The following is a 461373-nucleotide window of genomic DNA, read 5'->3' on the forward strand; positions in this document are numbered from 1 at the left end:
AGGGCAGCGAGACCTTCGCACCGTGCAGACCCTCGGGAGCCGACATCCGGATGCCAGAGGGCAGCTTCTCGACGACGGCGCCGAAGTTGCGGAGCACCTCCAGGTGGAAGTCGATGGGGCGGTCACCGATGCGGCAGCCGCCGAGGTCCGGGATGAACGCCTCGCCCAGACGGTGCAGCAGCGGTCCGCAGAAGAGGATCGGGATGCGGCTGGAGCCGGCGTGCGCGTCAATGTCGGCGAAGTGCGCGGACTCGACGTTGGAGGGGTCGAGGATCAGCTCGCCCACCTCGGCGCCCTGCTTCACCTTCACGCCGTGAACCTCGAGGAGCCCCTTCACGACGCGGACGTCACTGATGTCCGGGACGTCCCGGAGTGTGGAGGCGGTCTCACCCAGAAGCGCTGCGACCATCGCCTTCGTGACGAGGTTCTTCGCCCCCTTGAGTTCGATCCGGCCCTTCAACGGACGCCCGCCGTTGATGATGATCCGCTCGGTGGTCATTCCCACTCGGGCTCCCGCGGCCTTGGCGTCCTGAAGAGCGGCCTTGGCGTCCTGAAGAAGTGTATTCACGCTATTTCACCGGCAATGTCTTGGGCCGCCAGCTCGCGCGGCGGGTCTCGAATTCGGAAATGAGCGCTTCGTCGCGCAGGGTCAGGCCGATGTCGTCCAGGCCTTCGATCAGGCGCCATCGAGTGTAGTCGTCGATCTCAAAGGGGAAGGTTTCGCCACCGGCGGTGACCGTACGGGCAACCAAGTCCACCGTCGGTTCTATTCCCGGGGTGCTCTCGATGATCTCCCACAGGCGCTCCACGCCCGCCTCATCGACCACCGCGGCGAGCAGGCCCTGCTTGCCGGCATTACCGCGGAAGATGTCACCGAACCGCGGCGCGATGACGACGCGGAAGCCAAAGTCCCGCAACGCCCAAACGGCGTGTTCGCGGCTGGAGCCCGTGCCGAAGTCGGGACCGGCGACGAGAATCCGGGCTCCGCGGTAGCGCTCCTGGTTGAGGACGAAGTCCTCGTCCTGGCGCCAGCCGTGGAACAGCGCGTCCTCGAAGCCGGTCTTGGTGATGCGGCGGAGATACACCCCGGGGAGGATCTGATCGGTGTCGACGTTCGCGCGCTTGAGCGGCGCGGCGATCCCGGTGACTGTCTCGAACTTCTGCATGCTCAGACCCCCGCCGTCTCGCGAGCCGGCTCCAAGTCGGAGGGGCTGGAGAGTGTCCCGCGCACCGCCGTGGCCGCGGCGACCAGTGGCGAGACGAGGTGGGTCTTCGCGCCCTTGCCCTGCCGGCCCTCGAAGTTGCGATTGGAGGTCGATGCGACCCGCTCACCCTGGAGGAGCTGGTCGGTATTCATCCCGAGGCACATGGAGCAGCCGGCGAACCGCCACTCCGCGCCGAACTCCGTGACGATCCGATCGAGCCCCTCGGCTTCGGCCTCGAGCCGCACCCGCGCCGATCCGGGGACGACCATCACGCGGACGCCGGGCGCCTTGGTGCGGCCCTCGATGATCGCGGCGAAGGCGCGCAGGTCTTCGATCCGCGAATTGGTACAGGAGCCCATGAAGACGACGTCGACCGGGATGTCCCTCATCCGAGTTCCCGGAGCAAGAGCCATGTACTCCAGAGCCCGCTCCGCGCTCGCGCGGTCGTTGAGATCGTCGAACGCCTCGGGGTCGGGCACCGACTGCGACAGCGAGACGCCCTGTCCGGGGTTCGTTCCCCAGGTGACAAACGGCTCGAGCGCATTCGCGTCGATCACGACCTCGGCGTCGAACACGGCGCCCTCGTCGCTCGGCAGCGTCCGCCAGTAGTCGAGGGCGGCGTCCCAGTCTTCTCCCGAGGGCGCGTGCGGACGGCCCTTGAGGTAGTTGAAGGTCGTCTCGTCGGGGGCGACCATTCCCGCTCGGGCACCCGCCTCGATCGACATGTTGCAGATCGTCATCCGCCCCTCCATCGAGAGCGCACGGATTGCGGAGCCGCGGTACTCGAGGATGTAACCCTGGCCGCCACCGGTGCCGATGCGGGCGATGACCGCGAGGATGATGTCCTTCGCCGTGACACCCTCTTTGAGGGTGCCCTCGACAGTGATCGCCATCGTCTTGAAGGGCTTCAGCGGAAGGGTCTGCGTGGCCATCACATGCTCGACCTCGCTGGTGCCGATGCCGAACGCGATCGCCCCGAACGCGCCGTGCGTGGAGGTGTGCGAGTCGCCGCAGACGACGGTCACTCCAGGCATCGTCAGGCCGAGCTGCGGGCCGACGACGTGCACGATGCCCTGCTCGACGTCACCGAGGGAGTGCAGGCGCACGCCGAACTCACCCGCGTTGCGGCGCAGCGCGTCGATCTGGGTGCGACTGGTCGGGTCCTCGATCGGGCGGCCGATCTGGAGGGTCGGCGTGTTGTGGTCCTCCGTCGCGATCGTGAGGTCGGGGCGGCGGAGCGGGCGCCCGGCAGCCCGGAGCCCGTCGAAGGGCTGGGGGCTCGTCACCTCGTGCAGGAGGTGGAGGTCGATGTAGATCAGGTCGGGGGCGCCGCCCTCACCTCGGACGACGACGTGGTCGTCCCAGACCTTTTCCGCGAGAGTACGGGCTTTTTCGGCGAGAGTACGGGCTTTTTCGGCGAGAGTGCCGGTCTTCGGAGTGGTCGTGGGCTCGGCCGCGTCGTGCGAACTCTCGGTCATGACGGTTCCTTCTCCTTCTGGGGAGTCGCTGCTCGGCCAGGCGAGACACCGCGACGAGAGAGGCCGATCAGATCGAGGTCTCGTCGCGGCACGGAAGAAGGTGCAGACGGCTGAGCATTCTCAGAGAGTAGCACCGCGCTGTCCGGCGGCCGCGGACCCGGGGCGCGGATCGAGAACAGCGTCGACAACGACGACGGTCACGTTGTCGCGGCCTCCGGCATCGACAGCGGCGCGCACGAGAGTGGTCGCGAGGTCTGCGGTATCCCCGGAGTCCCGGCGGGCGAACACGGCGGCGATGCGCTCGTCCGCCAGCTCCTTGGTCAGGCCGTCTGAGCAAAGGAGGTAGCTGGCGCGCGGCACGATCGGCAACGTCCAGACGTCGGTCTCGACCTCGTCGTCAGCGCCGAGAGCGCGAGTGACAATGTTGCGATCCGGATGCGACTCCGCCGACTCCCGGCTGATCAGCCCCGCCGAGACCAACTCCTGCACCGCGGAGTGATCAACGGTGAGCTGCTGGAGTTCGGCTCCGTCCCAGCGGTACACGCGGGAGTCGCCGACGTTGAACAGCGCCCACCGCGCCGGTCCCGCAGGCTCGGGCCGGACGAGGATCAGCCCCGTGAGCGTCGTGCCGCAGAGGGCCCCGCCCACGTCGAGCCCGCGGACGGCGGTGTTCGCCGCCTCGACGAGGTCGAACACGGCGTCGGCCGACCCCAGCTCAGCGGGGCGGCTGGCGCGCAGGGCGTCCATCGCTGCCGCGCTGGCAAGGTCGCCGCGCGCATGGCCGCCCATGCCGTCGGCGACCGCAAGCAACGGCACGTCCACGAGGAGCGCGTCCTCATTGATGCGCCGCACAACTCCAACATCGGTGCTGCTGCTCACCGTGAGCCGAAGCACACCCTGGGGCAGGTCAAGCATGATCGCGCTCATTGCCGGCTCACTTTCCCTCGGCGGCTGATCCCGCGTCATCCGAGACCACCTCCGGGTGCCCGTTGTGCAGCTCGATGTGCTGGTGCTCGCGGCGCATCTTCGCGAGGCTCGCGAGCGTCGCGACAGTCATGCTCAGGACGATGACGACCAGCGACGTGATCGTGTCGATATCCCAGACGGGCACCGGTTCCCCTCCGTTGAGGAACGACAGATCATTTTCGTGCAGGGCGTGCAGCACGAGCTTCACACCGATGAAGGCGAGGATGAAGGCGATCCCGTACTTGAGGTATTCGAGCTTGTCGATCAGCCCGCCGAGCAGGAAGTAGAGCTGGCGGAGCCCCATCAGGGCGAAGATGTTCGCCGTGAACACGATGAAAGGGCTCTCGGTAATGCCGAAGATTGCCGGAATCGAGTCCAGTGCAAAGAGCAGGTCCGTCGATCCGATCGCCAGGAATACGATCAGCATCGGCGTGAAGTAGCGGGTGCCGTCGATCGTCGTGCGGATCCTCGAGCCGTCGAAGGAGTCGGAGATCTTTACCCGTCGGCGCAGGAGGCGGATGAGCAGGTTGTCCGCGCCTTCGCTCTCGTCCTCCTTGCCGAACGCCTGCTTCCACGCTGTATAGACGAGGAACGCGCCGAAGAGGTAGAAGATCCAGCTGAAGCTCTCGATGAGCTGAGCGCCCAGGAGGATGAACACGCCCCGGAGGATCAGCGCGATGATGATGCCCACCATCAGCACTTCCTGCTGCAGCTTCGCCGGCACGGCAAAGCGCCCCATGATGATGACGAAGACAAACAGGTTGTCGATCGACAGGCTGTACTCGGTCAGCCAGCCGGCGACGAACTGACCGGCCGACTCTCCGCCGCCCAGGATCAGCATCAGCAGCGCGAACACCAGTGCGAGCGCGACGTAGAAGCCGACCCACAGGCCCGACTCCCGCAGGCTTGGCACGTGCGGGCGGCGGTAGACCAGCAGCAGGTCGGCGGCGAGGATCAGGCTCAGCACGACGAACGAGCCGATCACGAACCAGACGGGCAGATCGAGCATGGGGGCCTTCCGAGTGGGTGAGGGGCCGAAAGTCTCTCCCCGGGGAGCGGACGGCAGGTGGCTCGTCCGCGTCACCCGTCCTACCCCCGGCGCCGCGCAGGGGCGGTGCGTACTGACGGGAGCGGGAAGGTCGGGATACTCCCCTTCGCGGATGCGATCCTAGCGCCGATCCGGCCGCGCTCCGGCGCCCGGCGTCGAAGCAGGTTGGTCTCGCGAAACGAGAAGAACCCCCGGGCTGACCGGGGGTTCTTCTCGTGTTGCCGTGGTGACCCCAGCGGGATTTGAACCCGCGTTACCGCCGTGAGAGGGCGACGTCCTAGGCCGCTAAACGATGGGGCCGCGTTTTTGCAACTCGAAGAGTGTTGCACACCGAATTGCACGAATGCAACTTTCCCCGCACGCGTGCAAGTGTGGGCCACGCAGGGTCGGTCTGGTCGCCGATCCCGGGCCTTGCCCAGGGACCGCCGAGCCGCTTGGCTCGAGCCATGAGACTGACCAAACTCGAGCACGCGACCCTCCTCATCGATCAGGCGGGCGCACGCCTGGTCATCGACCCCGGCTCCTTCACCCGCCCCATCGAGGGGACCGCGGAGACCGTCGCCGTGGTGCTGACTCACGAGCACGCCGACCACTGGACCCCTGAGCAACTCGAGCGAGTGCGCGCCGCCTCTCCGTCGCTGCGCATCCTCGGACCGGCCGGGGTGGCCGCGGCCGCCGAGGGCTTCGACGTCGAGACGGTCGCCGATGGCGATATCGTGACGGTCGGACCCTTCGAGTTGCGCTTCTTCGGCTCACGACACGCGGTAATCCATCGCAGCATTCCCGTCATCGACAACGTCGGTGTGCTCGTCAATGGACGCGTCTACTACGCGGGTGACTCGTTCACGGTGCCCCAGGGCGTCGATGTCGAGGTCCTGGCCGCACCGTCCGGCGCCCCGTGGATGAAGATTGCGGAGGCAATGGACTACGTGCTCGAGATCGCGCCACGGCACGCCTTCGCGACGCACGAGCAGGTGCTCTCGGAGGCCGGGCGAGCGCTCGGGCACGACCGCCTCGGTTGGGCAGTTCGCGAGGGCGGCGGTGAGTACCACGCGCTCGAAGCGGGCGACTCGCTCGAACTCTGAGCCCCTCTGAGAACGGCAGTGGCCGGGCCAGGGATGCACCCCGGCCCGGCCGTCGTCCGTGATCCGCTCAGGGATTCACGCTCAGGGATTCAGTAGTACTCGCCCTGGCGGTAGTCCCAGGAGTTGAACTGCTCCGCGAGGTTGAGCATGATCCGGTCGTAGTCCAGGCCGCGACGGATCAGCACCGGTCCCGGCGTGATCGAGCGCTCGCCGCCCTGCACGGGGATGAGCGCGCCTGACGCGTCGACCATGGAGACCATGACGCCCTGCTCGTGGCGCGAGTCCTCATCCTTGTCTGGCTGCATGGACGAGACGTAGCCGTCAGCGGCGATGATCACGTCGGCCTCGCTCTCGATCCGCTCGCCGATGTTCGCGACGCGGCCCCGGTTGCCCACGCCCGAGGGGTTAGCGGAACTGGCGAAAATCAGGGTGCGGTCGCGCTCCCACAGGGTCGAAACGATCTGCTCGGAGGGGCGGCCAAAGCGGATGACGAAGCAGCTCGTGCCGCGTGTGTCGCGGACCAGCTCGCGGGCATCCTCGTCGATCATGTCGACGGCGTCGGCCTTCCACGGCAGGATGCAACCGAGCAGGATGTCCTGGTCCCAGTGCTTCTGGTAAAAGGCGAGAATTTCGTCGTTGAGCTCGGCGAGTTCGGTGAGCTGCTCGATGCTCGAGCAGAGGACGACTCCTGGCTTATTGCGGTTGCGCTGCTTGGCCGAGAACTTACGCTCGAGACCCGCCGCATCGGTCGTCATCAGGATGTAGCCGACCTTGGTCGCGCTGACGACCAACCCACCGGGAGCGGAGAGCGCATCCACCGCCTCCGCAGAAACCTGCTCACGCCATTCGATCACCGTCGTGCTGCTCATTCTCTCCCTTTCGTGATGTCCGAGGACGCCGCGGCCGCGGCCGAGCCGAAGCATAGCGGATGGCCTTCGACCGGCAGGCGCGGCGTCGCGCACCGCAGCTTCCCCGTCGACGCGGTGACGGGACGCGTCGCGGCGCTCAGGCACGGGGCGGCACGCTGAGCGCGTGGCCAGCCAAAGACATGTGCTTCCGATTGGGTTGTGTGAGAGGAGGTGTGCTGTGGTGATCTTCTCAGAACACTCACGCCCGATTCTGGCGAGGGCGTCGCGAACCCTCTTGGCACCTGGCCGCTACCGATGAGCCCCGATTTCGCATCACGGAACAGATCGTCGTCCTCCTCGGGGTCGATGCCGATGGAAAACAGGGATTGTTGAAGGGGACTCATGGCGGGCAAGACACAGAGAATGCTCGACGACTGGCAGCGAGAAGGCAGTCGCAGCGACGACCTCCACTGAGGTGCGGTCCTTCCGCACGCCCAGGTCCCACGAAGACGACCGGCGTGCGCGTTGCCCATCATTCGTCCTACCACTGCTCGTCGGGTGAGACTCGCGCTTCTGCTGGTCGAGTGAGCCTACGTCGCGCAGAAACAAGAATGAGCAGGGAACCGCAGACGTTGAACGTCCACGTCGGCAAGGCAGCCGATACCGCTGGACCGAGAGCCGACGCTTGCAGGCCACCACTCACGTTCGCGCGACCCTCGGTCAACCCGACCAGAAATGCGATGGACGGAGCAACCATCACCAGTGCAGCGAGCCAAGCCGAGACCACGAGAAGCGAAGGCATGATCCGGTGGAGCCCTCGGGACGACAGCCTTCGCCGAAGTCCCACAGCCGCACACGGGACGACGAGAAGGAGAGCACCGGGAACGGTCCCGCTCGCGGCTAGAAGCAGGAAGACAGAGGAGAAGCCGGGATCCGCAAGGTAGATGATCCCCGCTCCCGCGAGCGACAGACCGACCGGAAGAAGAACGACTATCAACGCCCACCGCGCGACCCGCGGCCAACCGGGAACGTCTACTTCGGTCGGATCTGTCACGGGATCTGCGCGAGGTTGTCAGCGAATTTCTGCCAGTTTGCTGACGCGAGAAGAACATATCGCCAGCTGCGCGTTGAGAGGGAGCGTGACTGCGATATCATCTCGTCCAGACCCAAGGCTAACCGTCGACGCAGACCGCCCGATGTCCTCAGGAAGCCTTAATACAGTGCCGGCTTCATCGAGTAAAGACGCAGACTTATCCGCAGATTCTGAAGAATCGGGAGCGAGAGCAGTAATCAGCCCGATCGGGTCCGACAGGGACAGCGTCGGGGCAGTTTCGAGACCCTGCGCCGCAGGCACGGATCCGACCGATGCGGCAAGGAGGAAAATCGCTGTTCCCATGACGACAAAGTAGCGTGATTTCATAAAGCCTTCTTTCATACCGGCCGGAAACGAGCGTGGACCGCGACAATTCGAGCCCCGCGACAAGTGTGAGCAGGCGTGAGTGAATCTCGGCACAGTGGCGTATCACAAAGTCGAAGTGGCGCGCCGCCTGCGGTGAGCCTCCCCGAAGTGTGACTGAGAGGTGGTCGCGCTCTCGTCCCGACATGGAGTTCGAGCGAGAGGCACGGCCGTGTCAGCCCGCCCAGCAGCGTCACCGAGCGTGAATTGACGCGGACGTCCTGCCTACGACGTTCCTCACGTAACGCTTGTACGCACCGGGCGCCGCACGGCCAAGGGCTTGCCGTCGCCGTCGTAGGCTTGCCCGGTGAAAACGACCGCGCTCGAGCGCTTCCAGGCCCTGCTGCGGGTCAATACGGTCTCGCACACGGACGAAACGGCGACCGACTGGAGCCGCTTCCGCGCGTTCCGGGATCTCGTGGCCGAGCTCTACCCCGCCCTGCACGCCGCCCTCGAGTTCGAGACCGTCGCCGGGCACTCCCTCCTCTGGCGCTGGCGCGGCCAGGAGCCGGGCGAGCCCGCCGTGCTGATGGCGCACTACGACGTGGTCAGCGTCACCGCGTCGGAGTGGTCACACCCTCCCTTCGCGGCCGAGACCGTCGTCAGCGCCGACGGCCGCACCTCCGTGGTGGCGCGCGGTGCACTGGACGACAAAGGCTCCCTCGTGGCGCTCCTCGAGGCGGTCGAGGCGGCGGTTCTGCGCGGCGAGCGTCCGCGCCACGACGTCTACCTCCTGTCCACGCACAACGAGGAGACCGCCGGCGATGGGGCGCCTGCCGTCGTGGCACTCCTCGCCGCTCGCGACGTCCGCCCGCGCTTCGTGCTCGATGAGGGCGGCAGCGTGCGGCACGGGATGCTGCCCGGCGTCTCGACTCCGATCGCGGTGATCGGTGTGACGGAGCGCGGGATCATGAATCTCGAGCTGACCTGCCGCGCTGTCGGCGGACATGCCTCCGCGCCGCCCCCGCCTCCCGGGCTCCTCGCCACTCAGCGACTCGCGCGCGCGATCCACCGGCTGAGTGAGAATCCGTTCCCCTCTACTCTGCCGGAGCCGATCGCCGAGTTGGTGCGCGCTGCGTCCGCGTACGCCGACCCCGCCCACGCGGTCTGGTATTCCCGCCCGCACGAGCATCCGGAGGCCGTCATCGGCGCCCTCGCGGCGCACTCCCACCGTGCGGCGGCGATGCTGCGCACGACGGTCGCGATCACCGAGCTGCGTGGGAGCACCGGGGCGAACGTTCTCGCCTCCCGCGCCAGTGCCACCGCGAACGTGCGGATCAACCCGGGCGGGACCGTCGCGGGAGTGGTCGAGCGTATCCGGGCGGTCATCGATGATCCCGAGGTCGAGGTGACCGTCAAGGTCGCGCAGGAGCCTTCCCCCGTCTCCTCCACCGGCACGCCCGGCGACGGCGGGCCGTACGACGTCCTGCACGACGTGGTGCAGGAGTCGTTCCCGGACGCGATCGTTGCCCCTTACGTGCAGACCGGCGGCAGCGACGCCCGCCACTTCCACGCCATCAGCGACAACGTCTACCGCTTTATCCCCTTCGAGATCAGTCCGCGGCACCAACTCGGGGTCCACGGGGTCGACGAGTCGGTCGAGGTCGACCAGTTCGAGCGGGCTATCGACTTCTACGCGCGGCTGCTCGGCCGGCTCTGAGGCCGTCGGCCGTTCGCCCAGGCTGCGGCCGTGCCCATATCTTGCCCGCGCCCTCAACCTGGGAGAAGCGTTCAATGACGCGCCAGTCGGTGTTGGCCGCACGTTCATCCCGCGATGATGGACTGGTCACAGCGGGGCCGCCTCCGCTGACACAGTTCGCAAGTACCGAAGCCGGGTCGCGTGACCCGGCCCCGCCGATCGTGGAACCCGAGGATCATGTCCCTCCGCCAGGCCGAATACCCCCGGCCCCACCACTTCATCCTTCACCTCAGCGACACCCACTTCATCGCGGGTGACGGCGGTCTCTACGGCTCGGACGTCGACAGCGAGGCCCAGTTGCGCCTGCTGTTTGACGAGGTCGAGGAGTCCGGCGGCCGTCCGGAGGCGATCGTCATCACGGGTGACCTCGCCGACAAGGGCGCGCCGGAGGCGTACGCCAAGCTCCGCGCGATCGTCGAGCCCGCGGCCGAGCGTCTCGGCGCCGAGGTGATCTGGGTGATGGGCAATCACGACGACCGCGGGGCCTTCCGCGCGGGCCTGCTCGACCAGCTGCCCACCTCCCAGCCCATCGATCGAGTGCACGACGTGAACGGCCTGCGGATCATCGCGCTCGACTCCACGGTGCCGGGCGCCCACCACGGCGAAATCTCGGGCGCCCAGCTCGACTGGCTTGCGGAGGAGCTCTCGAGCCCGGCGCCGCACGGCACGATCCTGGCCCTGCACCACCCGCCGGTCCCCAGCGTGCTCGACCTCTCGGTGCTCGTGGAGCTGCGCGACCAGCCCGCGCTGGCCGAGGTGCTCGAGGGATCGGACGTCCGCAGCATCATCGCCGGTCATCTGCACTACTCGTCTACCGCGATGTTCGCGGGCATCCCGGTATCCGTCGCCTCCGCCACGTGCTACACGCAGGATCTGAACGTGGCGGTGGGCGGGACGCGAGCCCGCAACGGCGCCCAGGCGTTCAACCTGATCCACGTCTACGACGGCACGGTGCTGCACTCGGTCGTACCGATCGGCGCCTCCACGGAGGTCTCGTACGTGTCGGCCGTCGAGACGCAGCGCATCCTCGCGGATCACGGCGTCGAGATTGCGGCGGCGAGCGCGGCTCCCCTCGAGCAGGCCGAGGCGCTCTACCCGCCGCTCGTCGAGCGCACGGCCGTTAGCGCGTAGCAGCGCTCGGTCGGTCGGCGCGCGCTCTCCGGGCGCCCCCGCCTCGCGAGATCCGTGCGATCTGCAGGAGTCTGTGCGATGTGCAGGGCCTGGTGCGATGTGCAGGACCTAGTGCGATGTGCAGGTGACCTCGCGCTGAGAGCGTTCTCTTCCGCGTCACTCCCCCAGCCGGGGCGAGAACTCCTGCACACCGCACAGACTCCTGCACATCGCACAAACTCCTGCACACCGCACAGACTCCTGCACACCGCACAGACTCCTGCACACCGCACGAAGGCCTGCACACCGCACCGGAGCCTGCAGATGGTGCGGGAGCCGGCTCAGTCCGGGCGCTCCCAGGGCGCCGGGATCGGGTAGTACTCCTCGAGGAAGCCGATGACCGCCTTGGTGCGTGCCTCCGCCGAAATCTCGGGGAAGCTGCCGTCGTTGAGACAGAAGAAATCGACACCGCGGTTCTTGAGAAGCTTGCGCATGTCCTTCAGACCCTGGTGCATCGTCGTGTCGACGTACTTCACGGCTGCGTTCTCCTGCACGACTGCACGGCCGGTCATCAGCGCGTAGTAGTGGTACAGCGAGTTGGTGACGGAGACGTCGCTCGCCGAGCGGAAGCGGCTCGCGGCCGTGGCGGTGAACTCGGGCTCGAACTCCGCCTCGAGTTCGGCCATCACGCTTTTGCGCAGCGGAGTGGCCGCGTGCTCCAGGTGCCTCGTCGTCATCGCCCCGAAGCGCTCGCGCAGCAAGCGGCGGTTGACCCGGGCGGCGTTCTCGAAGCCGCTGCGGGAGGCGTTGGAGTCGCCCATCCCGATGCGCGTGGTCGCCTCGATGAACTTGGTTATGCCTCCGGGCGAGAAGAAGATCGACGGGTCGACGGGGCGCCCGAAGAACATGTCGTCGTTGGAGTAGAGGAAGTGCTCGGCCAGCCCCGGGATGCGGTGCAACTGGCTCTCGACCGCGTGCGAGTTGTGGGTGGGCAGAACCGAAAGATCGCGGAAGTGGTCCTCGCTGCGCACCAGCGTCACGTCAGGGTGCTCGTCGAGCCAGCGCGGGCGCGGGGAATCGGTGACGATGTAGATGCGGCGGATCCACGGGGCATACATGTAGACGCTGCGCAGGGCGTACTTCAACTCGTCGATCTGGCGAAAGCGCGCCGGGGCGTCGTCGCCCTCGCCGACGACGTAGCTGGCCATCCGTGCGGCCCGAGCTCGCTGGAATTCGAGGTCGGTGCCGTCGACCCAGGAGAAGACGATGTCAATATCGAAGCGGATGTCGCTCACCAACGGCTCGAACATTCCCTCGAACGTCGGCCAGGTGCGACCGTACGCCTCAACGTGGGCATCGATCGCCTCGGCGACGGGGAGGCTGTTGCGCATCAGGGCATTCTCGGCGGGAGTGATGATCTCCTCCTCGCCCACCTTCCACAGCTCGAGCCGGACGCCGCTGCGGGCGCCGTAGCGGAGGGAGCCGGTCGAGGACACCCGCGGGCGGAAGAGCTTGAATACCGAGGCACGCGGATACGGGGCGAGCACGCCCTCCGCCAGCAACTGCGCCGGCGTGCCCCGCTTGTCGATTGTCTTCGCGTAGAAGGGCTCGGTCGCGAAGGCGCGGGCGAGCAGGGTCGCGAGCTCGGCGCCAAGGGCACGGTCGACCGCGAGGAAGGGCGAGCCGTTGGTGCCGCGAATCAACCGGTACGGGAATTCGGCTGCATCCAGCACCTCACCGAGGGTGATCAGGTCTTCGGTCCAGGCCGCGCGCGGGGTCGTACTCGAGTTCACCAGCGAGAACAGACCGGCGTGCACCACGACGTCGTCGCGGTCGAAGTGACGCGGGCGCAGGAGTGGTGACTGCAGAGCACGGACAGAAGGCATGATTGACATTATCCGCCGTGCGTTTCGTCTCTGTGACCGGTCGGTCAGCTTGACAGCGACTCCAGACGCGCTAGTGCCTTCCGTGCGGACGTCGCCGCTCTCTCGGCTCGATGCGACTCCTCAGCGAACATCGCTCCGAGCGCAAAGGCACCGTCGCCGCTGCGGTCACCCTCGTGCAGGATCAGCTCGCGTACGGCGAGCGCGTCGCGCTCCTCCCCCAGCGCATCGGCCAGCGCCTCGCCCGCCTTCGCCAGCGAGCGACGACGCGCTCCGACAGTCGCAGGCACCACCGCTCGCCAGGCCTCGACCGTGTAACGGAGGCGCTTTGCCGCCTTCCGCAGGTCGTGCCGTGCCTCGAGGGAGCCGCCCTTCGCGGCCGCGCGGGCGGCGGCGATCCGCGTGAGGTCCTTCTTGACGGAGCGGCGGACCACTCTCCTGGCGCTCGACGCGGCCGTCGCCGTGCGTGGCGACTCGGCGAGCAGCGCGTCGAGCGAGGCGAGCAGCGCTAGGTAGCGTTCGCCGCGCAGGGTATGGGCGACATGGTCCAGCGCCGCGGCGTGCCTCCGCTCGATCGCGTCGAGGAGGGCGGACGGGAGGCTCGGAGCGCCATCGATGGGCGTGCGCAGCCGGACGCCGAGCACCTCCTGGTCGCGGGCGGAGCCGAGGACGCCGCCCAGCCAGCCCAACTCGGCGCGCAGCGGATCGGTCGCCGCCCGGTCGAGCACGGAGCGGGATGCGGCGAGGACGCAGCGCAGGCGCCGGGTCAGCACACGCATCCGATGCAGAGCGCCGTCGGCTCCCAGGCGGACACTCGGATCGACAGCGCGGAGTTCGCCCAGGAGGGAGCGAACCGCGGCGAGCGCCGCTTCCCCGCCGTCGCGCGGCTCCGGAACCGAATCATCAATCGGGCCGCCGGTGGCTCGCGCGAGCTTCGAGGCACTGGCGGCGGAGCGGGCGCCTCCCGCAAAGAGGCGTTGCTCGATTGCGTCGAGCACGGCCTCGCCCTCCTCGCCCGCGGTCTCGACCAGCTCGACCTCCCACTCGCGCCAGCGGCGCTCGCGGCCAGTGCGCTCATCGTGGGCAACCACGAGGTCGTCGGCGATCTCGGCCAGCTGTCGGCCGTCGGCGTCACAAGCCCGAGTGATGGAGCGAACCGTTTCGAGCCGCGCGAGTGGCTCCAACGGCGCGTGGCCGACGTGGCCGAGGACGGCATCGCGAACGGCGAAGGGTACGGTCCGTGTCTCGGTCAGTGGCACATGGATCTCGGTCCGGCCGACCGCGCCGGGCAGCTTCACATGCCAGCCCTGGTCCGCACCGCCCTCGCGCCTCCTTAGCGTTATCCGAGCCCGCGACAGTGCGCGGTCGGCGGTGTCGAAGTACTCGGCACGGAGGGCCACCGGCTTCTCAGCGCGGATCGCGGCGACGGGACCGGCGCCGGTGAGATCCGGCAGGTGTGTCTCGGCGTCCACGTCGTACGTGCGCTCGATCTCGGTCTGCACTCTGCGCCCACCGTCCGTCGTGAACGTCGCCGACTCGTTCTGCGCACCACTGCCCATGCTCCATTGTGGCCGCTTGCCGCCGCGGGCGGGCACCCGGCGCCCGAGAGCGCGCCTCACCCTAGGGTGGAGGGATGACCGCGCCCGTTGCCCCAATCGCCCGCCGTGTCCCCCTCGAACGCCGCCATCACGGCGATCTGTTCGTGGACGAGTACGAGTGGCTGCGGCAGAAAGAGGACCCGAACGTCATCGCGCACCTCGAGGCGGAAAACGCCTACACCGAGGCGGCACTCGCTCCGCTGGCGCCGCTGCGCGCGACGCTCTTCGACGAGATCCGCTCGCGGACCAAGGAGACCGACCTGTCGGTGCCCGTGCGCGAGGGTGGCTGGTGGTACTTCTCGCGCTCGTACGAGGGACGCCAGTACGCGGTGCACTGCCGGGCGCCCATCATCGGACCGGACGACTGGACTCCGCCCTCGATTGCCGAGGGCGGCCCGCTCGACGGCGAGCAGGTCGTGCTCGATGGGAACGTGGAGGCGGACGGTCACGACTTCTTCGCGCTCGGCAGCTTCGACGTGTCGGCCGACGGGCGCTACCTGCTCTTCGGCACCGATGTCGAGGGCGACGAGCGCTACACCCTGCGCATCCGCGATCTCGCCACCGGCGAGGACCTCCCCGATGTCATTGAGGGCACGGGCAGCGGAGCGACCTTCGGCGCCGACGCGCGCTTCGTCTTTTACCCGACCGTCGATGAGTCGTGGCGTCCCGACACGATCTGGCGCCACGCGGTCGGCACCGAGTCCTCCGAGGATGAGGTCGTGTTCGCCGAGCCCGACGAGCGCTACTGGATCGGCGTGGGACTCACCCGCAGCCGGCGCTTTCTCGTCATCGAGATCGGCAGCAAGATCACCAGCGAGTGCCTGCTGCTGGACGCGGCCGACCCGACCGGTGACTTCCGCTCTGTGTGGCCGCGGCGCGAGGGAGTGGAGTACGAGGTGGAGCACGCCGTCCTCGACGGGCGCGAGCGCTTCCTGATCGTGCACAATGACGGCGCTCTCGATTTCGAGATCGTCGAGGAGCCCGCCGATCTCGCCCTCGACGCCGATGCCCGCGCGCGGGAGCGCCGCGTGGTCGTCGCGCACCGGGAGGGTCGCCGGATCGAGGGCGTGGATGCCTTCGCCGGGCACGTGGTCGTCTCGTACCGTTCCGACGGAGCGACCCGCCTCGGGCTCCTCCGCGAGGAGGGCGGCGACGCCCGCCTCGAGGAGATCGTCTTCGAGGAGCCGCTGTACGACGCCGGTCTCGCCGGCAACCCGGAGTGGGAGCAGACGTCGCTCCGCGTCGCGTACACGTCGTTCGTCACGCCGTCGACCGTGCTCGCGCTCGATATCGCGACGGGCGAGCGAACGGTCCTCAAGCAGCAGCCGGTCCTGGGCGACTACGATCCCGCGCGCTACGTGCAGCGGCGCGAATGGGCCGTGGCCGAGGATGGCACGCGGATCCCGCTCTCGCTGGTGTGGCGCAGCGACGCGGCCGACCCCGATGCGGCGCCCGCTCCCCTCCTGCTCTACGGCTATGGCTCGTATGAGGCGAGCATCGATCCCGGTTTCTCGATTTCGCGCCTCTCGTTGCTCGACCGCGGGGTCGTCTTCGCCATCGCGCATGTGCGCGGCGGCGGCGAAATGGGGCGCTCCTGGTACGAGAACGGGAAGACGCTCACCAAGCGCACCACCTTCACCGACTTCGTCTCGGCAGCACAGCACCTCGTCGAGGCGGGTTTCACCACTCGGGAGCGGCTGGTGGCCCAGGGTGGTTCCGCCGGCGGTCTGCTGATGGGCGCGGTCGCGAACCTCGCCCCGGAGTCGTTCGCCGGCATCCTCGCGCAGGTCCCGTTCGTCGATGCGCTCACCTCGATCCTCGACCCGTCGCTGCCGCTGACGGTGATCGAGTGGGACGAGTGGGGCGACCCCCTGCACGACGCCGAGGTGTACGCCTACATGAAGTCGTACTCGCCGTACGAGAACGTGCGCGAGGGTGTGCAGTATCCGCGGATCCTGGCGACAACGAGCCTGAATGACACGCGCGTGCTCTATGTCGAGCCGGCCAAGTGGGTCGCCCGGCTGCGCGAGATCGGCGCTCCGGCTCTCCTTCGCACCGAGATGTCTGCGGGCCACGGCGGTGTGAGCGGGCGCTACGAGCGCTGGCGCGAGACGGCCTTCGAGTACGCGTGGATCCTCGACGTGCTCGGGCTCGACTGAGTCGCACCGGTCCGCGCGCGGAAGGGGCGGTGGCTCCCCAGTCGGAACCACCGCCCTGTCCTCGTGCCGCAGCTACTTTCCGGAGCCGGCGTAGGCGACCCGGTAGCTCTGCCGGGTGCCGTCGGCGGCCGTGGCCGTCACTCGGAAGGATCCGCCGGGCACCGTCGAGAGATGGGTGTCCACGGTGACCTTCTTCGTCTGCCCCTCGGCTAGCGAGGTCATGCGCAGTGCGCCGAACGGCGTCGCGAGGCGCAGCGTGACCGCAGTGCTGCCCTTGTTGACCGCCGTGGCCGTGAGCACGACCTTTCCGTTGCGCGTCACGCTCGAGATCGAGACGTCGACGTCCACGACGCGGGCCGGTGCGACGACCGTGATCGCGGGCAACGACTGCCGGAGACCGCCCACCGCCGCGGTGATCGAGACGGTTCCCGTCTCAGGGCCGACCGTGGCCGCAGGCAGGGACGCGGTGCCATCGGCTCCGGTCCTCACCCGTGCCACGGTGCTGCCGTCGGCGAAGCGGGCGGGCCCGTCCAGCGTGAAATCGACATCAGCGCCTGCTACCGGTGTTCCTGCCGCGGTGGCCGCTCGCACGCCGACACCGGTGATCGTCGCTCCGGTCTCGACCGTCTGGGCCGACCCGGTCGGCGTCAGCAACACGACCGCGGCCGGATCAGTGAACATCGCGGCATTCAGGGGCGTGACCGTCAGGCTCTCCAGACGTGCTGTCCCTCCGGACGAGAGGAGCGAGATCCCCGTACTCCCGGCGTCGGGGAAGATCTGATCAGTGATGGTCGCGACTCCGCCCTGCGCGAAGGTCTCGACCGAGGCGGTGTCGACGTACAGCTCCAGGTGCAGTCGGCCGTCCTTGAGCGCGACCGGGGCCGTCTCGACCGACGGGAAGTCGGCGTCGAAGCCGACCGCGCCTGAGCGGGTGCGGTCAAGGCTCAACGTCCCGGAGGCGACGTCGTAGGTGATCGGGGTGCGCTGGCTGCCGTCGGCGGAATTGCGGACAGAGAGGCCGAACGAGTCGGCGTCGCCCGGGCTGAAGGTGGCATCGACCTTGTAGACGCTGCCCTCGGCGGCCGCGGGGAGAGCGGTCTCGCCCTCAGCGATATCGCTCTGGCCGAGCGTGACGACGTCCTCGGTCCGTTCGAGGCCGGCCGTCTGATCGACGACCTTCTGCACGAGCGTCGGCGCTCCATCGATGCTCTGCAGTGTCAGCTCACGAGGCAGGGCCATCGCTCCGCGCCACTGCCCGGTCGGGATCTCCTCTCCGTACTGCCAGTTGTTCATCCACGCGATCATGATCCGCTTGTCCTCGGGCGCGTTGTCGAAGGTGACTCCGGCGTAGTAGTCGCGGCCCCAGTCGAGCCAGTCGTAGCCGACGAGGCGACTCGGTGCGGGCTGGTCGGCGAGCATGAACTGGTCGGCGAGGATGTGCCCCCAGCCGAAGCGATTGTTGTCAACAATCTGCAGGTGGGCGGTGCTGCCGACGAGATCCCGCAGGTCCCAGGAGGTCCAGTCGAGGCTTTCGCTGTCCCCTCCCGTCGCCGTGCGCACGACCTTCCCGTCGACGACGAGGTTCACGCTGGTCTCCGCAGAGCGCACCTGCGCCGGGCTGTCCGCGAGCACGACGTGGTCGAGCGTCAGATGACCCCAGCCTCCCGTCGCACTGTCCTCAACGACGAGAGTCGCGGTCTTGCCCTGGTAGCCCGAGACGTCCCAGCTCTTCCAGTTCAGCGCGCCGTCATTCGTCCCCGCGGCCGAGGCGACCGTCTCGCCATCCACGACCAGTCGGACCTCGAGGGTCTGCCCGGATGCCGTATCGCGGTGACCGCCGCCGACGAGCATGCTGAGGTGGCTCTTATCGAGCGTGAACTCCGGTGAGGTCATCGTCCCGAGATTGTCGTCGCCCCGGGGTCCGCCGTCGAAGGTATTGATGCGCTTCTGGCCGAGGAAGAATTCGCCACCGCTGGTGGAGGGATTCGTACCGTTGACGAAGTCGCCCGTGACGCTCCAGCCTCTGTCCGCGAGGCTCTGGCCGTCGGGGAACTCGAAGCCGTCGAAGAGCAGCTCGCTCCCGGCCGGCGGATCGTTGGTGATCTGGGTGCCCTCGATATGCGGATGATGTCCGCCGCCGACGAGGAAGTTCAGGTACTCATCCGTCACCGTAAAGTCGGGCGACTGCACCGTGCCGACGGGATAGTCGCCATCGGTGAAGCTGTTCACCAGGCCTGCTCCCGAGAAACCGGTCACGGGCTGCTGCCCGTCGATGGCTCCGCTGGCGGGCGCGGTGGCGAAGGGTCCGTTCTTCCCGTTCCCCGGTTCGTTGGCGACCGTCCAGCCGTTGTAGCTGCCGTCGTCAAAGCCTGCGAGAACGGTGCCCTCGGGGAGGGTGTCCGAGCCGACCGTCGACTCGGAGGTGAACGTGGTGCCGTCGAAGTCGCCGACGAAGTACTGACCACCTGATCCGCCGCCCACGGCACCCGGATTGAGGTTGACCACCATGACCCACTTCACGTTCGACGGATCTCCGTCGACCGCGAGCGGGAACAGATCGGGGCACTCCCAGATGCCGCCGGTCGCATTCGCCGGGCCGAAGGTACTCAGGAGCGTCCAGTCCTTCAGATCAGACGATTTGTAGAGCAGCACCTGATGATCGGCCGCCTCCACGGTGGCGACCACCCAGTAGGACGTCTCCGGCGTTCCGCCGTCGTACCAGAACATGTGAGGATCGCGGAAGTTATTCGAGTCCCGGTCGATAACGGGGTTGCCCTCGTACTTCGTCCACGTCTGGCCTGCGTCAATGCTGTAGGCAAGAGCCTGCGCCTGCTCCCCTGTGCGGTAGGCAGCGGTATACATCGCGACGAGCGGCGGATTCTCGGCGGTGCCGAAGCCAGAGGTGTTGGCGTGATCGACGACGATCGAGCCGGAGAAGATGTCCGACTCCGCGTCGCCGGGGATCGCGAGCGGCTGCTCGCTCCAGTGCAGCAGATCGGTGCTGGTCGCATGGCCCCAGCTCATGTTGCCCCACCGGGTGCCGGAAGGATTGTACTGGTAATAGAGGTGGTAAACGCCTTCGTAATAGACGAGGCCATTAGGGTCATTCATCCAGTTTTGGGTCGGCGAATAGTGAAGTGCCGGACGATAGCTCTGGGCGGCGGGATCCGTAGGAGCCGCTGAGGCGGCCGGGACGCTGAGCGTTCCGCCGACAAGGCACAGAGCGGCGGTGACGGCGAGGAGACTGCCGCGACGCCGCGCCGGCCGACAATTGACAGGAAAAAGCATAAAAAGACGCCCTTCATTGCACGTGTCACACGGTGACAACGTTGTCACCGTGATGGGCAACCTAGAGATTGTCCTTCGGACACTTCAAGGCGCTGACGGAATTCGACGGGAGCTTGGCGCACATCACCTGAGCCGTAGATCAGGAGCGCTTCGAAGCCTCGCTCACTCGCTGACAGGCACCTCCGCGGACCCCCGCGCAATGAGGGCCGTCGGAATGACAAAGGTTCGAGCGGGCTGGTCCTCACCGTCGAGCCGGGCGAAGACCCGCTCGGCCGCCGTGCGCCCGATCAGCGACGGATTCTGGGCAATGACGGAAATCGCAGGGCGCAGCAACTCCGCCAGCGGGATGTCGTCGAAGCCGATCAGCGCGACGCGCCCGTGCTGCTGCCGGCGGCGCAGAGCCGCAAGCACGCCAATGGTGATGAGGTTCTGGCCACCGATGATCGCGGTCGGCGGCGTGCCGAGCTCGAGGAGCCCGCTCGCCACCTCCTCGGCGACCTGCTCATCGTGAGCGCCACCGCGCACGTAACCGGGTAGGACCGGCAGACCGAGCCGCCCCATCTCCTCCACGAAGCCACGCTCCCGCTCGCGGGCTGTGAAGATCTCAGGCCGGTCACCGATAAAGGCAATGCGCCGGTGCCCGAAAGAAGCGAGGTGACCTACGGCGCGCGCGATCCCCGCGGCATTATCCGTGATCACCGCGTCGGCCATAATCCCGACAGGGACACGGTCGATGAACACCGCAGGCGTGCCGCGGTCGACCTCAAGACCGAGATACGCCTGGCTCGGGGCCACCGTGGTGAGGATCAGACCATCAACACGGCGAGAGACGAACGCGTTCACCGAAGACCGCTCCCGCGCCGGGTCGTCATCAAGGCTCGAAGCGAAGACCGCGACGCCACGCTCATTCGCGACGTCCTCGACAGCCCGGTGCAGCGCGCCGGAGAAGGGATTCGCGACGCTGCCCACGAGGAGGCCAAGGGTGCTCGTGCGGCCGTTGGAGCGGCGCAAATTGCCCGCGTGCAGGTCGGGCTGGTACCGCAACTGGTGCGCAGCGGCCTGCACTCGTTCGATCGTCGCGGCTGAGACATGTGGCTCGCCGTTGATGACGCGCGAGACCGTCTTTATCCCGACTCCGGCGAGCGCTGCCACGTGCTTCATCGTCGGCCGACGTCCGGGGGCCGACTCTCCTCGAGGTCCTGACAACGGTGTCACGTTATGGCTCTCTTTCTTGGCGATCGCTTGACCTTAGCGCTCTCAAAGGACTAGACCTGGCGATGACATCGTTGTCGGGAGGTCTCTCCCGCCCTAGGAACAGGATTTTCAATGACGAATCGATCCCCCCGCCTTACCCGTGTTCTCGGGCTCGGCTCGGTCGCGGTCCTCGCCGCACTGGGCATGACCGCGTGCTCCGCATCCGGCACCTCCGGCTCACCCGCCGGAAGCAGCGATGGCGTTGGCGTCACGCTCATCGTGAAGACGACCTCGAATCCGTTCTTCGTCGCTATGGAAGACGGCGCCAAGGAGGCCGCGACATCGGCCGGGGTCACCCTCACTCTCGCCGCGGGCAAAGAAGACGGTGACGAAGACACTCAGATCCAGGCCATCGAGAACGCGATCTCGAAGGGTGATAAGGGCATCCTGATCACGCCGAACGGCCCGTCAGTCGTCGATGCCATTCAGAAGGCCCGGGATGCCGGCCTCTATGTGATCGCCCTCGACACCGCACCCGATCCCGCCGACGCCGTCGACATCACCTTCGCCACCGACAACTTCACCGCGGGAGAATCCATCGGTCAGTGGACCGCCGCGCAGCTCGGCGGCAAGAAGGCGACCATTGCGATGCTCGACCTTTTCGACGACAAGGTGGTCTCGGTCGACTACAACCGCGACCAGGGCTTCTTGACCGGCATGGGCATCGACGTCGCGAACAAAGAGGCCAACGGCGATGAGGCGAAGACCGGCACCTACAGCGGAGGCGACTACGAGATCGTCGGCAATGAGGCGACCCAGGGTGCCGAAGACGGTGGCCGAACCGCGATGGAGACGCTGCTGTCCAAGAACTCCGCCATCAACGTCGTCTACACGATCAACGAGCCCGCCGCGTACGGCGCGTACCAGGCCCTCCAGGCCGCGGGTAAGGAAAAGGATGTGCTCCTTGTCTCGATCGACGGCGGCTGCGCCGGCGTGAAGAACGTGAAGGAGGGGATCATCGGCGCCACGGCGCAGCAGTACCCCGTGAAGATGGCGCAGCTGGGCGTCGAGGCTATCGCACAGCTCGCCAATGACGGCACCAAGCCGAGCACCAGTGCGGGCCTGGACTTCTTTGACACCGGATCGGCGCTCGTCACCGACACCCCGGTCGCGAGCCTGGACAGCATCACCTCCGATGACGCCAGCGGGATCTGCTGGGGCAAGTAGCCCACTCGGGCGCGGCGTCTCGCAGCCCCGCCCGCTCCTCACCGTCCCAGCGACCCCAGAAAGGCCATCGTGGCTCAGAAAACAACCGACCCCAATCCACCGACCTCCGCACTCGATCTCGCTAGCGAGTTCCTCGACCGCCGCACGCCGCTCGACCGAGTCCGTGGCGTCCTGCACCGTTACCCCGCTGTCAGCCCGGCAGTCGTCCTCGTCCTGGCGATCATCGTCTTCGGCCTGCTCAACGACCGCTTCCTCGCCCCGGCGAATCTCTCGCTCATCACCCAGCAGGTCGCGGTCGTGGGCACCCTCGCCGTGGCGCAGACGCTGATCATCCTGACCGCCGGCATCGACCTCTCCGTCGGCGCCGTCATGGTCCTGACCTCGATGGTCATCGCGCAGACCGCGACGCAGAACGGCCTCCCGGCTCTCGTTGCCCTGCTCCTTGGTCTGATCGTCGGCCTCGCCGCCGGCGCCTTCAACGGACTGCTGGTCACGCGGCTGCGGCTCCCCCCGTTCATCGTCACGCTCGGCACCCTGAACATCTTCGTGGCGCTGACACTGCTCTACTCCAGCGGATCGACGGTCCGCGGCACGGATATGCCCGCCCTGCTTCCCTCCACGGGCGGCACGTTCGACATCCTCGGCGTCCGCATCAGCTACGGCGTCCTGCTGATGCTCGTGCTGTACGTCATCGTTGCGTTCATCCTCGGCAAGACCGCGTGGGGTCGCCACGTCTATGCGGTCGGCGACGACAAGGAGGCGGCCCGCCTCGCCGGTATCAGTGTCAACCGAGTCCTGATGAGCGTCTACCTCGCCGCCGGCGCGATCCTCGCCATCGGGGCCTGGATCCAGATCGGCCGGACGAACGCAGCGAGCCCGAACGCCGGAACCGACCTGAACCTCGACTCGATCACCGCCGTCGTGATCGGCGGCACCAGCCTCTTCGGCGGCCGGGGCACCGTCTGGGGAACCCTCCTCGGCGCTCTCATCGTCGGTGTCTTCCGCAACGGGCTCTCGCTCGCCGGGCTCGACGTCCTCTACCAGACCCTCGCGGTGGGCGTCCTCATCATCGTCGCCGTCTCCATCGACCAGTGGATCCGAAAGGTTCGCAAGTGACCCTCATCGACTCAGCGGGATCCGCTCCCGCCGCCGTGCGCACACCCGTTCTCCAGGCCAAGCGCCTCGTCAAGACCTTCGGCCGCGTCGTGGGACTGGACGGGGTGAGCCTCGAGCTCTTCCCCGGCGAGGTCCTGGCCATCATCGGCGACAACGGCGCGGGCAAGTCCACGCTGATCAAGTGCCTCACCGGCGCCGAGATCCCCGACGAGGGCGAACTCTTCCTCGACGGGCAACCCGTGTCGTTCAAGCGCCCGCAGGATGCGCGCGGAGCCGGGATCGAGACCGTCTACCAAAACCTGGCGGTGTCGCCCGCGCTGGACGTGGCCTCGAACCTCTACCTCGGGCGGGAGAGGCGCAAGAAGGGCATCCTCGGCAGCGTGTTCCGGATGCTGGACACGGCAGGCATGCGCAAGGAGGCGCGCGCCGAACTGACCGAGCTGGGCATCTCGACGCTCCAGGACGTGACAGTCCCGGTCGAGAACCTCTCCGGCGGCCAGCGCCAGGCGGTCGCGGTCGCTCGGGCCGCCGCCTTCGGCTCGAAAGTCGTCGTGCTCGACGAGCCGACTGCGGCTCTCGGCGTACGCGAGTCGAACCAGGTGCTCCAGCTGGTGCGCAACCTCCGCGACCGCGGCATCCCGGTCATCCTGATCAGCCACAACATGCCGCAGGTCTTCGATGTGGCCGACCGGATTCACATTCAGCGCCTCGGGAAAAAGGCGGCGACCATCACGCCGCAGTCGCACTCGATGACGGACGCCGTCGCGATCATGACGGGAGCGGCAACCGCGTGAGCGCAGCGTCTGGACCTCGAGTGCTGTACGCGGAGTTCACGGCGAAGCCCGGCAGCGAGGACCGCGTGGCGACGATGATCGCCGACCTCGCCGACCTCGTCCGGGACGAGCCCGGGAACGTGGAGTTCGTTCCCTACCGCCGCGCGGACGATCCGGCCCGCTTCGTCGTCTACGAGGTGTACCGAGACGAGGACGCGTTCCAGGCACACATCTCAGCCGACTATGGAGCAGTCTTCAACGAGGAACTCGCACCCCTCATCCTCGAGCCGCACTCGCAGCTGACCTGGCTGCGCGCGGTCTGAGCATCTACGTGCCCCGCCCGCCCGCGGAGTGGACGGGGCACGTTCGGCTGTGCCCCGACGAGCGGCGCCCGCCGCAAGCCCTCTCCGCTGGTCGTTCGCGACGCGTAGGGTTCGGGATGCCGACGGAGGGAAGAGCATGAGCGCAGGCCTATCGATCGACCGGATCGCCGCATGGGTGGCTGATCAGAGATGGTACGCGAGCAAGGGGCGGCGGCCCGAACTCGAGATCCGCGGATCGTGGACCCTGCCCTCCGACGACGGCGAGGTCGTGGATTACCTCGTCCTCGACCGGGCAGGCACAAGCCCCGTGCTCTACCAGGTGCCCGTGACTGTGCACGCCGCAGCGGTCACCGGTCTCGAGGACGCGCTGATCTCTTCCGACGGGGAGCGATGGATCTACGACGCGCCGCGTAACCCCTTCTTTGGTCGGGCCCTGCTCGGAATGATCGCTGACGGCGCTCGCTCTGACACGGACGGCGCAGAGCACGGAGCCCGCGCCGAGGGCCACCGGCAGCCGGGAGCGACGATCGGAACGTTCGCCTCGTCGGCGGTGCTCAGCGGCGAGCAGTCGAACACCTCTGTCATCGTGCGGACCACGGCGCCGGATGGCACGGACGCCACCCCCGTGATCGTGAAAATCTTCCGTGCGCTGCACCACGGCGCCAACCCCGATGTCACAGTCCAGTCCGCCTTGAATGCCGCCGGCAGCACTCTCGTGCCGCCCGTGATCGGCACCGTGACGGGCGAATGGGATGACGAGGGCGAGGAAGGGGGCCGCGCCTGTGGCCACCTCGCCTTCGCCCAGGAGTTCCTCCCGGGCGTGCAGGACGCCTGGCGGGTCGCGCTGGAGGCTGTCGCCGCCGACTCCGATTTCACCGGCCCCGCTCGTGAACTAGGGCGAGCCACCGCCGAGGTTCACGCGACGCTCGCCGAGGTCATGCCGACCGAGGACACCACCCCCGAGATCATTGACCGCATGGTCGCGACGATGCGGCGGCGGCTGCAGATCGCCTCGTCCGAGGTTCCGGTCGTGGCGGAGGATGCGGACGCAATCGACGCGGTGTTTCGAGCGGCCGAGAACGCGCCGTGGCCACGGCTGCAACACATCCACGGCGACTACCACCTCGGCCAGGTCCTCTGGGTACCCGATCGCGGCTGGGTTCTGCTGGACTTCGAGGGTGAGCCGCTGCGGCCGATGCACGAGCGACGCCTGCCCGACGTGGCACTGCGTGACGTGGCCGGGATGCTCCGCTCGTTCGACTACGCGGCCGGAGCGCACGAGCAGACCGAGCCCGGCTCATCGCGGGCAGCGTGGGCGGCGGCCAGCCGTGCTGCCTTCCTCGAGGGGTACGCGGCGCACGCGGGCGACGCGGTCACCGCGCACCGCGCCGTCCTTGACGCGTTCGAGCTCGACAAGGCGATCTACGAAGCCCTTTACGAGGCGCGAAATCGGCCCGAGTGGCTGTCGATCCCGGTCACCGCGGTGCAGCGCCTGGTCGGACGCTCGTAGGGTGGCAGGCATGAGCGACGACACCGCGGACAAGAAGCCCCTCGATCCCCTGAGCGATTTCAGCATCCCCGGGGACACCGACCTGCACGTGACCGGCGACGCCTCGGGCGCCGACGGCGAGCAGGTCGCAGAGCCCGACACGGACGAGGACGACACCGACCGGAGCTGACGGGGCACGAGCGTCGGAGCGCTCCGTCAGCCGAGAGGGGACAGCGGGCTGACCGCCGGGCCCTCGAGCACAGCCCCGTCCGCGGCGAAGCGCGAACCGTGGAGCGGGCAGTCCCAGCTGCGCTCCGAGTCATTCCACGTGACGATGCCGCCGAGATGCGAGCAGACCGCCGAGACCGCGCACCGGCGGCCATCGACCGTCGAGATCGCCACCGGCTGCACTCCGTCGCGCGCGAGCGAGCCCTGACCCTCCCTTGGGATGATGCCCGCCGATCGCGGCGCCCGCAGCGCATTGAACCAGCCGCGCGCGTACCAGGCACCTACCGCCGCTCCCGCGCCGAGTCCGTCCACCACCACCCGGGGCAGCGTCGGCCGCCGATGCAGCGTCTTCGCCCAGGCGGGAGTCTCGCCCTTCAGGTCGGCGACCAGGGTCAGCGCGGCCTGCACCGCATTCGTCATGCCCCACTTGTCGTAGCCGGTCGCGAGGAAGATTCGTCCGCGCCCGCGGGGCAGCCAGCCAACGAACGGCACGCGGTGAAACGGCTCGTAGTCCTGCGCGCTCCACTGCGCGACTGGCTCCGCCCCGGGGAACGAGCGCCGGGTCCAGGCGATCAGGTCGTCGACCGCCTCCGAGGTGGCGGAACGGCGCCCTACCGTGTGGCCGTTGCCGCCGATCAGGAGAAGACGCTCGCCGTCACGCTCGACGTCGCGCACCGAGCGCGAGGGCTCATCGACCGAGAGGTACATGCCGTCGGGGAGCGGTGCGCTGGTGCGGAACGCGACAGCGTAGGAGCGCAGCGCCACCACCTTGGCGAAGTAGAGACCGCGGTCGAGGATCGGCGTGCCCGTGAGCACGTAGGCACGCTCCCCCGTCACCGTGCCTGCGCTCGTCCGCACCCGCACCGGCGCCGTTGCGCGCATCCCGAGCGCCCGGACGCCCTGCACGAGAGTGCCGCCCGCCGCGCGGAAGTCGGCGGCGAGCGCCGTGAGTGCGTCCATCGGATCGAACTGCGCCTGGTCGTCCAGGGCGACGGCCGCAGTGCTGGGGAACGGGACGTCGAGCGTGCCGACGAGGCGGGTCGCGAGGCCGAAGCGGCGTGCCGTCGCGTGCTCCTTCAGCACGGCGTCCACTCCGTCCGGAGTCTGTGCGTAGCTGTAGGTGGTGCGCCGCTGCACCGGGACGCCTGCGGTCTCGAGGTAGTCGACCAGCCAGCGGAAACCGGCGAGATTCGCAGCGACGTAGGCCTGTGTGACGGCGGGGATGTTGCGGGCCGCGATCATCGAGAGGTGCGAGCCCTGCAGCAGGCTGAGCTTCGCGGTGGTGTTTCCGGTGGTCACGGCGCCGACCTCCCTCGCCTCGAGCACGAGGACTTGTCGCCCGGAGCGCTGGAGGAGGAGGGCCGTGGTCAGCCCCGAGAGGCCGGCGCCGACGATCACGTCGTCGTAGTGCGCCTCCGGCTCGAACTCGTCGCTGGGGACGCGCGCGGCACCCGCCCGCCAGAGCGAGAGGGGCGGCGGCGCGGACGGCGCGGTCGTGGTCGCTGCGTCTGGAGTCATCGGGGGTCCCTCCGCTCAAGGCCGGGCGGCCTGAGGGCGACGCTACGCGGAGGGCTCGGGGTCGTCAGGGTGTTGACAGCTCGCGCCCCAGCGCGTCAGAGACCAGCGCGTCAGAGACCAACGCGTTACAGCCAGCGCGTCACAGCCAGCCCCAGCGCGTGAAGAGCCGGTGCAGCACGACGCTCGAGATGACCATCGCAACCAGTGATGCCGGGTAGCCCCACGAGACGTGCAACTCCGGCATTTCATCGAAGTTCATACCGTAGATGCTCGAGATCATCGTCGGCGCGAAGAAGATGGCCGCCCAGGCCGAAATGCGCTTGACCTCGTCGTTTTGCTGGTTGCCCACCTCCGCCAGCTTCTTCATGTCCTCGTTTTGGCGCTGGGCGACGAGGGTGGCATTCACGGCCAGTATTTCGCGCAGCGTGGTCCTGAAGCCCTCGACGCGCTCGGTAACCACGGCGACGTGGTCGGCGACGTCGCGGATGTAGCGGCGCAGCTCCACATCCGACTGGAAGACCTCGAAATCGGTGACCAGCCGGGCGAGCATCCCGGTCAACGGTGCGACCGCGCGCTGGAAGTCGAGCACCTCCTGGCTCAGCTCGTAGATGCGACGGGACACCGCCGGGTCGCCCTCGAAGACCTGCGCTTCGATCTCGTCGATGTCGTTCTCGAGACCGGCCACGACCGGCGAGTACTGATCGACCACGGCGTCGAGGATCGCGTAGAGCACCGCGACGGGGCCGATGCGCAGCATCTCCGGGTCGGCCTCCATTCGGCGGCGCACCAGCGAAAGATCCGGCTTCTCGGAGTGGCGGACGGTCACCACGAAGTTCGCACCGACGAACAGGTGCAGCTCGCCAAAGTCGACCTCCTCGCGCTGGTCGGAGTAGCTGGCGGCGCGGAGCACGACGAACATGTCACTGCCGTAGCGCTCGAGCTTGGGCCGCTGGTGCGCGCTGATCGCGTCCTCCAGGGCAAGCGGATGCATCGAGAACTCGTCCTCGAGCGCGGCAAGTTCGGCGGCGTTTGGGCGGTAGAGGCCGATCCACGCCATCGCATCGGGCAGCTTCTGCAGCGCGGCGAGCGCCTCCGGGATGCTGCCCGGCGAGACCACGCGGCGGCCATCCTGGTAGATCGCGTTGTCGACCGTGCTGGTGCGGGCCGGTTCTTCCTCGGTGACAAGGCGCTGGATCGGCGCGGTGTCCTCGGCAGCGGCGCGTGTGCGCGAGCCGAGGCCGAGGATCGTCGCGGGGACGCGGGGCAGCTTCACGGTCGTCTCCTCTGCTCGATCGACGCCCTATTGTGCACCAGCGGGTGAACGAAAGGTGTCCGGGCGACGCGGGACGCGTCACTCCTGCTGGCTCGCCGTGCGCCGGTGTCGGAGGGTCTCACTAGCCTGGAGATCTCCGCCGGCCATGAACAGGAAGGACGCCCGTGAAGCTGCTGCACACCTCCGACTGGCACATCGGCCGCACCTTCCACGGGCACTCGACGCTCGCCGCCCTCGGGCTGGTGCTCGACGCGCTGGTCGAGACTGTCCGGGCAGAGCGGATCGACGCGGTGCTCGTCGCCGGCGACATCTTCGACTCCGCGGTGCCGGCCGCCGAGCACTTCACGCTGCTCACCCACACCCTCGAGGCGATCCGCGCAGCCGGTGCCGACGTGGTGCTCACGAGTGGCAATCACGACTCACCCGCGCGGCTGGGCTTCCAGGCCGGGCTGCTGCGCTCGTCGGGGGTGCACGTGCTCACCGATCCCGAGGCGTATGCCGAGCCGGTCGTCCTGCGCGACGCGACCGGTCTCGAGGTCGGCGTCTACGGCATCCCCTTCCTTGAGCCCGCTCTCTACCGGCACCGGCACCCGGAGGAGTCGCTGCGCCGCCACGAGGAGGTGCTCGCCTTCGCGATGGGCCGGGTCCGCGCTGCCGCCGAGGCTGCTGGCAGGCCCTGGGTCGTGCTCGCGCACTGCTTTGCGGTCGGCGCACCGGCGGCAGTGCTTGAACGCGATATCACGGCGGGCGGGCTCGACTATGTCTCGGTCGAGCACTTCGCTGCGGCCGACTACGCGGCGCTCGGGCACGTCCACGGGCGAGCCGAGCTGCTGCCGAGCGTGCGCTACTCCGGGGCACCGCTGCACTACTCCTTCGGTGAGGCCGCGAAGCCGCGGGGCGGCTGGCTGGTCACGATCGGAGCAGGGGGGCTCGACGGAGTCGAGTGGTCACCGCTGCCGGTGCCGCGGCGGCTGAGCGTGATCGAGGGGCGCCTCGCCGAGCTGCTGGCCGATCCTTCGCTCGCCGAGTTCGAGGCGGACTGGGTCTCGGCGGTGCTGACCGACGCGGTCCGGCCGCTCGACGCGATGGCGAGCCTCCAGTCGCGCTTCCCGGGCTGCGCGACGCTCGAGCACCGCCCCCCGCAGGCGGCAGCCCAGCCGCGTGCGTACGCCGAGCGGATCCGCGGGCGCAGCGACGTCGACGTGGTCGATGACTTCCTCGCCCATGTGCGCGGCGGGCACGGCGCGACGGCGACCGAGCGTGCTCTGACGCTCGACGCGCTCGCGGCAGTCGACGCCGAGGCAATGCGGTGAGAATCCGCCGTCTCGCCTTTGCCGGGCTGGGGCCCTTCCGCGTCCCGCAGTGCATCGACTTCGACCAGCTGGAGGACATCGGAATCTACCTGATCGCCGGTCGCACGGGCGCGGGCAAGTCGACGATCCTCGATGCGATCAGCTTCGCGCTCTACGGTTCAGTGCCGCGGTTCGACGGCGCGGCCACGAAGCTCCGGAGTGATCACAGCGGGCCAGAGGACGACACGTTTGCCGAACTCGACTTCGAGGCGGCGGGCCACCTCTACCGGGTGCGCCGCTCACCCGAGTACGAGCGGCCCAAGCGCCGCGGCACGGGGACGACCACGCAGGCCGCGAAGGTTGCGCTGCTCGAGCACACGGACGGCGCGTGGGTCGGGCTTTCCTCGAGCGCGAAGGAGGTGGGCGTCGACATTGGGCGCATCGTCGGGCTGACGAAGGACCAGTTCCTCCAGGTGATCCTCCTCGCGCAGAACCGCTTCCACGAGTTCCTGCTCGCGCGCAACGACGACCGGCAGCGCCTGCTGCGCACGCTCTTCGCGACCGAGCGCTACGACCTGCTCCGCCGCCGCCTCCTCGACCAGCGTGACGCGAGCGCGGCGGGCCTCGAGGAAGAGCGCGCGGCCGTAACCGCCCTCGCCGACGAGGCCGCGCGGCTGGTTGACGACGACGGGGAGCAGGGCGTGCCGGACGCGGCCTGGTTCGCTGCGTTGCCCGGGCGCCTCGCCGAGCCGCTCGCTGCTGCACGCGCCGACGCGTCCACAGCGGATGCGGCGAGCGCCAGAGCCTCCTCCACGCTCGACGACGCCCGCAGGGTGAGCCGCGGGCAGGAGCGGCGCCGTCTGGCACTGATCGAAGCGGAGGAGCTCGCGGTCACCGAAGCGCACGTGCAGCAACAGCGCACAGCGATCGAGCGGGCGCGCCGCGCCGACGGCGTGCTCCCTCTCCTCCGCGCGGCTCGGGCTGCCGACGAGAAGGAGCGGGCAGCGCTGCGGCAGCGCGATGTCGCGGCCGAGGCGTACCTGTCAACGGCCGAGGACGCGAGCGCTCCCGCCGCCGAGACGGCCGAGCGGCTCGCCGCGACCCTCGGCGCTCTCACCGAGGCGCTGGCCGACGAACGTCGTCTTCCCGGGGCCGAGCTCGAGGCCGAGCGCGCGGCCCGCGCCGAGCAGGCGGCGGCGGCCTCGCTGGCCGAGCTCGAGGAGGAGCTGCGCGAGCTGCCGACGAGGGCCGACGCGGTTGCCGCCGAGGAGGAGTCCCTGGCCGGCGAGGCCGCCGCCGTCCCCGTCCGCTTCGAGGAACTCGCCGGCACCCAGCGGAGAATCGAGGCAGCCCGCGAACGCGATCTCGCCGCGACTACCGTCCAGCGTCTCCGCACCGTCTACGCCGAGGCGGCGCGGGTGCACGGCGAGCGCGCCGCCGAACAAGCCGCGCTGATCGCCCGACGCTTCGCAGGCTTCGCCGGCGAACTCGCCGAGCGGCTCGAGCCCGGCGAGCCATGCCCGGTCTGCGGATCCTGCGATCACCCGCGGCCGGCCGAGCATGAGGGTCCGAGCACGGTCGGCACCGACGACCTCGACCGTGCCCGGGCTGCGGTCGAGCGCGCCGCTGCAGCTCTCGACTCCGCCCGCGAGCGCGAGGGTAGCGCGGGCCTCGCTCTCGCCGCGCTCGACGAGCGTGTCGGAGACGCGACCGAGTTGGAGTCACTTCGGTCGGCGCAGGAGGAGCGCCTCGCCGCCGCCCGCGCCGCGGCCGCCCGAATGGACGAGCTGCGCCGCGAGCGCGCCGACCTGCGCGCGCGGATCGAGGCGCTCACCACCGGGCGTGACACCTCCCGAGCCGAGCACCAGGCGCGCATCGGCGAGGCGACCCTGGCTGCGGAGGCTCTGCGGCTGCTGCGGGAGCGCGTCGACGCCTCCCGAGACGGAGCCGTGAGCATCGCTGCCCGAGTGGAGGCCCTCACCGCGCAGCGCCGTTGTGCCGTCGCCCTGGTCGAGGCCGAGGAGGCGGCGCTGAGGCGAAGAGAGGCGGCGGACGCCGCACGGGCCGAGTTGGCCGAGGTGCTCGCCGAGCGCGGCTTCGCGACAGCGGAAGAGGCCGAGTCCGCCGCTCTAGCGACCGGCGAGCGCGCCCGCGCCGAGGCGGCCGTCGCCGATCACGAGCGCCGGCGCAGCGCAACCGAGGCGGTGCTCGCCGATCCGGAGCTGAGCGGGCTGCCCGCACGGGCGGTCGATGTCGTGGCCGCGGAGGACGAGGCCCGCGCCGCCTCCGCTCGCCGGGATGAGGCGCGCGACCGTCTCTCCGTGCTGGAGCACCGCTCGGCGCGCCTCGCCGACCTCGCCGAGCGCGCGGCGGGGCGCCTCGGCACGCTCGACGAGCGCCTTCGCCGCCACGAGGAGCTGCGTGCCCTGGCCGAAACCGTCTCGGGGCGCGGCCAGAACACCCGGCGAATGGACCTGGAAGCGTTCGCCCTCGCCGGCCGCCTGGAGGAGATCGTTGCCGCCGCGAACCTCCGCCTCGACGCGATGACCAGCGGCCGCTACGCCCTCGCCCACGACGACTCCCTCGCCTACCGCGGCGCCGCCTCCGGCCTCGGGATCGACGTGCTCGACGCTTTTACGGGTGTGCGGAGACAGCCCGCGTCGTTGTCGGGCGGCGAGACGTTCCTCGCTTCGCTCGCCCTGGCACTCGGCCTGGCCGACGTCGTCACCGCGCAGTCCGGCGGAATCTCGCTCGAGACGATGTTCATCGACGAGGGCTTCGGCTCGCTCGACGGCGAGACGCTCGAGACGGCGCTCGGCACACTCGACGCCCTGCGCTCCGGCGGTCGCACCATCGGCCTGATCAGTCACGTCGATACCATGCGCGAACGCCTCCCGGTAGGTCTGCGCGTCGTCGTCGGCCCTCGCGGCGACAGCACGATCCTCACCGGCTGAGGCGCCCCTGGGCCGTGGCGCCCGCGAGAAGCCAAAAGTTGTCGCACTCGGCGTCGAGTGCGACAACTTTTGGACACTCGCGCGGGCCGGCGACCGCGCCTCCGCTGCTAGGGTCGGCCCCAGTGACACGGGGTGCCCGCCAGGGCTGAGAAGACACCCGTCGAACCTGATCTAGTTCGTACTAGCGAAGGGATGTCGCGAATGAGCATTCGCACGCCTGCCCACCCGACTCCAGCAGCCTCCGTCGGCCGCGACCTCGACGCACTGCGCGCCTCCCCTCCGCTGGTGCAGTGCATCACCAACGCCGTCGTCGCCGGCTTCACCGCCAACAGCCTCCTGGCCCTCGGCGCGACGGCGGCCATGTGCGACCTGCCGGGAGAAGCCGGCGTCTTCGCCGCCGTCGCCTCCGCCACGCTCGTCAATCTCGGCACACCCGGGGCGGAGCAGCGCGAGGGCACGCGCGAGGCCGTCGCGTCAGCAGCGCGCGCCGGCACCCCCTGGGTGCTTGACCCTGTCGCCGTCGGCCCGCTGCCGGTGCGTACCGCCTTCGCCGCCGAACTCCTCGGGGCCGGACCCGCGATCATCCGCGGCAATGCCTCCGAGATCCTGGCCGTCGCCGGCGCAGGCGCGGGCGGTCGCGGAGTGGACACCGTCGACACTGCCGAGCAGGCTCTCGACTCCGCCCGTGACCTCGCTCGACGCACCGGCGCGGTTGTCGCGATCTCGGGAGCCGTCGATGTCGTCACCGACGGCGACCAGGTCCTCCGCGTGTCGGGCGGCCATCCCCTCCTCACCCGTATCACCGGCGGCGGCTGCGCACTCGGCGCGGTGATGGCCGCGTTCCTCGGCACCGAGCGCGGACGCGGCCACGGCACCGGCGAACGCCACCGCGCCCTCGACGCCGCGGTCGCCGCGTCCGTCGTGTGGGGGCTCGCCGCCGAGCACGCCGCCGGCGCGAGCAGCGGTCCGGGCTCGTTCGCTGTCGCCCTGCTCGACGCCCTCGCGTCGCTCGAGTCTGCCGACGTCGTCACGGGAGCGCGGATCGCATGAGCACCGACCTTTCTCTCTACCTCGTCACCGACACCGCGCAGTGCGGCTCGCGGGGAGTGCCCGCCGTGGTCGCCGCGGCGGTCGCGGGTGGAGTCCGCACCGTGCAGATCCGCGATCACTCCGCCCCCGCCGCCGACCTGGTGGCCCTGACCTGTGCAGTCGCCGCTGTTCTCGACGGGCGCGCCAGCATGACCCTCCTGGTCGACGACCGCGTCGACGTCGTCCTCGCTGCGCGTCTGAACGGCGCCCGGGTCGACGGCGTCCACCTCGGCCAGTCCGATCTCCCGGCTACCGCCGCGCGGGCGATCCTCGGACCGGACGCGGTCGTCGGTCTCACCGCGAACACGACGGAGCACCTCGCCGCGGTGCACGCGCTGCCGTCCGGCACGGTCGACTACCTCGGCGTCGGAGTGATCCGCCCCACGGCGACCAAGCCTAACCACCCCGCTCCGCTGGGCCTCGACGGCTTCGCAGCCCTCGCCGCCGCCACTCCCCTGCCCTGCGTCGCCATCGGCGGGATCACGGTCGCAGACGCCGGTCCCCTGCGCCGCGCAGGCGCGGCCGGGCTCGCCGTCGTCTCGGCGCTCTGCACGGCGGAGGACCCCGCGGCCGTCGCCCGCCGCTTCCGCACGGAGTGGGACCGGTGACCCCACGCATCCTCAGCATCGCCGGCACCGACCCCACCGGTGGGGCAGGCATCCAGGCCGATCTCAAGTCCATCGGTGCCCTCGGCGGTTACGGGATGGCCGTGGTCACCGCCCTGGTCGCGCAGAACACGCGCGGAGTCCGCTCCCTGCACCTGCCGCCGGCCGCGTTTCTCCGCGACCAACTCGACGCGGTCGGCGACGACGTGGTGATCGACGCGGTGAAGATCGGGATGATCGCCACGGCCGAGTACGCCGGAGTTGTCGCCGAGTGGCTCGAGGAGCTGCGGCCACCGGTCGTGGTCGTCGACCCGGTGATGGTCTCCACGAGCGGCCACCGACTCCTCGCTCCCGACGCCGAGGAGGCGGTGCGCGATCTGCTGCGCTACGCCCACCTGGTGACGCCGAACCTCGCCGAACTCGGCGTGCTCGCCGGAGCACCGACCGCCGCCGAGTGGCCCACCGCGCTCGATCAGGGCGCCGCACTCGCCCGCACGCTCGACGCGGCCGTGCTGGTGAAGGGCGGACACCTCGCCGGCCCGGCGACTCCCGACGCGATCGTCACCCCCGACGGTCGGATCCGCGAGGTTCCCGGCGAGCGGGTAACCACGGCGAACACGCACGGCACCGGCTGCTCGCTCTCCTCCGCCATGGCGACCCTCCTCGCCGGCCGCGGCACGTCCTCCGATGCCCTCGTCGGGGCGCTGATCGAGGCGAAGGAGTGGCTGACCGGGGCCTTGCGCGCCGCGGACGCGCTCGAGGTCGGCTCCGGCGCCGGTCCGATCGACCACTTCCATCGGCTCCGCTCACCCGCCTTCTGCGCGGGAGTGTGGGCTGAGACGAGCGCGCTGCGCCGCGACATCGACGAGCTGCCCTTCCTCCGCGCGCTCGCCGACGGCACCCTCGACCGGGAGGACTTTGAGTGGTTCCTCGAGCAGGACGCCCTCTACCTCATCGAGTACGCGCGGGTGCTCGCCGCCGCCGCGCAGCGTGCCCCGACGACCGCCGAGCAGATCTTCTGGGCCGAGGGCTCGGCGTCGGCGATCGAGGCGGAGGCGCAGCTGCATCGCACCCGCCTGGGCACGCGGGAAGCGACGGCTGCCCCGGTCACCCGCGGCTACATCGACCACCTGCAGGCCGCCGTCGCGCGCGGCGGCTACGGCGAGATCGTCGCCGCGCTCCTGCCGTGCTTCTGGCTCTATGCGGACGCCGGGACCCGGCTCGCCGCGGCGAACCGTCCCGGTCACCCCTACGCGGACTGGCTCGGCACCTACGGCGATCCGGCGTTCGCGGCGGCTACGGAGCGGGCAATCGCCCTGACCGAGGAGGCCGCCGCGAACGCGACCGTGCAGGATCGCGCCGCCATGCGCGACGCGTTCCTGCGGTCGAGCATGTTCGAGCGCGACTTCTTCGCGGCGCCGCTCAGCCGTTCCCCGCTCAGCCGATCGCCTCGCGGAGGACGTGCATGAGCGCGTCGAGCTGAACCGTGTCGGCCGAGGTGATCTCGGCGTCTGCGCCGTCGAGGGCGCGGGCGGCGAGGCCGGCTTTCGCGTCGATGAGTTCAGCGATCTTCGCGTCGATCGTGTGGGCTGCGATGATCCGCCATGCGGTGACGGGCTCCTCCTGGCCGATGCGGTGCACGCGGTCAATCGCCTGCGTCTGCTCGGCCGAGGTCCACGAGAGTTCGGCGAGCACGACGTTCGAGGACGCCTGCAGGTTCACGCCGACGCCCGCCGCCGTGAGCGAGCAGACGGCAACCGACACGTCCGGATCCTCGTTGAACGCATCGATCTGCGTCTGCCGGAACGCCGCGGTCTGATCTCCCCGGATCGAGACGGAGGCGAGTTCGCGCTTCTCGAAGGTGTCCTCAGCCTGGTCCATCACGTCGATGTGCTTGGCGAAGAAGACCACCTTGCCGACCGAGCGGGCCAACTGCGAGGCGTAGTCCGCGGCCAGCGCCGCCTTCGCCTGTCCGATCCGGCGGACCATCGTGAAGACGTTCTCGCCGGTCTTGGCCGACTTCGACTCCTCCAGCTCGCTCTGCGCGACGATGCGAATGAATCGCTCGCGCTCGTCGTCGTCAAGCTCGTGCGTGATCGAGGCGGTGACGGCCCGGAAGCGCTGCAGCATCCGTGCCCCGAGCTCACGCTCGGCCTTCTCGATGGAGCGGCCGAGGTCATCGTCCAGTTCGACGGGAAGATCGACAATCCGCTTCGAGGGCAGGTCGGCGGCGACATCGATTTTCTTGCGCCGGACGATGCCGAGGTCGATGACCGCCTCGCGCGCCTCCGGGTAGAAGCCTGTGTCGGCGGGGGTGAGGCCCGTCTCCTCCAGCCGGCCCATCAACTCGGTGCCGGGCTTGGTCTCGTCGATCCAGCCGAGGAAACGCCAGATCGCGCGGAAGTCGTCGACGTCGTTGATGAGCGGAGTGCCGGTGAGGGCGATCATCAGCGGATCGCGGCCGGGCGTACTCTCCCGGATCTTCGACGCCAGCGCAAGGACGCTCTGCGACCGCTGCGAGCGCAGGTTCTTAATGAAGTGCGCCTCATCGACGACCATTCCGCGAAAGCCCAGACTGCCGAGCCAGCCGATGTGGCGGTCGAGGATGTCGTAGTTGACGATCACCACGTCGGCGAAGGCGTCGAGCGTCCCCCCGTCGCCGTGGATGACCGTGGCGCGGCGCTGCGGCGTCCAGTGCTCGACCTCTCGCGCCCAGTTCATCTTCACGACGTTCGGTACCACGGCGAGCAGCGGGTACGACCCGGTGACGGAGGCGGCGAGGAGGCTCTGCGCCGTCTTGCCCAGTCCGGGCTCATCGGCGAGGAGGAAGCTGCGGTGCCCCTCCCGCGCGCTCTCGATGAACCGCGCCTGGTGCGGCATCAGCTCCCGTCCGCGCGGCGAGAGGCGGTCGATCGTCGGCGGCTCCGGAAGCTCCATGCTCGCGGCGCGACCGCCGGCGCCGTACTCGAACGCCTTGAACAGCGGACCGAGCAGCTCCCAGTCGTCGAGTCGGCGGCGAGGCGCCGGAGCGGCGACCTCCGCGATCGAGAAGTCCGGCGGGAGGAAGGGGTTGGCGAGCTGACGGGCGCGCACTGACTGCGGGATGACCTGCTTCTCGGGAACCTCGGGCGTGGGCTCCGGCTCCGTCACGATCAACAGTTCATCCGGGCTCAACTCGGCGCCGGCTTCGAGCAGCCAATCGCGGCGCAGTTTCTGCGCGGCCGGCGTGATGCCCGCCTCCGACTCGAGAAGCGCGATCAGGCTGGTGTCGCGCGCGGCCGTCTTCGCGAGGATCGTCGCGATGCCGTCGAGGCGCTTCATCTCTTCCGCGCGTTGAGCGTCACTGAGCGAGGAGTCGACCTTCACCCGCTTGCGTTCCTCGCGCATCAGCAGAGCGATCACCAGGAATTTCGTCCGGTTGGTCGGACCGACCTTGCCGGTCTGGGCCTTCGCCTCCACCTCGCGCACCCGGCGGGCGAGAATCGGGATGAGACCCGCGTTATCCAGACCGCGCGAGCGCGAGCGTGGGCGGCTCCCGACCGCGCTCGACGTTCGACGCGTCTGACCGGACTGACGCTGAGTGCCGCGAGCCATGCTCCTCCTCGATGTGTGACGGGGTTGGAGGAGGGGTTCCCCAAGCTCTGCCGTCGCCGTGCATCCGCCGCAGAGCCTCGGTGGAGGCGATGGGCGTCGGTGCATCCGGTGGCCGTCGGGAACTGGGAGCAGCGGGTCTGAGACCCGGTCGCAGCATCCCCGGCGTGCGAGTGCATCGCCAGTGTACTCCTCGTCCGCGCGCCCGCTCCCGCGCGCCACGCCCGCTGAACTCGTGCGCTGCACGAGTGGTTGCGAACAGGGCGCGTCGAAGACAGCGTGCCCCGTCAGGCGCGCGATGTCACCCTGAACGTCACTCCGGAGTCGGCACGCGGATGATCAGACCCGCGGCGACGACGACGCCGACGGCCGCCAGGCTCAGCGACGACCACACCGCGTCGGGGAACGCGAACGGCACGACCGGATTCCAGAGCACCAGCACGGGCACCAGCCCGATCAGCCAGAGCAGCGTGCGGGCCTGGATCGCGAACCAGCCGATGACCGCGGCGAGGATCGCGACCGGGTAACGGATGACGTCGTACGCATCAGTGCCCACCAGTGCGAGCCCCGCCAGCAGCACGATCGCCGCGAGGATTCCCGGCGCGAGTGCCATCCGCGCCTGGGCCCGCGAGGGGTAGCGGTCGGCGGACGCGCGGGTGCTCTTGCGGGTGCTCACCCTGCGATCGTACGGGCGGCGATACCCCTCCCGGGTATCGTGAACGGCGCGTAGGCTGAGCGAGTGATCGAGGACATCAAGAAGCGCTCGCTGCACCGTGCCCGCATTCTCGGCGGCCAGATGCGCGGGCTTGAGCGGATGATCGAGAACGAGGACTACTGCGTCGACATCGTCACGCAGTCCCTCGCGATCCAGAAGTCGCTCGGGTCGCTGAACAAGCTGATCGTCGAGAATCACCTCCGCACCCACATCACCGCGATGTTTGAGGAGGGCGGCGACGCCCGAGAGGCCGCAATCGCCGAACTCGTGACGATCTTCGACCTCTCGCACAATCGTTCATGAGCACGGCGGCAGATCTCCTCGCCGCGGCGGCCGAGTGGCCGGTGCTGATCGACGGCGGCCTGGGCACCGAACTCGAAGACCGCGGCGCGGCCACCGGCTCCGCTCTTTGGAGCGCGCGCGTCCTCCTCGATGAGCCTGACCGCGTGCGCGACGCCCACCGAGCCTTCGCCGCGGCCGGTGCACGGGTGGCGGTCACGGCCAGCTATCAGGTCTCGGTGAGCGGATTCGCGGCCGCGGGCCTTCCCGCGACTCTCGCCGAGCGGGCCCTCCGCGACAGCGTCGCGATCGCCCGGGAGGCGCAGGACGGCTGGGTTGCCGCCTCCGTCGGTCCGTACGGTGCGAGTCTTGCCGACGGCTCCGAGTACCGCGGAGACGACGGTCTCACGGTCGCCGAGCTCGCGGAGTGGCACGGCTCGCGGCTACACACGCTCGCCGCAGCGGCACCCGATGTCCTCGCCGTCGAGACCATCCCCTCCGTGCGCGAGGTGCGCGCCGTGGTCGCCGCCCTCCGCGGCTCCCCCGTCCCCGCGTGGATCAGCGTGAGCGCCCGCGACGGCACAACCGCTGCCGGAGAACCGCTCGCCGATGCATTCGCGGCGGCTGCCGCCTCTGACGACGTCCTCGGAGTGGGCGTGAACTGCTGCCCACCCGGCGACGTCGCGGAGGCCATCCGGATCGCCCGGTCGGTCACGGACAAGCTCGTCGTCGTCTATCCCAACAGCGGTGAGGAGTGGGACGCTCGCGAGCGCCGCTGGACAGGTGACGCCGCGTTCGAGCCCGCCCTGGTCGCCTCCTGGCGCCACGCCGGAGCCGGCCTGATCGGCGGATGCTGCCGCGTCGGCCCCGCGGCCCTCGCCGCGCTCGGCCGCAGTCTCGCGGAATCATGACCATCCTCACCGCCGTGCGCGGCGATATCACCCGCGAGCGCGTCGATGTCATCGTTAACGCCGCCAACTCCTCGCTGCTCGGCGGCGGAGGGGTCGACGGCGCTCTCCACCGCGCGGGCGGCCCGGAGATCCTCGAGGAGTGCCGGCGCCTGCGCGCGACGCGACTGCCCGACGGCCTACCCGCCGGCTCGGCCGTCGCGACCACCGCCGGTCGCCTCCCTGCCCGCTGGGTCGTGCACACGGTCGGCCCGGTGTTCTCCCGTGTCGAGGACCGGAGCGCCCTCCTCGCCTCCGCCTACACGGAGTCGGTGCGAGTCGCGCAGCAACTCGGCGCGCGCAGCATCGCCTTCCCGGCCGTGTCCGCCGGCGTCTACGGCTGGCCCATCACCGATGCCGCCCGGATCGCGGTCGACTCGGTGCGCACCGCCACCGCTCCCGACGGCGTGCCCACCGAGGTGCGCTTCGTCCTCTTCTCGGACGATGCGCTGGCTGCCTTCGCCGCAGCGCTCGACTGACGCCTGCCCGTGAGCGCGGCCCGCCCCGTGCTGACACCGGGGCCCGAGGCGCTGCGGCGCAGCCCGCACTCACGGCGGCCCGTTCGACTCGGCCCGACAAGCACGTTGTTCATCGAATTCGACGGCGCAGAACGTCCATCGGTCGCCCGAGAACGTCCCTGCCCCCTACCGCGTCGTGGACTCATGCCTACCGCTCGGCGAGTTGTGGTCGATCATCTCGCTGCTGGGCGGGAGCATTCCGATTTCCGTGACAGAGCATTCCGGCGGTTCCGAAGGACTCAGCTAACGGTCCGCGCCGCGAGGAGATGGATTTCGGCTCGGTGGAGGAATTTCTGAAACTGAACGAAATCGGTCTCGGTGTACTCGGAACGCAGGTGACTCTCGATTGCACACACCTTCTTATCCGCCTCTACGGCGAGGGCGTGACCCTCAAGGGTGAGTTCACTAATAACGACTCGCGCATGGACGGTGGAGACCTCTCGCCTGACGAGACCCTTCTTCTCGAGGTTCCCGAGGACCGTAGCGATTGTCTGGGTTGACACGAGAACGGTGCGCGCGAGCTGCGCCGCAGATTGCCCGGGAACGTAGTGCAAAGCCATCACAGCGACGTACTGCGGGAGGGTGAGAGCCAGGGAGCGGAGCGCCCGCGACTTTTCCTGCACGAGGAGCTGATCGACGCGCTTAATGCCGTACCCAATCCGGGTCGACATGTCGGCCTGCAACTGCTCAGCACCTGGGTGAGGCATTGGCTGTGTCCTCTCTTTTCATTGAAGAGTGATGCCTCAGAGCGTACAAGGCCCACTCCAGCGTCTCATCTGCGTCACTGCTGTGACGAGCGGTCGGGTTCGATGCAGTAAACTACGCGATCAGCGACGTCGCCGGGCGGACCGTCCATCCGCATGCCGTAGCGAGCGGCTAGCTTCGCAAAGAATCGCCCTTCACTGTCGTCAGCGATGTCCACGACACTCCCTCGCACCTCAAGGTACCGGTAGGGCTTTTCGGGGTCGCTGATGCACAGCGTGACACGGGGGTTACGAAGGATATTTCGGTGCTTGTAACGGGTCGTGGTTCCCGTGAGCCGGAGGTGCACGCCGTCCCAGGAAAACCACATCGGATTGGTCTGCGGCCAGCCGTCGCTGCGCAGGGTCGTGAAGTGACAGAAGACGGGCTTCGTCAGCAGGTCGAGGTGGCTGGACGGAATAACAGAGGTCATGCGTGCTCCTGAGAGAGAGTCGGGGTGGAGTGGGTGAGGTCGACGAGGCGCTCGGGGGTGAGCGTGCTTCCGGAGAAGGCGATGTACCCGTCGGGGCGGACGAGAGTGATCCGTCCGCCTCGGGGAGAGCCACACGGAGGTGTTCCGCTACGCAGGCGGGTAGCACGACGGTCGAGAGTGCGCAGGTGGAAGCCGGCCCGCCGCGCAAGGTCGATGGCCGCGTGCAGTCGACGGTCCGCAGTGCCGCCATCGAACAGGAGGGAGTAAGTATCGTCCGGAAGAGCGATCCGCAGAGGAAGACGCCGACCGCTCGGGACGTCGAAGACGTTCTGTCCTTTGACGAGAGTCCCAGTTGTGCCCCGGCCCGCCTGTTCACCGACGCGAAGGCTCTCGTAGCGGTAGCGCAAGCCTGCGAGGGTGGGCAGGTACACCTGCGAGAAATAGGGCGTGAGGGCTGCGGCGCGCACGAGAGCGTTGCGGAGCACGATGTCACGCTGGCGCGACAGGAGCCACAGGCGAGTCTGCCGATCAGCAGCGCGGACGATTTCTTCGGCAATCGGGCGGCGTTCACGCTCGTAGGTGCCAAGGAGCCGAGCATCGGCGTGCCCGTGATGAACTCGCGCGATCTTCCAGGCGAGGTTGTGTGCGTCAGCGATGCCTGCATTGAGTCCCTGGCCACCGGCTGGGCTGTGAATGTGGGCAGCATCTCCGATGAGGAATGCCCGACCGTGACGGATCTGTGCGGCCTGACGGGCGTGCACGGTGAAGGCACTGATCCAGTGGCGACGCGTGAGCCGGACGGTGCCGGGACCTCTTTCGTCAATGATCCGTTGCACGCCGGCGAGGGAAAGTCGCTCGGGGTCGGTGTCCGGGCGTGCGGAGGTAAAGAACCTGAAGCCGCCCTGGGGCAGAGCGGAGACAACCAGGATTCCGCGGCGTGAACAAAAGTAATGCGTCAGTGAAGGGTCAAGATCTCCGTCGATGTCGGCGTCAATGACGACGAATGTCGCCGGATACGTCTCGCCCGCAAAGGGAATCCCCAACGTTTTGCGCACGGTGCTCGAAGCCCCGTCCGCTCCAATGAGGTAGCTCGCCGAAATTGTCTCCGCAGCCCCGTCTCGCCGGACGGTCCGTACGGAGGTACGGCGGCTGTCGACCGCGATGCTCGTGAGTTCGGTGCCACGTTCGACGTGGACGCCCCGCTCGTTCAACTCCGTCTCAAGGAAACGCTCGACGGCCGGTTGAGGCAGCACAGTGGCTCTCGCCTGGTCCGTGTAGCGGATCGTGGTGAGTGTTCTTCCCTCCGAGTGATAGCGCATCCCCTTTTGATACTGCCCGGCTAGCTCAAGCTGGAGCAGCGGGTTGATTCGCCGGAAGAGCTCGAAGGTACGCGACCACACTGCGAGCGCTTTACTGTGCGGGGACGCCTGAGCGAGTCGGTCGATGATGCGGACGGGTACGGCGCGCCGAGCCAACTCGACGGCGGCCATGAGGCCGGCGGGGCCGGCGCCGACGACGAGGACCGGCACGTCAGACTCGGAGGAGCCGCTCATGCGACAGGGATTGCGCTGTCGGCGGTGTCGTCTTCGCCTGCGGTGGTGCTGACCGGAGTTCGACCCATGATGAGCAGCGTCATCACCGCAGTGGCGACGGTCAGGACCGTCATTCCCCACAGCATCACATGGAACGCGTCCGTAAAAGCGAGAGCGAGCGTGGAGAAAGTCTCCTCGTTCCCACCGGCGATTCCCACGATGTTCCCGCTGAGAGTCTGGTTGGCAGCCTCCGTCGCATCGACTCCTGGCAGCGCCGCGCGCAGCGAGCTGTGCAGGAGCGCGACGAGGATCGTGCCGACAATGACGATGCCGACCGTCTCCCCTCCGAGTCTCGCGGTGTTGAACATTCCCGAGGCGGTACCGGCCCGCTCTGGTGGGACCGACGCAACCGCTGCCCCATCGAGGACGCCGACGGACAGGCCCATGCCCGCACCGATTAGCACGAGCGGGGGTACCAGGACGAGGACGGGGGTCTCCGGCGTGAGGACGGTGAGCAGCGCCGACCCCGCGCCGACCAACAGCAATGACGACGCCAACAGCCAGCGCACGCTGACACCGCGCGCGAGGAGCCGCCCGGCGAGCAGCGGTACGACGATGACGGGCACCGTCAGGATCGCCATCGTCACACCGACCGTTGCAGAGGTAAGTGCGGAGGCCGCGGTGAGGTAGATCGGGAGGTAGATCAGCAGCGAGACGAACGAGAATGCCAGCGCAACAGGGATCAGGCACACGGTGAAGAACCGCGGATTACGCAGCAGCGAGAAATCGAACATCGGGTGCGCGCTGCAGCGTTCGACCCAGACGAAGAGCGCACCGAAGACGATGACCACTGCACCGAGTGAGAGAACGAAGGAATTGGTCCAGCCCACCTGCGGGCCCTGCATGACGCCGAGCACGAACGCGAACAGCGCCGGCGTGAAAGTGACCATCCCCGCCCAGTCGATACGAGCGGTTGACTGAGCACGGATCACTGCGGGGACGGCGAGCGCGAGGGCGAGGATAAGAAGGGACACGATGAGGTGCGAGCCGAAGACGGCTCGCCAGCCCAGTGCTCCAACGAGCACCCCGGAGAGGGAGGGGCCGACGGCAAGACCGGCTCCGGCAGCGGAGCCAAAGACCGCAAAAGCTTTCGCAAGGGCTTTGCCTGTAAAGGCGTTAGCGATGAGGGCACTACCCGCGGTCAGCATGGCCGCTGCGCCGATCCCGGAGGCGCCCCGGGCGAGATCGAGGAGCACAATGTCGTCTGCAACGGTGCTCGCGAGTGAGCAGAGTGCGAACACTGTCGTCCCGATCAAAAAGACGCGCTTGCGTCCGAGGATATCCGACAGGGAGCCGGCCACGAGCATGAAGGCGGCGAAGGTCAGGTTGTAGGCGTTGACGACCCATTGCAGCTCGACGAGGCCGGGCTGCAATTCGGAGTTGATCTGTGGGATCGCGACGGAGGTGCCGGTGAGGGACGCGGGGAGAATCAGAACGGCCAAGCAGGCCGTAATGAGGGTCAACGTCGGTCTCGCGGACGATGTGGTGGTGCTGACGTTCACGGGTTCATCTTTCAGTTGTGCTGTCGGTTTTCAGTTGTGCTGTCGGTCGAGGGGGAAGTCCGGAGATGGCGTCGGTGGAGCCGACGACCTGAACGGCGCGCACGAGAGAACTTCCGATTGGTCGAGCCGGAACTCTGCCGAGTGCACCAACGACGTAACGGCGAGGAGAAGGACGCGCCTGATGCTGTATGAGAGTCCTTCGCGCAGAGGTCTGGCAAGACCTACCGGTCCGATGCAGTGACAGTAACCTGTCATCGCGAAAACTAGTGAACCTCAGGTCGACGTGCAACCGCCGACCGAAACGCGCCACGATCGTGGCGCTCGCGAGCCTGACGAGAGGTCGACTGCTGTCGACTGCTGCAGACGCGCCCTGCCGGACGTCACTGCACCGACCGTCTCCGCTATCGCATTCGGTGACGTCACCTTCCGCTGCTAGCAACACCCGACACTCAGTGTTGAATATGCCCTGGGTTGACGACGGCCGCGGGAGCGTGACCGGTCCGATCGGGTTGTCTGGAGGAGTGCGCCGAGATTGAGTGCGGCGGCCCGCACCCGCGGGTGGCGGTCCAGGATCTCGGCCAGCCGAGGACCGTGCTCGACCGAGAGGTCACAATAGTCGAGCATCATATCGGTCACATTGAGACGAGGAGCTGCCTCCGCGGCACTCTCGGCAAGCCTCGTCGAGAGTTCGAGCAGAGAACTTAGATCGAAGCGGCTCGATCCTGGACGTTGCGAGAGGTATGCCAGCCATTGCTCCGCACTGAGATTATCCGCCCCTTTCCCCGTGCCCAGGACTGCGGAATCTACCCACGTGACCCCCGCGTCGACCGTCGGCAAGTTCCGGCCGTAACGACCCCTTCCTGTATCCGATTTCCGCCCAGTCGAACCCGCTGGCGACGCTGGACCGAGCGTGGGCCAGCGCGTACTCGAGGGAGAAGTTAAAGGAGTTACGGTAACCCCCATCGCGGAGGGTGACATCGATGTTGGTGATCACAGCGTGAAATCCTGAGGGTTATGGATGTACTGAGGGATGCCCGCGGCGTTGCCGGAGGCGGAACGATTGGCTCGGCGCGGTGGGCGCAGGAGCACGAGCGCCGCCGAGCAGAGCACGATGATCGCTGAGGCGAACAGGACGAAGGAGGCGCTGTCTCCACTGGCAGCGGCCAGGAATCCCACAGCGAGAGCAGGCACCGAGAGAGCGAGGTAGGCCACGATGAAGTAGGCCGCGAGTACCGCGCCGAGCTGCGACGCCGGAGCGGCGAGCGTGACAATCCGCGTACCCGTCAGAAAGGACAGGCCGAAGCCGGCCCCGCTCAGCACTGCTCCTGCAACGGCGAGCGGTGCGATCGCGACGACGGCGCCCGCCGCGGTCGTTGCGGTTCCGATCCCGAGCGCGAACATCGCACACGTCGCCGCCCGCCGCGGCGAGACCGTCCGGGCGATCAGCATCCAGACGACCTGGACCACGCCGCCGACGCCCTGGACGGCGAGAACCACGATTCCGGCGACGACGTGTCCGTGCACGCCCAGCAGAGAGCTCGCGAGCGTTCCGCCGAGGGCGAGGTAGAGCCCTCCGACAGACCACGCGGCTGTGACACAGAACGACGCGACTGCGAAGTCTCGGCGCATCCCCCGCGGAACCGACGGACGCTGCACCTGGAGGAGTCGAGTGCCTGTCGCCCGAGCAGTCCGGGGCGACAGCACCGCGACTCCGACCGCAGTGAGCAGGCTCGCGCAGGCGAGCATCTCGAACGGAAATGGGAGAGGCCCGCCCTGGTCGAGGATCACGCCACTCGCCAGCGCTCCGACCGCTATGCCGAGAGTGCTGACGATGCTGTTCATCCCGGCCGCCGCGCGCTGGTCCGAGCGGGGATGGGTCTCGGACAGTGCTGCCCCGGCGGCGCCGGTGGAGATGCCTGTCGCGACCCCCTGGACCAGCCGGGCGAGGATCAGCGCGGGAAGGTCGGACGCCAGGGCAAGACCCATCATCGACAGGGAGAGACCCAGCATTCCCGCCACGAGCACCGGTTTCGTGCCAACCCGGTCGGAGATTCCGCCGGCGGTTAAGAGAGCCGCGATGACGCCCACGGCGTACGCCGCATACGCGAGAGTGATCGTGCCGGCCGGAAGTGACCACTGCGCCTGGAACGCTGCATAGGCGGGTGACGGGGCACCGCTCGCGGCAAGGGTGATGCGGAGAGCCGTTGCGACAACGATGTAGGGTGCTCGACGCCTCCGCCGTACTAGCTCGTCACTGGTCGTCATGGCGCCCTTTCCTCGCAGAAATCCCCCGCGCCGGTCAGCTGGAGGTGAGGACCGCACACTATCCTCGCGGCGGCTCACGAGTCGAAGAGCGAATCGCACTGGTGAGAAAGGGTTTCGCCTGGGTCGGCGCAGCCTGCGGACAAGGAGATACACATATGACGGCACGACTCGACGACATCTCAGTGCGACATTTGCAGTACGCGCTGGCCGTGGAAGCGGCCGGATCGATCACCGGCGCCGCCGAAAAGTTGCGCGTCGCACAGCCGAGCGTGAGCCAGCAGATCAGGAAGCTGGAGGCACGCCTGGGCGCGCCCCTTTTCGAGAGGACGAGAACCGGCCTGGCCGTGACTCCTGGAGCGCGGGACTTCCTCCGGACCGTATCGCTCCTTCTCGAAGGGCTCGAAGAAGCAACGGCACGATTGAACGGAGTGCACAGTCCGTGGGAAGTGGGGATCGCTCCTGGCCTGTGCCGCACTATTGTCGCGGAGGTGGAGTCGGCCCTCCACAGGGTGCAGCCCGATGCTCGAATGCGGTGCAGCTCCGACTCCTCCAGCGCGATGCTCCGTGCGCTCGAACGCGGGACGCTCGACCTCGCCGTCGTGCGCTCTCCGGTCGGCGGCCCCCTCCTCGTCCACGCTCCTCTCGCCAGCAATGAGCTGGGAGTCGTCGTCGGACCGATCCATCCCCTCGCCCGCGAGTCCGCCATCACCTGGGAGCGGGTGCGGGACTTTACGCTGCTCTGGTTCGATGACGAAGACGCGCCGCGCTACGCCGCCGATATCCTCGCTCACCTCGCTCGGAACGGCTGGTCCCCCGCACGCGAGCGCGGGCCCGCCCGTCATGCTCTGTTCCAGCACCGGCTCATGACCGACGACTCCCTTGTGGCGCTGCGCCCGGCGAGCACGCGAGGGTCAGAGGCTCCGCTGTGCTGGGTGCCGTTCGACGAGGATCCGCCCCTCGAGCACCTGGCCCTCGTGGCGATGAGCGGCACTAGCGCGGGCGCGGTGGTCGCGAGGCTCGGAGCCGCACCCAGGTAATCGCCTTTGCCGGCACGACGAACGCGTCTTGGACGGCGCCTGCGAGTCTTCCTACGGTGGCTCGTGAACCTCCTCACCGACCGGAAGGACACGACCATGCCCCTCATCTCCATCTCCCAGACCCCGGGCACCGACCCGCAGACGAAGGCGGCCCTCCTGCGCGCTGTCACCGACGCGTATATCTCCGCAACTGGAGCAAAGCCGGCGAGCGTCTGGGCGACGGTGACCGAGATCGAGCGCGACAGCTGGGCCATCGGAGGCGAAACCCTCGCCGAGAAGGCCGCGAAGTCCTCATCGTAGGGCGAAGAACGAGGGGGAGCCGACCATCCGGTCGACTCCCCCTCGCGTGCGCCCTATGCCGTCTTGGGCCGCGCGAATTCGTCGTACGGCAGGGTGAGGGGCCGTGTCCGCGGAGGCATCCGCAGCACCGCCTCCAGCGCAGGGCACAGAGCCTCGCGCCAGGCGCGGTACCCCTCCTCGTTCAGGTGCAGGCCGTCGGGCGAGAACTGCTCGAGCAGGCCGCCATCCTCACCGGCGAGCACCGGCCAGAGATCGAGGTAGCCCGCGTGCGCCGTCGGAGCAAACTGCCAGAGGTGGCGATTAATGTCGCGGATCTGCGCGGCAAACTCGTGTCCACGCGGCAGCACTGACGTGACCAAGAGGCGCACGTCCGGGAGGTCGCGACGGAAGGTCGCGACGATCGTCTCGATGTTGCGGACGACGTGCTCGGTGGTGCGGTGCCACGCCAGATCATTCGTGCCGACCAGCAGGACGACCGTGTCCGGCTCCTGCGCGATGAGGTCGGCAAGCCGTGCGACGACGTCTGCCGTGGTGGCTCCACCGATGCCCTCGTTGATGACCGTCGCCTCCGTCAGCCACTCGTCCCAGGCTCCCGCCTGGATAATGCTGTCCCCGACGACGAGGACCTTTCCCAGTCGGAGATCGCATCCCGCGTCCGTCTCGGACCGTTCGCTCATCGTGCTCCTCTCATCAGCGTCCACCGCGGCATCGACGCCACCGGACCCTTTCATTGTCACCGCTGCACCCGACGCCCGCCAGGGGAACGCTCGTCACCGGAGTCCGGCAGATCGGCCGCGGTCGCCGTGATGCGGTTCGCCATGCCGTTGAAGATCACGCCGTGAAAGGGCAGAATCGCGAACCAGTACAGCCGCCCGGCGAGGCCCTGCGGGAAGAACACCGCGCGCTGCGTGTACAGCGAGCCGCCGTCGTCGGAGGGTTCCGCGCGCATCTCGAGCCACGCGCCTCCCGGGACCTTCATCTCGGCGCGCAGGCGCAGCAACGTCGGTCGCTCGATGGCCTCGACTCGCCAGAAATCCAGTGCGTCGCCGGCGTGTAGCCGGACGGAGTCGCGGCGCCCGCGTTGCAGGCCAACTCCCCCGACGAGGCGGTCCATCCACCCGCGGATCACCCACGCGAGCGGGAAGGAGTACCAGCCATTGGTCCCCCCGATCCCCTCGATCACACGCCAGAGCTTGGCCGGGTCGGCGTGTGTGCGGCGCACCTTGAGGTCCACGTACACCGTGTGACCGGCCCAGTCCGGGTCGCTCGGCAGGGGGTCGCTCGGCGCTCCGACGACCTCGGCGTTCTGCCAGCTCGTCTCGATCTCGCCGGCCTGCATCTTGCCCAGCGCGAGGCGGACCGCGCGGCGGTACGAGGTGAGGCCGCCCTCGGGGTCGGGGATCAGCGAGCGGATGTCCTGCTCGTGCACCACGCAGTCGTACTGCAGCGAGGCGATGATCGGCACTGCCAGCGAGCGCGGGATTGGCGTGACCAGGTTGACCCACTGCGAGGCAAGCCACGGCGTGAACACCGGCAGTGACGCGATCGGACGTTGCCGAAGGCCAGCCTCCACGGCGTAGCCGTTCATCATCTGGCCGTAGCGCAGCACGTCGGGCCCGCCAATGTCGAAGGTGCGGTTCAGCGTACGGTCCTCGAGCACGGCGGAGCTGATCAGGTAGTGCAATACGTCGCGCACCGCGATCGGCTGGATGACGTTGCGCACCCACTGCGGCGCGGGCATGTAGGGCAGCACATCGGTGAGGTGCCGGACCATCTCGAAGGAGGTCGAGCCGGAGCCGATGATGACGCCAGCCTGCAGCGCGATCGTCGGCACGCCCGACTCCAGCAGGATCCGACCGACCTCGGCCCGCGAGCGCAGGTGCTTCGAGAGTTCCTGGCCCTCGGGGTGGAGCCCACCAAGGTAGACGATGCGACCGATCCCGGCAGCCTTCGCTGCGGTGGCCACGTTGTGGGCGGCCCGGCTCTCGATCTCCTCGAAGTGGGCGTGATCGCTCCCCGAACCCATCGAGTGCACGAGGTAGTAGAGGACGTTGACGCCCTCGAACGCCGCAACCAGCGACTCCGGATCGGCGAGATCACCCTGCGCGACCTCGACCTGCTCCGCCCACGGCACGTCGACGAGCTTGCGCGGATCGCGCACCAACACCCGCACGCGGAATCCGGCGTCGAGCAGGCGCGGCGTCAGCCGACCGCCGATGTAGCCGGTCGCGCCGGTCACGAGCGCGAGGGGGCGCGGCGTCGCGGAGTCCGAAAGGGATGCGCTCATAGGACCACGGTACGCGGGTGGCCCCGCAACCTCTCCCGCTGGTGCGTGCCTCCGCCCGCTGCTAGGCGGAGCCTCCGGGCGAGTGGGGTCAGGCGAGCCCCAGCACCTCGCGCACGCGCAGCACGTCGTCGTTCATCTGCCGGATCAGCGGTTCGACGCCCTCGTACGCGACCTGCCCGCGGATGCGCCTCACGAAGGCCACATCGACCACGTGGTCGTAGAGATCGAAGGTCTCGAGCGTCTGGTCGAGCACGTAGGCCTCGACCTGCTTCGGCGGCACCCCCACGAAGGTCGGGTTGCTTCCCACCGAGATCGCCGCGGGATACGTCACCCCGTCCGTCGTGAGTCGGCCGGCGTAGACGCCGTCCGCCGGGATGAGGCCCTGGGACTGCGGAGAGAGATTGGCGGTTGGGAAGCCCAGCTCGCGCCCGCGCTTCGCCCCGTGCACCACGACGCCGCGGACGACCGGCTCATGCCCGAGCAGCCGGGTTGCGTGCTCGATGTCGCCGTCGGCGAGCAGCTCGCGGATCCAGGTGGACGAGACGCGACGGCCGTCCTCCGGGCGCACATCGTCAATCAACTCGACCTCGAAGCCCTGCCGTGCGCCCAACGAGCGGAGCAGCTCGATGTCCCCCGCACCGCGCGCACCGAAGCGGAAGTCCGAGCCGACGAGCACCACCCGCGCCTCGAGCGCATCGACGAGAACGTGCTGCACGAACTCCTCGGGCGAGAGTGCGCGGAACTCCTCGTCGAAGGTGAGGAGCAGCGTCGCATCGACTCCAGTGCCGGCGAGCAACTCAAGCTTCTGCTCGTTGCCGACGAGCGTAGGTGGGCACTTCTCGGGGGCGATGACGCTGAGAGGATTGCGATCGAAGGTCACGACCACCGCAGCGAGGCCGCGTTCACGGGCGCGCTCGTGCAGAGTCCCGATCACCGCGCTATGGCCTGAGTGCACGCCATCAAACTTGCCGATGCTCACGGCGGAGGGGCCGATCCCCGCGAGATCACTGGCCCGGGTCTCGACGCGCATCAGACGGCCGCTTGCTCGGCGCGCTGCCCCTGCGCCCGCAGCCACCACAGCCCGAGCACGGGCAGTACGAGCGGAATGAGCAGGTAGCCCGCACCGAACGCCGCCCACACGGTCGACTGACGGCCGAACGGATCTGCGCTGGCCAGTCCGAGCAGGTGCGGCGCCAGGAGGCTGAGCGCACCCACCACGAGCACGCCGACCAACTCGAAGGTGATGGTCACCCAGGCCACCCGCTGCCAGACCCGGCCAGGCAGGATCAGGGCCGCAGTCGCCAGGAGGTAGACGATCGCCGACAGGGCCGAGAGCGAGAAAGCCAGCGGCGCCTCATCGAAGCGGTCAAGGATCTGGAAGACCGAGCGACCCGTTGCGGCGAGCGCGAGGATCCCGTAAACGACGACGAGCAGGCTGCCGAGCCCCCGGGAGCGAGCGGAGCGCGGTGCTCGGCTCGGGTCGGCGCTTCCGGCTGCCGCGGGGACACGGGGGTCGTGAGCGGCCCGTCCGGACGCATCGCTGGCTGGTTTCGACATCGCACCTCCATGGTAGGCGCTCGCTGAGCGCGGCTCGGCAGCGGGGCCGGCTCAGGCGCTCTGGACGAACCAGATCTGGTGCATCCGGTAGACCATGACCGCGATCGACAGGCAGGCGACGCCCAGGATGACCGTGCTCCAGCGACTGCGCTCGATCAGCGCCCAGAAACCCGCGGCCAGCGGCAGAAGCAGGGCCGAGATCAGGTAGATGTAGTACTCCAGCAGGCTGCCCGAGGGCCGATTGCCCACTAGCGGCGAGACGATCGCGACCGCGAGTTGCACGATCAGCAGAAGCTCGACGATCGCCGTTGCCCCCACCGAGACATCGGACGGACGCCGGCCGAGCAGTCCGAGCAGGAGGCACAGCAGTCCGGCCACGACGGCGATCCCCACCTGGAGGATCGTGAACCACTCGATCACGAAGCGACCGTCCGGACCTCGTTTGTCGGAAAGTTGACGACGCTCTTGAGTTGCGTGCCGCGGCGCTCGGCGAGGCCGATCAGGCGTTCCCCAGGGCCGACTGCGGCGAGCAGGCCCTTCACATCGGCGGCCTCTTGCGGCACCGGGATGCGCTTGCCGTTCGCGAGATCGGTCGCCTCCCCCGCGTCGAGGTGCAGGAGCGGGAACAACTCGCTCGCGACGGCGGTCGGCGGCAGCAGGGAGGCGGTGACATCGAGCTCATCGATGTCACCGGCCTGCCCGACGGCGAAAGGCCCGACCGCCGTGCGGCGCAGCGCTGTGAGGTGCCCGCCGACACCGAGCGCGGCGCCCAGATCGCGGGCGAGCGCGCGGATGTAGGTGCCGGACGAGCAGGTGACGCGCACGTCGAGGTCGAGGAAGCCGTCGACCTCGCGCCGGGCGAGCACGTCGAAGCCCGAGACCGTCACGGGGCGCGCCGGGAGCACGACCTCTTCTCCGTTGCGAACCCGGGCGTAGGCGCGGCGGCCGTCGACCTTGATCGCGCTGACAGCGCTCGGGACCTGCTCGATGGCACCGGTGAGGGCCGCGACCGCGTCGGCCACCGTCTCCTGAGCGAGTGCGGCGGCGAGGCCGGGCTCGGCGGAATCGAGCAGCTCGCCGTCGCGGTCGTCGGTCGTGGTCGAGGCACCGAGGCGGATCGTCGCCTCGTACTGCTTGTCGAGCCCGACCAAGTAGGTGAGCAGCCGCGTCGAGGCGCCGAGGCCCAGGATCATCAGCCCGGTCGCCATCGGGTCGAGCGTCCCGGCATGGCCGACCTTGCGGGTGCCTGCGCGGCGACGGGTCCGCGAAACGAGATCGTGGCTGGTGATGCCGCCTGGCTTGTCCAGCAGGAGGATTCCGTTGGGAGCCGCCGCGACGTTGGGAGCCGCCACGACGTTCGGAGCCGTTGACGCGGACGGAGGTGCCGACGCGGTCGACGCCGTTGAAGCCGGGCGGGGGGTCTCGAGCACGGGTGTGAGGATACACCGGGGGATCGCGAGTTCTCCCCCTGACGCCGCCCGCCGTGATGACCCGTCCTAGGCTGTGCGAATGAGGATTGCAGTACTCGGGGCGGGCGCCGTGGGTGGGACATTCGCCGCTCTTCTCGCCCGCGCAGGGCACGACGTCGAGGTGACCGCCCGCGGTGCCCATCTCGCCGCGATCCGCCGGTCGGGCCTCCGCCTCGACGGTGCCTGGGGCGAGCACACCGCCTGGGTCCGCTGCGGCGAAACCCTCGACCTCGTCCCCGACCTCGCTCTCGTGTGCACGAAGGCGCAGGACGCGGAGGACGCTCTGCGCGCGAACCGGCGGACCATCGACGGCACGCTGGTCGTCGTGGTGCAGAACGGCCTCGACGGGCTCACGGCCGCAGCCCGGCAGATCCGCGAAGCGCGGCTGGTCGGTGCCCTGGCACTCTTCGCCGCGAGCCACCTCGAGCCCGGCCGCGTCAGCGTCACCACTCCGGCCACAACAACACTCGGCGTCCCTGGCCGACCCGCCGACGACGACGTCCGGCGTGCAGCGGCGGTCCTCGGGGAGGCGGTGCCGACCGAGACGACCGATGACTTCCTCGGGGCGCAGTGGACGAAACTCCTGATCAACGAGCTCAACGCTCTTCCCGCGATCACCGGGCTCCCTGTGCAAGAGACGATCGCCGACCCGGGGCTCCGCCGAGTCCTCGCACGGGCGCTGCGGGAGGCGGCGCGCATCGGCCTCGCCGCGGGGGTGCGCTTCGGCGACCTGCAGGGCCTCACGCACGGGTCGGTCCGCGCCCTCGCCGCCGCTCCGCTGCCCCTCGTCGAGCTGCTCCCCCGGCGGATGGCCGCTCGCATGGGCGACGTACCGAATCCCGGATCAACGCTGCAGAGTGTCCGCCGCGGCGTGCCGAGCGAGATCGACCACTTGGCCGGCGCGATCGTGCGTACGGCTCACCGCGGCGGCCGCGAGGCTCCGGTGAACCAGTTACTGGTCGAGCTCGTGCACGACGTCGAGCAGTCCGGCGCCTTCGTCGCTCCCGCCGAGGTCATCCGCCGGGCCGCCGCAATCTGAGGATGCCGCGTTCGCAACCGGGGCTGACAAGCCGGAACGAGCTCCAGAAGAAGGAACTCCCTGCTCTCCACCTCCGTAACGAGCATCGGCGCCCGACGACTCCGTCAGCAGGAGTCGGCGAAGAGCCGCCGCGGCTGCTCCGGGTCGCGGATGTCCACCAGGATCGGCGCGAGTCGGCGCGGGTCGGTGCTCGCCCGGTAGGCCGCGTCGACCGGCGGCTCCTGCGTGTCGAGCCGGATGCTCGTGTTCCAGACACCGCGCAACTCCGGCCGCAGAGCGAACTGGCCGTCGACCAGGAGCACCGCGTCGCGCCCGGCCGTCCGCCAGCGAGCCTGCCGCACCTCGTCGCGCACCGAGTCAAAGCCCGCGAGCACGAAACCCGTGCTACCGCCCAGCCTGAACGGATCGAGCAGCACCCGTCGCAACAGCTCGTAGTCGTAGCAGCCGAGGTACGCGCGCTGCTCCTCGGGCATCGAGGAGTCGTCCCGCTCGGCCCGTGGCCGCCAGAAATCGGCGAGGTGCGCGACCATCGCGTCGTGCCCGGCGCGCCGCAGCGCCTCCGCTAGCTCGACGGCAAACGGACCGCTCACCTCCGGATCGTCGCCGTCGATCCCGACGGCCACCCGTCCGCGACCGTAGTTGTGCAGCACCTCCGCCGCCAGAGCATCGAGCACATCGGCCTTCCGGGGAGCCCACCTGGTCATTCGTCCACGATACGCGGCAGCACCTAGGGTAAGCAGGTGCCCACCGCCCTCGCCGACGCGATCGTCGCCTGGTTCCGCACGAGCGCACGCGACCTGCCCTGGCGCCGGGAGGGCTTCCCCGCCTGGGGGACCCTGGTGAGCGAGTTCATGCTGCAGCAAACCCCGGTCGTCCGTGTGATCCCGCGCCTCGCCGAGTGGCTGGAGCGATGGCCGACGCCCTCCGCCCTAGCGTCCGTGCCCGCCGGAGAGGCCGTTCGGGCCTGGCAGTCGCTCGGCTACCCGCGCCGGGCGCTGCGTCTGCACGCCTGCGCCGTCGCTCTCGCCGAGGAGCACGGCGATGTGGTCCCGGACGATGTCGACGCTCTGCTCGCGCTTCCCGGCATCGGCGACTACACGGCGCGCGCGATCGCGGTTTTCGCTTACGGCCGTCGACATCCGGTCGTCGACACGAATGTCCGCCGGGTCATCGCCCGAGCGGTCGACGGAGCAGCCGAGCCCGGACCGCCGCGCACGAAGTCCGACCTTGCCGCGATGGCCGCACTCCTCCCTGAGCCGCTCGCCGACGCCGCGGCCTTCAACGCGGGGATGATGGAGTTGGGCGCGATCGTCTGCACGGCACGGAGCCCGCGCTGCGACGTCTGCCCGATCCGCGACCTGTGCCGGTGGCGCGCCGACGGTTACCCGGAGCACACCGGCCCGGTGAAGGCCCGGCAGAAGCGGTTCGAGGGCTCCGACCGCCAGGTGCGGGGCCTCATCCTGGCCGAGCTCCGCGCCGCGCACGGGCCGGTGACAGCGGCAGAGATCGAAACCCTCTGGACCGACGCGGAGCAGCGCAATCGCGCCCTGGCCGGCCTGCTCGACGACGGCCTCGCCACGGGAGGGCCGGACGAGGGCTACCTGCTCCCCGGCTCCTGAGCGCTTCCCGGCGCCGAACGGCCGGGTGACGTCAGCGACGCCGACCGCTCGCTGCCTCCCCCTCGCCCTGACAACGCCGACCGCTCCGCAGGCCAGAAGCCCGTGTCGATGCCGCGAAATCGACATCGCCACGGGCTCCGCGGTCTTCGGGCTCGACGCCTAGTCCTCGTCCTCGCGCGGCTTCACGTACGGGTCGGCCTCGCCCGCGTAGTCGGCCTGGGCTGCGAGCGACTGCACCTGCGAATCCTGGCTGCGCGCGGCGGCCAGCAGATCCTCGATGTGCTTCGCGTTCTCGGGGAGAGCGTCAAGGATGAACTCGAGCGATGGCGTGAGCCGAGCGGTGATGTTCTTCCCGACTTCGGTGCGCAGCATGCCGGTAGCGGCCTTGAGGGCGGCGGCCGAGTCGGCGCGCTCCTCGTCGGTGCCGTAGACCGTGTAGAACACGGAGGCGTGCTGCAAATCCCCGGTCACCTGAACGTCGGTGATGGTGACAAAGCCGAGTCGGGGATCGCGGAGTCCGCGCTCGAGCCGCTTGGCGACGATCACCTGGATACGTTCGGCGAGTTTCCTTGCCCGTGCCGGATCTGCCATCGCTGGTCCTCACATCTCTCTCGACGAACCGTTCAGCTCGCCATCTAACCACTCCCCGGCAGTACCGCCGGTTCTCGTGCTGGGGGGCCTTGCTTCTGGGGCTTGAGCTCGGTTGTGTACTGCGCGGCGGTGCCGGCGCAGGCGGGGTGCCTCGCTCTCGCTCCCTCCCGATCCCCACAGGTGACAAGACCAAAGAAAACGCCGGAAGGCCCGGGCGGACCCGGGCCTTCCGTGGATCAGGATCAGCCTCGCGGCTTCTCCTTCATCTCGATCGTTTCGATCTCGTCGCCGATCTGGATGTCGTTGTACTTGCCGAGACCGATACCGGCCTCGTAGTCCGTACGGACCTCCGTAACGTCGTCCTTGAAGCGACGCAGCGACTCGATGGCGAGGTTGTCCCCCACGACGACGCCATCGCGGATCACGCGCGCCTTCGAGTTGCGGGTGATCGTGCCGGAGCGGACGATGACACCCGCGATGTTGCCGACCTTCGAGGAGCGGAACACCTCACGGATCTCGGCGACACCGGACTGGACCTCCTCGAACTCGGGCTTGAGCATGCCCGTGAGCGAGTTCTCGACCTCTTCGATCGCGTTGTAGATGACCGAGTAGAAGCGGATGTCCACTCCTTCTCGGGCAGCACGCTCGCGGGCCTTCGGGTCGGGACGGACGTTGAAGCCCACGATGATCGCGTTGTCGATCGTCGCGAGGTTGACGTCCGATTCCGTGATCGCACCGACGCCGCGGTGGATGATCCGCAGCTGCACCGAGTCGTCGACCTCGATCTTGACGAGCGACTCCTCCAGCGCCTCGACGGCACCGGACACGTCGCCCTTGATGATGAGGTTGAGCGACTCGACCTTGCCCTCTTCGAGAGCACGGGTGAAGTCCTCGAGCGAGATGCGCTTGCGGGCCTTGGCCAGCAGGGCGTTGCGCTGAGCGGCTTCGCGCTTCTCGGCGATCTGGCGGGCCGTGCGGTCCTCCTCGGTGACGAGGAAGGTGTCGCCGGCTCGGGGCACGGACGAGAGTCCCTGCACCTGGACCGGACGCGACGGCACGGCTTCGAGGACGGCGTTGCCGTTCTCATCCGCCATCGCACGGACGCGGCCGTAGGCCGTTCCCGCGACGATCGCGTCACCGACGCGCAGCGTTCCCGACTGGATGAGGACGGTCGCGACCGCACCGCGTCCCTTGTCGAGCTTCGCCTCGATAGCGACGCCGCGTGCCTCCTTGTTGGGGTTGGCGCGCAGATCGAGTCCGGCGTCCGCGGTCAGCAGCACAGCGTCCAGGAGGTCCTGAATGCCGGTGCCAGCACGGGCCGACACGTCGACGAACATGACGTCTCCGCCGTATTCCTCGGCGACCAGTCCGAACTCGGTGAGCTGCTGGCGCACCTTCGCCGGATTGGCCTCGGGCTTGTCCACCTTGTTGACCGCGACCACGATCGGCACGTTGGCAGCCTGGGCGTGGTTCAGCGCCTCGATGGTCTGCGGCATGATGCCGTCGTCGGCCGCGACCACGAGGATCGCGATGTCCGTGACCTGGGCACCGCGGGCTCGCATGGCGGTGAACGCCTCGTGACCCGGGGTGTCGATAAAGGTGATCGGACGCTCGATGCCCTCGTGCTCCGCGACGACCTGGTACGCACCAATGTGCTGCGTGATGCCGCCCGCCTCGCCGGCGACGACGTTGGCGTTGCGGATCGCGTCGAGCAGGCGCGTCTTTCCGTGGTCGACGTGACCCATCACGGTAACGACGGGGGGACGGATCTCGAGGTCCTCGTCCGTCTCGTCGTCGAGTTCCTGCTCAAGGTCGAGACCGAAGCCCTCCAGGAGCTCCTTGTCCTCGTCCTCGGGCGAGACGACCTGAATCTTGAAGCCGAGCTCAGAGCCGAGCACCTCGAAGGTGGCCTCGTCGAGCGACTCGGTCGCCGTCGCCATCTCGCCGAGGGCGAAGAGGACGGTGACCAGGTTGCCGGGGGGCACCGGAACACCGGTCATGGCCTCGATCTTGTCGGCGAAGTCCGAGATCGACGCGCCGCGGCGCAGACGGATGATCGTCTTCCCGTCACCGCGGGGGACGCTGACGCCGCCGAGCGACGGAGCCTCCCTGAGTTCGAACTCCTGACGCTTCGTGCGCTTGGACTTGCGAGCCTTGCTCTTGCCGCCACCGCGACCGAAGGCACCAGCGGTGCCACCGCCGGGACCGCGACCACGACCTCCGCCACCACCGGGACGCGGTGCGAAGCCGCCGCCACCACCAGGGGCGCCGCCGGGGCGCTGGAAACCGCCGCCGGCAGGACGACCGGCACCGCCGGGACGTCCGGCACCACCGCCGGGACCACCGGGACGCTGACCGAAGCCGGCTGGGCGCTGGCCCATTCCGGGGCCGCCGGGTCGGGGCACGCCGGGGCGCGGAGCAGCGGGGCGAGGGATGTTGCCCGGGGTCGGACGTGATCCCATGCCCTGCGAGCTGGCAAAGGGGTTGTTGCCGGGGCGCGGGGCGGCGGGACGCTGTCCCATGCCCTGGTTGCTGGCGAACGGGTTGTTCCCCGGGCGCGGGGTGCCGCCGGGGCGGTTGGAGCCGCCCGACGCGCCGCTGGGGCGCGGGGTGTTCGCGACGGGAGCCGGACGCGGGGTCACGGGCTTGGGGCCGCCGGGAGTGGGGCCGGAGGCCGGCTTGTCGGCTGCGGCGGGAGCGACAGGGGCGTCGGTCGGAACCGGCGTCTCGGACGCGGCCGGAGCCTCCTTGGCGGCCTGGGCGCGCTGAGCCGCCGCAGCCTCCTGAGCCGCCTGGGCCTGCGCCTGGCGCTCGGCGACCGACATCGGCGGAGCCGGAGCGGGCGGCTTCGCTGGACCGGGGGTCGGCGCGGAGGGACGGGCGCCCGAGGGACGCGGCGCTCCGGGTCGGGCAGCGGTCGACGGGGTCGTCGCCGTGGACGACGTGCCGGCCGTGGATGCGCCCTGGCCCTGGAGGGCCTCTCGGAGCTTGCGGGCGACCGGGGGTTCGATGCTCGAGGACGGCCCCTTGACGAACTCGCCGAGCTCTTTCAACTTCGCAAGTGCGACCTTGCTATCGACACCGAGTTCGGATGCGATCTCGTGTACGCGTGGTTTTGCCACTTCTCTCCTGTCTTGGGCCTGCACCCAAGACGGGGGCAGGCGTCACGAACGGACGGGTCTCATTTCGAGCCGCTCATCAGTTTTCGCTCATGATCAGTTCACGGGCCGTTCTGCCTGTTCTCTCTGGGTGATCGTGCGCTGCTCCGGCTCCTCAGGGTGAGGGGCCGAGCCGGTCGGAACGCGCATGATGTACTGCTCTAGTTCGCTCGCGTCCACGCTCTCGCGTGTCCGGAACGCCCTGCCGAACGCACGCCGCTTGGCCGCGAGTTCGTAGCAGCCGGCGTCGTCGTGGAGCCACGCTCCCCGACCAGGCCGAATCGCCCGCGGATCAACCGCGAGGACGTTCGAGTGGAGAATGAGCCTCAGAAGTGAGGCCCGAGGGGCGCGCAGACGGCAGCCGACGCACGTTCTGACGGGCTCCACCCTACTCCCTCGTCCGCAGGAGCGCTCCCCTGGGCGGTTGATGCTCCCGGATCATTCCCCGTCCATCACCGAATCTGGCTGAATGTCGATTTTGGCGCCCGTCAGCTTCGCGGCGAGACGGGCGTTCTGCCCCTCCTTGCCGATGGCGAGCGAGAGCTGGTAGTCGGGCACAAGCGCGCGGACCGCCTTGAGGCTCTGATCGATCACGAACGCGCTGGTCACCTTCGCGGGTGAGAGAGCGCTAGCGACGAAGGTCGGCAGATCGGACGAGTAGTCGACAATGTCGATCTTCTCGTTGTTCAGTTCGGCCGTGACCGCCCTGACCCGCTGACCTAGCTCGCCGATGCAGGCGCCCTTGGCGTTGACGCCGGGCTCCGTCGCGCGCACCGCGATCTTGGTGCGGTGACCGGCTTCGCGGGCGAGCGACACGATTTCGACCACTCCGGAGGCGATCTCGGGCACCTCGAGCGCGAACAGCTTGCGCACCAGCGACGGATGGGTGCGCGAGACCTGGACCGAGGGACCCTTGGCTCCGCGGCCGACGCTCGTCACGTAGACGCGGATTCGGCGGCCGTGGCTGTAGTCCTCGCCTGGCACCTGCTCCTCGGGCGAGAGGATCGCCTCGATGGAGCCCAGGTCGACATGGATCATCCGCGGGTTGGGGCCCTGCTGGATGATGCCGGCGACGATGTCGCCCTCGCGCCCTTTGAACTCGCCGAGGACATGCTCATCGGCGATGTCGCGCAGACGCTGGTTGATGACCTGCTTGGCGGCAAAGGCGGCGATGCGGCCGAAGTCGCGCGGGGAGTCCTCCGCCTCGCCGATCACCGCGCCCTCGTCGTCGAGTTCGGGCACGAAGACGGACACGTGGCCGGTCTTGCGGTCCAGATGCACTCGGGCATCGACGGCGGTGGACTTGTCGGCGTCATCCGCCTGGCCGATGTGCTTGAGGTAGGCGGTGAGGATCGCCTGCTCGATGATCTGCACAAGTTCCTCGAAGGGGATCTCGCGCTCGCGCTCCATGAGGCGCAGAACGCTCAGGTCGATGTCCACGGCGGGCCTTTCTCTCTATTCACTTGGCGTCGCGAGTCGCGACCACGTCGAAGTCCGTCTCCGACTCAGACGCGGCTGGTGCACGCGGTCCGGGCGTCGGGACCATTGAGCTTACCCGACAAGCCGGGTGTCCGAGGGGACCGGATCAGGCGCCGAGGCGAGCGAGTGCCTCGGCGACGGGGAGCTGCTCGCGCTCCCCCGAGCGGCGGTCCCACAGCTCCACAATGCCGTCAGCCGCGCCACGTCCGGCGATGACGATCACCGGGACACCGATCAGCTCCGCGTCACCGAACTTCACGCCCGGCGACACCTTGGGTCGGTCGTCAATCAGGACGTCGCGGCCCGCCGTCTCCAGCGAAGCACTGACCGACTCGGCGAGTTCGAGCGCCGCCGGGTCCTTGCCCGTCGCGATCACGTGCACGTCAAACGGAGCGACGTTCGCAGGCCAGAGCAGGCCGCGCTCATCGTGGGTGCTCTCGGCGATGATCGCCAGGATGCGCGTCACTCCGATGCCGTAGGAGCCCATCGTGACGGTCACGAGCTTGCCGTTCTCGTCAAGCACCTTCAGGCCCAGAACGTCGGCGTACTTGCGGCCGAGCTGGAAGACGTGGCCGATCTCCATGCCGCGGGCGGTCTCGATCGGGCCCGAGCCGTCGGGCGCCTCGTCGCCGGTGCGGACGTCCGCGACCTCCACAGTGCCATCGCCGGCGAAGTCGCGGCCGGCCACCAGGTCGAGGACGTGCTGACCCGAGACGTTCGCCCCGGTAATCCAGGCGCTGCCCTCGACGACGCGAGGGTCGAGCAGATAGCGCACGCCCGTGGCTGATTCCTCGCCGAGCACAGCGCCGTCGGCCGACCACGGGCCGATGTAGCCCTTGACCAGTCCGGGATGCTTCGCGAAGTCCTCCTCCGTCGCTGCCTCGACCTCGGCGGGCGCGAAGGCGACCTCGGCGCGCTTGAGATCGACGTCGCGGTCACCTGGCAGACCGACGATCACGAGTGCGCGGCTGCCGTCGAGCGCGGTGAGCGCGAGCACGACGTTCTTGAGGGTGTCGGCGGCGGTCCAGGCGCGGCCGTCGGGGCGAGGCTGCGTCGCGTTCGCGAGGTCGACGAGCGTCTGGATGGTGGGGGTGTCGGGCGAGTCGAAGACCCGTGCCTCCGGCTGCCCCTCGATCGGCCGTGCCGCGGGCACGGGAGTGCGGTACGCCTCTACGTTCGCCGCGTAGCCGCCGGCCGACCGGACGAAGGTGTCCTCGCCGACCGGTGTGGGGTGCAGGAACTCCTCGCTGCGCGAACCGCCCATCGCGCCCGCGTCGGCCTGGACGATGACGTACTCGAGTCCGAGGCGCGCGAAAATCCGCTCGTAGGCGTCGCGCTGGCGCTGGTAGCTGGCGTCGAGCCCGGCGTCCGTGGAGTCGAAGGAGTAGGCGTCCTTCATCGTGAACTCGCGGCCGCGCAGGAGGCCGGCGCGGGGTCGGGCCTCATCGCGGTACTTGTCCTGGATCTGGTAGATCGACAGGGGCAAGTCCTTATATGAGGAGTAGAGGTCTTTCACGAGCAGGGTGAAGAACTCCTCGTGGGTGGGGGCGAGCATGTAGTCCGCGTCCTTGCGGTCCTTGAGGCGGAACACGCCGTCGCCGTACTCACTCCAGCGACCGGACAGCTCGTAGGGCTCGCGCGGCAGGAGCGCGGGGAAGTGCACCTCCTGGGCGCCCGCCGCCTCCATCTCCTCATGGATGATCCGCTCGATGCGGCGCTTGACCCGCAGGCCCAGGGGCAGCCAGGCGAAGACGCCTGGGGCCTGGCGGCGGATGTAGCCAGCGCGGACGAGGAGGCGGTGGCTGGCGACCTCGGCGTCGGCCGGATCCTCCCGGAGCGTGCGGACGAACAGATGCGAGAGACGGGTGACCACGAGGGACGATCCTATCCGCAGTCCTTCCCCGGCCCGCGAGTCCGGCCCGCGGTCCTCACTGCGGGATGCGCGAGAAGGGTCACCACCACGCCGAGGGCGAGGTGCAGTGCGGGGCGGAGCATCCCGATCCGCCCCGCACCATCTCAGTTTGCGCCGACGGTGACGACCGGCGCACCGGTCGAGGTGTCATCAGCCGGCATTTCGGCGGCCAGGCGGTTGGCCTCCTCGATCAGCGTCTGCACAATCTCAGCCTCGGGCACGGTCTTGATGACCTCGCCCTTGACGAAGATCTGGCCCTTGCCGTTGCCGGAGGCGACGCCCAGGTCGGCCTCGCGGGCCTCGCCCGGACCGTTCACAACGCAGCCCATCACCGCGACGCGCAGGGGCACGCTCATGCCCTCGAGGCCCGCGGTGACGTCGTTGGCGAGCGTGTACACGTCGACCTGGGCGCGCCCGCAGCTTGGGCATGAGACGATCTCGAGCTTGCGCTCACGGAGGTTGAGCGACTGCAGGATCTGCAGGCCGACCTTGACTTCTTGCGCCGGCGGGGCGGAGAGGGACACGCGGATGGTGTCGCCGATGCCCTCGCCGAGGAGGATGCCGAACGCGGTGGCCGACTTGATGGTCCCCTGGAACTCCGGTCCCGCCTCGGTCACGCCGAGGTGCAGCGGCCAGTCGCCCCGCTCGGCAAGCTGGCGATAAGCCTTCACCATGACGACCGGGTCGTTGTGCTTGACCGAGATCTTGAAATCGTGGAAGTCGTGCTCCTCGAAGAGGCTGGCCTCCCAGACCGCGCTCTCGACAAGCGCCTCGGGCGTCGGCTTACCGTACTTCTGCAGGATGCTCGGCTCGAGCGAGCCGGCGTTGACGCCGATGCGGATCGACACGCCAGCGGCCTTCGCAGCGGCAGCGATCTTGCCGACCTGGTCATCGAACTTGCGGATGTTGCCCGGGTTCACGCGGACCGCGGCGCAACCGGCGTCGATCGCGGCGTAGACGTAGTTCGGCTGAAAGTGGATATCGGCGATGACCGGAATCTGGCTCTTCTTGGCGATGATCGGCAGCGCCTCCGCGTCATCCCGGCTCGGCACCGCCACGCGGACAATGTCGCAACCGGAGGCGGTCAGCTCGGCGATCTGCTGGAGCGTCGCGTTGATGTTCGTCGTCGGCGTGGTGCACATCGACTGGACGCTGACCTGCGCGTCACCGCCCACAAGCACCTTGCCGACCTTGATCTGGCGAGACTTGCGGCGGGGGGCGAGGGTCATGGGGACCTTGGGAAGACCCAGATTCACTGCTGGCACGCGCCCCATCGTACGCGCGCCGCGAGACACGCCGTCCGCTCGCCGCGTCTTCCCAGCCGCCACCCTTACCGGGGGAACCCCCGACCGTCGGGGCAGCCCGCAACTCCTGGCTCCCTAGCCGATCCGGGGTTCCCTGAGGCACGCCAGAGCCGCCCCCGGCAGGCCCCCCTCTGAGGCGGACGCGGGAATCGCGTGTCAGCGATTCCCGCAAGCCGCACGCCCGACGCTCCACCCACGCCCACACCCAGCAAGCCAACCGCGGCACGCTGGGCAGGGACCGGCGTGCAAGAAAACTCAGAACAGCGTGATCGGCTTGACAATGTCGGCGTACATGAGCAGGACGCTCATCCCGCCGAGGATCAGGACGACCACGTAGGTCAGCGGGAGCAGCCGGGCGATATCAACGGGGCCGGGGTCCCGGCGACCGAAGAGCTTTGCAATGCGGCGGCGCAGACCCTCCCAGAGGGCGCCGATGATGTGGCCACCGTCCATCGGCAGCAGCGGCACCAGGTTGAAGACCAGCAGCGCCACATTCAGCGAGGCGAGAACACCGACCATCGTCTGCACCTTCGACACGATCGGTAGCTGGTCGGAGGCGGCGATCTCACCCGCGATGCGCCCGACGCCCACCATGCTGATCGGACCGTTGGCGTCGCGGGCTTCGGTGCCGAACGCGGCCTGAGCGACGTCGATCAAGCGCTGCGGCAGGTTCAGGATGACGTGGGCGACGCTCGTGATGTTTTGCCAGACGGTCCCCGGCACCGCGGTAATTGGCTGCTGCGCGAGCGCCGACGTGGGCGAGATCCCGATGAAGCCGACGGTCTGCGTCTGGACGGCACCCGAGGCATCGGTCACGGCAGCGCCGGCGGCGTCAGTCACCGCCACCTGGTTCTCGGCCGGGGTGATCGTCACTGTCAGCGGGGAGCCGTTTCGCTCCACAACGACGCTCAGCGGCACGCCCACGGAACGCTGGATGATCGGCGTGAGGTCGTTCCAGGTGCGAACCGGCGTGCCATCGATCGCGGTGATCGTATCGCCGGGGAGCAGACCAGCCGCGGCGCCGGGAGCGAGGGGATCGTCGGCGGTGCAGGTCGCGGTGGCGCGCTGCGACTCCGGGACCACGCACTGCGAGACGGCGGCGAGCGTGCTCGTGCTCTGCGGGATCCCGATGCCGCAGAGCAGCACCGCGAACAGGACCGTCGCGATCACGAGGTTCATGAACGGCCCGCCGATCATCACGATCACCCGCTTCCAGACCGGGAGGCGGTAGAAGGCCCGGTGGTCCTCACCCTCGCCGATGGTCTCGGCACTTGCGGCTCGGGCCTCGTCGATCATGGTCGGGCGTGTGGGCTCGCGCTTCTGGGTCGACTCGGAACCGATCCCCTGGAAGATGCCGACGGGCGACTCCGTGACGGGGTCTCCCGGGTGCTTCGGCGGGTACATCCCGATCATCGCGATGTAGCCGCCGAGCGGAATCGCCTTCACCCCGTACTCCGTCTCACCCCGGCGCCGCGAGAAGAGAGTCGGGCCGAAGCCGATCATGTACTGAGTGACCTTGACCCCGAAGAGCTTGGCCGGCACGAGGTGCCCGACCTCGTGCAGCGCGATCGAGAGGGCGACCCCAACGGCGATGATGACGACGCCAAGGACGAAGAGCAGCACGGATTCCACCGACACACTGTAGGCCGGACCCGGCAGTCCACGCTGGGGTGCGCCTGCACGTCCACGATGAGCTGCGCACGCTGCACGCTGAGAGACCTCCTCGTCCACGTTGAGGAGATCACACGTCAGCTAACGCCGCGTCAGCCGCTCACACCCCCGCAATCCGCGCGTCCGCCGCGCGCCGCGCCCACTCCTCCGCCGCGGCCAGCGACTCTCGTGTCAGCGCACCCTCGGCGCTGTGCGCGTCGACCACCGCCTCCACGGTCGCGAGGATGTCGAGATAGCCAATCCGCCCGGCATGGAACGCCTGCACCGCCTGCTCGTTGGCGGCGTTGAACACGGCTGGGTAGGAGGCGCCAGCTTCGCCGACGCGCTTCGCAAGGCGGACGGAGGGGAACGCCTCCTCGTCCAGCGGCTCGAAGGTCCACGCGTGCGACCGCGTCCAGTCCAGCGGCACGCCGACTCCGGCGACGCGGTGCGGCCAGTCGAGGCCGAGCGAGATCGGGAGGCGCATGTCCGGCGGCGATGCCTGCGCGATGGTCGACCCGTCGACGTACTCGACCATGGAGTGGATCACCGACTGCGGGTGCACCGTCACGTCGATCCGGTCGTAGGGGACGCCGAAGAGCAGGTGCGCCTCGATCACCTCGAGCCCCTTGTTGACCAGGGTCGAGGAGTTGGTGGTGACGACCAGGCCCATGTCCCAGGTCGGGTGGGCGAGGGCCTGCGCGGGGGTGACGTCGCGGAGGGAGGCGCGATCGCGCCCGCGGAAGGGTCCTCCGGAGGCGGTGAGCACGAGACGCCGAACCTCGCGGTGCTCGCCGGCCAGCAGCGCCTGCGCGAGGGCGGAGTGCTCGGAGTCCACGGGCACGATCTGCCCGGGCGCGGCGAGCGAGGTGACCAGCTCGCCGCCGACGATCAGCGACTCCTTGTTTGCCAGCGCGAGCGTCCGTCCCTCCTCGAGCGCCGCGAGCGTCGGACCGAGACCCACCGAACCGGTAATGCCGTTGAGCACCACGTCCGCATCGACCGAGCGGATCAGCTGCTCCGCCTCCTGGACCCCGAATGCGGTGTGCTCGACTCCGAAGGCCGCTGCCTGCTCGGCGACCAGAGCACGGTTCGAGCCGGCCGCCAGGCCAACCACGTCGAACCGCTCACGGTGGGCCCCGATGACGTCGAGGGCCTGCGTACCGATGGACCCCGTCGAACCGAGGATGATGACCCTGCGCATTTGCTCATACTGGCACGGTGGACGGGCAGCGCCAGGGTCAGCTCACGGCGAGAATGTCGATCACGAACACGAGGGTGTCGGTGCCGCTGATCCCGGCTTTCTGGTTGCCAGCGTCGCCGTAGCCCTTCGCAGGTGGGATGCTGACGAGCACCTGAGAGCCAACGGTCTGGCCGACCACTGCCTCCTTGAAGCCCTCGATCACCCCGCCGGTGCCGAAGGAGGCGGGAGCAGGCTTGCCCCAGCTCTGGTCGAAGACCTTGCCTGTGCCCCAGACCACACCCTGGTACTGCACGATCAGCTGGTCGCCGTCGGCGACGGTGGCTCCGGAGCCCTTCTTGAGCACCGCGAGCTGGAGCTCGGCGGGCGGGTCAGACGCGGGGATGGTGACGGTCGGAGCGCCGTCCTCGGCGAGCGCCACCGTCGGCAGCCCGTCCACGGGGGGCTGAGGCTCGCCGTTCGCCGCGGTGGGAACGATCCGCTCGACGTCGATGACCATCACGATCGAATCGGTGGCGGTGAGGCCGAACTGGCTCTGCCCGGCATCGCCGAAGGCGTCGGCCGGAGGCACGACGGCGACCACGCGGGAGCCGACGGTCGCGCAGTTCACGGCCTTCACCAGCCCGGCGAGGTACTGGGTGGTGTCGACTTTAAAAGCCGCGCGCCCACCCGAGGCGTAGCTGCTGGCCGAGAACTCGGTGCCGCTCGTGCCGTTGTAGAGGGTGTAGTCGACGAGCACCGTGTCGCCTTCGGTGACCTCGTCTCCGCTGCCCTCGATCGCGACCGCGCGCTCGGTTGACTCGACGTTCAGCGGGCTCGGGAAGACGGTGACCGGCTTCGAGGCGAACCCGCCGCTGGTCTGCACCGCGGCGGTCGCGTCACCCGCGCTGGCGCAGCCGAGCGGAGCGGAGGAGGCGGTGGGCGCACTGTCCGGTGCCGCGGCGGTGCACGCCCCGAGGCTCAGGGAGGCGCCGAGGACGGCGAGGATCGCGAGTGTTCTGCGCACAGGGGGACCTTTCCTGACCGGCCGCGGCCGGGGGACGTTCGAGAGTTCTGGGGGATCGTCTCCATCTTGGGGGACGCGCCTCGGGAGGTGCTGGACGCCGGGCGCGCCTGCTCAGGCCCGGACGGCGCTGCTCGCTTAGCATCGGACTATGCGTGAATTCTCGGTCCCCCAGTCCCGAAAGCTCGTTACCGAGCTCCCCGGCCCGCGCTCCGTAGCCCTGCAGGAACGCCGCGTCGCGAGCGTCTCCCGCGGCGCAGGCACGCTCGCGAACATCTACATGGACCACGCCTCGGGCGCCGTCCTGGTCGACGTCGATGGCAACCGCCTGATCGACCTGGGCTGCGGCATCGGAGTGACCACCATCGGCCACGCGCACCCCGCCGTGGCCGCGGCCGCCGCCGCTCAGGCCGAGAAGCTGACGCACACCCTCTTCACCGTCACTCCGTATGAAAACTACGTGAAGGTCGCCGAAAAGCTCGCCGAGATCACTCCGGGCGACTTCGAGAAGCACTCGATCCTGGTGAACTCCGGAGCGGAAGCGGTCGAGAACGCCGTGAAGATTGCACGGAAGTACACGGGCCGCCGGGCAATCGCGACGCTCGACCACGCCTTCCACGGCCGCACCAACCTCACGATGGCGATGACCTACCGCCCCTGGCCCGAGCGCGCCGGCATGGGCCCGTTCCCAGGTGAGATCTACAGCCTTCCGATCAGCTACCCCTTCCGCGACCCGGCCGGGATGACGGGCGAGGAGGCGGCCGAGCGCACCATCGACTACATCACTACCCACATCGGCGCGCAGGAGTTGGCGGCCCTGTTCGTCGAGCCCATTCAGGGCGACGGCGGCATCATCATCCCCGCGCCCGGCTACTTCCGCCGCCTCTCCGAGTTCTGCACCGAGAACGGCATCGTCTTCGTCGCCGACGAGATCCAGGCCGGCATCGCCCGCACGGGCACGTGGTACTCGATCGAGCACCACGGAGTCGTCCCGGACCTGATCACGACCGCCAAGGGCATCGCCGGCGGCTTCCCGCTCGCGGCCGTCACCGGTCGGGCCGAGATCATGGATGCCGTGCAGCCCGGCGGTATCGGCGGCACCTTCGGCGGCAACCCCGTCTCGACCGCGGCCGCGCTAGCCACCTTCGAGGCCATCGAGTCCGAGGGCCTGCTCGAGGAGGCACAGCGCGTCGAGCGCCTTCTGCAAGCTCGGATCGGCGACTGGGCCGAGCGTTTCGCGGTCGTCGGCGAGGTGCGCGGCAAGGGCGCCATGTGGGGCGTCGAACTCGTCCACCCCGGCACGACGAAGCAGTACCCGGAGGCGCTCACCGCGATCCTGAAGCACGCCACCACGAACGGAGTGATCGTCCTCGATGCCGGCAGCTGGGACAGCGTTCTGCGGATCATGCCGAGCGTCGTCATCAGCGAGGAACTCATCGACGACGCGGCAACTGTGATCGAGGAGGCGCTCGCCCAGTTCGGCTGAGCGACCGCATAGCCGGTGCGGCATGAACGCGCCGGTATCTTCGTCGGAATGCAGACCGACGACGAGAGGCCGACTCCCCCGGGGATCGGCCTCTCCGCACGTCTGGCGCGCCTCGGGATCGGCGGCGTGGGTCGCCTGGTGTACCGGCCCGTCGTAGAGGGACGCGAGAACGTTCCGGCCTCGGGCCGCGTGATCCTTGCCAGCAATCACCTCTCGTTCATCGACTCCCCCGTGCTGACCTTGCTCGCGCCGAGGCCGGTGCAGTTCCTGGCGAAGTCGGACTACTTCACGGGCACGGGCGTGCGCGGAGCCCTCTCGCGCGCCTTCTTCACCACGGTCGGCGCGGTGGCCATCGAGCGCGGCGCCGGGCAGGCCGCGCAGCAGGCGCTCGACCTCGGCCGTGCGATCCTCGAGCGCGACGAGGCTTTCGCCCTCTACCCCGAGGGAAGGCGCTCGCGCGACGGGCGCCTCTACAGGGGGCGCACAGGAGTCGCGTGGCTGGCCCTGACGACCGGCGCACCCGTCGTGCCAGTCGGCCTGATCGGCACGCAGGAACTGCAACCGGTCGGCACGCGCGTCCCGCGCCTGCACCGGATCACCGTTCGTTTCGGCGCACCGCTGGACCTCTCGTCGCACGGCTCCGCCGACTCCGGCCGCGCTCGGCGCCATGCCACCGACGAGGTGATGGACGCCATTCACGTGCTGTCGGAGCAGGAACTCGCGGGCGCCTACAACGAGTCGCCGCCCACCACGACGGCCGAGCGCGTCCGCCGCGCACTCGGGCAGGAGCGCCGCTGAGGGTCAGCGCGCGAACGCCTCCGGCTCGTGCGCAACGGGGAAGTTCACCGAGTTCGCGATGAAGCACAGCTGCGATGCTTCCGCGTGCAGGGCCTGCGCGAGTGCGACCATCGACTCGTCCGCGACCATGACGCGGGGCCGCAGCGTCACCGAGGTGAAGCGGCCGCCTTCGCCCTGCTGCACCATGCGGCCGATCGCGTCGTCGGTGTAGCCCGTCACGACCACTCCGTTCTTCACGGCCACGTGCAGGTACGAGAGGAGGTGGCACTGCGCGAGTGCCGCCAGGAGCAACTGCTCCGGGTTCCAGCGATCGGCGTCGCCACGGAAGGGCGTGTCGGCCGAGGCGAGGATCGGCGCCGGGCCGTCGGCCGAGACCACCAGTTGGCGCCCGTACTCGCGGTAGCCGCTCGTCCCTGACCCGCGGTTCCCCTCCCAGACGACGGACACCGCGTACTCGTGCTCGGACTTCATCATGTCTCCTCCTCGGCGGCGATGGACCAGGCCGGTCGAGCCGGTCTGGACCTCTGGGCGCCGGACCCCCGCGGGTAGACTCCGAGGATCATGACAGACACGCTCGCCCCCCAGGTTCCCACGTCCGCAGTGCCCCAGGAGCGGCTGGTCGCGACTGAGATCCCCGGACCGCGATCCCGGGCCCTGCACGAGCGTCGCCTCGCCGTCGTCCCCACCGGAGTCGGCACCGCGCTCCCCGTCTACATTGATCGCGCGCACGGCGCGATCCTCGTCGATGTCGACGGCAACCGCTTCATCGACCTCGGAGCCGGCATCGGTGTGACCACGATCGGCCACACCGACGACTCGGTCGTCGCCGCAGCCACCGAGCAGCTCGGGCGACTCACGCACACTCTCTTCACGGTCACGCCCTACGAGCCGTACATCCGCGTGGCCGAGCTCCTCGCCGAGCACACTCCGGGCGACTTTGCAAAAAAGACCGTGCTGGTCAACTCCGGCGCCGAGGCCGTCGAGAACGCCGTCAAGATCGCGCGCAAGCACACCGGCCGCCCCGGAGTCGCGGTGCTCGACCACGCGTACCACGGCCGCACCAACCTCACGATGGCGATGAACTTCAAGGCCCTGCCCTACGGCCTGGGCTTTGGTCCGTTTGCCAGCGACGTGCACCGCGCGCCAAGCTCGTACCCCTACCACGACGGCCTCTCGGGCGCCGAGGCGGCCGAACGTGCCATCTCCTCTCTTGAGAAGACCGTCGGCGCCTCCGCTCTGGCCTGTCTCGTCGTCGAGCCCATTCAGGGCGAGGGCGGCTTCATGGTCCCCGCGCCGGGGTTCCTCCCCGCGCTGCAGGAGTGGTGCACGGCGAACGGCATTGTCTTCGTTGCCGACGAGATTCAGTCGGGCATGGCCCGAACCGGCGCCTGGTTTGCGAGCGAGCACCTCGGGCTGGTCCCCGACCTGGTCCTCTCGGCTAAGGGCATCGCGGGTGGCCTCCCGCTCGCGGGCGTCACCGGCCGAGCCGACATCATGGACTCCGCTCAGGCCGGCGGGCTCGGCGGCACCTTCGGCGGCAACCCGGTCGCCGCCGCGGCCGCCGTCGCCGTCTTCGACCGCATCGAGCGTGAGGGCCTGCTCGCCGAGGCCGATCGGATCGGCGCCCGCCTCGGAGCGGCCCTGCGCAGCCTGCAGGAGCAGTACGAGATCATCGGCGACGTCCGCGGGATCGGCGCGATGATGGCGATCGAGCTCGTCCAGCCCGGCACCGCCGGCACGACCAAGGAGCCGAACACCGCCGCCGTCCAGGCCATCATCGACTACGCCGCGCAGCACGGCGTCCTCGTGCTGAGCGCCGGCACCTACGGCAACGTTGTCCGCTTCCTGCCGAGCCTCGTCCTCACCGACGACCTGCTCGATGACGCCCTCTCGGTCATCGCCGACGCCTTCGCCACCCTCTAGCCGGTCCACCGCCGCGATCCGCCCTGTGAAACGCCGAGTGTGGCGAACACGTCGGTGCGCGCGCCCACCTCCCGCGGTGGGTGGCGGGGCGGATAGGGAGGGTCGGCGAGTCGGGCAAGATGGAGGGATGTCCGCAGGAACCTTCACCGTCGCCGAGTCCGTCGAGCTGGCGGTGGTCGAACGCTCCGGATTCATTGAGTCCCGTCACGCAGGGTCGGCCGTGCTCCTCGACTCCGAGGGCCGCGTCGCGCGCACCCTCGGCACGCCCACAGCACCGGTCTTTCCGCGCTCCTGCCTCAAGCCTTTCCAGGCCCTCGCGGTCATGACCGCGGGGGTCGAGCTGAGCGGGGCGGAGGCGGTTATCGCCACTGCAAGCCACGCCGGTCTCCCGCAGCACGTCGCTCTGGTGCAGAACCTGTTGGTCCGTGCCGGCCTTGACCACACTGCGCTACAGTGCCCGGCCGACTGGCCCGGCGACTCCGCGACCCGGGCTCAGCTCCTTCGTGCAGGCGCGACTCCGGACCCGCTCTTCATGAACTGCTCCGGCAAGCACGCCGCGATGCTGCTCGCCTGCGTGCAGAACGGCTGGAGCACCGAGGACTACCTCGAGAGAACGCATCCGCTGCAGCAGCACATCGTCGACACGATTGAGCGCCTGACCGGCGAGCGCGTCGTCGCGACCGGGATCGACGGCTGCGGCGCCCCGGTGCACGCGCTCCCGCTGACGTCACTGGCCAAGGGGATCTCGCGAATCGTCTCCTCCTCCCCCACCTCGCCGTTCGGTCTGTACCGCCAGGCCGGCGTCCTGACGACCGCGATCCTCGAGAATGCGTGGGCCATCGACGGACCGGGCCGGGACAACACGGTGGTCATCGAGCGCCTCGGCCTCGTCGCCAAGCTCGGTGCCGAGGGTGTGCTGGTCATGGCCTCGCCCGACGGGACAACCGTCGCGCTGAAAATGCTCGACGGGAGCCTGCGTGCGGCGACGGTCGTCGCGCTCAAGCTCCTCGTGGAGGCCGAGATCGTCGAGCGCGCCGCGGCGAACGAGGTCTTGCTGCGCCTTGATCCCGTTGTCTCGGGCGGCGGGCGCCCGGTCGGTGCGATCCGCGCCTCCTACGTCTAGCCGTCCTGATTCCGCGCGAGGCGCTTCGCCCGCGACGCCGACGTCACCTGCGTGAGCACGACGACGACGATCGCCAGCACGAACACCGCCGACGCGATCACGTTCGCCTCGGCCGGAACGCCACGCGCCGCGGCAATGTAGATGTACTTCGGAAACGTGCTGACGGATCCGGAGGTGAAGTTCGTGATGATGAAGTCATCGAAGCTCAGCGCGAACGAGAGCAGTGCCGCAGCGAGGATGCCCGGGAGCAGCAGCGGGAACGTGATCCGCCAAAACACCTGCGCCGGCGACGCGTAGAGGTCGCGTCCCGCCTCCTCGAGCGCCGGATCCAGGATCGCCACTCGCGCCTTCACCGTCACCACGACGAAGCTGATGCAGAACATCGTGTGCGCCAGCACGATCGTGACGAGACCCTTCTCGACGCCGACGCTGAGGAACTGCGCGGCCAGACCCGCACCGAGCACCACCTCCGGCGTCGCCATCGGGAGGAACAGCAACAGGCTGATCGCCGAGCGGAACCGGAAGCGGAACCGCACCAGGGCGATCGCGATCATCGTGCCCAGCGCCGTGGCCAGCACGGTCGCAACCACGCCGACCAGCAGGCTGGTGCCGAAGGCCGTCATCACCTCCTCGCTGGTCCAGGCCGACACCCACTTATCGAGGGTGAAGCCGCGCCAGGCGAGATTGCTCTTGCCTGAGTCATTGAAGGAGAAGACGAGCGTGTAGCCGATGGGGATCAGCAGGAAGATCAGTGCCAGCGCTGTGTAGACACCGAGGCCCAGGCCCGGGAAGCGCCGGAGCCGCCTCGCGGGAGACGGAGCGGGCGCGCCAAGCGCCTCCTGGGCGCTGGCAACCGGACGGTCGGCGGTGGCGGTCACAGGAGGTCCTCCGTCCCACTGCGCTTCACGTACACGCCGACAATGACCAGGATCGCGGCCATCAGGACGATCGAGAGCGCGGCGGCGGCCGGGTAGTTCTCGAGCGTGAGAAAGTTGGCCTCGATCGCGTTGCCCACCATCGAGGTCTGCGACGAGCCGAGGAAGTCGCGGCTCGCAGTGACGTAGTCGCCCGCGGCGGGGATGAACGTGAGCAGAGTCCCCGAGACGATACCGGGCATCGAGAGCGGGACCGTCACGCTCCAGAACACCGAGGCCGGAGGGGCGTAGAGGTCCGAGCCGGCCTCCAGGAGGCGTAAGTCCAACCGCTCGAGCGTCGTGTACACCGGCAGGGTCATGAAGGGGATGAAGTTGTAGGTGATGCCGAACACCACCGCGATCGGCGTGCCGGTGAGGTGGCCGTCGCCGGGCACAATCGCCAGCGCTGTGAGCGCCTGCACCAGCGGGCTCTCATCGGCGAGGATCTGCTTCCAGGCCAGCGTGCGCAGCAGGAAGCTGATGAAGAACGGCGCAATCACCAGCGTGAGCAGCAGATTCTGCAGGAGCGGCCACGGCCGGGCCTTCACCCCGATGACGTACGCCAGCGGATAGCTGATCAGCAGCGCGAGAACTGTCGCACTGAGCGCGTAGCCGAAGGAGCGCACCGCGTGCGGCCAGTAGTCGGCCATCACGATGAGGTAGTTCTGCCAGGCGAAGCCGGGCGCGTACTCCCCGATGTCCCCGTCCGGGATCTCGGCCTGGAACGAGGTGAGCACGAGCGAGATCAGCGGCGCCAGAAAGAACAGAAGCAGGTAGGCGATGCCCGGCACCAGCAGGACGAGGGCGACGGTGGAGCGCCTGCGGACGGGAGCATGCGACGCCGGTGCCGGACCCGAGGCGAAGGCAGCGAACGCCACGCCTACGCCCCTGCCCGACGGCCGACGAGCAGGCCCCGGCGCTGAAGGGCGATCGCGCTGGTCGAGTCGTCGGCCTCGAAGCGCGGCACCGTTCCCGGCTCGTCCGCGAGACCGAAGCCATGCTCGGTGCTGAAGGTCACCCACACCTCGGCGCCCTCCGAGACGACCGGTCCGAAGACCATGTTCTGCGCGAAGACGACCACGGGCCCGAGCCCCGGCACCTGGATGGTGTACTGCGTGCTGACCCCGCTGAAGGAGACGTCGATCACCCGGCCGGGGCCGAGGACGTTCCGGTCCGAGCTCGCGGGCGGCTCCTCGGTCAGCAGCAGGAGCTTCTCGGGTCGCACGCCCACCGTGATCTCGCCGCTGGTGCGCACACAGCGCGCGGTGGGGACGATGACGCGGTGGCCGCCCGCATCGACGGTCAGCGCGCGGTCGGTGGAGCCGACCACCTCCCCGGTGACGAGGTTCGACTGCCCGAGGAAGTTGGCCACGAAGGCTGTGCGTGGCAGCTCGTACAGTGCTTCGGGGGCGCCCATCTGCTCGATGCGGCCCCTGTTCATCACCGCGACGGTGTCGGCCATCGTCATGGCCTCTTCCTGGTCGTGGGTGACGTGGAGGAAGGTGAGCCCGATCTCCTCCTGGATGGACGTGAGCTCACGCTGCATCTGTCGGCGCAACTTCAGATCGAGGGCGCCCAGCGGCTCATCGAGCAGGAGCAGCGCGGGGCGGTTCACCAGCGCCCGCGCGAGGGCGACCCGCTGCTGCTGACCGCCCGAGAGTTGGGCGGGGCGGCGCTGGGCGAGGTGGTCGAGCTCGACCAGCCGCAGCGCCTCGTGTGCCTTGCCGATCGGGTCCGCGATCCTGCGTCGCTTCAGCCCGAAGGCGACGTTCTCGAGGACCGACATGTGCGGGAAAAGCGCGTACGACTGAAAGACCGTGTTGACGGGACGCTCATACGCCTTAGTCGCGGTGACGTCGCGGCCGCCCAGGAGGATCCGCCCGGCCGAGGGCTCTTCCAGTCCCGCGACGAGGCGGAGCGTCGTCGTCTTGCCGCAGCCCGACGGACCGAGCAGGGCGAAGAACGAGCCCGCGGGGATGGTGAGATCGAGCGAGTTGACAGCCGTGAAACCCGGGTACTGCTTGCTGATCCCGACCAGCTGGAGGTCGGCGCCACTCTCGGCGAAGGTTCCCATCATCATCAGATGCCCAGAAGCACCTTCTGAAACTCGGCCTGGTACTCCTTCTCCTCCGCAGCCGTCAGGGTCCGGAACACGCGCGCCTGCGCGAGCGTGTCCTCGTCGGGGAAAATCAGCTGGTTCTCGGCCAACTCCGGATCGATACTCGCCATAACGTCCTTCGCTCCGTCGACGGGCGTGACGTAGTTGACCCAGGCGGCCACCTCGGCGGCGACCTCAGGCTCGTAGTAGTAGTTCATCAGTGCCTCCGCATTGGCCTTACGCTGCGAGCCCATCGGCACGACGAAGGTGTCATTCCAGAGCGTGCCGCCCGAATCCGGGAAGGCGAATTCCCATTTGTCGCCCGCCTCCGCGTTGATAAGCGTGATGTCGCCAGACCAGCAGATCGCCGCGAGGGTGTCCTCGTTCTGCAGGTCGTTGAGGTAGGCGTTGCCCCTGATAGAGCGGATGTGGCCGGCGTCGACCTGCTTGCGGAACACGTCGATCGCGGTCATGAACTCGTCGCTGCCCCACGTCCCGGCGATATCTGTGCCCTGCGCCAGCATGATTAGCCCGATGGTGTCGCGCATCTCGCTCAGCACGCCGACCCGACCGCGCAGCGACGGATCCCACAGCTCCTCGATGCTGGTGATCCCCTTCGGCAACTTCTCCCTGTTCCAGCAGATGCCCGAGAATCCGGCCTGGTACGGGAGGGACAACGTGCGGCCCGGATCGAAGTCGGGATTCGCTAGTGACGGCGTCATATTCACGATGTTCGGGATGTTGGCGTGATCGAGCTTCTGCACATAGCCACGACGGACGAGGCGCGAGACCATCCACTCCGTGAGGCAGACCGTGTCGGAGCCGATGTACTGTCCGAGCGCGAGCTGGTCTTTGACCTTGCCGTAGTAGGAGTTGTTGTCGTCAACAGCGACGTTGTAGGTCACTGAAATGCCGCTTCGCTCCTCGAAGCTCCTCAGCGACGGGTAGTTGCCGTCGTCGTCCTCGTCCATGTAGGCGGGCCAGTTGTCCCAGACGAGGCGCGGATCCGTCGCGGAGCGATCGGCGGCTGCGATCGGAGCGGCCCGAGTCCGCGGCGCGCACGCGGCCAGGGCCAGGGCACCGGCGCCGAGTCCGACGCCACCGAGGACCGCTCGCCGCGAGAGGACCGCTCGGCGCTCACGATCGTGCGAGCGGGCGACGGCGATAGCGTCGCGGAGGACGGGATCCCTCGGAAGGGGACGGGTCATGGCGGGAACTCCTGACTGCGTCGATGCTCGTGCCCACCGGCGTGAACGTGGGGAAATACTGGCACAGCGCTCGTCCGCCTGTCACGGTGAACGGAGGAGAACAGCCATCCGGAAACATGATCGTCACGAAATCCGTGCTTTACGGGAGCTAAGACCGCCGATTCGGTCTCTCTGAACGGAGAGGAACAGGACCCGTGAAGCGCGCGCCGATGGGCCGCGGGCTCAGCGCTCGGTTGGCGGACGTCCGGAACCGTCGGCCGATTCGTCGACCCGTTCGACCGCCATCTCGATCGAGGCCAGCAGGAGGCGGCTGCCGATTTTTGCGCGGTAGCGGCGGCCCGCCTCGAGCGGGAGGGGTGCCTGGGTCGGTGCGACGAGCACGGAGCCGTTCGCGGACCAGCGATCACGCACCCAGAGCCCCACCTCATCGAAGCCGAACTCCAAATGCGTCTTGGACAGCGACCGCGATGGGTCGGGCACAGACAGGATGTGGCGGAACGTCTCGTTCGGGTCCGGCAACGGCTCGCGCCCGATCAACCCATTGCCGGTGACGACGGCGCGTTGGCCCGTCGCGAAGCTCAAGCGTGCGAGGCCCTGAGACGGTGGAGCGATCGGGGCGCCGGGTGCTGGCCTGCGGTGACGGCCCGGCGCGAGACCCGGCAGCCACGCGCGGCGGGAGGGGTCGAGGATGGTGGTGTCGCCGGAGGAGGCGGGGCGCGAGGCGCCGTGCACCGCATGTGCGGCCACCGATGCTCCGCACTCGCCGCAGAGGATTGCCCCGGGAGCGAGGGTGGAGCCACACGTACTGCAGATCACCGAGAACGCCCTTCCTCTCCCCATCGTACCCAGCGCGGCGGGACCAACTGCCGGGGGCGCCTCTCCCGACGCGAACCAGCATCCGGAGGCGGAGTTCTCGGAAGCCTGTTGGGTCTCCTCACGCCGTCGAGTTGGGATTCTCGTCGCTGCTCACCGCGAGCACGTCGACGACGATCACCGTGATGTTGTCGCGGCCTCCGTTCTCGAGAGCCGCGTCGATGAGCGAGTCTGCCGTCTCCTGAGCCGAGCCGCCGACACCGAGGAGGTGGCCGAGCCCATTATCGGTGAGCTCTTTCGTCAGCCCGTCCGAGCAGACGAGGAGCCGCGAGCCGGCGAGCACGGGGACGAGGCGGTAGTCGGGAATTGGCGGCTCGTGGAATCCGACCGCGCGAGTGATGACATTGCTGTGCGGATGCACGTCGGCCTCGTCGCGAGTGATCAGCCCGGCGTCGACAAGTTCCTGGACGATCGAGTGGTCGACCGTGAGCTGCACCAGTGCTCCGGAGAAGCTGAGGTAGACCCGCGAATCGCCGATGTTGAAGACGGACCAGTAGGGTTCGCCCCCCACAGCGGTGAGCGCGATTCCCGTGACGGTCGTTCCGGTCCCGCCGTCGGCCGTCTGCGACTGCCGGGCGATGTCCCCGACCGCCTCGCGCAGCGCCCGGTCGATCTCCTCCGCTCCGACGGTCGCTCCGAGTGCCGCCGTCGAGAGTCGCGAGACGACAGCGTCGCTCGCGACCTCGCCGGCCGCGTGTCCGCCCATCCCGTCGGCGACTGCGAAGAGGGGACTCTTGGCGAGATAGCTGTCCTCGTTGGCGCTGCGGACAAGCCCTGTCTCGGTGCGGGCGGCCCAGCCGAGAGTCACCTCCGCTGAGGGGGCGTCCGAGGTCCAGGCCGAGACGGGGACGGTGATGGACGCCCGGCTGCGGCCGATCTGCGTCATCGCGTCTCCTCGCTCTCACCGAGGCGCACCGGGGCCTCAACTGCTCCTGATCGTATCGGCTGGTTCGTGCCTGTCGTCGCGAAGTGAAGGAGGGATGACATCGCAGAACGGCGCTCGCGTCGATGTGCCCACGACCACCGATTCCGATATGTGGAGCGGGTTTTCCCTGCGGATTCACTTGCCCGACCCCCAGACGACTGCGAGAATCACCGCATGACGCCTTCTCGCCCTCCTTCTCAGCGCCCCGTCCAGTTCGACGAGGTCTCGAAGGCGATCATCGAGCAACTGCAGGCTGACGGCCGACGCTCGTATGCCGAGATCGGGAAGGCGGTCGGGTTGAGCGAGGCGGCCGTTCGGCAGCGCGTCCAGAAGCTCACGGAGTCGGGTGTCATGCAGATCGTCGCGGTGACCGATCCGATGCAGCTTGGCTTCTCTCGTCAGGCGATGATCGGGGTGCGAGTGGCGGGCGACACTCGTGACGTGGCCGATCGGCTCGCGTCGATGCCTGCGGTCGACTATGTGGTGCTGACGGCCGGCTCCTTTGACATCCTCGCCGAGGTCATCTGCGAGAACGACGATGACCTGATCGCCCTGCTCAATGAGGACATCCGCTCGATACCGGGCGTCCTCTCGACCGAGACGTTCGTCTATCTGAAACTCCATAAGCAGTTGTATAACTGGGGAACGCGGTAACCGATGACCACAAAGACAGCCTTCTCGACTTCCGGCCTCGCGTCGGGCGAGCCCGTCCGCGGTGCCGATGCTCCTGGCGGGATCGACGACGCGTCGTTGCAGAAGAAGGCACAAGACCATCTCTGGATGCACTTTACCCGGCAGTCCACAATGGACTCTGGCGCGGGAGTGCCGATCATCACTCGCGGCGAGGGCCACCACATCTGGGACAGCACGGGCCGGAAGTACTTCGACGGACTCTCCGGCCTCTTCGTTGTGAACGCAGGCCACGGACGCAAGCGTCTGGCCGAGGCAGCAGCGAAGCAGGCCTCCGAGCTCTCCTTCTTCCCGCTCTGGTCGTATGCCACGCCCTCGGCCATCGGGCTGGCCGACCGTCTCGCTCATCATGCTCCCGGCGACCTGAACCGCGTCTTTTTCTCGACCGGAGGGGGTGAGGCCGTCGAGACGGCGTTCAAGCTGGCCAAGCACTACTGGAAGCTGCAGGGCAAGCCGGGTAAGCACAAGGTAATTTCGCGCTCGGTCGCCTACCACGGCACCCCGCAGGGCGCCCTCGCTATCACCGGCATCCCGGGGATGAAGTCGATGTTCGAGCCGATCGTTCCCGGCGGTTTCCGGGTGCCGAACACGAATTTCTACCGCGCGCCCGAGCACGCCGACGACCTCGAAGCCTTCGGGCTCTGGGCGGCGAACCGCATCGAGGAGATGATCGAGTTCGAGGGCCCCGAGACCGTTGCGGCCGTGTTCCTCGAGCCGGTGCAGAACTCCGGCGGCTGCTTCCCGCCTCCGCCCGGCTACTTCCAGCGGGTGCGCGAGATCTGCGACAACCACGACGTGCTCCTCGTTTCGGACGAGGTCATTTGCGCCTTTGGGCGGATCGGCCACATGTTCGCTTGCGATGAGTACGGCTACGTGCCCGACATGATTACCTGCGCCAAAGGCATGACCAGCGGCTACTCCCCCATCGGCGCGACAATCGTCAGCGATCGGATCTACGAGCCCTTCCGCCACGGCCAGGTCGTCTTCCCGCACGGCTACACCTTCGGCGGGCACCCCGTCTCGGCCGCGGTCGCCCTCGAGAACCTCGACATCTTCGAAGAGGAGGGTCTCAACGAGAGGGTGCGGGAGAACTCGCCTCGCTTCCGCTCGACGCTCGAGAAGCTCCTCGACCTGCCGATCGTGGGCGACGTGCGCGGTGCCGGCTACTTCTTCGGAATTGAACTGGTCAAGGATAAGGCGACGAAGGAGACGTTCGACGAAGACGAGTCCGAGCGGTTGCTGCGGGGCTTCCTTTCGAAGGCGCTGTTCGACGCGGGCCTCTACTGCCGAGCGGACGACCGCGGGGACCCGGTGGTGCAGCTCGCTCCCCCGTTGACGATCGGGCAGACCGAGTTCGACGAAATCGAGCAAATTCTGCGCGGCGTTCTCACCGAGGCCTGGACGCGCCTGTAGGCACCGGGAGGGGCCGCCGCTCATGCGACTTGACCCGGTGGCACGGCGCGAGCCGGCGTCCCTCCGGGGCCGTTCCCGCTGAGGGCGGCGGCGAGGCGTCGAGCGGCGACATGGTGCGGGTCCAGCCGCACCGCATCGTGGGCGAGACCCCGTGCCTCATTGGCGCGTCCGTCTCCCACGAGCAAGCGAGCGAGCACGACGAGCACGGCGGCGCGCTCTGTGGCTGGCGCGAGCGCCGCAGTACGGGCGAGCACTTCGACCAGCGAGGATTCGGCTGACGAGAAGCGAGGGCTGACGGTGCGGCTCAGGAGCAGCACTCGATCGGCTCCTGCGCCGCGCTGAACGGCGACGATGAGAGCGGCTGCGCTCGCCGCGCGCACCAGGCCGGTCGAACCGCTGACGGCCCGACGCACCAGGTCGTCTACCCCCGCGAGGATCGCCTTCGGCAGCTCGGCCCGTGGGTGCCGGTCGAGGAGTCGGTCCACCGCGGAGGCGACCGCAAAGGACTCGTCACGATCGACCTCAGGAACCAGCGCAGTCGCTCCTCTCTGAAGGGTGTCACGCGCTCCACCATGCTGCGCGGCTCGCTGACCCGGCGACACAGCAGGAGTGTCGTGCCGCCGCTTGAGGGAAGCGCTCAGGCGCTCGCACACATCCTCCGGTCCGATATCGGGACGGAAGGCCGACGGCGTCCGGTCGAGGTCGTCGAACCGTCCGAGCGCTGCGCGACGAGTGCGGAGGAGGGAATGGGCGAGCGGGGACGAGAAGTGCAGGAGTGATGGGGTCATGGGCCGATCCTGCCCAGGAGAACGAGGTCCGTGCGGTGGCATTGACCCTGCCGTCGGAGAAACTGACCGATTTGCCCGCTGTGGAGGGAGCTAACCCACTGGCGGTCGTGAGGCAACTCCTGGGGAGCGGTCACGCCGCTGCCTACTGTCAAAGGACGACGTCAGGAGCCGCCATGAGTCACCAGAGCACCACCCTCCGATCGGAGGACGAGACGAGCAGCCTGCATTCCGCCCTTGTCCTGATCGCCTTCCTCGCGATCTCCTTCGCGGTCGCAGGATTCGGCACGGTATCCACCCTGTCCAACGTCAACGGCTGGTACGCCACGGCCGAGAAGGCTCCCTGGTCTCCCCCGAACGTGTTATTCGGACCCGTCTGGACGGCTCTCTATATTCTGATGTCCGTCGCCGCCTGGCTCGTCTGGCGGCGACGTGGTGAGCGGGGCGCCCGCGGGGCCCTGATGCTCTACGTCGCGCAGCTCGTCGTGAACTGCCTGTGGACACCGTTCTTCTTCGGCGCCTATCCACTAATCGGCCCGTCGGCGCTCTGGATCGGCCTCGTGATCATCGTGGCCCTCGACGTGCTCGTGTTCCTCACGCTGAGAGCCTTCGCGCGTCACTCTAAGCTGGCTGCGGCGATGCTCGTCCCCTATCTCGGCTGGGCTCTCTTTGCGACAACTCTGAACGCCGCCGTGGCGGTTCTGAACGGCTAATCGTCCCTCCACAGGCAAAAATTCGGCGGTCTCTCCACCAGAGTTCGATTTCCGGCGGTCCGGCCGCAACGCCGCCGTTACTCTCGACGCATGAGAACCACTCCACTCCATGTGCAACGCGCATCCAGCCCCCTCGGTCGCATCGAGGTCGGCAGTGACGGCGAGTCGATCGTCTCGCTCTCCATCGAGCAGGGTGGCCGGCTCCCGCACGAGCACCTCCCGGAGTCTCGGCTCCCCGTGCTCGACCGGGCGATCGAGCAGCTAGGCGAATACTTCGGCGGCGTGCGACGCGCCTTTGACCTCCCGGTGACGTTGCAGGGAACGCCCTTCCAGCTCGAGATCTGGCGCCAACTCCAGAGCCTCGGCTTCGGTGAGATCACCTCCTACGGCAGACTCGGCACGGTGACCGGCCGTCAGCGCTCGGGCCGGCCGATCGGCGGAGCAGTGGGCGCCAATCCAGTGCCGATCATCATCGGCTGCCACCGAGTGCTCGCCGGCGATGGCCGCATCACCGGTTTCAGCGCAGGTGAGGGCATCACGACCAAGGCCTGGCTGCTCGATCATGAGGGAATCGCGCACCGATGAGTTCCGTCGAGGGCCTACGCCTCGGCGAGGACGGGATCATGCGGTGCGCCTGGAGCGGCACGGACCCGGAGTACCGCCGGTATCACGACGAGGAGTGGGGCACTCCCCTGCACGGCGATCGGCCGCTCTTCGAAAAGATTTGCCTCGAAGGATTTCAATCGGGACTGTCCTGGCTCACGATCCTGCGCAAACGGCCGCGCTTCCGCGAGGCCTTCGCCGACTTCGACCCGGAGATGGTCGCCGCGATCGACGAGCAGGATGTCGAACGTCTCATGGAGGACAGCGGCATCATCCGCAATCGCGCGAAGATCCTGGCCACCCGCGACAACGCACATGCCACCCTCGCGTTGGTCGAGCGCGACGGCGTCGGAGCGCTCGACCGCCTCGTCTGGTCCTTTCACCAGGACGGCGAGGAGAGCCGCGTCCTCCGCCTGCAGGATGTGCCGTCGACGACGCCCGCCTCCGACGCTCTCGCCCGGGCTCTCAAGCAGGAGGGCTTCCGCTTCATCGGACCAACCACGGCTTACGCGCTGATGCAGGCCGCGGGAGTCGTCAACAACCACCTCACGGGCTGCGCACGCCGCACGTGACCCCTACGTCTCCGGAACCTCGAGGTCGATTTCACCCGAGCCGTGGTGGCGAGCGAGCGTGAATCCGCGGGACGAAGCCCACTCCGAAAGCTCGTTTAGCGACTCGGTCGAGACCCGGTCCTGCACCAGGGCCCGGACGAAACGGCCCTTGCCGTGCTTATTGAAGTGGTTGAGCGAGCGCAACCGTCCATCCGCATCCCGTGTGCGCACCCGAACGAAGAAGCGGCGCTCCCCCGCCTCGAGGGGGCCCAGCGCTGCGTACGCCTCACTCCGCAGATCGAGGACGAGCCCGGCGTGCGCCGACAGCGCCCGCCCTGCCTCCGCCGCCCACCACCGACGCAGCGGCATTCCGGGCACTCGGGAGTCGTGCGACAGCCGGTAGGCCGGGATCGGGTCAAGCGCCCCGACCGGTCCCCAGAGAGCGGACTGGATGACGACGCTTCGTCCAAGCGCCTCGCGCCCGCCTGCGTCAAGACTCGCCGCGTCGAGAGCGTCGAACAGCACGCCGTCGAAGCGGTCTGCCGCCGCCAGTCCTGGTGCAGATGCCAGCGCCGCGTTGCGATCGACCTCGCCGAGCTGCCGCGGACCCAGCTTCAGGGCCTTCGCCGAGAGCTCTCGATCGGATGACAGCTCGATGAGCGCGTCCCGCAGAGCACGCCGCTTCTCCAGCAGCTCAGGAAACGCGAGCGCCTCGAGCGCGAACGGCAGCGCTCCGCCGTCGCGCTTCGTCTCCGACGGCGGGAGCAGGATCTGCACGGAATTCCTTCGAGCAACAACAGAACACACGACGGAGGGACCCGACGATCGCGATGATCGCCCGGTCCCTCCGGTGCCGCAGTGAGCGGCAATACGTCAGACGAGTGCCGCCTCGCGGGCGACGACGGTCACGACGTCGTTCTCGACAGAGAGGAAACCGTCCTCTGCCTGCGCGGTGAGGTGGGTGCCGTCCGCGGCCGTGACCCGGACCTCGCCCGAGGCGAGGATCGCGAGCAGCGGCTCGTGGCCGGCCAGGATGCCGATCTCGCCCTCGACGGTGCGGGCCGTGAGCTGCTTCGCTTCCCCCGACCACACCTCCGCGTTGGCGGAGACCACGCTGACCTTCAGGGTCCCGGCCATGATCAGCCGTTCTCCTTCTGGATCTGGGTCCACTTCTCCTCGACGTCCGAGATCGAGCCGACGTTGAAGAACGCCTGCTCGGCCACGTGGTCGAACTCACCCTTGGTGATCGCGTCGAACGACTCGATCGTGTCCTTCAACGGGACCGTGGAGCCCTCGACGCCGGTGAACTTCTTCGCCATGTAGGTGTTCTGCGAGAGGAACTGCTGGATCCGACGTGCACGCGACACCGTGATCTTGTCCTCCTCCGAGAGCTCGTCGACACCGAGGATCGCGATGATCTCCTGCAGCTCCTTGTTCTTCTGCAGAATCTGCTTCACGTTGGTCGCCACGCGGTAGTGATCGGCGCCCAGGTAGCGAGGATCGAGGATGCGCGAGGTGGACGTCAGCGGGTCGACCGCAGGGTAGAGACCCTTCGACGCAATCTCACGCGAGAGTTCGGTCGTCGCGTCGAGGTGCGCAAACGTGGTCGCCGGAGCCGGGTCGGTGTAGTCGTCGGCGGGAACGTAGATCGCCTGCAGCGAGGTGATCGAGTGTCCGCGCGTCGAGGTGATGCGCTCCTGGAGCACGCCCATCTCGTCGGCGAGGTTCGGCTGGTAGCCCACCGCAGACGGCATGCGACCCAGCAGGGTCGATACCTCCGAGCCGGCCTGCGTGAAGCGGAAGATGTTGTCGATGAAGAGCAGCACATCCTGCTTCTGCACATCGCGGAAGTACTCCGCCATGGTCAGCGCCGACAGAGCGACGCGCAGCCGCGTTCCCGGCGGCTCGTCCATCTGGCCGAAGACGAGGGCGGTCTTGTCGAACACGCCCGCCTCCTCCATCTCGGCAATCAGGTCGTTGCCCTCACGCGTGCGCTCGCCAACGCCGGCGAACACAGAGACACCACCGTGGTCCTGCGCGACGCGCTGGATCATCTCCTGGATAAGGACGGTCTTGCCCACGCCCGCCCCGCCGAACAGGCCGATCTTGCCGCCCTGGACGTACGGAGTAAGGAGGTCGATGACCTTGATGCCGGTCTCGAAGAGCTCGGTCTTGGACTCAAGCTGGTCGAACGCCGGCGGCTTGCGGTGGATCGGCCAGCGCTCGGTGATCTCGAACGACTCGCCGTTGATCTTCCCGTCCGCGTCGGCGTTGAGCACCTCGCCGATCACATTGAAGACCTTGCCTTTGGTCACATCGCCGACCGGCACCGAGATCGGCAGACCGGTGTCGTGGACCTCCTGGCCGCGGACGAGTCCGTCGGTGGGGTTCAGCGAGATGGCCCGGACGAGATCGTCGCCCAGGTGCTGAGCGACCTCGAAGGTCAGCTTGCTCGAGACGCCCTCGACCTCGACGTGCGTGTAGAGCGCGTTGTAGACCTCGGGGATCGCGTCGTGGGGGAACTCGATGTCAACGACGGGGCCGGTGACGCGGGCGATGCGGCCAATGGCTCCGCCCGATGTCCCGGTCGCCGCCTCAGGTGCGGTCAGTGTCATTGCTTCTTCCTTCTGTGGTCTCACCGCACCCGGAGGGCGGAGTCGAAACTGTGGAGAGCCGTCCTATTTAGAGGACGACAGGGCGTCGGCGCCGCCGACGATCTCGGCAATCTGCTGCGTGATCTCGGTCTGGCGAGCGTTGTTGGCCAGACGCGTGTACGTCTTGATCAGGGTGTCAGCGTTGTCGCTCGCCGACTTCATCGCCTTCTGGCGAGCCGCGTGCTCCGAGGCCGCCGACTGCAGCATCGCGTTGAAGATGCGGCTCTCGACGTACACGGGCAGGAGGCGGTCGAGGACCGTCTCGGGGTCGGGCTCGAACTCGTACAACGGATAAAGCTCGCTGTTCTGCTCCTGGGCGCCCTCGACAACCTCGAGCGGCAGGAGTCGGACGACGGTCGGCTGCTGGGTGACCATACTGACGAAGCGGTTGTAGACGAGGTGGATCTCATCCACACCGCCCTCCTCGTCATCGAGGTTGTACGACTCGACGACCGCATCCGCAATTTCCTTCGCCGTCTCGAACACGGGCTGGTCGGTGCCGCCCGTCCAGACGCGGACGCTGGCCCGCTTCCGGAACGAGAAGTACGCATTTGCCTTTCGGCCGACCAGGTAGAAGACGACTTCCTTGCCCTCACTGCGCAGCAGTGCGGCCAGCTCCTCGGCCTCCTTGAGCACGCTCGACGAGAATGCGCCGGCGAGCCCGCGGTCGGACGTGAAGATGACGATCGCGGCCGTGTCCAGCTTCTCGCGCTCGGTCGTGAGCGGGTGCTCGACGTTCGAGTAGGTCGCGACAGCGGACACGGCACGCGTGATCGCGTTCGAGTACGGCGCCGCGGCGGCGACGCGGCTTTGCGCCTTCTGGATGCGCGAGGCCGAGATCAGCTCCATGGCCCGAGTGATCTTCTTGGTCGTTTGGGCCGAACGGATTTTCGACCGGTAGACCCGAAGTTGCGCTCCCATGTGTCTCCTGTTGTCCTCAAAGTGGCGAATCGTCGGGATGACGGGGTCAGCGACGACCCTTGACGATCTTCTCCTGGCCGACCTCATCGGCCGCGATTGCCCGGTGCTCCTCGCGCCCGACCGAGGCGAGCGGCTTGCCCTCGCCGGTCTGGAATTCGAGCTTAAAACCGTCGACGGCGCGGGTGAGTTCGGCGACGGTGTCGTCGGAGAGCACGTTCGTGTCGCGGAGGGTGCTGAGAACCTGCGTGTTGCGGCCCAGGTAGTCCAGAAGCTCGCGCTCGAAGCGCAAGACATCAGGCACCGGCACCTCATCGAGCTTGCCGTTCGTGCCGGCCCAGATCGAAACGACCTGCTCCTCCACCGGATACGGCGAGTACTGCGGCTGCTTGAGCAGTTCGGTGAGGCGGGCGCCACGGGCGAGCTGACGGCGCGAGGCGGCGTCGAGGTCGGAGGCGAACATCGCGAACGCCTCGAGTGAGCGGTACTGCGCCAGCTCGAGCTTGAGCGTGCCGGAGACCTTCTTAATTGACTTGACCTGGGCGTCACCGCCGACGCGCGAGACCGAGATGCCCACGTCGACCGCCGGACGCTGATTCGCGTTGAAGAGGTCGGACTGGAGGAAGATCTGGCCGTCGGTGATCGAGATCACGTTGGTCGGGATGTACGCCGAAACGTCGTTGGCCTTGGTCTCGATGATCGGGAGCCCCGTCATCGAACCGGCACCGAGTTCGTCGGACAGCTTCGCACAGCGCTCGAGCAGACGGGAATGCAGGTAGAAGACGTCACCCGGGTAGGCCTCGCGTCCCGGCGGGCGGCGCAGGAGGAGCGACACGGCGCGGTAGGCCTCGGCCTGCTTCGACAGGTCGTCGAAGATGATCAGGACATGCTTGCCGCCGTACATCCAGTGCTGGCCGATGGCGGAGCCGGTGTAGGGGGCGAGGTACTTGAAGCCGGCGGGGTCGGAGGCGGGGGACGCGACAATCGTCGTGTATTCCATCGCTCCGGCGTCCTCGAGCGCGCCCTTCACCGAGGCAATGGTCGAGCCCTTCTGGCCGATGGCGACGTAGATGCAGCGGACCTGCTTGTTCGTGTCGCCCGACTCCCAGTTGGCCTTCTGGTTGATGATCGTGTCGATCGCGATGGCCGTCTTGCCGGTCTGGCGGTCACCGATGATGAGCTGACGCTGACCGCGCCCGACGGGGATCATCGCGTCGATGGCCTTGATACCGGTCTGCAGCGGCTCGTGGACCGACTTGCGCGACATGACGCCGGGGGCCTGAAGTTCGAGAGCGCGGCGGCCGACGGAGGCGATCTCGCCGAGTCCGTCGATCGGGTTGCCGAGCGGGTCGACAACGCGGCCGAGGTAGCCGTCGCCGACAGGGACCGACAGGACCTCGCCCGTGCGGGTGACCTCCATGCCCTCCTCGATGCCGGAGAACTCGCCGAGCACGACGACGCCAATCTCGTTCTCGTCGAGGTTTTGGGCGAGGCCCAGAACGCCGTTCGAGAAGCGGATGAGCTCGTTGGCCATGACGCCGGGGAGACCCTCGACGTGGGCGATGCCGTCGGCGGCGTCGATGACGTAGCCGACCTCAGTGGTGGAGGCCTTGCCCGGCTCGTACGACGAGACGAAGTCCTTCAGCGCGTCGCGGATCTCATCCGGGCTGATGGTGATATCTGCCATGGGAATTCCTATTCGTTGGGTCCGTGCGAGCCGAAAGAGGTCGTCGGGGCCTGACCTGGATGGTGCGGGGGTCGAGGGCAGCGCCCTCTGAGGATACGTGCGTCCGCTAGGACGCGAGTTGGAGTTTCAGGTCGGACAGCCGTGCGGAGACGGTGCCGTCGATGACCTCGTCGCCGACGTGCAGGCGCATCCCGCCCAGGAGGGCAGGGTCGACCACGACGGTGACGGAGACGGGACGACCGTACTGGCGCGTGAGCGCCGTGCGGAGTCGGTCGAGCTGCTCTGATGGGAGTGGCGCTGCAACCGAGACTGTCGCGAGGATGTATCCGCCCTGGTCGGCGACCAGACCGGCGGCGAAGCGGACGAGTTCCGGCACCCGCCGACCGCGCGGGTGCGCAATCAACTGCCGGAGGATCGCCAGCGACTCGGCAGACGCCTTGCCCTCGAGCAGACGCTGCACAAGGGCAAGCTTCGAGGCGGCCGAGGCCAGCTTGCTCCCGAGGGCAAGCTCAAGCTGCGCGTCCGACGCGACCACAGCGCCGAACGCGTGCAGCTCCGTATCGAGCGAGACGCCAGGCGTGACGGAGGAGGCGATCGCGCGGATCCCCACCTCCTCGATGCCCGCGACGAGTTCGGCGGCGCTCGACCAGCGGTGACTCGCGATGACGGTCAACAGCCGGATGGCTGAGGTGTCGAAGCGCCCGAACACGCGGGCGACCAGGGCCCGTTTGGTGCCTGCCTCGACACTCGGATCCACAAGGGCGGATCGCACCTGCGCCTGAGCGTCGATGACTCGAGCCGCCTCAAAGAGCTGCTGCGCCGCCTCGAGCGGCACGGAGCCGTAAAAAGCAGAGACCTCCGCCTTCGCAGCCGCGAGCGCCTGTCTAGACGCGCTGCCCATCAGTTACTCGCCTTCTCCGAGGCCTCGAGGTCGGCGAGGAAGCGGTCCACGATCGCGGACGCCTTCGCGTCGTCAGTGAGGCTCTCGCCTATCACGCCGGAGGCGAGATCGATTGCGAGGGTTCCGACTTCGGAGCGGAGCGAGACCACTGCGGCCTGACGGTCCGCCTCGATCTGGGCATGCGCGTTCTGGAGGATGCGCTCGGCCTCGACCTGCGCCTGCTCCCTCTTCGCCGCCACGATCGCGTTGCCATCGGCCGTGGCCTTCTCGCGGATCACTCCGGCCTCGGCGCGAGCGTCAGCCAGTTGAGCGGTGTACTTCTCGAGGGCGGCCTCAGCCTGGCGCTGGGCCTCATCGGCCTTCGCGATGTTCCCCTCGATGGCGGCGGAGCGCGCGTCGAGCAGCTTCTGCAGGCGCGGCAGGACCAGCCTCCAGAAGAAGAACAGCAGGATGAGGAAGATCACCCCCGACCAGAAGAAGTCGTAGAACTCCGGGATCAGAATGACCGCGGGGACGTCACCTTCTTCCGCAGCGATGTTCACAGCGGTACCGAACACGACTACGCCGCGAAGATGAAGTAGGTGGCGAGGCCGATGAGCGCGAGCACCTCGGTGAACGCGATGCCGAGGAACATCGTCGTCTGGAGGCGGCCGGCCATCTCCGGCTGGCGCGCCATGGCCTCGACGGTCTTGCCCGCGACGATGCCGACACCGATACCGGGGCCGATCGCTGCGAGGCCGTAACCGACCGTCGCGATGTTGCCGGTGAGTTCGGCGAGAACGGTGACTGAGTCCACGAGTGGGTCCTTTCAGTGGGGTGGTCGTGAGAACGGGCGGGAGCCCGTGAGTAGTGGGGTCAGTGCTCCTCGGCGACGGCCAACTGGATGTAGACCGCGGCGAGGAGGGTGAAGATGTACGCCTGAAGAACGGCGACGAGGAGTTCGAACAGCGTGAACGCGCCGCCGAAGGCGAACGTCACGACACCGAACAGCTTGAAGCCCGGGTCGACCTGAGAACTGAAGAGGAAGAACTGCGTGGCCGAGAAGCAGAGCACCAGGAGCAGGTGCCCGACGATCATGTTCATCACGAGTCGCAGCGCGAGCGAGAGCGGACGGATGATGAAGGTCTGCAGCAGCTCGATCGGCGTGAGGATGAAGTAGATCAGGAACGGCGCCCCGGGCGGGAACAGGGCGTTCTTGAAGAAGCCCATCCCGCGGTCCTTGATGCCCGCGTAGATGAACGTGACGTACGCAACCAGTCCGAGGAAGAGGGGCATCCCGACCACGGACGTGCCCGCAATGTTGAGGAACGGCACGATACCGGTGAGGTTCATCGAGATGATCGCGAAGAAGATCGTCACGAGGATGGGGAGGAACCGGCGGGCATCCTTCTCGCCGAGGATGTCCTTCGCGATCGTGACGCGCACGAAGTCGAAGGCCATCTCGACGACGCTCTGGAAGCGGCCGGGCACGAGGCGCAGCTTGCGCGTTCCGAGCCAGAAGAACAGCATCAGAGCGATGACCGCGATGAAGCGGACCAGCATGACGCGGTTGATCTCGAAAGGGGTCCCCTCGAAGAGGAAACCGGGCGGGAAGAACTCGGAGATCGACGGGGTGTGGAAGTCACTCTCACCGGTCGAGGACGAGACCAACAGGTTCACAGCGTTAGCAAACAGCGCTAGCTCCTGGAATTCGGGGCGTGGTACGTGGCAACCGATCGAATCGAATCGTTCGGACACAACGCTCTCGCGACGACGAAAGGTGGGGTTTTCCGCTCGGACGGCGTTCGTGCTCGACGACCGACATCAGCGATGAGACGACCTGGCGGCACGTTCGCCTGCGGGATTCGTCCCTACTGTAGCAACAGAACGGCCTGGGAGCCGAATCGTTGTCCTCTCAGGAAGCGTTCGGCCCGTGCTCATCGAGCGATGTCACTGACGTGCGGGAGACGCGAGCGCGAGACCACGACGACGTCGATGACCAGCGAGCCGAGGACGGCGACGATAATCGTGACGAACATCGCCGTGCTGTTCAGCCAGGGCTGATCCCGCAGGACCAGCGCCGCGATGACGAACAGCACGAACTTAGCGAGCCAGGTCCCGAGAACGACGGCGAAGAAGCCGCCGATGTCGAGCCGGTTCGCCACAAGGATGCTCGCCGCGGTGAGCAGAACCATCACACCGCCGACGATCGCGCCCAGGAGGGATCCGATCGCACCCTCTCCCCCGGCGGCGAACCAGCCGACGACGGTGCCGACAACCGCCAGGGCGAGCACGAAAATCCCGCCAATAACGAGAGTGCGCCGTAGGACGGGCACCGAGGCGGGTGGCCGGCGGGGGGTGGCCGGGGAGGCTCCGGTCATGATGCTTCCTTCCGCGCCACAGGCGGCGCCGTCGTGTCCCGGTCGTCCGGGAAGTCGACCGATGGACGGAACCGTTCCGTCGCGGATGCGCGGTCGAGGGGATCGAGCACGGGAGACGCCTCCGCGGACTGCGCGGCCGCTTCGAGCTTCTTGCGGCGACTGAGCGGAGCGAGCGTGACCACGGTGCACACCAGAAGTCCGACGCCGAGGAAAACCAGCGGGATCCACAGAACAGCGGCCACGAACATCAACAGGCAGCTAACCGCCACCACGGCGGTCCAGGCGTAGAAGATCAGCACGGCGTGCAGATGCGAGTGCCCCATGTCGAGCAGGCGATGGTGGAGGTGCTTGCGATCGGCGCTGAACGGTGATTTGCCGGCACGCAGGCGGCGGATGACGGCGAGCCCGAAGTCCATCAGGGGAACCACGAGAATCGCGAACGGCAGGATGATCGGGATGAAGGCGGGCAGCAATTCCTTCGCCTTGAGCTGCGCCGGGTCGATCTGGCCCGTGACCGCGATCGCCGATGTCGCCATCAGCATTCCGACGAGCAGTGCGCCACCGTCCCCCATGAACATCTTCGCGGGACGCCAGTTAATCGGCAGGAAACCGGCGCAGGCGCCGACGAGGACCACGGCAATGAGCGACGCGAGGTTGAAGTAGTCGGTCGGCGAAGTCTGCTTCACCAGCAGATAGCTGTAGAGGAAGAAGACGCCGTTGGCGATGAGGGCGACGCCCGCTACAAGACCGTCGAGGCCGTCAATGAAGTTCAGGGCGTTGGTCACCAGGACGATCGCCAGCACGGTGATGATGAGCGACATCCACGGCGAACCCACGGTCAGACCGCTGATCGGCAACGAAACGATTTGCACGCCCTTCCAGGCGATCAGCCCGGCGGCGATCATCTGGCCGGCGAGCTTGGTCGTCCAGTCAAGATCCCAAATGTCGTCTGCGACACCAATGAGGACGATCAGCAGGCTGGCCCCGAGGATCGCGAGGATTGGCGTGGGATTCGCGTACACCAGGCGGAAATAGGGCAGCTGGGAGGCGATCCCGAAACCGACGAGCATCCCAAGGAACATCGCGATACCGCCGAGGCGCGGGGTAGGCCTGGTGTGCATGTCGCGCACCCTGATCTTGGGGTAGAGCCGGTACTTCAGACTGAGCTTCCAGATGACCCACGAGAGTGCTCCGGTCACAAGCGCGACGGCGAGCGAGACGAGCGCGAAGGTGATCACAGGTTACTCACCCGGGACGGAGTCGCTGCGCGGGGCGCCGTCCGTCGCCGCGTCCTGCAGGCGCGCTCCTGAGGCCCAGTCCGGGCGGGCGGCGGCGGGCGGCGCAGCAGCGGGCGCGGTTCCGCTCTCCTCATCGATCCGAGGTGCATCCTGCTCGGATAAAGCGGCATCGTCCTCGGTCACGACGGCATCGGGGTCGGCCAGCAACTCACCGACGACCTCGCGAATTCGATCGGCCGACACGACGCCCTGGCGCAGAATGCGCAGCGTGCCACCCTCGAAGCTGAGCGCGGTGGCGTCGATGATCGTCGACGCCTCGCTCGCGCCCGTCGAGCGCTCGGTATAGCGGGACCCCGTGGTGCCCGCGTCGAGGTAGACATCGACGGAGTCGCCGAGCTGGTCCAGCGCATCCTGCGCAGTGGTTGCGGAGGGTTGCCCCGTACGGTTAGCAGACGACACGGCGAGGGGGCCGGTCTCTGCGAGCAGCTCGATCGTCACCGGATTGTCGGGCATTCTCAGGGCGACGGTGCCGCGGGTCTCCCCCAGGTCCCAGATCAAGGACGGCTGCGCATGCAGCACGATCGTCAGGCCGCCGGGCCAGAAGGCTCGGGCGAGATCGCGTACGGTCTCAGGAACGTTCTCGGCCAGCGCGTCGAGCGCGGCCAGGTCGCCGATGAGCACGGGCGGCGGTGACTGCCGGGTCCTGCCCTTCGCATCCAGCAGGCGCTGCACTGCGGACGCATCGAAAGCGTTGGCCGCGACGCCGTAGACAGTGTCGGTGGGGATCACCACGAGCTCGCCGCGGGCGATGGCCGTCCGAGCGAGACGGGTGCCGGTCAGGAGGTCCGTGTCGACGGAGCAGTCGTAGATGCGTGCCATAACAAACCGATGATACCGGCGCACCGTCCGCACGGCGGGTGCCCGACGTGTGTCGTCCGAAAGGGGGTCAGATTCGCGCCTAGATCACCGTCCCTTCGCGACTGCGCCACCTCATCAGACGCGGGCAGCGATTAGGGTCTTGCAGCGTGCAGATCCTTCCCTTATTTACCGTCCGCAATGCAGTCCTCATAGGCCTGACTGGTGCAGCGCGCGCGGTCCGAGTCGGCGCATGAAGGGCATCATTCTGGCCGGTGGCTCCGGCTCGCGGCTATGGCCGATCACCAAGGGCATCTCGAAGCAGCTGATGCCGATCTACGACAAGCCGATGATCTACTACCCCCTGTCGACGCTGATGATGGCGGGTATCGACGAGGTCCTCGTGATTACCACACCCGAGTACAACGACCAGTTCCGGGCGCTGCTGGGAGACGGGTCGAGCCTCGGGATGCGCATCGAGTACGCGGTCCAGCCGTCGCCCGACGGGTTGGCACAGGCGTTCCTGATCGGGGAGGACTTCATCGGCGACGATTCGGTCGCGCTGGTCCTGGGCGACAACATCTTCCACGGGACCGCGCTTGGCACGGCCCTGACGGCGAACACCTCCGTCGAGGGAGCCGTGATTTTCGCCTACCAGGTCGCCGACCCTCGAGCATACGGTGTCGTCGAATTCGACGACCAGTTCCGCGCCGTGTCGATCGAGGAGAAGCCGGAGCATCCTCGGAGCACCTACGCGATTCCCGGACTCTACTTTTACGACAACGATGTCGTGGGTATTGCGAAGACGATCCTCCCCTCCGCGCGTGGCGAGCTAGAGATCTCGACGGTTAATGAGCGCTACTTAGAAGCTGGCACTTTAAACGTGCAGGTTCTCGACCGCGGTACCGCCTGGCTGGACACCGGCACCTTTGACTCGATGATCGAGGCGACGGAGTTCGTCAGAGTCGTGGAGCAGCGCCAAGGCTTCAAGATCGGCTGCATCGAGGAGGTCGCTTGGCGCAACTCCTGGATCGACGACGCTCAGCTCGCCGAGCTGGCGGCTCCGCTCGCGAAGAGCGGCTACGGAGCGTACCTCCAGCGCCTGCTTGAACTCCCGGCCTCCACGATCGGACGCTGACGCTGAGCGCGCGCTAGCGTCGATCGGGCAAGCACCCGCCTCCTCACCCCCACTCCCCCTTCTCGACTCAGTAGGAGCACTCGTGCGTATTCTCGTCACCGGTGGCGCCGGCTTCATCGGCAGCAACTTCGTCCATCTCACCCTCCGTGAACGTCCGGATGCGCAGATCACCGTGCTGGACAAGCTCACCTACGCCGGCAATCGGGCGTCCTTGGCTCCTGTGGCCGACCGCATGACGCTCGTCGAGGGCGACATCGCGGACGCCGAACTCGTTGACAGGCTGGTCAGCGAGAGCGACCTCGTCGTGCATTTCGCGGCGGAATCGCACAACGACAATTCGTTGAACGATCCGACCCCGTTCCTCGAGACCAACATCGTCGGCACCTTTACGCTGCTGCAGGCTGTGCGTGCCCACGACGTCCGGTACCACCACATCTCGACCGACGAAGTCTACGGTGATCTCGAACTCGACGACCCGGCAAAATTCACGGAGCGGACCCCTTACAACCCCTCGAGCCCCTACTCGTCCACCAAGGCCGGCAGTGACCTGCTGGTGCGCGCCTGGGTGCGCTCTTTCGGCGTCAAGGCGACCCTGTCGAACTGCTCGAACAACTACGGCCCCTACCAGCACGTCGAGAAATTTATCCCCCGCCAGATCACCAACGTCATCGACGGGATCCGCCCGAAGCTCTACGGCGCAGGTGAAAACGTGCGCGATTGGATCCACGTCGATGACCACAACAGCGGTGTCTGGGCAATCATCGAGGGCGGCACGATTGGCGAGACCTACCTCATCGGAGCCGACGGCGAGAAAAACAACCTCGAGGTCGTGAGACGGATCCTTGCCGAGTTCGGCCAGGCCGAGGACGCCTTCGATCACATCACCGACCGCCCCGGGCACGACCTCCGCTACGCCATCGACTCGACGCGCCTGCGCACCGAACTCGGTTGGACCCCGCGCTACACCGACTTCGAATCAGGCCTGGCCGCAACAGTGCAGTGGTACCGCGAGAACGAGTCGTGGTGGCGTCCGCAGAAGGCGGCGACCGAGGCCAAGTACGCGGCCCAGCCGAAGCCATCTGGCAACACCTCACGAGCAGCACGAGGCGAGTGATCCATTGACTACAAGAGATCGGGCCTGGATGAAGCTGGAGTCGACCGCCGTCGTTGAGGGGAACGGTCGAGTGGTCGTCCTCGAACTCGAGCATGTCGGCTCGCGCCCCGTCGTGCTCGAAGGGACTGCCTTCACAATTTGGAACGAGATCGACGGCTCGTCCGACACAGATGCAATCGTTCTTCGTTTGTCAGACGATCTTGGATTTCCTCCCGATCAGATCCGACCCGACGTCGAGCGTTTTCTCACCCGACTCCAAAAGGAACACCTCATCGCGAGCACGAGCAGCCTCCCTGTCGCCCGGGAACGGCGAAGCGCATGACCGAGCCGATCACCCTTGACATTTCCAGCGCCACGCAGCTCGCCTACGCGCTCACCGCGCACGTCGCAGCCGAAATCGGAGTGCGGTCGATTTGCGTCAAGGGGCCTGTGCTCGCTCAACAGGGTCTGCGCTCGCCTCGCGTCTCGAGTGATGCAGACGTTCTGGTCGATCCCGAGGGGATGGACTCTCTCGTCGAGGCCCTGCGCGCCCGCGGCTGGAAAGAACGTTTTGTTGCCAACGTGCCGCGCATTCTCAGCAATCACGCCCGAACGCTGTTTCACCCGGAGTGGCCGTGCGACATCGACGTCCATCACAGCTTCCTTGGGTTTCTCGCTCCCGAGCGGGAGGTCTTCGAGGTCCTGTGGGAGCGCCGACGGACAACGCGGATCGCGGACACCGAGGTCTTGTGTATGGACCCCGTGGCAAACTCCGCCATGCTCGCTCTTCATTGTCTGCGCGAAATGCATGTGCTTCGCAATCGGTCGGAGTTTGCCGAACTTACCGCCGCGTGGGACCATTCTCGAAACGAGCTGGAGCTAGATCCAGAGGATCTCCTTTCGCTCGCGCGCAAGACAGGATCGGTCGAAACGCTGCGTCCATTCTTGACCCGTATCGGCGTGGACGCCCCGGTCGCTCCCTTCGACACGAAGGCGTTCGCCGCCTGGACACTGCACACCTCGTCCGTGGCAGCCGGACGCGCGGCCGCCTGGCTCGCTGCTATCACCTCCTCCCCCTGGGAGAACCGCCCTCGTCTTCTCGCACAGGCGATCCTTCCCCCGGCCGCCGAGTACAGACTCGAGCATCCTGAAATCGGCCCCAGAAAACTCAGTCTCGCCCGTGCCATGCTCCGTCGAACAATGAATGGTGTCCGGGCCCTTCCGCCTGCCTTGCTACAACTTGCGGAGGCACGACGACTTCAGAACCTAACCATCATAGGTTCGCCGATGGCGGTCACGCCTACTACGCGAACCCGCCCGGTCCCCTTATCAAGCGAGCCACCGAGAGGCCAAGACGGAATGTCGAAGTCCGTTGCAATCATCGGAACCCGAGGGTATCCGAGCTTCTATGGCGGCTTCGAGACTGCGGTCAGACAACTAGCGCCCTACCTCGCCGAACGGGGGTGGGACGTCACGGTCTATGGACGAGACGGATCGACCGATGACGACAATCCCGCTCGTGATCACCGAGTACGCACCCGGATAACGCGGGGAATTGAATCAAAGTCGTTGAGCACGCTGACCTATGGGCTGACGGCATGCATCGATGCGGTACGCAGGAAGCCCGACGTGGCCCTTGTGATGAACGTCGCCAATGGGTTCTGGCTGCCAATCCTCCGGGCTCGAGGTATACCGACCGTCACTAACGTCGATGGCATTGAATGGGACCGCGCGAAGTGGGGTCGGCTAGCGAAAAATGTCTTCCGAAGCGGTGCAAAGGCAACTGCAATATTCGGAGACGAACTGATCTACGACGCTGTCGAGATCGCCCGCCGTTGGAAAAAGGACTTTAAGCGAGACGGGTCTTTCATCCCATACGGCGGTGACGACCCGGGGGCGCTACCCGAGGTAGAGGGGTTCCCGCACCGTGGGTACGTCCTCCTCGTCGCTCGGTTCGTACCCGAGAATACAGTCCCTGAATTTCTCGAGGCTGCGGCCACACTCGGCCGAAATTGGCCGGTCGTCATCGTCGGATCCTCAGGGTACGGTGACGAGCTTGACCAGAAGGCGGCGTCACTTGCGGCGGCGGAGAAAAACGTCACCTGGCTCGGGCACGTCAGCGATGATCGCCAGCTGTTCGCTCTCTGGCAGCACGCCGGTGCCTACTTCCACGGACACAGTGTAGGAGGAACCAACCCGGCGCTCACGCAAGCCATGTCCTGCGGTGCACCGACGGTCGCTCGAGACACGGTGTATAACCGCGAAGTTCTCGATAGCACTGGCGAATTCGTCGCACCCTCTCCGGAGGCTATAGCTGCATCGATAGACGCGCTCATGAGAGATCCGGAGCGCCAGGAGCGGATGAGTGCGGCCGCCTACGCACGTGGGCGTGAGCGATATTCGTGGGAAGTAGTCTGCGCAGCCTACGAAGACGCACTCCTCGGCCAGCTGGCTAGAAAACGTCGCGCGCGATGAAGACCAACCAGGCCAACGCGCGATCACTTCGAATCGTGCCGGAACTTCGCGCCGTACACATCGAGCGTTACTTCGAGACAACGCCCGCGAAGATGATTTATTTTAAACGCAATTATGATCTCGAAGGAACCACCGTTCCACCGGGCATCGAACAGAAGAACCTCCGGGACCTCGCCTCGCTTTTCTGGAATAGTACTGCGCAGATCCTCGAAATACCGGAGCCTCTCTGGGTACGATTCCTCCCCACTAGCGCAGTGATTGCTTTTCTTTTCAAGACCACGGGGGCGCTCAGATCACGTCCTCGACTCATTGCCACATATGCGATGGAGAATAATGATTTGGCAAAACTGATCGGTGGGCGGCGCCACGTCCCCCGGGGGGTCAGCAAGGCGTTCTCATTATGCGTCGGCGCATACATGCGGATTTTCGTTGACCGAATCGCTTTTGCGAGCCGCGGCTCATCGGACCTGTACACCTCGCTGCCGTTCGTCCGGTTCATCGATCACGTGACAATCGAAGAACTCCCCTCACCACGCGCAGAGCAACGGGACGAAGAGACGAGACCTGCTGCCGTCTTTGTAGGCGCCTTAGAGGAGAGAAAGGGAATCATCCCACTCACTGACGCCTGGGAGCACGTGGAGGCCACTGTCCCCGGTGCAGTGCTGACCATCGTCGGCCCAGGCCTCCTCGCTCCCCGAGTGGAACAATGGGCCCACGCTCGCCCCTCGAGTCGCCGATACACTGGCCAACTAGCATGGTCCGAGGTTCTCGAGTTTCTGCCAACAAACCGAGTGTTAGTTGCTCCTTCCATTCCGGAGGGACGCTGGCGTGAGCAGATCGGGTTGCCTATCAAGGAGGGTCTCTCTTTTGGGCTCACCGTTGTTACGACACAACAGACTGGGCTCGCGAACTGGCTCGAGGATCGCGGCCATACCGTTATTCCTATCGATAACGACCCTCAGCAATTCAACCATCTGCTCGCCGATGCGCTTATCAACGCTCTCGACGTTCCTCTCCCCCGCGTAGAGGTACGAGCGAGTCTCCCTGCTCGCGAAGGTCGCTACGAGGCGGACGCCTGGATGCATAGGAGTGCTCAATGATGCGTGCCGCGAAACCAGGTAAGCCGTCGATTGCAATCGTCAACCCGCTCGGGGGGACTCTCCTGCACTACACCGCTGCGCTCGCCCGGCTCCTTCGAGACGAAGGCTGCGAGGTCACGATCCGCTCGGTAAACGAGCCCTCGGTGAAGGACACCTCTCGAATCGCCTGGGTGCTTCAGTACATGCGTGCCGTCGCACTCTCGGCACGACCACTCTTGTCGTCGTCCCGGCCCCTCCTCATCGTGACATGGCCAGTTCTCGGATACCTCGATGTCCTGGCCCTCGCGACGCTGAGGATCCTCAAGATCGACGTGCACGTGGTGATGCACGACCCAGAACCGCTGGTCCGCGCGACCGGATACACCGGTCTTTGGCGAAGCCTAGCCCGTCTTGTCATGAACAGGGCTGGCTTGATTATCCACAGTCGTCCCGCGCAAGACGTCCTTGCCAGGCAGGGGCTCGCCGCACAAGCGGTCCTATTGCCTCACCCGGTCTTACCTGCCGAAAGTCTTCGGACGAGCGTCCGGGGTCGAACAGTCCGAGTGCTAGGTCAGTACAAACCTGACCGAGATGTCGAGCTACTAGAGCGGATCGCAGCCGCGGCAGCCGGGCAGCTCGAACTCGAGATATGGGGCCGAGGATGGCCATCTGTTGAAGGGTGGGACGTGCATAGTGAATACCTTTCAGAGGACCAACTCGATGAGCTCCTCCGCGGAGCCAGTGCGATCGTCGTCCCCTACCGTCGTTTCTACCAAAGTGGCATAGCGATCCGGGCGTTGGAATGTGGTACTCCGTTTGTCGGCCCCGCTGACAGCAGCCTTGCCGACCTCTACCAGATACCGACCCCTCTCCTCATCGAGGCCGGGAAGTTGCACATAGCGGAACGTTGGCTCCTCGCGCTGAAGGCGGCTGAAAACATGAAAGACGAGGAACTGGCGGGACTCACTCGCACCGCGGTCGAACGGACGTCCAGGGCATGGCGCCGCTGGCTCTATCCCTTGGAGAACCTCTCGTGAACCGCCAGGACCAGTACGTCGTCGTCGGCCTCGGCCGCCAATCAGTCGACTACGACACCACATGGCTAGCGCAACCGGAGATAGCAGGAATCGTGCGGTTCGCCAGGGCAGCTCCGCAAGGGCGTCGGTTCGGCTCTCGCGCACTTGGTCTCGGCATCGACGCAGTAGTAGGAGCGGCCAAGGCGCGTGTACTTCATCCGCGCAGTCGCTATCTCGCGCTGAACCCGTGGACAGCGGCGGCCCTCCGTATTCTCGGCAGCCGGCGCGTGGCCGTCACGGGCATCTACGCGAGCGAGGGAACACGAAGTTGGAAGGCTCTTCGCGCCATCTTGGGCAGCAGCCCCATCGTCGCCACCGTAGAAGTCGAGTCCACCGCCTGGAACAGGAGCGGTGGGCTCAGCACACACGTCCTCTACGGAACGACCTTCGCTTACCCGCGTCGGCGCATCGACCACGCGCGCACGACCATTTTCATCGGGGGATCATCCGACCGCGACACTGTCCAGATCGATGACATGGTCGACGCAGTGAAGGCGTGGAGCAGACCAGTACGTCTGATCATCTGCGCAGGTCGCGAGAAGCCGCTTTGGGAAAACGGATCCGGATCCTCAATCGAGCAACACGGCTATCTGAGCCAGCAGATGTTCGGCGAGCTTCTCTCCCACTCCGACGTCGCCTTCCTGCCCCTGAAACGTCATGATCGAGCCGCAGGACACATGGTGGCGGTCGGCGCTCTCCAGTGCGGAATTCCCGTAGTAACCTCTCCCTCGATCGGGATGACCGGATATGTCGATGGGCGCTTCGTACGGGAGACGCTCACTGATCTTCCCCTGCTCGAACACCTGGAAAATGTCGGTCTTAGCATGCGTTCGCATAATGAAGAAATAGCTCAGTATTGGAGGACCCACTTCTCCCGTGAGGTCAACGTGCGCAACGTGCTCGATGCTTTTCAGTCGCTTCGCTCCCGCATCTCACCGATGGGTGCGGCACGTTGAAGTTACCGATCCCTCGAGACGCGCTCCGCTGTGCCCTTTTTCCGGCTACAGCTCAGTTATTCTGAATCGATCTTTTTTCTCCGCGTTCGGAGGAGCCTGCTGCTTAGATTCGAACTCGCACGACCCGTAGGAGCCTCCGCGCGGCGTGCTCGCCTTTCTCGAAGGGGTCTAGTCAAAAACCACCGGAAGGTCCTTGATCCGGCGCGCAGGAACGCCGACATACAGCCCATGGGGTAGCGTCGATTCTTTGACCACCGCCCCAGCGGCAATCACACATCCCTGCGCCAACTCAACCCCAGAGAGAATTGTCGCACCGCTTCCCACGAAGACACCATCGTGGACCACAATCCGTGCCGATCGCCCCGCTCCTGCTCGAGCCCGCGGATCCCTCGTGTCGTGGTCGCTGTTGATAAATAGCACACCGACCCCGATACCGACCCTGGATCCGATGCTCACACCCTCTCGATTGTCAAAGATGCATCCGTAGTTGACAGTACTCAACGGGCCAATCGAGAGACGTGGCGAGCGAATGATTACTGATGGGCGGATACGAGCACTTCGGTCCACGCGCATTCCTGCGAGCCGATATATAACCGTCCGGCCGATCGCACTGACAGAGTGGGAACCCGCAAGCCCATTCACCACGGCGGCCCAGATGACCGAACGTGATTCACCAACGTCAATGGCAAGGGAGCGAGAAAGACGTGCGACCTTCGACAACATATTCTAACCCTCCCTCAACTCAATCGTTTTTACAATTCCACAGCCCCACAGATCAGCTTCGCTCACAGGGGTTTCCTAGCCAGCCGGCGCGATACCGGCCGAATCATCGCCTGCACGTCGGACTGGCGCAGGCCCAGCATCAAAGTCACGGGGATCGCGTATCGACGCCGCGCCAAGAACAAATTCATAGCAGCCGCTACGGCATTGCCCACCAGGGTTGCAAGAGCAGCACCGACCGCCCCGAGGGAAGGAACGAGGAGAAACAGCACCACCGTATTAACGAGCGCCGCGATGACGAGCGATGCGCTTCGCAGACCAGGGTTGCCTCGCGCTGCGAGCACCGACCCAGCCACCGACCCTGGCGTACCAACGACAATTGCGCACAGCAAAATCGCCGCGCTGGCTATCGCCGCCGTGAAATCGCGCCCGAACAATATCGGGAGCCAGAGTGGCATTGTGAAGCCAATCACGAGCGCGGCTATCGCCGCCAGACAGGTAGTAATACGGGATGTCGATCCAACCCTGGCATTGTCCCGATCACGGGCGTCTGTCGCAAATATGACTGTGCCGACCGCACTTGTCAATACGAGAGTGATTTCACTAACGTTGACGGCCACGGCATAAAGCCCTAGTTCGTACGTGCCAGCTTGTGGGATCATCAACAGCTGATCCAGGCGGGAGAGAAGAACTCCCGAGATTGACCCGACCCACACGCGGCCGCCATAGGAAAACATTTCCCGTAGGCGCACCCGCCGCGTCGGATTACTCGCATCGTCCTCAGCCTCTTCACCCACATCGATCCGCAGCAGGCGGACGTATGCTATTGCGCCAGCGAGCGGCGAAAGTGCGATCACGAGGAAAGCCGTGAATGGAGTCAGCTGCCCGACCGCTGCAAGACCAGCGATGGGGAGGAACCTGAGCAGCGAACCGAGCAAACGCTCGAACGTGATCGTGTTCCAACGGCCACGACCAGCGGCTATGCCACGGAGACCACCCAATAAGAGGGTCGGAACGATCGCCGCGGCAGAAAGCTGAATCATTTGCTCTATCTCGAGACGCCCTCCCGCGAGGAGAGGAGCGGCGAGCCACACGACTAACCCCGAACTCAGACCCGCCAAAATCAACAGCCATAGGGCTGCGCCGGCGGCATGCTTCATCGCATGGACGTTTCGCGCGACGAAAAACGTCAGAGCCTCTGGAACACCGATCGTGGCGACAACAGTTGCCAAAAGAAACGGAGCAGTCGCCGCGGCGACTTCGCCGCGACCTTCGACTCCGAGTGAATAGGCCAGAATCGGCGCGGTAGCGAAGGCGGCGAGAGGCGCCATCAAGTTAGCAACGGACGACGAAAGAACACTCCTCGCGAGGGTCGTCTCCTTCCCGACCCTCGCCGCACCAGACCGGGGCGAGCCGCTCATAGTCATCGTTTTCCGTTCTGAGATGCAACGCTCTCCGTGCCGCTGAGAAGACGTTCGCCGATGCCCGACTCAGCGCTATGCTTTCTCTCACTCACGATGCAGCACCGCCACTCATTCGCCGCTTGATGGTCAAAAGCTCGTCGAAAAGCTCTATGTAGCGGCGCGCTGACACCTCGAGTGTGTAAGTATCCGGGAGGCGCACCCGCCCTGATTTGACGAGAATTTCCGCATCAGTCAAAAGCGCACCAATCCGTCGAGGCTCCGCCCCCCCTACAAGAATCCCGGTCGGCCGGGATGCACCGAAGGTGTCGGCAACAGATTGAGAGGTGACGAGTGGGAGCCCTGCCGCCAAAGCCTCAAGCGCGACAAGCGGGAGCCCCTCTCGTCGGCGGGACGGCGCCAGGACCGCACAGGCGGACGAGAGAACCCAGGAAATTTCCGGCCGGCTGAGGCGACCGAAGAAATTCACACGTTTACCGAGGCCTAGCCTCGCAACGCGTTCCCGCAGATCCCGGTCGAAAGGCCCGTCACCGATGATCACCAAATTGCCAGGCCAATACTTCAAAGCCTCAATTGCGAGATCGGGGCCTTTGTCATGGGACAATCGCCCAACGAACGCCGCAAAAGGCAGAGGGGGCAGCGTGCAATCCGTTGGCACGGGAGACGGCAGGCTGATGCCATTTTCTATAATTTCGAGCCGAGTCGGCCTCGCGCGCCGCGGATAAGACTTGATTGCCTGCGCTATTCCCGGTCCCACAGCCACGAGTGCATCGTACTTCGGGTAGCGGTCCCAATCCCTCAACATTCCGGGGATTTGGCCCAAGGCGTGCCTCACCCCAGACAGCGAGCGGCTGGACAACGCTGACCGCGCCTCCTCGATCGAGGTGCCATGAGCCTGCATGATCGTCACAACGTCGGCGGCGGAACTTTTCACCATCTCATGCGCCCCGGCGCTTACCCCAAACACCACCTCAGGACGTATCTGCTCGGCCGCGGCCACAGTGGCGCGGAACCACTCCTCGCTATATCCCCCGGCGACCCCCGGTAGCACCCTGACTTCGAAGGGAGCGCCCGAGAACCCGGACGAACCAGGCGTAGTCAATCCAACGACCTCATGTCCACTTGCCGACCATTCGCTCATCAGGTCCCACGCAGCAACTTCCATCCCCCCGCCACCGTGTGCCGGAAGCGCGCGCGAGGCGACAAGAATTTTTACCACGGCTTTTCTCCCGACAAATAGCACTTCGTTGCGCTCTGCGCACACGAAGCATTGGCTTGTAAGATGGCAGAGACTACGCCGTTGGATAGGCAATCCTGAATAGAACTAGGCACAGTATACATCCGGATCCATCCGACAGCTACTTTTTTTAAAACTCCCATTTTGAGAATCCAGTCGTCGTCACCTTCCGACAGTCCAAATATCTTCTCGAGATTGAGCGACGTCGGCCTCCAGCGCTCGACTATCAGCAGAACCGTACGTCGCAGCTATCTGAGCATCATTTCCCCCCTCAACCACGTTGAGCGACCAGAGCGAAGTCTGACGCCCTATGCCGCGTATGCCGAGGAAATCATCCTCGGCATACTCTCCTGTAAATATCACTCTCGATCCCAGTGTCAAGGCCTGCTTGTGTAACCAAATATCATCCGCACGGGGTGCCACCGCCAGGAATTCAGTGCCCGCCTCCCGAAGCCCGTCGACCACGGCTGGAGGATACAACACGCCACCCACCCCGACAGCGAAATTTGCACTAGAGACAATGTGCGGCGACGCCGCTGGCCAGCTTTCATATGGCGCGATCGCACCCTTCGAGAGGATTATCCTACGGGCGCGATTAGCAATAATATAGTCCGGCGCCGCCTCATGGAAACGAATTAATGTTTGCAGAAGCGTTATGGGGTAAATAGTATCATCGTCAACTGTTACCAACGCCGTTTGATGGCTCTTCGCACTGATGGCAAAAGGGTAGTACTTCTTGTGTGAGCGGTAGTCTTTGGTCCGGATGATTTCCAGGCCTCTCTTCTGAAGCCGCATAAGGGAGGAGGGGATATTCTCGCTTTCGTTATCGCCGATCCAGAGGATCAGCCGCGACGGTAGAACTTTTCCCCGGGCAAGCGACTCGATAGTGAAGTAGGCGGTTTCGATCCTCTTCCCATAACTTGTCAAACTTATCACGGGTGCGTCCTCGTCCTCGCTGACGATCCGCCGTCGACGGGTCCGGTTACCAATGGCATCAGCGATCATCAACCAAGCGGTACGGAGATCCCGCCAGACTTTCCAGAAAGCGCCAGGATAGCGAAATAGCCCACTGAGTAAACTTCGCGCGATCACGTTCTCCTTCTTCCGCTTCGTCGACGAGCAACATACGCATCAGAGCCCGGACGCGACGCCACAGAAGGCGCGGAACCGTAGACTCCCAGCCTCGGGGTCTTGGCGACCCCTAGCAATCCGTTGCCAGCCTCTCGCTGGACAGACCACAAACTCGATCCGGCCCCTTCTTTGAGGTCCAGGACGAAGATCCGTGAAACGACAACTATTGCGGCGAAAATGGGCATCGTACTGAGAGTGCCGAAGAAAGAGGTGTTGTCACCCATACCGTGAATAAATATCCAAGAAACGGAACCTATGAAGCACATGGCCGCAACGGACACCTCCTTGCTTGAGCGTCGAACTACTTTGATGAGCTGCATGACAATCAGTGCGTAAAGCGCCAAGATGAGAGCTACTCCGGCCAGACCGACATCGATCCAAATGCTGAGGAGAAAGTTGTGAGGCGGATATGATCCCGGAACACCGATAGTAGTAGAGACACGCGTGAGTTCAATATTAAATGCACCGTATCCCGATCCTATAATGGGGTGCTGTTGGATTACATCGATAGCAACGTCCCAAATCTTGGAGCGAATCTCCACGGAATCGGAGGACTGCTCAGTAAACTGCTCAGCTTGAGATAGAACAAAACGAACTCCGAGGATCAGAGCCGGGATGCCTATCAGCACGGCAAGCGCACGATTCAGAAGAATATTAGCTTGTGATGCAGCCTTATAGAGTAGGTACATGGAAGGAGCCAGGACGACGGCTAATCCGATTCCAGTCTTCGACCCGGTGAATATCGCTCCGATAAACATGATGATTGAGCCAATAGTCATGATCCTCGAATGAAAAAGCTTCCCGAAGCCAAAGTATGCAAACGCGGCCGCCCCCATGGTCATAGACGCGCTGTTACCGTTGAGATAAATGCCGCCAGCTTTAAAGGTTTCGACCACATTATTGTAATTAGTCGTGAAAAGCCCAAGAACTCCCGCGCTTGAGAAGTACGGCGCAATAGGAGATGTGAGGTAGGACATCTCGAGACCGGGATCAACCAAAAAGGCGATGGTCAGAAAAGACTGCAGAACAAAGAACGGAAGGCCCGCGTACATGACGGTCTTGAATATGCCGCGATCGGCAGCCGCAGCGAGAACGAAGGCAAGTACTGCCGCTAACGCGCCAAGGACCTCCATCACCTCTAACGCACCTCGGCCGACCGAGGGCGAGAGAGGCAGGTAGACGAGGTGGAGAACCACAAAAGCAGCAAGAAGAGCAGGAGCCCCCCGCCAAAGCGAGGCCTTCATCCGAACCAGCGTCACGGGGAGCGTCAAAAGATTCCAGGCAAGAGCACCCGAATACACGACTGGCACGATCTGATAGATTTGTGGCACGGCTAGCACCGCGCCGATCACCGCAGGTACTGAGACCCGCGAAGCGAGAAGCCACAGAAGGAGCGCGGCCACAAGAAGACCGCCGATGATCAGCGTCATGCTGCTCCCCCCCGCGTGGGCACCAGGAGACGGAGCGCCGCAACTTGCGTCCGGTTTGCCCTGACACGAGTAATCCTTGCTGTTGCGATCGCAGCCCCAACGTCGCCGGGTCGCGCGATTCTTGCCACACCAGGACCAGGTGCTAGATCACCGAGCGTGCCGACCAATATGAGCGGTTGAAGCGGGACCGTACAGTTCTTCTTCAGCTGTTCCGCCCCTCTCGAAGCGCGCTCGGTCCTCAGGATGAGGTGACCCGTAGCAGATGCATCCACCCCATCCTAGCGACGACACGTCCGATCCCTTAAGTCCGCGGCGCGTTGTACCCACCCGCGGACGTGCTCTGGCCCTCGTTCGGGGTGTTTCGTTAGCAAAAGAACCTCGATGACCTCTTTTGTGCGAACTATGGTCCATAGCCTCTGAGTGTCTGCTCCATCACTCTTCAGGTCCGCGTCATTCTCAGCGTCAACCGGAGATCGAAATCAGCACAGACGCAATCGAGGGAGAACCAGCATGGACGCGCCACACGAACTTCACCCAGTTATCTCTAGGAGATCAATTTTTCGCGGCGCTGTTCTGGGGACCGCTGTCGGTGTGACCCCTTCGATCGGCGCAGCGGCCGGACGCGCATCAAGCGCGGAAAGTCTCCCAACCGTCACGATGGTTTTCAGTGGAGGAGCGACTCCTTCCTGCTGGATCAACGACATTGCAACTCCTTACGTATCCTGGATCTCGACAACCGATGCCAATATTTTGGGGGCGGGGTCGGGGCTGAAAGTGTTGCGAGCGACCACTAATTTGCTCGGCGTGAGTTCGACATTCAAGAACGCGCTTATTTTGAATAGCCCCACCTGGACCAGCCACTCGGCCAGCACGAAACGCGTGGTATCCGTCAGCCAGGATGGAACCGCTGTCACCTTTGGGATGAAAGCTGCATCCGCGGACGCGGGAAGCTACGGTGGTTTTCGCAGTGTTGCGATGATTGACTCTGGGGTTGTCGATGTGACGGGAACGATTGGGATGTCGAACATTCCCAGCGGCGAAAGCTATACTGCATTTTTTGCCTGGTATAACCCTCTGAATGGCGCTTTTTCGGATAACTGCACTGTTTATCGTACCATCGACGGAGAGCCGGCGACTCGGGTGAGCATCCGGATGAAAAACCCCGGCGGTCCGCGGAGACTGATAGTCGGGATTTATCCTCTTCACAGTTCGATATCTCTCTCCTCCGAGCCCTATCTCTCGGTCGCTGATCTCATGGTGACACCAGTGGAGCGTCTGCCCAACTCGGCGTTCGTTGCGGGCATATCTGGAGTACCTGCCGGATGGGAACTCCACGATCCCGGGTCTTCTTCAAAGATTATAAGTGCGGATGCGTCATCAGTAGTCGTGTCCTCAACGCGGAGCGCGACCACCCCGACTTCTTTTGGTGGCATTCGCGGCACCCAGCCGTTCGACCCGCAGTCAGAAGTGTTACTTCAAGCGCGCGTTGCTCTTAGCGGAGCGCCAATGGCCAGCGATGCTGTCGTCATGGCAGGTTGGTGGAATTCGTCTACAATGACCATCGACGACAAGACTCAACTTTTTGCAGCCTCTTCGATAAGGACGAAGCCACAAGCGGCGAATATTAGCACCCCCACCGTATGGCCGTGCGCCGCGACTCTCCCAGCGCCGGCAGGAAAGAGAAGTCTGGTCCTCTTTGTGGAATCTTCAGATTCATCTTCGATGCCTGGCTTGACAATTCAGATGACCATTAAAGGTCTTTCGATGGTGGCGACGCCGAGCTCAGGATGGGACGCGTATTTTCAACCGCCTTATACGGCGACGTCATGGAATAGATCCGCACCGGCCCTCCTTTGCCCGGACGGGAAGTACACACTTTTTGCGAAAGTGAGCAAAAATGTCGGCTATGCGACGAAAGGACAAAATGAATGGCTGTCCGCAGAGGTCCTGGCCACAGGCGGCACCGGGATTGATCTTTCGAAAGCACTTGGAGGAAGCTGGCGAGTTTGGCAGCTCACTCTCATTCCGTCGATCAATACGACCGAGATTGGCAAGCAGGTCACCCGCTTAGGTGTTCCCTCCTTGACAAACGTACCGAACGATCATCCTGCTGGGGCTCTTCGGACGGCCAGGCACGTCATGAGCGTTACCTACTCGCAGGTTGGTTCGCCGCAGCCGGCCGCCATTCGCACGGCTCTCGACCGAAATTTCACCAACTTCACGCTCGTGCAAGGCGACGTCGCCCCACGTGACAACGCTGCCACGCAGCGCCGTGCAGAGATCAGAGCTCAGGTTCCGCTTGCTCCCTATTCAACTCCTATCTGGACGTCGTTCTCGCTGCGACTAAATAAGAGAATGGAGAGGAGTTACTGTATCGCAAGTCAATGGCACTGCTCGAGCGATCCCGGCGACCAGCAACATTACTCGCCTGATCTTAGCCTCGTACTCGCCGCGCATCCGACCGGAACCTGGGCACAGATCACGGCGAGGAGCGATGGGGGCGTAGCCGACTACTCCTCTGCCGCGAGACCTCCCACGCTCATCGAAAACAATATTAAAGCGCAGAATCCTCTGACGACGGGGCTCTGGTACAACGTGGTTATTGCGTCGAATTTCTCACGGTCCGGTGGCGGTTCTATCAGATGGTGGCTCAACGGCACCGAGGTCTCGAACCCGGATGCAAGGATTCCCGTCGGATATTCTCGAATCGAAGGGCTTGGCTTCATGTACGGTGCATACACAACCGGTACGAGCAGCGATGTGCCCAACGATCCGCAGCGAAACAAGGTCGACATAGACTTCGCGAATGTAGAGTATGGCACTGCTGACCTGTCTTCGCGGATCACGCGGCCACGCACGATTCTGGTCCGATGACGACCAGGACTGTCCTGTGCAATGAAGTTGGTCCGACGAGATACAGAAGGGTGTCGCGTCCGTTACTACTATGGATCAAAGTGTAGAATAATTCGTCGAGATTTAAATCTACCTTTTTGAAGCCATGCCATGATGATTTCCGACCCGATCCGAGGGAGAAAATCGCGATCGCTGCGACAGAAGCACTCGGCTCCCTCCGGTGGTGGAAGGTTGAAGAGCACGTACACGGGACAGCGGATCCGCCCGATAGGCCGAAGAGGACCGAGGGTCCGGTCGTGCGGGCGGTGACGTCAGTATTCGTCGCTCGCTGCGGTCCCAATACGCGGCTGTTCTGCCGATGCAAGTGCGATCCGTTGAGGGTCCGGCGACCCGACGCCGCGCACGAGGGCGTCGGTCGGGACTTCCCTTGGAACGAGCAACACCCAACCGCCGTCCGACGCCGTCAGCACGTAGTTCACTTGGTAGGCGGTCACCGTGGCTCCGCTGTTGACGGGAACATCCGCGGTAGTCGGCATTGTTGCCCGATTCGATGTGGAACTCCTGGCGCAATCCGTGACAGCATCGAAGGCTCCCGCCGGCGCCGCGGTTCGCCGATGCTCTGCTGTCACCGCAAAGACGGTCAACTCGGCTAAGTTCCGCGATTCCGCATGAACTCAGACAGACCAGGCTGCACGCAAGGTGAGAATCAGCGCTAGAACGAGTCATACACAGCACTTGCTTTGACACGCTTCGATGAGTGTCTCGAAACTTCGACTTGCCGATGAGAAGCATCGGAGAGATGCACGTCGGCAAGAAGTAAATGATGAACGCGCTGTGATCCGGGCGCGTCAGAGGTCACCAGCACCTCAGCGGCTAGGCCAGGCGCTTCGAGATGAAGATTGACTGCTTTCAAGCACATTTAGCATTATCTGGCACGGTCACAGCCTCCCTCTCGCTCACCCAGAGGAGGTGCGTTTGCTCCTACGGTCCCCCATTCACTAGGCACGTGACGGCGAATTCCGACTCGCTTTCTCTCTAATCGTGTCCCTTCGGGCGGCAGGGACAAGCGCTGCCTCGCGCCGCAGAGTGCTCTGGGTGGTTCGACGAGTGGTCTTGGGAGACAGCACTGACCGAGAGACCTCGTGGGCCCGACGGGTGGCCGGAAGGTGTGCTACTGGCACGGGCCTTCTCTTCCTTCATCTCGCGCCATCGCGCACGCGATCGCCGTTGATCTGTAGAGTCCTCAACCCCGCCAGTACCCCATCCCCACACAGAAGGAGTCTCCTGTGGAGAACCTCACACACGCCCGCTTCCCGATCTCCCGGCGGACACTCGTCCGTGGAGCGCTCACGGGCGCCGCCGCTGTCGCGGTAACCTCCGCGGTGACCGGCGGCTCGCCCGCCAGCGCCGCTGCCCTGCCGTCGGTTACGATGACCTTCAACAACGCTACGCCGACGTGCTGGGTCGACGGCGTCGTCACCCCGTACGAACCATGGCTCTCGACGTCCGATCCGTACATCCTCGGCGGGGGGACAGGCCTCAAGGTCTTCCGATCCACCGCGAACATCCTCAAAGACAGCGCCACCTTCGCGGACACCTTCTCCCCCACCACTCACAGTTGGCAGAGCCACTCAAGCAGCACCAAGCGCATTGTCTCCCTTAGCGCAGACGGCTCGGCGATCACCTTCGGAATGAAGGCCGTGACCAAGGACCCGGGAGGCTACGGCGGATTCAGGAGCGTGGAGACGATCGAAGGAGTGGTCGACGTCACCGCCACCATCGGCATGTCCAACGTCGCGGCAGGAGAGGTGTACGAGGCGTTCTTCGCGTGGTTCGACCCCACGAACGGCTCCTTCTCAGACCCGTGCACGGTCTACCGCACGAAGGACGAGGAAGCGTCGACGCGGATCAGCATGCGCATGAACAATCCCCGTGGTCCGAGGCGCCTGGTCATCGGCATCTACCCGAGTCACAGTGAAGTCTCCCTCGAGTCGGAGCCCTATCTGTCGGTTGCGAACCTCATGGTCACCACGGCCGAGCAACTACCCCACCCCCGATTCGTCGACGATGGGACAGGCTCACCGACCGGATGGACGGTCTACGACCCCAACGCCTCCGCTCACGTGACCACGTTCGACTCGACCTCCTTTACGGTCACATCGAAGCGAAGCACAACCGTCCCCACCTCCTTTGGCGGACTACGCGGGACGTCGCCCTTCGATCCTCAATCTGCCGTGCTCGTGCAGGCGCGCGTGGCGCTGAACGGCGTGCCAGCCTCGAGCGACGCGACCGTCATGGCCGGATGGTGGGATGCGAAAACGAAAGCTGTGGTCATCAAGACGCCTCTGTTCGCAGCGTCCGCCGTGAGGACGAAGCCGCAGTCGTCGGACATCAACACCCCCTCCGAGTGGCCGTGCGCCGCAACGCTCCCTGCCCCCGAGGGACAGCGCACACTGGTCCTCTTCGTGGAGTCCCTTGACCAATCCGCACTGCCCGGAGCGACCGTCGAGATGAGGGTCAAGGACCTCACAATGGCTGCCTCGCCGATGTCCGGGTGGGATAGTAACTACCAGAGCCCGTACACGAAGACATCGTGGAATCGCACGGCACCCTCGCTACGGTGCCCCGACGGCCAGTACACCTTCTTCGCCAAGGTGCGCAAGAACGTCGGCACGTCTTCTGACACCCAAAACGAGTGGATCACCGCCGAGGTAGACGCTGTCGGCGGAAACGGTATTGATCTCTCGAAGGCGCTCGAGGGCAGCTGGAAAGTGTGGCAGGTGACGGCTATTCCTTCCACCGATAAGGCCCAGATCGCGGGGCAGATTCGCGACCTTGGGACGCCGGCGCTCACGAACGTACCCAACGACAACCCTTTCGGTGCCCTCCGGACTGCGCGCCACATCATGGTCAACTCGAACACCCAGGTCGGCTCCGCGCAGCCCAGCTCCATCCGGACGGCTCTCGACCGAAATTTCACGAATTTCACACTGGTTCAGGGCGACGTCGCACCCCGGGACAATGCCGTCGACCAGCGGCGGGCCGAGATCAGATCGGAGCTGCCGCTGGGTCCCTACTCCACCCCAATCTGGACATCGTTCTCGATCCGGCTCAACAAGCAGATGCAGAGAGGTTTCTGCATTACCGGCCAGTGGCACTGCAGCACTGACAAGGGCGATCACCAGCATTATTCTCCTGACCTGAGCCTCGTCCTCGCGAAGCACCCGACAGGCACCTGGGCGCAGGTCACGGCCCGGAGTGACGGAGGGGTTGCGGACTACTCCTCGACGTCTAAACCGCCGACCTTGATCGAGAACAACATCGGTGCGCCCACGCCGCTAGAGACGGGTGCCTGGTACCACATCGTCATCTCCTCGACCTTCTCGAGGTCGGGTGGAGGCTCTGTCCGATGGTGGCTGAACGGTGTCGAGATCTCCGATCCGAACGCCCAGATTCCGGTCGGCTACTCCCGAGTCGAAGGACTCGGCTTCATGTACGGCGCCTACACCTCCGGCACGAACGGGGACGTGGCCGACCCTGAGACGAACAAGGTGGATCTAGACTACGCGAATGTCGAGTTCGGGACGGGTGACCTGTCCGCCAGGATCACCCGTCCACGGCCCGTGCCCGTCGCGTGACGGGCTCACTCATGAGCGACGCGTATCACCAGCCTCTCACGCGAGGACGATGTAGGTGGCCTGGTAAGCCTCGCCGGTCGCTCCACTGCGTACCGGCACGGAAGCCGCGGTCGGATTCGTCGCTCCGACGGTGAAGCCCGTCTGTGAGGCAGTCACGTACAGGCCGAGCGCTTGCGTCTTGGCGTCAACCGGAGTCAGCACCACGGAGGGCACCGCGTCGTAGGCCCGCCCAAAAGTCACGCTAGCGACAGGTCCGCTCCGCGCCGCGTTGCTGCCAAAAGCGAAGCTCCCGAACATCGGTGAGGCCGGCCCCCGTCGCTACGGGCGCCGGCCCACCACCGGAAGCGGCGACCATCGCCTCATCAGACCGCGTCGAAACGTGCCCGGCGATCATGACCGGCCCTCGGAGTGCGAAGACGCTTCCTCCCGCACGGCCGTCCCGCAGGAATGTTCCGCCGTCGTAGGGCCGGTCCGTCACTGACGGATCGATCACGACCTCCCCAGCAAAACCCGACTCGATCTCAATCGCAGCAGTCGCGGTTCGCAAGAAACGCGTCCCAACGAGGCTGACCGCAGATCCCGCTGCAAGCAGAAGGGACGGAAGCGCGGTAGGTGGGGTAGTCCCTTCCGGCAGATTCTGCATGATGACACCGCCGAGGAATGTGACGCCGCCCAGCTGATCGGCTGTGACGAACCCGGTCGGATCAACGTAGGCGAGGCGCCCCTGCGCCTCCTTCCCGCCATTCTGATTGTCTACGAACTGCTGTCGGTACTCGATAATCGGAGACGGCTGCCCGAGCACCTGCAGCGCGTGGAACACCACCGACGTCACATTGCCGATACGAATCAACGGCCCTTCGTTGAGAACGCCATTCCCGCTCCTCGCCGCCTCGACATGAAGGCCGACGCAGTCCAAGTACTCCGCGTAATCAGCATGAGCATCACTCCCAGCGGCGATCGCAAGAGCCGTATTGGCGCTCCGCTCGATTGTGAGACCGCGGAACTGGCAGAAGTTCGTTAGTCCACGCTCACCCAAGCGGATGATGACGGCGGCGTCGTTCGCGCTTCCGCAATTGTCAACGTAGACATCGCGCCACACGGAGTTATTCATCGTCCCGACATCGATTCCCGTTCTTCGAAACCGGAAGATCCGGACGGAGTCCATTCGGAACTCGAAGCCTCCACGGATGGCCAAGGCGACAGAATCCGAACCCGTTTTAGTCTCGGCTACTTTGTTGTAGCCATCGACGGTCAGGTTCGCGAGGGTGACTCCACCGCCCTGAACGGTAACCAGCGGCGAGGAAGCACCAGGAGCGGGGATAATGTTCGCGCCTCCGTAGCTGTGAACGTCATCTCCCGGCAGCAATTGGTCGGGAACCGCAGCGTCTCGGCTCCGATTCCGATGAGGCTAGACCGTTCCGTGGCGAGCAGCGAGCGGACGGCGTACCGTCCGGACGGGGCGGTGATCGACATATGTTGGCGCGCGGAGAGATCGAGGGCAGCTTGAACCGCGCGGATATCGTCGGTGACACCGTCGCCAATCGCTCCGAAGTCGCGCAGCGACAGGCCGCCCCAGGGAACCCGGCGCGCGACCATATCGTCGAAGAGGAAGGAGCCCGAGGAGACGCCCTTGACGCCGACCGACACGCGCATCACGGTCGCACGGCTCGGCCGTTCCTCCGCACGTGGCACAGTGAAGACGCCGTGGAACGCACGCCATGCATCCGAGACCTGTCCAGGATCGATGCTGACGAATGCCGAGTACGCGCGCAGGTCGCGGGAACCGGAGTAGTAAGAGACGCTCATGTTCACACTGGCGTCCTTGGCGACGCCTGAGACCTCGGTGGCTCTGATCCAGATCTCCCCGAACCACAGTTCGCCGGGTGTGACGTCAATGAGTTGCATGCTGCTCGCCGCAGACTGCCCGCCGGATGCAACGACCCGAAGAGCTCTCGATCCGCTCCCCTCAGGCGCGGCATCATCGACGATGGCTGCGGCGCCTTGTCGATTCGGAGTCCATGTAATCTCACCCGATTCAAATTCAGGATCGACGAGTTCATTGGGTGCGAGGCTGCGTCGGCCGTCTGCCGCGGTCGTCGCGGCGCCGTCGGTCATTTGGGCCTGGGCAGTCGAACTCCATGTCGACGCTGCAAGAGTCACTCCACTCACAGTGAGGAAGCCTCTTCGGGTAGCGTTATTCCTGGATTTTTTTCTGAGTGAAGGTCATGCCGCATGATGGTAGCCAGGTGCGGTTCACCCGCCGCACCTCGTGTCGCGAAGCATCGTGCCCTTCAGCGCACGGCGACGGTCGCCCGATCTCGCCCCACCAGGTCCCTCTGCGTCGTCGCACCGCGCCAGCCGTCCGACGTCAGCAACTCGCGCAGCGAGGCGCCCTGGAGCTCGCCGTGCTCGATCACGAGCACTCCCCCGGGCCGCAACAGCCGCCGCGCAGTCGCCGAGAGCGCGCGAATGACGTCGAGCCCGTCCTCGCCGCCGTAAAGGGCCGCCGGCGGATCGTACAGCCGCACCTCCGGATCGCGCGGGATCGCGGCGGTGGGGATGTAGGGCGGGTTCGACACGACCACGGCGACGGTGCCATCGAGTTCGGGCAGAGCGCTCGCGAGGTCGTCGAAGACGATGCGCGCGTTCTCAAGGCCGAGGCGGTCGCGATTGCCGCGGGCCCAGATGAACGCCTCGGGTGAGTTCTCGACGCCGATCACCGAGGCGTGCGGGACTTCGTGCGCGAGTGAGAGGGCCAGCGCCCCGCTGCCGGTGCCGAGGTCGACCGCGACGGGTGCCGGATCGGCAACGGCGCGCAGCACGTCGATGGCGATCTGGGCGACACCCTCTGTCTCGGGGCGAGGCACAAACACTCCGGGGCCGACGGCGAGTTCGAGCATGCGGAACGGCGCGACTCCGGTGATGTGCTGCAGCGGCTCGCGCGCGGCCCGGCGCTCGACGGCCTGATCGAAAGCATCCCGCACCTCCTCCTGCACCGTCAGGCCGGTGATGAGGCGTGCCTGTAGCTCGCCGCGGCCGAGACCGAGCAGATGCCCGAGGAGCAACTCCGCATCGACGTCCGGAGAGGGGACGCGGGCAGCCCGCAGCCGACCGACGGCCTCGGCCAGCACAGCGCGGGCATCGCCGCTCACGACTCGTCGGAGCCGATGTCGGCGAGGCGTGCCTCTTCGTCGGCCTGGATGGCGCTCTCGACCACAGGGTCGAGCGCCCCGTTCATCACACCGTCGAGGTTGTAGGCCTTGTAGCCGGTGCGGTGGTCGGCGATGCGGTTCTCGGGGAAGTTGTAGGTGCGGATCCGCTCGGAGCGGTCCATCGTGCGGATCTGCGTCTTGCGCGCGTCGGAGGCCGCCGCGGCAATCTCCTCCTGCTGACGGGCGAGGATCCGGGCGCGCAGGACGCGCATACCGGCCTCACGGTTCTGCAGCTGGCTCTTCTCGTTCTGCATCGAGACGACGATGCCGGTCGGGAGGTGGGTGATCCGTACCGCGGAGTCGGTGGTGTTGACCGACTGGCCGCCGGGTCCGGAGGAGCGATAGACGTCGATCTTGAGGTCGTTCTGATTGATCGCGACCTCCTCGGGCGCGTCCACCTCGGGAAACACCAGTACACCGGTGGTCGACGTATGAATCCGGCCCTGCGACTCCGTGACGGGGACGCGCTGCACGCGGTGCACACCGCCCTCGTACTTCAGGTGCGCCCAGACACCCTGTGACGGGTCGGTGGCGTTGCTCTTGATCGCGACCTGCACGTTTTTGTAACCGCCGAGGTCGGACTCGTCGCGATCGAGGATCTCGGTTTTCCAGCCCTTCGCCTCGGCGTAGTGAAGGTACATCCGGAGCAGGTCGGCCGCGAACAGCGCGCTCTCGGCTCCGCCCTCGCCGCCCTTGATTTCCATGATCACGTCGCGGCCGTCGTCGGGGTCGCGCGGAATGAGCAGGCGGCGCAGCTTCTCCTGCGCCACGCGCAGCACCTCCTCCAGCTCGGGGATCTCCTCGGCAAACGCGGAGTCCTCGCGGGCGAGCTCTCGTGCGGCCTCAAGGTCTTCGCCCGCTTGGATCCACGCGGAGTGCGCCGCCTTGATCTGGCTCAGCTCTGCATAGCGGCGATTGACCTTCTTGGCGCGCGCAGCATCGGCATGCAGCGCCGGATCGGAGAGCTGGGTCTGCAGATCCTCGTGCTCGGCGAGGAGGACGCTGACGGATTCGAACATGAGGGGCCTGGCTTCCGAGAGGTGTGGGGTGGGGTGGGGCGGCCCCGGAACGCGAAAACGTCCGCGGCCGCCCCCGCTCAAGGGGCGACCGCGGACGTCGGGACGCTAGTGGTGACCGTTGCTGTGACTGGCGGCGGTTGGGGCGACGGCCGACTTCGAGACCTGCATGAGGAACTCGACGTTGGAGGACGTCTCCTTCAAGCGCGAGAGGATGATCTCGAGTGCCTGCTGCTGGTCGAGCCCGGCGAGGGCGCGGCGCAGCTTCCAGGTGATCTTGACTTCGTCCGCGCTCAGGAGCATCTCCTCGCGGCGGGTTCCGGACGCGTTGACGTCGACAGCGGGGAAGATCCGCTTGTCGGCGAGATGGCGTGAGAGGCGCAACTCCATGTTGCCGGTGCCCTTGAACTCCTCGAAGATCACCTCGTCCATCTTCGAGCCGGTCTCGATGAGCGCCGTCGCGAGGATGGTGAGCGATCCGCCGTTCTCGATGTTGCGTGCCGCTCCGAAGAACTTCTTCGGCGGGTAGAGCGCCGAGGCGTCCACTCCGCCCGAGAGCACGCGGCCCGAGGCGGGCGCGGTCACGTTGTAGGCGCGGCCCAGGCGAGTGATGGAGTCGAGCAGCACGACGACGTCGTGGCCCAGTTCGACCAGGCGCTTGGCGCGCTCGATCGCGAGTTCGGCGACGGTGGTGTGGTCTTCGGCCGGGCGATCGAAGGTGGAGGCGACGACCTCGCCGCGCACAGTGCGCTGCATGTCGGTGACCTCCTCCGGACGCTCGTCGACCAGGACGACCATGAGGTGCACCTCGGGGTTGTTCTGGACGATCGCGTTCGCGATCTGCTGGAGGACGATCGTCTTGCCGGCCTTCGGCGGCGCGACGATCAGGCCGCGCTGGCCCTTGCCGATCGGGGCGACCAGGTCGATGATCCGCTGCGTGAGCTTGCCCGGCTCCGTCTCGAGGCGCAGGCGCTCGGTCGGGTAGAGCGGAGTGAGGTTCTGGAACTCCACGCGCGCCGCGGCCTCATCGACGCTCTGGCCGTTGATCGAGTCAACCCGGACGATCGCGTTGTACTTCTGGCGTCCGCCGCCTTCACCCTCACGGGGCTGGCGGATGGCGCCGACGACCGCGTCACCCTTGCGCAGGTTGTACTTCTTGACCTGGCCGAGCGAGACGTAGACGTCACTCACGCCAGGCAGGTAGCCGGTGGTGCGCACGAATGCGTAATTGTCGAGGACGTCGAGGATGCCGGCGGCCGGGATGAGGACATCGTCCTCGCCGATCTCGGGCTCGATCTCGTCACCGACCGCGCCACCGCGGCGCTTGCGGTCGCGGTAACGGCTGCGACGGCCGTCCTCGCCCTCGGCCTGCTGAGAGTTCTGCTGCGGTCCGGATCCTCCCTGCTGCGAGGTCTGCTGCCCCTCGGCCTGCGAGGTCCGCGAGCCCTGGCCGTTCTGCGGCTGGTTCTGCGCGGCGCCGTTCTGGGGAGCGTCGTTCTGGCGATCGTCCGCGCGGTTGCGGTTGCGGTTGCGGCGGTTGCGGCCGCGGCCGGTGCCCTGCTGGTCGCCGTTTTGCTGCTGGTCGCCGCTCTGCTGCTCCTGCTGCTCGGGGACATCAACGTCGGCCTCGGTCTCGGCCGGCGAGGATTCGACCTGGGCGTTCTGCTCGGCGCTGCCGCCGCGGCTACGTCGGCGTCCGCGACGCTCGCGCTGGCCGCCGTCGCGGGAGGAATCGTCTGACTCGGGCCCGTTGGGCAACTCGATGTCGATGACCGGCTTCGCGGCCGACTCGGCGTCGGGTTCCTGCTCGATCACGGGGAGGTCGGGGATCAGCGACTCAACGCCGGACCCTTCGGGGACGTTGAGGTGCTCGCCGGCGGCGACGGTGCCGCTGGAGGCGCGACGCGAACTGCGGCGGCGCGGGGTGCGCTCGGCGACCGGCTCGGCGGCCGCGGGAAACTCGAGCTCGACGGGAGCCGATTCGGCGACGGGTGCGGCCGTCTCCTCGACGGTCGGCGCGGCCTGCTCGAGGACGTCGACCGTGTCGGCCTCGGTGCTCTCGACGCGCGTCGGCAGATCGCCCGGCGCCTCGGGCTCGGGAGTCGCCTGCTCGGCCACGTCGGCCGGCTCGGCCTCGACGTTCGTGGCATCGACCTCCGGAGCGACGCTGGCGTCGAGTTCGACCGCCGCTTCGGCCGCCGTGCCGGCCCGGAGATCCGAGATGGCCTGCACGAGTTCGCCCTTGCGGAGCTTGGAGGCACCGCCGAGGCCAAGACGAATCGCGAGCGCCTGAAGCTCCGCGACGCGGAGGGCCGAGAGGTCAGCGGTGAGATCCACGGTCGAGCCGTGGGTGTTGACGTTTGTCACTGGAGAGGGTTCCTTCCCCCCGGGAACGACTGCTCACCGGGAGAGCGCATCGACCGTGCGGTGCCATCGCGTGTTCTGATCCACGCGATGCTCTCGGCCGCCGAGGCCGACTGCCACAGAATGCGCAGAGAGGGCCCGGAGACCAGGCGCAGGTCTGCAAGAGGAGCAGGGGCGCCCTTCACACGATGTGATGGCCGTAGTTGTCGGGACGATCCGTCGGACAGAGTCCGCTCGTTACGCGGTTCCTCAGGATGCGGTCCCCACTGTAGCACCCTTGAAGTCGACGGCCAGCATGTGTGCCCGCCACGGCGCGGGCGCCTCCTTCTCGACCAGGTGCGCCGCCGCGAGGCGCTGGGCAGGGTCGCTGCACAGCACCAGGACGCTCGGCCCTGCACCCGATACAACGGCCGCATAGCCGTGCGAGCGCAAAAGCGCAATCAAGGCCGAGGTTTGCGGCATCGCGGCCGCCCGGTAGTTCTGGTGCAGCTTGTCCTCCGTCGCCGCGAACAGCAGTTCAGGGCTCTGGATCAGAGCGGCGATCAGCAGGGAGGAGCGCGAGACGTTGAAGACCGCGTCCTCATGCGGCACGCTCTGCGGCTGGAGCGAGCGGGCGAGCCGCGTCGACATCGTGTGCTCGGGGACAAAGACCACGGGCGAGACTCCGCGGTGCACCATCAGCCTCTTGGAGCGCGGGCGCAGCGGAGCATTGTCGGCGCCGCCGACGTCCGGCTCCACCCAGGCGATGGTGAGTCCGCCGAAGAGGGCGGGCGCCACATTGTCTGGATGGCCCTCCATCTCGGTGGCGATGCGCAGGAGATCGTCGGGGTCGAGCTCGACAATTCCCTCGAGCAGGCCTTTCGCCGCCATGATTCCCGAGACGATCGCCGCTCCGGAGGAGCCCATCCCGCGGCCGTGCGGAATGATGTTGCGCGCGATCACCTCGATACCCGGCATTTCCTGGCGCTGGTCGGCGAAGGTGTAGGCGATGGCCTGCACGACGAGGTTCGTCTCGTCGGTTGCCACCTCCCCCTCCCCCACTCCGTGGACGGTGACCCGGGCGCCCGTGGCCGACACCGCCGTCACGTCGAGCTCGTCGTAGAACGAGAGCGCGAGGCCGAGCGTGTCGAAGCCCGGCCCGAGGTTCGCCGAGGTGGCGGGGACCTTGACGTGGACGGTGCGGCCGACGGGAACCGCCGAGGTCATGCGCCGGCCAACCCCAGGACGCCCGCGATCGCGACGGTGTCGACGGGAACGACGGTGGGAGTGATATCGGCGCCGTCAGCGGTGCGCAGGGCCCACTGTGGGTCCTTGAGTCCGTGACCGGTGACCGTGAGCACGACCGTGGCGTCCCTCGGGATCGCCCCCGCCTCGGCTCGCTCGAGCAAGCCAGCGACACTGATCGCGGAGGCCGGCTCGACGAAGACGCCGACCTCGCCCGCAAGGATGCGATACGCCTCGAGGATCTTCTCGTCGCTGATCGCGCCGAAGTAGCCATCACTGACGCTGCGCGCGTTCAGAGCGAGTTCCCACGAGGCGGGGTTACCGATGCGGATGGCACTGGCGATCGTCTCAGGGTGGCGGACAGGCGCGCCGTGCACGATCGGCGCAGAGCCCTCGGCCTGAAAACCGAACATGCGCGGGAGACGGGTCGACCCTCCACGCTCCAGCTCCTCCGAGTAGCCGCGGAAGTAGGCGGTGTAGTTGCCCGCGTTGCCCACCGGCACGATGTGGAAGTCGGGAGCGTCGCCGAGCACCTCAACGACCTCGAACGCCGCTGTCTTCTGGCCGGCGATGCGGTCGGGGTTCACCGAGTTGACGAGGTGCACCGGGTAGTTCTTCGCGAGGTCGCGGGCGATGTCGAGGCAGTCGTCGAAGTTGCCCTGGACCTGCAGGAGCTGCGCGTTGTGCGCGATCGCCTGGCTGAGCTTGCCGAGCGCGATCTTGCCCTCGGGCACCAGCACGGCGGCGGTGATACCGGCGTGGGTCGCGTAGGCGGCGGCCGAGGCCGACGTGTTGCCGGTCGAGGCGCAGATGACGGCCTTCGCGCCGTGCTCGACGGCCTTCGAGATCGCCATGGTCATGCCGCGGTCTTTGAAGGAGCCGGTCGGGTTCATGCCCTCGTACTTGACCCACACCTTCGCGCCCGTGCGCGCCGAGAGGGCCGCGGCGGGGATGAGCGGGGTGCCGCCCTCGCCGAGCGTGATGACCGGCGTCGCCTCGGAGACATCAAGGCGATCCGCGTACTCGTGCAGGACTCCGCGCCACTGCTTGGCCATCTCAGGCTCCTTCAACTCGTAGGACGGACGTCACGGCGCCGACGAACCCGTGAGAATCCAGGGCGGTGACAGTGGCCGCCAGATCGGATTCCGCTGCCGCGTGCGTGCCGATGACCAGGGTAGCGGTCGGCTCGTTCAGCTCCGCACCGCCCGCCACCTCCAGTGGGTCGGCGCTTGGCGGGGTCTGCACCAGGGTCTCGACCGAGACTCCGTGCTCGGCGAAGACGCCCGCGATCTGCGCGAGCACGCCCGGCCGATCGAGCACCTCCAGGGTGACCTGGTAGCGCGTCGTCACGCGGCCGATGGGCAGCACACGCAGACCCGAGCTGGCGCTGGTGACCAGACCGGGACCGCCGACGACGTGCCTGCGTGCCGCCGAAACGACGTCGCCGAGCACCGCCGAGGCGGTCTCGATACCGCCGGCTCCTGCTCCATAGAACATCAGATCGCCGGCCGCCTCAGCCTCGACGAAGACCGCGTTATTCGCGCCATGCACCGCGGCAAGGGGATGCGAGCGGTGCACCAGCGCCGGATAGACGCGGGCTGAGACGCCCTCCTCCCCCGTCTTCGCATCGGTCAGCCGCTCGCAGATCGCGAGCAACTTGATGACGTATCCGGAGTCGCGCGCCTGGTCGACCTGCGCCCGGGTGATGCCGGTGATGCCCTCGCGATGCACCAGGGTCACCGGTACGTCGGTGTGGAAGGCGAGGCGGGCGAGGATCGCGGCCTTCTGCGCGGCGTCGAAACCCTCGATGTCGGCGGTGGGGTCGGCCTCCGCGTAGCCGAGCTCGGTGGCGCGGGCGAGCGCGTCCTCGAGACTCGAGTGCTCGGTGTCCATCCGGTCGAGGATGTAGTTGGTCGTGCCATTCACGATGCCCAGAATCCGGTGCACCCTATCGCCCGCGAGGCTGTCGCGTAGCGGGCGGATGATCGGAATCGCCCCTGCAACGGCCGCCTCGTAGTTGAGCTGCGCCCCCACCTGATCGGCCGCCTCAAAGAGCTCGTTGCCGTGCGCTGCGAGCAGCGCCTTGTTGGCGGTGATGACGTCTGCTCCCGACGAGATCGCGGTGAGGATGTGGCTTCGGGCCGGCTCGAGGCCACCGATCAGTTCGACGACGATGTCGGCGCCGAGGATCAGCGACTCGGCGTCGGTGGTCAGGAGATGACGCGGAATGTCGGCGCTGCGGGGTGCGTCGAGAGTCCGCACGGCCACACCGACAAGTTCCAGCGGTGCCCCCACACGCTGGGCGAGCTCGTCGCCGTGGTCGAGAAGGAGACGCGCCACCTGGGCACCGACGGACCCGGCACCCAAGAGGGCGACGCGGAGGCTGCGGTACTCGATCATCGGGAGGTGCCCTTTCGTTCGATGCCGGCATCGCGGCGGAGGAGATCCTCCTCGGTCTCGCCACGGACGAGGACGCGGGCGCGGCCGTCGCGGACGGCGACGACCGGGGGCCTGCCGAGGTAGTTGTAGTTGCTCGCGAGCGACCAGCAGTAGGCACCGGTCGCGGCGACCGCGAGCAGGTCGCCCGGCCGCACATCCGCCGGCAGGAAGTCATCATGGACGACGATGTCGCCCGACTCGCAGTGTTTGCCGGCGACTCGCACTAGCGCGGGCTGTGCTGTCGAGGAGCGGTTCGCGATCCGGGCCGTGTAGTCAGCTCCGTAGAGAGCGGGCCGGGCGTTATCGCTCATGCCGCCGTCGACGCTGACGTAGCGGCGTACCGCGGTCGCCCCCTCCGGGCCGACCACCACGTCCTTCACTGTCCCGACCTCGTAGAGCGTCAAGCCCGCGGGACCGATCACAGAGCGCCCCGGCTCGATAGCGATGTGCGGCACGGGAATCCCGCGCGCCGCACACTGCTCGGCGACCGCGTCGGCGACGGCCGCCGCGATGTCGCCGATCGGCGTCGGGTCATCGGCGCTCGTGTAGGCGATGCCGAAGCCACCGCCGAGGTTGAGCTCGGGCACCGGCCCGTCGGCGAGCAGAGCCGCGTGCACGTCGAGGAGGCGAGACGCCGACTCCGCGAACCCGGCGGCGCCGAAGATCTGCGACCCGATGTGGCAGTGCAGGCCGAGCAGCCGCAGCGAGGGGAACGAGCGGATGCGCGCGACGGCGGCCGGGCAGTCGCCGAGCGCGAGGCCGAATTTCTGGTCCTCGTGCGCGGTGGCGAGGAACTCGTGGGTGTGCGCGTGCACTCCGCTGTTCACGCGGAGGCGGACGGCCTGCACTCGGCCGTGCCGCTCGGCCGCGGCCGCGACGCGCTCAATCTCGACCAGGCTGTCCAGCACGATCGTTCCCGCGCCCACCTCGACGGCCCGGTCGATCTCGGCGAGCGACTTGTTGTTGCCGTGCAGGCCGATGCGCGCGGGCTCGATGCCCGCGGCCAGAGCGACGGCCAACTCGCCTCCGCTCGAGAGGTCAAGGTTCAAGCCCTCGTCGCGCATCCAGCGGGCGACCTCGGTCGAGAGAAACGCCTTGCTCGCGTAGTAGACGGTGACGCCCGCGCCGATGCGTCCGAGTTCGCGAGCGAAGGCCTCGCGCATCTCGACGGCGCGGCGGCGCGCATCCGCCTCGTCAACCACGTAGAGAGGAGTGCCGTACTCGCGGACGAGCACGTCGACCGAAACGCCGGCCACACTCAGCGTTCCGTGCTCGTCGCGCCGGACGCCGTCCGACCAGACGCCCTCGGAGAGGGCATTCGCGTCGTCGGGCGTGCGCAGCCAGTCGGGAGCGAGCGGATGCCGGGGGGCGCGGGCGTCAACGGTGTCCACGGGTGAGACCTCACAGAAGAGAGTGGGAGCTACAGAGCAGAGTGAAAGCACGGAGCAGAGTGAGAGCACGGAGCAGAGTGAGAGCACAGAGAGAGTGAAAGCACAGAGCAGAGTGAAAGCGTCACTGCGGGGCGAGCGGGTCCGGATTGACCCCTGAAGCCGGCGATGCAAGTGATCCTGCCCGCGGGAGACGCCGGCACAGGGCTCCGATCCTAGCGGTCGCGACCTCGACGTCCGTGCCGATTTACGCGCAGGAGCCGGTCTCCTGCTCCGCGGAATCGCTCAGGAAGGTCGACGAGAGCACGAAGGAGGCGTTCAGCGACGCGTCGGTGACCTCGACAGCGGTGAGGGTCAGGCCGCTCGGTACGGAGTCGGCGATGCAGATCGAGGTCGGCGCCAACAGGGTGCCTGAGGCCGCGCCGAAGCGCTCGCGGAAGGCGCTAACCGAGAAGGTGGCACCGGCGGCGGAAATGTCGTCCGGCGTCAACAGGATCCCGCCGTCGACGGCCGCAAGCCGCATACCGACCCCGGCCCCAATCGACAGACCCAGCACGCCCACCGTCGCGTTCACCCGAACGAGGGGAGGGTTGAGCGTCACTGCGTCGACCGGAACCGTACTGTGCTCGGTCACCAGCCGCGAGACGGAGTCGGCATCGAGCGCAACGGTCGCGGTACCGGCGTCCACGGGGCCCTTCCCGCTGACCGGCACACCGACCAGCGTCGCCGCCACGTCGCCATCGAGCTCACCGAACGAGACGTCCGAGCTGCGCAGGTCGAGGCGGTCCAGTCGCCCCGCGAGCAGCTGCGGGAGCACGGCCCAGCCGCCCACCTCGACGTCGATAGCGTGGTCGGCGGGAAGCGCGAGCGATTCCCGGAGGCTCGCCGCCGCTCGGTCGGCCACCGCGCGACGGGCGATGCCGTCGCCAACCACCGCGGCGACGGCCAGCAGCGCCAGCACGATCAGGAGGACGACGACTGCTCGTCCTCCGCGCCGACGCCGAGGCGACACCTCCGTCGCGCTCACATCCGATCCGGAGCGGTGACGCCCAACAGCGAGAGCCCGGTGCGCAGCACCTGCCCGGTCGCTTCGTTCAGACGGAGCCGGGTCGAGTGCACCGTCTCGATCGGATCTTCGCCCTGGGGCACCACCCGGCAGTTGTCGTACCAGCGGTGATAGAGCCCGGCAATCTCCTCGAGGTAGCGGGCGACGCGGTGCGGCTCGCGCAGCTCGGCGGCGTGCGCGACGATCCGCGGGAACTCCTGGAGGCCGCCGAGCAGCGCCGACTCGGTCGGGTGCACCAGCGTCTCCGGCGCGAACGGCTCGGCGGGCACTCCGGACGCCGCCGCCTTCGCCGCGACCTGGCGGGTACGGGCGTGGGCGTATTGCACGTAATAGACGGGGTTGTCGTTGCTGCGCTTGGTCAATAGATCGAGATCGATGTCGAGGGTCGAGTCGGCGGACGAGCGCACCAGGGAGTACCGGGCGGCATCCACGCCGACGGCCTCGACCAGGTCCTCCATCGTCACGACGGTGCCCGCGCGTTTGGACATCCGCACCGCCTCCCCGTCGCGGAGCAGGTTGACCAGCTGGCCGATCAGGATCTCGAGGTTCACCCCCGGGGTATCGCCGAACGCCGCGCACATCGCCATCATGCGGCCGATGTAACCGTGGTGGTCGGCCCCGAGCATGATGATCGCGCGATCGAAGCCGCGCTCACGCTTATCGAGGTAGTAGGCGAGGTCGCCCGCGATGTACGCCGCCTCGCCGTCGCTCTTGATGATGACGCGGTCACGGTCGTCGCCGAAGGAGGTGGTGCGCAGCCAGGTCGCGCCGTCTGCCTCGAAGATGTGGCCGAGTTCGCGCAGGCGCGCAATCGCGCGGTCGACCGCCCGAGACTCGTGCAGCGAGTTCTCGTGGAAGTAGACGTCGAAGTCGACGCCGAACTCGTGCAGGCTCTGCTTGATTTCGCCGAACATCAGCTCGACGCCGATTGAACGGAACGTCTCGGCGACCTCCTCGTCGGGAAGGACGGAAAGGTCGCCCGGATAGGCGGCAACGACCCGGTCGACGAGGTCGCCGATGTACGCGCCGCCGTAGCCGTCCTCGGGGGTCGCCTCGCCGCGGTACGCCGCGAGCAGGCTCCGCGTGAAGCGGTCGATCTGTGCGCCGTGGTCGTTGAAGTAATACTCGCGGGTGACCTCGGCACCCTGAGAGATCAGCATCCGCGCCAGGCTGTCGCCCACCGCGGCCCAGCGGGTGCCGCCGATGTGGATGGGGCCGGTGGGATTCGCCGAGACGAATTCCAGGTTCATCCGCACGCCGGAGTACGCGGTACCGGTGCCGTACGCGGCTCCCGCCTCGACGATCACGCCGGCGAGCGCGCCCGCCGCGGCGGCCTCGAGACGCACATTGAGAAAGCCCGGGCCGGCGACCTCGACCGAGGCGACGCCCTCGACCGCTCCCAGCCCCTCGGCGAGTTCGGCCGCGAGTTCTCGAGGGCTCGCGCCCACCTTCTTGGCGAGCTTCATCGCGATGTTCGAGGCCCAGTCGCCGTGATCGCGGTTCTTCGGCCGCTCGAGGACCACGTCGGTCAGCTCCACTCCACCATCGCTCCCTCGTCGCTGCACGGCGTCGAGGACGAGGGCGTGCAGGGAGGAGGCGAGCTGTTCCGGAGTCACGGGGAGCGATTCTACCGGCCGTCGTCCCTCTCCCCTTCCGTGCCGCGGGGCCGCTCGGCAGGCAGCCGTTGCTAGGGTGCGTCGCATGCGTCGTCCCGCCGTCCTCCTGCTCGCCGCCGCTGTCCTCACCCTCGCGGCGTGCGCTCCGACCGCGGACCCGGCACCGGCCGCGAGTAACGACGTCTCAGGGACTCCGATCCCGCTGACCTGCGAGCAGCTCGTGCCCGCCTCAGCGTTCCAGGGCCCGTGGGCCGGGTTCTCCCCTGCCGACAACGTCGAGCAGACCGCCGTGTCACGCGAGATCGCTCAGTACGACGGTCGTGTCTGCGGCTGGACTGACGACTCTGGAGCGCAGCTACAGCTCGCTGTCGCCCACCTTGCTCCGAGCGTGATCGAGGCTCTCAAGAACGAGTACTTCACCACGAGTAAGGCCGTCCCGACCTATGGCAGGCCGCCCGAGATCGAGGGCTACTACCAGGTCGCCGACGGGCGCGGAGTGGCGGACGCTTTTGTCGGCGACTACTGGATTGAGACGTCCAGCGCCTCCTTCATCGAGCCGGGTGATCCCGAACCGCTCGTACGCTCGGCTCTGGCGGCTCTCGCGGGCTAAGCCCTCGGCCGGTCCGGTCCGGTCAACCCAGCCGGACGGGCGAGACGTGGTCGTCGAGGACCGCGGTGTCGCAGGAGGCCTCGACGCTTATGCCGGTCAGCTGCAGGGTCGTCAGGTAGCTGCTGAGGAACGCGGTGTCCGCCGTATCCCGCCCCGATGAGATACGCAGCATCGACCCGCGCGGAGCGAGCCGCGTCGCGTCGACGACGTGCCAGGCACCGCCCACCCACGCCTCAGTGACCGCGTGGAAGTCCCGCGGCGCAAGTCCCGGCGCGTAGACCGCGGTCACCCGCGCGGGGATATCAAGGGCGCGCAGGAGGCCGGCGACGGTGTGCGCGAAGTCACGGCAGACGCCCTGCCCGCTCTCGATGACCCGCGCCGCTCCTCCCGTCGCAACCGTCGATCCGACGACGTAGGAGAGGTGGCCGTGCACCCACTCCTCCACCGCGGTCAGCGCCTCGAACCCTCGAACACGCCCGAACTCGCGCCGCGCGATCCCGTCGAGCACGTCCGCCTCGGCGTAACGGCTGGGCCGGAGGTACTCGACCAGCTCGAGTTCGCTGGGCTCGTCCGGCCCGCCGTGACCGCGCACGCTCGCGCGATAGTCGACCCGCATGTCCCCCTCGGTGCCGGCGACGCGGTGGATCCGGGCTCCGTGCCGCGCGGAGAACTCTCGCACGGGGACGGGCCGACCGTCGAGGTGCACCGTGAAGGAATCGTCGATCGCCTCACCCGTCGGCGTCACCGCCACGAGAAAGACCAGGTCCGTCGGCCCATTCAGACGCAGGTCCAGCGATGCGGAGACGGTGCGCAGCATGGCTCCATCGTGGCACGCACGGGCACGCTCCTCCCGTCGGGGGCCGCCGCGTCCGGGTGCTAATGTGGACAGGCACTCCTGGCCCCCATAGCTCAGGGGATAGAGCACTGCCCTCCGGAGGCAGGGGCGTAGGTTCGAATCCTACTGGGGGCACCGTTTCTGGGGGGCGCCGTTTCTTCCGGCCCGGCCCTCTTCTCCTTTCCGACCGGCAGCCGCCGAGCGCGATGCGCTACTCGCACGCCCGGTCGCAACTCCTGCGTGACCGCCCTCCTGTGCGAGGAATGGATACCGCGGACAGAACGAAGGGATACCGCGGACGGAACAGGCGACGTCCGCGACGACGCTGAAGTGCACGATGGGAAGCTTTTCGGAAGTGCGCTGAGACGTTCCTCTCTTACGTTTGACGTGACTCGCAGTCTTGTGGAAATGCTTGTTTCGAGGCGGTGATTTCGAATGCCGCCACGTAGGGTGAGCGCGTGAAGATCCTGCTAGTCGAAGACGATCCAGCCATGGGAGAGGCCCTCGTCGGCGGCCTCGAAGACGCCGGATACGAGTCCGTGCTCACCACGAATGGCATAGACGCGCTTGTCGCGTTCACCAACGCCGACTTTTCGGCTGCCATCGTCGATGTGATGCTCCCGGCGATGTCCGGCTTCGAGATCTGTCGACGGATCCGTGAGTTGGGCCGACCGACGCCGATCATGCTGCTCACCGCGCGCGACGCGATCGAGGACCGCGTGTTTGGTCTCGATGCCGGCGCAGACGACTACCTCACGAAGCCGTTCGCGTTCACCGAGCTCAACGCTCGTCTCCGGGCCCTGCTGCGGCGCAGCCCCTCGCTGATGTCCACATCGATTGACGTCGGGTTGATCACGGTCGACGGATCGAGTATCCGCCGCACCGCCGACGGCTCCCGCATCCACGTCAGCCCCAAAGAACTCGAACTCCTGAAGCTGCTGATCACGCCCGTCGGCTCCGTCGTCACACGCCAGCGCATCCTCTCGGAGATCTGGGGTGGCGGTGAGATTGTCGACAACAACATCGTCGACCAGTACGTCAGCTACCTCCGCAAAAAGCTGCCGACGGAGCACACCGGCGTCAGCATTGTCACGGTGCGCGGCAAGGGCTACTTCCTCCGACCGGTCGAGTAGCTGGTGACGCAGGCGCGCGCCCAACCCCGTCGGAGCGGAGCCCTCTCGATCCGTGCGCGGATCACCGCTGGCACGGTCGCGGTCGCTACTGTGCTCTTCGGCCTCTCGGCTCTACTCTTTTATCAAGTGGTCACGGGCATCGTTGACCGGAGCGAGCGCACCATCCTGGCGTCAGTCGAGGAGGAGGTACGCCGCGACATTTCGATGGGCAATTCTCCACGGACGCAGGGGTCATCGTCCGGGCTATTTCTCGCCTTGGCGCCCGATCACAGCGTGCGCACGTCGACGATGCCCTCCCGACTCGGCGGAAACGTCCTTCTCACCCTCAGGACCGGCCCCGCGGAGACGACTCCCCGCTACAGCGAGGTGACGACGTCCGACGCGCGCTACCTCGTGCGCATCGCGGCAATCGAGAGCGAGCAGGGCGTCTGGCAGGTAGCGTCCGCACGCGACCAGGCCGCCTCGCAACTCGTCCTGGACGACTTCGCGCACGTCCTGGTCTACGCAGCGATCTTCCTGGTGGTCACCTTCGGTCTCGCGTCCTGGATTCTGACGGGTGCTGCCCTCGCGCCGGTGCGGAGGATGCGCGCACGCGCCGATGAGATTGCCGCCGATCCCGGGCAGGGCGACCAGCTCCCTGTGGTCGGCACACGGGACGAGATCGACGAGCTGGCAATGACACTCAACGCGTTCCTGACCAAGCAGACCGCCTCCCTCGCCCGCGAGAAGCAGATGGTGTCGGATGCCAGCCACGAGCTGCGCACCCCCCTGGCGGCCCTCTCGGCCCAGCTCGAGATCGCGCATCACCGGGTCGAGGACGCCATGGCCGTGGATCGGGTGATCCTCGACGCACAGAAGAGCGTCGACCGCCTGGTCAGACTCGCGTCCGCCCTGCTCGACATTTCGCGCATTGAAAGCCAGACCGTGCGACCCGCCGCAACGTTCGCCGAACTCGTCGATGAGCTGGTCGCAGCCGTCGATCGCACCCGCCTCATCACCTCGGAATCGGGGGTTGAAATTGACTACGAGATCGACGAGCGGGAGCCCGCCCGCCTCTACGCGGTCGCCACCCAGGACTTCGGCCGCGTCATCGACAATCTCGTGCGGAACGCGATTCAGGCACTGCACGGTGGCGGCATGGTGGTCGTCGCACTGAATCAGCTCGACGGGCGACTGTTCCTGACGGTGTCGGACGATGGACCCGGCATGCCCGCCGAATTCATCCCGGTGGCTTTCGACCGCTTTTCCCGCCCCGACCACTCGCGTACCCTCGCGTCGGGCGGCAGCGGCCTGGGCCTGGCACTCGTGCACACCACAGTTCTCTCGGCCGGCGGCACTGTCGCCCTCGCGAACCGCACACCCCGCGGCCTCGCGGTCAACATCGTTCTCCCGCCCACGGGATCCGCCTGACCTTCTGCCGCGAACCGCGCCGACAAGCTCTCCGTCGTCCGTTCTGGACTGTCTCGCGAACCTCGAAGGAGAACGGCGAAGCGTCAGCGCGGATCGTCCTCGGGCCGGACCGGCTGCGGCTCGGCCCCGGGTGGCGGCGGCCACGCGGCCTGCGGAGCCGCGGCCGGCGCGCCGTCGAGCAGGTTGCGCGCCCGGTTCACGACCTCGGGGTCAACGAGCACGGAGTAGCTCGTCGCGATGACCTGCATCGTCGAGGTGAAGTCGCGGCGACGCCGGTTCACGGCGTAGGAGGCGAGACCGAACAGCATCCCGAAGCCCGCGCCCAGGAGCACAGCGGCGAACAAAAACGAGAACTCGGTCGTCGGCGAGAAGATGATCAGCAAGAGCCCCAAGAACACGCCGAGCCAGGCTCCGGAGGCGGCACCCGCGAGGGCGACGCGGCCCCAGGTCAGCTTGCCGGTGACGCGCTCGACGCTCTTCAGCTCGTTGCCGATGATGGCGAGCTGACGCACCGGAAAGTCGGCCTTGGCGAGGGCGTCGACCGCGGCCTGCGCCTCCTGATACGTCTCGAATGTCGCAAGGATCTCCCCGCGCGGAATGGTCGGGAAGGCCGGCCCTCGACCGTTGAACGGCGTCTGCTGAGTCACCCTTTTAGGGTTGCACAGCAGACTTGACGGTCTCTGAGCGCTCGTGGGGAGCGCGCCGAGCCCGGGAGGGATCGGCGTTCGTCCGGCTGCACGGGTCTAGGTTTGTAGCCGTGAGTTCCGCCAGAGTCTTCGTCGCGCGCTTGGCCGGATGCAGCGTCTTCGATCCCGCCGGCGACAGAGTCGGCAAGGTCCGCGACGTTCTCCTGGTCTATCGGCACAACGACGCGCCTCGCGTCGTCGGACTCGTCGTCGAGATCCCCGGTCGGCGCCGCGTATTCGTCTCGATCGGGCGAGTGACCAGCATCGGCAGCGGGCAGATCATCACGACCGGCCTGATCAACGTGCGCCGCTTTGAACAGCGCGGCGGAGAGGTGCGGGTCATCGCCGAGCTCCTCGGGCGCCGCGTCAGCTTCGTTGACGGTTCGGGAGATGCGACCGTCGAGGATGTCGCGATCGAGGAGACGGCACCGGGCGAGTGGGAGGTGGCCCAGCTCTTCGTTCGCCGCCCGAAGACCAGCCCCTCCCCCTTCGCCAAGGGTGCGACCGCGTTCGCGGGCTGGCGCGAGGTGCGCGAGAGCGTCTCGACGCAGGCGCAGTCCGCCGAGCAGTACGTCGCCAGTCTCTCCGAGCTCAAGCCAGCCGACCTCGCGAGCACTCTCCTCGATCTCCCGCAGCAGCGGATGCTCGAGGTCGCCGGCGAACTTTCGGACGACCGCCTGGCGGACGTGCTCGAGGAAATGCCCGAGAGCGAGCAGGTCGAGATCCTCGGTCAGCTCAACGACGACCGCGCCGCCGACGTGCTCGACCAGATGCAGCCCGATGACGCTGCCGACCTGATCGCACAGCTCTCGGCCGAGCGCGGCGAGGCACTGCTCGAACTGATGGAGCCGGAGGAGGCGGACGACGTCCGCATGCTCCTCAGTTACGCGCCGGAGTCAGCGGGCGGACTGATGACCACCGAACCCATCATCGTCTCGGCCGAGGCGACCGTCGCCGAGGGACTCGCGCTCATCCGGCGGCACGAGCTCGCGCCCGCGCTGGGAGCCGCCGTCTGCGTCACCCTGCCGCCCTACGAGCCGCCGACCGGCCGCTTCCTCGGCATGGTGCATTTCCAGCGGATGCTCCGCTACCCGCCGCACGAACGCCTCGGCACCCTCCTCGACGCGAGCATGGATCCGATCACGCCTGACACATCAGCCGCCGAGGTCGCGCGCATCCTCGCGAGTTACAACCTCGTCTCGGTCCCCGTCGTCGATGCGGCCCACCGCCTCGTCGGAGTGGTGACCATTGACGACGTGCTCGACTACCTCCTCCCCGACGACTGGCGCAGCCACGGCGACGACGACGAACCCCGGACACCGGTGACCACCGCGACGCAGGGCATCCCGCTCGAGCCGCCCGCGGTACCCGCGACGGGCAGGGCACGACGAGGACCCAGGGGTGCGCGTGGCTAGGGACAGCAAACAGGATCGCCGACTCGACGCCCCGAAGGGCCTGCGCACCCGGGTGCTCTCGCGCCGCAACCGCCAGAGCAGCGACCGCTTCGGGAGACTGACAGAGTCGTTCGCTCGCGGAATGGGCACCCCGTGGTTCCTGGTCGGGATGACGATCTTCTGCGTCTTTTGGCTCATGTTCAACACGTATGGCCCGGATGACGCGCGCTTTGACTCGCAGGCACTCGGCTTCACGGTCCTGACGCTGATCCTGTCGCTGCAGGCGTCCTACGCCGCCCCGCTGCTATTGCTCGCTCAGAACCGACAGGACGACCGCGACCGCGTGCAGATCGAGCAGGATCGCCAGCGCGCCGAACGCAACCTCGCCGACACCGAGTACCTCGCGCGGGAGGTCGTGGCGCTGCGTCTGGCGATCCGCGACATGGCCAGCAAGGACTTCATCCGCTCGGAGCTGCGCGGCCTGCTCGAGGAGCTGGAGAAGGATCGGGCCCAGGAGCCTGAGCGCCGCGATGCATGAACTCGCCGCTCTCGAGGCGGCAGTGCGCGCGGCACTCGCGCGCGTAGCCGACCCGGAAATCCGCAAGCCGATCACCGAGCTCGACATGGTGGAGTCCGTGACGGCGTCGGACGACGGTGCTGTACGCGTCGCCATCCGCTTGACGATCGTCGGCTGCCCGGCCGCCGCGGCGATCGAGCGCGACGTCCGCGAGGCCACTGCGGCAGTGCGCGGGGTGACCGCGGTCGACGTGGTGGTCGGCGTGATGACACCGGCGCAGCGGACCGCGCTCACCGAGCGCCTGCAGGGGGGCCGGCGCGCCATGCCCTTCGGCCCCGACTCACTGACCCGCGTCTACGCCATTACCAGCGGCAAAGGCGGCGTCGGCAAGTCCACCGTCACCGCCAACCTCGCGGTCGCCCTCGCCCGCCGCGGCCTGGCGGTCGGGCTGGTCGACGCCGATGTACACGGCTTCTCGATCCCGGGGCTGTTGGGCCTGATGCACGACGGACGTGTCGCGGGCCCGACCCGGGTGGGTGAGCTGATGCTCCCGCCCGTCGCGCACGGCGTGAAGGTGATCTCCATCGGGATGTTCCTCGAGGGCGATACCCGAGGCGCCGCCGTCTCGTGGCGCGGCCCGATGCTGCACCGGACGATCTCGCAGTTCCTCACGGACGTGTACTTCGGCGATCTCGACGTTCTCCTGCTCGACCTGCCCCCGGGCACGGGCGACGTCGCCATCTCGATCGGGCAGCTACTCCCCCACGCCGAGGTTCTGATCGTGACCACTCCGCAGCCGGCCGCCGCCGATGTCGCGGAGCGCAGCGGAGCCCTCGCGCGCCAGTCGGGTCAGCGCATCATCGGAGTCATCGAGAACATGTCGGGGCTAGCGCAGGCCGACGGATCGGTGCTCGACCTGTTCGGCAGCGGCGGCGGCGCCGAAGTGGCCCGGCGATTAAGCGCATCGGGCGAGACGGTCCCGCTCCTCGCCTCGTTACCGATCAGCGTGGCGCTCCGAGCGGGCGGTGACGACGGGATCCCCGTCGTGGTGGGCGATCCCACGGATCCGGCTGCTCAGGCGATCGACGAGCTGGCTCACACTCTCGCCGCAAGACCGCGCGGACTCACGGGCAAGCGACTGCCGATCGCACTCAGCTGAGACGTCCTGCGCCAGCCACGGAAGAGAGATGCGGGCCGACGCTCACAGACTCGGGGCTCTGTGACTCGGAGTTCAGGTGGCGTCGTGTTCAGGTGGCGTCGTCTTTAGGTCGCTTCGGAGTCGATGGGCGGCGGGGCCACGCTCGCAAGCGAGCCCGTCCCGACGGAACGCTGCATCGTCGTGTAGTAGCTGTCCTGCGCGGGGCCGGTACCGCTGGGGCCGACCGGGGCCGCGACCGTCGAGGGCGGTTTGACGGTCGGAGTCGGCTCGTCGTCATCGAGGAGGGCGTCACGGATGATGCGCCGAGGATCGTACTGACGCGGGTCGAGCTTGCGCCAGTCGACCTCGTTGAACTCATCGCCCATCTCGTCCTTGACGCGCTCGCGCGCCTGGGAGGCGAATCCGCGCACCTTGCGCACGAGCTGCCCGAGCTGAGCGGCGTAGTAGGGAAGGCGATCTGGCCCCAGCACGAAGACGGCGATGACGCCGATGATGAGGAGCTTGTCGAACGTCAAACCGAACACGAGGACAACACTAACCCGCCGCGCCTGCGCGGCGGAGCCCGCGCGCCACCGTAGCCTGACCGTGCCGCACGCGACCCGTCCGGCGCACCGACCAGAGGAGCCCACCCGTGTCCGATAAGGATGCCAATTGGAAGTACGCCGAGGACGCGATCGTCGAGTCGGACGCCATCACCTCGGCCCGCCGGCTCTCGGTCGAGCTGGGCATCGAGGCCGTCTCTCCCACGATCGGCGCGCAGTCGGCGCTGGTCGCCGCGGCCGCGCGTGCCACGTCGATCATCGAGATCGGCACCGGCACTGGAGTGAGTGGCCTGTGGCTCCTCGATGGCGCGCCGGAGGCGATGCTCACCTCCATCGATTCGGAGGCGGTGCACCAGCAGCACGCGCGCGCCCAGTTCCACGAGGCGGGGATCTCGCCTGGCCGCCTCCGCCTTATCCCCGGCCGCGCCCTTGAGGTGCTCCCGCGGATGAACGAGAACTCCTACGACATCGTCTTCGTCGACGGCGACCCGCTCCAGGTCATCGAGAACGTCGAGCACGCGCTGCGCATGGTCCGACCGGGCGGCACCGTCCTCGTTCCGCACGCACTGTGGCGCGGACGCGTGGCCAATCCTGCACAGCGCGACGAGAGTGCGACCGCCTTCCGCACTCTGGTCGCCGAGGTCTGCGCCTCCCCCGCCGTGGTCAGCGTGCTCTCGCCGATCGGCGACGGCCTCCTTCAGGCCAACAAGCGCCACGCCTGAGCCGCCAGGGAAACGGGTCCCCGCGACGCGGCCGACCCCCGAGAATGAGGGAACGCCCGCCGCACGGTGTGCGACGGGCGTTCTCGACGGTGCGGATCAGGCGGGAGATACCACTGACGCGAGCGCGTCGTGAAGCTCTTGTGCCTCTGCATCGTTGACCGAGACGACGAGGCGTCCGCCACCTTCGAGCGGAACACGCACGACGATGAGTCGCCCCTCCTTAACAGCCTCCATCGGTCCGTCTCCGGTCCTCGGCTTCATGGCCGCCATAGAGTTCCCCTTTCGTGACGTATGCCTCTTATTATCCCTTATGCACGGAGTCGTTCAGAACCGCGACCTGAGTCGACCTACCCGCGGGATCACGGGGGCGTCCAGTCGCCGGGCGTGACTACCCAGCACAGCAGCAGCCAAACGACCTGGCCGACGATCGACGCCGCCACGATGAACACACGGAAGAGAACAGATCGCGGCACGGCGAGCGCGCCGGCCAGCGGGAACATCGGCATCAGGATGCGGAAGGTGCTCGACTGCGGGTAAAAGAACGCGAAGAGATAGATCGCATAGCCACTCACCCACAGGCGCGAGAAGATGTCGAGCCTGCGTGTGGCTCGGACGGACAGAACCGTGAGGAATCCGAGCACCGCGAGGACGGTGAGACCCATGCCGAGGATCGGCGAGCCGAACCACAGGTCGCCCCACCAGGCTCCGCCGGCGAACCACGAGGTGAAGGGGATGAGCTCGTGCTCGCCGAGGAACACGTTGCGCCAGGCGAGCTCGGTGTCGGTATAGGCACTCGGAGAGCCGGTGACCGCCCAGGCGATGAGAAGCCAGGCGAAGCCAACCATGAGACCCCAGACCGTCAGGGCAACCACGGGAATACAGTCAGCGCGGGGGAAGGTCTCGGTCCCGCGTCTGTGCCGCCAGACCCGATGGAGGAAATAGAGGCCCATCATCGCCGCGACGGCGAGACCGCTCGGGCGCAACAACCCGAGAACAAGCACAACGGGGAAGGCCCAGATCCACCGGCGCCGCAGCAGAAGTAGGAGCAGGACCGCCGTCAGGAGAATCGCGGCGGACTCGGCATACCCGATCTGCAGGATCGGCGACGTGGGCGCGACACAGAAGACGACGATGCCCATCAGCGCTTGGCTCTCGCTGAGCGAGACGCGCATCAGGCGGTAGATCACCAAGCAGGCGGCCGCGCTGCACAGAACCGCGACCAGCACCGCGGCGCTCGCCCAGTCGAGGCCTGTGACGGTCATCAGACCGCGGACCGTGAAGGGGTAAACCGGCATGAAAGCCCACGGGTTCTGCTCGACTCCGCCTGAGGGCGAGAGCGGCAGCACCGACGGGTAGCCGGTCATGCCGATGGTGTGGTACCACCCGCCGTCCCACATCGTCGCGAAGCGGACGTAGATGTCGCGCAGGTCCGCCGACTCAGCGGACCGGGGCGCGAGGCCGAGCATGATCGCGGTCGTGATCACACGGGACATCGCGAAGACGGCGAGCACCCGGATCCACCAGGGCAGTGCCCGCAACCGGGACCAGCGCGAGCGCGCGGGAGCCGTCTCTGCTGGCCGCGTCGCGACCTCGGTAACGCTCACGCGAAGGGCCAGCAGCTCACCGAGCTACGCACCTGCCGACCGGTCACGGAGCGGGGGGCGGACGTCATCAGTGGTCGGATCAACCCTCGGAGGAACGACCGGCGTCGTCGCGGCTCACCGGCTGGCGTGAGGAGGGACATTGAATGAATGCTACCCGCACCAGGGGGACGAAGCCGTCGTCAGCCGCCCCCCATCCGAGAGGTATCCGAGGGCGGGGGCTCTCGGCTCATCCCTTCGCCGGTCGAGGAGCCCCGTCCGTGAGAGATCAGGGCGGAGTCCAGTCCGAGCCGTTCACGGCCCAGCAGATCGAGATCCAGGCGATCTGACCGCCGATTCCGAGCAGCACCAGGAGCACCCGGAACGCCGGGGAGCGCGGCACTGCAAGCGCTCCCACGATCGGGAACATCGGCGCGAGCAGGCGGAAAGTGCTCGACTGAGGGTAGAAGAACGCGAACAGGTACACCCCGTAGCCGGCGATCCAGACACGGCTGAAAAGGTCGAGACGCCTCGTCCAGGGTGCTGCGAGGATCGCGACGAATGCAACCGCAAGCAGCACGACCAGCACTTTCCCCAGCGCCGGCTCGCCGAACCACCACGAACCCCACCAGGCGCCGCCCTGAAACCACGGAGTAAAGGGGAAAAGCTCCTGATAGCCGATGTACGCCGAGCGCCAGGCGAGCTCGGTGTCGGTGTACGCGGTCACCGATCCCGTGACGGCCCAGGCGATGGCCGGCCAGAGGAGGCCCACGACCAGCCCCCAGGCGGTCAGCAGAACCGCGGGCAGCCACTGAGCCCGCGGGAAGGGGGTGCTCGAGCGACGCAGGACCCGGACCACGACGTACAGGCCCAGGGCGGCGGCGAAGGCGAGTCCGCTCGGCCGGGTAAGCCCCAGCAGGAGCACGACGGGAGCGGCGGCCAGCCAGCGCCCCTGAACGAGCAGCACCAGGAGGATCGCGGTCAGCATCATCGCCATCGACTCCGCATAGCCAAGCTGCAGGAGCGGCGATGTCGGCGCCACGCAGAAGAGCAGGACGGCGACCAGCGACTGCGACCCACTGAGGGAGTGCCGGAGCAGGCGGTACAGCGCGAGGCAGGCGCCCGCTCCGCAGAGCATCGACACGATGACGGAGGCCGGTCCCCAGGGAAGGCCCGTGGCCGCCATGAGCAGCCCCACCACTCCCGGGTACAGCGGCATGAAGGCCCACGCGTTCTCGGCGACGTGCCCCGCCTGAGTGATCGGCAGGACCTGCGGGTAACCCCCCGCGGCGATGATCTCGTACCAACGGCTGTCCCAGAGCGTGGCAAAAGCCGAGTAAGAGGGTGACGGGCCGGTCCAGGGGTTGGCGGCCTGAGCCGCTGCGAACTGCAGCAGGATCACCGTCGTGACCACGCGGGTGGCGAGGTAGACGGAGAGAACCTGCGCCCACCACGGGATTCGCCGGAGGACGGAACCCCGCGGCGCAACGGCCGTCGTGGCGCTCATGCGGACACGGCGAGCCAGCGGCGCAATCCCGCGGCGCAGTCCGTGATCTCGTCAACGGCCACCCGCTCGTCGTCAGCATGGGCGCGGAGGGGATCGCCGGGTCCGTAGTTGACGGCTGGGATGCCCATCGCCGAGAAGCGGGCGACGTCGGTCCAGCCGTACTTCGGCTTCGCCGTCGCCCCGACGGCGGTCAGGAAGGCGCGGGCGAGCGGTGCGTCAAGACCGGGGCGGGCTCCCTCCGCCAGGTCAGCGACCTCGACCTCGAAGCCGTCGAAGAGCTCGCGGAGGTGCGCGACAGCCTCCTCGCCAGTGCGGTTAGGCGCGAAGCGGTAGTTCACCTGCACGGTGCAGAGGTCCGGGATGACGTTGCCGGCGACTCCGCCCGAGAGACGAACCGCGTTGACGCCCTCGCGGTAGACCAGGCCTTCGACCTCGACCTCGCGCGGTTCGTAGGCCGCGAGGCGATCGAGGATGGGGGCCGCCGCATGGATGGCGTTCTCGCCGACCCAGCTGCGGGCCGAGTGGGCGCGGAGGCCGCGCGCGATGACGTCGACGCGGAGCGTGCCATTGCAGCCGCCCTCGACGTCGCCGCTCGTCGGCTCACCGAGGACGGCGAAATCAGCGGTGAAGAGGTCGGGGCGATGGCGGGAGAGGCGGCCGAGGCCGTTGAGGTCGGAGCCAACTTCCTCATTGTCGTACCACATCCAGGTGATGTCGACTGCGGGATCGACGAGTTCGGCGGCGAGCACGAGCTGTACGGCTACTCCGGCCTTCATATCGACCGTGCCGCGGCCAATCAGGTAGTCGACGCCATCGATTGTGTCGGCGACGACGGGGAGGTTGCCGTTGATCGGCACCGTGTCGAGGTGCCCGGCGATCACGACCCGCTGCGGACGACCGAGATTCGTCCGGGCGACGACGGTGTGGCCGTCCCGGATCACCTCGAGGTGGTCGTACTGTTCGAGCGCCCACTGGACGGCGTCGGCAATCGCGCGCTCGTCGCCCGAGACCGACGGGATGTCGCAGAGCGCCCGGGCGAGGGTGACCGGATCGGTCGTGAGATCGAGCGGAGGGGCAGCGGTCGCGTCGAACATGCGCCCCAGGGTAGCGGCCGCATCCTTCGCGGTACCCCGAAGGCTCCGCGATACCCCGAAGGCTCCGCGATACCCCCGAAGGCTCCGCGATACCCTGAACGGCATGACTCTCGTTCCCTCCGCTGACTCCCCCGCGCCTGGCTTCGCCTGGGGATACGGACTCGCCACGATCGCCGCAGACGGCACCGTTCTCGACACGTGGTTCCCCGAGCCGCGGCTCGGCACCATCCCGGCGGGACGCGACCCGTGGATCATCCCTGCGGAGTTCGAGGAACAGGCAGGAGAGGACCCGCGGCGCGACGTGCGGATCGACGTCGTCACCCTGGAGATCGACATTCAGGCGCCCCCCGCCTCCACATCGGACGCCTACCTGCGCCTGCACCTGCTCTCGCATCTGCTGGTGCGGCCGAACGAGGTGAATCTCGACGGAGTCTTCGCCCACCTGCCGACCGTCGTCTGGACCAACGCGGGTCCCGTCTCGCCGGAGTCGTTCACCCGCCTGCGACCCTCGCTCCGGCGCCACGGCATCCAGGCGACCGGGATCGACAAATTCCCGCGGCTCACTGACTACGTCACTCCCGAGAAAGTGCGCATCGCGGACACCTCGCGCGTTCGCCTCGGCGCGCATCTCGCGCCAGGCACGACGGTCATGCATGAGGGCTTCGTGAACTTCAACGCCGGCACGCTCGGCAGCTCGATGGTCGAGGGACGGATCTCTCAGGGCGTCGTCGTCGGCGACGGCTCGGACATCGGCGGTGGGGCCTCGATCATGGGCACGCTCTCGGGCGGAGGAGTGCAGCGCATCTCGATCGGCGCGCGAGCGCTGCTCGGTGCGAATTCCGGTATCGGCATCTCTCTCGGCGACGACACGGTGGTCGAGGCGGGCCTCTACGTGACGGCGGGCACCAAGGTGGTAGTGGTCGGCGGTGCTCCGCGTGCCGACGGCGGTCCGCAGACGCTCAAGGCCGTGCAGCTCTCTGGCGTGCCGAACCTGCTCTTCCGCCGCAATTCGCTGACCGGTGCGGTCGAGGTCCTCCCCCGCACCGGTGCCGGCATCGAGCTGAACGCCACCCTGCACGCCTGACCCTCGACGCGCCAGGGGTTCCCTCGACGGCCGGAAGCGGCGGCCGGGGAGGGGGTTAGCGGTCGGTGGGCCAGGGGCGTTCGGGCGAGCCTGTGTAGAGCTGTTGGGGGCGGCCGATCTTCGTTTGCTTGTCGATGTTCATTTCGCGCCAGTGCCCGATCCAGCCGGGGAGGCGGCCGATAGCGAAGAGGACGGTGAACATCCGCGTGGGGAAGCCCATCGCCTTATAGATGACACCCGTATAGAAGTCGACGTTGGGATAGAGGCGGCGCTCCTTGAAGTAGTCGTCCTCAAGCGCGAGGGCCTCGAGTTCCATCGCAATGTCGAGCAGCGGATCCTTCACTCCGAGCGCCTGGAGCACCTCGGATGCGCTCTCCTTGACGAGCTTGGCGCGCGGGTCGTAGTTCTTGTACACCCGGTGGCCGAAGCCCATCAGGCGCACGCCCTCCTCCTTGTTCTTCACCCGCTCGACAAAGGTCGACACGCTCTCGCCCGACTCGCGAATGCGGCCGAGCATGGTGAGCACGGCCTCGTTTGCGCCGCCGTGCAGCGGGCCGAAGAGGGCGTTGATGCCCGCCGAAATCGAGGCGTAGAGGTTCGCCTCGGTCGAGCCGACGAGGCGGACGGTGGACGTCGACGCGTTCTGCTCGTGATCCTCGTGCAGGATCAGGAGGCGGTCGAGGGCTTTCGAGAGCACCGGGTCGACCTGGTACTGCTCGGCCATCGTGCCAAAGTTCAGTTTCAGGAAGTTGTCGACGAAGCTCAGCGAATTGTCCGGGTACAGGAATGCCTGGCCGATGCTCTTTTTGTGCGCGTAGGCGGCCATTACCGGCAGCTTCGCGAGGAGACGGATGGTGGACAGTTCCACCGCTTGCGGATCTTTCGGATTGGAGCTGTCCTCGTAGTAGGTCGAGAGGGCAGAGACTCCGGCCGAGAGCACCGACATGGGGTGGGCGCTGTGGGGCAGCGCGTCGAAGAAACGCTTGAGGTCCTCATGGAGCAGAGTGTGACGGCGGATGCGATCGTCGAACTCCGCGAGCTCGTCCGCCGTGGGCAGCTCGCCGTAGATAAGGAGCCAGGCGACCTCCAGGTACGTCGCGTTGGTGGCGACCTCCTCGATCGGGTAGCCGCGATAGCGCAAGATCCCCCGATCGCCGTCGATGTAGGTGATCTGCGACTTCGTGGCCGCGGTATTCACGAATCCGTAGTCGAGCGACATGAAGCCGGTCTGCTTCGACAGGGTCGAGAAGTCGATGCTCGAGGCGCCGTCGGCGCTGCGCAGGACCGGGAACTCCGCGGTCCGGTCGCCAAACGTCAGGGTGACCTTTTCGGGGAGCTGCTGATTCGCCGTCGGTGAGGTCTGCGTCGTCGCTTCCTCGGTGGCGGACTCCGAGGAACCTACCGCCGCGGTTCCCTCGCTCTGCGTGCCGGATTCGGTCACAACGCCTCCCAGGTCGTCGCCGTTGCACCCCGGAGGCGCTCGCCGAGCGAGCGGCACCGGGTCTGGATCGTGATGCAGCCGAGGTCGTGTGAGGCGCCATCGGCCGAACCGCATACAGCCTATGGGCAAAGCCCGGGCACTGTGACATCGTTCAGGACTACCACCCGACCGTTGTCGAGACCCGCTAGAAACCGCGCGGACGGGGGGTCAGAGACCGGCGGAGAGGCGCGCGGCAGCGGCGTCGATCCGTTCATCGGAGGCGGTCAAAGACAGGCGGACGTGCTCGGGGAAACCGTCGCCGTAAAAGACGCCGGGGCCGGCGAGGATCCCGAGGCCCGCGAGGCGCTCGATCGACTCCCAGGCGGGTCGACCCTCGGTTGCCCAGAGGTAGAGGCCAGCCTCACTGCGGTCGATGCGGAAGCCGGCCGCCTCGAGCGCCGGGCGGAGGCGGTCGCGGCGGGAGCGGTAGAGCTCCTTTTGCTCGGCAACATGATGGTCGTCGCCGAGAGCCGCGACCATAGCCTCCTGCAGCGGCGCGGGAACGATCATGCCCGCATGCTTGCGCACGGTAACGAGGCGCGCGATCAGGGCCGCATCGCCGGCGACGAAGGCTGCGCGGTAGCCTGCGAGGTTGGACTGCTTGCTCAAGGAGTAGACACCGAGGACGCTGCGGCGCTCCTCACCAACGACCCGCGGGTCGAGGATGCTCGGGATCGGTTCGCTCGCCCACGGCTCGTCCCAGCCGAGCTCGGCGTAGCACTCGTCGCCCGCGATCACAGCGCCCAGCTCGCGTGCGCGGGCCACGGCGCGCCGCAGGGCAGGGACGTCGAGCACGGCGCCATCGGGATTGCCGGGCGAGTTCAGCCAGATGAGTCGGGTGCGCTCGGGCCACTCGGTGGGATCGTCCGAGGCGAATGCCTCCGCCCCCGCGATCGCCGCGCCCATCGCGTACGTCGGGTAGGCGGCACGCGGATGCACAACCACGTCGCCGTCGCCGAGGCCCAGGAGGAAGGGCAGCCAGGCGACCAGCTCCTTCGAGCCGATCGTCGGCAGCACCTCGTCGGGGCTCAGCCCGGGGACACCGCGCCGACGGGCGTACCAGGCGGCGATCGCCTCGCGCAGCGCCGGCGTGCCGACCGTGGTCGGGTAGGAGTGCGCGTCGGTCGCACGGGCCAGCGCCTTCCTGATCGGAGCCGGGGTGGGATCAACCGGCGAGCCGATCGAGAGGTCGACCAGGCCGTCCGGATGCTCGGCCGCCACCCGGGCGAACGGTGCCATCAGGTCCCAGGGGTAGTCCGGCAATGCACCGAGGGCCACGGGGAGCGCCTCAGTGAGTCTGCGGAGGAAGCGCGGCGATGACCGGGTGGTCTTTCGCGATGACGCCGACCTTGGCGGCTCCGCCCGGGGAACCGATCTCATCGAAGAACTCGACGTTGGCCTTGTAATAGTCCGACCACTCCTCGGGCAGGTCGTCCTCGTAGTAGATGGCCTCCACGGGGCAGACCGGCTCGCAGGCGCCGCAGTCGACGCACTCGTCGGGGTGAATGTAGAGCGAGCGTTCGCCTTCGTAGATGCAGTCGACCGGGCACTCGTCGATGCAGGCACGGTCTTTGACATCGACGCACGGAAGTGCGATCACGTAGGTCACGGTCGTCCAGGTCCCTTCGAACAGTGTCTCTATCGTACGGGGGCTGGCGATGCGGCGACGTCCGCGGGCACGACGGCGGGCGCCGGGTCGCGCAGCCGCGGCCACGCGATCACGACCAGGGCGATCAGGGCCGGGAGGAAGGTCCACGCGACGCCGAGGCCGTTGGCCGGTACGAGCACGGAGCCGCCGGGGCTGCGCAGGGCGAGCAGCCCGATCATCGCGAGCAGGCCCATTGCCGTGCAGAACGCCACGAAGCGGTCGATGAGCACGAGCCGCAGACCGAGCAGGAGAAGGAAAACTCCGGCGAGCGCGGCACCGAGACCGACCGGCAGCGTCATCCCTGCGACTGTCAGGGTGCTCTGATGCGCGACGGTGGTGATCGCTCCGACGACCGCCCCGAGGAGGACGCCGACCACCCCCGAGAGAGCGCGCGAGCGAAGGGTCGGCCGCTCGAGGGCGAGCCCGCCGCCAGCCCGGGGAGCCTCGGCCGGACGGAAGCGCTCGATGCGCCCGATGGGGAATGTCGGGCCGCTGGAGAGCCGAGCCTCGTCGCCGTCGACGACGAGCTGAGTGGCATGGGCCTGGAAGGCGGCGCGCTTGCGGGCGTAGTCGGCGGGCGAGAGCTCGATCACGACATCCCCGGGCAGCGGCGGCGCCGACTCGGGCAGGACGGCGAGGAACCGGAGGCCGAGCAGCTCGGCGGAGCGTTCCGCGATCCGGGCGGTGCGCACATGGTCGGGATGACCGTAGCCACCGCCGGCGTCGTAGGAGAGGACGATGTCGGCGCCGACCTGGCGCAGGACGGCGACGAGATCGGCGACCTCCTCATCCTCCGCGGCGGCGGTGAGGGCGTCAGGGTGCACCGGCTCGAGCGGGACGGGGACCCGAGCTAGGCCCCACTGCATGCCGGAGTCGCGGTAGCTGCGGGGGGCCAGGCCGGGTGCGCGGGCGCCGCTGTCGCCGAGGAAGCGATGATCGGCGACTCCGAGCGCGGTCAGGGCGACGACCAGCTCGGTCGTGCGGTGCGCTGCCAGCTCCTGGGAGCCCTCGAGCGCTCGGAGGTCCTCCGGGATCACCTCGCCGCACTCGCCGCGGGTGGCGGTGACAACGGTGACCGAGGCGCCCTGCGCCACGAGGCGCGCCAGGGTGCCTCCCATGGTGATCGACTCGTCGTCGGGGTGCGCGTGCACTGCTACCACCCGCTCGATTGCTGCGTCTCGGCCCGCGTCCACTCTTCGCCTCTCGTCCTGCGTGACGTCTGACGCGCGACGCTTCTGGACAGCGATCGCGCGGCGCACTACAGTCGACCGAGGTAAGGCAAGGCTTACCGAAGCATTCGGGCCCGCCGTCCCGGCCGGCTCGGGGCGGGAGCCGCCCCCTCCTCGTCCACCGTCGACCAAGAGAACACGCGTGCTCGCAAACTACCTCATCGGCCTCCGCGAAGGCCTCGAAGCCGGCCTCGTGGTCGGCATTCTCGTGGCGTACCTGACCAAGCTCGGCAGGCGCGACGTGCTGCCGAGGCTCTGGATCGGGATCGCCGCGGCCATCATCATTTCGCTGACGACCGGCGCGATCCTGACCTGGGGTCCGTCCACGCTGTCGTTCCAGGCACAGGAGATCCTCGGCGGCGGCCTTTCGATCCTCGCGGTCGGGCTGGTCACCTGGATGATCTTCTGGATGGGCGCGAACGCCCGCAGTCTCAAGGGCGAACTCGAGTCCAAGCTCGACGGTGCGGTCGCGGGCTCGGCGCTGGGCATCGTCCTCCTCGGCTTCATCAGCGTGGGGCGCGAGGGGATCGAGACGGCCCTGTTCGTCTGGGCGAGCGTCGCCTCGAGCAGCGCGACCTCCGGCTCCGATGCGTGGCAGGGCACTTTCAACGCACTGCTGGGCATCCTCAGCGCGGTCGTCATCTCGTACCTGATCTTCCGCGGCTTCGTCAGGATCGACCTCGGACGCTTCTTCACGTGGACGGGCGGCTTCCTCATCGTTGTCGCCGCGGGGGTCCTCGCTTACGGGGTCGGCGACCTGCAGGAGGCGTCGCTGCTGCCGGGTGGGGGCGCACCACTGTTCTCGCTCGGCCCGATCCGCCCGCCGACCCTCACCGCGGTACTCGGGGGCCTGTTCAACTACACGCCGGAGCCGACCGCTCTGCAGTTCGCGGCCTGGATGGTCTACCTCGTCGTCGTCGGCGTGCTCTTCGTCCGCCAGGTCCGCCTCCGTAGCCCGCGACGGGGCAGCGCGGCCCCGGTTGCCGCCCCCGCTTCCACGTCCGTGTGATCCGCGCCGCCGCGCAACCCCCCCCTCGATGTCAGGAGAACCATGTCCGTGCGCGCTCGCCCGACCCGCCTCCCCCGCACCACCCTCGGCCTCGCCGGGGCCGGTGCCCTCGCGCTGCTTCTCTCCGGATGCGTGCCGAACACCGCGGCGTCCTCCTCCGCCGGTGCCCTCGACGTGGCGATCAGCGATGACGCGTGCGAGGTGTCCGCGGCCACGACCGAGGCCGGAGCCGTGCGGTTCTCCCTGACCAACGGCGGCACCGACGTGAACGAGTTCGAAATCCTCGCCGCGGACAAGCTGCGCATCGTCGGCGAGAAGGAGAACGTGACCCCGGGCCAGAGCGTGTCGTACGTGGCGCAGCTCGAGCCGGGCACCTACTACACCGCCTGCAAGTTTCAGCAGGTCGGCGCCCCGGTCGGCATGAGCGAATTCACCGTCACAGGAGAAGCAACGGCCCAGTCGGCCGACCAAAAAGCGGCGACCGACGCGGCGGTCACCAACTACGTCTCCTACGTGAAGTCGCAGGCCGGTGAATTGCTACCGGCAGTAAAGGAGTTCGCGCAGGCCTACGAGTCGGGCGACGACGAGAAGGCGCGCAGCCTGTTCGCTTCGACCCGAGTGTTCTACGAGCGAATCGAGCCGACGGCCGAGGCGTTCGGCGATCTCGATCCGAAAATCGACTACCGAGAGGTCGACGCGGTCACCGAGGGCCTGGACTGGACCGGCTTCCACCGGATCGAGAAGGACCTGTGGCTCCCCGCGGACGGCGCTCTGAACTCCGACGGTACCAGCGCCGTCCTCGACTGGGCGCCCTCCACCCCCGAGCAGCGCGCGCAGTTCGGCCAGGGACTCGTGACCGATGTGCAAAGCCTCTACGACCTCGTGAACGCGCCCGACTTCACCGTCTCGGTTGGCGACATCTCGAACGGCGCGATCGGCCTGCTCGATGAGGTCGCCGCCGGCAAGATCACCGGCGAGGAGGACTGGTGGTCGAGCACTGACCTCACCGACTTCGCCGCGAACGTGCAGGGCGCTGAGGTCGCCTTCGGCAACGTTGAGCCGATCGCCACGGCCCGCGGCACTGAGGGAGCCGACCTGACGGCGCAGATCACCCAGCGCTTCGGCGAGCTGGACGCCCTGCTCGCCAGGTACGGCTCGATCGACTCCGGTTTCGTGGCCTACTCGACGGTGACCGCGGAGCAGAAGAAGGAACTCTCGGATCAGGTCAACGCTCTCTCGGAGCCGCTGTCGCAGCTCACCCACACGGTACTCGGCGTCGAAAAGCCGACAGCGTAGTGGCTGACGAGGAGCGCACGGAGCGGTCGCCGGACTCCGAGGGCACGGCGCCCGTAGAGCAGACCCGCCGCCTCTCGCGGCGCGGGCTGCTCGGCCTCGTCTCTGCCGGCACAGCGGGGCTCGCCGCGGGCATCGGAGGGACGGTTGCCGTGTCGAGCGCGACCGCCTCCTCCCCCGCGCGCACCGTGCCGTTCTTCGGCGCGAACCAGGCCGGGATCACGACCGCAGCCCAGGACCGCCTCCACTTCGCCGCCTTCGACCTCGCGACCGGCACCAGCCGCACCGACCTGATCGAGCTTCTCCAGGATTGGACGATCGCCGCCTCCCGAATGACCCAGGGCCTCGAGGTGGGCGAGACAGGAGCCGTCGACGGGCCGGATACCGCGCCCCCCGAGGACACCGGCGAGGCGCTCGGGCTCGACGCGGCCTCGCTGACGATCACCGTCGGCTTCGGCCCGACGCTCTTCGTCGACGGAACCGGTGCTGACCGGTTCGGCCTTGCCGAGCGTCGACCCCCACAACTCCAGGCGTTGCCACGCTTTCGCGGCGACGCGCTCGTGCCCGCGGCCGGCGGAGGCGACCTCTGCATTCAGGCTTGCGCCGACGACCCGCAGGTCGCCGTGCACGCCATCCGCAACCTCAGCCGGATTGCCTTCGGTCGCGCTTCGCTGCGCTGGTCGCAGCTCGGCTTCGGCCGCACGTCCTCGACCTCGACCGCACAGGCGACGCCGCGGAACCTATTCGGCTTCAAGGACGGCACGGCCAACATCAAGTCGGAGGAGTCCGACGCCGTGCAGGAGCACGTCTGGGTCCCCGACTCCGACGGCCCCGCGTGGCTGGTCGGCGGCAGCTACCTCGTGGCCCGCAAGATCCGGATGATGATCGAGACCTGGGACCGCAGCCAACTCGGCGAGCAGGAGCGGGTGATCGGCCGCAGCAAGGGCTCCGGCGCACCCCTCTCGGGCGGCGCGGAGTTCGCTGAGCCAGACTTCACTGCGGCCGGGGCCACCGGCACTGCGCTCATCGACAAGGCGGCGCACATGCGCCTCGCGCACCCCGAGGTGAACGGCGGAGCCCGGCTGCTGCGGCGCGGCTACAACTTCGTCGATGGCAACGACGAACTGGGGCGCCTGAACGCGGGACTGTTCTTTCTGTCGTTCCAGAGATCGCCGGAGCAGTTCATCACGGTGCAACGGAGCCTCGCGAAGGATGCGCTCAACGAGTACGTGAAGCACGTCGGCTCGGCGGTGTTCGCGGTCCCGCCCGGCGCGCGCAACGAGAACGACTTTCTCGGCTCGGGGCTCTTCGCCTGAGGCAGTCGGCTTCTCCTGAGGAGATCCGCAGACGGTCCCAGGCATGTGAGAGCGTCCTCGCCGGACGCGCAAAGGAGGCGCAGAGGACGCACTTCTACCCTCGGTCGCGATGTCCGGAAACAGTGCGAAAAGCGGTCTGACCAAGCGCGAGCGCCAAGAGCGCGCCCGAGCCGAAGCGCGGGAGCGCCGGGAGGCCGAGCGGAGGCGACGGAAGCGGAATCGGCTGCTCGGCCAGGGCGGGGCGGTACTCGGCGTTCTCGCGGTCGTGGCACTGGTCTGCTGGAACATCTGGTCGCAGCAGGAAGTGGCGAGTGCCGGTCCCGCCAATATGCTCAGCGACGGCATCGTGCTCGCCGGCGACGGGTCGGCCGTGACCGTGCAGACCACCGCGGCCCTCGCTCCGGAGGCGTCACCCCAGCCGACGGACGAGAGCGGCCCGCGCGCGGCCGGAGTCGCGACCATCGACGTCTATGCCGACTACCTCTGCCCCTATTGCGGCGAGTTCGAGAAGGCAAACGCCGAGCAACTGCAAACCTGGCTGAAGCAGGGAACGATCACCCTCGAGTTCCACCCGGTGGCGATCCTCGATGCGTCCTCCGCCGGATCCGCCTACTCCAGCCGCGCTGCGAACGCCGCGGCCTGCGTCGCCGACGAGGATCCAGACCGCTTCCTCGCGGTGAACGCGGCACTGTTCGCGAAGCAACCGGCGGAGGGGACGACAGGGCTCGACGACGACGCACTGCGCTCCCTCGTCGTCGACGCTGGAGTAACGAAGGACCCCGTGCTCGCCTGCATCACCAGTGGCGAGTTCCGGCCCTGGGTGGCGGCGGCCACCCGGCGGGCAACGAGCGGACCGCTGCCGAACTCGTCCCTCCCGAAGCTCGCATCGACGCCGACCGTGCTGGTGAACGGGCAGCAGTACACGGGCGCGCCCGGCGACGCGTCGGCGTTTGCACAGTTCGTTTCCTCGACGCTCGAGGCTGAGGCACCAGCGTCTGCCGGCTGACACCCGTCCCCGGTGGCCACCGTGCACACACGAGATCGGCCGGAGCGGTGCTCCGGCCGATCTCGTCATACAGGGGCACGCGCAGCGCCCCGCGGCCTCAGCCCTGCTTCTTGAGGCGACTCGTCATGCGCGCGCGGGCGTTCGCATCGAGCTCGACCTTGCGAATGCGGACAACCTCGGGGGTCACTTCGACGCACTCGTCCTCGCGAGCGAACTCGAGGCACTCCTCGAGGGTCAGCTGGCGGGACGGCGTCATCGACTCGAAGTTGTCTGCGGTCGACTGACGCATGTTCGTCAGCTTCTTCTCCTTGGTGATGTTGACGTCCATGTCATCGTTGCGCGAGTTCTCGCCGATGACCATGCCCTCGTATACCTCCTCGGTGGGGTTCACGAAGAAGGTCATCCGCTCCTGGAGCGCGATGATCGCGAACGGCGTCACAACGCCCGAGCGGTCGGCCACGATCGAGCCGTTGTTGCGCGTCACGATCGCGCCGGCCCAGGGCTCGTAGCCGTGCAGGATCGCGTTCGCGATCCCGGTGCCGCGAGTGGTGGTCAGGAACTCGGTGCGGAAGCCGATCAGGCCGCGCGAGGGCACGATGAACTCCATCCGGACCCAGCCTGTGCCGTGGTTCGACATGCCGTCCATGCGGCCCTTGCGGGCAGCGAGGAGCTGCGTGATCGCACCGAGATACTCCTCCGGAGCGTCGATCGTCAGGTGCTCGAAGGGCTCGTGCGTCTTGCCATCGACCTGGCGGGTGACCACCTGGGGCTTGCCGACGGTGAGTTCGAAGCCCTCGCGGCGCATCTGCTCGACCAGGATCGCCAGGGCGAGCTCGCCGCGGCCCTGAACCTCCCAGGCGTCCGGACGTCCGATGTCGAGGATCTTGAGCGACACGTTTCCGATGAGCTCGCGGTCGAGGCGATCCTTGACCATGCGCGCGGTGAGCTTGTGGCCCTTGACCTTGCCGACCAGCGGCGAGGTGTTGGTGCCGATCGTCATCGAGATCGCGGGGTCGTCGACCGTGATGGCCGGCAGGGGGCGGATGTCCTCCGGGTCGGCGATGGTCTCGCCGATGGTGATCTCGGGGAAGCCCGCGATCGCGACGATGTCGCCGGGGCCGGCCGACTCCGCCGGGTAGCGGTCAAGGGCCTTCGTGATCAGCAGCTCGGTGATGCGGGCGTTGGTATGCGTGCCGTCGTGGTGGACCCAGGCGACGGTCTGGCCCTTCTTGATGGTGCCGTTGAAGACGCGCAGGAGGGCGAGGCGGCCGAGGAACGGCGAGGCGTCGAGGTTGGTGACGTGGGCCTGGAGGGGCGCATCGTCGTCGTAGGTCGGCGCCGGGATGTGCTTGAGGATGGCCTCGAATAGCGGCTCGAGGTCTTCGGCGTCGGGCAGCGAGCCGTCATCGGGCTTGTTCGCGGAGGCGCGGCCGACTTTGCCGGAGGCGTAGACGACGGGGACGTCAAGGATCGCGTCGAGGTCGAGGTCCGGGACGTCGTCCGCGAGGTCGGATGCGAGGCCGAGCAGGAGGTCCTGGCTTTCGGCGACGACCTCGTCGATGCGCGCGTCGGGGCGGTCGGTCTTGTTGACCAGCAGAATCACGGGGAGCTTCGCCTCGAGCGCCTTGCGCAGGACGAAGCGGGTCTGCGGCAGCGGGCCCTCGGAGGCATCGACCAGGAGGCAGACGCCGTCGACCATCGACAGGCCGCGCTCGACCTCGCCGCCAAAGTCAGCGTGGCCGGGGGTGTCGATCACGTTGATGGTGATGGGGCCATCCGTCGCGTGCTTGCCGCTGTACGAGACAGCGGTGTTTTTCGCGAGGATCGTGATGCCCTTCTCGCGCTCGAGTTCGTTCGAGTCCATTGCGCGCTCGTCCACATGGGCATGCGCGTCGAAGGAGTTCGTCTGCTTGAGCATGGCGTCGACCAGCGTGGTCTTGCCGTGGTCGACGTGGGCGACGATCGCGACGTTGCGCAGGTCGGAGCGGGTGGCACTTGCCATGGATACGGACTCGTCTCGTGTTCTCGTGCAAAAAGGGGGCTGTCTATCGTACCGCAGCGGAGCGTCCGGACGGCGAAGAGCCCCGGATCCCCGCTCGCGACGCCCTGTACAGGGACGCCCTGTGCAGGAGCGTCGCGCGCGGGGCCGAGGCCCGTGGATCCGCTGACTAGACCGCGAACTCGATGCCGGCGCCGGGGATGGCGGCCAGGAGCTCGCGGGTGTACTCCTGCTGCGGCGCATCGAACACCGTGTCGGTCGGCGCGTGCTCGACGATCCGTCCCTTTTGCATCACGCAGACGTCGTCGGCGATCACCCGGACCACCGCCAGGTCGTGGGTGATGAAGAGGTAGGTCAGCCCGAGTTCGGCCTGGAGGTCGGCGAGCAGGCGCAGGATCTGGGCCTGAACGAGCACGTCCAGCGCCGACACGGCCTCGTCGAGCACCACGATCTCGGGCTTGAGCGCGAGCGCGCGCGCGATCGCCACACGCTGACGCTGGCCGCCGGAGAGCTCGTTCGGGTATCGGCTCGCGATCACGCGCGGCAGGGACACCTGATCGAGCAACTCGAGGACCCGCTCGCGCTGCGAGGTGCGGTCGCCGACCTTGTGCACGCGCAGTGGCTCCGAGATCGTGTTGCCGATGTTGTGCAGCGGGTCGAGCGAGCCGTACGGGTCCTGGAACACGGGCTGCATGGAGCGGCGCAGCGCCAGCATTTCGCGACCCTTGAGCTTCTCGGTGCGGCGACCGGCGATCGAGATCGCTCCGGAGGTCGCCGTTTCGAGCCCGAGCACGAGGCGCGCGATGGTCGATTTGCCCGAGCCGGACTCGCCGACGAGCGCCGTGGTGGTGCCCTTCGGAATGGAGAACGAGACGCTGTCGACAGCGGTGAAGTCCTCGGCCTTCAGCCCGCCACGGCGGATCTTGAAGACCTTGGTCAGGCCGTCGACCTCGATCATCGGCGCGCCGGAGACCACTCCACCGGCCTGGTGCACACCCGCTGCGCCGACCAGGTCGACCTCGCGGACGGCGGCCGACTCGCCGGGAACCGCCTCCGTCGCCGCGCCCGCGCTGGACTGGATGCGGCGCGACGCAAGGCTCGGCGCGGCCGCGATCAGGCGCTGCGTGTAGGGATGCTGCGGGTTCTGCAGCACCTCCACCGAGGCACCGGATTCGACGATCCGGCCCTTGTACATGACGATCAGCTTCTCGGCGCGCTCGGCCGCGAGGCCCAGGTCGTGGGTGATGAAGAGCAGCGCGGTGCCATCGGTCTTCGTCAGCGTCTCGAGGTGGTCGAGGATGCGGCGCTGGACGGTGACATCGAGCGCCGAGGTGGGCTCGTCGGCGATGAGCAGCTGCGGAGCGGCGGCCAGGCCGATGCCGATCAGCACGCGCTGGCGCATGCCTCCGGAGAACTGGTGCGGGAACTGCTTCAGCCGCTTCTCGGCGTCGGCGAGACCCGCGTTCTGCAGCACCTCGATCGCCTTGGCGCGGACCTCCTTGCGGCCCGAGGCGAGGCCGTTTGCCCTGATCGTCTCCTCCACCTGGAAGCCGACGGACCACACCGGGTTCAGGTTTGACATCGGGTCCTGGGGAACGTAGCCGATGCGGCGACCGCGAATGTCCTCCAGCTCAGTCCTGGTCGCTTTCGCCAGATCCTTGCCGTCGAAGAGGACGGATCCGCCGGTCACCGTACCGGTGCCGGGGAGCAGACCGATGATCGCTGCGGCGGTCGTCGATTTGCCCGAGCCGGACTCCCCCACGATCGCCACGGTCTGGCCGTGCTCGATGGTGAGGCTCACGCCGCGCAGGGCGGGGACCAGCCCGCTGCCGGTCTGGAAGCCGACCTCGAGGTCGGTGACCTCGAGCAGGTGCCCGTGCGGGGTGTTCGGTGTCGTGGTGCTCATCGGAGGGCCCTCGCCTTCGGGTCGAGCGCGTCGCGGAGCGATTCGCCGAGGAGGATGAAGCTCAGCACCGTCACCGTCAGGGCGATCGACGGGTAGATCAGCGTCTGCGGATTGGTGCGGAGGTCGCGCTGCGCCTGGCTAATGTCGTTGCCCCATGACATGACCGAACCGGGCAGACCGACGCCGAGGAACGACAGGGTCGCCTCCGCCGTGATGGCCGCCCCGAGCGAGATGGTCGTGACGACGATGACGGGCGCGATCGAGTTGGGCAGCACGTGCCGGAATAGGATCGCCATCCGAGACAGGCCGGTTGCGGTGGCAGCGCCGACGAAGTCGGACTGCTTCACGCGGAGGACCTCGGAGCGCAGCACTCGCGCCGTCGTCGGCCAGGCGAAGGCGCCAATGGCCAGGGCGATGACGAAGACGTTCCTGTGCTCGGAGAAGACGGACATGATGACGACCGCGGCGAGGATGTAGGGGATCGAGAAGAAGATGTCGCCGAGGCGCATGATCACGGTGTCGACCCACCCGCCGAAGAAGCCGGCCAGCGCGCCGCCGATCACTCCGGACACGGTCGTGATCATGATCACGATCAGGCCGACGGTCAGCGAGGTGGATGTGCCGTGGATGATCCGCGAGTAGACATCGCAGCCCTGCTTCGTGTAGCCGAGCACACTGCCGTCACCGGGGCCCTGGTTGCTGAACGAGAGCGCGCACTGCCGCGGATCGACCGAGGTGAACAGGCCGGGGAAGAGGGCGACCGCGATCACCACGAGGATCAGGACGCCGGAGATCCAGAACATTGGTCGCGTGCGCAGGTCGCGCCAGGCGTCGGTCCACAGATTGCTCGGCTTCTCATCGAGGCTGACGGCATCGATCGACGCGATCGGCGTCTCCTCGAGCGGAGCCACGAAGTGGTCGATGCGGCGGGCCTTGTGGGCGCCGCCGGGAAACTCATTGGGCATAGCGGATCCTCGGGTCGAGTACGGCGTAGAGCAGGTCGACGAGGATGTTCACCACGAGGTAGAACAGCACCATGACCGTGACGAAGGAGACGACCGTCGGTCTCTCTCCTCGAATGATCGCCTGATAGAGCGTGTTCCCGACTCCGGGAACGTTGAAGATGCCCTCGGTCACCGTCGCGCCCACGATCAGGAGGCCGAAGTCGGCGCCGAACTGCGTGGTGACCGGGATGAGCGAGTTGCGCAGGATGTGCACGGGGATCACGCGGCGGCGAGGGAGCCCCTTGCTGTAGGCGGTGCGCACGAAGTCGGAGCCGGCGGTCTCGATGATCGAGCCGCGGGTGAGGCGGATAGCGGAGGCGACCACGAACAACGCGAGCACGATCGCCGGTAGGAGCAACCTCTGGAACGAGGCGTCGGATCCGACCGTCGGCGGGAACCAGTCGAGCTGCACGGCGAAGAACGACTGCGCGATGAAGCAGAGCACGAAGATCGGCACCGAGACGAGCAGGAGGCTGATGACCAGCGCACTCGCGTCGAAGAAGCTGCCCTTGCGCAGACCGCTGATGAGACCGATGGTCAGCGCAAGGACGATCTCGATGATGATTGCCATCATCGCCAGCGTCAGGGTCACCGGGAAGGTGCGGGCGAGGATCTCGTTGACCGACTGGCCCGAGAACGAGATGCCGAAGTCGCCGCGGACGACGCCTCCCAAATAGTAGAGGTACTGGACGAAGAACGGCTCATTCAGGTGGTACTGCTCCTCGAGGCGGGCGAGGAGCGCGGGGCTCGGAGTCTTGTCGCCGAAGAGCGACAGGAGCGGGTTCCCCGGCATGGAAAAGACCATGAAGTAGATGAGGAACGTGGTGCCGATGAGCACGGGGACGGCTTGCAGGATGCGTCGGACGATATAAGCGAGCATGTCAGCCCAGCCGGTTCCGGAGTCGCATGGATGGAGACCTCATTCGATTGTGACCGAAACAGGGCGCTCCGCCCGTGCCACGACCGGAGGGCCGGAGGCACGGGCGAAGCGCCCCGATGGACCGAGCTTACTTCTTGGTGATCTCGTAGTAGAGCGGCACCGAGTTCCAGCCGAACTCGACGTTCGACACGTTCTCGCTGAAGCCACCGGTCACGTTGGCGTACCAGAGGGGCAGGGACGGGAGGTCCTGGAGGAGGATCTCCTGCGCCTGCTGGAACGTCTTGTTCGCCGAGTCGGCGTTGGCGTCCGAGAGGCCCTTCTGGACGAGCGCGTCGAACTCGGGGTTCGAGTAGTCGCCGTCGTTCGAGGAGCCGCCGGTCACGTACAGCGGGCCGAGGAAGTTGTTCAGGCTCGGGTAGTCGGCCTGCCAGGCGGTGCGGAACGCCGTCCGGATGGAGCGGTCGACGATCTTGGTGCGCGCCTCGGCGAAGGTCGGGTACGCCTCGCCCGCGGCGTCGATCCCCAGGGTGTTCTTGAGGGAGTTGGTCACTGCGTCGACCCAGCCCTGGTGTCCGCCGTCGGCGTTGAAGCCGATGGTGAAGGTGCCATCCCAGGGGCTGATCGCGTTGGCCTGAGCCCACAGCTCCTTGGCCTTATCCGGGTTGTACTGGAGCACGTCGGTGCCGGTGAGGGCGTCGCTGTAGCCGTCGATCACCGGGGAGGTGAAGTCGGAGGCGGGGGTGCGGGTGCCCTCGAAGATCACGTCCGTGATCTCCTTGCGGTCGAAGGCCATCGAAATGGCCTGGCGACGGAGCTTGCCCTCTTCACCGCTGAAGTGCGCGAGGCGCTCCGGGATGGTGAAGGACTGGAAGATCGCGGCCGGCTGGTTGACCGCTCGGTCGCCGAGGTCGCTCTCGAAGGTGCCGAAAGCGGAGTCCGGGATCTGGTCGATCACATCGACGTTGCCGGCGAGCAGGTCGGCGTAGGAGGCGTCCTGGGTGGCGTAGAAGACGATCTTCAAGCCGCCGTTCTGGGCCGCGCGGGGACCGGTGTAATTCTCGTTCTTGACCAGGTCGATCTGGACGTCGTGCTGCCAGGCGTTGTCGCCCGCGAGCTTGTACGGGCCGTTGCCGATCGGGCTCTCGCCAAAGGCGGCCATGTCCGCGAACGCCGCGGCGGGCAGCGGGTAGAACGCCGAGTAGCCGAGGCTGATCGGGAAGTCCGACTGCGGGGTCTTGAGGGCCACGGTGAAGGTGGTGTCGTCGACGACCTTCAAGCCGGTGAGCTCGCTGTCCTCGGTGTCGCTGAAGCCCTCAATGTTGCTGAAGAAGGAGGAACTGATCTGCGTGTTCGAGAACTTTGCGCCGTAGTTCCAGGCGTCCACGAACGAGCTGGAGGTGACCGGGTCGCCGTTGGTGAAGGTCAGGCCCGGCTTGATCGTGATGGTGTAGTTCTGCGCGTCGTCCGACTCGATCGACTCCGCCACATCGTTCTTGGGGGCGCCCTTGGCGTCGTAGTAGACCAGGCCGGCGAAGATCTCGTCGAGGATCTTGCCGCCGCCGGTCTCGTTCGTGTTGGTCGGAACCAGCGGGTTCTGCGGCTCGGAGCCGTTCGTGGAGATGATCGCGGTGGCGTCGCCTCCCGAAGCACCCCCGCCCGAGTCGTTCGAGCTGCTGCAGCCGGCCAGGACCAGCGTGCTCGCGGCGACGAGCGCCAGAGCTCCGAGTCCGTAACGTCTGATTTTCACTATTCCTCCAGTGGTGTGGGGGGCGCGCGAGAAGTAGTTTCCCTGACGCGTGGAGTGCCGTGCGCGTGGCGACGGCGTCGGCGCACGAGACTGGTGGCCGTCGCGCGGATGCCGAGAACGAGACTATGTATCGACTTGCTATCTGCACAAAAGCGTGGAGAAACCGTTACACAGCGGTAACAGTGAGGTGGAATCCTTGCGCCCTTCCGCATAAAACCTGCGCGGAGAACCAGAATGCGCAACAGATCGACATGAAGGAGACCTCGGAGTGTCCATCGACCACCCAGCGACGGGACACTCACGGCGGCGCCTCGGCCTCGAGATTGTGCTCGTGCTCGGGCTCTCGCTGGGAGCCGCCGCCGTGTACTCGATCGTGTCGATCGCGAACCGGCTCACCCGGCCTACGGCGCTGGCCGACCAGACCGCGACGCTCAACGGCTCCCTGAGCGACCGGCCGACGTTCGATCTGATCTACCAGCTCCTGGCACTCTTCTTCGACCTCGTGCCGGTGGCGCTCTGCGCGTTCTTGCTGTGGCAGAGTTCGGCGCGGCCACTCCGGAGGCTGGGGCTGGACCTCACACGTCCGCTGCGCGACCTCGGCACCGGGACGCTCCTGGCCGTCGCGATCGGCGCGCCCGGGATCGGACTGTACGTCGTCGGCCGCGCGCTGGGCATCACCGTCGCGATCAGCGTTGCGCCCGAGCAGTGGCGGTGGTGGACGGTCCCGGTGCTCGTGCTGTCGGCGATCCGCGCGGGTGTGCAGGAGGAGGTGATCGTCATCGGCTACCTCTACGCCCGCCTGGGCGACCTCGGCTGGGGACGCTGGCGGATCCTCCTCACCAGCGCGCTGCTGCGGGGCAGCTACCACCTCTACCAGGGCATCGGGCCGTTCCTCGGCAACGTCGTGATGGGCGTGGTCTTCGGGCTGGTGTACCAGCGTTTCGGGCGCACGCTGCCGCTGGTAATCGCGCACTCGATCATCGACATCGTCTCGTTCGTGGGGTATCCGCTGGCGGTCGGCCTGTGGCCGGAACTGTTCGCGGCGCCGGAGCCGCAGAACGAAGGCTGAGCGCGCGGATCCGGCCCTTCCGGGACTCGTCAGCGCTCCCGGCCTTCGTTGTGCAGGAGCGGACGCGACCGCGAACCCCAGCGGTGCACACCGCGCCGGATCATCCCGGCCAGAACGGCCTCGGTCGCCGGCCAGTCGTACAGCACCTGGCGCGCGGACAGCCGCACGACGACGAACCCGCGAGCGTGCAGGGCGAGACTTCGGCGGTAATCCTCCTCGAGCTGCACCGAGCCGGTGTGGAAGCGGCGCCCGTCGGTCTCCACGGAGAGCCGATCCCCGATCAGGTTGTCGAGGTGCCCCACTCCGGGAACAAAGACCTGGGCGCGGACGGGGGCTCCGAGCCGGACCGCGGCGAGGCGGATCCTCGTCTCCAGACCGGATTGACATTGCGGCTCGACGAGGTCGAGCACTGCCCGCCTGCCGACCGGGACCAGGCCGCGCAGGTCGAGGAGCTCGGAGTAGGCGATGGCTCCGCTGTTCACCGCGGAGTCCAGGGCCATGACTGCCTCCTCGGCCGGGAGGCAGGTCAGGGCGTGCAGCACGACCGAGCGGATACCGTCGACGGACGACGTCTCTGGGCCGCACCCGGGCCAGCGGCGCCAGTGCAGCAGGACGCCGGGCCGCGAGCGGGCCGTGGCGTTCGGCGGCACGGCAACGTGGAGCGGTCCCTCCGCGAGCACCCACAGCCCCTTGGCCGCGAGCGCCGACGCACAGGTGAGCACGCCGCCCGCGGCCACGGCGGCGAGCTCGGCCTCCGGCACGCCGGGCAGCGCGAACCAGCCGCGGCGGATCCGGAGGACCGCGCCGGTGCGAACGGCGCCTTGGAGGTGGTGACGTGTGCAGCCGGCAGCGGCGAGCTGCGCAGCGGAGGCGAAGCCTCCCAGGTCGACGAGCGCGGTAAGAAGTCTGTCCATCCGATGAGGATGATGGGGCCAGCGGCAACTCCGCCGTCCTCCTCACTCCGTCCGTGGAGAGTCGGCGTCGGGCGACGGCTGGGGAGGGACGCGGCAGCCTGCACAACGAAGGCTGCGACCCCCGGATCCGTGCTCCTGCGGCGGGTGGGCACTCTCAGCCTTCGTTGTGACGCAGATCAGGCGAAGGCCTCGATTGGCGGGCAGGCGCAGACGAGGTTGCGGTCGCCGTAGGCCTGGTCGATGCGGCGGACGGGGGGCCAGTACTTGCCGCGCACCAGCGAGCGGACCGGGTAGACGGCCTCTTCGCGGGAGTACGGGTGCGTCCACTCCGTGGTCACCAGGCACTCGGCGGTGTGCGGGGCGCCGCGGAGCGGATTGTCGTCCACCGGCCACTCCCCCGCGCCGACGCGGTCAGCCTCCGCCTTGATCCCGATCATCGCGTCGATGAAGCGGTCGATCTCGGCGAGGTCCTCACTCTCGGTCGGCTCGACCATCAGCGTCCCCGCGACGGGGAAGCTCATGGTCGGTGCGTGGAAGCCGTAGTCGATGAGGCGCTTGGCGACGTCGTCCACGGTCACACCGGTCGCCGCCGTCAGCGGGCGGATATCGAGGATGCACTCGTGCGCGACCAGCCCGTTCTCGCCCGTGTACAGCACGGGGTAATGCTCGCGGAGCCGCGCAGCCACGTAGTTGGCGGAGAGGACCGCCGCACCGGTCGCGGCCCGCAGTCCCTCCTCCCCCATCATCCGGGCGTACGCCCACGAGATCGGCAGGATGCCCGGGCTGCCGTACGGCGCGGCCGACACGGGGGCGCCGCCGTGCACGACGCGCTCGCCGTGCTGCCCGACGCCGTGCTCGAGGCGCTGCGCCAGCGGGTGACCCGGCAGGAACGGCGCGAGGTGCGCCTTCGCCGCGACGGGGCCGACCCCGGGCCCGCCTCCGCCGTGTGGGATACAGAACGTCTTGTGCAGGTTGAGGTGCGAGACGTCGCCACCGAAGTCGCCGAAGCGGGCGAAACCGAGTAGCGCGTTCAGGTTCGCTCCGTCCACGTACACCTGACCGCCGACCTCGTGGACGAGGCGGCAGATCTCGGCGACCTCGTGCTCGTACACGCCGTGCGTTGACGGGTAGGTGATCATCAGCGCGGCCAGGTCGTCGGCGTGCTCGGCGATCTTCGCACGCAGGTGGTCGAGGTCGACATTGCCGAGGTCGTCGCAGGCGACAACCACGACGCGCAGCCCCGCGAGGACCGCGCTGGCCGCATTAGTTCCGTGCGCGCTCGAGGGGATGAGGCAGACCGTCCGGCCGAGGTCACCGCGTGAGCGGTGGTAGCCGCGGATCGCGAGCAGACCGGCCAGCTCGCCCTGGGAGCCCGCGTTGGGCTGCAACGAGACGGAGTCGTAGCCGGTGAGGTGCGCGAGCCATCCCTCCAGCTGGTCGATCAGTGCGAGCGAGCCCTGCACATCGGCCTCCGGGGCGAATGGGTGCAGGCCAGCGAACTCCGGCCAACTGACCGCCTCCATCTCGGTGGCGGCGTTGAGCTTCATGGTGCAGGAGCCGAGCGGGATCATGCCCCGGTCTAGCGCGTAGTCGGCGTCGGCGAGGCGCTTGAGGTAGCGCATCATCGAGGTCTCACTGCGGTGGGAGGTGAACACGGGGTGCACGAGGAAGGGCGTGCGCCGGTCGAGTTCGGCGGGGATGCTCCGCCCCGCTGCGCCGACGAAGCCGAACGACGAGTCGAGGTCGCCGATCGCGATGGCGACGGCAACGACCTCGAGGTCGGTGACCGTCTCGTCGATCGAGACCGCGACCGTGTCGGCGTCGACCAGCCGCAGGTCGAACCCGGCCTCGCGGGCGCGGGCGAGGGCCGCCTCCGCTCCCCCGGGGACGACGACCTCGACGGTGTCGAAGAAGTCGGCGTGCCGGAGGGAGTGACCCCGGTCGAGCAGGAGGCGCGCGAGCAGCGCGGCCCGGGCGTGCACGCGCTCGGCGATCGCCGCGAGCCCGTCCGGCCCGTGGTAGACGGCGTACATCGCGGCCATCACGGCCAAAAGCACCTGCGCGGTGCAGATGTTCGACGTCGCCTTTTCTCGGCGGATGTGCTGCTCGCGGGCCTGCAGCGAGAGGCGGTAGGCGGGGTGGCCCTCCGCGTCCTGGCTGACGCCGACGAGCCGACCGGGCAACTGGCGCTCGAGTCCCGTGCGGACAGCGAGGTAGCCGGCGTGCGGTCCGCCAAAGCCCAGCGGTACTCCGAAGCGCTGCGTGGTGCCCACAGCCACGTCGGCGCCCAGCTCGCCCGGCGAGCGGACGAGGGTCAGCGCGAGCAGGTCGGCGGCGACGACCGCGAGGCCACCGCTCGCCTTCACGGCGGCAAGCACGGCCGACGGATCCCACAGGTGGCCGGACGCGCCAGGATACTGCACGAGGGCGCCGAACGCCTCCGGCATCTCGTCGGCCGCCGTGCGCGAGAGCGGCAGCTCGACGATGCGGATACCCACCGCCTCCGCCCGGCCGCGCAGCAGCGCGAGCGTCTGCGGGAGCGCGTCGGAGTCGACGATGAAAACAGTGGTGCGGGCCTTGGAGGCGCGGCGCGCGAGCAGCATCGCTTCGACGACCGCGGTGCCCTCGTCCAGCATCGATGCGCCGGCGGTGTCGAGCCCGGTGAGGTCCGAGACCATCGTCTGGAAGTTGATCAGCGCTTCGAGGCGCCCCTGCGAAATCTCGGGCTGGTACGGAGTGTAAGCCGTGTACCAGCTGGGGTTCTCGAGCACGTTCCGCGTGATCACGGCGGGCGTGTGGGTGCCGTAGTAGCCGAGCCCGATCAGGGGGCGGCGCACCGTGTTGCGCGCGGCGAGGGCCCGCAGTTCGGCGAGCGCCTCCGTCTCGGTAGCCGGCGCAGGCAGCACCGGGTCGAGGTCGCGCACGCGGATCGACTCGGGGAGCGCCGCGGTGACGAGATGCTCGACAGAGTCGTAGCCGAGGGCCGCGAGCATGGTGCGCTGAGCGGCGGCGTCGGTCCCGATGTGGCGGGACTCGAAGGCGCCAGGGGTCCGGGTGGCCGCCATCTACTCGCCGACCAGCTCGGTGTAGGCGGCGGCATCGAGCAGGCCGTCGGGCAGGGCATCGAAGCGGACCCGGATCAGCCAGCCCTCGCCGAACGGGTCGGAATTGACCAGCTCGGGGCTTTCTACGACGGCGGTGTTGGCCTCGAGGACCTCGCCGTCGACCGGCGCGAAGAGCTCACCGACCGACTTGGTCGACTCGATCTCCCCGACGACGCTGCCGCCTTCGACGCGAGCCCCCGCCTCGGGCAGCTCGACAAAGACGACGTCGCCGAGCTTGTCGGCGGCGTAGGCGGTGATGCCGACGGTAGCGACGTCACCGACGACGCGGATCCACTCGTGGTCGGAGGTGTACTGCAGTTCGGAGGGCACGGCCATGTCAGTTCTTCTTTCTCGAGTAGAAGGGGAGCTCGGTGACGGCCATCGCAAGGCGGCTACCGCGGACATCGACGGTGAGTGCCGTGCCCGGCTGGGCAAAGGCGGGCGCGACGTAGGCCATCGCGATCGGTACGCCGAGGGTCGGTGAGAGGACGCCGCTGGTGACCACTCCGACCTCGTCGTCGCCGGAGAGGACGCGGTAGTGGGCGCGGGCGGCGCGGCGCCCCTCGCCGACGAGGCCGACCAGCACCGGTGCCTCGCCCGCGGGTCCCTCCTCGCTCGCCGCGCGGCCGACGAAATCGATCGGCTTCCCGAGGGCGACCACGCGGCCAAGGCCCGCCTGCGCGGGAAACACGTCGCGGGAGAGCTCGTGACCGTAGAGCGGCATGCCCGCCTCGAGGCGCAGCGTGTCGCGCGCGGCGAGCCCGGCGGGGACGAGGCCCGCTCCGGCGCCGGTCTCGGCGAGCGCCTGCCAGAGGGCGGGTGCCGTCTCGGGGGCGACGTAGATCTCGAAGCCGTCCTCGCCGGTGTAACCGGTGCGGGCGATCAGGAGCGGATGCGCCTCGAAGGTCGCGGGCACGGCGCGGTAGTAGCGCAACTCGGCGAGCAGACGCGCCGCCGCGTCGGTGTCGAGCACCGGCTCCTCACCGTGCTCCACTGCGAGGCCCCGGACGTTCTGCAGGATCTCGAGCGACCGGGGACCCTGGAGGGCGATCAGCGCAATGTCATCGCTCTCGTCGAACAGCTCGCACTCGAACATCGCGGTACGGTCGCGCAGAGTCTCGACAACGATGTTCCGGTTGGCGGCATTCGCCACCACCATGAAGCGGTCCTCGCCCGTGCGGTAGACGACGAGGTCGTCGATGACTCCGCCCGTGCGCTCAAGCAGGAGGGTGTACTTGGCGCGCCCGACGGCCACGGCCGACAGGTCGCTCGCGAGGGAGTAGTCGAGGGCGTCGACCGCTTCGGGGCCGACCAGGAGGATCTCGGCCATGTGCGAGAGGTCGAAGAGGCCGGCGGCAGTGCGCACGGCGTGGTGCTCGACGAGGTCACCGGAGTAGCGGACCGGCATCTGCCAGCCCGCGAAGTCGGTGAAGGCCGCGCCGGCGGCGACATGCACCTCGTGCAGGGGCGAGTAGCGGGCCTCTGGGCTGGTCGACGGGGTCGTCGCGGTCTCAGACATGAGTTCTCCAATTCGTCGCAGTGCTGTTCTCGCGCCGCTCACCGCGGCAGAGCACAGCAGTGCCGTGGGAACTCCCCCTCTGTCGTGGAGCCTGAGAGATTCGCGCCGCCACGGGGACGTGCGCTTTCACCGTGGGCGGATCCGAGCGGATCGCTTTCCAGAGTGGCCAGTTCGACGCGGTACACAGACCTGAGAGATTGGCGGGGAGGCTTGCTCCTTCGGTGCCGACCGGAGTCGGCTCTCCCGCGTCGCTTATTGCGGCCCGGTATTCGGTTGTCCGGTCAGCCTAGCGGGCGGACGGCGTGCGGGGGCGGGAGGTCGGGACGCCCCCGCCGCACACGACGGGCTGTTGCATCCCTCCGATGAGGCGGACCACGGACACTCGTGGCACATGGCTGCTGAGTATGAGGAAGGCAGTCCTTCGTGACGAGTCGAGTCTGCGCCGCGGCGGATCGGCAGAGAGCGGCCCGTGCCGATCGTTCCAGGACACTCACCTCTGGCGTTCGGGTGTCGATGACACTAAGGTAGCTCCTGGGCTTAGGGTCAACCGGACTCTTAGTAGGGAGGCCGGATGTCGCACGTTCAACTCGCTGTGTCGACGGTGATCTTCGCGCTCCGCCCGCACTCCGAGACGGGCGCCAGCACCGTCTGGATCCCGGTCGTCCGCCGCATCCGCGAGCCCTTCGAAGGCCTCTGGGCACTGCCCGGCGGCCCGCTGCATCCCGACGAGGACCTCGCCGAATCCGCTCGCCGCACCCTCCGAGAGACCACCGGACTCGCCCCGCGCTACCTCGAACAGCTCTACGCCGTCGGGGGCACCGACCGTTCTCCTGGCGAGCAGCGCGTGGTCTCGATCGTCTACTGGGCCCTCGTGCGCGGCGCTGAGGCCGACGAGGCGACCGTCGGCGAGAACGTGACCTGGCTGTGTACCGACCTGCCGCTCCGACTCGCCTTCGACCACAGCGTCATCGTCGACTACGCCCTCTGGCGCCTGCGCAACAAGATGGAGTACTCACGCATCGCGCAGGCGTTCCTCGGTGACTCCTTCACGCTCGCTCAGCTGCGCGAGGTGCACGAGGCCGTCCTCCAGAAACCGCTGGACCCGGCCAACTTCCGCCGGATGATCGAGGCCTCCCAGACCGTCGTGCCGACCGGGGAGCGGCTGACGGGCACCCGTCACCGCCCGCCCCGGCTGTACCGCTACGACGAGTCCGTGGCGCTCGTTGACAACGGCCCGCTCCCCGTCTGAGCGCTCTCTCCCCACGCCCCACTGCCTTCCGAACCCCCACCGCCGAACGAGGAGACACCGTGACATCCGTCGACAGCACCATCCGGCTCATCGAGAGCGGATCCGCACCGGGCGCCACCTGTGCGCCCGAGCTCGCGGAGGCTCCCTGGTCGTTCGATCTCGGCCTGCCCGCCTACGGCCCCGGCGCCTCCCAGGCCGACCCGATCCCCGTGGACGCTCCTGTGCAGGGCCGCTTGCCCGAGGAGTACACGACGGCGAGCGCCAACGAGCTGCACCACCGCATCCTGGCGGCGAAGCGGACGCTCGGCGAGCGGGTCGTGGTGCTCGGGCACTTCTACCAGCGTGACGAGGTCGTGCAGTACGCCGACTACGTGGGCGACTCGTTCCAGCTCGCCAAGGCGGCGACCGGCACTCCGGAGGCCGAGGCGATCATATTCTGCGGCGTGCACTTCATGGCGGAGACGGCGGACATCCTCTCGAGGCCTGAGCAGGCCGTGATTCTGCCGAACCTCGCGGCGGGCTGCTCGATGGCCGACATGGCCGACATCGACTCGGTGGAGGACGCGTGGGCCGAGCTGACGGAGCTGTACGGCACCGAGCCGGACGCCGACGGCCGTGTCCCGCTGGTCCCGGTCACCTACATGAACTCGTCCGCCGCGCTCAAGGCGTTCTGTGGTCGCCACGGCGGTGTGGTCTGCACCTCCTCGAACGCGGCGACCGTGCTCGCGGACGTGTTCGCGCGCGGCCAGCGGGTGCTGTTTTTCCCTGATCAGCACCTCGGCCGTAACACGGCGAAGGCGATGGGCGTGCCGCTGGAGCGCATGCCGCTGTGGAATCCGCGCAAGCCGCAGGGCGGCTCCGACACGGCGACGCTGATCGACGCGCAGGTGATCCTCTGGCACGGCTTCTGCTCGGTGCACAAGCGCTTCACCGTCGCGCAGATTGCACAAGCGCGCAGCGAGCACCCGGCCGTGCGCGTGATCGTGCACCCGGAGTGCCCAATGGCGGTCGTGGACGCGGCCGACGAATACGGGTCGACCGACTTCATCGTGAAGGCGATCGAGGCGGCACCCGCCGGGTCGACCTTCGCGATCGGCACCGAGATCAACCTGGTGCAGCGCCTCGCCGCGCAGTACCCGCAGCACACGATCTTTTGCCTCGAGGACGTGGTCTGCCCGTGCTCGACGATGTACCGCATCCACCCGGGCTACCTCGCCTGGGTCCTCGAGGGCCTGGTCGCGGGCACCGTGCTCAACCGCATCACCGTCGAGGAGTCGGTGCGGGCCGAGGCGCGCGTGGCGCTCGAGCGGATGCTCGCGGCCGTTCCGCCCGTTCGTGCGGCGATGGTCTGACGTGGCGCGCGTCATTGTCGTCGGCAGCGGGATCGCGGGCTTGGTCACTGCGCTGGTGGCCTCGCACCGGCACGAGGTGATGCTGGTCACGAAGGGCGCGCTCGCGGAGTCATCCACTCGGGCAGCGCAGGGCGGGATCGCGGCGGCCAGCGGAGCGAGTGACTCGGTGGCGCTGCACGTCGAGGACACGCTCGCCGCCGGCGCGGGGCTGGGCGTACGCGAGGCCGTCGAGGTGCTCTGCGCCGAGGGTCCGGCGGCGGTCGCGGCGCTGCAGGAGTGGGGGGTCGCCTTCGACCGGGAGCGCGGCGACCTCGCGCGCGGGCTGGAGGGGGCGCACTCCCGGCCGCGGATCTTGCACGCAGGCGGGGACGCGACCGGCGCCGCGATCGAGGCGGCCCTCGTCGCGGCCGTGCGCGGCGCCCGAGTCGAGCTGCGCGAGCACACCGCGCTGGTCGATCTGGTGCAGGAGGGAGGGGCTGTCACCGGCGTCGACGTCCTGCACGACGGCGCTGTCAAGCGCCTGGGCGCCAACGCGGTCGTGCTCGCGACCGGAGGGGCGGGACAGCTGTACCGCCACACCACCAATCCCGCGGTGGTCACGGGCGATGGTCTCGCCGCGGCCCTGCGCGCGGGCGCCGCGACAGCCGACCTGGAGTTCTACCAGTTCCACCCGACGACGCTGGCGTTGCCAGGCGGGTTCCTGGTCTCGGAGGCGGTGCGCGGCGAGGGCGCCGTGCTGCGCGACGCCGCGGGCGAGCGCTTCCTGCTCGGGGTGCACCCCGACGCCGAGCTCGCGCCGCGCGACGTGGTGGCGCGGGCGATCGCCGAGCGGATGCGCCGCCAGGGCGGACTCCCCGTGCACCTCGACGCGCGAGCCATCGACCCGTCGGTGCTGGCACAGCGCTTCCCCACCATCTCGGCCGCGTGCCGGGCGAACGGGCTCTCGCTGGCCGACGACCTGCTGCCCGTCACTCCCGCCGCGCACTACTGGATGGGCGGGATCGCGACCGACCTCGACGGGCGCACGAGCCTGCCCGGGCTCCTCGCCGTCGGTGAGGTCGCCCGCACCGGCGTGCACGGAGCGAACCGCCTGGCCAGCAACAGCCTCCTCGAGGGGGTTGTCTTCGCCCGCCGTGCGGCCTCGGCCCTCGACTCCCTCCCGCGCGGCTCCGGGCCCGACACGCCGCCCATCGCTCTCGCTCCGATGGCCCTCGATCGCGCAGCTCTCCAGGAGGCGATGTGGTCGGGCGCCGGCCTCTCGCGCGACGCGGCGGGGCTGACAGCCGCGCGCGAGGCTCTGCGCGCCTGCGCCCTCCCCGCTCCGCTGGAACTGCGGACGCTGGAAGACGCGAACCTGCGCACCTGTGCGCTCGCACTGATCGACGCCGCCCTCGCCCGCACCCGCTCGGTCGGAGCGCACCACCGCACCGACTCCCCCGACCACCGGTCCGTCACCGGGCCCAGGAGAAAGGCAGCCCTCCCGTGCTGACCCGCCAGAGCATCGACCGCGTCGTCACCCTCGCCCTCGAGGAGGACGCGCCCTGGGGCGACCTCACCTCGGACACCCTGATCCCCGAGGACGCGACGGCGCGGGCCTCGCTCGTCGCCCGAGAGCCCGGCGTGTTCAGCGGCGGTGCCGTCCTCGTCGGCACGATGCGGCACGCTGACTCCCGCATCCGGTGCACCGTGCAGGTCGAGGACGGCGCCGTCTTCGAGGCCGGAGCGACGCTGGCGAGCATCGAGGGCCCGGCCCGCGCCGTGCTGCGCGGTGAGCGGGTCGCGCTCAACCTGGTGCAGCGGATGAGCGGCATCGCCACCGTGACCGCCCGCTACGTCGCCGCCGTCGAGGGCACCCGCGCCAGGATCGTCGACACCCGCAAGACCACCCCCGGCCTGCGTGCGCTCGAGCGGCACGCCGTGCGCAGCGGAGGTGGGCACAACCACCGCTTTTCGCTCTCGGACGCGGTGCTCGCCAAGGACAACCACCTCGCGGTGCTCGCGGCCCGCGGAATCGACCTGACCGCAGCGCTGCGGGCGGCGCGCGCCTCGATCCCGCACACGGCGCACCTCGAGGTCGAGGTCGACCGGCTCGACCAGATCGAGCCCGCGCTGGCCGGCGGCGCGGACACGATCATGCTCGACAACTTCACGCCGGAGTTGCTGCACCAGGGCGTCGCGCTGATCGGGGGGCGGGCGGTGGTCGAGGCGAGCGGAGGCGTCGACCTCTCGACGGTGCGCGCGATCGCCGAGGCGGGCGTCGACGTGATCTCGATCGGCGCGCTCACGCACAGCGTCCGCTCGCTCGATCTCGGCCTCGACATCGGCGTCGAGTGATCTACCTCGACCACGCCGCGACGTCACCGGTGCGCCGCGAGGTGCTGGAGGCGATGTGGCCGTTCCTCACCAGCGAATACGGCAATCCGTCGAGTAGCCACGCGACAGGTGCAGCGGCGGCTCGCGCGCTCGAGGAGGCCCGAGGGCTCGTCGCCCGGTTCCTCGGCGGGCGCGCTTCCGAGACCCTCTTCACCTCGGGCGGCACGGAGTCGATCAACACCGCGGTGAAGGGCCTCGCGCTCGGGGCGCCCCGCGGTCGGCACCTGGTCCTCTCGGCGCTGGAGCACGAGGCGACGGCCGAGTCGGCCGACCACCTGCGGCGGCTGCACGGCTTCGAAGTCTCGGTGGCGCCCGTCGACGGCTCCGGCCGGCTCGACCTCGACGCGCTCGCCGCGCTGATCCGCCCGGACACGACGCTGATCTCGGTGCTCGCCGCGAGCAACGAGATCGGGACAGTGCAGGACGTCCCCGCGATCGCCGCCCTGTGCCGGGAGCGCGGCGTACCGCTGCACGTCGATGCGGTGCAGGCCGCCGGCTGGCTCGATGTGGCGGGCTGGGGCGCCGACGCGGTCTCGATCTCGGGGCACAAGCTCGGCGCGCCCAAGGGAGTGGGGGCGCTGCTGCTGCGCAGCCGCCTGCCGTTCGAGCCGCTGCTGCACGGCGGCGGACAGGAGCGCCAGCGGCGCTCGGGCACCGAGAACGTCGCGTTCGCGGTCGCGCTCGGCGCGGCGGTGCGCCTGCTCGATCCCGATCGCGCCATTCGGGTCCGCGCCGTTCGCGACGCCTTCGCCGAGCGCGTCGCCAGCCTGGCGCCGCGGGCGGTGCCGCTCGGCTCGGCAGAGCACCGCCTCCCTTCGATCGCCGCGTACGCGGTGCCCGGGCGCAGCGGCGAGTCGACTCTGCTCGAGCTGGAGGAGCGCGGAGTGCTGGTCTCCAGTGGCTCGGCGTGCGCCGCCGGGCGCGCCGAGCCGTCGCCGACACTCCTGGCCCTGGGACTCACTCCGGAACTCGCGCAGACCGCCGTGCGGTTCAGCTTCGGCGAGGACGCGGCACTTGCGGAGGCAGAGGCTGCGGCAGCCGCATTCGCCGAGGTCCTCGCGCGCTTCTGAACCGACTCGCCGCGGATTCCCGACGATCGGGAATGTCGGAGGTGCCTGCGATCGTTCTCCCGTCCGAACCCCGCACCTGTGCCCGTGTCGGCATCGTCTGCTCGCGCGGAGCAGACGATGCGTCCTGTGCCACCCCGATCCCCCTTACGACCGGAGTCCCCCTGTGACCGATCGCAGCACCCTTCCCGGCACGCGGCCCGCCGCTCCCGCTGCCACCACCCTGGAGCCGCGCAGCCGCCTCGTCATCAGCCTGCTGCTGGTCTCGGCGTTCGTCGTCATCCTCAACGAGACGATCCTGAGCGTGGCGCTGCCCGACCTCATGCGCGACTTCGGCGTCGAGGCGCACGTCGGCCAGTGGCTCTCGACCGCGTTCATGCTGACGATGGCGGTCGTCATCCCGATCACGGGATACCTGATCCAGCGGCTGCATACCCGGACTCTGTTCGCCGCCGCGATGACCCTGTTCAGCCTCGGTACGCTCTCCGCCGCTTTAGCGCCGACGTTCGCCGTCCTCCTTGCCGCGCGGGTGGTGCAGGCCAGCGGCACGGCCATCATGATGCCGCTCCTGATGACGACCGTGATGACGCTGGTGCCGCCGGCGATCCGCGGCCGGATGATGGGCAATATCTCCATTGTCATCTCGGTCGCGCCCGCGGTCGGCCCGACCATCTCGGGCGTCATCCTGAACTTCCTCAGCTGGCGCTGGATGTTCTGGATCGTGCTGCCGATCGCGATCGGTGCACTACTGCTCGGGCTGCGCAAGGTCGAGAACGTGACCGAGCCGCGCTCGATCCCGATCGATTCCCTCTCGGTGGTTCTCTCCGTCTTCGGTTTCGGCGGCCTGGTCTACGGCCTGAGCAGCCTCGGCGAGGGCGGCGAGGCCGTGGTCGCGCCGTGGGTGCCCTTCGTCGTCGCGGGCCTCGGCCTCGCGAGCTTCATCGGCCGCCAGCTCGTGTTGCAGCGGATCGACCGCGCCCTGCTCGATCTGCGGACGTTCTCCTCCGCCAACTTCACGATCGTCATCGTCATGATGGCCGTCAGCATGTCGGCGCTGTTCGGCACCCTCATCCTCCTGCCGCTCTACACCCAGAACGTGCTCGGTCTCACTCCACTCCAGACCGGCCTGCTGCTGCTCCCGGGCGGGCTGCTCATGGGCCTGCTCGCGCCGTTCGTCGGCCGCGGCTATGACCGCTTCGGACCAAGGGTGCTTCTCGTGCCCGGATCGATCGTCGTCGCCGGCGCGCTCTGGGGGTACACCCTGCTCGCCGCCGACTCGTCGCCCTGGTTCGTGCTCTCGCTGCACGTGGTCCTGAGCCTCGGGCTCGCCTTCGTCTTCACTCCGCTATTCACCGCCGGCCTCGGCTCGGTGCGCCCCGCGCTCTACTCCCACGGCAGCGCGATCATCGGCACGGTTCAGCAGCTCGGAGGCGCGGCGGGCACAGCTCTGTTCGTCACCGTCCTGTCGATCCAGTCGGCGGCGCTTGCGCAGGGTGGTGCCGACCAGGTGACCGCGTCGGCCGGCGGCATCCACTCCGCTTTCCTCTGGGGAGCCTCGATCGCCACACTCGCGATCGTCGCCGCGTTCCTCGTGCGACGTCCCGTGGACTCCGACGCGCCACTGCCGATGGCGCACTGACCGCTCAGTGCCCTCATCGCTCAGTGCCTCACCGCTGAGTGCCCTCATCGCTGAGGGGCTCGGCTATCGCCGGCCCGCCGATGCCAGCGAGTCGGTGAGGGAGTCGCCGTGCTCGCGGCGCCAGCCGATGATCGGCCCCGTACCCGTGCCGGCGATCGGCCCGAGCGCGACACTTACCCGGAGTGCCGGATCAAGGGTCGGCTCCGCGAGACGGAAGCGCACGCCGTCGATCCGTGCCTCGGCCGCGAAGCGCGACTCGTGCACGTGGACACGCTGCGGATCCAGGTCCAGTCCGCGTCCATTCGCCTTCAGCGCTGCTCCGATCCGCGTCCCGTGCAGGACCGGATCGGCGCGGCGCACTCCCCCGGTGGCGAACGGGCCACTCGCGCGCCTCTCGCCTCGCCCCCTCGGCCCGGCAGCCGGCTCGACGTCCACACCGACGGCACCCGCGCTGCTCACGGCGACCACCACGGCCCCAGCACAGTGCGCGATGCTCACCGACAGCAGCGCCAGCGCGCTATCGGGGCCCTCCAGGCGGGGACGGCCGTGCGACCCTCCGCAGTACGCGCAGCAGGCGACGACCCGCACCGCCGAGGGACGACTGCCGGTCAGCTCCGCGGCGAGCATCCGCAGCAACACCCGGCCGACCACGAAGCGCTCGGCCATCGGCGCCGCCTCCGTGCTCGCGTAGCGCTCACGCTCTTCGGTGCTGAGGATCGGCAGCAATCGCTCCGCATCGAGACTGTGCTCCTCCAGCGACAGCCAGCGCAGGTAGATGCCGGGCAGATCGGCACCAATCCCCTGTTCCCCCGTGTGTTCGCCCATGTCCTGATCCCCCCGGTCAGCTCGCGGTGACGTGCTCGCCGTGCGCGGAGACCCCGGCATCGTCCTGCGTGAGCAGACGAAGCTGCCCCACGTCAGGGCGGAGAGTGTCGTCGCAGGTGGCGGGCATGCGGCGACGCTAGTCCGGCCGTGCGACGCGCAGGTGAACGGCCGGTGGCCGTCGCGTAGTCGCCATCGACGTCGGGCGCCGTGATCGCAGCGGACGGTTCCGCGCCTCAGCCCCGATGGCGAGCGCCGTCACTCGCTAAACGCTGCGGGAGCCAGATCGGTCTCCCCGCCCTCGATCGCGGCGAGGAGCCGGTCAACGACAGCCTGCGGAGCCAGACCAGCGCCGAAGCGCGGTGCCTCGCCCGCAAGCGGGTGCCGGGAGAGCTCCGTCTCGGTGTGGCCGGGGCGCGCATCGAGCAGCAGGACGCCCGCGCGCCGGTACTCGCGCGCCGAGGCCCGCACGAAGGCGTGTAGCGCGGCCTTCGAGGCTGAATAGGCGGCGAGCCCGGCGGTCGGAGCCTCGGCCACGACTCCGCTGATCGTGAGCGCGAACGGCTGTCGGCCCTTTCTCGCTGAGTCCGTCAGGGCGGCAAGGGCCGCCGTCAGCACCCGAATCGGCGCCAGCGCATTCACCTCGACCAACTCCTCCAGCACCGCGGGATCGAGCTCGGCCGAGGGACCGAACGCGACGACGCCCGAGGCGGCAACGACTCCGTCCAGGCGCCCGTGGCGCTTCATCACCTCGGCGACGAGACGACGCCCGGCGTCCTCACCGCGCAGGTCGGCGACGAGCGGAGCCTCCCCGAGGCTGGACGGACGACGCCCCGAGCGCACGGCGGTCGCGCCCCGCGCGTCCAGGCCGTCGGCGATGAGACTCCCGAGCCCGCCGGAGGCACCGAGAACGAGGACGACGGCACCGTCGAGACGAGTCATGGATCGAGCCTAGATGCGCCCGCCAGCCCGGATCGGCGCGTCTGCGACGCCTTGCCCTCACTGCATCCCGTTCGACGCCTGGACTGAGCCGCTGAGCCCGTAGAGATCGGCCGCGACCGTCGCCGCAGGTTCGATGATCTCCGAGAGACCGGCGCGCACCTCCGCCAGCCTCTCAGCCAGATTGTCGGCCGTGTCCGTCCCCAGCGCCCGCACTTCCGCGGCAAGCCGAGCACGGATGTCCTCGGCTCCGTCCGCCTGCTGAATATCGGCGTACACGTGCGGATTCGCGTCGAGGATGCGGGCGGCTCCCGCGAGCATCGTCCGCGCCGGAGGGGGCGCGAGCCGCCAGACGAGGGCTGGGTCGACCGGGGAGGAGGCAAGCACCGACGCCACCGCGAGGAGCGCCGCGTGCGGGAGGACCTGAGTGAACGCCATCACGGCGTCGTGATCGGCCGGGCCGAGGCGTTCCACGAGGGCACCGCTCCCCCGCAGCGCAGCACTGAGGGGTGCAGCCGCCGTCTCGTCGGCGTCCTCCGCGGTCACCACCACGACTCTCCTCCCCACCGTGCTGAGCGTCGGGCGGAACATCGGGTTGCAGCCGACCAGCCGGGGTCGGCGCCGACGGCCAGCGGAGGACTCGAAGAGCGGCGACTGCACGGAGGCCGTCGAGACGAGGACGGCATCGGACGGCAGCCACGGCTCGATCGAGTCGGCCACCTCCAGCGTGACAGCCTCCGGCAGGGCGAGCGCGACGAGATCCGCCCCGGACACGACCTCGCGCAGCCGCGGGTCCGAGCCGCGGCCATCCGTCTTGAGGTCACCTGCGCTGACGTCGACCGAGACCACCGACCAGCCGGCGTCCAGCAGCACCTCCCGGAGCCAGGTCCCGACCGTCCCTGCCCCACCGATCACCACTGCCGCGCTCATTCGTCTCCTCCGGCACTCGACGGCTGCCGTCCCCGCGCCGTGCAACAGCCCAGACCATACGCGGGCACGCTCGCCTTCACCAGCGTCCCCTCGAACTCCTCCTCAGGATCGGAGAGCGCCGTGATCGCGCCGCCGACACCGAAAGTCGCCCGATCGCCGGCCACCCCCACCGTGCGGCGCCTTCGAGCCTGTCGATGATCTCCATCGTCCTCCGCTTCGGCGCACCGGTCATCGAGCCGGGCGGAAAGCAGGAGCGGACGATGTCCAGAGATGTCCGACCCTTCGCACGGACTCCGACGACGCCCGAGACCAACTGGTGGACCGAGCGGAAGGACTGGATTTCGAACGGCGGGGGCCGACGACCGACCCCGGCTCGCAGACGACCTCGAGATCGTGCCTGACGATATCGACGATCATGAGATTCTCCGCCCTGTCCTTCTTGCTGACGGCGAGTTCCTCCCGCAGCCGGCCGTCCTCATTCGGATCCGCGCTGCGAGGACGCGTGCCCTTGATCGGTCGCGTCCCAACCGCACCCTCGGCGCGAATGCGCAGGAACCATGTGACCCACCTTCTCATCCGCGGGATCGGCGTCGGGGGTCGGGTCTGCCCTCCGCTCGCGCCTTGCCTCGCTGACGCAGGCCGACGCGTTTCCGTCACCCCTCGGCCGCCGCGCCCGTCGACAGGAACGCAGCGAGATCGTGGAAGTAGTCGTGCCGTTTCCACGCGTCGCGGTCGCCAATCACGAACAAACGACGACTCGCTCGGCTCGCCGCGACATTGACGAGATTGACGGAGGATGCCGCCCACGCCTTCGCACCAGGCGAACTCGGATCTCCTCCGAGGATAAGGAACACCACCGGTGCTTCTTTCCCCTGGGCCGTATGGATCGTGCCCGCGGTGAGTTTCGGATAACTCGCCGACAACCCGGCGAGGCGGTCGGCGACGGCCCGGAAGGGCGAGATCGCGATCACTTTCGACGCGGGCACCCCCTTCGCTGCAAGGTAAGCAAGTGCACTCTCGAGTCGGGCGATCTGATTCTCCTGGAGGTGAGTACCCGGCGTTGGAGCGGGTTCATCGACCCAGCGGCTCGAGACGATAAGCGGACCAGCTTCGCTGTCAAAGAGGTCGGGATGCTCCGGATTGTTCAGCTCCCGCTTCACCCCGTTGACCATGATGCCGCCATAGGCGATCTTATTGCAGAGGGTGAACATCGGATCGTCGCAGCGGCGGTGCACGGTGAGCGGTGCGCTTACCCACACCTTCCGGTCGGCCTGCTGGAGCAGCGTTCCGTAGGCGGATACCCTGTCCGCGAGAGTCTGCACCGACGCCTGCGGCGGTATCCAGGTGTCACTCACGCCGTACGCGGACGCGATGTCACGCTGCACTTTCCTCGGAATGGTCACCACAGGCTGGAGTTGGAGAGGATCGCCGACTGCCACGACTCGGCGCGCGCGCCATATCGCTCCCGCGGCGTACTGCGGAGAAGCCTGACCAGCCTCGTCGATAAGAAGCCAGCCGATGCTCTCCGGACCGATATCACCGAACATCCGACCCAGAGAGGCAAAGGTCGTCGACACGAGGGGGACAACGAGGAAGAACAGCTGCCACGCAGCGCGTCGCTTGTGCGGTTCGAGGCCCCGCGGTCCACCACCGACGACGATCTCGAGCGCCGCCCGCAACCCGTGCAACATCTCGTCCGCCGTATTCGCGAAGAAATCCTGGTGAAGCGTCAGTGCGGCAAAGAACAACTCAGACCGGGCTTCGTCCAGGCGCACGTCGAGCCAGGGAGCGCGCAACTCGCGAGCAGGTCCGGTCCACGCCTCCCCCGGATACCCTGGCCCGAGCAGTTTCTCGTCGGCAGCGATCCCCCGCCTAAGGTCCGCGACGGTCTCCGCCGCCTGCGCCCACTCACCCCCCGCAGAGGCAAGTCCGTCTCCAAGCGCTGCACACCGCTCCTGCCCCTGTGAGAGCTGTGCCTGCGCAAGGTTTTGGGCGGCATTCGCTGCGTTCAGAGCGTTGTCCAATGGCTTGAGAGTTGCACGCCAGTCGCGCAGTGCGCTACCGAAGGTAAAGATTATCTCCAGCAGACCCGGCTTCTCTGCCACATGCCGTTCACGAGCGGTGGCAGCATGCTCCGACATCTGGCACGCCGCGTCGCTGGCAGTTTGACAGACGCGCAGGTCGTCCTTCGCGGCACCCAAGTCGGAACGGAGCCGAGCAACTGCGTCCGCGCGACGACGCTCCGCATCGACGGCGTGCGGGAGGCGAACGAGGCGCTCCTGCGCCCGTTTGCGTTGCGCGATAAGCAAATTAACACGCTTCTCGGCGCTCCTGAACGCTTCCCGTGCTTCTCGCCAGGTCCGGTGGGGAATCGCGCCGTCACGCCACTGCGCGAGACGCGTCTGCATCCGTGGAATGGCGCCCTGTGCCGTGGATTTGTCGCTCGGGTCCTTCTTGTCGAACCAGAAAGCGGACTGAAAGGCACCGCGATTACGCTTATTACCAAGTCGCGCCGCGACCAGACCCCATGCGTCAATGGCGTCCTCGCGATCCTTCCGCGGATCGGTCTCAGCGAGCACCTCTCGAGCGATGTCAGCGAAGTAATCGGCTTCGGCGCGCCATCGGGCGTCGATCTCCTTGCGAACCGGGATCTCCGTGGTCACGTTCTCGACAGCCGCGTTATTCGCCGACGCGACAACCATCTCGTACCCGGTCAGCTCCGGACGCAATTGCCACAATTTCCGCGGATACCCGTCTCCCGCCGACCAGGTAAGGGGCGTCGATATGAACGCGTCCTTGGCTCGCTCCACAGCCGCCAGTCGTCGGGCCCGCTCGACGACATTGCCGGCCAGAATGTCGCGGAGCATCGTCGTCTTCCCCGTACCCGGTGGCCCGTTCACCCCCATGAGCCCGCTCCCGCGACTGAGATCGACGAGCGCACGATTCACCGCGAACTGCTGACGCAAAGACAAACTGTGCTCGGGGTTGGACGGCCAGCGCCCACGGGGAAGACGCTCGATGGCGACACCGCTGTTCACCTCCTCATCGCTCCGCATCACGTCCACCCGCGCGCTCTCGTCGAGCACATCGTCGCTGGTCAGATAGCTCGCCAACGCGGCGCCGCAGTGCCCCTCCTTCAGGGCGCCGCCGACGGCCGTCAGGTCGTCGAGGAAGAAGCTGTTGAGGAAGTCGATGTCGCCTGCGCCCTCCGGGCGTCGGAGCGGCACGGCAACCGACTGGATGATGATCGCCTGCGTCGCGAGATCGTCACGTCCGACGACTCCCGTCAGTTCGTGTGCGAGACGGGAGAGTGCCGTCAGCGACTCCCCGTCTTGCCGGGCTCCTTCGTGCGCGTCGACCGCCTCTCGGAAGGATGTCGCCGCGTCGGGGAAGCCGTCAGCCCAACCGGAGTCGCTAGCGCCAGACGTCTCGATTCGACCGACAGCCCAGAGAGCCGAGGACAAGATTGCGGATTCAGCCAACAGCTGGCCCTCGCCATCGACGAGAACCCCCGCGCCGGCGCTCCGCCCTGGCGGACGTTCGTCGTACGCGTTCTCGTCGCTCCCGAAAACGCGATGCAGGCTCTCGTACGTTGATTCGAGGTCGTAGACACCGAGGTACACGGTGTGCTGCCACGTCCGCTCAGTGCCACCCACTCGCCCGGGAGGCGGCAGTGCCTCCCACGGCAACCGGTCGCCTGGCTTCCAGGCGATCACCTGCCGGTCACGCGGCCGAGTCGCACGCGGCGTAAGACGTGGGACTCCCTGCGGACTGAACAGCTCGAGCATCCACCAGAATCGGAGGATCCGCTGACGCTCATTGTCACTGCCCTGCACGCTCGTCCACGCCTCCTGGTCCTGGGTTACCTCACGCAGTGCAGCGGAACTCCGTCCCGACACCGTGCTGATACTCCAGCCTGACAGGCCCAGCTTGCAGCCGCACCGCCATGACGTTCAGCGGTGAGTCGAAGGAGGCACGTCGCAGGTCAGAACTCCGGCGGAGGTAGCGCACGACTGAGCGAGTCATTGGAGCCGCGCAGCACGCCGCTCTCGCCAGCGGGTCGAGAGCCTCGATCTTGCATCGAGGGCGGACAACTTGAGGAGATCGTCGACGTGCCCTGGCCGGTCCGACGGCGCCGTTTCGGTACGTCGGGCACGGCCGAAACGGAGACCAGGCGCTCTCCTTTTTCACTGTTTCCGAGCCAGAATGTCCTAGGGGTCGCGTGTACTGACGCACGCAGGATGCCGTAAGGCCTGCCGCACCTAGCCAACACCCCGCCTACGGCGGGGTGTTGTGTTTTCAGGGGTACCAGACGTAGGACGACGAAGTGGCTGTTTCGAGCCGCTTTATGATGCGATCGATGGCAGCCCGCGCCCTCGGATCCTTTTCCACGATCGTCAGTGCCCGGTTCGAAAAGTACGTTGCCACGTCCGTCGCTTGCAGAAGTCGGCTGGCGTGAGACGGCCCGAAATACATCGTGTCGATCAAGCTCGAGAGCTGGCGAGCGGTGTAGCCAGGAACACGGCCGATCTTGAAATTGACCAGGTTTCGTCGACTGCTTGCGGCGCTGTGGTGGTCGTCAGCGAGCACGATCGCTTTGTCTCCGATGACACTTTCGAGGCGGGCGTCAACTTCGGCAAGAATATGCGCGAGAGTCAGGAGATGCGCCGGAAACGGACGCGCGTACCGCGCACGAAGGCGAACGAGATTGATCCCTCGGAAGACGAACTCGGCTCCCGAGCGTTGAATGACTTTCGCACCGAGTTCGCAGGCTTTCACTCTCCAGCCGACCGGCACCCCATCCCACTCTTTCTCACCGTGAAAAATCTCGTTGCCGTGGAATTCTGTCTCCGCTCGAAAGCCCGGAACATTGTCTGCCAGGATCTGGCCTATACCGTTCAGGCCCGCTTCGACTGCGCTCGCCGCTCCCTCGTCGACCATGAGTGCACCGAAGAAGTAGAACCGATCGCCGCGGGCCGACTCGTCCAAAAAACCGCGCGCATGATGCTAGCCCTTCGACGCGGATGTCAGGTTAAACCTAAATTCCACCACGTCCCCGTCCTGCATCACGTAGTCCTTCCCCTCGATCCGCGCCTTCCCCTTCGCCCGCGCCTCCGCGATCGACCCCGTCTCGACCAAGTCCTCGAACGAGATGACCTCGGCCTTGATGAAGCCCTTCTGGAAATCCGTGTGGATGACTCCCGCGGCCTGAGGAGCCGTCCAGCCCTTCCCGATCGTCCACGCGCGGGTCTCCTTCGGTCCGGCCGTGAGGTAGGTCTGCAGGCCAAGCGTGTCAAAGCCGATGCGCGCGAGCTGGTTCAGGCCCGACTCCGTCTGCCCCGTCGACTCCAGCATCTCCGCGGCGTCCGCCTCGTCCAGGTCGATCAGCTCCGACTCGATCTTCGCGTCCAAAAAGATTGCCTGCGCCGGCGCCACGAGCGCCGAAAGCTCGGCCTTGCGCGTCTCATCCGTCAGCACAGCCTCGTCCACGTTGAACACGTAGATAAACGGCTTGGCCGTCAGCAGCCCCAGCTCACGGATCGGCTCGAGGTCGAGCGAGGAGGCGGACAGCGGCTGTCCTGCGTCGAGGAACGCACGCGCCTTCTTCGCGGTCTCGACCACGATCGGCTCGATCTTGCGACCCTTCAGCTCCTTCTCGTAGCGCGTCTCGGCCTTCTCGAGGGTCTGCAAATCGGCGAGGATCAGCTCGGTGTTGATGGTCTCCATGTCGCTCGCGGCGTCGACCCGGCCGTCGACGTGCACGACGTCCGAATCCTCGAAGCCGCGGATGACCTGCGCGATCGCATCGGCCTCACGGATGTTCGCGAGGAATTTGTTGCCCAGCCCCTCGCCCTCGGAGGCGCCTCGGACGATGCCGGCGATATCAACGAAGGAGACGGGTGCGGGAAGGATGCGCTCGGAGCCGAAAATGCCGGCGAGCACCTCGAGGCGGGGGTCGGGCAGGTTCACGACTCCGACGTTGGGCTCGATCGTCGCGAAGGGGTAGTTCGCCGCGAGGACCGTGTTCTTGGTCAGCGCATTGAAGAGCGTCGACTTGCCGACGTTGGGGAGACCGACGATTGCGATAGTGAGAGCCACGGGCATCCATCCTACGGCGTGGCCGTGCACGGCCCAGGCGTAAGCCGCGCGCGGCCGAGGCGGTGGCCGCGTGCCGCGACGGGCGGCGTCGGAGGTGCGTGAGAGGCTGGAGCGTGCCCATCGACTTCACCGCTATCGACTTCGAGACCGCCAACTCACACGGAGCCTCCGCCTGCTCCGTCGGGCTCGTGAAGGTCCGCGACGGCCGCGTCGTCGACCGGGCCGGTTGGCTGATCCGGCCCCCGCTCGGCTTCGACGACTTCCTCGAGTGGAACACGCGGATCCACGGCATCCGCAAGCACGATGTGCACGCCGCCGCGTCCTGGGCCGACCAGTTCGCCGACCTCGTCGCCTTCGCGGGCGACGACGTCTTCGTCGCGCACAACGCCGGCTTCGACATGGGTGTCATCCGCGCCGCTTGCGCCGCAACCGCCCTCGATCACCCCGAATACGACTACCTCTGCTCACTCCAACTCGCCCGCAAGACCTACGAACTCGAGTCCTACCGCCTGCCCGCCGTGGCAATGGCCGCGGGCTTCGAGGAGTTCCGCCACCACGACGCGTCGGCCGATGCGGAGGCGTGCGCCGCGATTGTGGTGCACGCAGCCCAGCGCCACGGAGCGTCGAGCCTGGCCGAGCTGGGCGAGCTGGCCGGCGTCGCGGTGAAGCGCCTGCGGCCGAAGGCGGTCGTCGCGGCCTAACCGCGCGGATCGCCGAACCAGGTGCTGAAGATCCGCCAGAAGTTGCGGTTGCCGTAGGCCGAGCACGCGTCGCCCTCGCCGTACAGATGTGCGAGCGCCGCTGCATTCGGCTGGTATGGGGTGTAGTAGTAAAGCCCCGCCGTCGCGGCGTTCGCGATGGTCACCGGAGCCGTGCCACACTCCGCATCGGGCGAGTAGCGGATGTCGTTCGTCTCGCCCACCGGATACCAGTCGAAGCTGCTCTTGGGGCTGCGGTAACGCTGGAACTGCCAGGCCGCTCCGTAGATCTGAGCGGCGAATCCGTAGGAACCGCTGTCGCAATCGGCCGTGTCCGGGCAGCCGTAGCCGGTGGCGCTGCGAAACTGCCGCTCGCTCGGCGCCAGATCCGTGACCAGGGACTGCTCCTTCTGCACCAGCACGAGCAACACGGCCGGATTCACGCCGCAGGCGCCCGCGACCGTGCTGATGATCTCGGCGGCCGAACGGTGCCGCCCGGCGGGCACCGCGTCGCATTGCGCGTCGCCCACGATCGCGGCGGTGTCCTCCGAGTAGTCGCGCAGGCACGGCACAGCCTTGCCCTCGCATATCGGCACGCGGGCGTTCAGGAACGCCTGCACGGTCAAGGGTCCCAGCGCGTCGGCGTCGAAGAAGATCTCATCCGAAACGATGTTGCCCGGGTCGAAGTCGGCGGCGACGGGACCAGGCTGCAGGAACGTCCACATCCGCACCGCCTGCGACTCCCCCGGTGCAGCGGCGTGCCGGGTCGAGTCGACCGCTCCTGTGAGCAGAAGGGACACCAGCGCCGCGATGACGACCGCACCGTACCGCCGGCGTCGGGCGCCGGTGGTGGGCGGTGCGGTCGGCGTCATCCCTCCACGCCAGTGGCGTGGCCCGCGGGCAATCAGCCGCAGGGGGTAAGGCGCGCGACGTCGTCCGAGAGGGTGGTCGGACCGCCCAGCAGGACGACTCGCTTCGCTCCCGACTTCGCGATGTCGGTCAGCACGGCGCGCGGCACGCAGGTCGGCGGCACGGCGAACAGGGGACTGTTCGCGTAGCCGACAGCCGTGGCTCCGGCCAGTGCATCCGGGAAGTTCTCTCCGGTGGCCAGGAACACCGTCTTCGCGCTCGTGAATGCCGCGCGGTTGAGCTGCTCCGACGTGTCATAGCGGTCCACCCCGCCAATCCTGTTCACGGTCGGGACGCCGAGAGACGTGACAATACCGTCGCTGACCGAGAGGGCGTTACCCGCGACGGTTAGGGTCTGCACCTTCAGGCCCGAGATGATCCCGCGAGTCACCGCGTCGGCGGAGGTGGCGGTGCCGTTGACGAGGATCACCGGAGCGTCGACCGAGCCCGCCACGGCGCTGGCACTGAGAGCGTCCGGGAATTTCTCGCCGGTGGCGAGCCAGGCACGCGAGGAGCCGCCAGAGAAGGCGTACTGGATGATCTGCTTCGACGTGTCGTAGCGGTCCTTCCCACCGATCCGCTCGACCAGAGGCGAGTAGCCCTTGAGCTGGTTCAGGAGGCCGTCGCCGACGCTGAGCGCCGAACCAACGACGACGATCTTTGCGGGCTTAAGCCTGGCAAGTTCGTCGCGGACCGGCTGCGACATCGAGTCACGATCGACCAGCAGCAGCGGACCGCCCTGCTTCGCCGCGGCCGGTGCGGCGCTCAGGGCGTCCGGGAAGTTCGCGCCGGTCGCGATGTACACGACCGGGACGTTCGCGCCGAACACCGCCTTCGAGATCTCGACGGCCGTGCCCTGGCGGTCGGTGCCCGCGAGTCGGGTCACATCGACACCTGCGGAGGTGCTGACGCTCGAGCAGCCCAGCTCCTTCGAACCCGGGCCGCGGGAGTCGCCCGAGCCGACCCAGCGATTCCACTCGACGGAGGCGGCGCTGACGCACACCTGGTAGGTACCGGGCGCCGAGACGGGCGCGGTGGCGGTGAAGCCGTGGGCACGGCCGGCGACCGGGTACTCGCCCGGGATGTCGCCGCGATCGGAGTTCGCGCTCTGAGTGCGGACCGTCTTCGAGCCGTCTGGCGCCGTCACGGTGACCGTGGTCGAGAGCGCGGCCTGCTGCGTGGTCGGGTCCACTGCCCAGCCGGACGCGGTCAGGGTGCTCCCCGAGATGCGCGGGGCGTCGACGCGGCCGGCCGGCGCAATGCCGCCGTTCGCGAGCGTCCCAGCCGGGTTCCAGTCGCTGAAGAGGTACCAGAAATTGATGTTGCCGTAGGTCGCGCAGTTCGAATCTCCGCTGCCGGTGAGCGCGTAGTCGTTGGGCTGATACGGCGTGTAGTAGTAGAGGTCGGCCGTGGCCTGGTTGCGGATCGGGACGGGCGAGGATCCGCACGCCGTGTTCGGGTGGTACTGGATGTTCGGCGTCGTTCCGGGCGCAAAGGCGGTGAAGTTCGAGCCGGACCCGGGCGGGTTGGCGTAGCGCTTGAACTGGCGGGCGGCGCTGTAGACCTGAGTGAAGAAGCCCGCGGAGCCGGGGTCGCACGCGGCGGTGTCGGGGCAGTTGTAACCGGTGGCCTTGGCGTAGTCCTCCGGGGTCGGAGTCGCGTCGGTGACGAGGCTGCGCTCCTTCTGCACGAGCACGACGAGGGCGAGCGGATTGATGCCGCAGGCGGCGCCGACGCGGGTGAAGATCGTGGCGGCCGATTCGCGGCCTGAACCGGAGTAGGCGCTGCACATGGCATCGGCGGCCTTCGACGGCGTGGCCTGTGCGAAGTCCTTCAGGCACGGCGTAGCACCACCGGTCGTGCACCGGCTGCCCTTCTCGTTCAGGAGTGACTGCACTTCGGCAGTGCTCAACGCGTCGCCGTCGAAGAAGTTGGCGTCGCTGATGATGAAGTCAGCGCGGAAACTGCGGGTCTCGTCCGGGTCGTACGCCTGCCTCCCCTGGTCCGGCACGCCGAGGTCGGCGTGGTCGAGCGACGGGTCAATAGCGCCCGTCTCGACCGAAACGGACGACGGTGTCGGTGCATCCTCGGCCGCCGAGGCGGAGCTGAGCGGGACAAGTGCGGTGCCCAGCCCGACGGCCAGTGCGAGCGCCGCCGTGAGCAGACGCGATGAGCTGTTGTGATTCCCCATGGTTGCGAAGCCTAACCGCCGCCGACCCCCTTTCGCGTCACCCTTCTAGGGGGCGTGGCGCAACGGGCCACCGATGTCGGAGGTGCGTGATCTCATCAGCGGCATGGAACTCACCTTCATCCTCGGTCTGCTGGTCGGCGCGCTCCTCGCCGCCGTCGTGTCGATCCTGCTCGCCCGGTCGCGCACTCCCGATGCTGCCCTCGCACTCGAACTCGCCACGGCACGAGCACGTGCCGACGGGCTCGAGGAGCGGCACGACGCCGTCACAGAGCAGCACCGCGAGCACCTCGGCTCCGCCCGCGACCAGATCCGCGAGCTACAGGAACAACTGCGCGTGGTGGCTGAGCGCGAGCGTCACGACGCGCGCATCCTGCAGACCCTCTCCCCCGTCGCCGAGAGCCTGCGCGGCATGCAGGAGGCGGTGGGGCGGCTCGAGCGCGAGCGCGCAGCGCAGTTTGGGGCGATCACCGAGCAGCTCGAAGGCCAACGGGCCGCGGGTGAGCAGCTGCGGTCGACGACCGAGACGCTCGCCTCCGCCCTGCGCTCGAACACGAGCCGCGGTGCGTGGGGCGAGACGCAGCTGCGCAACGTGGTCGAGGCGGCAGGGCTCGTCCAGCGGGTCGACTTCGACGTGCAATTCGGCCTCGAGGGCGAAGCGGGCCGCGGCCGGGCCGACATGGTGGTGCGCCTGCCGGGCGGCAAGGCGATTGCGGTCGATGCGAAGGTCCCGTTCGACGCCTACCTTGAGGCGAGCGCCATCCCGGCCGGCGCCGGTGGGGAGGAGGAAGCGCGGCGCGCCGGACTCCTGCGCGCGCACGTCCGCGCCCTCCGCGGTCACATCGACGCGCTCGCGGCCCGCTCCTACTGGACGGGCCTACCGGCCAGCCCCGAGTTCGTCATCGCGTTCGTGCCGAGCGAGCCGCTGCTCGCGAGCGCGCTCGACGCCGATCCGAGCCTCCTCGAGTACGCGTTCGCCAAGCGCGTGGCGCTCGCTTCCCCCGTCACCCTCTGGTCGGTCCTCAAGACCGTCGCCTACACCTGGCAGCAAGACGTCTTGACCGACGACGCGAAGCGCCTCCTCGACCTCGGCAAGACGCTCTACGCCCGGCTGGGCACTCTCGCCGACCACGCCGAGGGGCTACGCCGCTCGCTCGACAAGACGGTCGACTCCTACAACGCCTTCGCTGGCTCACTCGAGAGCCGGGTCCTCGTCACGGCGCGCCAGTTCGAGTCCCTCGATGAGTCTCGGGTGATCGCACCGGTCGGAGGCGTCACCGCGTCACCGCGCCGCCTCACGGCGGTCGAGTTGCTCGGGACGGAGGACGAGCGCAGCGCCTGATCGCGAACTCCCCGGGGGCCCTGCGGCTTCTCGATCGGCAGAGTCCTGCTGATCGAGAAGTCCGCATAACGGGCGTCTCCAACTCCTCGACAAGCCGAGCGGAACAGCGGCTCTACACCCACTTCTCCGCGAGGTGCTGCGCTGTCACACGGCGAATGGTGCCGGAGCGCGAGCGCAGGACGATCGACTCCGTCGTGATGACGTGTCCCTCCTTGCGCACACCCTTCACGAGCCCGCCGTTGGTGACACCCGTCGCCACGAAGTACGTGTTGTCGCTCCGGACCAGATCGTTCGCGTGCAGCACGCGGTCGAGGTCATGGCCCGCGGCGATCGCCCGCTGACGCTCGTCGTCGTCCTTCGGACGGAGGATCCCCTGGATCACGCCGCCGAGTGCGCGGATGGCGCACGCGGTGATGATCCCCTCCGGCGTCCCACCGGTGCCGACGCACATGTCCAGACGGGAATCGTGGCGTGCGGCGTTGATGCCACCCGCGACGTCGCCGTCGAGCAGCAACCGGGTGCCGGCGCCCGCCGCGCGGATGTCCTCGATGAGCTTCGCGTGGCGCGGCCGGTCGAGTACCGCGACGCGCATCTCGTCGACCGGCTTGCGCTTGGCGCGAGCCAGAGCGCGGATGTTCTCACCGATCGGTCGCTCGATGTCGATGATGCCGACGCCCTCGGGCCCGGTGACGATCTTCTCCATATAGAAGACGGCGGACGGATCGAACATCGCACCGCGATCGGCTACCGCGATCATTGACAGCGCATTCTGCCGCCCGGCAGCGGTGAGCGAGGTGCCGTCGATCGGGTCGACCGCGATATCGGCGGCCGGCCCTGAGCCGTTGCCGACGTGCTCACCGTTGAAGAGCATGGGCGCATTGTCCTTTTCGCCCTCGCCGATGACGACGACGCCGTCGAAGTTGACGGTGCCGAGGAAGGTGCGCATGGCATCGACGGCGGCCCCGTCGGCAGCGTTCTTGTCGCCCTTGCCGATGAACGGCACGGCGCGGATGGCGGCAGCCTCGGTGGCGCGGACGAGCTCCATGCCAAGGTTGCGGTCGGGGTGGAGGTAGAGCGAGTCGCTCTCCCTCATCGAATCGTTGTCGGTCGCTGAATCGTTCTCGGTCACTGAGCGGAGTCCTTCGTCGTCGAGTTCGTGCACGTCGTCGCAGGACCCGCGGAGCGGATCCCCATCCCGCTCGAAGCCTAGCCCAGCGACCCCTCACGCCAGGAGGGCCCCCGCAGGGCCTCCTCGCTAGACTCGACCGGGTCGCGGGCCTCGCCCGACCCCTCCCGTTCATCCGTCAAAGGAGATGCCATGCCCGTCGCTACCCCGGACCAGTACGCAGAGATGCTCGACAAGGCGAAGGCCGGCGGATTCGCCTATCCGGCGTTCAACGTCTCCTCCTCGCAGACGGTCAACGCTGTGTTGCAGGGCCTCACCGAGTCCGGCTCGGACGGCATCATTCAGGTCACCACTGGCGGCGCCGACTACTTCGCCGGCCACACCGTCAAGAACCGCGCCGCCGGCGCCATCGCCTTCGCGAAGTTCGCGACTGAGGTCGCCAAGAACTACCCGGTCACGGTTGCGCTGCACACCGACCACTGCCCGCAGAACGCGCTCGAGGGCTTCGTCTACCCGCTGATCGCCGCCTCCAAGGAGGAGGTCAAGGCCGGCCGCGAGCCGCTGTTCCAGTCGCACATGTGGGACGGATCCGCGGTCCCGCTTGACGAGAACCTGGCCATCGCGAAGGAGATCCTCCCCCGCGTCAAGAACATCAACGCCATCCTCGAGGTCGAGATCGGCGTCGTCGGCGGCGAGGAGGACGGCGTCTCGCACGACATCAACGAGCACCTCTACACCACGCTCGACGACGCGATCGCGACCGTCGAGGCCCTCGGCTTCGGCGAGCAGGGCCGCTACATGGCCGCCCTCACCTTCGGCAACGTCCACGGCGTCTACAAGCCGGGCAACGTTCGCCTGCGCCCTGAGCTGCTCCGCGAGATCCAGGACGGCCTGCAGCAGAAGTACGGCACCGACGCCCTCCCGATCGACCTCGTCTTCCACGGCGGGTCGGGCTCGACCGACGAGGAGATCGCGGAGGCCGTCCGCAATGGCGTCGTCAAGATGAACATCGACACCGATACGCAGTATGCGTTCAGCCGCTCCATCGCCGACACCGTGCTGAAGAACTATGACGGCTTCCTCAAGGTCGACGGCGAGGTCGGCAACAAGAAGGTCTACGACCCGCGCGCGTGGGGCAAGATCGCCGAGACCGCCATGGCCGCGCGCGTCGCCGAGGCGACCCGTCAGCTTGGCTCGGCCGGGAACTCCGGGAAGTAGGGCTCTCCTCCGTGACGAACGCACACGATCAGCCGGGCGCAGGGCGTCCGGAGCCGCAGTACGGCGAGTACGCGCCTCCCGGCTGGTCGTGGCGACCCCCGGAGGACGCCGTGGTGGTGCCGGACCCCCGCGGATCCGAGAGCGACCCGCGTCCCGCCTCAGCTCCGGCGAAGCCTGCGGCCGCGCATCCCGTCGACCGACTGCTCACCATCGCGCTGCTCGCGCTCGGCGTCTTCTTCGCCGTGCCGGCGCTGCTCGATCCGTCGAGTTTCGCTACGACGCTGCAGGAAATGTATCGGACGCAGGGTATCGGCACGTATGCGTCGCCCGAGCTCGCGAGAATCCTCGGTGTCGTGGTGGCGCTCGTGCAGTCGCTGATCGTCGCCTTCGCGGTCTGGATCTCGATCCGGCGTCTGCGCGCGGGTAAGCGCGCGGTGCTCGTGCCGATCCTCGGCATCGTCGCGACGATCCTGCTCTCGCTGATCGTCGCGGCGATCGCGATCCTCGGCGACCCGACTTTCGCCGAGTACGTCACGCGGATGTCGTCTTCGCGGGGTGGCACCGGGACGGACGCCTGACCCGCTGAACACCGGTGGATCGCCACCTGTCGCTGCCGCCTGCTTCACCGACTACTGAGCTAACGATGCTAGATAATGGACAGCGGAGTAACCCTAACTAGGTTTAGTGGATATTGGAGGGTGTTTTAGCGGATACTAGCGGGAGCCGAACAGGAGCGCCGCCATGACCGCAGACCTTCCGACCGCTGTGCGCGCCTCGGCGATCGAGATCGGTGCCGACCTCGCGGGGTGGCGGAAGATCCTCGGGCTGACCGCCGAGCAGGTCGCGGACCGCGCGGGCGTCACCCGAGTAACCCTGCGGAAGGTGGAGCACGGCGACCCCACCGTCGGCTTCCACGTGGTCCTCCGCGTCGCCCGTGCTCTCGGCGTCCTCGGGACCCTCACCGACGCACTCGATCCCCTGAAGACCGACCTGGGTCGCGCGCGCGCTGACCTCCTCGTGCGAAAGCGCGTCCGATGATCGCCCACGACTCCCTCGAGGTTCACGTCGAGATCGATGGCGCCACCGTGCTCGCGGGCCGTGCGCAGTTCCACCGCGGCCGAGGATCCCTGACCTCGACGACCTTCCAGTACGAGTCCGACTACCTCGCCCTGCCCCGCTCCTACGCGCTCGATCCACAGCTCGACCTCTTCGTCGGCACCCAGCAGACCTCCGGACTGCCCGGCGCCTTCGCCGACACCGCACCCGATCGCTGGGGCCGCTCCCTGATCGTGAAGCGCGAGCGTGCGCTGGCCCGGAACGAGTCGCGGACACGCCGCGCTCTCGACGACGTCGATTTCCTCATCGGAGTCGCCGACATGACCAGGCAGGGCGCTCTCAGATTCCGTCGTCCTGGATCGGCCGCGTTCCTGGACCCCGACGACGACGTACCGCGACTCCTCCAGCTGCCCGCGCTGCTGCGTGCCGCGGAAGCCGTCGCCGGTGACGAGGACGACGTCGAGTCGGTGAAGCTGCTGCTCGACGCCGGCACCGGCTCTCTCGGTGGAGCCCGGCCGAAAGCCTCCGTCCGCGACGAGAACGGCGATCTTCTCATCGCGAAGTTCCCGCATCCCGGTGATCAGTGGGACGTGATGCTCTGGGAGGGGACGGCACTCGATCTCGCTTCTTCGGCAGGAGTGCAGGTTCCCGAGCACCGGCTTTCCCGAGTCGACGGACGCCGCCTCCTCCTACTCCGACGCTTCGATCGCCGCTCGACGCGAGGCGGCAGGAGCGAACGCGTGGGTTACCTGAGCGCTCTGGCCCTCCTTGAACGGCGGGACGGCGACGGAGGCGACTACGTCGACCTCGCGGAGCGGATACCGGAGACCAGCATCCGCGCGAGCGATGACGCACGTCAGCTGTTCCGCCGGGCCGCCGTGAACGTCGGCCTGAACAACACGGACGATCATCTCCGGAATCACGGTTTCGTGCGGGAGGGGCCCGGATGGACGCTCAGCCCGGCCTTCGACATCAACCCCGATCCCGAGCCAGGCAGGAGGCAGACCTCGATTGCGGGAGCAGACAACTCAGCGGATCAGGCTGAGGGTCTCGTCGTCCTCGCGGAGCAGTGCCGGCTCGCTCCCGATGAATTCCGGGCGGAACTGCTCGCCGTGTCGGGAGTTCTCTCCGGGTGGCAGGATGCCGCTCGGTCGAACGGCGCGGGTCTGCGCGAGATCAAACGCTTTCAGGAGTCGTTCGACACGGGTCTCCGGACGCTGCAGGCTGCGGCCCACTAGCGGACGGGATCCTCATCGTGGCTCGCGCGACGTCGCCGCTTCAGGAGTCGCACGTGATGCTCATCGGATGCTTCTCGCACAGGGACGTCGCCCCGGGCAGACGAGGCAACCCTACGCGCCGGCTCCCGCGCTGATCCGTCCGCCGACACCCCGAGCGTCGCGCTTACCCGCGACGTCCTTGCGCAGCTCTTTGGGGAGCGAGAACATCAGGTCCTCCTCGGCGGTCTTGACCTCCTCGACCTCGCCGTAGCCGGCCGCGGCCAAGTCGTCGAGGACTTCCTGCACCAGCACCTCGGGCACTGAGGCGCCGCTGGTGACGCCGACGGTGCTGATGCCGTCGAGCCACTCCTGCTTGATCTCGCTCGCGTAGTCGACCCGGTACGCCGCCGTTGCGCCGTACTCGAGCGCGACCTCGACGAGACGCACCGAGTTGGAGGAGTTCGCGGAGCCGACGACGATGACCAACTCGGCACCCGCGGCGACCTTCTTGATCGCGACCTGGCGGTTCTGGGTGGCGTAGCAGATGTCGTCGCTCGGCGGGTCCTGCAGGTTGGGGAAGCGCTCGCGGAGGCGGCGCACCGTCTCCATCGTCTCGTCGACCGACAGCGTGGTCTGTGAGAGCCAGACGACCTTGTTCGGGTCCTTCACCACGATGTTCGGCACGTCGTCGGGGCTGTTGACGAGGGTGACATGGTCGGGCGCCTCGCCGGCGGTGCCCTCGACCTCCTCGTGGCCCTCGTGGCCGATCAGGAGAATCTCGAAGTCGTCCCGCGCGAAGCGGACGGCCTCGCGGTGAACCTTGGTCACAAGCGGGCAGGTCGCGTCGATCGCCTGGAGATTGCGGTCGGCCGCGCCCTGCACAACGGCCGGAGAGACGCCGTGGGCGCTGAAAACGACGTGCGAGCCCTCGGGAATTTCGTCCACCTCGTCCACGAAGATCGCGCCCTGGCTCTCGAGCGTTGAAACGACGTGCACGTTGTGCACAATCTGTTTGCGGACGTAGACGGGAGCGCCGTAGTGCTCGATTGCCTTCTCGACCGCGATCACCGCTCGGTCGACTCCAGCGCAGTATCCGCGCGGGGCGGCGAGGAGCACGCGCTTCTGACCACTGACAGGGAGGTCGCGCAAACGCCCCGAGGCGCGGGGCATGCGCGGCATGGGCAGGCTGATCGGGACGTGGCTCACCCCCTGATTCTACGTGCTGCATCCCGTGCCCGGGCCGTCGCCGTGTCGGAGGCATCCCGTACCGTGGTCGGCGCGGGAGAGCACTCCCGCTCCCCCGTCCCGCAAGCAAGAGGCAGCGATGACCGACGCCCCACCCACCGCCGACGCCCCGTGGCCGGTCGGCCTGCTCGCGAGCAAGCTCAAGGGCTGGATCGAGCGGCTCGGCACCGCGTGGGTCGAGGGTGAGATCACCCAGTGGGGCGTCTCGGGCGGCAACGTTTACGGCAAGCTCAAGGATCTGTCCGGTGACGCGACCGTCGGCTTCACCATCTGGTCGTCGGTGCGCGGGCGCCTCCCGGCCGATCTCGCGCAGGGCGACCGCGTCATCGCGCTGGTCAAGCCAAACTATTGGCTCAAGGGCGGCACGCTCTCGATGCAGGTGTTCGAGATGCGGCACGTCGGCCTCGGTGACCTGCTCGAAACGCTCGAGCGGCTGCGCCGGCAGCTTGCGTCAGAGGGCCTGTTCGAGCCGTCCCGCAAGAAGCCGCTGCCGTTCCTTCCGCACGGCGTGGGGCTCATCACCGGCAAAGACTCCGATGCCGAGAAGGACGTCCTGCGCAACGCTCAGCTGCGCTGGCCGGCCGTGCGCTTCCGCGTCGTGCACTCCGCCGTGCAGGGCGACCGGACGGTGCCCGAGGTGCTCTCGGCGCTGCGGATCCTCGAAGCAGACGAGAGCATCGACGTGATTGTGATCGCTCGCGGCGGCGGCGACTTCCAGAACCTGCTCGGCTTCAGCGACGAGTCGCTCGTACGCGCGGTCGCGGCCTGCTCCACTCCGGTCGTCAGCGCGATCGGCCACGAGGCCGACCGTCCCCTGCTCGACGAGGTCGCCGATCTGCGTGCCTCCACCCCCACCGACGCCGCCAAGCGCGTCGTGCCCGACGTCTCCGACGAACTACTGCGCGTGCAGCAGGCGCGACTGCGGATGACCGGCCGCGTCAGCGGGCTCGTCTCGCACGAGATCGACCGGCTCTCACAGCTTCGGTCGCGGCCCGTGCTTGCGCAGCCTCGCGTGCTGGTTGACCGCCACTCCGAGGAACTGACCCGCTGGGTCGCCCGCGGCGCCGAACTCGTCGAGCGTCGCCTCGAGCGCGCGCACCTCGAGGTCGAGCGCCTGCACGGGCACCTGCGTGCCCTCTCCCCCCAGCACACGCTCGACCGCGGGTACGCGATCGTGCAGAACGCAGCCGGCCACATTGTCCGGGCCCCCGAAGACGCACCCCCGGGCGACGCGCTCGTCCTCACGCTGGCCGAGGGAGCCGTCGGTGCCCGCTCGGAGGGCCCGACCGGCGATCCCGCGGGCCGCACCTGAACACGTCGAGCCCCACGTCTCCCCCCCCAGCCCCGATCGATAGGATCAGAATCATGCCCGACTCCCCCGACGCCACGGCGACCGACTCCGACGTCTCGGGATTTTCGTACGAACAGGCGCGCGACGAGCTGGTCCGCGTCGTCTCCGAGCTTGAGCAGGGCAACTCCACCCTCGAACGCTCACTCGCGCTGTGGGAGCGCGGCGAGGCTCTCGCCGCCCGCTGCGAGGAATGGCTGATCGGCGCGCGCGCCCGGCTCGACGCGGCCCGTTCGCCAGGGACGAGCGCCGGATGAGCCGCAGCAAGCCCGCGCGAATCGTCGCCGAACTCGGCCGCCCCGAAACACCTGAGGAGACGGCGGCCCGCAAAGCCGAGAACTCCCGCCTGTACCGCCAGCGCAAGACAGTTAACAATCTCGTCTTCTCCCTGCTCGCGACGGTCGGCGCCGTCGCCCTGATCGTGCTGCTCGTTCCCCGAGGAGACACCGTCGAACCCGCCTCCGTCGACATCCCCCGGGTCGCCGCGCAGGTGCAGCTTGGCGAACCACAGACCCTGGTCGTCCCGTCCCTGCCGAAGGGCTGGAAGTCCAATGCAGCCGAACTCCGGCGCGACGGCGGCACCGACTACTGGTACGTGGGGCTGCTCACTCCACAGGCCGGATACGTCGGGATCAGCCAGGGCCTCGACGCCGACAACGCCTGGGTGTCGGCCCAGCTCGCTCGCCGGGCCGCAACCGGGGTCGAGCAGATCGACGGGCATGAGTGGACGGTCTACGACCACCGCGAGTCCGGCGCCGACACCGGCAACACCCCCTACGCGCTCGAAACGACGGCGGGGTCGAGCACCTACCTCGTCTACGGCACGGCCTTGACGGACGAAATCCGCGAGGTCGTCAACGCCATCACCCCGCAGATCGGCCTGGAGGAGTCCCGATGAGCCTCGACACGAGCACCGACGTTCCGCGCGAGTCGCGCCCGCCGGCCTGGGTCTGGAAGGAGATGCTGCGCGGCAACCAGCGCTTCGTCGCTGGCGAACCGCGCCACCCCCGGCAGGACGTGGAGCGCCGCGCCGAGCTCGCCGCCGCTCAGGCCCCGCTCGCCGCGCTCTTCGGCTGCAGCGACTCCCGTCTTGCGGCTGAGATCATCTTCGATCTCGGGCTGGGCGATCTCTTCGTCGTCCGCAACGCCGGTCAGGTGATCGCGGACTCGATCATCGGCTCGCTCGAATACGGCGTCGCCGTGCTCGGCGTGAAGGTCCTGCTCGTGCTCGGCCACGACGAGTGCGGTGCCGTCCGCGCGGCGATCCAGTCGCAGGCGCCGGGGGCCGAGCGCCTCCCGCCGCACATCGAGCACCTGATCGAGCCGATCATCCCGGCCGTGCGTCGCCACGTCGGCGCCCAGCCCGACGGCCGCGTCCTCGTCGACCCGTCCCTGACCGACGCGCTCGCCGTCGGACGCGAGCACCTGCGCGACACGGTCGCCGAGTTGCTTCAGCGCTCGCCGCTCATCGCAGACGCGGTCGCCTCGGGCGAGCTCGCCCTGGTCGGAGCCAACTACCGACTTTCGGACGGCACCGTCATGTCCGACATCGTTCTCGGCATCGACCCTCCCACCCTCAGCCCCTACGTCTCCAAGCTGGAGCGCGACTCCGGCTCATCCTCCTCCGCCGCAGCCTCGGCCGCAGTGGGACCGGACGCCGCGTGAGCGGCTCCAGGCAGCACAACAGCAACCGACCAGATAAGGACGAACACAGCGTGGTGGATTACTCCCCGACCGACGACTCCGGCGACTTCCGCATCGAGCACGACACGATGGGCGAGGTGAGGGTCCCGCGCGACGCCCTCTATGCCGCCCAGACACAGCGGGCCGTCGAGAACTTCCCGATCTCGGGAGCCGGACTGGAGCCGGCGCAGATCGCGGCCCTCGCCCGCATCAAGAAGGCTGCGGCGCTCGCGAACGCCGAACTGGGCGTCCTCGACGCCGAGATCGCGACGGCGATCGCCGACGCGGCCGACCGTGTCGTCGGCGGCGGCTACGACGCGCACTTCCCGATCGACGTCTATCAGACCGGCTCGGGTACCTCCTCGAACATGAACATGAACGAGGTCCTCGGCTCGCTCGCCACCACCGCGCTGGGCCGCACGGTGCATCCGAACGACCACGTCAACGCGTCGCAGTCCTCCAACGACGTGTTCCCCACCTCCGTGCACGTGGCCGTCACCGGTGCGCTGATCGAGTCGCTCATCCCCGCGCTCGAGCAGCTCGCCGAGTCGCTCGAGGTCAAGGCCGAGCAGTGGGCCGAGGTCGTCAAGGCAGGACGCACCCATCTGATGGACGCCACTCCCGTCACGCTCGGGCAGGAGTTCGGCGGCTACGCCGCGCAGATCCGTCTCGGCATCGAGCGCGTGCGCTCGGCGCTCCCCCGCGTCGCCGAAGTCCCTCTCGGGGGCACAGCCGTGGGCACCGGGATCAACACCCCGGCCGGCTTCCCGCAGAAAGTCATCGCACGCTTGGCGGAGGAGACGGGCCTACCCGTTACCGAGGCCCGCAACCACTTCGAGGCCCAGGGCGCCCGCGACTCGCTCGTGGAGGCCTCCGGCGCGCTTCGGGTGCTCGCGGTGAGCCTCACCAAGATCAACAATGACCTGCGCTGGATGGGCTCGGGACCGAATACCGGCCTCGGCGAGCTGCGCATCCCCGACTTGCAGCCCGGCTCCTCGATTATGCCGGGCAAGGTGAATCCGGTGATCCCGGAGGCCGTGCTGATGGTCTGCGCGCGGGTGATCGGCAACGACGCCACGATCGCCTGGGCCGGCGCCTCCGGAGCCTTCGAGCTCAACGTCGCGATCCCGGTGATGGGCACCGCGCTGCTCGAATCGATCCGCCTGCTCTCGAACTCGGCCGTGCTGCTCGCCGACAAGACGATCGACGGCCTCGAAGCCGACGTCGAGCATTCCCGCGCGCTCGCCGAGTCCTCGCCCTCGATCGTCACTCCGCTCAACAAGGTGATCGGCTACGAGGCCGCCGCTAGGGTCGCGAAGAACTCGGTCGCCAAGGGCATCACCGTGCGCGAGTCGGTCGTCGACCTCGGCTTTGTCGAGCGCGGCGAGGTGACGGAGAAGCAGCTCGACAGCGCCCTCGACGTCATGTCGATGACGCATCCCGGCTGAGCCAGCACCAGCGCGTCGAGACGCTCCGCTCGCTCGCGAGACACACCGGTGATAGGGGTGTCTGAGCGCGAGCGGACCGTCCCGTCGACCCATCTCGCATCGGCCGGTCGTGCGCCGGCCGATCGTGCGTCAGACCACCAGCCAGAACGCCGCGAGCTGGAACGGGCCGAAGGCGAGGCGACCACGGCGTCCGTGCGCGATGAGCGCCCAGACTCCGGCCAGCACGAAGGCGAGCGCCGGCGCCAGGGCAACCCGCTCGGGTCCGAGTTCGGCGAGCGGAGGCGCGAGCGCCGCTGCGAGTTTGACGTCGCCGAGTCCGAGGCCGCCTGCGGCATGCAGCGCTCCGAGCGCGGCCACAGTCGCGAGCACGGCGGCTAACGTCCCTCCCGTCGGCGCGAGCACCGCGCCGATCCCGAGCAGTGGCAGCGTCAGCGTGTTGGGGAGGCGCCTGCCGCGCACATCCGCCAGCACGAGCGGCACGCTCACCAGCGCCACCGGCAGGAGTCCCGGCGCTCCCACCGCCCGCGGCGCGGCGACCACGAGCAGGGCAAGAGCGCCCAGGAGAAGGGCAGCCCAGTCGCCGAAGGATCGTCGCAGCATCCGCCGAGGCTACTGACTGCCGGCTAGTCCCCGTCGACGTTCTCCACAGCCCCCGAGCGATCACAGCCGGGACTGCGCACTCGCCTCGGAACACGTCCCGCAACCACTCACCGCGGCCGAACTCACGCGCGGGGCGGCATCGGGCCGAGCCAGAGCGCTGCGACCGTTGCATGCGCCGCGTCGTCGTCGGAGGGGTGGAAAAGCCCGGCGAGCACATCGCGGTACAGGCGCGACAACTCGGAGCAGCGCGCGTAGGCCGAACCGCCCGAGAGGCGAACGGCACTCTCGACAATCCGTAGCGCCGCCTCGGTCGTGCGAACCTTCACCCCGACGAGCGAGGGTGCCCAGTGCGCACCACGGTCGACCAGCGCGTCGACGTCGGCCGCGGCCGAGCGCAGCGGAGCATCGAGACTGTCGAGCATGATCGCCGCCTCTGCGACACGGTGCCGGATCACCGGATCCTCGCTGAGAGGCCGACCGTCGGCCCGCAACGAGGTGCGGCGGCGGACTGCCGCGACTCCCAACTCGAGCGCCCGCCTCGCGAGGCCGAGGTAGACGGAGGAGATCAGCACCTCGAAGGTCACGAAGATCGCGAAGACGAACGGGTCCGGCGTCGGTCCCACGGGCAGGGAGCGGATGATCCGCCCGGCGGGCACGACCACACCGTCGAGTACGGTTGTGCGGCTCTGCGTCGCTCGCATCCCGAGCGTGTCCCCATCGTCGCGGATCTCGAGACCTGCTACCGGCGCCTCGGGGCTCTCCCGGTCGATGAAGCCGTGCACCAGCCGCGGCTCCGATCCGCTGTCATCGCGGCCGAACACGCCGAGACGGGTCCAGGCCGGCGCCAGCGAGGTGAAGACTTTGGTGCCCGTGAAGCGGTAGCCGCCGCCGGGCAGCGGTTCCGCGCGAGTCAGCGAGTCAGCGAGAACGAGGTCGTTGCCGGCCTCACTGTTGCCGAACGCAAAGACGTGGCCCGCGGCGGCATCGAGGAGCACGTGCCGGAGCGAGTCGTCGCCCCGTTCCAGCAGGGCTCGAGCGACTCCGGTCCAGACAAGGTGCATGTTCACAGCGAGCGCGGTGGCCGGCGCCGCGGTGGCGAGCCGCGCCTGCTCCGCTGCTATCTCCTCCAGCCCGAGACCCGGTCCGCCGAGCTCGGCGGGGACGAAGAGGGCGAGATAGCCGATAGCGCGAAGCTCCGCCAGATCCTCCGTGCAGAACACGTTACGCTCGTCGTAATCGGCGGCGCGGAGGCGGAAACGCTCGAGGAGCTCATCGTCAAGGAGGCTCATCTCTCCCACGCTACGCCCCGCCCCCGCACCTCGGTCACGGCGGCGACTACGCCAGCTCGTTCGACTCCAGCATTTCGGTCACCAGGGCCGCGATCGCCGAGCGCTCCGAGCGCGTCAGGGTAACGTGCGCAAACAACGGGTGCCCCTTCAGCGTCTCGATCACGGAGGCGACACCGTCGTACCGGCCGACGCGAAGGTTGTCGCGCTGCGCCACGTCGTGCGTGAGCACCACTCGCGAGTTCTGGCCGACGCGCGAGAGCACCGTGAGCAAAACGTTGCGCTCGAGCGACTGCGCCTCATCGACGATCACGAAGGCGTCGTGCAGAGAGCGCCCGCGGATGTGTGTGAGCGGCAAGACCTCGAGCATCCCGCGCTCGATCACCTCGTCGAGCACGTTCTGCGAAACCAGCGCGCCGAGCGTGTCAAAGACCGCCTGCGCCCACGGGTTCATCTTCTCCGCCGCATCCCCCGGCAGGAAGCCGAGATCCTGGCCGCCGACGGCGTAGAGCGGACGGAAGACCATGATCTTCTTGTGCTGGCGCTTCTCGAGTACCGCCTCCAGCCCGGCGCACAGCGCGAGAGCCGACTTCCCGGTGCCGGCCCGACCGCCGAGCGAGACGATACCCACCTCTTGATCGAGGAGCAGATCGATCGCGAGGCGCTGCTCCGCCGACCGGCCGTGCAGGCCGAAGACGTCCTTATCGCCCCGCACGAGCGTGATCTGGCGCTTCCCGGTGACTCGCGCGAGCGCGGAGCCGCGGTCGGAGTGGACCACCAGCCCGGTGTTGACGGGGATGTCGGCCACGACATCGGTGAAGAGCCGCTCGCGATCGTAAAGTTCGCTCATCGCGTCGCCGCTGAGAGTCACCCCGTCCATGCCCGTCCAGCCCGACTCGGGAGCCAGCTCGGCGAGGTATTCCTCGGCGGCGAGCCCGATCGAGGCGGCCTTGACCCGCATCGGCATGTCCTTCGACACGACGGTGACCAACGCTCCCTCGCTCTGCAGATTGAGCGCGACGGCAAGGATCCGGGCGTCGTTGTCGCCGAGCTGGAGCCCGCTGGGCAGCACAGACATGTTCGAGTGGTTCAACTCGACCCGGAGCGTGCCGCCCCGGCCGACCGAGATCGGGAAGTCGAGCCGCTCATGCTGCACTCGCAGCTCGTCGAGGTGTCGCAGAGCCTGCCGGGCGAAGTACCCGATCTCAGGATCGTTGCGCTTGCCCTCGAGTTCACTGATTACCACGATCGGCAGCACGACGGCGTGCTCCGCGAACCGGAACATCGAGGAGGGATCCGAGAGCAGCACTGACGTGTCGAGGACGTAGGTGCGCTGAAGCTGATCGGTCGGTTCCGCGGACCCGTGCTGCGCGCGGCGGTGAACGCCGCCCTGCGTGCCGGTCTGCGGATCCATGCCCTGGGGAACTGTCACGACGACTCTCCACACTCCGGGGGCCGAGACCCCCGGCTCATGTCTTCGAGCCGGCCTCTTCGGTGCAACCTGTGCACCGCGCAGTGTCCCTTCGGTGTCTGCGCGATATCGAGCCGTACTTGTGTGGCCGTCTCGACCAGGCGCTGTACCTGATGACTAGAACCTAGACCCGGCGAATGACATTCGTGTGCTTCCAATCGCTACGAATGTGTAACCAGCACGTGAACGCGCGGCGTGCGCCTAGTACTCCATGCTGGTCGCCGCCGAGACCAGGGCAGCGCGCAGGAGCGCGAGGGTCTCGTCGGTCGTGCCGGCGTGCGCGCTGAAGCGGACTGTGCTCGGCCGCAGGCGCGCGGTGACGCCGTGCGCCTCGAGTGACGCGGCCAGCGGAGCGAGCTCCTGCGGTTCCGGCTCCACCACGACGATGCCCGCCCGCTCGCGCTCATTGCGGGAACCGACGACCGCTAAACCGAACTCGTCAGCGAGGTCGACGATTGCGCTGACCCGCTCGGCAACCAACCCGGCGATCGTGGGGAGTCCGACGGCCGCGACTTCCTCGAGGGCGGCCGCGAGCCGGGCCTGGGCGATCGGATCAGGGCTGCTGATGCTGAATGCCCGAGCGTCGCCGCGCGGCGGGGCGACCTCGTCCCAGGGCTCGGCCTGCTCGGAGGCGCTCCAGCCGGAGAGCACGGGCGTCAGCCGCGAGAGAGCGCGCTCGCTGAGGGCGAGGAAGCCGGTCCCCCAACCCGCGCGGAGCCACTTCTGCCCGCCCGTCACAACGACATCGGCGAGCTCGTAGGGCGCGTCGACGACTCCACAACCCTGGATTGCGTCGAGCACGAGCATCCGCTCGCCGATCACCTCGCGGATAGCCGCAACGTCAGCGAGGTAGCCGGTGCGGGAATCGACCAGGCTGACGGCGACGGTCGTCACCTCATCGGTCAGCTGCTCCCGAACCGTCTCCGGGGTCACGCGGCCCTGGTCGGTGCGGAGCCAGCGCGGCTCCACCGCCCCGAGTGCCTGGCCCGCTCGCACCGCCGCGAACGGGAGGCTCGGGAACTCCGCCGCCGAGAGCAGCACCGCACCCGAGGCGCCGAAGAAAGTGTGCACGAGTCCCGTCGAGGTGTTGGGCTGAAACACCACCTGCTCGGCAGGGACGCGCACCAGCGCAGCCACCGCCTCCCGGACGCGCGCATCGTGCCGAAACAGCTCGTGGAGGGTGCCGCCTGGGGCGCGGACCAGCACGTCGACTGCGGCTTCCTGCTCGGCTGCGACGGCCGCCGACAGCGGACCTACGCGGCCGTAGTCGAGGTAGCCAGTGTTTTCGCCAAAACCAGCGAGGTAGTCCTCGGTCGCGGTGCGAAGAATTGCGCCGTTCGAACTCATGCCGGCCCTTCCAGTTGGTGGTGCGACAGAAGCCGCACGGTCAGCTGCCATAGCGGCGGTGGCGCCCGGCGTAGTCGCGCAACGCGCGCAAGAAGTCGACCTCACGGATATCCGGGCCCAGAGCCTCCATGAAGTAGAACTCGCTGTGTGCGCTCTGCCAGAGCATGAAGTCCGAGAGCCGCTGCTCCCCCGACGTGCGGATGACGAGGTCCGGGTCCGGCTGCCCGCTGGTGTACAGGTGCTCGCCGATCAGTTCGGGCGTGAGCAGGCCTGCGACGTCCTCGATTGAGGATCCGCGCTTGCCGTGGTCGTCGAGGATGCTCCGCACAGCCTGGGCAATTTCGTGCCGACCGCCGTAGCCGACGGCGAGGTTCACGTGCAGGCCGGTGTGAGTAGCGGTGTGCTCCTCCGCCGTGTCGAGCGCCAGCACCAGTGACTCCGGCAGCCCCTCGTCGGAGCCGACGTGCTGCACGCGCCAGTCGGGCTGCTGCGACACCTCCTCGGCGAGGTCGGCGATGATCGCGATCAGCTCCGTCAGCTCGCTGCTCTCGCGCCCGACGAGGTTGTCCTGCGAGAGCAAATAGAGGGTGACGTGCCGAATACCCAGCTCGTCGCACCACTGGAGGAACTCGTGCACCTTCGCGGCGCCGGCCCGGTGACCGTGCGCGGCCGTCTCGAGCGCACGCTGCCGGGCCCAGCGCCGGTTTCCGTCGATGATCATCGCGACGTGGTTCGGCAGGGAGTCGGTCGGCAGACTCGCACGGAGTCGCTTCTTGTAGACGCCGTAGAGGAGGTCCCTTCCCATCGGCAGTCTCGGCTTCGGCACAGTGACACGGTAGTCGACGACACGGTAGTCGACGCAGAGCGATCGTCGAAGTCCATCGCCTCCCGGCGTCGCCTCCGTATCCCGTCGTAGGCTGTCGCCCATGAGTCAGCGGCCGATGCCTCCTCTGCCCGACCCCTTCAAGCGCCGCGCCGGCGACACTGCCGTGACCCGAGACGACGCCGAGGGGGCGGACCTCCCGGCCCTTCCGCTCGTCGATGACGCAAGTGAACACAGCCCTGCCGCTGAGATGCGCCCGACCTGGCGCGGCTGGATCCACGCGGGCCTGTTCCCCCTCGCGATCATCGCCGGAGCGGTGCTGATCACGGTGGCCGACGGTGCCGCGGCGAAGTGGGCTGCTGCCGTGTTCGCGACCACGTCGCTCCTGCTCTTTGGCACCTCCGCCCTCTACCACCGCTTCGACTGGTCACCGCGCACCAAGATGATCCTCAAGCGGATCGACCACGCCAACATCTTCCTGTTGATCGCCGGCACCTACACGCCGCTCGCCGTCCTGGCCCTGCCGCCCGCACAGGGCTCGCTCCTGCTGGTCCTGGTCTGGTCGGGCGCGCTGCTTGGGATCGGCTTCCGCGTCTTCTGGATCTCGGCGCCGCGCTGGCTCTACGTGCCGCTCTACCTGCTGCTCGGCTGGGCGGCCGTGATGTACCTCGGGCCGCTCTTCGAGGCGAGCGCGGCGATGATGGTGCTCGTCCTCGTCGGCGGCCTCTGCTACTCCGTGGGCGCCGTGATCTACGGCATCAAGAAGCCGAACCCGATGCCCGGGGTCTTCGGCTTCCACGAGATCTTCCATGCGCTGACCGCGGTGGCATTTCTCTGCCACTGGACGGCGGCGCTGATCGTCTCGCTCCACCCCGCCTACAACTCGTAGCCGGGGCTCAGCGCTCGCGGCGCTCCGCCTCCTCGGCGTCGAGTTGCTCCTTCACCTGCGCGGTGTAGGTGGTGCGGCGGACCCGGCGAACCATGTCGAGCGCGAGGAGCACCGCCGCGAGACCGATGACGAGCATGGTCACGAAGCCGAACAGGCCCGGCGTGACCGTATCCTCGTTGAACTCGGATCCGGGGCTGGGCATCGGTGTGGAGCTGGCGGCGAGGAGGAGCGCTGCCCGGGCGCCCTCGAGAACGGTCGCGATCATGCGGTAGCCCGGCTCTCGTCGACGACGACGGTGACCCCGGAACCGGCGGGCTCGGGGGTCACCGGGGCGGAGTCGGTCGTCTCCGGATCCGGCGCGATCGGCGGCACGACGGCCGTGGGCCCCGGTGCCAGTTCGGCGAGGTCGATGCCCGCGAACAGGTCGGTCTCCGGCGTCGGAGCAGGCACCCGGCTTTCCACCAGCTGGAAGTCGTCCGTCGGCCAGGCTGCGTCGATCACCTCGTGAGGCAGGAAGAAGAAGGCGTTATCGGGGGCGACTTGGCTAGCGTGAGCACGGAGCGCGGCGTCTCGGCGGTCGTGGAAGCCCGAGATGACGATGCGCGACGTGGCAAGGAACGGGGAGTCCTCGTTCCAGTGCTTCATCTCTTCGAAGACTTCGAGGCGCGGGTCCTGCGGGTCGAGCGAGCGCAGATGCTCGGCGATCGCCAGCAGTTTTTGGCGGCTGAACACGCGGTCGTAGTACAGCTTCGGCACACTCCACGGCCTGCCGAGTCCACGGTACTCATCGAGGACCCCCGCAGCGCGGAAGGCCTCGACCGCGACCTGATGCGCGCGAATGTGATCCGGATGCGGATAGCCGCCGTTCTCGTCATAACTGATGATGACGTGCGGCCGGAACCGGCGGACCAGACGCACGAGCGGTGCGGCGGCGGTCGCGAGCGGTAGGCCGGCGAAGGAGGAGGGGTCGACGGCGCCGTCCTCAGGCATCCCCGAGTCGACGAAGCCGAGCCAGGTGTGCTCGACGCCCAGTGCCTCGCGGGCGGCGGCCATCTCGTGGCGGCGGAGTCCGCCGATGTCGCGCTCGGCGTGAGCGCGGGCCTCAAGGCCCGCGTTTAAGATGGAGCCGGCCTCGCCTCCGGTGCAGGAGACAACCATCACCTCAGCGCCGCGCTCGGCGTAGGCGGCAAGCGTCGCGGCGCCCTTGCTCGATTCGTCGTCGGGATGAGCGTGCACGGCGAGAAGGCGCGGGACATCCCGCACCTCCGAGTCGACGGAGACCTCGACGGCCTGGGACACGATGGCTCGATTCCTCGGGGTTTAATAGGATCGGCGCGTCCTGAGAGGACCCGCGCCACCCGTCCAGAGTAGACGCATCACCGAGGGAGATCCGTGGCCGCCCGCAGGTTCGAGAGCGTCGAGCGCGACGGCGACCCTGAACTCGATCCGGACGACCCCGCGCTCGATCCGGACGCGGTGCGCTCTGCGGGCCCACTCGCCACGCGGTACGGACGCACGAGCCGTACCCGCCGTGGCAACCGATGGCTGTTCGGCGGCGTCGCGCTCGCCTTCGTCGCCGTCTTCGCCGCGTGGGTGGTCTGGGCCGGCCTCGACGGCGCTCGGAGCGGGGTCGACGTGCAGGACACGGCCCACCGCGTCATCGACGACCGAACCGTCGCTGTCTCCTTCGACCTCACCGCACCTCCCGGCAACGCAGTGGCCTGCGCCGTACAGGCCTTAAACGAGCAGTCGGCGGTCGTCGGCTGGTTAGTGGTGGAGTATTCCGCGTCGACCGAGCGCTTCCGCTCCTTCACCGAGACGGTGCGCACCACGGAACTGGCGAACACAGGTTTGATCTCCTCCTGCTGGCTCCCGTAGGGTTGCCGGGTGCCCTGACGGACTCGTCGGGGCCTCGTCATTTCCACCGCCGCCGGACGCCGGCTATCCCGACCCGTCCGACACGGACGATCAGCAGGCCGGGGCGCCGCGGGCGCGGCACGCACGTGAGGAGCCCACCATGGCCGAGCAGTCACAGGTGACCTGGATGACCCAGGAGTCGTACGACCGCCTCCAGGCGGAGCTCACAGAGCTGTCCACCGCAGGGCGCGAGGAAATCGCTAAACGTATCGAGGTCGCCCGCGAGGAGGGCGATCTGAAGGAGAACGGCGGCTACCACGCTGCGAAGGACGAGCAGGGCAAGATCGAGGCGCGCATTCGCCAGCTCACCTCACTGCTGCGCGAGGCCGAGATCGGCACGCCGCCCGAGAGCCACGGGGTCGTCGAAGCCGGCACGATCATCACCGCGGAAATCGCGGGCGATCAGTCACGCTTCCTCCTCGGCAACCGCGAGATGGCGGGCGAGAGCGACCTCGACGTGTACAGCCCTCAGAGCCCGCTCGGCTCCGCGATCATGGGCCTCAAGGTCGGCGACGCGACCCAGTTCACCGCCCCAAACGGGCGCGAGATCCAAGTCACCGTCACCAACGTCGAAACCTGGTCCGGCCACTGATCGCACCGCGAGATGCCTTGTGGGATCGCTTCGCCCGGCGTGTCGCGTACCCACGAGGCGCGGAGAGGCGACCGGGGGGCTCAGTTGCGGGAGACGCGGGGGGCGTAGCCGGCGTCGATGAGGGTCTGCAGGACGAGGTCCGCATGCTCGGGGCCGCGGGTCTCGACGCTGATCTCGATCTCGACCTCGCTGATCTGCAGCCCATGCCCGTGGCGGGTGTGCAGCACCTCAACCACGTTCGCGTTCGCCTCTGAGATGAGATCGGCGATGCGCGCTAGCTGGCCCGGGCGGTCTGGCAGGCCGATGCTCATCTTGAGGTAGCGCTCCGAGGCGGCGAGTCCGCGGCTGATCACGCGCTCCATCATCAGCGGATCGATGTTGCCGCCCGAGAGGATGACGGCGGTCGGCCCGGCGTCGCGGATCTTCCCGGTGAGAATCGCCGCGATGCCCACCGCCCCGGCCGGCTCCACCACGAGCTTCGCGCGCTCCAGCAGCACCAGGAGCGCGCGGGCGATGTCGTCGTCCTCGACCGTGACGACCTCGTCGACAACGTCTCGGATGATCGCGAAGTTCAGCTGCCCGGGCTTGGCCACGGCGATGCCGTCGGCGATGGTCGGGGCGATCGTGATCGTGGTCGGCTCGCCGCTTGCGAGCGACAGCGGGTACGGAGCCGCGTTTGCCGCCTGAACTCCGATTACGCGGAGAGTGCGCCCCTCCTGGGCCGCCTTCTGCTTGGCCGCCGACGCGACTCCGGCGATCAGCCCGCCGCCGCCGATCGGCACGACGATGGTCTCGACTCCGGGCGCCTGCTCGAGAATCTCAAGCCCAATCGTGCCCTGACCGGTAATGACGTCGGGGTGGTCGTACGGAGGCACGAACACCGCGCCGGTGCGCTCGGCGAACTCGGCGGCGGCTGCCAACGCCTCGTTGAAGATGTGGCCGCTCAGCACCACGTCGGCCCCATAGTCGCGGGTTGCCGCGAGCTTGGGCAGGGCGACTCCGATCGGCATGAAAATGGTGGCGGTGATGCCGAGTTCCCGGGCCGCGAAGGCGACACCCTGGGCGTGGTTGCCCGCCGACGCAGCGACGACTCCGCGGGCGCGCTCCTCCGGGGACAGGCGCGAGAGCCGGAACACCGCTCCGCGAATCTTGTAGGAGCCGGTGCGCTGTAGGTTCTCGCACTTGAGGAAGACGGGAGAGCCGAGTACCTGCGCCAGAAAGGCACTTGTCTGCATAGGGGTATCGCTGATCACCGGCGCGATGACGGCGCGGGCCGCCTCGAACTCGTGGAGCGAGGGTCCGACGACGCGGCTAGTCTGCATGCTCTGCGGCAACTTTCTCAGGGGTGTGGACGGGCGAGCGCCAGGCTCCGCTCGCGACGTAGTTGACCATGACGTTGAGGGTCGCGACGAACGGCACCGCGAAGAAGGCGCCGGCGATGCCTGCGACGATCGAGCCACCGGCGACCGCGAGGACGACGGCGAGCGGATGCACCTTCACCGCGGAGCCCATGATGAGCGGCTGGAGGATGTGGCCCTCGAGCTGCTGTACGGCGAGCACGACGATCAGCAGGATGAGGGCGATCAGCGGTCCGTTGTAGACAAGCGCGATGAAGACGGCGAGCGCCCCCGTGGCGACGGCGCCGATGACCGGAACGAAGGAACCGAGGAAGACCAGAACCCCGAGCGGGATGGCGAGCGGGACGCCGAGGAAGAAGGAGCCGAGTCCTATCCCGACCGCATCGACGAACGCGACGAGGATCTGCACCTTGACGAAGTTGGTGAGAGTCACCCAGCCTGCGCGGCCCGCACCATCGACGGCTGCGCGGGCGCGGTGCGGGAACAGGTGCACCACCCAAGCCCAGATGTTGGGGCCGTCGATCAGGATGAACAAGGTCGAGAACAGCGTGAGTAGAACGCCAGCCAGCACGTGCCCGACGGTAGAGCCCACACTGAGCGCTCCGTTCACGAGCATTCCCGAGTCCTGTTGGAGCGCCGTCAGCGCCTGCTGCCCGTACTGGTTCAGGTCGCTCTCGGTCAGCTGTAGCGGGGACTCCAGGAGCCACGACCGGAGGGCGTCGTAGGACTCCACGGTCTGCCGGCTGAGATCATCGAAACCCGCGTACACCTGGGTGGCGACGAGGAAGAGGAGCCCACCGATGACGAGGACGATTCCGAGCTCCGAAACGACCACGGCCAACCACTTCGGCCAGCGGTGGCGCTGCAGGAAGCTGGCGAACGGCACGAGCAGCGCTGCGATGACGATCGCCACGAGCAACGGGATGACGATCAGCCGCAGCTCGATCACCAGTAGGGCGAGAACTGCCAGGGCCGCGACCAGCACGAGGATCCGCCACGCCCACGCTCCGGCGATCCGCACGCCGTCGGAGACGAAGGCGGAGTCGCTCACGGTAACCGGAGCAGGCGAGGGCGGGTGAGTAGGAGCGGACGCGGCACGGTCGGCGACGCGCGGGCCGGAGGTGCGGCGGGACCTGCCGATTCTCATCTGTTCAGCCTAGGCCCCGTCGCATTCCACACGCGGTATCCGCGGTCGTCCGCCAGAGGCTGCGCTGTGCGACACCGTGTTTAGCGGCCTACCCGTCGCGCCGATGTCGGAGGCGTTCGCTAGCGTTGGCGGACCATGACCGAGCAGCTCTCCCCCGCGCTCGCGCGCCGTATCGCCCTGGCCGCGCAGGGCCTCGGCGCGCCTCGGTCGGCGCGGGTGGGCGCCCGCCAGGTGCAGGCTGTCGTCGACCGCATCCGCCCACTCCAGCTCGACTCGGTGAACGTCTTCGAGCGGAGTCACTACCTGCCGCTCCTCGCCCGCCTCGGACCATACGACCGCTCACTCCTCGACGCCGCCGCGTTCACGCCCGACGGCCCCTATCTCGAGTACTGGGCGCACGAGGCCGCCCTCATCCGCCGTGAAGACCTTCCTCTCTACCGCTGGCGCATGGAGCACTACCGTCGGAAGCGTCTCCCCGAGCACGAGGGCTGGGCCGCCGAGAACCGCGCAACGCTCGACTGGCTGCGCGTGGCATTGGCCGACGGGCCGCTGCGTGCCTCCGACATCGAGCACGAGGCGAACGTCCGTACCGGCCCCTGGTGGGGCTGGTCCGACGTCAAGCGCGGCTTGGAGGTGCTGTTCCGCTGGGGTGAGGTCGTGACAGCGGGGCGCACGCGCTTCGAGCGCTCGTACGGACTCGCGGAGCAGCTGCTCTCCCGCGAGGTGCTCGACAAGGAGGTGCCGGTCGCCGACGCCGTCCGTGAGCTGGTGCGGCGGGCTGCTCGTGCGCACGGAATCGGTACGCTCGGCGACCTCGCCGACTACCATCGGCTGCTTCAAGCGCCGACCCGCGCGGCCGTCGACGAACTGGTCGACGCCGGTGAGTTGGAGCGCGTCGACGTGCGCGGTTGGGAGCGGGGCGGACGGCCGATCCCGCTGTGGCGGCACGTCGAGGCCCGCCGTCCGCGTGCACTCCGGATCGACGCGTTACTCTCGCCGTTCGATCCGGTCGTCTGGCATCGCCCGCGAGCCGAACTGTTCTTCGACTTCCACTACCGAATCGAGATCTACACGCCGGCCGCGCAGAGGGTGCACGGGTACTACGTGCTTCCGGTCCTGCTTGATGACGTGATCGCCGCGCGGGTCGATCTCAAGAGCGACCGCGGCCGTCGAATTCTGCTCGTGCAGGCTGCCTGGCTCGAGCCGGGAGCGCCCACCGACACCGCCGAGCGCCTCGCCGTACTCCTTGTCGAGGCCGCGATATGGCAGGGTCTCGAGGCCGTCGAGGTGGTCGGGCGAGGCACCCTCGCTGCCGCACTCGTTACCGCGCTCGCCGCTCGTGGGGCCCTCCTGTGAGTCGACGTGCCCCTCGCGAGGGGGGCGACGATCCCTTCAGCGGACGTTCCGCGCCACTGCTCCCTCCCTCCTTCTCGACTCGTTAGCGTGAGATTGTCTCGCCTATTGGGGAGGCTACGTGAGGGCGGGGAGGACAACGGGGACGATCGCGTTCGACGACGACGTGGCCAGGAGACTGGCTACCGGAACCCGCACACTCGACGGCCTCGTGCGTGCGGGCTCCCGCGCACGTCACGAGGCTGTCGGCGAGGCGCTGCACGACTTCGCGGGAGCACACCGCGTGCTGTTCGAAGCGGCCGTCGCGGCGGAGGCGCTCGACCGCATGATTCTCGCGCGCCGTCTCGACAGTCCCAGAAACGGATCCGCCTCCCCCTACGACTGCACCCGGGCTAACCGCGATCGCGGTGCTCGCTACGACTTCGATCTCCTCGCACCCCGCGGACCAGAAGAACGCACCGACCCCACTCGAGCAGCAGTCCGCGAGCATTCCGCAGACGTCATCGCCGCCTACTGGCGAAGCCTCGGCATGACCGTCACCATCCTCAGCACCGACGCACGGTACCCCACCGTCTACGCCGACGGCGGACCAGTCCACCGAGCGAGCTTCGCAACCGACGGGCCGGACGACTCGTACATGGTCGGGGTGACGTCCTACTGCCAACCGGGCGACGTCAGGAGCATCATGGACGACGACGCGCAGCGGGCAGCAAGCGTCGTGCTCCCCGGCGACGAAGGCACCATCGACCGGAATGACCCGCGATGGTCCGAAATGTCCAGACCGCGACAGTAACGAGCCTGAGGAGTCCGGTCGCCCCGCGTTCCGCGCGCAGCCCTGTGACGCGACGACATCGGCCGTGCACCTCCGCTGACACAGCGCAGCTAGAAGCGCGAGCCCATCTCGCTCAGGCGGGAAACACGATCCGCGATCGGCGGGTGGGTCGCGAACATGCGAGCGACGACGCCCGGCCTCGATGGATCCGCGATCCACAGGTGCGCCATCGAGCTGTTCTGGCGGCGCATCGGCCGGCCCGCGGACTCCAGCTTCACCAGGGCGCGAGCCAGCGCATCAGGGTGGCGGGTCGTGAGCGCGCTCGTCGCGTCGGCTAGGTACTCGCGCTGGCGGGAGATGGAGAGCTGCACGACGGTCGCAACGACCGGGGCGATCAGCATCGCGACCAGGCCGACGATCAGCAAAGCGGGGTTGCCGCCTCCGCCGTTATTGCCACGGCCCCCGAAGAACGCCAGCCGCAAGAAGGCGTCCGAGAGAAAGCCCACCGCGACGACGAGACCGAAGACGATCATCGAGACTCGGATGTCGTAGTTGCGGATGTGCCCGAGTTCGTGAGCCATCACGCCTTCCAATTCCGCGTCGTCCATGATCGCGAGGAGCCCGGTCGTTGCGGCGACGACTGCGTGTTCCGGGTCACGACCGGTCGCGAAAGCGTTGGGTGCCGGATCGTCAATGATGTAGACCTTCGGCATCGGTGTTCCGGTGGCGATCGAGAGGTTCTCGACGGTGCGGTACAACCGCGGCTCGTCGGACTTCTCGACCGCAATTCCCCCACTCAGGGCTACGGCCTGTCGCGCGGCGAAGAAGTACTGGAAGAAAGCGTAGGCGGCGGCCACGACGAGGACCACCACGACGATGATCGTGCTGTGGTACACGGCAGCCGCCAGGGCACCGAGCCCGCCGATGATCACCAGGAAGAGCACGAGGATGAGCACCGTGTTGCGCTTGTTGCGAGCGATCGCGCTGTACACGGTGGCTACCTAGAACTGCACGCGAGGGGGCTCTGAGATCGCGGCGAGATCGACAACCTCGAAGAACTCGCGCTCCGAAAAGCCGAGCCGACGCGAGAACAGAGTGTTCGGGAAGACCTTCACCTTGGTGTTCATCTCGCGCACGCCGCCATTGTAGAAGCGGCGCGCCGCCTGGATCTTGTCCTCCGTGTCGACCAATTCGCCCTGCAACTGAAGGAAGTTCTGGCTCGCCTGCAACTGCGGATACGCCTCCGCGACAGCGAAGATCGACTTGAGCGCCTTCTGCATGTGATCCTCGGCAACGGAGGCTTCAGCGGGGCCCTGTGCCTGGAGAGTCTCGGCGCGCGCCTGCGTCACCGACTCGAACACCTGCCGCTCGTGCGAAGCGTAACCCTTCACCGAATCGATCACGTTGGGGATCAGGTCGGCCCGCCGCTTGAGTTGAACAGTGATGTCGCTCCACGCCTCATCGACGCGAACGTTGAGCGTCACGAGAGAGTTGTAGGTCGCCCAGAGGTAGACCCCGAAGATGACGACGAGCACCACGACGACGATGAGGGGGACAAGCCATTCCATGGCGTCCAGTGTAAGGAGAGGACGCTTCCCGACGCCTGTCGATGAGGCGCATTCGCAGGAGGCGGCAGCGCGGCACGAGGGGCGGAAGGCGTGTCTCGATGCGGGCTCCTCGTTCAGCGGGGCGACGAGGCAGTCGAGAAAGGCGGAGCGCTACTTGAGTGTCTTCTGCAAGAGGACCGTGCTGAGCCAGCGCTCGAACTTGAAGCCCACGCGGCCCATGCGGCCCACCTCAACGAAGCCGAACTGCGCGTGCATCGCGAGCGACGCCTCCGCGCCCTTATCGGCGATGACGGCCATGACCTGCCGAATGCCGACAGCTTTGGCGCGCTCCAGCAGCTCCGTCATGAGCACCCTGCCGAGCCCCTTGCCCGTGGCCGCCGCGCGCAGGTAGATCGAGTTCTCGACCGTGAAGCGGTAGGCGCGCTTGGACGACCACGGCGACACCATCGCGTAGCCGAGGATCTGACCGGACGGTGACACGGCGACGATGAAGGGCAGCCCGAGCTTGTGGCTGCGAGCGAATTTGGTGCGCCACTCCTTGAGCGTCGAGTCGTCCTCGTCGAAGGTGACGACGGTGTTACGCACGTAGTGGTTGTAGATCTCGCGGATGTCCGGCAGGTCAACCTCGCGGGCCTCCCGGATCTCGAACGAAAAGTCCGGCTCGGGCGGCGGGGCCTTCCGCAGGTGCGGCGGTAGCACGCGCCGCTGCTCGTACTCTTCCTCAAGCATGCGTCTCCTCGTCGACTCCGCCCACCGATCCGAGCCAGCGTAACCGCCCGGACGGCGACCCGCTCATGCGAGTGCACTCCAGTCGACCGGCTCCGCCCCGCGCTCGATCAGTAGCTCGTTCGCGCGGCTGAACGGGCGGGAGCCGAAGAAGCCGCGCGACGCAGACAGCGGGCTCGGGTGCGCGCTCTCGATCACACCGGCGTCGCCGAGCATCGGGCGCAGGGACGCGGCGTCTCGGCCCCAGAGCACAGCGACCAGAGGGGTCTCCCGCGCAGCAAGGGTACGGATCGCATGCTCGGTGACCTTCTCCCAGCCCTTACCCCGATGCGAGGCGGGAGCGCCGGGCGCCACAGTCAGAACGCGGTTGAGCAGCATGACTCCGCTCGTCGTCCAGCCGCTGAGGTCGCCGTGCTCAGGAGCGGGGACACCGAGGTCGTCGCGCAGCTCGCGGTAGATGTTCTGCAGGCTCCGGGGCAGCGGGCGTACGTGGCGCTCGACGGCGAACGAGAGGCCGATGGGGTGCCCGGGCGTCGGGTACGGATCCTGCCCGACGATGAGCACGCGCACGTCCGTGAGCGGCGCGGCGAACGCGCGAAGAACGTCGCGGCCTGCGGGGAGGTACCGTCGCCCCTCTGCCACCTCCTTGCGGAGGAAGTCGCCCATCGCAGCGATGTCGGGGCCGACGGGAGCGAGCGCGCGCGCCCAGCCCTCATCGATGAAACCGGCGGCGGCAAGTTGCGTGAGGTTCATGGGTCAACTCGCCGCGAGAGTGGCGACGACCACTCCCGCGTCGCTCCCGCTCACGCGCCATGCCGATCCGGCGCCACCGACGCGGAGGGCTCCTGTGCCAACGATCAGCACGGTCGACTCGTCGAGCGCGACTCCGCCGTCGACCAGTCCGGCCTCGACGGCGGCAACGAGGCGCCCGAGCGTGCCCCACTGGGCGGCGTGCACGTCGACCGAAACGTCGATCAGGCCGATGCCCTCGAGCACGGTGACCTCGTCCAGCTCCTCGGCCGCCGCCTCCGGAGCCACGGCCACGCCGCCGATGCGGTGGCCACCGACGATCGCCCGGTCGGCAGCAACAGCCGCTCCTGCGGAGTAGCCCGCGTAGGGCACACCGGAGGAGACGAGATCGCGCAGGCGGGGAAAGCAGGCTTCGAGGGAGTCGCGGTAGGCGGTAGTGAGCCCTCCACCGACGAAGATCCCGTCGACGCCGTCGAACACCGAGGGGTCGATCCGACCACCCTCCGGCTTCATCACGGCGACCGGCTCCAGCGACCCGACCGAGGCGAGCAGCGCAGCGTAGGCGGAGTAAGCCTCGAGGCCGAGGCCGTCGTGCACGACGACGATCGCGATGTGGGGGCCCTCGATGCGGCCGGCGTCAACAGCACGGGCACGCGCCTCCGCCAGGAACGCCCCGTACAACTGCTGATCGTGCTCGGCGCCGCCTCCGCCGCCGATCAGGTGGACGCTCATTCGTCGTCCTCGGCGAGGGCTCCGTCCACCGGGGGCAGAGCCGACCAGGGGAAAACGATCCAGCGCGGAGTGCGGCGCCAGAAGAAGTCGGGCTCGAGGACCGTCCGCGGCTTCGTGTAGAGGGTGACGGTGCGCACCTCAGCGCCCATCGCGCGGATGAGCTTCACCGAGAGGGCCAGGGTGTGCCCGGAGTCGGACACGTCGTCAACGAGAAGGATGCGCTTGCCGCGGACCGAGGCCTCGTCGAGCAGGGGCGGGAGCACGACGGGCTCGGCCAGGCGGGCCTCGACACCGGTGTAGAATTCGACGTTCAGCGCTCCACAGCTCTTGATCCCGAGGGCATAGGCGACCGCGCCAGCGAGCAGGAGTCCGCCGCGCGCGATGGCGACGACCAACTCCGGACGATAGCCCGAGGCGACCACGTCGTCGGCCAGGTGCCGGGCGGCGTCACCGAACTCAAGCCAGCCAAGCACCTCTTTCTCCGTAGCGGCGAGGAGGGCGGCGGAGTCGTCGGCGTCAGAAACCATGTGGGACAGGCTAGGGCGTTGCAGCCTTCCGCGTCACATCGGTCAGGCCCGGGGCGCGAGGGGGTGCTTCACCACCTTGTGCGGGGCCGCCTGGGCGAGCGGCTTGATGGTGACGAGGTCGAGGTTGACGTGCGCGGGCAGCTCCACGGCGGAGACGATCGCAGCGGCGACGTCCTCGGCGATCAGGGGGCCGGGCACCTCGGCGTAGACGGCGTCGGCGCGAGCGCGGTCGCCGCCGAAGCGCACGAGCGAGAACTCGTCGGTGCGCACCATCCCGGGGGCGATCTCGATCACGCGGATGGGCTCGCCGGCGAGTTCGAGGCGGAGCACCGCCACCAGCGCGTGCGCGGCGAACTTCGCGGCGTTGTAGCCGCCTCCGCCCTCGTAGGCGATGTGGCCCGCGATCGAGGTGACGGTCACGATGTCGGCGGAGGAGCGGGAGTCGCCGATCCCGGCACGCAGCAGCGGCAGCAGAGCGCTGGTGACGAGCTTGACCGAGAGCACGTTGATCTCGAACATCCGGCGCCAGTCCTCCGCATCGGACGCTTCGACCGAGTCGAGCCCGAGCGCTCCCCCGGCGTTGTTGATCAGCGCGTGCACGGGGCCGGAGGCGGCGAGGTGCTCTCGCAGTGCGGTGACCTGCGACGAGTCGGTCAGGTCGGCGACGAAGAACTCCGCGCCCGTCTCTGCGGCGAGCGCCTCGAGTCGCTCCTGTCGGCGCGCCACGGCCACGACCATCCAGCCGTGCTTGCGGAACAGGCGGACTGTTGCCGCCCCTATCCCTGAACTCGCTCCTGTCACGACAACGCGTCGATCCATGCCCGTCCCCTTCCGTCAAGCCTCGGACACCATCGACTCCGTCGTCGCAGCCCCACGCTAGTCTGGCCGCGTGCCGCCAGCCGACTCGGCTCCCGGGACCATCGGGACGACCGTTCCCTCCCAGCGCCGCGTACCTCTCTGGGACACTGCGCGCTTCGTCTGCGTGACGCTGGTCGTCATCGGCCACGGGATCCAGCGGCTTACCGCGAACTCGGACACCTCGCTGATCGTCTACCTCACGATCTACGCCTTCCACATGCCGGCGTTTGCCATCATCTCGGGCTACTTCTCGAAGGGCGGGCCGCCGAACGCACAGATGATGCGCCGGGTGCTGACGGACATCCTGCTGCCGTACCTGATCATGGAGACGGTCTGGACGCTGGTGCAGTTCCTGGTCGAGGGCAAGCAGGAGTTCAACCCGACGAAACCAAGCTGGACGCTGTGGTTCCTGCTCGCGCTGGGCATCTTCCGGGTCGTCTTGCCCTACCTCGCCCTGCTGCGCTGGCCGCTGCTGATCAGCGTTGCCCTCGCGGTCGGCGTCAGCTACTACGACAACATCGACTCCACCTTTTCGCTCGCCCGCGCGATAGGGATCCTGCCGTTCTTCGTGTTCGGCTGGCGGCTTCGCAGCTTCGCGCCGGGTGGGCGTGGGCTGGCTGACCGGTGGCTGGAGCAGCCGCCCTCGCGGGTGGTTGCGGCGCGGATCGCCGCACTCCTCCTCTTCGCGGTCACCGTGCTCGTCATGACCGTGAACATCGAAGCCTTCCGTACCGCAGACCTGCGGTACTGGTTCTTCTATGACAGGCCGTACGACGCCCTCGGCGAGACGCAGTGGTGGGCAGGGCTTGTGCGGCTAGCGCTGATGGCCGCGGCGGTCGTCCTCTCCCTCGCGCTGTTCGTGCTCGTGCCGCGGCGGCGCACTCCCCCGAACGAGTGGGGCAAGTCGACGATGTACGTCTACCTGCTGCACAGCTTCGTCCTCTACCCGCTCCGGGAGTCGGGAATGCTCTCGCAGACCGACAGCACGCTCGCGCTGGTGCTGATGAGTGTGTTCTGCATCGGCGTCTCCATCGGGCTCTCGCTGGGCTGGACCCGCACGCTGTTCCACCGCCTCATCGAGCCGCGGGCGGCCTGGCTGTTCGCGCCGGTCGTCACTGGACGGCGGCGGCGGACCGACCGCGCTGACCCGACCGGAGCGAAGCGCGACAGACAGCCGGGGCGGAACTGACGGGATTACCCCGTGTGTCGGGCGTCCTGGCCACCAGAACGGGCCGCGCGTACGCTCATCGCGACGGAGAACGGCTTCCGTCCCCGACCACGACGATCCGATGGGATGCATCATGACCGACCCCGAGCAGTGGCAGTTCGAGACTCAGCAGATTCACTCGGGCGCCGCTCCGGACCCGGTGACCAAGGCCCGCGCGACCCCGATCTACCAGACGACTTCCTACGTCTTCGACAACGCCGAGCACGCGCAGAACCTGTTCGCGCTGGCCGAGCCTGGCAACATCTACACGCGCATCCAGAATCCGACCCAGGCTGTCGTGGAGGAGCGCCTCACCGCTCTCGAGGGTGGCTCCGGCGCCCTGCTGCTCGCCTCGGGGCAGGCGGCTGAGACCGCGGCCGTACTCAACATCGCGCAGGCCGGCGACCACATCGTCTCGTCGACCTCGATCTACGGCGGCACCTACAACCTCTTCAAATACACCCTCGCGAAGCTGGGCATCGAGACAACCTTTGTCGAGGACCAGGACGACCGGGAGGAGTGGCGCCGTGCGGTCCGCCCGAACACGAAGCTGTTCTTCGCCGAGACCATCGGCAATCCCAAGATCAACATCCTCGACATCCGCACCGTCGCCGACGTGGCGCACGAGGCGGGCGTGCCGTTGATTGTCGACAACACCATCGCGACGCCGTACCTGATCCGCCCGTTCGAACACGGCGCCGACATCATCGTGCACTCCGCGACCAAGTTCCTCGGCGGGCACGGGACCGTTATCGGCGGCGCAATCATCGACGGTGGCCGCTTCTCCTGGAGCGACAACGCCGAGCGCTTCCCCGGTCTGACGACCCCGGACGAGTCCTACCACGGTGCGGTCTATACCGCGGCGGTCGGCGACTCCCTCGCCTACATCATCAAGGCCCGCGTGCAGCTGCTGCGCGATCTCGGCGCCTCCATCGCCCCGGCGAGCGCCTGGCAGCTGATCCAGGGCATCGAGACCCTGTCCCTGCGGATTGAGCGCCACGTGCAGAACGCGCAGGAGATCGCGGAGTACCTCGAGAACCATCCCGACATCGCGTCGGTCAACTACTCCGGCCTGCCGACCTCGCCGTGGTACGCGGCGGCAAACCGCTACGCCCCAAAGGGCGTCGGCGCGGTCCTCTCGTTCGAACTCACGGGCGGAGTGGACGCCGGGCGCGCCTTCGTGGACTCGCTCACGCTGTTCTCACACCTCGCGAACATCGGTGACGTGCGCTCGCTGGTCATCCACCCCGCGTCGACCACGCACTCGCAGCTCTCGCCCGAGCAGCAGCTGACCGCCGGTGTCACCCCCGGCCTGGTGCGCCTGTCGGTCGGCCTCGAGAGCATCGATGACCTGCGTGCCGACCTCGACCAGGCCCTCCGCGCCGCACGTACGGTCGTTGAAGCGTCACGGGCCAGCGCCTGACCCGTCCGTCACCTCTGACGAGATCGCCAGGATCGGGCGCGGGCTCCCGTCCGTTCTGCCCTTTCTCGTGAGATGACGAAGGAAGAAGGCGGCCGAGGCCACCGGGGTCTGGGACGATGGACACCGCTATGGACTGGCAGCAGACACTCGAGGACACTGTCCCGTCGGCGTTCGTCACCGAGCGCCAGCTCCGCTCGGTGCTGGGGAAGCCCCCCGCCACCGGTGCGTGGCGCGACGGCGACCATCCCGGCGGCCGACGCTTCGTGGACCTCGGTCCTTTCGATTTCGAGGCCGGCGGGCATGTCCCGCATGCGCGGATCGCCTACGAGAGTTGGGGCGAACTCTCGCCAGAACGCGACAACGCGGTCCTGGTCCTGCACGCCCTGACCGGCGACTCCCACCTCATCGGCCGCGACGATCCCGGCCACGCGACCGACGGCTGGTGGTCGGGTCTCGTCGGACCGGGCCGCATCCTCGACACGGACCGCTGGTTCGTCGTCGCCCCGAACATGCTGGGCGGCTGCCAGGGGTCGACCGGGCCGGCGTCCCTCGCCCCCGACGGGCACGAGTGGGGGGCGCGGTTCCCGTACACGAGTATCCGCGATCAGGTCCGAGCGCAGGTGCTGTTCAGCGACCTCCTCGGCATCGAGCGCTGGCACACCGTCGTCGGCGGGTCGATGGGCGGGATGCAGGCGCTGGAGTGGGGGATCGACCATCCGGAGCGTCTCGCTCGCCTCGCCGTGCTCGCCGCCCCACCGCGCGCTACCGCCGACCAGATCGCCCTGAACTTCGTGCAGCTCGAGGCGATCCGGAACGATGCAGCCTTCGCGGGCGGTGCCTACTACGACGCCGGCGACGGGAAGGGTCCTTATCACGGCCTGGCCCTGGCGCGACGGATGGCGCTGCTGAACTACCGCAGCCCCTCCGAGCTCAACGACCGCTTCGAGCGCAGCTGGCAGTCGGGGCTCAGCCCCCTCGGCGGCGGCGGCCGATTCGCTGTCGAGTCGTATCTCGACTTCCACGGCAACAAGTTCACCCGCCGCTTCGACGCCAATAGCTACATCACGCTCGTCGAGGCGATGAACTCGCACGACGTCGGCCGCGGGCGCGGCGGTGAGGCGGAGGCGCTGCGCCGCATCACCAGCCCCATGCTCGTGCTTGGCATCGACAGCGACCGCCTGTTCCCCGTCGAGGGCCAGCGGATCATCGCCGCGCACGCCCCCGGCGCCCTCGACGGCGGCACCGTCGCTGTGATCGCCTCCACCTTCGGGCACGACGGATTCTTGATCGAAGACGACGCCGTCGGGGCTCACCTCGCGCGCCTGCTCGCCTATCCCGACACGAGCGCGCGTCGCTGAAGCTGGCGCGCTTCGGCTGCCTCTTCAGATCCTTCGCACCTGTCCAGTGGCTATCGTGAGAAGGGGAGTCAACCCCGCGTCGACGACCGGAGGGGAGCCAGAGCGTGCCGATGATCCGCAGCGCACGCGAGCGCGACCGGCTCCTGCGTCACTCCGCGTGTGGGATCGGCGTGATCATCGACGGCGCGGCACTCGCGATGGCGCTCGTGCCCGGCACACTGCGGCCCGCCGCTGTCCCGTTCGCCGTACTGCTGCTCCTGGGCCTAGCCGCCGCGCACGTCGAACTCGCCCGCACCGGCCGCCCGAGCAGCCTCCTCGCCGTGGCCGTCGGCGGTCTCCTGCTGGGGGCGGGTCTCGCCCTGGGCATCGCGCCCGACAGCGGTTTCGACGGGTTCGTGCTGGTCAACACGGCGAACGCCGTCACCGCCACCATCGCCATGGTCGTGACAACCTCTGTGCGCCGCCTCGCCCTGCTGCTGCCCGTGCTGATCCTGAGCATCATCCCCTCGGTCCTCGCCTCGAGCGGAACAACGATTCCCACCGTCGTCCTGCAGAGCCTTCTGCCGTGGGGCACTCTCAGTGGCTTTGCGCTCTGGATCAGCACAGCGGTCCCCCGCGTCATCCGCCGGATCGACAGCATCGGCAATGCTCACCGCGTCGAGCGGCAGGCCAGCGAGACGGAGGCGCGGCGGCGGCAGGGCGCGCGACTCCTGCACGACACGGTGCTCGCGACGCTCACCCTCCTGGCGCATTCCGGCTTCGGCGTCTCCAGTGAGGCGCTCCGCCAACAAGCCGCTCAAGACGCGCAGCTCCTGCGCCAGCTGCGGCTGGGCGGCACCCCGACGCCCAGCGCCTCCGGCTCGTACCAGCTCACGAGCGTCACGAGTGCGCCCGCCGCCAACACGCTCGAGACCGTCCGCAGCCGCTTCGGCCGGATGGGCCTTGAGGTGATCTGGCACGGATCCGGTCAGGTGGCGCTCTCCGGGGTGGCACTCGACTCCTTCGTGCTCGCCCTGGCCGAATGCCTCGAGAACGTGCGACGGCACTCCGGTGTCTCCACGGCCGACGTCACCATCACCGAGGACGAAACGACCGTGCGCGCGATGGTCACTGACGCCGGGTCGGGCTTCGACGTCACCACGGTGCCGCCCTCGAAGCTGGGCTTCAGGGAGTCGGTCGTCGCCCGGCTCGGCGACGTCGGCGGTCGGACGCGACTGTTCAGCTCTGCGGGTTCGGGGACGACAGTGGTGCTCGAGGTGCCCAAGTGAGCGACGCCCTACCGGACTCCTCCGCCCCGCTGCTCACTGGAGGCACCGACGCGGCGGGTCGTCCCTCGCGGGCCGCCCGGTCGCTGCGCCGACGGCAGGAGGGGCTCGGCACCAACTACCTCGGCAGCGGACTGAACGGCATCGCGGTGGCCATCATGGCCTACGAGCTGCTGATCTTCCTCGCTACATCGAGCCGATACACTCAGCCCGGCCTCACCGTTATCGCCTGGCTGTTCGTGGTCATCGCCTTCACCACGACCATCGCCATTGTGCACCTGCCCGGACGACACCTCCCGGTCGGCGTGTACGTGGGCTTCCTCCTCCTCGCCGCAGCGGCCGTTGCGCTCGACCTGCTCGCCGTCACGGGATCCGGCTCCGCCCGCACCGTCCCCACGGCGGCGGTGGCCGCGGTCGTCGCGCACTCCGCCCTCATCGTGCACCGACGCGGTGTCGAAATCCTCGCCGTCGGGATCCTCGTCGCGGCCGCCGAACTCATCGTCTTCTGCACAATGGGCTCTGGAGAGGCAGACATCCTCTCGGTCCGGATCGGCGCGCTCGTGGTCACCATCGCTCCCGCCGTCGTCGTGGTGGTGACGATGCGGGGCTTCCGTCGGATGGTGCAACTCGAGATCGATCGCGCCCTCGTGCAGAGCACCACTCTCGGGCCGCGCTACGCGGTGGGAATGCTCGCCTCCGAGGAGCTAGCCCGCCTCGATCTCGCCGCCGAGCGTCTCCTCACCGATGTCGGCGACGGCTCGATCGACCTTCCACTCAACGCACAACGCGCCGCCCACGCGGCGTCCCTCGCCACGCAACTCCGCCTGCACCTGATCGACGGGCGCCACGAGACCTGGCTGCACCACGCCGTTCTTGAGTCCGAACTGCTCGCGCCCCTCATCGACCTGGACGACCCCGACGGAAACGCCGGTCTGCTCAACCACCGCCAGCGCGACGGGCTGCTCTCGGCGGTCTGGCTGATCGCCGACAGAGCCACCGGCCTCGCCATCGAACTGCACGTCGAGGCTGGCAGGCCCCGCGACCCGGGCAGCGACGCGGCCGGACGCCATCTACTGGTCCCGATCACCCTCCGGTCCTCGGGCGCGCCTTTGCGCGGAGTCGATCCTGCGACGTGGGAAGCTATCGGCCAGGTCGGCGTCTTCCGTGACACATCGCGGGATGGAGAGCTGCGGATCGAGATCGACTGCCTCGTCGAGAATCCTGCCGACCGGTGAGTGGCCGACATCCCGCAGACGACAGCCGACCGAAGGACACCGATGACCCACACCCCTGACTCAAAGATCACCCTCGCGGTCGTCGACGACCACAAGATGCTCCTCGGTGCGTTGACCGAGTGGATCCGCGGAGCCGCATCCGACATTCAACTGGTCGCGGCCGTCGCCTCCTGGCCCGAGCTGCTCACGCACCCCGAGTTCCCCGTCGATGTCGTGCTGCTCGACCTCGATCTCAAGGACAACATCCCGATCTCGGTGAAGCTGTCGACCCTCAAAACGACCGGCGTGAAGACGGTGTTGATGAGCACCTACTCCGAACCGGCCGTGGTGCGCGAGGCCCTCGCCTCCGGCGCCCTCGGGTACCTCGTGAAGACCGAGGACGCGGACATGATCGTGGAGGCGATCCGCGCGGCGAAGGACGGCCACTCCTACATCTCGCACGAACTCGACATGGCCCTGTCGACCGGCGACTCAGACGGCGCCCCGAAGCTCAGCGCGCAGGAGCGCCGCGTGATGGCCCTCTACGGAGGCGGCGAGCCCGTAAAGTCCGTCGCGTTCGAGCTCGGCATCTCGGAAGAGACCGCGAAGTCCTACCTCAAGCGCATCCGCGAGAAGTACCGTGTGGTCGGCATCGACGTGGGCACCAAGGTGGCGCTGCGCAAGCGAGCCATCCACGATGGGATCCTGATCGAAACGGATTGAGTTGTTGTGCGCGGCGGTTCTCCCCAGCCGCGCCGCGGTTGGCTTCTCGAGAGGGGCGCGCTGGGAGGAGCGGGGTACGGCGCCCTGCAGAAATCCGCTCACACGCGGATTTCTGTCGCGGGGCTAACAGAGTGCCGGAGCGCGGCTCCGGAGAGCGCGTTCGGAGGCACAGCGGGTCAGGCGGGGGTGGGGGTGACCGCGACGGTCATGCCGGCGGAGGCGGACGGGCCGTCCATTTCGACCAGGGCGGCGGGGAGGTCCTCGAAGGGGATGACACGCCCCACGGAGTCGCCGAGGCGTATCCGCCCCGCGACGATCTCGTCGAGTAGCGCCGCGTACTCACTGCGAGCGATCCCGTGGCTGCCTAGCAGCTCGAGTTCCTGGGCGATGACCCGGCCGAGCGGGATCGCCGGCGCCGCCTCCGCGTCGAGCAAGAGACCCACCTGGACATGTCGCCCGCGCGGTCGCAGGACAGCGATCGACGCCTCCGAGGTGGCCCTGCTCCCGACGGCGTCGATCCCGAGGTGCGCTCCGCCGCCGGTCGCCGTCAGGATCGCTTCGACGGCGCCCTCACCGGCCACGACGGTGACCGCTCCGAGTGCCGCGACCACCTCGAGTGCCCGAGCGGAGACGTCGGTGGCGATCACCTGCGCCCCCGCCGCCAGTGCGACAAGCACGGTCGACAGGCCCACTCCTCCGCAACCGAAGACGGCAACCCACTCGCCACGGGCGACGCGACCCCGGGCGTGTACTGCGTGGTAGGCCGTCCCGAAGCGGCAGCCGAGCCCGGCGGCCTCGATGAAACCGACGGCGTCGGGGAGCGCCACCAGATTCAGGTCGGCGCGGGGGACGACGAGCGCCTCGGCGTGCGACCCGTCGAGCGTGAATCCCGGCTGCTGTTGGCGGAGACAGACCTGCGTCGCTCCCTCGCGGCACTGATCGCAGTCGCCGCACGCGAAGATGAAGGGCGCCGTGACCCGGTCACCGACGGCGAAGTCCACCACCTCGGCACCAACCTCGGCGACCGTCCCGGCGAATTCGTGCCCCGGGATCTGCGGCGGCACGACCGAGTCGTCGTGGCCCTTCCAGGCGTGCCAGTCGCTCCGGCAGACCCCGGTCGCGGCCACGCGAACCACTACCCCGTCGTTCGGGCAGACCGGATCAGGGACCTCGACGATCTCGGGACGGGCTTCGAAATCCACGTATCTGACGGCGCGCATGATGCGAGTCTTCCAGAGCACGGACCCGACCCGTTGACCGCGTCGCAGTCCGAGCCGTGCGGCATTACACCACGGTGGCGGGGATCTCGCGGGTGCCGGACTCCGTCGATTCGCTGGGCACCGGGTACAGGGTGCCGCGAGCGCGGTCGATCGCGATGCTGGCGAGAGTGAGGGCGACGCCCGCGGCTGTGAGGCCCACTCCGACCCAGATCGGCGAGAGGTAGCCCAGGCTCGCGGCGATGGTGGCGCCTCCGAGGGCGGCGCCGACCGAGTTGCCGATGTTGAGGGCGGAGTGGTTGAGTGCGGCAGCGATGGTCTGACTGTCACGTGCCACATCCATCAGCCTGGTCTGAATCGCAGGAGATGCCGCTGCCGAGAATCCCGCGGCAAGGAAGGTGAAGGCGAGGAGTCCCGCGAGGGTTGTGGCGGTCAGCGCCAGGCCGATCAGCGAGGCGCCGACTCCCACGAAGAAGACGACCAACGCGCGCCGCACGTTCCGGTCGGCCGCCCACCCGCCCACGAGGTTGCCGACGGTCATCCCCAGGCCGATCACGACCAGGATCCACGGCACCGCGCCCAGCGGCAACCCGGTCACCTCGGTCGACAACGGGGAGATGTAGGTGTACATCGCGAAGAGGCCGCCGAAGCCGATCGCGCCGACCAGCAGAGTCATCCACACTTGAAGTCGGCCGAAAGCCCGCAACTCGTTGCGCATCGTGGCAGCCGGGTTCCCCGGCTGGTGGGGAACGAGCAGCTGCACTGCGACGACGGTCACAGCGAAGAGCGCGGCAACAACCGCGTAGGCGCTGCGCCAGCCGGCCACCTGACCGATCCAGGTGATCGCCGGGACGCCCACCACATTGGCGATGGTCAGACCGGAGAGGACGAACGCCACGCCCTTCCCGCGCTTGCCCGGACCCATCAGATCAGCGGCGACAAGGGAGGCAATGCCGAAGTAGGCGCCGTGCGGCAACGCTGCAACGAATCGCGCCACGAGGACGAGCGGGAAGCTTGGCAGCAGCGCTGACCCCATCGTCCCCACGGTGAAGGCGACGAGCAGCGTGAGGAGGAGCCGCTTGCGCGGCCAGCGCGCCGCTGCGGCCGCGATCGTGGGAGCACCGACGACCACGCCGAGCGCGTAGGCCGAGATCAGCATCCCGGCCTGCGACACAGCCTGCTCCGAACTCACGGCGTAGACGTCGGGCAGAAGGTCGGCAGCCAGCTGCGGCAGGAGTCCCATCGCGACGAACTCGGTACAGCCGATGCCGAATCCACCCATCGCGAGGGCGAGTAGGGCGAGCCGGGTGCGGGCTGGGGAGAGTGTCACCGGACAAGGTCGGCAGCCAGCTGCGGCAGGAGTCCCATCGCGACGAACTCGGTACAGCCGATGCCGAATCCACCCATCGCGAGGGCGAGTAGGGCGAGCCGGGTGCGGGCTGGGGAGAGTGTCACCGGACTAGGGTACCGACGATCAGCCCAATGTCGAATCGATTCGAGCTCGAGCGCAGAGCAGCGGCTTCCTCGAGCGCGGCTACTCCCCCAGCGCCCGGTTCAGCCGCTCAAGCTTCCCGTCGATCTCGCCCGAGTAGCCGGGTCGGATGTCGGCCTTCAGCACCAGCGACACCCGCGTTCCGTAGGCGCCGACGGCCTCCGTCGCCCGCCTCACGACGTCGAATACCTCGTCCCACTCGCCCTCGATCTCGGTGAACATGGACGTGGTGCGGTGCGCAAGCCCGCTCTCGCGAACAATACGGACAGCCGCGGCGACAGCATCGTGCACGGACGCGTCGGGCGCCTCACCCCCGGACGGAGCGACGGAGAAAGCAACAAGCATGAGAGCCTCCCATAGAGCAGCCGCGTCTCGGCCGCGCACTGCGAGCCTACGAGGCCCCCGTCGTCAGGCCGAGTGCGCGGCGAGGGCCACCGCGGGCAGGCCGGTTTCGCTCTCCACACCCCGAGGGGATCCCACTCGCCAGAGCTCGCGCAGGAGCCAACCGAGGAGCACCACCAGCAGTGCGTTGCGCGCGGTGAGCACGAGGACCATCCACCAGTGCGACCAGAGAAGGAGAAGGTACAGATACGGGTAAATGACCTGAGTCATCGCCGCCGTCACGAGGGTCAGCGCGGCGGGACGGTCGAAGGAACCGTCGCGGCACGCGATGAGGCCCGCGATCACCGGCGGGGCGAGCCAGACGATGTACTGCGGAGACAGCACCTTGTTCGTGTCGATGAAGACGACGACGAAGGTCAGGGCGAGCAGCGGGAAGAGCCGCGTGGGCTCCGCCTTGCGCGCGAGGGCTCGCACACCGAGCAGCGCCACGCCGAGCATCGCCACGGCGAGCAGTGGAGTCATGAGGCTCGCTGCCCACTCGGTGCCAGGCCCGTGCATCTCGAAGGTGTTGATGTCGGCGGCGTAGTAGACGTAGCTGCCCGTGCCGGGGAGGACAGACAGCCACATCCACGGCGTGCTGACGACCGCCTCGATCTGGAGCCCCCGGTCGGTCTGGTCGGTGACAAAGCTGAAGACCTGGTCGCCGCCGCCGATCAGGACGACGCCGAGCACGATCAGGACGGAGCTGATGGCGGGGACGAGCACCGTCCGAACGCGCCCGCGAAGAACCAGAACGGCGGCGGCGAGAATCGCGGCCGGCCAGACCTTGATCCAGGTTCCGATGGTGAGCAGGAACGCGGCGGCGCCTGGCCGCGTCGCGGCCCAGAGCATTCCCGCGATCGCGGGCGGTGCGGTGAAGGCGTCGATCCGGCCAACCGCAACGGGACCGAGCAGGACGAGAAAGAGGAGCCACCAGCGCGCGCTGGCGAGACGTGCCGCCGTGCGCCCGCGCAGCAAGAGAGCGAACACGGCCGCGTCAGCGAGAGCCACGAGCACGAGCCACATCAGGTCGTAGCCATTGGCACCGAAGAGCCAGGAGGAGCCGATCGGGACCCAGGCCAGGATCGGGTACACCCAGCCGGTGTCGATCCCCGCGACACTGCCTCCCTCCGCGGCGGTCCTCATCCACTCCTTGTAGACGACGCTGACGTCGCCCAGCGGCTGTCCCGGCGCGAACAGCGCCAGGAGCGAGAGCAGCACGTGCACGAGCGCGAACCCGCCCCAGAGGACTCCGGCGGAGTCGCGGTTCTCACGCAGCCAGACGAGGGGGCGGGAAGACGCGCGGGGAGGGGAGGACGGCACCGCGACAGTGTAGACGGCCAGCCGATCAAAATCCTGTCAACCCACCCCCCGAGCGGGCGTCAGTCCGCCGACGGACGGGCAGGCACCACGCGCTGGTCAGTACCCCGCGGGAGCATCAGTACCCGGCGAAGGCATCAGTGCGGATCCGCTCCGCACCCGCGCTGCGGAGGGACCCGCGAACGGAATCGACGAAGGACGGCGATCCCGAGACGTAGCCAACGCGGCGGCCGGCGTCCGGTACCGCGCCCGTCAGCAGCGCGCTGGTGAGCCGACCCGACACGTGCGACCAGCCCGTCGGCAGCGCTACAGGCGCCTCCGGAGAGCAGAGCACGACGCGGGCACCCGATTCCTGCAGCAGATCGCGGTAGGCGACATGCCCGAGACTCGGCGCGGCCACCACGACCACCACGTCCCGCTCCTGGCCGTCGGCGAGGGAACGCAGATGACTGGCGAACGGGGTGATGCCGATGCCTCCCGCGACGAACAAGAGGGGCACGGAAGAGTCGGCCGGGAGCACGAAGTCGCCACCGACACTCGTTGCACGGATTGTGCCACCGGGCTCGAGAGCGGCGAGAGCGCGCTTGAAGCTGCTCGCGCGCTCCGGCATCCGCAGAGCGATCGTGATCTCGCCGTCACCGGGCGCAGAGGAGACGGAGAAGGTGCGCCTGCTCCCCCGTCGGTCCGCACGGTGCGGCAGGTCGAGCTCGAGCCACTGCCCCGCCTCGAAGTGCAGCGGTGAGCGCGTCCGGAACCGATACTCCGCGATGCCGGGGGCCAAGGCCCTGGTCGAGGTGAGTTCGAGGGCGAGGTGCCGGCGCTGACGGAAGGCGGAGACGAAGGCGAGCGCGTTGCCGACGACGAGGCCGAGCTCGGGAGTGGCGTAGAAGACGCCGAATCGGAACGGGACACTGGCCAGCAACGCGGCGACGACGGCGACGATCAGTTGCTGCGAGCGGCGCGGCGCGAGCGTCAGCGGCTCGGTCAGCATGAAGGCGCCGGCGAACACGAAGGGGTAGGCCGTGACGACCTGTGCGAGAGCCGCTCCCGGCTCCTGGCCGTTGTGCAGGGCCTGCTGCACCGAGACTCCGCCCGCGACGAGGACGAACACGGCGAAGACCGCCCATCGGCGCACGCGCGCCACGACCAGCAGGGAGCCGAGCACCACCCAGGGCCAGATCGCGCCACTCGCGATCCACCAGACGCCCGCGTTCAGACCGGTGAAGCCGATGATGAGCACAGCGACGGCCGCGGGGTTGAAGAGGTGGCGTCCGCGCCAGGCGAGGACGTACTTGGAGGCGGCAGCGATCGCGCCGACGAGGGCGATGATGGCGAGCCCGCGTAGATCCGCCGTGGGGAAGAGCAGGCACGCAATGAGCAGGCCCGTCACAAGCGACGACTCAAGATGCGCGCGCCTGCGGAAGACCCGTGCGAGCCCGGCGCTGACGAGGGCGGTCGAGCCGACCGCAACCGCGCTGCTAGCGACGATCTCGAGCGGAGTCGAGAAGACCAGCCCTGCGGCGGCGTAGCCGACGGCGACCACCAGGAGGGCGGCTAGCGTCATCCAGACCAGTCGATAGGTGGTGACTCGCCCGAGGGCGCGGTCGAGAGTGCCGATCATCGGAAGACCTCTCCGGGGAAGGAGGATGAGTAGTGGAGGGTGCCGTCGCTGCGGACACGGACGAACTCGAAGTCGAAGCGCTCGGCGAGGACCTCGGGTGGGCAGACGAACAGCGCGGTCGCGAGGGCGTCAGCGAGCAGGGCGCTGTCCGCGACGGCCCACGTCGCCACTATCGTCTCGACAGGGGTGCCCGTCCGGCCGTCGAGGACGTGGTGCAGCCCGTCGCCCCAGGCCCGGCGGTTGCTCGCCGAGCCGCAGAGCGCTCGCTCGCCGGGGACCGCCACACCCAGGGCGAGGGTGGGGTCCCACGGGTGTTCGAGTCCGACCCGGTACGCACCCGCTCCGACTCCGCGCATGTCGCCGCTCGCGTCGACAAGGGCGTGCTTCACTCCTGCCGCCGTGAGTTCGGCGAGCACGAGGTCAACGAGCTGTCCCTTACCTGCGGCGCCGACGTCGAGCACCGTGCCCGGCTCGACGCGAAGCTCGTCCGGGTCGCCGCCGCGGGCCGCGCTCCACGAGGGGGTGGGAGCGGCAGGCCCGCGGGGGACGAAGGTGTAGGCGGGGTCGTAGCCGAGCTGCTCGAGCGCGGCCCCGACGAACGGAGTGACGGCTCCGCCGGTCAGCTCCTCGAGCGCGTCGTAGACGGCAAAAAGCTCACCGGCCTCAGCCGGGAACACGTGCGTGCCGCCGGAACGCGCGAGTGAGACCGCGGAATCGTCGCGGAAACGCGACCAGGTGCGGTCGTAGTCCTCGATGCGCGCCGACACCGTGGAGCGCCGGGCATCATCGAGCGGCTCGGCCGTGTCGATCTGCCAGACGGTCCCAATCGCGTCGAACCGCCAGGCGTGCTCGAGGGCGGGCGAGGCATCACGCCGTGGCATCGGCCTTGATCGCGTCGACGGCGTCGTTGAAGCCGCCCGAGGTGAGCGAGGAGCCGGAGACCTTCGACACCTTCAGCTCGTTGAGCTGCTTGCCCACGACCTCACCCGAGATGCCATCGGCGAAGCGCCCCTGGTACTGCTGCCCGGTCGGGTTCTCGGATTCGGGGGTGACGGTGACCGCCGTGACGACTCCGCCGGCGAGGGTCAGCGAGACGCCGACCTTCTCGTTGCCGCCGGGCGAGGTGTACGAACCCTCGGCCTGGTATGTGCCGTCCTTGTAGCTGCCGCTCGCGGCACCGGTCGCGGCGGCCGCAGGACTGGAAGTGGTGGTGGGCGCGGTCGAAGTATCGGTGGTCGTGCTCGTGCAGGCGGCCAGAGCCGCCAGCGTTCCTGCTCCGGCGAGGAGGGTCAGGGCGTAGCGGGCGGGTGTCGTGGTCTTCACAGTCATGTCTGTACTCCTGGTTCGGGGCGGACGCGGCGGATCCGACAGTAGGGGCGCGCTCGTCGAGCACGTGATGAAACGACACGGCAACCGGGGAGCCGGCTCGCGCGTCGCGATACTCCCTGGACAACGGCACCGAGAACATTTCGGTTCAGTCGCTCAGCTGAGCAATGGCTGGGAGCATCAGCGCAGCAGCCGCGCGACGACTCCGGGGAGATGCTCCGCGATGTCGAGAGCGGCGATCGGACCACCCTGCGAAGCGGCTCGTCCCGCTTCGGCGTGCAGGACCGCGGCCGCGGCGGCGACCGGAGCGAGGTCCTCCGCGGTCAGGTCGGCGTCGGTCGCCTCCGCCTCGGCCGCGCGGCCTGCGAGCAGCGCGCCGAGGATTCCGCCGAGCACGTCACCGCTGCCGGCCGTCGCCAGCCAGGGCGTCGAGCCGGTGACCGCGAAGGATGCGCCTCCCGCCACGACATGTGTCGTGCTGCCTTTCAGCAGCACGCAGACCCCGAAGCGGTCAGCGGCCCGCCGTGCCCATTCCCCCGGCTGGGCGGCGATCGCGGAGGCATCGACATCGACGCCCGCGCGACGGAGCATGCCCGCCAGCTCGCGGTAGTGCGGGGTGACGACGACCGCGCCGGCGATCTCGACGACCAGGTCAAGAGCTCCCGCATCGAGCACCGCGGGCACTCCCGAGTGCAGCTGGTCGAGCAGCGTTCGCCGCCCCCCGTCGCCACGGTCGTCGGCACTCGTCCCGGATCCGAGGAGCCAGGCCTGCACGCGCCCCTCCGCCGTCACGACCTCCGGCCGTCGGGCGAGCACCATGCCAGACGGCTTCTCCGGACCGAGGTAGCGGACCATGCCGACCCCCGTGCGCACCGCGGCCTCAACCCCGAGCACGGCTGCACCCGGGTACCGCGTCGATCCGGTGGCCACGCCGAGCACCCCTCGCGCGTACTTGTCGTCGTCCTCTCGCGGAACGCGGATGCTCCGCACCGCCTCCGTCGCCCCCACCAGCTCGATTCCGTCTGTCATCCCGCCACCCTACGACCGGCGCGACCACTCCCCCCTCGCCTCATCGCCCCCTCTAACTCCCCCGACCGGCCCCTCCGGCACCATCTCATCCCACAAGCCACTCGCGACCACCGTCTCCACACAACCACCGTCCCTGAAATCGCCGCACCCCCTCCCGTGCCGGCGCAGCCGCACCCCTCGCGTCGGTGCAGCCGCGCCCACCCCTCCCCCCGACGGTGGAGGCGCGGGTCGCGGAGGGGTCGTCTGCAAGGCGGAGGAGGAAGCGATACCGGCGGTATCGCGCCCGACGACAACGCCGCAGCCGGCCCCTCCGCGACCCGCGCCGCTAGCGACGGGTGGCGTCGTCGACTTCGCCAACCAACTCCTCGATGATGTCCTCGAGGAACAGCACGCCTGTCGCGCGTCCGTGCTCGTCGAAGGCTCGGGCGAGGTGGGCGCCGGTGCGGCGCATGATCGCGAGGGCGTCCTCGAGGTCGGTGGCTTCGAAGATGGAGGCGAGCTGGCGGATCCTCTTCGCGGGCACCGGGAGGCGGAATTTCGCGCCTTCGGTGTCGCCGTCGAGGTCGAGGACGTCCTTGAGGTGGATGTAGCCCTCGGGGGTGCCGTCGTCGCCGAGGATCACGTAGCGCGAGAAGCCGTGCTTGGCGACGGCGCGCTCGACGTCGGCGGGCGTTGCTCCGCTGGGGAGACTGACGATGCCGCCGAGGGGCAGTGCGACGTCGCGGACCTTCTTCTCGGTGAACTCGAACGCGGCGAGGAGGGTGCCGGTGGAGTCGCGGAGGGTGCCCTCGCGGGTCGACTGGTCGACGATCGTCTGCACCTCCTCGAGCGTGAAGGTGCTGTTTGCCTCGTCCTTGGGCTCGACCTTGAAGAGCCGGAGCACGCCGTTCGAGATCGCGTTGAGGGCGACGATGAGCGGGCGGAGTACGCGGGCGATCGCGACGAGCGGAGGCGCGAGGAGCAGCACTGCGCGGTCGGGCATCGAGAAGGAGATGTTCTTGGGCACCATCTCGCCGAGCACCACGTGCAGGAACGACACGATCAGCAGCGTGATGACGAAGGCGACCGTGCCCGAGAGTTCGTCCGGGATTCCGACGGCGTGCAGAGGTACCTCGAGCAGGTGGTGGATGGCCGGCTCGCTCACGTTCAGGATCAGCAGCGAGCAGACCGTGATGCCCAACTGAGTGGTGGCGAGCATCAGCGTCGCATGCTCCATCGCGGCGAGCGCGGTGATGGCGCTGCGGCGTCCGCTCTCGGCGAGGGGCTCGATTTGGGAGCGGCGCGCGGAGATGACCGCGAATTCCGCTCCGACAAAGAAGGCGTTCGCGGCGAGGAGCACCACGAGCCAGGCGATTCCGGCCCAGTCACTCATCGTCGGACTCCTTCCGTCCGCGGTGGCCGCGGGCGACGTCGGCGAGGGGGTCGGGGATGCCCTCCGGGGCGACCTCGGGGTCGGGAGTGAAGCGGAGGCGATCGATGCGGCGTCCGTCGAGGCGCTCGACGCGGAGCGATCCGCCCTCGACCTCCACCTCATCGCCGATGGTGGGGAGGCGGCCGAGTTCTCTCATCACGAAGCCCGCGACCGTCTCGTACGGGCCGTCCTCGGGGATGTGCACGCCTGCGCGATCGAGGACCTCATCAGGCCGGAGCATTCCGGGGAAGGTCGTCGACCCTGGCAGTTTCACGACATCGGCCCGCGAGCGGTCGTGTTCGTCTGCGACCTCGCCCACGAGCTCCTCGACAAGGTCTTCGAGGGTCGCGACGCCGGCCGTCCCGCCGTACTCGTCGATGACGACGGCGAGCTGGAAGCCCCGGCCGCGCAGCTCCGTGAGCAGCACGTCGAGCTTCATCGTCTCGGGGACGCGGAGCGGCTCGGAGCGCAGCGCCGTCACCGGCACCTCCGAGCGCTTACCGCGCGGCACCGCGACCGCCTGCTTGACGTGCACGACTCCGACGATGTCGTCGATGTCGTCGTCGGTGATCGGGAAGCGCGAGAGCCCGGTGGTGCGGGCGAGTTCGAGCACGTCCTGCGCGGTGCTCGCCCGCTCGACGGTCGACAGGCGCAGGCGCGGCGTCATCACGTCGCCCGCGGTGAGGGCGGAGAAGCGGAGGGTGCGCCCGAGCAGGTCGGCGGTGTCCTCCTCGAGCAGGCCGGCGCTGGCGGAGTGGCGCACCAGGCTCGAAAGCTCCTCAGCGCTGCGGGCTCCCGACAGCTCCTCCTTCGGCTCGATCCCGACGAGGCGCAGCAGCGCGTTGGCACTGCCGTTGAGCAGGGCGACGGCCGGTCGGAAGACGGTCGTGAACGCGGTTTGGAGGGGGACGACGAGCTTCGCGGTCGCCCGCGGCAGCGCCAGAGCGAAGTTCTTCGGGACGAGCTCGCCGAGGATCATCGAGAGCAGCGTCGCGATGACGATCGCGACCACCGTCATGACCGGCGCGAGCGCCTCCTCCGGAATGCCGAGCCCGCTGAAGGGGACCTCAAGCAGCGTCGAGAGCGCCGGCTCCATCGTGTACCCGGTGAGCAGCGTCGTCAGGGTGATGCCGAGCTGCGCGCTCGAGAGGTGTGTCGAGGTGACCCGCAGCGCGGCAATCGTCATGCCAAGGCGCGTCTCGCCGCGGTCGCGCCGGGCCTCGAGATCGGCGCGATCGAGGTTGACCAGCGCGAACTCGCTGGCCACGAACACACCAGTGCCGAGCGTCAGCAGTAGGCCGACTCCGAGGAGGAGCCACTCAGTTCCCACCGCGGTCGCCCCCGTTCACCAAGGGGAGGTCCGACGAGTACCGGACGGGACGGTCCTCGTGGGCATGAGCACCGGGCTGGGCATGAGCACAGGACTGGACAGGAGCACAGCGCGGATGGGCAGAGGGAGGGTCGTCCATTATGCCGGCGAGTCTATCGGGACCGCGCGGTCCAGGAGACGCTTAGAGCCACTTCTTGCGCTTGAAAGCCGCGTAAAGTCCACAGCCGAACAGCACCATCAGACCGAGCGCCCAGGGATAGCCGAGGCGCCAGTGCAGCTCGGGCATGTCATCGAAGTTCATCCCGTAGATGCCGGCGACCAGAGTCGGCGCGAACAGGATTGCCGCCCACGACGAGATCTTGCGGACCACGTCGTTTTGCGCGAGCCCGGTCTCGGTCTGCCGCCGCGAGACGAGCGTCGAGTGCACAGTGAGCGCCTTGTCGAGGATCGCTCGCAACGAGTCGACACCCTCCGTCACCCGAATGGTGTGGTCGAGCACATCCCGCAGCGAGCGGCGCAGCTCGACGCGCTCGGGTACGGGCTCAGCCTCGCCGGCCGTCGCCTCCTCGAGGAGGCTCTGCAGCAGCGCGGTGAGCGGCTGAACCGCGCGCTGGAAGTGGATGACCTCGCGGGAGAGCCGGTAAATGCGCTCGGACAGGCCGTCGTCGGTGTCCTCACCGAAGAGCTGGTCCTCGATCTCATCGACATCGCCCTGCACGCCGAAGACCACGGGCGCGTATTCATCGACGACCTGATCGAGGATCGCGTACAGCACAGCCTCCGGTCCGCGAGCGAGAAGGTCGGGGTCCTTCTCGAGCCGGCGCCGTACGCGGGCGAGGTCGGGCGAGTCGGCGTGACGGATGGTCACCACGAAGTCCGGGCCGACGAACACGTGCAGCTCGCCGAAGACCACCGTCTCGGCCGTGTCCACGTAGCGCGCGGGCCGCAGCACCACGAAGAGCCCGTCGTCGTAGCGCTCGAGCTTGGCCCGCTGGTGCCCGCTCAGCGCATCCTCGACGGCCAGCCGGTGCAGACCGAACTCCTCCGCAACCGCCTCCACCTCCTCGCGGGTCGGGCGGTAGAGGCCGATCCACGCCATGCCACGCTCGTCCCGCATCAGCTCGAAGGTGTCCTCGAGCGAATCCGGCTTGCGGATGCGGTGGCCGCCGACATACACGGCGTTGTCGACGATGGTCATGGGCTCGGTTCTAGCACGCGAGGGCCGGTCACCAGCTGACCGGGAGCGCTTTGCCCTCCTCGTAGCCCGCGGCCGACTGGAGGCCCACGACCGCGCGCTCATGGAAGTCGGGCACGCTACGCGCCCCCGCGTACGTGAAGGAGGAGCGGACGCCGGAGGTAATCATGTCGAGCAGATCCTCGACAGAGGGACGCAGCGGGTCGAGGTAGATGGTGGAGGAGGAGATGCCCTCGGCGAAGAGGCGCTTGCGGGCCAGCTCGTACGCGTCGAGCCGGTCGAAGCGCTCCTGCACTGCCTTGGCCGACGCCATGCCCCAGCTCTCCTTATAAACCCGGCCGGCCGCGTCGCTTCGCAGCTCTCCCGGGGCCTCGATCGTGCCCGCGAACCAGGAGCCGATCATGACGGAGGCGGCGCCCGCCGCGAGCGCGAGGGCCACGTCCCGCGGATAGCGGACCCCACCGTCGGCCCAGACATGGGCGCCAAGCTCGTGCGCGCGGTCGGCCGTTTCGAGGACCGCTGAGAACTGCGGCCGCCCGACCGCCGTCATCATCCGGGTCGTACACATCGCGCCCGGTCCCACGCCGACCTTGAGAATGTCCGCCCCCGCGTCGACGAGGTCGTGCACCGCATCGGCCGTGACGATGTTGCCCGCGGCGATCGGCACTCCGAGATCGAGTGCCGAGACGATCCGCAGCGCCCGGAGCATCCCCTCCTGGTGGCCGTGGGCCGTGTCGAGCACCAGCACGTCGACGCCGGCGGCGACCAGCGCGCGGGCCTTGCTTTCGACATCACCATTGATGCCGATCGCCGCCGCAACATGGAGACGCCCCTCGGCGTCCAGGGCCGGATCGTAGATGGTCGCACGCAGCGCACCGGTGCGCGAGAGCGTGCCGACCAGCGCGCCGTGGTGCAGCACTGGAGCGAAGTCAAGGTCGGCCGCGACCATCAGGTCGAAGGCCGCACGGGCCGTCTGGACGTCGTCGGCGTCGATCGACGCGGTCGCCCCGTGCACGAGGTCGCCCAGAGACGCATCGGGGAGCGCGGTTGCGAGGCGCGACGCCGGGACGCAGCCGAGGATCGTGCCGTCGGCCTCCTGGACCACAAAGCCGTGGCCGGCGACCGCGGGAAGGATAGCCAGCGCCTCCTCGACGGTCGTTGCGGGAGTGGCGGTGAGGGCTCCCGAGAAGGCCACCGGCTGGCGCTTCACCCAGCGAATCGCGGCGTCGAGGGCCTGAAGCGGCATGTCCTGCGGCAGTACTCCGAGGCCGCCACGGCGAGCGAGAGCGGCGGCCAGTCGCGGTCCCGTCACCGAGTTCATGTTCGAGGAGACGATCGGGATCGTGGCTCCCGTGCCGTCACCGGGGGCGAGCGACACGTCGAGCCGACTCGTTACCGACGAGCGGCCGGGGACGAGAAAAACGTCCGAGTAGGTGAGGTCGCCTGAGGGTGATCCGCCAGAGAAATGCATACGGGAAACGCTACTCCGGCGCGGCCCCCGGTCAGCCCTTCGGGGATCGGCGCTAGGCTGGGCGACCGGGACGGGACCAGGTGATGGCACCGGTTCCCGCGGTTCGAGGACGACTTCCTCATCCGCGGTGGCAGGCGCCGGGGGGTGCGGCGGGCCCGTCCGGATGATCGAGGACGAATCAACGGAGAGAGTGGGCGATCGGCTGTGTCGAGCCAGTTGACCGGAGTGGGAACAGACCAGGGCGCGGAGGACTTCGGGGCCAACGAGTGGCTCGTGGAGGAGTTGTACGAGCAGTACAGCGCCGATCGTGCCTCCGTGGACGAGTCCTGGTGGCCGATCCTGGAGCGCTACGGAGCCCAGCTCGCGCGCACCGGCCCGACGGCGTCGGCGGAGGACACGAAGCCCGCGCAGGCCGCCGCCGCCGAGCGGATCTCGACGAGCGCGGGAGGCGCGGTGACCCATCCCGTCACCCTCCCGTCCGACACGGCACCCACCGCGCGCACGACATCGAAGCAGCCCAAGGCGCAGCCCATCCCCGCCGACGCGCCGGTGAGCAAGCCCTCGGCCGACGACTCCACCCCGGACGAGGACGTCGTCACTCCGCTGCGCGGCATGGCGAAGAGCCTCGCCACCAACATGGACGCCAGCCTCACCATCCCGACCGCCACGAGTGTGCGCACGATCCCGGCGAAGCTGATGATCGACAACCGCATTGTGATCAACAACCACCTGCGCCGCACGCGCGGCGGCAAGGTGTCGTTCACGCATCTGATCGGCTGGGCGCTAATCCGTGCCCTTAAGGACTTCCCCAGCCAGAACGTCTTCTACGACGAGGTCGACGGCAAACCCGCCGTCGTCGCGCCGGCACACGTGAATCTCGGCATCGCGATCGACATGCCCAAGCCCGATGGCACCCGTGCCCTGCTCGTCCCGAGCATCAAGCGCGCTGACACACTGAGCTTTACGGCCTACCTCTCCGCCTACGAAGACCTGGTGAAGCGGGCCCGCGGCAACAAGCTTGTGGCCGGCGACTTCGCCGGGACCACGCTGTCGCTGACGAATCCCGGAGGCATCGGCACCGTCCACTCCGTACCCCGCTTGATGAAGGGACAGGGCTGCATCATCGGCGCCGGAGCCCTCGAGTACCCGGCGGAGTTCCAGGGCTCGTCCGAGAAGACGCTTGTCGAGCTCGGTATCGGCAAGACCATTACTCTCACCTCGACCTACGACCACCGCGTGATCCAGGGCGCGGGGTCAGGCGAGTTCCTCAAGATCGTGCACGAACTTCTGCTCGGCGGTCGCGGCTTTTACGAGGACATCTTCGCCGCCCTGCGCATCCCGTACGACCCGATCCACTGGTCGACCGACATCGCCGTCGACCTCGCCGAGCGCGTCTCCAAGACCGCCCGAGTGCAGGAACTCATCAACTCGTTCCGCGTGCGCGGCCACCTGATGGCCGACGTCGATCCGCTCGAGTACGTGCAGCGCTCGCACCCAGACCTTGCGATCGAGAGCCACGGTCTCACGTTCTGGGACCTCGATCGCGAGTTCGTTACGGACGGCTTCGGCGGCAAGCGCCAGCTCAAGCTGCGCGAGATCCTCGGAATCCTCCGCGACTCCTACTGCCGCACCGTCGGCATCGAGTACATGCACATTCAGGATCCGGAGCAGCGCGCCTGGGTGCAGCAGAAGCTGGAGCGCGGTTACGAGAAGCCCGGCCACGACGAGCAGCTGCGCATCCTCGGCAAGCTGAACCAGGCGGAGGCCTTCGAGACGTTCCTGCAGACGAAATACGTCGGTCAGAAGCGCTTCTCCCTCGAGGGCGGGGAGTCGCTGATCGCGCTCCTCGACGCCATCCTGCAGGGCGCAGCCGACGAGCACCTCGACGAGGTCGCGATCGGCATGGCGCACCGCGGGCGCCTCAACGTGCTGACGAACATCGCAGGAAAGACCTACGGACAGATCTTCCGCGAGTTCGAGGGCACCCAGGATCCGCGCACGGTCCAGGGCTCCGGCGACGTGAAGTACCACCTCGGCACGGAGGGAACCTTCCGCGGTGCCGGTGGCGAGGAGATCCCCGTGTACCTCGCGGCGAACCCCTCGCACCTCGAAGCGGTAAACGGAGTGCTCGAGGGCATCGTCCGAGCCAAGCAGGACCGCAAGCCGATCGGCACGTTCACCACGCTGCCGATCCTCGTCCACGGCGACGCCGCGATGGCGGGCCAGGGCGTCGTCGTCGAGACCTTGCAGATGTCTCAACTGCGTGCCTACCGCACCGGCGGGACGATCCACGTCAACATCAACAACCAGGTCGGCTTCACGACCCCGCCGCACGAGGCGCGCACCTCGATCTACTCCACCGACGGCGCAAAGACCATCCAGGCGCCGATCTTCCACGTCAACGGCGACGACCCCGAGGCCGTCGTCCACGTCGCCCAGATCGCATTCGAGTACCGCCAGCGGTTCCACCGCGACGTGGTGATCGACCTCATCTGCTACCGCCGCCGCGGGCACAACGAGGGAGACGACCCCTCGATGACCCAGCCGCTGATGTACAGCCTGATCGAGGCGAAGCGCTCGGTGCGCAAGCTTTACACCGAGGCGCTCGTCGGACGCGGCGACATCACCGAGGAGGAGTACGACCGCGCCCACCAGGACTTCCAGGACCGTCTGGAGCGCGCCTTCGCCGAGACCCACGCGGCACAGACCGGCGCGATCCCGGTGATCTCCGGCGACGGCTCGGTGGCCGATCTTGAGCTGCCCGATGCGCAGCGGGGCGAGGACTACCCGGGCGAACCCGAAGTGACCGGAGTGAAGACCGAGGTGATCACCCGCATCGGCGACGCGTTCATGACGCCGCCCGAGGGCTTCACGGTGCACCCGAAACTCCAGCAGCTCCTCGCGAAGCGTCAGGAGATGAGCCGGTCGGGCTCGATCGACTGGGCGTTCGGCGAGCTGCTCGCGCTCGGTTCGCTCCTGCTCGAGGGCACTCCGGTGCGCCTCGTCGGGCAGGACACCCGTCGCGGCACCTTCGTCCAGCGCCACGCTGTGCTGCACGACCGCGAGAACGGCCAGGAGTGGCTGCCGCTGATGAACCTCTCCGAGCAGCAGGCGCGGCTCTGGATCTACGACTCCCTGCTCTCCGAGTACGCCGCGATGGCGTTCGAGTACGGCTACTCGGTCGAGCGTCCCGACTCGCTGGTGCTGTGGGAGGCGCAGTTCGGCGACTTCGCGAACGGCGCGCAGATCGTGATCGACGAGTTCATCTCGTCGGCCGAGCAGAAATGGGGCCAGCGCTCGTCGCTCGTGCTCCTGCTCCCGCACGGCTACGAGGGCCAGGGCCCCGACCACTCCTCCGCCCGGATCGAGCGCTACCTGCAGATGTGCGCCGAGCGGAACATGACCGTCGCGCGCCCGTCGACGCCGGCGTCGTACTTCCACCTGCTGCGTCGCCAGGCGTACTCGCGGCCGCGGCGTCCGCTCATCGTCTTCACCCCGAAGGCGATGCTCCGCCTACGCGGCGCGTCGAGCCCCGTCGAGGACTTCACCTCGGGACGCTTCGAGCTCGTGATTGATGATGCCCGCATCCAGGATGCGTCGGCCGTGAAGCGCGTGCTGCTGCACGCAGGCAAGGTGCACTACGACCTGAAGGCCGAACTCGAGAAGAAGCCCGACGACGGTATTGCGCTTGTCCGGGTTGAGCAGTACTACCCGGCGCCGATTGACGAGCTGCGGGGCATCGCCGAACGCTACCCAGACGCCGAGCTGGTCTGGGTGCAGGACGAGCCGGAGAACCAGGGGGCGTGGCCGTTCATCGCGCTCGAGGTGGCGCCGATGCTCGGTCGCCCGATCCGCGTGGTTTCGCGCGCGGCGGCGGCTTCTCCTGCGGCAGGCTCCGCGAAGCGCCACGCTTCTGAACAGGCCGATCTCCTGTCCCGAGCACTCACCCGCTAGCGGCACCGGGAGGGCCCCGGACCGTCGAGGGAGCCCGTTACCGCGGGCCGTCTCGACGGTTCGGGGCTCCCTCGGCGAGCTGACCTACACGCTGGCGTGGGCTGCGTGCTCGTCGCGGAGCATTCCAAGCACCTGGGCGCGGAGGTCCTCCGGTGCGGTCTCGTTGCAGGCGCGTTGAACGGCAACAGTCAGTACGACACCGACCCTCGCTTCGTTGGTGCACTCGACGCACCCCGCGATGTGCTCACGAATGTCGGCGGCATCCTCTTTGCACAGTTCGTTGTGCAGGTACTCCTCGAGTTCAGCTTTCGCCTTCGTGCAACCGCTGTCGGTCATTTCGTGCTCCCGGAAGTGAATGCGGCGCGATATCCGCGCTCGCGTGCGTAGTCGGTGAGTCGTTCACGCAGCATGCGGCGTCCGCGGTGCAGCCGACTCATGACGGTCCCGACGGGGGTTTTCATAATGTCCGCGATCTCCTGATAGGAGAAGCCTTCGACATCGGCGAAGTAGACGGCGAGCCGGAAATCCTCCGGGATTGCCTGGAGTGCCTCCTTGACCGCGGTGTCGGGGAGGTGGTCGATTGCCTCCGCCTCCGCCGAGCGACTGGAGGTGGCCGTGGTCGACTCGGCGCCGCCGAGCTGCCAGTCCTCGAGTTCGTCAATAGCGCTCTGGTAGGGCTCGCGCTGCTTCTTGCGGTACGAGTTGATAAAGGTGTTCGTCAGGATGCGATAGAGCCACGCCTTGAGGTTCGTGCCCTGCTGGAACTGGCGGAACGCACCGAAGGCCTTCGCGAATGTCTCCTGCACGAGGTCTTGCGCATCGGCGGGATTCTTCGTCATGCGCAGGCCGGCCGCGTACAGCTGGTCGATGAAGGGCAGAGCCTGCTCCTCGAAAAGCACACGAAGGTCGACAGGAGCGTCGGCGCGGAGATCGTCCAACGACTCCTCGACGGTGTCCTCGATTGTCTGCTCCGTCTCGGCGGGCGCGGAGGCCTCATCGGCCGGGCCGGTGCGGGGTACGTCGTCGCGAGTCATCGGGAGTGATTCTACGGGGGCGCTGCTCGCGGCGGCCGGGGTTGCGAGACAGCGGCGGCTGCGGGATGCGGCTCGCGCGCGGGTCGTCGTCATGACCGGAGTGGTTGCCACCGGCGTCGCGGCGAGCGACGCCGCCGGGGTCGCCATCGCTGCTACAGCCATGCTCCGCCTCCCACACTTCTGCCGACTCCCTGCTGGCCGACTATCCTGACAACCGATGGTCTTCTCGCGTTATTCCGCTCCCGAGTTCGATCCGTACGGCGACGCCCGTGCGCTCCCCGGCGACGATGCGTGGCCCGCACCGCTCGCGGCCGGTGCCGTCGACGCCGAACTCGGGCTGCCAGGCTCCAAGTCGCTCACCAACCGGGAGCTGGTCCTCTCCGCCCTGGCCGAGGGCCGCTCCACGGTCCGCGCACCCCTGCACTCCCGCGACACCGCACTCATGATCGAGGCCCTGCGCTCGCTCGGCACGACGATCCGCGAATCGGGCGCGACCGGCGACTTCGGCGCCGACCTCATCGTGGAACCGGCCGAGGAGTTGCTGGGCTCCACCACCATCGACTGCGGCCTCGCGGGAACAGTGATGCGCTTCATGCCTCCGCTCGCCGGGCTCGCGCTCGGACCGACCACCTTCGACGGCGACGCGTATGCGGCGAAGCGGCCGATGGGTGCGACCATCGCGTCCCTCCGCTCGCTCGGCGTCGATGTGGCGGATGACGGCCGGGGCGGTCTTCCTTTTACTGTGCACGGCTCCGGCTCGGTCCGCGGCGGCGAAGCGATTATCGACGCCTCTCGTTCGAGCCAGTTCGTCTCGGCCCTGCTCCTGGCGGGTGCCCGCTTCGACGATGGGCTGCGCCTGCGCCACGAAGGCGGTCAGCTCCCCAGCCAGCCGCACATCGACATGACCATCGCCGCGCTGGCGGCCCGCGGAGTCACGGTCGGCACTCCCGCTCAGGGCGAGTGGACGCTCGATCCGCAGGCCATCGCGGGAGCCGATGTCCTCATCGAGCCCGACCTCTCCAACGCTGCCCCGTTTCTGGCCGCGGCGCTGGTCACCGGGGGCCGGGTCCGGCTGCGCCACTGGCCAGCCTCGACGACCCAGGTCGGTGCGCACCTCGAGCGGATCCTCCCGCTCTTCGGCGCCACCGTCGAGCGGGACGGCGACGCCCTCGTGGTGACCGGCGGCGACGAGATCCTCGGAGTCGACCTCGACCTGTCCGAGGGTGGCGAGCTCGCACCGGCCTTGGCCGCGCTTGCCGCGCTCGCGAGCACGCCGAGCACACTCACCGGCATTGGCCACATCCGGCACCACGAGACCGACCGCCTCGCCGCCCTCGCCGCCGAGATCACGGGGCTGGGCGGGATCGTGACCGAGCTCGAGGATGGGCTGCGGATCGAGCCGGCTGAGTTGCACGGCGGACGTTGGCGCACCTATTCCGACCACCGGATGGCGCACGCTGGCGCCCTGATCGGGCTGGTCGTGCCCGGCGTCGTCATCGAGGACATCGCTACGACCGCGAAGACGCTTCCGCAGTTCCCTGCGCTGTGGACCACTCTCGCAGGATCGATCTGACCCGTGTCGTGGTGGACGGACAGCGGCCTCGACGCCGACGGCGTACTCGACGACTTCGACGGCTACGACGAATCGGACGCCCGCGTACGACCGAATCCGAAGGGCACCAAACCGCGCACCAAGAACCGGCCCGCTTACGAGGACGCTGAGATCGCGATGGTTCTCGGCGTCGACCGCGGCCGCTACACGGTGATGATTGGCGACGGCACTCCCGAGGAGCACGAATTCACTGCTGCCAGGGCGCGCGAACTGCGACGCCAGGCGATCGTTGCCGGCGACCGCGTTGATGTGGTCGGCGACTCGAGCGGCGACGACGGAACCCTCGCGCGCATCGTCCGAATCCGCGAGCGCTCGACCCTCCTGCGCCGCAGCGCGGATGACACTGACGCGATCGAGCGCGTCATCGTGGCGAATGCGGATCAGATGCTCTGCGTCGTCGCCGCTGCCGATCCGGAGCCGCGCACCCGCCTGGTGGACCGTTACCTCGTGGCCGCCTTCGACGCCGGGATCACGCCGATGCTCTGCATCACCAAAACGGACCTCGCCGATCCGGCCCCGTTCCTCCGAAACTTCGATGGCCTGGATCTGCGCGTGTTCCTGTCGAGCCAGGACGAGCCGCCAGTCGACGAGATCGCGGAGGCGCTGCTCGGGCACGAGACGGTCGTGGTCGGGCACTCGGGGGTGGGCAAGTCGACGCTGGTGAACAAGCTGGTGCCGAACGCGCACCGGGCCACGGGGCACGTCAATACGGTGACCGGCCGGGGCCGGCACACGTCCTCGTCCACCGTCTCCTTACGCGTCCAGCGCGATGATCGGCACGGCTGGGTGATCGACACTCCCGGCGTGCGCTCGTTCGGCCTCGGCCACGTGAATACCGACAACATTCTCGGCGCCTTCACGACCCTCGCCCACAGTGCCGAGGACTGCCCGCGGGGCTGCACGCACCTCCCCGACTCCCCCGACTGCGCCATCATCGAGGCGGTCGAGGAGGGCACGCTGGGCGCGAGCGGGCCCGAGCGCCTCGACTCGCTCCAGCGCCTCCTGACCACCTTCGCCACGACCGACGGAAGCAAACGATGACCGACCTCTCCCCTCTCCCGATCGACGCGCGCCTGGGTTCCGGCGACGCCGCCCCCGACTTCACGCTCCCCGACCAGGACGGACGTCCCGTCTCGCTCCAGGACTACCGTGGGCGTCGGGTGATCCTCTTCTTCTATCCCGAGGCCGATACCCCAGGCTGCACTACTGAAGCGTGCGACTTCCGCGATAACGCCGCCTCGCTCCGCGACTCTGGCTACGAGGTGCTCGGGCTCTCCCGCGACACTCCCCAGGCACTGCGCCGCTGGGCGGATGCGCAGGGCATCACCTATCCGCTGTTGAGCGACCCCGATATGACGGTGCACCGCGCCTACGCCGTGTGGGGTGAGAAGAGCCTCTACGGCAAGACCGTCGTCGGCGTCCTGCGCTCGACGTTCGTGGTCGGAGTTGAAGGCGGGCTCGAGTTCGCGCAGTACGGCGTCCGCGCCACAGGCCACGTCCAGGCTCTGCGGAAGAAGCTCAAGCTGGTCTAACGCGCGCTGGGACCCGTCGTCCCGCGCCAAATGGTCTCCCTTACCCGTCATTCCTGCGAGCATCGCTCACAGCTGATGAGTGCGGCGCCGACCGGGCGCCCCGTCGGAACGAGGGGTGGCTATGAAGCGCAGAAGAGCACGGTGTATGCGGGTGGGTCTGATGGGCGCGGCGAGTGCCCTGATCGTCGGTCTCCTGGCGGGCTGCACCCCCTCACCTCCCCCGCTCCCCTCCTCGCGTGTCCTGCAGTCGGTCTCCGTCGCGGCGACGACCGACGGCAGCGTGCGAACGATCGACGCCACGGCCGTCGGAGTCGGGTCCGATGTGTCGCAGACCACCACCTCGACGACCTCCTACGACCCCGCCGCCGTCGCAGGCGACCTGCCGGTCCGCGTGCGCACCTCGTACCGCACCGCGGACTCAGCGGGGACCAATCTCGCCGATCTTCGCGGCTACTCCGGACGCGTCGAAATCTCCTTGGCGGTCGAGAATTTAACGGTCCACGCCGAGGACGTCACATTCGACGTCGCGGGTGGCGCGACGAGCCGATCTGCTCTCGTGGGAGCGCCGCTCACCCTCGCCGCCTCGACGGTCCTCCCCGGAGTCTCGCCGAGTCGGGTCGTCACCGCCGCTGAGACGGGCGCGGTGACAAACGGCGTGCTCAGTCGCGACGACGCGGGTGACGCAGTCCTCCAGTGGGCGTCGCTCCTCGCACCGCCCTCGGGAGGAGCGAACGCCACGCTGACACTCGTCGCCGACGTGTCCGACTTCGCCGTGCCGTCCTTCAACCTGGCGGTGCAGCCGGGGCTTGCGACGGATCCGACGCCCGCGGGCGCCCTCGAGGCGGCGTTCGACACGAGTCCGGCCTCTGCACTCGCGCTCCAGCGGCGCACAATCGACGTGATCACCTCCGTCGATGAGCTCTTGACCCATGCCGGGACGACTGTCGCCGAGGTGCGCACCGCGCTCGACGCGACGTCCGAGACGCTGGGCGTGCGCACCGCTGAGGAGCTGCGGCAGAGCACCGCCTCGACCGCCGCGTCGATGCAGGGCCTCTCAGGGCAGCTGACCGCCCTTCGGAGCGAACTCTCGACGACAGTCTCCGGCACGGAGTCGGGGCTGCTGCAGCAGCTCTCGCAGGCGATCGCCGCGGTCGACGCGATGCTCGGCGACACCTCGGCGTCCGTACCCAAGCCCGTGCTCTCGGGGAACGGCTGCTCCGTGGCGGTCAAGAATCCCAGCGGATCAGGCACGATCCACTCCGAGCTGCTGCGGCTGACCGCCGAGCTGGACGCATACGGCACGGCCGCCGACTCCTGCCGCGAGCAGGTCGTCGCATCGCTGCGCAGCGCAGTCGGACCCGCGTCACCCACGGCTGAGAGCTGCACGACCTCCTCGATGACGTGCTCGCTCGCCGCCTCCGGTACCGCCGTGAACACCGTGCTGATCGGGCTACTTCGCCAGGGCGGGGAGCTGGTCGACTCACTGCAGCCCGAGCTGATGGCCGGAGTGGAGTCGGAGTACTCCGTTCTCTCGACCCGGGTGGACGAGGCCACAAAGGCCACCGACGCGCTGTCCGCCAGCGCCCCCGACGGCTCCGCTGCGACGACGCTCGCCGGGCTGACCACGACGCTCGACGGGATCGACGGCGAAGTAGCCACCCTTGAGAAGACCATGACGTCCGTCGGGAGCACCGCGTCAGCGGCACTCGACGAACTCGGCACACCCGACACAGCGGGCTCACTGGCGGCTCAGAACCAGGAGCTGGCGGACGAACTCTGCACACTGCTCCCCGCCCTCCCGGCACCCGCGGGGACACCCCGAGCCACGACCACACCGACGGCGACACCCGCACCCGCCGGTACGCCAACCACCAGCATCGATCGTCTACGCGCCTACCTGACCGGCACCCCCTGCTCCGGCACGGGCCGGCTGGCGACTCCGAAGGGCTACTCCGCTCCACTAGCCGACCGGATCAACGAGCAGGCGAAGTCCTGGACCACGGTCGCGACGCTTGTCGGCAAGACCGGTGCGGGAGCCGACCTGACCGCGCTGCGCACATCGCTCGCCTCCCTTCGTACGACCGCGACGGAGACCGCAACTGCCCTGTCAGCCAACGACGGTCACCTCACGGAGCGGATCACCGCACTCCGTACCGCCTCCGCCGCCCTCGTCGCGCAACGGGACTCGCTCGGCTCACGCGTCGACGCACTCTCCGTCCAGCAGGAGGCTCTGGCACCGGCGATCCAGGCGGCATTCGCGCACGCGGACGCCGCCGCCGCCTCCGCAGTCGCCGCGATTCTCGACGATCAGATCCGCCGCGTCTCCGCGCGTTCCGTCGTCGACACCGAGGCGGTCACGACAATGTTCGATCGCTCCGTCTCCGGGCTGCACGAGACGGCCAACGACATCCGCGCCGACGGCACAGCGACGGTCGACGCGGAGCACCAAGCGTTGAGCACGGCAGAGGCCCGGATCGGTAGCGCGGTGTCGGAGCGCACCCGCGACTCGCTGACGAGGATCGCCACGACAATCGATGCGTCCACCCGCGACACGGACGCCGCCTCCGCCCTGCTCACGGCCGATCTCCACAAGGTGCTGCTCGACCTGGGCGACCGCTCGGTCGGCGGCTCCGGCCTGCTCGGGTCGATGACCACGAGCGCCGCCAAGGTCGGCACCGCCGACGTGCAATTGGCCCTCGCCTCCCAGAGCGCTCAGGGCTACGCCGGAGTGCGCTCCGAGGACGTCTCGGGCATCCTCCTCGCTCAGGCGCAGGAGCGGGCCTCGCTCGTCGCCGCGGACACTCTCCCCGCGTTCCATCTCGACGCTCCGGAGGGTGCGCAGACGCAGACCGTGTACTCCTTCACGATCGGCGACGAACGATGAGCCGGCTCGGGAAGCGGACCGCCCCGCGGACCAGGCCGGACCGGCGGCTCGTGCTGACGGGAGGCGCCGTGCTTGCGGCGCTGCTGATCCTCGGGGGCGTCCTGATCGCACTACTGCCGCCTCGTCCGACTCCGACCACATCGGTCGCCGAGCTGCCGGTCGGGTTCTCCTGCGCTCGAGTGCCCGAAGGGCTGACCCTCGGGGTCATCGTCTCGCTGAGTTCGGCTCCCGGCGAGGGATCGGAGTGGAAGGACGCCGCGAACGGAGCCGTGGTGGCCGCACGACGGTTCGCGATGGGCGGCTGCACGGTCCGCGTGGTCGCTGCCGATGACCACGGTACGGCAGACGGTGCGCGCGCGGCCGTGGAAGAGCTCGCGGGCGAGCAGGTGTCCGGTCTGGTGATCGCCACCGACGGCTCGCACACATCAGCGGCGGTCGACGCAGCGCGCGCGAGCGGGATCGCGGCGCTCCTCCCCTACGGCGGCGACGCGGCATCAGCCGGCGACGGTGCGTGGCTGACCGCGCCCGACGCCGCACGGATCGACGCCGCCCTGGTCGAGGCTGCCGGAGCGGGGTCGAGGACTCTCCTCGTCGATGCCGGCGGGACCGCTCCCCAAGCAGTCGCGCCCGAGGCGACCCTCGTCTTCGCCCCCGGCGGTTCGACGGCCGACCTCGTCGACGCCGCTCGGCCATACCTCAGTGGGGAGCGCCCCGTGGACCGCGTTCTCGTCTCAGGTCCGGCCGAGACGCAAGCGATTGCCGTCGCTGCGCTGCAGGCCGCAGGAACCGCGACGCCGATCCTGCTCACGCCTGACGCGCAGAGCCCTCCGTTCGCCTCCGCACTCGTCGATGCCGGCGGGACGCTGTCGGGCGACCTGACAACGGCCGGAGTCGATTCCGGCGACGCAGTCGCGCTCCGTGGCGACGAGGCAGGACGCGCCATGTCCGCGTACCTCGCCGCCCTGCGAGTGACGGCCGACGACTCCACGCAGACAGCCCTCCTCGGCGACCGGCCGTTCCGTGACGTTTCAGCGGTCGCCGACACCCCCAGCCACGACGCCGTCGTAGCACTCGTGCGTGCAGCTGCGGCGGCGGGTCGCCGAGATCCATCGGCGGTCAGAGCCGCGCTGAGCGGCTCCGTCGTGAGTCCGGCCGACGGCCTCGCCGGGCCCCGGCTCGATTTCAGTGCGCCGACCGCCCTCGGCGCATCGGTCCTCGCGCTGCACGCCACCCCGCAGGATCTCGGCCTGCGCCCGACCACCGTCCCACTGCTCTGGTTCGCCGGACAGCCTCGACCCTGAGGACACACGATGCGACTGCTCCTCGAACTCGACGATTCCCGCCACGATGTCGACCTCGGTCGGCACCGCTCGTCCGCGACCCTCGGCGACCTCGTGGAGGCCGTTACCGGGCGCCGGCTCGACGCTGGCACCGTGCTTGCCGTCGACTCCGCCCTGCACCCCGTCGAGACTCCGATCGACGAAATCCTCCTGCTCGAGGGCACCAGAATCGCCCGCTCGGCCGAGCCACGGCCACGAGCAGTCGGAGGCTGGACCGCCGCGCTCTCGGGAGGTCTGTCCGCCGGACCCGTGGTCGAGATCCCCAGGAGCCGACCACTGACGGTCGGCCGAGCACCGCAGGCCGATCTCGTCCTCGATACGGCCAGCGCCTCCTGGGAGCACCTCACGATCGTCCGCGAGGGCGACGGTCTGCGAGTGCGCGACGCCGGAAGCACGAACGGGACTCTGGTCGACGGCGTGCCAGCCGACAGTGACGGCACCGTCGTCACCGGGCCCGCTGTCCTGATCGCCGGAGGAGCCGCGGTCCTCCTCCGCCCTACGCAGGACGAACCGCGCGCTCCCGAGCCCGGCAGCTTGAACAACCTCACTGCAAACGCGACCGTGCCCTTCAACAGGCCGCCGCGTCCTGGCCGGTCCGCCGCCGCCGACCCCGTCGTTCCGCCGACGCGCGTCTCCGTCGCCTCCGCCACGAAATTCAGCATCATCACGGTCGTCGCACCACTCGTCCTCGCCTTCGCGATGGTGCTCATCATGGGCGACGCGCGTTACGCCCTCTTCGCGGCCCTCAGTCCCGTGGCGGGGGTCGGCATGTGGTTCGAGCAGAAGCACCGGCACACCCGCTCCACGCGGTCGGAGGAGCAGCGGTTCGAGCAGGCGCTCCAGGAGTTCCGAGACGACATCGCTCGGGCAGCACGGGTCGAGCGGACGCGCCTCGAAGAGGAGGCTCCCGACCCGGCGACAGCGCTTCGCCGCGCCGCGCTGCCCACCACCTCGCTCTGGCAACGCCGCTCGACGGCAGCCGACGTGCTCACTCTCCACGCGGGCGTCGGTGATGTGCCGTGGACGCCGACGCTCGATCAGCGCTCAGGGTCGCGGCCGGAGGACACGGTGCGCGAGATCTTGGCGAGCAGCGTGATCCCGAGTGCACCGGTCGCCGTCGACCTCTCCGACGCGGGTGTAGTCGGAATCGTCGGCGACCGCGAAGGGGCACTGGCACTCGCCCGGAGCCTGCTCTGTCAGGCGGCGGTGCACTGCGGCCCCGCTGACCTGACGATCGGCGTCTTCTGTGACCGCGGCCGTGACAATGATTGGAGCTGGGCCTCGTGGCTGCCACACACCCGGCGCCCTGGCGGTGAGCGCTGGCTCTCGGACCACCGCGAACGCAGCACGGAGATCCTCCGCGGACTGCGCGACGCACTCGCCGAGCAGTCCGGGCCGCGCACGCTCCTCGTCCTCGACTCGGACGTGCTCACCGAGGGCCGGGACGCTCCCGCGCGCGATCTCCTTGGCTTCGGCCGGGGGCAGCGCGACGCCGGAGCCCGCGTGGCCGGCATCGTCCTCGCCGCCTCCGAGGAGCAGCTCCCCGCCTCGTGCAACGTGGTCGTGCAGATCGAGCCCGACGCGTCCGCGACGCTCTCCCGACCCGACGAGCGCCTCACCGTGGAGGATGTCGTGCTCGCCGGACTCGACCGCACCAGTGCCGAGCGCTGCGCCCGCGACCTCGCCCGCTTCGAGGACCCTGAACTCGTCACCGCGGGGGCCGCGCTCCCCGGGCTGGTGCGCCTCCCGCCGCTGCTCGGCGTGGATCACCCGACGGTGGCCTCAGTCAGGGAGTGGTGGTCGACGGCGAAAGGAATACGGGCTCCGGTCGGCACCGGTGAGGGTGGCACGCTCGTCCTCGATCTCGTCGCCGACGGACCGCACGGGCTCGTTGGTGGTACGACGGGCTCGGGCAAGAGCGAATTCCTGCGCTCCTTCGTCGCGGGTCTCGCGGCACGCAACGATCCGACTCGCCTCAGCTTCGTCCTGATCGACTTCAAGGGCGGTGCGGCCTTCGCCGCGTGCGAACGTCTGCCGCACACCATCGGAACGATCAGTAATCTCGACGAGCAACTGGCCGACCGCGCCCTGCGCTCGCTCGAGGCAGAAATGCAGCGGCGACAGCGCGTGTTTGCGGCCGCGGGCGAAGGCATCGACAACCTTGACGCCTACTGGGCAACATCGCCCTCTGAACCGATGCCACGGCTCCTCCTCGTCGTCGACGAATTCGCCATGCTCGCGAAGGAGCACCCCGATGTCTTAAAATCCCTGGTCAGCGTCGGCGCCGTCGGACGCACACTCGGCGTGCACATGATCCTCGCGACCCAGCGCCCCGCCGGCGTCGTCAACGACGACATCCTCGCGAACACCAACCTCCGCGTTGCGCTCCGGGTGCAGAGCCGCGACGACTCCGTGAACGTGATCGGCGTGCCGAGTGCGGCCGAGATCTCGCGGAGTCAGACTGGGCGCGCCTACGTCAAGCTCGGCCAGAACGACATCACACCCGTGCAGACGGCCCTGGTCACGGGGCGGGCTGAGGCGGAGGTCATCAACCTGGTCGAGGTCCGGACCGTCGGCTTTTCCGGGGTCCCCACCAGCGAGTCGACCCTCGGCTCGGCGGATGAGACAGCCCCGACCGACCTTGACCTTCTGATCGACGCGGTGGTCGAGGCGAATGCGGATGCGGGGTTCGCTCCGCCCCGTCCGATCTGGCCGGAACCGCTCGGCGAGTCCATCCAGCTCGGAGGCTTCGGCGCCGAAGAGTCCGACCTCGGCGACGTCGTCGACGACGTGCTGCGCATCGCGCTCTCGGACGACCCCGACAACCAGCGCCAGGTCACAAGCGGGTGGGACCTGACCGAGGGCAACCTCCTCCTGCTCGGCATCCCCGGCAGCGGCACCAGCACGGCGCTGGCCTCGGTCGCTCTCACCGCGACCCGTCACTTCTCCCCCGGCGAACTCGACCTCTATGTCCTCGATGCGGCCTCCCGTGACTGCTCAGCGCTCGCGGATCTGCCGCACACCGTCTCCTATGTCGGAGCGGGAGCGGGAGCGCGGGAGAAGCAGACCCGCTTCCTCCGTCACATCCGCGACGAGGTGAAGAGGCGGCGCGCGTCTCACGGGGAGCGCCGCCGGACGCTGGTACTGATCGACGGCTTGGCGACGCTCAAGGACGATTTCGAGGATTGGGAGAGCCAGGGTCTGCTGGAGGCGTTGGCGCGGGCCTACGCCGACGGTCCTGAACTGGGACTGCACTTCGCCGTCACGAGCACCCGCGTCAAGGGCCTGCCGTCGGTGATGGAGGAGGTGACCACGCAGAAGTGGCTGTTCCGTTTCGCGGATCCACAGGATTACTCGATCGCCGGGGTGAAGCCCCGCTACGCCCCGCCGCCGGTGCCCGGCCGGTGCGTACTCACTTCGTCCCTCCTCCAGACACAGGTCGCGATACCCGCCGCGGGTCTGCACGCCGCCGTCACCGAGGTGGTCGCCGCCTGGCCCGACACCACCACCAAGACCACAGCGATCGCCACATTGCCCGAGCGGGTGGCGATCAGCGCTCTCGGCGTCGAGGCCCGATTCGACGGCGAACCCTGGCGGATCCCCATCGGACTGGGCGAAGCCGATCTGGCGCCGCTCGCCTTCGAGCTCTATGAGGGCGAGCATGTGTTCATCTGCGGTCCCGCCCGCTCCGGTAAGTCCACGGTGCTGCTCGCGCTCGCCGAGGCCGCCCGCGCTGCCGGGACCGTCGGGATCTGGGGCGCGTGTGACCGCCGCTCGCCCCTGGTCGGCGCCGGTCTCGACCGGCTCGCCGTCGGTGCCGAGGAGCTTCGCGCCCTCCTCGCGTCCCTGCTGATGGAGGAGGGGCCGGTGCTGCTGCTGATCGACGATGCCGAACGTTGGGACGACCCCGGCCAGGGCCTGACGACCCTGATCTCCGGATCCCACCCAGGACGGTGCGTCATTGCCGCCGGACGTTCGGTCGAACTGCGCTCGCAATTCGGGCACTGGACGAAGGCCCTGGGCCGATCCCGGTCCGGCCTCTTGTTGCAGCCTGACTGGGAGCACGACACCCAGCTGTTCCCCGCGCCGATCCCCCGGCGCCTCCCGGTCCCGGCCACCGTCGGCCGCGGCTTTGTCAGCCTCGCGGGAGACGTGCACTTCCTCCAGGCGGTGTCGCCGACGCCGGAGCAGGAGGGGGACGGCTAGGGGCGGAGCCGTTCGGGCGGCGGCGCGATCGACGACGACCTGTCAGAACCACCACCGGAACGACGCGGAGCGTATCCGAACGTACTCGACAGCCTCGTCGAGTCGGGACGTGGCTTCGCGGTCCAGCGAGCCGTCCTCCTGAACGATTCGGTGGCTGTCGACGCCCCAGTCCTTCACCCGTAGGGCTGTCGCACACGCTTGCAGAGCAGCCGCATGTCTTTCCGTGTCGTCGCTTCGCGCGCGCGTTGGGCATGTTCGGCGAACAGGCCCGCATGAAAGCTCTTCGGCGGCAGTCGAGCCGCGAGATAGGCTAATGCCTCAGCGTACTCGTCTCGACGTCGGCCACTCAGGCGGAACAGGTCCATCACTGCATCTCTTCAAAAAATTTTTGCGAGCCGGCTCAGAAGGCCGCGGTGTTCGAAACACGATCCACTTTTCTCTCTCATTCCCCCGGATGTCTGTTCATACGACGATCGGGCTCGGCTGCCAAGATGACGCATTTGCTCGAGCGCCGGCGCCCAGCGCGCGAACCACGAATAGTTCACTACTTTCGATCATCGGCAGTCTGCGTGCGGACGGGAAAAATCAGCGAGCGCGGCCGCATACTTTTCTCTGCGCCGAGGAGAACGTCTGTGTTTTTCGAGCTACTCATCGGGCGCCGTGAAACTCGTGGATCCTAGAGCCACCATAACCACCATCGGAAACGGCGAGATTGTTGTAGAACATCAGCTATTGCCTTATCGTACTTTTCCGTCTGCTGCAGATCGATACTCCCATCAGCATGCATAATACATCTGTCGCTTAGACTATTCATTGTACCTACAAAATTTCTCGGCACAAGCGATGCAAGGTATCTTACTTGACGAAGTGACGTGGCACTTCTCACGGTGCAGGCATAGTGCGCAAACCGCTGTGACGCTTGCGGCGCACTCACTTCCAAGAAAGATAATGCACAGTGGTCTAACGTCTCTGCAAATTGCTCTTTTCGCAGTTGAGTCAGGGGGCGAGGGACCAGGATTCTATTTCCCTTCCGCTCGTCCTACCGTCAGGCAAGAACGTTTGGTTGGTTCCGCCGCGATACAGTTCACCAGTTGCACTACGCTGTCGCGCCGCTTCCAACGTGGCTTGAAAGGCCAGCCGGGAGTTCAGCAGAGAAACCTGTGTTCAGTATATTGCGATCACCCGTGGACCACACTGGCGGAAGGGCCTTCTCAGCGCGCACCACGCTGACACTCAAGGGCGCATCTGTTGACCACCAATTGCCCGTGCGGGAACCATTGACGTCTCCTGCCCGGAACATCACCGTCGGTTCCGTCGTATACCGAGACCGATAGATCCAGTTATCGAAACACTTCATTTCCTCGACCGATAGCCAGGGAGGCATGTTCGCCGTGATCCCCGCCGTGGCCGCGCCGATCAGCGCGTTTTCCGTGCCTGCCGCGAGGAGACCCTCAGGCGTATACGGCCCCGGCTCCGCCACATACGCGCGCGCTCCATCAAACGCGCCCTCAGCCGCACCACTCGCAGCAGCGCCAACCGTCCGCGGCATAATAGTCGACGCCGCGCATTCTGAGACCATCCGCCCGCCGGGGTCGTACGCCCAGGAGGTGACCACGTCGCCGCGGGCCTCGACGAGCTGGCACGCCTCGCCATAGCGGTACTCCACCGCCCCCTCGTCACTACGGACCCGTGCAAGCCGCCCCTCGCTGTCGCGATCGAGGACGGTAACGCGCCCTCGGTCGACGTGTTCGATGAGGAAACCATCGCGGTACCGCCACGTGTGCCGGCCACCGCCGACCGACGACGATGCGATCCGCCCAGCGGGGTCGTAGGAGAATTCGGCACGGCCGAGAAGCGGGTGTTCGATCGCGACGACTCTGCCCGCGGCGTCCCGTTCGTAGCGCGTCGCGGTGCCGTCGGGCCCGACGACGGCGGTGCGGACGCCGTCGGCGTCCTACTCCCACGCCAGGTTGTCGCGAACGGGACCTCCTCCTCGATTGCACCCAGATCCCGTACCGCCACCTCTCCCTACCGTGAACAGTCAGAAGGCGTCCCGCCCCTGCGCAAGGTGAGCGCAGGAGCGGGACGGTCGGTCAGCTTCCGCCGCCGGCGGCGAAGATGTTCTGCGAGATCGTCGCCAGCTGACCGCGCAGCTCCTCGAGTTCCTGCTTGGCCTTCTCCAGCGCCGACTTAGTCTCGGGCCAGGTCGAGGACCGGAACTGCGACGCCAGCGGACCATCCCAAACGTTGGGGTCGGACAGCGTCCGCCCCTGCGCGTCCAGCTGGCTGATCTGATCCGTTAGACCGCCGTTGATGATCGACTGCATCTGCTGGATCGCCGACTTGGCCTCTTCTGTTGAGAGAACACGAGACATGAACCACACCCTTCTTCCCAGTGCGGACGGGACCATCCCGTCCGCTCCCCCGCGGGTGAATCACCCGCTGAGAATGTCTCGTAAGCGTATGGCCCGAAATTGCTCAACCGTCGTTTTGCGCCAGCCATCCCGCGCCAGTGGCGCACGACGAGGGTCTCAGTCGCGCGTCGTGATCGCGAAAGGACTGCTCGTGAGGTCGGAGAAGGCGCCCACCCGCGCTCGTAGCTCACAGGAGGGGGTGACCGACAGGGCAGTCACGGTCAGGCCGTCGGAGGACACGGCGACGGCGCCACCGCACCCGTCACTGAGCCGAACTCCGCTCACGCCACCGGCGACCGCGTCGAGCATGCTGCTGGCGCGGCCCGCGGAGGGAGCGACGAGCAGCGGGTTCACAGGGTCCGCTCCATTTGGCCACACGGGCACAAGCGTCACCGGCAGCGGGGTCTGGCTGACCGTACGGGCCGGGGTCTCGATGCGGATATCGCGGAGGCGCTGCACTGGGTAGGCCGTCCCCGCGACGGCAGGATCGGAGACGGCCGTCGACGTCGCTGCTGACGCACGGCGAAGCCAGGCGTCCAGAGCGGCCTTGTCGCCCACGGGCACCGCGACAGTGGCGGTCACCACGACGGTCCCCTGCGCCGGGATGTCGAGCCCGGTCAGGTTCCAGCCGCAGGCGACTCCGACCCCCGTCACGCTCGGCTGGTTGCGCACACCCACCGCTCCGGACCAGGTAACGGCGGGGCAGGTCGCAGCGTCGTCGATGCCCGGCAGGACCTCGAGGAATGCCCCGCTGAGGGGTGCACTCTGCGCGGAGTAGGAGAGCTCGACGACGAGCGACTGCCTCTGCGGATCCCAGGACGCCGAGCGCGAGATCCCGAGGCCGGTGGGGAGCGGTCTGTCCTGCTGCTGCGCCGAGAACGCGGCCATCGATGATCCGCTCGGTAGGTCCTCTCCCCGCGGGAGGATCGCCACGACGACGGCCCCCACGAGGAGGGCCGCAGCGCCGACAGCGGCGGCGATCATTCGCGGGTCGAACCGCCGCCGAGTCGCAGCCACGGGCACAGGCGCCGCCGCTGCACGCAGCTCGCGCCGCGGCCGTGAGCGTAGGACCGTCGCCTGGGCGGACGGACCCAGCTCAGGCGCGGGCCCCTCCTCGGCGACCGGGACCGACTCGACCTCCGGTCCGGGGTGTGCGCCGCGCAGCACCGTCGCGGGACGCGCCACCTCCTCGAAGGTCGGCACATCAGCAGCGCGGGTGAGCGCGGGAACGCCTGCGAGTCCGGCGACGAGACCGCGCAGGATCCCGGACGCCTCCGCCGCGGTGGGCCGTCCCGAGGGGTCCTTTGCGAGCATGCGGTTGAGGATGGCCCCGACGCTGGGCGGGACGTCGATCGGAGGCGGCAGCATCGAGACGTGCCGGTATGCCACCGCGAAGTCGTTGCCGATCCCGGCGAACGGCGTGCGTCCAGAGAGCAGCTCGTAGAGCAGGATGCCGGTGGAGTACACATCGCTGGGCGGACCGGTCTCGCCCGTCGCGAGCATCTCGGGCGACAGATACTCGGGCGTGCCGATGATGCCCGTCGTCGCCCGAGGGCCTTCTGCGACGACGTGCGCGATACCGAAGTCGGAGACGCGGACTGCCTCGCCGAGGTCGGGCACCTCCCGCGCGAGCAGGACGTTGTCGGGCTTCACGTCGCGATGCACCGTGCCAATGGCATGAGCGGCGGCAAGAGCATCGAGGATGGAAGCGGTCGCCGCGACGGCTCGGCCGGCGGCGAGCGGCCCTTCAGCGTTCAGCAGGTCGCGGAGCGAGCCCCCACCGACCAATTCCATCACGATCGCGAGCGTGTCGCCCTCGACGACCAGGTCGCGAACCGCGACCACCCGCGGATGCCGCAGCCGCGTCAGGACCGAGCGCTCGCGGACGAACCGCTCGACGAGCCCGGTGTCTTGGGTGTGCTCACGCCGGAGGAGCTTCGCGGCGAGCTCGGACCCCTCGCGCACGTCGCGTACACGCCACACCTCGCCGGCCGCTCCGGCTCCGAGCCGATCGAGCAGTCGGTATCGCGCACCGAGGGCGTCCCCCACGTCCTCAGCCACGCCATCCTCCGATCCGAGATTCCATCGATTTCGAAGGAGATCGTATCGGGTGCGGGCGCCAAAAATGCTGCGCAGGCGCGGCGCTGTGAGAAGCCCTCCGGGAAGCGCGGCGCATGATCAGCGCTCAGCGCCTCCAGCTCGTCCTCGCCGAGCGTGGGAGTGACCGAGGCCACGGCGTCCTCCAGACGCTCCATCCTGGTGGCGCCCGCGAGGGGCGCGGTGACCGCCTCCTGCTGCCGCACCCAGGCAAGTGCCACCTGCGCGCGGGAGACACCGTGCTGGCCGGCGACCCGCGCCACGACCCGAGCAGGAGGAGTCGCTAGCTGAGGTCGGGATCGCGGCGGGTCACCGCGACGACGCTCGGGAGGAAGAGCGTCACGGCCGCGACGAGCGCAGGCGCCAGCAGCGCCCAGCCGATGTCGGGCACCGCGTACTGTCCCTGGAAGGCGCCGAGGGCGACGGCCATCACCACCAGTTGCATCGTGAGCGCCGACCCGCGCATCCAGCCGCGGCGCCGCACTGCACCGAGAGTGGTGGCGGCCGCCCAGCCGAGCGCAATCAGAGCGAGCACGACGATGGCGATCCCACCACCGATCGTGTCCGCCGCGGTCGTCAGCAACTCGATCAGGAGCCAGGCCGCGAGCGCGGCGACGGCAAGCGTTTCGAGCACGAGGACCGCGATCAGGACGAGGAGCCCGACCGGTCTGGATCCGGTGGAGCGAGGTCCGCGCGATCTGTTTGCCTCAGCGGTCACAGCCACATCCCATGCAAATCTCTTGATTCGGACTCATCCTCGTGACAGGCTAGTCCAGTTCGTTTCACCGCTCACAGGGTCGTGGGTTTCCGTCAATGTGAGCATCCGATCCCCACCGTGTCGAGAGGCACGGGGCGCGTCGGATGGCCAACTCTGGAACCGGTGGCCGGCGCAGTGCTTCGCACCGTGCCGTGCGCACCGGGCTTGAACCGATCGCCGACCCGACCACCACCCCGAAACACTCCGCGCCCTCGCGTGGAGTCTCGTGGCGTGCGCCGGTGAAGGCGTGAGGTCCAGATACAGGTCGTGATCGTCGGCGTGAATCGATCATCCCACCCGAACACTGCGTGGTTCCTCCACGCACGCCTGCACACAAGGAGCACCCGCATGGACTGGCGCGACAAAGCCGCTTGCCTCACCGCAGACCCCGAGCTCTTCTTTCCGGTCGGCAACACCGGACCGGCGGTCGACCAGATCGAGAAGGCGAAGTCGGTGTGTGCTCGCTGCACCGTCACTGAGGTCTGTCTCCAGTACGCCCTTGAAACCGGCCAGGATTCGGGCGTGTGGGGTGGGCTCAGCGAGGACGAGCGCCGCGCCCTGAAGCGTCGTGCCGCGCGCGCCCGCCGCGCCTCTTAGTCACTCGCGGCCGCTCGGCAGTCCGACGATCCGGCCCCCGTCCGCCTCCTGGCGACGGGGGTCTCGTCGTCCCGAGGGGCCTGCGTCGGCCGCTCCCCCGCGCGTCGCGGCGCCCTCAGGAGCGGTCACGCTCCAGCCAGCGCAGCGGCATCTCGATGGTGACCTCGGTGCCCCGACCGACCAGCGTGTGCCAGTCGATCGTGCCGCCCAGCTCGCCCTGGATCAGGGTGCGGACGATCTGCGTCCCGAGACCGGAACCGACTTTGCCCTCGGGCAGTCCGACTCCGGTATCGCGCACCTTCACCGTCAGCTCGTCGTCGCCGCGCGTCGCGACGATCTCGACATCGCCCTCGCGGCCGGCCAAACCGTGCTCGACGGCGTTAGTGACGAGTTCGGTCAGGGCCAGGGCGAGCGGAGTCGCGTATTCGCTGGGCAAGTTGCCGAAGCTCCCGCTCAGCTTGGGGTGCACCGTCGTGTTGTGCGTCGAAGCGACTTCGGCGATCAGCAGCAGGACCCGATCGAACACCTGGTCGAAGTCAACGTCCTGATTGAGGCCCTCTGAAAGCGTGTCGTGCACGACCGCGATGGCGGCGACACGGCGCATTGCCTGCGTCAGCGCTTCGCGGGCGAGGTCTGAGTGGGTGCGACGCGCCTGAATCCGCAGTAGCGACGCCACGGTTTGCAGGTTGTTCTTCACGCGGTGGTGAATCTCGCGAATCGTCGCGTCTTTCGTAATCAGCTCGCGCTCCTGGTGCCGCAGCTCGGTCACGTCCCGGCAGAGCACGACGGCGCCAACGCGCTCGCCCCGGTCGCGAATCGGGATCGCGCGCAGTGAGATTGTCACACCGCGGGTCTCGATGTCGGTACGCCAGGGCGCCCGCCCGGTGACCACGAGCGGAAGTGACTCGTCGATGACGAGCTTGCCGGTGAGGAGCGCCGTGGTGACCTCGGCGAGCGACTCGCCCTCGAGTTCGTCCGCGAAACCGATGCGGTTGAACGCCGACAGGGCGTTGGGGCTGGCGAAGGTGGTGATGCCGTCGACGTCGAGGCGGATCAGCCCGTCCGAAGCACGGGGAGCCCCGCGACGAGGGCCGGTTGGGGCGCCGAGATCAGGGAAATCGCCCGACGCAATCATGGAAAAAAGATCGTTCGCGCAATCGTTGAAAGTCAGCTCCTGGCGACTCGGAGTGCGGGTCTCGCTGAGATTGGTGTGTCGCGTGACGACGGCGATTGGCCGATCGGTGGTCGCGCCGTCGGTGGCGCCGAGCCGGCGCAGGACCGGTACGGCACGCACGCGGGTGGGCGTCTCCTCGAACCAGTCGGGTGCGGAGGTGTCGACAATGCGCGCGGTCTCATATGCCTCGACCACCTGGGCGCGCCACTCCGACTTGATCCGCTGCCCCACGAAGTCGCGGTAAAAGAGGGTCGCCGCGCTGGACGGGCGAGCGTGCGCGACAGCCACGAAACTCTCGTCGGCCGTCGGTACCCACAGCACGATGTCGGCGAATGCGAGGTCGGCGAGAAGCTGCAGATCGCCGACCAGCAGGTGCAGCCATTCCACATCCGCTTCGTCGGAGCGGCCGTGGGAGAGGACGAGATCGCTGAGGGTCGACACCCGACAAGCCTAGGCCGCTGCTTGACGACCAGACGCGGCCGGGCACACCGCACTGGTGCGCAGCGTGCCGGGTTATCCACAGACTGGCGCCGAGACCCCTTTGAGCTTACCTCGACTGCTTCGATGGGGCCATCCCTGCGCGCTTGGCCCGAGCGCGCTCCACCCTGTCGAGCCGAGAGGTGACCCGAACCCATGAGTCGCTCGCCCTGCCACTGGATCACACCGAATGAGCCTCCCACTCCACGCCTTCGACTACCGCACCCTGCCGTTCGACCCGGCCCCGCCCGACGAAAAAGCCCCGGTGGAGGCCTTTTTCGCGGCGCAGCCTGCGACCCGGGACCAACTGCCCGACCCAGAGCCGCTCCTCGCTCGGCTCACCCTGGTCGTGCTCGAGATCCTCGAGGGCTCGCGCGAGATCGACCAGATCGCCCGCTGGCTGACCGACGAGGTGTACCACCATCTGCAGAAGCGTGTCGTGCTCTCGGCGCGCTCACGGAGCCTGAAGCGCCGCACAGGGCAGCGGATCCCCTTCACGGTCGGCCGCGTGGTGATCACCGAGCCCCGAGACGGCGTCGTCGAAGGAGTGGTGATGGTGCACACCCGCGTGCGCACACGAGCCGTTGCCATCCGCCTCGAGGGCATGGACGCCCGCTGGCGCGCGACCGCGATCAACGTGCTGTGAACGCGGGCATAACGGCGCGCGTGCGCGAGCAGCACTAACGGGCACCAGCGCACGACGACACCCTGGCTCCCGCGGCCGCGGGAGCCAGGGTGTCGTCGTGGCGGAATGTCAGCGGCGCTTGGCCTGCGCGCGGCGCTCCTCGCGATTCGCCGGCGCGGCTCCGGAGCCGCCGGTCGTCTGACCGAACGCACCCGTCGTCGTCGGGCCTTCGTCGACCCCACCCTCGGGAAGGGCCTTGCGGACCTCCTCGGCCCGCGCCTTAGCCGTGGCCGCCTGCTGCACCTGCCCGCGCTGATTGCGGACCTCGACTCCGCCCGAGTCGCTCGGCGCGGAGTAACTGAGCCTTTCGGTCGGTGCAACCGGCTCGGCGAGGCCCTTGGCGGCGACCCCGGCGACCTCGCCCTGCTTCTCGGTCACTTCGACCTCGAGGTTGAACAGGAAGCCGACCGTCTCCTCACGAATCTGGCCCATCATCTGCTGGAACAGGGCGAAGCCCTCGCGCTGGTACTCGACCAGCGGGTCGCGCTGAGCCATGGCGCGCAGGCCGATGCCGTCCTTCAGGTAGTCCATCTCGTAGAGGTGGTCACGCCAGCGGCGGTCGATCACCGAGAGGACGACGCGGCGCTCGAGCTCGCGCATGGCCGGGGCTCCGAGCTGCTCCTCGCGGCGCTGGTAGGCAAGCGTCGCATCCGAAAGGATCTCCCGGCGCATGAACTCCTTGTTGATGCGGCCGCGGCTGCCGGCCTCCTGCACGACCTCGTCGATCGTCAGGCTCACCGGGTAGAGCGTCTTCAGCTCGGTCCACAGGGCGTCGAAGTCCCAGTCGTCGCCGTTGCCATCGCCTGTGTGCACCTCGAGGATCTCGTCGATCACGTCGACCAGGAACTTCTGGGTGCGCTCGTGCAGGTCGTCGCCCTCGAGGATGTGGCGGCGGTCGGAGTAGATGGCCTCGCGCTGACGGTTGAGGACGTCATCGTACTTCAGCACGTTCTTGCGGATCTCGGCGTTGCGAGCCTCGACCTGGGACTGTGCGCTGCGGATCGCTCGCGAGACGACCTTCGACTCGATGGCGATGTCGTCCGGCACATTGCCGCGCCCCATCAGGGCCTCGGCCGCGCCGGAGTTGAACAGGCGCATCAGGTCGTCGGTGAGCGAGAGGTAGAAACGGCTTTCACCCGGGTCGCCCTGCCTGCCGGAACGGCCGCGCAGCTGGTTATCGATTCGGCGCGACTCGTGGCGCTCGGTACCGAGCACGTACAGGCCGCCGGCGGCCTGCACCTTCTCGGCCTCCTCGCCGACCTTCGCCTTGACCGCGGCAAAGACGTCGTCCCAGGCGGCCTCGTACTCATCCGGAGTTTCGGAGGGGTTCAGGCCCTTGGCCGTCATCTCAGCCACGGCGAGGAACTCGGCGTTCCCACCGAGCATGATGTCGGTGCCGCGGCCCGCCATGTTCGTGGCGACCGTGACGGCACCGAGGCGACCGGCCTGGGCGACGATGGCCGCCTCCCGAGCATGGTTCTTGGCGTTCAGGACCTCGTGGCGCACGCCCTTCTTGGCGAGCAGGCGCGAGAGGTACTCGCTCTTCTCGACGCTGGTCGTGCCGACGAGGACCGGCTGCCCGGCGGCGTGACGCTCGGCGATATCCTCGACGACCTGCTCGAACTTGACCTGCTCGTTCTTGTAGACGAGGTCGGCGTTGTCGATCCGCACCATCTTGCGGTTGGTCGGGATCGGCACCACGCCCAGCTTGTAAGTCGACATGAACTCGGCGGCCTCGGTCTCGGCGGTGCCGGTCATGCCCGAGAGTTTGCCGTAGAGGCGGAAGTAGTTTTGCAGCGTGACGGTCGCGAGGGTCTGGTTCTCGGCCTTGACCTGCACGCCCTCCTTCGCCTCGATCGCCTGGTGAATGCCCTCGTTATAGCGACGGCCGGCGAGGATGCGGCCGGTGTGCTCATCGACAATCAGGACTTCGCCGTTGAGCACGACGTAGTCCTTGTCTTTCTTGAACAGTGCACGCGCTTTGATGGCGTTGTTGAGGAACGAGATGAGCGGGGTGTTCGCCGACTCGTAGAGATTGTCGATGCCGAGGTAATCCTCGACCTTCTCGATTCCGGGCTCGAGGACGCCGACGGTGCGCTTCTTCTCGTCAACCTCGAAGTCCTCACCGTCGATGAGGCGCGTGGCGAGAGTGGCGAACTCGGCGAACCAGCGGTTGGCCTCGCCCGACGCCGGGCCGGAGATGATCAGTGGGGTGCGGGCCTCGTCGATGAGGATCGAGTCGACCTCGTCGACGATCGCGTAGAAGTGACCGCGCTGCACCATGTCCTGCGCCTGCCACGCCATATTGTCGCGGAGGTAATCGAAGCCGAACTCATTGTTCGTGCCGTAGGTGATGTCGGCGGCGTACTGCTCGCGGCGCTGCTCCGGAGTCTGTCCAGAGAGGATCACGCCCGTGCTCATCCCGAGGGCGCGGAAGACGCGGCCCATCAGCTCGGACTGGTACGAGGCAAGGAAGTCGTTCACCGTGACGATGTGCACGCCGCGGCTCGCGATCGCGTTGAGGTACGCCGGCAAGGTCGCGACGAGGGTTTTGCCCTCGCCGGTCTTCATCTCGGCAATGTTGCCGAGGTGCAGGGCGGCGCCACCCATGAGCTGCACGTCGAAGTGGCGGAGGCCGAGCGTGCGGCGGGAGGCCTCGCGCACGGCGGCAAACGCCTCCGGCAGCAGGTCGTCCAGCGACTCGCCGTTCGAGTAGCGCTCGCGCAGCTCGACGGTCTCGTTCTTCAGCTCCTCGTCGCTCAGGTGCGTGAAGTCCTCTTCGAGGGCGTTGACGGCCTTCGCGTAGTTCTCGAGGCGGCGGATGACCCGCCCCTCCCCGACGCGAAGGACCTTTTCGAGGACAGAGGCCACGGGGTACTCCAAATAAGTAGAAGACTGAAGCCGCGCGCCGGAGCGCGGACCGCGACCAGCCTAGCCGGGGCCGGCTGTGGTCGGCCCGGGCATCGTGTCCGCCCTGGGCGGACTCCCGGCCTGCTCAGAGAACGCAGACGCGCAGGGGCCCCGATGCTCGCAGCACCGGGGCCCCTTGTGCGCGTCGATCAGCCGGCGGCCTGCTCGGCCACCTCGTCCGCCTCGTCGCCCAGCCCGATCACGCCGTAATCCCAGCCTTTGCGGCGGTAGACGACGCTCGGTCGACCCGTCTCGGAGTCGATGAAGAGGTAGAAGTCGTGCCCCACGAGTTCCATGTAGTCGACGGCATCGTCGACCGTCATCGACACCGAGGCGAAGACCTTCTTGCGGATGACGACGGGGCAGTACGGCTCCTCGACTTCGTCCTCCACCGGCTCCGGCTCTGCCGCCTGTACGGGGACGACACCGGCGCTGAGCTGCTCGAGCACCGCGGCATCGGCGGGCTGAATGGCAACGACGCTGAAGTCGTCGGCGGCAGCGTCGCGGAGCGAGGTCGGCCGATGCTGGCCGCGATGGACCTTCCTCCGGTCTTTGGCTCGTCGCACACGTTCGAGGAGACGTCCGATGGCGATGTCGAATGCGGCGTACTTATCGGCTCCGCTTGCCTCGGCCCGTACGACGGGCCCCTTCCCGATCAGCGTGAGCTCCACTCGGTCGCCGCCGCTTGCGCCCTTGCCCTCGGCATGGCGACTCGCCTTGATCTCGAGTGCGAGAGCACGATCGGCGAGGTGCGCCACCTTGTCCGACTTCTCCGTCGCGTACGCGCGGAAGCGATCGGTGATGTCGATGTTGCGTCCTGTGATGTCGATGTCCATGACAACCTCCCAGTCGAGTCCGGCGTGCCGCCTTGCTCCGGGGCGGACCGTTCACGCCGTGCCCCCACCGTAGACCCCGGGCACCGGATCGTCACCGGGTGTTCATCGAGACGCGCCTACTAGCGGCTCCGATCGCAGCGGAGTACCAGCCAGCGCGACCGCGCCGCGCACCGTTCCGCCCGCCAGACGCACGGCCCGCCGCAGCTCCAGCAGGGTCGCCCCCGAAGTGACGACGTCATCGACGAGCACGACCGGCGGCACCCGTGCGAGCGAGCGGCGGGCGCGAAAAGCGCCGTCGAGGTTGCCGTGGCGATCGACGCGACCCAACCCGACCTGGTCGTGGACGGTGCGCGTGCGGCGCAGCACATTCTCCACGCGCCCGCCGGCGCTCGCCACGAGGAGCGCGACCGGGTCGATGCCGCGGCGCACGCGGCTCGCGTACGAGCCCGGTGGAGCAACCAGCGGCGCGGGACTTCCGCGGAGGACGCCACGGAGCGCCGGTCGCAACAGGCCGGCAAGCGGGCGGACGGCGGCCGTGCGGCCCTCCTCCTTGAGCGCGAGGACGAGCCGGCGGACCACTCCCGCGTAGGGCGCGCCCGTGACCACCTCGAGCGGATCGTCCGGCGGGCCGAGCGAACGCCGCGTCATCACCGCCGACTCGGCCAGCTCCCGTGCGCAGGGGACGCAGGGCGCCCGGGAGACGGCGACACCGCAGGCGGGGCAGTCGAGCGGGAGGAGGACGGCGAGGGCCTCGAGGAGGTGGTCAGTCAGCATTCCCCCACACTGCCGAGGCGGCGAGCCGAGCGGCACAGGAAATTGCCCGTTCGGGACAATCCGCGGGTGTGATGGACCTGGGGAGGAGCGTTCAGGATCCGATGCCGGTCTGCGCCGCAAGCAGGCGGATGTCGGTCGCGATGGTCTGCCACGCCGATCCGCGCTGCTGCCGCAGCTCGCCGCCCTCGGCGAGGAGGCGGATCTGCGTGGACGCGTTGCCGGCCGCGATCTGCACGGTGCCGGTCGTGGTGCCGAGCGGAGTGGCCCCTCCGCCGAGAAGATTCATGGTGACGGTGTCCTCCCCCGTCGATGCGCGGACGACCGCGACCACATCGACCTCATCGGCCCAGGCGGCGGTGATGGCGGTGCCGAGCATGGATCGGAGGACGACCGGCTCGCCGACCGCGACCGGATCGCCGTCCCGCGAGCGGGTGATACCGGCAACAAGCACCGTCGCCTGAGGCCCGTCCTGCGCCAGCGCGAGCATCCGTGTGCCGTCGCGCGAGACGGCGATCGACGCGAGCGACTCGATTTCGCTCCACGCGGTCGCGACCTGCATGGAGCGGGAGCCGTCGGCCGTGTAGGCGACCAGCTGCCCGGGCGAGCCGGCGGGCACCGACCAGACGTAGCCGGACGGGTCGATCGTCGGCGCGATCAGCCCCGAGCGCGCGTCGAGCAGTACGTCGCCCCGCTCGGGATCGAGCAGACTCACTCCGGCGTCTGAGAGCACCGCAGCGGAGGCGTCGGAGTCGGCACCGCGCTGCGCCCCGAGCACGGCGGCCCGCGGATCAAGGTTCTGGATCCGCTCCGACACGCCGGTCCGAGCGAGGCCGGACGAGCCGAGAAAGCCGAACGCGTCGTCCGTCAGCACCAGGGGCCGGGTGTCGACCCGTGGCGAAACCGGCAGACCACCGACCTCGGGGGAGACGTCGATCGGGTTCTGCTCGACCGAGAGAGCGACTCCGGTCACGTTGGAGACGTTCGCCAGGCTGCGGTTGAGCTGGAGGGCCATCAATCGCCACTGGCGCTGGTCGGCCTCGAGCGCGGCCGGGTTGAGGTTGACCAGGGCGCGCTGCGACTCGACGGGGACGGTCTCGGCGGCGAGCGCCGTCCCCGTGGGGAACGCTGAGACGACCGCGGCAGAGTCGCGCAACCAGGGCGTGGGTCCGCGCAGCAGTTCCGTGACGATGGTCGTGCTGGTCGAGCTGTCAGCGCGGGAGGCGAACCAGCGCAGGTCGGGCACGAGATAGCGATAGCTCGGGTCGAAGAAGTACAGCGCATGGGTCGAGAAGACCTGCTCGAAAGTGGTGCGATCGATCACGACGCCGCTCGGCGGTGCGCTGATGCGCCACTGGCCGTTCTCCTGGACGAAGCCATAGTCGAGGGTCAGCGCGGCTGTGGTGGCGACGTCGGTGTAGACCCCCGTCGCGTCCACTTCGGCCACGGGCGTGATCGTGAGGGAAAGCGTCGACGCCGACTGGGAGGCGGAGGAGCGCTGGCCTTCGTCGACCGTCACGTGCTCGCCCGGCGTCCAGACGGCGCCGGTGGAGAGGAACTCGCGGGCGATCTTGTAGTTGCTCTGCGGACTCGACGCGGCATCGATGAAGCCGGCGAGGATGTCGCGCTGCGATGCACCGGCGGCGGGGCCAGACGGGAGGAAGTCGTACTGCAGGTCCTGTGGCGCCGGGTCCGGCCGTCCGACTCCGACGTCACCGGAACGCGGGATGCCCGCACAGCCGGCCAGGCCGAGAGCCAGGAGCGCGGCGACAGCCGCTGCCCGGAGCGCGCCGCGCCTCACGGGAGGACCCCCGCGACGGGCGCCGTCTGCACCGGCGGCACAACGACCGGCCCGCTGTAGGCCTGCTCCCCCGCGTCGACCGGGGGCAGCGGGAGCGGCGAGGAGTCGATCCGCTCGCCGCGGTGCCTCGGGAGAGTGAGGCGGAAGCAGGCGCCGCGGCCGGGCATCGACCAGACCTGGAGCCAGCCGTGGTGCAGGGCCGTGTCCTCCTGCGCGATCGACAGGCCGAGGCCCGTGCCGCCCAGGGTGCGGCGGCGGGAAGGATCGGCCCGCCAGAAGCGGTCAAACACCCGCGCCACCTCCTCGGAGTTCATGCCGTGACCGTAATCGCGGACGGCAAGGGCCACCGCGCACGCGTTGCTGTCGACGGTGACGACGATCTCACGGCCGTCGCCGTGCTCGATCGCATTGCCGAGCAGGTTGCGCACGATCCGGCGGATACGACGCGGATCGAGCTCGGCATCGAAGTAGCCGCCGGGTGCTGACAGCGTGAGCCGGGAGCCGTTGGCCTCGGCGATTCCGCGCATCGCCTCGATTTCGTCCCCCGCGAGACGCACCAGGTTGACCGGCTCCAGCTCGAGTTCGGCCGAGCCCGCGTCGTGGCGCGAGATCTCGAGCAGGTCAGCCAGGAGGCTCTCGAACCGGCCGATCTGGCCGTGCAGCAGCTCGACGGTGCGCTCAGCAACCGGAGGGAAGCCCTCGCGCTGGTCGTAGAGGACGTCGCCGGCCAGCTTCATCGTGGTGAGCGGAGTGCGCAGCTCGTGCGACACGTCCGAGACGAAGCGCTGCTGTACCTGACTGAGCGTAGCCAGCTCACTGATCCTGTCTTGCAGGCTGTCGGCCATGCCGTTGAAGGAGCGGGCGAGGGTCGCGATCACGTCCTGCCCGCGCTCAGGGATGCGCACGTCGAAATCGCCGGCGGCTAGTCGCTGGCTGGTGTCTGCGGCGACCCGCACGGGCGCGACGACGATCCGCACGACGACCCAGCTGACGGCACCGATGAGCAGGATGAGCAGGATGCCGGCGATGGTGAGCACCTGCTGCACGAATTGGAGGGTGCGCTCGGCGTCGGCGAGGGAGTAACCGATGTACAGCTCGTAGCGCCCTGCCGAACCCGGCAGATCAAGGGTCGAACCCACGAGGATCCCCGGCTGCTGCCGTCCGGAGGCGTCGAGCGTGACCGACTGCCAGTACTGACCCTCGGCGCCGGCCTGCACCCTCTCGCGCAGCGCGTCACTGATGACACGGTTTTGCAGTTCGCGGTTGTAGACGTCCTGCGGAGCGAGCGAGGACGCGTCCTGATCAGGCGAGCGGACGACGGCGATGAGGGCGGAGGAGGAGGCGTCGCGGACCGCGGTGCGTACCGAACTCATGACCTCCTCCATGTCCTGCCTGGTCGAGACGGTCGCCGCGTTCAGATAGCCCTGAGCGGCCCGGGTCGCGCGCGCGGTATCGCCGGTCACCTGCGTGAGGCGCGACTGGAAGAGGTTGTCACTGATGCTGTACGAGAGGTAGATCCCCGTCGAGCCGATGGCGAGGCCGCTGAGAAGCACCGTGATCGCGACCGCGCGAAACTGCAACGACGTGCGCCACACCCGCAGCACATGGCCAAGCCAGCGGCGCAGAGCGTGAGCGGAGGGTCGGGGCACGGTCAGCTCGGCTGGATGGCGCCGGCGCGGTAGCCGACTCCGCGCACGGTCGTCACGATCCGGGGGTCGTCCGGATCCTTCTCGACCTTCGCGCGCAGCCGCTGAACATGCACGTTGACGAGCCGGGTGTCGGCCTTGTAGTGGTAACCCCAGACCTGCTCAAGCAGCATCTCGCGGGTGAACACCTGCTGCGGTTTGGAGGCGAGGGCGAGGAGCAGGTCGAACTCGAGCGGAGTGAGACCGATGCGGGTGTCACCGCGACGCACCTCGTGCCCGGCGACGTCCAGGCTCAGATCCCCCACCTGCAGCACCGCGTTGGCCGCGGCCGATGCGGGACGCAGCCGGGTCTTGATCCGCGCAACCAGCTCCTTGGGGTCGAAGGGCTTGGCCACGTAGTCGTCGGCGCCGGACTCGAGGCCCTGCACCACATCCGCGGTGTCCGACTTGGCGGTCAGCATGATGACCGGGACGCCGGACTCCGCTCGGATCGAGCGGCAGACCTCGATGCCGTCGATGCCGGGCAGCATGAGATCGAGCAGGACGAGGTCGGGGCGGGACCGCCGGAAGGCGTCGAGTGCACCGGTTCCGTCGGCGCAGAAGGACACGTCGTAGTCCTCCGCCCGCAGGACGATGCCGATCATCTCGGCGAGAGCGGCGTCATCGTCGACCACCAGGATGCTCGCGCTCATCGTCCTCGTCCTCGTCTCGGTGGCGTGCCCTGCGCTGAGTGCGCGGGGTCCGTCTCACATCGCATTCCCTGATGGGTGCACGCGGTAACCGACTCAGGCTAACCGACGCAGGACGGGGAAGGGCCGAGAACCCGTACCCCGCTGCGAAGGACGGGCCGCGACGGGAAAGGAGCGCTCGGGTGAGCCTGTGACAGCATGGGAGAGATGACCGACGCAGCTCCGTGGCCACCGCCCGCAAGCCGCCCCGACGACGCGGATCCTTCTGCCCAGGAGGCGGCTCGACATTCTCCTGCCGCTCCCGCTCCGAGACCCCCCGCTCCAGTGACACCAGCCTGGTCGCCGGCGTCGTCCGCCGGAGCGTGGTCAACCGATCCTCGGCAGGGCTCTGCCCCCGCTCTGGGGTGGACACCCCCGCCTCGGCCGGGCCTCGTGCCGCTGCGTCCCCTCGGCTTCGGCACACTCCTGAGTGCGCCCTTCCAGGTGCTTCGCCGGAGCCCCCGAACCACGCTCGGAGTCGCGCTGCTTGTGCAGGGGCTCGGCTCGGTCCTCGCGCTGGCCGTGTACGGGCTGATCGCCCTGCTGGCGGTCGGGCGCATCGCCCAGGCGGAGGCGGACGACCGCGACGCTGTGAGCGCCGGCTCCCTCGCCATCGTCATCCTCGCGGCACTGATCCCCCTCGCCGTCTCGCTCGCGACCGGCGCGCTCGTGCAGGGCGTCGTCGTCCTCGAAGTCTCGCGCGGGGTTCTCGGTGAGCGCGCGACGCTCCGGCAGCTGCTCAGACGCCTTCGCGGCCGCTTCTGGGCGTTGATCGCCTGGACCGTACTGCAGGGGCTGGGCTATCTGCTCCTCGTCGTGCTGGTGGCCGCTCTCGCAGTGCCGCTGTTCCTCCTGGGTGCGCAGGAGGGCAGCTCGGGCGCGATCATCGGCGGCGTCCTGGTGCTGATCGGGGCCGCGAGTGCCGCCACCGTCCTCGGCGCGTGGCTGAGCACGCAGCTCGCCCTCGTGCCGAGCCTGATCATGCTCGAACGGCTGGGTCTGCGGCGCGCCGTCGCCCGCTCGTGGCAGCTGGTCCGCGGCGGATTCTGGCGGACCTTCGGCGCGCTCGCCCTGATGCTGGTCATCATTCAGGTAGCGGGGCAGGTCGTGGCGATTCCGTTCAGCCTCCTGATCCCGCTCGCCGGGGCACTGATCGCGCCCACCGACCCCAACGCCCAGGTCGTCACCTCCGTCGTCGTCACGCTCCTCTCGGTCGCCATCGGCCTTGTGATCGGCGCGGTCGGCACGGTGCTGCAGTCGGCCGTCACGGGGCTGCTGTACCTGGATCGGCGGATGCGCCGTGAGGGCTTCGACCTGGTGCTGATGCGGCACGTCGAGGAGCGTGCCGCCGGTCGTCCCTCCCCCGATCCGTTCCCCGTGCCGGAGCGCTCGTGATCCTGCCGGTGGCACCGCTTGACCCGGATGCGGAGCAGGCGCGGCGCCTCCTCCTCGAGGAGCTCGCCGATCCCCGCTACCGCGCGGCCGAGCCGAGCCTGTTCGACCGCGCGGTCCAGGCGATCCGCGAGTGGTTCGCCTCCCTGACTCTGCAGGGCGACGGGCCGCCGGTGCCGGTCGCCGCGGTGATCGGGGTACTCGTGCTCGTCGCGCTCGTCGTAGCGGCGCTGATGATCGCGGGGCGGCCGCGGACCGCACGGCGCAGCACCGTCACGGGCGCGGTCCTGGCGGCGGACGACACCCGCTCCGCCACGACCCTGCGCTTGCTCGCGGACGCGGCAGCCGCGCGAGGCGCGTGGGACGAGGCGCTCGTGGAGCGGTTCCGTGCGCTCGTGCGCTCACTCGATGAGCGGACGGTCCTGCGTGTGTCGCCGGGCACCACAGCGCGCGGCCTGGCCGTGCGCGCCTCCTCCGCCTTCCCCGCCTCCGCCTCCGCACTGAAGCGGACCGCGGACGACTTCGACCGCGTCCGCTACCTCGGATTCCCCTGCGGCCCCGCGGAATACGAGCGGGTCGCCGCACTCGATCGCGAACTGGCGGCGACGGCGCCCGTCTTCGATCCGCTCGGCGCCGCTCAATGAGCGTCGGCGCTGTCTCCACGCCCGGCCTCGGTGCACTACTGCGCCGGGGACGCGTCTGGCTCGTGCTGATCGTTCTCGTGGCCGTCGGCACGCTGCTGTTGACCGTCGCCACGGGGGCGCGAGTGCCCGCTCCCGACCTCGATATCGACAGCGCCGCACCGGACGGCGCCCGCGCCCTCACCCAGGTCCTCCGCCAGCAGGGCGTGGAGGTGGTGCGGGCGGATGACCTTGACTCCGCTCTCACCGCCCTCGCCCCCGGTGCGACACTGCTCATCGACGATCCGGATGTGGCCCTTGACGAGGCGCAGTATCGCCGGCTCGCCCGCGCGTCCGCCTCCGTGCTCCTCGTTCGGCCCGGCGGCGCCGCGGTCGACTCACTGCTGCCCGGGATCCGCTTCGCCGGCTCCCCAGCCGACACGGGCGTCCTCCGTGCCGACTGCGCGCTGCCCGCGGCCGAGCGCGCCGGCACCATCCCCTCGGGCGGCAGCACCTACCGCATCCTCGACACCGGCGTACAGGGCTGCTTCCCCTCGGGCGACGACGCGTTCGCCCTGGTGAGCGCTGAGGGCCCGGGAGGCGCGCGCGTCACGGCGATCGGCGACGCCGATCTGCTGCGCAACAGCACGATCGCCGAGGAGGGCCGGGCCGCCCTGGCGCTCGGCCTACTCGGCGGCGAGGACCGTCTGGTGTGGTACCGCGCCGGCGCCGCCGACTCCCCCCACACCGCGGTGCGCCCCTCCGACCTCGCGCCCGGCTGGGTCACTCCGGCGCTGCTCCTGCTGGTCGCCGTCTTCGTCGCATCCGCCGTGTGGCGCGGTCGCCGCTTCGGGCCGCTCGCCGTCGAGCCGCTGCCCGTCATCGTGCACGCCAGCGAGACCGCCCGTGGCCGCGCCCGGCTCTACGCCCGCGGAGCGCTGCGCCTGCGCGCGCTGGACGCCCTACGCATCGGCACGTTGCACCGCACCGCGTCACTGCTGGGCCTGGCTCCGGCGACAGGAGTCGACGAGATCGTCGCCGTCGCCGCTGCCCGTCTCGAGCGTGACCCAGCCGCGCTCCGCCGCCTCCTCATCGAGGATGAGCCGGCCGACGACGATGCGCTGGTGGCGGCCTCCGACGAACTCCTCCGCTTCGAAAGCGCGCTGCACAGCGCCCTCTCGCCCACTCCCGCCCGACGACCGGAAGGCCCCCTCCGATGAGCGATCCCACCCTCTCTGCGCGCCAGCACGCGCCGATCCCGGACGACGACCTGCGCGCCGAGTTGGACCGCGTCCGCGCCGAGGTCGGCCGGGCCGTCGTCGGCCAAGACGGAGCCGTATCGGGCCTCCTCATCGCCCTGCTCGCCGGCGGCCACGTCCTGCTCGAGGGCGTTCCCGGAGTCGCGAAGACGCTCCTCGTGCGCGCCCTCTCGGTCTCGCTCGGGCTCGACACGCGGCGGGTGCAGTTCACGCCAGACCTCATGCCCGGCGACATCACGGGCTCGCTGGTCTACGACGCGTCGACCTCCGACTTCGCCTTCCGCGAAGGTCCAGTGTTCACCAATCTCCTGCTTGCCGATGAGATCAATCGGACCCCGCCCAAGACGCAGGCGGCGCTGCTCGAGGCGATGGAGGAGCGGCAGGTCAGCGTCGACGGACGCACCCTCGCCCTCCCCGATCCCTTCCTCGTCGCCGCCACCCAGAACCCCGTCGAGTACGAGGGCACCTACGTGCTCCCGGAGGCGCAGCTGGACCGGTTCCTGCTCAAGCTAGTGCTGGAGGTACCCCCGCGCGACGTCGAGGTCGAGGTGCTCTCGCGCCATGCCGCGGGCTTCGACCCGCGCGACCTCGGTGCCGCAGGCGTGCGGCCCGTGCTCGACGCCGGGCGCCTACGCGCGGCCCAGGAGTCGATGCGCCGCGTCGGAGCCGGCCCGGACGTGCTGGGCTACATCGTCGACCTAGCCCGTGCCACTCGCGAGAGCCCGAGCGTGAAGCTCGGCGCGAGCCCCCGCGGATCGACCGCGCTGCTCGCCGCCGCGCGCGCCTGGGCATGGCTGAACGGCTACGGCTCGATCACCCCCGACCACGTCCAGGCGATGGTCCTGCCAGTGCTGCGCCACCGCCTCCAGCTCGAGCCAGAGGCGGAACTCGAGGGCGTCCGCACGGAGGCGGTCCTGGGCGCGATCCTGCAGCAGGTCCGCGTCCCGGTCTGAGCCGTGCACCTCACCGGACGCAGTGTCCTCGTCCTCCTCATCGGCCTCGTGCCGGTCGTCCTGCTGGGCGGCCGGGCCGAGGTTGCCTTCGCCGTGCTCGGGCTCTGGCTGCTCATGTGGACCGTGCTCGTCACGGTCGACGTCGCCGCTGCGGGCTCTGCTCGCGCGGTTGCGCTTCACCGGCACACCCCCGAGCGGGTACGGCTCGGCGAGCGAGCCGAGGCCGTCCTCCTCATCACGAACACCGGCAGGCGGAGGATCACCGGTGTGCTCCGTGACGCCTGGGAGCCCTCCGCCGGAGCCGTGATGACGCGCTCAGCGCTGCGGCTCCCGCCCGGCGAACGGCGCGCGGTGACGACGATCCTGAAGCCGCGCCGTCGGGGCGAGCGCCGGGCGTTGCACGTCACCGTCCGCTCCCGCGGCCCACTGGGCCTGGCCGGACGGCAGGCAACCCACGCCGCCGGCGCCTCGGTCCGCGTGCTGCCGGCCTTCCGCTCCCGCCGCCACCTGCCCTCCCGTCTCGCGCGCCTGCGCGAGCTTGAGGGACGCACCAGCGTGATGATCCGCGGGCAGGGCACTGAGTTCGACAGCCTCCGCGAGTACGTCCGCGGCGACGACGTGCGGTCGTTGGACTGGCGGGCGACGGCGCGGCGCCGGGAGCCTGTCGTCCGCACGTGGCGTCCGGAGCGCGACCGGCGGGTGGTCGTCGTGCTCGACACGGGGCGCACCTCCGCCGCCCGCATCGACGACGAGCCGCGCCTGGACACCGCGATCGAGGCGTCGCTGCTGCTGTCCGCCCTCGCCGCCTCAGCGGGCGACCGGGTGGACGTGCTCGCGTTCGACCGTGCCCGGCGCGCCCGCGTGCATGGCGCGACGGGCACGGAGGTGCTCACGCGCGTGGTCGACGCACTGGCCCCCGTGCAGCCGCAGCTGGTCGAGACCGACTGGGCCGCGGTCCCCGCGCAGGTACGCGCCCTGGTCTCGCAGCGCTCCCTCATCGTGCTGCTCACCGCGCTCGACTCGGTCGGATCGGCCCAGGGGCTGCTCGCGGTGCTCCCCCAGCTGACCCGCGTGCATACCGTCGTCGTCGCCTGCGCGCTCGATCCTGAGCTACAGCGGATGGCCGGGGACCGCCGCGACCGGGCCGCGGTCTACAGCGCCGCCGCCGCAGAGCGCTCCCTGGCCGATGTCGAGCGCCTCTCCGCCGCCGTCCGACGCCTCGGCGGCGATGTCGTACTGGCCGGCCCCGAGCGCCTGCCGCCGGCGCTGGCCGACCGCTACCTCGCGCTCAAGGCCGCCGGTCGGCTCTGAGGGGTTCAGGCCTCGGCAATACCGCGCGAGCCCGCCTCGAAGCGCCCGAGGTCGCCGGTCTCGCCGACCCGAGCCGCTCGGCCACCGACGACGACCATGTACAGGAGGAACGCGAGCAGGGCGAGCGAACCGATCCCGATCTTGACCCACCACGGCCACGGTGCGGGGGTCACAAAGCCCTCAATCACGCCGGACACCAGCAGAACGAACACGAGCCCGATCGCGACGGTGAACAGGCTCCGCGCGTCCTCGGCCAGCGCCTGGCCACGCGTGCGGGGACCGGGCGCGATCCATGCCCAGAAGATCCGCAGTCCCGCTGCCGCCGCGACGAAGACGGCGGTAAGTTCGAGCTGCCCGTGCGGAGCGATGTAGAGGAAGAACGTGTCGCCCTCGCCCACGTGGAACATCACCGCGATCGAGGTTCCGAGGTTCTGCGCGTTCTGCAGGAGGATGTACGGCACGTAGACGCCGACGATCCCGAAGGCCACGCACTGTGCCGCGATCCAGGCATTGTTCGTCCAGACCTGCCCAGCGAAGGACGCGGCCGGGTTCTCGGAGTAGTAGTCGACGAAGTCGTCCTGGGCGAAGCGCCGCAGCTGCTCGTCGTCGCCGAGCGCCGCGAGCAGGCGCGGGTCGCCGAGAATCCAGACCGCGTAGAGCGTCGCCACCAGTGCGGTCCCGAGCGCCACGGCCAAGGTCAGCCAGCGGAGCCGGTAGAGGGCCGCGGGGAGCGCGAGGACGACGAAGCGCGAGAGGGCTGCGAGCGGCTCCTCCCGGGTGCCGGTCAGTCTCCCCCGAGCGCGCGAGAGCGAGACGGCCAGCCGGGTGCCGACCGCGGTCGACCCGGCGGTCGACGAGATCGCTGCGAGATCGGCGGAGGCGGCCTGATACCGCTCCACCAGCTCATCCGCTTCGCTGCCGCTCAGGCGGCGCTGGCGAGAGAGTTCGTCGAGCCGCGTCCACTGCGGCGTGCGAGCGGTCGAGAGAGCGTCGATGTCCATCTCCTGACAGGATAGCCACCGGCACGCCGTCGCGGCCAAGCACTCGGGAGGAGCACCGTGGACGACCAGCGCACCGACCTCTTCGACACCCCCGATCTGTTGACGGGCGAGGCGATAGCCCTCGAGGTCCCCGTCACTTCGTTCGTGCTGCGCGCGGTCGGCGCGATCCTCGACCTCCTCGCCGAGCTGCTCCTCGCGCTCGGCCTCTTCCTGCTCGTCGCCTCGCTGTCCGGCGACGACGGCCTCGACCAGGCGGCATCCTCGGCACTCGCGATCACCGTGCTTGTCGTCTCGATCGTGCTGGTGCCGGTCGCCGTCGAGACCGCGACGCGAGGCCGTTCGCTCGGCAAGCTCGTCATCGGCGCCCGTGTCGTCCGCGATGACGGCGGCTCGATCGGCTTCCGGCACGCTCTCGTCCGCAGCCTCACCGGCGTGCTCGAAATCCTGATGACCGTCGGCGGCCTCGCGGCGGTGGTCGGCCTGCTCTCGCCGCGCTCCCGCCGGCTGGGCGACGTGCTCGCCGGCACGCACAGTCAGCTCGAACGCGTGCCGAAGGCGGAGCCGCTGCAGCTCGAGGTCCCCGAGACCCTGCGAGGGTGGGCGCTCACCGCTGACGCCGCGCGACTCCCGGATGCACTGGCGCGGCGCCTGGCGCAGTTCCTCCGCCAGCGGCACGGGATGACCGAGCCGTCGCGCTCCCTCCTCGCAGCAGCCCTGGCCGACGAAGCCGCCGCGTTCGTCTCGCCGCTGCCCGACGCCTCGGCGGAGGACTTCCTCCTCGCCATCGCCGCTCTGCGCCGCACGCGCGAGGAGCGCGCGCTGCGGCTCTCTGACCAGAGCCTCGAGCGCCTGGCGCCGGTGCTGGCGAGCACACCGCGGGGCTTCCCCCGCCGCGACCGTTCCTAGGCCTCCGGGTAGGTTTTTCCGGGTGCGTCGCTGTTGCCGGGCGCGTCGCTGCCGGGCGCGTCGAAGCGGACGGTCCGCCAGCCCTGCGGAACCAGGAGCCGCCGGTCGTGCGATGCGCAGAGGTCGTAGCCGTGGGGATCGGGAGTGGGACTCAGCGGGCCCACGGCCACCAGGGAGTCGCGGTAGTCGTAGGTGAGGGTCACGGCTGCCGCCGCGCGGCATCCTGTCCGCGAGCACTGCCGTCCGGTCATCGCGCCTACAGTAGCAATAGGCTGGAAGCATGTCCCGTGCCCGTCGCCCCGTCGCCCGTCCGGCGGGCCCGCTGCGCGGAGGTTCTCGCGATCGGCACGGGCGCGGCGTCCGCGGCCCGATCACCGGCCCGAACCTGCCGCCGCTGCAAACCCGCACCGACTTCTTCGAGACGACGATCGGCTCGGCCATCGACTACCTCCGCGGAACCTGGCCTCAGGAACTCGTCGGCGTCCGGGTGGACGTGGCGACCACGCCGGACGTCGATCCCGAGAGCCTCGACGGGGCGGGGATCACGCGCTGGAGCGTGGACCGGGCCGCCAGGCGCATCACCCTGTACCGCGTGCCGATCGAACGCCTCGCCAAACTGCACCGCCGCGACGACTGGCACCAGCGGATGCTGATCGAGAGTTACGTGTTCCGTGCCGTCGCCGAACTGCTCGGCCGCGACCCCTGGGATCTCTCGCCTGACCGTTTCCGCGGTCTCTGACGCGGTCAGTGCACTCCGTACGCTCAGTGGGAGTAGACCGTGATCGGCGAGGAGAGCGGGCCGGGCGGAACGACGGCGTAGGAGGCGATTCCTCCGTCGCGGGCGAGCGAGACCGACGCCTGCACCGGCTGTGTGCTCGAGACGACAGCCGAGTCGCGGCCCAGAGAGGTGGAGAGCACAGCGAAGGGGCCCAGTTCAAGCGTGCGCGATTGGCCTGCTGAGGCGATCTCGACCGCGGCGGTCGAGTCGCTGCCGTTCGCGAGGTGCAGCACTGAGTCGACGTCGCCCGCGCTGCCGACGCCGAAGGGTGTCGATGTCGCCGTGCCCGCAACGAACCAGGCGAAATCGGTGCCGGCACTGCCGGTGGATGTGGAGCGGCCTGCAGCGACAATCGGCTGATCGGCGGTAAGGGTGATCCGGTAGGAGCCGTCGGCCAGACCTGAAACCGGGATCTCACCCACCCGGCCGGCGGGAACGACGACCTGGGTCGAGGCGCCCGAGCCGCTGGGGTTCTCGTTCGAGACTTCGACCGAGACCGTGCTGTCGCTGTCGCCGGGCACGAGGATGCGCAGGATCGGGATTCCCGCTCCGCCACTGCCGTCATCGCTCCCAGTCTGCGTGGGCGGGGCGGTCACAGTGAAGCCCGAGATGACCGTGATCGTGCCAGGACCTGCAGTCGGACCGGTCGTCTCGACGCCTTCGGGAGTGAGCCCGGAGATCGTGCTGCTCTGCATGCTCGCGGCGACCTCTCCTCCGCGGGACGTCACGTGCACCACCGGCTGGATGACGCCGGGAGCCAGGCCCGCCAACGGGAGCTCGCGCACAGATTGAGCGGGAACGACGATGCCCCTCGCTCCGGTCGCCTGGATCGCACCGTTCTCACCGAACAGGGTGAGGTCGACGGTCGCGGCGACGGCGCTGGGATTCGCGAGGATCAGCACGGAGGTGCGGCCAACATCGGTGGACCCGGCGACCAGCCAGCTGTCGGCGGACGGCTCGGCGCAACCGCGAGCCGAGAGCCCTCGGACGGTCTCGTTCGCGATCGACTGGACACGGACGCCTCCCGGAGCCGGATTGGCTCCCGCTGGCACGGCGAGACCGACGATGCCGGTGCCGGGCGAAGCGACATCGGCTTCTTTGAGCCGGGTCGAACCGGTCGTCGAGCCGTCAGGCCACACCGTCGAGGCCGAGCCGCCGAACGCGCGAAGCTGCTCGGGCTCGCTCGCGTCGATGAGATCCCCAGCGCAGACGAGCGCGCCGTCCGCGGCGACGGGAGTGATCACGACTCCCTCGCCGGCGCGCGAGGCGAGCTGCAGTGGAAGCAGCTGCGGAACGACGACCGCGGCCGCGGCGATCACGACCCCCGCGATTCCGACGGCGCTGCGCAGCGCGGTACGCCGCCGACGCGCGGCGGACGGGGTGCGGGCCGGCGCAGACTGAGCCTCGGCGGCACGCCTGTGTGCCCGGGATCGACGGGTGGCGGGATCGGTCATGCGCTTCTCCTGGTCGGCGGGGTCAGACATCGTCGTTCCCGTCGTCGAACTGGCCGGTGGCCTCGCCAGGCTCGTCGTCGATGCCCGCCACTGCGGCTCCCGAGCGGGCGCGCTCGAGCGACATCCCGGTTGGGACAGCGAGCAGCACCGCGACGAGGAAGACGAGCAGAAGAGCGATCGTGTAGGCGACGCCGAACGGACCGACAACATCCGAGGGAGTCGCCTCGGTCGTGGTGCTCTCCGCATTGACCGCGCTCCACAGCAGGCCGTAGCGCGTGTCGCCGACCGCCGAGAAGGCCGCGTTACCGTCGAGGGACACCGCAGCGCGGGCTCGGACGGCCGTGGCGGCATCGCCGATCTGCGAACCGGCGGGCTCGGTCAGCACGACGAAGCGCACTCCGAGGCGTTTTAGCGCCGAGTCGATGTCGAAGCCGGTGCGCGAGACCAGGTTGCCCGCGAGTTCATTGATCGCGTCGGCAGGCTCGGCGCCGGTTACAACGAGCGTGGACTGCTGATCGAGCGTCGCCCCGGCTCCGCGCTCGAGTCGCGCGAGAATTCCGCCATCGGCCTGAGGCACCAGGACGATCGTGCCGACGCGCGGATCGGTCTGCGCCTCCGCGGCGACATAGGCCGGCAGTGATCGGTCCGATGTGCTGGTGACCAGTGCTGAGCCGGTCGGGAACGCAACGGCCAGGGGGCCGGCCACAATCGCGACGGCCGCTGTAACGACGAGCGCCGGCACGATCCGGAACGAGGGGACAGCAGTGATCGACAGCGAGAAGCCGATGACCAGTCCGAGCCAGTAGAGGCTGAGCCCCGAGCCACTCCACACGTTAATCGCTACCGACCCGGTCGTCGCGACTTGCAGACCCTGAGCGAGCGCGGCCGTGAGGAGCCCCGCCCCGGCGACGCCAACTCCGCCGAGCGCCGAGAGGTTGTTCGGCAACAGCAGCGCGGCGAGGGCGGCGACGATCAGCGGCAGGACCAGCGCGGCGGTCACCAGCGGTGCGGCGGAAGCCCCGATACCAAGGCCCCCGAGGAAAGCTAACCAGGCACTCGGCAGGCCGCCGGGGACGCCCGCGAGCAGGGTGACCATGTCGGCACGCCCCGACGGTAGCGGCACGCCGGGATCAGCGAGGATCGCCAGCCAGTCGCTCCGGGGCGCTCGGGCGAGCACCAGCGGAAAAAGCAGCAGCAACGCCGGTACCGGCAGGCCGAGGAAGCGACCGACGCTGCGGCCCGCGGTCGCCACGACGACGAGCCAGATCACGAGCAGCGGCACGGCGAGCACGGGAGCGCAGGCGACGATCACCGCGGCGAGGATCGACGCGGTCGCCGACGAGGACCACGACCGGTACGCGCCGAAGCCGGCGAAGAACAGCCACGGCAGCAGCAGATGTACCAGCATCGGGCCCGGTCGTCCGTCGGCTTGCGCAGCGAAGAAGGCCGGAGCCAGCAGATAGACCAGGGATCCCGCGCCCCGCGCGATGGCGCTCGAGGTGAGCCGCGCGATCATCAGCCAGGCGCCCATCGCAGCGACAGGCAGAGCGAGCAGGTAGAGCAGGACCATCGACAGACTCGGCGACCAGAACGTGAACGAGCCGAGCACAGCAAGGACGGCAGCGAACGGATCCGCTGCGCCGATGAAGCCGGAGCCGAGATCACGCCAGCCGTAGGCGGCATTGCGCCAGAGGTCGCCGACCGTAGGCGACAGGGTCAGTAGTCCGCCACCGCTGAGCGCGGGTGCGGCGAGCAGCGGTGTGTAGAGGACGAGGCCAATGAGTGCAGCCACGAGAACGACCCAGACCCCGCCTCCTGAGAAGAAGGTGACGGGATGCCGGTCACGCCCGGCCTGCACGCGTACCGCATCGTGGCGTACGGAACGAAGCTGGCGCACTACGTCGAGTGGGATGCGCAGGGGTGCGATCGCCTTCCACCCCACGTTCTTCGAGGACCGCAAGATCCTCCTGGCTCGCAGCACCTTCGTGCCGCCAAACGCGACGACGACAGCCGCGAGCAGCTCGCCGCCAACCAATCCGGGCTGCTTGCGCAGGAGCCGGACGACCGCGCGGCCGATCGCGAGCGGCACGAGGGAGAGCCAGTGCAGCAGGACGAAGGCCACAGGTGCGTACGCGAGGCGTCGGTGCAGCTGGGCGGTGCGGTGCTGCCGCGCGCGGCGGCGCTCCCCGCTGTCGATCCGCCGGCCGTCGGGGCGTTGCAGGCCGATCCTGGCAGTGGTGACTCGAGCGTCGGGCACACGGCTGACGCGGTGTCCGGCGAGGCGCGTGCGGATCGAGAAGTCGAGGGCGTCGTCAACGACGGGCAGTCCGGGGTCGAAGCCGCCGAGCTCCTCCCAGAGGGAGTGGCGCACGAGCATCCCGCCCGCGGCGACCGAGAGCACGTCGGGCGTGGAGTCGTGCTGGCCCTGGTCGAGCTCGTCCTCGACGAGGTGCACGGTCGTGCCGTAGTTGGTGATCGACTCGCCGTAGCTGCGGATGTAGCCCGAGCGGGTCCAGTCCATGATCTTCGGGCCGGCGACGGCGACCGAGGGCGCCACTTCGACGGCGCCCAGCAGCGCCGCGAGGGCGCCGGGCTCCGGGGCCGAGTCCTGCGCGAGCAGCCACAGCCACTCGTCCTCGCCGACTGGCGGCTGCATGACGCGCACGGCGCGAGCGACTGCCTGCCCGAAGGGGAGGTTCTCGCTCACCTGGACCAGCTGTGTCGGGCCCCACGAGGCGAGCAGCTCATCGGTCGAGTCCTTCGAGCCGCCATCGACGAAGACGGTCGCGTCGGGCTGCCGGGTCTGCGCCCGGAGCGCCATGAGGGTTCGTTCCAGGTACGCTGCGCCATTACGCGCAACGAGGACGGCCGTGACTCGTGGATACATCGCGGACAACCCTAAGCGATGCTCGGTCCCCGCCCGCCTCCGGCTCGCCGCCCCGTCGATCTGGCGCGCACCGCGTCACCCCGCCACGTGCACCCCGCACTAGCCGGGAGACGCAGGGGCCCCTCATCTGCGGTCACGCTGAGCGGCGCGAGCTGAGCTGCGGTCACACCACTCAAAGAACTGCCAGCCCCGGCAAGACCCTCCCACAGGTGCACATCACCTGAGTCTGCGATGCAAGCGGTCGTGCGGAACCAAGCCCTCGACGCCAACGGCATCGAGGGCCCCGTCGGGAGGACACAACTCAGGCCCGGCGGCGCAGCTTGCGGCGCTCGCGCTCGGACAGTCCGCCCCAGATCCCAAAGCGCTCGTCGTTCTCGAGTGCGTACTCGAGGCACTGCGCGCGGACCTCGCAGGAGGTGCAGATTTTCTTGGCGTCGCGGGTCGATCCGCCCTTCTCGGGGAAGAATGCCTCGGGGTCGGTCTGCGCGCACAGCGAGTCCACCTGCCACGAGAGGACGCCACCGGGCGCCTCGCTCTCGGTATCGATACCCGGCCGGACCCCGGGAACGCCGAGGCGCACGGGATCGACGAACCAGTCCTCGGGGACTCCGGAGTGTTGTTCCGGAAGCGTCATGCCGTCTCCTACCCCGCTTGCGAACCGATGAATGGCGAGCCACTCCTTCTGGAGCCGCTGCCTAGGTAATTACAGCGGTGTCATTCGCCCAGGTCAAGTCGCGGACTCTAAACCCTCAACCCGCCGTGGAGGGTTCATGACACACCGGCGTGTCGCGACCGTGAGTTCCGGTCAGAACGCGGTCGCGCTGCGGGCTCGCCATGCGCTCTCGACCATCTCCCCCAGGGTGTGCCGCATCTCCCAACCGAGATCGCGGGCGGCGGTCTCGCCCGAGGCGACGATGCGGGGCGGGTCTCCGGGTCGGCGCGGTGCCACCTCAGGCGTGAAGTCGATGCCCGTGCTCTCGGCAATCGCGCGCATGATCTCGCCGACAGAGGCGCCGGACCCGCTGCCCAGGTTGTAGGCGGGGTCGATCTGCTCGCCCGCCGCCAGTCGGCGAGCGGCCGCCACATGTGCCAGTGCAAGGTCGGCGACGTGGAGATAGTCGCGGACGCAGGTGCCGTCCGGTGTCGGGTAATCGTTGCCGTAGATCCTCGGGGTGCGTCCGGCAAGAAGCGCCTCGAACACGAGCGGGAACAGGTTGTGCGGGCTGGTGTCGTAGACGTCCGCGGAGCCAGAGCCGACCACGTTGAAGTAGCGGAGGGAGGTGTGCCGTATTCCGTGCGCGCGCCCCACGTCCGCGAGCAGCCACTCCCCGATCAGCTTCGATTCGCCGTAGGGCGACTCCGGGCTCTTCGGCGTGCTCTCGGTGACGAGATCCACATCGACCGCGCCGTAGACGGCTGCGCTCGAGGAGAAAACGATCGATGTGACGCCGGCCCGCTCCATCGCCGCGAGGACGCGCATCGTGCCGACGACGTTCTGCTCGTAGGTGTGCAGCGGCCGTTGGACCGAGACTCCGGCGTACTTGAAGCCGGAAACGTGCACGACTCCCTCGATGTCGTGCTCAGCGAACACGCGGTCGAGCAGCGCCTCATCGAGAATCGAGCCCTGATGGAACGGGACCCCCTCCGGCACGAATGCCGCGTGCCCTGAGGACAGATCATCGAGCACGATCGGTTCGATTCCCTGCGCAGAGAAAGCGCGCACCACGTGGGCCCCGATGTACCCCGCTCCTCCGGTGACCAGCCATGCCATCCGCATCCTCCTTCGAACCCGGCGCACGAGTCCGCTCGCCGAAAGACACCTTAGCGGCGCGCAAGACGGGCCGAGCGGTCAGTCGCGACCCTGCTTCGGCGCTGCTCCAGCAGGAGGGCCGACAGGCGTCAGGGGCCGGGTGTCAAGGGCCAGGCGTTCGGGGCATAACCTCACACCGTGGCGACGAACAACGTCCCGCGCCCGGTCACCGACAGCGCGCCCTCGGACGGCGTCACGAACACGCTCTCGCCGCGCTCAACTCTCGCCGAGCCCTCCGCGCCGGCAAGGGAGAACGAGCCCTCAGTCGCGATCGCAATCGCCGGTCCGTGCAGCACCACGCGCGCAGCGACGTCCGACTCCGGCTGCACCACGGCCAACACGAAGTCGGGCACGTCCGGCCGGTACACGCGGACGCCGGGCGCCGCCTCCTCGGCCGGCAAATACGGGACAGGCAACGGCGAGAAATCGAGCACGCTCATCAGCTCGGGGACGTCGATGTGCTTGGGCGTCAGCCCGCCGCGCAGCACGTTGTCGGACGCGGCCATCAGCTCGACTCCCGTGCCGGCGAGGTACGCGTGGATGTTTCCCGCCGGCAGGTAGAGCGCCTCGCCGCGCGCGAGACGCACGCGGTTCAGGAGCAGTGAGAGGACGATGCCCGGGTCGCCTGGGTAGCTCCCGGCGAGTTCCCCCACCGTGACGGTCTCGGGGCGATCGTCCCCCGCACAGGCGGTGACGACGGCCGCTACCAGCGCGGAGACCTCGGCGCGATCCCCGTCCGAGAGGAGCCACGAAACGGCGCGGCGAAGTACGACGGCAGGGTCGCCATCGAGCGTGGCCGCGAACCGCGTGATCGCCTCCGCCGCCTCCCCCGACGAGCGCCCGGCGAGTTCGGAGAGCAGCGCGCGGGCGGCCTCGGGCTCGCGGAATCCGCAGAGTGCCTCGAAGCTCTCACTGAGCGCGTACATCAGCTCCGGCTTGTGGAACGGGTCCTTGTAGTTGCGGTCGGCAGCGTCGCGAGGGATGCCAGCCGCCTCCTCCTCGACAAAGCGGCGGCGGGCTGTGTCGGCGGAGGGGTGCGCCTGGAGCGAGAGGGGGCCTCCGGCGGCGAGGATCTTGAGCAGGAAGGGCAGGCGCGGACGTCCCGAGACCGGGTCGACCGACCCCTCCACTCCGGCGAGCGCCGCCTCGGGCTCGCGTGCAATCCATTCGGCGAGGGTGTCGGCGCCGACGGAGGCGGGGTCGAGAATCCGTGCGGGCGATCCGGGGTGCGCGCCAAGCCAGAGCTCGGCCTCCGGCGCTCCGGAGGGAGCCGTGCCCAGAGCCTCGGAGATGCCGGTGAGCGACCCCCAGGCGTAGTCGCGGGGAGTGTTGCCGATCGGGATAAACACGGGAACTCTGGCCTTCCGTCTGGGGAGTAGGTCGGAGGCGCTCGTCCGGATCCGCCGGGGCCGCCGCGCCCGACGGTAGCAGGATCCACAACGCCGACCGGGGAGGAGGGCCCACCTGTTGGTGCTCGCCGCCAGAGGACGGCGCGCTCGCACCGGTCGTTCGTACGCTGAGCCGAGCGGTACCGTCGCCACCCACGACGGGCAGCGGTGCAGCATCCGATAAGCAAGGGAGCATGGAGCATGGACAGCACGATCTTCGAGACCCTGGCGGCCGACTTCTACGGGTTCGAGGCGAGCCTCTCCCCCGCCGAGAAGGAGCTGATCGTCGGCGTGCGCGCGTTCCTCGAACAGGAGGTCCGGCCGATCGCCGACGACTACTGGGAGCGCGCCGAGTTCCCGCGGCAGCTGATCCCAAGCCTCCACGCGACCGGCATCATCGGCCTCTCCTGGCCTAAGACCCGTTCGATCGAGAACTCGGCAGTGTTCCGCGGCTGGGTGGCGCTGGAGTTGGGCCGCGTGGATGCGGGCATCGCGACCTACGTCGGCGTGCAGAACGGGCTGGTGATGGGGGCCGTCGGCGTCGCCGGCTCCGAGGAGCAGCGCGCGGAATGGCTGCCGAAGCTGGCCTCGGGCGAGGTGATCGGCGCGTTCGGCTTGACCGAGCCGCACTCCGGCTCCGATTCGGCGCAGGGACTGCGCACGACCGCCCAGCGCGACGGCGACTCCTGGGTACTCGACGGCGAAAAACGCTGGATCGGCAACGCAACCTTCAGCGACGTCACCGTGATCTGGGCAAAGGACGTCGCCGACGGCCAGGTGAAGGGCTTCCTCGTGCCCACGTCGACGCCCGGCTACCGGGCCACCTCCATCGCCCGCAAGCAGAGCCTGCGCACCGTGCAAAACGCCGACATCGTGCTCGAGGGCGTGCGGGTACCTGAGTCGCTGCGCCTCCAGGGCGCCGACTCCTTCCGCGACACGGCAAAGGTCCTCCGCCTCACCCGCGCGGAGGTCGCCTGGCAGGCCATCGGAGTCGCGATCGGCGCCTACGACGCCGCGCTGCGCTACGCGAAGGAGCGCGTGCAATTCGGCAAGCCGCTTGTCGGCCACCAGCTGGTGCAGGACCTCCTCGTGAAGAGCATCGGCAATATCACCGCGAGCATTGCCCTGGCCACCCGCGTCTCCGAAATGCTCGACGCCGGTGAACAGCGCGACGAACACTCGGCTCTGGCCAAGGCCTACGCGACGGCCCGGATGCGCGAGACCGTGGCGTGGTGCCGCGAGGTGATGGGCGGCAACGGCATCGTTCTCGACTACGGGGTGGCCCGCTTCTTCGCCGACGCGGAGGCCCTCTATTCGTACGAGGGCACCCGCGAGATGAACACTCTGATCGTCGGCCGCTCGATCACTGGCACCGCCGCGTTCGTGTGAACGTCCGCGCTGCGCGGTGCGGTTGAGGCGCGCAGTGGCCACTAGCGGACGACGTGGGCCGACGTGAAACGGACCGGTCCTGTGGGGTTGGTCTCCACAGTTCCTCTACAGGCCGAAGATGTCACATGCCGCTTGCCCGCGGAATTCGGCTTGCTCTCCCTGGCTGCGGATAAGCGCTCAGGCTTTTTCGCGGCAATACCGCGCGACGTGTCGCCAGTCGTGATCGCGCCCCGTGCGACCGATCTTAAGCCTCGACTCCGCTGGAGCGAACACAAGGCAGGGCTCGACTCCTGCTGACGTTCCGTCAGGGATTCCATAGGGGACGGCGACCGAGACTAACGCAGCGTCCACACTTATCCGGGAAAACTTTTAGCGCCCTCATCGCTCGCGCCGTCGTCGCCCGCTTTATCGAAGTTTACTCCTGCCAGTTACGGCATTCCCCCCGGGGGTAATCTTTTGCTAGAATAGTGCAGTGATTGAATCCGAAGAGCGTGATGCAGACGGGTTGCTGCGGCAACTCGTCGCCTCCGTATCGGCGATCCCGGACCCGCTCGAGCGGGCGACTGAGTGTGTGCGCGTCGGAGACGAGGTTCGGGGACTTCATTCGCAGCTTGCGGATGTGCGACGGCGGGCGATCTACGAAGCGACTCTAGAGCCGGGAGCAACGGGACGTAGCGTTGCGGCCGAGCTCGGAGTGAGCGCGAAGACCGTCTCACAGGCCTCGGCTGAGTACCGCCGCGCGGATGTGGAAACCCTTCGCGAGCTTGTTCTCGCTGCCAAAGCTGCGAGCCCGGGGGATGCCGATGTCGCCTATGCGGAAGCGATGCTCGCGAGCACGACTGCGGTCGGTGTTCTTGCCCGTGTCGTTGTCAAGCTGTCGGATCAGTGGCACTGCTCGGTCGACTTCGACTCAGACGACGACCACTGGTGGAAGATTCAAGACGGCTTCGAGCGCGCTCAGTACCTCAGTAATTTAGCAGGGTTGGAGAGATTCCGGACCGCGGTTGCTGACGATGCCGATGCCGATGCGATCGACCCTCACACTCCTGCGATCCTGCGGTGGCCGTGCAAGCTTCTCAACGCAATGCCCGGTATCAGCGCATTCGCGACGACGGATGAACATCGAGAGCGCCCGGTTTGGACCCTCTGGTGGAACATCATGTCTGCCGACAGCCACGTCGACATCTTTTCGGCCGGCCCGTCCGGTGACGGCTGGCTGGTCTCGGAATGGCTTGTATGGCTCGTCCGCGACTACCGAATGGCTGGACGTTCGATCGAATCCACGGTGACCGCTCCTCCTCCCATGCTTAACGAGCCGGGCAATATGTTGACGTTTGCGATCGAAGCGTACCTTGACGGCGAAGATGCCGTGGACCCCCATGAGTTCGGCCGGTCGATCGTCAAGCTCTGGGGCGGAGCGGGCAGCGAGCGGGACAGGACTGGCTATTTTGAGGTCGACTGGCCTGCTGAGGATGAGATGTGAGCGGCGCCTCTCTGTTCGTCGACGAGTCGAAGGCGAAGGATTACCTGCTGATTGCGGCGGCGATCGTTCCTCGCGACGTCGTGGATTGTCGACGCGTGGTCCGCACATTGCTCCTTCCTGGCCAGCCTCGACTGCACATGAAGCAGGAGAAGGAGTCGCGAAAGCGGCTCCTACTCGACACGTTCGCTGAACTCGAGACCACGCTGACAATCTTCCGGGCGCCGCGCGGTCTCGGCAGCGAGGTCGAGCGTCGTCGGCGCTGCCTCGAAGAACTCGTCGGCACCATCGGCTCGGTCGGAGGACGTCTCTGTCTCGAGCGCGATGAGACGCTGGTCGCGCGCGACAAGCAGTGCATCATCGAAGCAACCCGCCGCGCTTGTAGTGCTGGCACGTTGGAGTATTGGCACGAGTCCGCAGCCAGCGAGCCACTCCTTGCTATTCCGGATGCTGTGGGGTGGGCGTGGGCTCGTGGCGGCGACTGGCGGCGGCGGGCCCAGCCGATGATCAGTGAGGTGATCGACATCACGCCTTAAACACGCGAAACCCGAGCGCCGCGTCCATTCCGGACGGGTCTCGGGCTCACTTCCTGGGGCTCAACGCCCCGGGCTTACAAAATTCTATATCTCCGTGGCTCTTCCGAGCAACACACAAATCACGAGCGACGGCCGCCACGGGGCCTCCTGCTGAGACAGCGAACGCATCGCAGAACTGGTCGGCTGCGCCCGCGTCTCCACCGACAAGCAGGATGCCCAGGTGCGGCGTGAGGCGCTACGCGCGGTCGGAGTGTCGGCGGATCGGGTCTGCGTCGGCGCCGGCCTCACCGGATCCAACCGAGAGCTACCTTGCGCTGCGCGAGACTATAGCCGCGTGGGGCACCGACTCGACGCTCTTCGTGACGACGCTCGACAGTCTCACTGGGTCGATCACCGACGGGCGCGACGATGCTGACGAACTCTGCAAGGGGATGCAGTTGACCACTAGCAGTCCAGGTCACGACACCAGAGATCGTCCGGCTGCCGTTCACCGCCCTCGCGATAATCGCAGAGTTCGAGGGTGACCTGATCCGACCGCGGACGCACGAGGCCATGACGATCGCGAAGGGGAAGCCGCGCGAGAGCGAGCCCAAGCCCTCCCGAAAGCTCAAGGCGCACCTACACACGAAGCCCCGCTCGGGTCCTTATCACGGCGCCAGTCACCGAGCACACCTCGCCTGAGGCGCCGCCGCCGCACTGCGCCCGCTCTCTAGACTGGTCGCCATGATCCGACGCGCCGCCCCCGCCGCTCCTCGAGTGCTGGCGGTGGCGGTTCTCGCGGTGCTGCTGGCCGGTCAGTCTGTACGCAATTGTGTCGGCTGGTGGGGCTGGGGCGCGGTCGTCGCCGTCCTCCTCATCGCCTCGATCGTCGTCCTCGTGCGCGCCCGTCCGCGCCTGCGCTGGGCGCGCACCCCAAAGTCGCTGGTCGCTTTCCTCGCACTCGCGGTGCTCTCGCTGCTGTGGTCGGCGTATCCCGGCGCGAGCGCAATCGGAGTGACCGCACAGCTGGCCACGACGCTCGGCGGCGTCGTGCTCGCCCTGACCCTCAGCACCGGTGAGCTCGTGACCGCGCTGGGGCGGGCGCTGCGAATCTCGACCGGGCTCTCACTGCTCTTCGAGCTGGTGGTCGCGGTCGTCGTCCGTCAGCCGCTCCTTCCCGTCGGGATCGACGTCCCCGCCGACGGGCGCGTTCCCGCCGCGTTTTACTGGTCGCAGGCCGCCCTGTTCACGGGCGAGCCGATCCAGGGCATCGTCGGCAACCGCAACCTGCTCGGCTTCCTCGCTCTGCTGGGGCTCGTCGTCGTGGCACTCGAGCTGGCAGCGCACTCGATCCACCGCCGCTGGGGGGTGGTCTGGATCGTCCTCTTCGCCGCCTCGCTCGCGCTCACGCGCTCCGCCACCGTGCTGGTCTGCGCCGTCGCCGTCGTGCTCGCCGCCGTCTTCGCGCTCTGGGCGCGCCGCCGCGGCGAATCCGGACGGCGGCCCGTCTACCTCACCGCGGCCGGCCTCACCGTGGTCGTGGTCGCGGGAGGCGTCGCGGGCTGGTCCGCGTTACTCGCCCTCCTCGGCAAGAGCGAGGATGCGACCGGCCGACTCGACATCTGGCACTCCGTCGCCGAGCTGGCCGCGCAACGTCCGATGTTCGGCTGGGGCTGGGTCAGCTATTGGGCGCCGTGGGTCGCTCCGTTCGACACGCTGGCCGAGCGCAAGGGCGTCCTCTACCTCCAGGCTCACAACGCCTGGCTCGACGTCGCGTTCCAACTCGGCGCTGTCGGCCTCGTCCTCTTCGCCGCCGTCGCGGTCTCAACCCTCTGGCGCTCGTGGTTCCGGGCGGTCGACCGCCCGAGGCTCACGGCGACGGAGGTTCTGCCCTACTCCGCCGTCTCCCTCGCGCCGCTCCTGCTCGTCGTCGCATTGCTCGCGCAATCCCTCGTCGAGAGCCGGATCCTGATCGAGGGCGGCTGGCTGCTCCTGGTACTGCTCGCCGTGCAGACCAAGCAGCCCGCGTCCGAAGCGGCCGATGTCCTCACCTCGGCACCGCTCCCTCTCGCGAGTGCCCACCCGAGGCGATGAGGCCCCGCCGCCCCTCGGTCCCCTCCTCCGTCGCCGACGCGGCGGCCTCGCCGCAGTTCGCCGCGGCCCTCGCGCAGACAACCCTCGTCACCGTTCTCTGCGCTCCCGCCGTGCGAGGGATGATCGGTTGGCCCGGCTACATCGCGGCGATCGCGGGCCTGACCATCCTCGCCGCAGTCATGCTGGTCCTGCGCCGCGGCCTGCTCGACTGGGAGGGTCTGCTGCCGACGAGCATCCTGATGTTCCTCGGCTGGATCGGCCTGAGCGTGATCTGGAGTGGATACCAGTGGGCGACGGTCACGGGGGTTGCTTACCAGTTCGCGCTTGCCTTCCTCGCGATCGCGATCGGGCTCACTCGCGACGTGATCCAGATCATTCGCTCGGTCGGCGACGTGCTGCGATTCGTGCTGATCGCTTCGATCGCCGTCGAGGTGCTGGCCGGGGTCCTGATTGACCGGCCCCTGCGCTTTCTCGGCGTCGAGGGCTTGCTGGCGCTCGGCGGGCCGATCCAGGGGCTCGTGGGCACCCGCAACCAGCTGGGGCTCGTCTGCCTTCTGGCGATCGTGACGTTCTCGGTTGAACTCATGACTCGCTCCGTCGCCCGCGGCCCGGCGATCGCCTCGATCGTGCTGGCGGTGGTGACCCTGCTCTTCACCCGCTCAGCCGTGAGCGCCGGCGTCCTCGCGGTGGCCGCCGTGGTCGCCCTCGCCCTGCGCTGGGTGCGTCACGGCGACGGCACTCAGCGCCGACGGAGGCAGTACATCGTCCTCGGCGTCGCCGTCGCCGCGGCCCTGACCGCCTGGCTCCTGCGCTACCGCGTGATCGAACTGCTCAACGCGGGCAGCGAGTTCGAGTTCCGGCTGCGGCTCTGGCAGCAGGTCTGGCGCTTCACCGACCTCGCGCCGATCATCGGCTGGGGCTGGGTCGGCTATTGGCGCACCGACCTCTCCCCCTTCGTGGCCATCGACTCTCTCTCCGGCCGACCGCACTCATCGAGCCTGAATGCGCTGTTCGACGTGGCGCTGCAGGTGGGCGCGGTCGGAGTGGTGCTCTTCGTCGTGCTGGTGGGCCTCGCGCTCTGGCGCTCCTGGCTGATCGCCTCCGAGCGCCGTGCGGTCGTTCATGTCTGGCCGGTGCTGGTGCTCGCGGTGCTCATTATCACCAGCCTCGCCGAGAGCTCGATCCTGCTCGACGCGGGTTGGCTGCTCGTCGTGCTCTGCGCGATGCGGGCGGCGCAGGGGCTGAGCTGGCGCCGCCTGTTGCACCCGCGCGACTGAGGCCGACCGACAGAAACGAACCAGCGGTCACCGGCGGCGCTGCTCCCCCACCGCGCGAAACACCGCGAGGTGCTCCTCGCGGCAGCGCTCCCAACTGAAGCGGCGTGCCCGCTCCACACCCCGGGGGCCGAGCTCGGCGGTCCTGGCGATCGCCTCGAGAATTCCGTCGGCGATCGACCGCGGCTCTAGCGGGTCCACGTAGACCGCGGCCTCACCGCAAATCTCGGGCAGCGAGCCCGAGTTGGCCGCAGCGACCGGGCAGCCGGAGGCCATCGCCTCGATCGGCGGGAAACCGAATCCCTCGTACAGGCTCGGGAACGCCAGCACCGCGGCGCGACGGTAGAGGTCGGCGAGTTCTTCAGGAGTGACGTGGCCGCGCCAGTCGACAAAGTCCGGCAGCGGGCCGAGCCGCTCCAGATCGCCTCCGGTGAGCACCAGACGCAGGGCGTGTCCCTCCGCCCGCAGCAGCCGCATCGCCTCGAAAAGGCGGGCGTGGTTCTTGTGCGGCCAGGCCCGCGCCGGGTAGAACACGAAGTCCTCGCGCGGGCCGAAGTTCGGGGTGAAGCGTTCGGAGTCCACGCCGAGGTGCGACACGTGGATCCGCTCCTCGGGGATCTTGAGCAGCTCGACGATCCGCCCTTTCGTGAAGGCACTGATGGTGATGACGGCGTCGGCCCGCCGCGCGGTCGCCTCGTAGGCGATCCGGCGGAAGAAGCGCTCGACACGGGGAAAGAGCTGCGGTAGATCGCGATGCTGCAGGTCGAACACCATCTGCACGTGACCCTGGCGGCGCGAGGGCCAGGGCAGCGGCACGGTGAAGGGGAAATAGAGGATGGTGTCTGTGCCCAGGCGGCGGCGCAGGCGCGGTGTGCGCAGCAGTGCTTGGAGCATCCCGATTGCCCGGCGGCGGTGCCCGGCCCCGCTGACGACTCCGTCCGCCACGAGTTCGGGCACTCCCTCGCTGAAGCCGCGCGCGTTCTCGGGGACGAGCACCCGAACGGTGAGTCCCTCCTCGTCGGGCCGCGGCACCAGGAGGCGCGTCAGCGCCCGGGCGTAAGTCTCGCCGCCGCCCATGCCTCCAGGATCGACGGTGAGCACGGCGAGCGTGACAGGGAGCGGGTGCGGCATGGAGTCCAATCAGGTCCGGGCCGGCCCAGAATACCGGCGGGGCCACGCCGCTCCCGGTACCCGCTGACGCCCGTGGGTAGGATGAAGCCCGCTGTCATCGACCCCGACGAATTGGACCACCACGTGCCTCGCGCTCTGATCACAGGAATCACCGGCCAGGACGGCCTCTACCTCGCCGAGCTGCTGCTCTCGAAGGGCTACGAGGTCTTCGGCCTCGTCCGCGGGCAGAACAACCCCAAGTACGAGCTGGTGCGCCGCACCGTCCCCGAGGTGAAGCTACTCACGGGCGACCTGACCGACGTGTCGAGCCTCGTGCGCGTGCTCGCCGCCGCCCAGCCGGACGAGGTCTACAACCTCGGCGCCATCTCGTTCGTCGCCTACTCATGGGAGAACGCGTCGCTGACGACCGACGTAACCGGCAAGGGCGTCCTCAACATCCTCGAGGCGACCCGGCTCTACGCCGGTGACGACATGTCCCGCGTGAAGTTCTACCAGGCCTCCTCGTCCGAGATGTTCGGCAAGGTGCAGCAGGTCCCGCAGAGCGAGGAGACGCTGCTCTGGCCGCGCTCCCCCTACGGCGTTGCCAAGGTCTTCGGCCACTACATGACCATCAACTATCGCGAGTCGTACGGCATGCACGCGTCCTCGGGCATCCTCTTCAACCACGAATCCCCCCGCCGCGGCCCCGAGTTCGTCACCCGCAAGATCAGCCTCGCGGTGGCCAGGATCAAGCTCGGCCTCCAGGAGACGCTCGAGCTCGGCAATCTTGACGCCAAGCGCGACTGGGGTTTCGCCGGCGACTACGTCGATGCGATGTGGCGCATGCTGCAGCAGCCCGCGGGCGACGACTACGTGGTCTCGACCGGGGAGACCCACGAGATCCGCGAGTACCTCGACATCGCTTTCCAGTCCGTCGGCATCGACGACTGGACCCCCTATGTCACCCAGAATCCCGCCTTCATGCGGCCTGCCGAAGTCGACCTTCTCATCGGCGATGCGACCAAGGCCCGCGAGGTCCTCGGCTGGGAGCCGAAGGTCTCCTTCCCCGAGCTGGTCGCCATGATGGTCGAGAACGACCTCGCCGAGCAGTCCGCTCTGATCAAGTAGCCGCCATGCCGTCAGCGCTCGTCACCGGAGCGAGCGGGCAGGACGGGGGCTACCTCGTCGAGCGCCTGCTCGCCGACGGCTGGGACGTCTCCGCGCTTGTGCGCGGGACCGACGATTCAGCCTTGCCCACCGCCGTGCGCCCTTTCGAGGGCGACCTGCGCGATTCCTCCGGCCTCGGCCGCATCGTCGCCCAGGCGGAGCCGGACGCCGTCTTCCACCTCGCCGGCCTCTCCTCCGTTGCGCTCTCCTGGCAGGAGCCCGTGCTGGCCGCCGAGATCACCGGCACCGCCGTCGCCGCGCTCCTGGAAGCGTCTCTGGCGCTCCAGGAGTCGGCCGGACGCGAGGTACGGTTCGTTCAGGCCTCCTCCTCCGAAATTTTCGGAGCGGCGACCGAGAACCCGCAGACCGAGCAGACCCCGATCCGCCCCGTCTCGCCGTACGGCGCAGCAAAGGCGTTCGCGCACCACCTCGTCGCCGTCTACCGAGGCCGCGGCCTGCACGCCTCCTCCGGGATTCTCTACAACCACGAGTCGCCGCGCCGGCCGCTCAGCTTCGTGACCCGAAAGATCACGGCCGGAGTCGCCGCGATCGCGACGGGCGCCGAGACGGAGCTGTCCCTGGGCAACCTCGACGTTCGGCGCGATTGGGGTTGGGCGCCCGACTACGTCGATGCACTCGTGCGCGCCTCACGCGCCGAGCAGCCCGACGACTACGTCGTGGCGACCGGAGTCGCGCACTCGGTCCGCGACTTTGTCCGCGCTGCCTTCACGGCCGCCGGGATCGACGATTGGGAACAGCGCGTCACGATCGACCCGCGGTTCGCCCGACCCGTCGACGCCCCCGAGATGCGGGGCGACGCGTCCCGGGCCCGCGAGGTCCTCGGCTGGACGCCGACCGTCAGCTTCGAGCAGATCGTCGCCCGCATGGTCGAGAACGATCTCGAGTTGGCCCGCCGCGCGAACTGACCGCACAGATGCACGCGGCCCCCGCTTCCGGTATCGGAGCGGGGGCCGCGTGCATGCGGTGACGTCGGTCAGGCGGTCCTCGTGGTCGCGGTTGCCGCACGTTCCTCAGGAACACCCTCGCCGTCGACCAGGTACGACCAGACCCGTTCGGCGTACTCGTCCCAAGTGCCGCCGTCGATCGCGAGCGCCTCGGCCGAGAGCCGGTCATGCAGCGCGTCGTCGGTGAGGAGGCGCTCCAGAGCGGAGGCGATGTCGTGGTCATCGTGCGGGTCGACAAACAGCGCGCCGCCGCCCAAGGCGACCTCGCGCATGCTGCCGAAGCCCGAAGTGACGACCGGCGTCCCGACCGAGATCGACTCGACGATCGGCAGACCATAGCCCTCGTTAATGGAGGGGAACACCGTGCACCGGGCAAGGCGGTAGGCGCTCCAGAGCAGCGCGTCCGTGATTTTGGACAGCGACCGGACCGGCCGGCCGAAACCCTCGAGCACCTCGAGGCGGTACTCGAATTCGGCGCTGCTCCAGGCGTTGCCGCCGATGAAGACCAGGCTGAACTTCAGTCCCCGACGCCAAAGGATCTCGGCCGCCTGTAGCACTGCGAGGTGGTTCTTGCGCGGTTCGTGGCTGCCGACGCAGACGACGAGCGGCAACGCGCCGGTCACGAGCGAGCGAGCGGCCGTAGCCAGCTCCTGCTCCGAGACGTCCTCGGGCTGCGAGGGCAGCAGGATGGGGAGGATGTCAGGCCCCTGCATCCCGACGCTGCCCAGCATGTGCCGCCAGCCGGAGTATTCGATGGCGGCCGCCTCCGAGATGGTCGCGATGCGGTCCATATGCGAGACGGCCACAAGCGTGCGCGAGAAGGCGGCGCTGATGCCGGTGCTGGCCGTCTCGGCGGTGGTCACCGGAACGCAGTCGAAGCCGATGGTGCCGGTCCGGTTGCCGCTGAACTCGGCGAGAGCCGAGACTCGCGACGTCCGCTCGTCCTCGACGGCAAGCTCGGGCAGGATGTAGGTGCCCTGCCAGGGCACGATCACGCGGGAGCGATCCTCGACGGCGTCGGGAACGTCGCCCGAGACCGCATTGCGGCGCTGCTCCGGCGTCAGCATCACAAGCGACTCGTGAGTGGAGTCCCAGCCGGCCAGGACGATCTCGTGGTCACGGGTCCAGCGGACAAGGCTCTGGCGTACCACCCGCTGGATTCCCGTCGCGAGGCCAGTGCGCGCGGTGTGGTGAACGTCGACCACGACGGCGCCAACGACCACCTCGACCTCTGGGTGGTGGAACCGCGCGAACACGCGGGTGGAGGCGATGCTCGACGCAGCGTGCGCAAGCAGCGCCGCAGTGCCATCGAGCCGAGCCCGGCGGCGCCCGTCGACGACGTCCTCGCGGCGCGGCAGGGTCCCCCGGAGCACGGCCAGCACCAGCCAGACCTCGCGGTCGGAGGGGGCGGGTAGCAGCACGCTGAGCTGCCCCGTCAGCGCGCCGACGCTCTCGAGCGGCTCAACCGACGGCGCGAGCGTTCGCACCAGCGTGGCGAGGCGGTCGACCAGATACTGCTTAGAGCGCACGGGGCGCCTCCTCCTGCTCAATGAGCACCGACGGTCCGATGAGGGCGCTCCAGAGTTCGCGGGCGTAGTCGTCCCAGGTGCGCTCCGGCCGCTCGGCTGCTTCGTGCCGGAGCGAGTCGACCAGCTCAGGGGACGTCAGTAGGCGGCGCATTCCGTCGGTGATCTCTTCGTCGGACTCGGGGTCGATGAGGACGCAGCCGCCGTGCTCGGCGATCTGCGCGGTGCTTCCGTAGCGGGAGGTAAGCACAGGGAGCCCGATCGCGAGCGCCTCTGCGACCGGGAGACCGTAACCCTCGTGCAGCGACGGGAACGCCAGGAACAGCGCCTCGCGGTAGCTGGCGACCAGGACATCGTCGTCGGCGCCGCGGAGGACCTCGACCGGTCGCCCCGCCGCAACCAGCTCGCGCACGCGCGGATCGAACACCTGATGCGCCCACGGGTTGGCCCCGCCGATAAAGCGGACGCGGAACCGTAGGCCCTCCCGCCAGAGGACCTCGGCGGCGTGCAGGACAGCGAGGTGATTCTTGCGCGGCTCCTGACTGCCGACGCAGAGCACGAGCGGCACGCCGGTCGAACCACGACCGTCCGAGCGCAGCCCATCAGGCAGCTCGACGGGCAGCGGCACGGGCACCACGACAGGTCCGGTCAGTCCCTGGGCGGGGAGGGCACGAACGAAGCCGTCGAACTCGAGTGCGGCCGCCGCGCTCACCGTCGCAACGCGCTCGGCGTGCTTGACGACGGCGAGGAAGTTGACGAAACGCACCGTCTCCTCCGGCGGCACGGTGTCCGCGCTCACGACCGGGATCGCGTCATGGCCGAGGATCACGACCTCATTGCCGGAGTACTCGGCGAGCGCCGCGAGGGGCCCGCACTGGTTGTAGTTGGGCACCGAGGGAATGACAACGATGCTGCGGTACGGGACGACGAACTCGGTCTGCTCCGGATCGCCGTGCTCCCAATCGCGCCGAGCCGAGGAGGACCAATCAACGACGCGCTCGTGCTCGATCGCACTAAGGCGCCGAAAGGACATCGAGCCGTGCACCCAAGCGACCGGCACAATCTCCTGCTCCGCGTCCCAGCGCGAGACCGTCTGGCGGACGACGCGCTGCACTCCGGTGTTGTGCGAGTGCCGCGCCGGGAAGTCGACGTCAACGACGACCGCCCCGGTAACCACCTCGACGCGGGCGTCGAGATCGGCAAAACCTGTGGCGGTGCGCGAGCCGGCCTCGAGGAAGATGCGCAGGGCCGCCTCCTCCGGCGCGAGCTCAAGAGCGCGGCGGAACCAGTCGAAAAGCTCGCTCGTCGGGTATGCGGCGGTGAAGGAGACAAGCGCGACCCACGTCAGCTCGTCGTCCTGGCGGAGGCGGATCTCGCGGGCCACCTCGTCGAGGTAGACACCCGCTCCGCGTGCACACAGCGCCGCCCGGCGCTCCTCCGTGAAGAGCAAGGCGCCGATCTGCTCGAGTCGCTGCAGCATTGCCTCCGTGCGCACGGCGCGCGCGGCGACAGCGCTCTCGCTCGTGGCGCTGGGCCGCTCGCTCATCGCGCCCGACCGGACAGGCGGCGCTTAATGAACCGTGCGCTATGGCCAACGGCTCCCGGCAGACCGAGCTGCTCGACGCGGATCTGGAAGGTACGGACGAGGCGCAGGGGCTTGGTCACCCGCCACGACAGCGTGCGCTCAAAGCCAGAGGCGGTCACTCCACCTACCTGAATTCGCTTGACCCATTCGTCGAAAGGGTCATTCAGGAGGGCATCGACCTGTGCGCGCAGTCGGACGAGCTCGGCGCCCTCGGACTCGCGCTCGGCAGGAGGGGGGACGGCGACGGGAGCCGCACGCGCAGGGGCGACGCGCGTGGACGCGGCATCGCCACGCGAGACCGCCGGCGCATGTGGAGTGTCGTCGACGGCGGCCTCCAGGCTCGGGTCGGGCGCGGGAGGAGCGTCCTCTCCGGAACCGCCGAGGACGGGAGCCGGATCCCCTGCGATCTGCGGCTCGGGGTCCAGCGGGACGTCGGATGGCTGCGTGGGCATGGCGAACACCTCGTTCGTGTCGTTCAGTCGGCGAGCGGGAGCAAGACTACCTGCGAAAGGGCGAGACCCGGCACGCCAGCCGCGGCTCCCGGAGAGCCCGCACGTATAATGATGCGGTCCGTCGCCCGGCGGAGGCCGAGAGCTTGGAGTTCCATGCCCAGCAGTGCTGTGGATCGCGCGCGCGCGATCGCCGACGAGCCGTTCCAGATCGCCGGCACCACGTCGGCCGTCGGCGGGGGCTCTGGCGGATTCATTGCCTCCCTCGCCGAGATCCTGCGCCACCGCGAGTTGCTCAAGCTATTGGTCGGCCGCGAGCTGAAGTCTCGCTACAAAGACAGCAGCCTCGGCTTCATTTGGAGCCTCGTCCGGCCCCTGATCATGCTCCTCATCTACTACGTGGCAATCGGGCAGATCCTCGGGGCGTCCCGCGGCGTCCCCAACTTCGCGATCTTTGTCTTCTCTGGCCTCACGCTCTGGGGCCTGTTCAGCGAGATCGTCACCGCCGGCACCACCTCGATCCTCGGCAACGGCGGCCTCATTAAGAAGGTCTACTTGCCGCGCGAGATCTTCCCGGTCGCCGCAATCGGCTCGGCTCTGTTCAACTTCGGTGTCCAGTTCGTGGTCCTTATCGCGGGCGCGTTGATCACCGGCTCGCTGGTCTTCAATCGGAACCTGCTGTACATGGTTCCGGCACTTGCAATCGTGCTGGTCTATGGACTCGCCCTGGCGCTCGCCCTGTCGGCTCTCAACGTCTACCTTCGCGACGTCCAGTTCCTCGTTGAGGTTGGGTTGCAAATCTTCTTTTGGCTCTCCCCGATCGTCTACGCCTGGAACTTCGTCGTCAACGCATCGACCGGCGCCGGCCACGGCTGGGCGGAGCAGCTCTACCTGATCAACCCGATCTCGAACGCGATCCTCGCCTTCCAGCGGGCCATCTGGGGTGACGGCTCGCGCACCAGCGTGATCGAGGGCAACCCGATTGCGCCTCAGGTCTGGCCTCCGGACATGGAACTCCGCCTGCTCATCGTCCTCGCCGTCGGGGTGGTGTTCGTGTGGATCGGCCACCGGATCTTCCGGCGCCTCGAGGGCAACTTCGCCCAGGAGATCTGATCGTGACCCTCACCAGTAAGTCCGACGCTGCACCCGCTTCCGGCGGCGCCCCCACCGTCGTTCGCGTGCGCAACGCCTCCAAGCGCTTTGTCATCCGTAAGGACAAGTCATTCAAGGAGCGCATCGTCAATTTCGGCCGCGGGCGCAAGCACCGCGACGAATTCTGGGCCCTCCGCGACGTCGACCTCGAGATCCCGCTGGGGTCCACGGTCGGCCTGATCGGAGCAAACGGCTCGGGCAAGAGCACGCTGCTCAAGCTCATCGGTGGGATCGTGCAGCCCACCACCGGCACGGTCGAGCGCCGCGGTCGGCTCGCCGCCCTCCTCGAGCTGGGGGCCGGCTTCCACCCGGACCTCACCGGCCGCGAGAACGTCTACCTCAACGGCGCGATCCTCGGCCTGTCGCGGAGTGAACTCGACGCCAAGTTCGACTCAATCGTCGACTTCTCCGAGATCGCCGAATTCATCGACACCCAGGTCAAGTTCTACTCCTCGGGAATGTACGTCCGGCTCGCGTTCGCCATCGCGATTCACACCGATCCCGATCTCCTGCTGGTCGATGAGGTTCTGGCCGTCGGCGACGAGCCGTTCCAGCGCAAGTGCATGGACCGCATCCGGGCGTTTCAGCGCGCAGGCAAGACCATCATCCTCGTCACCCACTCGCTGGAGCAGGTCGGCGAGCTCTGCGACCGCACGATCGTCCTCGAGAAGGGCACCGTCGTCTTCGACGGCGAAACGTCCGAGGGCCTACAGGTCCTCCGCGAGAGCTTCGAGGACCGCCGTGCCGCACGCCAAGAGCGCGAGGCCGCGGCGGCCGGGGCCATCGATGAGCCAGCCCCCCAGCTCATCGAGATCCTGGGCTGCGCGCTGCGTGGCGGCTCCCTCGAGCACGGGGGCACGGTCGTCCGCAGCGGCGAGACGCTGGAATTCGACGTCACCGTGCGCACGAGTCGCCCGGTTGACGACTGGAACATCGGCATGGGAATCGACACCCCGCTCGGCCAGCGCGTCTTCGGCACGAACACCGAGAGGATTGGCACCCCACTGACCGCAGTCGACGGCGAGATGACCGTCACCTTCACGTTGCCCGACCTGCACCTCGGTGGGGGCAACTACGCCGTGCACGCCTCGGCCGCCACCTTCTCCCAGGGCGAAACCATGCGGATCCCAGTCGCCGCGACTTTCACGGTCGAACGCTCCTCCGTGCACGACGGCGTGGTCGACATCGACTCGGCAGTCCGTCTCAGTCGGCCGTGACCGCCCGGCGCGACCGCCTTCTTGTCGATGCCACCGCCCTCACGGCTCCGCGGCTGACGGGGGTCGGCCGCGTCCTACTCGGCCTGCTTCACGCGCTTGACACCGAGGAGATCGCCGAGCGTGTCGATGTACAACTCGTCGTCCCAGCGGGCGAGGTCCGCGCACTGAAGCGCTTCGGATTTCGCACGCTGCGCCTGCGGCCGGTCCCACTCCCCCGGCTCCTCTGGAGCGCCCTCACGCGGCTCCCGGCCCCAGGGATCGATCTGCTGCTCGGCCGCGGGGTCTACCTCTTCCCCAACTTCCGTAGTTGGCCGCTCACACGCTCCCGCTCGCTCACCTTCGTGCACGACGTCTGCTTCGCCGTTCTACCGGATCTGGTGCCGCGGGAGCGTCGCGAGCTGCTCGCTCGCTCGGTGCCGCGCTGGATCGGACGCAGCGACTTCGTGCTCACCAACACGCCGTCCTCGGCTGCCGAGGTCGAGAGTGCACTCGGGGTCGATTCCGCGCGGGTACGGGTCCTGCCGACAACCATCGACGCCAAACTCTTCCATCCCCGCGGCGATGCGGAGGTCGCCCGCGTCCGCGCGGAGCACTCGCTTGGCTCCTATCTCCTCTTCGTCGGCTCGATCGAGCGGCGCAAGAACCTGGTGACCCTGGTCGACGCTTACCGTCTCGCCGATCGACCCGATGGGCACACGCTCCTGCTCGTCGGCGGCGATGGCTGGGACAACGAGGACGTGCACGCCGCTGTGACCCGCGCGGTCGTTGCGGGAGCCGACGTGCGGTTCGCCTCCGCTTACGTACCGGATGACGACCTGCCTGCCCTGCTCACGGGTGCCGATGCTGTGGCGATGCCTTCCTGGCACGAGGGATTCGGGCTGCCTGCGCTGGAGGCTGTCGCCTGCGGGACGCCGGTGCTCGCCGCCGACATCCCGGGCCTGCGGGACGCTCTGGCAGGCCGCGAGGACGATGCTGTGTTCACGGCCCCCGGAGACCGGGCTGGCTGGACGGTCGCGATCGAGCAGGCGCTGCGCTCTCCCCGCCGGGTCCCCGCCGGTCCCATTCCCGGCTGGGACGTCGCCGCTCAGCAACTCCTCGCCCTCGCCTTCGAGGAGCCGAACTGGCCACGCACACGGTGAAACCGTAGAGCGGCCCTCGTCTCGGAAACGGCGACAGACAGAGAGGGCCAAGGAGAAGGCACAACGAGACAGACGTGTGCCGGCTCGCTGGGAGAGCACAACGGACGAATTCTAGAGAGAGTGTATTCAGTGAGAGAAGGGACGACAGAACCGGGCCGCCCTGAGAAGACAGGGCTGACCCGGCTCACTTCACTCACCGATCAGGCATGAATCCTCTTCGTAGCATTCCAACCCGTCTGATCCACGCTCTTCGCATTCTGCGGCATCGTGAAGGAGGCGTTGCCTTCTCGCGGGCTCGCTCGTCGGCGAAAAGACTCGTTGTCGCAACGCTGTGCGTAGTCTTTTGGCAGAGCACGAGTCTCCCGATGCGTCAGCAATAGTTGTAGCACGGAGCCCGTTATGCCCAGCGATTCGGATGAGCTTTGCGCAAAAATGGGCGCGCAGGCCAGATGAGTTGCCGCAAAAAATGAAGGAGCTTTTCGCCTACTACGATCGCCGTTTTCTGCGCTGCTGCTCACTCCAGAGCCACTGCCACCGAGAGAGACGATGCACACTGTGCTGGAACCACCACAGCGCGTCTCAACCGGACCGGGAACGGGAAACCGGTCAGGCAACGCTCTTCGGCCGCTGGGGAGAAGTTCGGCGCTCAGAGGCGGTGAGGACGACCACCGGACTGGTCCGCAACGGCGGCCGCATCGTCCTCGAACAGAGCAGCGGCGGCCGTCTCTGCCTCGCGCCGCTCGACTGATCCCCCCGAGCGATGGTGGCCGAACACCCAGAAGCGGTAGAGCAGGAACCGGAATCCGGTGGCCAGGGCGAGACCGATGACGTTGGCCGAGATGTTGTCGGCAACGAGGTTGTCCAGCCCGAGAATGTAGTGCGACACGTATAGAGGCAGAAGATTCACCAGCATGCCCGCGACGGCTACCACGCTGAATTCGGCCAGCTCGGCAAAGTAGTTCACCCGCCTGTGCTCACGAAAGGTCCAATAGCGATTACCGAACCAGGTCACGACGGTCGCGGCGCTGACGGCAACCACCTTTGCACCGATCGGTCCTGAGAGCAGGTGCTCACCGCCAATCCCGCCCGCGCGAAGCAGATTGAAGACGGTCACATCGACGACCAGTCCGAGGATGCCGACGACACCAAACTTCAGCGCATATGACACCAGACCAGCGGAGGCGGCTCGAATGAGCGCGATCGGCCCCTGTCGAACGGCGTTGCCAGTGACATTCACGCGGGCGCGCACCACGACGTCAGGTCACCGCGCTCAGCGGCGGACGAGTACGGGCCCCCTCGCGGATCCTGATCCGCAGGAGGATCCAGAGGGCTTCAAATCCGTCCTTGACGGTAATCTTTTTGCCCTCCTCCCGACTCCGGGCCTTGTAGCTGATGCCGACCTCATAGGGGCGGTAGCCGCGAGCGAGAAGCTTGCCGGTCACCTCGGCCTCCATCCCGAAGCCCTTTTCGCGGATGTCGAGCGAGCGGTACAGGCTCAGCGGCATCAGCTTGAAGCACGTCTCGACGTCCGAGATATAGGCGTTGAAAAGGATGTTCGTGACGAGGTTCACCCCCTTGTTGTCGAGGAGGTACCAGTAAGAGAACGAGGTGTGGCTGCCGAAGGTGCGGCTGCCGTAGACGAGCTCCGAATCGCCGGCGAGAACCGTCTCGAGCAGGGGGGGGATCTCACTCGGCCGGTACTCCTCGTCGGCGTCGCAGACGATAACGTAGTCACCAGTCGCCTCCTGGACAGCGCGTGTAGTCGCTGCGCCTTTCCCCTGATTTCGGGCCTGATGGAATACCCGGATCCGCGGGTCGTCGAATTCGTCGAGTATCTCGCGCGTGCAATCGCTACTTCCGTCGTCCACGATGACCAACTCGATCTCGACGGCCTCCTAGTAGGTGACAGTGAGGACGCGGTCGACTGTCTTCCGCAGTGTTGCCTCCTCGTTGTAGACCGGCATCAAGATCGATAATTTTACCGAGTGACGCTCTGTTCGACACATCATCGGCGAACCAGCGCACGGTTCGCGCCAGTCCCTCGTCGATCGGCACCGATGGCTCCCAGTCGAGAATCTCGTGGGCGCGGGTGATGTCGGGCCGACGGCGCTGGGGATCGTCGACCGGTCGAGGTCCGTACTGGACCTCGGATCGACTTCCCGCGAGCGCAACGATTCGGCGAGCGATCTCGCCCAGCTGTAGCTCGTCGACCGACCCGAGATTGATCGGTCCCGAATTCGACGAATCGACCATCCTCAGAACGCCCTCGACCAGATCTTCGACGTAGAGGAGGGAACGGGTCTGGGTGCCGTCACCCTGCATCGGCACCGGCAATCCGGCGAGTGCCGCCTTCACGAATGCCGGAACGGCGCGGCCGTCGTTGATGTCCATGTTCGGCCCGTAGGTGTTGAAAATCCGCACGACGCCCGTGTCGACTCCGAAGCTGCGGCGGAAGGCGAAGGTGAGAGCCTCCGCGTACCGCTTTGCTTCGTCGTAGACGCTGCGTGGTCCGTTGGGATTCACGTTGCCCCAGTACTCCTCGTGCTGCGGGTGTACCTGCGGATCGCCGTAGACCTCCGAGGTCGACGCGAGGATGAATCTGGCGCCGTCGCGGCGCGCAACGTCGAGAAACGCCTCCGTCGCCACCGAGCCCGCATGCAGTGTCCCGATCGGATGCTCCAGGTAGCGCGGAGGTGATGCCGGCGGCGCGAAATGGAGTACCACGTCGAAGGGCCCCGTGATGCAACGGGCATTGGCCGCGTCGTCCTCGATGATCGTGAGGGCGGGGTTATCCAGATGAGCAGCGAGGTTTCGAGTCGATCCGGTCAAGAAGGAGTCGAGGACGACGACCCGGTTACCGCGCCGCAGGAGCTCGATGGCGAGGTGCGAACCCACGAATCCGGCGCCGCCGGCGAGGAGGAGAGTACGTGTCATGTGGTGCGGTTTCAGTCGAGACGGCGGGCTGGGCGGCGGCCTCCCGGCAGAACGTGAAGAAATTACCATAAGGTTCCCTTCGCGCCCGGCCGGCCACGCTTCCGGCTGGCGTACCCCCCGATTGGAAGAACCAACACCGGACGATCCTCGAGGCCGCGACCGCCACCACTCCCACAGGCGGGCAGCGCCGCCACCGCTCGGCACTCGTGCTCGATCTCGGATTCACTGCAGGCGCTGCGCTCCTCTCAACGGCCCGCGGGCTGCACGATCTGCGGATTAGACCGCGGAATCTCGGAGAGCGGTGGACGTTCGGCGGCCCCGACCAGGTGCTGCACTACGCGATCTTTTCGAGTGCGAGGGAAGCGTCTCCGTTCCTACCCAACGGCCGACTCGGATGTCTCGCGACGCAGAACTTGTTTTTCGCGCCACTGTTCGATCCGTGGTCCGCTCTCTTCGTGGCGATCGTCGGCTTGTTCACACCGGACGGCATCTGACTGTTCAAGGTCTACAACGTCGCCGGCTTCGCTGCCGTCGGAGCGACGGCATACGTCTTCTTCCGCGCTCTGCGCCTGCGCCGAGCCACGTCGCCGACGCCGACTCGTCCTAGGCGACGCCGCGCACCCTCGCCTGGCCCACGCTCGCCCTCGGATCACTCCTCGGCCTCATCGCCCTACAGCTCGGTGTGCTCTCGAACAATCAGGGCGACCGCTACGAGAAGTACTTCCAGGGCCGGATCTCCCAAAGCAATCGGTTAGCTGACGCCTGCGACGACGCAAGGACCCCCGGCGCATTCGAACGCGAGTACAAAGCCTCCGGCGCCTGTGCGGTCCTCGTCGACACCTTTGCCTACGTCGACCGACCCGACGATTGGAAGACGTTCGTCAACGCGATCGCCGACGCCGACCGGCCAGATGTTACGAGCACGGACCAGGACAGGCGGTGGCTGCTTTTCGCCACCGGCTCGTGAAAGCGCACTCGCGATTCACGAAGTGCGACTGGTCAAGCACCGGGAGTTCTTACTGTCGCGATTCCGGGTCAAGTGCCGGGCCGGTCCTCGCGGCCCAGCTGTTAGCGGTGCTTCCCGCCGAATCGGATCGCCACGACCAGCAGGAGGTTCTTCAGCAGAGTGTCACCCGGGATCTTCGACGAGCCGATCGTGCGGTCGAGGAAGACGATCGGGATCTCCCTCACGCCTTTCGCCTGTCGCAGCGCGCGGAACTTCAGCACAATCTGAAAACCGTAACCCGCCGCCCGGATCGTCTCGATCTGCAGGGTCCGCAACAGGTCGGCGCTGAAGAGATTGAAGCCCCCGGTCCAGTCAGTGATCCTCGAGCCGAGAAACAAGCGGGTGTAAAGGTTTCCGCCGCCACTCAGCAGCTTGCGGTCTAGAGTCCAATCCGGCGTTCCCCCACCGGCGATGTAGCGGGAGGCGACCACGAAATCGGCCCCGGCGCGCACCTCGCGCAGGAACGCGTCGATGTAATCGGGGTCATGCGAGAGGTCAGCGTCCATCTGCAGCAGGTAGTCGTAGCGCCGCTCTGCCTCGAGGAGGTGCTGGAACGCCCAAATGTAGGCGGCACCGAGCCCCTCCTTTTTCTCGCGCGAGAGCACGAGGACCTCGAACGTGTCGGAGCCGAGCTCCTGCGCCAGCGTCCGCGCCCTGTCGGCCGTGCCATCCGGGGAGCTGTCGTCGACCACCGCCACCGTCAGGTGGAAGTCCGGGTTTCTTGACGCGGCGAGCGCGACCCTCGGCAACAGCGTCGCGATGTTCGCGACCTCGTTGTAGGTGGGCACGACGACGGCGAGGGAGCGCATAGACGAGGACATCCGTTCTTCGAGTGCACCGGGGGCCGGTGAGAGCCCTGCGAGTATAACGATCCGGTGATCGCGCCCCTCCGAGGCAGCCGCGGTAGCGTCATAGTGTCCCGCGGACTCTCTCAGGAACATGCCACTGCCCACACGGCTGCGGGCGGACACCGGGCGGCTAGCATGAGGGCTTGTGCGCGGCGATTCACCCCTTGTCCGTGCGCCCCGGTGGACGACCGTCGGAGCCCGACGGTCGGGATCGACGCCAGAGGGGGACGGGACACCACAGATGAAGAAACTCCTCGACTCGCAGAAGGTCCGGTTCCTCGTAGCCGGCTGTACCAACACCGCGATCGACTTCCTCATCTTGAACGCACTCGTACTTCTCCTGCACCTGCCGACGCTTGTCGCGAACGTCTTCTCGGTGCTGGTCGGCATCACGATTTCCTACGCGCTCAACCACTTCTTCGTGTTCCGCCACCCGGGACGGGTCTCCGTCGCCACCTTCCTCAAGTTCTTCCTCGTGACGGGATTCAGCTCGCTGGTCCTGCAGTCCGTGATCATCTATGGCTTCGAGGTCTTCTTCGACACCCGCTTCGGCAACTCGCTCCTCTTTCTGCCGAGCTCGGGTCAGAATGCCTTCCTGGCGATCAACATCGCGAAGGCTGTCGCGGTCCTCGTTGGCCTGGTGTGGAACTTCTGCATGTACAAGTTCGTGGTGTTCCGCCGGCCCGTACACGATGCGATCCCCGCGGTCGAGACAATTTCTGCCGCCGCTGTGGCCGTCAGCACCGAGCCGGTCGACATCAGCCGCTGAGGCGCCCACGCCCGGAGTTTCGCTCCCGCCCCGTGCTAGCCTCATCGAGTTCTTCCGACGGTGCCCCCCGCCCGTCGATGCCGTACTCCCCGGAGGCTCCCATCGCCCGCTCGACGTTGCCCATTGCGGTCGTCGTCGTCACCCACTTCTCGGGTGAGGTCCTCCGCGCGTGCCTCGAATCGGTTTCAGAGGCGACTGAGCACGATGTGCGGGTCATCGTGGTCGACAACGCGACCACCGACAACTCCGTGCGCCGCGTTGTCGAGCGGATTCCCGCGGTCGAGTTCCACGAGACAGGCGAGAACCTCGGCTACGGCAAGGCCGTGAATTATGCGGTTGAGCGGCTCGGACGGGACGTCGAGTGGATCCTCGTCACGAATCCGGACACCGTCTTCCTCCCCGGCTCCATCGACGCGCTCTACAACGCGGCCGTGTCCGACGAGCGGATCGGGTCGATCGGACCGCGCATCCTCGACTCGGACGGCACGGTTTACCCCTCGGCACGCGCCCTGCCCTCGCTCGGCACCGGCGTCGGGCACGCTCTCCTGGCGCACGTCTGGCCGAGCAATCCGTGGTCGGCACGGTACCGTCGCTCCCGCTCGGTCGAGACGCTCGAGCAGGGGCGCCTTGAGGCGGGCTGGCTCTCTGGTGCCTGCGTCATGGTGCGGCGCACGGCGTTCGACGAGGTCGGCGGATTCGACGAGCGGTACTTCATGTACTTCGAGGACGTCCAGCTCGGCGACTCCCTCGGGCAGCGGGGCTGGACGAACGTCTACCTCGCCGATGCGGTCGTGTCGCACCTCGGCGGCCACTCGACGCGCCTCGCCTCGGCACGGATGCTCGCCGTGCACCACCGCAGCGCCTACCTTTACCTCGCACAGAAGTACGACGCCTGGTACCAGGCGCCCGTGCGGGCCGCGGTGCGCGTCGGCCTCGGCGCCCGCGTCGCCCTGATGAGCCTGCGCCCGAACCGCTGACGTCCGATCGCTGATCGCGCTGAACAGCGAGCGATCAGCCTTACGACGAGGAGTCGAGCGTCGTGTAGAAAGCGCGCGCGGCAGCCCAGGTCGGCAGGATGCCCTGCACCTCAGCTTCGGCGAGCGTCGGCGCCTCGGTGTCTTTCGGCGAAAGCAGAAGTTCGCCCGCCTCGGGCGGGAAGCGCAGACCGATCTGCTCGTCGAGCGGGTCGATACCCTTCTCGCGCTCCGGGTTGAAGGTGGAGTTGACCAGGTAGGAGACGACGGCGTTCTCAGTCAATGCGACGAAAGCATGCGCCAGCCCTTCGGCAATGTAGACGGAGCGACGGTCGACGTCATCGAGCAGGATCGACTCCCAGCGACCGAACGTCGGCGAGCCGACCCGCACGTCGATCACGTAATCGAGCACGGCACCCGAGAAACACGAGACGTACTTCGCCTGCGATGGCGGCAGCTGCGCGAAGTGGATGCCGCGCACCGTCCCACGGCGCGAGACCGAGGTGTTGCCCTGCCGAAGAGACAGCGGATGTCCGACCTTCTCGGCGAGGTGATCAAAACGGTAAAACTCGTAGAAGACCCCCCGCTCATCAGGGAACTGGCGCGGAGTGACTTCGTAGACGTCGGGGATGTCGAGCTCGCGGATCTGCACGAACGTCAGTGTAATGGCGGGGTGTTCCGGCGGCGCCACTGTCAGCACCGCGCGCCACCGGCGCCGCAGCCGGTGCGCCGCCGGTCAGGCGTCGGAGTGCTCGGGCATGATGAGAAGGTGACCTTCCTCATCACGGGCGCCTCCGGCATGCTCGGCACCGACCTCCGCGCCGTCCTCGGCTCCCGCCCCAGCACCGCCCTCGGGCGCAACGACCTCGACGTCACCAACCTCGACGCGGTACGCGCCGCCGTGGCCGGCCATGACGCGGTGGTCAATTGCGCCGCGTACACCCGGGTCGACGACGCGGAGTCCGACGAGGAGGAGGCGTACCGGGTGAACGCAATCGGCGCACACAACCTCGCGCTCGCGACCGCCGAGACCGGTGCAGCACTCGTTCAGATCTCGACCGACTACGTCTTCGATGGCTCCGCCTCGAACCCATACGCGGAGGAGCACCCGCGCGGTCCAATTTCGGCCTACGGCCGCACCAAGGCCGAGGGTGAGCGGCTCGTGCTCGCCGCAAACCCGGAGCGCGGCTACGTCGTCCGCACCGCGTGGCTCTACGGCGAGCACGGCGGCAACTTCGCCAAGACGATGGTGCGCCTCGCGAGTTCTCACGAGACCCTCACGGTCGTCGATGACCAGCGCGGGCAGCCGACCTGGACTGCCGATCTCGCCGAGCGCCTGGTCGAGCTGATCGACTCCGGTGCGCCGGCAGGCGTCTACCACGGCACGAACTCCGGCGAAACGACCTGGCTCGGCTTCGCCCGCGCCGTCTTTGCTAAAGCTGGCCTCGACCCCCAGCGCCTCCGCCCCACCGACAGCGGCTCCTTCATCCGCCCCGCACCGCGACCCGCCTACTCGGTGCTCGGACATGACGGCTGGAGCCGGGCGGGTCTTTCTCCGATGCGCTCGTGGGAGGACGCCCTCGCGGCCGCTCCACTCCAGGCGGTCACTCCGTGACCACAACCCTCCGAGTCATCGTCGATCAGATGCTCGCCCGGGTTCCCGGCGGCATCGGCCGCTACACCGAAGAACTTACCCGCGAGCTGATCGCTACAGCGCCGCGCGACTGCGAGGTCGAGGCCGTTGTGTCCGCGCATCCGCCCGAGAAAGAGGAGGAGCTGCGACTGCGCCTGCCGGGTCTGGCCCGCATCCACCGGCTCCCCCTCGGACGGCGTGAGCTTTCGCGGGCATGGCAGTACGGCATTGGGATCCCGGCCGGCGGCGGCATGATGCACGCGCCGAGCCTCTTTGCGCCGGTGCGTGCTCACGACGGCAGCGAGGGCGAGCAGATCGCGGTGACCATCCACGACACGGTGCCGTGGACGCATCCCGAGACATTGACTCCGCACGGGGCGAAGTGGCACCGCGCGATGGCGAAGCGGGCGCGCAAGCATGCCGATGCGGTCGTCGTCCCGACCCACGCCGTCGCCCAGCAGCTCTCGGAGCTCATGGACTTCGGCGACCGCCTCCGGGTCATCGGCGGCGCGGTCGGCTCTGGGCTCGTACTCCCCGAGGACGCCGACGAACGCGCCGAGACCCTCGGGCTGGCGCCCGAGTACGTCCTCAGCGTCGGCACTTTGGAGCCGCGAAAGGGCCTCGTGTCACTCATCGCAGCGTTCGGCGGGGCCTCGGCTCCCGCGGTCCCCCTGCTCCTGGTCGGGCCGACGGGGTGGGGTGATCTCGACATCGCCTCCGTCGCTGATGAGCAGGGCCTGGATGAGTCGCGGGTGCGCGCCCTTGGAGTACTCAGCGACGCCGATCTCGCGGTCGTCCTCTCGCGCGCCACGCTCTTCGTCTACCCGAGCATCGCCGAGGGCTTCGGGCTGCCGGTGCTCGAAGCCATGCACTTCGGGGTGCCGGTCGTGCACTCGGACGATCCAGCGCTGATGGAGGTGGCCGCGGACGCGGGCGTCGCCGTGGAACGCGGAGACGCAAAGGACTACCCGGAGCGCCTCGCCCTGGCGATGAGCAGCGTGCTCGCCGACACCGGGCTGCGTGAGCGAATGTCGGTGGCGGGCCGTGACCGCTCCCGCGCCTTCAGCTGGCGCGACTCCGCTGAGCGCGTCTGGGCACTGCACGCCGACCTCTGAGCCGCGCCCGACTTCCTGGGCCGCCGAGACACCGCCGCGCCCGCCAATACACCGCCGTAGGCGCGGCGTCTCGGCAATGCGGCGGTGGTTCGCGGCCCGTCACGTCCCCGGACGAGGTGTAGCGGAAACCGACGGCACCGGCCCATCCGACGGCGGAGGCTTCCACTTCCGATCCTCCTGCGACATCGAAGGCTCATCACCCGGCTGCACCTCCCCCTCCGCCAAGCGACGCTGATAAGAACGATTCAACTCGTCCGAGTCACCCGGCTCACACCGCGACACCGCACCAAGGGAGTACCTGCCATCCCACGACGACGATGTGTCGAAACTCGCGCGCAGCACCGGGCCACCCTCACCATAAACGGTAGGCCACGGCGTTGAATCGGTCACTCGCACGCTCATGCCCAGCGACCGCCAATACTCCGCCACCCGCTGCGCATCCCCACTAAAATCTGAATTCGGGAACGCCCAATAGTTGTAGACGAACCTCGCTCCTTTCTGACCCCAATCCAGTTCGCACACACTTGCCCGCGGCGCACCCTCCCGCGTCGACCAGCCCTCAGCAGGCACCGCTGCCGCCGAAGCACGCACGAACTCGACCACCCCCCGCCGGTTGTCTTCCGGCGCAACGGACGCTCCTTCACTGCACGAGGACATAAGCACCGCCGCAACAGTCACCACGATCACCGACAGCCATCGCCGTCGCTGCCATGGCTCAGCCATGAGCAGGAGCCTCCGGCGCACGCTGAGGGACCGGACGCGGAAGTGTCTCCCGGAACGGGGTAGGCGGAGTCAACCTCTCATCCTCCCCACCCAGCGCCCTCGACACATTGAGAGCAGACTCCGTGCGTGGGTCGAGATACCCCCGATCGTCCGTCGAATCACCGGCCACCGCATCGTGCTTCGACACCGGAAGTCCCGCATCACCCCCCGTCTCCACACCGAAAACGTGGGCTCCAAAGGCAGGATCAGCCGGATTCACACCGTGCCACGGACTAAACTCCCGCCCTATCCACGAAGCCTCATCACCCGGACCAGGATCGCCCCACGTCCGGTCGGACGCCTGACCGACATAAACCTTGTCAGCATGCAACTGGTCCGCCGACGTGATCCAATTCGGCAGCCCCGCAGAGCCGAGCGTGACAAACGTGTCAACGTGAACTCCCGGATCGGTCATCGTGATCGCCGCCGCCGTGCTCCCAAAGGAGTGCGCGATAACCCCAAGGTGCGGTGGTCTCACACGCCGCACGACATCAAGCCCCTTCAACGCCGACGCGAGCGCAGCACCGCCAGCCTCAGCGTCCGCGATACCCAAAACACTGAGATCAAGAACCGGCGGCGACGGTATCGGAGGTGTTTTATAGCCAATCCACGCCACGACGGCGCTATCCTCGCCGCGGAGCGACTGTATCGTCTGTGCTCCGTCCGCCCAAGTCCGCATATCCTTCGTCGTCGTGCCCATCCCCGGGACCGTGAACGAGACGTCCGAGGCGGTGTCCAGGTCGCCGATCGAGACTGCCGCCAGCGGCGGCTGATCCGCGGTCAGTGAGATCAAGAACCGCGGTGAATCCTTCTGCGCCGCTCCGGGAGTCGCGTCGATCGCCTCGAGGCACGTCTGGCGCTCCTTCATCGGCTGGAGCTTCGCCTCGAGCGCCGCGACCACGGCGAGATTCGCGGTGACGGCCGCGGCGACCGATGCTACGGCTAGCATGCGCTCGGTCTCCTCAATCTCCTTCGCCGTAGCGTCGAGGTCTCGCTGTAGACCTATCCTGTTCGCTCGGTCCCGTGCCCCGTAGGGCAGCCCCTCGAGATTGCCGAGCAATGTCGGGAGGGTGGAGAGGAGGAGTTTCTGTCGATCGGAGAAGCCTGCTGAGGCGTCGCCCGGAGCGAGGCCAGCCCACCAGGTGGACACTGTTGCGGGACTGATCCGCCCGACGCGAGCGGCGAGGTCCGGCGACGCCGCGAATAACGCGGTCAGTTCGTCAGCGGGGAGATCTGACAGCGCCCGGAGCAGTCGACGCTCGTCCATCGGGGCGAGTGGCGGCGCGACCACATCCAGGGCACGGACCGAGAGCGACCCGCCGCCCGCAGCCTCGAACGCGTTCGCAATCTGCTCGATCCATGCCGCGTCGGCGCGTTCCTCCTGCACCAGGTACTCGAATCCGCTGAGGAACGTCGAGGATCCCGTCTGGACCCAGCCGCAGGACGACGTGAAGTTGACCCAGTGGGAGCGCAGCCGAGCGAGAGCATCGTCGAGGGCGGGCGCCACGGCGTTGGCCTGCGTCACGAAGACACGAAGATTCTCGGGATCGGCCGAACTCACACCGGCCTGACCCCCTCGGCTCCCCCGAAGGCGCGGCACCGGAGTGAACGCGACCGAGACCTCCGGCGTCGCAAACGGGACATCGGAGGGCATCCGATCGACGATGACGTCCTCTACCATCGGGACGCCTACAGCAGCGCTCTGCCGACGCCGCTCATCCCGCGCATCCTCGCGCACCTGCCACGCCGCCAATTCCTGCAACCGTTCGAGTTCACGTCGCGCCTGATGCGCCGCGATCTCGACATCGTCGGCGAGACGCCCAAGCGCGCGCATCAGCACGCCGTAGTCCGCGCTGTCCGAGCGGCAGTTCTCCTCGAACACTCGCCCGTACGGCCCCCGGAACTCCCTCAGAGCGCTGCCGATGGCGACATCAAGCAGGCGCCGCTGTGTCTGGACGGCGGAGAGGACCGCCTCCGCGGTGCACGCTAGCCGACGTGCACTCTCCTGGTCGAATTGCAGCATGGTCCGCACCCTTCCCCGAGCAGATAGATGCTCAGGTTAGGCCATCGGCGAGGAGACCCGTCTTTTCGCGCCACGGATCGCGCAGTTGCCGCCACTGAGGCGCCGAGACCTCGCCGAGATGCCGGTACAAAAGCAGCAGCCCGGCGAAACAGCCGTATCTGGGCGGCACCACCACCAGAGCGCCTACTTCGAGGAGTCGGCCGACAACCCGTCCTTCACCAGCGAGTGCACGACGTCGTAGTCAGGGTGCTCGGGATTCACGGCCGGCGGCACCAGCTCGATCGGGTCGACCGGTTGGGACTTCGTCTTGAGCCCGAGTTGCACGAAGTAGCCGAGCATGCCCTGCGGCACGTCCGTCTTGATCACCTGCGACCCCGCCGCCGCGACGTCCTGGAACTTCGAAAGGACGTTGGCTGGTTCGAACTGGGCGAGCAGTGCCTCCTGCACCTGGCGCTGGCGGGCCATCCTGTCGTAGTCGCTCGTCGTGTACCGGGAGCGGGCGTAGGCGAGGGCCTGCTCGCCGTTGAAGTGCCAGTGCCCCGGCTCGATCCACTGGTTGACGCCCTGCATGACGCCGTCCTCGTCGGGGAGCCCGCCAAGCGGCAGCGGCTCGTCGGCCACGTAGTCGATGTCGATCCCGCCGAGCGCACCGATCAGCTGCGCGAAGCCCTCCATGTCGATCAGGGCGTAGTACTGAATCTTTAGATCGAGGATGCCCTCGACCGCATCCCGCATGCCTTCGATCCCGGGTTCGCTGCCACGAGAGACGGCATCAGGGTAGTAGTCCGGATGCTTGAGCTGCATCTCGGTATAGATCGAGTTCAGCTTGCAGGGACTGACGTCGCACTGACCCCGGTTGTAGCCGTCGGGGTATCGCTCGTGCATAGGGCTGTCCGCTGGAATCGGAATGTCGATGAACTCGCGCGAGATTCCGATGATCGAGGCCTTGCCGCTGGACGCGTCGATGCTCACCACCGAGATGCTGTCCGGCCGAAGTCCGTCGCGGTCCTCGCCGGCGTCGCCGCCCAGGAGCATCACGTTGTAGCGCCCGTCGACCGGCGGCTCGATCGCGCCGCCGCCGAAGATCGACGAGAGCGTGCCGCGGGTAACCCCGATGAGATAGGTGCCGTACGCGGTGGTGCCAACCGACACCGTCATCAGCGCGATCGTCGCGAACGCGAGTACCCCGCGCATCCGGGGCCGCACCCGCACGACACGGATCAGCCGCAGTGTGTCGAGCGTCAGCACGAGCCAGACCACGCCGTACACCACGAGCGCCGCCTGAAGCGCCAGCATCGACAGGTCGACGGTGGCGAGCGTGTAGAGCCCGGTCGGGAAGACGAAGTAGAGCAGAACGCCGACGAGCAGCGCGGTCCACAGGCCGAGGGTGAAGCACAGACCGAGCCGACCGAGCCGACGGTTGCCAGCCAGCACCTGCGCTGAGCCGGGGACGAGGAAGTTGGTCACGAGCAGCCACCATGCCCGTCGGGTCATGACGTCGCGGGAGGCGGCGTCCGGATGCCGCAGCGGCAGAGCGACGGCCGTCACAGGCTCGCCACCAGGGCGTCGTTCTTGCGGGCGACCTGCGCTTCGAGGTCGAGGGCGAAGGCCTCAAGCGCCGTCGCGAGCGCCTCGTCGCCGCTCGCCAAGATCCGGACCGCGAGCAGCCCCGCGTTGCGCGCACCGCCGATCGAGACCGTGGCGACGGGAACGCCGGCCGGCATCTGCACGATGGAGAGGAGCGAATCGAGTCCGTCGAGCGTCGCCAGCGGCACAGGCACACCGACGACCGGCAGCGGAGTGACCGAGGCGAGCATCCCGGGCAGGTGGGCGGCCCCTCCGGCGCCCGCGATGAGGACGCGAAGACCGCGACCCCGCGCCTCGCGCCCGTAGGCGATCATCGCCTCCGGAGTCCGATGCGCCGACACGACCCGTACCTCGTGCGCAACCCCAAACTCGGACAGCGCCGTCGAGGCGGCCTGCATGACCGACCAGTCGGAGTCCGAACCCATCACGACACCGACGAGCGGAGCCGGACTATTCACCAGCGCTTGGGCGCTCATGAGAGGGGTCCGTCGGGAATCGGGGAGGTCGGCTGGCTTGTCACGGCGACCATCGTACGTGTCAGTCGGTGAGAAGAGCCGCCGCCGCGCGCGCCTCGTAGACGACGAGATCGAGCTCGTCACCGGTCGCGTTCACGTGCCCCACCTTCCGCCCGGGTCGCGGCTCCTTGCTGTAGTTGTGCACTTTCACACTCGGATGCTCGGCCAGCACGCGCGGGTACCGGTCGGTCAGCGACTCCCCCGCCGGGCCGCCCAGCACGTTCACCATCACGGTCCACGGATCCCGGCAGCCGGTCGCTCCGAGCGGGAGATCGAGCACCGCGCGCAGGTGCTGCTCGAACTGGGAGGTGGTCGAGCCGTCCATCGTCCAGTGGCCGCTGTTGTGCGGGCGCATCGCCAGCTCGTTCACCAGGATGCGGTCGTCCGTCGTCTCGAAGAGCTCGACGGCAAGCACTCCGGTGACATCAAGGCTCTCGGCGAGGGTCTCGGCGATCCCGGCCGCCACCTCGGCGATCCTGCCGGCGGAGGCGGGGGCGGGGGCGATCACCTCCGAGCAGACGCCGTCGCGCTGAACCGATTCCACAACGGGCCAGAGAGTGCTCTCGCCAGAGGGACGCCGGGCCACAAGCTGGGCGAGTTCTCGGCGGAAGTCGACGAGTTCCTCGACCAGGAGCGATCCGCCCCGGCCGTCCTCGGCGAGCGCCGTGAACCAGTCATCCGCCTCGTGGGCGCCGTGTACAACGCGGACGCCTTTGCCGTCGTAACCGCCGCGCGCCGTCTTCACGACAGCGCTGCCACCGTGCTCGGCGAGAAATTCCGCCAGCTCGTCGGCCGAGGAGATTTCCGCCCAGTCGGGGACGGGAATGCCCAGTTCGCTCAGGCGCCGGCGCATCATCAGCTTGTCCTGCGCGTACAGCAGGGCATCCGGGCCGGGGTGGACCGGGACACCGCGGGCGGCAAGTTCTCGTAGGATCGGCTGCGGCACGTGCTCGTGGTCGAACGTGACCACATCGACCGTCTCGGCGAAGGCGAGCACCGTGCCGGCATCGCGGTAGTCGCCGACGCGCGTCGCAGCGAGAGCCGCCGGGGCACCGTCGCTCTCGGCAAGCACGGCGATCTCGATGCCGAGCTCCACCGCCGCGGGAATCATCATCCGGGCGAGCTGGCCGCCTCCGATCACGCCAACGCGCATGGAACTCCTCCGTCTCCGCCCGCTGACGCGGTGCGGCTCCATGCTACCGACGCCACCGGAGGGCGAGCTCAGGCCGGCGGTGGCCACTCCGGCTCCGGCCCGGGCGCGGCGGCGATGACGGTGCGCAGCAGTTCGGCGGCGAGTTCCGGATCGGGGAGATCACGCAACTGGAACACCTCGGCCCCGCCCTGGACGATGGCGATGTCGCCGCAACGCGCCAGCCGCTGGGCGAGCGTGCGCCGGACGGACACACTCATCCGCGGGTCAAAGACGAGATCGGCCCGGCGCACCGCGACCACTCCGCGGCGCGCAGTCAGGCCCCTCGCCGTGATCCGGTAGCGGATGCTCGCCCACCGCGCGATGCCGGGCACGCACAGCAGGAGCACCAAAACCGCCGTGCCGATGCCGATGATCCAGCGCTGCAGTGCGAGCTCGAACTGCGCCGCGAAGTAGAAGCCGGTCCAGGTCAGCAGCAGGAAACCGAGAACGGGGGTGACCGCGCCACGCGCGCGCGGGGTGAGCCGGGCGAGCTCGCGGTCGGCGGGGTTGGGTGCGGATCGGGCCATCAGGATCGCAGGTGCGTGACGTCGCCCGCCGAGAACACGCGCCGCGCCCCGTCCTGCTCGAGCACGAGACCGCCGTCGGTACCGAGGGCGACCGCGACTCCCTCCGCGTGTGTGCTGTCGGGCAGTTCCAGCCGTACTCGTGAGCCGAGCGTTGAGCAGGAGGCGCGGACCGCGGCGGCCGCGCCCGAGGCCTCGGCGTCGTCTAGGGCCAGCAGCGGTCGCAGCAGCGCCGAGAATTCGGTGAGGAAGGCGGCGAACACTGCGTCGGGGTCCGTCGTCCGTGCGCCGGCAAGGGCGAGAGACGTGGCCGTCGGAACGGGGAGTTCCTTCTCCTCCAGCAGCAGGTTGATGCCGGTGCCGACGACGACGCGGCCGTCAGGGAGCCGCTCGGCGAGGATGCCCGCCGTCTTCCGCCCGTCGATCAGGACGTCGTTGGGCCACTTCACCGCGACTTCTGCGGTGACAAGCGGAGCGACGGCGGAGGCGAGGGCGGCGCCGGCCACCAGCGGCAGCCAGCCGAGGGCAGCCGTCTCCAGATCGGAGGCGTCGACCAGAGTCGAGGCCGCGAGCGTCCGCCCCGGGGGCGCCTGCCAGACGCGGTCAAGCCGCCCGCGGCCTGCCCGCTGGTCATCGGTCGCGACCGCCGAGAGGTGCGGCCAGGCGACGGGCTCAGCGGTCGCGCGCTCGCGGAGCTCGTCGTTCGTGGACCCCGCGTGCTCGAGCACCAGGATGCGAGGGGAGACGGCGGCGGAGAGCGGGAGCTGCATCCGGCCACGCTAGCGGCGGCTCCCGCGAGGCGCCTCGGAGCGGAGTGGTTCCGGACGCGAAGCGACGACATGCGTTGTGCGGATCCTCCCGCCGGACGCCGCGCTCCCTGTGCGGCTGCAACAAGAGGGCCCTCCTCGGCCGCCGGTAGGGTGAGCGGGTGACCGCGAACTTCGAACGTCCCGCGCCCGATCTGTACACGACCGCGGGAAAGATCGCGGACCTGCGCGACCGCTACCACGAGGCCGTCACGGCCAGTGGCGAAGCGGCGATCGAGAAGCAGCATGCCAAGGGCAAGATGACCGCCCGCGAGCGCATCGACACCCTCCTCGACCCCGGATCCTTCGTCGAGCTGGACGAGTTCGTCCGCCACCGCACCTACGCCTTCGGTATGGAGAAGAAGCGCCCCTACGGCGACGCCGTCGTCACCGGGACGGGCACCATCCACGGCCGACAGGTGGCCGTGTACTCGCAGGACTTCACGATCTTCGGCGGCTCCCTCGGCGAGGTCGCCGGCGAGAAGATCATCAAGGTGATGGACCTCGCCCTGAAGACAGGCGTGCCGATCATCGGCATCCTCGACTCCGGCGGAGCCCGCATCCAGGAGGGCGTGGTCGCCCTCGGCAAGTACGGTGAGATCTTCCGCCGCAACACCGCGTCCAGCGGAGTGATCCCCCAGATCTCGATCATCTGCGGCCCGGCCGCGGGCGGCGCGGTCTACTCCCCCGCCCTGACCGACTTCGTGATCATGGTCGACAAGACCAGCCAGATGTTCGTGACCGGCCCCGACGTGATTAAGACCGTCACCGGCGAGGACGTCGGCATGGAGGAGTTGGGCGGCGCCCTGACCCACAACAAGGTGTCGGGCGTTTCGCACTACCTGGCCAGCGACGAGAATGACGCGCTCGACTACGCGCGAACGCTCCTCTCTTTCCTCCCCGACAACAACCTTTCTCCTGTCCCCGTCTTCGACACTGAGGTCGACCTCGAGACCACCGACGCGGACCGCTTCCTCGACACCGTCATCCCCGACAGCCCGAACCAGCCGTACGACATGCGCGCCGTGATCGAGCACATCGTCGACGAGGGGGACTTCCTCGAGGTGCAGCCGCTGTTCGCCCCGAACATCGTGATCGGCTTCGGCCGCGTCGAGGGCCGCTCCGTCGGCATCATCGCAAACCAGCCGAGCGCAATGGCGGGCACCCTGAACATCGAGGCCGGCGAAAAGGCCTCCCGCTTCGTCCGCTTCTGCGACGCGTTCTCGCTGCCGATCCTCACCCTGGTCGACGTCCCGGGCTATCTGCCGGGCACCGACCAGGAGTGGACGGGCGTCATCCGACGCGGCGCGAAGTTGCTGTACGCCTACGCCGAGGCGACCGTGCCGCTAGTCACCGTCATCCTGCGCAAGGCTTACGGCGGCGCCTATATCGTGATGGGTTCCAAGCAGCTCGGCGCCGATATCAACCTGGCCTGGCCGACCGCCGAGATCGCCGTCATGGGCGGCCAGGGCGCCGTCAACATTCTCTATCGCACCGAGATCCGCAAGGCGGAGGAGGCCGGCGAGGACGTCGCGGCCGTGCGGACCCGCCTCGCGAACGAGTACACCTATAACGTGGCGAGCCCTTTCCTCGCCGCCGAGCGCGGCGAACTCGACGGCGTCATCGAGCCGTCGGCGACGCGTGTCTCTGTCACCAAGGCGCTGCGGGCGCTGCGCACGAAGCGGGCGAGCCAGCCCCCCAAGAAGCACGGCAACATCCCGCTCTGATCTGCGCGGTCCCGCGTCCCTCCGCTGCGGCGGCTCAGCGGGCCGCGGGGGGCGGGCGGTGGGACTCGCGAAGCGGTCAGTCGGTGCGGCCGGTGTTCGCGGCGGTGGGCAGTTGCTCGGCGGGGGCTGTGGGCTTCTGCTCGGCGGGGGCGACCGGTTTCTGCTCGGCGAGGGGGACGGGCTTCGCCTCCGACGCGGGAGCCTCCTTCTCCTCGGGCTTAGCGCCGACCACTCGCGCGAAGGCGAGGGCCTGCGAGGCCGAAAGATCCGGCAGATACGCGCGGCCGAGCGCCGCTCCGATCCGCGGAAGCTGAAGCGCGTCGGCGTACGTCATCCACAGGCCCGCGTAGCGCGGGTGGAACTTGGCTTTGAAGCGGAAGAGCGACGTGAATCCGTAGGCCGGTTCGAGCGTGCGTGAGATGAATTCGAGCAGGCGCGACAGCACCGTTGGCTCGGGTGCTTCCTGACCCTCCTCAACCGGCGCGGTCGCGAGCGGTGCTCCCGAGAGCGAGAGGAATTCTCCCCCCTCCTCCTTGACCCGCAACGCGGCGGAGGCGATGAGGAACTCCATGATCCCGGGCATCGCATCGTCGGAGCGGCGCATGAAATCCAGCGTCCAGCCGACGATCTTGCCCTCGCGGTGCACCGGGAGCCAGCTCGTCACGCCCTGCAGGACGCCGTCCGGACCGACTGCGAGCAACAGGGCGACATCGGGATCGCGTACCTCGTCGATTCCGCCGAGAGTGAATCCCATTTCGGGCAGCGACTTTTCGGCCACCCAGCGCTCGGACAGGTCGACGATCTGGTTCGCCATGCCGAGCGAGAGCTGGGGCCAACTCGTCCATTGAGCCTCGATCCCGAGCTTGATCCCGCGGTTGAGCGGATAGCGCACCTTCTGCCAGTGCTTGCCGGTGAGTTGGAAGTCGGAAAGCTCGATGATCGTCTCCTCGCCCACCGAGATGCGCGACCAGCCGAGTTCGTCGAAGACCGGGAGCAGCTCGTCGTGGATGCTGTAGAACACCGGAGTCCAGCTGCGCTCGTCGCAGAACCGGATGAACTCCGCGACCGTCTGCGCTCGCCGTTCAGGAGCACATGCCGGATCGGAGAGCGTGATCGCGACGCCTCCGATCACCCGGTAGGCGACTCCGCTGGTGCCGTCGGCCGAGATCCAGTGTGCGTTGCCCTCCCAGGTCCCCTGGTGGCCGAGGCTGCCCGCTCCATGCTGGGCGAGCAGGGCGCGGTAACGGGCCTCGTCCCCGCGCACGCGCTGGACGTCGGTCGCCCGCAGCAGCGCGACAATCGCCACCACCACCAGCAGCCAGAACACGGGGCCGACCCACTCGAAGACGAGGCGCGAGATCGGCTCGCGAGGCACCGCCAGCAGCCCGGCACCGCCAAGGAAGCCGACCGGCACGAAGCGCAGCAGCCCGTCCAGCAGGAGCCGCCCGAAGCCGAGGAGAGGCTCGAACCTCGTGCGCACACCCGCCGAGAGAAGGAGGTAGCCGACGAGGCAGGCGATGAAACCGGCCGCGACGACGCGGCTCCAGAGCCGGGCCGCAGCCCGGGGAGCGCGGATGCGGAAGTGGCGACGGCTCAACACCAGCACCGCCACCACGGCGAGCGGCACCAGAACTGTCGTCGCCATCCAGAGCAGGTATTCGGCGTAGTACTGGAACTCGGGGTGGCGAGCGGCACGCTGGAGCGAGAAGAGCTCGAGGACAGCAATGGCGAGGTTGACACCTATCGCCAGGAGCAGACCGAGCCGCCGTCCTGAGCGCAGGCCGTATGCGGCAACCAGCAAGAGGATCAGAGGGACAAAGGTCAGCAAAATCGGCCCTGGCGCGACGAGACTCAGTCGCACGTGGTGCGAGCAGTGGCGAATAGCTCGACTGCACGGATCGTCGAGATCCGTCGTCCCGGTGAATGCGCTCTGCAGGATTCGGCCGAGGAACGAGAACGGCCCGTAGCCGGAATCCGAGAGAACCGCGACCAGGGGACCGATCGCCGTCACGGCGACGACGGTCGCGACCAGGGCTCGTGATTCTCGATGCGAACTCGGCGCAGGCCGATGCGGTCGCAGGCCCGCCGCTCCGCTCAAGAGCACCTCGCCGAGCACCAGCCCCGTCACTCCAGCGAGGAGCCGGTAGACGTCGGCAGAATCACCCGCGTAAAGCACGAACATCAGCACGACGGCAAACGTCACGACTCGCAAGCGCCGCCGCCACAGCGCGCCCATGAACGCGGTCGCCGTCACCACGGCGCCGACCCCGCCGATCAGCGGATCGAAGGTGTGATCGCCGACGGTGTCGCCAGCCCACCACTCGCCGAACGTGGCGCCGATCGTCTGGAGGGACGTCCCGAGCACAGTTCCGACCGCGCCGGTGACAACGAATGCCGTGACGGTCCGTATGGCGCCCATTCGACGCTCAGCAACGATCAGCAAGGGGAGGAGAACGACGACGTCGACGAGCAGCTGGAGCGGGGCGGAGGAGATTAGAAGAGACGTCACCGCAGCCCACGGTCGGCCGGCGAGCGTGGTGTCGGCGCTCGTCGCCCACCACGCCGTCGTCTCGGCGCTCGCGGGTGCCAAGAGGGTCCCGGTCACCGCACTGGCCACCAGCAGGACGAGGGTCGTCGTGACAGCGGCCGGGGATCGACGCATCAGCAGGCGCAGGGGGCGTACCGCAGCAGCGCCGCTCCTCGGGATCCACGTCGGCATACTGATGGAACTCCTGTTCGCGACGGGGTGAGCGTCACTCTGGCGGCGCCCGGCGTCATCATAGCCATGTGGTGCTGGCCAATGCCGTGAACGGCGTGCGATAGCGTCACGGCATGACAGCTTCCGACTCCGCGCCCGCCGTCGTCATCTCCACTCCCGACCTCGACGAGCGTCAGATCGCCGCAGTAACCGCCGTCGTGACGGCTCTCGCCACGCAAGCGCCCACGGAGCCCGAGGCTCCGAAAGAGCTGAGCGGAGGGTGGAACGACCGCGCCACGGCCGCACGCTCGCCGCTGCGGCCTGCTCCCGGTGCCTGGCGCTCATTCTCGGGCTGAATCTCGTTTTGTCCCCCGATTAGTCCCCTAAAATGCCGACTATCCAGCGCTCTGCCGGGCGAGGATAGTAATCGACGTACGGTGCTCCTTCGTCAGAAGGGACACCGCCAATCACCCGCCTACCAGGGTAAGCAGGCGGGTGTGTTGGGGGCGAGTGAGGGCGATATTCGGGTTGTTGCCCTCACTCGGGGTTTGACGGCGGGCCGCCCCCTCTTCGGAGGAACTGGGCGGCCCGTCGTACTCCGTTAACGGGACGGTGTTCCTCGCAGGCATCACGTTCCTCGCAGGCATCACGTTCCTCGGGGGAATCACGCCCCTGGTGACCTCCGTTCGTCGCGCCGGATTTCGACCCATGCCTCGACCTCGTCTCCCGCATCATCCGACCCGAGCGCCCGGGCGCTCCCATCGCCCGCAGTGCGCAAGCCCACGACGGTGACCGCCGACGGCGAGTCCGCCGAGGCTGTGCGGACGACTACTCGGTCCACCTCGTCACGAATGCCGCCGAGAGCGCGTGCGAGTTCCCGGAGGACGCGCAGGCGCTCACCCTCGGAACTGCGGTCGAGTCCTCCGTCATCGAGCACCGAGACCGTGACGCCCCGCTGCCGCGCCTCCAGCACCAAACGCCGCACATCGTCGTCGAGGAGCCTGCGTCCCCGGATCTCATCGCGGACTGATGCCTCGAGGAATCGGCACTCGCGCCGCTCCTCCTCGGTCAAACTCGCGCCCGGCGCCGCGATCCGCCGCAGCATGTCGGAGGCGATCGCCCGGGTCTGATCGAGGCGGACCTCCCGCTCGGAGAGGTGAGCTTCCTCCGCGGCGCGCCAGGACGCGGCGGCACGCTCGGCCGCCTCCAGCACCCGAGCCTCCGCACCCGCTCGCCCGAGTTCGACGATGAGCCGTTGCGCAATGGCGACCCAGGCGATTCCGCCCACGACCCCGAGCGTGGCGAGTGACGCCGGGCCCGCCCACACCGCGGTGTGCACGGTGAGGAAGGCCATTCCCACCCAGGCCGCGACGGGCTGGCGGCGTGCGCAGACGATCGTCATCAATGTTCCCGCCGCGGCGACATACCAGGTGGCGTACCCGTTGGGGGCTGCGGGGTCCAGCGACGGCGCTACCAGCAGCGGCAGCGCGCTCGCGATCCCCGTCATCCCGATCGCTACCGGCAGGGGCAGGCGTGTAGTCGACCCCGGCCAGAGCGCAATAATGGTCGCCACCGCATAGAGCGCCACGGCGACCAGATCGGCTGGCGTCGCGGGAATGGTCTGGAACGAAAAGAACGCGAGCACCACGTGGTACAGCGAGAAGCCGGCGCCGAGCGCATGGAGCAGCGGACGAGGGTAGGCGATCATCGCGTCGGCTCCCCCTTTGCGCTGTCAGGCCAGGCGAGCACGACCCGCGTGCCCTCGCCCGGTGCGGAGTCGACGCGCGCGGCACCCTGCGCGTTGTGCATGCGCTCCAGGATCGACAGGCGGATGCCCAGGCGCTCGCGCGGCACATCAGCGAGGCAGAATCCGCGGCCGTCGTCCTCGACCACGATCTCGACGGCACCGCCGTCGAGCCGCCCGCGCACTGCACGGCGGACGCTCCCTGACGGACCGGCATGCTGCAGGCTGTTCGCGAGGGCCTGCCAGACAGCACCGACCAGCGCCTCCGCGACCGCGCGCGGGAGAGTTGCGCTTCGCCGATCCACGTCCGGTGCGAACTCGACAGCGCACTCGGTTCGGAAGGTCGACGCGGCGTGCGCGAGCTGGCGCTCGAGCAGCTCCAGGGGCACCAGCCCCTCGGGAGTGTCGGGCTCGCGCTCGGGCAGGAGGACGGCGAGGGTGTGCTGCGCCATCGACGAGACGAGGGCACGTTCGGCCGACGACTCCGCCGACGCAGCGGCGAGCAGAGTCGCCAGGACGTTGTCGTGGACGAGCGCGTCGACCTCGACCCGCTCAACCTCGCCGGCGTGCTGGCGCATCGCGGCCTCGTACTGCTCCATCGCGGTCGTCCTGGCTCGGTCCACCTGATCAGCGGACTGCCGCAAGACGGTGATCAGAACCAGCATCACGAAGCCGACAATGCCCACGTACACAGCGTCGAGGGCGGCGCGCGTCGATTCGACCGCGCCGCCCGAGGGCAGGATGCGCAAGAGACCGAACAGCACCGTAGTGACCGATGCGTAGGTGATCGCGATTCGCAGCGGAGCGACGGTGGTGCAAAACGCCGTCCCGATCGTGAGCAGGTACCAGATCCAGGGCGTCTCACGCACGACCTCCCCCGGCGCCACCGAGACCGGCCAGGTAACGAGCGCGACGAAGATTCCGGCCGCGACGAGGACGGCCGTGACCCGGGCGCCCCTGCGCAGGACCGCGGTGACGACCGCTCCGGAGAGCGAGCTAAAGACGAGGATGAGCATCGGCCACGCGATCTCGGGTCGCAACGACGGCAGTTGGTCGAGGATCGGCGGCACGGTCTGGACACCGAAGCCGAAGCCGAAGGACGACACGACCGTGCTGATGATCCGATCGATACGCTCGCGCGCGGCATGCGCGCGAGCGGTCGGTGCCTCAGCGAGGGCCATCGCCGACGTCAGAGTCAATGCCGGGGAGGATCCCGTCCTCGACTGCACGGCGGAGCAGATCGACCTTGGTCGGAGCCGGACGCCCGATTTCGACGTACCGCCCACGGATCCGATCGAGGTATTCCTTCGCCGTGGAGACGGAGATCTGCAGGCGGCCGGCGACCAGCTTCAGCGGAAGCCCAGACGCGTAGAGGTGCAGGACATCGCGCTCGCGGCGCCCGAGCACGGCGCGGGCGAAATCATCGTCCGCATCGATCGCGGAGGCCCACTCGAGGTTGTTCAGCACCTCGCCCCGGGCGACAGTCTGGACGGCGGCGATGACGGTCGACATCGGTGACGACTTGGGGATAACGCCGGCCGCACCGGCAGCGAGCGCCTCTCGCACCGCGACCACCCGATCGGCGATGCTGTGCACCAGCACTGCCGAACCGCGCACCTGGCCCCACTTGACGTTGCTGGTGATGCTCGAGCCGTCGTTCAAGGAGAGGTCGAGAACGAGCACGTCGATCTCGGCGGCGCCGATGGCCCGCTCGAGGCAGTCGACAGTCTCGGCGGCGGCGACGACCTGCATTCCGGCGCTCCCCAGCGCTGCGGCGACCCCGAGGCGCACCGACTCGTGGTCGTCCACGATGGCCACGCGCACACGCGGCACGGCATCGGGGTTCGGCTCCATCGGGCTCATCGTAGCGATGCGAAGGCGACGCGGCTCAGTCGTCGCGGCGAACCAGTCGCGCGACAGCCTCGACGTGGGAGGTGTGCGGGAAGAGGTCGAAGCCGTCGAGGCGCTCGAGGTCGTAGCCTGCCGCAGTCAAGGAGCCGACGTCGCGAGCGAGCGCGACCGGGTCGCAGGCGACGTAGATGAGTTGCGCCGGACGCAGCTCCGCGAGCGCGTCGGTGACCGCGCGTCCCGCTCCTGACCGGGGCGGATCGAGGACGACGGTCGCTGCGCGCCAGCGCGCCCGCTCACGGGCATCGGCCTGCACGAGAGCGTCGCGGAGGTAGCGGTCGACCCGAGCGGTCACTGCGCGAGCGCCGACCTGGTCGGCGAGGTTCTCGAGGGCGTGCTCGGTCGCGCGGGCGTCGCTCTCGACGCTGGTGAACCGCGTTCCCGCTCCGAGGCGGTCGGCGAGCGCGGCGGCGAGCAGGCCCACTCCTCCGTACAAGTCGTGGTTCGCGGCGCTTGGATCGACCGACTCGGCGGCGACGGCGGCCTGGACTGCCTCGAAGAGCGTGGCGGCGGCTCCGCGGTGCACCTGCCAGAAACCGGTGCGGTCGACACGGAAGGTGCGGTCGGCGACAAGCTCGGTCACCACCGTGTGGTCTCGGCGTGCGCGCTTGTCGGAGGGGTCGTGCACCAGGACGGCGGCGCCCTCGGAGCCGGCGGCGTCGATCAGGTCGACCACAGAACCAGGGGCGAGCCGTTCGTCCAGCGGAGCGACAGCGGCTGAGGCGGCCGTCACCAACGGCAGGGTCGCGACCGTGACGACGTGGTGGCTCCGCGCCGCGTACGGTCCGACTCGGCCGTCGTCATCGACGTGCAGTCGGTTCCTGGTGCGCCAACCGAGTCCACCGGCCGCGTCGTCTCCGGCGATCGGCGCGACGTCGACCGAGACGTCCCGGCGGGCGAAGCGGGCGAAGGAGTCGACCAGCACCAGGCGCTTGAGCTCGCGCTGGTACGCGAGGTCGGCATGGCCGAACTCGGCGCCGCCTACCCGCTCCTCCGGGCGTCTGCTCAGTGCCGCCTCAGCCCAGACATGCTCGACGCGGTGCTCGGAAGCCTCCAGCACCTCCAGAGGCTCGGCGCGCCAGAAGCTGTCGTGCCGCACCTCGCTAACCCGGGCCAGCACCCGTTCACCGGGCAGTACGTCCGGGACAAACACGACGCGGCCCTCGTGCCGGGCGACGAAGACGCCTCCGTGAGCGACATTGCTAACATCGAGCTCGATCTCGGCCCCGAGCGCGTCGTCAACCCCGTCGGGGCGGGCGGAGGCTCGGGGCGGGGTCTGTGCCATCCGTCGAGCATCCCACAGCGTGGGCCCGGCCGCAGGGAGCCCTCGTGCGCCTCTACCTCGCCTCCACCTCCCCCGCGCGCCTCGCGCTGCTGCGCGCGTCCGGGATTGAGCCCGTCGTCGTGCCCTCGCGAGTCGACGAACCCGCGGCCGTTGCCCAGGCGGAGCGGGAGCAGGGGGCCGCGCTCGACGCCGACACGACCGTGTCCCTGCTCGCTCGCGCGAAGGCGCGGGCCGTCCTCGGGCCGGGGATCGACGGCCTCGTGCTGGGCGGCGACTCCGCCTTTGTCCTCGACGGGGTTGTGCACGGCAAGCCGCACGAGCCGGAGCGGGCCCGGGAGCGCTGGCGGGCTCAGCGGGGGCGTACCGGCCGCCTTCACTCCGGACACTGGCTGATCGACTCTCGCGGAGGGAGAGCCGTCGCCGAGATCGGTGCCGTCACCTCAGCCTCCGTCACCTTTGCGGCCGACATCGAGGACGCCGAGATCGACGCCTACGTCGCCACCGGAGAGCCCCTCGAGGTCGCGGGCGCCTTCACCATTGACGGGCGAGGTGCCGGTTTCATCACGGCGATCGAGGGCGACCCGTCGACCGTGGTCGGGATGTCCGTGCCCACTCTGCGCGTGCTTGTCCGCGAGCTCGGCCACGAGTGGACGGCGCTCTGGAATCACTGAACTCCGCCGCGGCCTTGTGAGGAACTGACGAACGCCCCGATCTTCTTTGTCGTGAGCCGCGCCGGGCATCCTCGGGGCGCCCCCTAGGGTTGGGGACCATGCCGCGCATTACGAAGGTGCTCATCGCCAACCGAGGCGAGATCGCCGTCCGAGTCATCCGTGCCGCCCGTGACAGCGGGATCGCCTCCGTCGCCGTCTACGCCGACCAGGACCGCGACGCGGTACACAGCCGCCTTGCCGACGAGGCCTACGCCCTCGGCGGGACGACCAGCGCCGAGACATACCTCGTGATCGACAAGCTGCTCTCGGTCGCTCGCCGCTCAGGCGCCGACGCCGTGCACCCCGGCTACGGCTTCCTCGCCGAGAACGCTGACTTCGCGCGCGCCGTGATCGACGCCGGGCTGATCTGGATCGGGCCCAGTCCCGACTCGATCGAGCGACTGGGCGACAAGGTCTCGGCCCGCCACGTCGCCGAGAAGGTCGGCGCGCCTCTCGCTCCCGGCACGCTCAACCCCGTCTCCGGTGCCGCCGAGGTGCTCGAGTTCGTTGACCAGTACGGCCTCCCGGTCGCCATCAAGGCGGCATTCGGAGGCGGCGGCCGCGGTCTCAAGGTCGCCCGCGCGCGCGACGAGGTCGAGGAGCTGTTTGCCTCCGCTACCCGCGAGGCCGTCGCCGCCTTCGGCCGCGGCGAGTGCTTTGTCGAGAAGTACCTCGACCAGCCGCGGCACGTCGAAACGCAGTGCCTCGCCGATGCGCACGGAAACGTCGTCGTCGTCTCGACCCGGGACTGCTCGCTGCAGCGCCGGCACCAGAAGCTCGTCGAGGAGGCGCCCGCGCCATTCCTGACCGATGAGCAGAACGCCGAGCTGTACCGCGCCTCGAAGGCGATCCTCCGGGAGGTCGGCTACCTCGGCGCCGGAACATGCGAGTTCCTGGTCGGCACAGACGGCACGGTGTCGTTCCTCGAGGTGAACACGCGGCTCCAGGTCGAGCACCCTGTGTCGGAGGAGATCACCGGCATCGACCTCGTCCGCGAGCAGTTCCGGATCGCCGAGGGCGGTGTCCTCGACTACGACGACCCGGCTCCGCGCGGTCACTCCTTCGAATTCCGGATCAACGGAGAGGACGCGGGCCGAGGCTTCCTCCCCGCCCCCGGGCCAGTGCACGTCTTCAAGGCGCCCGGCGGCCCCGGCGTACGCGTCGACTCGGGGGTGATCGCGGGAGACGCGATCTCCGGCGCGTTCGACTCCCTCCTCGCGAAGCTGATCGTGACCGGCGACACCCGCGAACAGGCGCTCGAGCGCTCGCGACGCGCGCTGGCCGAGTTCGAGGTCACCGGCCTCCCGACCGTGCTCCCATTCCACCGGGTGATTGTCGATGACCCGGCGTTCGCTCCCGCTGGCGGTGCCCCGTTCTCGATCTACACGCGCTGGATCGAGACCGAATTTGAGAACACGATCGCCCCCTGGAGTGGGGAGCCGGGTGCGACGCCGGACGCCGCCGCACGCCAGAGCATGGTCGTCGAGGTCGATGGCCGACGCGTCGAGGTCTCACTCCCCGGCAACCTGATCGGTTCCGCACCGTCCCGCGGCACCACCGCCGCCTCCCCTAAGCGCCGCGGATCCTCCTCCGCGAGCACCGTCACGGGCAACTCCGTTTCCTCGCCGATGCAGGCGACGATCATCAAGGTAGCGGTCGCCGAGGGTGACGCCGTGGTCGCGGGCGACCTGGTCGTCGTCCTCGAGGCAATGAAGATGGAGCAGCCGCTCACCGCTCACAAAGATGGCACGGTCCGCTCCGTCTCGGCCGCAGCCGGCGACACCGTCCCTGCGGGGCACGTGCTCCTCGAGATCGTCTGAGCCGCTCCCTCGGGCTGTTCGAGCCCGTGGGGACCCTCGCCGCGGGGAGCTAGCCGACGATGTGCATCGCGCGGGCCGCGTCCGAGATCGAGCCGGTGAGGCTCGGGTAGACGGTGAACGCGCGGGCGACCTGGTCGACCGTGAGACGGTGCTCGACCGCAAGCGCCAGCGGGAAGATCAGCTCGCTCGCCTTCGGAGCGACGATGACGCCACCGATGACCGTCCCGGAGCCCGTCCGCGCGAACAGCTTCACGAAGCCGTCGCGGATGCCCATCATCTTGGCCCGCGGATTCGCGGCCAGCGGCAGCTTATAGATCTCGCCCTGCGCGATCCCCTCCTCGATCTCGCGCTGGCTCCAGCCGACGGTAGCAATCTCGGGCTGCGTGAAGATGTTCGCCGCGACGTTGCGCACCTCCGTCGGATTCACGGCGTCACCCATTGCGTGGAACACTCCCGTGCGCCCCTGCATGGCGGCAACCGAGGCGAGCGGCAGAAACGTCGTGCAGTCCCCCGCCGCGTAGATCGAGGGCACGCTGGTGCGGGCGACCCGGTTCACCCGGATGTGGCCCGTCGACGTCAACTGCACGCCCGCGTCCTCGAGGCCGATGCCGGCGGTGTTGGGCACCGAGCCCACGGCCATCAGGCAGTGCGATCCCTCCACCACACGGCCATCAGACAGGACCGCCTGCACGCCCGTCTCGGTGCGCTCGACCCGGTCGGCCCGGGACTTCGACAGCACGACCATCCCGTTGCGCTTGAAGACGTTCTCGATCACGGCGGCGGCGTCAGCGTCCTCGCCCGGCAAGACCTGGTCGCGGGAGGAGATGAGCGTCACCCGGGAACCGAGTGCGCGGTAAGCGGAGGCGAACTCGGCGCCGGTCACGCCCGATCCGACGACGATCAGGTGCTCGGGCACCGACTTGAGGTTGTAAAGCTGGGTCCAGCTGAGGATTCGCTCGCCATCCGGCGCCGCCGTGGGCAGCACGCGGGGACTCGCCCCCACGGAGACGACGATCGTGTCCGCCTCGATGCGGTCGAAATCCATACCCTCGCCGCCGCCGGCGGTCGAGACGATCAGCGCGTTCGAGCCGTCGAGGCGCCCGTCACCCTGCACGATGCGCACGCCGTGGTGCACGAGGGTGGCGCGCATGTCCTCCGACTGCTGCCGGGCAAGACCGAGGAGACGCTTATTCACCGTCGCGAGGTTCACCGCGACCTCCGGACGCACCGGGCGGTTCTGCTCCGAGCGGGTGAAGAACTGCACACCGAGGTCGGCGGCCTCGCCAATGGCATTGGTCGCTTCCGCGGTGGCGATGAGCGACTTCGACGGAACGACGTCGGTGATGACGGCCGAGCCGCCCACTCCCACCCTCTCGATCAGGGTGACCTCCGCACCGAGCTGGGCCCCCGCGATGGCGGCTTCATAACCGCCGGGTCCTCCTCCGAGTACAGCGATCCTCTGCGCGCGCTCGAACTCGTAGGCCATACCTTCCATTCTCTCCTCTTGCTCAAGGTTCACCCAATCGTGGGGTACTGGAGCGACGAGGTCGGCGACCGCAGGGCCGCGCGGCCCGTCGGTAGGGTGGAGCAATGGCCGACCAGACCCCGCATCCGCTCGACGCTCCCGACGCCGATCCCTTCGAGATCGCAGCCCGCGCCGCCGCGCAGATCGCCGACGCGACCGGCGTCGACAAACACGACATCGCCCTGACGCTCGGTAGCGGTTGGGGTAAGGCCGCCGACGCGATCGGCGAGACCACCGCGACCGTCCAGGCGACCGAGATTCTCGGATTCTCGAAGCCCGCTGTGCACGGGCACGGCGGCACCCTCCGCTCCGTGCTGCTGCCGACCGGCAAGCGAGCGCTGATCATCGGCGCCCGCACCCACTACTACGAGGGCTATGGCGTCCGGCGGGTCGCACACAGCGTCCGGACCGCGGCCGCGACTGGCGCCTCCGTGATGATCCTGACCAACGGCGCCGGCGGCATCAAGGAGCACTGGACGCCCGGCACTCCCGTGCTCATCAGCGATCACATCAACCTCACCGCCGATTCGCCGCTCGAGGGCGCGACGTTCATCGACCTGACGGACCTCTACTCCGCGCGCCTGCGCGAACTCGCCCGCGGCACGAGGCCGGAGCTCGACGAGGGCGTGTATGTGCAGTTCCGCGGGCCGCACTACGAAAGCCCAGCGGAGGTACAGATGGCGAAGATCATCGGCGGCCACATCGTCGGCATGTCGACCGCGCTCGAAGCGATCGCCGCGCGCGAGGCGGGAATGGAGGTGCTCGGCATGTCGCTCATCACGAACCTCGCCGCGGGCATCCAGAAGACGCCGCTCAGCCACGAGGAGGTCCTCGAGGCCGGCCGCGACGCGGAGGACGATCTGGCGCGCCTGCTCGCCGGGATCACGGGCACGCTGTGACCTCCGACGTCCGTGCCCTGGCGGAGGACTGGCTGGCGCAGGACCCCGATCCCGAGACACGCGAGGAGCTCGTACGCCTGCTGACCGCGTCCGACGCCTCCGCTCGGGCCGAGCTCGAAGACCGCTTCGGCACCCGTCTCGCCTTCGGTACGGCGGGGCTCCGGGGCGCCATCGCCGCGGGCTCGAACCGGATGAACCGCGTGCTCGTCTCGCAGGCTGCCGTCGGTCTCGCCGAGCACCTGCTCGCGCAGGGCATCGGGCGTCCGACGGTCGTGATCGGCTATGACGGCCGCAAGAACTCGCGCGTGTTTGCCGAGGACTCGGCGGCGCTGATGGCGGGCGCGGGCATCGACACTATGCTGCTGCCGCGCCTGCTGCCCACCCCTGTGCTCGCGTTCGCGGTGCGGCACCTCGGTGCCGACGCCGGAGTGATGGTGACCGCCAGCCACAATCCTCCGCAGGACAACGGCTACAAGGTGTACCTCGGCGGGGTCGACGCGGGGTCGCAGATCGTGCCACCCGCCGACACGGAGATAGCCGAGCGGATCCTCGAGGTCGCGCGGACGAAGCGCGTCCCGGACCTGCCCCGCGGCCAGTTCCGGCTGGCCGACGAGTCCGTCGTCTCGGCGTATATCGAAGCGACCGCGGCGGTGGGCCGGCAGTCTGCTCCACTGCGCGTCGTTTACACGGCGATGCACGGGGTCGGCTGGGAGACCGCCCACCGGGTTCTCTCTGCGGCGGGCTTCGACGAGCCGGCCGTTGTCGTCGAGCAGGTCGAGCCCGACGCTGCCTTCCCCACCGTCACTTTCCCGAATCCAGAGGAGGCGGGTGCGCTCGATCTGGCTTTCGCGACCGCGCGCTCCGGCCGCGCCGAGTTGATCATCGCGAATGATCCCGACGCCGACCGCTTCGCCGCCGCCGTTCCGGATGGGTCCGCGCCCGAGGGTTTCCGCCGCCTCACCGGCAACGAGGTAGGAGCGCTGCTGGGCTGGCGTGCCGCCGAGCAGGCCAGCCGCGACGGCCGGAAGGGCGGCGCACTCGCGTGCTCCATCGTGTCCTCCCCCGCACTGGGCGCCGTCGCGCACGAGTACGGGCTCCACTTCGCCGAGACGCTGACCGGCTTCAAGTGGATCTCACGGGTGCCCGATCTCGTCTTCGGCTATGAGGAGGCGCTCGGCTACCTGGTGAACCCCGGCACGGTCCGCGACAAGGACGGCATCTCGGCGGCTCTCGCCTTCCTGTCGCTCGCGAGCGAACTCGCCGCGGAGGGCCGAAACATCGACGACGAGTTGGAGGCGTTCGCCGAGCGGTTCGGCCTGTTCGGATCGGAGCAGATCTCGCTGCGCGTGACCGACCTGTCTGAGATCAGCCGCATCATGGCCGGGCTGCGGGCGACTCCCCCGACCGGAATAGGTGGCCTCGCCGTGGCGCGCACAGAGGACTTGCTGTCTCCGGGTGGTGTGTTGCCGCCGACGGATGCACTGCGCTTCTCCCTCGACGGGGCGCGCCTCATCGCGCGCCCCAGCGGCACCGAACCGAAGGTGAAGCTCTACCTCGACGCGTGGTCGACCGATCCGGATGCTGCTGCCCGTCGCTCCGCCGTCTCGTCGCGCCTCGCCGCCCTCCGCTCCGGAGCCACGGCCCTCCTCGCCTGACCCGGCTCCCCTGCCCAGGCAACCCAGGCAACCCACAGAAGGAGGCCTCTCTCCCTTGAAAGGCAGAGGGCGCGCGTGAGAATCGCGTGCCAGCGATTTGAAGCAGCCCGACGCACCCCGCTCCCCAGAACGCCCCCCTCACGAAGCCAACCGCGCTGAGCCGCGCAGGGAACGGCTCAGAATCAAGCACAGCTCGGCTGACGGCCCTAGAGGCCATCAGCCGAGTGCGCGCTCGATCTTGGCGGTGATCTCGTTTTGGTCGAGGTAGTTGTCGATGACCACGACCTCGGCGAAAGTCGGGCCGAGACGGCCGACTAGCTCCGCCGACGTGAGGATGATCTGAGCGTCGGCGGCGAGCGCGCCGACCGAGTCGAGGTCGGACGCGATCACCTCGGCCTCGAGGTCGAGGGACTCCAGAGCGCGCTCTGTTCCAAGCTTGAGGATGGCGGAGGTGCCGATTCCGGCGCCGCAGAGGGTGACGATCTTCATGCGCTTCTTCCCTGAGGAGTGTGCACAGTGTCGCCTGTCAGGACAGCGTTGATGCTGCGGACAGTGCGGGCGGCGGCGAGCGCGCCGACCGCGTCCGGGCGGCTCAGCACATCGGCGAGCCCGGAGACGAAGCCGACGTGGCCGTGCGCCTGGGTTGCCGCGATGCCGATGACGACCGCGACCGGGTCGTTGGTGCTGTGCCCGAAGACGACGGGCTCGGCGAGCGTCACAACCGAAAGGCCGTCGGCGAGCACGTCGTTGCCCGGCCGCGCATGGGCGAGCGCGAGCCCAGGAGCGATCACGATGTAGGGCCCGAGCACGTCGACCTGCTCGACCATGCGGCGCGAGTAGCCGGCACCTACGGCACCGGTACGTTCGAGGGCGCGCCCGGCTTCGAGGACGGCCTCTCGCCAAGACGCCGCGAAGTGCCGCAGCGTGACCGCCTCGCCCGGCAGCGCGTCGAGCGGCATGTTCAGGCCGCCTCGAAGCCGGCGCTGATCGTCTCGATCAGTTCCCGCCGCTCATCGAGCGGGAGGAAGCTGGCCTGCGCCGCATTGAGCTGGAAGGCCTCGAGGTCGTCGAGGTCGTAGCCGAAGGCGTCAGCGAGCAGAGCCAGCTCACGGCTCAGGGTTGTCGCGCTCATCAGGCGGTTGTCGGTGTTCACCGTCACGCGGAAGCCGAGCTGGTAGAGGAGGTCGAACGGATGATCGATCAGTTCTGTGCCCCAGGCGGCGACCGCGCCGGTCTGGAGATTGGACGAGGGGCTGAGCTCGAGCGCGATCTCGCGGTCCTTCACCCACTCCGACACGTCGCCGAGCGTGACGTAGCTCGCCTCGTCGTCCTGACGCTCAACGCGGATGTCCTCCGCGAGCCGGACGCCGTGCCCCAGGCGCAGAGCGCGCCCGTCGAGCAGCGCCGAGCGGATGCTGTCGAGACCGTCGGCCTCGCCCGCGTGCACGGTTGTCGGGAAGTGCGCGGCGGCGAGTAGTTCGAAAGCGGGACGGTGCAGGGCGGCCGGGTAACCCTTCTCGACACCGGCGATGTCGAAGCCGATGGCCCCACGCTCGCGATGCCGCAGCGCCAACTCGGCAATGTCCAGTGAGCGGTCGGTATGGCGCATGGCGGTGATCAACTGCCCCACGCGGAGCCGGTGGCCCTCTGCCGCCGCCTCGTGAACGCCCTGCTGCAGCCCCTCCTGCACCGCGTCGACGGCCGCGTCGAGGGTGAGACCCGCGCGCAGATGCTGCTCGGGCGCCCAGCGAACTTCGCCGTACACGACGCCGTCGGCCGCGAGGTCGAGGACGAATTCACGGGCGACCCGCTCGAGCGCTGGTGCCGTCTGCATCACGGCAATGGTGGTCGCGAACGTCGTGAGGTACTCGCGGAGCGAGCCCGAGTCGGCCCTCGCCCGGAACCACTCGCCGAGCGCCTCCGGCTCCTCGGCAGGCAGCGCAACGCCGGTCTCGCGGGCGATCTCGATGATCGTCGCGGTGCGCAGGCCGCCGTCGAGGTGGTCGTGCAGCGACACTTTGGGGAGCTCATCAATGACGATGCCCTCGCCAGGGAGGAGGTACTCCTCGGTGTGATCGGTCACGGTGCTCCTCGCGGCTCGGGCGGTTGCTCGCGGACAACATTAGAGGGTCGGCGAAGTCGCCTCACTGAGCGGCGCCTCCCCGGCCGCGAACGGCACGATCGACTCGTCCAACCGACCCTGACTCGCAGGATCGAGCGAGTCCTGAGAGCCGATCGCGATTGTGCGAGCCGCACGTTTCCGCCGCGAACGGCGGTCGGCCTCAGGAGACGCGCTCAGCCACCAGCGGGCCGCCGTCGAGCACCTCGTCGCCCTCGTCACCCACCCGATACGCGCCCTCCAGCGCCTGGAGGGCACGCGCAAACCGCTCCGGCTCGTCGGCCAAGAGCGTGAACAGCGGCTGCCCGGCTCGCACGACATCGCCCGGCTTCGCATGCAGGTCGATGCCCGCCGCGTGCTGGACGATGTCCGACTGCCGGGCCCGGCCGGCGCCGAGCCGCCACGCAGCGATCCCGAAGGGCAGCGCCTGCTGCTCGACGAGCACTCCGTCGCGCTCGGCGAGTACGACGTGCTCGTCGCGCGCCTCGGGGAGCGGCGCCTCCGGGTCGCCGCCCTGTGCCCGGATGACCGCACGCCAGGTGTCCATCGCCGCGCCCCCGTCTAGCGCGCCTTCGACGTCAGCGTCGGGCTGCCCAGCCAGCGCGAGCATCTCGCGGGCCAGGGCCAGGGTGAGTTCGCGCACATCCGCAGGACCGCCACCGGCCAGGACCTCGACCGACTCCCGCACCTCGTTCGCATTGCCGATGGCCAGGCCGAGCGGCACAGTCATGTTGGTCAGCAGGGCAGTCGTACGCACTCCCGCATCGTTGCCGAGATCGACCATCGTTCGCGCCAGTTCGCGCGAGCGCTCGATGTCGACCATGAACGCGCCCGAGCCGAACTTCACGTCGAGCACCAGGGCGTCCGTCCCCTCCGCAATCTTCTTCGACATGATCGATGAGGCAATCAGCGGAATCGCCTCGACCGTGCCGGTGATGTCGCGCAGGGCGTAAAGCTTTTTGTCGGCCGGGGCGAGACCCGATCCGGCGGCACAGATGACTCCGCCGACGGTGCGGAGCTGCTCCAGCATGTCCTGCGTCGACAGATCCGCACGCCACCCCGGGATCGACTCCAGCTTGTCGAGGGTGCCGCCGGTGTGGCCGAGCCCCCGACCCGAGAGTTGCGGCACCGCCACACCGAAGGAGGCGACCAGCGGCATCAACGGCAACGTGATCTTGTCGCCCACCCCGCCGGTGGAGTGCTTATCCACCGTGCGCTTGCCGAGCCCGTCGAAGTGCAGTCGCTCACCGCTGGCGATCATCGCGAGGGTGAGGTCGCGGATCTCGTCGCGCTCCATGCCGTTCAGCAGCACAGCCATTGCGAAGGCGGCCATCTGCTCGCCCGCGACGTAGCCGCGGGTGTAAGCGTCGACCAGCCACTCGATCTGGGCGGTCGAGAGCGTGCCGCGATCGCGCTTGATGCGGATGATGTCGACGGCATCGAAGTCCTCGACGTGGGTGGTGCGGGTCATGCGGGTCCTCGGTTCAGGATGGGGAGTCGAAGAGGCGGTGGCGCTACTCGCCCGCATACGCCTCAAGGGTGCGCGGGCCGAATGCGTCGGGGATGACCTCGTCGATGCTCCGCAGGCCCGACACGGTGTCGAGCACCATGCCGTCGGCCGAATGCTCGAAGAGGAGTTGGCGGCAGCGCCCGCAGGGCATCAGCGTCGCGCCGTGCCCGTCAACGCACGTGAACGCGACGAGGCGTCCTCCGCCGCTCATGTGCAGGGCCGAGACGAGCGCGCACTCCGCGCACAGACCCAGTCCGTACGAGGCGTTTTCGACGTTGCAGCCGGCGACGATCCGGCCGTCGTCCACGAGCGCTGCGGCGCCCACCGGGAACCTCGAGTAGGGCGCGTACGCCCGGCCCATCGCGTCAAGAGCAGCGTTGCGCAGCGCCTCCCAGTCGATATCGGTCACGACGATTCCCCTCACGACTTCACATACGGTTTGCCGGCGGCTGCCGGTCCGCGGGACTGCCCGACAAGGCCGGCGACCGCGAAAATCGTCACCACGTAGGGCAGCATCAGCATGAACTCGCTCGGCACCGGCGAGCCGATGACGCCGAGCACATTCTGCAAGTTGGTCGCGAAGCCGAACAGCAGCGAAGCGAGCGTCGCGCGGATTGGGTCCCAGCGCCCGAAGATCACCGCGGCGAGCGCGATGAAGCCCGCGCCCGCGGTCATCTCCTTGCCGAACGCGCCCACAGCGTCGAGCGTGTAGTAGGCGCCGCCGACTCCGGCGATGGCTCCGGCCAGCGAGACGTTCCAGAACCGCGTGCGCGCGACGTTGATCCCCACCGTGTCGGCCGCCTGCGGGTGCTCGCCGACCGCGCGGAGGCGCAGGCCCCACCTGGTCGAGAACAGTCCCCACCACACGGCGGCAATCGCCACGTACATCAGGTAGACGATGACCGTCTGGTTGAACAGCACGGCGCCCACGATCGGCACCTGGCTGAGCACCGGGATCGGCAGCCGCTCGAACTTCACCGGCGAGTTGAAGGTCGAGGCGTCGGCCGAGAGCACCTGCGAATAGAGGAAGCTCGTGAGCCCTGTCACCAGCACGTTCAGCACCACGCCGACGATCACCTGATCGACCAGGTACTTGATCGCGAAGGCCGCGAGGACGAACGAAACCAGCACGCTCGCGACCATCGCTGCGAGCAGGCCGAGCACAGGCTGGCGGGTCAGCGAGCCGACCATCGCCGCCGTGAACGCGCCGGCCAGCAACTGCCCCTCGATCGCGACGTTGACCACTCCGACCCGCTCCGAGATCACACCGCCGAGCGAGCCAAAGATCAGCGGAGTGGCGAGGCCGACCGTCCCGAGTAGCAGACCCGAGACAGGCAGCGCAGCACCGGCCGAGGCCCAGACCAGGAAGCCAATCAGGAAGACCAGCGCGAAGACCACCGACAGCCAGAGCGGAATCCTCCGCCCCGCCCGCGTCAGCGCTGCCGACACGGCGGCTAGCGCGACCAGGACGAGCGCGACCACAATGCCCGTGGCCCGGGTGGGGAACGGCACGTCCGGAAGTGCGACGAAGTCGGTGCCCGCCGCGAGCCGGAACGAGCTGGTCCCGTCGCGGCCCAGGGCCACGAAAAGCACCACGGCAACCAGCGCGAAGACACCGAACGCGATCGGGGCCTTCCAACTCCGGATCACGACCCGATCGGGGGCAGTGGCGACGGCGGTGCTCATGCAGACACCTCCGAGGCGCGGACCGGGCGGCGCTTCGGGGCGGCCCCGGGCGTCGGGAGACGGAAGATCGCGCGCACTAGCGGCGGCGCGGCGATGAAGAGGACGATCAGCGACTGGACGACGAGCACCACGTCGATCGGGATGCCCTCGGCAGCCTGCATCGAGTAGCCGCCAGCCTTGAAGGCGCCGAACAGGATGCCGGCGAAGAACACGCCCCAGGGACGCGAGCGGCCCAGGAGGGCGACCGTAATCGCGTCGAAGCCGATACCGGCGTCGATGCCGGAGGTGAACCCGGTGGTGACGGTCCCCATCACCTGGGCGCTCCCGGCGAGACCCAGCAGGCCACCGGAGAGCAGCATCGCGACGACGTAGCTGCCCTTGACGTCGATGCCCGCGACTCGGGCCGCGTGCGGGTTCTCGCCGACCGCGCGGAACTTGAAGCCGACGCTCGAGCGGTTCAGCAGCCACCAGACTCCGACGGTCGCGAGGACCGCGAAGACGAAGCCGAGCGTCAGCGAGTATCCCGGGCCGAGGAGGGCGGGGAAGACGGCCGTCTCCTTCATGCCGGGCGACTTCGGGTTGTTTGATCCAGGAGCCTGCAGCGCACCAGGGGTGCGCAGCAGATAGGAAAGGAGGTAGAAGGCGACGTAGTTCAGCATGATCGTGAGGATCACCTCGTGCGCCCCGGTACGCGCCTTGAGCAGGCCGACCAGCCCGCCCCAGAGCGCTCCGCCCAGGATGCCCGCGGCGAGTGTGACGATCAGGTGGACGCCCCACGGCAGGTCGAGGGAAAATCCAACCCAGCCCGCGCCAGCCGCGGCGATCAGCATCTGACCGCGACCGCCGATGTTGAACAGGCCGACGCGGAAGGCTAGCGCCACACCGAGGCCACCCGCGATCAGCGGAGTCGCGAAGGCGAGGGTGTCGGTCAGCGGCTTGATGCCGTTCGCGAAGCCCTCGCGGCGGAAGTTGTAGACGGAGCCCTGGAACAGGGACGAGTACGCCCCCGAGACCGACTGCCAGATCGCCTGCAGAGTATCGAGCGGGCGGGCGAAGAAGTAGCCGGATGCCGCCTGGACCTCCTTGTCAGTGGCGGCGATCAGCACGCCGCCCGCGATCAGCGAGAGCAGGACGGCGAGCACGGACATCAGGGCTGTGCCGGAGAGGATCTCGCGCAACACCCGCGAGGCGCCACTTTCGATCGGGCCGGGTCGTGCCTCCTGCCCCGGCTTCTGGCCGGGCTCAAGCCCCCGGGGCTTCTCGATCTCGGCATCGGGGTCGACGCCGGGCAGTTGCGCGTCGCTCACGCCGCCGCTCCCTTCTCGGCGGGAGTCTGCCCGGCCATCATCAGCCCCAGGACCTCGCGGGGAGTGTCGGCGGGCACGATACCGATGATCCCGCCCTTGTACATGACCGCGATGCGATCGGCGAGAGCGGCGACTTCATCCAGCTCGGTCGAGACCACGATCACGGGAACGCCGGTGTCGCGCGTCTCGACGATGCGCTTGTGCACGAACTCGATCGAGCCGACGTCGATCCCCCGGGTCGGCTGCGCGGCGATGAACAACCGCAACTCGCGGCTGAGTTCGCGCGCGAGCACGACCTTCTGCTGGTTACCGCCGGAGAGACGGCCGACGTGGGTGGCGATGCCCTGCGCGCGGACGTCGAACTCGCGCACGCGCTCCTTGGCGAAGCGCTCCAACTCCTTGAGACGCAGACTCAGGCCCTTGACGAAGGGGCCGGAGTCGGAGCGGTCGAGCATCAGGTTCTCGGCGATCGTGAACTCCGCGACCAGGCCGTCCTCGGTGCGGTCCTCGGGGACGAAGCCGACGCCGGACTCGAGCACGCGACGAACCGACAGTCCGTCGAGGCGTCGGCCGTCCAGCGTCACCGAGCCCTCGACCCGCTCCTGCAATCCCATGATTGCCTCAGTGAGCTCGGTCTGGCCGTTGCCCTGGACGCCCGCAATGGCCAAGATCTCACCGCAGCGCACCTCAAATGACACGTCATCGACGACGGCCTGCCCGTTCGCATCGCGCACGGTGAGGTTGCTGACCACGAGAGCCTCGTCACCCGCCTGCGCAGGCTCCTTCTGCACGGTCAATTCCACCGCGCGGCCCACCATCAGCGAGGCCAGCTCGGCGTTACTCGCGGTCGGCGACGCCTCCCCGACCACTTTGCCGAGGCGGATGACCGTGATCCGGTCGCCGACCTCGCGCACCTCGCGCAGCTTGTGGGTGATGAAGACGATGGCCGTCCCGGCCGCACGCAGCTGGCGCATGATCGCAATCAGCTCGTCCGTCTCCTGCGGCGTCAGCACCGCGGTCGGCTCGTCAAACACGAGAACCCGGGCATCACGGGACAGCGCCTTGATGATCTCGACGCGCTGCTGCACGCCGACGGGCAGATCCTCGACGATCGCATCCGGATCGACGTCGAAGCCGAAGCGATCGGAGATCTCGCGGACCCGGGCCTGCGCGGCGGCAAGGTCCAGGCGTCCGCCAGCCTTCGTCTCCTCATGGCCGAGCATGACGTTCTCGGCGACCGAGAACACGGGGACGAGCATGAAGTGCTGGTGGACCATCCCGATGCCCGCCTTCATGGCGTCGCCCGGGCCGGAGAAGCGCCGAACCGCATCGTCCAGCAGAATCTCTCCCTCCTCGGCCTGATAGAGGCCGTAGAGCACGTTCATGAGCGTCGACTTGCCAGCGCCGTTCTCACCGAGGAGACAGTGGATCTCACCGGGTTCCACGGTGAGATCGATGTGGTCGTTGGCCACGAGCGCGCCGAAGCGCTTCGTGATGCCCCGCAGTTCGAGCTTCATACGACCAATCTAACTTTCGGTTCGGGCCTCGATGCGCCGCGCGATGGGGTTCGGCCCCGGACCCACGAAAAGGCCGGTAGGCCCGAGAAGTGCTCGGACCCACCGGCCTCTTGACGTGAAGGACTACGACGCCTTCGGCGCCGAGGGCGACGTGACGGTGATTGAACCGGCGATGATGCCCTGCTTGATGGTGTCGAGCTCGCCCTTCAGGTCGGCCGACACCTTCGACTCGAACTCGTGGAACGGCGCGATCCCGACGCCGTCATTGTCGAGCGTGCCGACGAACGGGGTGGGGTCGAAGGAATCGGCGCCGGCAGTGCTGGTGACGTCCGTCGTGCCCGCTTCGATGCCCTTGAGGATCGACGTCAAGTACAGATCGGCACCGTCGGGGTACGTCTGGTACAGGTCGGCGTCGACGCCCACCATCGCAATGTCCTTACCGGAGTCGCGGATCGCCTCGATCGCGGACTGGAAAATCGGACCGCCGACGGGGAGGATCACATCCGCGTTCTGATCGATCAGCGACTGCGCGGCCGACTTCGCCTCGATGCCCGCCGCGAATCCGCCGGTGAAGGAGCCGGTCTGCGCATCGACGTCCCAACCGACGACTTTGACGTTCTTTCCCTTCTGCTCGTTGAAGTACTTCACGCCGTCGGCGTAGCCGTCCATGAAGATCGTGACGGTCGGGAACTGCTGCCCACCGTACGTGCCGACAACGCCGGTCTTCGAGTAGGACGCCGCCGCGTAACCGGCGAGGAACGCCGCCTGCGACGTGTCGAAGGTGATCGGCTTGACGTTCGGCAGGTCGATCGACGCATCGTCGATGATGGCGAACTTGACGTCAGTGTTGGCCTTGGCTGCGGCCGCGGTCGCATCGGCCAGTGCGAAACCGACTGTGACGATCAGGTTGCAGCCCTGGTCGACCAGGCTGGTGAGGTTCGGCGCATAGTCGGTCTCGGACTCGGAGGTCGCCGTTTTCGGAGTGACGCCGAGCTGCTCCGACGCCTTCACGAGTCCGTTGTAACCAAGCTCGTTGAACGACTTGTCGTCGAACCCGCCCGCGTCGGAAACCATGCAGGGCAGGAAGTTGCCGCCGGCAGCGGCGCTCGAGCCGCTGGTCGCGGGGGCGGAGGCGCAACCGGCGAGAAGCGCGGTGACGCCGAGGGCGGCAAGAGCGCCGAACGCGGCCTTACGCGAGGTGATAGTCAAGATGTCGTCCTCCAAGAAAGCGGCCCCGCGACGAGCGCGGCAGGGCATCGATTGGTCCACGTTACCGACTGCGTCAAGCCGCTCAGCCGCCGCGGGCCCTGCTGGGAAGGAAGCGTTACACAGTGTTGATCTTCCCGTGATGCGCGGGGCGCATCACGGGGGCGGTTGGCCAGGAAGGTGGTGCGTTCCGCAGAGCCGGGAGCGTCGGGCTGGCCTGAATCGCTCGCACGCGGCAGTGTTCGATCCCGAGCCGCGAGGCGGCTCGGCGCGGCTGGCCGGGTGGGCGGTGCGATCCGCAGAGCGAGGGACGTCGGGCTGGCCGGAATCGCTCGCACGCAATTCCGGCTCGCGGCCCTCTCCCCTACGAAAGCCCGTGCCGGTTGCTCAGCGATCAGCGCCAAACCACCGCGGAGAAAGCCGACACACCACGGGGAACACAGTGTGTCCGCCGGAGAGCGGCGTCTCGCTGGTGGGAGGGCCGCGCTTCGGGGGCGTCAGGGGTGGGGCTAGAGGACGTCCGTGCGGCCCGAGAGGCGGAGGGCGTCCACGACGCCCTTGACCTTTTGCGCGTTCTCCGTGGTGGTGACAAGGAGAGCGTCGGGGGTATCGACGACGACGATGTCCTTCACTCCGATGAGAGCGATGGTGCGGTTGCCGCCGCTGACCACAATGCCCGTCGCGGAGTCGGCCAGCACGCGTGCATCCTCGCCGAGGATCGCGAGGTCCGAGCGCAGGCCGCTCGCGTGCAGCTTCGCGATCGACGCGAAGTCGCCCACATCGTCCCAGGAGAAGTGTCCCCGCACGACGGCGAGCCTCCCCGTCGCGGCGGCCGGCTCGGCAACGGAGTAGTCGATGGCGATCTTTTCCAGGCCGGGCCAGATGCGGTCGACGACAGCGCCTCGTTCGGGGGTGTCCCACGCGGCGGCGAGCTCGAGCAGGCCCGCTAGCAGTTCCGGCTTGGAGCGGCCAAGCTCCTCGAGGAGGCGGTCGGCGCGCGCGATGAACATGCCTGCGTTCCACAGGTACTGACCGCTCGACACGTAGGAGCGGGCCGTCTCGGCGTCGGGCTTCTCCACGAAGGAGTCGACGGCGAGCGTGTTCGACGCTCCGTCGATCGCCAGGTGCTCGCCCGTGCGGATGTAGCCGAAGCCGACGGCCGGTTCGGTCGGGGTGATCCCGATGGTCGCGATGTAGCCCGCGTCCGCGGCGACGACGGCCTCGGCGACCGCGTCGTAAAAGAGCTGCTGCCCGCTGATGACGTGGTCGGCGGCGAACGATCCGATGATGACGCCCGGCTCGCGGCGCTCGAGGATGGCGGCAGCGAGCCCGATCGCGGCAGAGGAGTCGCGCGGCTCGCTTTCGAGGACAACGTTGAAGTCCTCGAGGCTCTCGAGCTGCTCCTCGACGGCGGCGCGATGTGCGCGGCCGGTCACGACCATGATCCGATCAGCGCCTGATATCGGTGCGAGGCGGTCCCAGGTGTCGCGGAGAAGTGTCTGCCCCGATCCCGTGAGGTCGTGCAGGAACTTCGGCGCATCGGCCCGGGAGAGCGGCCACAGTCTCGAACCAATCCCGCCGGCGGGGATGACGCTGTAGAAGCGGTCGAGCGGGGCGCGGCCATCGGTCTCAGGTGGTGTCATGACCGCAGGATACAAGGGAGCCGCCCGCGTCCGTCCGTTCACCCCGGGGCGCGCCACCGTTCACCTCTGCGACGTAGCGTCCGGGATGTGAGAGTCGCGGTCGTTACCGAGAGCTTCCTGCCGTCGTTGAACGGCGTGACAACGAGCGTCCTGCGGGTGCTCGACGAATTCGCGGCGCGCGGGATCGAGGCACTCGTCATCTGCCCTGCCGCCGGCGCGCCTGCCCGCTATGCCGGTCACCGAGTGGTCGAGCATCCCGCGATCGCCTACCGCGACTTCCCCGTCGGCATCCCCACGCTCGCCCTCACCCGTGAACTCGCCGCTTTTGAGCCCGATGTCGTGCACGTCGCCTCGCCCTTCTTCCTCGGCGCCCGCGCGATTGCTTCCGCCAGCCGGCTGGGGGTCCCGAGTATCGCGATCTACCAGACAGATGTCGCCAGGTTCGCCGCGCGCTACGGCATCCGCGGCGCCCGCGCCCTCGCTTGGCGGGTGATCCGCCAGATCCACGCCGCCGCCGACCTCACCCTCGCCCCCTCCACCAGCGCCCTCGATGATCTGACCGCAGCCGGCATCGACCGCACGGCCCTCTGGGGGCGCGGAGTGCAGAGCGACCGCTTCCACCCGCGGATGCGCTCCTCCTCTTACGCTCGGGCCGTTCGCACAGGTCTCGACGAGGGCGACACCCTGGTCGGCTACATCGGACGCCTCTCCCCTGAGAAACGAGTCGAGCGGATGGCGGCCCTCACCTCCCTCCCGCGCACCGCGCTCGTCGTCGGCGGCTACGGCCCCTCCTCAGCCCGGGTCGCCTCTGCACTCGGGCCAGGGGCACGGATGCTCGGACGTCTCGACGGCGAACGACTCCCCGCCGTGTTCGCGGCCCTCGACGTCTTCGTGCACACCGGCACCGAGGAGACCTTCGGCCAAACCGTTCAGGAGGCGCAGGCGTCCGGAACCGCGGTCGTCGCTCCCCACGCGGGCGGACCCACCGATCTGATCGAGCACGGTGTCGACGGCCTTCTTTACGCACCCGAGAGCGACTCGGACCTGCGCCGCCAGGTCGAGCGCCTGGTTGGCGACCCGCTCGTGCGCGCCCGGCTCGGGGAGGCCGGCCGACGCCGGGTGCTGAACCGGACCTGGAGCGCTCTGACGGACGAGCTGCTGGCGCATTACGCAGCCGCCGGGGTCCCTTCACTCTCGGTACCTCGCAGCTAAGGCTCGCCTAAGCCGCGCCTGTCGGCGCCGACGCCTAGGATTGAAGAACGAGTTTCTCGTCGCTCCCCGCCCCGTCCCCGTCGCTGAGACGCGGAGTCCGGTCAGGCTGTCGGAGCACAACCAGGGAGGGTTGTTCGTGTCGGTTTCAACTGCTCACACCCTCGCACCCCGGAAGCAGGGGAAGATCCGGCGTCCGGCCGGCACCCTCTACCGCGGTCGCGAAGGCATGTGGTCATGGGTGTTACACCGGATCACCGGTGTCGCCATCTTCTTCTTCCTCCTCGTGCACGTCCTCGATTCGGCTCTCATCGCGGTGAGCCCGGAAGCGTATAACGCGGTTATCGGAACGTATAAGAATCCGATCATGGGACTCGGCGAGACGGGACTCGTGGGCGCTATCGCGTTCCACGCGCTCAACGGCCTCCGGATTATCCTGGTCGACTTCTGGAGCTGGGCAACCCGCAATCAGCGCGTCCTCTTCTGGGTCGTCATCGGGCTGTGGGTCGTGCTCATGCTCGGCTTCGCGCCGCGCCACCTCATCAACGTCTTCAGCGAGGGAGGAGCGCAGTGAGTACCGTCGCCGCACCGCGCACCCCGCACACACCGACCCGCTCCTCCGGCACCAACTGGGAAAAGTGGGGCTGGATCTATATGCGTGCCTCGGGCGTCGTGCTGATCGTCCTGATCTTCGGGCACCTGATCTATAACCTCCTCTTCGGCGACGGCATTAAGGCCATCGACTTCGGTTTCGTCGGCGGCAAACTGGCTAATCCGTTCTGGCAGTGGTGGGACGTCCTGATGCTGTGGCTCGCGTTGATCCACGGTGGCAACGGCATGCGCACGCTGGTCAACGACTATGCGACGTCGCCGTTACTCGCCCGCGCCTTCAAGGGCGGGATCCTCGTCGCTGTCGTCGCGCTCATCGCCCTCGGCACCTGGGTCGTCTTCGCGTTCGACCCCTGCCCCGCGGGCGCCGATCCGGCAGTGCTTGCGTCGTTCTGCTCGGCGTGACCTCCGGAGCCACGCGCTCCTGTCCATCCTTCCTCCCTTCCCGCACATCGGAGCAACTCCCCCGTGAGCACACCAGGTCACTCCCACACCGGCGCCGACCAGAGCGCCTTCGCGCAGACCGTCGGACCCGACGGTGTCCACTACCATCAGTTCGACGTGGTGATCGTCGGAGCCGGCGGCGCCGGCATGCGGGCGGCCATCGAGGCAGGTCCGAAGGCGAAGACGGCGGTCATTTCCAAGCTGTATCCGACCCGCTCGCACACCGGAGCGGCACAGGGCGGCATGGCTGCGGCCCTCGCGAACGTCGAAGAGGACAGCTGGGAGTGGCACACCTTTGACACAGTCAAGGGCGGCGACTATCTCGTCGACCAGGACGCGGCCGAGATTCTCGCGAAAGAGGCCATCGACGCGGTCATCGACCTCGAGAACATGGGCCTCCCCTTTAACCGCACCGACGAGGGCAAGATCGACCAGCGGCGCTTCGGCGGACACACCCGCGATCACGGCAAGGCGCCCGTGCGCCGGGCTTGCTACGCGGCCGACCGCACCGGCCACATGATTTTGCAGACGCTGTTTCAGAACTGCGTCAAGCTCGGCATCAACTTCTACAATGAGTTCTATGTCCTCGACCTGGTCATGACCGAGGTCGACGGCGTTTCACAGCCTTCCGGTGTGGTCGCGTACGAGCTGGCAACCGGCGAACTACACGTGTTCCAGGCGAAGGCGATCATCTTCGCGACCGGCGGCTTCGGCAAGATCTACAAGACCACCTCCAACGCGCACACTCTCACGGGTGACGGCGTCGGCATCATCTGGCGCAAGGGCCTGCCGCTCGAGGACATGGAATTCTTCCAGTTCCACCCGACTGGCCTCGCCGGGCTCGGCATCCTCCTCACCGAGGGAGCGCGGGGCGAGGGCGCGATTCTCCGTAATGCCTCGGGTGAGCGGTTCATGGAGCGCTACGCCCCCACCATTAAAGACCTCGCGCCGCGCGACATTGTGGCCCGCTGCATGGTCCAAGAGGTGGCGGAGGGACGAGGCGCCGGCCCGCACAAGGACTACGTGCTGCTCGATTGCACCCACCTGGGCGCCGAGGTGCTCGAGACGAAGCTCCCCGACATTACCGAGTTCGCCCGCACCTACCTGGGCGTCGATCCGGTCGTCGAGCCGGTACCGGTCATGCCGACCGCGCACTACGCGATGGGCGGCATCCCCACGAACGTCAAGGCGGAGGTGCTCTCGGACAACACGACCGTTGTCCCCGGCCTGTATGCCGCAGGTGAGTGCGCCTGCGTCTCGGTACACGGCTCGAACCGCCTCGGCACCAACTCGCTCCTCGACATCAATGTCTTCGGTAAGCGCAGTGGCAACAACGCTGCCGACTACGCCAAGACCGTCGACTTCACGCCGCTGCCCGCTGACCCGGCCGGTGCGATCCGCGACATGCTCGCCTCGCTCCGCTCCGCGACCGGCACCGAGCGGATCGCCTCGATCCGCAAGGAGCTGCAGGACGAGATGGACAAGAACGCGCAGGTCTTCCGCACCGACGAGTCGCTCGAGTCGGTCACCGACACTATTCAGCGCCTGCGCGACCGGTTCCGCAACATCTCCGTGCAGGACAAGGGCAAGCGCTTCAACACAGACCTTCTCGAGGCCGTCGAGCTGGGCTTCCTGCTCGACCTCGCCGAGGTCGTCGTCTACTCGGCCCGTAATCGCAAGGAGAGTCGTGGCGGCCACATGCGCGACGACTTCCCCCAGCGCGACGATGAGAATTACATGCAGCACACGATGGCGTACCTCTCTGGTGACGCCCACTCCTCCGATGCCGGTGACCACATCCGGCTCGACTGGAAACCCGTCGTGATCACCCGGTACCAGCCGATGGAGAGGAAGTACTAGCCATGTCGACCGCTACCCTCGAGCAGCCGCCCGCCGCCCCTGCGGCTCCGGAGGCGTTCACCGTCACATTCATCATCCGCCGCTTCGACCCCGAGGTGGACGCGGAGCCGTGCTGGCAGGACTTCGACGTCGAGATGTACTCGACCGACCGCGTCCTCGACGCTCTGCACCGCATCAAGTGGGACCAGGACGGGTCGCTGACCTTCCGCCGGTCCTGCGCGCACGGCATCTGCGGCTCGGATGCGATGCGGATCAACGGCCGCAACCGCCTGGCCTGCAAGACGCTGATCAAGGATCTCGACATCTCGCAGCCGATCTACATCGAGGCGATCAAGGGACTGCCCCTCGAGAAGGACCTCGTCGTCGACATGGAGCCGTTCTTCGCCTCCTACCGCGAGGTTCAGCCGTTCCTCGTCGCGAACACCGCCGCTCCTCACGGCAAGGAGCGCGTGCAGTCGGTCGCCGACCGTGCCCGCTTCGACGACACCACCAAGTGCATCCTGTGCGCCGCGTGCACCTCGTCGTGCCCGGTGTTCTGGACCGACGGGCAGTACTTTGGGCCCGCCGCGATCGTGAACGCCCACCGCTTTATCTTCGACTCCCGCGACGACGCGGGCGGAGCGCGCCTGGACATCCTCAACGACAAGGAGGGCGTGTGGCGCTGCCGCACGACCTTCAACTGCACGGAGGCATGCCCGCGTGGCATCCAGATCACGCAGGCGATTGCCGAGGTCAAGCAGGCCGTGATCCGCGGCCGCGCCTGACGCTCGCGCTTGACGGAGGCCGTCGTGCACGCTCGATTTTCGAATCCAACGTGCGCGGCGGCCTTTCTCGTGTGCCGCCATCCCTCCACAGGCGCTGATCCGGCGGATTGTCCACGGATGCGGTGCACCGAAGTCGCGACATCCGCGGACGGCGTGAGGCTGGGGGCATGTTCACCGGCATCGTCCACCTGTCCGAGCTTCGAGCGCTCGGCATCGACCCTCGCACCGCCGTCCGCGACGGGACGCTGCAACGCCTCCGCCCGGCCTGGTTCGCTGCGCCCGGGGCGCCGCCCGAGCAGATCCGGGCCGTCCTGGCCGCTGGCGTCGTCTCCTGCATCTCGTTCTTCTCCGCGCGAGGCGTCCACCGGCCCGAGGACGACCGCCTGCACCTCGGAGTGACCGGCTCCAGCAGCGCGCGGTCGCCCAGCACCGATCTGGTGCTGCACTGGGGCGGCCGGACGCCGCCCGGGCGCGGACCGTCCGCCGAGGCCACTGCCGAACGCGCACTCGAGCACGTCCTGCTCTGCCAACCGCCCGACCATGCGGTCGCCGTTATCGACTCCGCCCTCCACCTCGGAGTTCTCGGCCCAGGCCTCCTCGCCAGCACTCTCGCGCTGCTCCCAGCCCGCCTCCGGCCTCTGCTGCCTGCCTTCGACGGTCGCGCGGAGTCGGGCCTGGAGTCGCTGACGCGGTTCCGCCTCCGCGCCTGCGGCATCCTCTGCCGGCCGCAGGTCGAGATCGCCGGAGTGGGGAGGGTTGATCTCCTCGTCGATGACTGGCTGGTGATCGAGCTCGACGGGCGCCGCTGGCATGCGGTCGAGGAGGCGTTCGTGCGTGATCGTCGGCGCGACGCGGCGGCGGCCCGCCTCGGCTACGCGGTTCTGCGGTTCGGATATGCGGACGTTGTGCACGACTGGGACCGGACGCTAGCCACCATCCGCGCAACCGTCGGACGCGGGCGGACGCGGTGAGCGGCCGATGCCGCAGCGCACGCTCCTTTCGGCCGCTGAGCACGCGACGCGACGCAGAGCGTGCGCAGTGGACTCGGCGGCGCGTCACTACGCTGGGGGACATGACGGAGGCTGACACCCCCCGAGGGATTCCGGCCCTGTTCGAGAGGGTGATGCGGACCCGGCCGGTGCGTGTGTTCCTGCACTACTCCGAGACGGGTGGACCACTCTTCGCCTCAGGACTCGCGTTCCAGGCGCTCTTCGCCGTCTTCGCGGCGCTCTTCGTGTTCTTCGCCGTCTTCGGCTTCTGGGTGCGCAGCGACTCCGTGCTCCGCGACTCGCTGCTCGAGCTCGTCGCACGCTCCGTGCCGGGTCTGATCGGCGACAAGAACGCACTCGTCTCGGTCGACACGCTCCTTGACTCCTCGATCCTCGGCTGGACAGGAGTGATCGCCGCGGTGGGCCTGCTCGGGACGGCACTCAACTTCCTCGGCAGCCTGCGCCAGGCGGTGCGACTGCTCTTCTCGCTCCCCGGCCCTACCACGCTGTTCCTCCTGCTCAAGCTCAAGGACGCCGGCCTCGCTCTGGTGTTCGGGGTGGTCCTCCTCGTCTCGGCCGCCCTCTCGGTGTTCTCGACCTCTTTCATTGATGTCGCTCTCGCCTTCCTCGGGATCGGAAGCGACTCGCCGGCGAGCCGAATCGCAGGTGGGGCGGTGGGCCTGGTCATCATGCTCGCGCTCGACACCGTGACCCTCGCAGGATCCTTCCGCATCCTCTCGGGTATTCCGATCCCGTGGCGGAATCTCTGGCCGGGGTCCCTGGTCGGCGGGATCGCGCTGGGCGCGCTGAAGGTCTTGGGCACACAGCTGCTGGGGGGCGCGGCTCGCAATCCGCTGCTCGCCTCATTCGCCGTGCTGATCGGTCTGCTCATCTGGTTTAACCTCGTCTGCCAGGTGATCCTGATCGCCGCGTCGTGGATCTCCGTGCGGATGAGTGACACGGGTATCTCGGCGCGCAGGCTCACTCCCCGCGAGCTGGAGGAGGAGCGGGAAAAGCAGCTCCGAGCCGCGCGCCGCACGCTCGCCGAGGCCGAGCGGGAGCGGTTGCAGAGCGCCCTACCCGAAGCCTCCCTCTTCACCCGCCGTCGGCTCGAGAAGCAGCTCGCCAGGCTCGAGAAGGAGCTCGACGACACTCGGAGCTGAGCCGGTCCGCGCCAGGGCTACTGCCGTTCAGCGCCACGGACGCGAGGTCGAGGCGCGCGTGGTTGGACACCCGGCAGAATGGCGTCCACCGCGCATGTCCGTTTTTGTTGACTTCACGAACAAACGGGTCTAAAAAGATGAGAACGCAGATCCGAGGTCTGTCCAGACATCGCGGGTCCAGCGAACGACCACGGCGAGACGACGGAGTCCACATGTACGCACCGGAGCGGCACCATGCGATCCTCGAACGCACCCGCCTCGATGGGCGCGTCGAGGTCCGCGACCTCGCACTCTCCCTCGCTGTGACGCCCGAGACGATCCGTCGGGACCTCACGAGCCTCGAGAAGCGCGGACTGCTGCGCCGGGCACACGGAGGCGCGATCCCTGTCGAACGCCTGGGCATCGAGCCCGAGGTCGCCGCCCGGGAGGGGTACCTCGCCGGCGAGAAGGATCGCATCGCCACCGCCGCCCTCGCCGAGGTACCTGATGGCGGCTCCATTGCGATCGACGCCGGCACGACGACGGTGCGCCTGGCAGAACTGCTCCCCCTCGACCGCCGACTGACGGTCGTCACCCACTCCCTCCCCGTCGCGGTGGCGCTCGTCGGCCGGCCCAATATCGACCTCCACCTCATCGGAGGCCACCTGCGCGGAGTGACGCAGGCTGCGGTCGGCCCCTGGGTCGCTCAGGTAATCTCCTCCGTCTCGGTGGACGTCGCCTTCATCGGCACGAACGGCATCAGTCGGGAGCGCGGGCTCACGACGCCCGACCTCGACGAGGCCGTCGTCAAGTCCGCGATCATTGCCTCCGCTCGCCGCGTGGTGGTGCTCGCCGACCACTCCAAGTTCGGCCGCCAGGACTTCGGGCACGTCGCCCCGCTGTCCGCGATCGACACCGTCATCACGGACCGCGATGTCGACGACGAACTCGCCGACGACATCGAGTCCGCCGGCCCGGAGGTCGTCCGCGCATGATCGTCACCGTCACCGCCAACCCGAGCATCGATGTCACCCTTTCCACGAGTGACTTCGCCATCGGCGAGGTGAACCGCGCCCACGATGTCCGCCGCGACCCCGCAGGCAAGGGAGTCAACGTTGCGCGAGCCCTCGCTCGCAATGGCGTGGCGGCGACAGCGGTCTACCCGGCCGATGCCTCGACCGGGTTCGATCTCTCGGCCATGCTCGAGGCGGCAGGAGTGCGCTCGGCCAGCGTGGCGATCGCCCGCCCCATCCGCACCAACATCACCGTGGTCGACGATCACACCGGCCGCACCACCAAGATCAACGAGCCTGGCCCCGTCGTCACGGCCGAGGAGGCGCGAGCACTCGCGGAGCTGATCAGCGAGCAGGTCTCGGCCTCACCCCGCTGGCTGGTTGCCTGCGGCAGCGTGCCTCCCGGCCTCGGAGCGGACTTCTACCCCGCCCTCGGTCGGCTCGCCCAGCACGTCGGCGTCCCCCTCGCCGTCGACACCTCGGGGGCACCCCTGACCGCGATCGTCGCGGCCGGCACCGCCACCCTGGTCAAGCCCAACCTCGAGGAGCTCGAAGAACTCCTCGGCCGCTCCCTGACGACGGTCGGAGACGCCGTCACCGGAGCCCGCACCCTCCTGCAGCTGCCTGACGCGCGAGCGCTGGTCAGTCTCGGAGAGCACGGCGCCCTCCTGGTCACGGCGCACGCGTCGTGGTGGGCCGGCGCCCCCGCTGTCGTGCCCCTCAGCACGGTCGGGGCCGGCGACAGCACGCTCGCCGGCTACCTCTCCTCCGTCGAGGCCACGGAGGCGGAGCGCCTCGCGACAGCCGTCGCCTGGGGCACCGCCGCCGTCCAGCTCCCGGGTAGTGAAGCCCCCGGACCCAACTCCCTCCGCCTCGACGACGTCATCGTCCTCGAGAATCCCGAACCCCACCTCCCGATTGGAGAACTGAGCGCATGACTGCTCTCACCGAGGCGTCGACCGTCATCGTCGACCTGTCCGCCGCCACGAAAGACGAGGCCACCGCGCAGCTCGCGAAGACGCTCGCAGACGCAGGCCGCGTCACCGATCTCGACGGCTTCCTGGCCGACGTCCGCGACCGCGAGTCGCAGATGGCCACCGGAATGCCCGGCGGCATCGGCATTCCCCACGCCCGCTCGTCGCACGTCGTCGTACCGAGCGTTGCCGTCGGCATCGCGAAGCAGGGCGTCGACTTCGGTGCCCCCGACGGTCCCGCCGACCTGATCTTCCTGATCGCAGCCCCTGACGGTGCCGACCAAGCGCACCTCAAGATCCTCGCTCAACTCGCCCGCAAGCTGATCCACGAGTCGTTCACCGGTTCCCTCCGCGCCGCCGCCAGCGGCCAGGAGGTCGCGGACATCATCGCCAGAGAGGTCGTCGTCTCATGAAGATCGTCGCCGTCACCAGCTGCATTGCAGGCATTGCGCACACCTACATGGCGGCGGAGGCCCTCGAGCAGGCCGCCAAGAAGAAGGGGTACGAGATTCAGGTCGAGACCCAGGGCGCTGCCGGCTCCGACCCCATGTCAGACCAGACCATCGCCGACGCCGATGTCGTCATCCTTGCCGCCGACCTCGAGGTCCGCGGCAAGGACCGCTTCGCGGGCAAGCCCACCCTCGAGGTGGGCACGTCGGAGGCGCTCGCGAAGGCCGCTGACGTGATCGACCGCGCCGCCGCAAAGGTGGCGGCGGCACCGGCCGCCTCCGCACCGCGCTTCGTCGCCGTCACCAGCTGCATCGCGGGTATCGCGCACACCTACATGGCGGCGGAGGCGCTTGAGCAGGCCGCGAAGAAGCGGGGCTACCCGATCCACGTCGAGACCCAGGGCGCAGCCGGCTCGGACGAGATGAGCGCCGGCGACATCGCTGCCGCCGACGTCGTCATCCTGGCCGCCGACCTCGACGTGAGGGGTCAGGAGCGCTTCGCCGGGAAACCCGTGCTCCGGGTCGGCGTGGCGGAAGCGCTCTCTCGGCCCGACGAGGTCCTCGACCGTGCGCTCGCCCTGCGCGGGTCCGGATCGGCGGCGCCCGCCCGCCCGACCCCGACCGCGGCACCCGTCGCGCCGAAGAAGGTTGGCGTCGGCACGCGCATCCGGCAGAACCTCATGACCGGCGTCTCCTACATGATCCCGTTTGTCGCGGCGGGTGGTCTACTGATCGCTCTCTCGTTCCTGTTCGGCGGCTACACGATCGTCGATTTCACGGCTCAGCAGATCATCGACGACGGCTTCAACGTCATGAACATCACTGACTGGGCCGGAGTGATGTTCCTCATCGGTGGAGCGACCTTCGCGTTCCTCGTGCCGGTTCTCTCCGGCTTCATCGCCTTCGGCATCGCCGACCGCCCCGGCATCGCCCCGGGCTTCCTCGGTGGCGCGGTCGCCGTCACCGTCGGCGCCGGGTTCCTCGGCGGTCTCGCCTCCGGTTTCATCGCCGGCTACGCGGCGCTCTACATCTCGCGGATCAAGCTGCCCGCGGCGTTCAAGTCGTTGATGCCCGTCGTGATCATTCCCCTGATCGCGACCTTCATCACCGGCTTCTTGATGTTCGTGGTGCTCGGCGCTCCGCTGCGCGCACTGAGCGAGGGCCTGTCGGCCTGGTTGTCCGGCCTGACGGGCGGCAACCTGATCATCCTCGGCATCATCCTGGGCCTGATGATGGCGTTCGACATGGGCGGACCGGTCAACAAGGTGGCCTATGCCTTCGCGACCACGGGTCTTGCCTCCGTCCCCGCCGATGGCGACCCGAATTCGGTGCAGTTCAAGGTGATGGCGATCGTGATGGCCGCCGGGATGACGCCTCCGCTGGGCCTCGCTCTGGCCACGTCGCTCCGCAAGCGCCTGTTCACCGACGCAGAGCGCCAGAACGGGAAGGCGGCGTACCTGCTCGGCGCGTCCTTCATCTCGGAGGGGGCGATCCCGTTCGCCGCGGTTGACCCGCTGCGCGTGATCCCCTCGGCGATGGTCGGTTCGGCCGTGACCGGAGCGCTGGTGGCGCTGTTCGGCTCGACCCTCCGTGCCCCCCACGGCGGTGTCTGGGTGACAGGTCTCGTCGGAGAGCCGGTGCTCTACCTGATCGCGATCCTCGTCGGGATGGTCGTGACCGCCGTCTGCGTGATCATCGCGAAGAGCGTCACGCGTGCTGCCGTAATCGCCGACGTGCCTGAGCCCGCTGCGGCCCAGCCCGTGGCCGCCTGACTCCCACCGACCGGCCGTCCTGAGCGGCCCCGCCGGCGGTCTGCGCCTGCATCGCCTTCTTCTTCTCCGAGGGAAGGTGAGGCAGGAGCAGCCGCCGGCTTCTCCGTTCCCCGTGCGCGGTCTGCAGGGGTCGGTGCGGTCTGCAGGGTGTTCGTTCGGTTCCGATGCAGACGCGCGGCGGATCGGCGAAGACGCTTGGAATCCCCTGCAAATCGCACTGTCACCCACTCCTGACGCCACCTCGGGAGGCGCCCGCGGCGGCGGCGTCGCCCTCCGTAGAATGATCGGGTGACTCGCACGCCGCTCCGTATCGCCTCCGTCAATGTCAACGGCGTCCGCGCCGCTTTCCGGAAAGGGATGGGCGACTGGCTCGCCGCCCGCGACGTCGACATCCTTGCCCTGCAGGAGGTCCGTGCCTCCACCGACGATCTGACGGGACTGCTCGGCGACGAATGGGACGTGCTACACGACGCAGCCACCGCGAAGGGCCGCGCCGGAGTCGCACTCGCGTCGCGCAAGCGCGCCACGATCCACCGGGTCGCCTTCGGTGCCGACGACTTCGATTCGGCCGGACGCTGGCTCGAGGCCGACTACGAGGTCGGCGACCGCACGCTCACGGTCGTCTCGACCTACGTCCATTCGGGCGAGGTCGACACCCCCAAGCAGGTCGAGAAGTACCGCTTCCTCGACACGATGAAGGAGCGCCTCCCCGAATTGCAGGCGCACAATCCGCTCTCCGTCGTGATGGGCGACCTCAATGTGGGGCACCGCACGCTCGACATCAAGAACTGGAAGGGCAACGTCAAGAAGGCCGGTTTCCTCCCGCAGGAGCGCGCGTACTTCGACGAGTTCGTCGGCGCGGAAGGCGATCCCGACTACAACGCGGGTGCGGGCCTGGGCTGGATCGACCTCGGCCGACGCTTCGCCGGTGAGGTGCCCGGCCCGTACACGTGGTGGTCGCAGCGCGGCAAGGCTTTCGACACCGACACCGGCTGGCGCCTGGACTACCAACTGGCAACCCCCGAGCTTGCCGCGCTCGCCCGCTCCTACGCCGTCGACCGCGCCGACGCCTACGACACCCGCTGGTCGGACCACGCCCCGGTGGTCGTCGACTACGAACTCTGACCCTTCTCCCCCGCGGATCCCGCGACTCCGATCCCCCGAGGCCCCCATGACCCCCAGCACTCCGAGCGCCAAGCCCGTCATCCTCTCCGGCATGCAGCCATCCTCAGGCTCGCTGCACCTCGGTAACTACATCGGCGCCCTGACGCAGTGGGTCGCTATGCAGGAGGACTTCGACGCGTACTTCTGCGTCGTCGACCTGCATGCGATCACCGTGCCGCAGGATCCGCAGCAACTCCGCGAGCGCACTCGCGCGACGGCGGCGCAGTACATGGCGGCGGGCATCGACCCGGAGCGCTCGACCCTGTTTATCCAGTCGCACGTGCCGGCCCACGCCGAACTCGCCTGGGTGCTAACCACCCTGACCGGCTTCGGCGAGGCCAGCCGGATGACGCAGTTCAAGGACAAGTCGGCGAAGAACGGGACGGAGGCTGCCTCGGTGGGCCTGTTCACCTACCCGATTCTGATGGCCGCCGACATCCTGCTATACCAGGCTGATGCGGTGCCGGTGGGTGAAGACCAGCGCCAGCATCTGGAGCTCACCCGCGATCTCGCCGCGCGCTTCAACGCGCGCTTTGGCGAGACTTTCACCGTGCCACAGCCGCATATTGCGCGCGAGACCGCCAAGATCTTCGACCTGCACAATCCGGGCGCGAAGATGTCGAAGTCGGCGGAGTCGGAGTCTGGCCTGCTCAGCGTGCTCGACGAGCCGAAGGTAACGGCGAAGAAGATTATGCGCGCCGTGACCGACACTGAGTCGGACGTGCGCTTCGACCGCGCGGCCAAGCCCGGCGTCTCGAACCTGCTCACGATCTACTCCGTGCTCGCCGACCGCTCGGTCGAATCGATCGAGCGGGAGTACGCCGGCCGCGGCTACGGCGACCTCAAGAAGGGGCTCGTCGAGGTGGTCGCCGCGACCTTCGACCCGATCCGCGTCCGCACCACCGAACTGCTCTCCGACCCGGCCGAACTCGACCGCGTACTTTCGCGCGCCGCCGACCGCGCTGCTGAGACCGCGGAGCGCACCCTCGCTGCTGTCTACGAGCGCGTCGGCTTTCTCCGCCGCGCCCGCTGAGCGCGCCCCGGCGTGCTGACTGTCCAAAAGTTGTCGCACTCGGCGCCGAGTGCGACAACTTTTGGACAGTCGCGACGGGGCTGGGCTACTGCACGTCCTCGTCGACCCAGTCGAAGGTCTTCGTGACGGCCTTCTTCCAGAGGCGGTACTGGCGTGCTGCCTCGTCCTGGTCCATCTGCGGCGTCCAGCGCGAATCCTCCTGCCAGTTCTGGCGCAGGTCGTCCAGGTTCGCCCAGAAGCCGACCGCGAGGCCGGCCGCGTAGGCCGCTCCGAGCGCCGTGGTCTCGGCGACGACCGGGCGAACGACCGGGACGCCGAGAATGTCGGCCTGGAACTGCATCAGCAGGTTGTTGGCGATCATTCCGCCGTCGACCTTGAGCTCCTGTAGCGGAACACCAGAGTCGGCATTCACCGCGTCCAGCACTTCGCGGGTCTGGAACGCCGTCGCCTCGAGCGCAGCACGGGCGATGTGGCCCTTGTTGACATAGCGGGTAAGCCCGACCAGCGCTCCGCGCGCGTCCGAGCGCCAGTACGGCGCGAAAAGGCCGGAGAACGCGGGGACGAAGTACGCGCCTCCGTTGTCCTCGACCGTGGCGGCCAGCTCTTCGACTTCGGGGGCCGAGCCGATGAGGCCCAGGTTGTCGCGGAGCCACTGGATCAGCGAACCAGAGACCGCGATCGAGCCCTCCAGCGCGTAGTGCACTTCGCCGTCGCCCAGCTTGTAGCCGATGGTGGTGAGTAGCCCGTTCTGTGAGTGGACAATCTCGGTACCGGTGTTGAAGATCAGGAAGTTACCGGTGCCGTAGGTGTTCTTAGCCTCACCCGGATCGAACGCCGCCTGGCCGAACGTCGCGGCCTGCTGGTCGCCCAGAATGCCCGCGATCGGTACCTCGCGCAGCAGCGACGAGGACTCGACCTCGCCGTAGACCTCCGATGAGGAACAGACCTCGGGGAGCATCGACTTCGGCACACCGAACGCCTCGAGGATGTCGTCGCGCCACTCGAGGGTCTCGAGGTCGAGGAAGAGAGTGCGGGAGGCGTTGGTCACGTCCGTCTTGTGAACGCCGCCGTCGATACCACCGGTGAGGTTCCAGAGCACCCAGGTGTCAGTGGTGCCAAAGAGCAGGTCGCCCGCCTCCGCCTTCTCGCGCGCACCCTCGACGTTTTCGAGAATCCAGACGATTTTGGTACCCGAGAAATAGGTCGCGAGCGGGAGACCGACGATCGACTTGAAGCGGTCGGGGCCCACGTCGCCGGCGAGGCGGTCGACGATTGACTGCGTGCGGGTGTCCTGCCAGACGATCGCGTTGTAGACCGGCTGCCCCGTCGTCTTGTCCCAGACCACAGCCGTCTCACGCTGGTTGGTGATGCCGACGGAGGCGATGTCGTGGCGGGTCAGGTCGGCGCGGGAGAGGGCCTGGCCGATCACCTCGCGGACGTTGTTCCAAATCTCGATCGGATCGTGCTCGACCCAACCCGCGCGCGGGAAGATTTGCTCGTGCTCCTTCTGACCGGTGGAGACGATGGATCCCTTCTTATCGAAGATAATCGCGCGGGACGACGTGGTCCCCTGATCGATAGCGATGACGTAGTCAGCCATGAATGATTACTCCTTCGTAACGGGGTGAAGTGGCCGGCGGCGGCTTAGAGGACGGGCAGCAGCGCCAGTGAGGCGAGACCCGCCAGCACGCCGCCGACGATCGGGCCGACGACGGGGACCCAGGCGTAGCTCCAGTCGCTCGAGCCCTTGCCCTTGATCGGCAGCAGCGCGTGCGCGATGCGGGGCCCGAGGTCACGGGCGGGGTTGATGGCGTAGCCGGTCGGGCCGCCGAGGGAGGCGCCAATCGCGATCACCAGAATCGCGACGGGGAGAGCGCCCAGCGCGGCGAGTCCGCCGTCGCCTTGGCGTCCGCCGCCGAAGCCGATAACGACGAAGACGAGGACGAAAGTGCCGATGACCTCGGTGACGAAGTTCCAACCGTAGGAACGGATTGCCGGGCCGGTCGAGAAGACGCCGAGCTTGTTGGCAGCGTCAGGCTCCTCGTCGAAGTGCTGCTTGTAGGCCAGCCAGCAGAAGACTGCACCGAGGATCGCGCCGATCATCTGAGCCAGGATGTAAACAAGGATAGAGGCGACGTTGACGGGAACACCCGAGCCGAACTCCGTCGCTCCGCTCGCGGCGAGACCGAGCGTGACGGCAGGGTTCAAATGAGCGCCCGAATTGTACGAGACGATCACGCCGGCGAAGACCGCAAAGCCCCAGCCGATGTTGACCATCAGGGTCCCGCCGTTCAGACCCTTGCTCTTGACGAGTGCGACGTTGGCGACGACACCGCAGCCGAGGAGCACGAGCATCGCCGTCCCCACCACTTCGGCAAGGAACACCACTCCGAGATTGTCCACGTTGACCTTTTCCTTTTCGTGTGACGGATGCGCAGAGACATCCGCTGCGGGCTTCAATGCCCGACGTGTGTGAAGTTATCGGCGCCCTGACGTAGCGACAAGGAACGGCGCGTGCACGTTTGTGCGTTGTCGCGACGACAACCCCGGATGAGGTTGATTCTCCATCCGGGGCTCGCGTCACTCGCCGGTCAGGAGGCCGGAACGGCGGTCGGCGCCTGCACCGAGGTGCCCCCGACGTCGACGCCGTTGTACTCCTTAAGGTGCGCGATAGTCAAGTCGACCTCACTCGTCCGCGTCGCGTCGTCCCAGCCGAGCACAGCACCGGTGTGCTCCGCAAGTTCCTCGAGGAGTTCGCGGCTCAGTCCGCCGGTGAAGGCGTGATTCGTGCGGCGCATGACCAGGTCGATCAGGTGCACGACGCTCTCGTGCTGCGCCAGGTAGCGGATCTCACCGGTGGTGAAGTCCTTATCGAAGTCGAGCGCCTCGTCGTGGCCGTCAGCCAGCGCCTCGATGACCTCCTGCGCACGGGTGCCGTAACGCTCAAGCAGCTGGCCTGTGCGGGCAGAGGACAGTCCGGAGCGGTGCTGGCTGATCCACTGCGCGCGCGACGCGTCGGTTCGCGGGAAGCCCTTGCCGCCTCCAATGGGGGTCTTCACGGTGGAGACGCGGCGGGTCACGCCGATCCGGGTGAAGACCTCGTTCGACAGGTGCTCGGAGAGGGCACGGAAGGTCGTCCATTTGCCGCCGACCAGGCTCAGGACAGTGGCACCCTTGCCGGGCAGCGTCGAGGGCTCGATGCGGTAGTCGCGGGAGACGAAGCCGGGGGCCTCATCATCGTGACGGGGCAGCGGGCGGATACCGGAGAACTTGAAGACGATCTGCGAACGGTCCACGGTGATCGCCGGGAAGACATGGTTCACGAGCTCGAAGAAGTAGTCGATCTCCTCCTCCGTGCACACTGCCGGCTTGGTGGGGTCGGCGTCGATGTCGGTCGTGCCGACCATCACGCGACCCTTCAGCGGATAAATGAGGACGATCCGGCCGTCACTGTGCTCGAAGAACATCTCGCGGCCCTCGCACGCCTCGACCAGCTCCGGGTTGTCGAGCACGATGTGCGAGCCCTTGGTACCGCCCATGAACGTCGTCTTCGTGCCGAGCGCGGTGTTGGTGAAGTCAGTCCAGGGGCCGGAGACGTTGACGATGATGTCCGCCGCGAAGGTGAATTCCTCGCCGCTCTCACGGTCGCGAAGGACCACGCCCTTCTCGTCAGCGCCGACGGCCTCGACGTAATTGGCCGCACGCGCCTTCTTGCCGCCGACGAGCGCGTCGTGCAGCACGTCGAGCGCCAGGCGCTCCGGCTCATGCACGGAGGCGTCGAAGTAGGTGGCGGTGTACTTGATCTTCGGGTCGAGCTTGGGCAGCTCGGCGAGCGAGCGCTTGCGGCCGTGGAACTGGTGACGCGGGACGGTGCCGCCGTCGCGAGAGAAGAAGTCGTAGAGCGTGAGGCCGACCTTGATCAGCAGCGCACCGCGCTCCTGCGGCTTGCCCGACTTGTGGGTGAGGAAGCGCAGCGGGGCCGCGAGGATACCCGAGAAGGTCGAGTAGATCGGGATGGTGGTCTGCAACGGCTTCACGTAATGCGGAGCGATCTTCAGCAGGCCGTTGCGCTCATGCACGCCCTCATTGACGAGTCGGAACTCACCGTTTTCGAGGTAGCGGATGCCGCCGTGGATCATGTGGCTCGAGGCGCTGGAGGCGCCGGAGACGTAGTCACCGCGCTCGACGAGAGCTACGTCAACACCGTTGAGCGCGAGTTCACGGAACGTCCCGATGCCGTTGATGCCACCGCCGATGACCAGGACGGTTGCGCGGGGGGTGTCGCGGAGAGCAGCGACGCTCTCGCGGAGAGCGGAGTTTCCGGGAGTTCCGTCGGACTGTGCCACTTCGTACTCGCCTTCGTGTCGTAGGGGTGTCGTCGAGGCCTGCGCTCATCATCCACCGCCCGGATGGACGATTGATTTCGCGGAGGAATACAGTCATCCTTGACCCGACAACACATCCGGTCAAGTCGGGTGAAAATCCGTGCAAGGAGCCGCAATGACCCCAGTCCGACCGGTCGTCGAACTCGACGAGACGACTCACGCGACTCACCCGGACAAGACGCGGGACGCGCTGCGTGCGGCGCAGCTGTACTACATGCAGGACCTGACGATGGACGCCATCGCACACGAGCTACACACGTCTCGCTCCTCCGTCTCGCGCCTGCTCTCGCACGCTCGTGCGACCGGGCTCGTCGACATCCAGATCCGCTCACCGCTCGACCGCGCGAGCGCGCTCTCGGCCGAGGTGCGCGCCCATTTCGACATCACGGCGCACATCGTTCCGGTACCCGACCACACCAGCGAGATCGACCGACTGGAGCGCGTGGCGCTCTCGGCGGCCCGGATCCTCGGGCAGTTCATCGACTCCAACATGATCGTCGGCATCGCCTGGGGGTCGACGATGAGCGCGATCAGCCGTCACCTGATCGCCAAGGAGACGCACAACACTCAGATCGTGCAGCTCAACGGGGCGGGAAACACCGAGACCACGGGCATCAACTACTCCAGTGAGATCCTCCGCCGTTTCGGCGACGCCTACGCGGCGAAGGTGCAGCAGTTTCCCGTGCCAGCGTTCTTCGACGACCCGACAACGAAGCAGGCGGTGTGGCGCGAGCGGTCCACTCGGCGGGTGCTCGAACTGCAACAGCGGATGGACGTGGCACTGTTCGGGCTCGGGTCGCCCTTCGCGGCGGTGCCCTCGAAGGTCTACATCGGTGGCTACCTTGAGCCGACCGACTTCACCTCGTTGAGCGCCTCCGGAGTCGTCGGTGACGTCGCGACGGTGTTCTATCGTTCCGACGGCAGTTGGGACGACATCCCGATGAACGAACGTGCAAGCGGACCCGACCTCTCCACCGTGGGGCGAGCGTCGCGCCGGATCTGCGTCGTCTCGGGCGCTTCGAAGCTGCCCGGCCTCCGCGGCGCCCTCGCCGCCGGCCTCATCACGGACCTCATCCTCGATGAGGGCACGGCCCGCGCCCTCATCTCCGACTGACGCCCCCGCTCCCCGCCCCCTTCCTCCCCGCGAGATACCTCGTGAGTACGCGACACGTCGACGGGGCGTACCCAAGAGGCATCTCGCGGGGAGGGAGAAGGGAGAGAGCTGGGGGTCAGGACTCGCGGGCGTGGGAGTCGAGGAACTCGTAGACCTCAGCGTCGTCGATGCCCGGGAAGGTGCCGGAGGGGAGCGGCGCGAAGACGTGAGCGTGCAGGCGGGCGCTGGGCCAGGCGTTGCCGTCCCAGCGAGCGGCAAGTTCGGTGGGGGCGCGGCGGCAACAGGACTCATCGGGGCAGCGCGAGAGCTCGCGGCGGTCGGTGTCCCTGCCGCGGAAGAAGCGCGCCTCAGCGAAGGGAACGCCCACCGTGATCGAGAACTCATCCGTCGCAGTCGTGCCGGTCTGCGATGCCGACCAGAAGGTGCCGGCAGGCGTGTCGACGTACTGGTAGTACTCCGTCGTGCGGTTGGTGCGGCTGAACGCTGAGCGCGCCGACCAGTAGCGGCAGACGACCTGGCCCTCGACCGCCCCGGTCACGTCGGTCGGCAGTGGAAGCCCGTCATTTTCGTAGGCCTTCTGAATCGAGCCGTCACCAAGGACCCGCAGGAAATGCATCCGGATGTCGAGGTGCGAGGTCAGCAGATTGGTGAAGCGCAGTGCCGCGGCCTCGTGGGTGACGCCGAAGCCGTCGCGAAAGTCCTCGACCGAGATGTCCCGGTCGCGCTTCGCCTCCTCAAGAAACGCCACGGCCGGCTCCAGCGGCATCAAGCAGGCGGCAGCGAAGTAATTGATCTCGAGGCGCTGGCGGAGGAAGTCGGCGTAGGTGACGGGGCGTTCGTGACCGAGGAGGCGGTGCGCCATGGCCTGTAGCGCGAGCGCGCGCAGGCCGTGCCCGCCGGGGATCGAGGCGGGCGGGAGGTAGATCCGCCCGTTGGCGAGATCAATGACCGAGCGCGCGGAGTGCGGCAGGTCGCCGACGTGAATGATCTCGAAGCCGAGGTGCCTGGCCATCTTCGAGACGGAGCTGTGCGTCAGCGCTCCCCCGCGGTGTCCGACGGTGCGCAGCATCTCACCGGCAACCTCCTCGATCTCGGGGAGGTAGGAGTTGCGCTCGCGCAGCTCACGGCGCTGGGCCGTGTTCGCCCGGCGCGCCTCCTCCGGAGTAGCGCTCGCCTCACTGCGGCGGCGGGCAAGTTCGCGGTAGACGCCGAGGAACGCCTCCAGCACCGGCGTGGTCAGGCCCTTGTTGACCTTGAACTCGGGCAGGCCGAGCGAGCGATAAAGCGACCCCTTCTGCACGCGGGCGAGTTCAATCTCGAGCGCGGCCCGCTCGCTCGGCGGCTCATCCGAGAGCAGGGCGGCCAGCTCCACCCCGAGCGCCGCGGCGAGGCGTTGCAGGAGGGAGAGTCGCGGCTCGCGCCGGCCCGTCTCGATGAGCGAGAGCTGACTTCCCGAGACGCCGACGCGCTCGGCCAGCTGGCCGAGTGTGAGTCCGCGGCGGGTGCGGAAGTGCCGCAGCCGCTGCCCGAGCAGCACGGCGTCGGAGCCTGCGGGGGGTGAGGAATCGGTCATGGCAGACTCCAGCGGTCGGTTGTGACGGGTGCGCAAAAAAACCGGTTCTTGACGGCTCCAGCGCCGGGAATACCTCCTGATCCTCCTCCATCCTGACTTCAGACACCATCGAACGCCCCTCCCGCCCCGGCCGGGGACTCCCCACCCCGTCGACGACGACCACCGAAAGCGGAGCCAGCATGAGCATCTTCAGCAACACCGTCCGACTTGAGCCGAGCACGATGACGGCGCCGACCACGGTTCCCGCCCCCGTGGTGCCCTCCGCGCCACTCGCCCTGCGCCGCTGGGTGCGCGAGACCGCCGCCGTTCTGAAGCCCGACGCGATCGAGTGGAGCGACGGCTCCCCCGCCGAGTGGTACCGCCTGACCGAGCGCCTGGTCGCCTCCGGCACGCTCCTCCCGCTGAATCCGGAGTGGCGGCCCGGCTCGTTCCTCGCCCGCACCGACCCCGACGACGTCGCCCGCGTTGAGGACCGCACGTTCATCTGCACCGCTGATGAGGCCGACGCCGGCCCCACGAACAACTGGCGGGACCCGTCCGCGATGAGGGCCGAGCTGGCGCCGCTCCTCGACGGAGCGATGCGCGGGCGGACGATGTACGTCGTCCCGTTCTCGATGGGCCCGGTCGGCGGCCCGCTCTCGCAGCTCGGCGTGCAAGTCACCGACTCGCCGTACGCGGTGCTGAATCTGCGGATCATGGCTCGCGTCGGCTCCGAGCCGCTCGCCGCCTTCACCGAGGACACCGCGTTCGTCCGCGGCGTGCACACGGTGGGCCTCCCCCTCCGCGACGCCGACGGCGCCACCCGCGAGGACGTGGCGTGGCCCTGCAACACCGTGAAGTACATCACGCAGTTCCCCGAGACGCGCGAGATCGTCTCGTTCGGCTCTGGCTACGGCGGGAATGCGCTGCTGCCCAAGAAGTGCTTCGCGCTGCGGATCGCCTCGGCGATGGGGCGCGAAGAGGGGTGGCTGGCCGAGCACATGCTTCTCATTCGCATCGTCTCGCCGGAGGGGCGGCGCTACCACGTGGCGGCCGCGTTCCCGAGCGCGTGCGGCAAGACCAACCTCGCGATGATGCAGCCCGCCCTCCCCGGCTGGCAGGTCGAGACGCTAGGTGACGACATCACCTGGATGCGCCGCGGCGAGGACGGGCGGCTCTGGGCGATGAACCCCGAGACCGGCTTCTTCGGCGTCGCCCCCGGCACCGGAGAGAACTCGAATCCGAACGCTGTTCAGACGCTCTGGGGTAACACGATCTTCACCAACGTGGCGCTTCGCGAGGACGGCGACGTCTGGTGGGAAGGGCTGACCGATGAGGCGCCCCAGCGCCTCACCGACTGGCGGGGGCAGCCGTGGACACCCGCGTCAGGCACTCCCGCCGCGCACCCCAACTCCCGCTTCACCGCACCCGCGGAACAGTGCCCCTCACTCTCCTCCGCCTGGGACGCCCAGGAGGGCGTGCCGCTGGACGCGATCGTCTTCGGCGGCCGACGCGCGAGCAACGTGCCGCTGGTGACCCAGGCCACGTCGTGGCAGCACGGCGTGTTCCTCGGGGCGACCATCGCCTCCGAGAAGACAGCCGCCGCAGAGGGGACCGTCGGCGAGCTGCGTCGCGACCCCTTCGCGATGCTCCCCTTCTGCGGCTACAACATGGCCGACTACTTCGCGCACTGGCTTGCACTCGGAGCAGAGTTCGGCGAGCGCGCTCCGGCGGTGTTCCAGGTGAACTGGTTCCGGAAGGACGCGAACGGCGACTTCCTCTGGCCGGGCTTTGGCGAGAACGCGAGGGTGCTGCAGTGGCTGGTCCGTCGCCTCGAGGGGCTGGCCCAGGCACGACGGAGCCCGCTCGGCGATCTCCCGCTCGCGATCAACACCCACGGACTGCAGCTGACCGTCGAGCAGAAGGAGGAGCTGTTCTCGGTCCCGGTCGAGGCATGGCTCGAAGAGTGCACGCTGACCGAGCAGTTCTTCGCTCGCTTCGGCGACCGCCTCCCGCAGGCACTGACCGACGAGCTGCGGGCGCTGCGCCTGCGGTTGCTGGCCGAGAAGCTGCCGTTGGCTGCGTGAGCGGGCTCCGGCCGGGCATCCCTGTGGCCCGCGGGCGGACCATCCCCCTTCTCGCAGCCTGCTCGCGGGTCCAGGATCTCGGTCGTCAGAACCGCCGGCGCTAGGGTCGGAGCGTGAAACTCCCGATCCTCGTCGTCAACGGCCCGAACCTCAATCTGCTCGGCACCCGTGAGCCCGGGCTCTACGGTTCCGAGACCCTTGCCGATGCCCAGGCGCTCGCCGCCGAGACCGCGCGGCGCCACGGCTTCGAGATCGAGACCTTCCAGAGCAACTCGGAGGGCGCACTCGTGGACCGGCTGCACGCGGCACGCGGTGCGGTCACGGGTATCGTCCTCAATGCAGGCGCGTACACCCACACCTCGGTTGCCATCCGGGATGCGGTCCTCGCCACCGAGCTGTCGATGGTCGAGGTGCACGTGAGCAATGTGCATCGGCGCGAGCCCTTCCGACAGCACTCCTACCTTTCGGACATTGCGCTTGCCGTCATCGTCGGCGCCGGGATCGCGGGCTACGGCTATGCGGTCGACGTGCTCGCGCGGGCCGCGGTCGCGCGCTGAAGGAGGTCGGCCGCTCCTTCGCAGTGCCGCCGACAATCGAGGACGTCGTGGCTACCTCGACGACACTGTCGACGGGGTCGTGGCGCACGCGCCGGCCCCAGTCATCGGTGCTTGTGCGCGGGAGCGAGCGCGCCTCCTAGACCTCGTTAGGGTCGCCGCCCACACGACCCGCGCGCTCCAGGGAGGTGATCGCGTCGCGCTCGTCGTCGGTCAGCTCGAAGCCGAAGACGTCGATGTTCGAGGCGATGCGTGCTCTGGTCGCGGATTTGGGGAACACGATGTGGCCGCGGTCGAGGTGCCAGCGCAGAACGATCTGAGCCGGGGTCACTCCGTGCGCTTCAGCCGCGCCCGTGAGGACGGGCAGCTCGAGGAGCGGGTACTTGTTCTGCCCGAGCGGCCCCCAGGCCTCGGTGGCGATACCGTGCTGGGTGCCGAAGGCGGTGACCGCTGGCTGCTGGTGGTAAGGGTGCAACTCGATCTGATTGACCGCCGGGATGACCTCGGCCGCCTCGAGAAGTCGTTCGAGATGCGGGACGAGGAAGTTGGACACGCCGATGGAGCGAGTACGGCCGGTCGCCTGCAACTCCTGCATCGCCTCCCAGCTCTCGACGTAGCGGTCCTGCCGGGGCACGGGCCAGTGGATGAGATAGAGGTCCACGGCGTCGAGGCCGAGCTTTTCGAGGCTCCGATCGAGCGCGGCGGGGGCGCTCTGGCGGCCCTGGTCGTCATTCCACAGCTTGGTCGTCACGTAGAGCTCGTCGCGAGGGATGCCTGCGGAGGCGAGTGCCCGGCCGACACCCTCCTCGTTGCCGTAGATGGCGGCGGTGTCGATGTGCCGGTACCCGAGCTCGAGCGCCTCGGCGACGATGCGCTCCGTCTCCTGCGGGTCGACCTTGAAGACGCCGAAGCCGAGTTGCGGGATGCTCGTGCCGTCGTTGAGAGTGAGGGTGGGGATGCTGGTCATGGCTCCAGCCTGTCAGCGTGTTACGGCGGCGGCCACCGGGTTGCGCCGAACACGGGGAGGCCCGAACGGGTCACGCGTCCCGATCGTCAGCGCAGTCGCCCGCCGAACCGGGGGATGATACGGATTCCCGTCCCGGCGAGTTCGCGCCGCAACTCGAGGACGATCCGGTCCCCTTCATCGCGCCACGCGCGTTGGACCTCGGGCGAATCGAAGCCTCCGTCCCACGGACGCTGGCTGTCCCACACGTCGTACCACGCCGTGATCCTGTCCTCGAGCGCCTGGCTCGCGCCGAGTTCGGTCGCTGTGGGTGTGAAGTTCTCCACCCCCGACGCCCAGAGACACCACGAAGCGCCAACGTCGGGAAAGAATCGCACATCCCGAAAATCATCGTCCATCTAGCACACCTCCTTGGCCTGGGGGAAACTAGTGATCAAGCGGTCTCGATTTCCTTTTCTCATCATTTCGAGGAGCGCTGACGGCGGAGGTTTACTACCGCCCAGCCGACCAGGAGAACAACCGCAGCGGTCACGGCGGTGATCACGAGATTCCAAGGGTCGCGTGCACCGACCGCAGCCGAGAGACCAGCCCCAGCCAAAGCCCCTACGAATGAAACAGCCAAATCCGCCCATGGCGTAAACTTTCTCGTCGGCCGCGTCTGGTCCCGCCGATCGTTCATGTCAGCTCACTCCTCGTATCACTCCTCGTAATATGACTGTTGAACTCAGTCAACCAACTCGATCGAGACGTAGTCAATAACATTGAGCTTATTTTCAGTAGCTGTAGACGCCGGCCGGAGACCCCAAGCCAGCAGATCATCGCCATCGGTTGGCGAGAATTAACTGCTTAGTCGAAGAAGAAGTGCCCGCAGCCCGACAATGCTCGCAGCGTTGGCCCGTTTCGAGAACCGACGGGAGTCCGAGCGTGCGGTCCACGCGAACGAGACCCATAGTCGTTCGTTAGCGCAGTCGCCCGCCGAATCGGGGGACGATACGGATTCCCGTCCCGTCGAGTTCGCGCCGCAACTCGAGGACGATCCGGTCCCCTTCTTCGTCCCACGCGCGTTCAACGTCCGGTGAGTCGAAGCCGCCGTCCCACGGGCGCTGGCTCTCCCACACCTCATACCATGCTGTGATCCTGTCCTCGATTTCTTGGCTCGCGCCGAGCTCGGTTGCCGTAGGCGTGATGTTCTCGACCCTTGACGTCCAGAGACACCACGAAGCAGTGAGGTCGGGAAAAAATCGCACTTCCCGGAAGTTTTCATTCACTTAGCAGACCTCCTTGCCCTGGGGGAAACTGGTGATCAAGCGATCGCTATCACTCGCCCAGGCAGCCCTCACCCGGAAAGAATACACGCGCTCTCTGGCATTCACTCCGCAAAAGATGATTATTGTTACTCCACAACGAGAATTATTGACCGTGTTCCCACACCTGAACTCGGGAAAACGGATGGCCTGCCCCGCGGAGAAGGCCATCAGGTCATTCCAGGACTCCATCTTATCGTTCTGAGGATCCCAGCCCGCCGCTCGCGCCGCGTCGAACTTATCCTGCGAGTTCCGCTCATGCTCGCCGTGGATGTGCTTGTAACCCCATCCGGTCTTCGCCCCTCCAGTCCCGCATTTCAGTCTCACATCTTGTGAGGCGCCATCCCACCAGTGCACGTCCTGCGCGAAGACATCGTCCTCATGATTGAGACTGAAACAGCCGAACCACTGGTTCCAATCGATCAACTGCGGCCTGACATCTCCGCCCTCTCGGGACGACTGGTCGGGAAGTCCGACAGTCGCCGCGGCAATGTCGGCAGGGTCGGCGGCGGTCAGAACGCCGTCGTGCATGACCCCGCTTCGCACCTCTAGGAGGGGACGCCGTCGACGCGCGGAGTGATCACGAAGGGCGGGTTCGTGACAATCTGGTCGAACCGCTCCCCCGCGACCGGTTCGTAGAGACTGCCGAGACGAAACTCGATGTTCTCGATCCCGTTCAGCGCCGCAGTGAAGGAGGCGAGGGCGAGCGCCCGCTCGGACTCTCACCGAAATCGCCCTATCTTGGCACGGGGACCTGACGCCGTTCGCTTGCTACGAGTCCACCACCGCACACCGAGCCAAATGATTAAACCAATTCCTGGGAATAACAGAAGGACGACTCCCCAAACCACCTTATAATATAAAGAGACTCGTTTTTCTCGGGCCGTTATTGCGAGGGTCCAAATGGACCACGCCACAACGATAACCGAAAGACCGAGGAATATTATATGGAAATATGAAGTATTAGCAACCGTGATCAATACACCTTCCTGGAGTGGCACTACGAGGCTTATTCAGAGCCCTACCGGGTCGCCGCGAAATCCTGGCCAGCGCGGATTTCCAAGCCGCGGATCGTATGACCCGAATTGGCCTCTACGCCTACTGCCAGATATGTCCGTCGTTTCCGACATGGATAGTGTACGTCTCATTCCACCCAACGGGTGACCCCTTGATTCCGATCCCAAATGCCCATGTCGCATTCACATCACGTTGCGTTTGACTGCCGCTATCGCCGCAGTCTACAATATCGACCGAGTAGCCGACATTCCAATTCACTGCACATATGTGCGTGCCCTTGAAACCGTTGTAGTCATCGGTTACCCACACCTTATTGCCGTCGTAATAAAATGTTCCACGTTGCGTCTCAGCGTCGGTGATGTTGTTCATTTGCTGACTGTATTCACTCTTCTGCACACCGCCGTCGGCCACCGCATCCATCAGGGTGCTGAAACCTTGAGGGCTGAGAGAAGAGTTTTCTGCTTCCGCATCCGCCGTCGTCACCGGCTGTGGTGCTGATACTGACAAGACGGCACTGCTCGTGCATTCTTCAACGATTCGGTCAGTTGTTCCACTCTCTTGAGCCGCAGTGACTTTAGCGACGCATTCGGCGCTGGTCTTCGAAATCCGAGACACCTCGGTCAGCCCTGAGGCGGAGGAACTCTCCGCATATGCCGGCGCGGCGAAGACACATGCGCCTGCGGCCAAAATTGCTGCTGACCCGAAGAGAACTGATGTGCACTTCATTGTCATCTCCTTCAAATCGTCGGCTGCAAGTATGTGGGCTCTAGAAAAACCCTGGGCAGCGCCGGTTGAGCAAAAGGACCACCTATCATGGCGATCGACGCGATGTGTGCGAAGAACCTCAAACGGAACACTTAACTCCTTCATATAACCAAGCACCTCTGATCGCACGGTCACGCTACAAAAATCTGGTGTCTTCGGTGCGAAAGTAGCGTGAGGGAGTTCTCACGGGAGGCGGACGGATTCTCTCGCGCGGACTGAATGATCAGGAACGCACGTGTCCCTCCGTCCAGCTCGACCAGCGGGCGCGCGCCGTCGCATCCCTCGCGGGTCGGGCGCCGACTACCCTCGAGAAGGCGCCGAATGGGTGCCAGTATCAAACACCGAGCATCGAGAACACCAGGGAGAACCACACGTGAGCATCATTGCCGCCGCAGACGGGTCCGCACTGGGCAACCCAGGCCCCGCCGGCTGGGCCTGGTACGTGGACGACGAGCGCTGGGCGGCCGGTGGCTGGGCGCATGGCACGAACAACATCGGTGAGCTCACCGCCGTACTCGAACTGCTGCGGGCGACCAAGCAGGAGGAGGAGCCGCTGCACATTCTCTGCGATAGCCAGTACGCCATCAAGGCTTGCACGGAATGGCTACCGGGCTGGAAGCGGAAGGGCTGGCGCAAGGCCGACGGCAAGCCGGTGATGAACGTCGAGATCATTCAGGCGCTTGATGAGGAGTTGCAGGGCCGGGCCGTCACCTTCGAGTGGGTGAAGGGGCACGCGAACCACCGGATGAACGAAGCCGCCGACGTGCGCGCTCGCAATGCCGCGACCGCCTACCAGCGCCGGCAGCCGGTCGCCGCGGGCCCCGGTTGGCCGACCGCGACGGCGCCCACCTCCCCCCTCGCTCGAGTCGTGGAGGACTCCACAACACTCTTCTAGCCGGAGCGTGTCCTCGAAACGCCGCGCTCTCTGCCGAGACACGGCGGACGGAGGGGTGTCTCGGCGGCATCTACCGCTCAGGGCAGGTGCAGCAGGCCCGTCGCGACCAGCGCGCGCACACGCGGGAGGACCGAGCCGGCCACCGCCTCCTCCTCGACCTGGAGGAGCGACGCGACCGCCGCAACGATCGCGGCCACCGAAAGCTCTCCGTCGCAGGCGCCAACCACCGCGGCGAGCGCCGTGTCGACCTCCTCGACGCGCGCGAAACCTCCGCCCTGGCGCAGCCGCAGCACCGTCGGATCGTCGTTGCCCGGCCAGTAGTGCCGCTCCTCGGTGACATCGCCCGCCAGCACGAGCGCCAGAGACGCCAAGGCGCGGTCGTCCAGGGCCGAGAGCGCCTCCGCCGCCTCAAGGCAGGACGCCAAGTGCCCGCCGAGCCCGGCCGTCTCGACCGCCGTAGTGACGCGCTCAAGGCGCCGGAGCGGCGGCCTCGGCTGCTCGGGTAGGCGGAGGGTCACGAAGCCGAAGCCCACGCCCGTCACGCCGCGCCGCTCGAAGTCGCTGAGCCAGGCCTCGACCAGCGCGTCGAAGGCGGGTCCGCGGGTCGTGCCGCCGTCCCGAATCCACGTCTCGGCGTAGACCGCCGGATCCTGGTGCTCGCGCTCCACGATCCAGACGTCGAGGGGAGAAGCCGTGCCGCCCATCCAGGCGTCCAGACCTGACGGCTGGGGCTCGAGTGCCTGCTCGAGAGGACTGCGGACGTCGGCGAGCCAGCCCGCAATCCGATCGAATGCATCCGCGCCCTCGCGGTACTCCCAATTGCCGAGTAGCTGCGCGACCCCGCCGGGCCTCAAGTGCTCAGCCGCGCCGAGGATCACGCGGCGAACGATGTCGTCGCCCTCCAGCCCGCCATCGCGGTACTCGTAGGAAGGGACGCCGTCGACGCGCGGAGTGATCACGAAGGGCGGGTTCGTGACAATCTGGTCGAACCGCTCCCCCGCGACCGGTTCGTAGAGACTGCCGAGACGAAACTCGATGTTCTCGATCCCGTTCAGCGCCGCAGTGAAGGCGGCGAGGGCGAGCGCGCGCTCGGAAATGTCGGTGGCTACGACGTGCTCCGCGTGGCGGGACGCGTGCAGCGCCTGGATCCCGCAGCCCGTCCCGAGGTCGAGGACCCGGCCGACCGGGCGCTGGATCATCAGCCCCGTGAGGGTGAGACTCGCGCCGCCGACGCCGAGCACGTGGTCCTCGTCGAGGGCTCGGCCGAGGGCGAGCTCGCCGAGATCGGAGACGATCCACCATGAGGCCGCACCGCGCTGGTCAACGACGTCGTACGGCCGCAGATCGAGCGCGGCGGTGACTACCGCGCCGGCCTCGACGCGCACGAGGCCTAGCTCCACCGCGCCCTCCAGAGCGAGAGCGCCGAACGCCTCCTCCGCCTCGTGGGCCGGAACGGAGTCGGCCAGGAGGAACAGGCGCGCAAGGGTCGCCAGCGCGTCGCGGTCCCCGGTGCGCTCCAACGCCCGACGCGCGGGGATGCGGTTGCCGCGGTGCAGGGCCTGAGCCGCCTCGTCTCCCCACAACTCTCGCACCGCGTCGACGCGGTAGCGGGCGCGGGTCAGGTCATCGCGCAGGAGCGCGATGGGGGCTCGGTCGACGTGGTTGACAGGCTGCACCGCTCCATCCTCGTGCACGTCGGTCAGCCACCCGGCGCACCGCGGCCGTACGATCGGAGCATGCCCCTGACCGGAGAGTACGAACCGAGCACATCCGAGTGGGCCCGCGAGCAGGCGGAGCTCTACGAGCGCACCGGCGGAGCCGAGGGCAACCTCCTTCGCGGTCGCCCCATCATCGTCCTGACCACCGTCGGCTCGAAGAGCGGGAAACTCCGCAAGACCGCGCTGATGCGCGTCGAGCACGACGGGGAGTACGTCGTCGTCGCCTCCAAGGGCGGCGCCCCCGAGCATCCCGTCTGGTACGGGAACATGCGCAAGGAGCCCCACGTCGAGCTGCAGGACGGGCCGGTCAAGAAGGACTACACAGCGAGCGTCCTGGAGGGGGAGCTTCGCGAGATCTGGTGGGACCGCGCCGTCGCGGCGTGGCCGGACTACGCCGAGTACCAGACGAAGACCGAGCGCCAGATTCCGCTCGTGCTGCTCACGCCCTGGTCGTGAGCGGCGGGCTCGCGCCTCAGACCCTCGCGGCGATCAGGTCGAGCACCCTCGGGTGTGAGAGCAGGGCGAAATGCCCGACCACCGAGACCGCGATGTTCTCGTGCGCGCCGGCGAGCCTGCTCCCGCCAGGGATGTACTGGTCACGCATCCCGTAGATCGACGTGATCCGCGCGTCGGCCTCGCGCTCCTCGAGCAGCCGTCGGATGAGTGGGCGGTGCGGCGAGAACTCTCGCAGGGCACGGGCCGGAGCGATGCGCGCCAGAGGCGAACCGTTGAACGGAGTCGAGACGGCGATCATCCGCTCGATGCGCTGCTGGTCGCGCTCATCGACGACCATCATGTGCTTGCCGATCAAGCCGCCCTTGCTGTGCGCCACAATGACGACTCCGCGCAGGTCGTGCTCGCGCACGTAATCCTGACCAAGACCGGCCGCGGCGACGATCGGGCGCGTGTTATAGCCGAGCGCGGGGAGTACGTGGATGGGATGCCCGTCTGCGTGCAGCCGCTGCGCGATCGGGCGAAGGAACTGCCAGGTCTCGTAGATGCCCGGGATGAGCAGCACGGGAGCGCCGTCGCCGGACGAGTACCGCGACACGTCCCAGCCCTCGCGCAGATGCATGAAGCGCGAGCCGTAGGCGTAGCGGTAGTCGCGCAGATAGGCGGCGCGGAGCGAGACGGAACGGCGCGCGAGGCGACGAACGCTCCTGGCCGCCGGGCTCCCGTCGCCTGAGGTCAGAGCGGATTCACCCCGAACGCGGTCGCGAGCGTGTCGATCTTCTTGGCCCGGCCCAGGCGCGGCAGGTCGCTACCGTCGCGGATGACGCGGCCGCGGGCTTCGAACTCGTCAAGGAAGTCGCGCGCCCAGGCGACGTCGGAGGGTGTCGGGCTGATGACCTCGTTGATCACGGCGAGCTGTTCGGTGTCGAGGCACAGCTTGCCGGTCAATCCGAGCGAGACGGTCAGCGCGGACTGCTCTCGCAGCACCGGGTGGCTGTTCGAGACGGTCGGTCCGTCGATCGGGCCGGGAAGATCGCCGATGCGGGAGGCCACGACGAGGCGCGAGCGCGGATAAGCCATCGCCAGGTCATCCGCGCTGGTGCCGGTATCGCGACGGTAGTCGCCGCTGCCGAAGGCGAGGCGGAAGGTGCCGCGCGCGCGGGCGATCGCGACCGCCTCCTCGATTCCCAGGGCGGACTCGACGAGGGCGAGCACCGGAGTGGCGCCGCCGAGCCGGTCGAACGTCTCGGTGACGTGTTCGCCAGCCTCGGTCTTGGCAAGCATGACGCCGGCGAGACCCGGGAGGCCTTTCAGCGCGTCGACATCGTCCGACCAGAACGGGGTGGAGTGGTCATTGATACGAACCCAGGCACGCTTGTCGCCCGTCAGCCACTCGACCACGTCGGCGCGGGCGTCTGGCTTGGCCTTCGGGTCGACCGCATCCTCAATATCGAGGACGATCTGATCGGCGCGGGAGGAGTGCGCCGCATCGAAGGTCTCGGTGCGGGTGGCGTTCACCAGCAGCCAGGAGCGCGCGATCTCGGGGGCGACGTCGCGCCCCTTGCGCTTCGCGAGGGTGGCAGTGGTGGTCTCGGGCAACGTCACAGGTGGCTCCTCTCGGGGCGCGGTACTCGCTCCGCGGACGCGAGGGCGAAGCGGCGGCGCCGGGAACCAGGGTAGCGGTGAGCACGTCATCCGTGGTGCCCTCGGGGAGCGCCTGCCACACGCGCTCCTCCCGCGACAGCGCCGCACGCAGGTGGTCCTCGCATCCTGCCAGCGTAGGCGGCGGATGGCCCGGCCTCAGGAGGCCGAACGCTCCGCGAGCCCCGTCGCGAACGCCGCCTGGCCGACGTGCTGCGTGGCGTCGTCGATCACCGACACCAGGCGTACGGCGAGGGTGACGGGCGGATCCCACTGCTCGTCAACGACGCGGGCCAGGTCCTCGTCGGTGAGGGTGGCGAGGAACGCGAGCGTCCGCTCGTGCACGGCATCGACGTAGGCCGCGAGCAACTCGGCCGGGACCGCGGCGAGCGCCGCCACCTCCGCCGGCTCCTGACCATAACCGGTCGCGGCGGGGCCGAACGGCACTCCGGAGCGCTCGTGGAAGCCATCCGCGGTCCACACCTGCTCCTGGCCCGCGAGCGGGGCGAGGTGGTCATCCTGCACCCGCGTCAGGTGCCAGACGAGCCAGACGGGGGAATTCGAGCGCGCATCAGCCCGGAAGGCGAGCTGCTCGGGGGTGCTGTCGTCGAGGATCGCGTGCACGTTCTCGTGCACCCGACCGAAGGCGTCTCGGAGGAGGTCGATGGCTGCGCTCATGCCGCCAGCCTGCCGCTTCCTCGCGTCGGGCGGCACCCCCCTTCGCGTGCAGTGGTGTCACTGTGGAGGCGCGTGTCGGATACTCGATCCGTGACTTCCGGATCCTCGAACCTGGCAACGAAGCCGTGGCTGTCCTCCTACGCCGAGGGTGTCCCCGCCGAGATCGACCCGCCCACCCAGACCCTCGTTGATCTCCTCGAGGACTCGGTCGCCCGGTACCGCCGGGGCATCGCGCTGGAGTTCTTCGGTGCGAGCACGAGCTATGCGGAGTTGGGCGAGCAGGTCGAGCGCGCCGCCGAGGGGCTGCGCCGCCTGGGCGTCCGGGCCGGCGACCGGGTCGCGCTCGTGCTCCCCAACTGCCCCGAGCACGTCGTCGCGTTCTACGCCGCGCTGCGGCTGGGGGCGGTCGTCGTCGAGCACAACCCGCTCTACACCCCGAGAGAGCTGCGGCGTCAGTTCGAGGACCACGGCGCCCGCGTCGCGGTGGTGTGGAACAAGGTCGCGGATGTCGTTGCCACCATGCCGGCCGACCTCGGGATCGAGCGCGTCGTGTCCGTCGACCTCACCCGCTCCTTCCCCCTCGGCAAACGGCTCGCGCTGCGCCTGCCGCTGCCAGCAGCGCGGGCAGCGCGCACCAAGCTGACCGCGAGGCCGCGCTCACGCTCCCTCGTGGCGTTCGCGTCCCTCCTTGGCCACCGCCGACTCGCCCGCTCGCACCCGCGACCCGCCCTGGGCGACACCGCGCTGCTGCAGTACACCAGCGGCACCTCGGGCCTGCCTAAGGGAGCGATCCTCTCGCACGCGAACCTGCGTGCCAATGCTCTCCAGGGTCGCGCGTGGGTGCCTGGCTTGAGCGAGGGCGACGAGACGTTCTATGCTGTCCTCCCCCTGTTTCACGCCTACGGGCTCACCCTCTGCCTGACCTTCGCGATCAGCATCGGCGCGAAAGTCGTGCTGTTCCCCACGTTCGACGTTGGCCTAGTGAGGGCCGCCGCGAAGAACTCGCCGCCCACCTTCCTGCCCGCGGTGCCGCCGGTGTACGACGCGCTCGCCCGCGCCTCGGAACGCAATGAACTCGACCTGCGCAGCATCCGCTTCGCCATCTCGGGAGCGATGAGCCTCCCGGTCGCGACGGTCGATCGCTGGGAGCGGGCAAGCCGCGGACTCCTGGTCGAGGGTTACGGGATGACCGAGAGCTCGCCCGTCGCACTGGGCAACCCGGTCGGCCCCACCCGCCGGCCAGGCACGGTGGGCGTGCCGTTCCCGAGCACCATGATCCGCCTCGTCGACCCGGCCGATCCGTCCGTCGATCGCGGTCCCGGCGAGTCTGGCGAGCTACTGCTGCGCGGGCCGCAGGTGTTCCAGGGCTACTGGAAGCGGCCGGAGGAGACCGCCGAGGCGCTCCTGCCCGGCGGCTGGCTCCGCACCGGCGACATCGCCACCGTCTCGGCCGACGGCTTCGTCACGATCGTCGACCGGGCCAAAGAACTCATCATTACGGGCGGATTCAACGTGTCGCCCACCGAGGTGGAGGGCGTGCTGGAGACGCACCCGGACGTGGTGCGCGCGGCGGTCGTGGGGCTGCCCCGTCCGGACGGCGGCGAGAGCGTGGCGGCGGCCGTGGTGCTGCGGGCCGGCACCGCTGTGGATCCAGAGGCGCTGCGCGACTTCTGCCGCCTGCACCTCACGCCCTACAAGGTGCCCAAGCGCATCATGCCGGTCGCCGAGCTGCCCACCTCGCTCATCGGGAAGGTGCTGCGGCGCGACGTGCGCGCCGGCATGCTGGACTGAGGGACCACCCGGGCGAAAAGTTCAGGCACAGTCACACCCGCGGCACGATCATCCTGGTGCCCTCACCGGCGCCGTCCGTTCGCGCTCACTGTCGAGAAGGAGTCAGCCGTGCCGACCGATGACACCACCCCCGTGATCCTCCACGGCGCACGGACTCCGTTCGCCCGCTTCTCCGGAGTGTTCGCGCCGCTCTCCGCCGTCGACCTCGGCGCCGCCGCCGTGCGCGCCGCCCTCGAACGCTCCGGTGTCTCGGCAGCCGACGTCGACGCGGTGATCCTCGGGCAGGTGATCCAGGCGGGCGCAGGGCAGGGTCCGGCCCGGCAGACCGCTATACGGGCGGGCCTGGGTTGGGACGTGCCGGCCGTCACGATCAACAAGCTCTGTCTTTCGGGCCTCACGGCCGTCATCGACGCGGCGCGGATGATACGGCTCGGCGAGGCGGACATGATCGTCGCGGGCGGCCAGGAGTCGATGACCGCTGCACCGCACCTGCTCCTCGGCGCTCGTTCGGAGCTCGGCGTCGGCGCGCCAGCCCTCGAGGACGCCCTGCTGCACGATGGGCTCCTCGACCCGTTCGATCGAGAGCTCATGGGACGGGTCACCGACGACGGGAACGCGGAGCGGGGCATCCGCCGCGAACGTCAGGACGCCTTCGCGGCCCTCTCGCATCAGCGAGCCGCGCACGCCCGCTCGTCGGGCATTCTGGCCGAGGAGATCGTGCCCGTCGCCGTGCCCCGTCGCCGAGGAGAGGACCTCGTCGTGGCGGAAGACGGCGGGATCCGCGAGGACAGCACGGTCGAATCACTCTCCCGACTGGCACCGGCGTTCTCACCGGAGGGGACGATCACGGCCGGGAGCGCCTCACCGATCACCGACGGTGCAGCCGCACTGGTCCTCGCCTCGCGCGGCTGGGCCCGGGCGCACGGCCGATCCTGGCTCGCGACGATTGCCGAGCACGGCCAAGTGGCGGGCCCGGACAACTCCCTGCACTCCCAGCCCTCCGCCGCGATCCTCCGGGCGCTCGACCGCCGCGGAGCATCGGTAGGCGACCTCGACCTGATCGAGATCAACGAGGCGTTCGCCTCGGTCGTGCTGCAGTCAGCGGAGGATCTCGGAGTCTCGGCCGAGTCCGTCAACCTCGACGGAGGCGCGATCGCGCTCGGCCACCCGGTCGGCGCCTCCGGTGCCCGCCTGGCCCTGCACCTCGCGCTCGCGCTGCGGCGCCGTGGCGGCGGTCTCGGTGTCGCCGCACTCTGCGGCGGCGGCGGGCAAGGCGAGGCGCTGATCCTTGAGGCGTGAGGCGGGCCGAACCGAAAGTTGCTCGTCGCCACGCCCTCAGAAGCCCAGCGGCACCTCCGGCTACGCTCGCGGCATGAGCATCCTCAGCGCCGACGGCCTCGCCTTCGTGACCGAGCGGCACCTCGCTACCCTCTCCACTCCCGGCCGTCAGGGCCGTCTGCACGTCGTCGCCGTCGGGTTCAGCTATGAGGACGGCGTGGTGCGTGTCATCACGTCGCGCGAGAGCCAGAAGGTGTTGAACGTGCGTCGCGGCGGCACCGCCACTGTCGGTCAGGTCGATGGCATCCGCTGGTTGAGCCTCGGCGGCCCAGCATCGATCGAGGAGGAGCCCGAGGCCGTGCAGCACGCCGTCGAGCTGTACTCGCAGCGCTACCGCACTCCGCGGCCCAACCCCCTGCGCGTGGCCATCAGGATCGACGTCGACTTCGCCCTCGCCTCGTCCGGGCTGCGCGCAGACTAACCGGATGACCCGCGCTAACCGGATGACCCGCGCAGACGCGCTCGGCGGCGCCATCAGCTCGCTGCGCACCTACCGCTACGTCCGGCTCTCAGTGGTGGCCGCCGTCCTCCTGCTCGGCACCGGTATCGCGTGGCAGCTCGCCACCGTTGGATCGCCGCGCTCCATCAGCGCCCTGTACTACACGCCCGTCCGCTCCGTGTTCACCGGTGCGTTATTCGCGGTCGCAGTGTCCCTGGTGGTCCTCGCCGGAAGGAGCATCCGCCGCTTCCTCCTCCTGCTCGCCGGGATGACCGCTCCCGTCATCGCGCTGGTCCCTGTGCCGCTCGCGTCGGATCAGATCCAGGACCTCCTCGGCGCGACCTGCCCGGGCGGCGCCGTCGCCTGTCTACCTCCGCAGACCATCGACGAGGTCGCCGCGGTACTGCCCGCCTACCTGGTCACGGCCGCCGCTGTCCTGCTCATCTCGGTGGTCCTTCTCGCACTCGATCGCGCCCTCGACCGCTGGGCACTCATCAGGACGGGGATCGCCGCAGTCCTCCTCCTGACACTCGCCGTCTGGAGCGCTCTCCCCTCTTTCGTCCTGCTGGCCCACTACGCGACCGCCGGCCTGTTCTTCCTCCTGATTGCGGTCACGGCAGGACTGCATGCCGTCGCCGTGCGGGAGGAGGGCGCCTCCGGACCCGGGACCCCACGCTTCTACTCGCGCTGCTACGCCGCTCTCTCGGTGCTGATTGCTGCGGTCGACATCAGCCTGATCGTCCTCCTGCTCACGCGCAGCGGAGCAGCGCTGCTCGGCGAGCAGTGGCTCTTGATCGGCGAGGCGGCAGCGCTGGCACTCTTCGGTGTGTTCTGGATACTGCAGACCGTGGAGAACTGGGATGAGCCGGACGCCACACTGCTCGCGAGCGGTGAGCCCCGGATCCCTCGCCGGCCCGAGGGAGGGCCGTAATGCCTCCTCCACAGGTGCACTCGCCCGGCGTGTCTGCACGAAACCGACCTCGGGCGGTTCAGGACGGCGCTGGGTTCGGCAGCATGGGTCACGAGAACCCGCAGAGACCGCCGAGGAGACACCGTGACCGACCACTACATCGAGGCCAACCGCGCCAACTGGGATGAGCGCGCTACCCTGCACGCTGCCGCCGAAACCGGCTACGCGACAGAGCGCTACGTGAGAGACCACGCGCTGCTGTCCGACGTCGTCCGCTTCGACCGCGACCGTCTCGGCGACGTCAGCGGGGCGCGTACCGTCCATCTGCAGTGCCACATCGGCACCGACACGCTCTCGCTCGCACGGCTGGGAGCGGAGGTGATCGGGCTCGACTTCTCGGCCGCGGCGATCACGCGGGCACGGGAACTCACCGCTCGATCAGGCGACCGAGTCGACTTCGTCCAGGCCGACGTCCACGACGCGGCAGACGTGCTCGGCCAGAACGCCTTCGATCTCGTCTACACGGGGATCGGCGCACTGTGCTGGCTGCCGAGCATCGATCGCTGGGCGCAGACCGTGGCCTCGCTGCTGGCCCCCGGCGGGCGCCTGTTTCTCCGCGAGGGGCATCCCCTGCTCTGGTCGATCGACGACACCCAAAGCGATGATCTGCACCTGCGCTTCCCCTATTTCGAGCAGGAGCGGCCCGTCGAGTGGGACGACGACTCGAGCTACGTCGAAACCTCGAGACCGCTCACGTCGACGAAGACCTACGAGTGGAACCACGGCCTCGGCGAGATCGTGACGGCACTCCTTGATCACGGGCTGCGGCTGTCCATGCTCGTCGAGCACGACAGCGTGCCGTGGCTCGCTCTGCCCGGCCAGATGGTGCAGCGGGACGACGGGGAATTCGCACTCACGGCGATTCCGGCCGTCGCCCCGCTGAGCTACACGCTGCAGGCGATCCGTCCCAAGTGACGAGGAGGAGGCCGTCGGAGACGACCCCCTCCCTGCCTCAGCGATTCAGGACTATCGAGGAGCTGCGTCCGTAATTACCCGCTGCGTCGTAGGCGTGCGCGACGATCGTGTACTGCCCATCCGGGTAGGTCCAGGAGGAGACGGTTAGCCGCCACGAGCCGTCGGCCGACTTCGCCGCGTCACCCACCTTCGCTGCTCCACTCCAGAAGCTCAGCCGAGTCGTGCCCACGGCGTCCCGTGACGAGGCGACGAGAGTGACCGAGCCGCGCACGGTCGAGCCGCTGGTGGGAGCGGTGATGCTGACCGTCGGGGCCGTCGTGTCACGGACCGGAGTAGGTGTCGGGGACGGGGACGGGGATGGTTGGTGGTCCAGACCCCACGCGTCCCACAGCACATCAGCGATCATCGCCTGACCGGCGATATTGGGGTGGAACCAGTCGATATCCGTCGAGAGCTGGCTGAGCGAAACCGGTGCCTTGGAGAGCGCACCGCCGTCCCACACGCAGTCATTGGCGGAGGCGGCGCAGGCCGATGCGAGCGCTGCATTGAAGTCGACGGCCCGCTGTGCCGCAGCAGCCACGGATGCCGAGTAGGCCGTTCCGCTGAGAGGAACCCCGGTCGAGGCGTTGACGCCCCGCGTGGTCCGGCACACGCCGGCTCCAGCCCAGATCAACGCTCCGGGCGTCGACCGCACGACATTCCATTCGGATGCCACGTTCGGTACCGACGAGACAAGCACGGTCGCGTTCGGCCACGCGGACGAGATCGAGCGCATGATCCCCGTCGCAGCAGAAGCAAAACTCGCGGCGGACGTCATCGCATAGCCGTCGTCGGCGTTCGGTGAGAGCGTCAGCGAGCAGAGGTCGTTACCTCCGATCAGGAGGGTGACGACCTGCGGCTTCTCCCCCGCTGCGACCGCGGCACCAATACGCGACGTCACCCCGTTGATGAGACTGCCCGACTTCGCGTAATTCACCGTCCGCACTGACGTCACCGTGTCCGCTGCCTCGAGCCGTCCTGCGATCGAGTCGACTGCGCCCGCCGAGCCCGTTGCCCACGAATTCGCTGCGCAATCCTGGTTGATACCGCACGTCGTCGCGGCCCGAGTAATTGAATCTCCCAGTGCGAGCACCGTCTGCGTCCCGGCCGCCTGCGCCGGCTGCGCGACGATGAGACCGCCGAGTAGCGCCAGCGCTCCAACTCCCACCCCGAGCATCCGTCGCCGGGATTTTCCTGCTGTTTTCCCCATGTCTAATCCATCCCCGTCTGTCATCTGAGTGAACGTTCATGCCCGAGGGCTAAGAAGGCCGAGCGTATGGTCGGCTTTCTCCTCTGATGGCTTGGAGGAGGACGGCTCCGCCGCAGTGGAACCCGGAAGGGGGACTCTAGGCGCGATGCGGCATCACAACGCGCCAGCTCCGAGCTGAGCTGCCGATGATGTCGTTCCGCACCCGCCTCTAGACGGGCCAGCACAGCCGGGGTCAGGAATTCGCGTGGGCCGCGAGGAGCTGCTCGAAGCCGTCGCAGAGGTAGTCAGCCTGCTCCAGGGTCAGGATCAGGGGTGGTCGAATCTTCAGAACATTGCCGCGGCCGTAGCGCGAGGTGCGGATGATCAGTCCGAAATCCATCGCCTTCCGCGCAAGCTCATTGGTGAGTTCGACGTCAGGTGTGCCATCCGCTTTCGCGATCTCCACTCCGATCATGAGACCAACGCCGCGAACATCGTCGATCACCGCGTACGTCTTTTTCATCTCCTCCAAGCGCCCAAGAATCCGCTCGCCGGTCGCCCGTACGTTGGCAAGAAACTCATCGTCGTCAATGACATCGAGCGTCGCATTCGCCGCCGCCGCAGCCAGCACGTTCGACCCGTAGGTGAACGAGTGTTGGTCCGCGGGCATCCCAGCCAGCTCGTCGCTCGTCAGGATCGCCGCGACCTGCGCCCCGGATCCTCCTAGACCCTTCGCCAGAGTCATCGCATCGGGCTCGACGCCGAAATGCTCCGCCGCGAACATGCGGCCCGTTCGGCCGATCCCTGTCTGAACCTCGTCGAGGATGAGTTTGATGCCCAACTCATTGCAAAATGCTCGCAAGCTGTCAAAGTAGCCCTCGGGCGGGACGATGTTCCCGCCGTTTCCAGAAATCGGTTCGACCATAAACGCCGCGATGCTTCCGCTACTCGCGTACTCCACGAAGTCGTACAGACGATCGGTACACAGCACCCCGCACGTGTCCCTGGTCTGGCCGTAGAAGCAACGGTGGCAGTAAGGGTCGGGGACCTGGAGGGAATTGTGGAACAGCGTTTGGAACGGTTCACGCCTGAAGGCATTGCCCGACATGCTAGTCATCATCATGGTTTGACCCGCGTGCGCGCGAAACAGCGTCATCACGTCACTCTTCCCCGTTGCTCTCTGCGCCATCTTGACGGCACCCTCATTAGCTTCCGAGCCTCCGCACACCTTCAGGTGAGTCTTCGTAATCGGCGCAGGAGCGAGGTCAGCGAGGCGTCGCGAGAGGCGATTGATCGGATCCGTCTGGAAACCGCTCGACACATGGATCAGCTGCTCCGCCTGCTCCTTGATCGCAGCCAGAACAGCGGGATGCGAGTAACCGAGACTCAGGTTGAACGTCCCCGACGCGCAGTCGAGGTAGGAGTTACCCTCGTCGTCGAAGAGGAAGACTCCCTCGCCCCGCACCATCTTCCGAGTCGATACCGGATAGTAGAGGGCGCTCGGATCCGTCACCTGGTCGCTGTTGCTCGCGAACATACTCTCCCATTCGATCAAGGCGATGATCACCGCGAAAGAGGCAGCAGCGTCGCAGGTCGGCCCTCGTAGTGGCGGTACTCTGCGGATTCGTCCAGGTGCGCGACCCAACCGGCCGCCCCCTCCGGGTCGCTCCCACGGTAGTCAGCGACGCCGCAGAACGGGCTGATTCACTCTTTCGGGGGTCATCGGGCCCGTCGCGGGCCTCGAGAGAGACGGGGCTCGCGCGGCCCGTCATCTGCGGCCATAGGCCGTGATCAGCGTGGGGATCACGGGGGTAGTTCACCGCTTCAGGAGAGAGTCATCCCGCGAATGCCCCTTCGGCAACCCAACGCGACGACATCGCAGGGTCGAGAAAAAGCAGCCCCGCCAGGGCGGCGAAGAGCTACGACGGCTCCGACAGAAGAACGAAACGTTGCGTGGCAATTCAGACCGTCACTCACTGTGGTCGATATTGATCGAGGGCAGCGTCGGCGACTTCGGGCTGAGTGGAGGACGAAGCCGTCGCAGGTCCGTTGCCGTCTCGCTGACAAAGGAATCGACATGAGTGTCTGGATACGTTAGTCGATACACGTCCCGCGGCATGACCGATCGCACATTCACATCTACACCCCAAAGGGAGGCACGCCTGATCGGCAGTACTTCCAACATTCGAAAGGTGTCACACTACTTTGTACCCCGAAGTGTCCCCCATTAAGACGACATGCCTTCGCAGCTCGATCCGCATAACCTCCCGATGTCGCCGGATTCAATCGCGAGAGGATTTCGCAGCAAACCTTCTACGAGGCCCTCGAGACGATTGCATCGGACGTCGTTCTTCTTCCAACTTTCTCACACATTACCAAGGAGATTAAACACAATGAAGGTTCGCAAGTTCGGACGGACGATGACCGTCATGGGTGCGTCGCTCTGCATGGTCATCTCGGGAGCAACAGTCGCGGAAGCCGCGCCAGGCCGCGGGGAGGACCGCATCAAGTGCACCGTCACTCTGGACAACCCACACCAGTCCGGGCCAGCGAACGGGACGATCAGCGCTGAAGGACGTGTCACGTGCACTAAAACGGTAAAGGAGATCTACATCAAGACGTCTATTCGACAGGTGGTCAACAACACAGTCGCATCCCAGACATTCGATCGCTTCAACGTCAGCAGCGGATCCTCCGTTGGAGCGAGGCCGTGCTCTGACGGCCCTGCGACCTTCATGTCGCAGGCAGATGTCCGGGTCGACTTCCCCACTGGTTATAAACCGACTCAGCAGACGGCGAGCGAGTACAGCCCGAATGTGTCCGTGGCGTGCGGTGACGCGAAGAGTGTAACCGGGACAACCAATGGAGTTAACGCCGTCAACTCTGACACCGCGACGTGGACGATTACGGCAGTCAAGAACTAGTCCTCAGAACTGGTCACGTGAGCGGGCCGTCCTCACTCAGGGAGGCCCGTTCACGCGGAAGACAGACTCCGGCATGTAGTCTTACAGTAGCCTCCATTCCCCAGAAAACCGGCTTGACTTCCAGTCCTAATAGGCGAACCCAAAGCAGTTCATCCGCGCCGCCGTCTAATTGGCCGGCGTCGCACGCCGCGCCGAATAAACCCTGAGATTACGGAATCGGAAATCCCACCCGATCCATACCCGGACCGTGCCGTGCCCCTGATCGCTCATCGCGATGCGACTCCCCCGCAGAAGGTGTGAACCGCCTTAGCGACCATCGGTGCTAGGCGCACAGCTACTCTGCGGTAGCTCGTCGTCCGGGGCAGACGAGACGTAACAAGTGAGATGCGACGTCACATCTGCTTCGATGACAAATTGGTCTCAAAGGTCCCCCAGAGAGATGGAACCGCGAACGCCGCCGCACCATCTACAGAACCGCTCCCGAGCACATTCGGCGGCTCTTCAGCCAACTCCTCTTCGAGCGCATCCTCATCAACCCCGGCAAGACCATCACCGCCAACAAGGTCGCCCTCTTCGCTACGCTCGCCGGTCCTGAAACTCGAGTCGCCACCCGCCTACAGCCTGCGGGCGACGACCCAGAAATGCAAGAAGACCCGCTCAAGAGAGCAGGTCTCATACCGAAGACCCTTCGGCACGTGCTTGCGCGAATATCGTGAATACTCTGGTGGATCCGAGGGGATTCGAACCCCTGACCTCTTCATTGCGAACGAAGCGCGCTACCAACTGCGCCACGGACCCGTGCCTTCGAGCCGTCATCGGCGCGAACAACTCGTCCACACTAACACGGACCAACTGGCGCCTCGACCGCGCGTCAGGCTCCGCGCCGTCGCTGGAGAGCCTGGTCGAGATCGATGGCGTCGACCCCGTCCACGACGCCCATCGCGGCGAAACGGGAGGAGGGCCGGGGAGCTTCGGGAGCCGGGGCGGCACGCGGCATGCGCAGTGGAGTGGCCTCGGCGGCCGCCGCGCGCTGCGCGAGCTCCGCCTCCGCTGCCGCCGTGCGCAGGCGCTCGACCGCATCGATCGAGGCCATCGCGGAGGCGGCGACCGTTCCGCGGGAGAGGTACAGCGGCTTCGGGAGCGGCTGCGGCGTCCAGCCCGCACGGTCCTCGACGGCGACCTCGGCGGCAACGGTGTCCTCCTCCTCCGCAAGCTCGGCCTCGAAGACCTCAGCACGGCGACGCTCGGTTGCAACGACCGTCGTCGTGACCGCGGGCGGAGCAACGGTCCTGCGGCGCCCGGGTGCCAACAGGATCAGCATGCCAAGCCCCGCCGCGATCAGGAGCACCCCAACGAGCGGCACCACTCCTGCACCGCCGAACGGCAGCATCACGAGCCCGACCAGCGTGGCAACCAGACCGACCAGCGCGGTCAGTGCGGCCCCCTGACGCCAGCGCAGGACCGAGGGCCCGGTCCGCGCCCTCTGCCGTGCGCTCGCGGTCGCCCGTCGCAGCGCCTCGCGCGCCGCCTTCTCCGCCTGTGCCAGCTCCATGGCCTGTGCCTTCTCTTCGGCTCGTCGTCGTGTCTCGGTCACCCGGAGCCGGCGCTGCTGGAGCGCGACCTCGCGGGCCGTCGCCTCCGCACGCACGTGCTCGGGCACTTCCGCGGTCTCGGCGAGGATCCGCAGCGTCTGCTGCAGCCTCACCGCGTTGCGCTCGGTCGCGTTGTACGACCGACGGCGCATCCACGTAGGGATCAGGTAAGCGACCCACAGGACGGCGGCGAGCGCCCAGACGACGCCCCCACCCAGCCAGTCGCTACTCATGCGACCAACGCTAGGAGTACAGGGCGCTCCCGTCCGTCATTACGGGTAGGTGTGTCCGTGCGGATCGCGGAGAAGACGGCTCCCCGTCGAGGGAACACCGGCGCCGTCGGGAGGCCCGGAGAGCCCGGACCGGTGTGAGGCACGCAGGTCGGCATCGCTCGGGACACCCGTGTCCTGCGGCACCTGGCCATCGAGGAAGCGACGGAGAACTCCGCGAGGCACCTCCTCCGACACGAGTGCAAAGCAGAAGTGGTCGCGCCAGTCGCCGTTGATGTGGATAAAGCGACGGCGCAGGCCCTCGTAGCGGAAGCCGAGCTTCTCGACCACGCGCAGGCTCGGACGGTTCTCGGGGCGGATGCAGATCTCGATGCGATGCAGACCGAGATCGAGGAAAGCGTGGTCGGTGGCGAGGGCGACGGCCAGAGGAGTGATGCCGCGCCCGGCGAAGCGCTCGGCCACCCAGTAGCCGATCGAGCCGGAGGAGAGCGAGCCGTAGCCGATGTTCGAGATGTTGAGCTGCCCGGCGAGCTCGCCATCACACTCGATGAGGAAGGGCACTCCTCCCCCGGATCGGGCGTTCTGCTGTAGCGAGCGAATGCTCGCCCGCACATCGAAGGCGGCGCCGCCGCGGGGATCCGACGCCTCCCACTGACGCAGCCAGGCGCGGTTAGCGATCAGCTCCCGCTCCAGCGGGCGGGCGTCGCGCACGCGGATCGGGCGGACGGTGACACGACCCTCGGAGAGTGTCGGGATCGGCAGCGGCATGATGTGACCCTACTGCTCCGGCACTCTCCGGGCAGGGGCTGGACTCGTGGCCGCTCGATCGGTCGCGAGATGTGACGGAACGGACGAGATCCCCTGCCGCGGCGGGCAATCTCGTCCGTTCGGAGGCATCTCGCGACATTTCGCGAGAGAGAGGAGAGGGTCAGAGGCCGGCGACGAAGTCCTTCAGCCACGGCTTGAGGTCGGTGCCGAGGTCCTCGCGGTCGGAGGCGAGCTGCACGATCGCCTTGATGTAGTCGAGCTTGTCGCCGGTGTCGTAGCGGCGTCCGCGGAACACGACGCCGTACACGCCGCCGAACTCGGCCGGGTCATGCGCCATGCGCTCCAGGGCGTCGGTCAGCTGGATTTCACCGCCCTTGCCGGGAGCCGTCTCGTCCAGCACTCCGAAGACCTCGGGCTTGAGGACGTAGCGGCCGATGATCGCGAGGTTCGAGGGCGCGTCCTCTTTAGACGGCTTCTCGACGAGACCGGTGATCCGCACCACGTCGTCCTCGTCGGTCGCTTCGACCGCCACGCAGCCGTAGAGGTGAATCTGGTCGGGGTCGACTTCGAGCAACGCGACGACCGTGGTGTCGCGGGCCTCGGCCACCTCGATCATCCGTGAGAGAAGCGGGTCGCGGGCGTCAATGAGGTCATCGCCGAGCAGCACAGCGAAGGGCTCGTCGCCGACATGGCGCTGCGCGCGGGAGACAGCGTGGCCCAGGCCCTTGGGCTCGCCCTGGCGGACGAAGTGCACGTCGGCGAGGTCGCTGGCGTACTTGACGTGCTCGAGCCTCTTGTCGTCCTTTTTCTTCGACAGGTTCTGCTCGAGTTCAGGCACCGAGTCGAAGTGGTTCGCTAGCGCGTTTTTATTGCGCCCAATGATGACGAGAACATCCTGCAGACCGGCGTCAGCCGCCTCCTCGACCACGTACTGGATGGCCGGCTTGTCGACGACCGGCAGCATCTCCTTGGGGATGGCCTTGGTCGCCGGCAGGAAGCGAGTGCCGAGACCGGCGGCGGGGATGACGGCTTTACGGATTCGAGTGCCCATGAGGCGCCATCCTAGCGGCGGCGGATGTCTCCCGAGTTTCGCGCTTAGCACACTCGCCACACGCAAGTGGGCGCTTTCCTGATGGGACTGCTGTCTTCTGAGCAGCGGGGGTGGCGGGATTCGCCTGATCCCGCCGGTTCTAGACTGAACGCATGCCAGCCGACATCCCGCACGAAAAGCGCGCCCTGCGCGCCGAGCTGCGCGAGCGACGCCGTACGCAGACGTCGACCACCCGTGAGCAGGCGTCCGAGCACATCACCGCTCACCTGATCGAGCTCGCCACGCGGGTCGGCGCCCGCTCACTCGCCTGCTACCTCTCCGCCCCGGAGGAACCGAGCACCCGCCCCTTCCTCGGCTGGGCCGAGAGCCACGGCATCCGTGTCCTCTTCCCCATTTCGCGCCAGGACGGCCTACTCGACTGGGCCGTCGGCGACGGACACACCGAAACTCAGGGCCTGTTCGGGATGCCCGAGCCCGTCGGGCAGCTGCTCGGACCGATCGCAATCAATGACGTTGACCTCATCGTGATCCCGGCGGCCGCAGTCGACCGGCAGGGCATGCGGATGGGCTGGGGTCGCGGCTACTTCGATAAGACCCTCGGCTCGATGGAGAAGTGCCCGCCCGTGTACGCCGTCGTCTTTGATAGCGAATTCGTCGACCAGGTGCCCAGTGAGGTCCACGACCAGGCCGTCGATGGGGTCGTCACCCCGTCCGGCATAGTCGATCTGCGCCACTGACCTGACCTCTTTCCCCCACCCGCCCTCGAGGAGCCTCCTGTGCCCACCTATTCCTACCGCTGCACCCAGTGCGGCAACGCCTTTGATATCCAGCAGAAGTTCACCGACGACAGCCTCACCGAGTGCCCGAGCTGCCAGGGAGCACTGCGCAAGGTGTTCAGCGCGGTCGGCGTGACGTTCAACGGCTCGGGGTTCTACCGCACCGACTCGCGTTCTGGCGGCACGTCGGGCGAGGGTTCGAAGGGCGCGGCGGGACCCGGCGACTCCGGATCGACAGCATCGGGGTCCGGATCGGGCGGCTCCGAGTCGTCGGGGTCGGGATCGTCCGGGTCGAACGGCTCCGGGTCATCAAGCTCGAACGGCTCAGGCGGCTCGGGCTCAGTCGGCTCGGGCTCATCCGGCTCAGGCTCATCCGGCTCAGGCTCATCCGGCTCAGGCTCGACTAGCTCTGGATCGTCGGGCTCGTCATCCTCAGGCTCCTCCGGATCCCCCGCCTCCGGAAGTTGACCGCATCGCCTCCGCCCGCCGGCAGAAACGGAACGACATGATCAACGGCTTCAAAGAATTCATCCTCCGCGGCAATGTCATCGACCTGGCTGTCGCCGTGGTCATCGGAGCGGCCTTCACCACGATCGTCAGCGCGATCGTCACCGGCGTCTTCAACCCGCTTATCGGCATGATCTTCGACGCCTCCTCGCTCGAGAGCCTCACCTGGACAATCCGCCCCGCCAGCAATGGTCAGGAGGCGTCCGTCATCGCCTGGGGTAGCGTCCTCTCGGCTCTGATCCAGTTCGCGATCGTCGCGATCGTCCTCTACTTCGCCTTCGTCCTGCCGATCAATCACCTCAAGAACGCCGCCTTCGCCAAGAAGGCCGCCGCCGCCGCCAAGGCACCCACCGAGCTCGAACTCCTCGCCGACATCCGCGACCTGCTCGCCCGCACACCCCCCGCCTAACCCGCATCTCGCGAAATTTCGCGAGATGCGCGCGAACGGACGAGACACCCTGCCGAGGCGAGGGATCTCGTCCGTTCCTTGGAATCTCGCGCCCCGTCAATAGTGCGGGGGAACATCCTGGCGGAGTCGGGCGTCGTTGGGGCCGGAAGGACCCGCCGGGGGCGCCGAGACGTCCGCGGCGGGCGCGTGCGGAGACGGGTCGGTGCCGGGCTTCGCGGGGAGGGTCACGCGCCGGCCACCGCGCGTGCGCCGCAGGGGCCGGTCCTCGCCCGCGGGGGCGTCGGGATCGGGCGGCACGGTCAGTCGCGTGGCAGCGGCTCGACGGGCTGAGTCGCGCCCGACGCCGGAGGCGTGGCAACCGGAGCCGCGTCGGCACCCGCCTCGTCGGTCGGCGCGCCGATCAGCCCGGCCACCCGCGCGGCCACCGCCTCCGGGTCGGCGAACAGCTCGAAGTTGTGCACCCGCAGGTAGTGCCAGCCGAGCCGTCGCAGCAGTTCCGGACGCAGGCGCAACGAGACTCGCAGGCTCTGCGTGCTCACGTCGCGGTCGGTCTCGACCACCGCGGCCCGCGTCCCGTGCGCGGCGACCAGGGCCAGCTTGCCTTTGTGACCGACGTTCACTCGGAGCCCGCGGCGCTCAAGGCGCGCGGCGAGATCGACCAGCATCGGCTCGGAGTAGTCATCACGGTCACTCGGCTGGACCCGGTCCTCCGCCTCCTGGAGCACCTGCGCCAGCGCCACCATGCCGTAGCGCATCCGAGACTCGTCGATGTCACCCGGGCGGAAGCACGAGACGATGTCCATCGAGCGGCGCGCGCGGGTCATTCCGACGGCGAGCAGACGCTCTCCCCCGGGCTCGGCGAGCGCGCCAAAGTTGGAGAGCAGGCGGCCGTGCGGAGTGCGTCCGTAGCCGATCGAGAAGATGACCCGGTCCCGGCTCTGCGCCACCGACTGCTCCAGCGTGACCACCGCGAACGGCTCGGGACGATCGCCCAGAATGAAGTCGTTGAGGTCCGTCCGCTTGGCGAACGCCGTGAGCACCGCCTGCTGCACCCGCACCGCGTGACGCGGACTGGCCGTGATGACCATGAGCGACTCCCGCGGCCGGATCACGGCGTGCTCAAGCACCAGCTCGACCACCTTCGCGACCTCGGCGTCGACTGACTCGACGGCTCCGGAGTCGTTCTCGGGCATGCCGTGCCCGCTGGCGATGTAGTGGAACCGAAGCGAGTCGTGACCGAGGAACGAGCCGGCCCACGGGAGGGAGTCGATGCGCCCGCCGTAGAAGCGGCGGTTCACGAGCTCGGCGAGGTCCTCGCCACCCGCTCGGTAGCTGCGGGTGAGCGTAACCGTGTTGAGCAACTCGCCAAGTCGCGCGAGCGCGGACTGCGCGTGCAGCGCCTCCACGTCGGTGCGCGAGGCGGTCGCGCCGAACTCGGGCGTCTCATCGACGCGCAGGCTGAACGGAGTGGGCGTCTGCGTCACCGGATCGCCAAAGGCGACGACCTGCTTCGCCCGGCGAATCGCTCCGACGTTCTCGGCGAGCGTGGTCGCTCCTGCATCCACGAGGAAGACCGCATCGAAGGTCGTCTCGGTGCCGATCCGGTGCACCTCGTACGGCGAGGCGAGCCACGCCGGAGCGAGAACGCGCGAGAGGTGGGGTGCCGCCTTCTGCAATTCCTGTGGCGTGGTCGCCGACTCGGTGCGCAGCAGCGCCCGCAGCGCATCGCGCTCCTGCGGCCAGTCGACAAGACCGATCTTCCAGGTCTCCGAGAGCTTCCACGCCAGCAACTCGGCGCTCGATGCCGCGTGAGCCTCATCGACAAGCTTGAAGTCGGCCTCGAGCCGGTCGAGGACGCCGGTGTTGCCGCCGAGCAACGCGCGCTCGTCGGCCAGCATGATCTCAAGCGCCGAGCGCCACCAAGCGAGGTCGATCTCAGCCGCGACCAGCTCGGCGGGCACATGGCGACGTGACAGGTCGGCGAGCAGCGGGTCCAGGCCCCAGTCACGCAGGGTGGCCAGGAGGGTCGTGCGCTCCTGGAGATTCGCCAGCACCTCGCTGTCCTCGGCGAGACCCGAGATCATCGAGGCCAGTTCGGCGAGCGGCAGAGAGGCGAGCTGGAGGTTGGTGCCCCGGCGGCCGAGCGGCTCGTCGACCCGGCCCAGCTGATCGGTCACCTGCTGGTGGGCAACCTGCACATCCGCGACGCCGACCGGCACCTCGGGAATCGTCCCCGCGACGGCGTAGCGCTGCCACAGCGTCCGCTGCTGCTGCACACGACGCAGGGAGGCGTTGAGGTCGGTGACGTGCGCTCCGGGCCGCAGATACTCGCGCGCGAGCTTCTTGAGGCGACGGCGGTTCGTCGCCGACATCTCGGAGGCCTCACGGCGCGGCGCGGTGGCAACGATGAGGTCTTGGATCGAGCGATCGAACACGGCCGGCTGGAACTTGTCGAGCGTCTCGCGCACGTCCTGCAGCAGGCGCAGGTAAATACCGAGCTCGGCGACGGATTCGAACGGGCGCATCCGGGTCTGACCGATGACGTCCTGAGCCCGATCGAGCAGGCGCGGCAGGTCACGCAGGTGCAGGCGCTTGGCCAGCTCGTGCGCGACCTCGGCGTCGGCCGTGGAGTCGAACTGCGCGCCATACCAGGGCGAATCCCCCGGTCCGTAGCGGAACTCGCCGAGGCGCGCCGACTCGATCAGCATGCGCGTCGCCTCCGGGCGGCTCTGCGCGAGCGCGCTCACGGTGCGGCGGTCGAGCCGGGCGGCGGTCGACGGAGGCGTGCGCAACTGCGACAAGCGCGCCAGCTCCTCGAGGGCCTGCAGGGCGGAGACGCCAAAGCTCTCGTCGCGGCGCGAGAGCGCGCCACGGTAGTCGAGCAGTACCTTGCGCAGGCGTAGCAGGGCGTCGTCGATCTCGCTGACGGAGGGGCGCGAAGCCTTCTCGTTACGGGCGATCGACTGGATGAGGTCGCGGCGGAGGGTCCGTGGGCCCACCGCAACCCCACCGAGACCGGCAGACAGCAGGCGCTGGTGGATGCTGTCGAGGCTCGAGCGACGGGCGCTCACCACGAGCACGCGCTTGTGCTGGGCAGCGAGTGCCCCGATCGCGTTGACGACGGTCTGGGTGCCGCCGGTGCCCGGCAGGGTCTTGACGACGAGCGAGTTGCCTGCCGCGATGTTCGCGATGACCTGCTCCTGCTCAGCGTCGGCGTCGAGCAGAAGAGTGTCGGTCGCGGGCGGACGTTCGTCCTGCGGGATGATCGACGCGACCTTCTGCGACTGCTGGAGCGCACGCTTAGCAGCCGGGTTGCCGGCCACAGCGTCGAGCACGGGGTGCTCGAGCATCCGAGCGTCACGGAGCATGTCGCCCGCGACATCGGCGAAGCTCGACACGACGAGGCGCGGGTGCACGGCGAACCACGGCAGGTGCGAGGTCATCCCGCGGAGCTGGTCGATGACCGGCTGCGGCTTAAAGACGCCATTCTGCACCGCGAGTTCGACGAACTGATCCGGATCAATGGTGATGCCGAACTGCTGCTTGAGGGCTCGAGCGAGCTGCGGGTTGAAGTAGGGCTGCCCCTTGAGCTTGAGTTCGAAATCGCGCCCATAACGGCGGATCGCGAGGGGACGCAGCAGGACGGGAGCGGTGAACTCGGTGTCTCCGGCACGCCACTGAGCGAGACCGATCGCGAGGTGGACGCCCTCAATGCCGCGGACGGAGCGCAACTCGATCCCCTTGTCGGTGATCGCACCGGCGGCGCTCTTGGCCGTGCGCAGAGCGAGTTCGTCGCGGATCAGGGAGGAGAGCAGGGTGGTCTTGCCCGAAATGAACGGCGGCAGTCCGCCGGGATGCGTCGTCGAGAGTTCGATGCGGGTCAGCGGCGAGTCGACGAAGTGCAGCAACGGCGAGGGACCGCCCACGTGTGCGAGCTCATCGCGCCAGGATTGCCACACGGGGTCGGCCACGTTGCCACCCTGGTACCCGACCTCACCGCTGGTCACCTGCACCGGAGACGTGTGGGTCGGAGGGAGTCGATGGGCGGTCGCCTCCCCGGCGTCACCGGACTCGGGGGAGGTCGCCACCGGTCCGGCTCCAGGGAAATCATCGACTCGTTGCACACGGACACCCTAAACCGGGCACCTCCGAAAGACAGTAGCGACGCGGGTGGGCGTCGCGCCACCCTCATTCGGGCCAGACTGCGAGAGGCGGCACGGTCTCGAGGCGGCGTTCGTCGCCGACGACGTGGATCCGACTGCTCAGCCGGTCGTGCCCGGCGGCGGCAGCGACGGCGATCATGACGAGTTCGGCGTGATCGCGGGTGAGGTGGCCGAAGGCGAACCGCAGATCGACGGGACGACCGGTCGCGAGCGAGAGCGCGACGCGCGCGACCGCCTCCTCCGAGAGATCGAGGACGCCGGCGTGCTCGGCGAGGGCGAGGAAGTCGACCTCCGCAGCGCCACTCGTCACCCACGGGTGCTCGGAGCGGAGGCACCCTGAGCGCGCGAGGAGTTGCTCGGCCGCATGCACGGCGGGTCCTGCCAGAGCGAGACTCACGAGTGCGCCCGCTCGCCGCGCCGACCACGGACGCGGACGGCAACGGAAACCACCGCCGCCAGAAGACAGGTGACGCCCGCGACGAGCGGCGCGAGCCAGCCGAGAACGCTGACCTCATCGACGTCGGGGCCGAAGTACTGCCAGTGCGCGATAGCGAAGACGAACAGCGAGAAGAAGCACAGGGCGACGCCGGTGAGCGCCGAGACGAGGTCGGCAGGCCCGACCAGCGGGTCGCGGTCGAACGGGGCCACGGCACCGGGGGCGAGGGCGCCGGAGGGGGTCGGGGCGACGATGCTCGGCTCCTCACTGCGAGGCTTCTCGAGGATGCCGGTGGTGCTGTGCTGCGTCATGCCTTCGATAGAAGCAGTCGCGAGCTGTCGCCGGCGTCATCCGGTGGCATGACGTCACGAGCCGAGGGGATGGTGGCGCGCCGAATGTCCGGCGGGCCGGCGGCCGAGCGAGGACTGGAAGCGGAGGAGGTATCCGTCGGGATCGGCGACGACGAGCTGGCGCACCCCCACCTCCTCCGCGCCGACGCGGTACCAGCGGCTCTCGAGCGGTGAGAAGAGCGCGACTCCCGCCTCCGCCAGCGCCACCGCACGGTCATCGGCGTCCTCGACGTGCACCTGGAGGTTCATCCCGCGCCCGAACGGCTGTTCCAGCGCACCGGCGAGCCAGTTGCGGCCCAGCCCGGCTTCCTCGAGCATCACGTGCGCGGTGCCGAGGACGAGGTAGGCGAAGCCCTCCTCTGGCCGGGAGTAGTGGAGCCGAAAGCCGCAGGGGCCGCACCAGAAGGCGAGGCTGCGCTCCAGGTTCTCGACGAGGAGCTCGGGAACGAGATCAGGATCGGTCATGGCGACGATGCTGACACGCGTCGGACGTCAGCGCCGGACTCCCCGTGAGGCCAGCGGTCAAGTTCGCCGGATGGACGACAATGACCTGGGCCGGGCGGCGCGCGGCCCAGTACCGCCCAGACCGTCTCGCTGGTGGCCGCGGTCGTCCTGTTGGGAATCTGGCTCGCCGAAGTGGCAAACCTTCCCGGCGGCGCGGGACGAGGGAACCTGCTCGTGCTCGGCGGCCCGGTCATCGTCGTAACCCTGATCTCTCTCACGGCGAACGCGCGCCTGATCTTTTCGACCCGGGCGGGGCGGGCAGAGGTGAGCACGGTGCTCGCCCGCGCGCCGGGCTACCGCCGAATCATGGCGATGTGGATCCTGGCGCCCCTGTCGTGGCTCGCCTACGCAACGCCCGGTCAGGTCTGGACGCGGGACGTCTGGTTCTGAGGACTCCGGGTTACGCCTCCGCGCCTTCGGGGCGCTTCGTGCGGCCGGGGAGCAGCAGCAGACCGGAGACGCCGACCACGATCAGGAGGATCGCGACGACGGTGACGAAGGAGGCGAGGGCGAGCACCGGCATGATGATCGTCAATACTCCGGCAATCACCGAGGCGATCCCGCCCGCGATCGGCAGCCAGGCGGGGCCCGCGATGGTGCGGCCGCTGGCGATGCTCGAGACGCCGTCAAGGATCCAGCCGAGGCCGATCACGAGGCCAAGGACGGTCAATGACCCGAACGGGTTCGAGAGGCAGAGGATTCCGGCGACCAGGATGAGCGCGCCGAGCAGACCCGCCAGCCAGCGCACCCGCGCGTTCAGTCGTGAGGCAGTGAAGGCGAGCAGCAGCCGGAACACGCCGGCGGCGATGAGATGGATGCCGAAGACGATCGCGACCGTGAGCAGGGTCGGTCCTGGGATCAGCACGGCGATCACGCCGAGGCCGATCGCAATCAGCGAGACGGCAATGATCCAGCCCCGCTCAACGGCAGTGCGGGACATCGTGGGCGCGGCGGTCTCGGACATGGCGTTCCTTCGCGTCGAGAAGTAGGGACGCTCCGACGGTAGGGCACCGGAGCTTTCCGGCGCGGGACCTTGCGCGCGGGGCGCGAAGCGGGTCAGCCCTGCGAGCCGGCGCGCGCGGCGGCGCGATGCCTCCGGATGCTGCGCACGACGAGCGCCAGCAGCAGCACGCCGATCGCGCTGTAGATGACGGCGTCGAGGACGCCTGCGTACTGGTCGACGAGTTCGTACTGCGTGCCGAGCGCCGCGCCGAGCCCGATCAGCAGGCCGTTCCACGCCCCGGAGCCGAGAATCGTCAACCCCGAAAACAGGAGCAGGTTCATCCGCTCGGCGCCCGCCGGGAGCGAGATCAGGCTGCGCACCCCGGGAATCAGCCGGCCAAAGAGCACCGCCCACGTGCCGTGACGGCGGAACCAGCCGACTGCCTTCTCAAAGTCCTCGCGGTCAACCAACGGCAGCCTCGAGAGCAGCCGGATCGAGCGCTCGGTGCCGATACGGTGACCGAGCCCATAGAGAATGAGCCCGCCGAGGTATGCGCCGAGCGTCGCGGTGACGACGACCAGCACCAGATTCATCCGCCCCTGCTGCGCGAGAAAACCGGCCAGCGGGAGAACCAGCTCGCTCGGGATGGGCGGAAAGACCGTCTCGATCAGCGTCAACAGGCCGACGCCCGCCTCGCCGAGCGCGGCGATGATCCGGGCGGCGACGCCGACGAGTCCAGAGAGTTTGTCGATGCTGTCCGAGGAGGAGGCGGTCGCCACGGAGGCGCGGGCGAGGGCGAGAGTCGCGATCGTCATGACTGAGAAACTACTCAGTCCATCGGGCGCTCACCTGGGAACCGCCCGCGCTCACGGATGCCCGGTGAGGACGACCATGTCCGAATCCTGCAGCCGAACCTCGACTGAGGCGATCTCGGACAGCGGCACACCGGTGGCGAGGCTCGGCTCCATCGTGGTGCCCGGTGCGCTGGTCCACGAGCCGACCGCTTCGGTGCTGCCCGACGTGTCGGTGACGTAGAGGACGTAACTCGTGGAGCCCGCGTACTGCTGAGCGGTCTCGCCCCAGCTGCAGTCCATGTCGATCCGGGTGCCCCACTGCTGGGGCACGAACTTCACCGAGGCCTCGACCGGAACGCCGGGCGCCGCAGCCAGAGACACTGTCGAGCCGACTGTCTCGACAGGAGTGAGCGACGGAGCGACCGCCAGCGGGAGGGCGACGGCGCTCGCCGCCGAGACTCCCGCAGCGGCGAGGACGAGGGCAGCGATCCGGATTCGCGTGCGTCGGCGCAGCGACTCGGCGGCGGCGGCGAGACGGGCGAGGAGCGCGGGCGGCGCAGACTCCTCGGGGCTCGCCTCCGGCTGTTCAAGGAGACGCAGGGCTTCGCCGTGGGGAAGATGCGCGAGGAGCCCAGGCAGGGGAACGAACTCGGCCAGGCCCTCGCGGCAGGCGGGGCAGCCCCGCAGGTGCAGCTCGAAGGCACGGCGGTCGGCCGCGGAGAGGGAGCCGAGCAGGTAGGCCGCGTCCCAGTCGCGGAAGGAGTCGTCGTGCGCCTCGTCAGAGAGCGAATCGTTCGTCACAGCTCGGTCACCCCCCGCTCCTGCAGCGCAAGCTTGAGCGCCCGCATTCCGTAGTGCATCCGCGACTTGACGGTGCCCGGGGCGATCCCGAGCAGCTCGGCGATCTCGGTCACCGAGCGGCCACCGTAGTAGGCGTGCACGATCACGGCGCGATGATCGTGGCTGATGCCGCTCAGCGCGTCGGAGAGCAGCCAGGCGTCGAGCACCTGATCGGTGCGGTCGGCGGTGGGGCGCTCGGGGACCTCGTCCGTGCCGAGCTCGCGGGCGTACCGGGCACTGCGACGGTCGTCGATCACGATGTTGCGCGCGACCGTGTAGAGCCAGGAGCGGGCCGCGGCCTCACCCTGCGCGAGGATCTCGGGGTGCTTCCACGCGCGCAGGAGCGCCTCCTGCACGACGTCCTCGGCCATCTGCCTGTCGCCCGTCAAGCGAAGGACGAACCGCCAGAGCGCGCTCGCGTGCTCGTCGTGCAGAGCACGCAGCATCTCGGCCTGATCCTCGGACATCCCCACCTCTTCCTGCTCCAACGTACTGGGGGGCCTGACGGTTCAGACAGGCCCACGGCCCCTCCTCGCGTCGCGGCTCGCAGTCTGGTAGTCCGGAGTTGATGACCTTCCCCGATGCCGCCGATGCCGCCCGCGTGCGTGCCTTCCTCCGCGACTCCCGAGCCCGGATCGTCGACGACATCCGCCGCCTCGTGATGATCGAGAGCCCCAGCGACTCGCTCGAGGCGCTCGGAACGCTGCATGCCTTCCTGGTGCACTGGGTCGGCGAGCGCCTCGGCCACGACGCCGAAGTGCAGCACCACCGCGCGCAGGACGCCCCGACGGCGACCAGTTGGACCGTTCCGGCGAACGACGGCCACCGCCCGCACCGGGGCACCCGCCCGTTCGTGGCGCTCCTCGGGCATTACGACACTGTCTGGCCGCTCGGCACCACCCGCTCCTGGTCTTTTGCGGTCGACGGCGACCGCCTGAGCGGACCAGGCAGTTATGACATGAAGGTCGGGCTCGTGCAGATGGTCTGGCTGATCGCCGCGCTCCGGCACACCCGCCTCCCTCATCCGGCGATCCGACTGGTCATGACCGGGGACGAGGAAGTGGGCAGCGCGGCCTCCCGGGCGTTCCTGGAAAGCCAGAGCAGCGGGGCGGAGGCGGTCCTCGTCTTCGAGGGAGCGATCGGTGACACGGTGAAGACAGCGCGCAAGGGGATCGGCCGCTTCGCAATCGACGTCGTGGGCATCGAGGCGCATGCCGGGGTCGAGCCTGAGAAGGGGGCGAGCGCGATCCACGAGCTGGGGTCGCTGATTCCGCGGGTGCTGAGCATTGCGCTCACGGAGGCCGGCACCTCGGTCAACATCGGAGTCGTCGCCGGAGGCTCGCGGGTGAACGTCACCACGGCGCGGGTGCGGCTGGAACTGGAGGCGCGGATCCACGACTCGGCGGAGGCTGCCCGGGTCGAGGCGGAGCTGAACGCGCTCGACGCTACCGACCCGCGCATCCGGCTGGAAGTCCGCGGCTCCTGGGAGCGGCCCGTCTTCGAGCGGACCGCGTCGGTCGCTGCGCTCTACCGGCGGGCCGAGCGGGTAGCGAAGCGGATCGGCGTGCCGCTGAGCGAGATCGCCGCGGGCGGAGCGAGCGACGGGAACCTGGTCGCGGCGCTCGGGCTAGGGGTGCTCGACGGACTCGGCGCACCCGGCGAAGGAGCGCACGCACGGACCGAGGCGGTCAGCATCCACGGCATGCTGGAGCGCACGACCCTGGCGGCGATGCTCGTGTCAAGCTTCGGCGAGGCGTCGGAGCGGGATGACTCAGTCAGGGATGACGGAGCACGGACGGACGGAACACGGATGAGGGAGCACGGATGACACTGCAGGAATCACGCCCGGTGGGCGTCGTGATCGAGGCTCCGGCCGCAGAGGTCTACGCCTTCGTCTCCGACCCCGCCAACCTGCCGCGCTGGGCCGCGGGCCTCGCCTCCTCGGCGGTCGAGGAGGTGGACGGCCGCTGGTTCGCCGACTCGCCGATGGGCCGGGTCGAGGTGCGCTTCGCTCCGCAGAACCCGTTCGGGGTGGCGGATCACGAGGTGACACTGCCGGATGGGACGGCGGTGGACAATCCGCTTCGGGTGCTCGTGAACGGCGATGGGGCTGAGGTCGCATTCACCGTACGTCGGCGGCCCGGAGTGAGTCTGGAGGACTGGGACGACGACTGCGCCCGCGTCGCCGACGATCTCGAGACCCTCCGGCTGCTGTTCGAGCGCGGTGCGCTGTAGGTTCATTCCAGCTCCGGCGCAGGGCCGGCACCCGTGAGAACGAGGACGCGATGACCTCCCCCGATCTTCCGAGCACCCGCCCCGCCGGCGGCATCGAGCTCAACGGCCTCGACACGATCCAGGAGTCGGAGCGGCACGGCCGGCCGCGCGACCTGTTCTGGCCGTGGTTCGCCGCGAACGTGTCGGTGCTCGGACTGAGCTACGGCTCGTTCCTGCTCGGCTTCGGCCTGTCCTTCTGGCAGGCCACGCTCGTCGGCGTGATCGGAATCGTGGTCTCATTCCTCTTCTGCGGCTTCGTCGCGGTCGCGGGCAAGCGCGGCTCGGCGCCGACGATGGTGCTCAGCCGCGCGGCATTCGGCGTCGACGGCAACCGGATCGTGTCGGTGATCTCGTGGCTGCTCACGGTCGGCTGGGAGACGGTGCTCGCCTCCCTCGCCGTGCTCGCGACGGCGACCGTATTCGAAGAGTTCGGCTGGGACGGCGGCGTGCTCACCAAGGTCGTCGCGCTGATCGTGGTCGCGGCGCTCATCGTGATCGCGGGGATCGCCGGCTTCCGCCTGATCATGCGGCTCCAGCTCGCGATCACGGTGGCGACCGCCGTGCTGACCGTCGTGTACGTCGTGCTCGTGCTCGACCGGATCGACCTCGCGGCCGTCGGGAGCCTGCCCGCCGGCTCGACCGCCGCCGTCATCGGTGGCCTGGTGTTCATGATGACCGGCTTCGGGCTGGGTTGGGTGAACGCCGCGGCCGACTACTCCCGCTACCTGCCCCGGACGGCACGCACGGGCCCAGTCGTGGCCTGGACCACGATCGGCGGCGCCGTCGCCCCCGTTGTGCTCGTGATCGTCGGCCTGCTGCTGGCCGCCTCGTCGCAGGACCTCTCCGACGCGATCGCGGCAGACCCGATCGGGGCGCTCGCCGGCATCCTGCCGACCTGGTTCCTGCTCCCCTTCATCGTCGTCGCGCTGCTCGGACTGGTCGGCGGCGCAGTCATGGACATCTACTCCTCCGGCCTCGCGCTGCTCAGCACCGGCCTGAAGGTCTCGCGGCCGGTCGCGGCAGGGATCGACGGGGTGCTGATGGTGCTCGGGGCGATCTACGTCGTGTTCATCGCGGGCGACTTCCTTGGCCCGTTCCAGGGCTTCCTGATCACGCTGGGCGTGCCGATCGCGGCCTGGCTGGGTGTGTTCCTGGCCGACCTCCTCCTCCGCCGCCGCGACTACGACCAGGAGGCGCTGTACGATTCTCGCGGCCGCTACGGCAGCGTGTCGGCGGTGCCTGTGGCGCTCGTGCTCGTCGGATCGGTGATCGGCTGGGGCCTCGTCGTCAACTACTCACCCGGCTTTGAGTGGGAGGGCTACCTGCTTGGCCCGATCGGCGGCCGCGAGGGCGACTGGGCCGGGGCCAACCTCGGCGTGCTCGTCGCGCTGGTGATCGGAGTCGTCGGCACTCTCGCGCTGTCGCGCTCGGCGGTGCGGCGCCAGGAGGCATCGGCGTGAGCCTGCTCGTCGCCATCGACTTGCAGCACGTCTTCGCCGATACTCGCTCGCCGTGGGTCTCCAGCGAGTTCGCCCGGGCGGCCGACGGCACGCGGCGTCTGCTCCCCGAATTCGGCGATCGCGTCGTCACCACGCGCTTCGTGGCTCCGGAACAGCCGAGCGGCGCGTGGATTCCGTACTACCGCGAATGGCCGTTCGCGCTCGTGCCTGAGGGCGACCGGCTGTACGAGCTGGTTCCAGGCTTCGAGGGGCACCGCACCATCACCGCGACAACATTCGGCAAGTGGGGACCGGCCCTAGAGGCGGAGGTGGGCGACTCGCGCGACGTCGTGCTCACCGGCGTCTCGACCGACTGCTGCGTGCTCTCGACCGCGCTGGCGGCGGCAGATGCGGGCGTTCGGGTGCGCGTCGTCGCGGACGCGTGCGCGGGCGCCTCCGAGGACGACCACCGGCGAGCGCTCGACGCGATGGCGCTCTACGCCCCGCTGATCGAGGTGACCACGGTGGATGCGGTGCTGGCGAGCGTCCGTCACGGAGGCTGAGAGAGGCGGAAGTGGCGTGAAAGGCGCTCTGACGCCCGACTGACCTTAGTTACGAACACTCATGCGTCGCGAGGGGCACCCATCACCCGGCATGATGGCCGCATGTCCCTCTCCGACAACCGCGACGTCGCGGCAGCCCGCATTCTGGTCATCGGCGAGGCGCTGATCGACATCGTTGAGCGCGACGGGAGTGCCGTCGAGCACGTGGGCGGCTCCCCCGCCAATGTCGCTCTGACGCTCGCTCGTCTCGGCCGTCCCGCGACCCTCGTCACCGACATCGCGGACGACGAGCGCGGTCGCCGCATCGTCGAGCACCTCGAATCCTCGGGAGTGGAGGTGCGACACGGGGAGGCCGAGCGCACGTCGACCGCCCGCGCCGTACTCGCCGAGGACGGCTCGGCGCGCTACGTCTTCGACCTGTCCTGGAACCCACCCGCGGCCGATCCGTCCGGAGCGGCCCATGTGCACACCGGCTCCATCGCGATCTTCCTTGAGCCGGGCGGCTCAGCGGTGCTTGAGCTGCTCGAGGCGCTGCCCGCCGGTATCACGGCGAGCGTCGATGCGAATATCCGCCCCGCGCTCGTCGGGACGCATGCCGAGGCTCTGACCCGTTTCGAGCGCGTCGCGAGCGCCTGCGAGATCGTCAAGCTCAGCGACGAGGACGCGGAGTGGCTGTACCCAACGGTGCAGCTTGACGAGGTGCTGACGCGGCTGCTCGGCCTGGGCGCGCAGCTCGCCGTCGTGACGCGCGGCGGTGACGGGCTCCTGCTCGCCTCCGCCACCGCACGAGTGAGCGTTCCCGCGGCCCGGATCGTCGTGGCCGACACGATTGGCGCCGGCGATTCGGCAATGGGTGCTCTCCTTGACGAGGCCTTCCGGCAGGGCCTCGGTGCGCCGAATGGACCGCTTCTTGACGGTCCCGCCCTCCACGCCATCGGCCACCACGCCGCGCATGTCGCCGGCATCACGACGTCGCGCTCGGGCGCGAACCCGCCCACCCGCGCCGACCTCTAACTTCCCCGCTGCTCCCGAAATGGTCTCGTCCGTGCGCGGGCATCTCGGGATATCGCGAGTGAGTCTGGCGCTCGGGTGGCACCGAGAAGATACTGAGCGCATCACTCAACGGAAAGGCGTGCCATGTCCACCTCGCTCAGCCCCTACATCGGATTCCGCGCAGACGCGCGGGAGGCCATGGAGTTCTACCGCACCGTCTTCGGCGGCGAACTCACGACCAGCACCTTCGGGGAGTTCTCGATGAGCGAAGACCCTGCCGATCAGGACCTCATCATGCACGCCCAACTCGTCACCCCGAGCGGACTGATCCTGATGGGCTCCGACACGCCGGCCTCGATGCCGGCAGACGAGGGAAGCCGCATCACCGTCGCGCTCTTTGGCGACGATGACGCCGAGCTCAGCGGCTACTGGGGCGGCCTGGCCGACGGTGGCGTGGTCACCATGCCGCTGGCCGCATCGCCCTGGGGTGACCGATTCGGGATGCTCGTCGACCGCTACGGCGTCGGCTGGATGGTGAACATCACGACTCCCGCGACCTGAGGCTCCTCCACAGGGTGTCCTCGAGCGGATCCCTCCCCAGGGTGCCCTCTTCCCGTCCCGCTCGTCCTCCCCGCAGGCGCAGAATGGGGGAACGCCCCGATCCGGTGGCGGTCCCACCACTCACGAAGGCTGCAGATGACGATCACGCTCGGATACAAGGCATCGGCGGAGCAGTTCGGTGCGCGCGAACTTGTCGAACTCGCGGTGAGCGCCGAGCGGCACGGCTTTGAGAGCGCGGTCGTCTCCGACCACTTCCAGCCCTGGCGGCACACCGGCGGGCACGCTCCGTTCTCGCTGGCTTGGCTGGCGGCGGCAGGAGAGCGGACGTCGACCATCCGTCTCGGCACCTCTGTGATGACCCCGCACTACCGCTACAATCCGGCCGTTATCGCGCAGGCCTTCGGCACCCTCGGGGTGCTCTACCCCGAGCGGATCCTGCTCGGCGTCGGCACCGGCGAGGCGCTCAACGAGGTCGCGACCGGGTATCAGGGCGCCGGGGAGCAGACCTGGCCCGAGTTCAAGGAGCGCTTCGCTCGTCTTCGCGAGGCCGTCCGCCTCATGCGCGCCCTCTGGGCCGGCGACCGGGTTACCTTTGACGGCGAGTACTACTCCACCCACGAGGCGTCCATCTACGACAAGCCGGAGAGCGGCGTCCCTGTCTACATCGCCGCGGGCGGCCCCGTAGTCGCGAAGTACGCGGGTCGCGCGGGCGACGGCTTCATCTGCACCTCGGGCAAGGGGATGGACCTCTACACCGAGAAGCTCCTGCCCGCGGTAGAAGAGGGCGCTGCGGCGGCGGGCCGCGACTCCTCGACGCTTGACCGGATGATCGAGATCAAGCTCTCCTACGATCCCGACCCGGCGCTCGCCCTCGAGAACACCCGCTTTTGGGCTCCGCTCTCGCTCACTCCCGAGCAGAAGCACTCGCTGACCGACCCCGTCGACATGGAGCGCGCGGCCGACGAGCTGCCGATCGAGCAGGTGGCCAAGCGCTGGATCGTGGGGTCCGATCCCGACGAGACGGTCGCGCAGATCAGACCCTATGTCGACGCGGGCTTCACTCACCTCGTCTTCCACGCCCCCGGCGACGACCAGCAGCGCTTCTTCGACAGCTTCGAGCGCGATCTCGCACCGCGCCTACGCGCGCTCTGACCCCCGTCCGCTTGCCGATCCCGTCCGAAAGGGCCGCTCCCGCATGACCACGGCCACCCTCCTCGCCCAACTCGACCGCGGCGAGCCGATCACTCGTGCGAGCGCCGAGGCTCTGCTTGGCTCCCGGGGAGCCGACCTCGATCTGCTCCTCGAAGCCGCCGGACGGCTCCGCGACGAGGGGTTGGTCCACCGCGGCCGGCCCGGAGTCGTCACGTACTCCCGCAAAGTGTTCGTCCCACTCACGAAGCTGTGCCGCGACCGCTGCCACTACTGCGTCTTCGTCGAGACGCCCGGCGGGCTCGCGGCCAGACGCGAATCGACCTTCATGGAGCCGGAGGAGATCCTCGAGGTTGCTCGAGCAGGTGCCGCGCTGGGCTGCAAGGAGGCGCTCTTCACTCTCGGCGACCGCCCGGAGGACCGCTGGCCGATCGCTCGCGCCTGGCTCGCCGAGCACGGTTATGCCTCGACTCTGGAGTACGTCGGGGCTATGGCGGTCCTGGTGATGAGCGAGACGGGCATGGTGACCCATCTGAACCCCGGCGTGATGTCCTGGGCCGAATTGCAGCGGCTGCGTCCCGTCGCCCCCTCGATGGGAATGATGCTGGAGACCACGGCCGAGCGGCTCTGGTCAGAGAAGGGCGGGGTGCACTACGGCTCCCCCGACAAAGATCCGGCGCTGCGGCTGCGCGTGCTCGAGGACGCGGGCCGCAGCCGCATCCCCTTCACGACCGGAGTGCTGCTGGGCATCGGCGAGAACGCCGCCGAGCGGGCCGACGCGCTCTTCGCGATCCGCGAGTCCCACGAGCGTTGGGGTCACGTGCAGGAGTGCATCGTGCAGAATTTCCGGGCCAAGCCTCGGACCGCGATGCAGAACGAGGTCGATCTCGAGTTGCAGGAGTATGTGGCGAACGTCGCCGTCGCGCGGTTGGTCCTCGGCGCGGATGCGACGATTCAGGCGCCGCCGAACCTCACCGATGAGCAAGAGCTCGGCCTGCTCCTGCGCGCCGGGATCGACGACTGGGGCGGGGTCAGCCCGTTGACCGCCGACCACGTGAATCCAGAGCGCCCCTGGCCCAACATTGACGACCTCGCCCGACTCACGGCCACCGCGGGGTTTCGCCTCTGCGAGCGCCTCACCGCGCATCCGCACTACCTCCGGGATGCAGCCACCTGGATCGACCCCCGGGTTGAGCCATACGTCCTCGCCCTCGCTGACCGCTCGACGTGGCTGGCCGACGAGGCGGCACCGGTCCTCCCTCGGCCGTACCGCGAGACGCTTGACGCCCTGCCCCGGCCCTCCGCTCCCACGCTGGGCACGGTACTCGCCCGTGCCGGCGCCGATCCGGCCGGGCTCGCGGACGCCGATTACCTCGCTCTGCTCGCAGCCGACGGAGATGACCTCGACGCCCTCGCCGCGCTCGCCGACGACGTCCGCCGCGAGGCTGTCGGTGACGTGGTCTCTGTCGTCGTCAACCGCAACATCGACACCTCCCTCTGGGGCGCAGGTGGGCTGACCGTCGAGCGCCTGGAAGAGCTCGCCGACGAGGCGGTCGCCCTCGGCGCCACCGAGCTCTGCCTGCAGGGCGCAATCGGGCCAGAGCACCCGGGCGACGACCTCCTCCTGATCGTCCGCACGCTCCGGCAGCGGCAGCCGTCTGTGCACCTGCACGCCTACCGCCCCGGCGAGATTCTCGAGATCGCCCGCCGAACAGGTCGGACCTTGCCCGCGATGTTGACCGCGCTTCGCGACGCGGGAGTCGACTCCGTGCCGGGCACGGCCGCGCGAATCCTGGATGACGACGTGCGCGCGATACTCAGCGAGGGCGCCGATCCGAGCGCAGCGGAATGGCGGGAGACCATTACTGCCGCCCATCGCAGCGGCCTGCGTTCGACCTCGACCATGGTCTACGGCCACGTCGAGACACCCGAGCAGCAGCTCGCCCACCTACGCACGCTGGCGGCAATTCAGGACGAGACGAGCGGCTTCACCGAGTTCATCGCGATGCCGTTCATCCCGGCCGAGGCTCCGCCGGCCGTCGTCCAGGCGTCTCGCGCAGGCCCAAGCCTTCGCGAGACCCGCGCCGTGCACGCTGTCGCCCGGCTGGTGCTGCACGGCCGGATCAACCACGTGCAGACGGCCTGGACCAAGCTCGGGCTGCAGACCGCGCAGGTGCTCTTGCGCGGCGGCGCCGACGACCTCGGCGGTCTGCTACTCGACGGCGTGCTGCGGCCGGAGGCGGGAGCGGAGGCGTTCCGTGCCCTCGACATACCCACAGTCGCCAGGATCACCGCCGAGATCGGCCGCGGCTGGCGCCAGCGAACCACAACCTACGGCGACGTCCCTTCCGACCGCGCGCTGCAGGCCGAACTGCCGAGAGCAGCGGAGCCGCGGCGGCTGCGGCTCCCCGTGCGCGAGTCCCGTCTGTCATGAGCGGCCCCTCGGACTATCTCGCGCGGCAGGCCGCTCTGGTCGGCGAGGAAACGGTACTCAGTGGCGGCGCGCGGGTGCGGATGCTCACCGCCGGCTCCGTGCAGCCGTCCGTCGTCCTTCTCGTCACCGGAGCCGGGCGGGGGGCTCGCGCCGACACATCGCTCCTGCTGCCTCTGCTCGCCCGACGCCACCGGGTCGCCGCACTCGAACTCGCCGACCTCGACGACCCCTGGGCAGACGGTCCGTATGCGGTCAGCGCTGCCCTCGATGCGCTCGGTGGCGCTGAGGCCGTCGTCGTCGGGCACGCGCTTGGCGCCTCCGTCGCCCTCGCCGCGGCCGACACCGAGCCCCGCGTGCGCGCCCTCGCCCTCGTGGCGGGCTGGCTGCATCCGACCGCGCGCCTGCTCGGCACGGCCCGGCTCTGGGCGCTGCTCGCCGACTCTCGGGAGGCACGCGACGAGGCGGCGCGACTGCTCGCTCTGCGCTCGCCCGGGTCCGGATCGCCCTGGGACCAGAACGCCGAACGGATGCTCACCGCCTCCGCTCGAGCCGATGCCAGCGCAGCTGCCGCTCGCCTGCGCATCCCCGCCCTCGTCGTCGGCTGCACCTCGGATGCGGTCGTCGGCAGTGAAGGCTCCGAAGCGTTGCTCGGCGCGATCGAGGACGCCCGCTACGCCGTGGTGGACTCGGGCCACGCCGTCCTGGCCGAGCGCCCGGCCGAGCTGCTCGCGGTGCTCGAGCACTTCCTCGCCGATCCTCGCCGCGATCCGGCGGGCAGCGTCTTACCGCGGATGACGATCTAATGAGCGACGAGGGCGCCGTCGACGTTGATGTCGTCGTGGTCGGCGCCGGATTCGCCGGACTCGGTGCCGCGACGCGCCTCGAGCGCCGCGGTCGCACCTCCTTCGTCGTCCTGGAACGCGCCGAGCGCGTCGGCGGCACCTGGCGCGACAACGTCTACCCCAACGTTTCCTGCGATATCCCCTCGCACCTCTACTCCTACTCGTTCGCCCCCGAAGCCGACTGGTCCGCGTTCTACGCGCCCGGCGCCGAGATTCAGGCCTACCTGGAGCGCGTGGTCGAGCGCGAGCAGCTCAGCCCGCGCCTACGCCTGGGCACCGAGGTCCTCGAGGCGGTCTTCGACGAGGAGGCATGCCGCTGGCTCGTCCGCACTACGCGCGGCAACTACTCCGCGGCCGTGCTCCTGCTCTGCGCCGGGCGCCTCTCGGAGCCGAGGCTCCCGGCCGTCCCCGGCCTCGATGCCTTCCCCGGCCCGGCCTTCCACTCGGCCCGCTGGCGCGACGACATCGACCTCGAGGGAGCCCGCGTCGGAATCGTCGGATCCGGCGCCTCCGCCGTGCAGATCGTGCCGCACCTAGCCGAACGGGCTGCCCAGGTCGTCCTCTTCCAACGCTCTGCGCCCTACGTCATCCCCCGACGCAACCGCGCGTACCAGCCGGAGGAGCGCCGGGCTCTCGCCCGCGCGCCGGGCGCCCTGACGCGACTTCGCGAAGAGCTGTTCTGGCAGGCCGAGCTCGGCTTTGCAGGCCGCGTCGGCGTACCGGAGGCGATCGATCGGCTGCGAGCGGAGGCGCTCGACCACCTCGCTGCGCACGTTTCCGATCCCGAGCTACGCGCCGTCCTCACCCCCGATTACGAGATCGGCTGCAAGCGGGTCCTGCTCTCGGACGATTACTACCCCGCACTCGCACAGGCACACGTTCGCGTCGTCCCCGGGCCGCTGCGCACGATCGATGGGTCAGCCGCTGTCGGCGATGACGACGTGCCGCACGAGCTGGACGTGCTCGTCTTCGCCACCGGCTTTCACTCGACACGCCCTCCGTTTGCTCGGCGCATCCGCGGCCGCGGCTCTGTGCTGCTCGCCGACCGCTGGGCCGACGGGATGGCAGCGTACGCCTCGACGACCGTGCACGGCTTCCCCAACCTCTTCGTTGTCAACGGCCCCAACGCCAGCCTCGGCCACAACTCCGCCGTGCACATGATCGAGTCGCAGATCGAGTACGTCCTCGCTGCCCTTGATCACCTCGAGACCACGGGCTCGGACCTCCTTGAGGTCTCTGCCCATGCCGAGGCCGCCTCCGTCGCCCGCATCGACGCACTGAGCACCGACACCGTCTGGACCAACGGCGGCTGCGAGAGCTGGTACCTCGACCCGAACCGGCGGCTCACACTGCTCTGGCCCGACTTCGCCTTTGCCTTTCGCGAAGAGCTGAGTCACTTCGATCCGGCGGCCTATTCATCGTCACCGCGCTCTCGCTATCGTGACCGCATGACCGATCGCGTGCTCGCTCCCGAACCGCCCGCCGACGGCGCGAAACCGAAGGGGCCCGCCTCCTACTTCCCGAGCATCGAGAAGACGTACGGCCGTCCGGTGCAGGAGTGGCTCGACCTCGCCGACGAGCGCCTGCGCCATGATGCGCACCTGCAGGTCGTGACCTGGCTCAAGGTCGAGCACGGCCTCGGTCACGGTCACGCGAACGCGATCGTCGCCTACGTCCGCTCCGCCCGCACCTGAGGGCCGAGCCGCGAAGACGCCTAGTCCCGCACAGGCTAGAGGCTGCCCGTGCCTCCGGGCCAGCCGTTCTCGCCGTTCGCGCCACCCGAGGATAATGGGGGGAATGCGAGAAGACGACGATGTCGATCTGGTGATTGACGCTTGGGCCAGTGCGTTGCCCGATCTGGACCTCGCCCCCCTCGATGTCCTGTCGCGCCTACGTCGGCTGAGCCCGCGTGTGCAAGAGGTGCGCCGACAGTCCTTCGCAGCCAGCGACCTCACCCCGTGGGAGTTTGAGTTGCTCTCCCTCCTGCGCCAGCTCGGCCCGAACGGGATGACGCCGTCCGGCTTGGCGGCTCGCCTCGTCCTCTCGAGCGGCAACCTCGCCAGCCGCGTCGACCGTCTTGCCGCCCGCGGCCTCGTCGTCCGCGAACACAACGCGGCGGATTCGCGGAGCAAGATCATCTCGCTCACTCCGCGCGGCACTAAGCGGGTCGACGAGGCCATGCGGCATCTCGTTGCGGCCGAGGGCGACGTGCTCGCTGCTCTCGACTCCACTCAGGTGTCCGTGCTCATCGAGTGCCTCCGCAGAATCAGCGACACGCTCGACCATTTGCAGTAGTAAGCCCAAAAAACCTGGGAGGTCAAGCCCGTTCAGGAGAGTTCGTACCGGTCGTAGCGTGAGGCGTGCACGATCGAGGCGCCCGCCACTCGTGTCGATGAACGCGAAAGCGGAGAGCACCATGACACAGATCCCCACTGTCCAACCCGCGCGATGGAGCCGGAACGGAGTCAGGATCGTCGTCGTGCCCGGCGCAGACCTTCCCCGGTTCCGACTCGAGATCGACCCTCTCCTAGCGTCTAGCGCCCTGCCCGTCCGATCGGGACTCTTCTCGAGCGTCGAGGAGGCAGAACGCGCCGCCGAGGCAGCTGCTGCTCAGCTCGGGCGCAAGATCCCGGCCTGAGCCTTACACCTTCTGAGAGCGGCCCGGTCGGCACCGCGATCGAGCGCTCTGCATCCGCCGAGCGCGCAACTCCGGAGGCACCAGAAGCGTCGCTGTGTGAGTGCGCGCCGGGGCGTTCAGCGCCACGGCGACCGCGCCCATCGGCCGCCGAATCAGGGCGATCTGCGTCGGCGGCGCCACCAATCGTGGAGTAGCGCGCTGCAGCGCCCGGACTGCCGTTCATCCCGCCCTTTCTGGGGCATGTCAGGACAAGACGAAGTGGGCTCAACTCGTCTACGGTCGATGCCGACGGCCCCTTATACCCCCGTCAAGATCGGATTGACCATGCGCAACACCATCACGATGAACCCGTCTTCTACGAGAATCCGCCGCGTTCGCACCCTCGCTGTCGGCGCCGCGGTCGCCCTCGCCGCAGCAGTCGTCCCGGCTCAGGCCGCGACGGCCGCGACGCCCGGCACCCTCTCCGTCGTCAGTCTCGGCGATTCGCTCACTCAGGCGTTCGCCAGCTGCGACGCTCTCGAGAACTGTCCGCGCAATAGCTGGTCCACCGGGACGAACCCCGAGGTGAACTCCTTCGCCTCGCGCCTTGGATCAACTCTGCCCGGAGTTACCGTCACGACCGCGAACTACTCCACCTCAGGAGACCTGATCTCCCAGGTTCCGTCAAGGATCGACACCGCCAAAGCGGCAGGCGTCCACGCCGATGTCGTTACCCTTCTGATCGGCGGCAACGACCTCTGCGCCCCGAACGTTCCCGTCGGCCCCGATGGCTACACGATGACCCCCGCCAGCACCTTCAAGACCCAGGCCGCGGCCGCGATCACGAAGATCCGCACCACCTGGCCCTCCGCCCACATCGTCCTCTCCTCCATGCCGGACATCGCCGGGGAGTGGTCGGCGATGCGGTCCGGACCCGCGCCACTCTATTGGGCGATCGCCAACGCCTGCCGCACCACTCGCGGTGTCGACTCGTCAGGCACCGCTCTGAGCCCCCAGGCCGCAGAGGCCTCCGCTGCCGCTGCGCAGGCGCGGACTGCCGAGTACAACACCGCTCTGAAGGCCGCGTGCACTGCCGATGGGCCGCTCTGCGACTGGGATGGCGGTGCGCTGACCGCGGTTAAGCCGGAGGAGCGGATGATCAGCACCACCGACTACTTCCACCCCAACGTGGAGGGCCAGGCGAAGCTCGCCTCCATCGAGTGGAATGCGTCCGACTTCGCGAAGAGGAGCTAAACGCCGGGGCGGCCGTTCACGCGTCGAGCGGCCGCTCCCCCTCTCGGCGGCGACGCTGCTCCTCGGCGAGCCGCGCATAGTGCGCCTCCTCTCGCTCCAGATCGGCGAGTTGCTCCTCCGTGCTCTTCGGCGCGGGCCGCAAGACGACCGTCGAGGGTGCCCGCGGGCGACGCCGCGGCGTGAGCCCACCCGGCACGAACGAGCCGCCGTCGCCGCGCTTCCACTCGTGCCCGAGGAGGAACCACAGCGAGACCCCGATGATCGGGATGAACACGATCAGCAGGACCCACACGATCTTCGGCAGATTCCGGACCACGCTGTCCGGCTGCCGCACGACATCCACCAGCGCCAGCACCATCAGCACGATGATCAGCAGCGAGAAGACAAACCCCATGTCCACGAGCGTACGACGCCCCGGCGGGGCGGGGGTCGCTCATCTCGGCAGGCGATGGTCATGTCGGCGGAGCGTCCGCAACCGAGTTCAGTTCGCCCGGCCCGACCGCGAACGCGCCCGTTCACGCCTGTCATCCTCGGTGACACACGACTCCGACGCCCTCAAACCGCCTACCACCCACCCGTGGCACGATCGGACGATGACCGAGACGCAGCCCGACCCCCGCCCGATTCCGGCGAGACGAGCCCTCAGTACCCGCCGTCTCACCCTTCTCGTGGGCGTCATCCTCGTCGCCATCAGTCTCGTCGCCCTCGCCCTTGTGCCACTGCAGTACTGGACCCTCAGCACTCAGGGCTTCGACGACGCCTGCCGGGGCAGCCTGGGCGGCGTACCGCCTGAGGCGGGCGACCTCGTTCGGGGGTTCTGGTCGTGGTGGCCCCTCGGCGGAGCGTGCGAATGGACACTTCTCGACGGAACGGACGTGGTCGACCGACCGGACTGGTCGACCACGGCGGTCGCAATCGTCGGCGCCGTCCTGCTCCTCGCGGGCGTCGGCCTGACGATCGCGTCCCGGTTCTTTCGCCGTCGCGTCGCAGAGAAGGCTTAGCGGTCGAAGAAGTTTCCGAGGTCACCGAGCCCCGGAAGCGGGAAGTCCGAGCCGAACTCCGACACCTGCTCCCTCAGTCCCGACACCTGCTCTCCCGCCCCGGACACTACGTCCCCCGCGCCGCCGGTGATGTCGCCGACGTCTCCCGCAAGGTTGTCGACATCCGCTCCGAACTCCGACGCCTGCGCCAGTAGCGGGCCTGCCAGACTGCTCACCACTGCGCCGCCCGCGACCGCCGTCAGTAATCCGCCAGCGGCTCCGATCCCGATCCCCGCCGCTCCGACCCCGGCTCCCGCAAGAGCGCCGCGCACCGTTGGCGTCGAGAACATCCTCCTCAAAAAACCCGGGCTGTTCGCCTCACCCCGCGTCGCTGCGCGCGCGAGATCCTCCGGTGCTGACGAGCTCGGCTGTTCGTGTGCGGGCAGTTCTTCGCGAAGCCGTTCTTCGACCTGCGTACGTTGCGCCGGCGTCAGCGTCGCGAACGACTCGCGATGCACCTGCTCCAGTTGCTCGGGGTCGGCGGTGCGGAGGAGGTAGTCGTACCGGGCGATCGCCAAGCGGTCCTCCTGGCTCGCTGCCGGCTGCCCGGGTCGAGCGTCCTGGGGCCGAGCGGCGGCGCGCGGCTGCGCAGTCGTCGTCCGCGAGTCTCCCGTTACCGTGTCCACGGCCGTGCGGACCAGTTCGCGCCAGTCGGTCGTACCGCCTGAGGACGGGCTCCCACCGACCTTCGAATCGAGAGCTTTCGACGCCATGCCGAGAACGCGCTTGAACATGCTCACAGAGAACCTTCCGTCGGATACCAGCCTCGATCATGTCTGAGCAGCCTGAGCGAAGACCGTCCGGACGCTCATCAGGCTCCGCAAGAGGTCCCGCCGCCGCCTGAACCGCGAAACCTACCGGATCCCTTTCCCCTGCCGCGTCTCTCGCAAAATCCCTATCATTCCAGGTCCGAAGTAAAGAGTCCACCATGCCTTATGGATACCTGGGAAAGCGCAGGTCAGGACCTGCGCACAGTACTAGAGGATCAAGGGTGTGATCGGGGATTTCCTTGCCCGTTGTTTTTACTGTGCTTTTCTGAGAATCCTCGAGGTTCGAGCGAACATGCCACAATCGAAACGAGTCGAAACTCACGACTCTTAACATTCAGTATAAGAAATGAACACGAGTTATCGGGGGGTAACAAATGATCAACAAGAAGCAAACTGCAACAGTCTCTATGCTCGCCGCAGCGGCCTTGGCTATCACGGCGGCAACGCCTGCGCAGGCAGAGACGACGACGCAGTGGTTCAGCGGAAGTGTTACTGCGGGAACGAAGTACGCACAAAGCACCGGGCATGAGGGCCAGGAGGCGATCGAGCCAGGACTCACTAGGACCTCGGCCTTCGGCTCCATCACTGTCCCGGTGTGGAACGGCCCGGACAGTGCTGACGCGTCGGACGCCGTGGCCGCAATCAACAGCACCCCTGGCCCGCGGGAAAGCGAATTCAGGTGGACCGCTCCCGGCGCGATCAGGGCAACCCCGGCAAACGCCTGGGCTTTCGGCGGCGACGCCCACATTGGAGCGGCGTCCGCGGACACTCCGAAGAGTACTGCTGACGGTGCTCCGGCTCCTTCTGCATCGCTGGTCTCACTCGCAGCGGCCTTCGGTGTGTCTCTCGACGATCTGACGTTCGCGGGAGAGTACGAGGAGGTGACGCTCTGGACGGCGGCGAATGCCACGCACACCTTCCTCTTCACCGCCAGCGTCACCGGCTACGCCCTGTCTGCTCGAGTATCGAACGAACGCTTCCATCAGGGCCCCTTCTCGGTTCGCAGCACCATTCCCGGGACCGATGGGGTCGACCGTACCTACCAGTTCATCTTCGCCGACGACGCTCACGCAGCAGAAGTCGCGACGGTAACCGGTCTGGTCAGAGTCGGAGGCAATGTCTTCGTCGACACTTCCTTTGGTGTCGCGGAGGATGACCGAACCACCTCGTTCACCACGGCTGGGGCGATTCAGGTCGGCGGTGGCGCTGGCGGCGGAATTGGCGGCGGCGCTGGCGGACGAATCGGCGGCGGCATTGGCGGCGGAGTCGGCGGCGGCATTGGCGGCGGAGTCGGCGGCGGAGCAGGCGGAGGAGTCGGCGGCGGAGCAGGCGGCGGAGTCGGCGGTGAAATCGGCGGAGGCATCGGCGGTGAAATCGGCGGAGGCATCGGCGGCGGAGTCGGTGGCGGAGCTGGCGGCGGAGCAGGCGGCGGTGCAGGCGGCGGTGCAGGTGGCGGAGTCGGTGGCGGAGCTGGCGGCGAGGTCGGTGGCGGAGCAGGCGGCGGAGCAGGTGGCGAGGTCGGTGGCGGAGTCGGTGGCGGAGCAGGCGGCGAGGTCGGTGGCGGAGCAGGTGGCGGAGTCGGCGGCGGAGCAGGCGGCGAGGTCGGTGGCGGAGCAGGTGGCGGAGTCGGCGGCGGAGCAGGCGGCGGCGGCGAAATCGTCATCGTGGTAGGTGGCGGAGCAGGCGGCGGAGCCGGAGCAGGAGCAGGCGGCGGGTTCGGAGGTGGATTCGGAGGTGGATTCGGCTTCGGCGGCGGGTTCGGCTTCGGCGGCGGCTTCGGCGGCGGGGCAGGCGGCGGGATCGGTTACGGTCCCGCGCTCTCCGGCGAAGCGTGATGAGTCCGAAGTCCGCGCCGCGAGCAACCGGCGCGACGGCAAGCCAGCACAACTGACACTGCCGTGACGTGGGGAGTGGGGCGCAGCACATCCGGTGCTTCGCCCCACTCCCCACGAGTTGAACTCTCGCTCACCACCGGTTACGCCCGCAAGCCACCTCCGGTGAGTGGGCGATCACGCCGTGACTCCCAAGAACCTTCACCGACAGCCGACAGCGATGCGCGGACGCTCGTCAAAGTGGGGGGTCACGCCGACAGACGTCGGTGTCAATACCGCGCGAGCGAGCATGCCGGAGCGGAGCGTAGCTATGGCGTGCGCCGTCCGTCACCTGTCTCGTTCCGCCCTATCCGCCCCGGAGTTTCGCCGCTCGGCAACACAGCTTCGACCTCTCATGACTCGATCAACGACAACGACTGAGCATTGCGAACGTGTCGCGCCTTGCACGCGTCATGGATGAAGGCGGAACGGAATGCGTCGTCGCGACGACTATTGAGAACGTCTCGTACCTCACCGGCATCGAAAGCATGCGACAGAGTGCGTCGGACGTTCACATGACCCATCCTGATCGTGCTCGGCCACCTCCTCGCCTCAGCCCCGATCCGTCTCGCTCACGAGCACACGCCCTACCTAGACACCAGCACAATCGTCAGCCTGCTGGGCTTGTTCGACGAAGCCGGCCTCCTGTTCGACATCGTCATCGACCACTCGTTCGCATTTTCCACAACCGTCGCCACGCTCATCACGGTTGTGGCGAGCGGTCCCCGCTCGTCCCCAGCTTCGTGGTGACCGTCACATCCGCGGTCTTTGTCTTCTGGTTCTTCTTTACCTTTTGGCTGATCATCATCAACACTCGGGTCGGCCACCAGATGTCACCTCGAGTCGGGCGGGAAGCCTCACCGTCGTCGGGATCCCGCTTGAGATTGTGACCGCCGCGGGAGTTAGCGGCCTGCTGCTCATTGGAGCGGCACAAGTCGGCTCCTCGAGCCGAGGCTTTCACCGCTCCTTGAAGTACCGAAACATGTGCTTCTCTCTGGTGAGAGCCACACCGAGAGACGAGCCCAGGAGCACCGATGCCGCCGCGAGCGCAAGGATGCGCAGAGTGCCGAGCACTAGCGCAGTGCGATCGGATGCGGCTTCCGGCACGACGAACACGAGCGTCGCGGCCATCACCAGAGCGCTGGCCGCCGACAGCCACGCGACATTCTCAACGAGAATCTGCACGAAGAGAGCACTCCTCCCGACACCTATGTGTAGCGCGGAGGCCAACTCCAAGCGACGCAATCGCACGAGGACAAAGCCAAGCGCGAGACCAACGAGAACTGCACTCGGAATCGTCAGCAAGGAGTCCCGCTCCCCGATAAGTGCTCCAAAGTCGTAGTTGCTGCCCAGGCGAGCGTTGAGCTGGCCCACCGTGGGCTTCTCGGCGGTGCCGGGCGCAACGGCGGTGAGAATGTAAGACGGAGCCAGCGATTGCGCATATGGTACGTCCAACCAGCATGAATCGAACATGCGGTCGGCCGGAACGACGTCGAGGACCGACCAGCCCAAGCCGGGAACGCGCCCGTCGTCCGGATAATCGAAGATGCCTGCGACAGAGACAGGGCCCCTTGTGGTCTCGACTCGTTCACCGATGCCGAGACTCAACGCGAGCGCAACCTCCTGGGAAAAAAACATTCCGGCGATTGAGGGATCCGACTCATGCGCGAGAAGCTCGACGAAGCGCGGAGTCACCTCCTTTGTCGGCACGATAGAAGACGGTAACGCTTCGAAGACAATTCCCTCGCCCTCCGAGAGAGCTCCTGCTGCTCGGGCTCCAGAGACACCAGCAAGATTTTCGCAGGCAGTACCGATGACACTCTTGGCGGAACTGACAGTGGAAACAGTCGCACCGGCGGAGAGGAACTCCCGGAACCTCGCCGTGATCGCCGTCACTGTCGTCACATCATAGACACACAAGGAGCCGACGATGATGACGAAGAACATCAGCGCAAGGAGCGGCTTACTCGTACGAGTGGAGACATTCCGCATCGCCTCCGAGAGGATGGACGAGAACCGCATCTCAGGTGACCAATTCGATAACGGTGTGGCAGGCCTCCGCCGCACGGCAATCGTGCGTCGCTACGACAACGATGCTTCCACCGCTTGATACCTTCGCGAGTGCCTCGATCACGACCTCGGCCGTCCCGGTGTCCAGCTGAGCAGTCGGCTCATCCACGAGAAGCAGATCGGGCGAGAAAGCCATAGCTCGAGCGAGCATCAGACGTTGAGCCTCGCCGCCCGAGAGCTGGGCGAACGGAGCGTCTCTCTTTTCTCGAAGACCGAAGGTCTCGAGGAGGTCCATTGCACGCTCTTCGGCCAATTCCCGGCTCTCTCCTTTCGCGAGGAAGGGCAGGACAACGTGATCGATCGCTGAGCGCCTCGCCGAGCCATGCGGGTTCTGGAAGACCCAACCGGTACTCGTGATCCGGTTCTTCCGTAGTGATCCGGACGTCGGAGTGACGGAGCCCGCGATGATCGCCAGCAAGGTCGACTTTCCGGAGCCGGACGGACCCATCAGCGCGTAGCTTCGAGAGGGCAGGAGTACGCGAGATATCCCTTCAAAGAGCGGCCTTCGACCATCGAAAGAGTGCTGAACATCGAGAAGCTCGACGAACTTGTCTGCGGCAGAGCACTCATCGAGCGGAGCAGCTGATCGGCTGTCTAACATGCGCCAGAGCCGTCTGGCACAGCGTCGACACTGTCTGGCACTTCCGAGTCAGGGAAGACCACGAAAGACTTTCCAAGCTCAGAGCCAACAACCTCGACAGCAAATTTGGACCCTTCTGAGCTGGTGCAGCCACGATTATCCTTCAGTGCGAATATCGCGCCCGGAGGGACAGCCCATGTCTCGAGTGGCGAAGCGAGTTCAAGGCTGGCATCAAGGGTCACGGAGCCACCCGAGTCGGCGTTGGTCCGCGCCCCACTTCCGGCAGCTCCGGAGGAGTCAGAGGCCTGCAACGCCTGCTTGAAGGCCGTTGTCCGCCTGAGAGCGCTGATGTCCTCGGCAGTCGTGACCGCTCCGGATTCGTCGACGGGTAGACGAAGCTCGCCAACCACCACTACTCGCTGTCCTGGTACGAGATCGTGCGGAATGTTGCTGACGTCAGCGCCGGTCGCTTGTGGATCAAGGGCTGCGACTGCGGCGCCGGATTCGACCTGCCCTCCGAGAGTGACGGCGCAGGAGGCAGCCGTCCCTTCGGGAACCGGCAGCCAGACGATGGAATCCCTGGCGATGGTGCCAAAGGGAGAAGCAGGTCCGCCCAGCTCACGAAGCCGTGTGTTCACCATCTCGATGGATGTCAAACCCAGAACCCCGTCGGCGCGGACCGACTTACCGAGGCGTCTGAGTTCTTCCTGCAGAGCACGGACGTCGTCTCCGCTGTCCCCAGCGTGCAGGTCACGGTACAGCGGAGTTGTCGTTGCCACGCTCAGGAGATTCACTCCGTCGACGGCAATGAAGCTCTGCCACGAGGAGAGTGCAGACCCGGGTGCACACCCGAGAGCCGTCACCGTCCCGGTCCGGGGTACCTGCACCGGGGACTTTCCGCCCTGCTGAACGGACAGCTTGACTGTGCGAGCATCGACCAGTTTTTGCGACGTGAGTTCGAATGTCGATGGCGTCGATGTCGTCATCGTCACAGACCCTGGCACCGCAGGCGGTACGGCAAGCGCAAGGCCCACTACGAATGCCGAGCTAGCGACACCGATGCCCGCAAGCATCATCAGGCCGTAGCCTTTGCCCTTACCCATGACGTTTGAGCCACAAATGTTGCGACGTGCGAGACTCGCGTCTCACGACTGCTCCCCGAGAGGGTCGATCCGGCAACGCTCGAGGACTTCGCCACCCGACTCCTCGTCTGCAAAGGGAAATTCATTGCGAGACGAGTCGTTAGCGTAGTCGCTCGTCGAGTAAGTCGATGGTACGACCGCCTTCGCCACCAGACATTCTACGATCAACGAGTCTTCGTTGGACCTGTCAGGGTTACGATGTGTCCAGCTGTAGAGCGACCCGATCTCGGCTTCGCCGGACTGGCGCGAACACGCGTCAACGTTTTTGTTGGCGACATCAGCAGAGGTCTCTGGCGGAAACGTGAGGGTGAACGAGCCGTCCAACTTGTATTCACCGATGTCGTACCCGAATCCCGAGACGCAACCTCTGAAGCGATCTATCATCTCCGAGTACTCCTGCTCGGAGATCGAGCCGTCTCCGATCGCCTTCCGAGAGAAGTCGTCGGAAGCCCGTGCATAGCTGGCGGAAAACTCCGCAGCCCACGGCCCAGTAAATTCGACGCCGGGAAGACTCGCATCCCCCTCAGCCGCAGGAGGAGTCCGGCCCGTACAGGCGGTTAGACCGACGACCAACAGCGCGCATCCACAGATTGACCACATTCTCGCCCACACGTTAAACCGCCAATTACTCGAGGGCTACGGCCCGTGACGGGCATTAGCCAAGAAAGTTAGTACACGGTACTGCGTGCCGGCGAACAGACTGTACGCCGGCACGCAGCATCTAGGACAGGACGTCGTAATACGCCGTATTACCCGACGCCTTCATCGGCGACCAGTGAGCTATAGCGAGCGTCGAGGAAGGCTTCCAGCCACTGTAGGCACATCCCCGGTACCCGCATGCAGTCGACCTGTGCGTCTTGCCCCCGTGCTGGTATTCGGAATAAACCTGGCCGCCACTTCCGTACTGACCACCGGAGCGTACACCGTGATTCCAGACCCCACCGTCGGACGGATACACCGTCGTCGCTGATGCGCCGATCGCTCCCCCCATAACGAGACCACTGGCAGCCAGCGCACCGGCAACAACCTTCGCAACTCTGCATCGAATCATGTTTCCCCATTTCACGTAGCACCTTTCGGCGCCCCCATTAGTGCTTTCGCTGACGCAGGCTAACACAACGATGAGTATGTGCTCAGGTCAGACGTGTGACCTTTGTATGGATGGGCCGATTAAGACGTCAGCGTCTCGCACCCGCGATACTACGAGGTGTACCGATTCAAGCCCTGACCAGGCAGTTCTTGTGCCGCACCCGGTCTCAAGTCATCACCGACCAACGCCCGGCGTCCCCCTGAGAGGGGTATCGACGAGCGGAAGCAATTCGTCGAAGCGCGATCGGAAAGAATCAGAAGGATCAACGGAATGTGCGGGTATCGGGCGGGTCGTCCTTAGCCGCTCCCGCAACCCCGTCGAAAAGCGGGTTACCGGTCAGCACCCCGGAACGTGCGAGTTGTGTCATGCGCTCGGGCCGACGCATCGCGATCGTCCTCCTCCTCTGCGGCCTCCGTCCGCGTCGACATGTCCAGGTCCTCTTCCTCGACGCGGGTGTCAAAGGATGCAGACGGGAACTCTTCTTCGTCAGCCGGAGGGACAGAGAGGTCGACACGGGCCTTCTCGCCAAACTCCCACGTTGGTCGGATGCACGACATTCATCAAGACCGTCCCGCGGTCTCGCTCACCGCGTGCTCCGCTACCGTGACCGCTTGCGACATCACCGTAGATTGTGCCTCCGTCAGCGCGACCGTTCCGCGAGTCGGATTCGCCCTCTTCTCATCTCGCAAGAATGGGCATGGACGTCAACGCAGTGAACCAGGTGCCCGGCTTTATCGAACACGCACGACACACCTACACGGGAGCGTCCTTCGAGTTGGCGACATTGACGTCCGGCCACAAGTGGCGTACCCCGATTCTTCCCCAATTTACCCGACATGACAACCTGTGATGGAGGTCTGTAAGGTTTAACCGTACAAGACGGAATGAAAACCGGGCCAAAGCCGTAGCCACGAATGCCGCCTACTACTTTACGGCGCTGCGCTTGCGCTAGGCACACTCGCAGTCGCAGTGGTCCTGTCGCGAGATGTTCTTTAGGCGGACCGGCCGAGAGATCGTGCTCGCGGGCTTAGACACGCCCGCGCCGCCCTCCCTCCATTGCATGGTGACAACAAAAAGGCGACGACCATCATCCGTCGACACGCCGCGCCTGAGGTGAGGGCCAGGGCGCCGAGCACATACCGGGTCAGCGTTCCTCCACAGGGAGCCGTCCGCCACCGCTCCCCCATTCGACCGCGTGGAGGGCAACCCTGGCACTGATTTGACCGCGTCTCGTCAGGGGATGAGCGACGAAGAAGCAGCCGAGAGCGACTCCCCCTGCGTCGCCTGCAGCGACGGATCGGCGCCATGATGGATGTCCACCGTCTCAGGACCACCGAGCAGCTCCCCGCTGGTGGCGCGCGGTGAGCGTTTCGGAGCGCGTTCTGATTACTCTGTTCCGGTGGAAAGGTCTCAATACACCGGGCTCGTGTACGCGGGATGCGCGCTCGCGCTGACCGGGTGGACGATCGCTGTCGGCATGTGGTCGTTCTCGAGCTGGTGGGCCACGGCGACGTCCGTGATCCTAGCGGCCGTGATTTTGGCGCTCGTTGGCGCCGCGATCCGATCCTTCTGAGGGACCCGTCCACCCACGAGAAGCTGAGGCGCTCTCCGCGCCCCTCTTCCTGGAAAATATCAACTATTGAGCGAAAGGATCTCTTCATGAAGATATTGGTAGTGCAATTCACGAAAAACAATGATTTGAGCGATCGCTTCTATCGGGCCATGGGACTCATTCCCGGGTATTCGACCGAGTCGCGGGAGTGGATTGAGCTGGAGGCCGAAGGCGGCAAGGTCGCAATACATTCCGCCAAAAGCCCCGACCACGACGTTGCCCCCGGTGCAATCGAGTTGTCGTTCGAAAGCGAGGAGGCGCTAGAGATCATCCAGGCGCGGATGCGCAGTGCCGGATTCGATCCTGGACACATTGAACCAGAACCTTTCGGTCGCTCCCTTCGTCTTGTCGATCCTAACGGGACGGCCGTACAGATCAATGAGGGCATACCAGCGACCAAGTAATCCTCGGTTTTGAGGCTAAGACAAGTTGGTCATCGTCTCCGCGCTGCGCTCGTCCCGACCACGCCGGTTGATCGACACGTTCCTAGGCGCGTCCCGCGGAATTCACGGTCTGAGCCGCGACTCTGGCGGCATATTCATCGAAAAGCAGTCCGAGCTGCACTTGACTGTGGAACCTGCTCTGATGGAATGCTGCTGCGCGTCGGCGTCCCTCCTCAACAAATCCGAGCGACTTGTAAAGGCGCACTGCGCGGTCGTTATAATCCCATGCCTGCACCTCGACTTTGTGCGCTCCCATCTCCTGGAACGCAAAGCGCAACGCGACGCCCATAGCGTCGCGCCCATAGCCTCGATTTTGGAAATCCGGACCAATTATGATTGCGAGTGTCGCAATCCTGGTCGGAACAGTGATGCCCCAGATTGTGACATGCCCAATCAGGTGTTCGTCGCCATCAACGACCGCAAAGCCGGCACCCGCCGGCGAGTCGTTGGAACTCCAAGCATCGAACGTTGCACCGATGCGCTCGGCGGGCAAGAGCGCAATCCGTTCCTGCTGAAGGATCGCCTCGCCGGCATCGCTCCACCACAGGGCCAGGATTGGCCGGTCCTCCGGGTTGATCGCACGAAACCTGACTTTATCGCCGCTCATGATTGCGCGCCCCCACGCGCGCATCTCTTCGAACCCGCTCATCACTCTTCCTCAGTCTTTTCTGAACTCGTCCAACAACGATCATGTGGGGGCTTGCCGCGATTGCGGCCGGATCACGGCTCGTACTAGTCGCGACGTCAAAGATCGTGCGCGCCCGTGCAGGATCCGTTCTGTGCGTCTCGGGTTCAGTGGAGAGCCATGACGGACCTTCAAGCGCAAATTGGTCAATAACCGACAGACCCACATGCTCGAACTCACCTGCAAGCTCGCCCGGCCCGTGGTAGTACGAAGCCGTGAGCCACTCCGATACGTCCACTGGCCCCCGCGAAGCACCGTTCGCGTAGAGGCTCTTCCGACATTCGAGCTCGGCACCGTCAGTTTGTTTCTGCGTCAGTGCGCCGAGCATGACAGAGAGCCGGCTCAACCCCTCCGCCCAAATAGATCCACCCGGTCTGCAGATTCTTCTCGCCTCTACTAGAACCTGGCGCCGCTCCTCGGCGACAAAAAGATGGTACATCGGCCCTAGGAGCAGTACCACGTCGAATGAGCCATCGGGCCATGGGAGATTTCGTCCATCAGCGATCACGTAGTCATCGAGAGGCCGAGGGCGGGTTCGTTCGCGGGCCGAGCGCACTTGCTCGGCCGACAAGTCGGAAAGGCTGACTCGGTATCCCCGTTCGGCTAGCCACCCGGCATGGACGCCGGAGCCACCTCCAACGTCTGCGATGCGGCCAGGCGATGCCGGAAGGCCCGAGACCAGCTCCGCCCGAAGCCTCGCCAACCCAAGCCATCCCCGCACGCCGCTCATCGAATCCACGGATTGCGGCTGGTCGTAGTAGCGGGCTATGGCTTCGACGTCTGTTGCCCCCTGCAAGAAGCGACTGCTCAACCTGTTCGTCTCCTCCCCCTCGACGCTGTCGAGTCCTGCCTCGGACATTATCTCCACCAATCGTCCTAGATCTCGCGCGCCAAGTTCTCATTTTGCGCCAAGTCGGTGTTGACAGTGACGTCGTCATGTGTGCAGGATAGCCGCGCCTGAGCGTGCCTCAGGTAGCCACCGGTGGAGGATTGTTCAAGAAGGAGCAGGATCGCATCCGCTCCGAGCGCACGACCGCCGAACGCGACGAAGCACGTCTTACCCAGGACGTCGCCGACGTCGAGCACGCCGTCCGGGTCGCCCTCGACGTGAACATGGAGAGTGCGCCCGCCTGTACGAAAGTGCGCCCGATCACGTCAAGCGGCTCTTCAACCAGGTTTTCTTCGAGCGCGCCCTCGTCCACACTGACGAGACCATCACCGCCGAACTGAACGAGCCGTTCGCGACGATCAGGTCGCGGGCGGTCCAGGCGAGCGCGCATGAAAAAAGCACCACTCGTGGAAGTGGTGCTCGGACCCTCACCAGCCTCTCGGAGGCCAGCGACGGCGCGAACGTGCCGATTTTCTGTGGCAACGGTTTTAGCAACAACCCTGTGGTGCCCCTGGAGGGACTCGAACCCCCAACCTGCTCCTTAGGACGGAGTCGCTCTTCCATTGAGCTACAGAGGCTGGCTGAGCCAGTGTACCTGCCGCCCGGAGCGCCCCGCGAAGCCACGCGTCCTTGACAACAGTGACCCACCCTGGTTGGTTAGTTGCCATACCAACGAACCGTCCGACCAGGACACCCGACGACCCCAAGAGGAGGCACCCGCCCGTGGACGACTCCCGCCCGCTTTTTCTCCAGATCGCCGAGCAGATTGAAAACGACATCATCGCCGGCGCGCTCGCGGAGGAGACCCAGGTCCCCTCGACCAACGAGTTCGCGGCGTTCCATCGGATCAACCCGGCCACCGCGGGCAAGGGCGTCAACCTCCTCGTTGACGACGGCGTGCTCTACAAGAAGAGGGGAATTGGCATGTTCGTTGCCGAGGGGGCACCAGCCCGGCTCATCGAGAAGCGCCGTACGCAGTTTCGCGACCAGTACGTCGCACCACTGCTCGCCGAGGCAGCCAAGCTCGGCCTCAGCACCGAGCAGCTCGCAGACATGATCAGAGAAGGGGGATCGCCGTGAGCGCGGTCATCGAGGTCCACGACCTCAGCAAGAACTACGGCCGGATGCAGGCCATCGACAGCATCAGCTTCACGCTAGAGGAGGACCGCATTCACGGCCTCCTCGGCCGCAACCGCGCGGGTTAAGACCGCGCTGATGTCGCTGCTCACCGGCCAGGAGTTCGCCAGCGCAGGTGAGATCCGCATCTTCAGCCAGAATCCCGTCGAGAACGCCGCCGTTCTCTCCCAGACCTGCTTCATCAAGGAGAGCCAGAAGTACCCCGACGACTTTGAGGTGAAGCACGTCCTGCGCAGCGCCCCCTGGTTCTTCGACGGCTGGGGCATCGGCGGCAACTTCTTCCGCGCGATCTACTTCGGCGACGGACCCCTACTCGAGCGCGTCTTCGCCGCGCTCGGGATCCTCGTGCTGGGCGCGATCGCGCTCCTCACCCTCACCCAGGGCTGGGAGGCATTCGGCGAGTTCTTCGCCAACATCCGCTTCATCAGCGGCTACGCACTCTCGCTAATCCCGACCGCTCTCGCCGCCGCCGCAGGCTGGGCGATCCTCCACCGCGCCACCCCGCGCAGCAGCTCAACCGCCAACCGGGACCAAGCACCCCGGCTCGCCCGCGGACCAAGCGCCGCAAGGCCCTTCCACCCCGGGCACACAGGTGCCAGCGTGAGCGCATGGCCGACTCCCCTGCCCCCTCCCTCCTGCCCGTCCCCGAGCGCAGCTGGATGTTCCGGCCCGCCGACGTTGAGCTGACCCAGGACACCCTCGACACCATCGACGCCTGGTGGCGCGCCGCCAACTACCTCGCCGTCGGGCAGATCTACCTTCTCGCGAACCCGCTTCTGAAGACCCCGCTCCGCCGCGAGGACATCAAGCCGCGCCTGCTCGGCCACTGGGGCACGACGCCCGGGCTGAACCTGATCTACGCACACCTCAATCGCGCGATCCAGGAGCGGCGCCAACCGACGCTGTACATCACCGGCCCTGGCCACGGCGGGCCCGGCATGGTCGCCAACGCCTATCTCGACGGCACCTACAGCGAGATCTACTCCCACATCGACGAGTCGGAGGAGGGAGTGCGCAGGCTCTTCCGCCAGTTCAGCTTCCCGGGCGGGATCCCCAGCCACGCCGCCCCCGAGACGCCAGGCAGCATCCACGAGGGCGGCGAACTCGGCTACGCGCTGAGCCACGCTTACGGAGCGGCCTTCGACAACCCGGATCTGCTCGTCGCCGCGGTCGTCGGCGATGGCGAGGCCGAGACCGGACCGCTGGCGACCAGCTGGCACTCGAATAAGTTCGTCAATCCACTCACCGACGGTGTGGTCCTGCCGATCCTGCATCTCAACGGCTGGAAGATCGCCAACCCGACGATTCTCGCCCGCATCCCGCAGGAGGAGCTCGAAAGCCTCCTCCGGGGCTACGGCCACGAGCCGTTCCTCGTCGAGGGCGGCTTCGACGGCGAGGACCCGATGCGCGTACACGAACGCTTCGCTGACGTCCTCGACACGGTGCTCGACCGCATCGCCGCGATCAAGCAGCGTGCGGCCGAGGGCGACCTCAGCCGCCCCGCCTGGCCGATGATCGTCCTCAAGACTCCGAAGGGCTGGACGTGCCCGACCGAGATCGATGGCGTTCAGGTCGAGGGCACCTACCGCGCCCACCAGGTACCGCTGCCCAATGCGCGCGACACCGAGGCGCACACCCGCCTCCTCGAGGATTGGCTGCGCTCCTATCGTCCCGACGAGCTGTTCACCGAGAACGGCGGCATCACCGAGCGTGTCCGCTCACTTGCTCCCGACGGGGACCTTCGGATGAGCGCCACCCCCCACGCGAACGGCGGGCTGCTGCGGCAGACCCTCGACCTGCCCGACTTCCGGCATTACGAGGTGGTCGTCGAGCAGCCCGGCGGCACGGTCGCCGAGGCGACGAAGGTGTTGGGCGAGTGGCTGGCTGACGTCATTCGTGCCAACCCGACCAACTTCCGCCTCTTCGGACCGGACGAGGTCGCCAGCAATCGACTGCAATCCGTCTACGCCGCCACAGACAAGCAGTGGGGTGCTGAACTCAGCCCGCTCGATGACCACCTCGCCCGCGCCGGCCGGGTGATGGAGGTGCTCTCGGAGCACCAGTGCCAGGGCTGGCTGGAGGGGTACCTCCTCACCGGTCGGCACGGGCTCTTCACCTGCTACGAGGCGTTTATCCACATCATCGACTCGATGTTCAACCAGCACGCGAAGTGGCTCGACGGCACTCGCCACATCGAGTGGCGTCGCCCGATCGCGAGCCTGAACTACCTGCTGTCCAGTCACGTGTGGCGCCAGGATCACAACGGCTTCAGCCACCAGGACCCCGGCTTCATCGACCACGTCGTCAACAAGAAGCCCGAGGTCGTCCGCGTCTACCTGCCCTTCGACGCGAACACGTTGCTCTCGACCTACGACCACTGCTTGCGCAGCGTCGACTACGTCAACGTCGTGGTCGCTGGCAAGCAGCCCTCACCCCAGTGGCTCACCATGGCGGAGGCGATCACGCACTGCGCACGCGGCCTCGGCATCCTGGAGTGGGCGAGCAGCGAGCGGCAGGGAGAGTCGCCGGACGTCGTGCTCGCCTGCGCGGGCGACGTGCCGACCCTCGAAACCCTCGCAGCCGTGAGCATCCTGCGCGAGAAGCTGCCCGACCTCGCCGTCCGCACCGTGAACGTCGTCGATCTGATGCGTCTGATGTCGGAGTCGGAGCACCCACACGGTCTCTCCGACCGGGAGTTCGACGCGATCTTTACCCCCGATTGCCCCGTCGTCTTCGCTTACCACGGGTACCCGTGGCTCATCCACCGCCTGACCTATAAGCGCACCGGCCACAACAACCTGCACGTCCACGGCTACAGGGAGAACGGGACGACAACCACTCCGTTCGACATGGTGATGCTGAACAACCTCGATCGCTATTCGCTGGTGATCGATGTGATCGACCGCACTCCCGGCCTCGGCGCCCGAGCGGCGAGCCTGCGCCAGGACATGCAGGATGCCCGTATCCGCGCCCGCGCCTACACCCGCGAACACGGCGAGGACCTCCCCGAGGTCGCGAACTGGACGTGGGCCGCCGACCGCCCCGGAAACGCCAGCACAAACCCGGGCACTGACAACGAATAACCCCCTACCCCGACGACCTGACGGGCCGCGGTCGCGCCGCTGGTAAGGCGGAGGAGGAAGCGATACCAGCGGACAACGCCGCCAGCGGTGCGACCGCGGCCCGTCAGGCGGCGGGAGCCAAGTAGTCGTCCCAGTCGGGCTGTGTGCGTTCCGCGCCGCGGACCAGCCAGGAGCCCGCGCGCGGCATCCGAGGGGCGGTGCGCAGGCGCCAGCCCATCTCGTGCGGCGTGCGGTCGCTCTTGAGGTTGTTGCAGCGCTGGCAGCACGCGACAAGGTTTTCCCAGGTGTCCCGCCCGCCGCGCGACTTTGGCTGGATGTGGTCGATCGTTGCCGCGTGCTGTCCGCAGTAACCGCAGCGGTGGTTATCTCGGCGCAGCACACCGCGGCGCGAGACCGGCACCTTGCGGCCGTTCGGGATGCGCACGTAGCGCGTCAGCACGATCACCGAGGGCCGGACGTAGTCGCCGGTCGCACCGTGCACGGGATTGTCCTCATCGGCGGCGATGACGGTCGCCTTCTCGGTCATCAACAGGACCAAAGCCCGTTTGAACGACACGACCGCGAGCGGTTCATAGCCGGCGTTGAGAACCAGAGTGCGCATCAGTGACCTCCGTGCTGTCGCACGCCGAGCCGCGGGGACGTCGCGACCACGAGCAAGGGCACCGTCGCGATGACGGCGCCCTTCGAGGCCACGGCGCAGTGCCGCGTGATGGCGTGGAGTCGTATCCGCGTGTCAGAGGAGTGCACCGCCGCGGCGAGGACCCCGGCGCGTATCGAATCGGTCCGCCGCACGCCACAGCGCAGCCCCACACTGCGGCGCTCGCTCCGTTCGGCCATCCCGGCACTCCGTCCCTCGACGAATCGATCCGCTCGCCACGCGAGCAGACTGGGAATCAGATTAACCCTTTGGGGGCGGAATCGTGATGGATCCCGGTGGATTCGTCACGCGCAGAGCGGGAGCGGGCTCTCAAGCTCGACGCAACATCAGCCGGTGATGCGCACAATCCGGTAGTCGGATGTCCAGAGCGGCTGAACGCGGACGCTCGCACCCTCATACGGCGCGTGCAAGATGTTGCCGTTACCCGCGTAGAAGCCGTCGTGGCCGTCCATGATCACGAGGTCGCCGGGCTGAGCGTCGGCAAGCGACACCGGAGTGCCCATCGCACCCTGGCCCGCGGCCGAGTGCGGCATCGAAATGCCGTACTGCGCGAAGACGTACATCAGGTAGCCGGAGCAGTCGAAGCCACTCGGGTCGGCGCCGCCGAACACGTAGGGGACCCCCTGGTACTGCAGGGCCGTGGCGAACACGGACGACAGGCTGTACCCGGTGGTCGGCGCTGCTGCGGCGATCTCCGGAGCGGAGGCGCCGGAGTAGGAGTTGAACGCCTCGGCGGTCTCGGCGCGCGCCTCGGCGACGGTGTTCGTCTCGACGACCGGCTCAGCGACCGCGACGGGCTCGGGCGGCGGCGGCGCGGCGTCGGCCGAGAATCCGTCGCGGGCGATCGCGGCCTGCACCACTCCTCCCGGGACATCGACCGTTTGCGCATCGCCCTGGCGGAGCAGATCGGCGCGCGACGCGGCAAAGAGGCCGTCGTCCTGCGTTCCCGGAGTGAAGGCGTACGCGGGAAGGGCCATCGTGGCGACCAGCGCGCCGGCAAAGCCAACCATTGCAACCTTGCCGACGACCCGGCCGCGGCGCTTGCGCGGGGTCCCTGCGGGCGAGGGCACGAAGTCGGTGATGTCGACGCGGCGCTCAGGCCCGGTAGGCACGGCGCGGCGAGCGACGGGTGCCTCCGCGTGGAGACGGGCCCGGATCACCGGGGGCTGGTTCTCGAAGGAGGCGTTACTGGAGTGGTTCGGGTGAGTGGAGCGATACCGGTCGGGGGAACCGGCGGCGTCCTGTGAGGAAGTGGGGTTCTGAGGCAAAGCGGAGATCCTCCGACGTCCCGTCAGCCCAGGCAGCTGTCCCGTCTCATGCACGAAGCATCGAGGTGAACGGCATCCGAGACGGGCGAGGGGGCGTCGGATCCCGCAACTCTGCGACCGGGGGTCGGCGGCAGGGCTTCACAGAGCGTAAGCGACCGTTACCGATTTGTCACCTCCACCACACGAACAGGCCACCCTCCCGTTCCACAGAGGTCACGCGCTGCGCTCGGGCTCCGGGAGTCGGCCCAGGACGCAAGCCTGCTCAGCCGACGAGGAAGATGTGCGCTGCCACCTCGTTGGGAAGCTCGATGCCGGCCGACACGCCGTCCATCCTCGCAAGCACATAGCCGTTGAGCGCCGAGAACTCGCCCTCCGCACCGGGAACGACCCCCGCCTGCTTGAGCTGGAGGAGGAGCTCTGGATCGACCTGTGCGGGCTCGCCGAGCCGGCGCACGACTCCGCGCAGCGGCTCCGCTGAGCCGGCGACGAAGCGAGGCAAGCTGATGACGCCGTCGGCAAAGCGCGAGGCCGGGATGTCGCCGAGTTCGTCAAGGCCAGGAATCGGGTTTCCATAGGGCGATTCCGTCGGGTGATCGAGCATCTCGAGGAGTCGGCGCTCGACCTGCTCGCTCATGACGTGTTCCCAGCGGCACGCTTCCTCGTGCACGAACTCCCAGTCGAGCTTGATCACGTCGTGCAGGAGACGCTCGGCAAGGCGGTGCTTGCGCATGACATGGATCGCCTTGCGGCGGCCGTCCGAGGTGAGCTCCAGGTGGCGGTCGCCCGAGACGACGACAAGGCCGTCGCGCTCCATGCGGCCCACTGTCTGCGACACGGTCGGGCCGGAGTGGCTGAGGCGCTCCGAGATGCGCGCGCGCAAAGGGATGATGTTCTCCTCCTCGAGTTCGAGGATGGTGCGCAGGTACATCTCGGTCGTGTCGATCAGATCCGTCATCTCAGCCTTCCCGTCTCGGCGCGCTCAACCCTACTGGTCGGCGCACCGCAGCATCCGCGCTGCGGCACGACACAGGCTTCCGTCGCTCGGAGGAAGGGGTCTGGCCGGGAACCCTAGTATTAACGCATGCCGGACCTCACCATTCCTCGCGAGCTTCTTCCCCACGATGGACGGTTCGGCTGCGGCCCGTCCAAGGTGCGGCACGACCAGCTCGCCCACCTCGCCACCCAGGGCGCACACCTGCTCGGCACCTCGCACCGACAAGCGCCGGTGAAGGATCTGGTCGGCCGAGTGCGCGAGCATCTCGCGGCGCTGTTCCGCCTCCCCGAGGGTTATGAGGTCTTGCTGGGCAACGGCGGCTCGACCGCCTTCTGGGACGCCGCGGCGTTCTCCCTCATCGAGCGCCGCGCCGAAAACCTGACCTTCGGCGAGTTCGGGCAGAAGTTCGCCTCCGCCGCCTCCGCTCCCTTCCTCGAGCCGGCGCACGTCGTCTCCGCTCCCGCAGGCTCGCGGAGCGAAGTCGAGATCGTCGAGGGGATCGACGTGTACGCCTGGCCCCACAACGAGACGAGCACCGGAGTGATGGCGCCTGTGCGCCGGGTCCTCGGCGACGAGGGAGCGCTGACCGTCATCGATGCGACGAGTGCCGCCGGCGGCATCGATGTCGACATCGCCGAGGCGGACGTCTACTACTTTGCCCCGCAAAAGAATTTCGCCTCCGACGGCGGCCTCTGGTTCGGCCTGTTCTCCCCCGCCGCGATCGAGCGCGTTGAACGCGTCGCCGCCAGCGGACGCTACATCCCCGAGTTCCTCAGCCTCAAGAACGCCGTCGACAACTCCCGGCTGAACCAGACGCTGAACACCCCCGCGCTCTCGACGCTCCTGCTGATGGAGTCGCAGCTCGAGTGGATGAATGCTTCCGGCGGTCTCGCCTGGGCCTCGGCACGGACCGCAGAGTCCTCCTCCGCGATCTACGACTGGGCCGGAGCATCCACGCTGGCGACTCCGTTCGTCGAGGTACCCGAACACCGGTCGCAGGTCGTCGCGACCGTCGACTTCGACGCCTCGATCGACGCGGCCCTTGTCGCACGGGTCCTGCGCGCGAACGGGATCGTGGATACGGAGCCGTATCGCAAGCTCGGTCGCAACCAGCTGCGGGTCGCCACCTTCGTCGCCGTGGAGCCGGACGACATCCGCTCGCTCCTCGGCTGCATCGACTACGTCGTCGAACGCCTGGCGGTCTGAGGCCCGCGATGCGGTTCTGGCTGCGGGAGGACGAGCGGCGGCCGAGCCCGCCGGCGTTCGCGAGCAACGACGCCGCGGCTCTCTTGGTCGGCTGCGTCGCCTGGGCACTCGCCCTCGTCGCCGTGCTGATCGCGACAATGAGTGGAGTGGTCGTCGAGCCGGTACTCGTCTCGACCGTCGTGATCGGACTCGTACTCGGCACGATCGGCCTCTTCTACAGCCGAAACCGCCCCTAGGCGGCGCCGGTCTCCTTTCGGAGAGTCGCTCCCGAGCCCACAATCGGATTGGCAGTTCCGCTCACGCTGATGTGCGAAGGCTGCCGCCCCAGTCGTGTGCTCAGCGGCGGCGCCGACGACGGCGCACTGCCTGGGCAGGAGTGGGATCCTCGCCGAAGTCGTTCGAGCCGGATTCCTCGGCGTCGAGCGGATCATCGTCCTCGGAGTCGACGTCGTCATCCAAGTCGTCATCGTCATCGTCATCCGAGTCGACGTCCAGCTCCTCACTGTCGGAGTCGTCGTCGAGATCCACGTCCACATCGTCAAGGTCATCCGACTCATCGTCGGCCTCGAGGTCGTCACCCGCGGCGTCCTGCGCGGACTGGTAGTCCGCCATGCGCACAGTCCAGGGAACCCAGTCCGGCGCCAGCACAGCGCCCTCACCCGGCAGCAGCTCGACCTCTAACACGGAGACAGCCTCGGTCTCATCGATCCGAGAGAGCGTCGCCGTCCACAACCACCCGGGATATCCGCTCATGAGGTTCGCGAACTGCAGCGACACCACATGCTCGCCCTGGGCAACTGTGGCGACGAGTTCGCCAATTGTCTCGTCGGGAGTGATCTCGGCGAGAGCAGCGCGTGCCGTGTCTATCGAGGCGGCGAGGACCGGATCGAGTGCGAATACCACCTCAGGAGCGTCGAGCTCACCGACGTCGAGGGCATCCATCTCGGGAGCCTCCTGGACGAAGGCGACCTCGAGGGATTCGTCGCGCGTCGTCTCGTCGGCGTCAGGCATCCAACTCGTCCGCAACTCGGCGCAGGAGCGCCGCGATCGTCGCGCCGTGTGCCTTGTCCGGGTAGCGACCGCGCTTGAGTCCGGCGCCAATCCCGTCGAGGAGCTTGACCGTGTCCTCGACGATCACGGACATATCGTCCGCGGACTTGCGGTTGAGCTTCGCCATGCTCGGCGGGGCGTCGAGGACTCGCGCAGACAGCGCCTGGGCCCCGCGCTTGCCGTCGGCGATGCCGAACTCGAGGCGGGTACCGGCTTTGACCGCGGTCCCGGAGGGCAGCGCGGAGGCGTGCAGGAAGACTTCCTGGCCGTCATCAGTGCTGATGAAGCCGAAGCCTTTGTCCTCGTCGTAAAACTTGACCTTGCCGGTAGGCATGCAGACCCCTCCTGGAAATGAAGCAGCCATCAGTTTAGACGACCAGGCCCGCCCTATCCTTGACGCGTGAAGCCACAGGAGCCGGCGGGCATCGGACGCGCGGAACGCGCCCTCGCCTACATGTTCATCGCGATCATCGTCGTGACGGTCCTCGCGTTCCTCGCGATCCTGATCGCCCCGGCCCTCGGCGTCCGCGAGTACACGGGGACACTGTGGCAGTTCGTGTTCGCGCTCCCCCTCGTAGGCCTGCCGATCGCTTTCCTCATCATGATCGGGATGCTGATCGTAGGAGTCCGCCGCCGCGCAAAGTCCTGACGCGCCGTTCCGCGACGGCGGGCGTGCATCGAGCGACTCATCACTGGGCTCCCAGTGTTCGCGCAGCCGACGGCCAGATACTGGCGTGCATGGACGGACCGCGCATTCTCATCGTCGATGACGAACCCAACATCAGGGACCTACTCACCACGAGTCTCCGCTTTGCCGGCTTCGCCGTGCGCGCGGTCGGCAACGGTGCCCAGGCGATCTCGGCGGTTCTCGAGGAGGAGCCGGACCTCATCATTCTCGACGTCATGCTTCCCGACATGAATGGCTTCGGCGTGACCAAGCGACTCCGCTCAGCGGGGTACACCTCGCCGATCCTCTTCCTCACGGCAAAGGACGACACCGAGGACAAGATCACGGGGCTCACTGTGGGCGGCGACGACTACGTCACGAAGCCGTTCAGCCTCGACGAGATCGTCGCCCGCATCAAGGCGATCCTCCGCCGCACCATGCATGCCGAAGAGGACGCGGTCATTCGGGCCGGCGAGTTGACGATGGACCAGGACACACACGAGGTCCTCGTGGGCGACGAGCCGGTCGAACTCAGTCCGACCGAGTTCAAGCTGCTCCGTTACCTGATGCTCAATCCGAACCGGGTGCTGAGTAAGGCACAGATCCTCGACCACGTCTGGGAGTACGACTTCAACGGCGATGCGGGAATCGTGGAGTCTTATATCTCGTACCTGCGCCGTAAGCTCGACACACACTCGGAGGAATCGCTCATTCAAACCAAGCGAGGATTCGGGTACATGCTGAAGGTGGCGAAGGCATGAGCCTTCGCCGTTTCGACGTCCGTCTCTGACTCACTGGCGTCGACGCCGCCGACACAAGGGAGTTCCACCGCCATGCACCAGGGTCTGGCCGAGCGGTGGAACTCCATCTCGTTGCGTACGAAGATCACGGCTGTCACGGTGCTGCTGCTGACACTCGGCCTCCTCGTCTCGGGCATCGGCACCATGACGATGCTCAAACCGCAACTCGTCGCCCAGCTCGATCGGCAACTGGCCGACCAGGTGCAGAAGACGGCGAGCGAACTTTCCGTCCGCGATTTGGCCGCCATCGACGACTCCAAGGCCGACTTCGGCGCGGTCTACGACCAGTACGGCGGATTGGACAACACGAATGCCTCGGGCGCCGCCGATCCGGCGTTTCCAAAGACCTTTACGCTCGAGCAGGCCCTCCAGGGCGGCGACAAGCCGATGGAGATTTGGAGTTCGAACGGCAAGGTCGAGTACCACGTCATGTCGACGGTGTTCACGAGAGGAGCGGAGTACCAGACTCTCCTGCTCGCCGTGTCGACCCGCGATGTCGACAACATCATGACGATCTACCTCACGATCTTCCTCGGCTTCGGGGTGGCGATCGTCGTCATCGGCGCCCTTCTGACACGCCTGCTCGTCACGACCACGTTCGCGCCGCTGCGCGAGGTCGAGCAGACAGCAGCCGCCATCGCGGACGGGGACTTTAGCCAGCGCCTCGACGGGACGACCCCCAATACCGAGGTCGGCCGACTCAACCGCTCGCTCAACGCGATGCTGGGACGCATTGACTCCGCCTTCCGAGACCGCGCGCGCACGATCGATCAGATGCGCCGCTTCGTCGGGGATGCGAGCCATGAACTGCGCACTCCCCTCGTCTCCGTTCGCGGCTACGCCGAGCTGTACCGAATGGGCGCTCTCCAGACGCCCGAGGCCGTCGCCCAGGCAATGGAGCGGATCGAGAAGGAAGCGATCCGGATGGGCGGCCTCGTCGAGGACCTCCTTGAGCTCGCCCGCCTCGACGAGACCAAACCGCTCGCCCTCGCCCCCGTCGACCTCATCCCGCTCGCCCGCGACGCCGCGATGGACGCGATGGCCTCCTGGCCCGATCGCGACTTCGGAGTCGAGACTCGCGATGACACGCCGGTCGAAACTCCTGCGCTCGAGCACGAGGAGGACGTTCCCGGCACGCAGCAGACGATGGAGTTCGCCAACGCAGGACTCACCGGTCCGATCGCTGCCGCCGGAGCGCGCCTCGCACGCTTCCGTCGCCGTCCCCGCAGAGTCAAAGCCGAGGAGATCGCGGCCGGTGCGAGCGTTGCCGTTCTCGAAGAGGCGGGCGCACCCGCGATGGTGATGGCGGAGGAGAACAAAATCCGCCAGGTCCTCACCAATTTGATCGGCAACGCCGTTCGCTATACCCCCGAGAACACTCCGATCGAGGTCGGCGTCGCCGTCGACCGCTCACGGCGACTGGCGCTGCTGGAGGTCATCGACCACGGTGAAGGGATTCCTCCCCAGATCCGCGAGAAGATCTTCCAGCGCTTCTGGAGGGCCGACACGTCACGCACGCGCGAAACGGGCGGCAGCGGCCTTGGCCTAGCGATCGTGTCCTCGATCGTCGCCGCGCACAAAGGCCGCGTTGATGTCGTGGAGACGCCGGGAGGCGGCGCTACCTTCCGCGTCGCCCTGCCGTTGCTCGCTGTCGAGCAGAACGGCGAGACGTCCCCAGCCTCCGTCTGATCCACCTCGGACCTGCCGTTGAGCGCTGCGCGCGCGGACACTGTCTGATCCTCCGCGCTGCGCGCTCCCGCGGTAAGGAGCACGGGTCGCCGGTGCAACGTCGGGTTACCCGACTCGCAGCGAGGTCGCCGGAGTCCCGTGATCCTGCGAGCCGTACCGGACTCCGCCAGCTGGACCTACCTCGGGGAGGCGCCGAGCACCCTGCGAGGGAGTCACTGCTGCACCTTCAGAAACGCAGAAGGCGGCTCCCCCGGAGGGGAACCGCCTTCTGCGTGATGAGGCCCGACTCAGAAGTCCATGCCACCGGTGGGGTCGCCGCCAGCAGCGACCGGGTTCTTCTCCGGCTTGTCGGCCACGACGGCCTCCGTGGTGAGGAAGAGACCGGCGATCGACGCGGCGTTCTGCAGAGCGGAGCGAGTGACCTTGACCGGGTCGATGATGCCCGCGGCGATGAGGTCGACGTACTCGCCGGTCGCGGCGTTGAGCCCCCAACCGGTCTGCAGCTCGCGGACCTTGGCAGCGACGACACCGGGCTCGAGACCGGCGTTCAGCGCGATCTGCTTGAGCGGGGCGTCGATCGCGACGCGCACGATGTTCGCACCGGTCGCCTCGTCCCCGACCAACTCAAGCTTTTCGAAGGCGAGCTTGCCGGCCTGGATGAGGGCGACGCCACCACCGGCGACGATGCCCTCCTCAACGGCGGCCTTCGCGTTGCGAACGGCGTCCTCGATGCGGTGCTTGCGCTCCTTGAGCTCGACCTCCGTCGCCGCTCCAGCCTTGATGACCGCGACACCGCCGGCGAGCTTCGCGAGGCGCTCCTGGAGCTTCTCGCGGTCGTAGTCGCTGTCGGTGTTCTCGATCTCGCCGCGGATCTGCGCGACGCGACCGGCGATGGCCTCGGCGTCGCCTGCACCCTCGACGATCGTGGTCTCGTCCTTGGTGATGACGACCTTGCGGGCCGAGCCGAGCAGGTCGAGGGTGACGTTCTCAAGCTTGAGGCCGACCTCCTCGGAGATGACCTGACCGCCGGTGAGAATCGCGATGTCCTGGAGCTGCGCCTTGCGACGGTCGCCGAAACCGGGGGCCTTCACGGCGACCGACTTGAAGATGCCGCGGATCTTGTTGACCACCAGGGTCGCGAGCGCCTCGCCGTCGACGTCCTCAGCGATGATCAGCAGCTGCTTTCCTGCCTGGATCACCTTGTCGACGACGGGGAGGAGGTCCTTGATGTTCGAGACCTTGGAGTTGACGATGAGGATGTAGGGGTCCTCGAACACCGCCTCCTGGCGGTCGGGGTCGGTGACGAAGTACTGCGACAGGTAGCCCTTGTCGAAGCGCATTCCCTCGGTCAGCTCGAGTTCGGTGCCGAACGTGTTCGACTCCTCGACGGTGACGACACCCTCCTTGCCGACCTTGTCGATAGCCTCGGCGATGATCGCGCCGATCTCGGGGTCCGCAGCCGAGATGGAGGCGGTCGCTGCGATCTCCTCCTTGGTCTCGATGGCCTTCGCGCCGGTGACGAGTTCGGCGGTGACGGCCTTGACGGCCTTCTCGATCCCCTTCTTGAGGCTGATCGGGTCGGCTCCGGCGGCGACGTTGCGCAGGCCCTCGCGGACGAGCGCCTGAGCGAGGACGGTCGCGGTGGTGGTTCCGTCGCCGGCGACGTCGTCAGTCTTCTTGGCGACCTCCTTGACGAGCTCGGCGCCGATCTTCTCGTACGGCTCGTCGAGCTCGATCTCCTTGGCGATGGAAACGCCGTCGTTCGTGATGGTGGGAGCGCCCCACTTCTTCTCGAGGACGACATTACGGCCGCGCGGGCCGAGGGTGACCTTGACCGCATCGGCCAGAGTGTTGAGTCCACGCTCGAGGCCGCGGCGGGCTTCTTCGTCAAAAGCAATGATCTTGGCCATGTGTGTTTCTCGTCCCTCCCGGACGTCGTGAAGTTTCAGTGCTGGCACTCGACTGGAGCGAGTGCCAGGACCGATTCTGGCACTCGCGGTGGAGGAGTGCAAGCGACCGTGGCGCGCTCCGCACGGAAAGGGAGCCGCCGCCCGCACGAGGCGGACGACGGCTCCCTGGGGCCTCGCGACTAGACCGGACGGACCGATTCGGCCTGCGGCCCCTTCGACCCGGTGCCGACCTCGAACGCGACCTGCTGGCCCTCCTCGAGGACCTTGTAGCCCGACATGTCGATGGCGGAGTAGTGGACGAATACGTCCTGCCCACCGCCGTCGACCGTGATGAAGCCGTAGCCCTTCTCAGCGTTGAACCACTTGACGGTTCCGTTCGCCATCTCTGTACTCCCCAGTGCTGTGCTGCCCGCGGCGCGAGCCATGCGCTCGTGCCTGGTTGGGAATACTAATCGGAGGATCTGTCCTCGCACGGGCCAGGAACGGCCCCGCGACGAAGAGTTGCCCGGGATTCAACACGGAGGAAATGTACCCGTAACAGAAGGGGCCGGGATCAACCCTGCTTGGCGGCGAAGTCGGTACCGAGCACCACCACGACAGTGCCCGTCTCAACGAAGTCCTGCGAAAGCTTCGGCGTCCCCACACCGAGCGAGTCGGCGAGGCCGAGCGCAGCACCCTCGAGCGCCGGGTCGGTGTAGTAGATGGTCGTGACCGCCACGTCCTCGGTGTTGGCATTGGCCACGGTCGGGACGCTCCAGCCTGCGGCGGTAAGGGCGCTGCTCGCTCTGGCAGCGAGCCCGGCGGTGGCTGTACCGTTCAGCGCCGAGACTCCCAGGTTCGGATCGACGGTGGCGACGGCGGTCGGCGTCGCTCCGGCGCTCGGCGGCGTGAACACATCCGTAAACTCCACGCGGTCGTCGATCACCAGCAGCCCGATGAAGCCCAAAAGGACGATCACTCCGGTGGCCAGCGCCGCCCAGGCGAACGCGATCGCCCGTGCGTGCGGGGCGGGCGGCCTGCGATGGGCGCCGACGCGACCCTCCGTCGCCGGAACCTCGTCGAAGCGGTCTGTCGGATGCATGTTCGACATCGGGGGTGCGGCCGGCCTTCCGTTGGTGGACTCGAATAGCTCGTCTACTCGAGGCGCCCGAGGCGACGCGCGGCGCGGGCGCGGGCGCGCTGGTCGCGGATGCGCTGCAGCCGCTTCACGAGCATCGGATCGTGCGCAAGGGCAGCCGGTGAGGCGAGCACTGCGCTCAGCACCTGATAGTAGCGGGCAGCCGAAAGTCCGAACTGGGAACGGATTGCGTCGTCCTTGTCGCCCGACCGTGCAGTCCACTCGCGCTCGAAGGCGAGCACCCGCAGGTCGCGCTCGGACAGGCCGGTGTCCCAGCTCGGGTCCGTCATCCTGCTCATTCCCCCAGGGTAGGGAAGAAGGTCGGGACGGGTGCGGAGGCTCACCGAAGCATGCTGATGTGCAGGATTCCCGCGTCGTCGCCTCCCGTTCGCGCCCGTCGAGCTCCTCATCGTCGGCTCCCTGCTCGCGGAGGAAGACGTCGGCGCGCGAGGTGATAGACGTCATCGGTCGAGAGTTCGCTCGACGCCTTGACGATCACGGAATGCGCCTCCGTGGGGCACAGTTGAGGAGAGAGGGAGGGGAGCGATCTCTCCCCGTACACTGGCGAAAATTCCGAGGGAGACCCATGTCGTCGTATTCCGTGAACAAGACCGACGCCGAGTGGCGGGAGGAGCTTGACCGCGACCAGTACTCGGTCCTGCGAGAGGCCGCCACCGAACGCCCGTGGACCGGTGAGCTGCTCGACGAGCATCGCTCCGGTCTGTACACCTGCGCTGCCTGCAACGCCGAGCTCTTCACGAGCGGCACCAAGTTCGACTCTGGCTGCGGCTGGCCCAGCTTCTACGAGTCGGTGAACCCCGACGCGGTCCAGCTGATCGAGGACAGCACACTCGGCATGGTCCGGACCGAGGTTCGGTGCGCGAACTGCGGCTCGCACCTGGGTCATGTGTTCCCCGACGGTTTCGGCACACCCACCGGCGACCGCTACTGCATGAACTCCATCGCGATGACTTTCCAGGCCGAGGGCGAGTAATCGTGCTCCCCTCCCCCGTGCTCGAAGCCGTGCTCGCGCGCCGGTCGCGCTCGAAGGTCACGGCTGAGGCCCCGGGGCACGACGAGATCGCGGCGTTCGTTTCGGCGGCGTCGCGACTCGCCGACCACAGTTCGCTGAGACCGTGGCGGGTCATCGAGATCCGTGGCGCCGCGCGCGACCGGATCGGCCGCAGCTTCGCCGCAGCCTCGGGTGAGAAGAAGGATCCGCGGAAGTACATCGAGAAGACGCACCGCGCCTCCCTCCTGCTCGCCGTCGTGGTGAGCGTGAAGAAGTCGAAGGTGCCGGCCTGGGAGCAAGAGGCCGTCGCCTCGGGCGTTGCTCACCTCCTGAGCCTGCTGCTCGACGAGGCCGGGTGGGGCGTCTTCTGGCGCACCGGCTCGTACACGCGCGCCAAAGCGGTTCGGAAGGCGCACCGCCTCGAGAAAGGCGAGGAGTTGCTCGGCTGGCTCTACGTGGGCCGGCCGGACGGCAAGATCGGCGGGCCGAAGCGGCCCTCGCCAGCCGAACGGCACCTCAGCGTTCTCGAGCCTTGAGCGCCGGCCGCGCGCCCCGGACGAAACCGCGCCGAGGCCCGCGATAAGCTGGCGGGGCGCGTGAGCGCACCTGCCGACGTGGCGCAATTGGTAGCGCACCCGACTTGTAATCGGGCGGTTACGAGTTCAAGTCTCGTCGTCGGCTCCCCATCACGAAGGCCCCGCCCGCACTGCGCGGACGGGGCCTTCGTTCATCCGTCTATCCGGCGGCCGGCGCAGGCTCGGTCGAGGCGGGGGCCTCGGACGCGGGAGCGTCGGTCGAGGCCGGAGCCTGCGAGGACGTCGGCGTGGGCGTACCCGATGAATAGGAGTCGGCGGCAGCCGAGAGGACGAACGAGCTGAACGCGTCGCGATCCGTCAACGAGCCGGAGTACGACGCGCCGTTGACGAGCACAATCGGGGTTCCCGTTGCGGCCGGGACATCCGTTCCGGGCAGGGGACCTGAGGTGGCGCGCTCCGTCGCGGCACGTACCCAGCTGACGAACCGGGAGTCATCGATGCAGCTGTTCACCGCGGCGGTGTTCTCGACTCCCGCCTGCGCGGCATACTTCTTGAGCTGATCGTCGGAGAGGCCGTCCGTCCCCTCCGCGGGCTGGTTCAGGAAGAGCAGTGAGTTGTAGTCGAAGAACGCGTTCGGCTGAGCGTCGGCGACACAGGCGGCGGCGTTAGCCGCACGCTCCGAGTACTTTGTCCCGTTCGAACGAGTGGTCAGGATGGCGATGGGGTGGATCTCGACGGTCGCAGCTCCGCTCGTCACCCACTCCTTGATCTGGTCACCGTTGGTCTTCTCGAAGTCACCGCAGTAGGGGCAGAGGTAGTCGAGATAGACCCTGATGTCGACTTTCCCCGACGAGGTATCGCGGACGCTCGGCGTCGGCGTCCCCTCAACGGGGAGGGAGGGACTGGTCTGAGCGACCATGTTCTCGCCGATGACCACGCCATCGCTGGCCATGTTGGCAGGGCCAGGCCCAGCCGGGCGGATGCTCGAACTGACGGCGAAGACCACGATCGCGACGATCGCGATCACGACCACCGCGAGACCACCCTGCAGGGCGATCCGGCTTGCGCGGTCTCGGCGCTTCTGCTGCTCGCGGAGTCGGCGCGCCTTCTCTCGGGCAGCCTCTCGTCGCTGGTTCTTCGAGAGACGGTCGTGGGCTCCGCCGTTGGTCATGACAAGGACGCTCCGAATGAGAGTGGGGAAAAAGGGGAAGGGGCTGCCGCCGGGGCGCGACTCGCCGGAATCTTACGCGCGAGCCCTGGGAAACCTCCAAACGGTGCTGACCCTGCGATCGCCGGTCCCTCCGAGACCCGTGGCATACTGAGAGAACTGGCCGCTGTCGCCCAGGCGATGATGACCATCACTTCCATTCACTCGGATCGTCCGGCACGTACCTGCCGGTGAAGGAGCAAGAACAATGGCGTCCGTAACTTTCGACCACGCGTCCCGCGTCTACCCCGGGGCCACGCGTGCCTCCGTCGACAAGCTCAACCTCGAAGTCGGCGACGGGGAATTCCTCGTGCTCGTCGGCCCTTCCGGCTGCGGCAAGTCAACCTCCCTCCGCATGCTCGCCGGCCTCGAAGAGGTCAACGAGGGCCGCATCCTGATCGGCGACCGTAACGTCACGGACGTACCGCCGAAGGATCGCGATATTGCGATGGTGTTCCAGAACTACGCCCTGTACCCGCACATGTCGGTCGCCGAGAACATGGGCTTCGCGCTCAAGATCGCCGGTGTCAATAAGGATGAGCGCGCGGCGCGTGTCCTTGAGGCGGCGAAGATGCTCGACCTTGAGCCCTACCTCAACCGCAAACCCAAGGCCCTCTCGGGGGGTCAGCGCCAGCGCGTCGCGATGGGCCGGGCGATCGTCCGCAAGCCGCAGGTGTTCCTCATGGATGAGCCGCTGTCGAACCTCGACGCCAAGCTCCGCGTCTCGACGCGCACCCAGATCGGCACCCTCCAGCGCCGCCTAGGCATTACCACGGTCTACGTCACCCACGATCAGACCGAGGCACTGACGATGGGCGACCGCATCGCGGTACTGAAGGACGGCCTCCTCCAGCAGGTGGGGACGCCCCGTGACCTTTACGAAAACCCGAACAACGTTTTCGTCGCCGGATTCATCGGGTCGCCGGCGATGAACCTGTTCCACGCGGACGTCACAGACGGCGGCGTCCACTTCGGCGATACCGTCCTCCCGATCGCCCGCGAGGCACTCGCGAAGACGAGCCAAAAGGTCGTCACGCTCGGCGTGCGTCCCGAGGATGTCACCGTCTCGACCCAGCCCGGCGGCCTGCCGATCGAGGTCGACCTCATCGAGGAGCTCGGCTCGGACGGCTACCTCTACGGCCACACAGAGGTCGAAGGTCGCCGGACCGACATCGTCGCGCGCGTCGATGGTCGCGTCCACCCCACGGCGGGCGATCGCGTCTACGTGACTGCGAACCACCGCGTGCACATCTTCGATGCGGAGTCGGGCGAGCGCCTCTCCTGAGCTTCCGTTCCTCCCACACACACGCTGCCGCCGTCCTCTCAGGGCGGCGGCAGCGTCCGTTCGGCCTTCTCCTTCGTCCGCCTTCCCTTTCTTCCGACACGAACGGCGCACCATGTCCGGCTCCCTGAACATCACCTCGGCCACCGTCGACCCGGCCCTGCTCGACCTGCCCTGGAACCTCCGTCTCGACGACTGGCCAGACGAGTACATTGCCGCGCTGCCCAAGGGCATCTCTCGGCACACCGTCCGATTCGCGCACCTCTCGGGACACGTGGTCGCCGTTAAGGAGACCACCGCTGAAATGTCGCGACGGGAGTACGAGATGCTCAAGACCCTGCAGCGCCTCGATGTGCCCTGTGTCGAGCCCGGCGCGGTGATTACCAACCGGACGGACGACGAGGGAGATGCGCTCCCGGCGGTGTTGGTCACTCGCCACCTCAAGTTCTCGCTGCCCTATCGCGCGCTCTTCTCGCAGACTCTCCGCCCTGACACCGCAACCCGTCTGGTCGATGCGCTGGCGCTCCTCCTGGTGCGCCTGCACGTGATCGGCTTTTTCTGGGGCGACGTCTCGCTCTCGAACACGCTCTTTCGCCGCGATGCGGGCGCCTTCGCGGCGTACCTCGTCGATGCCGAGACCGGGCAGCTCTATTCGGGCGGCCTGTCGAACGGGCAGCGCGAGAACGACCTTGAGATCGCGCGCGTGAACATTGCCGGCGAATTGCTCGATCTGGAGGCCGGCGGCCGCATCGACGACGACCTCGACCCGATCACGGTCTCGGACGGGATCGTCGCCGCCTACCGGAGCCTGTGGAAGGAGCTGACCGGCGCCGAATCGTTCTCGACGTCAGAGCGCTGGCGCATCAATGATCGAGTGAATCGCCTGAACGACCTCGGGTTCGACATCGAGGAGTTGGCAATCAAGACGGATGAGGCCGGGTCGACCGTGCGAATCCAGCCGAAGGTTGTCGACGCGGGCCACCACCAGCGCCGCCTTCTCCGCCTGACGGGGCTCGACGCACAAGAGAACCAGGCGCGACGTCTCCTGAACGACCTCGACTCGTACACGGCCACCTACGACAAGCAGGACCTGGACGAGGAAATGGTGGCTCACGAGTGGCTGGCGCAGGTGTTCGAGCCGGTCATCCGCTCAATCCCGCGCGAACTCAAGGGGCGGCTGGAACCCGCGGAGATGTTCCACCAGCTACTCGAGCACCGCTGGTTCATGTCGCAGCAGCAGGCGCGCGATGTCCCTTTGGCGGAGGCTGTCACCGCTTACGTCAATGACATCCTGCGTCATCGCCGCGACGAGGCGACGGTCATCGCTCCTTCGACGGAGGCTCTGACGCTGCCGAATCTTGTCATTGACGAGTCCGGCGACGCCGAGCTAACAGACGAGGACGCCGATGTCGACTGGACAAAGAACATCTGACCCACACGATCGAGGGCCCGTGCAGCGACGACACGGGCCCCCTTCGCGTCAGGGTGACTACTCCGTCGCAGCCCGGAGCTTCGAGATCTCGTAGAGCGCGACCGAAGCCGCGATACCGGCGTTGAGCGACTCCGTCGCAGAGCCGATGGGGATCGAGACGACCGCGTCGCACTGCTCGGTGACGAGGCGCGAGAGACCCTTGCCCTCGCTCCCGACGACCACGAGGAGCGGACGGTCGGCGAGCTCGAGCCCCGGCAGCGCAACGTCACCGTCGCCGTCGAGCCCGATCACGAAGACACCCTCGCGCTTGAAGTCTTTGATCATTGCGGTGAGGTTCGATGCCATCGCGACGGGGATCCGCGCAGCCGCGCCGGCCGAGGTCTTCCAGGCCGCTGAATTGAGACCCACCGAGCGGCGCTGCGGAACGATGACGCCCTGCCCGCCGAACGCGGCGACGGAGCGGATAATCGCTCCGAGGTTGCGTGGGTCGGTGATGCCGTCGAGCGCGACGAGGAGGGGGACGGCACCGCGCGAGACGCTGCGCTCGAGCAGGTCGCTCGGGTGGGCGTACTCGTAGGGCGGCACCTTGAGCACGAGGCCCTGGTGCACGGAGTCGGGACCGGCGAGACGGTCGAGTTCGGGGCGCATGACCTCAAGCACGGGAAGGCCGCGCGCGGTGGCGATCTTGAGCGCCTCCTTGACCCGGTCGTCCATCTCGATACGGGTCGCCAGATAGAGGGTGGTCGCTGGGATGCTGGCGCGCAGCGCCTCGAGGACGGAGTTGCGGCCCGTCACCATCTCGAACTCGTCGCCACTCTTGGGCTTGCGCGAGGAGGCCGGGCGCCCTTGTCCACGGGCCGCCGCCGAGAGGGCTCCTCCGGGACGGCCCTTTCCTCCCGCAGCGACGAAGCGCTCGCGCGCCAGCTTCGCTTTGCCTGCGGGGTGGTAGGGCCGGTCCTCGGCTTTTGGGGTGGGCTTTTTGCCCTCGAGGGCCTGACGACCCTGACCGCCGGAACCGACGGCCTTGCCCTTGCTCTTCTTTCGGACCGCTCCTGGGCGGCCGGGCTTATTCGCCATCGAGACTCCAATGCGCACCCGTCTGGGTGTCTTCGATCGTGATTCCCGCCGCGGCGAGATCGGTTCGGATGCGGTCGGCGCTCGCCCAGTCGCGCTGCTCCCGCGCGGTCTGACGCTCGGCTACCAGGCGATCGACCAGCACGCTGAGCGCGCGGTACGAGGGCTCGTCGCCGGAGCGCGCCCACTCGGGCGCCTCCGGATCGATGCCGAGCACGCCCGCCATCGCGAGCACCTGGGTGCGCAGGGCCGAAACGGTGCTGAGATCCTCGGCGTCGAGGGCGGCGTTGCCGGCCCGCACGGTCTCGTGGAGGACCCCGATGGCCTGTGGGACAGAGAGGTCGTCATCCATCGCATCGGCGAACTCCTGGGGCACGACCGGCTCGCCGAGAGCGGCGAAGCGCGTGCCCTCGAGGCGGCGGCGGGAGCGGTCGAGAAAGCCCTCGATCCGCTCAAGCGCTGCGTCGGCCTCCTCGAGGGCACCGTCGTGGAATTCGAGGGTAGAACGGTAGTGAGCCGAGCCGAGGTAGTAGCGAACGACGAATGGCCGCGCTGAGCCGAGCAGTTCCGAGGCGAAGACGGAGTTGCCGAGGGACTTGCTCATCTTCTGGCCGGTCACCGAGACGAGTCCGTTGTGCAGCCAGTAGCTCGCAAAGGCGTGGCCGGCCGCACTCGACTGCGCAAGTTCGTTCTCGTGGTGCGGGAAGCGCAGATCGAGTCCGCCGCCGTGGATGTCGAATTGCGTGCCGAGGTACTTCGTCGACATCGCGGAGCACTCGATGTGCCAGCCAGGGCGACCGGGACCCCAGGGCGACGGCCACGAGGCGGACTCCGGCTCATCGGGCTTGGCGCCCTTCCAGAGCGCGAAGTCGTGCGGGTCGCGCTTGCCGCGCGGGTCGGCGTCGGTCGCCGCCTCCATGCTTTCAAGCCGCTGGTGTGTGAGGGCGCCGTAGTCGGGCCAGGATCGCGTGTCGAAGTACACGTCTCCGGACTCGTCGGGCGCGGGGTAGGCGTGGCCACGCTCGATCAGTGTCTGGACGAGCGCGATCATCTCGGCGATGCTCGCGGTGGCGCGTGGCTCGTAGGTCGGCGGGAGGATCCCCAGTGCTGTGTAGGCAGCGGTGAACTCGAGTTCGACCCGGTAAGCCAGCGCCCACCACTGCTCCGACGGGGCGCCCTCGGGAGCACGACGCCGCGACTCCTCGGCGAGCGCCAAGATCTTGTCGTCGATGTCGGTGACATTGCGCACCAGAGTGACCTGATAGCCGCGGTAGTGCAGCCAGCGGCGCAGCTGGTCGTAGACGAGCGCCGAGCGGAGGTGGCCGATGTGCGGCGAGGACTGCACGGTGGGTCCACAGACGTACATCCCGACCTCGTTCTCGCGGAGGGGGACGAAATCGACGAGGGCCTGGGCCTTCGAGTCATGCAGTCGCAGAGTCACGCGGGCGAGTTTACCGGGCGCACCGCTCCGGCCCTGGCCTGGGCCACGGGCTGTGGACTACCTGGCGCTCGCGGGGCGGGGGAGGACGAGAGCAGTCGCGGTCGCGACCACTCCTTCTCCGCGACCGGTGAAGCCCAGCGCATCGGAGGTCGTGGCGGCGAGGCTGACCGGTGCGCCGAGCAGCCTCGACAGCAGGCGCTGCGCCTCCTCCCGCCGCGGCGAAAACTTTGGGCGATTACCGATGAGCTGCACCGCCACGTTGCCGATCGTGAAGCCGACGGCCTCCACCAGCTCTCGTGTGGCGCGGAGGAAGACCTCGCCATGGGCGTTCTCGAAGCGCGGGTCGGCGGTGCCGAAACGCGACCCGATATCGCCCAGCCCGGCGGCGGCCAGCAGTGCGTCGCAGATTGCATGGGCGACCGGATCGCCGTCGCTGTGCCCCGAGAGCCCACGCTCCCCCGGCCAGTGCAGGCCGGCGAGCCAGAGCGGCGAGTGGTCGTCGAAGGCATGCACGTCGGTACCGATACCCACCCGTGGGACGATGACCACAGGCGCGGAATCAAGGATCTGCTCCGCTCGCGCGAGATCCCAGGGCGTCGTGATCTTGAAGGCGAGCGGATCCCCGTCGACGACGACGCAGGCGCCGCCCCGCGAGGCGAGCAGGGCAGCGTCGTCGGTGAACTCCTGCTCGGTGTCGGCGTAGGCCTGATCGAGCAGGTCCCGCGGGAAGCCCTGCGGCGTCTGCACCGCCGCCAGCTGCGAGCGGTCGACCGTCTCAAGGATTGTGCTGTCGGCGTCGATCCGCTTGATGGTGTCTGTGACGGGAAGGCCGGGGATCACTCCGCCTCCGCTCGCGCGCACCGCCGCGATGACGCGCTCGAACTGGCCGGGCGGAGTGAGAGCGCGCGCAGCATCGTGGACCAGGACCACCTCGATGCCCGGAGCGAGCGTCGCGAGACCGCGGGCGACCGACTCCTGCCGCGTGGCGCCTCCGGCCACGACGCTCACCGTGCCGTCAGCCGCACCGGCGACCCGGGCCAGCGCGATCGTCTCGTCGACGAGAGCGGTCGGCGCCACGACGACGATCTGCACGGGCTCGGGAAGCACGAGCACCGTGCGGAGGCTGCGCTCGAGAATCGTCATCCCCGCGCACTCGACGTAGGCCTTGGGACGCTCGCGCCCGAGCCGGGTGCCGCTGCCCGCTGCAACCACGACGACTGCCACGGTGGGCGGTGTGCTTAGGATGCGAGGACCTCGTCGAGGAGCACCGACGCGGCGTCCTCGTCTGTCTTTTCGGCGAGAGCGAGTTCGGAGACCAGGATCTGCCGCGCCTTCGCGAGCATGCTCTTCTCACCCGCCGAAAGCCCGCGATCGCGGTCGCGGCGGGTGAGGTCGCGAACGACCTCGGAGACCTTCACGACGTCGCCGGAGCCGAGCTTCTCGAGGTTGGCCTTGTACCGGCGGGACCAGTTTGTGGGCTCCTCGACGACCTCGGAGCGCAGGACCTCGAACACGCGATTCACGCCCTCACGCCCGATGACGTCGCGAACGCCCACCAGGTCGACGTTGTCGGCGGGCACCTCGATGACGAGGTCGCCCTGGGCGACGCGGAGTTTGAGGTAGGTCTTCTCCTGGCCCTTGATCGTGCGGGTCTTCACCTCGGCGATCGTGGCGGCTCCGTGATGGGGATAGACAACCGTCTCTCCGACCTCGAACTGCATGCGACGTCCTTTCAGCGGCGGATAGATTACCATGCGCGCCGAGCAGGAGGAGAGGCGGGCGGGCGGGGCCGCAACTCTCACTACGCTAGCCTGGTGTCGGCTCGTGCACAGTGAATCCGCCCTGGCCGGGGCGAGCAGGGCCGACGATCTGGAGGATCCTGTGAAGGCGCGTATCGCTGCATCCGTCGTTCTCGCGGTCGGCGTCGCCCTCGCTACCGCCGGCTGCAACCTGGTCGCTCCGCAGGCGACCCGCAAGATCTATGACGCCAGCGACGGTGTCGGCGCGACCATCGGCGATCTCGCCATCCGTAATGCGATGATCATCTCGGACGACGGTGAGCAGGGCACCCTCGTCGTCACGCTCGTGAACTCCACCGACGAGTCGCTGAGCGTCGAGGTTCAGTATGAGGGCAGCGCGGGCCGCACCAGCGATATCGTCGACGCCGTTCCCGGCCGCACAGAGGTCCGCCCCGACAGCACCGAGGCTGTCGAGATGGAGGGCATCGACTCGATCCCGGGCAGCCTCCTCCCCGTCTATTTCCAGTACGGCTCCGAGGAGGGCAAGGAACTCCTGGTCCCCGTCCTGACGAACGCCCTCGAGGCCTACTCGACGCTGACCCCCGCACCCTCCGCGACTCCCACCCTCACCCCCAAGACCAACCCCGCACAGACCGCGCTCCCCTCCCCCACAACCGACCCCGGCGTCGACGCCCCCACCGCGCAGTAGCCCCCTTCGAGCCCCCCCCGGCTCGTCGCACAGCGACGGCCACCCCCTCAACCAGAGGAACTCGCGGGCCCTGGTGGGGTGAGCTGCAAGGCGGAGGAGGGCGCGATACCGGAGGTATCGCAACCGACGACAACGCCGCAGATCACCCCACCAGGGCCCGCGATCAGGCGTCGAAGCGGTAGCCGAGGCCGCGGACAGTAACCAAGAGCACCGGTTCCTTCGGCGTCTTTTCGATCTTGGAGCGGATCCGCTTCACGTGGACGTCGAGGGTCTTGGTGTCGCCGAAGTAGTCGCTGCCCCAGACGCGGTCGATGAGCTGGCCGCGGGTGAGGACGCGGCCGGCGTTGCGCAGCAGCATCTCGAGGAGTTCGAATTCCTTGAGGGGCATGGCAGTCTCAACGCCGTCGACTTCGACGGTGTGGCGTTCGATGTCCATGCGGACGGGTCCGGCGACGACGATGCGCTCCTCCCCCGGGTCCTCGGTGCGGCGGCGCAGGACGGCGCGGATGCGGGCGAGCAGCTCGCGGGTCGAGTAGGGCTTGGTGACGTAGTCGTCGGCGCCGAGTTCGAGGCCGACGACGATGTCGACCTCGGAGTCCTTCGCGGTGACCATGATGATCGGCACGGAGGAGCGGGTGCGGATCTCGCGGCAGACCTCGGTGCCGGGCATGCCCGGCAGCATGAGGTCGAGCAGGATCAGGTCGTACTCGCCGTCGTCGAACGCGGTGACGGCGCGGTTGCCGTCCTCGGCGACGGTGACGTCGTAGCCCTCGCGTTCAAGTAGGTAGCTGAGGGGCTCGCTGAGGGCGCTCTCGTCCTCAACGAGCAGGATGCTGGTCACGCGTGTTCTCCTATCGGGGCCGTCGCCGCGAAGGGCGTCCTGACCGGGTCTGCTTCGGGGAGCCGAATGGTGAAGGTGGAGCCGCGGCCGGGCTTGGACCAGACGCGGACGTCGCCGCCGTGGTTCTGCACGGCGTGCTTGACAATGCTCAGGCCGAGGCCGGTGCCGCCGGTATGACGGGAGCGTGCCTGGTCGACGCGGTAAAAACGCTCGAACACCCGATCGAGGTCCTCCTCCGGGATCCCAATGCCCTGGTCGGTGACCGCGATCTCGACGATGCCGCCGGTGGATCGGACGCCGATCCCGACCCGGGAGCCGGCTGGCGAGTACTGGATCGCGTTCGCGAGGAGGTTGTGCAACGCAGAGACGAGCATCTTCTCTTGACCGACGACGTACGCCTTCTTCATCCCGCCTTTGACCAGGCTCACGTCGTGTGACTCCGCCATCACATGCGTGGTCTCGAGGGCGGAGGTGACGATGTCATCGACACGGACGATGTCCGAGGACCGGGCGACATCCGTCGCCTGAAGGCGGGAGAGCTCGATGATCTCGCGGGTGATCTTGGCGAGGCGGTGCGACTCCTGAGTCAGGCGGTGAGCGAACCGGCGCACCTGCTGCGGGTCGTCGGCGGCGGAGTCGAGCGCCTCGGCGAGCAGGCCGACCGCTCCGATCGGCGTCTTCAGCTCGTGCGAAATGTTCGCGACGAAATCCCGGCGCACTGCTTCCAGCCGGCGGCCCTCGGTGTGGTCCTCAGCGATGACCAGGACGAAGCGCGAGCCGAGGCGGGTGGCGTGCACGACGAGGGTGACTGCAGCGTCCGAGAGAGGGCTCGTGGCGAGTTCGAGGTCCTGCTCGATGTCGTCGCCGAAGCGCCGCACCCGGTCGACGATGGCAACGAGATCCGGGTGCAGGATCGTGTCGTGCGTGACCAGGCCGAGCGCGACGGCACGGGTCGACGCCTTGAGCACATTGTGCGACGGATCCGTCACGAACGCCGGTGCGCCGACCGCGTCGATGATCGCGTCGATCCCCTCGGGGAGGCTCACCGACACGACCTCTGCGGCGATGCGGCCCTGACGCGCCGCGAGAGTCACGACGGTGGTCAGGAGGATCCCGATCGCCACACCAAGCACGAGCGACAGCACCACGATCAAGCCCGAATCCACGGACCAAGGCTAACCACCTGCCGAGCGTCCCCCTACCGGACGCCTGCCGAGCCACCGCGGGCCGAGTACTGTTCACACCTCCGGCACCGTGCGTTAACCTGCCGTGGTCATCATGACTGCGCCTGCGTACATGGAGTGCAGTCGAAGCGGGCGTGCGATGTGCGCGCCGCACATCCGGCGCCGTGGTCCGCGAGCACCGTAGAGAGGGTCAATCACAAGATGCGTGAAGTTTTCCAGCAGGAGCTAGCCGAGGTCCAGGAACGACTCGTCGAGATCTCCGGACTCGTCGAGATCGCCATCGAGAAGGCGACTCAGGCGTTCAACCACTCTGACGTGACCCTCGCTGAAGAGGTCATCGCGAGCGACGCCCACATCGACGAGTTGGCTATCAGCCTCGATGAGCTCGCCATCGACATCCTCGCCCGCCAGAATCCGGTCGCCCGCGACCTGCGCATCGTGGTCTCCGCCCTGCGCATCAGCGCTTCCCTCGAGCGGATGGGCGACATCGCCGAGCACATTGCGCAGCTCTCGCGCTACCGCTTCCCCGACAAGGTCGTCCCCAAGAGCCTCCGTCCGACCTTCGTTGAAATGGGCCGCCTCGACGTGGTCGTCGCGCACAAGCTGACCGAGCTGCTCCGCTCGCAGGACTCCCGCATCGCCGAGGAGATCCGCGACGAGGACGACAAGATCGACGAGCTGCACGTCAGCGTCTTCGACAAGGTCCTCAGCGAGGCGTGGAAAGGGCAGGCCGCCGACACCGTCGACGCGACTCTCGCGAGCCGCTACCACGAGCGCTTCGCTGACCACGCGGTGTCCATTGCAAAGAAGGTCCAGTACCTGATCTCGGGCGACTGGGGGTGAGTTTTCTTGTTGGAGTCGCGCTCGCGCGACTCCAACCGCGGTCGGCTTTCGGACGTGGTGCGTCCCTTAGAGCGGAGAACGATCGGCCAGCGTGAATCGCAGACACGCGATTCCCGCAATCGCCTTCGGGACGGCCGGCTGGTTCGTGCGCGAGGTGATCGGTGATGTCGGGAGTGCAGGCATGCTGCGGCTCCCGGGAACGCGTTCGGCTCGCGGGAATCGTGGATTCCGGCGAGCCGAACGGGGTTCTACGAGCCCACAGTGGGCGGCCTGTTACTTCTTGGCGCCCTGGGCGGCGACGGCCGCGGCGCCGGCGGCAGCGGCCTCCGGGTCGAGGTAGCGCGCCTCGCCGATCGGCTCGAAGTTCTCGTCGAGGGTATAGACGAGAGGGATGCCGGTCGGGATGTTCAACTCGGCGATGTCAGAGTCCGAGATGCTGTCAAGGGTCTTCACCAGGGCGCGCAGCGAATTGCCGTGCGCGGTGACCATCACGGTCTTGCCCGAAGCGAGGTCCGGCTTGATATCAGACTCCCAGTACGGCAGCATCCGCTCGATGACGAGCTTCAGCGACTCGGTGCGAGGCAGCGCGTCGCCGAGGTCGGCATAGCGCTCGTCATGGGCCTGCGAGTACTGGTCGTCATCTGCCAGTGGGGGCGGCGGGACGTCGAACGAGCGGCGCCAGGTCTGGAACTGCTCCGGACCGTACTCGGCGAGGGTCTGCGCCTTGTCCTTGCCCTGCAGCGCCCCATAGTGGCGCTCGTTCAGGCGCCACGAGCGCTTCACGTCGATCCACAGCCGATCGGCGACCTCAAGCGCAATGTTCGCGGTCTGAATCGCGCGTGTCTGCCGCGAGGTGTACACGATGTCTGGGTGCAGCCCCGCCTCGGTCAGTAGCTCGCCGGCGCGGGTCGCCTCGGCAACGCCCTGCTCGGTGAGCCGCACATCGACCCATCCGGTGAAGAGGTTCTTCTGGTTCCACTCGCTGTTGCCGTGGCGCACGAGGATGAGGGTGTAGGTCTCGGACATGCGTCCAGCTTAGAGGCGGCCATCGCGCTCGCGGATACGCTGGAGAGTATGCCCATCGGTGCCGTCACCCGCGGAACGACGGGCACGAACCGCCTCCGCCGAGTGGACCGCCGACTCGCTGAGTTGCCCGTGCTTCGCAGCACGCCCTCCCCCCTCGTCGTCGATCTCGGCTTTGGAGCGAGCGCGGTCACCACGCTCGAGCTGCACCGGCGCCTCCTCCGGTCCACCCCGGATATCGAGGTTCTCGGCCTCGAGATCGAGCCTGCTCGCGTCGCCACCGCGCGGC

417 protein-coding genes, 5 tRNA genes, 3 pseudogenes and 3 riboswitches (2 of these 428 cut by a window edge) are annotated in these 461373 nt (G+C 68.1%); of the genes and pseudogenes, 182 read left to right on the plus strand and 243 right to left on the minus strand.

Translation table 11 applies throughout. From position 1 onward, the window contains the following. The 6 genes from murA to HRF29_RS03320 form a co-directional block, all read right to left on the minus strand. Window positions 1–499 carry the beginning of a UDP-N-acetylglucosamine 1-carboxyvinyltransferase gene (gene murA, locus HRF29_RS03295; RefSeq protein WP_173245909.1) on the minus strand. Its footprint begins 824 nt before the window's first position, so only the first 499 of its 1323 coding nucleotides appear in the window; it begins with the start codon at window positions 497–499; its stop codon lies beyond the left edge, outside the window. 70 nt (window positions 500–569) lie between these two features. Continuing rightward, window positions 570–1166, minus strand: a complete 597-nt coding sequence (gene leuD, locus HRF29_RS03300; protein ID WP_173244550.1) for a 3-isopropylmalate dehydratase small subunit — start codon at window positions 1164–1166, stop codon at window positions 570–572. Between the two features lie 2 nt (window positions 1167–1168). After that, the gene (leuC, locus tag HRF29_RS03305; protein WP_173244554.1) at window positions 1169–2683 is read right to left on the minus strand and encodes a 3-isopropylmalate dehydratase large subunit; all 1515 of its coding nucleotides are present in this window, start codon (window positions 2681–2683) and stop codon (window positions 1169–1171) included. 120 nt (window positions 2684–2803) lie between these two features. Beyond that, window positions 2804–3598, minus strand: coding sequence for a PP2C family protein-serine/threonine phosphatase (locus tag HRF29_RS03310; protein ID WP_246226586.1), 795 nt, complete (start codon window positions 3596–3598; stop codon window positions 2804–2806). A gap of 19 nt (window positions 3599–3617) precedes the next feature. Next, window positions 3618–4658, minus strand: coding sequence for a TerC family protein (locus HRF29_RS03315; RefSeq protein WP_173244564.1), 1041 nt, complete (start codon window positions 4656–4658; stop codon window positions 3618–3620). A 263-nt stretch (window positions 4659–4921) separates the two neighbouring features. Then, a tRNA-Glu gene (locus tag HRF29_RS03320) sits at window positions 4922–4997 on the minus strand. A 146-nt stretch (window positions 4998–5143) separates the two neighbouring features. On the opposite strand from HRF29_RS03320, the gene HRF29_RS03325 reads away from it, so the two are divergent. Further along, window positions 5144–5782: an MBL fold metallo-hydrolase gene (locus HRF29_RS03325; protein WP_173244567.1), complete on the plus strand. Its 639-nt coding sequence runs from the start codon at window positions 5144–5146 to the stop codon at window positions 5780–5782. 89 nt (window positions 5783–5871) lie between these two features. On the opposite strand, the gene HRF29_RS03330 is transcribed toward HRF29_RS03325, so the two are convergent. Together HRF29_RS03330 and HRF29_RS03335 are read right to left on the minus strand one after the other, a co-directional pair. Continuing rightward, window positions 5872–6651: an L-threonylcarbamoyladenylate synthase gene (locus HRF29_RS03330; RefSeq protein ID WP_173244570.1), complete on the minus strand. Its 780-nt coding sequence runs from the start codon at window positions 6649–6651 to the stop codon at window positions 5872–5874. A 1051-nt stretch (window positions 6652–7702) separates the two neighbouring features. Beyond that, window positions 7703–8050: a hypothetical protein gene (locus HRF29_RS03335; protein ID WP_173244573.1), complete on the minus strand. Its 348-nt coding sequence runs from the start codon at window positions 8048–8050 to the stop codon at window positions 7703–7705. A gap of 343 nt (window positions 8051–8393) precedes the next feature. On the opposite strand from HRF29_RS03335, the gene HRF29_RS03340 reads away from it, so the two are divergent. Beyond that, entirely contained in the window at window positions 8394–9746 is a 1353-nt protein-coding gene (locus HRF29_RS03340; RefSeq protein WP_173244576.1) for a M20/M25/M40 family metallo-hydrolase, read from the plus strand. A gap of 216 nt (window positions 9747–9962) precedes the next feature. Continuing rightward, on the plus strand, window positions 9963–10916 hold the full coding sequence (locus HRF29_RS03345; protein ID WP_187698102.1) for a phosphodiesterase: 954 nt from the start codon (window positions 9963–9965) through the stop codon (window positions 10914–10916). A 320-nt stretch (window positions 10917–11236) separates the two neighbouring features. On the opposite strand, the gene HRF29_RS03350 is transcribed toward HRF29_RS03345, so the two are convergent. Further along, on the minus strand, window positions 11237–12781 hold the full coding sequence (locus tag HRF29_RS03350; protein WP_173244579.1) for a stealth family protein: 1545 nt from the start codon (window positions 12779–12781) through the stop codon (window positions 11237–11239). Window positions 12782–12825: 44 nt separating this feature from the next. Continuing rightward, entirely contained in the window at window positions 12826–14337 is a 1512-nt protein-coding gene (locus HRF29_RS03355) for a CYTH and CHAD domain-containing protein (protein WP_222929578.1), read from the minus strand. Between the two features lie 74 nt (window positions 14338–14411). On the opposite strand from HRF29_RS03355, the gene HRF29_RS03360 reads away from it, so the two are divergent. Continuing rightward, complete coding sequence (locus HRF29_RS03360; protein ID WP_173244585.1) at window positions 14412–16535, plus strand: S9 family peptidase; 2124 nt, start codon at window positions 14412–14414, stop codon at window positions 16533–16535. Window positions 16536–16607: 72 nt separating this feature from the next. On the opposite strand, the gene HRF29_RS03365 is transcribed toward HRF29_RS03360, so the two are convergent. Together HRF29_RS03365 and HRF29_RS03370 are read right to left on the minus strand one after the other, a co-directional pair. Beyond that, window positions 16608–19823 carry a GH32 C-terminal domain-containing protein gene (locus tag HRF29_RS03365; RefSeq protein ID WP_173244588.1) on the minus strand — a complete coding sequence of 1072 codons (3216 nt, stop codon included), beginning with the start codon at window positions 19821–19823 and terminating at the stop codon, window positions 16608–16610. Between the two features lie 162 nt (window positions 19824–19985). Next, entirely contained in the window at window positions 19986–20984 is a 999-nt protein-coding gene (locus HRF29_RS03370; RefSeq protein ID WP_173244591.1) for a LacI family DNA-binding transcriptional regulator, read from the minus strand. Between the two features lie 165 nt (window positions 20985–21149). On the opposite strand from HRF29_RS03370, the gene HRF29_RS03375 reads away from it, so the two are divergent. The 6 genes from HRF29_RS03375 (at window position 21150) to HRF29_RS03400 (ending at window position 26135) form a co-directional block, all read left to right on the plus strand. Continuing rightward, window positions 21150–22244, plus strand: a complete 1095-nt coding sequence (locus HRF29_RS03375; protein WP_173244594.1) for a substrate-binding domain-containing protein — start codon at window positions 21150–21152, stop codon at window positions 22242–22244. A 69-nt stretch (window positions 22245–22313) separates the two neighbouring features. Further along, window positions 22314–23360: an ABC transporter permease gene (locus HRF29_RS03380; RefSeq protein ID WP_104264456.1), complete on the plus strand. Its 1047-nt coding sequence runs from the start codon at window positions 22314–22316 to the stop codon at window positions 23358–23360. Then, window positions 23357–24154, plus strand: a complete 798-nt coding sequence (locus HRF29_RS03385; RefSeq protein WP_104264455.1) for an ATP-binding cassette domain-containing protein — start codon at window positions 23357–23359, stop codon at window positions 24152–24154. The genes HRF29_RS03380 and HRF29_RS03385 overlap by 4 nt, the downstream gene beginning before the upstream one ends. Next, window positions 24151–24456 carry an antibiotic biosynthesis monooxygenase gene (locus HRF29_RS03390; RefSeq protein ID WP_173244598.1) on the plus strand — a complete coding sequence of 102 codons (306 nt, stop codon included), beginning with the start codon at window positions 24151–24153 and terminating at the stop codon, window positions 24454–24456. The genes HRF29_RS03385 and HRF29_RS03390 overlap by 4 nt, the downstream gene beginning before the upstream one ends. 136 nt (window positions 24457–24592) lie before the next feature. Then, window positions 24593–25966, plus strand: coding sequence for a maltokinase N-terminal cap-like domain-containing protein (locus HRF29_RS03395; protein WP_173244602.1), 1374 nt, complete (start codon window positions 24593–24595; stop codon window positions 25964–25966). A gap of 10 nt (window positions 25967–25976) precedes the next feature. Next, a complete protein-coding gene (locus HRF29_RS03400; RefSeq protein ID WP_173244605.1) occupies window positions 25977–26135 on the plus strand; it encodes a hypothetical protein in 159 nt (52 codons plus the stop codon). A gap of 26 nt (window positions 26136–26161) precedes the next feature. Here the strand turns inward: HRF29_RS03400 and HRF29_RS03405 are convergent, their stop codons facing one another. Together HRF29_RS03405 and HRF29_RS03410 are read right to left on the minus strand one after the other, a co-directional pair. After that, window positions 26162–27691 (minus strand): FAD-dependent oxidoreductase, encoded by a 1530-nt coding sequence (locus tag HRF29_RS03405; RefSeq protein ID WP_173244608.1) that lies wholly within the window; start codon window positions 27689–27691, stop codon window positions 26162–26164. A 139-nt stretch (window positions 27692–27830) separates the two neighbouring features. Beyond that, on the minus strand, window positions 27831–28964 hold the full coding sequence (locus HRF29_RS03410) for a magnesium and cobalt transport protein CorA (protein WP_173244611.1): 1134 nt from the start codon (window positions 28962–28964) through the stop codon (window positions 27831–27833). A gap of 164 nt (window positions 28965–29128) precedes the next feature. Here HRF29_RS03410 and HRF29_RS03415 point away from each other — a divergent pair, with 164 nt between their 5' ends. The 5 genes from HRF29_RS03415 to thiD all read left to right on the plus strand — a co-directional run bounded on the left by HRF29_RS03415 (window position 29129) and on the right by thiD (window position 36373). Further along, window positions 29129–30277 (plus strand): exonuclease SbcCD subunit D C-terminal domain-containing protein, encoded by a 1149-nt coding sequence (locus tag HRF29_RS03415; protein ID WP_173244614.1) that lies wholly within the window; start codon window positions 29129–29131, stop codon window positions 30275–30277. After that, window positions 30274–33210 (plus strand): AAA family ATPase, encoded by a 2937-nt coding sequence (locus HRF29_RS15270; RefSeq protein ID WP_173244617.1) that lies wholly within the window; start codon window positions 30274–30276, stop codon window positions 33208–33210. Before HRF29_RS03415 ends, HRF29_RS15270 begins: the two co-directional genes overlap by 4 nt. 118 nt (window positions 33211–33328) lie before the next feature. Continuing rightward, a riboswitch (TPP riboswitch) is annotated at window positions 33329–33420 on the plus strand. Beyond that, window positions 33412–34260, plus strand: coding sequence for a hydroxyethylthiazole kinase (thiM, locus tag HRF29_RS03425; protein ID WP_222929579.1), 849 nt, complete (start codon window positions 33412–33414; stop codon window positions 34258–34260). It overlaps the preceding riboswitch by 9 nt. Beyond that, window positions 34257–34907, plus strand: coding sequence for a thiamine phosphate synthase (thiE, locus tag HRF29_RS03430; RefSeq protein ID WP_173244623.1), 651 nt, complete (start codon window positions 34257–34259; stop codon window positions 34905–34907). The genes thiM and thiE overlap by 4 nt, the downstream gene beginning before the upstream one ends. Beyond that, on the plus strand, window positions 34904–36373 hold the full coding sequence (gene thiD, locus HRF29_RS03435) for a bifunctional hydroxymethylpyrimidine kinase/phosphomethylpyrimidine kinase (protein WP_343043630.1): 1470 nt from the start codon (window positions 34904–34906) through the stop codon (window positions 36371–36373). Before thiE ends, thiD begins: the two co-directional genes overlap by 4 nt. On the opposite strand, the gene HRF29_RS03440 is transcribed toward thiD, so the two are convergent. Together HRF29_RS03440 and HRF29_RS03445 are read right to left on the minus strand one after the other, a co-directional pair. Next, window positions 36342–38498, minus strand: coding sequence for a DEAD/DEAH box helicase (locus tag HRF29_RS03440; protein WP_173244626.1), 2157 nt, complete (start codon window positions 38496–38498; stop codon window positions 36342–36344). The genes thiD and HRF29_RS03440 overlap by 32 nt on opposite strands. Window positions 38499–38808: 310 nt before the next feature. Next, window positions 38809–39171, minus strand: coding sequence for a DUF6804 family protein (locus HRF29_RS03445; RefSeq protein ID WP_343043631.1), 363 nt, complete (start codon window positions 39169–39171; stop codon window positions 38809–38811). 63 nt (window positions 39172–39234) lie between these two features. On the opposite strand from HRF29_RS03445, the gene HRF29_RS03450 reads away from it, so the two are divergent. From HRF29_RS03450 to HRF29_RS03460, 3 genes are read left to right on the plus strand one after another with little or no spacing between them, the layout of a single operon-like run. After that, window positions 39235–39513, plus strand: a complete 279-nt coding sequence (locus tag HRF29_RS03450; RefSeq protein WP_104264433.1) for a metal-sensitive transcriptional regulator — start codon at window positions 39235–39237, stop codon at window positions 39511–39513. After that, complete coding sequence (mmuM, locus tag HRF29_RS03455) at window positions 39510–40400, plus strand: homocysteine S-methyltransferase (RefSeq protein WP_173244629.1); 891 nt, start codon at window positions 39510–39512, stop codon at window positions 40398–40400. The genes HRF29_RS03450 and mmuM overlap by 4 nt, the downstream gene beginning before the upstream one ends. Beyond that, window positions 40397–40915 (plus strand): O-acetyl-ADP-ribose deacetylase, encoded by a 519-nt coding sequence (locus tag HRF29_RS03460; protein WP_173244632.1) that lies wholly within the window; start codon window positions 40397–40399, stop codon window positions 40913–40915. Before mmuM ends, HRF29_RS03460 begins: the two co-directional genes overlap by 4 nt. 278 nt (window positions 40916–41193) lie before the next feature. Here HRF29_RS03460 and HRF29_RS03465 read toward each other — a convergent pair whose 3' ends face one another. From HRF29_RS03465 to HRF29_RS03485, 5 genes are all read right to left on the minus strand, one after another. Beyond that, window positions 41194–41661, minus strand: a complete 468-nt coding sequence (locus tag HRF29_RS03465; RefSeq protein ID WP_173244635.1) for a MarR family winged helix-turn-helix transcriptional regulator — start codon at window positions 41659–41661, stop codon at window positions 41194–41196. Window positions 41662–41735: 74 nt separating this feature from the next. Continuing rightward, complete coding sequence (locus HRF29_RS03470; RefSeq protein WP_173244638.1) at window positions 41736–42128, minus strand: PPOX class F420-dependent oxidoreductase; 393 nt, start codon at window positions 42126–42128, stop codon at window positions 41736–41738. Beyond that, window positions 42125–43681, minus strand: coding sequence for an FAD-dependent monooxygenase (locus tag HRF29_RS03475; RefSeq protein WP_173244641.1), 1557 nt, complete (start codon window positions 43679–43681; stop codon window positions 42125–42127). The genes HRF29_RS03470 and HRF29_RS03475 overlap by 4 nt, the downstream gene beginning before the upstream one ends. Continuing rightward, complete coding sequence (locus HRF29_RS03480) at window positions 43678–45222, minus strand: MFS transporter (RefSeq protein ID WP_173244644.1); 1545 nt, start codon at window positions 45220–45222, stop codon at window positions 43678–43680. Before HRF29_RS03480 ends, HRF29_RS03475 begins: the two co-directional genes overlap by 4 nt. A gap of 990 nt (window positions 45223–46212) precedes the next feature. Next, window positions 46213–47487, minus strand: coding sequence for an MFS transporter (locus HRF29_RS03485; protein ID WP_173244646.1), 1275 nt, complete (start codon window positions 47485–47487; stop codon window positions 46213–46215). A gap of 155 nt (window positions 47488–47642) precedes the next feature. Here HRF29_RS03485 and HRF29_RS03490 point away from each other — a divergent pair, with 155 nt between their 5' ends. Together HRF29_RS03490 and HRF29_RS03495 are read left to right on the plus strand one after the other, a co-directional pair. Beyond that, the gene (locus HRF29_RS03490) at window positions 47643–48524 is read left to right on the plus strand and encodes a LysR family transcriptional regulator (RefSeq protein ID WP_173244649.1); all 882 of its coding nucleotides are present in this window, start codon (window positions 47643–47645) and stop codon (window positions 48522–48524) included. A gap of 96 nt (window positions 48525–48620) precedes the next feature. Next, complete coding sequence (locus HRF29_RS03495) at window positions 48621–48824, plus strand: tautomerase family protein (RefSeq protein ID WP_173244652.1); 204 nt, start codon at window positions 48621–48623, stop codon at window positions 48822–48824. Window positions 48825–48877: 53 nt separating this feature from the next. On the opposite strand, the gene HRF29_RS03500 is transcribed toward HRF29_RS03495, so the two are convergent. The 6 genes from HRF29_RS03500 to truB form a co-directional block, all read right to left on the minus strand. Beyond that, entirely contained in the window at window positions 48878–49501 is a 624-nt protein-coding gene (locus tag HRF29_RS03500; protein ID WP_173244655.1) for a GDSL-type esterase/lipase family protein, read from the minus strand. Between the two features lie 56 nt (window positions 49502–49557). Then, the gene (locus HRF29_RS03505; protein ID WP_173244658.1) at window positions 49558–51111 is read right to left on the minus strand and encodes an SDR family oxidoreductase; all 1554 of its coding nucleotides are present in this window, start codon (window positions 51109–51111) and stop codon (window positions 49558–49560) included. Between the two features lie 88 nt (window positions 51112–51199). Next, complete coding sequence (locus tag HRF29_RS03510) at window positions 51200–52141, minus strand: bifunctional riboflavin kinase/FAD synthetase (protein ID WP_173244661.1); 942 nt, start codon at window positions 52139–52141, stop codon at window positions 51200–51202. Continuing rightward, the gene (locus HRF29_RS03515) at window positions 52141–52668 is read right to left on the minus strand and encodes a hypothetical protein (protein ID WP_173244664.1); all 528 of its coding nucleotides are present in this window, start codon (window positions 52666–52668) and stop codon (window positions 52141–52143) included. Before HRF29_RS03515 ends, HRF29_RS03510 begins: the two co-directional genes overlap by 1 nt. A 51-nt stretch (window positions 52669–52719) precedes the next feature. Then, window positions 52720–53088, minus strand: coding sequence for a hypothetical protein (locus HRF29_RS03520; protein ID WP_173244667.1), 369 nt, complete (start codon window positions 53086–53088; stop codon window positions 52720–52722). Continuing rightward, on the minus strand, window positions 53085–54020 hold the full coding sequence (gene truB, locus HRF29_RS03525) for a tRNA pseudouridine(55) synthase TruB (RefSeq protein ID WP_173245921.1): 936 nt from the start codon (window positions 54018–54020) through the stop codon (window positions 53085–53087). The genes HRF29_RS03520 and truB overlap by 4 nt, the downstream gene beginning before the upstream one ends. A gap of 157 nt (window positions 54021–54177) precedes the next feature. Between truB and HRF29_RS03530 the strand changes: the two genes are divergently transcribed. Further along, window positions 54178–55176, plus strand: a complete 999-nt coding sequence (locus HRF29_RS03530) for a ketopantoate reductase family protein (protein ID WP_173244670.1) — start codon at window positions 54178–54180, stop codon at window positions 55174–55176. 104 nt (window positions 55177–55280) lie between these two features. On the opposite strand, the gene HRF29_RS03535 is transcribed toward HRF29_RS03530, so the two are convergent. Beyond that, window positions 55281–55880 (minus strand): nucleoside/nucleotide kinase family protein, encoded by a 600-nt coding sequence (locus tag HRF29_RS03535; RefSeq protein WP_173244673.1) that lies wholly within the window; start codon window positions 55878–55880, stop codon window positions 55281–55283. A 36-nt stretch (window positions 55881–55916) separates the two neighbouring features. Between HRF29_RS03535 and HRF29_RS03540 the strand changes: the two genes are divergently transcribed. Continuing rightward, window positions 55917–56795, plus strand: a complete 879-nt coding sequence (locus tag HRF29_RS03540; RefSeq protein ID WP_173244676.1) for an A/G-specific adenine glycosylase — start codon at window positions 55917–55919, stop codon at window positions 56793–56795. A 159-nt stretch (window positions 56796–56954) separates the two neighbouring features. On the opposite strand, the gene rbfA is transcribed toward HRF29_RS03540, so the two are convergent. The 9 genes from rbfA to HRF29_RS03585 form a co-directional block, all read right to left on the minus strand. Further along, entirely contained in the window at window positions 56955–57386 is a 432-nt protein-coding gene (gene rbfA / locus HRF29_RS03545; protein ID WP_173244679.1) for a 30S ribosome-binding factor RbfA, read from the minus strand. 242 nt (window positions 57387–57628) lie between these two features. Then, the gene (infB, locus tag HRF29_RS03550) at window positions 57629–60508 is read right to left on the minus strand and encodes a translation initiation factor IF-2 (RefSeq protein ID WP_173244682.1); all 2880 of its coding nucleotides are present in this window, start codon (window positions 60506–60508) and stop codon (window positions 57629–57631) included. Between the two features lie 93 nt (window positions 60509–60601). Continuing rightward, entirely contained in the window at window positions 60602–60931 is a 330-nt protein-coding gene (locus HRF29_RS03555; protein WP_173244685.1) for a DUF448 domain-containing protein, read from the minus strand. 51 nt (window positions 60932–60982) lie between these two features. Then, window positions 60983–61984 (minus strand): transcription termination factor NusA, encoded by a 1002-nt coding sequence (gene nusA / locus HRF29_RS03560; protein WP_173244688.1) that lies wholly within the window; start codon window positions 61982–61984, stop codon window positions 60983–60985. A 145-nt stretch (window positions 61985–62129) separates the two neighbouring features. Then, window positions 62130–63896: a proline--tRNA ligase gene (locus tag HRF29_RS03565; RefSeq protein ID WP_173244691.1), complete on the minus strand. Its 1767-nt coding sequence runs from the start codon at window positions 63894–63896 to the stop codon at window positions 62130–62132. 143 nt (window positions 63897–64039) lie between these two features. Continuing rightward, on the minus strand, window positions 64040–65200 hold the full coding sequence (ispG, locus tag HRF29_RS03570) for a flavodoxin-dependent (E)-4-hydroxy-3-methylbut-2-enyl-diphosphate synthase (protein ID WP_173244694.1): 1161 nt from the start codon (window positions 65198–65200) through the stop codon (window positions 64040–64042). Window positions 65201–65494: 294 nt separating this feature from the next. Continuing rightward, the gene (locus HRF29_RS03575) at window positions 65495–66871 is read right to left on the minus strand and encodes a M50 family metallopeptidase (protein ID WP_343043633.1); all 1377 of its coding nucleotides are present in this window, start codon (window positions 66869–66871) and stop codon (window positions 65495–65497) included. Window positions 66872–67010: 139 nt separating this feature from the next. Next, window positions 67011–68093 (minus strand): 1-deoxy-D-xylulose-5-phosphate reductoisomerase, encoded by a 1083-nt coding sequence (locus tag HRF29_RS03580; RefSeq protein ID WP_173244697.1) that lies wholly within the window; start codon window positions 68091–68093, stop codon window positions 67011–67013. Window positions 68094–68130: 37 nt separating this feature from the next. Next, window positions 68131–69096, minus strand: a complete 966-nt coding sequence (locus tag HRF29_RS03585) for an FKBP-type peptidyl-prolyl cis-trans isomerase (protein ID WP_173244700.1) — start codon at window positions 69094–69096, stop codon at window positions 68131–68133. A 148-nt stretch (window positions 69097–69244) separates the two neighbouring features. Here HRF29_RS03585 and HRF29_RS03590 point away from each other — a divergent pair, with 148 nt between their 5' ends. Further along, complete coding sequence (locus HRF29_RS03590) at window positions 69245–70579, plus strand: aminotransferase class III-fold pyridoxal phosphate-dependent enzyme (RefSeq protein ID WP_173244703.1); 1335 nt, start codon at window positions 69245–69247, stop codon at window positions 70577–70579. 48 nt (window positions 70580–70627) lie between these two features. Then, window positions 70628–71377 (plus strand): lysophospholipid acyltransferase family protein, encoded by a 750-nt coding sequence (locus tag HRF29_RS03595; RefSeq protein WP_173244706.1) that lies wholly within the window; start codon window positions 70628–70630, stop codon window positions 71375–71377. Between the two features lie 3 nt (window positions 71378–71380). Here HRF29_RS03595 and HRF29_RS03600 read toward each other — a convergent pair whose 3' ends face one another. Next, complete coding sequence (locus tag HRF29_RS03600) at window positions 71381–71848, minus strand: OsmC family protein (RefSeq protein ID WP_173245927.1); 468 nt, start codon at window positions 71846–71848, stop codon at window positions 71381–71383. A gap of 90 nt (window positions 71849–71938) precedes the next feature. On the opposite strand from HRF29_RS03600, the gene gabT reads away from it, so the two are divergent. After that, window positions 71939–73300 carry a 4-aminobutyrate--2-oxoglutarate transaminase gene (gene gabT / locus HRF29_RS03605; RefSeq protein ID WP_173244709.1) on the plus strand — a complete coding sequence of 454 codons (1362 nt, stop codon included), beginning with the start codon at window positions 71939–71941 and terminating at the stop codon, window positions 73298–73300. A 127-nt stretch (window positions 73301–73427) separates the two neighbouring features. After that, window positions 73428–74423, plus strand: coding sequence for an asparaginase (locus HRF29_RS03610; RefSeq protein WP_173244712.1), 996 nt, complete (start codon window positions 73428–73430; stop codon window positions 74421–74423). Here the strand turns inward: HRF29_RS03610 and HRF29_RS03615 are convergent. The 6 genes from HRF29_RS03615 to HRF29_RS03640 form a co-directional block, all read right to left on the minus strand. Next, window positions 74420–75205 (minus strand): ABC transporter permease, encoded by a 786-nt coding sequence (locus tag HRF29_RS03615; protein WP_246226687.1) that lies wholly within the window; start codon window positions 75203–75205, stop codon window positions 74420–74422. The two genes, HRF29_RS03610 and HRF29_RS03615, sit on opposite strands and share 4 nt — an antisense overlap. Window positions 75206–75297: 92 nt before the next feature. Then, window positions 75298–76215, minus strand: coding sequence for an ABC transporter permease subunit (locus HRF29_RS03620; protein ID WP_173244715.1), 918 nt, complete (start codon window positions 76213–76215; stop codon window positions 75298–75300). Between the two features lie 2 nt (window positions 76216–76217). Further along, window positions 76218–77417 (minus strand): ABC transporter ATP-binding protein, encoded by a 1200-nt coding sequence (locus tag HRF29_RS03625; protein ID WP_173244718.1) that lies wholly within the window; start codon window positions 77415–77417, stop codon window positions 76218–76220. Then, entirely contained in the window at window positions 77417–78643 is a 1227-nt protein-coding gene (locus HRF29_RS03630) for an ABC transporter substrate-binding protein (protein ID WP_173244722.1), read from the minus strand. The genes HRF29_RS03625 and HRF29_RS03630 overlap by 1 nt, the downstream gene beginning before the upstream one ends. Before the next feature lie 222 nt (window positions 78644–78865). Beyond that, window positions 78866–79390 carry an FHA domain-containing protein gene (locus tag HRF29_RS03635; protein WP_173244725.1) on the minus strand — a complete coding sequence of 175 codons (525 nt, stop codon included), beginning with the start codon at window positions 79388–79390 and terminating at the stop codon, window positions 78866–78868. Between the two features lie 187 nt (window positions 79391–79577). After that, window positions 79578–80402, minus strand: a complete 825-nt coding sequence (locus HRF29_RS03640) for a PP2C family protein-serine/threonine phosphatase (RefSeq protein WP_173244729.1) — start codon at window positions 80400–80402, stop codon at window positions 79578–79580. Window positions 80403–80615: 213 nt separating this feature from the next. Here HRF29_RS03640 and HRF29_RS03645 point away from each other — a divergent pair, with 213 nt between their 5' ends. Together HRF29_RS03645 and HRF29_RS03650 are read left to right on the plus strand one after the other, a co-directional pair. Continuing rightward, complete coding sequence (locus HRF29_RS03645; RefSeq protein ID WP_173244732.1) at window positions 80616–81095, plus strand: Lrp/AsnC family transcriptional regulator; 480 nt, start codon at window positions 80616–80618, stop codon at window positions 81093–81095. A 3-nt stretch (window positions 81096–81098) separates the two neighbouring features. Further along, window positions 81099–82544 carry an aspartate aminotransferase family protein gene (locus HRF29_RS03650; protein WP_173244735.1) on the plus strand — a complete coding sequence of 482 codons (1446 nt, stop codon included), beginning with the start codon at window positions 81099–81101 and terminating at the stop codon, window positions 82542–82544. Window positions 82545–82564: 20 nt separating this feature from the next. Here HRF29_RS03650 and HRF29_RS03655 read toward each other — a convergent pair whose 3' ends face one another. Continuing rightward, window positions 82565–83332 carry a hypothetical protein gene (locus HRF29_RS03655; RefSeq protein ID WP_173244739.1) on the minus strand — a complete coding sequence of 256 codons (768 nt, stop codon included), beginning with the start codon at window positions 83330–83332 and terminating at the stop codon, window positions 82565–82567. A gap of 173 nt (window positions 83333–83505) precedes the next feature. Here HRF29_RS03655 and HRF29_RS03660 point away from each other — a divergent pair, with 173 nt between their 5' ends. From HRF29_RS03660 to HRF29_RS03670, 3 genes are all read left to right on the plus strand, one after another. After that, the gene (locus tag HRF29_RS03660) at window positions 83506–84042 is read left to right on the plus strand and encodes a TspO/MBR family protein (RefSeq protein WP_173244743.1); all 537 of its coding nucleotides are present in this window, start codon (window positions 83506–83508) and stop codon (window positions 84040–84042) included. Window positions 84043–84132: 90 nt separating this feature from the next. Further along, window positions 84133–84627, plus strand: coding sequence for a methylated-DNA--[protein]-cysteine S-methyltransferase (locus tag HRF29_RS03665; protein ID WP_173244746.1), 495 nt, complete (start codon window positions 84133–84135; stop codon window positions 84625–84627). Further along, a complete protein-coding gene (locus HRF29_RS03670; RefSeq protein WP_173244750.1) occupies window positions 84624–85217 on the plus strand; it encodes a DNA-3-methyladenine glycosylase I in 594 nt (197 codons plus the stop codon). The genes HRF29_RS03665 and HRF29_RS03670 overlap by 4 nt, the downstream gene beginning before the upstream one ends. Window positions 85218–85220: 3 nt before the next feature. Here the strand turns inward: HRF29_RS03670 and HRF29_RS03675 are convergent, their stop codons facing one another. From HRF29_RS03675 to HRF29_RS03730, 12 genes are all read right to left on the minus strand, one after another. After that, on the minus strand, window positions 85221–85973 hold the full coding sequence (locus HRF29_RS03675; RefSeq protein ID WP_173244753.1) for a peroxide stress protein YaaA: 753 nt from the start codon (window positions 85971–85973) through the stop codon (window positions 85221–85223). A 96-nt stretch (window positions 85974–86069) separates the two neighbouring features. Beyond that, entirely contained in the window at window positions 86070–86333 is a 264-nt protein-coding gene (locus HRF29_RS03680) for a F0F1 ATP synthase subunit epsilon (RefSeq protein WP_173244756.1), read from the minus strand. Window positions 86334–86335: 2 nt separating this feature from the next. Next, on the minus strand, window positions 86336–87811 hold the full coding sequence (gene atpD / locus HRF29_RS03685; protein ID WP_104277123.1) for a F0F1 ATP synthase subunit beta: 1476 nt from the start codon (window positions 87809–87811) through the stop codon (window positions 86336–86338). Between the two features lie 63 nt (window positions 87812–87874). Continuing rightward, a complete protein-coding gene (locus HRF29_RS03690) occupies window positions 87875–88771 on the minus strand; it encodes a F0F1 ATP synthase subunit gamma (protein WP_173244759.1) in 897 nt (298 codons plus the stop codon). A gap of 46 nt (window positions 88772–88817) precedes the next feature. Further along, the gene (gene atpA / locus HRF29_RS03695) at window positions 88818–90455 is read right to left on the minus strand and encodes a F0F1 ATP synthase subunit alpha (RefSeq protein WP_173244762.1); all 1638 of its coding nucleotides are present in this window, start codon (window positions 90453–90455) and stop codon (window positions 88818–88820) included. Between the two features lie 106 nt (window positions 90456–90561). Next, entirely contained in the window at window positions 90562–91356 is a 795-nt protein-coding gene (locus HRF29_RS03700) for a F0F1 ATP synthase subunit delta (RefSeq protein ID WP_173244765.1), read from the minus strand. Further along, window positions 91356–91913 (minus strand): F0F1 ATP synthase subunit B, encoded by a 558-nt coding sequence (locus tag HRF29_RS03705; RefSeq protein ID WP_343043634.1) that lies wholly within the window; start codon window positions 91911–91913, stop codon window positions 91356–91358. The genes HRF29_RS03700 and HRF29_RS03705 overlap by 1 nt, the downstream gene beginning before the upstream one ends. Window positions 91914–91915: 2 nt before the next feature. Then, window positions 91916–92152, minus strand: coding sequence for an ATP synthase F0 subunit C (locus tag HRF29_RS03710; protein ID WP_055794702.1), 237 nt, complete (start codon window positions 92150–92152; stop codon window positions 91916–91918). Between the two features lie 59 nt (window positions 92153–92211). Beyond that, on the minus strand, window positions 92212–93015 hold the full coding sequence (gene atpB / locus HRF29_RS03715; protein ID WP_173244768.1) for a F0F1 ATP synthase subunit A: 804 nt from the start codon (window positions 93013–93015) through the stop codon (window positions 92212–92214). 257 nt (window positions 93016–93272) lie between these two features. Then, on the minus strand, window positions 93273–93716 hold the full coding sequence (locus HRF29_RS03720) for a Cg1360 family ATP-synthase-associated protein (protein ID WP_173244771.1): 444 nt from the start codon (window positions 93714–93716) through the stop codon (window positions 93273–93275). Next, window positions 93713–94954 (minus strand): MraY family glycosyltransferase, encoded by a 1242-nt coding sequence (locus tag HRF29_RS03725; protein WP_173244773.1) that lies wholly within the window; start codon window positions 94952–94954, stop codon window positions 93713–93715. The genes HRF29_RS03720 and HRF29_RS03725 overlap by 4 nt, the downstream gene beginning before the upstream one ends. A gap of 3 nt (window positions 94955–94957) precedes the next feature. Continuing rightward, the gene (locus HRF29_RS03730) at window positions 94958–95833 is read right to left on the minus strand and encodes an L-threonylcarbamoyladenylate synthase (protein ID WP_173244776.1); all 876 of its coding nucleotides are present in this window, start codon (window positions 95831–95833) and stop codon (window positions 94958–94960) included. 229 nt (window positions 95834–96062) lie between these two features. Here HRF29_RS03730 and rfbA point away from each other — a divergent pair, with 229 nt between their 5' ends. The 7 genes from rfbA (at window position 96063) to HRF29_RS15100 (ending at window position 103626) form a co-directional block, all read left to right on the plus strand. After that, window positions 96063–96947: a glucose-1-phosphate thymidylyltransferase RfbA gene (rfbA, locus tag HRF29_RS03735; RefSeq protein ID WP_173244779.1), complete on the plus strand. Its 885-nt coding sequence runs from the start codon at window positions 96063–96065 to the stop codon at window positions 96945–96947. Between the two features lie 82 nt (window positions 96948–97029). Beyond that, entirely contained in the window at window positions 97030–98061 is a 1032-nt protein-coding gene (gene rfbB, locus HRF29_RS03740; RefSeq protein ID WP_173244782.1) for a dTDP-glucose 4,6-dehydratase, read from the plus strand. A 28-nt stretch (window positions 98062–98089) separates the two neighbouring features. Further along, on the plus strand, window positions 98090–98383 hold the full coding sequence (locus tag HRF29_RS15445) for a PqqD family protein (RefSeq protein ID WP_425503089.1): 294 nt from the start codon (window positions 98090–98092) through the stop codon (window positions 98381–98383). Continuing rightward, on the plus strand, window positions 98380–100515 hold the full coding sequence (locus tag HRF29_RS03750) for a glycosyltransferase (protein WP_173244788.1): 2136 nt from the start codon (window positions 98380–98382) through the stop codon (window positions 100513–100515). The genes HRF29_RS15445 and HRF29_RS03750 overlap by 4 nt, the downstream gene beginning before the upstream one ends. Next, complete coding sequence (locus tag HRF29_RS03755; RefSeq protein WP_173244791.1) at window positions 100512–101615, plus strand: glycosyltransferase; 1104 nt, start codon at window positions 100512–100514, stop codon at window positions 101613–101615. Before HRF29_RS03750 ends, HRF29_RS03755 begins: the two co-directional genes overlap by 4 nt. Next, entirely contained in the window at window positions 101612–102631 is a 1020-nt protein-coding gene (locus tag HRF29_RS03760) for a glycosyltransferase (protein WP_173244794.1), read from the plus strand. The genes HRF29_RS03755 and HRF29_RS03760 overlap by 4 nt, the downstream gene beginning before the upstream one ends. After that, complete coding sequence (locus HRF29_RS15100; RefSeq protein ID WP_173244797.1) at window positions 102628–103626, plus strand: glycosyltransferase; 999 nt, start codon at window positions 102628–102630, stop codon at window positions 103624–103626. Before HRF29_RS03760 ends, HRF29_RS15100 begins: the two co-directional genes overlap by 4 nt. A 168-nt stretch (window positions 103627–103794) precedes the next feature. On the opposite strand, the gene HRF29_RS15450 is transcribed toward HRF29_RS15100, so the two are convergent. The 5 genes from HRF29_RS15450 to HRF29_RS03790 all read right to left on the minus strand — a co-directional run bounded on the left by HRF29_RS15450 (window position 103795) and on the right by HRF29_RS03790 (window position 109565). Next, window positions 103795–104349, minus strand: a complete 555-nt coding sequence (locus HRF29_RS15450; protein ID WP_425503090.1) for an acyltransferase — start codon at window positions 104347–104349, stop codon at window positions 103795–103797. Between the two features lie 62 nt (window positions 104350–104411). Beyond that, the gene (locus HRF29_RS03775; protein WP_343043636.1) at window positions 104412–105773 is read right to left on the minus strand and encodes an oligosaccharide flippase family protein; all 1362 of its coding nucleotides are present in this window, start codon (window positions 105771–105773) and stop codon (window positions 104412–104414) included. 85 nt (window positions 105774–105858) lie between these two features. After that, window positions 105859–107031 carry a glycosyltransferase gene (locus HRF29_RS03780; protein WP_173244806.1) on the minus strand — a complete coding sequence of 391 codons (1173 nt, stop codon included), beginning with the start codon at window positions 107029–107031 and terminating at the stop codon, window positions 105859–105861. 135 nt (window positions 107032–107166) lie between these two features. After that, window positions 107167–108096, minus strand: coding sequence for a glycosyltransferase family 2 protein (locus HRF29_RS03785; RefSeq protein WP_173244809.1), 930 nt, complete (start codon window positions 108094–108096; stop codon window positions 107167–107169). After that, on the minus strand, window positions 108093–109565 hold the full coding sequence (locus HRF29_RS03790) for an O-antigen ligase family protein (RefSeq protein ID WP_173244812.1): 1473 nt from the start codon (window positions 109563–109565) through the stop codon (window positions 108093–108095). The genes HRF29_RS03785 and HRF29_RS03790 overlap by 4 nt, the downstream gene beginning before the upstream one ends. 591 nt (window positions 109566–110156) lie before the next feature. Here HRF29_RS03790 and HRF29_RS15275 point away from each other — a divergent pair. Next, window positions 110157–112439, plus strand: a complete 2283-nt coding sequence (locus HRF29_RS15275) for a heparin lyase I family protein (RefSeq protein WP_173244815.1) — start codon at window positions 110157–110159, stop codon at window positions 112437–112439. A gap of 1265 nt (window positions 112440–113704) precedes the next feature. Continuing rightward, complete coding sequence (locus tag HRF29_RS15280) at window positions 113705–116056, plus strand: heparin lyase I family protein (protein WP_173244821.1); 2352 nt, start codon at window positions 113705–113707, stop codon at window positions 116054–116056. 36 nt (window positions 116057–116092) lie between these two features. Here HRF29_RS15280 and HRF29_RS03810 read toward each other — a convergent pair whose 3' ends face one another. From HRF29_RS03810 to argS, 12 genes are all read right to left on the minus strand, one after another. Next, a complete protein-coding gene (locus HRF29_RS03810) occupies window positions 116093–116296 on the minus strand; it encodes a hypothetical protein (RefSeq protein WP_173244824.1) in 204 nt (67 codons plus the stop codon). A gap of 1 nt (window position 116297) precedes the next feature. After that, window positions 116298–117251 carry a hypothetical protein gene (locus HRF29_RS03815; RefSeq protein WP_222929580.1) on the minus strand — a complete coding sequence of 318 codons (954 nt, stop codon included), beginning with the start codon at window positions 117249–117251 and terminating at the stop codon, window positions 116298–116300. 56 nt (window positions 117252–117307) lie between these two features. Further along, window positions 117308–118171 carry a glycosyl hydrolase family 28-related protein gene (locus tag HRF29_RS03820; RefSeq protein ID WP_173244830.1) on the minus strand — a complete coding sequence of 288 codons (864 nt, stop codon included), beginning with the start codon at window positions 118169–118171 and terminating at the stop codon, window positions 117308–117310. Window positions 118172–118347: 176 nt separating this feature from the next. Next, the gene (gene prmC, locus HRF29_RS03825) at window positions 118348–119208 is read right to left on the minus strand and encodes a peptide chain release factor N(5)-glutamine methyltransferase (RefSeq protein ID WP_173244833.1); all 861 of its coding nucleotides are present in this window, start codon (window positions 119206–119208) and stop codon (window positions 118348–118350) included. Further along, a complete protein-coding gene (gene prfA / locus HRF29_RS03830) occupies window positions 119205–120287 on the minus strand; it encodes a peptide chain release factor 1 (RefSeq protein WP_173244837.1) in 1083 nt (360 codons plus the stop codon). The genes prmC and prfA overlap by 4 nt, the downstream gene beginning before the upstream one ends. Window positions 120288–120392: 105 nt before the next feature. Further along, entirely contained in the window at window positions 120393–122651 is a 2259-nt protein-coding gene (gene rho / locus HRF29_RS03835) for a transcription termination factor Rho (RefSeq protein WP_173244840.1), read from the minus strand. 246 nt (window positions 122652–122897) lie between these two features. Further along, entirely contained in the window at window positions 122898–123854 is a 957-nt protein-coding gene (gene thrB, locus HRF29_RS03840; protein WP_173244843.1) for a homoserine kinase, read from the minus strand. Then, window positions 123851–124927, minus strand: coding sequence for a threonine synthase (thrC, locus tag HRF29_RS03845; protein WP_173244846.1), 1077 nt, complete (start codon window positions 124925–124927; stop codon window positions 123851–123853). Before thrC ends, thrB begins: the two co-directional genes overlap by 4 nt. A gap of 1 nt (window position 124928) precedes the next feature. After that, window positions 124929–126272 carry a homoserine dehydrogenase gene (locus tag HRF29_RS03850; RefSeq protein WP_173244849.1) on the minus strand — a complete coding sequence of 448 codons (1344 nt, stop codon included), beginning with the start codon at window positions 126270–126272 and terminating at the stop codon, window positions 124929–124931. Then, complete coding sequence (gene lysA, locus HRF29_RS03855) at window positions 126269–127702, minus strand: diaminopimelate decarboxylase (RefSeq protein ID WP_173244852.1); 1434 nt, start codon at window positions 127700–127702, stop codon at window positions 126269–126271. The genes HRF29_RS03850 and lysA overlap by 4 nt, the downstream gene beginning before the upstream one ends. Window positions 127703–127946: 244 nt before the next feature. Further along, a complete protein-coding gene (locus HRF29_RS03860) occupies window positions 127947–128726 on the minus strand; it encodes an LmeA family phospholipid-binding protein (protein WP_173244855.1) in 780 nt (259 codons plus the stop codon). Then, window positions 128723–130381, minus strand: coding sequence for an arginine--tRNA ligase (argS, locus tag HRF29_RS03865; RefSeq protein WP_343043637.1), 1659 nt, complete (start codon window positions 130379–130381; stop codon window positions 128723–128725). Before argS ends, HRF29_RS03860 begins: the two co-directional genes overlap by 4 nt. A gap of 85 nt (window positions 130382–130466) precedes the next feature. On the opposite strand from argS, the gene HRF29_RS03870 reads away from it, so the two are divergent. Beyond that, window positions 130467–130991 carry a hypothetical protein gene (locus HRF29_RS03870; RefSeq protein ID WP_173244861.1) on the plus strand — a complete coding sequence of 175 codons (525 nt, stop codon included), beginning with the start codon at window positions 130467–130469 and terminating at the stop codon, window positions 130989–130991. A gap of 22 nt (window positions 130992–131013) precedes the next feature. On the opposite strand, the gene HRF29_RS03875 is transcribed toward HRF29_RS03870, so the two are convergent. Continuing rightward, window positions 131014–131808 (minus strand): transglutaminase-like domain-containing protein, encoded by a 795-nt coding sequence (locus HRF29_RS03875; protein WP_173244864.1) that lies wholly within the window; start codon window positions 131806–131808, stop codon window positions 131014–131016. Window positions 131809–131889: 81 nt separating this feature from the next. Here HRF29_RS03875 and HRF29_RS03880 point away from each other — a divergent pair. The 3 genes from HRF29_RS03880 (at window position 131890) to HRF29_RS14800 (ending at window position 134369) form a co-directional block, all read left to right on the plus strand. Continuing rightward, window positions 131890–131961, plus strand: a tRNA-Arg gene (locus HRF29_RS03880). 323 nt (window positions 131962–132284) lie between these two features. Then, window positions 132285–132959 carry a response regulator transcription factor gene (locus HRF29_RS03885; protein WP_343043638.1) on the plus strand — a complete coding sequence of 225 codons (675 nt, stop codon included), beginning with the start codon at window positions 132285–132287 and terminating at the stop codon, window positions 132957–132959. A 3-nt stretch (window positions 132960–132962) separates the two neighbouring features. Next, window positions 132963–134369, plus strand: a complete 1407-nt coding sequence (locus tag HRF29_RS14800) for an ATP-binding protein (RefSeq protein WP_173244867.1) — start codon at window positions 132963–132965, stop codon at window positions 134367–134369. An 83-nt stretch (window positions 134370–134452) separates the two neighbouring features. Here the strand turns inward: HRF29_RS14800 and HRF29_RS03895 are convergent, their stop codons facing one another. After that, window positions 134453–135016, minus strand: a complete 564-nt coding sequence (locus HRF29_RS03895; protein ID WP_173244869.1) for a YflT domain-containing protein — start codon at window positions 135014–135016, stop codon at window positions 134453–134455. A gap of 110 nt (window positions 135017–135126) precedes the next feature. On the opposite strand from HRF29_RS03895, the gene HRF29_RS03900 reads away from it, so the two are divergent. From HRF29_RS03900 to HRF29_RS03910, 3 genes are read left to right on the plus strand one after another with little or no spacing between them, the layout of a single operon-like run. After that, a complete protein-coding gene (locus tag HRF29_RS03900; protein WP_173244871.1) occupies window positions 135127–136470 on the plus strand; it encodes a magnesium transporter MgtE N-terminal domain-containing protein in 1344 nt (447 codons plus the stop codon). Next, window positions 136463–136987, plus strand: a complete 525-nt coding sequence (locus HRF29_RS03905) for a DUF1003 domain-containing protein (protein WP_173244874.1) — start codon at window positions 136463–136465, stop codon at window positions 136985–136987. The genes HRF29_RS03900 and HRF29_RS03905 overlap by 8 nt, the downstream gene beginning before the upstream one ends. Continuing rightward, window positions 136980–138125, plus strand: a complete 1146-nt coding sequence (locus HRF29_RS03910) for an Mrp/NBP35 family ATP-binding protein (protein ID WP_173244877.1) — start codon at window positions 136980–136982, stop codon at window positions 138123–138125. The genes HRF29_RS03905 and HRF29_RS03910 overlap by 8 nt, the downstream gene beginning before the upstream one ends. A 104-nt stretch (window positions 138126–138229) precedes the next feature. On the opposite strand, the gene HRF29_RS03915 is transcribed toward HRF29_RS03910, so the two are convergent. Beyond that, window positions 138230–138649: a twin-arginine translocase TatA/TatE family subunit gene (locus tag HRF29_RS03915; protein WP_173244880.1), complete on the minus strand. Its 420-nt coding sequence runs from the start codon at window positions 138647–138649 to the stop codon at window positions 138230–138232. Window positions 138650–138756: 107 nt separating this feature from the next. Between HRF29_RS03915 and HRF29_RS03920 the strand changes: the two genes are divergently transcribed. After that, a complete protein-coding gene (locus HRF29_RS03920; protein ID WP_173244883.1) occupies window positions 138757–139389 on the plus strand; it encodes a class I SAM-dependent methyltransferase in 633 nt (210 codons plus the stop codon). A gap of 96 nt (window positions 139390–139485) precedes the next feature. Here the strand turns inward: HRF29_RS03920 and HRF29_RS03925 are convergent, their stop codons facing one another. The 4 genes from HRF29_RS03925 to dapE all read right to left on the minus strand — a co-directional run bounded on the left by HRF29_RS03925 (window position 139486) and on the right by dapE (window position 143570). Further along, window positions 139486–139659 (minus strand): DUF3117 domain-containing protein, encoded by a 174-nt coding sequence (locus tag HRF29_RS03925; RefSeq protein WP_097165630.1) that lies wholly within the window; start codon window positions 139657–139659, stop codon window positions 139486–139488. Between the two features lie 89 nt (window positions 139660–139748). After that, the gene (locus tag HRF29_RS03930; protein WP_173244886.1) at window positions 139749–140993 is read right to left on the minus strand and encodes a hypothetical protein; all 1245 of its coding nucleotides are present in this window, start codon (window positions 140991–140993) and stop codon (window positions 139749–139751) included. Between the two features lie 265 nt (window positions 140994–141258). Then, window positions 141259–142476 carry a hypothetical protein gene (locus HRF29_RS03935; protein WP_246226588.1) on the minus strand — a complete coding sequence of 406 codons (1218 nt, stop codon included), beginning with the start codon at window positions 142474–142476 and terminating at the stop codon, window positions 141259–141261. Beyond that, entirely contained in the window at window positions 142473–143570 is a 1098-nt protein-coding gene (gene dapE, locus HRF29_RS03940) for a succinyl-diaminopimelate desuccinylase (RefSeq protein ID WP_173244889.1), read from the minus strand. Before dapE ends, HRF29_RS03935 begins: the two co-directional genes overlap by 4 nt. 103 nt (window positions 143571–143673) lie before the next feature. Here dapE and dapD point away from each other — a divergent pair, with 103 nt between their 5' ends. Continuing rightward, the gene (gene dapD / locus HRF29_RS03945) at window positions 143674–144654 is read left to right on the plus strand and encodes a 2,3,4,5-tetrahydropyridine-2,6-dicarboxylate N-succinyltransferase (protein WP_173244892.1); all 981 of its coding nucleotides are present in this window, start codon (window positions 143674–143676) and stop codon (window positions 144652–144654) included. 55 nt (window positions 144655–144709) lie between these two features. Here the strand turns inward: dapD and HRF29_RS03950 are convergent, their stop codons facing one another. From HRF29_RS03950 to HRF29_RS03965, 4 genes are all read right to left on the minus strand, one after another. After that, on the minus strand, window positions 144710–145972 hold the full coding sequence (locus HRF29_RS03950) for a citrate synthase (RefSeq protein ID WP_173245943.1): 1263 nt from the start codon (window positions 145970–145972) through the stop codon (window positions 144710–144712). Between the two features lie 330 nt (window positions 145973–146302). Next, window positions 146303–147412 carry a succinyldiaminopimelate transaminase gene (gene dapC, locus HRF29_RS03955; protein ID WP_343043639.1) on the minus strand — a complete coding sequence of 370 codons (1110 nt, stop codon included), beginning with the start codon at window positions 147410–147412 and terminating at the stop codon, window positions 146303–146305. A 10-nt stretch (window positions 147413–147422) separates the two neighbouring features. Then, window positions 147423–147743, minus strand: coding sequence for a ferredoxin (gene fdxA, locus HRF29_RS03960; RefSeq protein ID WP_173244899.1), 321 nt, complete (start codon window positions 147741–147743; stop codon window positions 147423–147425). Between the two features lie 29 nt (window positions 147744–147772). Continuing rightward, a complete protein-coding gene (locus HRF29_RS03965) occupies window positions 147773–148975 on the minus strand; it encodes a PIG-L family deacetylase (RefSeq protein WP_173244902.1) in 1203 nt (400 codons plus the stop codon). A gap of 178 nt (window positions 148976–149153) precedes the next feature. Here HRF29_RS03965 and efeU point away from each other — a divergent pair, with 178 nt between their 5' ends. The 4 genes from efeU (at window position 149154) to HRF29_RS03985 (ending at window position 153635) form a co-directional block, all read left to right on the plus strand. Then, a complete protein-coding gene (gene efeU / locus HRF29_RS03970; protein WP_173244905.1) occupies window positions 149154–150020 on the plus strand; it encodes an iron uptake transporter permease EfeU in 867 nt (288 codons plus the stop codon). 42 nt (window positions 150021–150062) lie between these two features. Beyond that, entirely contained in the window at window positions 150063–151316 is a 1254-nt protein-coding gene (efeO, locus tag HRF29_RS03975) for an iron uptake system protein EfeO (RefSeq protein WP_173244908.1), read from the plus strand. Beyond that, complete coding sequence (gene efeB / locus HRF29_RS03980) at window positions 151316–152629, plus strand: iron uptake transporter deferrochelatase/peroxidase subunit (protein WP_173244911.1); 1314 nt, start codon at window positions 151316–151318, stop codon at window positions 152627–152629. The genes efeO and efeB overlap by 1 nt, the downstream gene beginning before the upstream one ends. Window positions 152630–152738: 109 nt before the next feature. Further along, complete coding sequence (locus HRF29_RS03985) at window positions 152739–153635, plus strand: DsbA family protein (RefSeq protein WP_173244914.1); 897 nt, start codon at window positions 152739–152741, stop codon at window positions 153633–153635. A gap of 97 nt (window positions 153636–153732) precedes the next feature. On the opposite strand, the gene typA is transcribed toward HRF29_RS03985, so the two are convergent. From typA to HRF29_RS04010, 5 genes are all read right to left on the minus strand, one after another. After that, window positions 153733–155637, minus strand: a complete 1905-nt coding sequence (typA, locus tag HRF29_RS03990; RefSeq protein WP_173244917.1) for a translational GTPase TypA — start codon at window positions 155635–155637, stop codon at window positions 153733–153735. 166 nt (window positions 155638–155803) lie between these two features. Then, complete coding sequence (locus tag HRF29_RS03995) at window positions 155804–157540, minus strand: dipeptide ABC transporter ATP-binding protein (protein WP_173244920.1); 1737 nt, start codon at window positions 157538–157540, stop codon at window positions 155804–155806. Further along, window positions 157537–158505 carry an ABC transporter permease gene (locus HRF29_RS04000; protein ID WP_173244922.1) on the minus strand — a complete coding sequence of 323 codons (969 nt, stop codon included), beginning with the start codon at window positions 158503–158505 and terminating at the stop codon, window positions 157537–157539. The genes HRF29_RS03995 and HRF29_RS04000 overlap by 4 nt, the downstream gene beginning before the upstream one ends. Beyond that, complete coding sequence (locus HRF29_RS04005) at window positions 158495–159424, minus strand: ABC transporter permease (protein WP_173244925.1); 930 nt, start codon at window positions 159422–159424, stop codon at window positions 158495–158497. Before HRF29_RS04005 ends, HRF29_RS04000 begins: the two co-directional genes overlap by 11 nt. Window positions 159425–159551: 127 nt before the next feature. Next, complete coding sequence (locus tag HRF29_RS04010; protein ID WP_173244930.1) at window positions 159552–161171, minus strand: ABC transporter substrate-binding protein; 1620 nt, start codon at window positions 161169–161171, stop codon at window positions 159552–159554. Window positions 161172–161439: 268 nt separating this feature from the next. Here HRF29_RS04010 and HRF29_RS04015 point away from each other — a divergent pair, with 268 nt between their 5' ends. Continuing rightward, complete coding sequence (locus tag HRF29_RS04015) at window positions 161440–162240, plus strand: CPBP family intramembrane glutamic endopeptidase (protein WP_173244933.1); 801 nt, start codon at window positions 161440–161442, stop codon at window positions 162238–162240. Between the two features lie 29 nt (window positions 162241–162269). Here HRF29_RS04015 and HRF29_RS04020 read toward each other — a convergent pair whose 3' ends face one another. From HRF29_RS04020 to gcvT, 4 genes are all read right to left on the minus strand, one after another. Beyond that, complete coding sequence (locus tag HRF29_RS04020; RefSeq protein ID WP_173244936.1) at window positions 162270–163154, minus strand: type IV toxin-antitoxin system AbiEi family antitoxin domain-containing protein; 885 nt, start codon at window positions 163152–163154, stop codon at window positions 162270–162272. A gap of 176 nt (window positions 163155–163330) precedes the next feature. Continuing rightward, window positions 163331–166219 carry an aminomethyl-transferring glycine dehydrogenase gene (gcvP, locus tag HRF29_RS04025; RefSeq protein WP_173244939.1) on the minus strand — a complete coding sequence of 963 codons (2889 nt, stop codon included), beginning with the start codon at window positions 166217–166219 and terminating at the stop codon, window positions 163331–163333. Beyond that, window positions 166220–166594, minus strand: coding sequence for a glycine cleavage system protein GcvH (gene gcvH / locus HRF29_RS04030; RefSeq protein ID WP_173244942.1), 375 nt, complete (start codon window positions 166592–166594; stop codon window positions 166220–166222). Between the two features lies 1 nt (window position 166595). Then, a complete protein-coding gene (gcvT, locus tag HRF29_RS04035; RefSeq protein ID WP_173244945.1) occupies window positions 166596–167777 on the minus strand; it encodes a glycine cleavage system aminomethyltransferase GcvT in 1182 nt (393 codons plus the stop codon). A gap of 72 nt (window positions 167778–167849) precedes the next feature. After that, window positions 167850–167943: riboswitch (glycine riboswitch) on the minus strand. Window position 167944: 1 nt separating this feature from the next. Further along, window positions 167945–168033: riboswitch (glycine riboswitch) on the minus strand. Between the two features lie 315 nt (window positions 168034–168348). Between gcvT and HRF29_RS04040 the strand changes: the two genes are divergently transcribed. From HRF29_RS04040 to HRF29_RS04065, 6 genes are all read left to right on the plus strand, one after another. Continuing rightward, window positions 168349–169026: an NUDIX hydrolase gene (locus HRF29_RS04040; RefSeq protein WP_173244948.1), complete on the plus strand. Its 678-nt coding sequence runs from the start codon at window positions 168349–168351 to the stop codon at window positions 169024–169026. Between the two features lie 59 nt (window positions 169027–169085). Continuing rightward, window positions 169086–170378, plus strand: a complete 1293-nt coding sequence (gene nadA / locus HRF29_RS04045) for a quinolinate synthase NadA (RefSeq protein WP_173244951.1) — start codon at window positions 169086–169088, stop codon at window positions 170376–170378. A 1-nt stretch (window position 170379) separates the two neighbouring features. Beyond that, entirely contained in the window at window positions 170380–171867 is a 1488-nt protein-coding gene (nadB, locus tag HRF29_RS04050) for an L-aspartate oxidase (protein WP_173244954.1), read from the plus strand. Further along, the gene (nadC, locus tag HRF29_RS04055) at window positions 171861–172712 is read left to right on the plus strand and encodes a carboxylating nicotinate-nucleotide diphosphorylase (RefSeq protein ID WP_173244957.1); all 852 of its coding nucleotides are present in this window, start codon (window positions 171861–171863) and stop codon (window positions 172710–172712) included. Before nadB ends, nadC begins: the two co-directional genes overlap by 7 nt. Further along, window positions 172709–173821, plus strand: coding sequence for an aminotransferase class V-fold PLP-dependent enzyme (locus HRF29_RS04060; RefSeq protein ID WP_173244960.1), 1113 nt, complete (start codon window positions 172709–172711; stop codon window positions 173819–173821). Before nadC ends, HRF29_RS04060 begins: the two co-directional genes overlap by 4 nt. 163 nt (window positions 173822–173984) lie before the next feature. Then, window positions 173985–175457, plus strand: a complete 1473-nt coding sequence (locus HRF29_RS04065) for a DHA2 family efflux MFS transporter permease subunit (protein WP_173244963.1) — start codon at window positions 173985–173987, stop codon at window positions 175455–175457. Between the two features lie 63 nt (window positions 175458–175520). Here HRF29_RS04065 and HRF29_RS04070 read toward each other — a convergent pair whose 3' ends face one another. The 7 genes and pseudogenes from HRF29_RS04070 to ychF all read right to left on the minus strand — a co-directional run bounded on the left by HRF29_RS04070 (window position 175521) and on the right by ychF (window position 184247). Next, the gene (locus tag HRF29_RS04070) at window positions 175521–176282 is read right to left on the minus strand and encodes a 4'-phosphopantetheinyl transferase family protein (RefSeq protein WP_173244966.1); all 762 of its coding nucleotides are present in this window, start codon (window positions 176280–176282) and stop codon (window positions 175521–175523) included. A gap of 255 nt (window positions 176283–176537) precedes the next feature. Then, on the minus strand, window positions 176538–177221 hold the full coding sequence (locus HRF29_RS04075; RefSeq protein ID WP_173244969.1) for an SDR family NAD(P)-dependent oxidoreductase: 684 nt from the start codon (window positions 177219–177221) through the stop codon (window positions 176538–176540). A gap of 57 nt (window positions 177222–177278) precedes the next feature. Further along, on the minus strand, window positions 177279–178148 hold the full coding sequence (locus HRF29_RS04080) for a prephenate dehydrogenase dimerization domain-containing protein (protein WP_173244972.1): 870 nt from the start codon (window positions 178146–178148) through the stop codon (window positions 177279–177281). Window positions 178149–178224: 76 nt separating this feature from the next. Beyond that, window positions 178225–178724, minus strand: a pseudogene (locus HRF29_RS15455) (chorismate-binding protein). A 77-nt stretch (window positions 178725–178801) separates the two neighbouring features. Next, window positions 178802–182047 carry a DEAD/DEAH box helicase gene (locus tag HRF29_RS04090; protein WP_343043640.1) on the minus strand — a complete coding sequence of 1082 codons (3246 nt, stop codon included), beginning with the start codon at window positions 182045–182047 and terminating at the stop codon, window positions 178802–178804. Between the two features lie 400 nt (window positions 182048–182447). Further along, on the minus strand, window positions 182448–183137 hold the full coding sequence (locus HRF29_RS04095; RefSeq protein WP_173244975.1) for a DUF3800 domain-containing protein: 690 nt from the start codon (window positions 183135–183137) through the stop codon (window positions 182448–182450). Window positions 183138–183155: 18 nt separating this feature from the next. Continuing rightward, window positions 183156–184247, minus strand: a complete 1092-nt coding sequence (gene ychF / locus HRF29_RS04100; protein WP_173244978.1) for a redox-regulated ATPase YchF — start codon at window positions 184245–184247, stop codon at window positions 183156–183158. Window positions 184248–184360: 113 nt separating this feature from the next. On the opposite strand from ychF, the gene HRF29_RS04105 reads away from it, so the two are divergent. After that, window positions 184361–184948, plus strand: coding sequence for an exonuclease domain-containing protein (locus HRF29_RS04105; RefSeq protein WP_173244980.1), 588 nt, complete (start codon window positions 184361–184363; stop codon window positions 184946–184948). Here HRF29_RS04105 and HRF29_RS04110 read toward each other — a convergent pair. Both HRF29_RS04110 and HRF29_RS04115 read right to left on the minus strand, forming a co-directional pair. Next, the gene (locus HRF29_RS04110) at window positions 184945–185817 is read right to left on the minus strand and encodes a hemagglutinin (RefSeq protein ID WP_173244984.1); all 873 of its coding nucleotides are present in this window, start codon (window positions 185815–185817) and stop codon (window positions 184945–184947) included. The two genes, HRF29_RS04105 and HRF29_RS04110, sit on opposite strands and share 4 nt — an antisense overlap. Window positions 185818–185849: 32 nt before the next feature. Continuing rightward, on the minus strand, window positions 185850–188045 hold the full coding sequence (locus tag HRF29_RS04115) for a cell wall-binding repeat-containing protein (RefSeq protein WP_173244987.1): 2196 nt from the start codon (window positions 188043–188045) through the stop codon (window positions 185850–185852). A gap of 73 nt (window positions 188046–188118) precedes the next feature. Between HRF29_RS04115 and HRF29_RS04120 the strand changes: the two genes are divergently transcribed. Next, window positions 188119–189384 carry a DNA recombination protein RmuC gene (locus tag HRF29_RS04120; RefSeq protein ID WP_173244990.1) on the plus strand — a complete coding sequence of 422 codons (1266 nt, stop codon included), beginning with the start codon at window positions 188119–188121 and terminating at the stop codon, window positions 189382–189384. A gap of 112 nt (window positions 189385–189496) precedes the next feature. On the opposite strand, the gene glpX is transcribed toward HRF29_RS04120, so the two are convergent. Continuing rightward, window positions 189497–190477 carry a class II fructose-bisphosphatase gene (glpX, locus tag HRF29_RS04125; RefSeq protein ID WP_173245949.1) on the minus strand — a complete coding sequence of 327 codons (981 nt, stop codon included), beginning with the start codon at window positions 190475–190477 and terminating at the stop codon, window positions 189497–189499. 225 nt (window positions 190478–190702) lie between these two features. Between glpX and fbaA the strand changes: the two genes are divergently transcribed. The 4 genes from fbaA to HRF29_RS04145 all read left to right on the plus strand — a co-directional run bounded on the left by fbaA (window position 190703) and on the right by HRF29_RS04145 (window position 194022). Beyond that, window positions 190703–191728, plus strand: coding sequence for a class II fructose-bisphosphate aldolase (gene fbaA / locus HRF29_RS04130; RefSeq protein ID WP_173244993.1), 1026 nt, complete (start codon window positions 190703–190705; stop codon window positions 191726–191728). An 11-nt stretch (window positions 191729–191739) separates the two neighbouring features. After that, window positions 191740–192306 (plus strand): DUF6264 family protein, encoded by a 567-nt coding sequence (locus HRF29_RS04135; RefSeq protein ID WP_173244996.1) that lies wholly within the window; start codon window positions 191740–191742, stop codon window positions 192304–192306. A 163-nt stretch (window positions 192307–192469) separates the two neighbouring features. Continuing rightward, window positions 192470–192766, plus strand: coding sequence for a helix-turn-helix domain-containing protein (locus tag HRF29_RS04140; protein ID WP_173244999.1), 297 nt, complete (start codon window positions 192470–192472; stop codon window positions 192764–192766). Then, window positions 192763–194022 (plus strand): type II toxin-antitoxin system HipA family toxin, encoded by a 1260-nt coding sequence (locus HRF29_RS04145; protein WP_173245002.1) that lies wholly within the window; start codon window positions 192763–192765, stop codon window positions 194020–194022. The genes HRF29_RS04140 and HRF29_RS04145 overlap by 4 nt, the downstream gene beginning before the upstream one ends. A 111-nt stretch (window positions 194023–194133) precedes the next feature. Here HRF29_RS04145 and HRF29_RS04150 read toward each other — a convergent pair whose 3' ends face one another. Next, window positions 194134–195180 (minus strand): 4-hydroxy-3-methylbut-2-enyl diphosphate reductase, encoded by a 1047-nt coding sequence (locus HRF29_RS04150; protein WP_173245952.1) that lies wholly within the window; start codon window positions 195178–195180, stop codon window positions 194134–194136. A gap of 145 nt (window positions 195181–195325) precedes the next feature. Here HRF29_RS04150 and xseA point away from each other — a divergent pair, with 145 nt between their 5' ends. The 5 genes from xseA to HRF29_RS04175 are packed head-to-tail and all read left to right on the plus strand — an operon-like array spanning window position 195326 to window position 199725. Further along, the gene (gene xseA, locus HRF29_RS04155; RefSeq protein WP_173245005.1) at window positions 195326–196558 is read left to right on the plus strand and encodes an exodeoxyribonuclease VII large subunit; all 1233 of its coding nucleotides are present in this window, start codon (window positions 195326–195328) and stop codon (window positions 196556–196558) included. A gap of 53 nt (window positions 196559–196611) precedes the next feature. Further along, window positions 196612–196851 carry an exodeoxyribonuclease VII small subunit gene (locus tag HRF29_RS04160; RefSeq protein ID WP_173245008.1) on the plus strand — a complete coding sequence of 80 codons (240 nt, stop codon included), beginning with the start codon at window positions 196612–196614 and terminating at the stop codon, window positions 196849–196851. Next, window positions 196848–197492: a DUF4245 domain-containing protein gene (locus tag HRF29_RS04165; RefSeq protein WP_173245011.1), complete on the plus strand. Its 645-nt coding sequence runs from the start codon at window positions 196848–196850 to the stop codon at window positions 197490–197492. The genes HRF29_RS04160 and HRF29_RS04165 overlap by 4 nt, the downstream gene beginning before the upstream one ends. Then, entirely contained in the window at window positions 197489–198259 is a 771-nt protein-coding gene (locus HRF29_RS04170; protein ID WP_222929582.1) for a carbonic anhydrase, read from the plus strand. The genes HRF29_RS04165 and HRF29_RS04170 overlap by 4 nt, the downstream gene beginning before the upstream one ends. Window positions 198260–198309: 50 nt before the next feature. Further along, a complete protein-coding gene (locus HRF29_RS04175; protein WP_173245014.1) occupies window positions 198310–199725 on the plus strand; it encodes an aspartate ammonia-lyase in 1416 nt (471 codons plus the stop codon). A gap of 129 nt (window positions 199726–199854) precedes the next feature. Here the strand turns inward: HRF29_RS04175 and HRF29_RS04180 are convergent, their stop codons facing one another. The 5 genes from HRF29_RS04180 to HRF29_RS04200 form a co-directional block, all read right to left on the minus strand. Then, the gene (locus HRF29_RS04180) at window positions 199855–200325 is read right to left on the minus strand and encodes a prepilin peptidase (protein WP_173245017.1); all 471 of its coding nucleotides are present in this window, start codon (window positions 200323–200325) and stop codon (window positions 199855–199857) included. Window positions 200326–200447: 122 nt separating this feature from the next. After that, window positions 200448–201614, minus strand: a complete 1167-nt coding sequence (locus tag HRF29_RS04185; RefSeq protein ID WP_173245020.1) for an acyl-CoA dehydrogenase family protein — start codon at window positions 201612–201614, stop codon at window positions 200448–200450. A gap of 46 nt (window positions 201615–201660) precedes the next feature. After that, window positions 201661–203025 carry an RNA 5'-3' helicase PhoH2 gene (gene phoH2, locus HRF29_RS04190; protein WP_173245958.1) on the minus strand — a complete coding sequence of 455 codons (1365 nt, stop codon included), beginning with the start codon at window positions 203023–203025 and terminating at the stop codon, window positions 201661–201663. Between the two features lie 258 nt (window positions 203026–203283). Continuing rightward, window positions 203284–204429, minus strand: a complete 1146-nt coding sequence (locus HRF29_RS04195) for an aminotransferase class V-fold PLP-dependent enzyme (RefSeq protein WP_173245024.1) — start codon at window positions 204427–204429, stop codon at window positions 203284–203286. Window positions 204430–204469: 40 nt separating this feature from the next. Continuing rightward, window positions 204470–205234: an isoprenyl transferase gene (locus HRF29_RS04200; protein WP_173245961.1), complete on the minus strand. Its 765-nt coding sequence runs from the start codon at window positions 205232–205234 to the stop codon at window positions 204470–204472. 121 nt (window positions 205235–205355) lie between these two features. On the opposite strand from HRF29_RS04200, the gene trhA reads away from it, so the two are divergent. Then, entirely contained in the window at window positions 205356–206141 is a 786-nt protein-coding gene (gene trhA / locus HRF29_RS04205) for a PAQR family membrane homeostasis protein TrhA (protein ID WP_425503095.1), read from the plus strand. Window positions 206142–206148: 7 nt separating this feature from the next. Here the strand turns inward: trhA and HRF29_RS04210 are convergent, their stop codons facing one another. Both HRF29_RS04210 and mca read right to left on the minus strand, forming a co-directional pair. Continuing rightward, window positions 206149–206406, minus strand: coding sequence for a hypothetical protein (locus HRF29_RS04210; protein WP_173245027.1), 258 nt, complete (start codon window positions 206404–206406; stop codon window positions 206149–206151). Further along, window positions 206403–207440: a mycothiol conjugate amidase Mca gene (gene mca / locus HRF29_RS04215; RefSeq protein ID WP_343043642.1), complete on the minus strand. Its 1038-nt coding sequence runs from the start codon at window positions 207438–207440 to the stop codon at window positions 206403–206405. The genes HRF29_RS04210 and mca overlap by 4 nt, the downstream gene beginning before the upstream one ends. Before the next feature lie 93 nt (window positions 207441–207533). On the opposite strand from mca, the gene HRF29_RS04220 reads away from it, so the two are divergent. Further along, window positions 207534–208019, plus strand: a complete 486-nt coding sequence (locus HRF29_RS04220) for a DUF4307 domain-containing protein (RefSeq protein ID WP_343043643.1) — start codon at window positions 207534–207536, stop codon at window positions 208017–208019. 139 nt (window positions 208020–208158) lie between these two features. Then, entirely contained in the window at window positions 208159–208650 is a 492-nt protein-coding gene (gene greA / locus HRF29_RS04225) for a transcription elongation factor GreA (protein WP_173245030.1), read from the plus strand. Window positions 208651–208730: 80 nt separating this feature from the next. On the opposite strand, the gene ilvA is transcribed toward greA, so the two are convergent. Both ilvA and HRF29_RS04235 read right to left on the minus strand, forming a co-directional pair. Further along, a complete protein-coding gene (gene ilvA / locus HRF29_RS04230) occupies window positions 208731–209972 on the minus strand; it encodes a threonine ammonia-lyase (RefSeq protein WP_173245033.1) in 1242 nt (413 codons plus the stop codon). Next, entirely contained in the window at window positions 209962–211155 is a 1194-nt protein-coding gene (locus HRF29_RS04235; RefSeq protein ID WP_173245036.1) for an AI-2E family transporter, read from the minus strand. Before HRF29_RS04235 ends, ilvA begins: the two co-directional genes overlap by 11 nt. A 135-nt stretch (window positions 211156–211290) precedes the next feature. On the opposite strand from HRF29_RS04235, the gene HRF29_RS04240 reads away from it, so the two are divergent. Next, the gene (locus HRF29_RS04240) at window positions 211291–212511 is read left to right on the plus strand and encodes a winged helix-turn-helix domain-containing protein (RefSeq protein ID WP_173245039.1); all 1221 of its coding nucleotides are present in this window, start codon (window positions 211291–211293) and stop codon (window positions 212509–212511) included. A 163-nt stretch (window positions 212512–212674) separates the two neighbouring features. Then, window positions 212675–213301 (plus strand): hypothetical protein, encoded by a 627-nt coding sequence (locus HRF29_RS04245; protein ID WP_222929583.1) that lies wholly within the window; start codon window positions 212675–212677, stop codon window positions 213299–213301. Between the two features lie 89 nt (window positions 213302–213390). On the opposite strand, the gene HRF29_RS04250 is transcribed toward HRF29_RS04245, so the two are convergent. The 7 genes from HRF29_RS04250 to HRF29_RS04280 form a co-directional block, all read right to left on the minus strand. Continuing rightward, on the minus strand, window positions 213391–214272 hold the full coding sequence (locus tag HRF29_RS04250; protein ID WP_173245044.1) for a M48 family metalloprotease: 882 nt from the start codon (window positions 214270–214272) through the stop codon (window positions 213391–213393). Between the two features lie 9 nt (window positions 214273–214281). Continuing rightward, entirely contained in the window at window positions 214282–214848 is a 567-nt protein-coding gene (locus HRF29_RS04255; RefSeq protein ID WP_173245048.1) for a LemA family protein, read from the minus strand. A 150-nt stretch (window positions 214849–214998) separates the two neighbouring features. Then, window positions 214999–215577 carry a GNAT family N-acetyltransferase gene (locus HRF29_RS04260; protein WP_173245051.1) on the minus strand — a complete coding sequence of 193 codons (579 nt, stop codon included), beginning with the start codon at window positions 215575–215577 and terminating at the stop codon, window positions 214999–215001. Window positions 215578–215640: 63 nt separating this feature from the next. Continuing rightward, a complete protein-coding gene (locus tag HRF29_RS04265) occupies window positions 215641–216327 on the minus strand; it encodes a uracil-DNA glycosylase (RefSeq protein WP_173245054.1) in 687 nt (228 codons plus the stop codon). A 3-nt stretch (window positions 216328–216330) separates the two neighbouring features. Beyond that, on the minus strand, window positions 216331–217056 hold the full coding sequence (locus tag HRF29_RS04270) for a Type 1 glutamine amidotransferase-like domain-containing protein (protein ID WP_173245056.1): 726 nt from the start codon (window positions 217054–217056) through the stop codon (window positions 216331–216333). Then, on the minus strand, window positions 217053–217583 hold the full coding sequence (locus HRF29_RS04275) for a phosphoribosyltransferase (protein WP_104224441.1): 531 nt from the start codon (window positions 217581–217583) through the stop codon (window positions 217053–217055). The genes HRF29_RS04270 and HRF29_RS04275 overlap by 4 nt, the downstream gene beginning before the upstream one ends. Before the next feature lie 42 nt (window positions 217584–217625). Beyond that, on the minus strand, window positions 217626–218402 hold the full coding sequence (locus tag HRF29_RS04280) for an SDR family oxidoreductase (protein WP_173245059.1): 777 nt from the start codon (window positions 218400–218402) through the stop codon (window positions 217626–217628). Window positions 218403–218472: 70 nt separating this feature from the next. On the opposite strand from HRF29_RS04280, the gene HRF29_RS04285 reads away from it, so the two are divergent. The 6 genes from HRF29_RS04285 to HRF29_RS04310 all read left to right on the plus strand — a co-directional run bounded on the left by HRF29_RS04285 (window position 218473) and on the right by HRF29_RS04310 (window position 225631). Then, entirely contained in the window at window positions 218473–219630 is a 1158-nt protein-coding gene (locus tag HRF29_RS04285) for an acyltransferase family protein (RefSeq protein ID WP_343043644.1), read from the plus strand. 112 nt (window positions 219631–219742) lie between these two features. Further along, entirely contained in the window at window positions 219743–221071 is a 1329-nt protein-coding gene (locus HRF29_RS04290) for a bifunctional o-acetylhomoserine/o-acetylserine sulfhydrylase (protein ID WP_173245062.1), read from the plus strand. Between the two features lie 128 nt (window positions 221072–221199). After that, the gene (gene metX / locus HRF29_RS04295) at window positions 221200–222429 is read left to right on the plus strand and encodes a homoserine O-acetyltransferase MetX (RefSeq protein WP_173245065.1); all 1230 of its coding nucleotides are present in this window, start codon (window positions 221200–221202) and stop codon (window positions 222427–222429) included. A 110-nt stretch (window positions 222430–222539) separates the two neighbouring features. Next, window positions 222540–223697 carry a sensor histidine kinase gene (locus HRF29_RS04300; RefSeq protein WP_173245068.1) on the plus strand — a complete coding sequence of 386 codons (1158 nt, stop codon included), beginning with the start codon at window positions 222540–222542 and terminating at the stop codon, window positions 223695–223697. Further along, window positions 223694–224929: a hypothetical protein gene (locus tag HRF29_RS04305; protein WP_173245071.1), complete on the plus strand. Its 1236-nt coding sequence runs from the start codon at window positions 223694–223696 to the stop codon at window positions 224927–224929. Before HRF29_RS04300 ends, HRF29_RS04305 begins: the two co-directional genes overlap by 4 nt. A 42-nt stretch (window positions 224930–224971) precedes the next feature. After that, entirely contained in the window at window positions 224972–225631 is a 660-nt protein-coding gene (locus tag HRF29_RS04310) for a response regulator (RefSeq protein ID WP_104264241.1), read from the plus strand. 176 nt (window positions 225632–225807) lie between these two features. On the opposite strand, the gene HRF29_RS04315 is transcribed toward HRF29_RS04310, so the two are convergent. From HRF29_RS04315 to guaB1, 13 genes are all read right to left on the minus strand, one after another. After that, a complete protein-coding gene (locus tag HRF29_RS04315) occupies window positions 225808–226851 on the minus strand; it encodes an alcohol dehydrogenase catalytic domain-containing protein (RefSeq protein WP_173245074.1) in 1044 nt (347 codons plus the stop codon). A 64-nt stretch (window positions 226852–226915) separates the two neighbouring features. Continuing rightward, window positions 226916–228130: an MFS transporter gene (locus tag HRF29_RS04320; protein ID WP_173245976.1), complete on the minus strand. Its 1215-nt coding sequence runs from the start codon at window positions 228128–228130 to the stop codon at window positions 226916–226918. Between the two features lie 44 nt (window positions 228131–228174). Further along, window positions 228175–228303, minus strand: a complete 129-nt coding sequence (locus tag HRF29_RS15105) for a hypothetical protein (protein ID WP_281357247.1) — start codon at window positions 228301–228303, stop codon at window positions 228175–228177. 79 nt (window positions 228304–228382) lie between these two features. Beyond that, on the minus strand, window positions 228383–228685 hold the full coding sequence (locus HRF29_RS04325) for a thiamine-binding protein (protein ID WP_173245076.1): 303 nt from the start codon (window positions 228683–228685) through the stop codon (window positions 228383–228385). A gap of 63 nt (window positions 228686–228748) precedes the next feature. After that, the gene (locus HRF29_RS04330; protein WP_173245080.1) at window positions 228749–230044 is read right to left on the minus strand and encodes a glycosyltransferase 87 family protein; all 1296 of its coding nucleotides are present in this window, start codon (window positions 230042–230044) and stop codon (window positions 228749–228751) included. A gap of 115 nt (window positions 230045–230159) precedes the next feature. Continuing rightward, window positions 230160–231662, minus strand: coding sequence for an oxidoreductase (locus tag HRF29_RS04335; protein WP_173245083.1), 1503 nt, complete (start codon window positions 231660–231662; stop codon window positions 230160–230162). After that, on the minus strand, window positions 231659–232543 hold the full coding sequence (locus HRF29_RS04340; RefSeq protein WP_173245086.1) for an FAD:protein FMN transferase: 885 nt from the start codon (window positions 232541–232543) through the stop codon (window positions 231659–231661). Before HRF29_RS04340 ends, HRF29_RS04335 begins: the two co-directional genes overlap by 4 nt. Next, window positions 232530–232991: an FMN-binding protein gene (locus tag HRF29_RS04345; protein WP_173245089.1), complete on the minus strand. Its 462-nt coding sequence runs from the start codon at window positions 232989–232991 to the stop codon at window positions 232530–232532. The genes HRF29_RS04340 and HRF29_RS04345 overlap by 14 nt, the downstream gene beginning before the upstream one ends. A gap of 177 nt (window positions 232992–233168) precedes the next feature. After that, window positions 233169–234017, minus strand: a complete 849-nt coding sequence (locus HRF29_RS04350) for an ADP-dependent NAD(P)H-hydrate dehydratase (protein WP_173245092.1) — start codon at window positions 234015–234017, stop codon at window positions 233169–233171. A 325-nt stretch (window positions 234018–234342) separates the two neighbouring features. Next, entirely contained in the window at window positions 234343–235389 is a 1047-nt protein-coding gene (locus HRF29_RS04355; RefSeq protein ID WP_173245095.1) for a hemolysin family protein, read from the minus strand. After that, window positions 235382–236758, minus strand: coding sequence for a CNNM domain-containing protein (locus HRF29_RS04360; protein WP_173245100.1), 1377 nt, complete (start codon window positions 236756–236758; stop codon window positions 235382–235384). Before HRF29_RS04360 ends, HRF29_RS04355 begins: the two co-directional genes overlap by 8 nt. 181 nt (window positions 236759–236939) lie before the next feature. Beyond that, window positions 236940–237956, minus strand: a complete 1017-nt coding sequence (gene corA, locus HRF29_RS04365) for a magnesium/cobalt transporter CorA (RefSeq protein WP_173245103.1) — start codon at window positions 237954–237956, stop codon at window positions 236940–236942. Window positions 237957–237984: 28 nt separating this feature from the next. Then, entirely contained in the window at window positions 237985–239424 is a 1440-nt protein-coding gene (gene guaB1, locus HRF29_RS04370; protein WP_173245106.1) for a GMP reductase, read from the minus strand. 204 nt (window positions 239425–239628) lie between these two features. Between guaB1 and HRF29_RS04375 the strand changes: the two genes are divergently transcribed. Continuing rightward, on the plus strand, window positions 239629–243378 hold the full coding sequence (locus HRF29_RS04375) for a multifunctional oxoglutarate decarboxylase/oxoglutarate dehydrogenase thiamine pyrophosphate-binding subunit/dihydrolipoyllysine-residue succinyltransferase subunit (protein ID WP_173245109.1): 3750 nt from the start codon (window positions 239629–239631) through the stop codon (window positions 243376–243378). Between the two features lie 84 nt (window positions 243379–243462). Here the strand turns inward: HRF29_RS04375 and HRF29_RS04380 are convergent, their stop codons facing one another. After that, window positions 243463–243714: a zf-HC2 domain-containing protein gene (locus HRF29_RS04380; protein ID WP_173245112.1), complete on the minus strand. Its 252-nt coding sequence runs from the start codon at window positions 243712–243714 to the stop codon at window positions 243463–243465. Continuing rightward, the gene (locus HRF29_RS04385; protein ID WP_173245115.1) at window positions 243711–244412 is read right to left on the minus strand and encodes a sigma-70 family RNA polymerase sigma factor; all 702 of its coding nucleotides are present in this window, start codon (window positions 244410–244412) and stop codon (window positions 243711–243713) included. Before HRF29_RS04385 ends, HRF29_RS04380 begins: the two co-directional genes overlap by 4 nt. 217 nt (window positions 244413–244629) lie before the next feature. Between HRF29_RS04385 and aroA the strand changes: the two genes are divergently transcribed. The 6 genes from aroA (at window position 244630) to HRF29_RS04415 (ending at window position 255986) form a co-directional block, all read left to right on the plus strand. Continuing rightward, on the plus strand, window positions 244630–245985 hold the full coding sequence (gene aroA, locus HRF29_RS04390) for a 3-phosphoshikimate 1-carboxyvinyltransferase (RefSeq protein WP_173245118.1): 1356 nt from the start codon (window positions 244630–244632) through the stop codon (window positions 245983–245985). 3 nt (window positions 245986–245988) lie between these two features. Then, window positions 245989–247065 (plus strand): ribosome small subunit-dependent GTPase A, encoded by a 1077-nt coding sequence (gene rsgA, locus HRF29_RS04395; RefSeq protein ID WP_173245121.1) that lies wholly within the window; start codon window positions 245989–245991, stop codon window positions 247063–247065. Further along, window positions 247062–247556 (plus strand): peroxiredoxin, encoded by a 495-nt coding sequence (locus HRF29_RS04400; RefSeq protein ID WP_173245124.1) that lies wholly within the window; start codon window positions 247062–247064, stop codon window positions 247554–247556. The genes rsgA and HRF29_RS04400 overlap by 4 nt, the downstream gene beginning before the upstream one ends. 160 nt (window positions 247557–247716) lie before the next feature. Further along, window positions 247717–250440, plus strand: coding sequence for a hypothetical protein (locus tag HRF29_RS04405; RefSeq protein ID WP_222929584.1), 2724 nt, complete (start codon window positions 247717–247719; stop codon window positions 250438–250440). Continuing rightward, entirely contained in the window at window positions 250437–251741 is a 1305-nt protein-coding gene (locus HRF29_RS04410; RefSeq protein ID WP_173245131.1) for a type 1 periplasmic-binding domain-containing protein, read from the plus strand. Before HRF29_RS04405 ends, HRF29_RS04410 begins: the two co-directional genes overlap by 4 nt. 9 nt (window positions 251742–251750) lie before the next feature. After that, on the plus strand, window positions 251751–255986 hold the full coding sequence (locus HRF29_RS04415) for a type VII secretion EssC family protein (RefSeq protein WP_173245134.1): 4236 nt from the start codon (window positions 251751–251753) through the stop codon (window positions 255984–255986). 173 nt (window positions 255987–256159) lie between these two features. On the opposite strand, the gene HRF29_RS04420 is transcribed toward HRF29_RS04415, so the two are convergent. The 6 genes and pseudogenes from HRF29_RS04420 to HRF29_RS04440 all read right to left on the minus strand — a co-directional run bounded on the left by HRF29_RS04420 (window position 256160) and on the right by HRF29_RS04440 (window position 261215). Beyond that, window positions 256160–256351 carry a hypothetical protein gene (locus HRF29_RS04420; protein ID WP_173245137.1) on the minus strand — a complete coding sequence of 64 codons (192 nt, stop codon included), beginning with the start codon at window positions 256349–256351 and terminating at the stop codon, window positions 256160–256162. Window positions 256352–257082: 731 nt separating this feature from the next. After that, window positions 257083–257652 carry a hypothetical protein gene (locus HRF29_RS04425; protein WP_246226590.1) on the minus strand — a complete coding sequence of 190 codons (570 nt, stop codon included), beginning with the start codon at window positions 257650–257652 and terminating at the stop codon, window positions 257083–257085. Between the two features lie 427 nt (window positions 257653–258079). Then, window positions 258080–258361 carry a pyrophosphorylase gene (locus HRF29_RS04430; RefSeq protein ID WP_104264895.1) on the minus strand — a complete coding sequence of 94 codons (282 nt, stop codon included), beginning with the start codon at window positions 258359–258361 and terminating at the stop codon, window positions 258080–258082. 156 nt (window positions 258362–258517) lie between these two features. Further along, window positions 258518–260461, minus strand: coding sequence for a protein kinase domain-containing protein (locus HRF29_RS04435; RefSeq protein WP_173245140.1), 1944 nt, complete (start codon window positions 260459–260461; stop codon window positions 258518–258520). A gap of 185 nt (window positions 260462–260646) precedes the next feature. Beyond that, window positions 260647–260760: pseudogene (locus tag HRF29_RS15460) on the minus strand (aldo/keto reductase); the annotation flags it as partial. A 20-nt stretch (window positions 260761–260780) separates the two neighbouring features. Continuing rightward, entirely contained in the window at window positions 260781–261215 is a 435-nt protein-coding gene (locus HRF29_RS04440) for a hypothetical protein (protein ID WP_222929585.1), read from the minus strand. A 387-nt stretch (window positions 261216–261602) separates the two neighbouring features. Here HRF29_RS04440 and HRF29_RS04445 point away from each other — a divergent pair, with 387 nt between their 5' ends. After that, a complete protein-coding gene (locus HRF29_RS04445) occupies window positions 261603–261851 on the plus strand; it encodes a WhiB family transcriptional regulator (RefSeq protein WP_055788231.1) in 249 nt (82 codons plus the stop codon). Between the two features lie 115 nt (window positions 261852–261966). On the opposite strand, the gene HRF29_RS04450 is transcribed toward HRF29_RS04445, so the two are convergent. Next, window positions 261967–263466: a histidine kinase N-terminal domain-containing protein gene (locus HRF29_RS04450; protein WP_173245143.1), complete on the minus strand. Its 1500-nt coding sequence runs from the start codon at window positions 263464–263466 to the stop codon at window positions 261967–261969. 226 nt (window positions 263467–263692) lie between these two features. On the opposite strand from HRF29_RS04450, the gene HRF29_RS04455 reads away from it, so the two are divergent. After that, window positions 263693–264148 carry an Rv3235 family protein gene (locus tag HRF29_RS04455; protein ID WP_222929586.1) on the plus strand — a complete coding sequence of 152 codons (456 nt, stop codon included), beginning with the start codon at window positions 263693–263695 and terminating at the stop codon, window positions 264146–264148. Between the two features lie 108 nt (window positions 264149–264256). On the opposite strand, the gene secA is transcribed toward HRF29_RS04455, so the two are convergent. From secA to mtrA, 6 genes are all read right to left on the minus strand, one after another. Continuing rightward, a complete protein-coding gene (gene secA / locus HRF29_RS04460; protein WP_173245146.1) occupies window positions 264257–267058 on the minus strand; it encodes a preprotein translocase subunit SecA in 2802 nt (933 codons plus the stop codon). A gap of 188 nt (window positions 267059–267246) precedes the next feature. Beyond that, window positions 267247–267933: a ribosome hibernation-promoting factor, HPF/YfiA family gene (gene hpf / locus HRF29_RS04465; RefSeq protein ID WP_173245149.1), complete on the minus strand. Its 687-nt coding sequence runs from the start codon at window positions 267931–267933 to the stop codon at window positions 267247–267249. A 102-nt stretch (window positions 267934–268035) separates the two neighbouring features. Next, complete coding sequence (locus HRF29_RS04470; RefSeq protein ID WP_173245152.1) at window positions 268036–268707, minus strand: ComF family protein; 672 nt, start codon at window positions 268705–268707, stop codon at window positions 268036–268038. Between the two features lie 91 nt (window positions 268708–268798). Further along, window positions 268799–270505, minus strand: a complete 1707-nt coding sequence (locus HRF29_RS04475; RefSeq protein WP_173245155.1) for an LpqB family beta-propeller domain-containing protein — start codon at window positions 270503–270505, stop codon at window positions 268799–268801. After that, window positions 270502–272154: an MtrAB system histidine kinase MtrB gene (mtrB, locus tag HRF29_RS04480; protein WP_343043646.1), complete on the minus strand. Its 1653-nt coding sequence runs from the start codon at window positions 272152–272154 to the stop codon at window positions 270502–270504. Before mtrB ends, HRF29_RS04475 begins: the two co-directional genes overlap by 4 nt. A 2-nt stretch (window positions 272155–272156) precedes the next feature. Next, complete coding sequence (gene mtrA, locus HRF29_RS04485; RefSeq protein ID WP_173245158.1) at window positions 272157–272843, minus strand: MtrAB system response regulator MtrA; 687 nt, start codon at window positions 272841–272843, stop codon at window positions 272157–272159. 429 nt (window positions 272844–273272) lie between these two features. Between mtrA and HRF29_RS04490 the strand changes: the two genes are divergently transcribed. Genes HRF29_RS04490 through HRF29_RS04510 form a run of 5 tightly spaced genes read left to right on the plus strand, consistent with a single transcriptional unit; the run spans window position 273273 to window position 278414 of the window. Continuing rightward, window positions 273273–274274 carry a DUF7847 domain-containing protein gene (locus HRF29_RS04490; protein ID WP_173245161.1) on the plus strand — a complete coding sequence of 334 codons (1002 nt, stop codon included), beginning with the start codon at window positions 273273–273275 and terminating at the stop codon, window positions 274272–274274. Next, window positions 274271–274915 (plus strand): DUF4129 domain-containing protein, encoded by a 645-nt coding sequence (locus HRF29_RS04495; RefSeq protein ID WP_173245164.1) that lies wholly within the window; start codon window positions 274271–274273, stop codon window positions 274913–274915. The genes HRF29_RS04490 and HRF29_RS04495 overlap by 4 nt, the downstream gene beginning before the upstream one ends. Further along, window positions 274912–276111, plus strand: coding sequence for a DUF4350 domain-containing protein (locus HRF29_RS04500; protein WP_173245167.1), 1200 nt, complete (start codon window positions 274912–274914; stop codon window positions 276109–276111). The genes HRF29_RS04495 and HRF29_RS04500 overlap by 4 nt, the downstream gene beginning before the upstream one ends. After that, window positions 276108–277103: an AAA family ATPase gene (locus tag HRF29_RS04505; RefSeq protein ID WP_173245170.1), complete on the plus strand. Its 996-nt coding sequence runs from the start codon at window positions 276108–276110 to the stop codon at window positions 277101–277103. The genes HRF29_RS04500 and HRF29_RS04505 overlap by 4 nt, the downstream gene beginning before the upstream one ends. Window positions 277104–277106: 3 nt before the next feature. Then, window positions 277107–278414, plus strand: coding sequence for a DUF58 domain-containing protein (locus tag HRF29_RS04510; RefSeq protein WP_173245173.1), 1308 nt, complete (start codon window positions 277107–277109; stop codon window positions 278412–278414). Between the two features lie 5 nt (window positions 278415–278419). Here HRF29_RS04510 and HRF29_RS04515 read toward each other — a convergent pair whose 3' ends face one another. Next, entirely contained in the window at window positions 278420–279415 is a 996-nt protein-coding gene (locus tag HRF29_RS04515) for a stage II sporulation protein M (protein ID WP_173245176.1), read from the minus strand. Window positions 279416–279472: 57 nt separating this feature from the next. Between HRF29_RS04515 and HRF29_RS04520 the strand changes: the two genes are divergently transcribed. Next, window positions 279473–280321, plus strand: a complete 849-nt coding sequence (locus HRF29_RS04520) for an RDD family protein (RefSeq protein WP_343043647.1) — start codon at window positions 279473–279475, stop codon at window positions 280319–280321. Here HRF29_RS04520 and HRF29_RS04525 read toward each other — a convergent pair. Further along, window positions 280318–280572: a DUF3499 family protein gene (locus HRF29_RS04525; protein WP_222929587.1), complete on the minus strand. Its 255-nt coding sequence runs from the start codon at window positions 280570–280572 to the stop codon at window positions 280318–280320. The two genes, HRF29_RS04520 and HRF29_RS04525, sit on opposite strands and share 4 nt — an antisense overlap. A 29-nt stretch (window positions 280573–280601) precedes the next feature. Here HRF29_RS04525 and HRF29_RS04530 point away from each other — a divergent pair, with 29 nt between their 5' ends. Beyond that, window positions 280602–281060: a metallopeptidase family protein gene (locus tag HRF29_RS04530; protein ID WP_173245182.1), complete on the plus strand. Its 459-nt coding sequence runs from the start codon at window positions 280602–280604 to the stop codon at window positions 281058–281060. Between the two features lie 23 nt (window positions 281061–281083). Here the strand turns inward: HRF29_RS04530 and HRF29_RS04535 are convergent, their stop codons facing one another. The 5 genes from HRF29_RS04535 to manA form a co-directional block, all read right to left on the minus strand. Beyond that, the gene (locus HRF29_RS04535) at window positions 281084–282553 is read right to left on the minus strand and encodes a DUF5719 family protein (protein ID WP_173245185.1); all 1470 of its coding nucleotides are present in this window, start codon (window positions 282551–282553) and stop codon (window positions 281084–281086) included. Window positions 282554–282575: 22 nt separating this feature from the next. After that, window positions 282576–285440 carry a glycosyltransferase family 2 protein gene (locus HRF29_RS04540; protein WP_173245188.1) on the minus strand — a complete coding sequence of 955 codons (2865 nt, stop codon included), beginning with the start codon at window positions 285438–285440 and terminating at the stop codon, window positions 282576–282578. A gap of 301 nt (window positions 285441–285741) precedes the next feature. Next, window positions 285742–286074, minus strand: a complete 333-nt coding sequence (locus HRF29_RS04545) for a WhiB family transcriptional regulator (RefSeq protein ID WP_173245191.1) — start codon at window positions 286072–286074, stop codon at window positions 285742–285744. A gap of 171 nt (window positions 286075–286245) precedes the next feature. Further along, window positions 286246–287211, minus strand: a complete 966-nt coding sequence (gene galE / locus HRF29_RS04550) for a UDP-glucose 4-epimerase GalE (RefSeq protein ID WP_173245194.1) — start codon at window positions 287209–287211, stop codon at window positions 286246–286248. A 170-nt stretch (window positions 287212–287381) separates the two neighbouring features. Then, window positions 287382–288599 carry a mannose-6-phosphate isomerase, class I gene (gene manA / locus HRF29_RS04555; RefSeq protein ID WP_173245197.1) on the minus strand — a complete coding sequence of 406 codons (1218 nt, stop codon included), beginning with the start codon at window positions 288597–288599 and terminating at the stop codon, window positions 287382–287384. A gap of 240 nt (window positions 288600–288839) precedes the next feature. Here manA and HRF29_RS04560 point away from each other — a divergent pair, with 240 nt between their 5' ends. From HRF29_RS04560 to HRF29_RS04580, 5 genes are all read left to right on the plus strand, one after another. Continuing rightward, entirely contained in the window at window positions 288840–290027 is a 1188-nt protein-coding gene (locus tag HRF29_RS04560) for an acyl-CoA dehydrogenase family protein (RefSeq protein WP_173245200.1), read from the plus strand. Window positions 290028–290499: 472 nt separating this feature from the next. Then, on the plus strand, window positions 290500–291510 hold the full coding sequence (locus HRF29_RS04565) for a hypothetical protein (protein ID WP_173245203.1): 1011 nt from the start codon (window positions 290500–290502) through the stop codon (window positions 291508–291510). Then, the gene (locus HRF29_RS04570; RefSeq protein ID WP_173245206.1) at window positions 291507–292043 is read left to right on the plus strand and encodes a hypothetical protein; all 537 of its coding nucleotides are present in this window, start codon (window positions 291507–291509) and stop codon (window positions 292041–292043) included. The genes HRF29_RS04565 and HRF29_RS04570 overlap by 4 nt, the downstream gene beginning before the upstream one ends. Window positions 292044–292766: 723 nt before the next feature. Then, the gene (locus HRF29_RS04575) at window positions 292767–294116 is read left to right on the plus strand and encodes an O-antigen ligase family protein (RefSeq protein ID WP_173245209.1); all 1350 of its coding nucleotides are present in this window, start codon (window positions 292767–292769) and stop codon (window positions 294114–294116) included. Beyond that, complete coding sequence (locus HRF29_RS04580) at window positions 294113–295393, plus strand: O-antigen ligase family protein (protein ID WP_173245212.1); 1281 nt, start codon at window positions 294113–294115, stop codon at window positions 295391–295393. Before HRF29_RS04575 ends, HRF29_RS04580 begins: the two co-directional genes overlap by 4 nt. Before the next feature lie 27 nt (window positions 295394–295420). Here the strand turns inward: HRF29_RS04580 and HRF29_RS04585 are convergent, their stop codons facing one another. Next, window positions 295421–296521, minus strand: a complete 1101-nt coding sequence (locus HRF29_RS04585; RefSeq protein WP_173245215.1) for a glycosyltransferase family 4 protein — start codon at window positions 296519–296521, stop codon at window positions 295421–295423. Window positions 296522–296644: 123 nt separating this feature from the next. On the opposite strand from HRF29_RS04585, the gene HRF29_RS04590 reads away from it, so the two are divergent. After that, window positions 296645–297628, plus strand: a complete 984-nt coding sequence (locus HRF29_RS04590) for a GDP-mannose 4,6-dehydratase (protein ID WP_173245988.1) — start codon at window positions 296645–296647, stop codon at window positions 297626–297628. A gap of 5 nt (window positions 297629–297633) precedes the next feature. Next, window positions 297634–298593 carry a GDP-mannose 4,6-dehydratase gene (locus HRF29_RS04595; protein WP_173245217.1) on the plus strand — a complete coding sequence of 320 codons (960 nt, stop codon included), beginning with the start codon at window positions 297634–297636 and terminating at the stop codon, window positions 298591–298593. 68 nt (window positions 298594–298661) lie between these two features. Here HRF29_RS04595 and HRF29_RS15285 read toward each other — a convergent pair whose 3' ends face one another. Genes HRF29_RS15285 through HRF29_RS04610 form a run of 3 tightly spaced genes read right to left on the minus strand, consistent with a single transcriptional unit; the run spans window position 298662 to window position 302195 of the window. Further along, window positions 298662–300161 (minus strand): glycosyltransferase, encoded by a 1500-nt coding sequence (locus tag HRF29_RS15285; protein WP_173245220.1) that lies wholly within the window; start codon window positions 300159–300161, stop codon window positions 298662–298664. Further along, window positions 300151–301704 carry a glycosyltransferase gene (locus HRF29_RS04605; RefSeq protein ID WP_173245223.1) on the minus strand — a complete coding sequence of 518 codons (1554 nt, stop codon included), beginning with the start codon at window positions 301702–301704 and terminating at the stop codon, window positions 300151–300153. Before HRF29_RS04605 ends, HRF29_RS15285 begins: the two co-directional genes overlap by 11 nt. Then, window positions 301701–302195 carry a hypothetical protein gene (locus tag HRF29_RS04610; protein WP_173245226.1) on the minus strand — a complete coding sequence of 165 codons (495 nt, stop codon included), beginning with the start codon at window positions 302193–302195 and terminating at the stop codon, window positions 301701–301703. The genes HRF29_RS04605 and HRF29_RS04610 overlap by 4 nt, the downstream gene beginning before the upstream one ends. A gap of 153 nt (window positions 302196–302348) precedes the next feature. Between HRF29_RS04610 and HRF29_RS04615 the strand changes: the two genes are divergently transcribed. From HRF29_RS04615 to HRF29_RS04625, 3 genes are read left to right on the plus strand one after another with little or no spacing between them, the layout of a single operon-like run. Further along, a complete protein-coding gene (locus HRF29_RS04615) occupies window positions 302349–303305 on the plus strand; it encodes an ABC transporter permease (protein ID WP_173245229.1) in 957 nt (318 codons plus the stop codon). Then, window positions 303305–304561, plus strand: a complete 1257-nt coding sequence (locus HRF29_RS04620; RefSeq protein WP_425503103.1) for an ABC transporter ATP-binding protein — start codon at window positions 303305–303307, stop codon at window positions 304559–304561. Before HRF29_RS04615 ends, HRF29_RS04620 begins: the two co-directional genes overlap by 1 nt. Further along, window positions 304558–305700, plus strand: coding sequence for a glycosyltransferase (locus HRF29_RS04625; protein WP_173245235.1), 1143 nt, complete (start codon window positions 304558–304560; stop codon window positions 305698–305700). The genes HRF29_RS04620 and HRF29_RS04625 overlap by 4 nt, the downstream gene beginning before the upstream one ends. Before the next feature lie 646 nt (window positions 305701–306346). Here HRF29_RS04625 and HRF29_RS04630 read toward each other — a convergent pair. From HRF29_RS04630 to HRF29_RS04640, 3 genes are read right to left on the minus strand one after another with little or no spacing between them, the layout of a single operon-like run. Next, entirely contained in the window at window positions 306347–306937 is a 591-nt protein-coding gene (locus HRF29_RS04630; protein WP_343043648.1) for a GtrA family protein, read from the minus strand. 19 nt (window positions 306938–306956) lie between these two features. Further along, the gene (locus tag HRF29_RS04635; protein WP_222929588.1) at window positions 306957–307568 is read right to left on the minus strand and encodes a glycosyltransferase family 2 protein; all 612 of its coding nucleotides are present in this window, start codon (window positions 307566–307568) and stop codon (window positions 306957–306959) included. After that, window positions 307552–308634 (minus strand): NAD-dependent epimerase/dehydratase family protein, encoded by a 1083-nt coding sequence (locus HRF29_RS04640; protein ID WP_222929589.1) that lies wholly within the window; start codon window positions 308632–308634, stop codon window positions 307552–307554. Before HRF29_RS04640 ends, HRF29_RS04635 begins: the two co-directional genes overlap by 17 nt. Before the next feature lie 682 nt (window positions 308635–309316). Here HRF29_RS04640 and HRF29_RS04645 point away from each other — a divergent pair. Next, window positions 309317–309601 carry a hypothetical protein gene (locus HRF29_RS04645; RefSeq protein ID WP_173245238.1) on the plus strand — a complete coding sequence of 95 codons (285 nt, stop codon included), beginning with the start codon at window positions 309317–309319 and terminating at the stop codon, window positions 309599–309601. A gap of 101 nt (window positions 309602–309702) precedes the next feature. Here the strand turns inward: HRF29_RS04645 and HRF29_RS04650 are convergent, their stop codons facing one another. Next, a complete protein-coding gene (locus HRF29_RS04650) occupies window positions 309703–310449 on the minus strand; it encodes a polyprenol monophosphomannose synthase (RefSeq protein WP_173245240.1) in 747 nt (248 codons plus the stop codon). A 280-nt stretch (window positions 310450–310729) separates the two neighbouring features. Here HRF29_RS04650 and HRF29_RS04655 point away from each other — a divergent pair, with 280 nt between their 5' ends. Both HRF29_RS04655 and HRF29_RS04660 read left to right on the plus strand, forming a co-directional pair. Further along, entirely contained in the window at window positions 310730–311257 is a 528-nt protein-coding gene (locus HRF29_RS04655) for a GtrA family protein (RefSeq protein WP_173245243.1), read from the plus strand. Window positions 311258–311334: 77 nt separating this feature from the next. Next, a complete protein-coding gene (locus tag HRF29_RS04660) occupies window positions 311335–312234 on the plus strand; it encodes a glycosyltransferase family 2 protein (protein ID WP_173245246.1) in 900 nt (299 codons plus the stop codon). Between the two features lie 40 nt (window positions 312235–312274). Here the strand turns inward: HRF29_RS04660 and HRF29_RS04665 are convergent, their stop codons facing one another. Next, window positions 312275–312883 carry a dTDP-4-dehydrorhamnose 3,5-epimerase family protein gene (locus HRF29_RS04665; protein ID WP_173245249.1) on the minus strand — a complete coding sequence of 203 codons (609 nt, stop codon included), beginning with the start codon at window positions 312881–312883 and terminating at the stop codon, window positions 312275–312277. A gap of 117 nt (window positions 312884–313000) precedes the next feature. On the opposite strand from HRF29_RS04665, the gene rfbD reads away from it, so the two are divergent. Next, entirely contained in the window at window positions 313001–313846 is an 846-nt protein-coding gene (gene rfbD, locus HRF29_RS04670; RefSeq protein WP_173245253.1) for a dTDP-4-dehydrorhamnose reductase, read from the plus strand. After that, window positions 313843–314979 (plus strand): glycosyltransferase family 4 protein, encoded by a 1137-nt coding sequence (locus HRF29_RS04675; RefSeq protein ID WP_343043649.1) that lies wholly within the window; start codon window positions 313843–313845, stop codon window positions 314977–314979. Before rfbD ends, HRF29_RS04675 begins: the two co-directional genes overlap by 4 nt. 715 nt (window positions 314980–315694) lie before the next feature. On the opposite strand, the gene HRF29_RS04680 is transcribed toward HRF29_RS04675, so the two are convergent. From HRF29_RS04680 to HRF29_RS04705, 6 genes are all read right to left on the minus strand, one after another. Next, a complete protein-coding gene (locus tag HRF29_RS04680) occupies window positions 315695–317764 on the minus strand; it encodes an alpha/beta hydrolase (protein WP_173245256.1) in 2070 nt (689 codons plus the stop codon). Between the two features lie 183 nt (window positions 317765–317947). After that, on the minus strand, window positions 317948–319312 hold the full coding sequence (locus HRF29_RS04685; RefSeq protein WP_343043650.1) for an LCP family protein: 1365 nt from the start codon (window positions 319310–319312) through the stop codon (window positions 317948–317950). Further along, a complete protein-coding gene (purE, locus tag HRF29_RS04690; RefSeq protein ID WP_173245259.1) occupies window positions 319309–319827 on the minus strand; it encodes a 5-(carboxyamino)imidazole ribonucleotide mutase in 519 nt (172 codons plus the stop codon). The genes HRF29_RS04685 and purE overlap by 4 nt, the downstream gene beginning before the upstream one ends. Window positions 319828–319888: 61 nt before the next feature. After that, entirely contained in the window at window positions 319889–321019 is a 1131-nt protein-coding gene (locus HRF29_RS04695) for a 5-(carboxyamino)imidazole ribonucleotide synthase (RefSeq protein WP_173245262.1), read from the minus strand. Window positions 321020–321087: 68 nt separating this feature from the next. Beyond that, entirely contained in the window at window positions 321088–321585 is a 498-nt protein-coding gene (locus HRF29_RS04700; protein WP_173245265.1) for a PH domain-containing protein, read from the minus strand. After that, on the minus strand, window positions 321585–322352 hold the full coding sequence (locus HRF29_RS04705) for a biotin--[acetyl-CoA-carboxylase] ligase (protein ID WP_173245268.1): 768 nt from the start codon (window positions 322350–322352) through the stop codon (window positions 321585–321587). Before HRF29_RS04705 ends, HRF29_RS04700 begins: the two co-directional genes overlap by 1 nt. A gap of 158 nt (window positions 322353–322510) precedes the next feature. Here HRF29_RS04705 and HRF29_RS04710 point away from each other — a divergent pair, with 158 nt between their 5' ends. Further along, window positions 322511–324115, plus strand: a complete 1605-nt coding sequence (locus tag HRF29_RS04710) for an acyl-CoA carboxylase subunit beta (RefSeq protein ID WP_173245271.1) — start codon at window positions 322511–322513, stop codon at window positions 324113–324115. Between the two features lie 76 nt (window positions 324116–324191). On the opposite strand, the gene HRF29_RS04715 is transcribed toward HRF29_RS04710, so the two are convergent. Further along, window positions 324192–326834, minus strand: a complete 2643-nt coding sequence (locus tag HRF29_RS04715; protein ID WP_173245274.1) for a bifunctional lysylphosphatidylglycerol flippase/synthetase MprF — start codon at window positions 326832–326834, stop codon at window positions 324192–324194. A 113-nt stretch (window positions 326835–326947) separates the two neighbouring features. Between HRF29_RS04715 and HRF29_RS04720 the strand changes: the two genes are divergently transcribed. Then, window positions 326948–327169 carry an acyl-CoA carboxylase subunit epsilon gene (locus HRF29_RS04720; RefSeq protein ID WP_173245277.1) on the plus strand — a complete coding sequence of 74 codons (222 nt, stop codon included), beginning with the start codon at window positions 326948–326950 and terminating at the stop codon, window positions 327167–327169. Between the two features lie 308 nt (window positions 327170–327477). On the opposite strand, the gene HRF29_RS04725 is transcribed toward HRF29_RS04720, so the two are convergent. The 4 genes from HRF29_RS04725 to HRF29_RS04740 are packed head-to-tail and all read right to left on the minus strand — an operon-like array spanning window position 327478 to window position 331750. Beyond that, window positions 327478–328521 (minus strand): hypothetical protein, encoded by a 1044-nt coding sequence (locus HRF29_RS04725; protein ID WP_173245280.1) that lies wholly within the window; start codon window positions 328519–328521, stop codon window positions 327478–327480. Continuing rightward, the gene (locus tag HRF29_RS04730) at window positions 328518–329756 is read right to left on the minus strand and encodes a sensor histidine kinase (protein WP_173245283.1); all 1239 of its coding nucleotides are present in this window, start codon (window positions 329754–329756) and stop codon (window positions 328518–328520) included. Before HRF29_RS04730 ends, HRF29_RS04725 begins: the two co-directional genes overlap by 4 nt. After that, window positions 329725–330420 carry a response regulator transcription factor gene (locus HRF29_RS04735; protein ID WP_173245286.1) on the minus strand — a complete coding sequence of 232 codons (696 nt, stop codon included), beginning with the start codon at window positions 330418–330420 and terminating at the stop codon, window positions 329725–329727. Before HRF29_RS04735 ends, HRF29_RS04730 begins: the two co-directional genes overlap by 32 nt. Window positions 330421–330445: 25 nt before the next feature. After that, complete coding sequence (locus HRF29_RS04740; protein WP_173245289.1) at window positions 330446–331750, minus strand: class I SAM-dependent RNA methyltransferase; 1305 nt, start codon at window positions 331748–331750, stop codon at window positions 330446–330448. A 44-nt stretch (window positions 331751–331794) separates the two neighbouring features. Between HRF29_RS04740 and HRF29_RS04745 the strand changes: the two genes are divergently transcribed. Beyond that, window positions 331795–332421 (plus strand): Maf family nucleotide pyrophosphatase, encoded by a 627-nt coding sequence (locus HRF29_RS04745; RefSeq protein ID WP_173245292.1) that lies wholly within the window; start codon window positions 331795–331797, stop codon window positions 332419–332421. A gap of 98 nt (window positions 332422–332519) precedes the next feature. After that, window positions 332520–334280 carry an acetyl/propionyl/methylcrotonyl-CoA carboxylase subunit alpha gene (locus tag HRF29_RS04750; protein ID WP_173245295.1) on the plus strand — a complete coding sequence of 587 codons (1761 nt, stop codon included), beginning with the start codon at window positions 332520–332522 and terminating at the stop codon, window positions 334278–334280. Between the two features lie 49 nt (window positions 334281–334329). Here HRF29_RS04750 and HRF29_RS04755 read toward each other — a convergent pair whose 3' ends face one another. Then, window positions 334330–335766: an NAD(P)H-quinone dehydrogenase gene (locus tag HRF29_RS04755; protein WP_173245299.1), complete on the minus strand. Its 1437-nt coding sequence runs from the start codon at window positions 335764–335766 to the stop codon at window positions 334330–334332. Between the two features lie 104 nt (window positions 335767–335870). On the opposite strand from HRF29_RS04755, the gene HRF29_RS04760 reads away from it, so the two are divergent. Both HRF29_RS04760 and HRF29_RS04765 read left to right on the plus strand, forming a co-directional pair. Then, window positions 335871–336704 (plus strand): purine-nucleoside phosphorylase, encoded by an 834-nt coding sequence (locus HRF29_RS04760; protein ID WP_173245302.1) that lies wholly within the window; start codon window positions 335871–335873, stop codon window positions 336702–336704. Further along, window positions 336701–338359 (plus strand): phospho-sugar mutase, encoded by a 1659-nt coding sequence (locus HRF29_RS04765; protein ID WP_173245305.1) that lies wholly within the window; start codon window positions 336701–336703, stop codon window positions 338357–338359. Before HRF29_RS04760 ends, HRF29_RS04765 begins: the two co-directional genes overlap by 4 nt. Before the next feature lie 216 nt (window positions 338360–338575). Here the strand turns inward: HRF29_RS04765 and HRF29_RS04770 are convergent, their stop codons facing one another. The 10 genes from HRF29_RS04770 to HRF29_RS04815 all read right to left on the minus strand — a co-directional run bounded on the left by HRF29_RS04770 (window position 338576) and on the right by HRF29_RS04815 (window position 349347). After that, a complete protein-coding gene (locus HRF29_RS04770) occupies window positions 338576–338848 on the minus strand; it encodes a PTS sugar transporter subunit IIB (protein WP_173245308.1) in 273 nt (90 codons plus the stop codon). Further along, window positions 338845–339318 carry a PTS sugar transporter subunit IIA gene (locus tag HRF29_RS04775; RefSeq protein WP_173245311.1) on the minus strand — a complete coding sequence of 158 codons (474 nt, stop codon included), beginning with the start codon at window positions 339316–339318 and terminating at the stop codon, window positions 338845–338847. The genes HRF29_RS04770 and HRF29_RS04775 overlap by 4 nt, the downstream gene beginning before the upstream one ends. 2 nt (window positions 339319–339320) lie before the next feature. After that, entirely contained in the window at window positions 339321–340442 is a 1122-nt protein-coding gene (locus HRF29_RS04780; RefSeq protein WP_173245314.1) for an adenosine deaminase, read from the minus strand. Between the two features lie 199 nt (window positions 340443–340641). After that, complete coding sequence (locus HRF29_RS04785; RefSeq protein ID WP_173245317.1) at window positions 340642–341949, minus strand: thymidine phosphorylase; 1308 nt, start codon at window positions 341947–341949, stop codon at window positions 340642–340644. A 43-nt stretch (window positions 341950–341992) separates the two neighbouring features. Further along, window positions 341993–342397 (minus strand): cytidine deaminase, encoded by a 405-nt coding sequence (locus HRF29_RS04790; RefSeq protein WP_173245320.1) that lies wholly within the window; start codon window positions 342395–342397, stop codon window positions 341993–341995. An 11-nt stretch (window positions 342398–342408) separates the two neighbouring features. Next, window positions 342409–343674, minus strand: coding sequence for an ABC transporter permease (locus tag HRF29_RS04795; protein WP_173245323.1), 1266 nt, complete (start codon window positions 343672–343674; stop codon window positions 342409–342411). Then, on the minus strand, window positions 343671–344981 hold the full coding sequence (locus HRF29_RS04800; protein WP_343043651.1) for an ABC transporter permease: 1311 nt from the start codon (window positions 344979–344981) through the stop codon (window positions 343671–343673). The genes HRF29_RS04795 and HRF29_RS04800 overlap by 4 nt, the downstream gene beginning before the upstream one ends. Next, complete coding sequence (locus HRF29_RS04805) at window positions 344978–346498, minus strand: ABC transporter ATP-binding protein (RefSeq protein ID WP_173245326.1); 1521 nt, start codon at window positions 346496–346498, stop codon at window positions 344978–344980. The genes HRF29_RS04800 and HRF29_RS04805 overlap by 4 nt, the downstream gene beginning before the upstream one ends. 123 nt (window positions 346499–346621) lie before the next feature. Next, complete coding sequence (locus HRF29_RS04810) at window positions 346622–347707, minus strand: BMP family lipoprotein (protein ID WP_173245329.1); 1086 nt, start codon at window positions 347705–347707, stop codon at window positions 346622–346624. A 506-nt stretch (window positions 347708–348213) separates the two neighbouring features. Next, window positions 348214–349347, minus strand: coding sequence for a mannose-1-phosphate guanylyltransferase (locus HRF29_RS04815; RefSeq protein WP_173245332.1), 1134 nt, complete (start codon window positions 349345–349347; stop codon window positions 348214–348216). A gap of 87 nt (window positions 349348–349434) precedes the next feature. Here HRF29_RS04815 and HRF29_RS04820 point away from each other — a divergent pair, with 87 nt between their 5' ends. The 13 genes from HRF29_RS04820 (at window position 349435) to trpS (ending at window position 362769) form a co-directional block, all read left to right on the plus strand. Then, complete coding sequence (locus HRF29_RS04820) at window positions 349435–350559, plus strand: glycosyltransferase (protein WP_173245335.1); 1125 nt, start codon at window positions 349435–349437, stop codon at window positions 350557–350559. A gap of 136 nt (window positions 350560–350695) precedes the next feature. Continuing rightward, a complete protein-coding gene (gene sdhC / locus HRF29_RS04825; RefSeq protein ID WP_173245338.1) occupies window positions 350696–351130 on the plus strand; it encodes a succinate dehydrogenase, cytochrome b556 subunit in 435 nt (144 codons plus the stop codon). Beyond that, on the plus strand, window positions 351127–351570 hold the full coding sequence (locus tag HRF29_RS04830) for a succinate dehydrogenase hydrophobic membrane anchor subunit (protein ID WP_173245341.1): 444 nt from the start codon (window positions 351127–351129) through the stop codon (window positions 351568–351570). Before sdhC ends, HRF29_RS04830 begins: the two co-directional genes overlap by 4 nt. A gap of 156 nt (window positions 351571–351726) precedes the next feature. Beyond that, window positions 351727–353469: a succinate dehydrogenase flavoprotein subunit gene (sdhA, locus tag HRF29_RS04835; RefSeq protein WP_173246003.1), complete on the plus strand. Its 1743-nt coding sequence runs from the start codon at window positions 351727–351729 to the stop codon at window positions 353467–353469. A gap of 2 nt (window positions 353470–353471) precedes the next feature. Next, entirely contained in the window at window positions 353472–354233 is a 762-nt protein-coding gene (locus HRF29_RS04840; RefSeq protein ID WP_173245344.1) for a succinate dehydrogenase iron-sulfur subunit, read from the plus strand. Window positions 354234–354400: 167 nt separating this feature from the next. Continuing rightward, window positions 354401–355204, plus strand: coding sequence for an endonuclease domain-containing protein (locus tag HRF29_RS15110; RefSeq protein ID WP_173245347.1), 804 nt, complete (start codon window positions 354401–354403; stop codon window positions 355202–355204). 101 nt (window positions 355205–355305) lie between these two features. Then, on the plus strand, window positions 355306–356385 hold the full coding sequence (locus HRF29_RS04850; protein ID WP_173245350.1) for a YhjD/YihY/BrkB family envelope integrity protein: 1080 nt from the start codon (window positions 355306–355308) through the stop codon (window positions 356383–356385). Window positions 356386–356597: 212 nt separating this feature from the next. Then, entirely contained in the window at window positions 356598–357359 is a 762-nt protein-coding gene (locus HRF29_RS04855) for a DeoR/GlpR family DNA-binding transcription regulator (protein WP_173245353.1), read from the plus strand. Beyond that, window positions 357356–358315, plus strand: a complete 960-nt coding sequence (locus HRF29_RS04860; RefSeq protein WP_173245357.1) for a 1-phosphofructokinase family hexose kinase — start codon at window positions 357356–357358, stop codon at window positions 358313–358315. Before HRF29_RS04855 ends, HRF29_RS04860 begins: the two co-directional genes overlap by 4 nt. Next, window positions 358312–358764: a PTS sugar transporter subunit IIA gene (locus HRF29_RS04865; RefSeq protein WP_173245360.1), complete on the plus strand. Its 453-nt coding sequence runs from the start codon at window positions 358312–358314 to the stop codon at window positions 358762–358764. The genes HRF29_RS04860 and HRF29_RS04865 overlap by 4 nt, the downstream gene beginning before the upstream one ends. After that, a complete protein-coding gene (locus HRF29_RS04870; RefSeq protein ID WP_173245363.1) occupies window positions 358761–360572 on the plus strand; it encodes a PTS fructose-like transporter subunit IIB in 1812 nt (603 codons plus the stop codon). The genes HRF29_RS04865 and HRF29_RS04870 overlap by 4 nt, the downstream gene beginning before the upstream one ends. Window positions 360573–360860: 288 nt before the next feature. Next, window positions 360861–361697, plus strand: coding sequence for an exodeoxyribonuclease III (locus tag HRF29_RS04875; protein WP_173245367.1), 837 nt, complete (start codon window positions 360861–360863; stop codon window positions 361695–361697). A 46-nt stretch (window positions 361698–361743) separates the two neighbouring features. Further along, window positions 361744–362769, plus strand: a complete 1026-nt coding sequence (trpS, locus tag HRF29_RS04880) for a tryptophan--tRNA ligase (protein WP_173245370.1) — start codon at window positions 361744–361746, stop codon at window positions 362767–362769. Between the two features lie 85 nt (window positions 362770–362854). On the opposite strand, the gene glpK is transcribed toward trpS, so the two are convergent. From glpK to HRF29_RS04895, 3 genes are all read right to left on the minus strand, one after another. Beyond that, complete coding sequence (gene glpK, locus HRF29_RS04885; protein WP_173245373.1) at window positions 362855–364369, minus strand: glycerol kinase GlpK; 1515 nt, start codon at window positions 364367–364369, stop codon at window positions 362855–362857. A gap of 44 nt (window positions 364370–364413) precedes the next feature. Next, entirely contained in the window at window positions 364414–365124 is a 711-nt protein-coding gene (locus tag HRF29_RS04890) for an MIP/aquaporin family protein (protein WP_187698274.1), read from the minus strand. 236 nt (window positions 365125–365360) lie between these two features. After that, window positions 365361–367115 (minus strand): FAD-dependent oxidoreductase, encoded by a 1755-nt coding sequence (locus tag HRF29_RS04895; protein ID WP_173245381.1) that lies wholly within the window; start codon window positions 367113–367115, stop codon window positions 365361–365363. Between the two features lie 154 nt (window positions 367116–367269). Here HRF29_RS04895 and HRF29_RS04900 point away from each other — a divergent pair, with 154 nt between their 5' ends. Beyond that, window positions 367270–368268, plus strand: a complete 999-nt coding sequence (locus HRF29_RS04900) for a sugar-binding transcriptional regulator (protein WP_173245384.1) — start codon at window positions 367270–367272, stop codon at window positions 368266–368268. Window positions 368269–368383: 115 nt separating this feature from the next. On the opposite strand, the gene HRF29_RS04905 is transcribed toward HRF29_RS04900, so the two are convergent. Continuing rightward, complete coding sequence (locus HRF29_RS04905; protein WP_173245387.1) at window positions 368384–369841, minus strand: helix-turn-helix domain-containing protein; 1458 nt, start codon at window positions 369839–369841, stop codon at window positions 368384–368386. 179 nt (window positions 369842–370020) lie between these two features. On the opposite strand from HRF29_RS04905, the gene HRF29_RS04910 reads away from it, so the two are divergent. Then, window positions 370021–371907, plus strand: coding sequence for a phosphoenolpyruvate carboxykinase (GTP) (locus tag HRF29_RS04910; protein WP_425503097.1), 1887 nt, complete (start codon window positions 370021–370023; stop codon window positions 371905–371907). Window positions 371908–372020: 113 nt separating this feature from the next. Then, entirely contained in the window at window positions 372021–372464 is a 444-nt protein-coding gene (gene aroQ / locus HRF29_RS04915) for a type II 3-dehydroquinate dehydratase (protein ID WP_173245390.1), read from the plus strand. A 136-nt stretch (window positions 372465–372600) separates the two neighbouring features. On the opposite strand, the gene HRF29_RS04920 is transcribed toward aroQ, so the two are convergent. From HRF29_RS04920 to HRF29_RS04950, 6 genes and pseudogenes are all read right to left on the minus strand, one after another. Then, the gene (locus HRF29_RS04920; protein WP_173245393.1) at window positions 372601–373428 is read right to left on the minus strand and encodes an aldo/keto reductase; all 828 of its coding nucleotides are present in this window, start codon (window positions 373426–373428) and stop codon (window positions 372601–372603) included. A gap of 86 nt (window positions 373429–373514) precedes the next feature. After that, on the minus strand, window positions 373515–373823 hold the full coding sequence (locus tag HRF29_RS04925; RefSeq protein WP_173245396.1) for a hypothetical protein: 309 nt from the start codon (window positions 373821–373823) through the stop codon (window positions 373515–373517). 561 nt (window positions 373824–374384) lie between these two features. Beyond that, a complete protein-coding gene (locus HRF29_RS04930; protein ID WP_173245399.1) occupies window positions 374385–374693 on the minus strand; it encodes a hypothetical protein in 309 nt (102 codons plus the stop codon). Beyond that, window positions 374694–375260, minus strand: a complete 567-nt coding sequence (locus tag HRF29_RS04935) for a hypothetical protein (RefSeq protein ID WP_173245402.1) — start codon at window positions 375258–375260, stop codon at window positions 374694–374696. 20 nt (window positions 375261–375280) lie between these two features. Then, a pseudogene (locus HRF29_RS04940) lies at window positions 375281–375448 on the minus strand (methyltransferase); the annotation flags it as partial. Between the two features lie 379 nt (window positions 375449–375827). Next, window positions 375828–376472 (minus strand): hypothetical protein, encoded by a 645-nt coding sequence (locus HRF29_RS04950; RefSeq protein WP_173245408.1) that lies wholly within the window; start codon window positions 376470–376472, stop codon window positions 375828–375830. A gap of 412 nt (window positions 376473–376884) precedes the next feature. Between HRF29_RS04950 and HRF29_RS04955 the strand changes: the two genes are divergently transcribed. Beyond that, window positions 376885–377406: a ribonuclease HI gene (locus HRF29_RS04955; RefSeq protein ID WP_173245411.1), complete on the plus strand. Its 522-nt coding sequence runs from the start codon at window positions 376885–376887 to the stop codon at window positions 377404–377406. A 77-nt stretch (window positions 377407–377483) separates the two neighbouring features. Here HRF29_RS04955 and HRF29_RS04960 read toward each other — a convergent pair whose 3' ends face one another. Beyond that, a complete protein-coding gene (locus HRF29_RS04960) occupies window positions 377484–379082 on the minus strand; it encodes a DUF7059 domain-containing protein (RefSeq protein ID WP_173245414.1) in 1599 nt (532 codons plus the stop codon). Between the two features lie 60 nt (window positions 379083–379142). Between HRF29_RS04960 and HRF29_RS04965 the strand changes: the two genes are divergently transcribed. Then, on the plus strand, window positions 379143–379580 hold the full coding sequence (locus HRF29_RS04965; protein WP_173245416.1) for a nitroreductase family deazaflavin-dependent oxidoreductase: 438 nt from the start codon (window positions 379143–379145) through the stop codon (window positions 379578–379580). Between the two features lie 16 nt (window positions 379581–379596). Here the strand turns inward: HRF29_RS04965 and HRF29_RS04970 are convergent, their stop codons facing one another. From HRF29_RS04970 to HRF29_RS04980, 3 genes are all read right to left on the minus strand, one after another. Beyond that, window positions 379597–380199 (minus strand): esterase/lipase family protein, encoded by a 603-nt coding sequence (locus HRF29_RS04970; protein WP_173245419.1) that lies wholly within the window; start codon window positions 380197–380199, stop codon window positions 379597–379599. A 113-nt stretch (window positions 380200–380312) separates the two neighbouring features. Continuing rightward, window positions 380313–381182 (minus strand): HpcH/HpaI aldolase/citrate lyase family protein, encoded by an 870-nt coding sequence (locus HRF29_RS04975; RefSeq protein ID WP_425503098.1) that lies wholly within the window; start codon window positions 381180–381182, stop codon window positions 380313–380315. A gap of 195 nt (window positions 381183–381377) precedes the next feature. Beyond that, on the minus strand, window positions 381378–381896 hold the full coding sequence (locus tag HRF29_RS04980) for a mycothiol transferase (RefSeq protein WP_173245425.1): 519 nt from the start codon (window positions 381894–381896) through the stop codon (window positions 381378–381380). A gap of 90 nt (window positions 381897–381986) precedes the next feature. On the opposite strand from HRF29_RS04980, the gene HRF29_RS04985 reads away from it, so the two are divergent. The 5 genes from HRF29_RS04985 (at window position 381987) to HRF29_RS05005 (ending at window position 387349) form a co-directional block, all read left to right on the plus strand. Continuing rightward, window positions 381987–383687, plus strand: a complete 1701-nt coding sequence (locus HRF29_RS04985; RefSeq protein ID WP_173245428.1) for a long-chain-fatty-acid--CoA ligase — start codon at window positions 381987–381989, stop codon at window positions 383685–383687. 108 nt (window positions 383688–383795) lie between these two features. After that, a complete protein-coding gene (locus tag HRF29_RS04990) occupies window positions 383796–384986 on the plus strand; it encodes an acetyl-CoA C-acyltransferase (RefSeq protein ID WP_173245431.1) in 1191 nt (396 codons plus the stop codon). Window positions 384987–385059: 73 nt separating this feature from the next. Further along, entirely contained in the window at window positions 385060–385446 is a 387-nt protein-coding gene (locus HRF29_RS04995) for a pyridoxamine 5'-phosphate oxidase family protein (protein WP_173245434.1), read from the plus strand. Between the two features lie 4 nt (window positions 385447–385450). After that, window positions 385451–386395, plus strand: coding sequence for a hypothetical protein (locus HRF29_RS05000; protein WP_173245437.1), 945 nt, complete (start codon window positions 385451–385453; stop codon window positions 386393–386395). Window positions 386396–386518: 123 nt separating this feature from the next. Next, window positions 386519–387349: a methyltransferase gene (locus tag HRF29_RS05005; RefSeq protein WP_173245440.1), complete on the plus strand. Its 831-nt coding sequence runs from the start codon at window positions 386519–386521 to the stop codon at window positions 387347–387349. Window positions 387350–387386: 37 nt separating this feature from the next. On the opposite strand, the gene HRF29_RS05010 is transcribed toward HRF29_RS05005, so the two are convergent. Next, window positions 387387–388598: an SGNH/GDSL hydrolase family protein gene (locus tag HRF29_RS05010; RefSeq protein ID WP_173245443.1), complete on the minus strand. Its 1212-nt coding sequence runs from the start codon at window positions 388596–388598 to the stop codon at window positions 387387–387389. Window positions 388599–388830: 232 nt separating this feature from the next. Next, window positions 388831–390114, minus strand: coding sequence for an aspartate aminotransferase family protein (locus tag HRF29_RS05015; RefSeq protein ID WP_222929590.1), 1284 nt, complete (start codon window positions 390112–390114; stop codon window positions 388831–388833). Window positions 390115–390970: 856 nt separating this feature from the next. Here HRF29_RS05015 and HRF29_RS05020 point away from each other — a divergent pair. Continuing rightward, the gene (locus HRF29_RS05020) at window positions 390971–391501 is read left to right on the plus strand and encodes a hypothetical protein (protein ID WP_173245446.1); all 531 of its coding nucleotides are present in this window, start codon (window positions 390971–390973) and stop codon (window positions 391499–391501) included. 722 nt (window positions 391502–392223) lie between these two features. On the opposite strand, the gene HRF29_RS05025 is transcribed toward HRF29_RS05020, so the two are convergent. From HRF29_RS05025 to galU, 4 genes are all read right to left on the minus strand, one after another. Continuing rightward, window positions 392224–392299, minus strand: a tRNA-Ala gene (locus HRF29_RS05025). A 73-nt stretch (window positions 392300–392372) separates the two neighbouring features. Then, a complete protein-coding gene (locus HRF29_RS05030; RefSeq protein WP_173245449.1) occupies window positions 392373–393326 on the minus strand; it encodes an AAA family ATPase in 954 nt (317 codons plus the stop codon). Between the two features lie 39 nt (window positions 393327–393365). Further along, window positions 393366–394091, minus strand: a complete 726-nt coding sequence (locus HRF29_RS05035; protein ID WP_173245451.1) for a GNAT family N-acetyltransferase — start codon at window positions 394089–394091, stop codon at window positions 393366–393368. 160 nt (window positions 394092–394251) lie between these two features. Continuing rightward, the gene (gene galU / locus HRF29_RS05040; protein ID WP_173245454.1) at window positions 394252–395142 is read right to left on the minus strand and encodes a UTP--glucose-1-phosphate uridylyltransferase GalU; all 891 of its coding nucleotides are present in this window, start codon (window positions 395140–395142) and stop codon (window positions 394252–394254) included. 152 nt (window positions 395143–395294) lie between these two features. Between galU and HRF29_RS05045 the strand changes: the two genes are divergently transcribed. The 3 genes from HRF29_RS05045 to mscL are packed head-to-tail and all read left to right on the plus strand — an operon-like array spanning window position 395295 to window position 396834. Continuing rightward, window positions 395295–395879, plus strand: a complete 585-nt coding sequence (locus HRF29_RS05045) for a 5-formyltetrahydrofolate cyclo-ligase (protein ID WP_173245459.1) — start codon at window positions 395295–395297, stop codon at window positions 395877–395879. 39 nt (window positions 395880–395918) lie between these two features. Then, window positions 395919–396386: an FmdB family zinc ribbon protein gene (locus HRF29_RS05050; RefSeq protein ID WP_173245462.1), complete on the plus strand. Its 468-nt coding sequence runs from the start codon at window positions 395919–395921 to the stop codon at window positions 396384–396386. Window positions 396387–396423: 37 nt separating this feature from the next. Beyond that, entirely contained in the window at window positions 396424–396834 is a 411-nt protein-coding gene (gene mscL / locus HRF29_RS05055; protein ID WP_173245465.1) for a large conductance mechanosensitive channel protein MscL, read from the plus strand. 299 nt (window positions 396835–397133) lie between these two features. On the opposite strand, the gene HRF29_RS05060 is transcribed toward mscL, so the two are convergent. The 4 genes from HRF29_RS05060 to HRF29_RS05075 form a co-directional block, all read right to left on the minus strand. Next, window positions 397134–400841, minus strand: a complete 3708-nt coding sequence (locus HRF29_RS05060; RefSeq protein ID WP_425503104.1) for a DEAD/DEAH box helicase — start codon at window positions 400839–400841, stop codon at window positions 397134–397136. 181 nt (window positions 400842–401022) lie between these two features. After that, complete coding sequence (locus tag HRF29_RS05065; RefSeq protein WP_173245468.1) at window positions 401023–401394, minus strand: hypothetical protein; 372 nt, start codon at window positions 401392–401394, stop codon at window positions 401023–401025. Beyond that, entirely contained in the window at window positions 401391–401744 is a 354-nt protein-coding gene (locus HRF29_RS05070; RefSeq protein WP_173245471.1) for a hypothetical protein, read from the minus strand. The genes HRF29_RS05065 and HRF29_RS05070 overlap by 4 nt, the downstream gene beginning before the upstream one ends. Window positions 401745–401798: 54 nt before the next feature. Next, window positions 401799–402248 (minus strand): bleomycin resistance protein, encoded by a 450-nt coding sequence (locus HRF29_RS05075; RefSeq protein WP_173245474.1) that lies wholly within the window; start codon window positions 402246–402248, stop codon window positions 401799–401801. Window positions 402249–402380: 132 nt separating this feature from the next. Between HRF29_RS05075 and HRF29_RS05080 the strand changes: the two genes are divergently transcribed. Next, window positions 402381–402677, plus strand: coding sequence for a hypothetical protein (locus HRF29_RS05080; RefSeq protein WP_173245477.1), 297 nt, complete (start codon window positions 402381–402383; stop codon window positions 402675–402677). Between the two features lie 10 nt (window positions 402678–402687). On the opposite strand, the gene HRF29_RS05085 is transcribed toward HRF29_RS05080, so the two are convergent. From HRF29_RS05085 to HRF29_RS05100, 4 genes are all read right to left on the minus strand, one after another. Further along, entirely contained in the window at window positions 402688–403251 is a 564-nt protein-coding gene (locus HRF29_RS05085) for an HdeD family acid-resistance protein (protein WP_173245480.1), read from the minus strand. Window positions 403252–403343: 92 nt separating this feature from the next. Next, window positions 403344–404045: a DedA family protein gene (locus tag HRF29_RS05090; RefSeq protein WP_173245484.1), complete on the minus strand. Its 702-nt coding sequence runs from the start codon at window positions 404043–404045 to the stop codon at window positions 403344–403346. Window positions 404046–404096: 51 nt separating this feature from the next. Beyond that, entirely contained in the window at window positions 404097–404825 is a 729-nt protein-coding gene (locus HRF29_RS05095; RefSeq protein WP_173245487.1) for a zf-HC2 domain-containing protein, read from the minus strand. Then, window positions 404822–405331, minus strand: coding sequence for a sigma-70 family RNA polymerase sigma factor (locus HRF29_RS05100; RefSeq protein WP_173245490.1), 510 nt, complete (start codon window positions 405329–405331; stop codon window positions 404822–404824). Before HRF29_RS05100 ends, HRF29_RS05095 begins: the two co-directional genes overlap by 4 nt. 101 nt (window positions 405332–405432) lie before the next feature. Between HRF29_RS05100 and HRF29_RS05105 the strand changes: the two genes are divergently transcribed. The 13 genes from HRF29_RS05105 (at window position 405433) to HRF29_RS05170 (ending at window position 418990) form a co-directional block, all read left to right on the plus strand. Beyond that, window positions 405433–406692 carry a M20/M25/M40 family metallo-hydrolase gene (locus tag HRF29_RS05105; RefSeq protein WP_173245493.1) on the plus strand — a complete coding sequence of 420 codons (1260 nt, stop codon included), beginning with the start codon at window positions 405433–405435 and terminating at the stop codon, window positions 406690–406692. Beyond that, complete coding sequence (locus tag HRF29_RS05110; protein ID WP_173245496.1) at window positions 406689–407099, plus strand: SRPBCC family protein; 411 nt, start codon at window positions 406689–406691, stop codon at window positions 407097–407099. The genes HRF29_RS05105 and HRF29_RS05110 overlap by 4 nt, the downstream gene beginning before the upstream one ends. Window positions 407100–407149: 50 nt before the next feature. Then, window positions 407150–408598: a purine-cytosine permease family protein gene (locus HRF29_RS05115; protein ID WP_173245499.1), complete on the plus strand. Its 1449-nt coding sequence runs from the start codon at window positions 407150–407152 to the stop codon at window positions 408596–408598. Then, on the plus strand, window positions 408595–409140 hold the full coding sequence (locus HRF29_RS05120) for a cysteine hydrolase family protein (protein WP_343043652.1): 546 nt from the start codon (window positions 408595–408597) through the stop codon (window positions 409138–409140). The genes HRF29_RS05115 and HRF29_RS05120 overlap by 4 nt, the downstream gene beginning before the upstream one ends. Window positions 409141–409242: 102 nt before the next feature. Then, window positions 409243–410154 carry a carbohydrate kinase family protein gene (locus HRF29_RS05125; protein ID WP_173245501.1) on the plus strand — a complete coding sequence of 304 codons (912 nt, stop codon included), beginning with the start codon at window positions 409243–409245 and terminating at the stop codon, window positions 410152–410154. Window positions 410155–410277: 123 nt separating this feature from the next. Further along, window positions 410278–410694: a VOC family protein gene (locus tag HRF29_RS05130; protein ID WP_173245504.1), complete on the plus strand. Its 417-nt coding sequence runs from the start codon at window positions 410278–410280 to the stop codon at window positions 410692–410694. A gap of 135 nt (window positions 410695–410829) precedes the next feature. After that, window positions 410830–411846 carry a glucose-6-phosphate dehydrogenase (coenzyme-F420) gene (gene fgd / locus HRF29_RS05135; protein ID WP_173245507.1) on the plus strand — a complete coding sequence of 339 codons (1017 nt, stop codon included), beginning with the start codon at window positions 410830–410832 and terminating at the stop codon, window positions 411844–411846. Window positions 411847–411889: 43 nt separating this feature from the next. Next, window positions 411890–414277: a 7,8-didemethyl-8-hydroxy-5-deazariboflavin synthase CofG gene (gene cofG / locus HRF29_RS05140; protein ID WP_187698110.1), complete on the plus strand. Its 2388-nt coding sequence runs from the start codon at window positions 411890–411892 to the stop codon at window positions 414275–414277. Beyond that, on the plus strand, window positions 414274–415080 hold the full coding sequence (locus HRF29_RS05145) for an alpha/beta fold hydrolase (RefSeq protein ID WP_173245513.1): 807 nt from the start codon (window positions 414274–414276) through the stop codon (window positions 415078–415080). Before cofG ends, HRF29_RS05145 begins: the two co-directional genes overlap by 4 nt. After that, the gene (locus HRF29_RS15465; RefSeq protein ID WP_187698111.1) at window positions 415080–416813 is read left to right on the plus strand and encodes a DUF4287 domain-containing protein; all 1734 of its coding nucleotides are present in this window, start codon (window positions 415080–415082) and stop codon (window positions 416811–416813) included. Before HRF29_RS05145 ends, HRF29_RS15465 begins: the two co-directional genes overlap by 1 nt. A gap of 103 nt (window positions 416814–416916) precedes the next feature. Then, window positions 416917–417414 (plus strand): MarR family winged helix-turn-helix transcriptional regulator, encoded by a 498-nt coding sequence (locus HRF29_RS05160; RefSeq protein ID WP_173245516.1) that lies wholly within the window; start codon window positions 416917–416919, stop codon window positions 417412–417414. A gap of 121 nt (window positions 417415–417535) precedes the next feature. Beyond that, the gene (locus tag HRF29_RS05165; RefSeq protein WP_173245519.1) at window positions 417536–417757 is read left to right on the plus strand and encodes a hypothetical protein; all 222 of its coding nucleotides are present in this window, start codon (window positions 417536–417538) and stop codon (window positions 417755–417757) included. A 324-nt stretch (window positions 417758–418081) separates the two neighbouring features. After that, complete coding sequence (locus HRF29_RS05170) at window positions 418082–418990, plus strand: SGNH/GDSL hydrolase family protein (protein WP_173245522.1); 909 nt, start codon at window positions 418082–418084, stop codon at window positions 418988–418990. Window positions 418991–419006: 16 nt separating this feature from the next. Here HRF29_RS05170 and HRF29_RS05175 read toward each other — a convergent pair whose 3' ends face one another. Next, on the minus strand, window positions 419007–419384 hold the full coding sequence (locus HRF29_RS05175; protein WP_173245525.1) for a PLD nuclease N-terminal domain-containing protein: 378 nt from the start codon (window positions 419382–419384) through the stop codon (window positions 419007–419009). Between the two features lie 199 nt (window positions 419385–419583). On the opposite strand from HRF29_RS05175, the gene HRF29_RS05180 reads away from it, so the two are divergent. Beyond that, window positions 419584–419991 carry a hypothetical protein gene (locus tag HRF29_RS05180; protein ID WP_173245528.1) on the plus strand — a complete coding sequence of 136 codons (408 nt, stop codon included), beginning with the start codon at window positions 419584–419586 and terminating at the stop codon, window positions 419989–419991. Here HRF29_RS05180 and HRF29_RS05185 read toward each other — a convergent pair. Further along, window positions 419988–420764, minus strand: a complete 777-nt coding sequence (locus tag HRF29_RS05185) for a hypothetical protein (RefSeq protein WP_187698282.1) — start codon at window positions 420762–420764, stop codon at window positions 419988–419990. The two genes, HRF29_RS05180 and HRF29_RS05185, sit on opposite strands and share 4 nt — an antisense overlap. 875 nt (window positions 420765–421639) lie before the next feature. Between HRF29_RS05185 and HRF29_RS05190 the strand changes: the two genes are divergently transcribed. After that, window positions 421640–422635 (plus strand): hypothetical protein, encoded by a 996-nt coding sequence (locus tag HRF29_RS05190; RefSeq protein ID WP_173245533.1) that lies wholly within the window; start codon window positions 421640–421642, stop codon window positions 422633–422635. 567 nt (window positions 422636–423202) lie between these two features. Continuing rightward, on the plus strand, window positions 423203–423421 hold the full coding sequence (locus HRF29_RS05195) for a hypothetical protein (RefSeq protein WP_173245536.1): 219 nt from the start codon (window positions 423203–423205) through the stop codon (window positions 423419–423421). Window positions 423422–423628: 207 nt separating this feature from the next. Here the strand turns inward: HRF29_RS05195 and HRF29_RS05200 are convergent, their stop codons facing one another. From HRF29_RS05200 to HRF29_RS15470, 5 genes are all read right to left on the minus strand, one after another. Beyond that, a complete protein-coding gene (locus HRF29_RS05200; protein ID WP_173245539.1) occupies window positions 423629–424618 on the minus strand; it encodes a hypothetical protein in 990 nt (329 codons plus the stop codon). Between the two features lie 76 nt (window positions 424619–424694). Beyond that, window positions 424695–425342, minus strand: coding sequence for an ABC transporter ATP-binding protein (locus HRF29_RS05205; protein ID WP_173245542.1), 648 nt, complete (start codon window positions 425340–425342; stop codon window positions 424695–424697). After that, window positions 425336–426424: a peptidoglycan-binding domain-containing protein gene (locus tag HRF29_RS05210; protein ID WP_173245545.1), complete on the minus strand. Its 1089-nt coding sequence runs from the start codon at window positions 426422–426424 to the stop codon at window positions 425336–425338. Before HRF29_RS05210 ends, HRF29_RS05205 begins: the two co-directional genes overlap by 7 nt. Before the next feature lie 42 nt (window positions 426425–426466). Next, window positions 426467–427036 (minus strand): hypothetical protein, encoded by a 570-nt coding sequence (locus HRF29_RS05215; protein ID WP_173245548.1) that lies wholly within the window; start codon window positions 427034–427036, stop codon window positions 426467–426469. Window positions 427037–427184: 148 nt separating this feature from the next. Beyond that, the gene (locus HRF29_RS15470) at window positions 427185–427514 is read right to left on the minus strand and encodes a lactococcin 972 family bacteriocin (RefSeq protein WP_425503105.1); all 330 of its coding nucleotides are present in this window, start codon (window positions 427512–427514) and stop codon (window positions 427185–427187) included. A 1438-nt stretch (window positions 427515–428952) separates the two neighbouring features. Here HRF29_RS15470 and HRF29_RS05225 point away from each other — a divergent pair. Both HRF29_RS05225 and HRF29_RS05230 read left to right on the plus strand, forming a co-directional pair. Further along, window positions 428953–429126, plus strand: a complete 174-nt coding sequence (locus tag HRF29_RS05225) for a hypothetical protein (RefSeq protein WP_173245554.1) — start codon at window positions 428953–428955, stop codon at window positions 429124–429126. An 86-nt stretch (window positions 429127–429212) separates the two neighbouring features. Then, a complete protein-coding gene (locus tag HRF29_RS05230; protein WP_173245557.1) occupies window positions 429213–429569 on the plus strand; it encodes a VOC family protein in 357 nt (118 codons plus the stop codon). Between the two features lie 82 nt (window positions 429570–429651). Here HRF29_RS05230 and HRF29_RS05235 read toward each other — a convergent pair whose 3' ends face one another. The 4 genes from HRF29_RS05235 to HRF29_RS05255 all read right to left on the minus strand — a co-directional run bounded on the left by HRF29_RS05235 (window position 429652) and on the right by HRF29_RS05255 (window position 431760). After that, complete coding sequence (locus HRF29_RS05235; RefSeq protein ID WP_173245560.1) at window positions 429652–430257, minus strand: GNAT family N-acetyltransferase; 606 nt, start codon at window positions 430255–430257, stop codon at window positions 429652–429654. Then, window positions 430202–431152 carry a class I SAM-dependent methyltransferase gene (locus HRF29_RS15475; protein WP_425503106.1) on the minus strand — a complete coding sequence of 317 codons (951 nt, stop codon included), beginning with the start codon at window positions 431150–431152 and terminating at the stop codon, window positions 430202–430204. Before HRF29_RS15475 ends, HRF29_RS05235 begins: the two co-directional genes overlap by 56 nt. Before the next feature lie 17 nt (window positions 431153–431169). Further along, window positions 431170–431379 carry a hypothetical protein gene (locus HRF29_RS05245; RefSeq protein WP_173245566.1) on the minus strand — a complete coding sequence of 70 codons (210 nt, stop codon included), beginning with the start codon at window positions 431377–431379 and terminating at the stop codon, window positions 431170–431172. A gap of 306 nt (window positions 431380–431685) precedes the next feature. Continuing rightward, window positions 431686–431760, minus strand: a tRNA-Arg gene (locus HRF29_RS05255). A gap of 145 nt (window positions 431761–431905) precedes the next feature. On the opposite strand from HRF29_RS05255, the gene HRF29_RS05260 reads away from it, so the two are divergent. From HRF29_RS05260 to HRF29_RS05270, 4 genes are read left to right on the plus strand one after another with little or no spacing between them, the layout of a single operon-like run. Continuing rightward, complete coding sequence (locus HRF29_RS05260) at window positions 431906–432262, plus strand: GntR family transcriptional regulator (protein WP_173245572.1); 357 nt, start codon at window positions 431906–431908, stop codon at window positions 432260–432262. Next, window positions 432259–432387 carry a P-loop NTPase family protein gene (locus HRF29_RS15115; RefSeq protein ID WP_281357249.1) on the plus strand — a complete coding sequence of 43 codons (129 nt, stop codon included), beginning with the start codon at window positions 432259–432261 and terminating at the stop codon, window positions 432385–432387. The genes HRF29_RS05260 and HRF29_RS15115 overlap by 4 nt, the downstream gene beginning before the upstream one ends. Before the next feature lie 10 nt (window positions 432388–432397). Further along, the gene (locus tag HRF29_RS05265; protein WP_173245575.1) at window positions 432398–433006 is read left to right on the plus strand and encodes a hypothetical protein; all 609 of its coding nucleotides are present in this window, start codon (window positions 432398–432400) and stop codon (window positions 433004–433006) included. Beyond that, window positions 432979–435402, plus strand: coding sequence for a phosphoketolase family protein (locus tag HRF29_RS05270; protein WP_246226751.1), 2424 nt, complete (start codon window positions 432979–432981; stop codon window positions 435400–435402). Before HRF29_RS05265 ends, HRF29_RS05270 begins: the two co-directional genes overlap by 28 nt. Window positions 435403–435505: 103 nt before the next feature. On the opposite strand, the gene HRF29_RS05275 is transcribed toward HRF29_RS05270, so the two are convergent. The 3 genes from HRF29_RS05275 to HRF29_RS05285 form a co-directional block, all read right to left on the minus strand. Further along, window positions 435506–436003 (minus strand): HNH endonuclease, encoded by a 498-nt coding sequence (locus tag HRF29_RS05275; protein WP_173245581.1) that lies wholly within the window; start codon window positions 436001–436003, stop codon window positions 435506–435508. Window positions 436004–436386: 383 nt separating this feature from the next. Then, complete coding sequence (locus HRF29_RS05280) at window positions 436387–437328, minus strand: C40 family peptidase (RefSeq protein ID WP_246226593.1); 942 nt, start codon at window positions 437326–437328, stop codon at window positions 436387–436389. Window positions 437329–437590: 262 nt separating this feature from the next. After that, window positions 437591–438283 (minus strand): iron-dependent transcriptional repressor DtxR, encoded by a 693-nt coding sequence (locus HRF29_RS05285; protein ID WP_173245584.1) that lies wholly within the window; start codon window positions 438281–438283, stop codon window positions 437591–437593. A 126-nt stretch (window positions 438284–438409) separates the two neighbouring features. On the opposite strand from HRF29_RS05285, the gene serC reads away from it, so the two are divergent. Then, window positions 438410–439528, plus strand: a complete 1119-nt coding sequence (gene serC, locus HRF29_RS05290; protein WP_173245587.1) for a phosphoserine transaminase — start codon at window positions 438410–438412, stop codon at window positions 439526–439528. Between the two features lie 8 nt (window positions 439529–439536). Then, entirely contained in the window at window positions 439537–439764 is a 228-nt protein-coding gene (locus HRF29_RS05295; protein WP_173245590.1) for a DUF2530 domain-containing protein, read from the plus strand. A gap of 100 nt (window positions 439765–439864) precedes the next feature. Here the strand turns inward: HRF29_RS05295 and HRF29_RS05300 are convergent, their stop codons facing one another. After that, the gene (locus HRF29_RS05300) at window positions 439865–440539 is read right to left on the minus strand and encodes a DUF3027 domain-containing protein (protein ID WP_246226594.1); all 675 of its coding nucleotides are present in this window, start codon (window positions 440537–440539) and stop codon (window positions 439865–439867) included. Further along, the gene (locus tag HRF29_RS05305) at window positions 440532–440912 is read right to left on the minus strand and encodes a cold-shock protein (protein ID WP_173245593.1); all 381 of its coding nucleotides are present in this window, start codon (window positions 440910–440912) and stop codon (window positions 440532–440534) included. Before HRF29_RS05305 ends, HRF29_RS05300 begins: the two co-directional genes overlap by 8 nt. A 66-nt stretch (window positions 440913–440978) precedes the next feature. On the opposite strand from HRF29_RS05305, the gene HRF29_RS05310 reads away from it, so the two are divergent. The 3 genes from HRF29_RS05310 to HRF29_RS05320 all read left to right on the plus strand — a co-directional run bounded on the left by HRF29_RS05310 (window position 440979) and on the right by HRF29_RS05320 (window position 443734). Continuing rightward, complete coding sequence (locus tag HRF29_RS05310) at window positions 440979–441227, plus strand: hypothetical protein (RefSeq protein ID WP_343043653.1); 249 nt, start codon at window positions 440979–440981, stop codon at window positions 441225–441227. A gap of 89 nt (window positions 441228–441316) precedes the next feature. After that, window positions 441317–442006 (plus strand): response regulator transcription factor, encoded by a 690-nt coding sequence (locus HRF29_RS05315; RefSeq protein WP_055787731.1) that lies wholly within the window; start codon window positions 441317–441319, stop codon window positions 442004–442006. 72 nt (window positions 442007–442078) lie between these two features. Beyond that, window positions 442079–443734, plus strand: a complete 1656-nt coding sequence (locus HRF29_RS05320) for a sensor histidine kinase (RefSeq protein WP_173245596.1) — start codon at window positions 442079–442081, stop codon at window positions 443732–443734. A 287-nt stretch (window positions 443735–444021) separates the two neighbouring features. Here the strand turns inward: HRF29_RS05320 and groL are convergent, their stop codons facing one another. The 4 genes from groL to HRF29_RS05340 all read right to left on the minus strand — a co-directional run bounded on the left by groL (window position 444022) and on the right by HRF29_RS05340 (window position 447060). Continuing rightward, complete coding sequence (groL, locus tag HRF29_RS05325) at window positions 444022–445644, minus strand: chaperonin GroEL (RefSeq protein ID WP_173245599.1); 1623 nt, start codon at window positions 445642–445644, stop codon at window positions 444022–444024. A gap of 179 nt (window positions 445645–445823) precedes the next feature. After that, window positions 445824–446027 carry a cold-shock protein gene (locus HRF29_RS05330; RefSeq protein WP_068210468.1) on the minus strand — a complete coding sequence of 68 codons (204 nt, stop codon included), beginning with the start codon at window positions 446025–446027 and terminating at the stop codon, window positions 445824–445826. A 170-nt stretch (window positions 446028–446197) separates the two neighbouring features. Beyond that, on the minus strand, window positions 446198–446725 hold the full coding sequence (locus HRF29_RS05335) for a LytR C-terminal domain-containing protein (RefSeq protein ID WP_246226595.1): 528 nt from the start codon (window positions 446723–446725) through the stop codon (window positions 446198–446200). 53 nt (window positions 446726–446778) lie between these two features. After that, window positions 446779–447060, minus strand: coding sequence for a DUF3263 domain-containing protein (locus HRF29_RS05340; RefSeq protein WP_173245605.1), 282 nt, complete (start codon window positions 447058–447060; stop codon window positions 446779–446781). A 287-nt stretch (window positions 447061–447347) separates the two neighbouring features. Between HRF29_RS05340 and msrB the strand changes: the two genes are divergently transcribed. From msrB to HRF29_RS05355, 3 genes are all read left to right on the plus strand, one after another. Then, window positions 447348–447755, plus strand: coding sequence for a peptide-methionine (R)-S-oxide reductase MsrB (gene msrB, locus HRF29_RS05345; protein ID WP_173245608.1), 408 nt, complete (start codon window positions 447348–447350; stop codon window positions 447753–447755). A gap of 2 nt (window positions 447756–447757) precedes the next feature. Next, window positions 447758–448309: a nitroreductase family protein gene (locus HRF29_RS05350; protein ID WP_343043654.1), complete on the plus strand. Its 552-nt coding sequence runs from the start codon at window positions 447758–447760 to the stop codon at window positions 448307–448309. A 72-nt stretch (window positions 448310–448381) separates the two neighbouring features. Beyond that, window positions 448382–448454, plus strand: a tRNA-Thr gene (locus tag HRF29_RS05355). A gap of 54 nt (window positions 448455–448508) precedes the next feature. Here HRF29_RS05355 and HRF29_RS05360 read toward each other — a convergent pair. Then, window positions 448509–449480 (minus strand): DsbA family protein, encoded by a 972-nt coding sequence (locus HRF29_RS05360; RefSeq protein WP_173245610.1) that lies wholly within the window; start codon window positions 449478–449480, stop codon window positions 448509–448511. A 244-nt stretch (window positions 449481–449724) separates the two neighbouring features. Between HRF29_RS05360 and HRF29_RS05365 the strand changes: the two genes are divergently transcribed. Continuing rightward, window positions 449725–450801, plus strand: coding sequence for an ABC transporter ATP-binding protein (locus HRF29_RS05365; protein ID WP_173245613.1), 1077 nt, complete (start codon window positions 449725–449727; stop codon window positions 450799–450801). A 112-nt stretch (window positions 450802–450913) separates the two neighbouring features. Next, window positions 450914–452230 (plus strand): DUF4032 domain-containing protein, encoded by a 1317-nt coding sequence (locus tag HRF29_RS05370; RefSeq protein WP_173245616.1) that lies wholly within the window; start codon window positions 450914–450916, stop codon window positions 452228–452230. Between the two features lie 57 nt (window positions 452231–452287). On the opposite strand, the gene rlmB is transcribed toward HRF29_RS05370, so the two are convergent. The 4 genes from rlmB to HRF29_RS05390 are packed head-to-tail and all read right to left on the minus strand — an operon-like array spanning window position 452288 to window position 456466. Further along, complete coding sequence (rlmB, locus tag HRF29_RS05375) at window positions 452288–453307, minus strand: 23S rRNA (guanosine(2251)-2'-O)-methyltransferase RlmB (RefSeq protein WP_173245619.1); 1020 nt, start codon at window positions 453305–453307, stop codon at window positions 452288–452290. Then, window positions 453297–454745 carry a cysteine--tRNA ligase gene (gene cysS, locus HRF29_RS05380; protein WP_173245622.1) on the minus strand — a complete coding sequence of 483 codons (1449 nt, stop codon included), beginning with the start codon at window positions 454743–454745 and terminating at the stop codon, window positions 453297–453299. Before cysS ends, rlmB begins: the two co-directional genes overlap by 11 nt. A 57-nt stretch (window positions 454746–454802) precedes the next feature. After that, window positions 454803–455990, minus strand: coding sequence for a 2-C-methyl-D-erythritol 4-phosphate cytidylyltransferase (gene ispD / locus HRF29_RS05385; RefSeq protein ID WP_173246035.1), 1188 nt, complete (start codon window positions 455988–455990; stop codon window positions 454803–454805). Continuing rightward, window positions 455984–456466 carry a CarD family transcriptional regulator gene (locus tag HRF29_RS05390; RefSeq protein WP_173245625.1) on the minus strand — a complete coding sequence of 161 codons (483 nt, stop codon included), beginning with the start codon at window positions 456464–456466 and terminating at the stop codon, window positions 455984–455986. The genes ispD and HRF29_RS05390 overlap by 7 nt, the downstream gene beginning before the upstream one ends. 103 nt (window positions 456467–456569) lie before the next feature. Between HRF29_RS05390 and HRF29_RS05395 the strand changes: the two genes are divergently transcribed. Beyond that, entirely contained in the window at window positions 456570–457193 is a 624-nt protein-coding gene (locus HRF29_RS05395) for a DNA modification methylase (RefSeq protein ID WP_187698113.1), read from the plus strand. Window positions 457194–457356: 163 nt separating this feature from the next. Here HRF29_RS05395 and HRF29_RS05400 read toward each other — a convergent pair whose 3' ends face one another. Then, window positions 457357–458034: a response regulator transcription factor gene (locus tag HRF29_RS05400; protein ID WP_104265087.1), complete on the minus strand. Its 678-nt coding sequence runs from the start codon at window positions 458032–458034 to the stop codon at window positions 457357–457359. Beyond that, window positions 458031–459200, minus strand: a complete 1170-nt coding sequence (locus HRF29_RS05405) for an ATP-binding protein (protein ID WP_173245628.1) — start codon at window positions 459198–459200, stop codon at window positions 458031–458033. Before HRF29_RS05405 ends, HRF29_RS05400 begins: the two co-directional genes overlap by 4 nt. 219 nt (window positions 459201–459419) lie before the next feature. Between HRF29_RS05405 and phoU the strand changes: the two genes are divergently transcribed. Further along, complete coding sequence (phoU, locus tag HRF29_RS05410; protein WP_173245630.1) at window positions 459420–460061, plus strand: phosphate signaling complex protein PhoU; 642 nt, start codon at window positions 459420–459422, stop codon at window positions 460059–460061. Window positions 460062–460334: 273 nt separating this feature from the next. Here the strand turns inward: phoU and HRF29_RS05415 are convergent, their stop codons facing one another. Continuing rightward, the gene (locus tag HRF29_RS05415) at window positions 460335–461087 is read right to left on the minus strand and encodes a phosphoglyceromutase (RefSeq protein ID WP_173245633.1); all 753 of its coding nucleotides are present in this window, start codon (window positions 461085–461087) and stop codon (window positions 460335–460337) included. Between the two features lie 48 nt (window positions 461088–461135). On the opposite strand from HRF29_RS05415, the gene HRF29_RS05420 reads away from it, so the two are divergent. Further along, a protein-coding gene (locus HRF29_RS05420) for a class I SAM-dependent methyltransferase (protein WP_173245636.1) crosses the window boundary here: on the plus strand, window positions 461136–461373 show its 5' end (the start). 572 nt of this gene lie beyond the right edge of the window; only the first 238 of its 810 coding nucleotides appear in the window; it begins with the start codon at window positions 461136–461138; its stop codon lies beyond the right edge, outside the window.

This window comes from Rathayibacter agropyri, from assembly GCF_013249015.1.
Taxonomy (GTDB): Bacteria; Actinomycetota; Actinomycetes; order Actinomycetales; family Microbacteriaceae; genus Rathayibacter; species Rathayibacter agropyri.

Excerpts from the sequence above, each read along its gene's own strand:
- HRF29_RS04870 (WP_173245363.1), top strand. The coding sequence starts at position 358,761 with ATGAAGATCGTCGCCGTCACCAGCTGCATTGCAGGCATTGCGCACACC.
- HRF29_RS05335 (WP_246226595.1), bottom strand. The coding sequence starts at position 446,725 with ATGCATCCGACAGACCGCTTCGACGAGGTTCCGGCGACGGAGGGTCGC.
- guaB1 (WP_173245106.1), bottom strand. The coding sequence starts at position 239,424 with ATGCATTTCTCTGGCGGATCACCCTCAGGCGACCTCACCTACTCGGAC.
- HRF29_RS05285 (WP_173245584.1), bottom strand. The coding sequence starts at position 438,283 with ATGACGGATCTGATCGACACGACCGAGATGTACCTGCGCACCATCCTC.
- HRF29_RS03515 (WP_173244664.1), bottom strand. The coding sequence starts at position 52,668 with ATGTCGAAACCAGCCAGCGATGCGTCCGGACGGGCCGCTCACGACCCC.
- greA (WP_173245030.1), top strand. The coding sequence starts at position 208,159 with ATGGCCGAGCAGTCACAGGTGACCTGGATGACCCAGGAGTCGTACGAC.
- HRF29_RS04445 (WP_055788231.1), top strand. The coding sequence starts at position 261,603 with ATGGACTGGCGCGACAAAGCCGCTTGCCTCACCGCAGACCCCGAGCTC.
- HRF29_RS03820 (WP_173244830.1), bottom strand. The coding sequence starts at position 118,171 with ATGACCGACGGCGCCGCGACGACCGCGGCAGACGGCCGACGCAGCCTC.
- HRF29_RS05200 (WP_173245539.1), bottom strand. The coding sequence starts at position 424,618 with ATGTTCTTCGTCATCATCGTCGGCTCCTTGTGTGTCTATGATGTGACG.
- HRF29_RS04170 (WP_222929582.1), top strand. The coding sequence starts at position 197,489 with ATGAGCCTCGACACGAGCACCGACGTTCCGCGCGAGTCGCGCCCGCCG.
- HRF29_RS05115 (WP_173245499.1), top strand. The coding sequence starts at position 407,150 with ATGACCTCCCCCGATCTTCCGAGCACCCGCCCCGCCGGCGGCATCGAG.
- atpA (WP_173244762.1), bottom strand. The coding sequence starts at position 90,455 with ATGGCAGATATCACCATCAGCCCGGATGAGATCCGCGACGCGCTGAAG.
- HRF29_RS05370 (WP_173245616.1), top strand. The coding sequence starts at position 450,914 with ATGTCCGGCTCCCTGAACATCACCTCGGCCACCGTCGACCCGGCCCTG.
- mscL (WP_173245465.1), top strand. The coding sequence starts at position 396,424 with ATGATCAACGGCTTCAAAGAATTCATCCTCCGCGGCAATGTCATCGAC.
- HRF29_RS04650 (WP_173245240.1), bottom strand. The coding sequence starts at position 310,449 with ATGCGCTCCCTCGCCGTCGTCGTGCCCACCTACAACGAGGTCGCGAAC.
- HRF29_RS04070 (WP_173244966.1), bottom strand. The coding sequence starts at position 176,282 with ATGGGCGAACACACGGGGGAACAGGGGATTGGTGCCGATCTGCCCGGC.
- HRF29_RS03700 (WP_173244765.1), bottom strand. The coding sequence starts at position 91,356 with ATGGGCAGCGCGTCTAGACAGGCGCTCGCGGCTGCGAAGGCGGAGGTC.
- HRF29_RS04210 (WP_173245027.1), bottom strand. The coding sequence starts at position 206,406 with ATGATCGCGACCGTTCTCGAGGGCGCCCGGGCAGCGCTCCTCCTCGCC.
- HRF29_RS04965 (WP_173245416.1), top strand. The coding sequence starts at position 379,143 with ATGCCCCTGACCGGAGAGTACGAACCGAGCACATCCGAGTGGGCCCGC.
- HRF29_RS05175 (WP_173245525.1), bottom strand. The coding sequence starts at position 419,384 with ATGGGGTTTGTCTTCTCGCTGCTGATCATCGTGCTGATGGTGCTGGCG.
- msrB (WP_173245608.1), top strand. The coding sequence starts at position 447,348 with ATGTCGTCGTATTCCGTGAACAAGACCGACGCCGAGTGGCGGGAGGAG.
- HRF29_RS05300 (WP_246226594.1), bottom strand. The coding sequence starts at position 440,539 with ATGCCTGACGCCGACGAGACGACGCGCGACGAATCCCTCGAGGTCGCC.
- leuC (WP_173244554.1), bottom strand. The coding sequence starts at position 2,683 with ATGACCGAGAGTTCGCACGACGCGGCCGAGCCCACGACCACTCCGAAG.
- HRF29_RS03505 (WP_173244658.1), bottom strand. The coding sequence starts at position 51,111 with ATGAGCGCATCCCTTTCGGACTCCGCGACGCCGCGCCCCCTCGCGCTC.
- serC (WP_173245587.1), top strand. The coding sequence starts at position 438,410 with ATGCCGGACCTCACCATTCCTCGCGAGCTTCTTCCCCACGATGGACGG.
- purE (WP_173245259.1), bottom strand. The coding sequence starts at position 319,827 with ATGAGCGCCCAAGCGCTGGTGAATAGTCCGGCTCCGCTCGTCGGTGTC.
- HRF29_RS05110 (WP_173245496.1), top strand. The coding sequence starts at position 406,689 with ATGACACTGCAGGAATCACGCCCGGTGGGCGTCGTGATCGAGGCTCCG.
- HRF29_RS03330 (WP_173244570.1), bottom strand. The coding sequence starts at position 6,651 with ATGAGCAGCACGACGGTGATCGAATGGCGTGAGCAGGTTTCTGCGGAG.
- HRF29_RS04355 (WP_173245095.1), bottom strand. The coding sequence starts at position 235,389 with ATGAGTGACTGGGCCGGAATCGCCTGGCTCGTGGTGCTCCTCGCCGCG.
- HRF29_RS04755 (WP_173245299.1), bottom strand. The coding sequence starts at position 335,766 with ATGGCCTACGAGTTCGAGCGCGCGCAGAGGATCGCTGTACTCGGAGGA.
- typA (WP_173244917.1), bottom strand. The coding sequence starts at position 155,637 with ATGGCAAGTGCCACCCGCTCCGACCTGCGCAACGTCGCGATCGTCGCC.
- HRF29_RS05000 (WP_173245437.1), top strand. The coding sequence starts at position 385,451 with ATGACCCGCGCTAACCGGATGACCCGCGCAGACGCGCTCGGCGGCGCC.
- HRF29_RS04925 (WP_173245396.1), bottom strand. The coding sequence starts at position 373,823 with ATGGACGATGATTTTCGGGATGTGCGATTCTTTCCCGACGTTGGCGCT.
- HRF29_RS04140 (WP_173244999.1), top strand. The coding sequence starts at position 192,470 with ATGACCGCAGACCTTCCGACCGCTGTGCGCGCCTCGGCGATCGAGATC.
- HRF29_RS04545 (WP_173245191.1), bottom strand. The coding sequence starts at position 286,074 with ATGACGCTTCCGGAACAACACTCCGGAGTCCCCGAGGACTGGTTCGTC.
- HRF29_RS03495 (WP_173244652.1), top strand. The coding sequence starts at position 48,621 with ATGCCCCTCATCTCCATCTCCCAGACCCCGGGCACCGACCCGCAGACG.
- HRF29_RS03875 (WP_173244864.1), bottom strand. The coding sequence starts at position 131,808 with ATGCTGCGCACCGTCTCCGCATCGCTGGACCTGCGTCTGAATGGGCCG.
- HRF29_RS05020 (WP_173245446.1), top strand. The coding sequence starts at position 390,971 with ATGAAGGTTCGCAAGTTCGGACGGACGATGACCGTCATGGGTGCGTCG.
- HRF29_RS04320 (WP_173245976.1), bottom strand. The coding sequence starts at position 228,130 with ATGGGTGGATTCGGCATCGGCTGTACCGAGTTCGTCGCGATGGGACTC.
- leuD (WP_173244550.1), bottom strand. The coding sequence starts at position 1,166 with ATGCAGAAGTTCGAGACAGTCACCGGGATCGCCGCGCCGCTCAAGCGC.
- prfA (WP_173244837.1), bottom strand. The coding sequence starts at position 120,287 with ATGTTCGAATCCGTCAGCGTCCTCCTCGCCGAGCACGAGGATCTGCAG.
- HRF29_RS05390 (WP_173245625.1), bottom strand. The coding sequence starts at position 456,466 with ATGCAGTTCGAGGTCGGAGAGACGGTTGTCTATCCCCATCACGGAGCC.
- HRF29_RS05130 (WP_173245504.1), top strand. The coding sequence starts at position 410,278 with ATGTCCACCTCGCTCAGCCCCTACATCGGATTCCGCGCAGACGCGCGG.
- HRF29_RS04905 (WP_173245387.1), bottom strand. The coding sequence starts at position 369,841 with ATGACCGATTCCTCACCCCCCGCAGGCTCCGACGCCGTGCTGCTCGGG.
- trhA (WP_425503095.1), top strand. The coding sequence starts at position 205,356 with ATGAGTCAGCGGCCGATGCCTCCTCTGCCCGACCCCTTCAAGCGCCGC.
- HRF29_RS05145 (WP_173245513.1), top strand. The coding sequence starts at position 414,274 with ATGAGCGGCCCCTCGGACTATCTCGCGCGGCAGGCCGCTCTGGTCGGC.
- HRF29_RS04910 (WP_425503097.1), top strand. The coding sequence starts at position 370,021 with ATGAGCATCTTCAGCAACACCGTCCGACTTGAGCCGAGCACGATGACG.
- atpD (WP_104277123.1), bottom strand. The coding sequence starts at position 87,811 with ATGACACTGACCGCACCTGAGGCGGCGACCGGGACATCGGGCGGAGCC.
- thiE (WP_173244623.1), top strand. The coding sequence starts at position 34,257 with ATGAGCACCGACCTTTCTCTCTACCTCGTCACCGACACCGCGCAGTGC.
- HRF29_RS03475 (WP_173244641.1), bottom strand. The coding sequence starts at position 43,681 with ATGAGCGGCTCCTCCGAGTCTGACGTGCCGGTCCTCGTCGTCGGCGCC.
- HRF29_RS03465 (WP_173244635.1), bottom strand. The coding sequence starts at position 41,661 with ATGCCTCACCCAGGTGCTGAGCAGTTGCAGGCCGACATGTCGACCCGG.
- HRF29_RS04075 (WP_173244969.1), bottom strand. The coding sequence starts at position 177,221 with ATGACTCGTCTCGACGGTGCCGTCGTCCTCGTTCTCGGTGCCTCCGGC.
- HRF29_RS05160 (WP_173245516.1), top strand. The coding sequence starts at position 416,917 with ATGCGAGAAGACGACGATGTCGATCTGGTGATTGACGCTTGGGCCAGT.
- HRF29_RS03395 (WP_173244602.1), top strand. The coding sequence starts at position 24,593 with ATGAGCGCAGGCCTATCGATCGACCGGATCGCCGCATGGGTGGCTGAT.
- HRF29_RS04350 (WP_173245092.1), bottom strand. The coding sequence starts at position 234,017 with ATGACAGACGGAATCGAGCTGGTGGGGGCGACGGAGGCGGTGCGGAGC.
- HRF29_RS05210 (WP_173245545.1), bottom strand. The coding sequence starts at position 426,424 with ATGGGTAAGGGCAAAGGCTACGGCCTGATGATGCTTGCGGGCATCGGT.
- HRF29_RS05330 (WP_068210468.1), bottom strand. The coding sequence starts at position 446,027 with ATGGCGAACGGAACCGTCAAGTGGTTCAACGCTGAGAAGGGCTACGGC.
- ilvA (WP_173245033.1), bottom strand. The coding sequence starts at position 209,972 with ATGCAGACTAGCCGCGTCGTCGGACCCTCGCTCCACGAGTTCGAGGCG.
- HRF29_RS05075 (WP_173245474.1), bottom strand. The coding sequence starts at position 402,248 with ATGACCGATCCTGATCTCGTTCCCGAGCTCCTCGTCGAGAACCTGGAG.
- HRF29_RS04530 (WP_173245182.1), top strand. The coding sequence starts at position 280,602 with ATGTCCCGTGCCCGTCGCCCCGTCGCCCGTCCGGCGGGCCCGCTGCGC.
- gcvH (WP_173244942.1), bottom strand. The coding sequence starts at position 166,594 with ATGGCCGTGCCCTCCGAACTGCAGTACACCTCCGACCACGAGTGGATC.
- HRF29_RS03315 (WP_173244564.1), bottom strand. The coding sequence starts at position 4,658 with ATGCTCGATCTGCCCGTCTGGTTCGTGATCGGCTCGTTCGTCGTGCTG.
- gabT (WP_173244709.1), top strand. The coding sequence starts at position 71,939 with ATGACAGACACGCTCGCCCCCCAGGTTCCCACGTCCGCAGTGCCCCAG.
- HRF29_RS05015 (WP_222929590.1), bottom strand. The coding sequence starts at position 390,114 with ATGTTCGCGAGCAACAGCGACCAGGTGACGGATCCGAGCGCCCTCTAC.
- hpf (WP_173245149.1), bottom strand. The coding sequence starts at position 267,933 with ATGGACATCGACATCACAGGACGCAACATCGACATCACCGATCGCTTC.
- HRF29_RS05165 (WP_173245519.1), top strand. The coding sequence starts at position 417,536 with ATGACACAGATCCCCACTGTCCAACCCGCGCGATGGAGCCGGAACGGA.
- HRF29_RS03485 (WP_173244646.1), bottom strand. The coding sequence starts at position 47,487 with ATGACGACCAGTGACGAGCTAGTACGGCGGAGGCGTCGAGCACCCTAC.
- HRF29_RS05125 (WP_173245501.1), top strand. The coding sequence starts at position 409,243 with ATGTCCCTCTCCGACAACCGCGACGTCGCGGCAGCCCGCATTCTGGTC.
- HRF29_RS04640 (WP_222929589.1), bottom strand. The coding sequence starts at position 308,634 with ATGACACGTACTCTCCTCCTCGCCGGCGGCGCCGGATTCGTGGGTTCG.
- HRF29_RS03720 (WP_173244771.1), bottom strand. The coding sequence starts at position 93,716 with ATGACCGGAGCCTCCCCGGCCACCCCCCGCCGGCCACCCGCCTCGGTG.
- HRF29_RS04705 (WP_173245268.1), bottom strand. The coding sequence starts at position 322,352 with ATGCAGCTCCCGCTCTCCGCCGCCGTCTCCCCTCGCATCCTGGTGCTC.
- HRF29_RS05070 (WP_173245471.1), bottom strand. The coding sequence starts at position 401,744 with ATGACGCAGCACAGCACCACCGGCATCCTCGAGAAGCCTCGCAGTGAG.
- HRF29_RS04185 (WP_173245020.1), bottom strand. The coding sequence starts at position 201,614 with ATGAGCCTCCTTGACGATGAGCTCCTCGAGCGTTTCCGCCTCCGCGCC.
- HRF29_RS04695 (WP_173245262.1), bottom strand. The coding sequence starts at position 321,019 with ATGCGCGTTGGCGTGATCGGAGGCGGCCAGCTCGCCCGGATGATGATT.
- HRF29_RS03625 (WP_173244718.1), bottom strand. The coding sequence starts at position 77,417 with ATGATGATGGGAACCTTCGCCGAGAGTGGCGCCGACCTCCAGCTGGTC.
- HRF29_RS03645 (WP_173244732.1), top strand. The coding sequence starts at position 80,616 with ATGACGCCTTCTCGCCCTCCTTCTCAGCGCCCCGTCCAGTTCGACGAG.
- HRF29_RS15445 (WP_425503089.1), top strand. The coding sequence starts at position 98,090 with ATGAAGCTGGAGTCGACCGCCGTCGTTGAGGGGAACGGTCGAGTGGTC.
- HRF29_RS04815 (WP_173245332.1), bottom strand. The coding sequence starts at position 349,347 with ATGACACCACCTGAGACCGATGGCCGCGCCCCGCTCGACCGCTTCTAC.
- HRF29_RS03655 (WP_173244739.1), bottom strand. The coding sequence starts at position 83,332 with ATGACCCCATCACTCCTGCACTTCTCGTCCCCGCTCGCCCATTCCCTC.
- HRF29_RS04345 (WP_173245089.1), bottom strand. The coding sequence starts at position 232,991 with ATGACTGTGAAGACCACGACACCCGCCCGCTACGCCCTGACCCTCCTC.
- rbfA (WP_173244679.1), bottom strand. The coding sequence starts at position 57,386 with ATGGCAGATCCGGCACGGGCAAGGAAACTCGCCGAACGTATCCAGGTG.
- HRF29_RS04900 (WP_173245384.1), top strand. The coding sequence starts at position 367,270 with ATGACCCCAGTCCGACCGGTCGTCGAACTCGACGAGACGACTCACGCG.
- corA (WP_173245103.1), bottom strand. The coding sequence starts at position 237,956 with ATGACCATCGTCGACAACGCCGTGTATGTCGGCGGCCACCGCATCCGC.
- HRF29_RS03850 (WP_173244849.1), bottom strand. The coding sequence starts at position 126,272 with ATGATCGAGTACCGCAGCCTCCGCGTCGCCCTCTTGGGTGCCGGGTCC.
- HRF29_RS15475 (WP_425503106.1), bottom strand. The coding sequence starts at position 431,152 with ATGTCCGAGGCAGGACTCGACAGCGTCGAGGGGGAGGAGACGAACAGG.
- mmuM (WP_173244629.1), top strand. The coding sequence starts at position 39,510 with ATGAGCACGGCGGCAGATCTCCTCGCCGCGGCGGCCGAGTGGCCGGTG.
- phoU (WP_173245630.1), top strand. The coding sequence starts at position 459,420 with ATGCGTGAAGTTTTCCAGCAGGAGCTAGCCGAGGTCCAGGAACGACTC.
- HRF29_RS03995 (WP_173244920.1), bottom strand. The coding sequence starts at position 157,540 with ATGAGCACCACGACACCGAACACCCCGCACGGGCACCTGCTCGAGGTC.
- HRF29_RS04300 (WP_173245068.1), top strand. The coding sequence starts at position 222,540 with ATGATCCGCAGCGCACGCGAGCGCGACCGGCTCCTGCGTCACTCCGCG.
- HRF29_RS04540 (WP_173245188.1), bottom strand. The coding sequence starts at position 285,440 with ATGTATCCACGAGTCACGGCCGTCCTCGTTGCGCGTAATGGCGCAGCG.
- HRF29_RS03595 (WP_173244706.1), top strand. The coding sequence starts at position 70,628 with ATGCAGACCGACGACGAGAGGCCGACTCCCCCGGGGATCGGCCTCTCC.
- HRF29_RS04760 (WP_173245302.1), top strand. The coding sequence starts at position 335,871 with ATGGCCGACCAGACCCCGCATCCGCTCGACGCTCCCGACGCCGATCCC.
- HRF29_RS04430 (WP_104264895.1), bottom strand. The coding sequence starts at position 258,361 with ATGTCTCGTGTTCTCTCAACAGAAGAGGCCAAGTCGGCGATCCAGCAG.
- HRF29_RS04400 (WP_173245124.1), top strand. The coding sequence starts at position 247,062 with ATGACCGACCTCTCCCCTCTCCCGATCGACGCGCGCCTGGGTTCCGGC.
- HRF29_RS04935 (WP_173245402.1), bottom strand. The coding sequence starts at position 375,260 with ATGCACGACGGCGTTCTGACCGCCGCCGACCCTGCCGACATTGCCGCG.
- cofG (WP_187698110.1), top strand. The coding sequence starts at position 411,890 with ATGACCACGGCCACCCTCCTCGCCCAACTCGACCGCGGCGAGCCGATC.
- HRF29_RS04560 (WP_173245200.1), top strand. The coding sequence starts at position 288,840 with ATGGACAGCACGATCTTCGAGACCCTGGCGGCCGACTTCTACGGGTTC.
- HRF29_RS04505 (WP_173245170.1), top strand. The coding sequence starts at position 276,108 with ATGAGCGATCCCACCCTCTCTGCGCGCCAGCACGCGCCGATCCCGGAC.
- HRF29_RS03335 (WP_173244573.1), bottom strand. The coding sequence starts at position 8,050 with ATGAAATCACGCTACTTTGTCGTCATGGGAACAGCGATTTTCCTCCTT.
- fgd (WP_173245507.1), top strand. The coding sequence starts at position 410,830 with ATGACGATCACGCTCGGATACAAGGCATCGGCGGAGCAGTTCGGTGCG.
- HRF29_RS05265 (WP_173245575.1), top strand. The coding sequence starts at position 432,398 with ATGTCGCTGCTCACCGGCCAGGAGTTCGCCAGCGCAGGTGAGATCCGC.
- HRF29_RS04775 (WP_173245311.1), bottom strand. The coding sequence starts at position 339,318 with ATGCCGCTCGACGCGCTGCCGGGCGAGGCGGTCACGCTGCGGCACTTC.
- HRF29_RS03405 (WP_173244608.1), bottom strand. The coding sequence starts at position 27,691 with ATGACTCCAGACGCAGCGACCACGACCGCGCCGTCCGCGCCGCCGCCC.
- HRF29_RS05235 (WP_173245560.1), bottom strand. The coding sequence starts at position 430,257 with ATGAGCGGGTTCGAAGAGATGCGCGCGTGGGGGCGCGCAATCATGAGC.
- HRF29_RS05230 (WP_173245557.1), top strand. The coding sequence starts at position 429,213 with ATGAAGATATTGGTAGTGCAATTCACGAAAAACAATGATTTGAGCGAT.
- HRF29_RS04235 (WP_173245036.1), bottom strand. The coding sequence starts at position 211,155 with ATGAGAATCGGCAGGTCCCGCCGCACCTCCGGCCCGCGCGTCGCCGAC.
- HRF29_RS04410 (WP_173245131.1), top strand. The coding sequence starts at position 250,437 with ATGAGCCGGCTCGGGAAGCGGACCGCCCCGCGGACCAGGCCGGACCGG.
- HRF29_RS04970 (WP_173245419.1), bottom strand. The coding sequence starts at position 380,199 with ATGCATCTGCGCGAGGGCTGGGACGTGTCGCGGTACTCGTCCGGCGAC.
- HRF29_RS04195 (WP_173245024.1), bottom strand. The coding sequence starts at position 204,429 with ATGAGTTCGAACGGCGCAATTCTTCGCACCGCGACCGAGGACTACCTC.
- HRF29_RS05320 (WP_173245596.1), top strand. The coding sequence starts at position 442,079 with ATGCACCAGGGTCTGGCCGAGCGGTGGAACTCCATCTCGTTGCGTACG.
- HRF29_RS03590 (WP_173244703.1), top strand. The coding sequence starts at position 69,245 with ATGCGTGAATTCTCGGTCCCCCAGTCCCGAAAGCTCGTTACCGAGCTC.
- HRF29_RS15470 (WP_425503105.1), bottom strand. The coding sequence starts at position 427,514 with ATGATTCGATGCAGAGTTGCGAAGGTTGTTGCCGGTGCGCTGGCTGCC.
- HRF29_RS05365 (WP_173245613.1), top strand. The coding sequence starts at position 449,725 with ATGGCGTCCGTAACTTTCGACCACGCGTCCCGCGTCTACCCCGGGGCC.
- HRF29_RS04150 (WP_173245952.1), bottom strand. The coding sequence starts at position 195,180 with ATGCCGCGCATGCCCCGCGCCTCGGGGCGTTTGCGCGACCTCCCTGTC.
- HRF29_RS03935 (WP_246226588.1), bottom strand. The coding sequence starts at position 142,476 with ATGAGCGCCACGACGGCCGTTGCGCCGCGGGGTTCCGTCCTCCGGCGA.
- HRF29_RS04920 (WP_173245393.1), bottom strand. The coding sequence starts at position 373,428 with ATGACCAGCATCCCCACCCTCACTCTCAACGACGGCACGAGCATCCCG.
- HRF29_RS03470 (WP_173244638.1), bottom strand. The coding sequence starts at position 42,128 with ATGACCTCTGTTATTCCGTCCAGCCACCTCGACCTGCTGACGAAGCCC.
- HRF29_RS03665 (WP_173244746.1), top strand. The coding sequence starts at position 84,133 with ATGAGAACCACTCCACTCCATGTGCAACGCGCATCCAGCCCCCTCGGT.
- HRF29_RS03500 (WP_173244655.1), bottom strand. The coding sequence starts at position 49,501 with ATGAGCGAACGGTCCGAGACGGACGCGGGATGCGATCTCCGACTGGGA.
- fbaA (WP_173244993.1), top strand. The coding sequence starts at position 190,703 with ATGCCCGTCGCTACCCCGGACCAGTACGCAGAGATGCTCGACAAGGCG.
- HRF29_RS04005 (WP_173244925.1), bottom strand. The coding sequence starts at position 159,424 with ATGCTCGCTTATATCGTCCGACGCATCCTGCAAGCCGTCCCCGTGCTC.
- gcvT (WP_173244945.1), bottom strand. The coding sequence starts at position 167,777 with ATGTCTGAGACCGCGACGACCCCGTCGACCAGCCCAGAGGCCCGCTAC.
- HRF29_RS15465 (WP_187698111.1), top strand. The coding sequence starts at position 415,080 with ATGAGCGACGAGGGCGCCGTCGACGTTGATGTCGTCGTGGTCGGCGCC.
- aroA (WP_173245118.1), top strand. The coding sequence starts at position 244,630 with ATGGTCTTCTCGCGTTATTCCGCTCCCGAGTTCGATCCGTACGGCGAC.
- metX (WP_173245065.1), top strand. The coding sequence starts at position 221,200 with ATGGACTGGCAGCAGACACTCGAGGACACTGTCCCGTCGGCGTTCGTC.
- HRF29_RS04715 (WP_173245274.1), bottom strand. The coding sequence starts at position 326,834 with ATGCCGACGTGGATCCCGAGGAGCGGCGCTGCTGCGGTACGCCCCCTG.
- efeO (WP_173244908.1), top strand. The coding sequence starts at position 150,063 with ATGTCCGTGCGCGCTCGCCCGACCCGCCTCCCCCGCACCACCCTCGGC.
- HRF29_RS04580 (WP_173245212.1), top strand. The coding sequence starts at position 294,113 with ATGAGGCCCCGCCGCCCCTCGGTCCCCTCCTCCGTCGCCGACGCGGCG.
- HRF29_RS04280 (WP_173245059.1), bottom strand. The coding sequence starts at position 218,402 with ATGGATCGACGCGTTGTCGTGACAGGAGCGAGTTCAGGGATAGGGGCG.
- groL (WP_173245599.1), bottom strand. The coding sequence starts at position 445,644 with ATGGCCAAGATCATTGCTTTTGACGAAGAAGCCCGCCGCGGCCTCGAG.
- HRF29_RS03365 (WP_173244588.1), bottom strand. The coding sequence starts at position 19,823 with ATGCTTTTTCCTGTCAATTGTCGGCCGGCGCGGCGTCGCGGCAGTCTC.
- HRF29_RS05315 (WP_055787731.1), top strand. The coding sequence starts at position 441,317 with ATGGACGGACCGCGCATTCTCATCGTCGATGACGAACCCAACATCAGG.
- HRF29_RS03325 (WP_173244567.1), top strand. The coding sequence starts at position 5,144 with ATGAGACTGACCAAACTCGAGCACGCGACCCTCCTCATCGATCAGGCG.
- HRF29_RS04340 (WP_173245086.1), bottom strand. The coding sequence starts at position 232,543 with ATGCCACGGCGTGATGCCTCGCCCGCCCTCGAGCACGCCTGGCGGTTC.
- HRF29_RS04145 (WP_173245002.1), top strand. The coding sequence starts at position 192,763 with ATGATCGCCCACGACTCCCTCGAGGTTCACGTCGAGATCGATGGCGCC.
- HRF29_RS04310 (WP_104264241.1), top strand. The coding sequence starts at position 224,972 with ATGACCCACACCCCTGACTCAAAGATCACCCTCGCGGTCGTCGACGAC.
- HRF29_RS04515 (WP_173245176.1), bottom strand. The coding sequence starts at position 279,415 with ATGGACATCGACGCTCTCTCGACCGCTCGCACGCCGCAGTGGACGCGG.
- HRF29_RS05100 (WP_173245490.1), bottom strand. The coding sequence starts at position 405,331 with ATGTCCGAGGATCAGGCCGAGATGCTGCGTGCTCTGCACGACGAGCAC.
- phoH2 (WP_173245958.1), bottom strand. The coding sequence starts at position 203,025 with ATGGATCCGCAGACCGGCACGCAGGGCGGCGTTCACCGCCGCGCGCAG.
- HRF29_RS04855 (WP_173245353.1), top strand. The coding sequence starts at position 356,598 with ATGTACGCACCGGAGCGGCACCATGCGATCCTCGAACGCACCCGCCTC.
- HRF29_RS03790 (WP_173244812.1), bottom strand. The coding sequence starts at position 109,565 with ATGACGCTGATCATCGGCGGTCTTCTTGTGGCCGCGCTCCTTCTGTGG.
- HRF29_RS04720 (WP_173245277.1), top strand. The coding sequence starts at position 326,948 with ATGACAGCTTCCGACTCCGCGCCCGCCGTCGTCATCTCCACTCCCGAC.
- HRF29_RS04525 (WP_222929587.1), bottom strand. The coding sequence starts at position 280,572 with ATGACCGGACGGCAGTGCTCGCGGACAGGATGCCGCGCGGCGGCAGCC.
- HRF29_RS04455 (WP_222929586.1), top strand. The coding sequence starts at position 263,693 with ATGAGCCTCCCACTCCACGCCTTCGACTACCGCACCCTGCCGTTCGAC.
- HRF29_RS04120 (WP_173244990.1), top strand. The coding sequence starts at position 188,119 with ATGTCGGAGGTGCGTGATCTCATCAGCGGCATGGAACTCACCTTCATC.
- HRF29_RS05090 (WP_173245484.1), bottom strand. The coding sequence starts at position 404,045 with ATGACGATCGCGACTCTCGCCCTCGCCCGCGCCTCCGTGGCGACCGCC.
- dapE (WP_173244889.1), bottom strand. The coding sequence starts at position 143,570 with ATGTTCGACGCGACCGCTGCCCCTCCGCTCGATCTCACGACCGATCCG.
- HRF29_RS03370 (WP_173244591.1), bottom strand. The coding sequence starts at position 20,984 with ATGAAGCACGTGGCAGCGCTCGCCGGAGTCGGGATAAAGACGGTCTCG.
- HRF29_RS04660 (WP_173245246.1), top strand. The coding sequence starts at position 311,335 with ATGCCGTACTCCCCGGAGGCTCCCATCGCCCGCTCGACGTTGCCCATT.
- galE (WP_173245194.1), bottom strand. The coding sequence starts at position 287,211 with ATGGCATGGCTGGTCACCGGAGGAGCGGGGTACATCGGGGCCCACGTG.
- HRF29_RS04575 (WP_173245209.1), top strand. The coding sequence starts at position 292,767 with ATGATCCGACGCGCCGCCCCCGCCGCTCCTCGAGTGCTGGCGGTGGCG.
- glpX (WP_173245949.1), bottom strand. The coding sequence starts at position 190,477 with ATGAGGGAGAGCGACTCGCTCTACCTCCACCCCGACCGCAACCTTGGC.
- HRF29_RS04000 (WP_173244922.1), bottom strand. The coding sequence starts at position 158,505 with ATGCCCAATGAGTTTCCCGGCGGCGCCCACAAGGCCCGCCGCATCGAC.
- galU (WP_173245454.1), bottom strand. The coding sequence starts at position 395,142 with ATGGGCACTCGAATCCGTAAAGCCGTCATCCCCGCCGCCGGTCTCGGC.
- HRF29_RS04415 (WP_173245134.1), top strand. The coding sequence starts at position 251,751 with ATGCGACTGCTCCTCGAACTCGACGATTCCCGCCACGATGTCGACCTC.
- HRF29_RS04290 (WP_173245062.1), top strand. The coding sequence starts at position 219,743 with ATGACCGACCCCGAGCAGTGGCAGTTCGAGACTCAGCAGATTCACTCG.
- HRF29_RS03600 (WP_173245927.1), bottom strand. The coding sequence starts at position 71,848 with ATGAAGTCCGAGCACGAGTACGCGGTGTCCGTCGTCTGGGAGGGGAAC.
- HRF29_RS03610 (WP_173244712.1), top strand. The coding sequence starts at position 73,428 with ATGTCCGCAGGAACCTTCACCGTCGCCGAGTCCGTCGAGCTGGCGGTG.
- HRF29_RS03580 (WP_173244697.1), bottom strand. The coding sequence starts at position 68,093 with ATGCGCAGGGTCATCATCCTCGGTTCGACGGGGTCCATCGGTACGCAG.
- HRF29_RS04605 (WP_173245223.1), bottom strand. The coding sequence starts at position 301,704 with ATGAGCGAGCGGCCCAGCGCCACGAGCGAGAGCGCTGTCGCCGCGCGC.
- HRF29_RS04795 (WP_173245323.1), bottom strand. The coding sequence starts at position 343,674 with ATGAGCACCGCCGTCGCCACTGCCCCCGATCGGGTCGTGATCCGGAGT.
- HRF29_RS04240 (WP_173245039.1), top strand. The coding sequence starts at position 211,291 with ATGACCGAGCAGCTCTCCCCCGCGCTCGCGCGCCGTATCGCCCTGGCC.
- HRF29_RS04980 (WP_173245425.1), bottom strand. The coding sequence starts at position 381,896 with ATGAGCGCAGCCATCGACCTCCTCCGAGACGCCTTCGGTCGGGTGCAC.
- HRF29_RS03440 (WP_173244626.1), bottom strand. The coding sequence starts at position 38,498 with ATGGCTCGCGGCACTCAGCGTCAGTCCGGTCAGACGCGTCGAACGTCG.
- HRF29_RS03400 (WP_173244605.1), top strand. The coding sequence starts at position 25,977 with ATGAGCGACGACACCGCGGACAAGAAGCCCCTCGATCCCCTGAGCGAT.
- HRF29_RS04165 (WP_173245011.1), top strand. The coding sequence starts at position 196,848 with ATGAGCCGCAGCAAGCCCGCGCGAATCGTCGCCGAACTCGGCCGCCCC.
- thrB (WP_173244843.1), bottom strand. The coding sequence starts at position 123,854 with ATGACCTCGGCGGTTCCCGTCGGCCGCACCGTCCACGTCAAGGTCCCC.
- HRF29_RS05415 (WP_173245633.1), bottom strand. The coding sequence starts at position 461,087 with ATGTCCGAGACCTACACCCTCATCCTCGTGCGCCACGGCAACAGCGAG.
- HRF29_RS05170 (WP_173245522.1), top strand. The coding sequence starts at position 418,082 with ATGCGCAACACCATCACGATGAACCCGTCTTCTACGAGAATCCGCCGC.
- HRF29_RS04325 (WP_173245076.1), bottom strand. The coding sequence starts at position 228,685 with ATGCTTGTTGCTTTCTCCGTCGCTCCGTCCGGGGGTGAGGCGCCCGAC.
- HRF29_RS05045 (WP_173245459.1), top strand. The coding sequence starts at position 395,295 with ATGCCAGCCGACATCCCGCACGAAAAGCGCGCCCTGCGCGCCGAGCTG.
- HRF29_RS04610 (WP_173245226.1), bottom strand. The coding sequence starts at position 302,195 with ATGCCCACGCAGCCATCCGACGTCCCGCTGGACCCCGAGCCGCAGATC.
- HRF29_RS03355 (WP_222929578.1), bottom strand. The coding sequence starts at position 14,337 with ATGGGCAGTGGTGCGCAGAACGAGTCGGCGACGTTCACGACGGACGGT.
- HRF29_RS04265 (WP_173245054.1), bottom strand. The coding sequence starts at position 216,327 with ATGAACCTCACGCAACTTGCCGCCGCCGGTTTCATCGATGAGGGCTGG.
- HRF29_RS03460 (WP_173244632.1), top strand. The coding sequence starts at position 40,397 with ATGACCATCCTCACCGCCGTGCGCGGCGATATCACCCGCGAGCGCGTC.
- HRF29_RS03925 (WP_097165630.1), bottom strand. The coding sequence starts at position 139,659 with ATGGCGGCCATGAAGCCGAGGACCGGAGACGGACCGATGGAGGCTGTT.
- HRF29_RS04770 (WP_173245308.1), bottom strand. The coding sequence starts at position 338,848 with ATGAAGATCGTCACCCTCTGCGGCGCCGGAATCGGCACCTCCGCCATC.
- HRF29_RS04890 (WP_187698274.1), bottom strand. The coding sequence starts at position 365,124 with ATGCTCGTGCTCCTCGGCTGCGGTGTCGTCGCCAACGTCGCACTCGTC.
- HRF29_RS03730 (WP_173244776.1), bottom strand. The coding sequence starts at position 95,833 with ATGGCACGCATCTACGACTGCTCCGTCGACACGGACCTCCTGACCGGC.
- HRF29_RS04115 (WP_173244987.1), bottom strand. The coding sequence starts at position 188,045 with ATGGGGAATCACAACAGCTCATCGCGTCTGCTCACGGCGGCGCTCGCA.
- HRF29_RS03910 (WP_173244877.1), top strand. The coding sequence starts at position 136,980 with ATGCATGAACTCGCCGCTCTCGAGGCGGCAGTGCGCGCGGCACTCGCG.
- HRF29_RS04335 (WP_173245083.1), bottom strand. The coding sequence starts at position 231,662 with ATGATCGGCACTCTCGACCGCGCCCTCGGGCGAGTCACCACCTATCGA.
- HRF29_RS05030 (WP_173245449.1), bottom strand. The coding sequence starts at position 393,326 with ATGAGTAGCGACTGGCTGGGTGGGGGCGTCGTCTGGGCGCTCGCCGCC.
- HRF29_RS04260 (WP_173245051.1), bottom strand. The coding sequence starts at position 215,577 with ATGCTTGAGGAAGAGTACGAGCAGCGGCGCGTGCTACCGCCGCACCTG.
- HRF29_RS04160 (WP_173245008.1), top strand. The coding sequence starts at position 196,612 with ATGCCCGACTCCCCCGACGCCACGGCGACCGACTCCGACGTCTCGGGA.
- HRF29_RS04040 (WP_173244948.1), top strand. The coding sequence starts at position 168,349 with ATGTCGCACGTTCAACTCGCTGTGTCGACGGTGATCTTCGCGCTCCGC.
- HRF29_RS04500 (WP_173245167.1), top strand. The coding sequence starts at position 274,912 with ATGAGCGTCGGCGCTGTCTCCACGCCCGGCCTCGGTGCACTACTGCGC.
- HRF29_RS05295 (WP_173245590.1), top strand. The coding sequence starts at position 439,537 with ATGCGGTTCTGGCTGCGGGAGGACGAGCGGCGGCCGAGCCCGCCGGCG.
- HRF29_RS04995 (WP_173245434.1), top strand. The coding sequence starts at position 385,060 with ATGAGCATCCTCAGCGCCGACGGCCTCGCCTTCGTGACCGAGCGGCAC.
- HRF29_RS03530 (WP_173244670.1), top strand. The coding sequence starts at position 54,178 with ATGAGGATTGCAGTACTCGGGGCGGGCGCCGTGGGTGGGACATTCGCC.
- rlmB (WP_173245619.1), bottom strand. The coding sequence starts at position 453,307 with ATGGCGAATAAGCCCGGCCGCCCAGGAGCGGTCCGAAAGAAGAGCAAG.
- HRF29_RS04865 (WP_173245360.1), top strand. The coding sequence starts at position 358,312 with ATGACTGCTCTCACCGAGGCGTCGACCGTCATCGTCGACCTGTCCGCC.
- HRF29_RS04380 (WP_173245112.1), bottom strand. The coding sequence starts at position 243,714 with ATGACCGACAGCGGTTGCACGAAGGCGAAAGCTGAACTCGAGGAGTAC.
- gcvP (WP_173244939.1), bottom strand. The coding sequence starts at position 166,219 with ATGGCGGCCACCCGGACCCCTGGCGCCTTCGAGTCCCGCCACATCGGG.
- HRF29_RS04750 (WP_173245295.1), top strand. The coding sequence starts at position 332,520 with ATGCCGCGCATTACGAAGGTGCTCATCGCCAACCGAGGCGAGATCGCC.
- HRF29_RS04680 (WP_173245256.1), bottom strand. The coding sequence starts at position 317,764 with ATGCTGCAATTCGACCAGGAGAGTGCACGTCGGCTAGCGTGCACCGCG.
- HRF29_RS04080 (WP_173244972.1), bottom strand. The coding sequence starts at position 178,148 with ATGAGCGCGGCAGTGGTGATCGGTGGGGCAGGGACGGTCGGGACCTGG.
- HRF29_RS04595 (WP_173245217.1), top strand. The coding sequence starts at position 297,634 with ATGCCGTCAGCGCTCGTCACCGGAGCGAGCGGGCAGGACGGGGGCTAC.
- HRF29_RS05105 (WP_173245493.1), top strand. The coding sequence starts at position 405,433 with ATGACCTTCCCCGATGCCGCCGATGCCGCCCGCGTGCGTGCCTTCCTC.
- xseA (WP_173245005.1), top strand. The coding sequence starts at position 195,326 with ATGACCGACGCCCCACCCACCGCCGACGCCCCGTGGCCGGTCGGCCTG.
- HRF29_RS03985 (WP_173244914.1), top strand. The coding sequence starts at position 152,739 with ATGTCCGGAAACAGTGCGAAAAGCGGTCTGACCAAGCGCGAGCGCCAA.
- HRF29_RS03670 (WP_173244750.1), top strand. The coding sequence starts at position 84,624 with ATGAGTTCCGTCGAGGGCCTACGCCTCGGCGAGGACGGGATCATGCGG.
- HRF29_RS03760 (WP_173244794.1), top strand. The coding sequence starts at position 101,612 with ATGATGCGTGCCGCGAAACCAGGTAAGCCGTCGATTGCAATCGTCAAC.
- HRF29_RS04470 (WP_173245152.1), bottom strand. The coding sequence starts at position 268,707 with ATGCTGACTGACCACCTCCTCGAGGCCCTCGCCGTCCTCCTCCCGCTC.
- HRF29_RS05180 (WP_173245528.1), top strand. The coding sequence starts at position 419,584 with ATGACCGAGACGCAGCCCGACCCCCGCCCGATTCCGGCGAGACGAGCC.
- HRF29_RS04385 (WP_173245115.1), bottom strand. The coding sequence starts at position 244,412 with ATGACTCGCGACGACGTACCCCGCACCGGCCCGGCCGATGAGGCCTCC.
- HRF29_RS04110 (WP_173244984.1), bottom strand. The coding sequence starts at position 185,817 with ATGACGCCGACCGCACCGCCCACCACCGGCGCCCGACGCCGGCGGTAC.
- HRF29_RS04805 (WP_173245326.1), bottom strand. The coding sequence starts at position 346,498 with ATGAAGCTCGAACTGCGGGGCATCACGAAGCGCTTCGGCGCGCTCGTG.
- HRF29_RS15450 (WP_425503090.1), bottom strand. The coding sequence starts at position 104,349 with ATGTTGTCGAAGGTCGCACGTCTTTCTCGCTCCCTTGCCATTGACGTT.
- HRF29_RS03755 (WP_173244791.1), top strand. The coding sequence starts at position 100,512 with ATGAAGACCAACCAGGCCAACGCGCGATCACTTCGAATCGTGCCGGAA.
- HRF29_RS05305 (WP_173245593.1), bottom strand. The coding sequence starts at position 440,912 with ATGCCTACCGGCAAGGTCAAGTTTTACGACGAGGACAAAGGCTTCGGC.
- HRF29_RS04725 (WP_173245280.1), bottom strand. The coding sequence starts at position 328,521 with ATGATCGCCTACCCTCGTCCGCTGCTCCATGCGCTCGGCGCCGGCTTC.
- HRF29_RS04585 (WP_173245215.1), bottom strand. The coding sequence starts at position 296,521 with ATGCCGCACCCGCTCCCTGTCACGCTCGCCGTGCTCACCGTCGATCCT.
- HRF29_RS04275 (WP_104224441.1), bottom strand. The coding sequence starts at position 217,583 with ATGGTTTCTGACGCCGACGACTCCGCCGCCCTCCTCGCCGCTACGGAG.
- HRF29_RS03870 (WP_173244861.1), top strand. The coding sequence starts at position 130,467 with ATGCGTCGTCCCGCCGTCCTCCTGCTCGCCGCCGCTGTCCTCACCCTC.
- HRF29_RS03310 (WP_246226586.1), bottom strand. The coding sequence starts at position 3,598 with ATGCTTGACCTGCCCCAGGGTGTGCTTCGGCTCACGGTGAGCAGCAGC.
- HRF29_RS03680 (WP_173244756.1), bottom strand. The coding sequence starts at position 86,333 with ATGGCCGGGACCCTGAAGGTCAGCGTGGTCTCCGCCAACGCGGAGGTG.
- HRF29_RS04180 (WP_173245017.1), bottom strand. The coding sequence starts at position 200,325 with ATGCTGCGACGATCCTTCGGCGACTGGGCTGCCCTTCTCCTGGGCGCT.
- HRF29_RS03375 (WP_173244594.1), top strand. The coding sequence starts at position 21,150 with ATGACGAATCGATCCCCCCGCCTTACCCGTGTTCTCGGGCTCGGCTCG.
- HRF29_RS05035 (WP_173245451.1), bottom strand. The coding sequence starts at position 394,091 with ATGCCGCTGCCGATCCCGACACTCTCCGAGGGTCGTGTCACCGTCCGC.
- HRF29_RS04405 (WP_222929584.1), top strand. The coding sequence starts at position 247,717 with ATGGGCGCGGCGAGTGCCCTGATCGTCGGTCTCCTGGCGGGCTGCACC.
- HRF29_RS04740 (WP_173245289.1), bottom strand. The coding sequence starts at position 331,750 with ATGGCACAGACCCCGCCCCGAGCCTCCGCCCGCCCCGACGGGGTTGAC.
- HRF29_RS05340 (WP_173245605.1), bottom strand. The coding sequence starts at position 447,060 with ATGAGCAGGATGACGGACCCGAGCTGGGACACCGGCCTGTCCGAGCGC.
- HRF29_RS03535 (WP_173244673.1), bottom strand. The coding sequence starts at position 55,880 with ATGACCAGGTGGGCTCCCCGGAAGGCCGATGTGCTCGATGCTCTGGCG.
- HRF29_RS04785 (WP_173245317.1), bottom strand. The coding sequence starts at position 341,949 with ATGACCCGCACCACCCACGTCGAGGACTTCGATGCCGTCGACATCATC.
- HRF29_RS04850 (WP_173245350.1), top strand. The coding sequence starts at position 355,306 with ATGACGGAGGCTGACACCCCCCGAGGGATTCCGGCCCTGTTCGAGAGG.
- HRF29_RS03775 (WP_343043636.1), bottom strand. The coding sequence starts at position 105,773 with ATGACTATGAGCGGCTCGCCCCGGTCTGGTGCGGCGAGGGTCGGGAAG.
- HRF29_RS04255 (WP_173245048.1), bottom strand. The coding sequence starts at position 214,848 with ATGGAATGGCTTGTCCCCCTCATCGTCGTCGTGGTGCTCGTCGTCATC.
- HRF29_RS04200 (WP_173245961.1), bottom strand. The coding sequence starts at position 205,234 with ATGGGAAGGGACCTCCTCTACGGCGTCTACAAGAAGCGACTCCGTGCG.
- HRF29_RS04535 (WP_173245185.1), bottom strand. The coding sequence starts at position 282,553 with ATGACCGATCCCGCCACCCGTCGATCCCGGGCACACAGGCGTGCCGCC.
- HRF29_RS04700 (WP_173245265.1), bottom strand. The coding sequence starts at position 321,585 with ATGGCCCGATCCGCACCCAACCCCGCCGACCGCGAGCTCGCCCGGCTC.
- HRF29_RS05185 (WP_187698282.1), bottom strand. The coding sequence starts at position 420,764 with ATGTTCAAGCGCGTTCTCGGCATGGCGTCGAAAGCTCTCGATTCGAAG.
- HRF29_RS05360 (WP_173245610.1), bottom strand. The coding sequence starts at position 449,480 with ATGACCAACGGCGGAGCCCACGACCGTCTCTCGAAGAACCAGCGACGA.
- HRF29_RS03345 (WP_187698102.1), top strand. The coding sequence starts at position 9,963 with ATGTCCCTCCGCCAGGCCGAATACCCCCGGCCCCACCACTTCATCCTT.
- HRF29_RS04020 (WP_173244936.1), bottom strand. The coding sequence starts at position 163,154 with ATGGACAGACTTCTTACCGCGCTCGTCGACCTGGGAGGCTTCGCCTCC.
- HRF29_RS04840 (WP_173245344.1), top strand. The coding sequence starts at position 353,472 with ATGTCGACCGCTACCCTCGAGCAGCCGCCCGCCGCCCCTGCGGCTCCG.
- HRF29_RS03750 (WP_173244788.1), top strand. The coding sequence starts at position 98,380 with ATGACCGAGCCGATCACCCTTGACATTTCCAGCGCCACGCAGCTCGCC.
- HRF29_RS04420 (WP_173245137.1), bottom strand. The coding sequence starts at position 256,351 with ATGGACCTGTTCCGCCTGAGTGGCCGACGTCGAGACGAGTACGCTGAG.
- thrC (WP_173244846.1), bottom strand. The coding sequence starts at position 124,927 with ATGGCCAAGCAGTGGCGCGGAGTCCTGCACGAGTACGCGGATCGCCTT.
- HRF29_RS05270 (WP_246226751.1), top strand. The coding sequence starts at position 432,979 with ATGTTCCGGCCCGCCGACGTTGAGCTGACCCAGGACACCCTCGACACC.
- HRF29_RS05010 (WP_173245443.1), bottom strand. The coding sequence starts at position 388,598 with ATGGGGAAAACAGCAGGAAAATCCCGGCGACGGATGCTCGGGGTGGGA.
- HRF29_RS03690 (WP_173244759.1), bottom strand. The coding sequence starts at position 88,771 with ATGGGAGCGCAACTTCGGGTCTACCGGTCGAAAATCCGTTCGGCCCAA.
- HRF29_RS05205 (WP_173245542.1), bottom strand. The coding sequence starts at position 425,342 with ATGTTAGACAGCCGATCAGCTGCTCCGCTCGATGAGTGCTCTGCCGCA.
- thiM (WP_222929579.1), top strand. The coding sequence starts at position 33,412 with ATGAGCATTCGCACGCCTGCCCACCCGACTCCAGCAGCCTCCGTCGGC.
- HRF29_RS03360 (WP_173244585.1), top strand. The coding sequence starts at position 14,412 with ATGACCGCGCCCGTTGCCCCAATCGCCCGCCGTGTCCCCCTCGAACGC.
- HRF29_RS04270 (WP_173245056.1), bottom strand. The coding sequence starts at position 217,056 with ATGAGCGTCCACCTGATCGGCGGCGGAGGCGGCGCCGAGCACGATCAG.
- HRF29_RS04315 (WP_173245074.1), bottom strand. The coding sequence starts at position 226,851 with ATGCGCGCCGTCAGATACGTGGATTTCGAAGCCCGTCCCGAGATCGTC.
- glpK (WP_173245373.1), bottom strand. The coding sequence starts at position 364,369 with ATGGCTGACTACGTCATCGCTATCGATCAGGGGACCACGTCGTCCCGC.
- HRF29_RS03640 (WP_173244729.1), bottom strand. The coding sequence starts at position 80,402 with ATGACGCAGATCGGCCGCAGCCGGGCGTCCATCACCGTCCCCGTCTCG.
- HRF29_RS05275 (WP_173245581.1), bottom strand. The coding sequence starts at position 436,003 with ATGCGCACTCTGGTTCTCAACGCCGGCTATGAACCGCTCGCGGTCGTG.
- HRF29_RS03630 (WP_173244722.1), bottom strand. The coding sequence starts at position 78,643 with ATGACCCGTCCCCTTCCGAGGGATCCCGTCCTCCGCGACGCTATCGCC.
- HRF29_RS05085 (WP_173245480.1), bottom strand. The coding sequence starts at position 403,251 with ATGTCCGAGACCGCCGCGCCCACGATGTCCCGCACTGCCGTTGAGCGG.
- HRF29_RS04735 (WP_173245286.1), bottom strand. The coding sequence starts at position 330,420 with ATGAGCCCGATGGAGCCGAACCCCGATGCCGTGCCGCGTGTGCGCGTG.
- HRF29_RS04615 (WP_173245229.1), top strand. The coding sequence starts at position 302,349 with ATGCCCAGCAGTGCTGTGGATCGCGCGCGCGCGATCGCCGACGAGCCG.
- HRF29_RS03660 (WP_173244743.1), top strand. The coding sequence starts at position 83,506 with ATGAGTCACCAGAGCACCACCCTCCGATCGGAGGACGAGACGAGCAGC.
- HRF29_RS03350 (WP_173244579.1), bottom strand. The coding sequence starts at position 12,781 with ATGCCTTCTGTCCGTGCTCTGCAGTCACCACTCCTGCGCCCGCGTCAC.
- HRF29_RS03510 (WP_173244661.1), bottom strand. The coding sequence starts at position 52,141 with ATGCGCGTCGAGACCCGGGCCAGTGATCTCGCGGGGATCGGCCCCTCC.
- HRF29_RS04655 (WP_173245243.1), top strand. The coding sequence starts at position 310,730 with ATGAAGAAACTCCTCGACTCGCAGAAGGTCCGGTTCCTCGTAGCCGGC.
- trpS (WP_173245370.1), top strand. The coding sequence starts at position 361,744 with ATGACCCCCAGCACTCCGAGCGCCAAGCCCGTCATCCTCTCCGGCATG.
- HRF29_RS03490 (WP_173244649.1), top strand. The coding sequence starts at position 47,643 with ATGACGGCACGACTCGACGACATCTCAGTGCGACATTTGCAGTACGCG.
- HRF29_RS15110 (WP_173245347.1), top strand. The coding sequence starts at position 354,401 with ATGTTCACCGGCATCGTCCACCTGTCCGAGCTTCGAGCGCTCGGCATC.
- HRF29_RS04860 (WP_173245357.1), top strand. The coding sequence starts at position 357,356 with ATGATCGTCACCGTCACCGCCAACCCGAGCATCGATGTCACCCTTTCC.
- HRF29_RS04950 (WP_173245408.1), bottom strand. The coding sequence starts at position 376,472 with ATGAAGTGCACATCAGTTCTCTTCGGGTCAGCAGCAATTTTGGCCGCA.
- rfbA (WP_173244779.1), top strand. The coding sequence starts at position 96,063 with ATGAAGGGCATCATTCTGGCCGGTGGCTCCGGCTCGCGGCTATGGCCG.
- mtrA (WP_173245158.1), bottom strand. The coding sequence starts at position 272,843 with ATGAGCGCGAGCATCCTGGTGGTCGACGATGACGCCGCTCTCGCCGAG.
- HRF29_RS03650 (WP_173244735.1), top strand. The coding sequence starts at position 81,099 with ATGACCACAAAGACAGCCTTCTCGACTTCCGGCCTCGCGTCGGGCGAG.
- dapD (WP_173244892.1), top strand. The coding sequence starts at position 143,674 with ATGACTCTCGTTCCCTCCGCTGACTCCCCCGCGCCTGGCTTCGCCTGG.